Raw genomic sequence first — 461,373 nt, 5'->3', positions numbered from 1 at the left:
CCAAGTCTGAAGTCAGTGCCGCAATCAGCAGCACCGGCAGCAACGTCATCGGCATCGCCGTCGTAGGAATGATCGTCCTGCTGACGGGAGCCGCCATCATGCTGACGCGCCGCAACCGCGACTAGCGCTAGCAATTGCTCAAGTCCTCTTACGGATCGCACGAGGAATACCAACGTAACCTAAGCAATCCGTAAGAGGACTTTTCAATATCCAATCGTGAAAACAGGAATATTCATGAGCTTTTCGCACATCTCACATGCGTCGATGAAGACGCTGGTGGCAGGCATCGCAGCCGCAGCCACCTTATGCACGGGAGCAATCGCAACCATGCAGACAGCCAACGCGGCCGACGCAAGTACCGCGCCCAGCGTCGCCGGACACGCCTACAACGATCTGCCGGTCGGCAATCCCGACGTCACCGTCACACAAATCGACAACAGTGCGTTGCCGGCAACCCTTCGCAACCCCATCGGGCAGAACGAAGGAACCAATACCCCCAACGACCTGTCGCAAAACTACTATTCCGCAGACGCATCCACCCTTGAATACGATGGCAAACTCTTCGTATTCACCGGACATGACGAGGCCGAACCAACCTACGGGTCCTTCAATATGAAAGACTGGGGCGTCTACGTAACCGACAATCCGGAATCCGGCAAATGGACGCACTACAAGACCATCGCCAAAGCCGACCTGTTCGACTGGGCAACCGGCGACGGAGCCTACGCAGGACAAGTAGTAGTCGACGATGCTGGCACCGCAGACACGGCCGACGACTGGTTTTACTACTACGTTCCAGTCAAAGACAAGAACGCAGCCGCGGGAGCCGACCCGTTCTCCATCGGCGTGGCCAAATCAAAAAGCCCCCTCGGACCATGGGTCGACGCCATCGGAGCGCCGTTGCTGACTACCACGCAGACGCAAATCGAAACCATCGATCCCGCATTCTTCGTGGACAATGACGGTACCGGATATCTGCACTTCGGCACCTTCAACAGCGAACTCGCCGTAAAAATGCAGCGGGACGCCAACACTGGCCGCACCTCATATGTTGCCGTGGAAACCATGGACGGAACGGCGGACGGAGCGCCGAAAATCTACAATATGCGTGACGCCGACGCGCTCGCCAACATACCCGACTACGATGCCAGCAAAGACGTGCTTGGCAGCGACTATGCGAACCAAGTGAACGCGTCGCTGACCTTGGGCAACAACGGCGGCGCTTATGCCAACGGGCCCAAAGGCTTCTTTGAGGCGGCATGGGTGTTCCGTGAAGGAGACACCTACTACAACGTGTACGACGGTGGCAAACCCGGGTCGGGAGTGGCGACCTGCGTGGAATCCAACTATCAGGCGTGCGTGCAATACTCCACGTCGGCAAGCCCTCTTGGGCCGTGGACGTACCAAGGCGTAATCGTCGAATCGGGATCGTCCACCACCATGCATCCGTCGATTCAACGATTCGGCGGCAAATGGTGGGTCACCTACCACACTGGAGACAAGACTGGTGGTACTGACTTCCGCCGTGCAGTCTGCATCGATGAAGTGACGTGGAATGGCGGGCGCATAAACGCCGTTTCGCATCCGACCAAAGCCGAACGGTTGCAACCCTCACGCAACGTGGCCCCCTATGCGTCAGTGGATGCGACCTACACCGAAACACCCGCCTACAAGGGTTCCGTGAACGACGGGCGAGTGCTGGAAACTGCTGTAGTACCGCCGAACCATTGGACGAACTATCGAAAGATGCCACAAACACAATCCTCCGATTCACTGATCTACCAGTGGAATGGCGCTGTACGTGTGAATGGATCGAAAGTCTGGTTCGATACCGATGCGAACGCATTGCGTGCCCCTGCCTCATGGAAACTGCAATATCTTGACGCAGACGGTTCCTGGAAGGACGTGCCCAATTCCAGCGAATACGGCGTGGATACAGGCAAGAACGCGCCTAATGAAGTGACATTCGACGCAGTGACCACCACTGCGCTCAAACTTGACATGACCGCGCAAGCCGTTGACGGGGGCTATGCTTCCGTCGGCGTTCCTGAATGGGAAGTATATGCGCAACAGGGAGCAGTTGTGGCTGAACAGCCAGCCGACGTCTACGCCAAGACCGGAGACGCGCCGGAATTGTCGAACACGGTGAAAGTCGCGTACGGCTCGGAAACAGTGGAAACTCCGGTTTTGTGGCGCACGGTGTCTGCTTCTTCGTATGCGCAGGTGGGTGAGTTCACCGTGCAAGGTGTGGTTGCTGGCATTGAAACCAAGCAGCAGGCTGATGATCTGACAGCCGGCAACGTAGCCGTGACCGTACATGTTTCCGACGATTACGTAAAACCGGCTGATACCATTGCTCCTGCCGTGCGTGTGGCATTGGCTGGCACGGCTGGCAATGATGGTTGGCTGGTCACTTCACCGATCGCTCTTATTACGGCTTCCGACAATGCGGCTGCGCCGATCGCAGAACTCGAACTTGCGGTCGGGGATGGCGCATGGGTGACCGTCGGAACGAATGTGAACACTGCGGTAAAGGCTGTGACTGGCGAGGGTATAGTGAGTGTGCGTGCGCGTGCCACTGATGCGGCCGGCAATGTGAGCGAAATCGCTGCTGCGGAAGCGCGTGTGGATGCTACGGCTCCTACGGTAACCGCCTCGGTAGATACGGCTTCCCGCACTATGACATTGACCGCCTCAGATGGTGCTGGATCCGGTGTGAAAACGGTGGAATACCGGGTTGGAAACGGCGAATGGCAGCAATATGAAGAAGGCGCGGCGATTACTGCTTCTTCGTCGAAGCGCGAAACGGTGAGCTATCGGGCTTCGGACATTGCTGGCAATATGTCGGCTGCGGGCGTCAAAGATATTCCATCCGATACGTCGGTGCCGTTGGCCGGCTATATCGAGCAAGATGCCGTTGCTACTGACGTGGACAAAAAAGCGTCTTCTTGGACAGCTGGTGTTGCCGCGCTTAACGACGGCAAAACCATTCCGGGCGATTGCACGGTTGATAACGCCTGCATTTGGGGTACGTGGCCGAATACCGGTGAAATGAAGCTCGACTACGAATGGGATCGCGAAGTCACCATCGATTCCAGCCGTGTGCAATTCACCTCCGATGGAGGGGGCTTGGGAATGCCGGCGTCGTGGAAACTGCAGTATTGGGATGCTGAAACGAATGCGTTTGTGGATATTCCCGATGCCACATATACATTGGTCACCAATGCTCCCGGCGCTTACGGTACCGATAACGGCGGATGGAGCGAGGCAACCTGGACTGACGCGGTGAAGACCACTAAGCTGCGCATGGTGATTCAATCCGGCAGTGCATCGCCGGCTGCCGCCGAATGGCAGGTTCATGCACCTGAACCGACTCCGGACCCGACCCCCGATCCGACGCCTGAGCCCGAGCCGGAACCAACGCCAACTCCAAAGCCGACTCCGGATATCGATAACAACGGCAAGCAGGACGGTAATAATGCTGAGCCTTCTGCGAAACCGCAATCATCGCAGCAATCTCAGTCTCAACGTAAGAAGAAGCTAAGCTCTACAGGCGTCGCTACTACGGCAATCGTCATTGCCATGACGGTGCTGGCCACGGCGGGGTGCTGCATCTTCGTAGCCAAGCGGGGCAAGCTGCGTAACTGAATCCAACATAAAAGTGGTAAGTTCTCAGCCTCGGCCTCTGGACTGAATATGTGTGCTCGACGCACTCAAGGTACCGCTACGCGGTCTTCGCGGCAAGCCGCTCACTTCGCCTGAGGAAAACCCACTGGGCTTTCCTCTTCACGGCTCAGTGGCCAAGCCTACGATCAAGCACACGTATTCAGCCGCCGACCTTTGGAGTCCGACCCCTACGTTTGTGTGAACTCGGACGTCATCGGACCCCATTTTGCTCATAACTCGCCTATGTATGGCAGATTTGCGGGTCTGTCAGGAAGCATCTCGCCTATATATGGCAGAAGACTTCGCTAAAAAGCCATATAGGGGGTATGAAAACGCATGTTTTCTGACTCCAGTCTGCCATATATAAGTGAGATGCCTCGTGACGAGACTCAAAATCTGCCATATATAGTCGAGATATGGCTCGGCTGTTGGTGGCTTGAGACGGCGACATACGATCGCGGATCGCGTAGGTGGTCGCCGTTTTTGTGATTTATGGGCTAATCTCAGAAGAGACAGATTCGATGGCCGCGAACGGTGAGAACCAACGCGAGAGAATGCGCGAGCGGCCGCGTAAGGGAGGATGCCCATGTCCAAATCATTCGTCAACAAGGCGCTGCTCGGCAGCGCAGTCGCTGCAGGCGCCGCAGTGTGGGCGATCGCGCCGCGTACCTTCTCCGATAAGCGCCGCAATTATGTGCCGTCCATTCCCGACGTGTGGTACGCGCATCGTGGCCTGCATGACGCGGGTTCCGGTCTGACCGCGCAGTATGCCAACGAGAGCGGCGAGTATGTGGCGCTGGCACGTCGCATGGCCATGAAGGCCGGCTATGGCAGCCCCAGCGTGACTGGTGCGATCGCTCCGGAGAACTCGCTTGCGGCATTCGCAGCGGCTTGCGAAGCCGGCTATGGCATCGAGCTTGACCTGCAGATGACCGCCGACGGCGAAATCGTGGTGGTGCATGACGGCGATCTGATGCGCGTCGCCGGAGATCCACGCCGTATCGCCGATCTCACGTACGATGAGCTGACCCGCATCCCGCTGTTCCCGACCGACGCCCCCGGTGCCGCTGTGGCAGCGCCGTTGCCGGGTTCGCTTGAAAATCCGCCGCTGGTCACCACACCTGACAGCGCTCCGGAAGGGTATTTCCAGCATGTGCCACTGTTCGCCGACGTGCTCAAGGTAGTGGCGGGCCGTGTGCCGCTGATCGTCGAATACAAGTTCGACGACAATTCCAAGTGGGGTTCGCGCGATGTCGAGCTCATGGAAAAGGGCGACGCGCTGCTGCAGGCCTATTCCGGCGCGTATGTGATCGAATCGTTCAATCCGGCAGCCGTCAACTGGTATAAGGAGAACCGTCCGGAAGTGTGCCGTGGCCAGCTTTCCTGGTGGCCGCAGGGGGAGGAGAAGCCGTCTGATCCTGCTGCGCTCGCCAAGGAATATGCGGCCGGTGCGCTGATTTTCGACTGGATTTCCCGCCCTGATTTCGTCGCCTACGATTGGCATGGCGGCAACAGTCCGCAGGTACGGTTGGCTCGTTTCATGGGTGCCGTTCCCGTGTCGTGGACGGTGCGCAGCCGCGACGAGCTCGCCCAGTGCGATGACTGGTTCGACCATCATATTTTCGAGGCGTTCGTCCCCGACGAGCAGTAGAGGTTTTACATATGATTTCGGCCTGCCGCCGCATGATTTGCGTTGTGGCAGGCCGTTTTTATTCGATTTACTTGATTGACTGATTGGGTTGATTCGGTTGAGCTCTGATGCGGTCAGTCGATCACGCCATATAGACGGTCGCCGGCATCGCCCAAGCCTGGCACGATGTAGCACTTGTCGTTGAGCTTCTCGTCGACGGCGCACAGCACCAGCTTGAACTTAATGGATGGGTCGAGGTTCTCCTCAACGAACTTCAGGCCTTCCGGAGCGCCCAGAATGCACACGGCGGTAACATCCTTTGCGCCGCGCTCGGCCAGGTAATGTGTTGCTGCGACCAGCGTGCCGCCAGTGGCGAGCATCGGGTCGATCAGGAAGCACTGACGGCCGCTCAGATCGTCGGGCAGACGGTTCGCGTACGTGATCTGCTGGGTTGGGTTCTCCTCGTCGCGCTTCATGCCAAGGAAGCCGACCTCAGCGGACGGGATCATCTTGGTCATGCCGTCAAGCATGCCCAGGCCAGCGCGCAGCACAGGCACAATGATCGGCGCCGGGGAAGCGATGTGCTTGCCTACCATCGGAGCGACGGGGGTCTCGATCGGCTTGTCCACGACTTCGACGTCGCGGGTGGCCTCGTAGGCCTCAAGCATCACGAGTTCGGAAACGAGCTCGCGGAACGTGGAGGACGGGGTGTTCTTGTCGCGAAGAACGGTGAGCTTGTGGTCCACCAGCGGGTGGTTCAAAACATGAATATCCATGTCTTCTAAGCGTAGTCCATAATCGCGAGGAAAAGCGCGGGAACTGGGAAAGGAGCCAAGAAAGAAACTGAAAATCGTATGAAAAAAGCAACGAAACTTAAGAAGAGGGAAAGCGCCGAACCACGAAAGCGCCTGTCGGCGCAAAGGCCGCTCGCAGCGGCAAAAAATGGAGCCCGGGGCTATGCATGGCCCGGCGCGAGTTCCTATTCTACAGATGCTGCAGACCGTACGTTACGTCGTGTCGCGAATTGATGGTGCGAGCGCCGTAAAACACTTCCGGTAGCGGTACAGAGGTGGGTGCAGAGGCAGGTGCAGGGGACAGGCACGGAACGCGTTACTCCAGTTTTCCGCGACGCCACAGATTCGCCCCATGGCGAAAATCCTTGGCCGTGACGAACAGATTGCCGGCCGTGTGCATCAAACGGGACGATTTCGTACGTACCTGCTTTTCCATGGCGGAAATGCCGGAATCGCCGCTATCGGAACCTTCCGCAGCTTTCAATCGTGCGATCATATTGCGTGCCTCGATGCGCAATCCCAACGCAACCACGTCGGTGAACGCGGCCGCACGTTCCAGCGCAACCGCAAAATCGCCGGTGAACGCGCCTGCGAGAATCGAATCGGCAATATGCGCAATGTCATCTTCCGTGGGCGCCTGATCGACGCCGGCAATCGCCGAGGCGGTAGTGGCAACCGGCTCTCCAGCGCGCCACAACCGCGCGATCGACTCGCGATTCTTCCGCATCCACGTGCGCAGCAGATACAGCCGCCACAGAATGCCCGGCAGCGAATCCGGCTCGGCGCTGCTCCACAGTTCGGCGATCACGTCAACGCCCTCGCGGTCCACCAGCGTGAGCACGCGCTCCACCAGTTCGGCATCCTGCGTATGATGCACGCGGTCCAACAGTGCGGCCGCCGAAGCGTGGCTCATCTCGTTGATTTGCGCCGGATCGGCACCTCCCGCGATATTGTCGGCCATCATCTGGTCGAGTTGCCCCGGGCGGGCCGGACGCGGCGATCCGGTGTTGGTGAAACCGGCGGAACGGCTTGGTACAACCGATCCGGAACCGTAATGCATGCTAGTAGACAATGGGCGAAACCTTTTGAATATCGATAATGCTGGGACCTTGCGGCGTATCGATTATAAACAGCGCTACGGCGGTGCCGGTAGGCATGAACGGCGTTTTGGCGATGAGCTGCTTGGAGAGCGCTTTGCGGGCGCATAGTCCGCGCAAGTGATCGAACATGCCTCCGATAACCGGTCGGTGCATGCAGATCGCCGTGGTTTCGCGGGTCTCGAGCGTGAGCTGGATCTGCTTGAGGAACGCCAGCCATGCGATGGTCGGGTGCTCGGCGAAGGCGTCTTCCGTGAGCGCGTCGATGTGTTCCATCGGGCGTTCGGTCTGCCAGCTAAGCACCTGCAGTGTTTCCTGGCAGCGCAGCCATGGTGAGGTTGCGAGGCGGGTTGGGTTGTAGCAGGCGAGTTCGCGGTTGAGTGCGAATGCCGCGGCCGCGCCTTTCGGAGTGATCGGCCGGTTCGCGTCGGTGCCTTTCCAGGATTTGCGCGATTCGGCCTTGGCATGACGCACGATCATCAGATTCTGCGCGGTCGCGGCACCCTCCTGTACGCGGTCCACAAAAATGGCGAGGGTGTCTTTATCGGTGGAATGCGTGAGGATTTTACGTGCTTCACGTACGGAAACCCACACGATATCGTTGATTTCGCCTACATCCGCGCGATGCACGGGGCCGAATGCGTCAAGCAGATGTTCCGCATCATCTCCGGAAATCGGTTGCGCCATCCAATACAACGTGTGCTTGGTGTCGACGGCGCGATCGTGTGAATGCCGGGTTTTCTTGCCTTCTTCGGACAGTGGATATTCGACTTCGCACAGATACGGGCCGAGTGCGATGGAAACGCCTGTCTCCTCGCCGATTTCTCGCACTGCGGCATGACGATGCGATTCGCCCTGCTCGAGTTTGCCTTTCGGCCAGCTCCAGTCATCGTACTTTGGTCGATGCACGATGCACACTTCAATGCTGTTGAGTTGTTCCTTTGGAGTTTTCTGCGCTGCGATTGCTGGATTTTCCGCGATTTCGCTACCGGTTTTCCACCGCCATACAATGCCCCCGGCGGCTTCTACGACACGTCTCATGCTCTCGCTCATATCTTTCATTGTAAGTGGTTGGGCACGGGTTTCCCCCATGATTGCGCGACGGCAATCGTGCCATCCGAGTTTTCCTGCGTTTTCCCACGATGGTGATCGCGTATGCCGCAACATAGGAAATGGCCGATTCTGCAACAGCAGAATCGGCCATTTCCTACGGTTTAGTGCCTTGCAGGTCGGCGCGTATGCTTCTTGATGAGATATTCCTGGGAATCGACCAGCGGGCGACCCTCCTCATCCTTCGCATGACGCACGTAGGTTCCGTCGGCTGCCATATGCCACGAGGTGGTGGAATCGGCCATTTGCAGATCCACGTACTTGATCAGCTCGTCGATCTGCTCCGGAGCGGTGATGCGTACCAGCGCTTCGACTCGACGGTCGAGATTGCGGTGCATCAGATCGGCGGAACCGATCCACACTTCCGGACCTGCGGCCGGACCTTCACCGATCTGCGGGCCATCGGAGTTCGCGAATGCGTAGATACGGCTGTGCTCGAGGAAACGACCCAGAATGGAACGCACGCGAATGTTCTCGGAAAGTCCTGGAACACCCGGCTTGAGCGCGCAGATGCCGCGTTCCACGATGTCGATCTTCACGCCGGCCTGGCTTGCACGGTATAGCGCGTCGATGGTCTTCTCGTCCACGATGGAGTTGACCTTGATCTTAATCCATGCTTCCTTGCCTGCGCGTGCCGCATCCTCTTCGCGGCGGATGCGCTGAATCAGACCGGAACGTACGGTACGCGGCGCTACCAGCAGACGGTGGAAGCTCGACTTCGGCGCATAACCGGACAGCTGGTTGAACAGGCGGGTCATATCCTGGCCGACCACCGGATCGCAGGTCAGCAGGCCGAGATCGGTGTAGATGCGGGCGGTCTTCGGATTGTAGTTACCGGTGCCCACATGGCAGTAGCGGCGCAGGCCGTCGGCTTCCTGACGCACCACAAGGCTCAGCTTGCAGTGGGTCTTCAGGCCCACGATGCCGTACACCACGTGCACGCCGGCGCGTTCCAGCTTGCGTGCCCATGCGATGTTGGCGTCTTCGTCGAAGCGTGCCTTGATTTCGACCAGTGCCAGCACCTGCTTGCCCGCATGCGCCGCGTCGATGAGCGCGTCGATGATCGGGGAGTTGCTGGACGTACGGTACAACGTCTGCTTGATGGCGAGCACCTTCGGATCCGCCGCAGCCTGCGCTAGGAACGCCTGAACGGAGGTAGAGAACGAATCGTACGGGTGATGCAGGAGGATATCGCGTTCGCGAATCGCTGCAAAAATGTCTTGCGCGCGGGACGACTCCACCTCGGCAATCTGACGATTGGTGGTCGGCACGAACGAACGGTACTTCAAGTCCGGACGGTCGATGCCGCCAAGTTCGAAGAGCACGGTCGCATCGAGCGGTGCCGGCAGGCGGTACACCTCATCGGCGCTGACGCGCAGCTGGTCGGCGAGCAGCTGGGAAAGGAACGGGCTGGTTTCGTCGGAAATCTCAAGACGGATCGGCGGTCCGAAACGACGGCGCAGCAGCTCCTTCTCCATGGCGTTGAGCAGGTTCTCTGCATCATCCTCTTCCACGTCGATATCCTCGTTACGGGTAACGCGGAAGGATCGCGCTTCCTTGATGATCATGCCCGGGAACAGGGATTCCAGGTGCGCGATGATCAGGTTCTCCATGGTGATGAAGCCGTAGCGCACGTTGGTGGCATCGTCATCGGTCATGTCGTCGACGGGCACGAGACGGTTCAGGTTTCCAGGAATCTTCACGCGAGCGAAGTGGGACTTGCCGGAAGCCGGGTTCTCCACCAGCACGGCGAGGTTGATGGAACCGCCGGAAATGTACGGGAACGGGTGGGCCGGATCCACGGCGAGCGGCGTCAGAACAGGGAACACCTGCTGACGGTAGTAGCGAGACAGGCGCTCCTGTTCGGCGGCGGTGAGCTTGTCCCAGCTCAGCAGCACGATCTGTTCCTTCGCCAGGTCGGGAAGAATGTGATCGATCATGTAGTGCGCGTGCTCGTCCTGCAGGCGGTGCGCCTGCTCGCTGATGGCGCGCAGCTGCTGCCTTGGGCTCAATCCGGAGGCGGCCGTCACGGCGATGCCGGTGTCGATGCGGCGCTTCAGACCTGCGACGCGAACCATAAAGAACTCGTCGAGGTTGTTCGCGAAGATCGCGGCGAAGCTTGCGCGTTCGATGATCGGCAGATCTTCGTCTTGGGCAAGTTCGAGGACTCGCTTGTTGAACTTCAGCCAGCTCAACTCGCGGTCGAAGAAGCGGTCGTTCGGCAACGGCTCTTCGCCGGCCTGAAGCTCACGCTTGTCGTTTTTATCGGTCTCGGCGATATGCTCAGCTATCTGGCTGCGCAAGATCGCCTTCGAGGGTGCGTCAAAAATCTGTGCCATACTTTCCTACTTTATCCTTAAGTAGCTGGAAATGCTGTAAAAAGCCGGCAAAATTTAGCTGGAGTTAACATTCGTTCGCTCATTGTGCAAATTAGGGTGTCGACACGCCGTGTTTTTGCCGCAAACGCACGCAAACGAACAAACACGCCTTGCGTTTCGCACACGATGGAGCATTTTTATGATTCTTGCGATCGTAAAGCAACAGTTGCGACAAATACGGAACATCAGCCGGTTTCGGTTTGCGATTGCCGGATTGCTGAGCATAATTACGAAGTACAAGAACAACTTAAAGAGCAGAGCCCACAAAGAGTGTATGGCCAAGATAGGTCGTTACGTTGAACGGGCATTGGATAGACTTACCGTTACGACGATGTTGTTGTGCAGAGATTCTGCCCTTAAGGTTCTTGCAAGGAAGGCCCACTCGGCGGGCCTTCCTTTTTGTTTGCCTGTTCTCAGGGAATTTTTCGGGAAAACGACGGACGCCGATTATCGTCGTTGTGTGGATAACGGTGCATAACACGCCGGGGTTGTGGATAACTCGCGTCCTCCGACCACAGGGCCGGTTCAGCTTGCAATGGTGCTCGCCGAAGCTTTTCAATCGACGGTATGAGTAATGCAACGTCTTTTTCGAATGTTCCTCCGGTGCCGCTGCCGTCGGGCGGGCTGTTGCCGGTCGCCGGCGCGATCGCGCCGCAAGCGTCACCGCCGACACAACACAGAACCGTCTCTGCGCAACGGTTCTATACGCCGCCGGGATCGAATCGCGGTGGAACGCAACTGGTTGGCGCTGTGCCTGGAACGTATGGCATGGTTGCGCAATGCGGTCGCGCATCGGTGGAGGAACCCTGCGATATGGGCAATGTGGTGGTTATCGACTCCGTGGTGGCAGGAGTGGGCACGAGCACTCTGGCCGCCTTACTGGCCCGCGAGCTGAGCGAACGCGGCCTCAAATGTGTGCTCGTCGACGCCGATCTGCAAGGAGGTGGGCTGGATGTGCTTCTTGGCGTGGAAAACGAGGACGGCTCACGCTTCGGGGAAATCAGCGCTCCGCTTGGCAATATCGACGGCAAAGCGCTACTGCGGGAGCTGCCAATCTGGGATGGTGTGCCATTGCTGGCATGCGATCCTTGGAAAACCGAAAATCCGCAATCGTGGGAAGTGCAAGCGTGCATTCATGCGCTATCGCAGGTGCGAAGCGTGGTCGTCGTCGATATGGGGCAATGGAACGGACTGCAGGATTTGACGGAACTGCGCAAGGCCATCCGCATTACCGTGGTCGAACTGACGGTACTTGGTCTTGCGCGGGCCAAAGCGAATCTGCGGGCGCATCACGGTTCGATCGGAGAACACGATGCCGCAACACAGGAACGGGAGTTTCTTGTAGGCGTGCAACCGCGCGGAACCGTACGCGACCATGGCACGACGGCAATCGAGGAAGCGGCGGAATACCTCGACTGCGATATCACCGCGGTCATCAAACCGGATGCCAAGCTTTGCAGCGAACTCTTGGAAGGGCTTGGACTGCGCAAACCCAATCGTACGAACGCGAAAGCCATCGCAACGTTGGCGGATCTCATTCAGGAAGCGTTGGGAGAAAAGAGCATCAGTCATGGAACTCGGGCCACTTAGCGACATCGCATCCGAGCCGGGCGTCACCGACATCGCGGTAACCTGCGACGGAACGGTGTGGGTGGATCGCGGCCAAGGTATGCGGCCACATGCATTGCGCGTGCCATTCAGCGGTCCCCAAGCCATCCGCGATTTCGCCGTGCGGCTGTGCTCGCAGCTTGGCAGAAGGCTCGACGACGCCTGCCCGATAGCCGACGCCTCCACGGTGGAAGGCGTGCGCGTGCACGCGGTTATCGCACCGCTCGTTCCGCAAGGCGCCGCCATCAGCATACGATTGCCGGACGTTGTTGCGCCCAGTCTGGAATCTTTGGCGGAAAACGGCATGTTTCCAAGCGGATGGATGCCTTTGCTGGAAGGATTCGTGGAACGAAGGGCCAGCGTGCTCGTGACCGGCGGAACCGGAGCAGGCAAAACCACGCTGCTCAAAGCAATGCTTATGCGATGCGCGCCGGGGGAGCGCGTCATCACCGTGGAGGAGGTGCGCGAACTTGGCATGCTCAACCATGCCAACCACGTGTCGCTGGTGACGCGCGGCGCCAACATGGAAGGCAAAGGCGCCATAGGGCTGTCGCAGCTGATATGCGCGACGTTGCGTATGCGGCCGGACCGCATTGTGGTGGGCGAATGCAGGGGCGGCGAAATCGTGGATCTGCTGCGCGCGCTGAATTCCGGGCATCGCGGAGGCATGACCACCTTGCATGCCAATCAGGTGACGGCGGTTCCCTCACGATTGGTGGCCTTGGGATTGCTCTCCGGGCTGAATCCGCAAGCCACCGCGGCGCTCGCGCAAGACGCGTTCGACGTAGTGCTGCATGTGGGCCGAGTGGGAGGCAGGCGGCGCATCACGCAAATAGGACGGCTTGAATTCGCAGAGGGGAAACTGCGGGGAAACCTATTGGCCGGGTGGAACGGCAACCAAATGCGGGCTTCGCAACAGTGGCCTGATTTCGTGCGCGTATGGAGTCGTTGAATCGAGGTGGGCAGATGGAAAGCCTCAGCATTATTTGCGCGGTACTGTGCGGACTGGCCGTATGGCTGTGGCCTCGCCGAAACGTATGCGATGTGGGCGAACGGGCGGGAAACGTAGTGGGGCGCGCAGGCGAAAGCCTTGATGAAAAACCTGATGGAGGATGCGATGGGCGGTCTGACGGAATCGAAGAGGCGAACATGCCGGCGAAACCATTGCCCGCCATCGGATGTGTGGCGTGCGTGGCTTCCCTCCGCGCATCCGTGCGCAGCGGAGCCACATTGGTGCAGGCGTTCGAAGAATTGGGTGGAACGCCGTTCGCCACACCCGAACTTACCAGGCTTCGCATAACCATGGTGATCCGCAGCCGATGCCCGCCCAAAGAGCAATGCGGCCAAGTCGAACGGCTGAGCGGCGAGCTATATGCGGCCTGTCAGCTGAGCCTGACGCTCGGATGCGAAACCGGCCGATGCCTGCAGGCGGTGGCTGAATCGTTGAAGCGGCAACGATTATTGGATGATTTGCGTACCAACGCATTCGCCATGCCCAAGGCGACGGTGAAACTCCTGATGGCGTTGCCGCAGCTCACCGTACTTTTAGGGGAAGGCATGGGAGCGCATCCGTTGACCTTCCTCTTTTCAGGGGTCAGGGGTTGGGCATGCCTTGGATTCGCTTGTGTCTGCTACGGGTTCGGACTCGTATGGATACGCGCGTTGATGAGGCAAGACGATATGGACGGCAAGACGGCATGAATGGTATGACGATATGAAAGGAATTATGTAATGACTGGCATATGGACGCTGATGGCGGCGGTGTGCGCGGCCGAAGCGATGTGGCTGAAGCAGTGGAGGCCGGTCCGTGTGCCAGCCGACCTTGCGCCCGCCGGACGAGTGCGGGAACTTCCGCTGCCGCTGGTATTGGAGATGCTCAGCGTCGCCATACGGCAGGGATCCTCCATTCCACGCGCGCTGATTGCCGTGGGCGATATCGCTGCGGGAGAATTCGGCGCGGGACTACGGTCGGCCGGAGAACAGTTGAACAAAGGTGTTTCCTGGGATGATGCGTGGCCGGATGATGGCGATCTTGCGGTGGTGCGCGATGCGTTCGCCTCGTCATGGCACAGTGGCGCCTCGCCGGTGGAACGTTTGGAAACAGCGGTCGAACAATTGGATTGGGATGAGCGCTCGCAGATCGAACAGGCTGCAGCGAAATTGTCGGTTCGTTTGTTGCTGCCGACTGGATTGTGCTTTCTTCCCGCATTTGTTGCGGTGGGGATTATTCCGTCCGTCATGTCGTTTGTGCAATGACGGCGTGTGCGCAACGACAACGGAAAAGCGGGGAATGTTGGGAGACGATAATTCACGGAGTTTTGTGGATAAATGTGGATGACACGCCGTGGTTGTGGATAACCCACGTCCTCCGACCACAACCCTGAAAAAACGTTCCGACGGGCACGATGATGCGCAACACTGGGTGCACTCGGCCATCTGGCCGAGGTTGTTCGAACGAAAGGAACGCCATGAACAACGAAACGCCAATCAACGTCGATGGCTCGCCAGACCTGATGGGCAAGGCAGGACAGCTGCTGCATGCCATGCGTGAACGGGCCGGCAAAGCGGTATGCCTGCTGGACGCGCGTATGCGCACGCTGACCGTCGAACCGGAGGAAGGCGCTGCCACTGCCGAATATGCGGTGGTTTTGGTTGCCGCCACCGGATTCGCCGCCGTTTTGGTGGGCATTATGAAATCCGATGCCATCAAAACGCTGCTGACCAACATCATCAAGAAAGCGCTGAGCGTCGGGTGATTCATGCTGAGGCAATGGTGGAAACGCCATACCGATGATGCCGATGAGGGAGCGGCCACCGCGGAATTCGCGGTGGTGCTCCCCTGCGTGGCGGCGGTGGCGATTTTGGTGTTGTGCTTGGGGCGTGCGTCTGTGGTGTCCATGAATTGCCAGGATGCGGCGGCGGCCGGTGCCAGGGCTTTCGCGGTTGATGATACGGGCGGCGAATCGAAGGCGAGGACCGCGGTCATGGCGGCTGCGGGAGGTTCGGCGACGGTACGGTTCGAGCGTGGGGCGGACTTCGTCACCGTCACGGTGCAATGCCCTGTGGTGCCGGATCCGACCGGTGTGCTGCCCACTCGAGTTACCGGCAAGGCGACCCGCTACTTCTAGCGTTGCTCCGAAGCGTGCTGGTCTCTGCGCAGTGAGATGCGGGATTGTTGGTTGTGGCCTGTGCATGGAGGTCTGTGAGGTTTGGAGCTTGCGACATACGACGTGTGAAACATGTTGTGAAACACTATTGGCAACCATTTGATGGATGCGGGTCGGAAAGGAATGGGTAATGTGAAACGCCTTGTGAAACATTGGTTTGCTTGGATTCGCGGGTCCGATGAGGGTTCGGGGACCATATCCGGTGTGGCTTTGATCGCAGTGGCCGCCATCATGCTGGGCGCGGCCGCGTCGGCGGGCAATCTGCTGCTGTGCTTGCATCGCGCGCAGAATGCGGCCGACCTGGCGTCGGTAGCGGCGGCCAATGCGTTGTATTCGGGATCGTCCGATCCTTGTTCCGTGGCGGAACGCACTATATCCGGCAATAATGCGACGATCGGATCCTGCACGATAGAAGGCGAGGATGTGCTGGTCGAAGCGCAGGTCGGCACGCAAATGCCATTCGTATCGCATGTCGGCAAACAGTCACGGGCGGGGCCGATTGTCTGCGAATAAGCGTGGTGCGGAACGGTACATTGTGCGGGAAATCGCGCTTCGTAAAAAGGGATCTTTCTACGTAAAGGAACATTCGTTCCACAAAACGCGGCCATTTGTATGGAAAGCCGTTCGCATGTGGCGTGTGGAGCGAATCGCGGTTATCGTACTGAAGTATGAGCGAAACGTCATGTGTGAATGCGACCGTTGCCGTTGTCGGCAATCCGACGTCAAACAAAGGCAAGGGTGCCGAGGTCGGCAAGCAGGTGGTTGAGCTGCTGCAAGAGGCCGGGCGCAAGCATGGCTTCAACGTGATCGACGTGACCGGCGAGAGCTTCGACGATTCCTTGGCGAATGCCAGGAATCGCAGGAACGAATACGACTACCTGGTGGCGGTCGGCGGCGACGGCATGATTGCGCTTGGAGCCAATGCCGTGGGCTGTTCCGGTAAACCGTTGGGCATTGTGGCGACGGGTTCCGGCAATGATTTCGCCCGCGGTCTTGAGCTGCCGGTCAATCGCGTGGAAACCGCTGTCGACGGCATCGTCGGCGCGATTGTGCGCGGCACGCATATTGACGTTGATATGGGTTTGGCCACGTCGTTGCAGGGCGGGTATGCCGTCGATTCCAGTACCGGCGATGATCTGGTCGGCGATTCGGACGTGCCATTGCGCCCGGCGGTCAACCGCTTCTATGCGGGCATGCTGTCGTGTGGTTTGGATGCGAGTATCAACGACCGTGCCAACCATTCCCGCTTGCCCAACGGTTCGGTGCGCTATTTCGTGGCGGCGATTGTGGAATTGACGCATATGAAGCGGTACGGATACCACATCAAAGCCACGTTGGCCGATGGAACGGTGGAAGAAAGAGACATTATTTCACCGTTGCTTACGGTGGCCAATTCACGGCATATTGGCGGTGGCATTGAGATTTCGCCATATTCACGATTCTCGGATGGGCTGCTTGACCTGGTATGGCTCGACCACGTGCCCAATGTCGCCGAATGCGTGGATGCGGTGTCTCACGCGTATAGCGGCAAGATCCTCGGGTGCAAGGTGTTTGGCTGGAAGCGTGTGCGCGATATCGAAATCACCCGCGCGCAAGAGGGTGATGAGCCGCCGGTCTTGATGGCGGACGGTGAATATGTTGGTCGCCTGCCTGTCAAGGTCGTAGTTCAAGACCGTGCGCTTCGCGTGCTGGTGCCGCCGGCCGTGGCGGAAAGCCAAGCTGCCAACACCGAAGAGAAAGTGCTGGAAGCCATCAAGCGTGATCACCGTGATCCTGTCACCGGCAAAACCGACACCTACTACGCGAAGCGCTCGCGGTAGTGCGTGCACATGCCGGTCAAACCGCAACATTGCATATCGAAGATGGCATGTATGCAACTGATTGCGTGATCGGCAATCGTAAGCAATCGCAAATAATTTCGCGATAATAACGAAAAATCCAGTACCCGCAAGATCTTTATCTTACGAATACCGGATTTTCTGTAACTAGCGAACGCCGTAACTATCGAACACGGATTGCGGTCAGGCGGCGACTTCCTGGCGGGCGATGGCCTGCTCGTAGTCGCGGGTGCCCTTGAAGACTTCCTGCAGCCACGGGTTGACGTGCTGCTTCTTCGCGCGGTACATGATGTAGCCGAGTGCGAGCACGTTGGCCACGAGCGCGATGATCGACACGGTCAGGTTCACGTTCGGATTGTTCACCGACTGCACGGCGAACTTGGACTCATCCTGGAACATGGGGAACACCTGCGCGAACATGCACCAGATGGCGAGCGTGTTGGCGCGGTTCTGAATCCAGCCGCCCTTGTTCCAGAAGAAGTTCGCCACGGTCGGGGCGAGCAGCAGCGCGAGGCCGCAATACCAGGAGTGGGTCGGCAGGCAGTTGTAGGTGTAGCAGAAGTTCCAAATATCGTATGCGACGATGAATACCCAAGTCATGTCAGGCCACAGCATGTCCTGCTTCTTCTTTGACACGTAAATGCCGAACCAGCCGGTCATGCAGGCGATGTTGATCAGGCCGGCAACGCCGTTGAACACATTGTGCCAGCCGCCATACAGCGTCACGCCTTCGGTGGAAACCCATGTGGTGCCCCAAGCGCGAATGGCCGATTCGAAGTCGGAGGCCACGGCGATAAGAATGTTGATGGCCACGATCACGAACGGGAAGCACTTGAACCATTCGGATTTGCCGATCTTGCCCCACTTGTATTTGAGTGCCATGAAGCCGATGCAGCCTGCGGTGGCCGCATATAGCTTGGCATAGTGGAACCAGCTGGTCATATGCACGTAGGTCGGATTGCTGAGCGCCCATTCGGCACCCATCGCGGCGGCCACGTAAATGGTGATGAAGTAGATGGTCAGAATGGCCGGCACGATCAGGAACGCGATCACGCCACCGGTCTTGGTGCGACGGGCCAGCTCATTGGCGCCGATCAGGCAGCAGAATACGAGGATCCATCCGATCCACTGGTATATGGCGGTGTCGCCATAGACTTGGAACAACATCGCTCTTCCTTTCTCTCAACACGTATGCGCGCGGGGTGAGCTGCGTTTACATGTATTCGTTCAGATGCAGCGTCTGTGCCGCGACCTGTCTGATGACGGTGTCTTCAATGTCGGGATGCAGTCTGATCAGCGAAATCAGGCCAACGATGAGCGTATAGAACGTCTCATGCTCGTTGGTGATGGGCATGCCATGCAATTTCTCGAAATCGCGCACTGTCGAATTGCAGATGTATTCCGCAATGCGATCGGCCACGCGGTCGATGAATTTGATGTACAGTCCCGCGTTGCCGTCTTCGATCATGCGTTGGCTGAACGGGCCCTCATCGGCGATGAGGGAACGGGTCAGTCGCACCACGTCATCGAGCGCTTTCGAGATGTTGCCGACTTCTCGATTGGCGTTCCACTCCTCCAATTGCGAGATGACTTCGTCGATGACGTCGTCGAGCACGGCGTCCGCAACTTGGTCTTTGTCTTGGAAATAGTGGTAGAAGAGAGATCTGGTCATGCCTACGCGACCTGCGATATCGCTGATCGTGATTTTCGAAAAGCCCTTTTCCAGGCAGATTGCGCGGGCTGCATGCACGATTTGCGCGCGGCGTGCGTCTCCGACTGTTGTTGCGGAGGCGTTGTGCTGTCCGTCCATGGCTTTCTCTCCTTCGTTCGAGTGGCGTCTCTCACCTGCGCGACACGTTGACACTCTGTCAATTTCTTGACTGCCCTCAGTCTAAACCGTAAATTGACACAATGTCAATTTCGTAGTGTCGATGTCGTCACTCCCAGCTTAAACGTTGCCGCGGCGCTTGTCTTTGGGGACACGCGCTTCACCGTTACGGGCAGGCTGTGCGGCCGGTCTTTGAGAAAAAACGTGTCGTAATTAATCGGTAGCCTAGTGACACCACAGCGGAAGGAATTGCGATGGCACTGGCACTCTATAGAAGGTATCGTCCCGACACGTTCGACGGCGTGATCGGGCAGGATCAGGTCACGATTCCGCTGATGCGAGCGCTTGATGAGAACAAACTTACGCACGCTTACCTGTTTTCCGGTCCGCGCGGCTGCGGCAAAACCAGTTCCGCACGCATTCTCGCGCGTTGCGTCAACTGCGCGAAAGGCCCGACCTCGCACCCGTGCGGCGAATGCGAAAGCTGCAAGGACCTCGCCACAGGCGGCCCCGGTTCCATCGACGTGGTGGAAATCGACGCCGCTTCGCACAACGGTGTGGACGATGCCCGCGAACTGCGCGAACGTGCCGGATTCGCCCCCGCCCGCGACCGCTACAAGATTTTCATTCTCGACGAAGCCCACATGGTCACGCCGCAAGGCTTCAACGCGCTGCTGAAAATCGTGGAGGAGCCGCCGGAGCATGTGATGTTCATCTTCGCCACCACCGAGCCAGACAAGGTGATCGGCACCATCCGTTCGCGCACCCATCATTACCCGTTCCGCCTAGTGCCGCAGGAGGTTATGGGCCCGTACCTCGAGCAGATCTGCGAAGACGAGCATATCGAAGCCGAGCCGGGCGTGCTGCGCCTTGCCATGCGTGCCGGCGGCGGTTCCGTGCGAGACACCCTTTCCGTGCTTGACCAGCTCATGGTCGGTGCGGTCGATGGCAGCATCGCATACGATTCCGCGGTTGCGTTGCTTGGCTTCACGCCTGACGCTCTGATCGGCGAGGCCGTCGACGCCGTTGCCGACAAAAATGGCGAAGCACTGTATGGCGTGATTCAGAAGGTCGTGGTCGGTGGTTTCGATCCCCGTCGATTTGTTGAGGATTTGCTTGCCCGCGTACGCGATTTGCTGGTGCTCACGTTGGGCGGAGAGCGTGCGGAAAGCGTGCTTTCCGACGATGCGGCCGCCGAGAACATGGATGATTTGCGTCGTCAGGCTTCCGCTTTGGGATTGTCTGCGCTGACGCAGATGGCTGACACGATCAATGCGACGCTTGCCAATATGACCGGTGCGATTTCGCCGCGCATGCGATTGGAATTGCTTGCCGCGCGCTTGTTGGCCGGGCGTGAGGAAGGGATGGCTGTCGTTGCGTCATCTTCCGGTGTACCTGATTTTGCCGGCGATGCCGGAACTTCCGCGGCTGCCGAATCGTCGCGTGGATCCATGGCCGGCTCCCGTCGCCGTGCGGCACGACATGCCGCAGGAAATGTGCGGGCGCAGGATTCTGCGCCTGTGATCGATACCCCTTCCGCGCCTGTGCAGCCGTCCGTGGCGCCGACGAATCCTGCCGATGCCGTCGCATCCGGCGTGGCTTCCGTGCTTGCTGACGTGCAGCAGGCGATGAATGCGACGACTTCCGTCGCTTCCGCTGCGCCTGCCGCAACTTCCGTACCAGCTCCCATTCATGACGATCGCACCCCCGACCAGAAGTGGGATGCGCTGGTCGCAGCCCTTCCGGAAGACGTGCAACGTTACGTAAGCCGTGAAAAAGTGCCTCGCGTGCTACTGAGCGGCGACCGTCTGTGGATCAAATTCGACAAGGCGCTCAGCAAATACGCGTTTGCCAAAGCGGTGGCAAAGGAATCGGTGGACGGCAATACCGAAGTGGTGAAAATCGTCCGCGCCGAAGTGCATAAGGCGTTCGGACCGAGCGTCACGCTCGCGCCTGCCAAAAAGCTGGCGGACGGGTCCGAATCGGTGCCGTGGAGCAAACTCAGCCCGGAAGAGCAGAGCAAGATCAATGCGCAACTCGTGCAGGAACAGCTTAAAGCGGCCACGCTGCTGACGGCCAATCTTGGTACTGCTGCAGGTCTCGAATCCTCCGGCAAGGAGCCGGCCGGCACAAGCGCGAAGAGCGCCGAAGACAGTGGCAATGCCGGAGATTCCGGCGATGAGGAGGGCCATCGAGCTGCTGCCGGTGGAGCCGAGGAAGTCGATCCATGGGCGGCCCCGACGCAGGAAGTCCATCATCCGGAACGGCCTGTTCCGGATGATGACCCTTGGGTTGCATCTGCACAGCCGATGCAACCGCAATCGGTGGTCGCAAGCGGCGTCAACGATGTGAAAGCGCCGGAACAACATGCGAAACATGTGGCTGTTCCCGATGTCAGCGATAACGTTGATCCTTGGGCGGCACCGATGCCTGTACCGCAGCAAGCGCCGGTGGACGACGATCCTTGGGGTAACCCCATGCCGATTCAGGCAGGACCGGTGGATCCCATGCCTGCTCCAACGGAACCTGAGGCGGCTCCGAAGCACGCCAATCACCAGCATCGCGCACCGCGGCAGGACGCGGCACCGCAGCAAGGCCAGCCGAATGCCGATCCGTGGAGCCAGCAGTTCTCCGCGACGGCACAGCCAATGCCGCAGGTCGCCGCGGAAGACGACGAATATTCCATGAGCGACGAGTCGATCGGGGCGTCAACCGCGTTAAGCGTGGACGATCTGACCCGACTGTTCGAGGTGAAAAAAGTCGAGGATTTCGGGCCGGACGATGCAAAAAACCCGCGCAACATGCAGCAGAAGAAGAATCTCGACGACTGATGACGGTGCAGTCGCAAGCAAAAATGCGAAACCGAGCAAAATCGACGAATCAACGCAATCGTAAGCACTGCATAATCGCGAATCTTATGGAAACCAAGGAGAGGTGAACCATGGCACTGGCCTATGACGGCGCCATCCAACGACTGATCGACGCGTTCGCGCACCTGCCCGGCATCGGGCCGAAAGGCGCGCAACGCATCGCCTTCTACCTGCTCAACGCATCCGACGAGGAATCACAGGGGCTGATCGACGCCATCGCCGAAGTCAAAGAGAAAATACGATTCTGTGACATTTGCGGCAACGTGTGCGAAACCAGCCCATGCCCGGTCTGCGCCGATCCTCGTCGCGACCACAGCGTGATCTGCGTGGTCGAAGAGCCGAAAGACGTGATGAGCATCGAGCGCACGCGCGAATACCGCGGCCTGTACCACGTGCTCGGCGGCGTCATCAACCCGATGGCCAACGTGCAGCCCAGCGACCTCAACATCGCCAAACTTATCGAACGGCTCAAAGACGGCGAAGTCGCCGAAGTGATCCTCGCGCTCAACCCGAATGTGGAAGGCGAAGCGACCACCAGCTTCCTGTCGCAGCTGCTTTCGCAAACCGACATTAAAGTCACGCGATTGGCGAGCGGCCTGCCGGTCGGTGGCGACCTTGAATATGCCGACGAAATCACGCTCGGACGCGCGTTGGCGGGGCGTCGCGCGGTCTGACGCTACATTGCCTGCGCGTTGCTTATGCTGGCTTGCGCTGGCATGTATTGGATTGCGCAAGCGTCGTACGGGCGATCTGCGGAAGATTTGACGGAACGTACGCCGAAAAAATGTGTGGATCCCATATATTGTTCCGCATGTTGGGCGTGCAGGGGCTTGACAAATCGGATTTTTCCTATAATTGACCAGCCTGCTTAGTATGTTGGCGGGCAACACATTGAAGAAGATTGGATAAGTTGTGGCTCTCATCGTGCAGAAATTTGGCGGCTCTTCCGTAGCCGACCCAGAATCGATCAAGCGCGTGGCCCGACGCATCATCGAAACGAAGAACGCCGGCAATGACGTGGCCGTGGTGGTCTCCGCAATGGGAGACACCACCGACGACCTGATCGATCAGGCGCTCAGCATCGACTCTAACCCGCCGGCGCGCGAGATGGACATGCTGATGACCGCAGGCGAGCGTATTTCGATGAGTTTGCTCGCAATGGCAATTCATGCGGCCGGCTCTCACGCCTACTCCTTCACCGGCTCCCAGGCTGGTTTCATGACCGACGCCCAGTTCGGTACCGCGCATATCAAGGCCGTGAAGCCTGACCGCGTGCGTCGTGCGCTCGACAAGGGTTCCGTGGCCATCGTGGCCGGCTTCCAGGGCGTGAATGAGGGTGGCGACGCCACCACGCTCGGACGAGGTGGATCCGATACCTCCGCAGTGGCTTTGGCAGTGGCGCTGGACGCCGACGTATGCGAGATTTACACCGACGTCGATGGCGTGTTCACCGCCGATCCGCGCATTGTGCCGACTGCACGCCGTATCCCCGTCATCGACTACGAGTCGATGCTGGAAATGTCTTCCTGCGGCTCCAAGGTGCTTGCCCTGCGTTGCGTGGAATACGCGCAGCGATTCGACATGCCGTTGCATGTGCGCAGCTCCTTCTCCCACCGTCGCGGCACGCTGATCGTGCCGGAAGACGTCGATCCGCGCACATTGCCGAACATCTGAGATATCTGAGATTCGCATTCGGCAATCGCGAGACATCGCAGGCAATCGCAAGAAAACCAAGACTTTACGAACAAAGGTAAGAACATGAGCGAAAACAACAACCAGTCCTTGGGAGATCTGTTCCCCGATCTGGGGCCGGAAGTCCCGATCATTTCCGGCGTCGCGCACGACAACACCGAATCGCTGGCCACCGTGCGCCGTGTGCCGAACGAGCCGGGCATGGCCGCCAAGGTGTTCACGCTGCTGGCCGAGGCCGGCGTGAACGTCGATATGATCGTGCAGGCTTCCGCTTCCACCGGCACCGCCGATATTTCCTTCACCGTGCCGGGTTCCGCCGCTGCCAAGGTGCGGGATGTGTTGCAGGAGAAGCAGGACGAGCTGGGCTACCAGTCCTTCGACATCGACGCCAACGTGGGCAAGGTGGCCGTGGTGGGCGTGGGTATGAAGACCCACTCCGGCTTGGCTGCCAAGTTCTTCAACGCGCTGAGCGACGAGGGCGTGAATGTGCTGATGATCTCTACGTCCGAAATCCGCATCGCCGCGCTGGTCCCGCTCGAGCAGCTGCAGGACGCCGTCCGCGCGCTGCACACTGCCTACGGCTTGGATGCCGAGCAGGTGGAAGCCGTGGTGTATGGCGGTACTGGTCGCTGACGCAATACCGCGCAATAACAATCAAAAAAAGACTTGACTGGATTGCTTGAGGCGTCTCAGCCAAGTCTTTTTTATTCCCATATCTGTTTTACAGATATTTTTTCAGATAATCTGCAAATGAAAAAGCGGAGGATTGCTGAATAATCAACAATCCTCCGCAATATTATGTTCTGCGGAAATCAGATATCACCATGTACAATCATGCATGATCATGCGTAACTGCAGAACATATGCAGATCGTTATCACTTCTTGGTGATGTAGCCGAGTGCCTTCAGCATTTCGGCGCTTTCCAAAGCGCCGCCGGCAGCGCCGCGCAAAGTATTGTGAGCGAGCCCCACGAACTTCCAATCGAAAATGGAATCCTCGCGCAGACGGCCGATGGAAACACCCATGCCACCCTCGTAGTCCACGTCCTTCTTGACCTGCGGGCGATCGTCGTCGGTCAGGTACTGGATGAACTGCTTCGGCGCATGCGGCAATCCAAGCTCGGAAGCCTTGCTCGTGTAGTTGACCAAGCGATCGACGAGCTCTTCCTTGGTCGGGTTCTTGCCGAAGTTGATGAACACGGTGGCGGTGTGGCCGTTGAGCACAGGCACGCGAATACACTGCGAGGTGATCTTCAGCGGGCCGTCGAACGGCACGATCTCGCCCTTTTCCTCATCGACGCGGCCGAACACCTTCAGCGGTTCCTTCTCGGACTTCTCCTCTTCGCCGGAGATGAACGGAATGATGTTGCCCACCATTTCCGGCCAGTCGTTGAACGTCTTGCCCGCGCCGGAGATGGCCTGATAGGTGCTCACGATAACCTCGCGCGGCTCGAATTCCTTCCAAGCGGCGAGCGCCGGGGTGTAGGCCTGGATGGAGCAGTTCGGCTTGACGGCGATGAAGCCGTGCGTGGTGCCGAGACGCTTGCGCTGGTGCTCGATCACCTCATAATGCTCCGGGTTGATCTCCGGCACGACCATCGGCACGTCCGGAGTCCAACGGTGGGCGCTGTTGTTCGACACGACCGGCGTTTCGGTCTTCGCGTATTCCTCTTCGATGGTGCGAATCTCAGCCTTCGGCATGTTCACTGCGGAGAACACGAAATCGACGTTTTTGACCACGTCTTCCACGTCGGCCACGTTCTTGACGACCATGTTCTTCACGAATTCCGGCATCGGCGTTTCCATCTTCCAGCGACCGCCGATGGCCTCTTCGTAGGTCTTGCCGGCGCTGTGCGCGGATGCGGCAAGGGTGACCAATTCGAACCACGGATGGTTTTCGAGCAGCGTGACGAAGCGCTGTCCGACCATGCCCGTAGCTCCGAGAATGCCGACCTTAATCTTTTCGGACATAACAACCTCTCGCTTATGCTGGAACGGTTTCGTATGATTTCACGCTTGAGGTCGACCAGCCGGCCCCAAACGACTTCGTGGGCGGCCACATGCGTTGTTCAATCTTACGAAAACCGCGGAACAAGCAGGTTCCCCTATCCGTATGCTGGTCTGCCCGTATGCTGACTCGCACGACCCATGTGTGCGCGTTGTCGGTTCCTTTGTGTTGGAATGTCTGTCTTTTCAGCTGTGCTTTTATGCAAATCCACGAATAGGATTTATGTAAATCCACGAATAGAGGCATCGCTCCTTCCGACTTCTTTCCAAGCTATATCTCAACTTATGTTGACAGAGATGTGCGGGAGGAATTGGGGGTACGTAAGATCGCTGAGTTTAATGTTTTTTGGAATTGGCGGCACTTCGCGTGGGGGAGGTGCTTAATACGGAAAGCCTCGCAAATGATTGCGGTATCTCTGTGGACACGGCAAAAAGTTGGCTGTCGATTCTCGGATCAAGTTTCATCGCTTTTCGTCTTCGACCATATTTCAAAAATTACGGAAAGCGGATTACTAAAGCGTCAAAGCTTTATTTTTACGATACTGGACTTGCGGCGCATTTGCTTGGCATTGAATCTACTGAACAGTTAATCTTAAGCAATCATAGGGGAAACTTATTTGAAAATTTGGTGGTAACGGAAATCATCAAACGTTATGAAGCGTTGGAGAAACGTCCGAGGCTGTATCACTGGCGAGATAGCAATCGCAAGGAAATCGATCTCATCATAGAAAAAGGCGGGAAGCCATACTATTTGATAGAGATTAAATCATCTGCGACGTTCCGTCCAGAGGCGTTTTCCACGATTGATAGTATTGCGCCGGAAATGGGTGTGCCCTGTGAGCGACGTTTTGTGGTGTATGGCGGATCCGACAGTTTTGGGAATAGGCACGGTCGCGTAATAGGATTTCGGAATCTTGGAGAGCTGGTCGAATAACGGGTCGTGCAATTTCGTAATGCATGACTTGAAAACGGCGGAATCTTCAAGGAAAGATGGCATGCTGCAGATATTGGCGTGATATCAACTTGCTGTTGTTCTGCGAAGCGCCGTCACCAAATGATTCAATTACGATTCCGCAGGGTGATTAGCCTACGCGGCAAATCGTCTGCACAACTTGCGTTTTGCGGTCTTTTCGCGAGTTGTGCAGACGGGAAATACGGGTTGTGCAGCCGTAGAATTCAAAATCAAATCGGGGATCATAACCATCTCACTTTTATGGCAATTGTTAAGATCGATATCGTCATCAAGTTTTCTGGATGGATTTCTCTGCGCATTCAATTGACTGCGGATGCATTGGTGTTTTGGTTGACATCTTGCGCGTGTCGTTATTGTCTTTTTTATATTTTCATGAGCGATCGGATTGTCGTTCGTATGATTATGAAAAATACGTATGATAACGGTTTCAAATAAGAAAACTACTGAAATTACTTATATTTACAGTTATTGAGAAAAACGATTTCGTCGTATTATGAAGGTACATGATTCATTGAACGTGGATGTTTTGAATCATGTAGTTCAAAGGAGAATAGATATGAGTCACCGAAATAAAGCGTTAGTTGCTATTGTGGCCGGTACTGCGCTACTAATTAGTAGCGGCGCGGCAATAGGGCAGGCGGCGATAGCGGATGAGCGTAGTGGCAAAGCGATGCAAACATTGAACGTCGACTTTGCTACGGAGACTGGAAATTTTCGAGGCGGAGCTTCGGGAACGTTGTATGGATTGGGCGATGATGGTTCTCCTGCGGATGCCATTCTTGATGGAGCTCAGGTGGAGAATTCATCGCAGAAGCCTCCGAGTGGTACTCAGCATCCTAGTGGTGATGCTCTTGCGTTGGAGAACCAATTCTTTTCGAATGGAGGCAATGAACTTGCTGTTTATATGCAGGATTATTATCCCGATTGGAGCTATAACAGTGGCAATCGTCCATCCGATAGTCGGACTTACGTACTCGATGTCCCTGTAGACGACCCATCGTATGGCACTTACACTAACGGGGGAGATGGAGTATGGGACTACGAACAGGTTACGGAAATTGTAATCAATAAGGTCCTCGCTAACACTGAGCATCCTGACCAATACACCTTTATTCCTTTCAATGAGCCTGACGGCGGGAATTGGTATGCGTCAGGCGACAACGCCAGTGCCAAGATTTTCAGGACTTTTCTTTCGGATTGGGACTCCGAATATAAGCTTATTCAGAAGATCTGGCAACAGTACAAGAATGGTGAAAAGCCTAGTAAGGTCAAGCCAACTGCTGATCATGCGCGTGTGGCAGGTCCGGGTGATTGTGTGTACCGGCAGAATAGGAGCAGTGCCTTCTTATCTCATGCTAAGAGCCAAAATACTCTTCCTGATGTTTTTGTGTGGCATGAACTCGGTAAGGAAAGTCTTTCTTCCTTCCGCAGTCATTATGAAAGCTATAGGAAACTGGAAAAGAAGTATGGAATTAATCCTATTGACGTGAACATCACGGAATACGGCGAGCTGCGTGATATGAGCGTTCCGGGGCAGCTGATTCAATGGCAGTCCATGTTTGAAGATGAGAAGGTGCAGGCTGAGACGGCATATTGGAATTATGCAGGCAACCTATCCGACAACATGGCTCGAGCCAATTCCGCTAACGCAGGGTGGTGGCAGTTCAAATGGTATGGTGATTTGCGTGGGGCTCAGACAGTAAAAGTGTCTTCTGATTACATGAATAAGGCCGACAGCCTTCAGGGAATTGCCGCTATTGACCGCACTAATAAGAAAGCGACGGTGCTGTATGGAGGGGCTAACGATGCTAATGCCGATCAAGTTAAGAACGACGGTTCCAACATTCCGGTAACTGTACATTTGACGGGATTGGATCAGAATCTGTTCGGCAGCACAGTTGATGTCGAAGTTAGAGAGAATGCCTTTACTGGCCCAGATGGTGTTGCAGCTACTCCTAGAGTGGTCAATGCGCTATCCGATGTAGATATTTCTTCCGGCACTTTAGATGTGACCACAACAAGTGTTGATCGATATGCCTCATATCAGCTGATTGTGACTCCTCATCAGGATCGTGTTCTTTCCATTGACAATGCTGCTGCAGGTCGTGCTCTGTTGGTGGAAGAGGTAGAAAATACCGTACTATCAGGAGGCGCCCAGACTTACATTAAGACTCCGTGGGGAGATGGCTGGAACTATTTTATGACATCGGGCAATGGTGATGTTGGAAGTTTCAAGACGGGCTCGATTGCTTCTTGGACGGTGGATGTTCCGGCGGATGGGATATATCGTTTCCAGGTGATCAGTGGTAATACTGGATTTCCGGGGGATAATGACGTGTCTGTTGATGGACAGTCTGCTGGGACTATACACTTTGGCGCTGAACTGGCGATGAAGCCGGCGGCAAAATGGTTGTATCGAGGAAGCGGTGAGGTGCTACTGCGACTCAAGCAAGGGCAGCATCAAATCCAACTTCATGGATCATCGATGGACAACACACTGGATAAGTTCTTGCTTTATCAAGTATCGGCTTCCGATAATTCCTTGGATCGAATCGAATATCCTGCGGATCAATTCCGTCTGGAAAGTGGTGCTCTGCTGACCTATGACCAAGATGGAGCCAGAGGATTCGCCTCGTTGAATGGAGGCGAAGCGAAGCTTTTCGCCCATGCTTGGGAAAGTGGGTATCACTCAGTGAAAGTTGTCTACACTGCATCTCGGGGTGATTCCATGGTGCTTTCGGTGAATGGTACATCGGTCACCACAATTACTGCTGAATCTGACGGTTTGCAGTCTTCCATGGTGAACGTTGCCCTATCTGAAGGAATTAATAAGCTGGAATTATCAGGTGATGCTGTTTCGATTCGTGATATCACCACATGCCGTGATGCTGCGGATGATAGCAATGCCATCACATTGGAAGCCGAGTCGTTGCAGCTTGCAGGAGGTGCGCAAATTCGGGAGAACAGTGCATCTAATGCTTCTGGATATTCGTATGTGACCGGTCTCGGCAAGCAATTCGTCACTGAAGAGAGCGGTGCCTTCGGCATGGGGGATCAAACCCGCGTGGTTACTTTGGATACGAATAATACGCCGAAGATAGCTGACGCTGTGAGGGGAACTGTAACGATTCCAGCGGGAACCATTCCTGCGGGAAAGTTTAATATGGTTGTACGCTTCTCGAACGATGCATTCATTGGTAAGCATGATTACAATCCGCAGATTGTCGATTTGGGATTGCAGGTGCGTGATGGAACTGCCAATGGTGAGGAAGTAGCGCGAGGTGCGTTCCGGTATACCTATTCTGATAGTAACTTCCTAGAGCGGGCGATGACTGTTGAAACCAGTGGCAGTGCTTTGGTTCTGGGGAACTGGGATGAGCCTGGTGTCGGCGCTGGAGCGGTATCGTGGGGCGTTGGTCCTAATCTTGACTATGTGCAGTTTTATCCAGTGATGGTAGGAGATGTGTACCACCAGTCTCTTGCGTAATGCGAGATGATATGGATTGGCCCTCGGGAGTGATTTCCTGAGGGTCAATTTATAATAAAAACGGTATCAGAGTGTCTTAGATACTACTAATGAAGACTATAGGTATTGTAAAAACGTTGGAATAAAGCCATTTTGTGTATATATAAATTGTGTCTGTGAATTCTGGCTATAAGTTGACGTGAAAACGTTATCGCGCTATAGTGAACTTATCGACATAAAAGTTCGTAGTTGGTAAAGAGGCCGTATCTGCTGCGAATTGCGAATCCGATCGCCTGAAGTTCCAGTGGCATAGCTGGGAGGAGTGAGGTGATCTACATTTATGGGAGGTACGTCGTGGTGCAGGACTTTTCTTGGAAAACTGGTGCTGTCACGCTTTACTTTGAGGTTGATGCGGCAGATCACGTTGTGATGAAAAGTGTGCGGTCGGGTGAAGTGAGTCGTGATTTTGCTCGTCCGTTACCGCTGGCTGAGATCATGTTTGCTGGTACTGGACACTGGATTGCTTGCGATCGTTTGATTCACACTACTGTTGGAAAGGAACTCCGGTTCGTTTCATATGAGGAAACAGTGGTGGATAAACTCCACCGGTTGAATGTGAATATGAAAGATGAGGAGTCTTGCGCGTGTGTGCAGATGACATATGAAATTGTGGAGGGAACATCAGTCATTCGCTCATATGTAAGCATCACTAATGAAGGCGTATCCCCGCTTGTTCTCGAATCTGTGACCAGTTTGGTGCTTCCTATGGGATCTGTGCATAGTAACGCATCTTGGACTCACGAGTGGGTGTTGACGGAAGGTCATTTTGATTGGCTGGGTGAAGGACGTTGGCAAGAGCGAAAGCTTGATGACTTTTTCCCAATGCTCCAACAGGAGATGACGGGCCATGATCCCCGTGGTGAGCATGCCGTTGTGTCGACTGGTGCATGGTCTACCGGCAGTATGGCACCATTGGCGTTCCTTGAAAACAAAGATGCCGGAGCTGTGTGGGCTTTCCAGGTTGAACATAACGGAGCTTGGCGCTGGGAAGTGGGCAATAATACAGTAGATGGCTACTTTGCAGTATCCGGACCCACTAATATAAACCACGCGTGGACAAAGAAGTTGGATCCGAATGAATGCTTCACCACAGTTCCTGCTTCTTTTGTGCTGGCCTCAACTCAACAGGAAGCGATTGCGAATCTTACGCAATATAGGAGGGCTTGCCGTCGAGTCGATAGTACGACGACGCAGCCGCGCATTATCTTCAACGATTACATGAATACCATCAACGGAGATCCCACCACGGAGAAGCTGTTGCCGCTGATTTCCGGTGCTGCGGAAGTTGGCTGTGAAATTTTTGTCGTAGATTGTGGATGGTATGACGATTCTGGAGACTGGTGGCCAAGTGTTGGTGAATGGCTCCCTTCGAAGACGAGATTTCCTGGTTCCAAAGGCATCGTGGAAGTTATGGATGCCATTAAAGATGCTGGTATGATTCCAGGGCTTTGGCTAGAGCCAGAAGTTATTGGCGTCAAATCGCCGGTCGCTCAAAAGCTTCCAGATTCTGCTTTCTTCCAACGTAATGGGCATCGCGTTGTGGAGCAGGAACGATATATTCTTGATTTGCGCGATGGTAGTGCCCGAAAGCATTTGGATGATGTGATTGACAGGCTTGTCAACGATTATGGCATCGGTTATTTCAAGATGGATTACAATGTTTCTCCTGGCAGCGGAACGGATTACCAGGCCGATTCAGTTGGTGACGGCATGCTTGAACATAACAGGGCCTATCTAGATTGGATCGATGGTATACATAGAAGATATCCCCATGTAATTCTTGAGAATTGTTCTTCTGGAGGGATGCGAGAGGACTATGCACAAACGTCCCGATTCCAGGTGCAGTCCACGTCCGATCAACAGGATTATCGGTTGTATCCAGCTATTGCGGCAACCGCTCCGGTGATGGTGGCGCCAGAACAGGCCGCAAGCTGGGCTTATCCTCAGTCGTCAATGAATGCGGAGCAAACCGCGTTCAATATCAACACAACACTGTTGGGTCGCTTCTTCCTATCGGGATATATCAATCGTATGGATAAGTCGCAGAAAGCAATTCTGCGGCACGGTATTCAGGCATACCGACGTTTCGTTCAGCCAGTTATTGAACAGTCGGTGCCTTTCTGGCCATTGGGAATGCCTATGTGGAATGATTCGGTGATTGCGTTGGGATTGCGCGATGATTCGCAGTCTCTGATCACGGTATGGGGCAGGAACGTCAATGAAGCGCAATCGATAGCGAAGCTACATGTACCGCAGTATCAATATCAGGATATCTGTGTAAAGCCCATTTTCCCGGTGACGGATGAATTCACTCCGTGGAGCACGGAATGGAATTCTGAGCAGGCTGTATTAACGGTGCGTATTCCTCCACATGAATACGTTTCTAGAACTTTTCAACTTACAGGGGAAGGCGGTGAAACAACTTATACACACTGTTGACTGCAGAAGTTGAATAAGAAAACGCGACAAATAAAAACATATAAGGAATTAATAAGAAAGGTGATATCAATGAAGATGTTCACAAAGTCTCGTCTGATGGCGGTGATTGCAACGAGTGCAGCACTTTCCATGGCTCTTGCCGGCTGCTCGAATCCTACTGCTGATAGCAGCAGTGAATCGGACACGGGAGCACAGGATTACTGGCCTACTGCTACACAAAAGCTTGATGGCGTTGAACTCACGATGTGGGTGGCGCAGAATTCTAACAAGATTCCAGTCAAGGTTGTCAGTGATTTCGAGAAGGCTACTGGCGCTACTGTCAAACTGGAAACTATTCCGGATCCGTATGAGCAGAATGTGCAGACTAAAACCACGACGGGGGATACTCCAGATTTGGCTTTCTGGCAGCCAACACAGTCCATGCTTGCGGGCTTCATAGCCCAAGACAAACTGCAGAAGCTGGACAATGCTCCATGGGTAGATAATTACACTGACGGCATCGCCGATGCAGGTGGCGTAGTAGATGGTACGCGATATGCGGCATTAGTTTCCACTCCGCCAGTGATGGGTGTGTTCTATAACAAGAAAGTCTTTGAGAAGGCGGGAATCACAGATATTCCCAAGGGTTGGGATGGATACGTTGAGGCAGCCAAGAAAATCAAGGATGCCGATATCGATGGAGTGGAATCTCCACTGTTTGAAATGGGTGGCTCCCAGTGGGGAACCCAGTACTCAGTGCAGATTCAGCTGGCTGAAGCTGCTCAAGATGGTCTGTGGGATCGTGTGAATTCCGGCAAGGAGAAGTTCACTGATGATACTATCCAGACGGCCATCAGCAACTACAAGTCTCTGTTCGATGAAGGCCTCTACAACAAAAACGCTGGTTCCGCCAAGGATACCGATGAAGCTCAGGCTCTGTGGGATGGTAAGACCGGCATGATTATCTGCGTGAATTCGCTGTTTAATCAAATTGCCGCCCTAGCAAGTAATGACAAGGCAGCGCTGGATGAAACCATCGGATTCTTCCCGCTCTCGTCCGAGGGCAATATTGGTACGGTGATTCCGGAACAGAATAATTCTGTTGTTGCTTTTAAGACTGGTGACTCCAAGAAAGAAGCCGCAGCTCGTCAGTTCATTAACTATTGGATGACCGAAGATTACGCCACTTTCGTCAAAGATCAAGGTATTGTGTCCGTTATCAAGGGTGTGGATACTCCTGACAACGTTCCTCAGGCACTGCTCGACTCCGCTGATTCCATTAAGGATTCTGTCGGTTCCATGCAGTCCTTGGCTGTGGCCAATCCGGATCTGTACATCAACTTGGCCGACATGATCAACGGTACGAAGAGTCCTGAAGACGTTGCCAAGGCAACGCAGGATCAGTTCGCTCAACTGGCCAAAGCTCAAGGTGTTCAGGGCTTCTGAACATAAATAGTGGAACAAGATATCTGATTGACTGGGCGTCGTAAAACAGGTAATAACGGCGCCCAGCCTCCAAACAAAAAGATAAGCGTAGGGGAACAATGTCAACACAATCTGCGGCACGAGTAGTGCCAAACGCAGAAAAAGAAGGAGGAAGCAAGAGCAAGAAAGCGCTAATGCGTCAGAACTATCCGATTCGATACCTTCTGCCTGCCTATATCATGCTCCTCATCTTCTTTTTTGTCCCAACAATCCTTAATCTAATCTATGCCTTTACTAATTGGTCGGCATATTCTAAAACAATTAATTTCGTAGGTTTCAGTAACTTCATAGAGCTTTTTAAATCAGGCAACCTGTTGCGAGACTTGCGCATTACGTTAATCTATGCGTTGCTGGTCGCAATATTCCAAAATACTTTCGGACTATTGTTGGCTGTCTTTCTTGAGGAAGATACGCGAATCAATAGATTTGCTCGTACGATGTTCTTCATTCCGGTCATCATGTCGGCACTCGCTGTAGGCTACATTTGGCAAGCAGTACTTAAGTCTGATGGCGCATTGAACCAGATTCTGTCGTTTATCACTGGACAGAATATTGACATAGCTTGGCTTGGATCTACAACTTGGACAATCGTTGTTGTGGCAGCCATTCACGGCTGGAAGTGGATGGGACTATCGATGCTCATCTTCTTGGCTGGTCTAAAAACCATCGATTCTGATGTGATTGAAGCGGCTGCAATAGATGGTGCTAATAGGCGTCAAACATTCTGGCGTATTAAGTTTCCGCTGTTGGCCCCAGCCTTTACTTTCAACGTGGCGACATCTCTGCTGGGCTCTATGAATGGCTTCGACATCGTCCAAGCGACGACTCAAGGTGGCCCTGGAAGTACCACTGAAATCATCAACCTCTTCATTTGGCGAACCTTTGGCCAAGGACTATATTCGCAGTCCACAACGATGAGCCTTGTGCTATTCATCATGGTCATGATCATTGCAGTGCCGTTGATCTGGTACCTGCGTAGAAGGGAAGCGAAGATCCTATGACATCTGCAACGTACGGTGCTGCACCTAAGACCAACGATTCGGTCATGGTGAATAAGCCATCAAAAGTTCATGGAATTATTCATGGGATTCTAGTGGTCATTGTTATGGCTGTTTTGTTGGGAATTCCGTTCTGGTTGCTAGTAGTTACTGCAGGTAAGACGCAGGCTGAAGCCATAGTGCCTAACATGAGTTTGCCAAGTAAGTGGCATCTTCTTGAGAATTTCAAGACGGTGCTAGTAGATGGTAAAATGATTTCCGCATTCTTCGGATCTATTGTGGTTACGGTTCCATCTGTGTTCTTGGCTCTGTTGTTTGGATCCATGGCATCGTGGATTCTTGCACGTCGCACAACGAAGACTCTGGCTGTGGTGTATGCCTTGGGTATCTCCGGTTTGATTCTTCCTCCGGCTGTGGTTACTGTCATGATGCTGTTGAAGATTATCGGTCTTTCAGGAACTGCGGTTGGCATGGTCGGTGTATACATCGGCATATACATGTCAACGGTAATCTTCTTTGTTACCGGATTCATTCGAACAATCCCGATCTCCTTGGAAGAAGCGGCTCGTGTGGATGGTGCTAAGCCGATGCGTATCTTTTTCACGATCATTCTCCCACTGCTTGGGCCGACACTAGCTACTGCAACGATTCTTGTGACACTGTATATCTGGAATGATGTGTTCTACTCATTGTTCATTTTGTCCGGAAAGATGGATTTGCTGCCGTTGAACTTGTACAACGTGGCAAGTGCTGGACTTTATCTGAATAACTGGCACCTTATTTTCGCATACATCATTTTGATGAGTGCTCCATTGCTAATTATCTTTGCGTTTACGCAGCGAAAGATTATTAGCGGCATTACTGGAGGTGCTGTGAAGTAATTGATACTACTATCCGGATGCAGTGGACTGTAAGGGGTTGGCATCCGGATAGTTCTTCGTTTTTCTGAAGAAATAGATGGTTTGTTCCGGGTGATTTAGGGAATAGGATTGTATTTTATATCACTTCCCGAGAGAGAAGTACGCAATCATACGAAGAGGTGAACAATGGCCAGGAGTAGGCAGACGAAAGCTGCTTCGATTAAGGACGTTGCTGCGCTAGCGCAAGTATCGGTTCCTACGGTATCTCGATACCTTAATGATAGGGAACGAGTAAGCGCTGAGAAACGGGAAAAGATCGCTAAGGCCATCGATATGTTAGGGTATCGTCCGAATCCGATCGCACGTGCCTTAGTGAAAGACCAGACCAAAGCAATTGCTGTTTTGTCTACAAACACCACTTTGTATGGTCAATCGCATTGCATTGAGGGAATCGAAGAGAAAGCGCGATTAGCAGGCTATTCGCTCACGATTGGTATTCTTGCTGACTCCAGCAGAAATAAGCTTAGATCCAGCGTGCGGTCATGTCTTGATCAGAACCCCGCTGGCGTGATTCTGTTGAATTTCGATCAGGTCGGTAATGATGCTTTTGCATATCTTCCGCCAGAATTACCTGTGGTGATGATCGCTGGCGATCGGGAAGAGGAAATTGCTCAGATTTCATTGTGCGAGCGAGAGAGTGGCTATGAGGTGACCAAATATTTGCTTTCGCTTGGGCATAAAACCGTATACCATGTTGCCATTCCAGGGGGTGGCGGCGGCTATACGCGATTAAACGGATGGAGACAAGCATGCGAGGAAGTGGGAGTTCCTGCGCCGGCTCCCATTGAGGCTGATTGGAATCCCGAAACTGGTCGTCAAATTGGTCAAAAGCTGGGGCGGGACTTTAATGTAACAGCTGTCTTTGCGGGCAATGATGAGCTGGCGATGGGTATAATCCGCGGTCTTAACGATGTTGGTCGAAGAGTTCCCGAAGACGTCAGCGTAGTGGGATTCGATGATCATCCTATCTCCAAGATTTGGAATCCGGGATTAACGACTATTCGCCAGGATTTCCGTTCAGTGGGCATGAAGGCTGTTGATCTTTTGAAGGACAAGATCGACGATCTTGCTGAGGGACGTGGACATACAGAAAATTGGACTCGATATGTTGAGATTCCTGGCCAACTAGTTGTGCGAGAATCGACCATGGCAGTCTGATTAATTTGGGTGTAACCAAGTAGCAGAAGTGGCATATTTAATTGCCGTCTGCACATCCCGCGTTCCGTGTCTGCACATCTGAATAAAACGACCAGAAAATACGGATGTGCAGACGGCTTCATTCCATCAAACACCCCCGATTGCTGGTTTTCCAAGATTCAGATACCCCCTAATCAAATATCCTGTCTGCATAATCCGCAATTTCCGTCTGCATATCCCGAAGATTTCAGCCCTATCGCAAGTTGTGCAGACAGTCTCAATCGCATGTTGCGTGTAAACGAAAAGTCACGACTTTGTATTGTCGGTATTGCCAGTATTGTCGTCTTTCGCCCAGTTGAAGGCGATTACGGCGATCGCGGCAATATTGAGTACATTACTGATGATTTCGATAGGGCTTCCGGTGCGCGTGAGCGCTCCGCCCAAAGTGTGAAGCCGCCTCACGATCTTGAAATTTCGACCTCACGATTCTGCTTTTTCTGCATAATCCGAAATCGTGCGCTCGCCAACGGCGCACAAATATCCCCGAACAAGTCTTTTTGGAATAAAAACATCCATCATTCGAGACAAACGGCCCCTATGACCTCACGATCTTAATCTGACGAACAAACTGCCAGACCCGGGAATCTCACGGAAACCGAAATGCTGGTAGAAACTTCGCGAAGCATCATCATACGGATCGACGACAAGCGCACGGGAACCAATTTGCCGGCTCACCGCAAGAGATCTCTTCACAGCATCCTGCAGCAACATCCAGCCCAAGCCCCGCTTCTGAAAGCGGGAATCCACGCCCAGCATTCCCAATAGAATCGCGGGAATTTTTGCAGGGACATTTCGCCGAAGCCACCCTCCCCGCACGGTCTCGCGATCGATCGAATAGGCGCTTATCGCATAAAAGCCTGCGACATCCCCGTCTGTGGTGAAGCATACGTACGGAACCGCGGTTCCTTGCTTTGCCGCGTAAGACGCATGTTTCGCAGCCCAATCGTCGATGAGCTCAACACTGCAAGAGAACGAGCCGAGTTCTTCACCCGGTTGCAGTCGTCGGGGTTCAAGAAAACGTGCCGCAGCCGCGCCAGTGCCATCAACACCACTCATGCCCATTGAGGTTCCCTCTGCATGAGCTCAGCCATTTCGGCGGGAACAGGCTCATCAAGCGCGCGCAAAAACGCGTCAAACGCTTCATTTTCGAGCTTCAGCGACGAAGCCTCTTCGATTTCCCTCTGCGCGGCTTCCAGCAAATGCTGCGCGGTCCACTGCGTCAATGTGGAGCCCTTTAGCGAAACGGCGCGTTCGATCAACGCGCGCTGTTCCGCAGTCAGCCGAATATCCAAGCGCGATGTTCTATTGCCAAATGTTGTAGCCATATTGATAGTGTACGGCATTTTGCCACACAAAACAACTGTCAGGTGCACAATCAGATTGTTTCAGACTGGGGTATCGGCTTGAACGCGCTGGCGGAACCGGGAATCTCACGGAAACCGAAATGAAGCGCCTTATACATTGGCTTTTCGGGGAATATGCGCCTCCATAACCCACCAGCACATCTCATTTTCCTCTTGAACGCCGGCAAGCAATTCACCTCCATGTTCCACAAGCTGGTTGCGGAAGCGAGAAAGACCAGTGCCATCCAAAACCGCGGAAGGTTTGGCGGCAATGGCATTGCGCAGCCTGACCGCATACTCGTCACACGAAACTTCAATTGTAAGAACGTATGCAAAATGAGCGTCGGCATACTTGGCAATATTCGAAAAAGTTCCCTCGCCAATCCTAGAAGAAGATGCTCAGTGACGACATCATCGCTGCCGGGAATCATCTCTGGCAGCAACACTATTCCGTCGAGACCAAGCGCGGTCAGATTTGCCTGTTTTTCGCTCACGGTCTGCCGTAATTCATTAAGCATGATCTCACCAGAAACGGCGGCCGAAGAACGTTTTGGAACTGTGGCGTACGATATCGCGTCGTGCGGCGGCTTTTCGGAAAATTGCGTAGGTTCAAGTCGCGCAATAAGCTCATGCGAACGCGCCGAAGCATCATCGAAGCACTGCATCGCGTCTGCAATGCGAGTGAAATCGCCTTCTTGCGCCTGCCCAAGCAGCAATGAAGCATCGGTTATATCGTTGGAAATATAATCATGCAGGGCATGTGCAATCTCAAGATTCTCACGCTGCCGCTGAAGCAGGCCATGCAATTCCGCCTGAGCCTGACTTTGCCGAATAAAACCGCCGATCAGCGCAGCCAAAACCAGCAACGCAACCATGTACAACAATTCCTGTGAAGAAATAACATTCGCGGAAACAGTTTTCCTGTCATCCATTGCAGGCAATAGCCAGCTCATTCCCGCCACCACAGCGGCAGCCGCCAAACTTTTGCCCAAGATGACAATAACCAAGCGCCCCAATCGCCATCATGCATGACATCATGTATTCCTCCGGCAGAGGATTCCACAAATCGCAGGGGAATAGCGAAACGTACCAAATGGCAAGAATTATCCAACTGCCGCATCGAGGCAGAAAAGCAATAATACCAAGTGGAATCAGCGAAATAATTATCAGAAAAATATTTATGAGATTCATGCTGACATTCGCTTGGAGAAGCAAATCAGCTAGTGCACAGCAATGCATTATCAAACAAGTTGCGATAAGAATTAAGAGATATTTTCGATTGCGGATGATTTTCAGTGCACTGTCGACCATGGCAGCACTTTCTGAATTTTACCTATTTTATTCTTGAATAAGATGATGTTGCGGGCAAAAGCGTATAGCTTCGATCCGCTTGCTCACACCTAATTTTTTCGAAGCATGATGAACATGAGAAAGCGCTGTTCCGCACGAAATATTGAGATATTTTCCGATTTCTTCAGTAGTTAATCCTTTTGTATACATAGAAAGTATGTTGAGTTCTCGCTTGGAAATAATCCGTTCGTCTTTTTCGGAAACGATGCGAAGATGCTCATAAGATTCTCTCGCTGAAAGAAAATCGCCCGGGCAATCGGCGCGTTTTCCCGAAGCCACCTCCCGAATAGCTTTTGCAAAAGCCGGTGAGAAGATATCCCGCCTGGAGAACAACCCTTGAGCCCCGGCGGAAGCAAGCTGCTGACGATATTGGTCCAGCGGATACGAGTTCACGCCGACAATACCCAACGATGCATTGCGGCACCTGATTTGCCGGTACACATCGACGCCGGAAATACCGTTCAACGCAAGATTCATAACAAGAACATTGGCTTTTGACAGCGAGTCCGCACTTTGTTCGAACGTCACCCGTTCCAGCGTGCGTTGCGCCGTCATGCCAGTCCAAACAACATGCATCGAGCTGCCGGACCGTTGCAGCAGAAGCCGCATCATCTCCAACGCGCATGCGTCATTATCAAGAATCCCCACATTGACGCCATCGTCGCAGTTCTTCGGAACCATACCCCCATAATAACGCTCCGAACCACCTCAGCCTCCGGACTCCATTTTTTCTGTAATCGCACTTGATTCTTTGCTTCGCGAAGCACGAACTTGAGCTACGCCGCGATGGAGCGCAAGTGCTGACGCAGGCTATATCAGGTGGCGTGGCTCAAGTAAGGGGGTTGAAGATGATTCGGCAGACAGTTCAGTGGATCGTGTATTTCGTTACCGTCGCGGCACTCATCTGCGGATTGGAGATCGTAACCGGACTTCCCGCGCAAACGCAGGCCTCGCTGCCATTGGGGACGCATCTGTGGATTGCGCTGTGGTGCGTTTTGGGACTGATGGTCATCGCATTCGTGCGACTTTCGCGCAGCTACCCGCCGCTGTTCATTATCTGCACTACCACCATTTGCGCGCTGGATTGGCTCGTGTTGGGATTGAAATATTCGCACATCACCATTGCCGGTCTTCTCTCGGCATCCAATGTCGAAATCATCAGCAATGTGCTCAATATTGCCGCGATCGCCGTAATCGCCTTCAGCTGGGCGAAAGATGACGATACGGGCAATACTGACAATACAAAGTTGTGACCGCCTACTACGCAACCCGTGGTTTCGTATTGCACAAGTCGCGAAAAGACCGCAAATCGCGAGTTGTGCAGACGGAGCTTCAAGATTGTGCGACGAAATCACGGAATCGTGAGGTCGATTCAAAGATCGTGAGGCGGCTTCATACTTTGGACGGAGCGCTCGCGTACACTGGTAGACATGTCGAAGGCATCAGAAGAAGCGCAGAAGCAATTGGACCGTATCGTGGCGTTGGGCTACCCGGATGTGGCCGATATGTCGGCCGCCGCGTTCCGTGCTTTGGCGCGCCCGCTCATCCGTGCGTTGGAGGATTCCGATTTGGGCACGCAGATTCTGTTGGTGCCTACGCGCGAGTTGGTTTCCCCGGAATCGTTGATCGCGCGTACGTCGATCAACCGTATGGCTGGTTTCACCACGATGCCGCCGCGCGATATCGCCAGTTTTCTTCCGCAGGATGGTTTCGAACCTCCGGAAGGTCCGTTTTACCTGGTGGTCGAGCCGCATACGGGAACGTGCTACATCAATCGAGAGCCCGATGTGGCGCGCAAGCTGATCGATTCCGACGAGCGTTTGCCGCTTACGTTGGAAGAGGGTCTTGCGATTGCCACGCAGCATCCGGAATGGTTGTTGGAGAAGAACGGTTTCAATTTGTTGGGATCGCGTTCCGCGGATGGTCGTGTGCCGAGTATTTGGATGAGCCAGAATGCGCCTCGATTGGGTGCGGTATGGCCGAATTCCCGTCATACTTGGCTTGGCAACGCGTTTTGCGTGTCTCGTCGCGGCGTCAGCCTGTTCCATTGATGTTCTGCTGATATTTCGCAGATTTTCCACAGATTTTCCGCATTCCACAGATTGGCGATTGTCCGACTGTTGCGACGGCCACGCCTTGCGTCGCCGCACCTAGCGCTTGAATAGTTTGGCGATGGCGTGGCCGGCTGCGGCGCACATTACCGATCCGATGCCCAGCAGTGTGGCGGTGACCTGCGGGCGGCGCAATTCGTTGCGGATGCCGATCAGATCGGTCACGCAATGGTCTTCGAAGAACACACGCAATTCGTTGCTGGAGTAGCGCCCGATCAAGTCGCCCCACGTGAGCATGCGCGTCACGTAGCTGACCGGATTGTTTTCGCGGAATTCGAACAGTCGAATGCCTCGCAGCCGCGATTTCGGACCATAGCATTCAAAGCCGCAGGTCGGCGCGTAGCCAAGATCAATGTCATGCACGTGCCCGACGAACGCGTTCTTGTGGTCATGCCCGCAGAACAGCGCGAAATAGCCGCCCGCATCGCGCAATGCCTGCACTTCGCCAACGTTCTCATCCGCACAGCCGATCGCCTCGCCAAGCCTCGAGCCAGGTCTGCACACGTCACGATTCAACACATAGCAATGCCCTGCGAACGTTCGCGCACCCTCCACCGCATTCGGCGTGTATGCGGGCACTTCGCGCAGGCAATCGTAGAACTCCTGCGGCGGAATATGCTGGAACGCGATCGCCGGAACCGCCAAACCGTCGCCATTGCGCTCGCCCAACTCGCGTTGCACTTGCTTCAGCCATTCGATCGCTTCCGGCGAAGGCGTGCCATAGCCGTCGGAATCGGCCAAATCCCATCCGCGCGAATTCGACGCGTATTTTGCGTAGGATGTCAGCGATTCCCGTCCTCCTGCAGCATTTCCAGTATTTCCGGAAGTATCGCCAGATTTGCCAGCATTTCCAGTATCCCCAGCATGCTCGCGATCGCCGGAATTACTGCGATCGCCGTCAAACGCATTATCCGCATAATCGCCGGAATTCACCATCATCACGCTCATCGCAATGCGCCCAGACCCGTCGGAAGCCTCGATCGGAATCGCAAACGTGCCTGGTTCGAGCGCCAAAGGAGACGACCCGGCAACGGGATTCATGCAACCGGAAAACTCTCGGTAGAGGTCATCCTGTTCGTCGGCGAGAATGCCGCACTGGAAATCGTGGTTGCCGTAGGTTGCGGCAAAGGGGATTCGCGCTTCCAATGCAGGTCCAAGGAATGCTGCGAACGTGTCTCGTACTTTCTGCCGCGTGCTGTCGAGTATGGTCGCGGCGGTCGCGCGATTGATGGATTGCGCCCATGATTCAAGCTTGTTGGCGGATCCGTTGCGCCCGTCGCGTTTGTTGCGTTTCACGAGTTTCGGCGAGTCGGTGCCGATGCCGTCGATCATCCAATTGTCGTCGGTCGGGGGCTGTTCGAGCAACGCTTTGGTGAAGGGATGTCGTTTGATGCCGCGGATTTTCGCTTCGATTTCGGTGACCGCTCGTATGTGCGTGCCCGGCTGCTCTCCGCGACGGCGCAGGAACGTGTCGATGTACGCGGGGTCGTATCCGCGAATCTGGTCGCCGGTGAAGACGATCAGATCGGGATGCGTTTTCTTGATGGCGGCTTCGATGAGACGGATCGTGTCTTCGCGCACGTTTGGTCCGTCCTGAATATCGGCCATCTGCAGCACACGGAAGGTGCCGTCGCTGTTGAATCGCAAGGTCATGATGCTCACTGTAATGCGGCAAATTTGGATATGAGGTGAAAAAGAGACGAAAATCGTGGTCTGTCCGTCATATGGCGGAATGCCGGCGATATATGGGATTGGTTGCCGCTACTATGGGCGGCAGTGCAGGTAGGTAACATGCACGTAACAATGTGGGCCGGCAGAAGGCCTGCCCAGCTTTACAGATAAGGAGGAGTGATGGGTCAGGATCAATCTTCAGTGTTTGATCTCGCGGCAGTGGCTGCAGCGTCCAACGGAGGGAACAACGACCCGCTGCTGCCTCCGGCGCGTTATATTGGAGCTCCGCAAAAGCCCAGCAAGATGCCGTACAACAAGTACGTCGCATACGATAAGCAGGTGCCGTTTGATTACCCGGAGCGTACGTGGCCGGGCAAGCGACTGCAGCGTGCACCGCGTTGGTGTTCCGTCGATCTTCGTGACGGCAACCAGGCCCTCGTCAACCCGATGGATTCCGAGCGCAAGCTGCGTTTCTGGAATCTGCTGGTGTCGTTGGGCTTCAAGGAGATCGAGGTCGGCTTCCCGTCGGCTTCCGAAACCGATTACGATTTCATTCGTATGCTGATCGAGCGTGAGCTCATTCCTGACGATGTTACGATCGTGGTGCTGACGCAGGCTCGCGAGCACCTGATTCGCAAGACTTACGAGTGCCTGAAGGGTGCCAAGCGCGCCGTCGTGCACTTCTATAACTCCGTGTCCGTGCTGCAGCGTGAGGTCGTGTTCCGCAAGGATAAAGCCGGCATCAAGAAGCTCGCCACCGACGCGGCCACCCTGTGCAAGGAGCTTGAGGGCGAAGCCCAGGGCATCGACCTGTATTACGAGTATTCTCCGGAATCCTTCACCGGCACCGAGCCGGAGTACGCCGTTGAGGTGTGCAATGCGGTGATCGACGTCATCAAGCCGACTCCGGAGCATCCGATGATCATCAATCTGCCGGCAACGGTGGAAATGACAACGCCGAACGTGTTCGCCGATCAGGTGGAATACGTGTCGAACAATCTGGTGCCGCGCGACGCCGTGGTGCTGTCGCTGCACCCGCACAACGACGAGGGCATGGGCGTGGCCGCCACCGAGCTGGCCGTGCTTGCCGGCGCCGATCGTGTCGAAGGCTGCCTGCTGGGCAACGGCGAGCGCACCGGCAACGTCGATCTGGTCACGCTTGGTCTGAACTTCCTCACGCAGGGCATCGATCCGCAGATCGATTATTCCAACGTTCCTGAGATTCGCAAGACGGTTGAGTACTGCAACCAGCTGAAGATTTCCGAGCGTCACCCGTATGCCGGCAATTTCGTGTTCACCGCCTTCTCCGGTTCTCACCAGGATGCCATCAAGAAGGGTCTTGAGGCTCGTCAGGTGGCCGCCGATCGTGCCGGTGCCGATTTGGACAGCTTCGTGTGGCTGGTGCCGTACCTGCCGATCGATCCGAAGGATATCGGCCGCACGTACGAGGCCATCATCCGCGTGAACTCCCAGTCCGGCAAGGGCGGCATGGCCTACCTGCTGAAGACCAACCACAATCTTGATCTGCCGAAGCGTCTGCAGGTCGAGTTCGACAAGGTTGTGCAGGCGTACGCCGATGAGACCAAGAAGGAAGTCAAGGACGAGGATATTTGGCGTCTGTTCAAGGACGAGTATCTGCCGGTCGAAGAGTCCGGCGCTACTGCGGCTGGTGCCGTGGTCGGCGATAGCAAGGACGACTCCCTCGAGCAGTGGGGCCGTCTGAAGCTGCTGAAGGTGTCGGTGTCGTCCGGTGAAGATGGTTCCGATACCGTGCTGAAGGCCAGGATTCTTGACCGTGGCGTGAACGTCGGCGTTGATGAGCCGGTGGAGCGTGAGGTTTCCGGCATGGGCAACGGCCCGCTTGCCGCTTTCCTGAACGCGCTGAGCAACTTCGGCATCGAGGCTTCCGTGATGGATTACGTGGAGCACACCATGTCCGTCGGCACCGACGCCATGGCCGCCTCCTACGTGGAATGCCAGATCGGTGAGGAAGAGGATCCGCGGATCGTGTGGGGCGTCGGCATTGACACGTCCATCGTCACCAGCTCGCTGAAGGCCATTATTTCGGCCATCAACCGTTCCGAGCGCTGATTTCCGCGGGTTTTCGGTTCTCGTAGCTGAAGGGCTTGTGATGTACTTGCGAGTACGTCACAAGCCCTTTGCTTTTTGATTTCATAGGATTCCCGAGTTTCCGGATTTTCCAGTTTTTCCGGATTATTCGGAAACTCGGAAATTCAGGATTGCGATCCCCAAATGCAGACATTGTTGCCGATTGCGGAGAACGTCATGACCGGCTTGCCGTCGATCTCGCGGGGGAGTGTTGCGAACCGTGCAATGTAGGTCACGTCGTCCAATCGGATTTCCGCGTCGCTTGCGCAACAGTTGAATCCGTTCACGGCGCCGGAAAGCGGTTTCCACGATCCGCAGGTGATCGGCCCGTCCGTCGACCTCGGCAGATTCGCGTCGGGAGTATCGAAGAAACTTACGATTTCACCCCGGGTGATCCGCCCGTCCTCATGGAACGTATATCGCGTCGGACGATTGATGCCAACGTACGTGCCATCATTCTCTTGCTTGCCGTTGAAGAACGTATGCTGATCATGCAGTACAACGTTGTAATCGCCTGTGATATCGGCAATGCCGGTCGGCGCGACGGCAACGGAACCGCGGTATTCGTATGGTGCCGCAACCAGCCAGCCGTCGGAAGTCGGCAGTAATTCGCGTACGTGAGATTCGTAATCTTCATCATCGCCCTCGCTAAAGCGTTCCGCGAAACGGGTGTGGTAGACGAGGAACATGCGACCGTCCTTCGACCGACGAATGGCGGAATTATGCCCCTGCGAGACTTCGACATCGGCAAGTTCTGCCGGACCGCCATCCCACTGTACGGAAGACGTCAATCGAATGCCGGTGCCGCGCTCCTGATTGTCGGGAATCTCACCGTACGAAATCGCGGGATTGCCGTTCTGGTCCACGTACGGGCCAAGCAGCGATTTTGAACGGAACAGACGAATCTGATATCCGCCGGTGCGCCCAAGCCAGCCGTACGACATGAACAGATACCACCATCCGTTTTCACGAATGAAGTACGATCCTTCGCCGGAATTCCAGTAGCCTCCGGCCACTTTCACGCCGTAATAAGGATCGGAGGAATCCTTGACCAGCGGGTATCGCACGGAATAATCACGCAAGCCGGTTTCCGGATCGAGCTTGAACATCCAGATGCCGCCGAACCATGAACCGAAACTCATCCACATTTCGCCGTGCTCGCACAATGCGGGCGCCGCGTCGATGGCGTTGATGCGCGTGTCTTTGAGCGACAGGTAGCGGGTCAGGTCATAGCCGACGGTGCCATCGGTTTTGGGCTCAAGTTCCAGCACTTTCGGCACGTCGGTGTTCCACAGGTTGCTCTCGTCGAAACCGGAATATACCACCGGCCCCACGTACGTCCAGTCGCCGTCCACATGGTCGGCGGTCAACAGCACGATCACCGAGCGGAACTGGTCGCCGTTCACCGACAGGTACATGCACCACTTGCCCATGGTCTCGTTCCAGATCACGTCGGGCGCCCACGTGTTGCCGAGCAGGTCGGGATTGGAATCCTGTTTCGGCCATGCCTGCCAAATATCGCCGAGCAGCGCGTACGGGTCGCGGCTCAGATTGTTATCGAACCGCTCCCAATGCACCATATCCGTGCTGCGCGCGCACCGACGATGCGTGCCGAACAGATAGTAGACACCGTTTTCCTCGACGATTGCGGGATCGTGCACGGCCACCCGACCGTTGGCGAGCGTGTGCTCGATGCCGTTGGGCGAGGTGGCCGGTGCCGCAGATAGTGGTTCTGCAGACGATTGCACTGCAGCATTCACGGTTGTTGTGCCGTTTTCACTCACTTCTGCGACCCCCAAATGCACAGATTGTTCGTGCCCAGAGCGCTGAAGGTCATGACTGCCTTGCGATCCTTGTCTCGCGGAAGCTTGTCGAACGCGCCGGAATACGTGACTTCGCCCTCGTCGCCGGTGAGCTTAAGCGTCATCTGGTTGGCGCCTTCCACGGCCTCCCAAGTGCCCGTCTGGTCGCCGGTCACGGTGCCGTCTTCCTTCAGGGTGATGTTGATGGGCTTGTTCACGCCGCGATAGACGGTGCTCGTCTTATCGGTGACCTTCTTCGGGCCCTTGAAATAGCTGGACTTGTCGTGCGTCACCATCTCGTAATCGCCGGCGATGTCGGCGGTCTTGTAGCCCTTCTTGTCGGCCTTGGTGCCCGTGTATTCGTACGGTGCGGCCACCAGCCATCCGTCGGAGGTCGGCAGCAGCTCGTGCACGCGCACCTCATGCTTTTCGCCGGAACCGGAGAAACGGGTATGGTACACGAGGTAAGCGGTGCCGTCGTCGTCAACGAACGCGGAATTGTGGCCCTGGGAGACCTCGATGTTCGCGTTGTCGTTGCCGCTCCACTGGATCGAGCTCATCAGGCGCTCGCCGATGTCGCTTTGCCAGTTGTTGCCGATGGCCTTGGTGGAAATCGCGGTGTTGCCGGCTTCGTCAACGTACGGGCCGGTGATGTCCTTGGAGCGGAACATGCGGATCTGGTAGCCACCGGTCTGCTGCAGCGCGCCGTAGGAGGCGAATAGATACCAGTAGCCGTTGTCGTGCAGCAGGTAGGAGCCTTCGCCGGAGTTGCCGAAGCCGCCGCCGAGCTTCACGCCATAGTAGGCGTCGGACTTGTTCGCTTCGGTGGGGTAGGTGGAGTTGTAGTCGCGCAGGCCGGTCGCCGAGTCGAGCTTGAACATCCACATGCCGCCGAACCAGGAGCCGAAGGTCATCCACATGTCGCCGTTGTCATCGGTTTTCACGCACGGGTCGATGGCGTTGATGCCGGTGTCGGTCTGCGAAGTGTAACGGGTGATGTCGGCATCCTCGCCAAGCACCTGCGGCACGTCGGTCTTCTTCACGTTCACGCGTTCGAAGCCGGAATAGACCACCGGGCCAACGTACGTCCAATCGCCTTCGATGTCGTCGGCGGTGAGCAACACGATCACAGAACGGTAGTTCGCGCCGTTGATCGACATGTACATGCACCACTTGCCCATGGTCTCGTTCCAGATCACGTCCGGTGCCCACATGTTGCCTTTGACGTCAGGATTGGAGGACTGCTTCGCCCAGCCGTCCCAAATGTCTTTGAAGATCTTCTCGTAGTCGGTGCTCAGATTGTTGGTGAAGGTGCTCCAGTTGATCAGATCGTCGCTTTTGAGCCAAGCGCGATGTGAGCCGAAAATATAGTATTTTCCGTTGGCTTTGACGATGGAGGGATCATGCGATTCGCCGCGCTTGATGCTGGCGGTGCTGGTTTCGGCTTTCGACGATGCGGACGATTGCTTCGTCGAATTGCCGGAGCATCCGGCGAGCGTTCCGACCAGCATGGCTGCGGCGATGATGCCTGACGCGATCTGCTTTGCTGTTGTACGGAATTTCATTTTTCCCCTTCCTTGCGGATGACATTGATTTGTACAACGATGTAATTTCTTGTATAGTGTACAACGTTGTAAAGAAAAGTCGAATCATAAGGGGTTTCTCGATGTCGAGTTCCTACGAATTGCTGTGCTACACGCGCGAAGCCACCGGCCGTGAAGAGGCGAATAATGAAGACATCGCCTACAGCATGCATCTGGCGTTGCGTGCGAGCGAAACCGCGGAATGGAAGCCGTTGAACGAGAATTACGGCATCTTCTTCGCCGCCGGCGTACCCATTCAGGCCGCCACCGCCGAGGCTCGTCGCGCGTGCGTCGCAGCTGCGCCGGTCGCTGCCGATCCGTTCGACACGCCACGCCCAGCCACCGATGCCGTTGCGTACGGCGCGGTGATGCCCGGCATCGATATCACGTTGAAATCGTTGAAGGATCCGTACCTGTTCCGCATGAAAGGCGGTGGATTCGCAATCGCCGCCACCCGTACCGAGCGTGGAGGAGCGCCGGATGGTTCCGAGGAATCGGCGTTCCTGTTGGCCGTCAGCGACGATCTGACCTCCTTCACGCAGCTTGGACTGGTGATGCTGCGTACCGGCGGTGGCGTCAATCGTCCGTCTGTCGCATTCGACGCGGACGCCTCCCGTTATGTGATTTCCTGGACGTCGAACGACGGCAAATCGTATGTCGCGACCGTTGCCGATATTGTCGCCGCGGCCGAATCCGGCGAGTCGATCGATATTGCGGAAGCTGTGGTAACGGCGGAATCAAGCCGTTCCTGCGATTGCAATATTCCCAATGCCGTTCCTGGCAACGTGATTGCCGTCACTGAAGAAGAAGCGTCGAAACTGATCGAACGATTCGGTCGTATTTACAACGTTGAAACATCGGTGGCGACGCAGCATATCGACATGACGGCAAGCAGGGAAGCGGCCTGTGAAGCCGTGCAGACACTCGCCAAGGTCCGCGCCGATCTCGTCTACAGCGACGGTTCCGGTGCCACCCGTGCCGTGGATTGGAACAAAGACGAACTTGAGGCGATTGCGCAGGACGCCGCCGAAGGCAAGCTCCAGCCGGGCGACACGCGCACGGTGAGCGGCCGCATCCGCCAAACCGTATACCCGGTGCCATTTGCCGTGGAGCGTGCGGACCCGTCGGTGTTCGCTTGGAATTTCAACGGCAAGCCGATGTTCATGTTCATCGCCACCGACGATACCGACGGCAACTGCGTCGATCCGAACGATGGCGCCACGCATATGCCGTTGCGCATCGCCGACTCCATCGAAGCGCTTTCCGACGCGGCGGGCGGCCGTGCCAAGGAAATCGATCTGCTCAAATGCGGTGATTACAACGCTGAAGGACGTGCCATGACCGGCTGCTTCTGGGCGCCGGAACTGCATGTCATCGATGGAAAACTGTCGGTGCTCTTCATGCCATGCTTCGATGGGCCGGCCACCAATCCAGACGGCACGCCCAACGATCGCGCGGGCAAGCCGGACATGTGGACGGGCAGCTGCCATATCATGCAGCTCAAGCAGCATTCCGACGGCACGGATTTCGATCCGCGCGAACCCGAAAACTGGACGGTGCCGAAGCCGATTCTCACACCGACCGGCGGCGTGCTCAATCCCATCCAACGTATCTCGCTCGACATGACCGTCATCAGCGATTCCGGCCGCTGGTATTACGCGTGGCAGCAGGTCGGCAGCATTTGGATCGCCAGCTTCGATCCGGCCCGTCCGGAACGGCTTACCTGCGAGCCGAAGCAGGTCGTTGTGCCGGAATTCGCGTGGAACAATATGATCGCCGAAGGTCCGAACGCCATCGTGCATGATGGCACGATCTACCTGATTTATTCCGGCTCGCTGGTCGGCATTGACTACACCACCGGTCTGGTCACCGCTCCGGCCGGGCAGGACGCCGATCTGACCGATCCGAACGTGTGGACGAAGCTCGACTATCCGCTGCAGAAATCCGGAGTATACAACGGGCAATGGCAGCTTGGCACCGGCCATGGCATGTGGTCCAACGACGAGGACGGCAATCTCATCTATGTATTTCACAATGCGGAATACGAGAATGGACGGTATGGCGGCCGCGACGCCCAGGTGCGCCGCGTGCACTGGTCCAAGGAGGGTATGCCGATACTGGACATGCAGGCGGCGGAAGAGCTCAATCCGGACTATGCTGATATAACGATGAAAATCGTGGTTTCCGGCAATAAAGGCTGATTTTGTTGGCTTCAGCGCCGCAAGGGGCGAAAGCCGGTGTTGGGGCCGAATGTATGAGACGTTTTTGGTGAAAAGGGGTTGACATGCCGAAGCAGAATGGCGCCAACGGCGAGCACGTGGTGACCATGCGCGAGGTCGCGAAGGCGGCCGGCGTATCGATCAAAACGGTGTCGAATGTGGTCAACGACTACGAGTTCGTGTCGCAGGCCACGCGAGACAAGGTCAACAAGGCCATCGACGAGCTCGGCTACACGCTGAACGTGTCCGCGCGCAATCTGCGCAGGGGACAGACCGGCATCATCGGCCTCGCCATTCCCGATCTGCAGATGCCGTACTTCGCGCAGCTTTCGTCGCTGGTCATCGAAGAGGCCAAGAAGCTGGGCCTGCGCGTGATCGTCGAGCCGACGCAATACTCGCGCGAAGGCGAGATTGAGGCGTTGCACGGCTCCCAGCAGACGATGATCGACGGCCTGATCTACAGCCCGCTGGAGCTTGACCAGGACGACGTCGACCAGCTGGACGTGGACTACCCGCTGGTGCTTGTCGGCGAACGCATCTTCACCGACAAGGTGGACCATATCGCCACGGAAAACGTGGAAGGTGCCAAGCGCGCCACGTCGTATCTGCTGCAGACCGGCTGCAAGCGCGTGGCCGTGGTCGGCGTGCATCCGGGTGAGAAGGTCGGCTCCGCCGCGCTGCGCTATCAGGGCTACCTTGAGGCGTTGGAGGAGGCCGGCGTCGAATTCGACGAGCGTTTGGTGGTCGAGTCGGGCATGTGGCATCGTAGCGATGGCGTGCGCGTGATGAACGCGCTGCTTGATTCCGGCGTGGTTCCCGACGGCGTCGTCGCGCTGAACGACATGCTCGCCTCCGGTGTGATGCATGCGATCCAGATGCACAATCTGCGCATTCCCGAAGATATTTCGGTGATCGGTTTTGATAATTCCGACGATTCGCAGTATTTGTCTCCTGCGTTGACGTCGATTGCTCCCGGTCTTGAGGCGGTGGCGCGTCTGTCGGTGAAATTGCTGAAGGATCGTATCGACGGGGTTTCGCCGTCGAAGGATCTCAAGCCGGAGCAGAAGGTGTTCCGCAAGGTTTCGTCGTCGTTGGTAGTGCGTCAGTCCACCAAGCTGCCCACGAATTCCTTGGTGGTGTGATCTTCCTCTTCTTTTGGAAGGAAGGAAGTAATTGGTGCCTCGGCGCTTGCGTCCGGTTTTTTACGGATTGCCGGTGCCGAGGTTTTTGTTTTCCCTTTCTGGCGATTGTCTGTTGCCGGGTACTGCGATTCGATTCTTCCGAGGAGTCGGATGCGAGAAACACGCGGTGCGTTCCTCCGATTTGTTACAACGTTGTAATAGTGATATATTCAACGTTGTAAATTACTGGAACAGCGGATTGAAAAGGAATAGACATGGCTGTTTACAACAATCCGATCGTGCTTCAGCGCGCAGATCCTTGGGTCCTCAAAGTTGACGGCGAGTACTACTTCACTGGCTCCGACCCGGAATACAACTGCATCGCCATTCGTCACGCATCGAACATCAACGACCTGCAGAAAGCCCCCGAAACGGTGGTGTGGCGCAAGCATGAGTCCGGACCGGCGAGCATCTATATTTGGGCGCCGGAACTGCACCGCATCAATGGCGCTTGGTACATCTACTTCGCAGGCGCCGCAACGGATTTCGAGGCCTCCGGCCTACCGACCCACCGCATGTTCGTGCTGGAGAACACCGATGACGACCCCACCACCGACAACTGGGTGGAAAAGGGTCAGATCGTCACCCCGATCGACTCTTTCGCGCTCGACGCCACCACCGAGATGATCGACGGCGTGCAGTACTTGGTCTGGGCCCAGAAAGATCCCGCCATCGAAGGCAACTCCAATCTGTACATCGCCAAGATGGCCAACCCGTGGACGCTGGAAAGCGAGCCCGTCATGCTCTCCAAGCCGGAATATGACTGGGAGTGCATCGACTTCCTCGTCAACGAAGGCCCGGCCTTCCTGTTCCACGAGAACAAGATCTACATCACGTATTCCGCCTCCGGCACCGGTGTGCCGTATGCCGTCGGTCTGCTGACCGCCGAGCGCGGCAGCGACCTGCTGAGCAAGGATTCCTGGACCAAGAGCCCGGTGCCGGTGTTCAAGACCTGCGCCGAAAACGGCCAGTACGGCCCCGGCCATAACTCGTTCACCAAGTCCGAAGACGATTCCGAAGACCTGATGATCTATCACTGCCGCAACTATACGGAAATCAAGGGCGATCCGCTGTTCGACCCGAATCGTCATGCCCGTGTCGGCGTGGTCAAGTGGACGGAGAACGGCCCCGACTTCGGCGTGCCGGAACCCGACAATCTGTGGACCCCAACCACCACGGACGTGCTGCCAGCCGATGGCGGCGCTCTTGCGGGAACGCCGGTAGCGAACTGACTTGCGTAATCGTAAGAAACGTTGCGATTCCAATAAAAACGAATAATTGAAGATTATAAAGAAAACAGCTTTTCCATCGGCGTGTTTCCGATTTGTACAACGATGGAAAAAGCTGTATAATCAAAATTACAACGTTGCAAACGGCAGTGCAGCTGACGAAGCGTGAACGACATCGCAAACAAGGTTGTTGATGAATGTCACTGCAACGGTTGGAGGAAATGTCTTGGGAGACCAAGAGGAAAAGGAGAAATCCATGAAGATCAAGAAGAGCACCAAGGCTCTTGCGGCCGCGGCCTCCTTGGCCATGATGGCCACCGTCGGCCTGTCCGCCTGCGGCGGCAGCAGCAACGACGCCGAGACGACCGCTGACGGCAAGGTCAAGATCACGATGTGGCACGGCTTCTCTGAGGCCGATGGCAAGACCCTCGAGTCCATCGTCGACGACTTCAACAAGTCCCAGGACAAGTACGAGATCGACGCCCAGCTGCAGCCGTGGAGCACCATCGGCGAGACCATGGTGACCAAGGTCACCTCCGGCGACGGCCCGGACTTCGTGACCACCGGCGCCGACAATGGCCAAGGCTGGTCCATCGACGGCACCTTCCAGTGCGTCACCGATTTCTATGACGACAAGGACAGCGGCACCGATGAGTACATCGAGAACGTCGTTGACCAGATCACCTTCAACATCGACGGTTCCGAAGAGAAGTGCGGCGTCCCGATGGGCTACGCGCCGACCGCCGTGTGGTACAACACCGACATGTGGAAGGCTGCCGGCCTGACCGACGCCGACTACCCGCAGACCTGGGATGAGCTGCTCGAAGTCGCTAAGAAGCTCACCAAGTCCGATGGCTCCCAGTACGGCATCGCTTTGCCGGATCTCGGCTGGGCTCCGTTCCTGAAGGGCAACGGCTCCGGCATCTACACCACCGATGGCAAGGTCTCCATCAACACCAAGGAGAACAAGGCCTTCCTCGAGAAGATGCGTGACTTCTACAAGGGCGGCTACTCCGTGTCCGGCATGGATGAGACCGCTGCTCGTGAATCCTTCGAATCCGGCCAGTCCGCAATGGTGATCGTCGGACCGTGGGAGGATCAGGCCTCCACCGACAAGGGCATCAACCACGACCTGTTCCCGGTTCCGAACGGTGACGGCACCTATGTGTACCCAGACGGCACCAAGGGTTCCAACACCGGCTCCACCGGTCTGTACTGGTGGGTCACCTCCCAGGTTGGCGACTCCGCTAAGAAGCAGGGCATCTACGACTTCTTCAAGTTCTACAACAACCACGACAACCAGGTGACCTGGTCCCTCGGTTCCGCCTATCCGCCGAACAACACCACCGTCACCGCCGATGAGCTCTCCGAGCGTCCGCTGATCGCCAAGATCGGTGAGAACACCAGCAAGTCCTTCATCGGTATCGCAGGCCTCAAGGGCGGCTTCGGCGACATCGCCGCCTCCGTCGACACCCTGACCTCCAACACCGCCCGCACCGACGACGACATCCAGAGCCTGCTGGACGACGCCGAATCCCAGATCCAGGGCTACCTCGACGAGTACGCCGAGTAAGCGAAGCGGGATTCACCTACAATCAACATAAGTGAGCGGGCCTGACCCGCTCACCACCCCAGCAAAAGGCCACGGTGCTGGCCCTCACGCCAGCGACGTGGCCTTTTGCTGTATTAAAAACACATCCCTGGTGGCATTAAGGAGGAGATAATGGCACAAGCAACTGCCGCCCCAGGATCCGCGCATTCCGCAGTGGCCAAGGAGAACAAGAAGGCGATTCAGGCCCGCAACCTGCGCACCGGCCTGCTGTTCACCGCACCGGCCCTCATCGTTCTCGCAATCTTCGTTTTCTATCCGGCAATCAAGACGTTCATCACGTCTCTGACTTCCGACCGCATCAACCGCGCCGGCAAGTTCGTCGGCTTCGACAACTACGTCAAGCTGTTCCAAAGCGCCGACTTCTGGACCGACGTCAAGAACACCCTCGTCTACGCAGTGGCCTACGCTCCGATCGTCGTGATCGTCGCACTCGCGTTCGCACTGCTGCTCAACCGCAAGGACCTCAAGTTCGTCGGATTCTTCCGTACCTGCATGTTCCTGCCGTTCGTCATCTCCCTGACCGTCGCCGCCATCGCATGGCAGTTCATCCTCTCCCCGTCGCTAGGCCTGGTTCCGTACTGGATCCAGCAGCTGACCGGCATCGCGCACGTCGATCTGCTCGGCACCCGCGAAACCGCCATGGCGGCCATCGTCTTCATCACCGTGTGGAAAAACTTCGGCTACTTCATGGTCATCTTCCTCGCAGGTCTGCAGGGCATCTCCGCCGAACTGTATGAGGCCGCTTCCCTCGACGGCGCCTCCGCATGGCAGAAGTTCCGTTACATCACCCTTCCGGCGCTGCGCCCGACCTTCAACTATGTGGTCATCTTCGGCCTCATCGGTTCCTTCCAGGTCTTCGATCAGGTCTTCATCCTGACCTCCGGCGGCCCGGCACGCGCCACCGAAACCATCGTGTACCGCATCTACACCGAGGCATTCGGCAACGGCAAGCTCGGTTACGCATCCGCACTGTCGTACGTGCTGCTGATCATGACGCTCATCGTGGGCCTCATCCAGCTGTACACCAACAACAAGCATGAGAAGGAGGAAATCGCATGAGCACCGCGACTCTTTCCGCACAAGAGCAAGAGAATGCCCGCATCAACGCCGAAAACGAGCGTCTTCGCAAGCAGGCGACCCGCAAGCGTCGCATCGGCCTGGGCTTCAGCTACTTCGCACTGATCCTCATCACCATCCTGATGATCTTCCCGCTGCTGATCGTCGTGCTGGTGTCGTTCACCCCGAACGCCATCACGCAGACCTGGCCGCCGAAGCTCATTCCGAGCCAGTTCACCCTTGAAAACTACCAGTCGCTGTTCAAACGTCTGCCGATCGGCCGAGAAATGCTCAACACCGTCATCTTCGCCGGTGCCGTGACCATCATCTCCGTGTTCTTCGACTCCCTGGCCGCCTACGGCCTGTCCCGTGTGAACTTCAAGGGCCGTGGCCTGCTGCTCGGCGTGCTGATTGCCACCATGATGATCCCGGGCATGGCCCTGCTCATCCCGGTGTACAAGCTGCTCGCCAACATGGGCCTCATCAACAGCTACTGGGGCATCATCATCCCGCGTATGGCCGACGTCGGCGGCATCTTCCTGCTGCGCCAGTTCTTCATCTCCATTCCGAAGGACCTCGACAACGCGGCCCGCATCGATGGCGCAGGCGAATTCCGCATCTTCGCGCAGATCATCCTGCCGAACGCGGTGCCGGCCATCCTCACCGTGGGCATGTTCAACTTCATGGGCAACTGGAACGACCTGCTCTGGCCGTTGATCATGACTTCCAAGCCGGAGACCCGCACCATCACCGCAGGCCTCGCAATGCTGACCGGCCACGGTTCCTCCGTCACCCCGTACGGCGTGGTGATGGCAGGCGCCCTGATCTCCGCACTGCCGCTGCTGGTGGTCTTCTTCTTGGTGCAGAAGCGCTTCGTCGAAGGCATCGCCATGACCGGCATGAAGTAAAGCCCAACTTCATCGCCTGATCAAACAATCCGTAATTGAAAATCCATAATTGAACCTTGTTTTCCTTCCTTCGATAACCGCACCGTTTGGTGCATAGAACAAGGCCGTCGGCGTGGCTCCTCCCCACGGTGGCGGCCTTGTTCTGTATTCTCGTAAAAAACGTTTGTACACGTATTCGATACACGTATGTAGACGACGCAAAGGAGCGCGCATATGACTTCGCATATTCTCGAACGGGTCCCTCTACAGCAGGTGAGGCTACTGCCAGGAGAACATTTTGACGCTCAACAGGCCGGCGCGCGGTACCTGCTTGATCTCGACGTCGATCGCCTGCTATATCCCTTCCGCAGGGAGGCGGGACTGCCGCAGCCGACCGATGCCGACGGCAATCCGGTAACGTCGTACCCGAATTGGGAGGAAACGGGGCTTGACGGCCATATCGCAGGGCATTATCTGTCGGCTTGCGTCGGATTCGCGCAAGTCGCAGACGATCCGCAACCGTTCATCGACCGCGCCGCCACCGTGGTGCGGTCATGGCATGAATGCCAGCAGTCGTTTGCCGGCGATGCTGTGATGCGCGGGTATGTGGGTGGTGTGCCTGATTCCCGCACCGTGTTCGGGCGCCTTGCCGCAGGCGATGTTGAATCGCAGAATTTCTCGATGAACGACGCATGGGTGCCCATGTACAACGTTCACAAAACGTTCGCCGGTTTGTTGGATACATGGGCCGATTTTGCTTCTATCGATGAACAGACTTCGCAGCTGGCACGTACCGTCGTGCTTGATCTGGCCGATTGGTGGTGCCGTATCGCCGAGCCGCTGGACGACGAGACCTTCGACAGGATTCTGGTGAGCGAATTCGGCGGCATGTGCGAATCGTTCGCCGAACTGTACGCGCGTACCGGCGAGGAGCGCTACCATGTGATGGCCGACCGCTTCAAAGACCACGCCATCTTCGACCCGCTGGCGCAAGGCGAGGATGTGCTCACCGGCATGCACGCCAACACGCAGATTCCCAAAGTGCTTGGATGGGAACGTTTGGGCGCGATTTGCAACGATGAACAGGCCGACGCCGCCACTAACACCTTCTGGGATTCCGTGGTACATCACCGTTCCGTAAGCATCGGCGCGCATTCCGTGTCCGAGCATTTCCACCCGACGGACGATTTTTCATCCATGATCGAATCGCGAGAAGGCCCGGAAACCTGCAATTCGTACAACATGTCGAAACTTGCGGAACGACTGTGGCTGCGTTCCGGCAGCGCCGACTATATCAACTTCTACGAGCGGGTGCTGGAAAATCACCTGCTGTCCACCATCAATCCGAAGCAGCCGGGATTCGTGTATTTCACGCCGATGCGATCGCAGCATTATCGTGCCTATTCCACACCTCAGGAATGCTTCTGGTGTTGCGTCGGTTCGGGATTGGAGAATCACGCCCGATATGGACGATTGATTTACGCGCTGCAGCGGCCGGCTGCGCAGGATTCGGCTGATTCGGCTGCTGCTGGTTTTGCCAGTTCTGCCGCCGAGACGGGCAATACCGTTTCAAACAATGCCGAGGCGGAAGCTACGCGCCTGCTGGTCAATCTGTACATCGATTCCACCTTCGACTGCCCGGAGCAGGGTCTGCGCATCACGCAGCGCGCCGCTCGCATTGAGGATGGCGTCGATTACACGGTGACGTTCACATTGGAATCCACGGCCGAGCATGTTCCCGATACTCCCGGTGGTTTGCGGGAAACCACGCTGTTTCTGCGCCGTCCGTGGTGGGCGGAGCATTACGGCGTGATGGAAGCCACCTGCGCCGTCTGCACGCTTGATCCGGCACGCACCAACGATATTCCCGAAGGATATCTGCCGTTGCGTCTGCGCTGGAACGGCGTTGCGGAAGTGGTGATGCGGTTGCGGCCGCGGATCACCGTCGAGCGTATGCCGGACGGTTCGCCTTGGGTCAGTTTCATGAAGGGGCCGAAGGTGATGGCGCTGGCTTCGGATAGCGACGATATGGACGGCGAATTCGCGGACGCCGGCCGTATGAGTCATATTGCCACCGGTCCGTTGCGTCCGCTCATATCCATGCCGATCATCAACGGCAATCCGGTCAAGGCGTGCGCGCAGGTTTCCAGACCGTACGTGCATGGCCTCACCGTTGCCGCGACGGACGTTTCCGGCCGTACCATGCTGTTCGACATGCATGAGTTCAGCAGTATGCATGGCTGCCGGTATTCCGTGTATCTGCCGGTTGCCGACGATGGCAACGTGTGTGCGTTGCGCGCGCAACTGGCCGATATCGATGCGCGTCAGGCCGCTAGCGAGCAGACCGTTGTCGACACCATCGCATGCGGTCAGCAGCAATCGGAAATCGATCATCGGTATTCGGGCGATAACGACATGATGGGTGCCGACGGCACGTTGCATTGGCGTCGCGCGTTGGCTGGTGGCGAATTCCAGTATGCGATGCGCGGGCGTGGTCAGGCGCATCGTTTGGAAATCGAGGTGATTGCCGATTCCGCGGAAAGCGACGGTGAAAACGCGGCGTATGAAGTGACGCTCGACGGCCTGCCATTGCAGCGTGGCGAGCATCGTCGCATCGACGGCGATCCCACGGCAATCGACGTGTATCCGCTGCCGGATGCCGCAGAAACTGCGGAAACCGCGGAAAATATTGAGAATACCGGAGAAAACGACAATGCTGACGACGCTGCGATCGTACGCATCTCGGCTTCGGCGCATGACGGCGCGAAAATCACCGCCCTACGATTGCATAAGTAGGATTGCAGCGATGAAAATCGCGATATGGCAGACGACTGACCGTCCGGGGGCGTCTGCCATATCGCGATCCGGTGATTGGAGGATGCTGATACGCATTGTGGCGGCAACGATGGTATTCGTTGCCGCCACAATGTTTTTTGCGGTTGCTTTGCCGGTTGCCGTTCCGGCTGGCGTCGGTTGCCGTCAATGAGTGGGTGTCTTGCCTGCCGCCGACGGTCGTTGCGACGGTTATTGGGCTCCGTTTGACTGGTCGTCTCCGGAGTTGTCGCCACTGCTGTTGCCGCCGTTGCCGCCGTCTCCGGAGTTGTCTCCGCCGTTATTGCCGCTGTCTCCGCTGTCTCCGCCGTCTCCGGAGTTGCCGCCGTCTCCGTTACCGCCGCTGTTCTGATCGCTGTTTTGCGTAGGATCGGGTGTGGTCTGCTCGGTGTTCTCTTCGGCCTTCGGCATCTCCTGATTCTGCCGTGTCTCGGTCTTCTGCGCGCCGGTGCCCCATGTGCCGTCCGGGCCGCCGATCTTGCCGTTGTCGGTCGGTTCGGTGAAGGTCAGCACCTCCTGATTCTGCAATGCGAGCGACATGAACTCCTCGAACAGATGCGACGGGTAGCCCGTGGAGGAAACGCCATAGCCTGCGAACGATGGCACTTCCTGCGCGCTGCCGTCTTCCGCAGGATTCCAAATGGCCCACACATTGAGCAGCTGCGGCGTGTAGCCCACGAACGAAGCGGCCTTCTCGTCGTTTGCGGTACCGGACTTACCGGCCACCTGACGTCCGAGACGTGTCGAAACGCCAGCCGCGGTGCCATACGTGGTGGTGCCCTGCATGGCCTTCTGCACCAGATGGCAATCGTTCGCATCGAACACCTGCTGGTTCTCCTGAGCCGTCTTGTACAGCTCCTTCGAACCGTCGGACGTGAGCACCGTGTCGACGATGTGCAGCGTGTTCTTCACGCCATCGTTCGCAATGGTGGAGTGGCCTTGCGCCAGATCCCACACGGTAATGCCGTTGATGCCCAGAATGTTGTAGGTGGTGTCTTCGGCGATGTCTTCCTCAATGCCCGCCTGATGCGCGATCTTGGCGAGATTCGCGGCGCCGAGGTGCTTGTTGACCTCCATGAACACCGTGTTCACCGAATTCGCGGTCGCCTGATAGAGGTTGATATACCCGTAATTGGTGTTCAACGCGTTCGGCACCTGCGCGGTGGTTCCCGGCGTCGTTTCAAACGTCAGGCCGGAATTGCCGTTGAAGATGGTGTTGAAATTCACACCCTCCTGCGCGGCTCCCAGCAAGCCGAACGGCTTCATGGTGGAACCCGGTTCGAACGTGGCCTGCGTGGCGTTGTTGAGCTGCTTGGTGAGGTAATCGTTGCCCGCATACATGGCTTTCACGGAACCGGTCTTCTGATCGACCGCAATACCGCCCACCTGAATACTTTCCGGCATGCCCTCCGGTCGGGTGTCGCCGACCTGCTGAATCTCGTCCTGCATGTCCTTGTCGAGCGTGGTGACGATCTTGTAGCCGCCGGTTTCCAGATCATCGGCGGTGAACGCCTTGGAATTGACCAGTTCGTTCTTCACCGTGGTCAGCAGATACCCGTTCGCGCCGGCCATCTGGTTGCTCTGCTGCATTTCCGCCACGGCAGGGAACTGCGCTTCCTTCTTCTCCTGGGCGGTGATGTAGCCGTCTTCCTTCATGATGCTGAGCACGCGGTCATATCGCTTTTCGGCCTGTTCCTGATTGACGGCCGGATCCCATGAGCTCGGCGCCGGAATGATACCGGCCAACATGGCGGCTTCCGACAAGGTCAGATCGCTGGCGTTCTTGTTGAAATACGCCTTCGCCGCCGCCTGAATGCCATATGCGCCACGACCAAGATAAATCGTGTTCATGTAATTGCATAGCACCTGGCTCTTATCTTGTGCCTGCGCGATCTTGATGGCCAGGAACGCTTCCCTCAGCTTGCCGGAATACGACGTGGTTTCGCCCAAATAGTAGCGTTCCGCATACTGTTGGGTGATGGTCGAACCGCCCTGACGGCTGCCTGTGGTCAGATTCGTATACAGCGCTCGCGCGATGCCATACAGATCGATGCCCTTGTTGGTGTAGAAGGAACGGTCTTCCGACGCGACGATGGCATTGCCCACGTAATCCGGCAATACCGCACAGTCGATGATTTCGCGGTTCTGTTCCGCGTAGCTGCCAATTTCCGTAGTGCCGTCGGCATAGTAGACGGTGGTTTTTTCGGCGAGGGCGAACTTTTCCGGTTCGGGGATTTCCGTGGTGATATACATGTATGCGAACAGGCCGATTCCTGCCGCGAGCAGCGCTGCGAAGATGCCGAGTGCCCACTTCAGCACGAGATGCTTGCGCTTGTTCTGCTTTTTCTGAGGTCCGTTGGCGCGGTGCGATCCGTGGTTCTGCGGCTTGGGCGCGCTATGGGATGCGTTGCTGCGATTGCTGCCGGCGCCGCCGCTGCGGGCGCTTCTTGAGCGTGAGCTTACGCTTCGTGTGTGTGAAACCATAGGTTCCACCGTAGCTGATTGACTTGAGAAATCAGGTGAAAATGGGGTGAGTTTGCCCTTGGGAGGGCATTTTTTGCGCAGCTCTTTTACAAATCGACAGTTTGTGGGTCGTTGTCTCAATATCGGCTTATTTTCAGGGTTTTATCAGTTTTTCAGGTGCCTTTTCGCTGTTTCGCAGGTATGCTTGAAATTTGGTACCTGTGAAACGCATATATGCATATATAACAGAGGAGTCGTTTACAGATGAGCATTCGTGTAGCTATCGCTGGCGTTGGCAATTGCGCTTCTTCGCTGGTGCAGGGCGTTGAATACTACAAAGACACGAAGGACGAGGATAAGATTCCCGGTCTGATGCACAACAATTTCGGCGGATATCGCGTGCGTGACATTGAATTCGTCGCCGCATTCGATGTGGACGCGCTGAAGGTCGGCAAGGATCTGTCTGAAGCCATCGAAGCGTCGCAGAACAACACGATCAAATTCGCCGACGTGCCGAATCTGGGCGTCGAAGTGCTGCGCGGCCCGACCAACGATGGTCTGGGTGAATACTATCGCCAGATGATCGAAGAGTCCGACGCCGAGCCGGTCGACGTGGCCCAGGTGCTGCGCGACAAGAAGGTCGACGTGCTCGTTTCCTACCTGCCGGTCGGTTCCGAGCAGGCCGACAAGGCATACGCCCAGGCCGCCATGGACGCCGGATGCGCGTTCGTGAACTGCCTGCCGGTGTTCATCGCATCCGATCCGGAATGGGCTCAGAAGTTCCGTGACGCCGGTGTGCCGATCGTCGGCGACGATATCAAGTCCCAGGTCGGCGCCACCATCACGCACCGCGTGCTCGCCCGTCTGTTCGAGGATCGTGGCGTGCGTCTGGACCGCACGTACCAGCTCAACGTGGGCGGCAACATGGACTTCATGAACATGCTGCAGCGCTCGCGCCTGGAATCCAAGAAGATTTCCAAGACCCGCGCCGTCACTTCCGTGGTGCCGCACGATATGGATCCGCATAACGTGCATATCGGTCCGTCCGATTACGTGGCATGGCTTGACGACCGCAAGTTCGCGTTCGTGCGTCTTGAAGGCACTACGTTCGGCGATGTGCCGCTGAGCTTGGAATACAAGCTGCAGGTGTGGGATTCCCCGAATTCCGCCGGTATTGTGATCGATGCCGTGCGTGCCGCCAAGATCGCGCTCGACCGTCATCTGGCCGGCCCGATTCTGGCTCCGAGCTCCTATTTCATGAAGTCGCCGGCCGTGCAGCACGAGGATGGCGAGGCCCGCCGCTTGGTGGAGGAGTTCATCAAGGGCGAGGTCGAAGGCAGCGAAGAGCAGCTTGACGCCGATGTCGCCGCCGCCAAGGCAGCTGGCAAGGATGTGTGGCGCGCCTGATTTTTAGTTCGCCTGATATGAGGAATCCCCAATCTACCGTCGGTGGATTGGGGATTTTTAATTACGATTTGGAAACGATGCGTATCGTCACTTCTTGAGAAGGGGTTCGACCTGTTCCTCGTACGCGGTCAACGCGGTGTCGATCACATTGTGCATGTCGTAGTATTTGTACGTGCCCAGACGGCCGCCGAACACCGTCTTCGGCTCGGCCTTCGCGAGCTCCTCGTACCTCGCGTACAGCGCCTTGTCGGCCTCGGTGTTGATCGGATAGTACGGCTCGTCGCCACGCTCGGCGAAACGGCTGTACTCCTCCCACACCACGGTCCTGTCGGGATTCTGCGAGGCGGCGCGCTCCGGATTGAAGTTCTTGAACTCGATCGCGCGCGTGTACGGCACGTCCGCGTCGGAGAAGTTCATCACCGGGCAGCCGAAATGGTCGCCCTCGTCGTAACGCACCTCCTTGAAGTCGACCGTGCGCCACTTGAGCTCGCCCAGCGAGTAGTCGAAGTAGCGGTCCACCGGGCCCGTGTACACCACCGGCACGCCGGCCGCGGCCAAAGCCGCCTTGTTGTACGGCTGGGACCCGTCGAAGAAATCGGTCTCCAGGGTCACATGGATGCGCGGATCGTCGATCATGCGCTCCATCCACGCGGTGTAGCCGTCGGCCGGCAGGCCCTCCCACGTGTCCTTGAAATAGCGGTTGTCGTAGTTGAAGCGCACCGGCAGGCGGTTGATGATGCCCGCTGGCAGGTCCTTCGGATCGGTCTGCCACTGCTTGCCCGTGTAGTTCTTGATGAACGCCTCGTACAGGGGGCGGCCGATCAGCGAAATGCCCTTGTCGTTGAGGTTCTGGGGATCCTTGCCCGCCAGCTCGCCGGCCTGCTCGGCCACGAGCGCCTTGGCTTCGGCGGGCGTGTAGTGCGCGCGGAAGAACTGGTTGATGGTGCCCAGGTTGATCGGCAGGGGGTAGACCTCGCCGTCGTGGGTGGCGTACACGCGGTGCACGTAGTTCGTGAACGAGGTGAACCTGTTCACGTAGTCCCACACGCGCTTGTTGGACGTGTGGAACAGGTGGGCGCCGTACTTGTGGATCTCCGCGCCGGTCTCCTCGTCCATGTAGCTGTACGCGTTGCCGCCGATGTGGTCGCGCACGTCGATGATCTCCACGCGCACGCCGAGCCTCTCCACGGCCTGCTGGGCCACGGTCAGGCCGAACAGGCCCGCGCCCACGACCACCAGATCGGGATATTCCACCGCTTCAGTCATAAGAACAACCTTCCGAACTTAAAACAAACACACAATATTCGTGTGCGATTCCTCATCAAGCATACCCGTCCGCCCTCCTTAACGCGGGATGCTCATGGGAAAGCGGCATTTTGACGTTTGATTTCCCTGTGTCGCTGGTCGTGGGGCTGGCTGCTCCACGGATCATGGCATGGTCTGTGTGGTTCGTGCGCGGCCTGTGGCGCGGGTTGCGCTGCGGTTCGTGCGGCTTGCGGCGCGGTTCGGTCCGGGCATGGTGTACACTGGTCTTTGCCTCCGCGTGGCGGTACGTCACCCAACTCCCCCAGGGCAGGAATGCAGCAAGGGTAAGTGGCCTCTTCCGGGTGCGTGGAGGTTTTCTTATATCTTCATGCCATTCGCGCATACCGTAGAGCCAATGCCGTATTCTCGATGATTATGACCGACGAATTCAAGCCAATCATCCGAGACCCGCACAAGTCCGCGAATATGCTGGAACAGCCGGTCGCGCCCGTTCCCGTGCCGCAGCCGCCGTCTGATCCGATCGAACAGGTGCTTTCCCCACGTGAAGTGAGCGAAGGGCTTGCCGAAGCCGATCCGCTGACCCGTCATCCGCGCGTGTCGAGCATTATGCTCAGCGTGGTGTTCGGTCTGCTGCTGCTTGCCGCCGCGGTGGGCGTCTGGTGGTTGGGCGTGCGCACGATGGAAGGCCAAAGCTATGAAGACATGGTCTGGTCGAAATTCGATGCGGCCCTGCCGGGATGGCTGGAACCGGTCGTGCATGTCTTCACCATTTCCACCGTTGTAATCGCAACAAGCGCAATCATGTCGATAATCGCCCTCGCCGTACTTATCGTAAGAAAACGATGGCTGTTGATTGCTCAACTGGCGGTATTCGGCGGAATCTGCTTTGCCGCAGCAGAGTTGCTGAAGCCGCTGCTGCCACGTCCGTACTTAATCAATCTGGAATCAAATCCCAATAATTCCGCGCCTTCCGGGCATGTCATACTCGCCGCCGCGGCAGGAATGATCCTACTATGCGCCGTGCCTCGCGTATGCCGTGCGCTCGTTGCCGTGATCGGCTGGCTGTATGCGGTACTCGTCGGATTGTCGGTGATTGCGGGACAGTGGCACCGGCCGACCGACGTGATCATGGCGTTGCTGATCGTCGGCGGAGTGGCAATGATCACGCTTGCCGCGACGTTTGCGAACGGCATGGATGAGCCCGGTTCGCGTGCGTCGTCGCCTTCCGTGCAGATCGTCGGCAGCGTGCTGTTGACGTTCGGCGTGCTCGGCACCCTGTATGGCGCATACATTATTTGGCAGATTCAGCCGGGACTTGCGATGAGTGCGGAATGGACGAATTCCGGCGCGCACCTTTCCACGGTGATTCTGACGGCTTCCGTTGCGTCGTTGGTGTTCGGGCTGGTGTTGACCATGCGTCAGCTGACCGCCTCGCCATTGACGAAACTTGGGCTTGTCGGCGCACCTCCGGCCCCTCCGAAACGCTGACGGCAAAACGTACGATCACGCCGAAAATTTCCGGCACCGGTCGCTCGCGCCACACGGACGGTTTGCCAACTGCATACGGTCAGTGAGTATTATTGCGTTGCAAACGCTAGTAATAAGGAGTGGCTATGGCTACCGGCAGCAAGCTCGTGATTGTGGAGTCTCCCACCAAGGCCAAGAAAATCGGTGGGTATTTGGGCTCCGAATATACGGTGATGGCCTCGGTCGGCCATATTCGAGATCTTGCGCAGCCGAGCCAGGTGCCGGCCGCCGACAAAACCAAATTCGGCAAGTTCGGCGTTGACGTGGAAGACGGATTCAAGCCGTACTACATCGTCGACGGCAACAAGAAGAAAACCGTGTCCGAGCTGAAAAGCGCGTTGAAAAAAGCCGACACCCTGTACCTCGCAACCGATGAGGATCGCGAGGGAGAGGCCATCGCCTGGCATCTGGTACAGACGCTCAAGCCGAAAGTGCCGGTTAAGCGCATGGTGTTCCACGAAATCACGAAGGAAGCCATCAAAGCGTCGCTTGACAATACTCGCGACGTTGACGACGACATGGTCGACGCCCAGGAAACCCGCCGTATTCTGGACCGCCTGTACGGCTATGAGCTTTCTCCGGTGCTGTGGCGCAAGGTTGGGCCGGGTCTTTCCGCGGGCCGTGTGCAGTCCGTCGCCACGCGTTTGATCGTGGAGCGCGAGCGCGAGCGTATGGCGTTCGTGCGTGCCCCGTATTGGGATGTCACCGCAACGTTGGAGGCGCCGGATGCCGATGGCAATAATGTTGCGTTCGAGTCTCGTATGGTGTCGTTGGGCGGCCGTCGTTTGGCTGGTTCCAAGGATTTCGGCGCCGATGGCAAGCTGACTGCGGCCGGTGCGAAGGATCAGGTCGTGCAGTTGGACGAGGCGCAGGCTTCCGCGATTGCGCAGGCATTGGAATTTGCAACGTTTACTGTCGCGTCGATGGAAACCAAGCCGTACCGTCGCCGTCCGGTTCCACCGTTTACCACGTCCACCTTGCAGCAGACCGCCGGCAATCGTCTCGGCATGAGCTCGCGTCAGACCATGCGTGCGGCGCAAGGATTGTACGAAAACGGCTATATCACCTACATGCGTACCGATTCGGTGACGCTGTCGCAAGAGGCGATCGCAGCCGCACGCGAAGCGGTCGTCAAGCATTTCGGCGAAAACTATCTGTCGGATGCGCCGAAACAATATGCCACAAAAACCGCGGGCGCGCAGGAAGCCCACGAATGCATCAGGCCGGCGGGCGCGAAATTCCGCGACCCTGCGGAAATCGCAAGCAAAGTGCCGGCCGACCAGCTCAAACTGTACACGCTGATCTGGCAGCGCACGCTTGCCTGCCAGATGGCAGACGCAACCGGTTCCACGGCAACCGTGCGACTGTCCGCGTCGACCGAATCGAATGGGGAAGCCATGTTCCAGGCTTCCGGCACTGTCATCGAATTCCCCGGCTTTATGAAGGCGACCGGTGAAGGCCGCCGCGCATCCGCCGAATCGAAGAAGGGCGATGCTGCTGGAAGCGTTGAACAGGCTGCGCAATCCGGTAAATCCAGCAAAGCGGATAAGAAGTCGGATGACAATGTGTCGCTTCCGCCGATGAATCCGGGCGATGCGCTCGCCGCGGTGGCGGTTGGTGCCGACGGACACGAAACTCAGCCTCCGGCGCGTTACACCGAAGCGTCGCTCGTGAAAACGTTGGAACAGAAGGAAATCGGCCGCCCGTCCACGTATGCGAGCATTATTTCCACGATCATCGATCGCGGGTACGTGTATGAGCGCGGTCGTGCGTTGATTCCGTCGTGGCTCGCGTTCTCCGTGGTCAAATTGCTGGAAACGAAGTTCCCGCGGTATGTGGATTACGAGTTCACTGCCGATATGGAAAGCGGTCTTGACCAGATCGCGAGCGGTCAGGAGACCGGCAGGAATTGGCTGACCCGCTTCTATTTCGGTTCCGGTGAGGGTGCCGCGCAGTCTGCGGACGAGGCGCATGCCGGCTTGCAGCAGCAGGTCGCGCAGTTGGGTGAAATCGACGCTCGCGAGATCAATACGATCGAGATCGGCGACGGTTTGCATGTGCGCGTCGGTCGATATGGCCCGTATTTGGAGGATATGAACCATCTGGATGATGAGGGCAATCCGAAGCGTGCCTCGCTGCCGGATACGCTCGCTCCGGATGAGCTGACGGTGGAAGTCGGTCATGATTTGATCGAGAACCATTCCGGCGGTCCGCGCGCTCTTGGCGTCGATCCGGTTTCCGGAGGCACCGTTGAAGTGCGTAATGGTCGTTTCGGGCCGTATGTTGCGCTGGTGATGCCTTCTGCCGATGCCGGTGATGCTGGTGATGCTGCCGGTGGCGCTAGTGAGAAGCCGAAGCGCGGCAAGGGTGCGAAGAAAGCCGCTGCCGATCGCCCGAAGATGGCGTCGTTGTTCAAGACGATGAGTCCGGAATCGTTGACGTTGGATGATGCGTTGCGTCTGCTGAGCTTGCCGCGTGAAGTCGGTTCGTATGAAGAGGTGGATGCGCAGACCGGTGAAGTGCAGACGGTTACCGTGCAAGCCAATAATGGTCGTTACGGTCCGTATTTGACGAAGACCGGTGCCGATGGCAAGTCGGATACGCGTTCGCTTGCTTCGGAAGATGAGATTTTCACGGTTGATTTGGATAAGGCGAAGGAACTGTTCGCCCAGCCGAAGTATGGCCGTGGGCGTGGCCGTGGTGCTGCGAAGCCGCCGCTGCGCGAATTGGGCGTCGATCCGGAAACGCAGAAGCAGGTGACCATCAAGGAAGGCTTCTACGGCGCGTATATCACCGATGGTGAGACGAATCGTACGTTGCCGAAGCAGTATGCTCCTGAGTCGATCGAACCGGCCGAGGCGTTCCGTTTGCTGGCTGAGAAGCGTGCGCAGGGCCCGTCGAAAAGGCGTGGACGTAAGACCGCCGCCGGCAAGGGCGGGGCTAAGAAGGCTGGTGCTGCCAAGGCTTCTAAGACTTCCAAGGCGGCTTCCGTCGATAAGGCTCGTGCCGATCGCCGTGCCAAGGTGCGCGAGTTGGCCGATAAGGGTTGGGCCAACACCCGTATCGCCAAGGAGATCGGTTCCACGCCGACCACGGTGAAGGCCGATGTGGAATGGCTTGCCGCCAACGAAGGCTACACCCGTCCCGCCGTAGTTCCCGCCCGGTGATGAACAGTCCGGTGGACTGTTCGTAGCAGTGAGCAGCGGTAGCGTTGCGAACGCCGCAATGTAGAGTGATGAATATGCAAGGCATATTCATCTCCTTTGAAGGTGTAGACGGCGTCGGCAAAACCACGCAGGTTGAACGGTTGCGTGCGTACGTTGAGGCGCAGGGGCGCGAATGCGTGGTCACGCGCGAGCCAGGCGGTACTGTGCTTGGCGTGGCGATTCGCGAGTTGCTGCTTGGCGGCGTGGAAGGTTCCGATGCGGATATCGCTCCGCGTGCGGAGGCGCTGCTGTTCGCCGCTGACCGTGCCCAGCATGTTGCCGAGGTGATTCGCCCTGCACTGGAACGCGGTGCCGTGGTAATTACCGATCGGTACCTTGATTCTTCTCTTGCATACCAGGCTGGCGGCCGCGAATTGACGGCAGGTGAAATCCGCGACTTAAGTATGTGGGCAACGTGTGAGCTATTGCCGAATCGCACGTATCTGCTGGATCTTGACCCTGTGCAATCGCATGCACGACTGCAGCATGATGAAGATCGCATGGAGTCTGCAGGAAACGATTTCCAACGTCGTACACGACAGGCGTTTCTTGACTTGGCAAAGGCGGAATCGCAACGCTTCCGCGTGATTGATGCCAGCCAATCCATCGATGAAGTATGGGCGCATATTCAGTCTGATTTTGCGCAAATCGGCCAATCGGAAGCTCTTCAAACGGGGGTTAGCCGATGAGCGTGTGGGATTCGATCGTCGGCCAGCAGCAGGTTGTCGAACAACTCAAAGCCATCGCAAGTGGCGATCCGAAAGCCATTGCGCAATCCTGGCTGATCTGCGGCCCTCCGGGATCGGGTCGTTCCAATGTGGCGCGCGCGTTCGCGGCGGCGCTGGAGAGCCCCGATCATGGTCTTGGCGACGAGCCGACCAAAGCCGCGCAGCAGGTGCTTGCCGGCACTCACCCCGACGTGACCGTGCTGGCCACCAACAAAGTGACCATCGGCATCGACGAGGTGCGAAACATCATCACCACTTCCGAGCAGATGCCAAGCACTGCGCCGTGGCGCATCATCATTATCGAAGATGTCGATCGCATGCTGGAACGCACCACCAACGTGTTGCTCAAGGAGATTGAGGAGCCGAGTGAGCATACGATTTGGCTCTTGTGTGCGCCGAGTGCGCAGGACGTGTTGCCGACGATTCGCTCGCGCACTCGCATCGTCAATCTTGCCGTGCCCTCCACGCAGGCGGTGGCTGCATTTCTGGAGCAAAATGGCGGATTCGAGCCGAAAATCGCGGTGCGTGCCGCACGTCTTGCGGAAGGGCATATCGGCATCGCGCGCTTGTATGCGAAGAATGAGCAGGTGATGTCTGACCGCGACGAGCTGATCGTGGGCGTGCTGGGATTGCGCCGCGCGTCGGATGCGGTACTGCTTGCCGGCAATCTTATCGACAGTGCGAAAGCGCAGGCCGAAGCGGAGGTGAAGGTCAAGGCGGCGGAAGCGGAAGCCGATTTTCGTAGGGTCAATGGGCTTGGTGCGAAGGATCGTATTCCTCCGAAGCTACGTGGCGCGTACAATGCGATCGCCAAAAAAGACGAGCTGAAGCGTCAGACCACGCGCCTTACGCGTGACGTGCTTGACCGTGCGTTGAATTCGATCGCCAGTATTTACCGCGATGTGGCCGTGCTGCAGAACAATGCCGAAGATTCGGTTGGCTTGATTAATTTGGAGAATCGTTCGTCGATTACCGATCTGTCGGTGCGGCTTACGCGCGGGGGAGCGGTGCGGCGACTGGAAGATATCGCCGTCGCACGTCGCCGTTTGGCCGGCAACGGCAATCCCGTACTGGTCTTCGAAGCCCTCTTCTGCGCCCTCATTGCCGGTTAGGGCCAGCGGCGTTGGCGCATACTGTTTTCCGAGGGCAGATTCTTCCAGCGGGTGGAGGTATTGCCCTGCTAGTGGGCGTCTTAGCGTCCTAATTCTTCCAGTTACTGGAGGAATCTTCCCGCTGATTGGCCTCTGAAGGTCCGTTTTCCTCCACTCACTGGAACAATTCTCCCGCTGGTGGGGCTTCTAGCGTCCTGATTCTTCCACTCACTGGAACGATCTTCCCGCTGGTGGGGCTTTTAGGGTCCTGATTCCTCCAGTGAGTGGGGGAAATGGTTGTTTGGCTGCATGATTTTGGCTTGCTGCCGCGTAATTTCGTTTTTTCGCGATTATTTCGAACCGTGCGATCAGAAACTTGCTATCGTGCGATAACTGCCGGCAAAATTGCAAAAAGCGATTTAGCGCTGGCAGTTGGTGGATTCGCGGACGATGAGTTGCGGCGCGAGTGAGATGTGCGCGGGGCTGCCGGGGGCGTCGTTGAGTAGGCGTAGCGCTTCGGAGACGATTTGTTTGAACGGCGGGCGCACGCTGGTCAGCGGCGGCATGGTGGTGCGTGCGATCGGCGAATCGTTGTAGCCGATCACCAGCACGTCTTGAGGCACGCGAAGCCCGAGCGAATGCAACGCCACCATCACACCGAACGCGATCGCATCGTCGGCGCACACCACTGCCTCCGGCTGTACGAGTGGTTCGGAGAACAGTCGCATGGCGCAGTCGAAACCGCGTTGCACGCTACGATCGCCGAACTTGTTCCATTCGGCTTCGGTGTTCAAGTGGTGCGCGCGCACCTGCGTGTGGAACATGGCGAACAGTTCCGCCGATTCGAAGGAGATTTCCTTGCCGGCCATGTATGCCACGGATGCGATGCCACGTTCGGCCAAATGCCTGATCACGATTTCCATGGCGGCGTTTTCGTCGACGCTCACCATGGATGTGCGGGATGAGCATCGACGGCCGCCCACCTGCACAATCGGCAGTGTGGAGGCGTAATGTTCAAGTTCCTCGGAAAGGTAGGCTCCCCAGGCGGGCAGTACGATCAGCCCGTCAACATGGCGGTCCACCAACGATTCGATGCGTTGGATCTGCGTGGCCTGATCGCCGCCGATGCCGAGCAGCAGTTGCTGCGAATCCACGTCGATGACGGGTTCGATTTCGTCAAGCAGTTGCGCGCAGAACGGGTCGGTGGCGGTTGGAATCACCAGTCCGATGGTGTTGGTGACGGTGCTGCGCAATGCGCTCGCCGCATAATTGACCGAATAGTTGAGGTGTGCCGCGGCGGCTCTCACACGTCGTGCGATGTCGTCGTCTTTGGTGCGTTTTCCGGAAAGCACGCGGGAGACGGTGGCGATGGAGACGTTGGCCAGCGCGGCGACGTTCGTGATTGAACTGTTCGCCGAAGTAGCCGAAGCCGAGGCGTTGTCGGTTGTGCGTGCCATGCTCTCCTCCCAAAATCATTCGAAGTATTGGATTATTCGAATTGCTGCCGTGTCTCAATCGCGTATTCAGGAATAAAACAGCCACCCGTCGAATGCGGCAGGTGGCTGAAGCAAGTATCGCAATCATGCATGTTGCATTGCGATTCCATAATTGCGATGCAACAACTGAAGATTGTTGAATATCTTGCGAAATCCTCGAAAATCTTCAGAAAAGAAGATCACTCGGCGTTGACGAGGATGTTCAGCAGGTTGTCTGCCACGGTTTCGTCGTCGGCGCCCTGCACGTCGATGACCACGGAATCGCCCTGCTTGATGCCCAGGCCCATGATGGACAGGATGGAGCCTGCCGGAACCGGGTTGCCGCCTTCCTTGGCGATGGTGACGGTGCAGCCGGAGGCGGTGACGGCCTGGGAGAACTGTGCGGCCGGACGGGCGTGGATGCCGACGGGATCGTTGATGACGGTGGTGCGGGTTGCCATGATGGACACTCCTTTGAGTCGTTATTGTTGATTGTTTTCTGTTGTGTTATTTGAAAGTCGTGCTGCTTGCCGAGCGAAATGCATCGGTGCGCCGCTGGTGATTACTATAGCACTTTTTCCACGAAACGCAGAAAACGTTTACTGGTTGTGTGTTGCGGTTTAAAGCGTGTATACTGTGGGCAGGCTGAAAATGATTTACCGGCAAAGACGGTGGAAATCATTGCGGTAACTCAACGCGCAAGGCAGGCGCGGAAATCACAAGAACACGTTCGGCTCGCGTTCCTTTCGCGAGCAAACAACAAACGCAAACGACAAAACAAGGAAACAGGTCAAAGGAGTTCACATGATCATCAAGGGTGTTGGCATTGGTCGCGGCGTTGCAGTCGGCCCGGTCATCCGTATGGCGCAGCCGCTGCCGGAACCGTCGGACGCCCCGCGTGCGGAAGGCATTGCCGCCGAAAGCGAAATCGCCCGCGTGGAAAAGTCCCTCGCACTGGTGAACGCCGACCTGAACCGTCGCGCCGAAGAGGCCGCCAATGGTGACGAAGGCGCCAAGCAGGCCGCTCCGATTCTGCAGGCCATCGCCATGTTCGCTTCCGATCCGTCGCTGGCCGAATCCATCAAGGGGCTGATCCAGCAGGGCAAGACCGCCGAACGCGCGGTACTCGAAGGCTTCGCCGCGGTGGAAGACATGTTCCGCGCCATCGGTGGATATCAGGCCGAGCGCGCCGCCGATCTGCATGATGTCGGCCAGCGCGTGATCGCCGACCTTATGGGCGCTCCCGCACCGGGCCTGCCGCAGAGCGAAACCCCGTTCGTGCTCGTTGCCGAAGATCTTTCCCCCGCCGACACCGCGGCGCTCGACATGAGCAAGACCCTCGCCATCGTCACCTCGCAGGGCGGCCCGACCTCGCACACCGCCATCCTGGCCCGTGCCCGCGGCATCGTGGCGGTTGTTTCCGCAGCCGAAGCCGAGAATCTGACCGACGGCACCACCGTGGTCGTCAATGCGGCCAAGGGCGAACTGGTCGTCGACCCGACCGAAGAAGAGATCGCCGCAGCCGAAGCCGCCAAGTCCCGCGCGGCCGCAGCCAAGGAACTGCGCGGCAATCCGGGCTCCACCAAGGACGGCCACCTCATTCCGCTGCTCGCCAACGTGGGCAAGCCGGCCGACGCAGCTAAGGCGCTGGAATATGGCGCTGAAGGCGTTGGTCTGTTCCGTACTGAATTCCTGTTCATCGGCAACTCCGAGCCGCCGACCGTCGAAGAGCAGACCCGCGCTTACACCGAGCTGTTGAGCCAGTTCCCGGGCAAGAAGGTCGTGATTCGTATGCTCGATGCCGGCGCTGACAAGCCGCTGCCGTTCCTCACTCCGGAAGACGAGCCGAATCCAGCCCTCGGCCTGCGCGGTCTGCGCACCCTGCGCGCTCACATGGACGTGCTCGAAGGCCAGCTCAAGGCGCTCGCCGCAGCCGATGCCGCCACCGACGCGAACCTGTGGGTCATGGCCCCGATGGTTGCCGACCAGCATGAGGCTGACTATTTCGTGAAGCTTGGCAAGAGCTTCGGTCTGAAGTTCGTGGGTGCGATGGCTGAAGTGCCGTCGATCGCGCTTATGGCCGATAAGGTGGCCGACGTGGCCGACTTCGTGTCGATCGGCACCAACGATCTGACCCAGTACACGCTGGCCGCCGACCGTACGCTCGGTTCCGTTGCCAACTATCAGACCGCCTGGCATCCGGCGGTGCTGCGTGCCATCAAGATGATCTGCGACGCGGGCAACGCCAAGGGCATGCCGGTGGGCGTGTGCGGCGAGGCCGCTGCCGATCCGGACTTGGCCGTAGTGCTGGCCGGTCTTGGCGTGAACTCCCTGTCCATGACTCCGGTGGCACTCGACGACGTGCGTGCCTCCCTTGCCGAAGTCACCTTCGAAGAGGCTCAGGCCCGTGCCGAAGCCGCCCTCAACGGCGACTTCTACCACCCGGCCAACTGAGCCGTACTAGCTGTGCCTATCGCCTGTAACGCCTTGTTTTTCAAGCGATGTGAGGTCTGATAGGCCCTGTTTCCCGGACCGACCCCTGCCCGCGTGCCCCACAGGCTCGCCGCAGGGGTCGTCTCGTTATGTTTCGTTATGCCGTCAATTGAAACCTTGTATGAGTCAGACGCTTGAGGGATACTGGGTGCATGAAGATTTCCGCAGATTTCACCGTCATTCCCGACGCGTTTGCCAAGGCGGCGCCGCCTGAGAACTGCATCGACGGTACGCCGATTGTTTCCTTCCCCTTCTACATTGATGCGCTTGATCCTGCAGTGCAGTTCCTGCATTGGGAATTCGTTGATCCGGATTCAATTCCGGTATGCGGTTTCCAGTGGAATCATTGGTCCCTCGCGAACCTGCCCGTGGAAGCGCTGATGTACGATTTCAACGATTCTCACGCGCTCGCGATTCCGGCTGATTTCTCGCGCACGGTTTCCGCGATGATTCCTGAAACGGTTCAGGGACGCACGTCCGCCGCCTCGCCGTTGCTGCAGGGCCGCAGCAGTGATCCCGCAGTGACGATGCGTTACAACGGTCCATATCCGCCAGATCAGGATCATGACTACTATCTGCATGTGTGGGGTACCACGGCTCCTCTCGCCGGCCTCAATCAGGGATTCTGGCTCAACGAAATGGAACGTGCGCTGCGTACTTCCGGTACAATCGTTGATCAGGGCGCTATTTTCCTCACTGGAAAAGCCTGATTTGTGAAAGAGGATCTCAAGTAAGGCCAGAAATTTGATTTCCGCAGCAATATAACGATATAAAGATGCGGAAATCAGAAATATATCCGACGAAAACGTATTGACAATAATCGAAAGGATTGCTGAATAATTATGGCGTGCACCACGATTTTGGTTGGCAAAGACGCAAGTTATGACGGATCGACCATCATCGCCCGTAATGAAGATAGTGCGAATGGTGAGTTTTGCCCGAAGCGCTTCATCGTAGTCAAGCCTGAAGATCAGCCGCGCAAGTACAAGAGCGTGCTTTCGCATGTTGAAATCGATCTTCCTGACAATCCGCTGCAGTATACGGCTGTGCCGAATGCCGATCTGAAGGAAGGCATTTGGGGCGAAGCTGGCGTGAACGAAGCGAACGTTGCCATGAGCGCCACCGAAACGCTCACCACCAATGAGCGTGTGCTCGGTGCCGATCCGTTCGTGGAACTCACGCCGGCCAAAGGCAAGGAAGGCGAAGAGGGCTATGAGCCGGAAGTCGCCGGTGGCATTGGCGAAGAGGATTTCCTTACTCTCGTGCTGCCGTACGTCACCACCGCCCGTGAGGGTGTGGAACGTTTGGGCGCTCTGCTTGAGGAGTATGGCACGTATGAGATGAACGGCGTTGCTTTCTCCGACGTCGACGAGATCTGGTGGCTGGAAACCGTTGGCGGCCATCATTGGATCGCCAAGCGTGTGCCGGACGAAGCGTATGTGACCATGCCGAACCAGCTGGGCATTGACGAATTTGATCTTGAAGATGCGTTTGGCGAGCAGGAGGACCACATGTGCTCCGCCGATCTGGCCGAGTTCATCGAACGCAACCATCTTGACCTGTCGGTGGAGAATTCCACTCCGTTCAACCCGCGTGACGCGTTCGGCTCTCACTCCGATTCCGACCACGTGTACAACACTCCGCGTGCCTGGTACATGCAGCGTTTCCTTAACCCGTACGACGAGCAGTGGGATGGTCAGGATGCCGACCACAAGCCGGTTTCCGACGATATTCCGTGGGCTCGCCAGCCGGAACGCAAAATCACCATCGAAGATGTGAAGTATGTGCTGAGCTCCCACTATCAGGGCACTCCGTACGATCCGTATGGAAAGCTTGGCGACCAGCGCACCCGCCACATGTTCCGCCCGATCGGCATCAACCGTCAGAGCCAGCTTGCGGTGATGCAGATCCGCCCGTACCGCCCGCAGGTGAGCCGTGCGATCCAGTGGATCGCCTATGGTTCCAATCCGTTCAACACGCTCGTGCCGTTCTTCCCGAACGTCAACTCCACGCCGAAGTATTTGGAAGACACCACCACGCGCGTCACGTCCGAAAACTTCTATTGGGAGAACCGCATCATCGCGGCCCTGTGCGATTCCAGCTTCGCCGACACCGCCAACGCCGTGGAACGCTATCAGGAGAAGACCGGCGCGATGGGCCACCGCATGGTTGCCTCTACCGACGAGCAGATCGAACGTTTGGTGGGTGACGTGACCGACGAATTCGATGCGGAAGACGAAATCGGCGATGTTCAGCCTATGGAACCGGATGCAATCATCGAAGCCGTGCGCAACGGCGAAGCCCGTGAAATCCTTGCCGCAGCCAACGAGACCATGGCCGCGCAGCTCAAGGAGGAAACCGACAAGCTTCTTGATTCCGTGCTGTACACCGCCAGCATGAACATGAAGAACGGCTTCCACATGTCGGACTTCTAAAATCTCACTATTCGGCTCTCGTGACCACGTTGCGGGAGCCAATTATTTTCCGCAATACAACATCGTTAGAATGGCGTGCATTCCAATTTGAAGAAAGGAACCCCAGTGACCAGCATTGAGGATTTCACCAGCCAGTACGGCTTGGTGCAGAAGATTGATGCGTTCGGCTATCTCGATTATTTGAAGAATGATCCGGATGCTCCACGCAAGCATGGCAAGGTCGTGCTCGTCACCGCCGATACTCCGCTGAAGGCGTCTCGCGGCGAGGGCAAGACCACCACCACGATCGCGCTGATCGACGCGTTGCGTGAGCGTGGCATTGATGCGGCCGCAGTGCTCCGTCAGCCGAGCATGGGCATTACCGCTGCCGGTTCCAAGGGTGGCGCTTCGGGCGGCGGCAAGGCTTCCCTGACCCACCCTGAGCTGATCGACTGGGGTCTGTGCGGCGAAATGGGCGCTATCGAAGCGGCCCAGAACCTGCTGGTTTCCTTCGCTGAGAAGGCCATCGACGACGGCAAGCTCGACGATATCGCCGTGCCGCGCGTTTCCGAAGTGCCGTCCCGTTCGCTGCGTCAGATCGCGGTGGACCGCGGCAAGGGCAATGTGGCCGAGCGTGTGGTGCTCACTCCGACCTGCGAGCTCATGCAGATCGTGGTGCTCTCCCGTTCCATGGATGAGATCGCCGAGCGCGTTGCCAAGATGATTGCCGGCACGAAGGACGGCAAGGCCGTTACGTTCGGTGAATTCGTTGATTTGTGGCGCATTACCGGCATTCTTTCCGATGCGGTGAAGCCGGCGAAGACGGAAACGGTGAATGGTTCTCCCGTGTATGTGCACGGCGGTCCGTTCGCGAACGTGTCGATCGGCATTCCGACGCTGGTTTCCGTGGAAATGGCGTGCGCCCTGCATGATGTGGTGATCGTCGAGGCCGGTTACGGTGCTGACGCGGGCGCTCAGAAGTGGCTTGACATTGCTTGCCGCGAGTATGGCGCACAGTGGCCGTCCGCCGCGATTGTGGTGACCCGCGCTTCCACCTGGCGTGACGATCCGGCGCTTGCCTGGCGTTACCCGTTCCACGTGCAGCGTTTGGAAGGTCTTGATATTCCTACGTTCCCGCTGATTAACCTGTGGGATGGCGAAGACGATCAAATTCCGGCGTTGCAGCAGACCGCCAAGGATCTGGAGTTCCGCGAGCCGATTATCGGCAACCTGTATCGCGATGGCGGCGATGCGCTCGCCCCGCAGCTTGACGCGTTCGTTGACGCGGTGGTGAATGGTTCCATGCCGGCCACGCCGCACAGCCACAAGGGTATGGCTCTGGTGGAGAACGTGCGTTGGGTTGCCGAAAATGCGTATGGTGTTCCGGCAGATCGCGTGATCCTGAAGGACGGTTTTGCTGAATCGCTTAATAAGGCGGTGGACCTGTGCGCCAGCGCCGGTATTGATTTCGGTTCGCTTGCACTGGTTGCGGTGAAGTCTCCGGCCACGATGACTGACAACGATTCCGCTCCGGCTGAAGAGCGTACGGTGACGTTGAAGAAGGTTGAAGTGCATTCCGGTGCCGGTTTGGTGCATGTGAATCTCACCGTTTCGCTGACCACGCCGATGCCGAAGATCGTGTGATAAACGAGTCGTAGCGTTCTGATCGCAACATTTTAGGGCGGTCACTTGCGTATATGCGTAGGTGACCGCCTTTTTGCACCTTAATTTCGGCGGTTTCTAGCGAACGTCGCACCGCCATGACCTCGAAGGAACGGTAGAAACTTCGTCAGAAGTTGACGCCCCGAACCGTGAGGCGGGGAACACGGTGTGTTTCCCCGTAGGTGAGGTGAGAGGTTCGCAATATGGGCGAACCTCGAAGGAACGGAGGTGACTTCGTCAGAAGTTGACGCCCCGAACCGTGAAGCGGGAAACACGGTGTGTTTCCCCGTAGGTGAGGTGAGAGGTTCGCAATATGGGCGAACCTCGAAGGAACGGAGGTGACTTCGTCAGAAGTTGCCGCCGTTCCAGCCCCAGTCGGTGGTGGCGGTGTAGCGGATGTACGTGCGGTCGGCCGGGATGCCCAGTTCCTTCTCCAACGCGGCCATGATCTGCTCGGTCAGCTTCTCCCAGGCGGAACCGGGCACGGAACGACCGAACACGTTCACCTCGACGTATGCGGCCGGCTTGGAATCGTCACCGCCGAAATAAATCGGCATATTGTCTTCAAACGGGCACATCAGCCAGCCTTCGGACTTGCCGGGAACGGCGGTGATCGCCTTGCCGTATGCGGACTTCAGCGCCTCGCGTTGCTCGGGAGTGGTGGAAACGGAAACATGAGTGTGGATGACTGGCATGATGCTCTCCTTGGATTGTTGGAATCAGCCTTTGCGTGTTCATCTCCAGTCTAGGCGTCAAACGGCTCAGACGGGGTGTCTGTGTGAGAAATTTTGGGCTTTGTCTGGATATCCGCCAAGGTGGTCTGCGTGCGCGTGTTAAATATTCGTTGTGAGAAAACTGATTGAACAGCTTATGAAATTTGGCCTCGTTGGCGTGATCGCCTTCATTATCGACTGGGGCATTCTGAATCTTCTCGTCGGCGTGTTCCATATGCACAACGTGCTCGCCGCAACCATCTCGTTCATTATTTCCCTGATTTTCAACTACATTGCCAGCATGAAACTGGTGTTCAAGCACCGTGATGACATGGCCCGTTGGATGGAAATCCTCATTTTCGTGGTCGGCGCGGTCATCGGCCTGTTCATGAACGACGCCATTATCTGGATCTCCACGTATGGCATGAACCATGATGCCTACGTGTCGCAGAGCACCGAATACCTGATCCGCACCAACGTCGGCAAGCTCATCGCCACCGCCGTGGTGATGGTGTGGAATTTCCTGACGCGCAAGTGGCTGCTCGACGATACGCACACCAACGCCATGAACCGTTTGCGCAAAGCCGACAACCGCCTCACGCCGGAAGAGCTGGAAGCCAAGTGGCAGAACAGCTTCTCGCACAGGCTCGGTGTATGGTCGCTGGAGCACACCCCCAACGGTTGGCCCAAGTAGTCCTGAATTCGGAAAATCTGTCTGCACAACCCGGAAATCTGCCCTGATCAAATCTGCCCTGATTCCCGACTCGCGCAGACGGCCGGACAGTCCTGAATATGAAAAGGCGGTGCCTTACACCTATAAAGGTATAAGCACCGCCTTTTCGTATGCTCTGCATGCTTTACGTGCGAAAGGTCACACGCTTACGGTGGTAAGCATGGGCTGCTCGGTGGAGTCCTTGATCTGTTTGAAGCCGAACAGGGCGATCGCCAGCGAGGTGAGCGCCAGAGCCGTCACTACAATGAAACCACCGTGTGATCCCATACGGTCGATGAACTGGCCGGCAATCGCCGAGCCGACGGAACCGCCGATTGAGTTCATCGCACCCATCCAGGCCATGCCTTCGGTGAAGCGTGTGGGCGGCACCAAGTGCAGCATCAGCTGGTTGCCGTTCACCCACGTCGGTGCCTGGCATACGCCGATGAACAGGTAGATGATCATGATCACCCACAGATGTTTGGCGAACATGAACGAGCCGATGCCTAGATCGACCACGGCAAGGCAGAAGTAGAAACGCTTCCACAGCGGAATAGTCCAATTCTTTGCGCCATACACGAGCGCGCCGATCAGCGAGCTGAACGAGAAGCAGGCGAACACGAAACCGGTGTACTGCTTCATATTCGCTTCCGTGGCGAACGCGACGATCGAAATGCTGGCGGCCGACTGGAACGCGCCCAAACCGAACCACGTCACGCATACGGCGATTAGGCCCGGCCCCCAAATCGATTCCTTGCGCCCGGCATTCACATCGGCGGCGGCCTGATCCATGGCGGCCTGCACTTCCGCAGCCGTTTTGCCTTCGGAACGTGCGCGATCGCGAGCGTACTCAATGGCCGCTTCCGCCTGCAACGCCTTGGAACGGGCGGCTTCGCGCTCACGGTATTCCTTGCGGGTCATGCCCGCTTCGCGAGCCAGCTGCGTCTGCGATTTCGGCTCGGTGGAAAGTTCGGTGAGGAACATGAGCGCACCGACCACCACACACACGCCAGTGAATGAGAATGCCAACAGCCCGGAAATCACGGCCAGTGTGGAGGCGAGCGGATTGCCGATCACCCACATGCATTCGTCGAACACGCCGGAAAGCGAAAGCGCGCGGTTGGTTTTCTCCGTGTCACCTTTAAGCAGCGTGGTCCAACGCTGACGGCTCATCGCGCCCCACGGCGGAATCGCCGCCATGAACGGTACGATACAGAACAGAATCCACGACGGCACTCGGGCGGTGATGCAGGAAACCAGTGCGGTCGCCGCAATCATCCACACGATGATTGTCGGAATCGACACCTGACGTTGGCCGAACTTGTCAACCAGCTTGCCGAGCACCGGGCTCGCAACGGCCAGCGCGATCGCCTGCACGGCCGTCAGCGCGCCTGCCAGCGAATAATTGCCGTAATAATGCTGCACGGAAATCGTAATCGTCATGCCGACCATCGGGAACGGCATGCATGCGATCACTGAACCGACCGAAAATCGGGCGGTGTGCGGTATGCGAAGAAGCTCCGCGTACCCTCCGAAAAGATGTTGGCCGATGCTTTTGGCGCCGGCGAGGACTGAATTGGTCATGTTTTGCCGCTCCTTTCTGCTCACGGTTGGTGCTTGCGTCCGCTGCGTTGCGTTGCCGCGGACCGCTTGACATACCCTTGTTCTGTCTTGATTGTTTTCTCTCCAGCCCCAGTCTCTCACTTCAACCTTGCTTGAACGTCAATCGATTGACGTTCAAGCGTGTTGCATAGGGGGTGGAGATTGGTTGTGTGCCATTTTCTTGAACTAGACAACTTTATGCGGAGGTACTGTCGCAACACGCGGTGCATTGAGGTTGGCAGACATAATTCGATTGGCTATTTTGTAAGTACTCACCACACGTTCACTTGGTGGACGAAAAGATGTCCGGCGGGCGAAAGACGGTTGTTGCAAAATGGTTGCGCAACGCTTCCACAGCTTGCGATTGCAGGATTTTCGTTCCATCGGTCAACGTCAGCAGTCCGGCAGCATCTTGCGGAAAGGCGGTAGGGATGCCCGCAACAACCATCCATTTCGTACGTCACGGCAAAGTCGAAAATCCAGGGCATTTGCTCTACGAACGACTGCCCGGATTCCACCTGTCGGAAGTGGGTGTGCGCATGGCGCAGGCGACCGCGCACTACATTGCCGTCAATCCACGACTCAACACAGTTTCCGCCATCTACTCGTCGCCGCTGGAACGCACGCGCGAAACGGCCGGCGAAATCCTCACCGCACTCAACGAAGTGCGTGAAACCCGTGGCGAGGAGCCGCTGGAACTCACCACCGACGAGCGCATCATCGAAGCGCGCAACGAATTCCGCGGCACGCGCATCGGCTACGGCGAAGGCGCACTCTGGAAAAACGGCAACTGGAAGCTGGTACGCAACCTGTGGAAGCCAAGCTGGGGTGAAAGCTACCAGTCGATCGCGCATCGTGTGCAAGCGTTCGCCCTCGAAAAAGTGGGGGAGCATCCCGGCGAGCAAATCATCGTAGTCAGCCATGAATCGCCCATCTGGAGCTACAGGCACATGCTGGAAACCGGGCACCCGGAACATAATATGCTGCTACGCCATACGGCACTCGCCTCCATCACTTCCATTACGTACGATTGCGATACACGCAAAGTATTGTCGATCGCTTACGTCGATCCCGCGGCCGACGTGAAATAGCGCATAATGCGGCATGGAATCGCCGGATTGGAAACTTTTGACCGAGACACGCGACAATGAGTGCGGCGGTTGTTGAAAGAACGGGGATTCCATGCAATCATGGAAGGGCTGGATGCTGTTGGGTCCAGTGAGGAAAACAAAATGTCGAAGCTGCAAAGGGGCACGCATGGCTTTCACTATCAACAACGGAGCGCTTTATCAATTATTCGATAGGCCTCATATGAAAATTGCCATCGAAAGCTGTGTTGGAGTGGTGGAATTATGGCCGCTGCAAACCGTTCAGGAGATGGAGAATGACGCAAAGTACACGGAAGATCTGCAAGTAAGATTCTCCTGCACCATGGCAAGGGCAATGCTGCGATTGTCCCACGGGATTAACCCGTCCGTGGCGGAAGCCGTGTACGAGGGAATGGACGAGATTCCGGGTTGCGATCCGGAAATTGTGCAAGCGCTCACGCGGGCCAATCAGGCATACGATGTGATGCGCAATTATTCCGAAACCAACAATGCCGACCTGTTCTTCGAAGCGGCCGACATTCTGGGCATCTTCATCGACGCCCATGTCGAGACGGAAGTCCGCAATATACTGCAAAAGATCGTGGAGTACATTCGGCAGAGCGTCAGCCTGGGCTTCGACGGCGGAGCGCTGGAAGATGTCAACTACTGCTACGCTTTCACCACGACCCCAAGGACGCTCACCGGGCGATTCCTCGCGGCGCTCGCGGTGGGTGACGGTCTGATGAATCTCATGTGCGAAGGCATTGACGATGTGGACGAACAGACCGTGCGCGTGCTGCCGGTGATGCTGTACATCAACGAGTTGTGCGAGCAGATGGCTGTTCCGCCGATCTATGTCGGCGACGTGACCTTGTCTCGAATGGTTGCGCTGCGTAATGCTGTGCGTGAGGCGGGCAGGGCAACGCCACTCGAGGAGAATTCCTTCTGCGACAACACATTCACCATAACCGCGGACAATGTCATTCCGTGCGCGGGTATGGAGTGGGATCATCATGCGGAGTGCCTGCGTTGGGATCCGAAGAGGGCCGAGCAGGAAGCCAAAGATGAGGATGAACGTAAGAGCAAGGAAGCGCTCGCTGAAAAGTTCAATTTGATGACGGACGCTATGAAAAGTATGAGCTACATGGATGATTCCGATGATTCGGGTGATTCAGGCGAAGGTGCGGATGCTGCGTGACGTGGGCAATCCGAGATAATCCGAATTAGTGGGAATTATCGATATAGGAATAAGAAAATCCCGGCACTTGCGATTGCGGTGCCGGGATTTTCTTTATGTAGTACTGATTATTGCAAGTTCGGTTCTTAAGTTCAGTGCTGAACCTGCATATTTCGTCAATGCTGTATGTTGCCGTACACGGTAGGATCGTCGGAATCGTCGGAATTGTCGGATCCGTACGGGGTCTGGCCCTGCGAATCGTTGCCGAACGTGGGGCGATCGAACTGCGTCTGGTCAAGCTGGGTGGACTGTTCCGGAACCGTAGGCAGCGGAGGCATGCTCGGCATGGAAGGGGCTTCGGGTGCCGGGGCTGCATGCGGAGTTGCCGGGGCGGCCGGAGTGTACTGGGCGGCTGGAGCGGCTGGCATCGCAGGTGCTGCGTACTGATCGGTCGGAGTTCCGTAAGGAGCGCCATACGGGTTGCCGTACGGAGTGTTGGTGGCTGCCGGGGCTGGGGTCGGAGCGCCATACGGGTCTGCGGTGGGCATTGCCGGAGTCGGCGCAGGCATTGCAGGTGCCGGAGCGGCTGCCGTATACGGATCAGCGGTTGGCGTCGGAACAGCCGCTGCGTACGGGTCGGCGACCGGTGCCGGAGTGCCGTTCGGGGCGTATTGTGCGGTTGCGGTCGGTGGCATGCCCGGGGCTGGGGCGTAGCCGTTGCCGGCTGCCGGATCGTCGAAGCGTGCGCCGGCTGGATCGGTCTTCTTGGCCATGAGCACAATGAGCACGATCGACGTGGCCAGGCATGCGATGAAACCGATGATCAACAGGAGTATGCCGGCTGCGCCAGTCGAGCTCGATCCGCCACCGATTACGGAAATGGCGCCAAGTCCCGTCATGACGAGGCCGACGCTCAGCAGAACGCCACCGATGAAGTCAATCGCGTAGAGGATGACCAGCGTGGTGCCGGCCTTGTTGGTGTCGTGCAGGCGGCGAACGGAAAGCGCAAGGGATGGAACAATCGTTGCCAGTGCCCAAATGGTGTTGACGAAGCTTCGCATTCCATTGGCTGTATTGCTGTCGATGATGGCGCCCAACACCGCGAAGATGACGGCAAACGCGATCTGGATGATGAATGTGCACAGAACCCACCACCAGAATTCGCCGCGGGAGGCGCGGCCCTTGAACGTGGCGTACTTTTTCCAGAAGCGGATGAACGCCTCGCCGATGGTGCAGTTGTAGGCCGGCTGGTCGAGCGGAGCGGTCAGTGCGAAGAAGCTGCCGGACCCCTGTGGCTGAGGTTGCGGTGCGCCGTATTGCGGCTGCTGCTGGTTGTATCCGGCCGCATTGCCGTATTGCGGTGCGCTGTATTGAGGTGCGCCATACTGGGGTGCCTGCTGGCCGTAGTCGGGTGCGCCGTATTGCGGTGCCTGCTGGCCGTAATCATTCTGACCGTAGGAGCCGTAACCGCCATATTGCTGGGCCTGCTGCGGGTTCTGCGGATTATATTGGTTGGGGTCCGTCATTAGATTACCCTTTCGGAAAGTGAATCGACATCAAAAAAGTGAAGTCGATTAACACAATACTCTTGCATCGCCAAAAATACTGAAAAATATTGCAGTGTGGGACAACCCCGACGGACCCCGCAAAAATCCCCTTTGACTTGGGCATCTTCTGACGCGTTGGGGAAGTCCGTCGATGGCGCGGCTCATGCCCAGCATGGTGTCGTAAGGATTGGTGGCTGCGATCATCGGGTCAATTAGCTGCAGGATGTTCATGACCGCGAAAAGCGAGTTGGTGCGTGGGACTGGATGGCACGTCCGGTTTGCGGGGCACAATGGAGCTTATGACTGAAGCTGAAAACACCAAACCAGAACTTCCTGAGCATGTTCGCGTGCGTTTCTGCCCGTCCCCGACCGGCATTCCGCACGTCGGCATGGTCCGCACCGCACTGTTCAACTGGGCTGAGGCCCGCCATACCAAGGGCACGTTCGTGTTCCGTATTGAAGATACGGACGCCCAGCGCGACTCCGAGGAAAGCTACAACCAGATCATCGAAGCCCTGAATTGGCTGGGCATCGACTGGGACGAGGGCATCAACGTGGGTGGCCCCGACGGCCCGTACCGCCAGTCCGAGCGCGGCGACATCTACAAGGATGTCGCAGCCAAGCTGCTTGAAGCCGGCTATGCATACGAATCCTTCTCCACTCCGGAAGAAATCGAAGCCCGCAACGTGGCCGCCGGCCGCCCGAAGGCTTTCGGTTACGACGGCTACGACCGTGATCTCACCGAAGAGCAGAAGGCCGCCTTCCGTGCCGAAGGCCGCAAGCCTGCCCTGCGTATCCGCATGCCCGATGAGGATGTCGCGTTCGACGATCTGATCCGTGGCCGCATCGAGTTCAAGGCTGGTTCCGTGCCGGATTACGTGATCGTGCGCCCGAACGGCGATCCGCTGTACACGTTGACCAACCCGGTCGACGACGCCATGATGAACATCAACGTGGTGCTGCGCGGCGAGGACCTGCTGAGCTCCACCCCGCGTCAGATCGTGCTCTACCGTTACCTGATCGAGCTGGGCGTGGCCAAGGAAATGCCGCTGTTCGGCCACATGCCGTACGTGATGGGCCAGGGCAACAAGAAGCTTTCCAAGCGTGACCCGGAATCCAATCTGTTCCTGCATCGCGACAACGGTTTCATTCGCGAAGGCCTGCTGAACTACCTGGCGCTGCTGGGTTGGTCCATCGCCGCCGACCGCGACGTGTTCTCCATGGAAGAAATGATCGAGAAGTTCGACGTGCGTGACGTCAAGGCCAATCCGGCCCGTTTCGACCTCGACAAGGCCATTTCCATCAACGCCGAGCACATCCGTATGCTTGAGCCGCAGGACTTCCTGAACCGTGCCGTGCCGTACCTGAACCGCGATGGCGTGGTCTCCGCCGATTCCTGGGATGCGCTGACCGATCGCGAGCGTGAGGTGCTGTCCGCTTCCGTGGAGCTCGTGCAGCCGCGCGTGCGCCTGCTGGGCGAGGTCGCCGGCATGGTGGGCTCGCTGCTCTCCACCGAGGGCTACATCGAGCCTGATGATGACGCCAAGAAGCAGTTGAAGGATTCCGCTCCGGCAGTGCTCGACGCCGCCATTGCGGCGCTTTCCGACGTTGCTGAAGATGATTGGAAGACCGACTTCCTGCATGAGACACTGAACAAGTCGCTGATCGAAGATGGCGGTTACAAGCCGCGTCTGGCGTTCGGTCCGGTGCGTGTGGCCATGAGCGGCCGTCGCGTGTCTCCGCCGCTGTTCGAATCCATGGAGATCGTTGGCAAGGAGATCACCGTCGCACGCTTGCAGGGCTTGCGCGAGCACCTGTGATGCGCTGATGGTGTGATTTTGCCGATCGCATGACTGTCGACCCGCTGGAATGTTCCGTTCCAGCGGGTTTGTTGTTCTGGGATGCTGTTTAAGAATGGCGGAAAATGGCGCGACACGCCGTGACTTGCGCACTCCTACGGATTCGCGTATATTTATCACTCGTTGCGGTTCACGGCTTAGCTGAGAATCACAGCAATAACTCAAGCCCCCGTCGTCTAGCGGTCTAGGACTACGCCCTCTCACGGCGCCAACACCGGTTCAAATCCGGTCGGGGGTACGACGGACAACTTTTCGAAGTTGCCACGCCTGCCAAATTGGGATGTGGTGTAATTGGCAACACAGCTGATTCTGGTTCAGCCATTCTTGGTTCGAGTCCAGGCATCCCAGCCAATGACCCTCGCAGATGCGAGGGTTTTTTGTTTTTCGCAAGCATGTCTGCCAGTACAACATAGTCCAAGAAAATTGCACTACCCTAGGAAGCATGACTGAATTGCAGAACGCAGCAAAAGCCGCCGCCACGCGACCGCGCATCCAACCGGCGGAAGAAGGCGACGATCGCCCGCTTTCCGTATCCGCGCGACTGGGACGATTGCAATTCCACCAATCCGGCAAATTCCGCGTTCTGCAGCTTGCCGACATTCAAGACGGGCCGAAAGTCAGCAAAGACACCGTCAAACTCATCGAAGCGTCACTGGATGCCACAAGGCCGGATATCGTCATCTTCACCGGCAATCAGATCGCAGGATATGATCCCGCATACGCGCAAACCACGCGCAAACGTCGTTGGAGCGCTGCCGCGGGGATTTCCTCCAAAACCGCTTCATCCAAGTCTTCCGAAGCGTCAGAACGGTTCGAAGCTGCGCTGGAACGCACCTGCGCATCCGTGCGCGCCACTGTCGAACAGCTCGTGCGTCCGCTTGCCGATCGCGGCATTCCGTGGGCGGTGACATTCGGCAACCACGATTTTCAATGCGGGCTCAGCAATGCGGAAATCGAAAGCATTTGCAGGGAATTTCCCGGATGCGTGAACCCTGAGCCTACGGGAGGCGAGAGCGGCCTCGGGGACGCAAATTCTGCAAATTCTGTGGGAAGCATGGATTCTGCGGAAGATGCAGGTTTCGTGCAACTCCGGGCGGAATCGTATTTGCCGAATCAGCGCGTATTCGCTTGCGAGCCGGGCACCTTCGCATTGCCGGTTGCCGATGTGGACCATACGATGTCCGTGCTGGGCTTGGTATTGCTGGATTCAGGCGATTACGCACGTTCCGGCGGGTACGGAAGCCCGTCCGCGGAGGCGTTGCGATTTCTTGCCGAAGTGCCGGAAATGATGGCCACGCAATCTCAGAAACAGGCAGGATCGCACGAAACCGCGCAATCGCAGGAAAAGGCAGTGCCGTGCATGGTATTTCAGCATTTTCCGGTGCAACAGTATTACCAACTGTTGAAGCCGACTGCGGCGAATGCGGCGCGTGCGATTGAAGGCTACCGCAATTTCGCTGGAAAACATTACGTTTTGGATGAGGAAAAAACGCTTCCCGGCAGTTATCTGGGGGAGGGTGTCAGCTGCCCGGATGCCGACAGCGGTGAATTCGCGATATTGGAACAGCATGACTATTTTGCGATTTCCGCGGGGCATGATCACCGCAACGCATTCGTTGGAACAGTGCCGGTTTCGCGAGAAATGGCCTCGGCTGATGCGCAGACGGCGGCTTCGCCAGGCAAGGTTGGCGGTCTGATGATGATCGCGTCGCCCACCAGCGGTTTCGGATCGTATGGTCCGGTGCCGCAGAAGCGGGCCGCGCGGCTGATCGAGTTCGACATCCGCCATCCGTACGAGCCGCGTACGCAGCTGCTTGAATACGGCGAATTGGTGGGCAAACCGAGCGCGGGCAAGGCGTACGCGTACGGCATGACCAGTGAATCGAAGCCCGAATCCGAAGGCGTGGATCTGCTGCATCGGCCGACATGGTGGAGCAAACTGTTGACTTGGCTGCGTAAGAAGTAGCTGAAAAGAGCGAAATGACAAATCCTGCAAGGAAATGGCAAAACTTGCGGAAGGCAGGAAATGGCAAAACCGTGTCCTGCATGCATCGCGGAACACGGTTGAGAGGCTGTATATTGCCCGTCAGCGACCGGAAGAAGCCTTAATCAAGGCGTCGGTCAAATACTTGCCGGCAGCCATAACCAGCGGGGCGTAACGGCGTCCGGGATTGGACCCCATACGACCGTCCGGGCCGGAAATCGAAATTGCGGCAATCACCTGACCGGAAGCATTGCGAATCGGCGCGGAAATCGAGCATACGCCTTCATCGCGCTCGTTGACCGACTCGGCCCAACCGCGCTTGCGCACGGCGGTAAGCTTGGCCGCGGTGAACTTGGCGTGACGCAACCCCTGATGCAGGCGTTCGGAATCCTCCCAAGCCAGCAAAATCTGGGCCGCGGAACCGGCCTCCATCGACAGCATCGCACCAACCGGAATGGAATCACGCAAACCGGAAGCGCGCTCCACGGCGGCGATGCACACGCGCATATCGCCCTGACGGCGGTAAATCTGCGCGGATTCGCCAGTGCGATCCAGCAACGTCTGCAAAATCGGCGCGGCTGCGGTCAGCAAACGATCCTCGCCGGCAGCAGCGGCCAATTCCGCAAAACGCGAGCCAAGCACGAAACGACCATGCTGATCACGCAACACAAAACGGTGACGCTCCAACGCAATCGCCAGTCGATGCGCGGTCGGTCGGGCCAAGCCCGTCGAGGAAACCAGCTGTCCGAGCGTTGCCGGACCGGATTCAAGCGCGTCAAGGATTTTGACGGTCTTGTCAAGCACACCCACACCGGAATGAATCTCATTGCTTTGAGAAGACGTCGTGTGGTGGGTCTCAGCTGGAAGCTCAGTCTCATCCGACTGCGATTCAGGCATGGTGGTGCTTGTATTCGAAGAAGTCATAAGAGGGATTATGCCATCTCACATATTGAAATGCAAAATGTACGCAATGTCGGACTGCGGTAGAGCAGGTATTTTAATCTTTACTCAGTTATGGAAAAAGCTGGAAAAAATCTGAATTTTCAACGATTTTGTAGGTACATACGGGGAGATATGCCACAATCGCGGCGATTTTGACATGATCTGGAGTGAACTTGGCGCATATGTGATGTGTGCGTTGCATGCAAGTATCTCATATACCGGCATAAACGCGTTCGAACCAGGCTCGAACACCATAGGCTTATAGCACGAACAACGCGGGTTGGCAATACCGCGAGGAAAAAGCGAGGAAAAATTCGAGGAGGTCCCACAATGGGAACGACATTGGCCGAGAAGGTCTGGGCCGATCATTTGGTACGCAAGGGTAGCGATGGGGCTCCCGACTTGCTGTACATTGATCTGATGCTCATGCACGAAGTCACCAGTCCGCAGGCGTTCGAAGGCTTGCGACTGGCCGGACGCAAGCCACGTCACCTTGACCAGCTGATCGCAACGGAAGATCACAACACGCCGACTGCCGACATCGACCGCCCGAATCCGGATAAGATCTCCGCGCTGCAGCTAAGCACGCTCGAAAAGAACTGCAAGGATTTCGGCGTACGTCTGTGCCCGCTGGGAGACGCCGATCAGGGCGTGGTGCACGCGTTCGCGCCGGTGCTGGGCCTGACGCAGCCGGGCATGACGATCGTGTGCGGTGACTCGCACACCTCCACGCACGGCGCGTTCGGTGCCATGGCCATCGGCATCGGCACCTCCGAAGTCGAACATGTTATGGCAACGCAGACCCTGAGCCTGAAGCCGTTCAAGACCATGGCCGTGAACATCGAAGGTGAACTGCCGAAGGGCGTCACCGCAAAAGACATTATTCTTGCGATTATCGCGAAGATCGGCACCGGTGGCGGCCAAGGGCACGTCATTGAATATCGTGGTGAGGCCATCAAGAAACTGTCGATGGACGCACGCATGACCATCTGCAACATGTCGATCGAAGCGGGCGCTCGCGCCGGCATGATCGCGCCGGACGAAGTGACGTTCGAATATCTGAAGGGACGCCCGCACGCGCCGGAAGGTGAAATGTGGGACAAGGCCATCGAATACTGGAAGACGCTGAAAACCGATGACGACGCCGTATTCGACAAGGAAGTGACCATCAAGGCCGAAGATCTCGAGCCGTATGTGACGTGGGGCACCAACCCGGGTCAGGGCATCAAGATTTCCGGCGTGGTGCCGGATCCGGCTTCGTTCAACGACGAAACCGAGCGCACCGCGGCCGAGCGTGCCATTGCCTACATGGGCTTGACGCCGGGCATGCGCATCAAAGACATTGCCGTGGATACCGTGTTCATCGGCTCCTGCACCAACGGACGTCTCGAGGATCTGCGTGTGGCCGCTTCCATTATGAAGGGGCATCACAAGGCCGAAAACATTCACCGCGTGCTCGTGGTGCCGGCCTCCTCTCGCGTGCGTTTGCAGGCGGAAAAGGAAGGACTTGACAAGATCTTCAAGGACTTCGGTGCCGAATGGCGTAACGCAGGCTGCTCCATGTGCCTGGGCATGAACCCCGACAAGATGGTGGCCCGCGAACGTTCCATCTCCACTTCGAACCGCAATTTCGAAGGTCGACAGGGCAAGGGGTCGCGTACGCATCTGGCGTCGCCGGCGGTCGCCGCCGCAACGGCCATCCGCGGTACCATCTCGTCTCCGGCTGATCTGTGAATCGTTGAGAATGCTTGAAAACCTGAGAAATCTTGGATTTCCGGCATTCTGTGAATCGTTACATCGAAAGAAATAGTGAAATGGAAAAACTGACTACTCTTACCGGCGTGGCCGTGCCGCTTCGCCGTTCCAATGTCGATACTGACCAGATTATTCCAGCCGTGTTCTTGAAGCGCGTGCAGAAGTCCGGTTTCGACGACGCGCTGTTCTATGCGTGGCGTCGCGATCCGGAATTCGTGCTCAACCAGCCGGAATACAAGCGGGGCAAGATTCTCGTTGCCGGACCGGATTTCGGTATCGGATCTTCTCGTGAACATGCCGTGTGGGCATTGCATGATTACGGCTTCCGCGTGGTGATTTCGTCTCGTTTCGCCGACATTTTTTACGGCAACACCGCGAAGAACGGCGTGCTGGCTGCGATTATGCCGCAGGAGTCCGTTGAGTTGCTGTGGAAGCTGCTTGACGAGGAGCCGGGCCGTGATATGACGGTGAGCCTGGAGGATCGCACGGTGACGTGCGGCGACGTGACGCTGCCGTTCGAAGTGAACGACTATACCCGTTGGCGCCTGATGAACGGCTATGACGATATCGATCTGACGTTGCAGTATGAAGACGATATTGTGACATACGAGAAGATGCGTGCCGAAAAGTTCCCGTTCAAGCCGAAGACGCTGCCGGCGAAGCGTGAGCCGGAGCAGTTGATCGCGTCCGCGCGCGAAGGCGAATACCCGGATTGGCAGGGCCCGCTTGCCGATCGCGGCATCATCTGAGTTGGCGGCTGGCTAGGTGCGCGGGCTGTTTGCGGGGTGATTCCTCCAGTGGGTGGAAGAATTGGGACGTCGGGATGATTGTTCGCGGGAGGATTCTTCCAGTGACTGGAAGGATTGGGATGTTATGTGATGCGTGAGCGGGAGGATTCTTCCAGTAGGTGGATGTTTTTGGACTTTGAGACGGTCCGTAGCGGGGTGATTCCTCCACTGGGTGGAGGTTTTGGGACGATTAGGGACTCATATTGTCCGGATTCTTCCAGTGACTGGAAGGATTGGGACGTTGGGATTGCTGATTATGTGAGATTTGCGCGGGTTTTGCATATGAGACGCGCTATGGTGGGCTTATTGTTTCGTGCTTTCGTAGCTTTCGGAGAGAAAAATGAGCCAGGGTTTTGCGCCGTTTTATGATGTCAATCGCACGTATGAAGACAACTATTTGCAAGGGCCGTTCGGCGCGTTTGCCGAAGTGTTGCGGGCTGATGCGTCCGATTCTGCGGGATCGGTCACGTCTGTTGTTGCTGAGGTTGCGTCCGATTCCTCCAGTGAGGTTCAGGGCGTTCAGACCATTCAGGCCGCTCAAGCGCAGGAATTCCTTGGTTTTCGTGTGAATCTGCCGTTCGGTATTCCAGCTGGTCCGCTGCTGAATGAGCGTTTCACCACGGCCGCTTTCCGTATGGGCTTCGATCTGGCGGTATACAAGACGGTTCGTTCCCGCGCATGGGGCTGCAATGCGTTCCCGAACGTGCTGGCCGTGCATCCGCGGAATGCCGATGGTTCGCTGGTTCCGGGCAGTGCCGAACTTGACGAGGGTGTGCTTGCCGATACCCGTTATGAGCTTCCGATTTCGATTTCCAACAGTTTCGGCGTTCCCTCCCGTGATCCCGACGAATGGCAGCCGGACATGCAGAAGGCAATCGCCGCAGCCGGTGACGGCCAGCTGCTGGTGCCGAGCTTCCAAGGCTCCCGCGTGGAGGGCATGGATCGTGAAGCGTATATTGCCGATCATGTCACCACCGCGCATTTGGTTGCCGAAACTGGCGCTGGCCTGATGGAAATGAACACCAGCTGCCCGAATGAGGGACATAATCGTCTGTTGTGCCACGATCCGCATTTGGTCGGCGAGATTACGGAAGCGGTGAAGAACGAAATCGGCGATCGTCCGCTGATCGTGAAGCTCGCATACATTCCGAATGATGCCGATCTGGAAATCATGGTGAAGGAAACCGCCGGCCATGGCGCGGTGCAGGGTTTCTCCACCATTAACACAATCTCCGCGAAGCTGGTGGATGCGAACGGCAATCAGGCATTGCCGGGCGCGGGGCGTGACCGTTCGGGCGTATGTGGCAATGCGATTCGTGGTGCAGGTCTCGATATGGTTGGCCGCCTGAATGCGATTCGCGAGAAGCTGGGTCTTGATTTTGCGATCGTTGGCGTGGGCGGTGTGATTCGTCCGGAAGATTACAAGGCGTACCGCGAGGCTGGTGCAAACGCGGTGATGAGCGCTACGGGTGCCATGTGGAACGCCCGTTTGGCGCAAGACATTAAAGCCGCACTGTAGTCACAGGTTCAATTGCGCCTGATTTGCGCTCTGTTGCGTTTCACCGTCCATTTTTCCCATTCGCTGGAAGGATTAGTGCAGCACGGGGGTAGCTGTCCGTCCTGATTCTTCCAGTGACTGGAGGGTTTTGCCCGCTGAGATGCAGTTTGGTGGGATGATTCTTCCAGTGACTGGAGGTTTTTGGACGGTGGAGGGGCTTGTATCGGGAGGATTCTTCCACCGACTGGAAGTTTTTGCCCGCTGGGATGCGGTTTGGCGGGTGGATTGTTCCAGTGGCTGGGAATTTTGGCCGAAAGTCGAACGAAATTGGGAGACACTGCGCTGAACGCGGCATTTCACGAGCCCACTACATGCCTTATGGCAAACTGAGGGTTAGTGTGTTTCAAGCTTGAACCGTATAAGGGAAGCGAAAGAGGTTGAGCGTGTCTGACAACAACAACGACATTCTGCACGTCGAAGGTGGCAAGCCGCTGAACGGCACCATCAAGGTGCGTGGCGCGAAGAACTTCGTGAGCAAGGCCATGGTGGCGGCGCTGCTCGCCCCGGGTACGTCCGTGTTGAAGAATGTTCCGGAGATTCGCGACGTGCATGTGGTCTCCGACTTGCTGCGTCTGCATGGCGTGGACGTTACGGTGGATGGCGATCACGGCGTGGTCACGATCGACGCCACGAATGTGCAGCTTGCCGATGTGGCCGACGTGGATACGCTGTCTGGTTCGTCGCGTATTCCGATTCTGTTCTCCGGCCCGCTGCTGCACCGTTTGGGTGAGGCGTTCATTCCGGCTCTCGGCGGATGCAATATTGGCGGTCGTCCGATTGATTTCCACCTGGAAACGTTGCGCAAGTTGGGTGCCAACGTCGATAAGGAACATAAGGACGGCATTCATATCACCGCTCCGAACGGTTTGCATGGCGCGAAGATTCACCTGCCGTACCCGTCGGTGGGCGCTACCGAGCAGACGTTGCTTGCCGCCGTGCTTGCTGAGGGCAAGACGGAGCTTTCCGGCGCTGCCACCGAACCTGAAATCATGGATTTGGTGTGCGTGCTGCAGAAGATGGGCGCGATTATTTCCGTGGATGTGGACCGTACGTTCCGCATCGAAGGCGTGAAGGAACTGAAGGGCTACACGCACACTTCGCTGACCGACCGCATCGAGGCCGCTTCCTGGGCTTCCGCGGCATTGGCCACGCATGGCGACATTTTCGTCAAGGGTGCTACGCAGCCTGAAATGATGACGTTCCTGAACGTGTTCCGCAAGATTGGTGGTGAGTTCGACATCACCGATAACGGCATTCGTTTCTGGCATCCGGGCGGCGATTTGAAGCCGGTCGCGATCGAAACCGACGTGCATCCGGGCTTCATGACTGACTGGCAGCAGCCGTTGGTAGTGGCGTTGACGCAGGCGAAGGGCCTGTCGATCGTGCATGAAACGGTGTATGAGAATCGTTTCGGTTTCACGAAGCCACTGGTGCAGATGGGTGCCACGATTCAGCTGTATCGCGAATGCCTCGGATCGCTGCCATGCCGTTTCCAGCAGCGCAATTACAAGCATTCCGCGGTTATCTTCGGACCGACCCCGCTGACCGGCCGCGATATTGACGTGCCGGATCTGCGTGGCGGCTTCAGCCATCTGATTGCCGCGTTGGCGGCAAAGGGCCCGTCCAATGTGCAGGGCATTTCGCTGATTGACCGCGGTTATGCCGATTTCCGTGGCAAGCTCGAAGCTCTCGGCGCAGATTTCGACTGATTTGTTGCTTGATTTATCGCTGATATAGCTTGATTGGCTTGGTAAGGCCGGTGTTCACAACAGTGGGCACCGGCTTTTTGCTTACATATTGCCGTTGCTCGTTCTCAAAAACTTAGTAATTCAGTGTATAAATTATTGAACTTAATTTAGGGGGTTATGGCGCATAATAGTGATGCAAAAGCTTTATTGTTTTTGAAAATAATGTCGATTTTCGGCAGAGATTCTTTCGGAATAGCATTATGATTGTCGATATCGAATGGCGTTTGCAACGAGGTGAACAGCCGAAGATATAAGGGTTTCCCTCATCGTTATTGTGTTTACTGCATGTCCAGACGGATTCTAGGGATAGTCGCAACATCTTCGTCGTCAATCGTCCTCCAGCCTATCCACCAGTTCCGCCTTTTTCGTATATTCCGTGTTTTTGTATTTCGTGTGTGCGTCGTGCATGAGCGCAATCGTTCCAACCAAGCGGAATGGGTGGTGGCAGAATGGAACGCATGGCATCCAAAGGAAAACCCTCGCCGCGTTCCGCGGTCAAACCGTTAAGCGACGAACAAGTCGCAAAGCTCGCACAGCGTCACCATCTCGTTGACCCAACCCACGACTTTCCATGCGGGCCGCGCAAAGCCAATGAAGCCGAAATCGCGGCGCAGAATCCGAAAGCGACCCATCGTCTGCTCACCGGATGCGACATCGTATTCCGCAACCGCACCAAACTCAAGGCGTGGGGCATCGAACACGTGCCGGAAACCGGTCCGTTCATCACCGCGGCCACGCACGTCACCATGTTTGACGTGTTCGTGCCCATGATCTCCATGTTCCATCAAGGCCGCCGTCCGCGCTACATGGCCAAAGCCGAAATGGCCTCGTGGCCGCTGATCGGCAAATGGTTCCAACTGGTAGGCATGCAGCCCGTGCAACGCCGTTCGGGCAAGGCGAAAGCCATTGAGGAAACCTCCGTGGAAATCCTTACCTCCGGCCGACCCCTAACCGTATGGCCGGAAGGTACGGTAACGCGCGACCCGCAGAAATGGCCGATGAGCATGAAAAACGGCGTGGGCATGATCGCGCTTGAGGCTTCGCGCCGACTCGGCTACCAGATTCCGCTGTATTGCGCGGTAACGTGGGGCGCGGCAAGCATCAACCATTGGTGGCCGTGGCCGCGTAAAAACGTGGTCATGTGCTACGACGAGGCGCTTGATTATGCGGATCTGCTCGCCGATTGCGATTTCTGGGGTGAGGAAGTGCCGGAGGATCTCGCCAACGAACTTACCCGACGCATCCGCGTGCGTATGACCGAAGTCATGGCCGAAATCCGCGGCGAACAAGCCCCCGATGGATATTGGGATTATCGTACGATGAGCCGAGTGAAGGACTGAATCGAAGAAGGCCGAATCGAAAAAGACCGCACACGCGATTGCTGAAATGCGGTAATCGAAATACTGCCAGCCGATTGCGCATACGTATGGCGCGTATTGCGGCATATATCGCGGTGTGCGTAGCCGGCGGTAGCATAGGAAAAGCAATTTTTGAGCCAAGACTCCGGGTTATGAATGATGCCCGGAGTAATGCAAGGAGCAAATATGACGAACGTGACGGTACTGGGCGCAGGAGCTTGGGGAACCGCTTTCGGTCAGGTGCTTGCCGATGCAGGCAACAATGTGACTATGTGGGCCATCGAACCGGAGATTGTGGAAGGCATTCGCGACCACCATCACAACGGTGTTCGCCTGCCCAGCGTGAAAGTGCTGCCAAGCAACATGACCGCCACCGGCGACCGTGCCGAAGCCGTAGCCAACGCCGACATTGTGATCGTGGCCATCGCCGCACAGTTCGCCCGCGTCGCGCTCGTCGAATTCAAGGACCTGATTCCCGAAACCGCACTCGTCGCCTCGCTGATGAAAGGCATCGAACGCACCACCGGCAAGCGCATGGATGAAGTCGTTATGGAAACGCTCGACCTGCCGGCCGACCGCTTCGCCGCGATTTCCGGACCGAACCTGAGCAAGCAGATCGCCGACCGCGAGCCGGCCGCAACCGTGGTCGCCTGCGAAAATCTCGACAATGCGCGCAAGATCGCAGCCGCTTGCACCACCGACTATTTCCGTGCGTTCGTAACCCGCGACGTGATCGGCTTGGAAATGTGTGGATCGCTGAAGAATGTGGTCGCGCTGGCCGTGGGCATGGCCCGCGGCGCCGGCTACGGCGAAAATACCGCCGCCATGATCGAAACCCGTGGCCTGGCCGAACTGACCGCCCTGGGCGAGGCGGCAGGCGCCGATCCGAAGACGTTCGCCGGTTTGGCTGGCGTGGGCGACCTGATCGCCACCTGCGGATCCCCGTTGAGCCGCAACTACACGTTCGGATCCAACTTGGGCAAGGGATTGAGCGTTGAGGAAGCCACCAAGGTGAGCAACGGCGTGGCCGAAGGCGTGCCGACCACCGATGCGGTGGTGGCGCTCGGCAAGCAGTATGGCGTGCCTACACCGCTCGCCACGGCCATGAGCCACGTGCTTTCCGATGGCATCTCCTGCGCGCAGATGCTGTCCGAACTTTTCGGCGAAGGCATCAGCGAAGAATAAGCTTTCCGCAACATCGCGATTGCAGATAAGACCGCACTTTCAGGTGCGGTCTTTTTATTTTTCGAGGCATGCGATTGCGTAAAACGTCAATCGGAATGTGTCAATCGTCAATCGCCATATATTTCGGCAATAATAGTAAATCTGTATAAAAATAGTCTAATCGTGATTAGTCTAATCGTGATTAGACAAAGCGATTAAGCTCGGTTTTTCAGGTTGCAATCGCATCATTCCAACGTTTGATTCCGTATTCTATGATTCATGAAAATAGGACATGAGTGACGGGCGTGTGCAATTATGATTCGTCGTGTGTGGGCTGTGGGGTGCGGTTTGTATACTGAACTGCGATATTGCGAATGCGTGGTATCGCGGGCGAACAGAAGTGCGAACCGGCGCGATATTGCGAAGACAGACAGTACAGACAGTATTGGCAGACGGTATTGGGCGCGCGTGCGTTCAACGGACCAACTTATGGAGCATAAGACAAAGATGGCAAAACAGCGCATTGTGGTGATGTATGGCGGCAAAGCCGACGAGCATTCGATTTCCTGCATCTCTGCGGCGGGCGTGCTGCGCGCGTTGGATACTGACAAGTTCGAAGCCATTGAGGTGGGAATCACCAAGAACGGCGAGTGGATCGTAGGCGGCGAGGATCCACGCAAGTGGAACATGAGCGAAGGCCTGCCGATGGTGGAGAAGACGGATTCCTCCAAAGATGTGGTGCTGGATGTGGCACTCGGCCAGGATGGTTTCTTCGCTCGTGAAGATGACGGCACGCTGACTTCGCTTGGCCACGTGGACGCCGTGCTTCCGGTATTGCATGGTCCGTACGGTGAGGATGGCACGATTCAGGGCCTGTTCGAAATGATGAACGTGCCGTACGTTGGCTGCGGTGTGCTCGCTTCCGCCGCTTGCATGGACAAGCATTATACGAAGGTATTGCTGGCTGCGGCCGGTATTCCCGTGGCTCCAGGCATCACGTTGGATGTGCGCGATTATGATGCCGCTTCCGAATTCGCCGCCGAGGCGGACGAAATGCTTGCCGCGGTGCAGCAGGCCGGATTGCAGTACCCGCTGTTCGTGAAGCCGTCCCGCGCCGGTTCCAGCTTCGGCGTGACCAAGGTCGAACATGAGGGCGATGCGGCCGAGCTTGCCGCCGCAGTGTTCGAAGCGTCCCACCATGATTGGCGTGTGCTCGTGGAACAGGGCATCGACGCGCGCGAAATCGAATGCGCCGTGCTCTGCCCGAAGGCCGGCGAGGCTCCGCAGGCCAGCTGGCCGGGCGAAATCGTGCTTGACAAGCGTGCCGAGGGCGACGACCAGTTCTATGATTTCGACAGCAAGTACGTGAACTCCGACGCAAGCCATGTGGAAGTGCCCGCAAGCCTGCCGGAAGAAACTCTGAACCGCGTGCGCGAAACCGCCAAAAAAGCGTTCATCGCAGTCGACGGCGCCGGCCTGAGTCGTGTCGACACCTTCGTGACGGCCGACGGCGAAGTGATGGTCAACGAAATCAACACCATGCCGGGCTTCACCCCGATTTCCATGTATCCCAAGGCATGGGAGGCAACCGGCGTGAGCTACACCAACCTGATCACCATGCTGATCGAGGGCGTGCTGCGCTGATTTCGATTGGGTGGTGGCTCCGCGTCCGATCGCCGCGCTCGCCGTATGAGCTGTTTCGTTGCGGACGCCCATGACGACGGTCATGAGATTGTAAGCTGATATTCAGCATTCCTGTACTAAGGTGCTGAATATCAGCATTTTCGTATATGCACCCCGTGCACGTCGTCGCAAAGGCAAATATGACGTTTCCGCAGTACCCCCAATATCCGCAGCGGCCGCAACAACCGCATACGCAGCAGAATCCACAACAGCCATCCCAATATCAGCAACAACCGCAGTATCCGCAGCCACAAGCCAATCCCTACGAACTGTGGCTCAGGCGCGTGAAAAGCGTGTTCTCCCGCATCGGCGCAGGCATGTGCCTGATGGTGGTGATCTGGTATGCGCTTGCAACGGTGCTTTCTGGCATGCTCTATCAGGTACTGCACACCACGAATCTGCCGAATTGGGCGGTGTATGTGGCATCGGATACCCCTTTGTATCTCGTGGCCATGCCGCTCGCGGTACTGATCATGGGCAAATCGTCGGTCATTGAAACACGCAAGTTCGACATGAAGCCGGGCCAATTCTTCAAACTGCTTATCATGTGCTTCCCGCTCATGTATGGGGGCAGTCTCATCGGCAATATGTTGGCGTCGCTGCTGTCCGGAGGCAAAGCCAGCAATTCGGTGAGCGATCTGGCCATGCAATTCGACGTGTGGAACGTGGTGTTCCTCGTGATTCTCGGACCGTTGTTCGAAGAATGGATCTTCCGCAAGGAACTCATCAGCCGCACGCGCAAATACGGCGAAAAAACCGCGATCGTGTTCTCCGCACTGTTCTTTGGCCTGGTGCACATGAACCTGTTCCAGTTCTTCTACGCATTCGCATTGGGTCTTATGTTCGGCTACGTGTACGTGCGCACCAGCAAACTGCGTTATTCGGTGGCCATGCACATGATCGTCAACTTCATGGGTGGCGTGGTTGCGCCGTGGGTGGTGACGAACATTGACATCGACAGTCTGATGAACGTGCTGACCAGTGCGGAAAACGGCGACGGAACGGCCATGATGCAGTGGATGGGCCAGAATGCGACGGGAATGATGATATTCGGCATCTATATGCTGCTATATTACGGTCTGATCATCGCGGGCATAGTGTTGCTTATCCGCAATCGCAAGAACTTTGAATTCTATACCGCACCGGAAGAACTGCCTCGCGGCATGCGCACGAGCACGGCAATACTGAACGTCGGTGTAGTTACTTACATTGTAGTGACGGTTATTATTACGTCAATCAATCTAATGATGCAATAATTTCAGTATAAAAAAGTGCCGCATGTGGACTACTGCATGCGGCACTTTATATATATGGGTCAACCGCGATTTCTTATGTTCGCGAGGATATTACGATTCTTTGTTAATGGCGCGATTCTCAAGAAAATCAGCATTGGCGATGGAACGTGCCACGGCGTTGATCATGTCGGGAAGCAACGATTCCGGCTTGGCGTACGCGCACACTTCGACATTGATGCCGTAAGGGGAGTAGCCGGTCAGTCTTACTTTCGGAGGGAAGCGCGGATCGGCCAAATCGGCGGTATCGCGCTGCACGGCCTGAACCACCTGACGGGTCATCTCGTCGATGTCGGTACCGGCCTTGGCGGTAAACGGCACACGAACCAGCATCTCATTGGACGGATTGAGTTTTTCCAGTGACGCGGTGTTCAGAATCGAATTCGGAATGATCTTGACGTTGCCATTGCGCTCGCGCACCACGGTCTGACGCCAGTTGATATCTTCGACCACGCCATCGGTGCCCGCCACATTCACCAGATCGCCCGGCTGGATTACACGGCCAAGCATCAGACCGAAACCGCCGATGATGTTCGCGATCGTATCTTTCATACCGAGCGACACCGCAAGACCACCAATGCCGAGCGCGGTGAAAATCGTGGTCGGATTAATGCCGAACACCGGCTGCAGCACAGTGCCCACAGCCAACGTCCACACCACCGCGCGCAGAATATTGATGAAAATCGAAGCGTTCGGCACTTGCGAACGGTCCAGCACTTTGCTCACGATTCGGGTAAGCGCCTTGTCGATAACGGCCGCAAGCAGTGCAACGACAATGAGCAGAATGATTTTTCCGGAATTGGTTTTCAGCCAATCCACAACGATTCCAATCGGTTCCATAGTGTTCTGAAGCGTCCCTTCATAAGTTTGATTCGCATGCATTACTGGTGCGCGCGACTTGCGTTCGCTGCGTCTGCGATGCGTGTTCGAGATGCGTGTTCGCAACTTGTGTTCGCACATATCCTACAGTGCGTGGCTGAGTCGGTTTGAGCGTGGGTGTGCGGGGGCGTGCGCGAGAACATGTGGGAATGCGCGTGGTGACATGTGTCCGGAGCCGTGAACGGACTAAAGTTGAGGCATGGGCAATGTTGTGGATTATGTGCGCCGCGAGTTCCGCGGGTTTGGCGAATTGGCGTTCAGCAATGTCGATTCCTTGGTGCTTTCCGAGCTTTCCTACATGCGATTGCCGGGCTTGGTTCCAGCATTCGGCGAGGCCAAGTCGGTGGCGACCGTGCCGATCCGTGACTTGCTGCGCGCCGAAAGCTACGATGAGATGTTTGTTTCGAATTCCTCTGAAATGAATGATTATCGGCTTTCGTTGCTGCGCGCGGTTTGCGAATCGCCGCGATTCCGCGGGTTGCGGGTGGGGGAGTATGCCGAACGTTTGGATGAGGGCGAGCAGCAGCAATTCGCTGCGATGACCTTCGATTTGGGTGCCGATTTCGGCTTATATGTTGCGTTCCGTGGCACTGACGGCACGCTCGTCGGTTGGAAAGAGGATTTTAATATGGCGGTGCGCTGCCCAGTGCCGTCGCAAGAATCGGCATATCGATATGCGGACTCGATTCTGGACAGGACGGAACGTTTCCTCTCGGCGAAAAAATCACCCGACATTATGATCGGCGGGCATTCCAAAGGCGGCAATATGGCGGTATATGCGGCCATGCAAATCACGCAAAGCGATATTGAAGCGACCAACGAACGCGCGCAACGGCTCGGACTGCTGCCGGCGCTCGGAGGAAGCGTGCCGGGACGCAACTGCAGAATCTCCCGCATCTTCTCGCATGACGGTCCTGGAATGTCTCAAGTCATGGTGCATAGCCGCGCATATCAGACAATCGCGGCACGAATCGACAAAACCGTGCCGGAATCCTCCATTATCGGCATGCTGTTGCAATCGCAAATCAAACCAACCTTCGTCAAAGCCGACGCCATAAGCATTCTGCAGCATATGGGATCAAGCTGGCAAGTGACGCAATCCGGCGAATTCGAGCAGGCAAGCGAGCTGACAGGCGGTGCGCAACTCATCGGCAAAACCATTGACGGATGGTTCGACCGCGTAAGCCAGGAACAACGCGAACGGGCCATCAACCAGATATACGACATCTTCGCAGCCGCGGGGTACGGTAATATCGCTGATCTGGTGGCGAATTGGACGGATTCGCTGCCGAAAATCGTGGCAGCCGCCAGAGGTACCGACGTGCAAACGCGCGAACTCATCAAAGACGTGTTCAAGGCGATTCCAGCCAGCGCAGCGAAAGTCGCTGTCGGGGAACTGCGCAACGACAAGGAGGGGGATGCGTGATGGGCAATATTATTGACTATGCGCGCACGGAAACGCGCAGTTTCGAGGCATTGCCGTTCCGCGAGGCCGACGCATTGGTGTTGGCGCAGCTTTCGTACGACGAAGTACCGGAATGCGTGCTGCGATTGGACGATTTGGTAGCGAAATACGGTACGTTGCAGGCGCGTGCGAAGCAATTCGATATTCGGCGTCCGATCGCATCGTTGCGTATGCTGCGCAAGCCCCCGTTTGGCGGCGTGACGATTGCGCGTGCCGATGACGAGCTGAACCACGACAAGCCCGTGGCCGACCATGATGTGGAGAACGTGGGATTGGTCGATCCGCAGGTGACGCACGACTTCTACCATGCTGTGGCGGCGAATCCGCGGTTTTCCGACGTTGAGATGAGCGCGTACTGCGAGCAGTTCGATGGCGGTGCGCAAACGCAGTTCGCGGCAGTGACTTTCCGGCTGCCGTCGGGAACGCTGGTTGTGGCGTTTCGGGGCACCGATGATTCGCTGGTCGGATGGAAGGAAGACTTCAACATGGCCTTCCAATACCCGGTTCCAGCACAGGTTTCCGCAGCTGAATACCTGAAAAAAGTCGCCTCGCTGTGGGATGGACCGATACTGCTGACCGGTCACTCCAAAGGTGGTAATCTGGCCGTATATGCGGCCATGAACGCCGAAGACGAGATCAAGGACCGCGTTGAACGCATTTACTCGCTCGACGGGCCGGGTTTCCCCGAAGAAGTGGTGAAAAGTTTCGAATATGCGAGCGTTAGCGACCGCATTGTGAAAATCGTGCCGGACTCCTCGGTGGTGGGCATGGTGTTTGAAACCCCCGAACGTTGCGTGGTGGTGAAATCCGACGTGGACGGCATCATGCAGCATTTCGCCTTCTCGTGGCAGATGCACGGGGGTGAATTCGCCAAGGCCGAAGATGTGGCCGACAGTTCGGTGGTGTTCAACAAGTCGCTGAACGGCTGGCTTGCGGGACTTTCCAAAGAACAGCGTGAGCATGCGGTCGACGCGCTGTTCTCCGTGCTTGAGGCTTCCGGTGCGGGCAGTATTTCTGCGATCGTGGCGGCCGGTCCGAAAGTGATTCCTGAAATGCTCGGCACATATGTTGGCTTGAGCAGTGCGGATCGGCGCAACATCAATCAGGCGTTGGTGATTCTGTTGCAGGCGGCGCTCGCTCGCAATCCGAAAGTTCAGCGAAAGTGAAGCGCGAATGAGGCGTGAGTACTGTGCGAACGTGGGCGGGCACTGTTCGCGTAGCGTACTTGTGTTGTAAGCGTGAATTCGTATACGACATTTGCCGAAATTCGGTCTAGACAACTTGTACAATAAAACGTGGTTATGAGGCAACGTGACTAATTATTAGGGGGTACTGATGCCACGACCACGTAGGGATTCGGAAATCCTGCCAGCAAAAGATCGTCTCGAAAACGCCTTCTGGGAGCTGCTTTCGGAACGCGAGTACAACAAAATCACCGTCACCGACATCGTGCGCACGGCCGACGTGAATCGCAATTCCTTCTACTATCATTTCTCCGGACTGCCGGAATTGGCCGACTCCGCCATTCTGCACGCCGTCGAAGACACGCCAATGCCGGGCGTGCCAGGGCGGGATTTCAATCCTGACACCGAATGGCGCAAGCACGTCACCGCGTTGCTGCGCGATCCCGAACAGCGTCAGCGTCTCGACCGATTGGCCTTGCTGGCAGGTCCGCACAGCTCGCCGGAACTCGTTTCGTCGTTGAAGGAATTCGGGCGTTTGACCATGATCTCCGTGCTCGGATTGGATGCCGACAGTCTCGACCTGAAAACCGATCTCATGCTCGATTTCACCGTCGGAGGCATGCTGGCCGTACTGCAGCGCTGGCCGAAACTGCATGAAAAACTGCCGCTCGACACCGTATTCAACGAGGACGTCGCCGTACTCGCGGCAGGCATGTTCATGTCAATGTCGAAAGCGGACATGCTCGAATACTGGCGCAGGATCTTCAGCGAAGGATTCGTACCCGGCATGGCGATTTCGCAGCAGCAGCCGCCGTCTGCCAAGTGACCATCGAAAGCCGGCTGTGACAATCCGGTGGTAGAAACGATATAGCGGCGTTTTTCCGCGGATTGTCCTGCGGAAAAACGCGAACGTGCGAAATGAACGAACGACGGGGAGGTTGTCCATGATCAACGAAGCTTACAAGGCCATGCTCGGCGGAAAATCCGTGATCCGCGAGCTGAGCGAATACGCGACCGCGCGCGGTGCCGAAATCGGCTACGAGAACGTGTTCGACTATTCGTTGGGCAATCCGAGCGTGCCCTGCCCGCAAAGCTTCACCGACGAAATGATCGCCCTGTACCAAGAGGCGGAACCGGTCGCGTTGCACGGATACTCGCCGTCGCTGGGCATTACCTCGGTGCGCACGGCCATTGCGGAAAGCCTCAACCGCCGCTTCGACATGGACTATACGACCGACTACATCTTCCCGACCACGGGTGCGGCCGGCGCGCTGGCCCACGCACTGCGCGTGGTGACCAAGCCTGGAGACGAAGTCATCACCTTTGCCCCCTACTTCCCTGAGTACCAGCCGTATGTCAACGGAACCGGCGCGCACCTGACCGTGGTGCCGGCCGACACCGAAAACTTCCAAATCAACTTCGAAGCGTTCGAACAGGCGCTGAACCCGGGAACCGCGGCGGTGCTCATCAACACGCCGAACAATCCTTCCGGAGCCGTCTATTCCGCCGAAACGCTGACCCGACTGGCTGAAATCCTGCGCGCCAAGCAGGTCGAATACGGGCACGACATCTTCCTGATTTCCGACGAACCATACCGTGAAATCGTGTTCGATGGGGGTGTGCAGCCGTACCCGAGCAAGTTCTACGACAACACGCTCTCGTGCTACTCGTACTCCAAGTCGCTGTCGCTGCCGGGCGAGCGCATCGGCTACGTGGCGGTGAACCCGCGCGCTACCGATGCCGAACTGATCGTGCCGATGTGCGGGCAGATCAGCCGCGGAACCGGCCACAACTGCCCAGGATCCAGCGTGCAGCTGGCCGTGGCCAAGGTGGTGGACGAAACCAGCGATCTTTCCGTGTACGAGAAGAACATGAACCTCTTGTATGACGCGCTGGTGCGCCTCGGATTCGACGTGGTGCGCCCGGGAGGCACGTTCTACATCTTCCCGAAGGCGCTTGAGGATGATGCGAATGCGTTCTGCATGAAGGCCAAGGATTACGACCTGATTCTCGTGCCATCCGACAGTTTCGGCGTGCCCGGCTACTTCCGTATGGCGTACTGCATCGATACGGAAAAGGTGGAGCGTTCTATCGCCGCATTCGAAAAGTTCGTGCACGAAGTCTACGGCCGCTGAGCCCTGTGTGCGCTCGCTGGAGGAATTCGGACGCAAATAAGCCAAAGGGGTGTGTATCTGCCTTATATATGGCAGAAACACACCCCTGTCCGGCGCTATCTCGCTTATATATGGCAGGTCGGTTGGCTAAAACAGCCAAAAACGTACCCCCGAAGTGCTGTTTTGCTGAGGACGTCTGCCATATATAAGCGAGATAGGCGTTCTTAAGCTGTGTGGAGTGTCCGTTTCTGCAGAATCGGACGTTCATAGGCTGGTTTTTGGTGTTTGGATGTCCGTTTCCGGTGAATCGGACAGTTGGGCTGATGTTTTTGGGTCCTGTTTGTCCGTTTCTGCAGAATCGGACATTCAAAGCACTCTCAGTGGGTGGCGATTTCGTCGATCTTGGTGACGTGGCCGCCGAACTGGGCGCGCATGGTGGAGACGACGCGCAGAATGTCGTCCGCGCCGCCGCGGGAAGTCTGGCGGGCATACAGCGCGGCCGCGGTGGAGGGTGTCGGCACGCCCAGTTCGAGCGCAGCCTCGATCATCCACTTCGCCTCGCCGGATTCGTTGGCCACCGGCGGCATGGATTCCAGCGTCGGATCGGACTTGAACGCGATCGCCAGCAAATCCAACAGCCAGGACTGTACCACGGAACCGTCTCGCCATGAAGTCATCACGGCCGCCGGATCCTTGATGAGATCGGACTTCACCATAGTGGCGAAACCCTCGCCGAACGCCTGCATCATGCCGTATTCGATGCCGTTGTGCACCATTTTGGCGAAATGGCCGCCGCCGACCGGGCCTGCGAGCACCAGTCCGGAATCGCCTTCAGGCTTGAGCGCTTCGAAAATCGGGCGAGCGCGTTCGAAATCCTCTTCGCTGCCGCCCACCATAAGCGCGTATCCGCGGTCAATGCCCCATACGCCGCCGGAAACACCGCAATCCATGAAATGGATGCCCCTCGGCTCAAGTTCGGCCGCGTGGCGCGCGTCATCGGTGTAACGGGAATTGCCGCCATCGATGATCATGTCGCCGGGTTCCAGCAGCTCCGCCAATTCGTTGATGGTGCTGTCGGTCGCCTCGCCTGCGGGCACCATCACCCACACGATGCGCGGCGCGGTGAGCGCTGCCACCATCTCTTCGAGGCTTGCCACGGTGCGATCCGATTCGGGGGAGCGGTCATATCCGACCACCTCGTGCCCGGCCGCCGCGATGCGCTTCGCCATATTGCCACCCATTCGGCCCAGACCGATCATTGCCAGCTGCATGATGTTCTTCTTTCTACGGTTTTGTTTGATATGGAATTTGATTGGGATTGGTGCCATCCACCCGCTTTCAGCATCTTCCGCAACGCAGAAAAGAAGATGCGGAAAACGAATGGACGGCAAGTTTTTTGTATTTCAGATATGTTTTTTCAGATATGATGCGCGCGAATCGCAATCGCAATTCGTGTGCGAAGTGTTGCGTCAAAGCACCAGCGAAAGCAGCATGACGCAACCCAAGCCGGTGACCGACAGAATCGTTTCCATCAGCGACCAGGTCTTCAATGTCTGACCGACGGTCATACCGAAGTATTCCTTGACCAGCCAGAATCCTGCATCATTCAGGTGCGAGAAGAATACGGAACCTGCGCCGATGGCGAGCACCAGCATCGCCAGATGCGTCGGGCTCATGCCGGTGGCGAGCGGCACCATAATGCCGGATGCGGTGACGGTGGCGACGGTTGCGGAGCCGGTTGCCAGGCGGATGAGCACGGCGACCAGCCAGCCTGCGATCAGCGGATTCATGGCGGATTCGGTGATCGAATTGGCGATCACGTCGCCAATGCCGGAATCGACAAGCGTCTGCTTGAAACCACCGCCGGCGGCGACGATCAGAATAATGCCGGCGACGGAGCTGAACGACTGCCCGACCATGCCATTGACCGCGTCGCGAGTGAACTTCTGCATGTAGCCGAGCACAACCATCGCGAAAATCGTGGTGATGAGCAGAGCCACCAGCGGAGTGCCGATGAAGGCGAGCGCGCGTCCCCACACGGTTTCGCTCTGGCCGGTCAGATCCACGATGGAAGATGCGAGCATAAGCACGACCGGCAGCAGGATGACGGCGATTGCGGAAGTGAAAGACGGGCGGTTTTCCGCGGATTTCGGGGCTTCTGCCTCAGCAGTGTTTTCTGGGACCGCGATCGGCACCCACTTGGCGGCGAGCTTGCCGAACAGCGGGCCGGAGATGATCACGGTCGGAATGGCGACGATCAGGCCGAGCGCCAGGGTGATGCCAAGGTTTGCGTTCAGTGCGCCGATGGCGGTCAGCGGGCCGGGGTGCGGCGGCACGAATGCGTGCAGGGTGGACAGGCCTGCGAGGGCTGGAATGCCCAGCAGTACGACCGGAGCTTTGGCGCGGCGGGCGGCGAAGAGCACCACCGGAATGAGAATGACCACGCCGACTTCGAAGAACATCGGAATGCCGACGATGAACGCGATCAGTGCCATGGCCCACGGCAGACGCTGCAACGGCGTCTTGGACATGATGGTGTCGACGATGGTGTCGGCGCCGCCCGACTTGAACAGGATCGTGCCGATGATTGAGCCGAATGCGATAAGCAGGCCGACGTTAGCGATGGTGGAACCGACGCCGGACGTGAAACTGTCGAATGCCTTGTCGTATTCCACGCCCGCGCACACGGCCATCGCGAATGAGCCGGCAAGCAGGGAAAGGAACGGATGCACTTTGCATACCGCGATAAGGAGAACGATGATGGCGATGCCGATGATCGCCGCAGCAATAAGGTTCATGAATCCTCCTCGATTCATGGGTTTTGCGTGCTAAGTGTGTCCGATTCTGGGGATTCGGACAGCCGTGCGCTGTTTTTGGGTGCGTAGTTGTCCGTTTCTGCCGAATCGGACACATGCGGACTGGGGGATGGTGGGTTAGGCGGCCTGGGTTGCGGTTTGGGCGGCCACCGTCGCGGCTATGGTTGTCGCATAGGCGTTCAACGCTTTGATGGCACGGTCGACCATTTCGTCGACGCTGCCTTCGATGGAGATTTCCACGCCGTTCTCTTCGGGGGCAAGCGGCTCAAGAATGGCGAACTGGCTTGGTAGTAGCGCGGGCGGCATGAAATGGCCCTTGCGTTCGCTGAGCCTCTGCTGAATGAGCTTGTGGCTGCCGTTGAGGTGAATGAAGAATGTGGGCACGTTTTTGGCGAGCACCTCGCGGTAGCTGCGCTTTAACGCGGAGCTGGACACCACGGTGTTTTCGCCGAGCGCCTCGCGTGCCACCATCCAGGAGTTGATGACGTTCAGCCATGGCCAGCGGTCCTCATCGGTGAGTGGAATGCCGGCTGACATTTTGTCGATATTTGCCTGCGGGTGGAAGTCGTCGCCTTCCGCGTACACGTATCCGAGTCGTTCATGGATGGCTTCTGCGACGGTGGATTTGCCGCATCCTGCAACGCCCATCACCACTACGTGAATGCTCATGTTGCTCTCCTTGCTATTGACGATCCTGTGCCGCTCCGCACCAGGAATAAGACTACTATAAACCGTAAAAGTAGTATCAGTCAAATAAAAAGTACTACGAATTGGAAAAATCGTGTGACTTGCTATGCTGAAGATAGTGCAAAATGGCGGTAAATCACGCAATCGCAGATACGCAATCATCTGCGATTGGTGATTGCCGTGCGTGTCGCAGAATACGTGAAACATACCGTGAAACAAAGCAGGCATGGTGTGAAGTGGACAAGGGAGGAGCGATCGATGGCTGAAGGCACGGTAATCGCAGAAAATACCGTCGGTGAGCTGATGCAGGATTCGGTGAGTCGAACGCTCGCCATCGAAATGCTCGACGGCGTGTGGAAGGCTGGCGAAAGCCTTACGTTGGAAGCCTTGCAAAGTCGTTTCGGTATTTCCAGAACCGTGGCGCGAGAAGTCGCGAAAACACTGGAATCCATGAATGCGGTACTCGTCAAACGTCGCATCGGACTTGTTGCACGTCCATTCGGCGAATGGCAGGCGCTCAACCATCAGGTGATCGAATGGCGTCTCCACTCCACGCAACGCGAACGGCAGCTGTCATCCCTCACTGAACTGCGACTGGCGGTCGAACCGGCTGCAGCAGCTTCCGCCGCACGTCTTGCCCCCCTCGACGTCAAGGCGAAATTCCCCGTGTATGCGGCGCGAATGCGGCAGATCGCCGAAGCCAACGAGGAAGGCGAAGCCGGGCTTGCGCAATTCCATGATCTTGACGTGGAATTCCATACGCTGATTCTGCATGAAAGCGGCAATGAGCTGTTCGCCGCGCTTTCCGACACCATCGCCACCGTGCTGCGCGGGCGTGTGGAACTCGGCAAATACCCGATGAAGCCGAAGTCCGACGCACTTGACGCGCATGATGCCGTAGCCGACGCGATCGCCAAGGGGGAGCCTGAACGTGCGCGCAGCGCCATGCTCGACATCGTCGACGAAGTGGCACGTGCCCTCAATTTCTTCTGATTTTCGCGCCAAACTTGCTTTCTTCAGTGAAAAATCGCAATTGCGATTACTATGCGGCCGACTCTTGCCATGCGTGACTTTTCAGACGTAAGTTGACATCGGAAATACGGCATGAAGGCAGCTCTGCCAACGTTTCTTTAGGCAAATATGAAGACGCCAGAGGGTTCCCTTTGACGGCTTGGAGCCTTCCTTGTTACCGGGAGAAAGCTTCGCCATGATGACAAAATGCGCATGCAGAATCAATCGGTTGCGGTGATTGAATCTACATGCGCATTTAGTAGACAAGTACTACTTGCGGGTGGGGTCTTTTTGCAGGAGGAGGAAGATGAGGGCGACGATCAGCAGGATTGCGATCGAAAGCACGCCCACCGAAGCGTTGCCGGTCAGCGACGTGGTGGTCGCAACGAGGAAAGTGCCGATAATCGAAGCGGTCTTGCCGAAAATATCATAGAAACCGTAATATTCGTTGGCACGATTCTTTGGAATGATCTTGCCATAATACGAGCGCGACAACGCCTGAATGCCGCCTTGGAACAGGCCTACGAGAATCGCAAGAATCCAGAATTCCGTTGCGGAACGCAAGAAGAACGCGGCAAACAACACAATGCAGATATAGGCGACCACAGCCGTGGTGATCATGGTTTTCGCGCCGAAACGACCGGCAAGCTTGCCATAAGCGATCGCGCTCGGGAATGCCACGAACTGCGTGACCAGCAGCGCCATTACCAGATGCGTGGAGTCGATGCCCAGCTGAGTGCCGTACGAGGTGCTCATGGAAATCACCGTGTTCACCGCGTCTATATAGAAGAAGAACGCAATCATGAACATCCACAGCGGCTTGTTCTTGCGGATTGCACGAAAAGTGGAGCCGAGCTCTGCGAATGTGCCGCGGATGGCCTCACCGGTCTGACCCGCGGTAGCGCGGTAGTGCACCTGCTTATAGCTGGTGAGCAGCGGAATGGTGAACGCCACCCACCACAATGCGGTGATTACGAACGAAGCGCGCGTGCATGCCACCGTGGACCATCCAAGCAACGACGGACCGCCGAAAATCAGCGCGATACAGGCGATAAACGGAATCGTGGAGCCAATATAGCCCCATGCGAAACCATGCGAGGACACGCGGTCCATACGTTCATTCGACGTGATATCGACCAGCATGGAATCGTAGAACGTGAGCGAACCGTTCAGGCCGACCGTGGCGAGAATGCACACCACCAAGAAAACGAGCCAGCTGAGCGGCAACGCCATCGCACAGCAGGCGACCACGCCCGTCAGGAAGAATCCGGTAAAGAACTTCACCTTCATGCCCTGCACGTCGGCCATGGATCCAAGCACAGGCATCATCACCGCGATGATCAGCGACGCGATGGTCTGCGCGTACCCCCATGTCGACACGATATTCGATTGGCCGGCGGACTGCAGCAGCGAGTTCGCGTAGATTGGCACGACTGCGGTCGACAGCATCACGAATGCGGAATTGCCGACATCGTAGACGATCCACTTCTTTTCGCGGGTGGTAAGTTTTGCGTTGGGGTCCGGCATATGCTCTGGGGCAGTCTCTGAGGCCATGTCGGACGTAGGTGCGGATGCGGGCGCTGTTGCGCGTTCGGACATGATTGTTGACTCTTTCGAATAAACCGTCAATTCACTATTGTATATACTACAGTTCATCTTAAGCGGCTGTAAGGGGAGCGCTCTGCCGTTACGCATGAACATTGCATGAACATTGCGACTGATGTGTGATCGACATAAAAAATCTGAAATATCGAAATGCTGCAAATAATACTGGGAATACTGAAATGACGGAGATGAACATGTGCAGATTGTAGATTGCATCATCTGTATGTTGATGTCGTATGTTGATGTCGTGAAAAACGTTCGCAGAACGGTATATTGGAACGTGTCAAAATACTGGGAAAACACGAACTAAGTTTGCTGTGTGTGACTGCCGCCGCGCTGTTGCGTCGGCATATTTCTGCGAAGAGTCGAGGAGTCTGTATGAGTGGGGAAGTTCCGGACATGCTTGGTGCGAACGCTGAAATATTGCGCTCGATATTGAGCCAGCCATTGCCTGACACGCTTGACATGATCATCTGGCGTGGCGTCACGAACTCCGCGCAAGCGTTGCCATTCGAACGATTCGCGGCACGACTTTTGGTGGAAGCCGGTGCTGCGGGCATCCGAGACATTGCTGCCGAAAACGATTTTGATGTGATCCGACTGAGCACGACGAAACGATTCTGGCTGCGCTGCAACGGCAACGATCTTTCCAATGAACAATTCAATGTTGTGCAGGCGGTCGAATCGGCGCTTAACCGCATCGACTATGCCGACGACGAAGCGCGCAGGGCGGTGCACGGAGGTATGCCGGAAGCGTGCATCGACGAAAACTTCTATATTGCGAAATCGCAACAGTATCTGCGAAACGTGTCGGGTGCGATCGTGGCAATCGACGGTCTGCAGGAAGGTGAAAACAACTTCCGTAGAATGAGGGGTACGGAAGGGGCACGCGGCGGAAATTGGGATATCAGCACCAGATTCGCCAATGTTTGCGAAAATCTCGAATTGCCTTTCCGCTTGCATTACCGATTTGACGTCGATGCGTCCAGCGGCGTGATGGTAGTGCGTTTCAGCATACCGAACACGGCGATCATGCCGGTTGCGTCGCAATATCGCGACGGATTCGCCTCCGCGTATGCCGTGCGATTGGCGGGCATGCTTGCGTGGGCGGCGTTCTCGTCAAGCGTACGACTGACGCAAGTCGATCTGACCGGTTGCGTGGGGGATGCTGACGGCATTCCCGTGATTTCCATGGGATTCGATCGCGTGCCATTCATGATGGGTGCGCTGCCTGCCATGAAAAACGGACAATGCGACGTGGTTCCGTTGGATGTCGATCCGCTGGCGCTGCTCAATTTGCTGCGCCCGGTGCGTTATGTGGGTTTCTTTGATGGGAACCGTGCCCTGACGCCAATCACACCGCTGGCAACGCCAGCCGTATTCTTGGAGAAACGTGTTTCCGAATGGCAGGATCAACGTGCGCTGCCTGAAGGATTGCGGGGATTCCTACGTGCCGACCGTGCCTGCGAACTTGACGTGATGCATGACGAATCGCCGGTTTCCACCGATGATGTGAACGCGATTATGGAAGAAAACGAAGGATCCCCCATGGTCGCCGAACTCCAATTGGAAGCCGCGTTGGCGCAACTTGGCGAAAGCGGTGAAGCAGGTGGGGTGTGCGAAGCGGGCGGAACTGACGAGACAGGCGTAGCGAAAATTGGCGAAAATGGCGAAATTCCGCTCTACTGCAGCCGTCCAGGCGTGCGACTCATCATCTCCCTGCTAGACGGCGACGAACACACGCGCTACTGGAAACTGCCGGATGCTGTAGTCGACGTACACCAGAATCTTGGGGAACTCGCCAAAAACAATGGCGACTATGAGCGAGCGGAACGTGAGCTGCGCGCCTGCATCAAACTTGCCCCAACCAGCGTACGTTTCTACGAGGAACTATCGCAGGTATACGCAAGAACCGACGAATACGGCAAAGCGGCCGACGTGCTCATCGGCGCGTTGAAAATCGCAGTGCTGCCTATCGATTGCGAAGTACTCTACTATCGACTTGGCTACGCATTGTGGCAGTTGGGACGTCTGCCGGAAGCGCTCGCCTGCTATGCGATGATGGTCAACGGCGGCACGCCATTCCGTACGGCCGCGCGCGATGAGGCCGAAGAAGTGAGTAGGCAGATGGGATTGCCTTCGCCGGATATGAAATATGGGGATGCGTGCGATGCGCTGCGATCCGGCGGCGTGCCGGTTGCGCCGGAAGACAAGGTGTTAGATACGATTGCCCGCGCCGCGATTTGCCTGACGGATGCTGGTTTCCCGCTACTGGCTCAGGATGCGGCTTGGATGCTTGGAATGCGCGATGGCGGTGATGTGATCGGCGCGGTTGCGATGAGCCTGCGTTTTGGAGCCGAAGGGCGTTCGAAGAACTAGCGCGACGACGCCGGGTGGGGTGTGCTGGGCGGTTTGACTGGCTGGCGGCTCGGGCTATGACTGGCTGGCGGCTCGGGCTATGACTGGCTGGCGGCGTCTATGCGCGGGCAAATGTGGTTTGGATGCGCTGTCTGCCGACCTGACGCATGTTGACCAGACAGCGGCATTCCGGGGAATTTAAGGCGATTGCTATCCACAAATTTGCGATTGGCTGGGGCTGGTTGTATAGTTGAGAAGTTGTGTGTTCTGCCTTGCATTCAGTTGCGGGGCATCGAACGCGCAGACTTGCAAGTCAATAGTAATTATAGGGAGTCCATTATGGCAGCTCGTTGCGCAGTGTGCGGCAAGGGACCGCAGACCGGTTTCACCGTTTCGCACTCACATATTCGCAATAAGCGCACCTTCCGCCCGAACCTGCAGCCGGTTCGCACCACCATCGACGGCGAGAACGTTCGCGTTCGCGTTTGCGTCAAGTGCATCAAGGCTGGCAAGGTTCAGCGCGTTGAAGCGTGAATCGCGAAATAACAGCTTGAAACCCCGGTAGACCAATGGTCACCGGGGTTTTGCTTTATCTTGATCTCGCCAGGGCTTTAAGCGTTCGGATTTCTCCACTCGATGGAGAAATCTTCCCGCTTACAGTGGCGTTTGCGTCCGTATTCCTCCAGTAGGTGGAGGAATACTCCCATTGGTTGGCTGGTTTGCGTCCTGATTTCTCCAGCGACTGGAGCTTTTTGCCCGCTAAGGGGCTTGTGGACGGGGTGATTTCTCCAGTGGGTGGAGGTTTTTGCCCGCTGAGGGGCTGGTCTGCGTCCGTATTCCTCCAGCGAGTGGGGAATTTGGGCGGTTTGAGTCGTACCCAGTGGTAGAAGCCGCATCTGTCGGCATAACTGGGGAGAATGGTGCGTTATGAGCACCACACTGGAAACACCGATTTCATCAATCGAGAGCAACCGCCGCAGAGTCGGCGCGCTGAAATCGCTTGGTGTGGTGTCAGTTGGCGACGCCCTGACCTATTATCCGTTCCGCGTAACCGATCCGGTTCCTGCGCGCTCACTGCATGAAGCGAAAATCGGGGAGAAAATGGCGTTCGCCGCGCATGTGCTCGAAACGCGCGTTTTCCCCATGGCACGTCGAGGCTTCCGCCTGATCGCAACAGTCACGGACGACGATTTCGCAGCGCGTCGCAACACCCCAAAATCGTTGGCGTCGCTGGTCTTCTTTTCGTATCGCAAATCGTATGTTGACTGGGTGCAGCGCAAACTGCACGCGGGAGCGCTGCTCGTCGTCGCAGGCGAGCCAAGCGTGTACGACAATCGTCTGCAATTCACGCATCCCGACCTGCTCACCATCAATCCCGTGCAATCGCAGTCGGAAAACGGGGAATGGAACGACGGTTTCGGCGATCCTGCGAATCCGCCTCTCGGCAATCTGAAATACGATGCGCAAACGATCGACGAAGCGCTGAAACGAGTTTGCCGTCCACGACCGGTATATCATGCAACTTCGCGAATTTCCAGCGAACATATTCATGAATCGGTATTGAAATATATGGATGCGTTGCGCGGAGCCGAATATCTGGCAACGCAAAATGCAGGGAATTTCTTAGATAATCCTACGCAAGAAGGGGATTTTGATATTCCCCAAATTGATCGAGAAATACAGATTAAAGTACTCGGTAATGCTATTCCCGATATTATTCCGGAAGATTTTCGTGAGGAATATGGGCTTATGCATCGTGCTGAGGCATTCATGGCGATTCATGATCCGGTTGATCGCAAGAATTTCGATAACGCCTTGCAAACGTTGCGATATGAGGAAGCGCTGATCTGCCAGACCGCGCTCGTCAAATCACGCGATGCATCGCGCAAATCCAGGGCTACCGCATGCCCTGAAACGCGGTTGAAAGACGATTTCATCGCGTCGCTGCCATTCGCCCTTACGAACGGCCAACAGCAGGTCATCGCCGATATTTCCGCCGATATGGCGCACGATTACCCCATGCAACGATTGCTGCAAGGCGAGGTCGGTTCCGGTAAGACCGTGGTCGCGGTTGCTGCCATGATGCAGGCCGTCGGATCAGGCGGCCAGGCCGTGCTTGTAGCGCCAACGCAGGTTCTTGCCGAACAGCATTATGCGAGCATTTCCACAATGGTATCCAAACTGGGAAAAAGCGACGCAAATTCGAGTGATAATCAAAAAAATCTAGATGATGCCAATGCGCGGCGAAGCAATAAACGGTCCGCGCAAAGTTCGAAAGATGGGGAATTCGACGCAAAAACAATTCACAATAATGCTGTGGATAAAGGTGTACAACTTGCAGACCTTCTTGATTTGGCCGCATCTGATGATGTGGAAACCGGATTTTCCGGCAAAGGAAACGATATATTTGGCACAAAAGATGGGGAGATTCCTGTATTTCTTCTCACGGGAAGTATGCGACTTGCCGAACGTCGTCGCGTGCTCGCAGCAGCCGCATCGGGCATGCCCTGTATCGTCGTGGCGACGCACGCCGCATTTTCCAAGAGTTTCCAGGCGCCGAACCTCACCTTGGCGGTGATCGACGAACAGCACCGCTTCGGTGTGGAACAGCGCGAATCGTTGAATTCCAAGGGTTCTACGGCGCCTCATCTGTTGGTCATGACGGCCACGCCGATTCCGCGCACCGCAGCCATGACCTGGTTCGGCGATCTCGACATTTCCTCGCTGACCGAACTTCCCGGCGGCCGCAAGCCGATTCGCACATTCGTAGTGCCGGAAGACAATGCGTCGTTGATGGGCGAAATGTTTGCCCTGATTCGCAAGCGCATCGACGCGGGGGAACGTGCCTACGTGGTCTGCCCGCGCATTGACGCCGATGCCGAAGATGCGGACGGCGCGCTGGCGGCGTCAGCGGCTTCAGGCTCGAAAACCGCAGGTTCGTCGGCCGCGGCTTTTGACGACGCCTACGATCTTGGCGAAGACGACGAACAGCGCGCACAACGCCCCCCGTTGCATTCCGTGGCGGAAATCGTGGAGCGTCTGCAATCGCTGCCGCAGTTCAAAGGCATTCGATTCGCCACGTTGACCGGGCGTGACGATGACACCACAAAATCGCAGGTCATGGCCGATTTTGAATCCGGCATAACGCCGATTCTGGTGGCGACCACGGTGATCGAGGTCGGCGTGGACGTGGCGAAAGCCAGCTGCATCGTGATTTTCGATGCGGACCGGTATGGGCTTTCGCAATTGCACCAGTTGCGTGGGCGCGTCGGCCGAGGCGGCACCGATTCGGGGGCTTTCCTGATTTCGCGTGCGCCCGCGGACAGTGATGCCGCCCGCCGTCTTGACGTGATTCAGGGCACGTTGGATGGTGCCGAAATAGCGCAGGCCGATTTGGAATTCCGCGGCGCCGGCGACGTGCTCGGCGACGCGCAATCTGGCGGAAAGTCAGGTTTGAAGCTGCTTCGTGTGGTTAAGGATATGAAGATTATTGAGCATGCGCGGGTTGAGGCTACGAGGCTTGTCGCTCAGGATCCTGATTTACTCGAACATGTGCAGTTGGCCGGGGCGGTGCTTGATTTCACGCGCGGCAATGAAACGTTCCTGACCAGTAATTAGTTTGGTGCGATTAATTAATCGCCTGGCACGCTAGAGTGGTGCGTATGCGCGTAATTTCAGGACGATTCAAAGGCGTTGCATTGACCACGCCGAAAGCGGGCACTCGACCGACCACCGATCGCACCAAAGAGGCGATTTTCTCGCATCTCGATTCATGGGGAGTGTTGGACGATGCCCGCGTGCTCGATTTGTTTGCAGGAACCGGCGCTTTGGGCATCGAAGCATTGAGCCGTGGCGCACGAGAGCTGGTGGCGGTGGAATCATCCGCTCCGGCGGCCGCATTGATCGCGCAGACGCTGACCGCACTGAAACACAACCGTTCATGGGAGCTGGGCATGAGCGCGCGCGTGATCAAGGCGCGCGCGGAAAAGTACGCGGCCTGCGCCTCCGCGGTGGCCCCGTTCGACGTGATCTTCATCGATCCGCCATACGCGTTCGAAACCGAGGCATGCAACCAGCTGCTGACCGATCTGGCGGGCCGCGAGCTGACCGGCGATGATACGGTGATCATGCTGGAACGCTCCACCCGTTCCGAAGAGCCCACGGCTCCAGAAAACTGGGAAATCACCGATCGGCGCGATTATGGCGAAACCGCCGTCTACTACATTGAGCCCAGCGAGCCAATCTCAGATAACGGTCAGCAATAATCGCAAGAAAAAACTTGCGATTATTCCGCGTAAAAACAAGCGTTTGAAAGCTAGCGTTTACGCGGGTGAGCGGCGGAAACCTCCCAACCGAGCGTCATCAGCGTCTTGCGATCGGCTTTGTCAAGCTTGGTGCAATCCAACGCTTCGATCAGGTCGGGACGCAACTCATTGGTTTTCTCGAGCGCCTCATCGCGGCGGAAACGATCCACTTTCGCATGATTGCCGGAAAGCAGCACGTCCGGAACCTTGATGCCACGCCATTCCGCGGGCTTCGTGTACTGTCGGTGCTCCAACAGCGCGTTCTCGCCCGTATACGATTCCTCAACAATCGAAGCGGCATTGCCCATAAAACCGGGCAGCAGCCGCGTGATCGCCTCCAACATGACCGACACTGCGACCTCGCCGCCGTTCAACACGTAATCGCCGATCGAATATTCGCGCACGTCAATGCCTTGCGCGCGGTAATACTGCGGAATGCGCGCGTCATACCCTTCGTAACGGCCGCAGCCGAACAGCAGATGATCGGCATGGCTCAGTTCCGTCGCATCCTGTTGTGTGAACAGCGGGGCGGAAGGATTCGGAAAAATCAGCACAGGACCTGCGGAAGATGGTGCAATATCAGTTTTTTCGGAATTCTCAGGACCTGCGGAAGATTGTGCAGTGTCGGAATCTGCAGTATCGCAAGAATCGCCAGTATCGAAGGAATCCGCAGAATCCTCAATATTTTCCGTATTGTCGATTACCGCAGGCTCAAGCTGCAGCAGCTCGTCGAGGCATTCGCTCCACACTTCCGGCTTCATCACCATGCCTGCGCCACCGCCGACAGGAGTGTCGTCGACGGAATGATGTACGTCGTGCGTCCAGTCGCGCAGATTGTGCGCGGTAACCTCCACAAGCCCTTTCGACTGCGCTTTGCCGAGCAGACTGAGGTTCAGCACTTCAAAATATTCCGGGAAAACAGACACGATATCGATCTTCATAATGTTCAGAATACCGGGATGCCTGCCAAGTGGCAGGAAACATAAAAAGTGGGCACTGGATTCCAATGCCCACTTGAATGGATATGTGATCGAAAGCGCGTAATCATGAATGCTTACGCAGGATCGCAAACGATCACAGTCCCGGAATAAGACCTCCAGGCGGATCGAGGGTCAGATAGCCCTCTTCGAGGTCGATGTCTGGCACGAGCTCGTCCACGAATGGCACGAGCGCGCTGTTCTCAACCACAACGCCGTCGGCATCCTTCACCGGATTGGCGAGACGAATCTTCAGCAGCCATTGGGCCACTTCTATCACGTCAACGACTTTGCCGACCACCACGCCCGGTTCGAGACCAAGCATATTGTCTTCAGCCAGTCGCGCCTCAAGACCGATGAGGTCTTTCGGATACCACTCGTCGGCTTCAAGCATGTCTTCCGGATCGTCCGCCTCGCCATACAGCACAATGCCGTTGGCTGCTTCGGACTGGTCGCGGTTGTCAATGCCTTCGAACTTGATGATCCAACGGTTTTTGAAGGTACGGGAGTTCTCCACCACATACTCTTCTTCGCCGTCTTTCGTGTACAACACAGCACCGGGAGCGAACCGGTATTCCGGTTCGTCCGTAAAGATCTGCACGGTGACTTCGCCTTTGAGCCCCTGCGCACGCCCGATACGACAGACCCTCAGCAGCTCGGGCTGTTGAGGGTCGTCAGAATGCATATCACGCACCACGCTAGGATCTCACCTGCGCACGTCCATGATGTCGACGCGCACCTTGTGGTCGGACAGTGCCTGCACCACGGCGCGAATCGCATTTGCCGTGCGTCCGCTGCGTCCGATGACGCGACCGATGTCTTCCGGGTTGACGCGCACGCGAATGAGTTCGCCACGCGCGTTCTCATGGGACTTCACCGATACGTCGTCGGGAAAATCGACGATGTTCTTAATCAGATGTTCCACAGCCTGGGCGAGCATGATCACTCAGCTTCCGCAGCCGGCTCTTCAGCCGGAGCTTCCTCGGTAGCGGCGGATTCGGCTTCAGCCTTGGCCTTGGCGTCAGCTTCGGACTTTGCAGCCTTCAGCTTCTGAGCCTGAGCCTCAACGGCCTCAACGCGAGCGGCGGCATCCGGGCCAGCTTCAACGGTCTTCAGGGTGCCTTCAGCACCGTCAAGGCCCTTGAACTTCTGCCAGTCACCGGTGATCTTCAGCAGGTTCAGCACCTGCTCGGTCGGCTGAGCGCCAACGCCGAGCCAGTACTGAGCGCGCTCGGAATCGATAACGATGGTCGAAGGCTGGGTGTTCGGATTGTAGGTACCGATCTCTTCGATGGCGCGGCCATCACGCTTGGTACGGGAATCCATGATCACCACGCGGTAGAACGCGTAGAACTTCTTACCCATGCGCTTCAGACGAATCTTGGTTGCCAAAATGGCTCTCCTTGTATAACTAGGGGTGTGCGTTTCGTTTTCTGTGTGGGGCACGGAATCCGAAACCCACATGTTCCTCACGTCACGCGATAGTTAGAGGGCCTCGCGCGCGCGAATAACTTACCAAGTATAACCGTGGGGTACGGACGGATGGGTCTTAGGATGTTTCCCGCTCTATGCGACTTGCCGAATCCGTGCAAAACCGGGAAGTCGTTTGTCTGATTCTGCGGAAACGGTCAATTATGCGGCGAATATGATGCCTTGAATGACCGAATCGGCAGAATCGGACATTTGCTGGCATTCGTGAGATGTTTGCGTGGGTCTACATGGCGGAATCGTCGGAATCAGGCAGGCTGGCTACACTTGGAGGTTCCGAGTTTGCGTATGTCCGTTCGGAGTGAACGGTTTGCATAGGGGGAGTTGCCTGAATGATTATCGCGCTTTGGATTGCGTTGATTATTTGCGTTGTATGGATTGCGCTTGGCGAGATGCCGGCTGGTTGGGATGGCCATTTGCCGCTGCCGTACTTGATTGCGTTGATTCCGTTGCTGTGGATTCCGACGCTTGCGATCGCCGTCGCCGGTTTCGCGTTGCATGAGCCGGCTCTCGGGGGAGTCGCTGCGGTGGTCTGTCTTGCGTCGCTGCTACGCAAAATCGCATATTGGATGGAAAATCTTAATTCTCCCAACACTGCGCAGAGGGTTGCCGAAAAACTTGCGGAAAAGCGTGAAACATCTCGTGAAACAAGCAATGAAGCTGTTACGGAATCCGCGAAACATGGCCGTTTCCGTGTGATGACGCTGAACTGCCGATTTGGTCGCGCCAACGCTGCGGCAATCGTCAGTGCGGTCAAAAAACATGATATTGCAGTACTTGCATTGCAGGAATTGACGGACGATCTGGTTGCGCAATTGGACGCTTCGGGATTGTCTGATTTGCTTCCGTACCGTCAGTTGGGGGAGAACAAGGGGACGGACAATGGCGGATTCAACGGTGTGTGGATTCGTATTGAACCAAGCGACATGTCTCCGGTCACTGCGGTGATTCCCGCGGCCGACGTGCCGGGCGTGTGCTTCCCGATCGATTCGATGCGCGGCATCACGTTTGTTTCGGCACATCCGAAGTCTCCGATGCGCGGATGCAGGGAATGGTCCGCCGGCATCATCGGTTTGGGGGAGTTGGCGACCACTCAGAAGCAGGGCGACATCACCGTTGTGTTGGGTGATTTGAATTCCGGTACCGATCATCCAAGCTTCCGCAAGCTGCTGAATGCGGGCTTCAAGGATGCGGCCTTGTGCGAGGCGAAGGGCCGTCATGCCACGTTCCCATCATGGCTGTCGTGGCCGCGCATCATTCTCGACCATGTGCTTTTCACCAAGGGATTGGACGCTTCCGACGTGAGTTCGTTCTGCGTTGAAGGTAGCGATCATCTTGCGCTTGTTGCCACGTTGACGTTGAAGTAGTTGATGGTGATTATAAGGTAGTCGATTCAGCTGAAAACAGCTGATTGGAGTACGCAAAAAGGGGATGCGATTCGTCTTGAATCACATCCCCTTTTTATACGTTACCGTTTTCGCGTCGCTTGCTTTAGTGCAGCAAGCCGGACAGTCCGCCGCCAAAGTTCGGCGGCAGCTCACCGGCATCGCCCATCAAGTCTTGCAATCCGGCGGGAAGTGCAGGATTCTGCGGCTTCTTGGCAAAAGCGGAACCGCCGGAAGACTTACCGTCGGAGTTCTTGCCGGCAAGCTTGTCGCGCAATGCCTTCTCTTCAGCCTCGCGCTTCATCGGATTGCCGGACTTACCGCCCTTCTTCTTGCCCTTCTTGCCTTTACCCTTGCCTTTGCCCCCGCCCATGGCAGGGCCGCCAAAGCCAGGCATGCCAGCGCCGGCCTTGTTGCTCATACGCTTCATCATCTTCGCGGCCTGCTCGAAACGCTGCAACAGCGCGTTCACCTGCGAAACGGTCACGCCGGAACCGTAAGCGATACGAGCTCGACGAGAACCGTCAATAATCGAAGGATCACGACGTTCCGCAGGAGTCATCGAACGAATAATGGCTTCAGTACGATCGATTTCCCTCTCGTCGAACTGCTCAAGCTCTTTACGATGCGCGGCCATACCCGGAATCATGCCAAGCAGATTCTTCATCGGACCAAGCTTGCGCACCTGCTGTAGCTGATCGAGGAAATCATCCAAACCAAAGGAACCATCGGAAATCTTGATGGCGGCCTTACGAGCCTCTTCCTCATCGAACTGCTTCTGCGCCTGCTCGATCAGGGTAAGAATATCGCCCATATCGAGAATGCGGGAAGCCATACGATCCGGGTGGAAAACCTCGAAATCCTTCAGACCTTCGCCAGTGGAAGCGAACAGAATCGGCTTGCCGGTAACGGAGGCGACCGAAAGCGCGGCACCGCCACGGGCGTCGCCGTCAAGCTTCGAAAGCACCACGCCGGTGAAGTCCACGCCCTCATCGAACGCCTTCGCCGTCTGCACGGCATCCTGACCGATCATCGCGTCGATTACGAACAGGATTTCGTTCGGCTGCACGGCGTCGCGAATATCGCGAGCCTGCTTCATCAGCTCTTCGTCAACGCCGAGACGGCCTGCGGTATCGATGATGACCGTGTCGTACAGCTTCTGCTTGGCCAGCGCAACAGCGTCACGCGCCACCTTCACCGGATCGCCGGTGGTCAGACCCGGGGAAGCAACGGCTTCGCCACCGTCGGACTGCACGCCCTTTTCCGGAGCATACACGGGCACGCCTGCACGTTCGCCAACCACCTGCAGCTGCGTCACTGCGTTCGGACGTTGCAAATCGGCCGCGACCAACAGCGGAGTGTGGCCGGAATCCTTCAGCCAGTAGCCGAGTTTGCCTGCGAGGGTGGTTTTACCAGCACCCTGAAGACCGGCGAGCATGATGACGGTCGGCGGATTCTTCGCAAAATTCAGCGGTCGGTCAACGCCAGCGCCAAGCACGGCCGTCAACTCTTCGTTGACGATCTTCACGACCTGCTGGGCCGGATTCAGCGCCTGGGAAACCTCGGTGCCGAGCGCACGCTCGCGGATTCGGCCGGTGAAGGAACGCACCACGTCGAGCGCCACGTCGGCGTCGAGCAGCGCGCGGCGGATTTCGCGGATCGTACCATCGATATCAGCCTCGGAAAGCTTGCCTTTGCTCTTCAGATGCTTGAACGCATTCGAGAGCCTATCTGTCAAAGAACTAAATGCTGCCATAATGTCCCTCAGTCTAGCCGTCCCGCGGGAAATTTCGCATTCCAATTAATGGTGTTGATGATGTTCGGTTGATATTCGGTGAGATGCTTGATGCTATTTGCATGAGAAATGACAATCCCGTCTCTTCCAATAGGAGAAGACGGGATTATTGCTTATTAAGAGCGCTGCGGATTATTTGAGGGTCCAGGTGGGACCCTGGGGAGTGTCTTCGATGGCGATTCCGGCTGCGCCCAAGGCATCACGAATGGCGTCGGCGCGGGCGAAATCCTTGGCCTTGCGGGCTTCGGCACGCTCCTCCAACTGTTCGGAAACCAAACGGTCAAGCGCAGTATGCTCAGCGGAATCGGCACCGGCTCCGGCGGCGCCGCCGGCCGCACCCTCGCTTACCCACGGTTCCGCCAACGGATCCAAACCAAGCGTATCGAGCATCGCACGCACATTCACCAAAACAGCGCGAACTTCATCCTTCGCAACATCCGAATCAACACGATCGGCAAGCTTCGAAAGCAACGTGTTGCCAGAACGAATCGCCGTGAAAATCGCAGCGGAGGCGCCGGAAACATTAATATCGTCATTCATTGCGGCGACGAAATCAGCCGGCAGCTCATCGGCGGAAACCGAAACGATCTCCTCACGGGACGGCTGCCCGCCAACGGCGGCACCGGCACGTTCGATGAAATTCGACACACGATCGTACGCGGACTGAGCCTCGGTCAACGTCTGATCCGACCATTCCAACATGGAACGATACTGCACGGAACCAAGCGCGTAACGCACCACCCAAGCGGAATTTTCCGCCAAAACCGCCGGCACGGACAAGCCGTTGCCCAGCGACTTCGACATCTTCTCACCCTTGGCGGTAACCCATGCGGAATGCATCCAACGAGCCGCCGAATCGTAACCGGCGGCACGAGTCTGCGCCATTTCGTTCTCATGGTGCGGGAAACGCAAGTCCAGCCCGCCACCATGAATGTCGAACATATCCTTCAAATAGCGGTGGCTCATCGCCGAGCATTCAATATGCCAACCCGGGCGACCCGTGCCGAACGGAGTATTCCAACGCGCGTCAAGCGGATCGGAATCCTTCGGAGCCTTCCACAATGCGAAATCACGCGGATCATGCTTGTCTTCCGACATGTCCGCAGGATCCACCGGATTGTACTTGTCGTTGCCCGTATTGTCGACAGACGGACCCATGGCATCGGCCACCTCGGAAGCGGCATCGGCCACAGCGGTCTGCTTCTGATGCGTCAACTCGCCATAATGAGGCCAGCTGGCAACGTCGAAATACACGTTGCCGGTCGGATTGCCGTTCTCATCAGTCACCACGTAGCCGTGGCCATTGTCGATGATCTGCTTGATCAGATCGATCATGTCGATTATGTGGCCGGTCGCACGCGGCTCATACGTAGGCGGCTCAACACCCAACGTGTTGTAAGCCTCAGTGAATTCACGCTCGTAAATGTACGCGCGCTCCCACCACTGCTGACCGGCGGCCGCAGCCTTATCGAGAATCTTGTCGTCGATATCGGTGACATTGCGCACGAACGTGACTTTGTAGCCCAAACGCTCGAACCAGCGACGCACCACGTCAAACGCGACAGCCGCACGAATATGGCCGATATGCGGCGAGCTCTGCACGGTGGCGCCACACACGTACATGCCGACCTGACCAGGCTTGATCGGCGTGAAATTCGACACGGCGTGCGATGCGGTGTCGTACAGCTTCAGATCGGCAGCGGCGCTCGCCACTGCGTCAACTGCGGTTGCGACGCTAGAAATGTTGATATTCTGCGGTTCTTGCGTGTTCGTCATAACCACGAGAGTATTGCCAGAATCGGACATGCATGCGAGATGAAAATGAACGGCAAAACGGTTTTTGTTGGATTTGTGAACATCGTTTACGTAGGTGATGCAACAATAGAACGTATGACGCAATCGCAGGTGCTGATTTTGCAACACGTTCCGTGGGAGAGACCGGGACGCATTTTAGACAGTCTGGATGATTTGGGACTGCAGTATCAAATCATCAATGTCGCCAAGCAGAAGAAACCGGATTTGCCTGATTTTGGCGAGGTTTCCGGCGTGGTGATCATGGGCGGCCCGATGGGTGCGCTCGACTACGACAAGTATCCGGGATTAAAGGCCGAGGCCAAGCTCGCGCGGGCTGCGGTCAGCGTTGGCAAGCCGGTGTTGGGCGTGTGCCTGGGGCATCAGATCATCGCCACCGCGCTGGGGGCGAAGCTGAAGTCGGGAGATGCTCCGGAAATCGGTTTTGCGCCGATTAAATGCATCGACAAGCATGATTATTTCTCGATGTGGAACAAAACCGTGGATGTGCTGCACTGGCATAACGACGTGGTGTCGTTGCCGGAGGGCGCGCAGCCATTGGCGCGATCCGCGAAGACCAAGGTGCAGGCGTTCCGTTTTGGTTCCGCTCTGGGTATGCAGTTCCACTTGGAGGTTACCCCTACTCTGTTGGAGGAGTGGCTTGACGAGTCAAGCATGGTCAAGGATCTCAAGGCTGCCGGCGGGTCGAAATCGCAGTTGCGCGAGGCGTTCGCCGAATATAATCCGCAATTGCAGCCGCTTGCGGATCAGGTGTTTTCAAGCTTTGCCGCTCGTTGTAATTCGTATGGGCAGAATTTGGCTCAGGCGCAGCAGGGCTGATCGCCGAGTTGCGTGCGGCTCCGATTGCTGCGTAGCGCTGGTGGCGATTCGCAAGTTGCGGCATTGCCTGCAGGTTTGGGAGATGTTCCCGCTACATTGGTGACTTATGCCGACTTATGATTTGGGACTTGAACACGTTTCGCTTGCTTTTGCGACCAAGAATATTTTCAACGATGTAACGCAGGGTGTTTTTGAAGGCGACCGCATCGGCATCGTCGGTAAGAACGGCGACGGCAAGTCCACGTTGCTGCATTTGTTCAAAGGCACGCAGGAGCCGGATTCCGGTCGCGTGACCATTCGCGGCGGGCTTACGTTCGGCATGCTCGACCAGCGTGACCCGCTCGACGACAACGCCACCGTGCGCGAAGCTGCGCTCGAAGGCCGTGAAGACTACGAATGGGCTGCGGAAACCAAGTCGCGCGAAATCGTCGAAGCATTGCTTGGCGGCATCAGCTTGGAAGCGAAAATCGGTTCGCTTTCCGGCGGTCAGCGTCGCCGCGCCGATTTGGCACGCCTGTTGCTCAAGGATTGGGATATTCTCGCACTCGACGAGCCTACAAACCATTTGGATGTGGTGACCATTCACTGGCTGGCGGAACATTTGAAGAACCGTTGGCCGGCCGGATCCGGCGCGCTGCTGCTCGTCACCCATGACCGTTGGTTCCTCGACGAAGTGTGCGAATCCATGTGGGAGGTGCATGACGGCGAAATCGAGCCGTTTGAAGGCGGCTATTCCGCATACATGCTGCAGCGCGTGGAACGCGATCGCCAAGCCGACGTGCGTGAAACGAAACGTCGCAATCTGGCTCGTAAGGAACTTGCCTGGCTTACCCGCGGTGCCCGCGCCCGTTCCACCAAGCAGAAATTCCATGTGAAGGCCGCGCGTGAGCTCATCGCCGACGTGCCTCCGGTGCGCAATACGCTGGAATTGAAGCAAATGGCCACATCCCGCTTGGGCAAGCAGGTGGTTGACCTGATCGACGTGACGCAGATTTTCGAACATGTGCAAGGCGAGGCCGATATCGATCCGGACGTTGCCGACATGGAAGCGTCGGCGTCGCGCGTCGATGTGGTGCCGGCCATGTATGCCGAGCCGCAAGTGCATGGTTCCGTGGAAGTTGCCGTCGACGATCTGACTGATCCGCGATTGGTGGATGCCGGTGTTGCAGCGGCGCAAGTTGCTGCAGCTGCGAAAGAATCGCAAGAAATTCAGGAATCGCAAGAAAATAATACTGATGATTCTGCAGAAGAAATTACTTCTGCAGCGCAAAAAATTACTGTTACCGGTCGTAAGATTCTTGACGACGTGACATGGTTGATCGGGCCGGGCGATCGTTTCGGCATCGTCGGCGCGAACGGTGCCGGAAAATCGACGTTATTGAAGATTCTTGACGGCACGATCACTCCCACTGTAGGTCATGTGAATATCGGCAAAACCGTGAAATTCGCGGTGCTTTCACAGCGTCTCGACGAATTGGAGAAGCTCGGTAAATACAAGATCAAGGAAGTGCTGAGCCGTTACAAGCCGAGCTATATCGTGGACGGCAAGGAAACCACGCCGGGGCAGATGATGGAGCGTCTCGGATTCGAGTCGGCGCAGCTGATGACGCCGATCAAGGACCTATCGGGTGGTCAGAAGCGTCGTATGCAGTTGCTGCTGATCCTACTGGACGAGCCGAACGTGCTCATCATGGATGAGCCCGGCAATGATCTCGACACCGACATGCTCGCCGTGATGGAGGATCTGCTCGACACTTGGCCGGGAACTCTGATCGTCGTCTCCCATGACCGGTATCTGCTCGAACGTGTCACCGATCAGCAGTTCGCGCTGATCGGCGGCAAGGTGCGCCACCTGCCCGGTGGCGTGCAGGATTATCTGGACATGACTGAGGCCATCAAGAACGGCAAGAATCCGTTTGCGGACGAAAAGGCAGGTGCCGGCAAAGGCAAGAAGGGCGGTTCCGCTGGGACTGCCGGTTCCACGACCGAAGGCACCGCAGGCAACTCCGCAAGTGGGTCTGCGACTGCTGAAACCGCATCTTCCGCGCCTTCTACGCCGAAACTTTCCGGCAAGGCCTTTCACGAAGCCTCCAAGCGCGTATCGGCAATCGAGCGCAAACTCGCCAAACTCGAAGAGCAGAAAGCCGATCTTGAGCAGCAAATGGCCGCGCACGACCCCAGCGACTACGAGGGCCTAGGCAAGCTCAACGACCAGCTTCAAGCCGTCACCGACGAGTCCGAAGAACTTGAACTCGAATGGATGGAACTCTCCGAACAGCTCGAGTAGCATTCGTATCGTCCGCGTCAATTACCGGACAGGGTGTGCATGTTGTGGCGGCGGCGCAGCTCCTCCATCGTTTCCGGTGAATGTTGGCCATTCGTGCGACAGCGATGCGTGGCATTCCATGTGCCAATGTCATATTCTTGTTATTGCAGGAAACCTTAGCTGTTCTTGTCGGAGAGACCAATGGAGGTGCCTTATGAATCAAGTGATGCGAAGAAGCGCCTGTTGCTTGTTGTCCAGCTTGTTGTTGTGGTCATGCGTTGGCTGCACGAAAGCTGCACATGAAAGTTTCGGTGATGGCTCCGTACAGAGCGGCAGCGAGAATGATGATGCCGCAAAACAGGCATATAAAGCATTTACTGTGGACGCTCTGGACCGTGTCGCCGTCGATGATCTCAATAGCTCGGGCAAACTGGTTCTAGTAAACAAGTTGGGTGCGAAATCCGTACATGGCGATGATGCTATTTCATTTACAAAAACAGTTGATGACAGCAATATGTATTATGTCATCTCCATGTGTAAGCAGAAGGAGCAGGCTCCTTATTCGTTTGTTCTCTACAAAGATGGACAGCCACACACCCTAACCACTAGGGAGGCCTGTACATCTAACGGAATAGAAACGATCTCTCTCCCGGCAAAGAATTTCCCAGATGCCACCTCATTGTCCATTATCAATATCGGCAATACGGATCTTGTTGTTTCCGTATATGAAGTAAAGGAACCCCATCATGAATAATTTCAGTCATAATGCTCCCTGTCGTCCTGCCATCATCATAGTTTGTGGCATCACGATGAATGCTACTGGGCTAGTTGTTGCAAAACTGGCCGATTAGGTAGATGGGGTAGTAGGTGATGTTGTGGTCGGTTTCGATGTTGCCGGGGCCGAAAACTAATCCTTGGCGAAGGTGATAACTTTCCTCTGCGAGCACATTATTAAGAGCCCGATGAACCTTGTTTGATATCTTCTTGCGCCTGGCGAACGTCTATGAGACTGTTGTTTTGCGCAAAAGATGCTACTGCAGCTGGCATGCCTCCAATGATCAGATATTTTCTGAATATCGCAGATCTGACAACAAAAAGGGCTGTCCCGCGTTGAAACGGGAAAGCCCTGTAGGTTTGGGATTAGGCTGATTGGATCAGCGACCGGTGATTTCGGAGCCGAGCACCTTTTCGCTCAAGGCCTTCGGACCGCGCGTCACTGCGACCGCGCCGGAACGAACCAGCTCGATAATGCCGTAATGCTCCAAAAGCCCCAGCAGCGCATCAATTTTGCCTTCGGCACCGGTGGCTTCGATGGTCAGCGATTCCGGATTCACATCGACCACGCGCACGCGGAACAGACGCACGATCTCAAGCACGTCGGAACGGTTGGATTCGTCGGCAGTTACCTTGATAAGCACCAGTTCGCGCTCCACAGTGGTGTTCGGATCCAAATCCACGATTTTCAACACATGCAGCAGCTTGTTGAGCTGCTTGATGATCTGCTCGAGCGGCACCTCATCCACATCGGCGGTCACCGTGACACGCGAAATGTCAGGACGCTCGGTGGGGGAGACGGACAGCGAGTTGATGTTGAACGCACGACGGGCGAACAGGCCGGCAATACGTGCCAGCACGCCCGGACGGTTCTCTACGAGCACGGAAAGCGTATGGCGCTTGGAACCCGGCTGAGATGCAGGATACATTGGTAGACCCTTCCTTACTACTTACTCGTTTACTCGTTGTCGGCAGCGGCCTTCGGGCGCTGCAGCGGCTTGATTCCGGGCATATAGGTGACATTGTCGTTGGAATCGCCAGCTGCGACCATCGGCCACACCATAGCGTCCTTCCACACGCGGAAGTCGATAAGCACCGGGCGATTGTTGATTTCGTTGGCCTTCTTGATCGCCTCAATGGCTTCTTCTTCCGTGAACGCACGCATGCCGATGCAACCGTACGCTTCGGCAAGCTTCACGAAATCAGGAACATCCACGATTTCCGGCGTATTCTCTCCATCCATCAGATTGGTGGCGGAATAATGCTCGCCGTAGAACAGGGTCTGCCACTGACGAACCATGCCATACACGGAATTGTTCAGCAGCGCGATCTTGACTGGCGTGTGATCGTGGAACGCGGTCGCCAGCTCTTCAGACGTCATCTGGAAGGAACCGTCGCCGTCAATCAGCCACACCGGCTTCTCGCCCTCATGGAAACGTTCGGAACCGACACGAGCGCCGATGGCGGCCGGCAGTCCGTAACCCATGGTGCCAAGGCCGCCGGAGCTCAGCCAAGAATGCGGCTTCTCGAAATCGATGAGCTGCGTGGCCCACATCTGATGCTGGCCCACACCGGTAACCCAAATCGTGTCAGAATCAGCCAAGTCGGAAAGCTGCTTGATGACCCACTGCGGAGCGAGCGAACCATCGGTCGGCTCATCCCACTTGATCGGGTACTTTTCACGCCAATCGTTAATGATCTCCCACCAATGCGAAGTGTCAGGCTTGCCATGCACGGCCTGCTCGCGCTTGATTTCCGGAATGAGATCCTTCAGCACGGTTGCCACATCGCCAACGATCGGCACATCCGGCTGACGGTTCTTGCCGATTTCCGCCGGATCGATATCAATGTGAATCACACGTGCACCCGGAGCGAAAGCGTCAAGCTTGCCGGTTACACGATCGTCGAAACGAGCGCCGATCGCAACAAGCAGATCGCAACGCTGCACGGCACCGGTAGCGGCAATCGTGCCATGCATGCCAAGCATGCCAAGCACCTTCGGATCGGAATCAGGCACAACACCGCGTGCGGGCAGCGTGGTGACGATCGGAGCGTTCGTGACTTCCGCCAGCTCCTGCACGAGCTTGCCGGCATCGGAACGTGCCGCGCCGCCGCCCACATACAGCACCGGACGGTACGACTGCTCGAACAGCTTCGCAGCGTCGGAAAGCACACGGCCGTGCGCCTTCGTGGTGGGGTTGTAGCCGGGCAGAATCATGCGCTGCGGCCACGAATAGTACATATCGCCGGTCTGCGCGGTTTTGGTGACGTCGACCACCACCGGACCAGGGCGGCCGGAACGTGCCACATAGTGCGCTTCAGCCAGCACACGCGGAATGTCCTGCGCACGCGTGACCAGATAGGAGTGCTTGACCACCGGGTAGGTTGCGCCGACGATATCGGCTTCCTGGAAGGCGTCGGTGCCAATGGCGTTCACGCCGACCTGGCCGGTGATGACCACCATCGGCACGGAATCCATGTTCGCGTCGGCGATCGGGGTGATCATGTTCGTGGCGCCCGGGCCGGACGTGACGATGCACACGCCGACCTGACCGGTCGATACGGCATAGCCTTCAGCCGCATGACCTGCGGCCTGTTCGTGGCGCATCAGCACAAAACGGAAGCTGGTTTCATCATTGATTGCATCGTATACCGGCAGAATCGCGCCGCCTGGAACGCCGAAAACATCCTTGACGCCCAGATCTTCCAGCGAACGTACCAGCGCTTCGGCGCCGGTCATCTTCTCGCCGTCAACAATGGTCTGCTTTTCAGTGGTTGCGGCTGCCTTGGGCATGCCGCTGAATGCCTGCAGGGGCGTAGGTAACACCATGTTCCCTCTCATATTCGCTCGTGGAACTTTCTTACAGGGGTATGCTGCCGCGTTTCGGTGCACGCAATCAGCCGAACCCCATCATCGGAAAGCGGCGCAATCGCTTGTGGCGACTTGCGAATCGCAATCCTTCGCTAGTAATCAGTCTATGCTATCGGCTGACAGGAGAATATGCCGGATTCGTGCCATATTCTGGCGTATTGCGTTCCGCGGCGGTATGAGAGGGCGGATTCGTAGCTGCTTTTTATCTACCTGCGACTACTTACTGGTGTTTTCGCCGTTGCTGCCGTTACTTTCGTTGCCGCTGTGCTTGTGATGATGTTTGCGATGCTTACGGACGTTTTGTGCTTCAGGCTTGCGATTGTCCAGTGCCTTCCAACCTTCTTCGGCTGCGGCGAGTTGCGCCTTGCGTTTGCTGGTGCCTGTGCCGGTGCTGATGATTTCGTCGCTTTCGCCCAGCATGACGTTCGCAGTGAACACTTGCGCATATTCCGGACCGGAAACCGACATCTGGTAGCGCGGTTCGCCGAAGCCCATGCCATGCGCTTTGACGGTAAGCGAGGTTTTCCAATCGAGGGCTGGGCCTTCCGTCGCGACTTCCGCAAGCGTTTCGTCAACAAGATGATGCACAACGCGACGTGCCTCGTCAATGCCATGCTGAATGAACGTCGCACCGATCAACGATTCGACGATATCGCACAGAATCGAGCTTTTATCAGCGCCGCCCTGATCGCTTTCGCCATGACCGAGCAGAATGTACGGGCCTGCATTGAGCTTTTCGCGAGCGATTTTGCTCAAGGATTCCTCGGAAACGGCTTTCGCGCGCATTTTCGCAAGCTGCCCCTCGTTCATGTCGGGGTGTGCCTTGTACAGGGTTTCCGTGGAGACGAGCTCAAGCACGGCGTCGCCAAGGAATTCCAAACGTTCGTAGTTTTTTGCGCCCGGATTCTCGTGCGAGAAGGAGCGGTGGGTGAGCGCTTCGACCAGCAGGTCGGGTTCGAGCGTGGTGCCGAGCGCTTCAAGCAGTGCGTTGGCGGTCATCTCGCCTTCGGAAACGGCGGATGCGTCGGCGTTGTTCTGGGTCATAATCGTCCTCGGTTTCGTAGTGGGTATGCGACGGCGAAGCTCGCCGCGCTGTTCGGGACGTTGCGTACGTGGCAACAAGCCAGCGAATCTGGCCGATTGCTATGCAAACAACGATCCCGTTCAGTCTACTCTCCACCCATGTCGAGGCGGAAATGCAGGGAAATGCGCGGATACTAGGTGGATGCGATACTTGGCGGATGCGAGGTGAGATGGTCGGGTGCATACGAATGCATATGGCCAAGTGCGCAGCCTGAAATATACAAAACCCTGCCACCCGTCGATGGCAGGGTTTCAATGCTTCATGCCGTTACTCGGCAGCCACTCACTTGGTGTGGATGGAGCGGACAGCCTCGCGGTACACGCGGCCGCGGTAGGCGCCGCAGCTCGGGCAGGCCATGTGCGGCAGCGCCGGAGCGCCACAGTTCGGGCAGGTAACGGTCTGGGCGGCCTTGGCCTTCCAGTTTGCGCGGCGAGAATGAGTATTCGCGCGCGAGGTCTTGTACTTAGGCAGTGCCATTGTGTTTCCTCTGTTTCGTTCGAACGATTGAGCTTAAGCGTTCAGTATCTTAACTTGTGCTCCGTACAAATTGCAAAACCCAAGCAAAATCAGCCCTGCCAGCACCCGGATGAACCTTACTCGTTGCCTTCCAGCCGGGCCTTCAAGCCTTCCAAAGCGGCGAAACGAATATCGGTCACATCGTGATGATGGTCCGGATCCTCGTTCAGATCGGCGCCGCACTGAGAGCACAATCCCAAGCAATCAGGCTTGCACAGCGGCTGCAACGGCAGTTCCTCGACCAACGTGTCGCGCAGAAGCGTCTCAATATCGGCCCAGGATCCGCCTTCAAGCAGCGGATACGAATCCTCCGACTCGTCTTCGCCGGCGATAATGTCGACTTCCTCTTCCTTGACGCCGCCCTTGCCGTTTTTGCCGCCCTTGCCGGACGCAACGCTTGCGGACTTGTCTTCATATGGGAAGAACGAAGTGACGTTCACCGTCCAATCGCGCTTGATCGGTTTCAGACAGCGGGTGCATTCGGCGTGCACGGGGGCACTGATGCGGGCGTTGAAAATCAGGCCGTCGACAATGGAGTCGAACGAGCCGACAACGGTCACATCCGCACCCTCCTCAACGCCGACGATCTCATCGCCGATGCCGCTCGGTGCGGGGAACGTTGCGTCGATCTCCTTGCTTTGCCCGGCTCGCGAGGCGACTTGCGCCACGGAAATCGCCCACGGGGAATCTTCGATACGTGCCATGTTCAGCCTTCCATTCAGCTTTCCGGATAGTCGTTTGCGTCAAGATGCGGCACATGCGTGCTCGCTTCGCGCTGGCGATCATACAGTACGTTCAATCCCGCCTGCACGTCGTTGCCAAGCTTGCCGAGCTGCTGTTGCAGCGTTTCCATCACCGTGGTGCAGTATTTGTCAGCTCCCTGCGTGAGATGGTCGGCCCTGGCTTGCGCTTGGTCGAGAATAGCACGCGCCTTCTGCCGAGCCAGTTCGGTCACGTTTTCCTGCCCGGCGAGGAATTGCGCCTGCTCGTTGGCCTCACGTATCGTGTCTGCCGCACGCGATTGCGCCGAAGCGACGATGGCGTTGGCTTGCGTTTGCGCGCTTTCCAAACGTCGTTCCGACTCACGCATCAACGCCGAGGCGCGTTCCAGCTGCACCGGCATCATTTTCTTCAACTGGTCGAGCTGTTCGGTGAATTCGTCGCGGTCGACGCGCACGCTGCCGGGGAAGAACAGTATCGGTTTCGCTTCGTCCAATGCCGATTCGAGTTTGTCGATAATGTCGTACACGGTGGTGAATTCGTCGCGGCTCAAATCGTTGGAATCGTCCAGCGGCGCGTTGGGATTGAACGTGTTGCGTAAATCCGGCAGATCAGACATGGAAATCAACGGTTTGACCGGCTCGGCGGCGCGTGCCGTGGCTTGTGCCTTCTGACCGGATTGGGCCGCCCGATCGGTCGGGCGTTCGGCGGTCACGTCGTCGTCAAACTGGCTGCCGGCCGGATCGTACGCATTCGTTTCTTCACCCATCATGCCCTCTTTTCATTATTGAGCGCTTCTCCGAGTAGCGGAATCACGCAATCGGGCACCATGCCGGTCACATCGCCGCCGTGACGTGCCACATCTTTCACGATCGAACTGGAGATATGTTCCAAATCGGGCGCTGCCGGCAAAAACAGCGTTTCCACGTCGGCGAGCTTGCGATTGACCAGCGCCATACCCAACTCGGCTTCATAATCGCCATTCTGCCGAAGCCCCTTCACGATAACCGTCGCACCGACCTTCTTGCAATAGTCGGTAATCAGTCCGGTTGTTGAAGCAACCTTGATATTGCGGCAATTCCGCTCTTCAAGCGCCTTACGGATAATCTCAACGCGGGTCTCTTCGGAAAACATCGGTGTTTTCGCCGCGTTCACCGCCACTACGACATGCACTTCATCGAAAAAACGCGCGCAACGTTCGATGACGTCCAAATGTCCGGCGGTCACTGGGTCGTACGACCCGGGGCAAACTGCAATTGTCATAGCCTCAAGCGTACCGCGATTGCGTGAAATTACGCGAAGTGTCGGCGAATATGTGGATTTTCATGGCTATGATGGAGGCAGTGGTGCCGCGGTTGCGGCGTATTTGAGGAGTTGATTATGGCATGTTCGATGTTCGATGATCGCGACGGCTTCATTGACGAGGCCGACCCGGTCTCGCCGCTTTCCAATCCCGACGCGGGTACCGGCACTGCGGTGTTGGAACGCCCCGAAGAGGAGACGAAGCTGGATGATGGCGGCAACGGCGATGCGGATCGTTTCGCGCATTATGTGTCGCGCGATCGCATTGCCGAGTCCCGTCGCACCGGACGCCCGGTGGTGGCGTTGTGCGGCAAGGTGTGGGTGCCGAAGCGTGATCCTTCGCAATTCCCGGTATGCCCGGATTGCAAGCGTATCTACGATGAAATGATGAATTCCAATTTCTAATCGTTTTTTATCTCTTTCATCGTATGGTGATCTTGGAATTTCGTTGAAATTTCTGAAGATTGCCGAAAGCGATTACATATAAAAAATCTGCCGAGATGGTCTCTATATCGAAATTATTTTTCGATGATTGAGATTGTCTCGGCAGATTTTTTATTGTTGTTGCGTCTTATATCTGCTGATATATCCGCGTTTAGCGCAACGAAATTTCGTCGATGCGACGCAATTCCTCATCGCTGAACGTGGTGTTCTTCAACGCGCCGATATTGTCGAGCAGCTGCTGCGGGCGGGAAGCGCCGACAAGCACGGAGGTCACGTAACCGTCGTGCAGCAGCCAAGCGAGCGCCATTTCGGCAAGCGTCTGCCCGCGTTCGGCGGCAAGATCGTTCAGGTCGCGGATCTGCTGCAGGCGTTCCGGCGTCAACGCGCTTTCTTTGAGGAAGCGGCCGTCGTGTGCGATGCGGCTGTCTGCGGGCACGCCGTTGAGATAGCGGTTCGTGAGCAGACCCTGTTCGAGCGGCGAGAACGTGATAAGACCTTTGCCAAGCTTTTTGGCGGTTTTCTTCAATCCGTTGCGTTCCACGGTGCGGTCGAAAATGCTGTAACGGTTCTGGTTGATGATGAACGGCACATGCAGCTCATCGAGGATCGCGGTGGCCTTTTCCAGCGTCGGACCATCGTAATTGCTCAGGCCCACGTAGAGTGCCTTGCCGCTTTGCACGGCGGTTGCCAACGCGCCCATGGTTTCTTCGAGCGGCGTGGAGGAATCCATGTGGTGATGGTAGAAAATGTCGACATAGTCGAGACCGAGGCGTTCGAGGCTTTGGTCGAGCGAGGCGAGTAGATATTTGCGGCTGCCGAGATCACCGTAGGGGCCGAGCCACATTTCGTAGCCGGCTTTGGTGCTGATGATCAGTTCGTCGCGATGATGATGGAAATATTCGCGCAGCAGACGGCCGCAGTTCTTTTCCGCACTGCCCGGCTCGGGACCGTAATTGTTGGCGAGATCGAAATGCGTGATGCCGTTGTCGAATGCGGTGAACACGATGTCACGCATAGTGGCGTACGGCGTGATATCGCCAAAATTATGCCAAAAGCCGAGCGAAACCGCTGGAAGTTTCAGGCCGCTCTCGCCCACATGATTGTAGGTCATGGAATCGTATCGAGCGGGTGACGGCGTGTAGACGGTGGTCGGTTCAAGCATGGTTCCTCCTTGAAAACTCTGCGTATTCCGCTGTGCGCTGTGTTGCTTGAGTTGGCGCATGTCGTAAGTTTGTCGACGATACTATCGTCGCACTTCAAGTAAACTTGAATGCAAGTATCGTCGATAGTGTGTTTTCCGATGATTGACAATCGCAAGGAATCGCAAAATCGCTAGAAAAACCTAGAAAATCGTAGAAATGAGAAGGGGAATGGCAACATATACGATTCGTGAAGTCGCGCAACGATTCCATGTGCAGACGTCGACCTTGCGCTATTACGAGGATCAGGGGCTGCTGTGCGACGTGGAGCGCGACGATGCGGGGCGACGCGTGTACACCGACTCGCATATCGGGCGGCTCGAGGCGATCGCCTGCTTCAAACATGCGGGCATGAGCATCGATGAACTCAAACGCTTCTTCGCATACGAAAAAGACGAGCGTGCGCACATTGCGGACATGCTGGAATTGTTGGAATCGCGGCATCAAGCGATTTTGAAACAGCGGGCCGCGCTGGAAGAGGCGTACATGCATGTGTTGCGCAAACTGCACTTGTATCGCGATATTCAGCACAGCATCGAAACGGGGGCGCCATACCCGGATTGGGCGAATTATGATGGCAAGGATTTTCGCGCCGACGATCAGTGAAGTTCGGTGGACTGACGAAGATCAGTGAAGACTGGTTGGCGAAGGGCGGTGACGCCCAGTTGGCGAAAAAGCGGAAATAAAAGGTGTGGAACCGCAAACTACAGTTCCACACCTTTAGAACACCTAGCAGAACGTCTAATAGAGACTGCTGCGACTCGTTTCAGCCCTACTTCAGCAGAGTGGCCACGGATGGCAGCAGGGCGCGCAACGCCTTGCCGCGATGGGAGATGGCGTTCTTTTCGGCCGGTTCCATCTGCGCGGACGTGAGCTTCTCGCCGGCTTCGACGGCACGCGCCGGCTGATCGTCGGGCACGAACAGCGGGTCGTAGCCGAAGCCATGCTCGCCATGAGGCTCATGCAGCAGCACGCCCGGCATTTCGCCGGTTTCCACGATTTCCTGAGCGATCGCATAGCGACCATCGGCGCCTGCGCCTGCTTCGGTTTGCGGCACCACCAGCGCGGCCGCGCAACGGAAACGCGCGGTACGCTTGGCATCCGGAATGTCGGCGATCTGCGCGAGCAGCAGCGCGTTGTTGGCTTTGTCATCGCCATGCTTGCCCGCCCAACGTGCGGAAAGAATGCCGGGGGCATTGCCCATCACGTCCACAATCAGACCGGAATCGTCGGCGATTGCCGGGCAGCCCGTACGTGCGGCCACATCACGGGCCTTGAGCAGCGCGTTCTCCTGGAAGGTCACGCCATCTTCCACCGGATCCGGCAGATTCAGCGAACCGGCCGACACCAGCTCCACCTGATCTGCGTCCACACCCAGGCAATCTTCCAGAATGCGGTTGATTTCAACGAGTTTGCCCTCGTTATGCGTTGCGACGATGATTCTCACGTTCCGATTCCTTTCGTTGCTGTTCGTTGCTTCGTTGATGTCGGCTTGCCTGACGTGCGTTTGACGTGCCCTGACTTGCCTAACCTACGATTGGTTTGCGAGGCCAGCCTGCGGTCGGCTTACGTCCGACTTGCAGCCTTCAGTCCTGTGCGAGCGCGGACTGCTGTGCGGCCTGCAGTTCCTTGTTGCCCTTTTCCGCCAGGTCAAGCAGCGCGTTCAACTCGGCGCGGTTGAACGGGCGGTGTTCGGCAGTGCCCTGAATTTCAATGAATTCGCCGGAACCGGTCATGGCCACGTTCATATCGGTCATGGCCTTGCTGTCTTCGATGTACGGCAGGTCAAGCATCGGTGTGCCATCGATCACGCCTACGGACACGGCGGAAACGCTGTCTTTGATCACGCGCTCGGCGGACCTGATGTGCTTGTGCTTCTCGGCCCAGCGCATGGCGTCCACGAGCGCCACATATGCGCCGGTGATCGACGCTGTTCGGGTGCCGCCGTCGGCCTGCAGCACGTCGCAGTCGATCTGCACCTGGTTTTCGCCGAGTGCCTTCATATCAACCACGCCACGCAGGCAGCGACCGATCAGTCGGCTGATCTCATGCGTGCGTCCGCCGATCTTGCCGCGCACGGATTCACGATCGGTGCGGTCTGCAGTGGCTCGCGGCAGCATCGCATATTCCGCGGTGACCCAGCCCAAGCCGGAGTCCTTGCGCCAACGTGGCACGCCTGCGGTGAACGTGGCCGTGCACATCACTCGCGTATTGCCGCATTCCACAAGCACGGATCCTTCCGGAACATCCGTGAAATGACGGGTGATGCGCACCGGACGCAGCTCATCCACCTTGCGTCCGTCCGTACGAATCATCGTTTCGCCCAACAAGTCTTTAATCGCTACCATCGCTGACTTCTCTGCTTTCGATTGATCACACGATCAACAATCGTTTGTATTTTCCGAAAAAACAGTATCACCAGCCGAAAACCCGTCTTTCCGTCTTGAACTCGCCTCTTGCTGCACCTCAATTTGCCTATCCCAATTTGCGTCGTGCCCGAATTTGCGCGCATCTCACGTTTGTCTCACGTAATACAGGCATGCAAGCACGTATGATGGAACGAAAACCTGTGCTTGGCCACGGCGAGGCCTACACTTATGGTCAGTTTCACCAAAAGTCAGAAAGGCTTTGGAAATGCTGGATTATTCACCTGCACTCATGACCGACATGTACGAATACACCATGCTTGACGCGTGCCTGAGGGACGGCACCGCCAATCGCAAGTGCGTATTCGAGATTTTCACCCGTCATCTGCCGCTTGGCCGCCACTATGGGGTGGCCGCCGGCCAAGGTCGTATTCTTGACGCGCTTGAAAATTTCCATCTTGACGATAATGATCTGAAATTCCTTGCAGATCGCAAAGTAGTGGGCCCCGAAACTATCAAATGGCTTGAGAATTTCCATTTTTCCGGTTCGATCAAGGGATATCGCGAAGGTGAGATGTTCTTCCCGAATTCGCCGATTCTGCAAGTCGAAGGCACGTTCGGCGAGTGCACGCTGCTGGAAACGCTGTTGCTGAGCATTCTGAATTACGATTCCGCGGTCGCGTCGGCCGCGTCCCGCATGGTCAGCGCCGCGAAGGATCGCCCGTGCATGGATATGGGCGGGCGCCGTACGAACGAGTGGGCCGCCGTTGCCGCTGCCCGTGCTGCGGTAGTGGGCGGATTCAAGGGCACGGCCAATCTGCTGGCCGCGCAAATGTATGGCTTGAATGCCATCGGCACGGCCGCGCACTGCTTCACGCTGGTGCATGATGATGAGCGCAGCGCGTTTGAATCGCAGATTGCCGCGCTCGGCAAGAACACCACACTGTTGGTTGACACGTACAACATTGAAGAGGCCGTGAAGACAGCTGTTGAAGTGGCCGGACCCGAATTGGGCGGCGTGCGCATCGATTCCGGCGATCTGGCGTCGTTGGCGCAGCGCGTGCGCAACCAGCTGGATGCGTTGGGCGCTACCAACACGAAGATCACCGTTACCAACGATTTGGACGAGTATGCGCTCGCTTCGCTGCAGACCGCGCCGGTCGATTCGTATGGCGTGGGCACCATGCTCGTCACCGGATCGGGCGCTCCGACCTGTGCGATGGTGTACAAGCTGACTGAACGCGAGAATTCCGCTGGTGACATGCAGCCGGTGGCCAAGAAGTCGAAAGACAAGGCCACGGTTCCGGGCCGCAAGCTCGCCTTCCGTTCGTACGAGTATTCGCTGGCCGACTGCGAACATGTGATTTCCGGCTCCGAAGAGCAGCTGGCCGCCTATCAGCCGGAAGAAGGCTGGAAGGATCTGCTGGTCGGCTACGTGAGCAACGGCGAAATCAACTCCGATTATCAGGGACACGAGGCCATCGTCAACGCGCATAATTACCGCGCCCAGGCGCTGGCCGAACTGCCGATCGGCGCGCAAAGCCTCATGAAGGGCGACCCGGTAATCCCTACCGAAATCACCGTCCTTTGACTCGTGCTACCATCATGCTGGTTGCGTACGGCAATCAATCTCGTAATCAACCAGCATGAAGGGGTAGGATTACATGCGAGCATTTTCTCTGGTTACGTTGAGTCCGGAGGCGTTTGACGATTTTTCCGCACATCACGCGGACGGCAACTTCCAGCAGACCTCTGCCGCAGGCCGTCTGCGTGCCGGCCAAGGGATCGAAGTGGAATACCTTGGCGTTCAAGAAAACGGCACAATCGTTGCGGGAGCGCTGTTCGAAACGCATCGCAGCCGCCTTTCCACCTTCAGTGTGGTGCACGACGGCCCCTTGTGTGACTATCGCGATCGCGAATTGACCGAATATTTCATGACCCAACTCAAGCAGCACGCGAAGGCGAAAGGTTCCGCACAGATGGAAATCGTGCCGGAAATGCCATACTGCCTGCATGACTCGCGTGGCAGCGAACTGCCAGCCGACCAAGGTGGTGCTCCTGCTGATGATGCCGTAGAAACGTTGAAAAACCTCGGCTTCATGCATGACGGCTTCACCATCGGCTACACTGCGGTGCCGCGCTGGCGTTACCTGAAAGACCTGACTGGCATTACCGACGAAAAGTCACTGCTCAAGTCGTATGACAAGCGCACGCAGTGGAGCGTGAAACGTGCCGCATCCATGGGCGTGCATGTGCGCGAGCTAGGCGAAGACGAGCTGCAGGTGTTTGCCGACATCGAGCAGGCCACCGCCGAACGCCGTAATTTCGAATATCGCGGTGAAGCCTACTTCCGCAAGTTCAAGCAAGCCTATGGCAGCAAAGCCCACTTCATGGTGGCGCAGATTCACATCGGCGAATACATTGCCGACATGGAATCCAAGTGTGACGCCTTGCGGAAGAAGGTCGATGTGCTGCAGGCCAAGTACGACGAGCATCCGACCACCAAAACGGAACGCCAGCTAGGGGAGGAGTCCCGAAACTTGGCGGCGGCGGAAAAACGCTTGACCGAGGCGGCCGAGTACGCCAAAGACGGTGACGTGCTTCCGGCGGCAGCATCCCTATTCGTGGAACACGCTCGTGAAACGGTGTATCTGTTCTCAGGCAGTGTGGAAAAGTACAAGCCGTTCTACGCTTCCGCGCTCATTCAGCATGATGCCATGCTGCATTTGTGTGTGGAACGCGGTGTGACCCGCTACAACTTCTACGGCATCAACGGCGTGTTCGACGATCCGGAAGATGAGGGTCGTGGCGTACTCGAATTCAAGCAAGGCTTCAACGGGTACGTCGAGGAACTCATGGGCTCATTCGTGCTTCCCGTACGCCCGCTGACCTTCAAACTCAAGACCGCCCTCCGCAAACTCCTGCGCCACTAGCTATTAGCTCACCTTCCGCTTGGAGGATTCTGGGTGGGGGCTTATAGGTGCGCGAGGGTTATGTGAACGCTGTTGACGGCGACTGTAGGCCGGACTAGGTTATCGCTTTTGGCGAAAAGGGATTTTAGCCAGTTGGGATAGTGAAAGGCAGTTACGGATCGTGATGCGCGAAGTGAATGCGAGTGAGGAACAAGAGCAAGAATCGTCTGAATGGAATGTGCGCGAGCTGAGCGGTAGTGAGTTTGATGAGCTTTCCGCCGCGAGCAGATACGGCGGATTCCAGCAGACTTCCGAAATGGCGGCATTGGCTCAGTCCGACGGCATGCAGACGCAATACGTTGGATTGGTGGATTCGCACGATGCTCCGGTGGCTGGCGCGTTGGTGGCTTTTTCGCAAGGGCGTTTCGGCGTGGAAGGCTCGTTATGGCTTGGCCCGTTGTGCAATGGGAATAACAGAGAGCAGATGACCGCGTTGACCGAAGGTTTGCGCGAGGCTGCCGAACGGGTTCACGCCATCAGCCTGACGTGCTGGCCCAACCAGGTATATTGCGTTCGTGATTCGCAAGGCAAGGCCATGGCCGAACCCAATGATGAGATGGTGCGGGAGTACGAGCGGCTGGGTTGGAAGCATGCTGGCTTTACCCGTGGATACGATGCCCTGATGAACCGTTGGAATTACGTCAAGGACTTGAGAGAGTTCTCGAACGCCGGCGAGCTGCTCGCTTCGTATGCGAAGAACACGCGTCGTAACGTCAAGATCGCGCGGAACAGCGGCGTGGAGGTTCGGCGCCTGAATCGCAGTGAGCTGAACGTGTTCCACGATATTTGCGAGCTGAGTAGCGAACGCCAGCATTTCGCCAACCGTAGCCTTGATTACTTCGAACGCGTATATGATGCGTTTGGAGACAAGGCCGAGTTCATGGTGGCGGAAGTGCATCTTGACCGCTATTTGCAATCCTGGGAGGAAAAGCTGGCGAAGTTCTCGAAAGACGTGGAACGCTTGGAGCGTTCGCTTGAGCATACGAAGTACCCGGATGATGTGCGCAAGAAGCTCGATACGGCTCAGAAGAATGTGGAGTCCGCACGTCGCCGTATTGAGGATGCGAACGAGCGCATCGCTCGTGATGGCGAGGTGGTGCCGGTCGCCGTAGGTCTGTTCATGTGGCATGAACGCGAGCTGGTGTATTTCTCCAGCGGATCCGACGATCGTTACGCCAAGTTCTACGCGCCCACCGCCTTACAGCATGAGATGATGTCGCGTTGCTTGGAACGCGGAGTGACGCGGTACAACTTCTATGGCATTTCGGGAGTGTTCGACGATCCGGAAGACGATGGACGCGGCGTGCTCGAGTTCAAGCAGGGCTTCAACGGCTACGTTGAGGAACTGCCGGGCGAATTCACGCTTCCGGTGAGCAAGCTGCGCTACGGCGTGAGCGATTTGGCCCACAAACTCCTGCGCCACTAGCTTTAGGGGGTTTCAGCCATGCTTGGCGCGACGCGGATTTGCGTGGGGTGAGACTTTCTGGTACGCTTTATGTCTTGTGCGCGGATGGCGTGTGCTTCCGGGCATTGCCACTTTAGCTCAGTCGGTAGAGCGGCTCACTCGTAATGAGCAGGTCGACAGTTCGATTCTGTCAAGTGGCTCCAGCGCCCTAGATGTGAAAGCATCTAGGGTTTCGCATATCAGGAGCGTTTCGCCCCGATATGGCTACTTGCGCGAGTGGCGGAATTGGTAGACGCGCAGGATTTAGGTTCCTGTGTCTTTGACGTGTGGGTTCAAGTCCCATCTCGCGCACTTTCAGAAAACGGCGGAATTCCGCCAGTTCTTGGTCATTGTAGTCCACTCAATAAGCCTTTTTGAGAACATGTTGAAAACATTTTGCCCGTTTGCGTCCCAATTCTTCCACTGACTGGAGGATTTGGGACGTTGGGGAGCTCGTTTGCGGGTGGATTCTTCCACTGACTGGATGATTTGGGACGCTGAGGGGCGCGTGAGCGGAGTGTTTCTTCCAGTGGGTGGAAGAAACAGGACGGTGATGGGTGGCTTGGTGGCAGGGGATGCTCCTAAGATGGCTTCGGGTAGGAAGAGAAAGAGATGATTAGGGATTAGGGGAGTGTCGTGTCTGCGCTGATTCAGCCTGTTGCGCTACTGCTGATTATTCTCGCCGGATACTTGTTCAAACGTGCCGGCCTGTTCGAAGATCGCGATTACCGCATTATGCAGACCATTATTTTCAATCTGGTGCTGCCAGGCGCGATCGTCTATTCGTTTGCTACGAATCCGCATGATTCCAGCATGCTGTTGATTTCGCTGTTCGGCCTGATTGTTGCGTTCATTCCGCCGGTCGTGGTTTTCTTGACGTCCCGCCACCGACCGGTGCAGAACCGTGCGTTCATGATGTTGAATGGTTCCGGCTTCAACGTTGGCTGCTTCTGTTTCCCGGTGGTGCAGGCGTTTCTTGGCACGGGCGCGATCGTGCCCGCCGCCATGTTCGACATTGGCAATTGCGTAATGGTTGCCGCCGGTACGAATGTGATGACGCAAACGCTGCTGCACATCAAGCCTGGCATGCCGCTTACCGAACAGTATCAGGGCAATGCGCCCACGCTCCCGTATGTGAAGCCGAAAGACAAGGATGCCAAACGTCTTGCCCGCAAGGCGTTGGCCCGCAACGTGTTCAAGGGTTTCTTCGGTTCGGTTCCGTTCGACACGTACTTGGTGATGATTATTCTCACGCTCGCTAACGTGAAGATTCCTGACATTATTGCCGCGCTCGTGCAGCCGCTTTCGAACGCGAATTCGTTCTGCGCAATGCTGATGGTGGGCATGCTTATGGATTTGCCATCTGGCAAGCAGGATGTGCTTCAGTTGTTGAAGGTGATTGGCTGGCGACTGCCGTTTGGTATTGCGTTTGCTACTGCGGCTTGGCTGCTGCTGCCGTTTGGCGCTGAGATTCGTGAGGCGGCTGCAATGTGTTGTTTGGCGCCGATTGCAGTGTTTTCCACGCTGTTTACCGACAAGGTGCTTGGTAATGCGAAGCTTGCTGGTTTTACGCTGTCGATTACTGCGATTATCAGTTTGCTGCTGATGACCGGCGCTCACTTCTTGTTCGTCGCGCTCGCATAAGAGCGGCAAGGAGATCTTTACCGGGTGCGGGAGATTGTTTGTGACCCCGCAGAGCACGAAGTCGTTGAATGCTTGCTTGCTGGTAGTTGCAGTGCCGTTTTCTTGTCGTTCACTGCATAATGCGATCGTTTCGTTTATTACATGTTTGGAAGTGTTACGAAGACTTGCGCCGGAACCATGCATACGATTTCAGTAATCGTCGAAAATGCGCATGTCGAAGACGGAAGGTTGTCGGAACCGCGCTATATTGCGAATCTTGGCGAATGTGTTAACTCAGGAAATATTTTTGTGTTGTTCTGTCTTCTTTTGTGAGTATCTTGTGAGGTGAAGAGATACGGAATGCGACATGCGGAAATCCGCAGAGAAGCCGCAATCGCATCCGCTTCATAGTGATGATGAAAGGACCTATACACCATGGCCATCAATCCTCCTGTTGACGCCACCAAGACCCCGGAGTGGGCCGCACTGCAGAAGCACTACGATGAGCTGCAGTCCGAAGGCATCAGCCTCAAGCAGTGGTTCGCCGATGACGCCGAGCGCGTCGAGAAGCTGAGCTTCGACGCGGGCGACCTGCACTTCGACCTGTCCAAGAACCTGATCAAGCCGGAAACCCTGCAGCTGTTCGCAGACCTCGCCAAGGCCGTCAAGCTCGACGAGCGCACCAAGGCCATGTACACCGGCGTGCACATCAACAACACCGAAGACCGCGCCGTGCTGCACACCGCACTGCGCCGCCCGGCCGAAGACGAAGGCAAGTACATCGTTGACGGACAGGACACCGTCAAGGACGTGCGCGAAGTGCTCGGCCGCATCTACGCATTCGCCGACAAGGTTCGCTCCGGCGAATGGACCGGCGTTTCCGGCAAGAAGATCGAAACCGTCGTCAACATCGGCATCGGCGGTTCCGACCTGGGTCCCGTCATGGTGTACGAAGCGCTGAAGCCGTACGCTGACGCAGGCATCTCCGCACGCTACATCTCCAACATCGACCCGAACGATCTGGCCGAAAAGACCAAGGGCCTCGACCCGGAGACCACCCTGTTCATCGTCGTTTCCAAGACCTTCACCACTCTGGAAACCCTGACCAACGCTCGCGAAGCCCGCACCTGGCTGCTCGACGCCCTCAAGGCCGCCGGCGCAGTCGACGGCTCCGACGAGAAGAACGCCGAAGCCATCAAGAAGCACTTCGTCGCCGTCTCCACCAACCTGGAGAAGGTCGCTGAGTTCGGCATCGACCCGGCCAACGCCTTCGGCTTCTGGAACTGGGTTGGCGGCCGCTACTCCGTGGACGCAGCCGTCGGCACCTCCCTCGCCGTGGTGTTCGGACCGGAACGTTTCGAAGAGTTCCTGCACGGCTTCCATGAGATCGACGAATACTTCGCCAACACCCCGTTCGAGAAGAACGTGGTCGTGCTGCTCGGCATGCTGAACGTGTGGTACCGCAACTTCTTCAAGGTCGCATCCCACGCCGTGCTGCCGTACGACCAGTACCTGCACCGCTTCCCGGCCTACCTGCAGCAGCTGACCATGGAATCCAACGGCAAGTCCGTGCGTTGGGACGGCACCCCGGTCACCTCCGAAACCGGCGAAATCTTCTGGGGCGAGCCGGGCACCAACGGCCAGCACGCCTTCTACCAGCTGATCCATCAGGGCACCCAGCTGATCCCGGCCGACTTCATCGCGTTCGTGAACACCCCGAACCCGACCAAGGACGGCGACCAGGACGTGCACGAGCTGTTCCTCGGCAACTACTTCGCACAGACCAAGGCTCTCGCCTTCGGCAAGACCGCTGACGAAGTGCGTGCAGAGGGCACTCCGGAAGAGATCGTTCCGGCCCGCGTGTTCACCGGCAACCGCCCGACCACCTCCATCTTCGGCGTGGCACTGACCCCGTTCGCACTCGGCGAGCTTATCGCCCTGTACGAGCACATCACCTTCGTTGAAGGCACCGTGTGGGGTCTGGACTCCTACGATCAGTGGGGCGTCGAACTGGGCAAGCAGCTCGCCAAGCAGATCACCCCGGCCATCTCCCAGGATGACGAAGCACTGGCCGCTCAGGACGCTTCCACTCAGTCCCTGATCCAGTTCTACCGCGCAAATCGCAAGTTCTGATTTCTCTAAGGCTTAAATAGCCTTCGAAAGGGCTCTGCACGGGATGCAGAGCCCTTTTTGCTACCCCTGGCCATCTTCAAAAGGTCTGGCGGGTGGGGTATTTTTGAATATTGCTGTGCCGGGATTCAGGACGCCGCATAATCCTGATTCCCTTCGGGTCCAGCCGAAAACAATCGCAAGATTGAACGGAATGTTGCACAAACGCAAGTTACCGTGATTTTCGGCGGATTGGCAATCCTTCGCAGGCAGACCTGCGGAGAACATACGAGGCAGAACGAAATTGAAAAATCGTGAAGCCCTTACCTGTGCGCTGATATGCGGCGGCGACTCGAGGAAACACAATGGTTAACGCTATTGAGGCATTTGACGCCAAGCACATGAAGCCGGCCGAGGAAATCCCGGCATTCCGTCCGGGTGACACCGTTGAAGTCAACGTGAAGATCCAGGAAGGCAACAACTCCCGTATCCAGGCCTTCACCGGCGTTGTGATCGCTCGTCAGGGCGGCGGCGTCCGTGAAACCTTCGTTGTGCGCAAGATCAGCTTCGGCACCGGTGTGGAGCGTCGCTTCCCGCTGCACTCCCCGGTCATCGACTCCATCAAGCTGGTCCGCAAGGGCCGCGTGCGTCGCGCCAAGCTGTACTACCTGCGCAACCTGCGCGGTAAGGCCGCTCGCATCGTCGAGCGTCGCGACAACTCCGACAAGAAGTGAGTTTCAATCGCGAATAAAGCGTGAAATTGGCCCTCAGCCTCACGGCAGGAGGGCCTTTTCCTGTTCTAGACCGCTATGATAGGGGTCAGTGTGCAAACCGGACGATAAAGGAATCATGTATGAAGCATGCCAAAGAAAAAAACAATGGCGGCGAAAGCTTTGGCTGGCGCGACACCTTGGTCTGGTGCGGGATTCCTATTATCGTCGTACTTCTGGTACGTATTTTCCTTCTCGGTTTCTATGTGATTCCATCGGGATCCATGATGAATACCATCGAGCCGGGCGACCGTGTGATCACCTCGAAACTTACGCCGAAAGTCTTCGATTTGAAACGCGGCGACGTAGTGGTGTTCAAAGACCCCGACCACTGGCTGCAGCAGGAAGACAGCAGCAAACTCGGCGGCGACTACCTTATCAAACGCCTCATCGGACTGCCGGGAGACACCGTGGCCTGCGAAGGACCAGGCAACCCGATCACCATCAACGGTGTGGCGATTGACGAAAGCGCATACATTCGCGAAGGCGTGGACCCAAGTTCGTTTGCGTTCAGCGTGACCGTGACCGAAGGACACGTGTTCGTTATGGGCGACAATCGCGCCAATTCTGCCGATTCACGCTACCATCAAAACGATTCCTCGCACGGGCTCGTGCCCATTTCCGACGTCGTGGGCGTAGGGCTTGCGAAATATTGGCCGTTGAACCGCATTGGCGGACTTGACTCGCACCATGAGGTTTTCGCCGATGTGCCGGAAGGATCCGCGGCCTGATGGCGGTTTCCGTAATTCCCACCTTGGATTTGGAACGTGCGATTGCCGAGCAAGGCTACGACGTGATCGTCGGCTTCGACGAAGTGGGCCGTGGGTCGCTTGCGGGACCGGTGATGGTTGGTGCGGCGGCGATTTGGGCGCGCGATCTGGGCGGATTTAGCGGCGTACGCGGCGGTGAGTCTGCCGGGCGTGGTGAGTCTGGCGAGTCTGGTGATCTTGATGGGGCTGAAGCTGAGGCTGCTGGCGGGGCTAGCGGGGCTGGAGTTGCGCCGCTGGAAGTGCCCAAAGGCGTGGCCGATTCCAAAATGCTGACCGAACGCAAGCGCGAAGCCATCTTCGACGAACTTGAACAATGGTGCGCCGCATGGGCGGTCGGAGCAGCCTCCAATACGGAAATCGACGAATGGGGTATTTCATACGCGCTCGGCGTGGCCGCATTGCGGGCGCTCGCCGAAGTGGAGCGCAAGCTTGGCGTTGGCGGGGGTGAATCTGCTGGAATCGCAGGGTCTTCTGAATCATCGGAAGCGTTGAATAATCTGAAAATCGGCGCGATTCTTGACGGACCGAACGACTACATCACCAAAGCACTCAACACCTTCGACGCACCCGATGTGCCAATTCCGGCGGACGTGACCTGCAAAGTCAAAGGCGATCGGCATTGCGCAACCGTGGCTACGGCGGCCGTCATCGCCAAAGTCACGCGAGACCGGCTTATGGTCGAACTCGCCGCGCAGCCGCAATATGCGCCCTACGAATGGGCCAACAACAAAGGCTATGGATCGGCCGCACACCGTGACGCCATCGCTGAATTCGGGCCCAGCGACCTGCACCGCCTGTCCTGGCACCTCGTCTGACATACGGCATCTCATCCGCAGTCCGCGATTACGCTAATCCTTGCGGATGATGCATGCCGGAAGGAAACCTGTAAGTTCATCCCGCCGTCTGATGGCCGGGACCAATCCGTTTCCGTACCGTAGGAAACATGGAACACATACTTCAGGCGACCGATCTGGTCATGGATTATTCGACCCAACAGGCGACGCCAAACGCCACACACATGCTGGCGCTCAATCACGTGGATTTCGGCATCCAGGCAGGCGAAAGCATCGCGGTCATGGGACCGTCCGGTTCCGGCAAATCGACGTTACTGCACGCACTCGCCGGCATCATCACCCCGACAGCCGGCAATGTGATGTTTCGCGGTGCCAACCTAGCGCGGTTGAGCGACGCTGACCGCACCAAACTGCGCCGCAGCGCCTTCGGCTTCGTCTTCCAATCCGGACAACTGCTGCCGGAACTGCCGGCCATCGAAAACATCGCGTTGCCGATGATGCTGGGCGGCGCAAGCTACCAGCAGGCCACCGACATGGCCATGCTATGGCTGGAACGATTGGGATTGCGCCAGCTCGCGCAACAACGTCCCGGCGAAATGAGCGGCGGCCAGATGCAGCGCATCGCCATCGCACGTGCGCTCGCCGCGCAGCCGGCAGTCATCTTCGCCGATGAACCGACCGGCGCGCTCGACCAGACCACCGGCCACGAAATCATGAGCATTCTCATGCGGACCGCACGACAGACCGGCGCGGCCGTGGTCGTGGTGACGCACGATTCGAACGTGGCCGCATTTTGCGATGCCACCGTTACCATGCGTGATGGCAGGTTGAGCTCGCCGCAGCAATCCCAACCTACCGCCGGAGGCGCACGATGAACATGTTCCGATTATGGCGATTGTTCCACCGCTCCGGCACCCGCGGCACATCCGGCCGCACCTCTGCGCTGGCCATCGTTGCCTTCGCATCCGCCACCGCCGTCTTCCTAACCGTGCTCGGAGGCTTGCATGGCTTCATCTGGCGGGCCTCCGCCGACCACACGTTCGGTTGCATGATCGATTCCAACAGGTGCGCGCCCGGTACATACGAAACATGGTCCAAAGCCCTGGCGCACGCCGACAAGCTCGTCGCCACGGTCGGCGACGGCCATTGGACGGCCGACCAGGCCACAGCCGTCATGAACACCTATTCCGACGGCTATGTGATGCTCGCCGCATTCGCCAGTCTGCTACTCATCGTGCCGTTCGTGGCGCTCGCCGGCTCGGCGGCCCGTCTCGCGGCCTCCCGCAGGGACGCACGTCTCGCCGCACTGCGACTTGCGGGCGCCACCACCGCGCAGGTCACGAAACTCACCGCGCTCGATGCGGGTGGCCAGGCTCTGCTTGGCGCGCTGGTCGGCATGGCCGGCTACTTCGCGCTGATACCAGCGATCATGCTGCTCGACTTCCAAAACCAGCATTTCACCTTCGAACAGTTGTGGGTGGGACTGCCTGCCCTGGCGGCTGTGACCGTCGGAGTCACGCTGCTTGCCTTGGTCTCCGCGCTGGCCGCCCTACGCCGCGTGGCCTTCACCCCGCTTGGCGTGACGCAACGTACCGGACAACCCATGCCGTCCGCATGGCGCGCACTGATTTTCCTTGCCGTGTTGGCCGTAGGCTACCTGCTGCTCAACAGCATCTCCGCATTCGCACACTTGGGTCAGATGGTGGTCTACGCCATCATCTTCGGCGTCTTCTTCCTCGGCTTCGCCATGGTGAACGTCGTCGGTACCTGGGTGGTGGCGATGCGCGCCAGATCGCGTGCGAAACACCCGAAGGACGCGGCCACTATGATTGCCATGCGCCGTATCCTCGACAATCCCAAGCGTGCTTGGCGCAACGTGTCCGGCGTGGCGCTCGCTGTGTTCATCGCGGGGATGACGTCGGTGTGCGGATTGCTCGCCACCGGAATCGGAGGCAACCACGACCCGTTCGACCCATCTATGCTGTACATGCGCGATATAGCGATGGGTGGTTTCCTGACGCTCGCCTTTGCCGCGGTGCTCGCCGCCGTCAGTTCCGGCGTGATGCAGACGAGCAACGTCTACGACCAAGCCGACGAGTACCGCATGCTTGCGTTGGAAGGCACGGATGAGGCGACGCTCGACAAGGCACGCATGATGGAAGTGATCACCCCGCTCAACACGGTGATGGCCGTTTCATTAGGGTGCTCGGTGTTGTTGCTGTTTCCGATTCTGGCAACGTCGTTGCTCAATCCGGCTTCGTTGCTTACGTTGGCCGCGGGAATCGGCTTGTGTTATGCGCTGATGGTGCTCGGAGGGTGTGCCGCGAATCATGCGGCGCACGGGCTCGGTCATGCCGGCTACCGTACGGACGATTGATGGTCTCGCCGCGGCGGTCGTGGATACCGCGGCGAGGACTGGCGAGGTCAGCCGAGCAGCACCGCGATGATTGCGATGAAGATCGGTGAGGTCAGTGTCGAGAAGAGAATGCCGTCGCGTGCGAACGAGAGACCCACGTTGTACCGCGCCGCGTAGTTGTAGACGTTCTGCCCGGTCGGCAGGGCGGCGAGCACCACGCACGCGTACAATGTGGCGCCGCGGAAGCCCATCACGAAATACGACAGCAGGAACGCGATAATTGGCATCACGATGTTCTTCAATACCGCCACCGTGAACACCGCGGGAATATTCGACTTGTCCTGCAGCGGCTTCGTGCCGTGCAACGACATGCCGAATGCCATCAAAATCATTGGCACTGCGGAATCGCCGATCATGTCGATCGGATCGTAAATACAGTCCGGCACCACGAAATGACCGGTTTTTGCGGAAATCGCGGATACGGCGATGCCCAGCAGCGAACCGATAAGCAGCGGCTGATGCAGCGGCTGCTTCAGAATCTCCCTCGTGGAGACCTTGCCTTTGGTGGTCACATCGAGCACGGTCAGGCCGATCGGTGTGAACACCGCCTGTTGCATGACCAGAATCGGCGCGACCAAAGCGGGATTGCCCAGAATGTACGTGGCGATCGGCAGACCGATGTTGTTGGAGTTCAGATACAGCGAATTCAACGCGCCGATGGTGGTATCCGCCGCCTTCAGATGGAAGAACAGCCTATTGAGGATCAGAAACACCAATCCGACCAGCACGGCCGAGAAGAACGCCACAACAATGGAGGAGTGGAATATCTCGAAGATTCTCTCCTTGGACAGGATGGCAAACATCAGGCACGGGCTCGATACGAAAAAGCTGAACCTGTTGAGCACCATCTGCGCGGTAGGTCCGCCTATGCGCATGCGCGCGGCCACGTAACCGGTGCCGATGACGATGCCAATGACGCAGAAGCCTTCCAATGCGCTTAACAGACCAGGCATGACACTCTTCCTTTCGCTCTCGGCCGTTGGTTTGGCCGCTATCCAGTGTTGCACCATGCATATGGATGACATCCGATCCGTCTCAAAAGCGTTGTCGAACGGCGATGTCGGTTCCGGTGGTGCTGGATAATGGGCGGTATGAACGAACTTGAGATTGGATTTTCCGCTTCCGCCACCAGGCAGGAGCAGCTGAACGAGCTGATGACCCAGATCATGGGAACCTATTCCGTGAGCGACGACGAAGGGCCGTTGACCGACGCGGTCGAAGCGTTTTTGAATAAACAGCAGCATCTGACAGTGCGCAGGCATGGCGATACGCTGGTCGCATCCACGAATTTTGGGCGTGAGCGTCGCGTGATCCTCGCCGGGCATCTCGACACGGTGCCGGTGATCGACAATTTCCCGCCGCGTTGGCTGGAACCGGGCGATCCGCTGATTCGCGAGGATGTTGCCGCCGGCCATGGGCGGGAGCGCGTGATATGGGGGCGCGGTGCCACCGATATGAAGGGCTCCGACGCGGTGATGATGTATTTGGCGGCCGCGTTGACGGATGCGAAATACGATCTGACATACGTGTTCTACGACCACGAAGAGGTTGCCGCCGAAAAGAACGGCCTACGCAAGGTGGTCGAGGCGCATCCTGATTGGATTTCCGGCGATTTTGCGATTATCGGGGAGCCAACCGATTGCGGTATTGAAGGCGGCTGCAATGGCACGATGCGTTTCGACGTGATCACGCACGGCATTGCGGCGCATTCGGCGCGTGCGTGGATGGGCAAGAACGCCATCCACGCGGCCGCTGAGATTCTGAGCCGGCTGAACGCTTATGAAAATCGTGCGATTAAAGTGGATGGCCTGACGTATCAGGAAGGCCTGAATGCCACGCTGATTTCGGGCGGCAAGGGCACGAATGTGATTCCTGATGAATGCCGCGTGCATGTCAACTACCGTTTTGCCCCCGACAAGTCGTTGGCTGAGGCGAAGGCGCTGATGATTGGCGCGGATGCCGGTGCGGAATTGGGCAATGGCGAGCATGTTGCCACAGGTGGCGTATTCGAAGGCTTCGGCATTGAAATGAAGGACGAGTCGCCTTCCGCACGTCCGGGGTTGACGTCGCCGCTCGCGCAGTCGCTGGTGGAATTGGTGCGCGAGCGCACGGGGCGTGAGCCTCTGGCCAAGCTTGGCTGGACGGATGTGGCGCGATTCTCGATGCTGGGCATTCCCGCGGTGAATCTGGGTGCGGGCAGTCCGTTGCTGGCGCACAAGCATGACGAGCAGCTGCCGGAATCGGATCTGCTGCTGATGGCCAACTTGCTTGAAGACTGGCTGAAGTAGCTGTCTGCTGCCTTTTTCTGCCTCCTGTTTCTGCCTGCTATCGGCTGTTTGTTGTTTTCCGTCTTCTGTCTGCACGAGTCGGATCGGCTGTCTGCACGAGTCGTAATCTGTGTCTGCATTTCTCGCGAATCGTGATTTCTTTCGACTTGTGCAGACGGAGCAACGACTTGTGTAGACGGGGCCTGGGATTTGCGGGCGGGGAAAGCAGGCGGTGAGTTGCAGGATCCGGAAAATTTCCCGTCATGTCACGTTCCGTTGTTTTTTGTGTCATACTTATAGACGGTGGTTCTGCAAATCACCAATGCATCCGATGGCGTTGATCCCTTCGCGTGAAGTTCATGTGTGTCCGCGAGCGCTGGTGTCCGCCGTCGCATGATGAGGACTTTTGACGGAAGTTGCTTCCTACGGGCGCCATGATGCGCGGCCACGGTGAGAGCGTGGTGTGAGAACCGTATGAGGCCTAAGCGTGGGCGGCGCGATTGCAGCGTGTCGTCGAGGAGCCATTGTGCCTAATACCAGTGAGGGCTTCGATCAGGTCGAAGCTTCGGCATCGCCTGAGCGTGCCGTGAATGTTGTGAAATTCGAGTCGGTCCAGTCCGATCCTGCCCCGCGTCGCCGTCGTGGCGGTCGTCGCGTGGTGCGTGGCGTGGGAGCTGCCGGTGCGTCCTTGGAGTTGAAGGTCGAGGAGCATGCTTCGGCTCCGCTGTTCGAGGAGCCGAAGTTGCCGGTTGCGCAACCTGCGCATGATACCGGTGATTCCGCCGATTCCGAGGGTATGACCCGTCCGAGCCGTCGCCGTCGTCGTCCGGTCCAGTCCGATGATGATGTTCGTGAGATTGCCGACGAACGGCCGACGCGTTCTCGTCGCCGTCGTTCGGTGCAGGTTGAGGATGAGCAGGACGAGGATCGTCCGTCGCGTCGTCGCAGCCGTTTCGCCGATGATGCGGATGAGTACGATGAGATGCCGCGTCGTCGCGCTTCCGTCGATGATTCCCATGATGAGGAGTCGTCTGTGGAGCGTGCCTTGGATGCCGTCGATATGTTGCCGGAAGGCCATGAGGTCCGCCACAATCCGCGTCCGATGATGTCTCTGCTTTTCCAGGAGCCGGTTTTGCCGTCCGTTGCGGATTCCCGAGACAGGGCAGACGACGATCGCGACGATTCCCGTAATGACCGCGGCGAGCGTAATGATCGCAATGCGCAGGACCATGACGATGAGCAGGATGAGGATCGTCCGTCACGTCGCCGTCGCCGCCGCAATCGCGACGTTGCCGACGAAGAGCGTTCCGAAGACAATCGCAATGAACGCGATAATCGGGATAATCGCAATGATGATGCGGACAATGATGAGGAAGGCGGATCTCGCAAGTCGCGTCGTTCCCGTCGTTTGAACGCGCAGGAGCGTCGTGCCGCAGCTGAAGTCGAACAGATCGAAGAGGATTTGATCCTCGACGATATTACGTATGCGCCGATTGATGACGAAACCCGCAATCGTCATGACGATGATGACGACGAGCAGCCGACGCGCACCCGTCGTCGCCGTCGCAGCCGCGGCAATCGTGAGGAAGCCGACGAACAGCAGCGGGACAGCGATGAAGGCGAGTCCCGTCGTCGCCGTGAGGACGATGACGAGGATGAAGGCACGGTGACCCGTCGCCGTCGTCGCCGTCGTGGCGGTGCGAAGACGGATGAGACGGAAGAGCCGCTCGTGCGTCGTTCCCGCAAGCAGCAGTACATCGACGAGATCACCGACGTCGAAGGTTCCACCCGACTTGAGGCCAAGAAGCAGCGTCGCCGTGACAATCGCCGTGAGCGCAGCCGTCAAAGCCAGCTCATGGAGCAGGACTTCCTGGCTCGCCGCGAGCATGTCGACCGCCTGATGGTGGTGCGCGAACGCGAACGCCACACGCAGATTTCCGTGATCGAAGACAATGTGCTCGTCGAACATTACGTGTCCGACATTCAGGAAGTCGCCACTGTGGGCAACATCTATCTGGGCCGCGTGCAGAACGTGCTGCCGAGCATGGAAGCCGCGTTCGTCGACATTGGTCAGGCGCGTAACGGCGTGCTCTATGCGGGTGAGGTGAACTGGGATTCCGCACGGTTGGAAGGCCAGCCTCGCCGCATCGAACTCGCGTTCAAGTCGGGGGACCCGGTGCTCGTGCAGGTCACCAAGGATCCGATCGGACATAAGGGTGCGCGACTGACCTCGCAGGTCACCCTTGCGGGCCGTTTCCTGGTGCTCGTGCCATCCGGTGGCATGACGGGCGTGAGCCGCAAGCTCAGCGAGCGTGAACGTTCCCGCCTGAAGAACATCGTGTCGAAGGTCGCGCCGAAAGACATGGGCGTGATCATTCGTACCGCAGCGGAAGGCGCCTCCGAAGAGGCGATCACCAAGGATCTTGAAAGCCTGGTGCGCCAGTGGGAACGCATCACCTCCAAGCGAGACGAATTCCTGCACGGCAAGCGTCCGAAGCTGCTGCAAGGCGAGCCGGACGTGGCGATCCGCGTGGTGCGAGACATCTTCAACGACGACTTCTCCAAGATGATCGTTGAAGGTGACCGCGTGTACGGCCGTATCGAGGAATACCTCGACACCATGGCTCCCGACTTGAAGGACAAGCTCGAAAAGTGGGATCCGGCCGAACATGAAGGCAAAGACGTGTTCGACAAGTGGCAGATCGACTCCCAGCTGCGCAAGGGCATGGAACGTCAGGTCTACCTGCCGTCGGGCGGCTCGATCGTGATCGACCGCACCGAAGCCATGACCACCATCGACGTGAATACCGGCCGTTTCATCGGCCGCGGCAAGAGTCTTGAGGAGACGGTGACCCGCTGCAACCTCGAAGCTTCCGAAGAGATCGCACGTCAGCTGCGCCTGCGTGACATCGGCGGCATGGTGATGATCGACTTCGTCGACATGGTCATGCCAGCCAACCGTGATCTGGTGCTGCGCAGACTGGTGGAATGTCTGGCCCGCGACCGTACCAAGCATCAGGTGGCCGAAGTCACCTCGCTTGGCCTGGTGCAGATGACGCGAAAGCGCATCGGACAGGGCTTGGTGGAGGCTTTCTCCGAGGAATGCCCGACCTGCAAGGGCCGTGGATTCATTCTTCATGACGAGCCGACCGTGTCCGCGGATTATGACGATCCGTACGCCCTGAAGGGCGGCGACCCGTTCGTCAAGACCAACAAGCATGGTCACGGCACGGACGTGCAGGTGCCGAAAGGCTCCTCGCCGGACGTGAAGGCCAAACTCGCGCAGATCGCGGCGGCTGCCGTGGCCGCCAACAATGCGGAACTGGGCGAGGAAGCATAGAAGAATAAATGATTATTCCGGTCTGTCAACCTGACACGCCGGAAACAGACTTGCGGTTGTACGCGGGTATGTGTAAATTAGATTGCTGGTGTCTGGCCGCGAGGCTCGAACGTGCCGGGCAGTAAGCTTTCCAAGTTAATAAAGGAACGGATATGTACGCGATTGTGAAGGCCGGCGGCCATCAGGAAAAGGTTGAGGTCGGTGACGTCATCTACGTCAACCGTCTCGAGGCTAAGAAGGGCGAAACCGTGGAATTCCCGGTTGCTCTCGTTGTGGACGGCTCCAAGGTTGTCCTCGGTGCCAAGGATCTCGCCAACGTCAGCGTCAAGGCTGAGGTTGTCAACGATGAGGCCAAGGGTCCGAAGATCAGCATCATGAAGTATAAGAACAAGACCGGCGTTGCTCGTCGCAAGGGCCATCGCCAGCAGCTGACCGCTGTCAAGATCACGGTTATCGCCTGATTGGCGCAGGGTTAGAGTCAAGGACCGAAAGGAACAGACATGGCACATAAGAAGGGCGCGTCCAGCTCGCGCAACGGTCGCGATTCAAACGCGCAATACCTCGGTGTGAAGAAGTTCGGCGGCGAAGCCGTCGTGGCCGGCAACATCATCGTTCGTCAGCGTGGCACCAAGTTCCACCCGGGTGAGAACGTCGGCATGGGCAAGGACCACACCCTGTTCGCCCTCAAGGACGGCAGCGTGAAGTTCGGCGTGCGTCGTGACCGCAAGGTCGTCGACGTGATTGCCGCCTGAAATACGCGCAATTAACGCTTACAAGATAAAGCCGCGCCCGTTATGGACGCGGCTTTTCTTTATTTTGATGATTGCTGAGGATTGGTTTCCTTCAGCCCGTCCCAAACGTCACGTAACGTTGCATACAGTTGCATAAGACATATCAAACGGACAATAATCGGACCGTTTCGAACAAACGATTAAGGTAGATACATGAGTGATTTCGTCGATCGCGTGACCGTCCATGTGAAGGGCGGCGACGGCGGCAACGGTTCCGCCGGCATCCGTAGGGAAAAATACAAGCCGTTGGCGGGACCGAACGGTGGCAACGGCGGTGATGGCGGTTCCGTGATCTTCATGGCCGACCAGAACGCCAACAGCCTGTTGGATTACCGTTTCATGCCCCACCGCGAGGCTGGAAGCGGCACCATGGGCTTGGGAGACACCAAAGACGGTTCGAAAGGTGCCGATCTGATCCTGCCCGTTCCTGTGGGCACCGTGATTTTCGAAGCCAAAGGGCCGCAAGGCAAGCCTAAGCATCCGGGCGAGCAGCTCGCCGATCTTCGCCATGCCGGAGACAAGTTCGTGGTGGCGGCCGGCGGCAACGGCGGTCTTGGCAACGCCGCATTGGCCAACCGCACCCGTCGCGCTCCGGGATTCGCGTTGCTTGGCGAACCAGGCGAGGAACGTGACGTCATTCTCGAACTCAAATCCATCGCCGACGTGGCCTTGGTGGGCTTCCCCTCCGCAGGCAAATCCAGCCTGATCGCAGCCATGAGCTCCGCCAAGCCGAAAATCGCCGACTATCCGTTCACCACGCTCGTGCCGAACCTCGGCGTGGTTATGGCCGGAGACATGCGGTACACCATCGCCGACGTGCCGGGCCTGATTCCGGGCGCATCCCAAGGCAAGGGCCTCGGCCTTGAATTCCTGCGCCACATCGAACGCACCGAAATCATCGCCCACGTCATCGACTGTGCCACGCTGGAACCTGACCGTGATCCGATGAGCGACTACAAGGCGCTCGAACATGAGCTTGCCGAATATGCCGACAAGCTGGAACTGCCGTTGGGCGCAATCCCAATCCCCGAACGCCCCCGAATCATCATCCTCAACAAGGTCGATATGCCGGAAGCCAAGGAATTGGCCGAATTCGTCAAACCGGAATTCGAAAAACTCGGTCTCAATGTGTATGTCATCTCCACCGCATCCCACGAAGGTTTGAAGGAACTCAACTGGGCGTTGGCGGCCATGGTCGCCGACATGCGCAAGGAAGTCGCCGAACGCGAACAGGCCGAAGAAGAAGCGCGCGTGGTCATCAAGCCGCTCGAAGAGCCGCGCAACCGCCGTCGCCGCAACGACGAAGGCGGCACCGCGCTTGACTTCACCGTGGAACGCAAGGAAGCCGGCAACGGCGACGTCTGGTACGAAGTGCTCGGCACCAAGCCGGAACGTTGGGTCATGCAAACCAACTTCGACAACGACGAAGCAGTCGGATACCTGGCCGACCGCCTCGCCAAACTCGGTGTCGAAGACGAGCTGCGCAACAAGGGAGCCAAGCCTGGCGACGAAGTACGCATCGGCAAGGGTGCGCGAGCTGTGGAATTCGATTGGGATCCGACCATTGCTGCGGGCGCGGAAATGCTCGACGGCGCCCAGCTTGGCGCACGAGGCGTCGACCTGCGACTGCAGGAACAGGACGGCCGTTCGCAGCGCCGCACCAACGCGGAACGCCGTCGCCAGTACCACGAAATGATGGATGCGCGCCAAGCCGTGCGTGAAGCCATGATGGCCGAACGCAAGGCCGGACACTGGGCCGATCCTTCCGTGGACGACGACCGCCATGACGAAACCAGCCTCTTCGGACGCGGTGAAACCACCGATTCCGAAAACGTGGAACAATAGAAGCAGCAAAACGCCCGCTGATGTGCCGATTGGCATGTCGGCGGGTTTTCTTTTCGGCCATTCGAACGCCTGGAGGAACCATGAACACGCCATCGCAAGCCCAAGTGCGCCGCGCCATCGCCGAAGCGCAAACCATCGTGGTGAAAGTGGGATCCAGCTCGTTGACCAAACCAAGTGGCCACCTCGATCCGGAACGACTCAACGCGCTCGTGGCGGCCCTCGCACGCGTGCGACTCATGGGCGGGCGCGTGGTGCTCGTCTCCTCCGGCGCCATCGCAGCCGGATTCGGCTCCCTCGGCTTCGACTCACGCCCAACCGACGTGGCTGACCAGCAGGCGTGCGCGGCCGTCGGACAAGGCCTGCTCATGGCCCAGTACGAGAACGCTTTCTCACAATACGGACTGCGCGTCGGGCAAATCCTCATCACCGTGTCCGACACCATCGCACCACAGCAATACCGCAACGTGCGACGCACCCTCGACCGGCTGCTCGACCTCGGCGCGGTGCCGATCATCAACGAAAACGATTCCCTCGCGTCCAACGAAATCCGTTTCGGAGACAACGACCGACTCTCCGCATTGATCGCCAACATCGTAGTCGCCGACGCTTTGGTGCTCCTCACCGACGTGGACGCGCTCTACACGGCACCCCCAAGCGAATCCGGATCGCGACGCATCAGCTACGTGCCGAACGTGGAGGACGCGCTCGCCAAAGTGCAGGTCGGCGGCACCGGATCAAACGTGGGTACCGGCGGCATGGTCACCAAAATGGAAGCGGCGCGTGTTGCGGCGGTCTCCGGCATTCCCGCAGTGCTCACCTGCGCGGCAAACGCAGGCCCGGCCATGATGGGCGACCCAGTCGGCACCGCATTCGCCCCCATCAACGACCGTGGATCATCACGCCGCCTATGGATCGGGTTCGCAGCACACCCGCAAGGCACGCTCGTGGCCGATGCCGGCGCTTCCAATGCGGTACGCGGAGGGGCCGCCAGCCTGCTTGCCGCCGGCGTACTCGAAGTGCGGGGCGATTTTGCCGCCGGAGACGCGGTGTGGATCGACGATGAAGCGGGCAATCACCTCGCAAAAGGCCTCGTAGGATTCGATTCCGAAGAAATCCCGCAAATGCTCGGCCGCAATACCGCCCAGCTCAAGCGTTTCCTCGGCGAAGAATACGCCCACCCCCTAGTCCACCGCGACAACCTCGTCTTGGTTTAATCCCTTTCCCTCTTTTGTTCGGTGCCCTGTAAATAGCAATATGCCGCCCCTACCGGTCAGCAGGGAAAAGGAATTCCAAAATGTGCTAAAAGGCTGTTGTTTTTCGGGCGGGAGGGATAGCATGGCAAACATGACTATGGCTGACTGGCAGACTCTTTCCGAACGTATTAACCGCGTGGCTCCGAGCGCTACTCTGGCCGTTGATTCCAAAGCGAAAGCGATGAAAGCTGAAGGAATCGACGTCATTGGATTTGGTGCGGGCGAACCGAACTTTCCGACTCCGGCTGCGATCGTCGCGGCTGCGGCCGAAGCGGTGCAGGATCCGAAGAACTATCGTTACACTCCGACGGCAGGTTTGCCGGAATTGCGCAAGGCGATCGCAGATAAAACGTTGCGCGACTCGGGGTATGGCGTCGATCCGAATCAGGTGATCGTAACCAATGGCGGCAAGCAGGCCGTGTACGAATCCTTTCAAATCCTGCTCAATGATGGCGACGAGGTCATCATTCCGACGCCGTATTGGACGAGCTATCCGGAAGCCGTGAAACTGGCTGGAGGCGTGCCTGTCGAAGTGTTCGCGGGAGCTGACCGCAATTTCGAGCCAAGCTTGGAAGACCTGGAAGCGGCACGTACCGAACGTACGAAGGCCATCATCGTGAATACGCCGAACAATCCGACGGGTGCCGTGTGGAATCCGGAAACCGTCAAGGCGATCGGCGAATGGGCTGTGGAACACCATGTGTGGGTGATCTCCGACGAAATCTACGAGCATCTGAACTACGATGGTGCAAAAACCACGTATATCGGCGCTGCAGTGCCTGCAGTGCGTGATCAGCTGCTGGTGCTCAACGGCGTGGCCAAAACCTACGCTATGCCCGGCTGGCGTGTCGGCTGGATGATCGCTCCGCTCGACGTGGCGAAGGCCGCATCCAAGCTGCAGGGGCATATGACGTCGAACGTGAACAATATCTCCCAGCGTGCCGCGATCGCAGCCGTGTCCGGATCTCTTGACGCCGTGTACGAGATGCGTGAGGCGTTCGACAGGCGCCGTCAGACCATCGTCGCCGCGTTGAACGATATCGAAGGTGTGAACTGCCCGACGCCGACCGGCGCATTCTATGCGTTCGCCGACGTGAGCGCACTGCTGAACAAGCCACTCGGCACCAGCAAAACCGCTTATGCGAGCACGTCCGAACTGGCTGCGGCACTGCTTGACGAAGGTCATGTGGCGGCCGTTCCAGGCGAAGCGTTCGGCGCTCCCGGCTACTTGCGATTCTCGTACGCGCTTGCCGACGACGACCTCGTTGAGGGCATGAAGCGTATGAAGCAGTGGGTCGAGGACTGATACTGGCCTGACTGAGACTTTTCACACGATTCGCACCGCGGTGACATGCCGGGTGCGAATCTTTTTTTCGTTGAAAAATAGCGGTTTTGGGACATTTCTTGAAAAACCGGTTGGACTAAGTCGCAAATACCCGCTATTATTTCGACTTGGCGGTTTTGCCGCTTACTTCTTGCGTGGTTTTTCGCACAAAATCCTCGCCAGCAAGTAGAAACGGCAGAGTACACCTAGGGAAGTGGCGCAATTGGTAGCGCAACGGTCTCCAAAACCGTAGGTTGTGGGTTCGAGTCCCGCCTTCCCTGCCAAGCTTCTTACAACAAGCTCAGCGGAGGATTATTATGGCGAAGGCAAAAAATAGCGAAAAGGCCGTTAAGCCGAACATCTTCATGCGTCTTGGCTTGTTCATCAAACAGATTATCGACGAACTCCGCAAGGTCGTGACCCCGACCAGCAAAGAGCTGTTCTTCTGGGCACTCGCCGTGTTCATCTTCGTGCTGCTCCTGATGGCACTGGTCACCGGCATGGACTTCGGTCTGGGCAAGCTGACCCTGTGGATCTTCGGCTGATCAACGACTTGAAGGTGAAACTGCATGACTGACGAAGTGTTTTCCGACAACCTCGACGAAGCTCCAGAAGCTGATCTCGAGGCCGTAGCTGCCGTTGAGGAGCTGCAGGCCGAGGGTGAAAGCGTCCCGGAAGTCGCTGAGGCCGAGCCGACTGCTGAAGCTGCTTCCGAAGAGTCCGCGGAGGACGAGGGCGGCGAAGAGCTGGATGCTGGCGCCAAGGCCGTCGAAGACTTCTCCAACAGCCTGCGCACCCTCGAAGGCAAGTGGTACGTGCTGCACACCTACTCCGGCTATGAGAAGCGTGTGAAGACCAACGTTGAATCCCGTGTGGCAAGCTTCGGCATGGAAGATAAGATCTTCCAGATTGAAGTTCCGATGGAAGAAGTCGAAAAGCACACCGAAAAGGGCAAGAAGGTCATCACCCGCGTGCGTGTTCCCGGCTATGTGCTGATTCGCATGCTTCCGGATGAGAACGCCCGTCGTATTGTGCGTGAAACCGAAGGCGTCACCGGCTTCGTCGGTCCGACCAAGGAACCGGCGCCGCTGAGCCGCAAGGAAGTCGTCTCCATGATGGCTCCGATGATCGCTTCCGAAGCGCTCAAGAAGGCTGGTGACAAGCCGGCCGCCAACAAGAAGCGCGTCCTTGAAGTCTCCTACGCCGTTGGCGATCAGGTCACCGTCACCGACGGTCCGTTCACCACCATGGCAGCTGTCGTCTCCGACGTTGAGCCCACCACCCAGAAGCTCACGGTGCTCGTGTCCATCTTCGGTCGCGACACGCCAGTGGAGTTGGGCTTCAACCAAGTAGAAAAACTGTCCTGATAAGTCTTTGAAAGACCCCGCGCATTGCGGGGTCTTTTTTTGTCTGGGGGAGTGGGCACAATAGGAAAGCTTGTGTCTGGAGGGTTTGGCGTGCCTGAATGAGGGTACGGAATCCGCTAGCACAGCACAGCAATATACGTTGCGGAAGGAACCGGACGCGGGAAACCTACTCCGGTGCCGCTACCACCGCTTCTACAGAAAGAAGAACCATACAATGGCTCCTAAGAAGAAAGTCTCGGCGCTTCTCAAGCTCCAGATTCAGGCTGGCAAGGCCAACCCGGCCCCGCCGCTGGGCCCGGCACTGGGTTCCCATGGCGTGAACATCATGGACTTCTGCAAGCAGTACAACGCTGCCACGCAGGACAAGATGGGCCAGGTCATCCCTGTTGAGATCACCGTTTTCGAAGATCGTTCCTTCACCTTCATTCTGAAGACCCCGCCGGCGGCAGCTCTGCTGAAGAAGGCCGCGGGCATCCAGAAGGGTACCGAAAACCCGCTGACCCACAAGGTCGGCTCCGTTACCAAGGCTCAGGTCCGTGAGATCGCCGAAATCAAGATGGCTGATCTGTCCGCACGCGACGTCGAAGCCGGCATGAAGATCATCGAGGGCACCGCCCGCTCGATGGGTATCACGGTTACCGACTGAGAGGAGAGGGACAAATGGTAAAGCGTTCCAAGAAGTACCGCGAAGCTTCTGAGAAGATCGATCGCAACAATCTTTACACCGCTAACGAAGCCATCGCTCTCGTCAAGAGCATGCCGGAGTACAAGTTCGATCAGACCGTTGAGGCCGTGCTGCGCCTGAACGTGGATCCGCGTAAGGCCGACCAGCTGGTCCGCGGTTCCGTCAACCTGCCGAACGGCACCGGTAAGACCGCCAAGGTCCTCGTGTTCGCCCGTGGCCCGAAGGCCACCGAGGCTCTCGAGGCTGGCGCCGACATCGTCGGTGACGACGATCTCGTGCAGAAGGTCGCCGACGGCTTCCTGGACTTCGATTCCGTGGTGGCTACCCCGGACATGATGGGCAAGGTCGGCCGCCTCGGCCGCGTGCTCGGTCCGCGTGGCCTCATGCCGAACCCGAAGACCGGCACCGTGACCATGGATGTCACCAAGGCCATCAAGGACATCAAGGGCGGCAAGGTCGACTTCCGTGTTGACAAGAATGGCAACCTGAGCTTCCTCATCGGCAAGCTCTCCTTCACCGAGCAGGCTCTCGACGAGAACTTCAAGGCTGTTGCCGACGAAATCAAGCGTCTGAAGCCGTCCACCGTGAAGGGCCGCTACGTCACCAAGGCGACCATCACCTCCACGATGAACCCGGGCGTCCCGGTTGATCCGACGGTCATCGCCTGAGCAATATAGCTTGCAGATAGCTTCTATATAGCTTGCAAAAGACCCGCATCCTGCCCCAACGCGAGATGCGGGTCTTTTCATATATATCTTGCGATTATCTATCTCATTTAATAAATAATGATCCTGCAATCGTCTGACTATCAAAGAATCTCAATGAAACCAGATATCAGATAGATATTAAAACAGAGAAGTGATGTTCAACGATCGCGCATACGGCCAATCGCAAGCGCCGTCGTCAACACGTATGCGTCACGCGGGTCGGTCGCATCCCAACCGGTCGTTTCCGCGGCACGCTTCAAGCGATAACGCACCGTATTCGGATGCACATTCAATTCCTTCGCCGTGTTTTCCAACGAACTGCCGTTGCGCAAAAACGTGGAAACCGTCACAAACGTCGGATCGTCGGGATTCTCGCCATGAAGCACCTGATACACGTTCTGATACAACTCTTCACGAGCGTAATCATCGCCCAACAGCGCCCGTTCCGGCAGCAACTCATCGGCACGCAACGGGCGGGACGGCGACGCCAAAGCGGGAGCCGCCTGCAAGGAAAACAGGGTTTCACGCAACACGTGCGAAGCGCCGGCGACACCGGAACGCACCGGACTCAAATACACCGATTCGTCATCTTTGAAAGCGGGCATAATCGACGTGCAGGTCACTTCGGCAGTGGCGGCGCCACTCTGACAGACAAGCGCCAGCAGAAAACTGCCGTATGTGCCAACAATCACATGTTCTCCGCCCAGATCGCGCACCGCCTTACGCGCAACGAGCGAAGCCGAAGCGGGACTCGTTTCCGGTGTGCCGCCAATCGCGAAACAATCGAAATCCCCACGCCAACCAAGCACATTCATCAACGAGGCGACGCGATCATCCGTAAGAGAAGTCATCAGGCATTCGAAAGCGAGCCGTTCGATGGTTGAATCGTCGGTGTGCCCTGCCAGAAGGTCGAGAATGTCTGCCTGATCGGAGTTCATAAGCGTCAAGTGTAGCCGCCCAACTGGCGAATCGCTGAACGGAAAGCGTCAACGAGGTGAAGTTCATTCGGGGAGTGCCGCTATTATGCCGCTTATGAGCGAAGTCAAACAAACTGGAAAGCGTGGCGAGCGTATCGGCACATTCCTCAGCTGGATGCTGGCCGTGCTGGCATGCCTTTGGGTGGCATGGTGTTGCGCGATCGGGCCGTTGTATTGGTTCGGCGATGGGCTTTCCGACTTCGGCTGGCTGAATGTGCTGTATTTGGTGGTCGCTTTCGCGATATGGTTTTCGATAGTTGTCGCATTGGTCAGATTCGGCCGCGGCCGTCGCGTACTTCCGCAATATTTCGCACGACGGCATGAAAAACTATGCAACGAGATTGCAGGAACGCCGACCACCGTGCTTGGCATTATGTTGCGACACTTGCATGATGCCGCGCACAGCCGCCCAGGGCGCGCCCTGCATGCAGTGATCGTATGGACGGGGCGCAAACTCATCCGCTGCACCGACTGTTGGTGGAAACTCATGCTGGTGTTCGTAATCGGCTGGCTGTGGATTCCAACCACGCTATTGGCCGCGTTCGGCGCCGACATTCGCTCGCAGATCCGTGAATTCAGCTGGGCCTTGAACCAGTGGACGGGCTTGAAACAGCCATATATCGGCTTCTTCTCGTTCGTGCCCATGGATATTTACCCGACCGCGCATTACATGTGGCCGGACAATCCCACATATCTGACCGACCAGCACAATGTCGTGCTCACCGTGTTCTACGGTGCCGCAGCGGCGGTTTCGCGCTACTTCACCGACTCCAACGATGCGGGCATCGTGGTGCTCGCAGCCTTGCAATGGCTGTTCGCCGCATTCTGCTGTTCGGCCACCGCCAACCGGTTCTTCAACCTGCCGTGGCGCAGGCTTGGCGTCGGCACGTTCGACTTCTCGCATCCGGAACGCCACGATTGCTGGAATATGCGCGATTACGCGCATCCTGAAGCAGGCGTTGTGGCACGCCCTTCCAGACTGCGGGCCGGTGCGAAAACACGATTCATGATACTGCTGTTCTTCATGGTGTGCCCGCTTGCGGTATTCGCCACGATTTCCCTGACGAAATCGCCGCTGTTCGCTTTCGCATTCGTATGGTGGTTCGGCGTGTGGTACGAACTGCACATGACGCATATCAAAGCGCTGCCCACCATCAACGGCAAGCCGACGTACCTACGCAAACGCTCGATCATGGCCTTCACCATCTCAAGCTGCGTGATGCTGATCAGCGCGAAATACGCGTGGTACATCATTCTCTTCACCCTGATCCTGGCACTTATCAACGATCGCAAACGTTGGAAAACCTATCTTGTGGCACTTCTGCTGCCAACCATCCTCATTCATGGCGGCATCGTGTTCCTCACCAACACGGGCGCCATCATCGGCGGCGACCCCATCGAAAGCCGTGGCATCCAACTGCAGCAGATCGCGCGCGTCGCCAAATACAATCCGAAAGGCATTCCGGCGGACGCGGCGAAAAAGCTTGAACCGGTCTTCAACCTCGACCAGATGGCCGAAGCGTACTTCCGGCAGGACGCCGACCCGGTGAAATCCTCCGGCATCCAATCGAAGAAAGTCAGTTACAAGTGGCGCACCGTCACCGAAGACGACATGACAAACTTCAACGAGGCCTGGCTTGAAATCGTTGTCGCAAATCCTGTTATCGCGCTCGACGCGTTTTTCGCCGAATGCTTCGGCTATTTCGACGTGACCGACCTGCCATACGTGTCGATGGACTACTACGTGAACAACGATTACGTGCAGAACGACAATGCGTGGATCCACCTGTATAACCACGATTGGCGCGATGCGGTGGCCGGCTTCGCGAAAGGTTGGGGCAATATTCCCGTGATCGGCTGGGTGACGCACGGCAATCTGTACGTAACGCTGATGCTGCTGGTCGGCGCTGCCGAAGTGGTGTTGCGGCGATGGCGCTCGCTGTCATGGCATCTGCCCCTGCTGCTGCTCATGGGCGTGATGATCACCGCTCCGGCCAACAATTTCGAACGGCATATGCTACCGGTCGCGTTCGTATTCGGTTTCGTATGCCTGCAATTCTGGCGCGAGTCGCGTAATGCGCGATCGGCTGCCAGCGCGAACGTGGCCAGTGCGCATGAGGCCAGCCAGGTGCGGCAGGACGAGTAGCGGCTGCGTTGGCTGCTGCATGAGCTGTTGCGTTGCGGCGACATTGCGTCGGCGCGCCGCGCTGTAGTAGGTAGGAGGTAATGATGGCGATTTTGGATTCGGCTGCGATCATGCCGCGTACATGCGTTGCGGCGGATCAGGTGCTTGTTTTGGATACGGTGGGATCCACCAACACGTATGCCGCGGATTTGGTGCGTGCAGGTCGGCTGTTCGGCATGGATGGCATGGACGGCATTGCAGGGAACCTCGTGTGGAGCGGGCATGAGATCGTGGTTGTCGCGGCGAACGAGCAGACGGCCGGTCGCGGGCGGCTCGACCATACGTGGGCCAGTGTGCCGGGGGAGTCATTCATCGTGTCGCTGGTGGTGAGCGTGCCGGTTGCGATTGTGCGCGATTCGTCCGTCAATGGTTGGCTGCAGATGATTGCCGGTTGCGAGATGCGTGAGGCGATTGTTGGTGCGGTATGCGATTTCGGCGGCACGCTCGATGAAGATGTTTTGCTGAAATGGCCGAACGATATTTTTGCTGGCGGCAAGAAACTTGGTGGCGTACTCGCTGAAATGGTGCCGATTCCGGATTGCGGGGATCGCGTTGCCATTGTGATCGGCGTCGGTTTGAATCTTGCCGTCGCTCGGGAACGATTGCCGATAGATAAGTCCACATCGTTGCAGTTGGTTGCGCGCAATCTGCCTGATGCGATGGTGTTGCGCGATGCGATTGCCGTACGTTGGGTGCAAGGATTGCGCTCGCGGTTGGCTGATTTCGAAGAGGACCCTCACCGTGAGGCTGTGCGCGCCCGGGAAGCGATGACCCCGATCTGCTGGACGCTCGGCAAGCAGTGCGAGGCTCATTTTGTGGACGGAACCACTTTGCAGGGCAGGGCTGTCGCGTTAAACGACGACGCCTCCCTGACCATTGAGGATCAGGAAGGCGTATTGCATCGGGTGAGCACGGCCGACGTAGGCGTGCTCAGTAAGTAAAAAATTACTTGATTGCTGAAATTTGCCGCAATCTCACTTCAGCTTGGCAAGACCTGCGACCACGGCGGAAGCGATAACGGCCTTGACCGCATCGCCTGCGACGAATCCCATGGAAGCCACGGCCACAATCGGCAGTGCGATGCCGGTAATGGCGGACTGCACGATGAAACCAAGCAGATAGTCAAGCGCAATGCAGCCGGCGACACAGGCAAACAGGTAACGTGCGGCGGTCAGCGCGCCATGCTTCAGCGAATCGGTGCGCGTCTCACCCTTCAGCAGCGACGTGACGATGGCCGCCGGCAGGAAGCCGATCAGGAAGCCGGCGCTCGGGCCAACCAATGCCATGGTGGAAGCGCCGCCGGCGAACACCGGCAGACCGACCGCGCCGGCTGCCAGATACATGAGCATCGCGGCGCCGGCCTGCTTCCACGGCAGCATCAGCGCGGCCAGCATCACCACGAACGTCTGTAGCGTGATCGGCACCGGCGTGCCCGGAATCGGCACGGCACCGGCCGCGGAGGCGGTCCACATGAGCACGGCGAACAGCGCCGGCTTGAGGATGGATCCGACAGTGCCGCTGGTGGCGGTTTTCAGCGTGGTTTTGAGTGTCAGCATTGCGTTACGCACGATAATTCTCCTTGGATGTGATTGCATTACGTTGATGAATCGACGATTGTTGACAGCCGAAATGATGGCAAGCGCGAAAGTGACGAAAATGCAAGGTTTGTCAACTTATGCCCCCAATCGTAGGCTTGCCAAGTTTCGGTAACGTTTGTGGAGCCTTACAAAAAGATTGCGTGTCTTTTGTGGGAAACGAGTTCACGATTTTTCGTTCGCGCGACCAAACTTGACGTTATGCCTAAAAATGTCAACAAACTTCTGGTGGCGAATCGCGGCGAAATCGCGCTTCGCGTAGTGCGCACCGCCCGTGAGATGGGGATTCCCACGGTTGCGGTGTACGCGGAGCAGGATCGCCATGCACAATACGTGCAGATGGCTGACGACGCATATCTGCTTTCCGGAGACACGTATAAAGACACCTATCTCAACGAGGATCTGCTGATCGACATTCTGCAGCGCAGCGGTGCCGACGCAGTGCATCCAGGCTACGGATTCCTTTCCGAAGTGGCCACTTTCGCGCAGAAAGTGATCGATGCGGGTGCGGCTTGGGTTGGTCCGAATCCGAAAGCCCTCGTGGATTTGGGGGATAAGATCACCGCACGTCGTGTGGCCACGTTCGCCAAAGTTCCGCCGGTTCCCGGCATTTCCCAGTCGATTTCCGACATGCGATTGCTGCTGGATTTCGCGCACACGCACGGTTATCCGCTCATGCTTAAGCGTACCGATGGCGGCGGCGGTCGCGGCATCACGCTCGTGCACAACGATGACGAGCTGCGCGGTTTCTACATGAATCATGATGCGCTGCAGGGCGGTGATCTGAACGAATATTTCGTGGAACGATTCATCGACAAAGGACGTCACGTCGAAACGCAGTGCGGCCGCGACTCGCACGGCAACTTCACCGTGTATTCCACGCGCGACTGCTCCGTGCAGCGCCGCAATCAGAAGCTTGTCGAAGAGGCGCCGGCACCGTTCCTTTCCTCCGAGGTGACCGACCAGCTGGAAACCTACTCTCGCCGACTGTTCGAAGCCGTCGATTACGAGGGGCTTGGCACCTGCGAATTCATGGTGACCGAACAGGGCAAAGTGTACTTCCTGGAAGTCAATCCGCGTCTGCAGGTGGAGCATACCGTCAGCGAGGAGGTCTGCGGACTTGACCTGGTGCGCGAGCAGCTGACTATCGCCAACGGTGGGGAACTGACCGTGAACCATCCGCCTCGTGGACACAGTTTTGAACTGCGCCTGACCTGCGAGGATCCGGCGAAGAACCTCGCGCCAAGCTCCGGCACGCTGGCCTCGTTGCGCTGGCCGTCCGGCCCGGGCATCCGTGTGGATTCCGGCGTGGTCGAAGGCGACACCATTTCGCCGAAATTCGATTCGATGATGGGCAAACTCGTGGTCACCGCATCTGACCGAGCGGCAGCAGTGGCCCGCGTGCGCCGCGCCTTGAGCGAGCTGAAGGTGGAAGGCGTGCCGACTCCGGCAAGCTTGTTCGAACAGATTTTCAACGACGACGAATTCACCGCCGAACACGGTGTTGCATACGATGTCAGCACCAAATGGCTGGAACGCAAGTACCTCAACAAGGAAGCCGCATCATCGCAAGGCGGGCAGCCGGCGTCCATGTCTGGCGCTTCCGAGGTCGACAAGAAGGAATCCAGCGAAACCTTCGTCATCGAAGTCAACAATCGCCGAGTGTCGCTGACCGTGCCGAACGACATCGTCGCCAACCTGACGGGCGGTGCCAAAGCTCGTGACGCGAAACGTGCCATCCAGCCGCTGCGTGGGCAGGGACTGCATCATGCGCAGAAAAAACAGCAAAGCAACGACGGCCAATCCGGTGTGATCGCAAGCCCGATGCAGGCCGTCGTGACGCGTATCAATGTGGCCGAAGGCCAGCAGGTGGCCAAGGGCGACCTGCTCGTCGTGCTCGAATCCATGAAGATGGAAAACTACGTGTATGCGCCGGTCAAGGGCGCTGTCACCAAGATTTTCGTGGGACCCGCGGCGGGCGTGGAAGCCGGCGAAACGTTGATGACCATCGACGTGACCGGAGCGAACGGTACGAAAGCCGGCGAAAACGGCGCAACTGGCGCTGCTGTTGACGGAACCGCAACCGACGGAACTATGGAAGGGGGTAAGTGATGACTGATATCATCGCAAGCCCGGCCGTCAAAGAAGCCGTGAAGATCGTAATGGAGCAGCAGGAGCGACTCGGCAAAAACGCGGCCGAAGCCGTCTCCGCGGCCGACCTGCCGGGCGCATCCCAGCCAATCCGCGCATCCGTGCTTCGTGCGGCGCAACTCGCGCACGAAGCGGAAGATCATGCCCGCAATCGCCAGCATGTCAAAGGCAAGCTGACGGCGCGCGAACGTCTTGACCTGCTGCTTGACACCGGTTCCTTCGAGGAAATCGGACGATTCTGCGGCGGCGACATCAACGGCGGACGCGCGGGAGCGGCGGTCATCACCGGTTTCGGCGAAGTGTTCGGACGCAAAGTGGCCGTATACGCACAGGACTTTTCCGTGCGCGGCGGCACGCTGGGAGTCGCGGAAGGCCGCAAGATCTGCCGATTGATGGACAAAGCGCTCGACTTGAAAGTGCCGATCATCGCGCTTATCGATTCGGGCGGCGCCCGCATTCAAGAGGGCGTGGCCGCGCTGACGCAATACGGGCATCTGTTCCGTAAAACCTGCGACGCCAGCGGTTTCGTGCCGCAGCTCTCGCTGATTCTCGGCCCATGCGCGGGTGGAGCCGTGTACTGCCCGGCACTGACCGATCTGATCATCATGACCCGTGAAAACTCCAACATGTTCGTCACCGGTCCTGACGTGGTCAAAGCGGCCACAGGCGAAGTGATCAGCATGGACGACCTCGGCGGCGGATATGTGCACAACGCCACCTCCGGTGTGGCGCACTACCTGGGCGAAGACGAAGCCGACGCGATCGACTACGCACGAACCGTGCTCGCCTACCTGCCGTCCAACTCCGACCTGCAGCCGCCCACCTACGCGTACGCCGCAACCCGCGCCGACCGTGACGTGGCCAAGCGACTTGCCACCATCGTGCCGGACAACGACCGCCAGCCGTACGACGTGCTCGACGTGATCCGCTGCATCGTGGACTACGGCGAATTCGTGCAGGTGCACGAGCTGTTCGCAAGCTCCGCAGTGGTGGGATTCGCCTGCGTGAACGGGCAGCCGGTCGGCATTGTGGCAAACCAGCCGAACGTCAACGCGGGCATCCTCGACGTGGATTCCTCCGAAAAAGTGGCACGATTCGTGCGTCTGTGCGACGCGTTCAACCTGCCGGTCGTCACCTTGGTGGACACCCCCGGATACAAGCCTGGCGCCGAACAGGAACATGCGGGCATCATCCGCCGCGGCGCGAAAGTGATCTACGCCTACGCCAACGCGCAAGTGCCGCTGGTCACCGTGATCCTACGCAAAGCCTTCGGCGGAGCCTATATCGTGATGGGATCCAAAGCCATCGGAGCCGACCTCAACTACGCGTGGCCATCCAGCCAAATCGCAGTGCTCGGCGCGGCCGGAGCGGTGAACATCATCCACCGCAAAGACCTGCAGAAAGCCAAAGACGCAGGCAAAGACGTCGAAGCGCTCCGAGCCAAATACGTGACCGACTACGAACGCACCACCGTCAACGCGAATCTATCGCTGGAAATGGGCGAAATCGACGCCATGATCGACCCCGAGCAAACCCGCGAAACCATCATCGAATCGCTCAAACTGCTCTCCAGCAAGAAACGCGTGCGCAAAACCACCAAACACCACGGCAACCAGCCGTTGTGACGGGCGCAAAGTGCGCGGATGAATCGTAAGCAAACGTAAACGCAAGAACACATCGCAAGATTTTTGAAACAAGTAAGGAACATCATGAACACCTTTTTTCTTGACCGACTGAACAGCGAGCCGCACGCACTCGCCTTCGCAGGCCAATCCACCCCATGGCCGGTGACGCTCGCCGACCAGAGCGCCAATCCGGTGCTCGACGAAGCCCTGCATACCCACGCCGACGCAGCCCAGGCACTGCTGTACCCGGTGTCAGCCGACCTGCTCGCCACCACCGGGCGCCCGGTCGACCTGTTTGGATTCGAGCCGAATCCAGCGCGACTCGGCGCTGCCGCAGCGGCTTCCGCCAGCGTTCCGGGCATTGCTCTCGCCCAGTTGGGTGCGCTGCTCGATGCTGCTTCCCTCGGCTACAATCCCGCCGTTGCCAAGCCGGTTGCCGTGCTCGGTCACTCCCAAGGCGTGCTCGCCGTGCACATGGTGCAGGCGATCGTCGAAGCGGGTTCCATTGAGGCGGCTTCCGCGCAAATCGATGAAATTCTTGCGATTGCCACGCTGATCGGCGTTGCCGGCACCCGTCAGGCGCGTCAGCTTGGTCTTGCCGCACGTCACGGCGAAGCCACGCCGATGCTGTCTGTCAAGGACATCACCCGCGCCCAGGTGGATGCGCTGATCAAGCGTGTTTCCGGTGCCCGAGGCCCGATCGCCGTGGCAGTCACCAATTCCGCCACGCATTATGTGCTCTCCGGCTACCCGGAGGATCTGGCCGCGTTCGGCGTGGAAGTGGCCAAGGAGCACAAGCACCAGGCCAAGCTGCGCGAAGAGAAGGTGCGTGGCGGTCGCGTGTTCGAACCGGTGCTCGAATACCTTGACGTGACCCTGCCGTTCCACAGCCCGCTTATGGCCGAGGCTGTTTCACAGGCTGTTTCATGGGCGGAATCCTGCGGAATCAACGCCGACCACGCTCGCGAGCTCGCCGCCGAAGTGCTGCTCAACCATGTGGATTGGGCCGCACGCGTGCGTGCGCTCATGAAATCCACCGATCCGAGCGCCCTGTGGGTGTTGGACTTTGGCCCGGGAACCACCGTCGGCAAGCTGTTCTCCACCGTTGCCCAAGGCACCGGTGTCGGCGTGGTGGAAGCCTCCACCGTGGCCGATCGTGGCGCGCTTTCCACGCTGGAAACCCTGCCGGAGCGCACCCAGAACTGGACCCGCTTCGCACCAAGCATCATCCACACCTCCGCCGGAGACAAGGTGCGTACCGCATTCACCGAACTGACCGGCAAAGCGCCGGTGCTGCTCGCCGGCATGACCCCGACCACCGTGGAACCGGAAATCGTGGCGGCGGCCGCCAACGCCGGCTACTGGGCGGAACTCGCAGGCGGCGGTCAGGTGACCGCCAGCGTGTTCGACCGTCATGTCGCCAAGCTGGAAGAAGAGCTTGAAGAAGGCCGTACCGTTGAATTCAACGCGATGTTCATGGACCGCTACCTGTGGAACCTGCAGTTCGGATCCCAGCGTATCGTGCCGAAGAAGCGTGCCAGCGGCACCCCGATCGACGGCGTGGTCGTGTCCGCGGGCATTCCGGAACTTGACGAGGCCGTGGAACTCATCCACACTCTCAACGCCGACGGATTCCCGTACGTGAGCTTCAAGCCGGGCACCGTCGACCAGATTCGCCAGGTGGTGCGCATCGCCAAGGCCGTCGCTCCGGTCAAGGTGCTCATCGAAGTCGAAGGTGGTTCCGCAGGTGGACACCATTCGTGGGAATCATTGGACGATCTGCTGCTGAGCACCTATGCCGAAGTGCGTGAACAGGCCAATCTGGTGCTCGTGGTCGGCGGCGGCATCGGCACGCCGGAACGCGGAGCCGACTACATCACCGGCGAATGGTCCGCCGAATACGGTCGCCCGCTCATGCCGGTGGACGGCGTGCTTGTCGGCACCGCCGTGATGACCGCCAAAGAGGCGCACACCAGCCCTGAAGTCAAGCAGATGCTCGTCAACACTCCAGGCATTCCCGCCAAGGGAGCAGACGTCGATCCGTTCGCTCCGCTGGGCGAACAGTGGGTGCCGAGCGGCCAAGCCAAGGGTGGAGTCACCTCCGGCCTGAGCCACCTGCATGCCGATATTTACGAGCTGGAAAACTCTTCCGCGCGTTGCGGACGCCTGCTGGTGCGCGTGATGAAGCATCCGGAAGAGCTGGAAAGCCGCCGTGAGGAAATCATCGATGCGTTGAACGCCACCGCGAAGCCGTATTTCGGTGACCTGAAGGCCATGACCTATCTCGCATGGGCACAGCGTTTCGCCGATCTCGCTTTCCCGTGGGTAGATGAAACCTATGCCGATCGCTTCCTGCACTTGCTACAGCGTATCGAAGCCCGCGTCACCACGAAGGAAAGCGGCGAATTCGCATCGCTGTTCGCATCCCGTGCCGATGTGGAATCCGATCCGCATGCGGCCATCGCCAAGCTTGCCGAAGCCTATCCGCAAGCTGATGAACTGACCGTCACCCCGATGGATGAAGCTTGGTTCCCGGTGCTCGTGCGTGAATACCCGAAGCCAATGCCGTTCGTGCCCGTCATCGACAACGACCTGCTGCGTTGGTGGGGTCAGGATCAGCTGTGGCAGTCCGAAGACTCCCGTTACTCCGCCGATTCCGTGCGTATTATTCCTGGTCCGATCTCCGTTGCGGGCATCACCACCGTTGACGAACCGGTCGCCGACATTCTTGGCCGTTTCGAAGAGGCCATGGTCAAGCGCGTTTCCGCCGAATCGCCAAGCGCAGACAAAACCGCGTTTGCCCAGCTCGGCGCGGCATCTTCCGCAGAAGAATTCATTCGCAAATCCCCGAACATCTCGTGGGTGGGCCATCTCATGGCAAACCCGGCGTACGGTACCAGCAACGGTGACGCCAACTACGAAATCCGCAAGATTTCCAGCGAAGGAAGCATCGAAAAGTACGATCTCGACATTCATCTCGATACCTACTGGGACAACGATCCTGACGGTGGCGCATCCAAGCACGCCGTACGCGACATCGTCATCCCGCTGAACGTGGACGGCAACGAATCCGGGCTCTTCCCGGTGGTCGACCGCGACCGCCTGCCGGAACACGTGTACCGCATGCTTGCCGACACCGCGGGCATCGGCAATACCGCCATCACCGGCGACAAGCTCACCGCCATGCCCGTTATTGAGCAGGTGGCAGACAAAGCCGCCCATCCGTTCGGACAGGCGCATACCAGCTACACGCTGTCCGCCAACCTCGGCTTCGACCATGAAGCGGCCACCGGCGGCGCGCTGCCGAGCAATCTGGTGCCGTCGCGCATCGCACCGGACGCACTCGTCGGACCGGCATGGCCCGCCATCTACGCGGCCCTCGGATCCGTATACGTCAACGGCTTCCCGGTGATCGAAGGCCTGCTCAACGCAGTGCATCTCGACCATCTCATCGAACTGGAAGTCAGCGAAGACGAGCTGCTCAAGCACACTGGCGAACAGATCGCACTGACCAGCTGGGCCGAAAACTACTTCGAATCGGCATCCGGCCGTGTGGTGACCATCCACGTCACCCACAGCGCACAAGACGGCACCGTGCTTGCCAACGAAACCGAGCGTTTCGCCATCCGTGGCCGCGCATATTCCGACGCACTGCCGCCGGAAGCGCCGGACTACGGCGGAATCGAAGCGGAAATCGAAAGCACTCCGCGCCGACTGCTGCGCCGTGTCAAGGTGACCGCTCCGCACGAGATGACCGCCTTCGCCCGTACTTCCGGCGATTTCAACCCGATCCACACCTCGCATCGTGGCGCTGCCGTTTCCGGTCTTGCGGCACCGCTCGTGCACGGCATGTGGCTCTCCGCAACCGCGCAATACGCGGTGCAGGCGCTTGACGGCAAGGGTGCGCACTACGAAATCGCAGGCTGGACCTACAACATGTACGGCATGGTGCAGCTCGACGACGAAGTGGAAATCTCCGTCGAGCGTGTCGGACGCGTGGCACACTCCGGCATGGTGCTCGAAGTGACCAGCCGCATCGACGGCAATATCGTGTCTCGTGGCACCGCCATCGTACGTGCGCCGAAGTCCGCCTTCGTCTACCCGGGCCAGGGCATACAGCAGCAGGGCATGGTGCTCGACGAGCGTGCCAAGTCCCCGGCCGCACGAGACGTGTGGGAGCGTGCCGACAAGGTGACCTGCGAGAAGCTTGGATTCTCGATCCTCGCCGTCGTGCGTGACAATCCGAAGGAACTGACCGCCAACGGCGTGACCTACCGCCATCCGGAAGGACTGCTCAACCTGACCCAGTTCACGCAGGTGGCGCTCGCCACCGTGGCATTCGCCCAGACCGCACGTCTGCGCGAAGCCGGCGCCGACATTTGGCCGGCCTATTTCGCGGGCCACTCGCTGGGCGAATACAACGCCCTGAGCTCCTTCGCCGGCGTGATTCCGCTGGAAACCGTGATCGAACTCGTGTTCCACCGCGGTTCCACCATGCACCACCTCATTCCGCGTGACGAGAAGGGTCGCTCCAACTACCGCATGGGTGCGCTGCGTCCGAACCAGTTCGGTGTGGGCGACGACGGCGTACGCGAATACGTCGAATCCGTGTCGAAGGCTTCCGGCGAGTTCCTGCAGATCGTGAACTACAACCTGGCTGGCCAGCAGTATGCCGTGGCAGGCACCATCGCCGGTCTGAAGGCGCTGAAGGCCGATTCCGACCGCCGCGTAGCCGAATATGGCGGCAAGCCGGCATTCATGCTGGTGCCGGGCATCGATGTGCCGTTCCATTCCACGCTGCTGCGCAAGGGTGTGCCGGAATTCCGCGACAAGCTTGACGCGCTCCTGCCGCAGACCATCGATTACCGTGGTCGCTTGGTCGGACGCTACATTCCGAACCTGGTTGCGGCTCCGTTCGAAATGACGAAGGAATTCGCGGCCAAGATTCTCGAAGTCGTGCCGTCCGAGCGCATTCAGGCCGCTTTGGATGATCCGCAGATTTGGGATTCCTATGCTGCTGATGATCAGAAGCTCGGTCGATTGCTGCTTACGGAACTGCTGTCTTGGCAGTTCGCCTCCCCGGTGCGTTGGATTGAGACGCAGGCTCTGCTGTTCGGTTCCGCCGAGCAGGGCGGTCTTGGTGTGGAAGAGTATGTTGAGGTTGGTCTCGGCAATGCTCCGACACTCGCCAATCTTGGTGCCAAGACGTTGCGTCTGCCACAGTTTGCCGGTCGCGATGTGACGGTGTACAACGTTGGTCGCGATGAGGGCCGCGTATATATGACCGATTCCGATTCGTTGGTTCCGGAAGAAGATGCCGACGATTCTGCAGTTGCGGCTGCGGCTTCTTCTGCGGCTGCTGCTCCGGCTGTTGCCTCAGCTCCTGCGGCGGCTCCTGCAGCCGTTGCGGAAGTTCCGGTTGCCGCAGCTTCCGCTGGCGCTCCGTCTGGTGCCGCCGTTGCGGATATTCCATTCAAGGCATCCGATGCGATCGCCACATTGCTGGCTTACTCGGCCAAGGTTCGCCCCGATCAGATCGGCGAAAGCGATACCACCGATACGCTGACTAATGGCGTGTCTTCCCGCCGTAACCAGTTGCTTATGGACATCAGCTCCGAACTGGGCGTGGCTTCCGTGGACGGTGCCGCCGAAGCGACGGTCAAGGCGCTGAGCGCTTTGGTCAACAAGGTCGCTCCGAACTACAAGGCGTTCGGTCCGGTGCTGTCTGACATCGTGCGCGACCGTGTGCGTGGCATGTTCGGTGCCGCCGGTGTGAAGCTCGGCCAGATCACCAAGCGTGTGACCGATACATGGCAGCTTGGTGAAGGGTGGACTTCCCATGTGGTGGCTGCGCTCGTGCTCGAAACCCGTGAGGGGGCCAGCTCTCGTGGCGGTGATCTTGCCTCGTTGAGCACGGATGCCGCTTCCAATGCGGCCGCTGCCAACGCGCTGATCGATGCGGCCGTGCAGAAGGTTGCCGCCGACAAGGGCATCGCCGTTGCCATGCCGAGCGCTGGTGGCGCAGCTGGCGGGGCTGTGGTTGATTCCGCCGCTTTGGACGCGTTCGCGGCCAAGGTGACCGGTGCCGATGGCGTGCTCGCCTCCACGGCGAAGTTCGTGCTGAACCAGCTGGGCGTTGCCGCTCCGGTTGCCGAAGAAACTGCTGATGAGAACGCGGCTGTTGTGGCTGCGGTCGAAGCCGAACTCGGTGCTGACTGGCCGAAGCAGGTCGAACCTCGTTTTGACGAGCGCAAGGCCATTCTGTTCGACGATCGTTGGGCATCCGCACGTGAGGATCTGGCACGCGCCTACTACAACAACGATGAATCCGCATTGAACGGTAGCTTCATCGGTCTCGGCAAGACCATTGCCGACGAAGCCGCCTGGTATGCAGGCAAGAGCGACAACGCGGATCTGAAGGCCGCATTCAATCGTGTCGCTGCCGAAGCAGGAGAAAACGCTTCCGAATCGGCGGAAACCAGCCGTTTCGCTGGAGATATCGCCGTGGTGACGGGCGTGGCTCCGAACTCCATCGCAGCCCAGGTGGTCAACGGCCTGCTTGCAGGCGGTGCGACCGTGGTGGCCACCTCGCACAGCTTCAAGCCAAGCGTGAAGGCATGGGCCAAGCAGACCTACCGTGAGCATGCGGCCGGTGACGCCAAGTTGTGGTTGGTTCCTGCGAACCTGTCAAGCTACCGTGACGTGGACGCGTTGGTCGCTTGGGTCGGCAATGTGCAGAAGAAGACTTCCGGTGCGACCACCACGATTCTCAAACCTGCTTACGAGCCGAGCCTGTTCTTCCCGTTCGCGGCTCCGCCGGTGCATGGCAGCCTCGCCGATTCCGGCGAACTGTTCGAATCCCAGGCTCGCCTCATGCTGTGGGGTGTTGAGCGTGCGATTGCCGGACTTGCGAAGATCGGTGCCGACACCGATGTGCAGCATAAGTTGCATGTGGTGTTGCCGGGATCGCCGAACCGCGGTATTTTCGGCGGCGACGGTGCCTACGGCGAAGTGAAGAGCGCGTTTGATGCGATTGTGAACCGTGCTCGCGCCGAAAAGGTGTGGTCGAGCCGTGTGACCTTCGCCCATCCGAAGATCGGCTGGGTGCGCGGCACGGGCTTGATGGGCGGCAATGATCCGCTGGTCGAAGTGGTGGAGCGTCACGGTCTGAAGACCTATTCCACCGCCGAAATCGCGGTAGAACTGCTGAACCTTTCCACCCGCGAATCCCGTATCGAAGCAGCCAAGGCCCCGCTCGACGTGGATCTGACCGGCGGACTCGGCAACGAGCCGATCGACATCAAGGCACTGCGTGCGGAAGCCATGGAAGACGCGGCCCAAGCGGAAGCGGCGAATGCCAAGAACGCAATCGCAGGCAACGAATCCGATACCGCGGCCAAGACGCTCATCAAGGCACTGCCAAGCCCGCGTGCTCCGCGTCAGGCCAAGGTCGATCTTGCCGATTGGCAGAACGTCACCGCCCGTCCGGAAGACGAAATCGTCATCGTGTCCGTGGGTGAACTTGGCCCATGGGGCTCCGGCCGCACCCGTTTCGAAGCCGAACTCGGCATCCATTCCGACGGCCAGGTGGATCTGTCTGCCGGCGCGGTGCTCGAACTGGCATGGAATATGGGCCTGCTGACGTGGAACGACAGCCCCAAGCCGGGCTGGTACGACGTTGATGGCAACCTCGTGCCTGAGGAGGATATCGCGGAACGTTACCATGACGAGGTCGTGGCCCGTTCCGGCGTGCGTCCGTTCGACGAAGGCATGGGCAACGACTACAAGGACGGCACCGACGAGGAAGAGGCCGAGGTGTTCCTTGACCACGATGTGACCTTCTCGGTTCCGACTCGTGAGATTGCCGAAGAGTACGTCAAGCTTGATGAAGCGCACACCAGCTTCGCGGCCGATGCGGAATCCGGCGAATGGAACGTGACCCGCCATGCCGGCTCCATGATTCGCGTGCCTCGTCGCGCGGCCATGACCCGTACGGTCGGCGGCCAGTTCCCGAAGGGCTTCGATCCGGTCAAGTGGGGCATTCCGGCTTCCATGGTCGGCGACGTCGACAAGATCGCCTTGTGGAACATCGTTACTACGGTCGACGCCTACCTGTCCGCAGGCTTCACGCCGACCGAAATCCTCGAGGCGGTGCATCCGTCGATGGTGGCCTCCACGCAGGGCACCGGTTTCGGCGGCATGGCCTCCATGCGCAAGCTGTACTTGGATCGCTTCCTCAACCATGAGATTCCGACCGACATTCTGCAGGAGGCTCTGCCGAATGTTGTCGCAGCCCACGTGATGCAGTCCTACATCGGCGGCTACGGCAATATGGTTCAGCCGGTTTCCGCCTGCGCCACGGCTGCCGTCTCCCTTGAAGAGGGTGCCGACAAGATCGCGCTCGGCAAGGCCGACTTCGTGGTCACCGGTGCGATCGACGACATCGGTGTGGAATCCGTGATCGGCTTCGGCAACATGAACGCCACCGCCAATTCGGAGGAAATGTACGCCAAGGGCATCGACGCGCGCTTCTTCTCCCGTGCCAACGATCGTCGTCGTGGCGGATTCGTGGAATCCCAGGGCGGCGGCACCATCCTGCTGACCCGTGGCGATATCGCGTTGAAGCTCGGCCTGCCGGTTGCCGGCGTAATCGGATTCGTGCACTCCTACGCCGACGGCGCGCACACTTCCATTCCGGCTCCGGGATTGGGTGCGCTTGCAGCGGGCATGGGCGGCAAGGATTCCAAGCTGGTGCGCGATCTGGCCCGTCTCGGCGTCACCCCGGATGACATCGCCGTGGTTTCCAAGCACGATACGTCCACCAACGCCAACGATCCGAACGAGTCCGAACTGCACAACACGTTGGCCCACGCCATTGGCCGCGCCGACGGCAACCCGCTGTTCGTGATCTCGCAGAAGACGCTTACCGGTCATGCCAAGGGCGGTGCCTGCATCTTCCAGGTCAACGGTCTGACCCAGCTGTTCAAGTCCGGCGTGATTCCGGCCAATGCCGCCCTTGACTGCGTTGATCCGAAGCTCATGCGCGACGACCACATGGTCTGGCTGCGCGAACCGTTGAAGGTCGGCTCCGTCAAGGCTGGTCTGGCCACGTCGCTCGGCTTCGGCCACGTGTCCGGCTTTGCGGCGATCGTCAATCCGGGCGCGTTCGAAGCGGCCGTGGCCAACACCGCGGGCGTCGAAGCGTTGAACGCGTGGCGTGATTGCGCCAACGAGCGCTTGGCGGCCGGCCAGCGTCGCCTTGAGGAAGGCATGATGGGTCGCGCCGCGCTCTACGAGCCGATCGACAACCGTCGTTTCCATGAGGACGGCCGCGGCTACAACGCGCACGAGGTGGAGAAGGCCATGCTGCTCGACCCGAACGCGCGCCTGGGCGCCTCCGGCTACTTCGAAGCCTGATTCCCGCGTCTGAGCGCCTGAAATTTCTGGCGCTCAGACGCGCGATCATCAAAATCCCGTATCTGTCGCAATCTCAGTATTTCGCGGCAGATACGGGATTTTCATATTCTTGAATCACTCTACTTTCCGTCTGCACGATTTCCGTTTGGTGTCGTATTTTCACTTGTGCAGACGCGAAACGAGGGGCGCGCAATGCGGGTGGCAGAGGATGAAGCGCTTAGGTAGGATGGTGTCCTTGCATGAAAGCGAAGTGTCGCCCGCCTGTTTCGCGGAAGTCGACATGGTTCGTTTCTTCCTGAAAACTTTCGAAAGGCTGGAAAATGCTGGGTTTAGGGCATGACGTCGTGGATGTGCCTGCGTTCGCCGAGCAACTGGGCGAACCGGGGTCGCGCATGCGAAACCTGTTCTCCATGCGCGAGCTATGGCAGACCGCTCAACGTGTGCAGGTCAAAAGGGACGGTGAGGCGGTGCATCTTGCGGCCCGATGGGCGGGCAAGGAAGCTTTTCTCAAGGCGTGGTGCGAAGCGATTTCACGCAGGGCAAATGCCGATGGAGACATTGCCTATCCGTACACGCTCGACGATTTTCCTTGGGCGCGCATCGAAATACTTGACGATTCCCACGGCGTGCCCCGTGTCATGCTCTCGCCCGAGGTGCGACGCAAGTTGCGGCAATCGTTGGGATTGCCGGTTGATGGGGATGATCAATCGTGCGCAATCCATATTTCCATGAGTCATGACGGATCCGTCGCATCCGCGGTGGTGACGATAGAAGCGTGACCGCAAGTGATTGCGTCAATCGATTGACGTCAATCGCGACAACACCTCGAACCGGTTTGATAAAACCGTAAAATCACGCTACACTGGTGCCAACGTCGTGGCAACGAACGCTGCGGAATCCAACTCATAACAACGAAGTTCCCTGGGAAGAGGAGTCAAGGAATGGCACGGTCCAAATCCGACAAAGCATTTGACGAGCGCGTCGCACAATATAGTGAGGAACTGCGCGAACTATTGACGGATCTGTATGGGGAGCAGGCCGACGAAGCCTTCCGCAACCTCACCGAGCTGATGGCCAAAGCCCACGATGCGCGCCCCGCCGATCTGAAGCGTCTCGACACCAAGCGTCTCGCCGATCCGGAATGGTACAAGCGCGGCAACATGTTCGGTATGACCATGTACACCGATCTGTTCGCCGGGGATCTGAAGAAACTCGCCGACAAAGTGCCGTACCTGAAGGAACAGAAACTCACCTATCTGCACCTGATGCCACTGCTGAAAATGCCGCATCCGCAGAATGACGGCGGTTACGCAGTGGAGGATTTCGACACCGTCGACCCGTCGCTCGGCACCAACGAAGACCTCGCCGCGCTCACCAAGAAACTGCGTGCGGCGGGCATCAGCCTGTGCCTCGACTTCGTGATGAACCACACCGCATCCAGCCATCGCTGGGCCAAAGCCGCTCAAGCGGGCGATCCGAAATATCAGGACTACTACTACTGCCACGACGACCGCACCATCCCCGACCAGTATGACGCCGTGGTGCCGGAAGTCTTTCCGGCCACCGCGCCCGGCAACTTCACCTGGAACGAGCAGATGCACAAGTGGGTGCTCACCTCGTTCTATCCGTTCCAGTGGGATCTGAACTACCGCAACCCGAACGTGCTCGTGTCGGTGCTCTCCAGTGTGCTTGGCCTCGCCAATCTTGGCGTCGAAGTGTTCCGCATCGACGCGGTGCCTTACATCTGGAAGGAACTCGGCACCAACTGCCGCAATCTGCCGCAAGTGCACGCCATCGTGCGTATGCTGCGCATCGTGCTCGAATGCGTCTGCCCGGCCGTAGTGCTGAAGGGCGAAGTGGTGATGGCCCCCAAGGAGCTTGCCGCCTACTTCGGCACGCCGGAAAAGCCGGAATGCCACATGCTTTACAACGTGTCGATCATGGTGAATCTGTGGAGTGCGCTTGCCAGTGGGGACGTGCGCCTGCTCAAAGACCAGCTCGACAAGCTTAACGCGCTGCCGGAGAACTGCTGGTTCGTCAACTACCTGCGCTGCCATGACGACATCGGCTGGGGCTTGGACGAGCCGGTGGAGGAGAGCCTCGGCATCGACCCGCTCAAGCATAAGGAATTCCTGTACCACTTCTACGAGGGATCGGTGCCTGGCAGCTGGGCTATGGGAGAGCTGTACAACTACGACGAGGCATCGAAGGACGCGCGCAGCTGCGGCACCACGGCCAGCCTGTGCGGTGTGGAACGTGCGCTGATCACGCATGACAAGCCGCTGCTCGACATTTCGATGAAACGCGATCTGATGATGCATTCCGCCATGTCGTTCCTGCGTGGCTTCCCCATGCTGAGCTGCGGCGACGAAATCGTGCAGCTCAACGGCTGGGAATACAAGGAGGATCCCGATCGCGTCGAGGATTCGCGCAATCTGCATCGCAGCCCCTTCAATTGGGAGAATGCGGCCAAGCGCAAGCAGGCGGGCACGCTGCAGAAGCAGATGTGGGACGGTTTGAAGAGCGTTCGTGAGATGCGCGACGATCCCGCGTTCGCTCCGGAAGCATGGGTCACTACTTGGGATGCGCATAATGATGCGGTTCTTGCGGTGGTGCGCCACGTTGAAGGACGTACGGTATTGGGATTGTTCAATTTCTCGTCCGCACGTCAGATCGCGCGTCTTGATTCGGACGGCGATATCGAGCTTCCTGCCGAAGTTGCGTTGGAGCCGTACCAGGTTTGCGTGGTCGAAAAATAATTATTACGATTTCGACTTGCGATTGTTGAGAGAGTGTGTATAATGGCTCGAGTCGTTTCGTGTCGACTTCGGTCGGCATAGACGGTGCGCGGATGTAGCTCAATGGTAGAGCCTCAGTCTTCCAAACTGATTACGCGGGTTCGATTCCCGTCATCCGCTCCACACAATCGTTAGAGAAGAAGAAAGGCGTGCTTAAGGCACGCCTTTTGCATACCTGCCGTGCGATTGCTTCGATGACTGGGTATGCTGGACGTGTCGCGACAGCGGTGCGACAATCGCAATACAACGGAGCGGGTATGGCACAAACGCAAGGCAACAAGGTGACGGAAGTCGTCGACGGTGTGGTCGAACAGGTCGACGTTTCCAAGCATCCAACGGCATCCATTGAGGCGTCCGATCTTTCCTTGGCCGATATCGAACGGCGCAAATCGCATCCGGGGCATTGGGCGCTGTTCATCGCGCTGGTGCTGGTGGCTTTGATCGTGCCTTACTGGTGGGGACGTTTTCTTGCGGTCAAGGATGCGGCTTGGATGGTGGCCAATCTCAGCTTCCTCGATCCCAAAGGCGTGGCGCTGATTTCGTGGACGGTCACCATTATGGCGATGGCCGGTTTGGGATTGATGGTTGCGGATGTGAAGAAATGGCTGTGGGGCACGGTTTTCGTGGTGGGGCTCGCCGCCGAGCAGTTCGTCGCCGGCGTATGCCTGCTGAGCTTCAACTTTTGGAACGCCACCTACGTGATGTACGGCGATTCCTCAGGGCTGGCCAACGCGGCGAACCTTGGCATTATCGCAGCCGGATGCGGTGTCGCCGTCTATGCGGTGCTCTGGGTCGGATTGCTGGTATGCATCAAAAAGGAATCGAAATTCAATGTGCTGACGCGCAGTTGGGCATCGTTCCTGCTGTTCTTCGCGATTGAGATCATCGCGCTCGCCGTGGTGTTGTTCGGAGGTCTGCTGAACGTGGTCTGATCCGCCATTTGTTGTGGATTCGATTTGGTCTGCCCTTCGTGTATGATTTCCCCTTGGCGTGTTTCGCCCGCGGATAGAGAGCGCGCCGGTATTGGACCGGCAGCACCGCGCAGCAATATAAGGAGGATGCCGTGGCACTTACGGCTGAGGAAAAGCAGGAAATCATCAAGACTTACGCTACCCACGAGGGTGACACCGGCTCCCCGGAGGTCCAGGTTGCTCTGCTGACCAAGCGTATCGCTGATCTGACCGAGCACCTCAAGGAGCACAAGCATGATCACCACTCCCGTCGTGGTCTGCTGCTGATGGTCGGCGATCGTCGTCGTATGCTTGATTACCTCAAGCGCGTCGACATCAACCGTTACCGCTCCCTGATTGAGCGTCTGGGTCTGCGCCGATAGTTACATTCTTCCGCCCGAATGCCTTCCTTGGCGTTCGGGCGTTTTTGCATGACAGCCGCGTTGAGGAAAAGACAGTTTGAAAGCCCAAGGTTTAGGGTGCATGAGGTCTAGAATCTAAAGATGAGGAAGCGACGAAGGTAACGTCGCGTCACGCATGCAGAAATCGGTTGGAGTCCGCTGAAGAGGACTGCCGATAGTTGGTAAAAGAAAAGAAAAAGGAGGAACCCTATGGAGGGTCCCGAAATCAAGGCTGTTGAAGCCGTAATCGATAATGGTTCATTTGGCAAGCGCACGTTGCGCTTCGAGACCGGTCGTCTCGCCCAGCAGGCGGATGGTGCCGTTGCCGCCTATCTTGACGATGATTCGATGATTCTGTCGACCACCACCGCCGGTTCCAGCCCGAAGGAGAACTACGACTTCTTCCCGCTGACCGTGGACGTGGAAGAGAAGATGTACGCCGCCGGCAAGATTCCGGGCTCGTTCTTCCGCCGTGAAGGCCGTCCGAGCTCCGAGGCGATTCTGGCTTGCCGTATCATCGACCGTCCGCTGCGCCCGCTGTTCCCGCACACGCTGCGCAACGAAGTGCAGGTTGTGGAAACCGTGCTCGCCGTCAACCCGGACGATGCTTACGATGTTATCGCTCTGAACGCTGCTTCCGCTTCCACCATGATTTCCGGTCTGCCGTTCGAAGGCCCGGTTTCCGGCGTTCGCCTGGCTCTGATCGACGGCCAGTGGGTCGCTTTCCCGCGTTGGAGCGAGCGTGAGCGCGCCGTGTTCGAAATCGTGGTTGCCGGCCGTGTCGTCGAAAACGGCGACGTCGCCATCGCCATGATCGAAGCCGGCGCAGGCAAGAACGCCTGGCACCTCATCTACGACGAAGGCCAGACCAAGCCGGACGAGGAAGTCGTCGCCGGTGGTCTCGAAGCCGCCAAGCCGTTCATCAAGGTGATCTGCGAGGCTCAGGCCGAACTCAAGAAGATCGCTGCGAAGGAAACCAAGGAATTCCAGCTCTTCCCGGAGTACACCGAAGATCTGTACAACCGTATCGATGAGATCGCCCACGCCGATCTCGACGAAGCCCTCTCCATTGCCGAGAAGCTGCCTCGCCAGGATCGCATCCATGAGATCAAGGAGGGCGTCAAGGCCACGCTCGCCGGTGAATTCACCGACATGGACGATGCCGAGAAGGAAAAGGAGATCGGCAATGCGTTCAAGGAGCTGCAGCGCCAGATCGTGCGTCGCCGCATCCTGACCCAGGATTACCGCATCGATGGCCGTGGCCTGCGTGACATCCGCACCCTGTCCGCTGAAGTGGACATCGTTCCGCGCGTGCACGGTTCCGCACTGTTCCAGCGTGGCGAAACCCAGATTCTGGGCGTCACCACCCTGAACATGCTCAAGATGGAACAGCAGATCGACGCACTGTCCGGTCCGCAGTCCAAGCGTTACATGCACAACTATGAGATGCCGCCGTACTCCACCGGTGAAACCGGCCGCGTCGGCTCCCCGAAGCGCCGCGAAATCGGCCACGGTGCGCTGGCGGAGAAGGCTCTCGTGCCGGTGCTGCCGAACCGCGAAGAGTTCCCTTACGCCATCCGTCAGGTCTCCGAAGCCATTGGTTCCAACGGTTCCACCTCCATGGGTTCCGTGTGCGCGTCCACACTGTCGCTGCTCGCCGCAGGCGTGCCGCTGAAGGCCCCGGTTGCGGGCATCGCCATGGGCCTCGTGTCCGGCGATGTTGACGGCCAGCACATCTTCAAGACCCTGACCGATATTCTCGGCGCCGAAGACGCCTTCGGCGATATGGACTTCAAGGTTGCCGGTACTTCCGAGTTCATCACCGCTCTGCAGCTCGATACCAAGCTCGACGGCATTCCGGCTGACATTCTGGCCTCTGCTCTGCAGCAGGCCAAGGAAGCCCGTACCACCATTCTCGAAGTCATCAACGAGTGCATCGATGGTCCGGCCGAGATGAGCCCGTACGCACCGCGCATCATCACCACCACCGTTCCGGTCGACAAGATCGGCGAAGTCATCGGTCCGAAGGGCAAGATGATCAACCAGATTCAGGAAGAGACCGGTGCGGAGATCGCCATCGAAGATGACGGTACCGTGTTCATCTCCTCCGAAGGTGGCGACGGCGCTGAAAAGGCCAAGCAGATCATCGACCAGATCGCCAACCCGCACGTTCCTGAAGCCGGCGAAACCTACAACGGCAAGGTTGTGAAGACCACCTCCTTCGGTGCCTTCGTGAACCTGACCCCGGGCACCGACGGCCTGTTGCACATCTCCCAGATCCGTAATCTGGCCAACGGCGAGCGTATCGACGCCGTCGAAGACGTGCTCAAGGAAGGCGACACCGTTGAGGTAGTCGTGCAGGGCGTTGACGATCGCGGCAAGATCTCCCTGGCCATTCCAGGCTTCGAAGATCAGGAATCCTCCGCTCCGCGCCGTGAGCGTTCCGATCGCGATGACCGTCGCGGCAGCCGTGGCCGTCGTGATGATCGTCGTTCCGATCGTGACGATCGTGATTATGATGATCGTCCGCGTCGCCGTCGTTCCGATCGTGACGATGACCGCGATTACGATCGTGATGATCGTCCGCGTCGTCGTCGTTCCGATCGCGATGACCGTGACTACGATCGCGATGATCGTCGTTCCGATCGTGACGATCGTGATTATGATGATCGTCCGCGTCGTCGTCGTTCCGATCGCGATGACCGTGACTACGATCGTGATGATCGTCGTTCCGACCGTCGTCGCAGCAGCCGCCGCGACGACCGCAATCCGCGTTACGCAGCCGACGAGAACTACGACGAGTACCGTGCCGATCGCGAAGAGCGTTCCGAGCGTCCTCGCCGCCGCGTCCGCCGCGACTTTGATCCTTTTGAGGACTGACGCCTCAAAAGGATCCCTCGCAGCATAGCTGACTGACTGAAGTGCCCTGTACCGGAAGGTACGGGGCACTTTTGCGTTTCCATGCAGATTGCATGAAAATGAGACACGGGGGCATGAGTTTTGTCATAACGTACCTGGGCGCATGCAAGAATGGTGTGAAGAGCCATTAACGAAGGAGTCGTCATGGTCGTTGGCATTATCATTGCCGTCATCGTTGTACTTATTGTGCTTTGGGCCGTCAGCGCCTACAACGGGCTGGTCACGCTACGTAATCGTGTGAAGAACGGTTGGGCGCAGATCGACGTGCAGCTCAAGCAGCGTACCGATCTTATTCCGAACCTGGTGGAAACGGTCAAAGGTTATGCGGCCCACGAATCCCAAGTGTTCACGCAGGTCACGCAGGCCCGTGCCGGCGTGGTGCAGGCCGCGCAAAGCGGTGACGTGGCGCAGCGCATCGCTGCGGAAAACCAGCTGAGCCGCGCACTTGTCAATCTGCAGGCCGTATCCGAAAACTATCCGCAGCTGCAGGCCAATACGAATTTCATGGATTTGCAGAATCAGCTGAAATCGTTGGAAGAGAAGATCGCCTACGCACGCCAGTTCTACAACGATGTCGTGCAGAAGTACAATACCCAGACCGAGGTTGTGCCGACCAATATTATCGCCGGCTTGTTCCATTTCGAACAGGCCCCCTACTTCCAGGTGGACGAAGCGGATCGTCAGGTTCCGCAAGTTAAGTTCTGACATGCATGTAAAGCCCCGTCCGATGACGATGGGGCTTTACTGTTCAATTCGGCTTGTACGGCCATCTGTTGTACGGCCATCTGAGGGAAGAAGAAGCGAGAAAGAGGGATTATGACGGCCAAACAGCATGCGTCGCGAGCGGTGCGCAGCTTCGGTATCGCGATCGTCGTCACCGTTGGCGTTGTAGCGGCCATATTGCTGGCCATCGCATTGGATGACGGTGGGGCCGATCTGAGCTACAAAACGCTCGACTACGATGTGCAGGTGCAAAGCAATGGCGATTTGAAAATCACCCAACACATCGATATGAAACTCGCCGACCGCAGCGATGACGACGGCGACCATCCGTGGAAGCAGCTGTACCAGCAGTACACGCTGAAGGAAAGCAACCTGACCAATATCACCGATATCAGCGTGCGCAACGCGACGACGGGAGAGACCTACCAGCAGGGTGATATCGCAATCCCAAGCAGCTATAGCACCGACGAATGGAATCGAGAACATGCGGGGCAGTGGTATATCGCCGATGTTTCGCAAGGTGACAGCAATCCGCAGCCGTTCGATCCCGCAAAAGACGGTCTTGTTGCCGACAATACCGACGATCGTTCCAAGAAAATCGAAATCGGCTGGAATATTCCCGCCACCACGTCGGCGAGCAGCCTGAAATTCGATGTGACCATGACCATGCAGGGCGTGGCCACCGCCTATCAAGACGTGGCCACGTTCCAATGGGAGCCGCTCGGCGTGAGCAATCAGATTCCCATCGGCAAGGTCACCGGAACCGTCACGTTCCCGGATGGCATTACGGCGGATAATTCATGGGCCTGGCTGCACACCGAACGTACGTCAACCACCGAACGTGGTGATAAGGGGTCGTTGCAGTTCACCGTGCACGACGTTCGTGCCGGCGACTATGTTGACGTGGTCGCCATGTTCGACGTCGGTGCGACCAGCGGTGTGGCACGCACTCGTGATACCACCATCAAAAACGGCATTATGGAAAGCGAGGCCCAACAGGAGCAGCAGTGGCGTGACCGGCAGCGCACAAAAGCGCGTATCCGCCTGATCACGTGGATCGCCATTGCCGTGGCCGGGCTGATCTTGTGTGTGATCGCCGTTGTGCTCGCATTGCACAGTTTCGATCGTTCGCAATACCACGGTGACATCGAGTATTGGCGTGACGAGCCGGAAATGAGCCCCGCCAGCGCTGCGGAACTGCTGCATATCGTTGACAACAAGCATTCGAAAACACTGTCGAGCCGAAAAATGTCGGCTTCCGTGCTCTCGCTCGCTTCGCGTGGAGCAATCGCCATTTACCCGGGGCCGGCCGCCATGTATCGGGGCATTGATATGAGTCGGTCTCGCAATGCCGATATCGCGCAGCTGATTTCCAATGATCCAGCTCGTGCGCGTGATGCAGGCAAAACCAGCACCATCGTGATACTGCCGGTGGTGTTCGATAACCCGCAGTCATTGGCGCTGAGCCAGAGCGAACGTACCGCGCTCGACCTGCTGGTGAAGGCGTCCGAACGCATTGGTTCTCCGGTGTTCGATCTGAAACAGATGGACAAGAATTTCTCCGATTGGTCGAAGGGCTACAAGTATCAGGAAAAGTTTACGAATGCGTGCAGTAGCGAATTCTCCATGTTGGGTGCCACTTCGTCATGCGGCGGGGGAGCGTTCGCCGCAGGCATCTGCGCCGCGATCCTGGCGTTCCTTTCCATAGTGTATTTTGGCGTGATCGGCAATCTTGCGTTGGTCGTGCTGATTTCCGCGCCGATGATGTTCGCGTCCGTGTTTGCGCTGAGCTACCTCAAATTGAAGGGGCTTAACGACAATGGTCAGCGTCTTGCCGGTCAGGTGGTCGGTTTGAAACGGTATATGGAGGATTTCAGCGACTTCCGTGATCGTGGTGTGGCTGATCTGACGTTGTGGGGTCGCTACATGGTGTACGCCACCGCGTTCGGCATTTCCGAAAAGGCGATGAAGCAGCTGCTCAAGGCGTACCCGCAGCTTGCCGACCCGAATTGGCTTGATGCCAACGCTTCCGATTCGCTGCTTTACTGGAGTTACCGTTCATGGTATTTCAATCATCATTACGCCGGTCCTGCTTCGTTTGATACGAATTCGATGGATTTCTCGCCGAGCGCCAATTTTGGTGATATTGGCGCGCAGTTGGAATCAGGTTTTGCTGATATTCAATCGACGATTGCCGCGGCATCTCCGTCCAGCAGTTACGGTGGTTCCGGTGGTAGCTTCTCCGGCGGTGGTTTCGGCGGTTCCTCCGGTGGTTCCGGCGGCGGCAGCTTCGGTGGTCGCTGATCTGCGGCATTACGCGCATGTTTGGTGGGTTTGTTGTCTGCTGAGGCGGGTCGGCTGGTAAGGTTGCATTCGGAAAGACACTCTGTACGTTGTTGAAGGAGATCGGGATGGCTTTGTTCCGTAATCTTGGACCGTTCCGCACCACGGCCATCGGCCATGGTGAAATGCCGTTGACCATTGAAAACAATCGTGGTCACGATGTCGGTATCGAAACATTGCACGCCTCGTTGGATGCCGGATGCCGTCACATCGACACCGCTTGGGCGTACTACACGCCGGGCGAAGAGGAACAGACCGGCGAAAAGCTGGTGCGTGAGGCGCTTGACTCGTGGAAGGGCCCGCGTGAGGAAGTCACCGTGGCCACCAAGGTGGGCTTGCGCCGCGCTTGGGAGGGTGACAAGCCGGTTTGGCCGCGTGACGGCAAGCCGGAGCATCTGATCGAATACGGCAAGCAGTCCGCGATGGCGCTTGGCGTTGACAGCATCGATCTGCTGTACCTGCACCGTCATGATCCGGAAGTGCCGTACAACGAGTCCTGCGAAGGCATCAAGGCGCTGCTCGATCAGGGCGTGGCCCAGTGGGCGGGTGTTTCCAACGTGAGCATCGAACAGTTGAAGATCGCGCAGGAGATCCTCGGCGACAAGCTTGTGGCCGTGCAGAACCAGTATTCTCCGATTCATCTGGACACCCAAGATACGCTTGACTATTGCGCCGAGCAGGGTCTGGCGTTCGTGTGCTGGAGTCCGTTGGGCGGCTACCGTCACCCGTACGACGAGCGCCTGTTCGATCCGTTCCGCGAGGTGGCCGAAGCCCGTGGCGTGAGCTACCAGCGTGTGGTGCTCGCATGGGAGCTGGCCAAGGGCGACCACATGTTCGTGATTCCCGGCGCCCATCGACCGGAAACCATTCTCGATTCCCTCAAGGCCGACGAGCTCGAACTCACCGAAGAGGAACTCGCCAAACTCGGCTGAGTGTCAGATTCGCAACGTTTTGCGTCAAGGCGTCCGTCTCCACGATGGACGCCTTTGTTTTTCCGCATGTGTTTTTCCTCGTATGTATTTCCCGGATGCGGCAGAAGTGTCCCGTGAATAGTCGAGAATATAGAGCGGAAAAATCGAGTAAGAGGAACAAGCGTGCAAAGAAGAAACAAGCCTGAAGTATTGGCTCCCGCGGGCAATCTGCGAGGACTGAAAACCGCCGTCGATTACGGTGCGGACGCCGTCTACTGCGGAGGTAAAGCGTTCGGCATGCGTTCGGCGCCGAAAAACCTGAGTTTGGAGGATTTCGAAGAAGGCTCCCGTTACGCGCATGAGCGTGGCGCTCGCGTGTATGTGACCTGCAATGTGTTGCCGCGCAACAATGAAGTCGAAGCGATGCGCGAATACATCGGCCAGCTCAAAGACACCGGCGTGGACGCACTGATCGTTTCCGACATTGGCGTGATGCTCATGGCTCGCGAAGTGGCGCCGAACCTGGAACTGCATGTGAGCACGCAGGCGGGAGTCACCAACTATCAGGCAGCGAACGCCTTCTACCAGTTGGGTGCACGTCGTGTGGTGCTTGCCCGTGAAATGGATCTGCAGGCCGTGCGAGACATTCGCGCACGCATTCCCGACGATCTTGACATCGAATGCTTCGTGCATGGCGCGATGTGCATGGCGTTCTCCGGTCGTTGTCTGTTCTCCAATTATCTGACCGGACGTGACGGCAATCATGGCGAATGCGCTCAACCGTGCCGCTGGAAGTATTCCATCGTCGAAGAAAAGCGTCCCGGCCAGTATTTTCCGATAGAACAGACTAAGGAAGGCGCGTATCTGTTCAATTCGCAGGATATGAACATGCTTGCGCATATCGACGATCTGCTTGATTCGGGTGCGACCAGTCTGAAAATCGAAGGACGTTCCAAGAGCGCCTACTATATTGCGGCGATGACGAACGCTTACAAGACCGCCGTTGACGCATACATGGTGCAACGCGGTTTTGAAGACGAGGATGGCACTGTGCTGAAGCCATTCCATGACCGTGTGATTCGCCCGTCTGATCCGGATTACGGCAAGCCGGAAACCACCGATTTGATTATGGAACATGCGGATGGCGCGTTCGCGGGGAAGCCGGATATTGCAACCGTTCCAGTCGCTTCCGCCGGCGAACCGGATGATCTGAGCTACCATGCGCGTAGTACGAGGCGTAAGTCGAACACGGCTGCGGAAATCCTGCCGGAAGGCTGGTATCACGCCGGAGTGCGCCCGGCGGAACACGTGTCCCTGCCTGACTGGTTGCTGGACGAGCCAGACAAGGTGGCGCACCGCGACTATTCCACCGGCTTCTACTATCCGGAACACAAAGTGCAGCAAAGCACCGACCGTTCCGCGTATTTCCGCGCTTGGCTGGTGGTTGGCGAAGTGCTCTCGTGGAGTGAAGAAGACGGCGGCCGTGTGACCATTATGAGCCGCAACAAAATCGAAGCCGGTCAGGAAGTCGAATTCGTGCTACCGGGCGCGGCGCCGCTCGCCTACACCGTTCCCGCAGGCGGATTCCGTGACGCTGACGGACATTGGGTCGAATCCATCAACAATCCGGCGCATGTCTTCTCCATGCCATGCCCGCAGGAAGTGCCCGTGAACGCAGCCATCCGATCTCGTACCAAAAAGCCGACGCTCAAAGCGGAATAATTGCGAAAAACATCGTGTAGACGCAGAAAATCAGCAGAAATAAGTTGAAATAATCGTAGAACAATCAAGGAAAACAAAAAAATGACTGACAAGCAGTATGACGACGCGATTCTTGACAGCAATGCGATCGACCCGACCGACGTGGACGGCAATCCAATCCCGGTGACCATTCCGATCATGCTTGCGCCGGGCGTCAAAGTCGTGTACACCACGCGACTTGGTGGCACCAGCGAAGGCGATTATGCGCACTGCAATCTCGGAGGCAAGTCCGGCGATGATCCGAACCATGTGCTCGCCAATCGTGTGGCGCTCTCCAATGCCATCGACGCGAAGCTGAGCTTGGTCAGCCAGGTGCATTCCGGCGTTGCCGTCGATGTGGACGAATTGTTCGTCATGAACCGTCCGTTCGGTTTCGACGTGTCTGGCGGCAAGGGCGAAACCGCTCAGCAGGTGGGCGAAACCGCGGATGAGCCGGCAGTGGTTGAAGCGGACGGCCAGGTGACCGCTCAGAAGAACGTGGCGCTCGGCATGTTCGCGGCCGACTGCCTGCCGGTGCTCATGGCCGATCCGGAAGCTGGCGTGATCGGCGCCGCGCATTGCGGCCGTCGTGGCCTGCAGAACGGTGTGATCGGCGCCACCATCGAAAAGATGGTGTCCAAGGGAGCCAGGCCGGAGCGTATTGTCGCCACGCTGGGCCCGTGCATCTGCGGCGACTGCTACGAGGTGGGCGGAGACATTGCCGACGAATTCGACGCGCAGTTCCCTGGAACCTTCACGCTGAGCCGTTTCGGCCAGCCGGGCATCGATATTGCGGCCGCCGCGCTGCAGGAGCTTGCCAAAGCCGGTGTTCCGGCTGATAACGTCGTTTCCTCCCGCGCCCGCGTCAACGCAGCCACCCAGTATCTTTCCGAAGACGAGGAATTGGCGGAAATCTGCCAGGCCGATGGCGAAGGCGAACCGCAGCTCGCGGAACGTTTCAAGAAAATCCGCCGTAGCCTGTGCACGCTGGAAAATCCGCTCTGGTTCTCGCATCGCCGTGCCACCATCGCAGGCAAAGCGCACGAAGGTCGTATGCTTGCGCTGATCGTGCGCGAATAGTGGGAGAGCGGCGCGCTATTGCGGATTGCGTGCAGAACGTAAGGCAAAACGCGCTGCAAACCGATTCGGGGGTTTACGGTGGGACGTATGAGTGAGGGAGAGCAGATGCAGGAACAGAAGATGCCGGTTGTGGCCGTGGTGTTGGCGGCCGGTTTCGGCACGCGATTCGATGAGACCAATCCCAAGCAGTTGGTTTCGGTGGGGGATAAGCCAATCGTCTGCTGGAGCATCGAGGCGTTCGAACGCAACGATCGCGTGAGCGACATCATCGTCGTGGTCAACGAGCGTGTCAGCAATATGGTGAACATGCTCATCGACGAAGCCGGTTATACCAAGGTGCGTGCCGTGATTCCGGGTGGCTCCGAGCGTGTGGACAGCACCCGCTCCGCGCTTGATCTGCTCAAGCAGGCAGGCATTCCCGATGGCGCGAAAATCCTCATCCACGATTCCGTGCGACCGTTCGTCGAACAGCAATCCATCGACGGCTGCATCGACAGCCTCGACCAGTTCAACGCGGCGACCGTGGCATACGCGTCCACTGACACGATTCTACTGACCGAAGATCTTGGAGAGCGCAAGGTGGTGCGCTCCGTGCCTGATCGTACGAACGCATTCCGCGCGCAAACCCCGCAGGCCTTCCGTTTCGGTACCATCACCAAAGCCTACGAGCTCGCCACCGCCGATCCCGACTTCCACCCAACCGACGACACCCGCGTGGTGGTGGACTATCTGCCGAACGAGCCGGTCGCCATCGTCGCCGGATCCGAAACGAATCTCAAAATCACCACACAGGCCGACATGCCGATCGCCGAGAACATCGCGCGCAGCCTCGACCCGGAACATGCCAAACAAGAAGCGAAAGCGCGCATGCACGCGGTGTTCGCCGAAGCATTCTCGCAAATGCATAAGCACTGATCGTAAACGAACCCACCTTTCGACCACGTACACTGGAACACATGCAGCAGATCAACATCGTCATCTCAGGTTTCACCCCGTACGACGGCATCGACGTGAATCCGGCCGTACTTGTTCCCGTGGCGCTCGCCGAATATTGGAATGATCCATCTCAATCCGTGGCGCTGTCCGACGATCTTCTGCAGGATGTTTCCATGAGCGTGACGACGGTGACGCTTCCGGTCAGTTTCGCCAATGCCTGGCCCATGTTGCTGAACGCCATCGAACAGGCGAATCCCGATATTGTCATCGCCACCGGTTTGAAGCGTTCGGCCCGCGGCGTGCTGTTGGAGCGATGCGCCACGAATCTGATGGACGCGGCCAAGCCTGACGCCGACAATGTGATTCCGCCTCGCCGTCCGATCAATCCGGAAGGGCCTGCGGCATATTGGACGCGCCTGCCGTTGCGTTCGATTCTGCGCGATTTCGCCAAACATGAGATTCCCGCCGCGTTGAGTTCGGATGCGGGCACGTTCGTCTGCAATTCGCTGTTCTACCATTTGCTCGACTGGTCTGCAGCGCAGGAAAAGCGCATTCTGTCGGGTTTCGTAAGCCTGCCGATCGTCAACGAGCAGCCACATCCGCAACATGGACTGTCAATCGCGCAGCAAATCGCCGCAGGTAACGATGTGATCCGCGAATCGGTGCGTTATTATCTGCAGCCATCCTCAAGTGAGATTCTGCTCGGCTGAACGGCGTCGGCGTTTCCTCGAACGATTTCTGTGCTCTCTGTGAGAATTATGCGACTGCCGTGTGCCGAACGTTTGTTCTGCGCTAAAGTTCAAAATGGATAGGCGCGGGCAAGATGCGCGATGGAAGGGAATTCGTGAAAGGAATACCATGGTTGAGCAGTTCCCAATCGTGTTGAGGGGGTACGACAAGGAAAGGGTCGATGAGGCGTTCGCTTTGGCTCAGGAGACGGTGGACCGTCTGCGTGATCAGGTCAAGGCCGACGATCAGACCATCCTTGAACTGCAGGCACAGTTGCAGGAAGAGAAAAACAAGAAGGCCAACCCGAATTCGTTCGCATCTCTGGGCGCCAACGCGCAGCAGATGCTCGCCAGCGCGGAACAAACCAGCGCCGAGCTGCTCGACCGTGCCAAGAAAGACGCTTCCGCGGCACGCGCCACGGTGCAGCTTCAGGCCGAAACCCTGCTGAACAACGCCAAGCTCGACGCCAAGCGTATTCTCGACGAGGCCAACGCCAAGGCCGAAGCGGTGCTGTCGAAGGCCAATAATGATGCCGACACGTTGAAGTCCAACGCCCAGCGCGAAGCGGACCAGCTGCGTGGCGAAGCGCAGAAGGCCGTGGTGGCGCAGCGCCAGACCGTCGATCTGGAATTGACGAACTCCCGTGAGGAGCACGACAAGCGTCTCGCATCGGAGCGCGCCACGCAGGAGCGCGAGCTCTCCGATCTGCGCGCCGAAGCCACCGAGCAGATCGCGGCGCAGCGCAAGAACGCCAATGACGAGATCAACCGCATGAAAAGCGAGACCAACGACCAGATCGAATCCGCGTTGGCCGAAGCCAACAAGAAGCTGGCCGACGTGCGTGAGCAGGTGTCCAAGATGATGACGGACGCGCAGCGCCGTGCCTCGGAAATCACGGATACCGCCAAAGCCAAGGCACAGGAGATCACCGACGAGGCCGAAGTGCATCGCACCAAGACCATCAGCCAGGTCAATGCCGAGGTGGAGCAGATTCGCGCCGACATTTCCGCCCAGCAGGATGAGGCTACGAAGAAGGTCAACGAGCTGCTCGCCGACCTGAACGAACGCCGTGAAATCGCCAAGAAGCAGTCCGACGAGCTGATTTCAGAAGCGCAGCATACGCGCGATGAGGCCGAGGCATACGCTTCCGACAAGCGTGAGGCAGCCGACAAGCAGGCTGCCAGCATTCTCAAGCAGGCCACCGAAGAGGCCGACGAGCAGATCAACGAGCGTCGTGAGGCAGCCAAGAGCGAGCTTGAAGGTGTGCAGCAGCGCATCGCCGACCTGCAGACCCGTGAGGCGCAGATCACGCAGCGTGTCAGTGAACTGCGTGCCATGTTTGCCAACGCGTTCTCCGGTTTCGGCGCGAACGGCCTGTCCGTGGTCAATTCCATCGACGGCGAACAGCATGATTCCGCAGCTGAAGCTGAAACTCCGGCGGAATCGCACGACGAGAGTGGCGAAACTGTTGCGGGCGAACCGGAAGTGACCTTCGACGAGGATGTTGTCTCCGACGAACAGCAGAATAATGACGATTTTGAAGAACCGTCCGAAGACGAGCAGTCTGACCAGGGCGAAGAAGCACAGGAGGAACAGAACAATGACTGACATCACGCCGTTGAGCGCTGATGCATTGGCAACGCTGGTTGAGGATTTCGAAGCCAGCGACCACAACCGTATGGCCATGAACGCGGTCACCGCGGCTGGCATCAACAAGGTGGCACGCAACTATGACCGCGCCCGCCTGATGCAGCGCCGATTCTCCACCATTGTCGACAATGGCACCGCCACCCATCAGGATCGTTCCGGCCGTTGCTGGCTGTTCAGCTCGCTGAACGTGGCTCGTTTCGTGGCCAAGAAGAACATGGGGCTGAAGGAATTCGAGTTCTCCCAGAACTATGCCATGTACTACGACAAGCTCGAGCGCGTCAACTACTTCCTGCAGGACGTGGCCGAACTGGTGAAGGCCGGCGAGCCGTCCGACTCCCGCCTGATCCAGCATCTGCTCGCCGACGTGATGGGCGACGGCGGCCAGTGGACCATGGCCATGAACGTGTACAAGAAGTACGGTGCCGTTCCGAAGGATCTGTTCCCGGAAACCGAATCCTCCAAGAACACCGGCGAAATGAACGTGCAATTGCGTCGCCTGCTGCATACGGCCGTCGCGCACATGTATGCTGATCCGGCTTCGATCGAATCGGTAATCGCCGAAGCGACCGCCGCCGGACACCGCATTCTGACGATTCACTTGGGCGAGCCGCCGAAGAGCTTCGACTGGGAGTGGACCGACAAGGACGGCGAGTTCCACCGCGATGGTGAGGTCACGCCTGTGGAATTCTGGCAGAAGTACGTCGGTTCCGCTGATTTGGAAAGCTACGTGTGCCTGGTCGACGATCCTCGTCAGGAGCATGCGAAGGGCAAGAAGATCGGTATCGAGCACTTGGGTAATGTGGCCGGGGGAGACCCGACCGAATACCTGAACGTGCCGAACCAGTTCATGAAGGATTGCGTGCGTCAGATTCTCGAAGAGCAGGGCATTCCAGTATGGTTCGGTGCTGACTGCCACCCGATGATGGATCGTGAAAACGGCGCTTGGGCTACTGATCTGTTTGAATACGGCAAGGTGTATGGCGTCGACTTCGATCTGAACAAGGAAGATCGCGTGCGTTTCGCCGATTCCGCGATGAACCACGCTATGGCGTTCGTCGGCGTGGACGTGGCCGAAGACGGCACGACCACCCGTCGTTGGCGTGTGGAGAACTCTTGGGGCGACAAGATCGCAGACAAGGGCTACTTCACTATGAGCGACGACTGGTTCACCGAATACGTGTACGAGGTCGCCGTGCCGAAGGCGCTGCTCCCTGCCGAATATCAGGCCGCTCTTGACGAGCCAGCCACCATGCTCCCCGCATGGGATCCGATGGGCGCTCTGGCTGACTGATACGTAAACCGACAAACCGATTGACGAATGCCGACTGCATGGGACTTCGCAAAAAGTCCAGCATGCAGTCGGCATTCGTGTTATTCCACTTTTATCCGTTAAGGTAACTTCGGTGATTATCATCCATGCACAGTATGCATGAAGCAGGTATGCAGGTATAAGGAGGAGCAGAAGAGATGTCAGGTCTTCGCGGTCCAGATAGTTCGAAGGATGCGCAGTTGTTGGATAACGCCGTGTTTCCGGAGACCGTGGATGTCAATATTCGACAGTTGGACCCGATTCCGGCTCCCCGATATTTTCTGAAGGAAATTCCACTCACCGATGAGATGAGCGATCTGGTGTTGAAGTCCCGTCAGGAAATCCGCGATGTGCTCAACGGCAAAGACGATCGTCTGCTTGCCATCGTCGGCCCATGCTCGATTCATGATCCGAAAGCGGCGCACGAATACGCGGCAAAACTCGCCGCGGTCAAAAAAGAACTGGAAGACCAACTGGTCATTGTGATGCGCGTGTATTTCGAAAAGCCACGCACCACCATCGGTTGGAAGGGTCTGATCAACGATCCCGATCTCGACGGCCAGTTCAATATTCGCAAGGGCATGTGGCTCGCACGCAAGGTGCTGACCGACGTGCTGAGCGTTGGACTCCCGGCAGCCACGGAATGGCTGGATCCGATCACCCCGCAGTACATCTGCGACCTGATTAGCTGGGGTGCGATCGGCGCTCGCAACACCGAAAGCCAGGTGCATCGCGAGCTCGCGTCGGGCATGTCGATGCCAATCGGCTTCAAGAACGCCACCGACGGTTCGATCAAGCCGGCAGCGGATTCCTGCTTCGCGGCCGCCTTCGAGCATCATTTCCTGTCCATCAATCTTGACGGTCGTGTGATTTCCGCCGAAACCAAGGGCAATCCCGATTGCCATCTGGTGTTGCGCGGCTCCTCGCACGGCCCGAACTACGATACCGATTCCGTGGCGAAGGCGTTGGCCGATCTGAAGGTTTCCAAGGCGTCCGGCCCGAGCGAGCACGGTCTTGTCATCGACGCGGCGCACGGCAACTGCGGCAAGGACGAAGTGCGCGAAGCCGAAGTGATCGAAAACATCGCCTCCCGCATCGCAACGGGAGAGTCGGGCATCAGCGGCATCATGATGGAAAGCTTCCTGAAAGCCGGCAATCAGAAGCCCGCTCCGCTCGACCAGCTCGAGTACGGCAAATCCATCACCGACGCCTGCGTGCCGTGGGAACGTACCGAACAGTTGCTGCACACGCTTGCCGATGCGGTCGAAAGCCGTCGCGCACTCGCCAAATAAGCGCAAATAATCGCAAATAACTAACCGTGCGGAATACGTGTAACTGCGTAATCGCACGGTTTTTGCATAGCGACTGCCATTTGATTGATATTCTTGGGGAGATAGGTGATTGTCAAGGAGAGCAGTGAAATGCAGCAGCAGCTGAACACGCCTGAAGAGCTTCGCGCCATCCGCGAGGCCATGGATGAGGGAAAGAATCCGCTGGTGGCTACGGATGTGCCACGCTGGGAAGATCAGGTCGGCATCAGCCGCATCGTGAACCGCAGGGTGCTTGAATTCGAGGTGCTTCCCACGCCGGCGCAGGTGTTGGGGGACCTGCCGCTCAGCGATCAGGCGCAAGAGATCGTCGCCTATTCACGCGATGAGATTCGTGCCTGCCTGTACGGCCAGGACGATCGATTGCTGGTGATCGTCGGTCCGTGTTCCGTGCATGATCCGGCTGCCGCACTCGATTACGCCCGTCGCTTGGCCGCGTTGAAAGACGAGCTGGGCGGAGAATTGCTGATTGTGATGCGCGTGTATTTCGAAAAACCGCGTACGACGGTCGGTTGGAAAGGCTTGATCAACGATCCCGACATCGACGGCAGCTGCAATATCAAAAAAGGCCTGCTTTTGGCCCGTCGTACGCTGCTTGGCGTATTGGACGCAGGTTTGGCCACCGCCACGGAATTCCTGGAACCAACCAGCCCGCAATACATTTCCGACGCGGTCAGCTGGGGTGCGATCGGCGCTCGCAATACGGAAAGCCAGGTGCACCGCCAGCTCGCTTCGGGCATGTCGATGCCGATCGGCTTCAAAAACGCTACCGACGGTTCCATCAAAGCGCCGACCGACTCGTGTTTTGCGTCGGCACAGCAGCATACGTTCTTCGGCATCGATCATATGGGTCGTGCGGCCGTAGTCAAAACGCTTGGCAATCCCGACTGCCATGTGGTATTGCGTGGTTCGAGCAGCGGCCCGAACTATGACGCCGAATCCGTGGCGAATGCCATGAAGCTCATCCGTGAGGAAATGCCGGTCGAATCCGCGGCGGCACACGGTCTGATCGTGGACTGCTCGCACGGCAATTCCGGCAAAGACGAACATCGCCAAGTCGAAGTGGTACGTAATATCGCAAGCCGTATCGCCGAAGGTGAGGAAGGCATCACCGGCATCATGATGGAAAGCTTCATCGAAGGTGGCAGTCAAAAACCGGCACCGCTCGCCGAACTCACGTACGGTCAATCCATCACCGACAAATGCTTGAGCTGGCAGATTACGGAAGCGTTGCTGCGCGAACTTGCGCAAGCTGTGGGCAAGCGCCGCTGGAAGTGAGCGAAGCGAAAATAAGCGAAACCGAGCGAAAAGCGTGAAGCAATCGAAAGGAACGAACGCATGAGCACAATCGCCATCATCGGCGCCATGGACGAGGAAGTCGCCAATATCGCATCCGCATTGAGCGACATCACCGTAACGGAGGAAGCCGGCGTCTGCGTGACGCGCGGCACCATCGAAACCAACAAGGGCACTCGCGTCAACGTTGCGGCAACGGTCGGCGGCATGGGCACCGTCAATATCGCCGCCACCACGCAGCATCTCATCGACGCGGACCAGCCTGACGCCGTGATCTTCTCCGGCATCGCAGGCAATCTCAACACGCATCTGCACATCAACGACGTGGTGCTTGGCGGCACGTTGCGCTACCTCGACACCGACATGCGTCTCGTCGGCCAGTGGAAGCCAGGCACTGCGGACCAGCCGGTGGAGGAATTCCACTCCGACGACCGTCTGATCGAAGTCGCCGATAAGGTGCTGACCGATCTGAGCGTGCATCACATCACCGGCATCATCGCCACGGGCAACTATTTCGTGGACGATCCGAAGAAAGTGGAGCAGGTGATTCGCGAAACCGGCGCGGACGCGGTCGAAATGGAAGGCGCCGCGGTGGCGCATGTCGCGGCGCGCAACGGCCTGCCCGTGCTGGTCATCCGCGCGTTGAGCGACAATGCCGACACGGATTACGTGGAATTCAAGGAATTCGACATTTCCGAATATGCCGACACCGCGGCGAAAATCGCGGTGAACATCGTCAAGCGCATGTAAGCGCATGAAAGACGGCCCGTCCAACGCATCGGTTGCTGGACGGGCCGTCTCATATTTCGGTATGGCGGATCTCACGAAAGTGAACTGCGGGGAAACTTCCGATGGCGTGAGGGAATCGCGCACGGAAATCGCTTTCCGGAACCGCTACTGTTGAAGAAGAATGACGGATTATCGGAAGGTTAACGTATGACGCTGGAGCACGTGGTGATGGCGATTGTGGTTGTTGCCGTCGCTGTGGTCGCCTTTTTGCTGGGGCGTGCCCGTGGCGTGCAATTGGGGGAGGATGAGATCGACCCGAACGATCCAAGCCTGTTCGGCGCGCAGAAGAACATGTCGCTGTTCGGGCCGCGCGTGCCCGTGCAGTCCACGGAACGCCAGCTGATCGCCGTCATGCCGGAGGCGTTGATCGTCGTCGATTCACTGGCGTCGGTCACATATGTTTCCCCGGGCGCGCAACGTTTCGGCATTGTTGAGGACAGTGCGATGACGCTTGCCGAAATCCGCGATATTCTGCGATTGGTGTCGACCGACAGCGTGGTGCGCGAACGCGAATTGTCGATTCCGCTGGATCGAGCCGCCCGTGCGGCCGCGAAAAACACCGACGGCAAAGGCATTGAGGCAGGTAAGTTCCGTCCTTCCGACACGCTGTATCTGCATGTGCGGGTCGGCCAGATCTCCGATGATCTTTTTGCGATTTTCATTTCGGATATGAGCGAGCAGCGTCGTTTTGAGATTATGCGACGCGATTTTGTGACGAACGTTTCGCACGAATTGAAGACTCCTGCCGGTGCGATTTCCCTGCTTGCCGAAACGATCGGCGACGCTGCGGACGATCCCGGCATGGTGAAGTATTTTGCGGGCCGCATTTCCAAGGAATCCGAACGATTGACGGAATTGGTGCATCGCTTGATCGACTTGCAGAAGGCGCAAAGCACGGCTGCGGTGCTGAACGCGGAACGGCTTTCCGTGCTTGCGTTGGTACGCGAGGCGATCGTCGAAAACCAAGTGAAGGCCGAATCGAAGCATATCAATCTGGTGCTTTCGCTGAATGGCAAGCAGAAGCTGGTGCACGTCGAGGGTGCCGTAAACGCTGTCGATGAGGATGATCTGTTCATCAACGCCGATCATGAAACCATCAAAACGGCGGTGAAGAATCTGGTGGAAAACGCCGTCAACTATTCTCCGGAACACACCACCGTCGCAGTCGGCATCGGCAGTGGCGATGACGAGGTTGCGATTCGTGTCGTCGATCAGGGCATTGGCATTCCGGAATCCTCGCTGGATCGTATTTTCGAGCGATTCTACCGTGTCGATCCCGCACGTTCCCGCGAAACAGGGGGTACAGGATTGGGTTTGGCCATCACCAAACATTGCGTGCAGGATTGCGGAGGCACTATCGCCGTGTGGTCGCGTGAGGGGGAGGGATCGACCTTCACCATCACCCTGCCTCAGGCACAAGCGGTGGAAACAGCGGAAACTGCAGGGACTGCGGGAAACGTACAAACTGCGGAAGCGGATCGCATGGAAGTGACGGGCGAAACCGAACGCATCGAAACTACGCAATCCGAGCAATCCGAATAATCTGAGCTAAACCGACTACAGCAAATAACAAGCAACGTTCCCATCAACAGAGCAATGGAGGAGAAGCACTGATGACACGTATTCTGATCGTCGAGGACGAGGAATCGTATCGAGAGCCGCTGGTCTACCAGCTCACCCGCGAAGGCTACGACGTGTCCGCCGCGGCCACCGGCGAGGAAGGGCTGGAACTGTTCACCAAAGGCGGCATCGATTTGGTGTTGCTCGATCTGATGCTGCCAGGGCTTGACGGCACCGCGCTATGTCGCAGAATTCGTGAGCAAAGCCGCGTACCGATCATCATGCTCACCGCGAAAAGCGCGGAAATCGACAAGGTGGTCGGTTTGGAAATCGGCGCGGACGACTACATCACCAAGCCGTACTCGTTCCGCGAGCTGCTGGCGCGGGTGCGTGCGGTGCTGCGACGCAACCAGATGGTGGCCGACGCGACGGAATCCTCCGATGACGATATTCCGCTGATCTGCGGCGACATTTCCATGAAGATCGGCCAGCATGAGGTGATGGTGCGCGGAGAGAACGTGTTCTTCCCGCTGAAGGAATTCGAGCTTCTCGAATATCTCATGCAGAACAAGGGCCGTGTGATGACCCGCCACCAGCTGATCGACCGCATTTGGGGGTCCGATTACGTTGGCGACACCAAAACGTTGGATGTGCACGTCAAGCGCGTACGCTCCAAAATCGAGGAGGATCCGGCGCATCCGAAATATCTGACCACGGTGCGCGGTTTGGGCTACAAAATCGACGTTCCAGCGGAATAAAGCGGAAATATCGCGATAGATGGAAATATATAAGATAAAACACTGCGATTCCAGTACTCATCGTAAGTTTCCGAATAATTGATTATTAATTGATAACTGAATGTAAGACCGTGGTATCACGGTAGTCGCCGAAGATCGGTGAATGGAAATGACGAAAACGTCCGAAGTGTCGTAGAGTGTTCATCTTCCGTTCACCGATTTTGGTTTTGCGGGACCCAAACCACCAATAGGCTTGACAGTGTCATGAAGAACGATGGCGACAACAGCATATGAAATGTCAGAAACATACGCCATCAGAATGTTGACAGAGGGAAAAGAATAATGCGTAATTCCATTCTCGTACGCTCCATTGCAGCTGTGTCCGGCATTGTGATGCTGGCTTCTGTCGCGGCTTGCGGCGACAACACTGCTTCCAACACTGATTCTTCGGCTAGCACCGACACCAAGACCACCGAAGCCGTGTCCGGCAACTTCTCCGGCGCTGGCGCTTCCTCCCAGCAGACTGCTGTGGAAGCCTGGATCGCCGGCTTCCAGGGCACCAACCCGGATGCCAAGGTCGCCTACAACCCGTCTGGTTCCGGCGCTGGCGTTTCCACCTTTCTGACCGGCGCCACCGCATGGGCCGGCTCCGATGCCGCCCTGTCCAATGACGAGGTCGAGCAGTCCAAGAGCGTGTGCGCTTCCGGCAACGCCTTCGACATCCCGGTCTACGTCTCCCCGATCGCCGTGGTCTTCAACCTCAACGGCATCTCCGGCAAGGGCAAGACCCTGAACATGGACGCCGACACCATCGCCAAGATCTTCGACGGCAAGATCACCAAGTGGAACGATGACGCCATCAAGCAGCAGAACCCGAAGGTCGACCTGCCTGATCTCGACATCACCGTGGTGCACCGCTCCGACAAGTCCGGCACCACCAAGAACTTCCTGAGCTACGTCAAGGATGCTGCTGGCGACGCTTGGAGCTACGAGCTCGGCGAGAACTGGCCGAACGAGGTTGGCCAGGGCGCTAAGGGTACCTCCGGCGTGATCTCCACCGTGCAGCAGGCTGACGGCACCATTGGCTACGCCGATGCTTCCCAGGCTGGCGAGCTCGGCACCGTTGCAGTGAAGGTCGGCGACGATTACGTGCCGTTCTCCGCTGAAGCCGCTGCCAAGGTTGTGGACGCTTCCCCGCTCGACGAATCCGCCACTGGCGACAACCGTGTGGTCGTCAAGCTCGACCACAACACCACCGAGGCTGGCGCCTACCCGATCGTGCTTGTCTCCTACGACATCGCTTGCCCGGCATACAAGGATGCCGACACCGCCAAGTTCGTCAAGTCCTGGCTCACCTACGTGGTCAGCGACGAAGGTCAGCAGACCGCTGCCTCCGCAGCAGGCTCCGCTCCGCTGTCCGACACCATGCGCCAGAAGGTCCTCAAGTCCATCGACGCCATCGAAACCAAGTGAGCTTTGATACAGTAAGCGATAGGCTCTCGGTGAACGGCAACTGACCGTCTGTTTCAGGCCGCAGCCGCAACGTGAAAGCGGGTGCGGCCTGAAACGGTATCTGCAGGTAAAACAAAAAACGCAGTCATCGCAAGTAATCGCAGATCTGTTTCAAACAATCGCAAGTTAAGGAGAACCCGTGAGTTCGCAAAGCAAAACGGCACAGCAGCCGGTGAGCGGCAAAAACGCGGATAAGGTGTTCAAGGGCGTGGCCTACGCCTGCGGCATCCTGATCCTCGTAGTGCTCGCCGCCGTCGCGCTGTTCCTGCTGTTCCGCGCATGGCCGTTGATCGGCGGCGATCAGCAGGCCAACAGCGACACCATCAGCAACTTCACCGGCGGCAAGGCTTCCAGCTTCTGGGGCTATGTCGGACCGCTGCTGTTCGGTACTGTGTTGATCTCCGCGCTGGCACTGTTGATTTCCTTCTTCGTGTCGGTCGGTATCGCATTGTTCATCTCGCACTATGCGCCGAAGAAGCTCGCCACCGCCTTGAGCTATGTGGTCGATCTGCTCGCCGCAATTCCGTCCGTTATCTACGGTCTGTGGGGTGGCCTGGTGCTGGTGCCCGCCATCTACCCGTTCTGGAATTGGGTGGCCAAGTATCTTGGCTGGATTCCGCTGTTCGCAGGTCCTGCCGCCAATCCTTCCCGTACCGTCGCCACCGTGGCCGTGGTGCTCGCAGTCATGATCCTGCCGATCATCACCTCCATGTCCCGCGATATCTTCCTGCAGACTCCGCGCCTTCAGGAAGAGGCCGCGCTTGCTCTTGGCGCCACCAAGTGGGAAATGGTCAAGCTTGCGGTGCTGCCGTTCGGCAAGTCCGGTGTGGTGTCCGCTTCCATGCTTGGCTTGGGTCGTGCGCTTGGCGAAACCATGGCCGTGCTCATGATCCTGTCTCCAGGTCTCAACTACTCCATCAAGCTGCTGCAGGCTTCGCAGAACCAGACGATCGCAGCCAACATCGCCGCGCAGTATCCTGAAGCCAACGATCTCGGCGTGTCCGTGCTGATCGGCACCGGCCTGGTGCTGTTCCTCATTACTTTCGTGGTGAATTTCATCGCCCGTAAGCTTACCGAGAAAGCGAGTGCGTGATGACCGCAGTGAATAACAACGCTTCTCCGATGGACGGTGCCCCCGTCATCGATTTCGACAAGTTCAAGCCGACGCGTTCCTTTACCGCTGCACGTAAGCGCAAGGATCTTGCGATGCGCGTACTGATCGCTCTTGCGTTCATTGTGGCGCTGATTCCGCTGTTCTCGGTGCTGCTCACCACCATCGTCAACGGTGTCAAGAGGCTGAACCTCAACTTCCTGAGCTATAACATGACCGGTGTGGTCGGCGGCAATCCGACGCCGTCCGGTGGCTACGGCGGTATTCAGCACGCCATCATCGGTACGCTGGAAATCACGTTCGGCGCCATGATCATCTCCATTCCGATCGGTCTGATGTGCGCCGTGTACTTGGTGGAATATTCCAACCGTGGCAAGCTGGCTCGCGTCATCACCCTGCTGGTCGACGTGATGAGCGGTATTCCGTCCATCGTCGCAGGTTTGTTCGCATTCTCGATGTTCACGATTCTAATTGGACCTGGCACCATCAACGGTTTCGAAGGTTCCGTGGCACTGTCGCTGCTGATGCTGCCGACCGTGGTCAAGTCCTCTGAAGAAATGTTGAAGATCGTGCCTCACGACTTGCGTGAAGCGTCGTATGCTTTGGGTGTTACCAAGCAGCGCACGATTACGAAGATTGTGTTGCGTACCGCTTTGCCGGGCATTGTTTCGGGTGCGATTCTCGCCGTCGCCCGTGTGATTGGTGAGACCGCTCCGTTGCTGATGACCGCAGGCTACATCGCCTCCACGAACGTCAACCTCTTCTCCGGCCAGATGACCACCCTTCCGGTGTACGTCTACCAGGAGTACTCCAAGCTCAACGCGAATTGCCCGGCTTCCGCCGACGCTTCCTGCGTGACCACCATCCCGATGGAACGCGCATGGGCCGCGGCTCTCGTGCTGATCCTCATCGTGCTTATCCTCAACCTTATCGGTCGACTCGTGGCGAAGGTCTTCGCCGTCAAGTCGGAACGATGAGCGGTAGTCTTACATACAGAAACAACATATAAGGAACCAAAATGGGACAACGTATTGATGTCAATCATCTGAACATCTACTACGGCGACTTCCTGGCCGTTGAAGATGTGAACATCAACATCGAAGCCAACAAGGTCACCGCTTTCATCGGACCTTCCGGCTGTGGCAAGTCCACGGTGCTGCGCACGCTCGACCGCATGCACGAGATCATTCCGGGCGCTCACTGCGAAGGCGAGGTGTTGCTGGAAGGCAAGAACCTGTACGACAAGGACATCGACCCGGTTGCCGTGCGTCGCGATGTCGGCATGGTGTTCCAGCGTGCGAACCCGTTCCCGACCATGTCCATCCGCGAGAATGTGCTCGCTGGCGTGAGGCTCAACAACCGCAAGATCTCTAAGTCCGATGCGGACGATCTGGTCGAATGGGCTCTGCGTGGCGCCAACCTGTGGAACGAGGTCAAGGATCGTCTTGACAATCCTGGCATTGGTCTTTCCGGTGGTCAGCAGCAGCGTCTGTGCATCGCCCGCGCCGTGGCCGTGCACCCGCAGGTGCTGCTGATGGACGAGCCGTGCTCCGCTCTTGACCCGATTTCGACGTTGGCTGTCGAGGATCTGATCAACGAGCTGAAGAACGACTACACCATCGTGATCGTGACGCACAACATGCAGCAGGCCGCCCGTATCGCCGACTACACCGCGTTCTTCAACCTGAAGGCAGTCGGCCAGCCGGGTCACCTCGAGTACTTCACCGACACGACCACCATGTTCAACAACCCCCAGAACGAAGAAGCCGAGCGCTACGTATCGGGACGCTTTGGCTGATCGGCAAAAGCCGATCTGCCAAAGCGTAGCGTCGGCCCAGGGCGACGCCGTTAAGCAAACAGTCCAGTGGACTGTTTGTAGGCAGCGCCGAGATGCGACAGTATCGAGGCAGGAAATAGTGCCTTGCCTTGGCAAGGCTCCTTTTCCTGCGAGCTTGCACGCGGCTGATCGGCAAATCATCTCTTACTCCCGCTTGCGGGGGATTGTCGCACGGATGTGCGGTCGAAAGTGGTTGCTTCGCTAACCATTTCGATCCCATTCGTGGCGGCCGTTCCCCTGAGCGGGAGTTTTTTGTATGTGATACCTGATCGCGACACGCTCTATTGATAATGATTCTCAATTAAGTTATGATGGCGTTATATCACGTTAGGGAGGATCTATCATGTACCGTATTGTGAGAATTGCGATTGCCGCACTTGCTTCTGTAGGAATGCTTGCGTCGGTTGCTGCGTGTGGAAGCGGCCGATCGTCGTCCGAAAAAAACGGAACCATCGAAGTGGTCGCTTCCGTGAATCAGTGGGGTACCGTGGCGAAAACCTTGGGCGGTGGCAACGTCAACGTAACCAGCATCATCAATTCCACCAATGTGGATGCGCATGATTACGAGCCAACGACGTCGGATATCGCCAAACTGCAGAAAGCGCAAGTCATCATCGTCAATGGAGCCGGCTACGACGCATGGGCGGTCAAAGCGGCGCAATCCGCCAACGCAACCATCGTCAATGCCGCTGCAGTCGGCGGGGTGAATGACGGCGAAAATCCGCATGTTTGGTTCTCCGCCGATGTGCGCAAGGCAGTGGCACAGGCGATCACCGAAGCGTACGAACAGGCCGACGCCGCGAAAAAGAGTGATTTCGACAAGCTGCACGATCAGTGGAAATCTGAAGAAAACAACGTCGAAAGCAAAATCGCCGAAGTGAAACAGAAATCGGATGGATTGGCGTACGCGGCAACGGAATCCGTGGCAAGCTATCTGGCGGAAGACATGGGTTTGACCGACGCAACGCCAAGCGGGTACGCGCGAGCCACAGCGAACGAAAGCGAGCCGACGCCAACGGATATCAGGCAGTTCGCCGACGCATTGAAATCAGGTGAAATCAAACTGTTGATCGTCAATACGCAGGAGGAAAGCGAGCTGACGGGCAAAATCACGAATGCCGCGAAATCCGCAAACGTGCCCATGGTTGAACTGACCGAACAGATGCCGGAACAATACGATTCCTTGACGGCCTGGATGGAAAGTCTGGTTGACGCCTTCTCGAAAGCCATCGCATAAGACGGTTCACTAAAAAGCAGTACGAAAACAAGCGATACAACAATAGGGGCGACTCCGCAGTGAGAGCGGAATCGCCCCTATTCCATTTGCCGAATTTATTTACTGAACCAGTAATTTCGGCTGGTGGTCAGGTTGAACCTGACGTTCAGAACTACAGGATCGCGGTGATGATGAAGTCCAGAATGAACAGCAGCGACACAACCCAGATCACCGGGTGCACTTCCTTGGCCTTGCCCTTGCAGGTCTTGATCAGGCAGTAGGTGATGAAGCCGCCGGCGATGCCGTAGGAGATGGAGTAGCTGAACGCCATGAATACGGAAGCGAAGAACGCCGGCACGGCCTCGGAGATATCGCCCCAGTCGATTTCCTTCAGCGAGGACGCCATCATGCAGCCCACCACCACGAGCACGCCTGCGGTTGCGGCGGACGGAATGGCGGAGATGACCGGGGAGAGGAAGGCGGACAGGGCGAAGCAGATGGCCACGACCACGGAGGTCAGGCCGGTGCGGCCGCCAGCGGCGATACCTGCGGAGGATTCCACATACGTGGTGGTGTTGGAGGTGCCGCAGATGGCGCCGATGGAAGTTGCGATCGAATCGGCGAACAGGGCCTTGTCCATCTTGGAGGAGAAGCCGGAACCGTTTTCGAGGGCTTCCTCGTCTTCCGCGGAGAAGATGCCGGTGCGGCGGCCGGTGCCGATGAACGTGCCGATGGTGTCGAAGGTATCGGACATGGAGAATGCGAAGATCGTCAGCAGAATGATCGGCAGCTTCGACATGTCGGAGAACAGCGATGGGAAGCCTTCAGCGCTGAAGATAGCGCCAAAGGTCTGCGGCAGCTGGGCGAAAGTGTCGCCGATGGAGATGGAGTTGGCCATGGTGGTCTGACCCATCGGAATGCCGGCGATGGCGGTGACCGCGATGGCGATCAGCATGCCGCCGCGCACCTTGAGCACGGTGAGGATGATGGCGAGGAACAGGCCGATGATGAACAGCCAGATGGTCGGATTATTCATGACGGCCAGACCTGGGGTGGCCTGCACGGTGTCGCCGTTCTTGGCGTCGGCCTTGGTGGTGAAGGTGAAGAAGCCGACGTTCAGGAAGCCGACGTAGGCCACGAACAGGCCGATGCCGCCGCCGATGGCGTTCTGCAGCACTTCCGGAATGGCTTGGATGATGATCTTACGAATCTTGGTGACGGTGATGAGAATGTTGATCAGGCCACACAGGAACACCATGCACAGGGTCTGCTGCCAGGTGAAGCCGAGGCCGAAGCAAACGGTGTAGGTGAAGAACGCGTTGAGGCCCATGCCGGCGGCCTGAGCATACGGAACGTTGGCGAACAAGCCCATGACGAGCGTGCCCGCGATGGCTGCGATGATGGTTGCAAGGAACACGCCGCCCCACGGCATTCCCGTTTGCGACAGTATCTGTGGGTTGACGATGATGATGTACGACATTGCGAAGAACGTGGTCAGACCGGCCATGACCTCAGTGGACACGGTGGTGCCGTTCTCCTTAAGATGGAAGAACTTTTCCATTTTTCCCTATCTCTATTTCTCTTGGGTTGGTAGGAACGTTCCGACTATTGGGCGGCGCGTTCCGGCGAGAATTGCGACTCGCCTTGTGGAATCGTGGGATTCCGAACAAGGCTTAACCGTAACACTTGAGTGAGTCATGAAGATTTCGTAAAGCGCGACACGCCCGGATGACGGCAAGTCCAAGCATGACCGTAAGTTGTTCACCTGTAAACCACAGACCGTTGGTTGGAGCGTGCAAGCGCTCACGAAGTTTGGTTCGCCAAGCCAACGCAGGTTGAAGAACATACGCCCACCAAGGGCTTTCCGCTTAGCGGTCGAATGTTGCTCTGCCTGCGTGCAGGGCTTTTTTATTGTCCGGCGAAACGTTCCTGCTTCACAGTCAATGGTTGACTAAGGAAGGAACGCCATGAAGAGGCCCGAAAAGGAAGCGGTGGTCGCCCAGCTTACGGATAAGTTCCGTGAAGCTGACGCTATCTACCTGACCGAGTACCGCGGGCTTACCGTTCCGCAGATCTCTGAACTGCGCGAAAAGCTAGGCCGCGATACTTCCTACACTGTGGCTAAGAACACGCTGATTCGCATCGCAGCCAAGGAAGCTGGCATCGAAGGTCTCGATGAGATCCTCGCCGGTCCGACCGCTGTGACCTTCGTGAAGGGTGACTTCATCGAAGCTGCGAAGACCCTGCGTGACTTCGCCAAGACCAATAAGGCACTGATCATCAAGGGCGGCTTCGCTGATGGCACCGTCTACGATGCTGAAGGTGCCCAGAAGCTGGCAGACCTCAAGTCTCGCCCGCAGCTGCTCGCCGAGTTCGCCGGCGACATCAAGGCTACGATGTCCAAGGCCGCGTACCTGTTCAACGCTCTGCCGACCAAGGCCGTGCGTACGATCGATGCGCTCCGCGAGAAGCAGGAAAAGGCTGCCTGATTTCATTGCGGTTAGCCGCGTGAATGATAGTGACCATAAAAGAAAAATAATTGTTTTAGGTGACGGTCACCTCTTCAATCAAACCGTCGCCAAGAATGAAAGGAAGCCATTATGGCTAAGTACACCAACGATGAGCTGCTCGAAGCTTTCGGTGAGATGACCCTGGTTGAGCTCTCCGAGTTCGTCAAGGCTTTCGAAGAGAAGTTCGACGTCGAGGCTGCCGCTCCGGCTGCTGTCGCCGTTGCCGCTCCGGGCGCTGCTGCTCCGGCTGAGGAAGAGAAGGACGAGTTCGACGTCATCCTCTCCGCCGTTGGCGACAAGAAGATCCAGGTCATCAAGGCCGTCCGCGCTATCACCTCCCTGGGTCTGGCTGAGGCCAAGGCTCTGGTCGACGGCGCTCCGAAGGCTGTCCTGGAGAAGGCCAAGAAGGAAGACGCTGAGAAGGCTAAGTCCCAGCTCGAAGAAGCCGGCGCTACCGTCGAGCTCAAGTGATTCGCGCGGCTTGAAGCCGCATATCACAATCTTGAGTGGAAACCCCGTTCGCCACAAGGCGGCGGGGTTTTCCGCATATTACGGGATTTTCTTTCGCTGACGATCCAATAAAATCCGATTTAGGCATGAATGCTTCCATATCGTGCCATACAATGGGGGAATTAGGCGAAAGTTGTCAATTAATCGCGTCATAATCCTGAAATACGTGGCAAGGCATGACACAATGACAAGTAGTGGTATGTGTGAAAGGAAGGCCGACAACGGTGAGCGAAGATCAACGAACGGCACAGCAGTGGACCGTCAAGGTTGATGGAACCGAACTGAAGAAGCTGGGCAGCGGCGAAAGCGTGGAAATCGGCCGCAAGCCGTTACGTCCTCTGGCGGATGACGGATTCGCGCGCCTTGACATTATGGATACGAACAAATCCATGTCGAAACGGCATGCCATTGTTTCAGTCGACGCGCAGGGCAACGCTTCCGTACGTGATCTCAAGTCGACCAATGGTTCGTTTGTAGTGGCCGACAACGGCCAATTGATGCGTCTGCCCGCGGATGAGGATTTCAAACTGCCATCCACGCCAATGACCTTGCAATTCGGCGACGTACGCGTCACTTTTGAACGTGACAGCGTGAGCGCCATGCCCGAATCCGAGAGTACCGCGTCAGCTCCGGTATCTAATCTGTTCTCCTATGCAGTGTCCGATGAGGCGTCGCAGGAGCCCGACGCCGCCGATATGTCGGTCGACGACATTCTCAATCTGCGTGCCGGAGAGCCGACCGCATTGTTCAACGCGCGCAACGTCGCCAATCGTGTGAATCTCATGCAACGCTCCGAACGTCAGTCTTTCGCGCCAGTTCGATCCAACGAGCCGGATTATGGGGATCTCCCATCCGTTTCGCTGGTGCAGCATAACGACGTCGTGGATAACGCGCCACGTGACCTCTTCGCCGACGCCGCAGCCGAGGCAGATGCCGTGGCGGAACAGCAGGCGGCGGAAGAAGGGGCCAAGAAGAACGCCGCCGAAAAGGAAAAGCCGGCTATGCTGCCCGAATCCCAATTGCGGACGCAAGTCATCGCAGGCAACGACGTCGAACACGACACGATTCCCGTGAGCAAACTATTCAGCGCAAGACCAAGCAAGCCGATTATCGTGGCATTGCCGGATAGCAGCGACATGCCTGAACAACAAGCGGAAAAAACGCACGAGCAGCGCAATGAAATTGCAGAACAATCCGGTACCAATCCGATTCAACCGGAAGAAGCGGCGCAACGGGCCGACGACGAGCGTTTCAGGCCGCATAACACGGAGCAGCCACAGATTGTGAGCGAGCCGACACCGGACGAAACCAGCGTATTCAAACCGGCTTTTGAACCCGGATCGGTGTTCGATCGAGTCGCCAAGGGAGAGCTTGCCAAGCAGGAACAGACCATTGAAGTCGACGGACTGACGTCGGATGATGCCAAACGCACCGACGATTTCACCGTGCAGTTCGAGATGGCACGTCATCCGGAGCTGCTGCCGTTCCTTGCCATGAACCCGTCGCTGTACGACGATTTGTACGCATGGCTGGGAGCTTTGGGCAATGCAGACATCGACGCGGCCCTGTCACATAATCCGGGGTATGCGGAATACCGCAAAGCGGTAGGGAAGTGAGTCAATACATGAGCGAAAGCAACGAGACCGTCACCGCGCTGGATCGTATTCGGGGGTGGCGTGAGAAGTACCGTCTTGGTCTATCGCCGTCGCCGCTTGAGGACGTGACGCAGCTGAGCGCCCAGCTTGACATGACGCATGCGCATCCGTCCGGCATCGCGCAGCTGTTCGCCAGCGGGCATGTGCAACTTGATTCCTTGTTCCGCGACAACGGCATGTTGCGTGCCGCCGGGCGTCGTGTGGAGCGTGTGCTCGACGATCGTGAGGCGAAAAGCCGTGTCAGCGGCGTGGGCGAACTGTCTTTGGTGGTTGGCGTGGCCATCTGGAAAGGCAACCAGATGCCGGTACTCATGTATCCGGTTGAGGTGCGCAAAGAAGGACGCAATATTGAAAACGGTACGGTGATCGCGTTCACAGGGCGCGTACGCTTGAATGCGGCTTTCGCCGCCGTGCTGCGCGAGAACAACGTCGTATTGGACGAGTCCAAGCTGTTCGACGGTTCGAATTACGAAAGCGGCACGCCGGAAACATCCGCGGTGTTCGCTGCCATCACACGCCTTGCGGCCAACGCGTTCCCTGATTTTGAGATCGAACGGCACATTATTCTCGGATGCTTTATGGATCCGGCATCGCAGATGCTGGTGGAAAGCCGGAAGATCATCGACCAGTTGGCGCAAGGTCCGACCGGCAATACCGCCTTGGACGCTTTGGCGGGAGACAAGTCCGCCGCCGAAGCGTTGGAAGGTGCCGAAATTCCGGAGTACAGTCCGTTTGATGCCGATCCTCATGGCGAGTATGAGGTCGGCGATGCGGACAATACCGTCCGATACGCCTCGCAGCTTGCTTCCGCGGGCCATTCGCTGTTTGTGGATAGTGCGATCGCCAACAATACCGCCGAGCAGGCCGCGGCGATTGCGTCGCGTTGCGTGATGAACGGACGGTCTGTGCTCTATGTGCCGTGTGTGACCGATCAGAAGCGTCGTTTTGTACAGGCCGTTGCCGCAAACGAAATGAGCGGACAGCTGCTGGATATCGCCGATGATGGTGCCAACGCTGCGATTGACCGTCAGCTGATTGCAGCCGTCGGCTTCCAATCGGGGGTTGCTTCCTCCCGTTTTGATCAGATTGCCGATGAGCTGGTTGGCGTGCGTTCGCGTTTGACCCGTTATCTGGGCGATCTTCACGGCGTGAGTCAGGAGTGGGGTGTATCCGCCTACCAGACGATTCAGAATCTCGCGCAGATTGCGGCATTGCCCACCCATCCGACCACGCATGTGCGTTTGAACAAGCAGACCGCGCATTCCATCGCGGACAAGATCGAGGATTGGGCTGCGAAACTGCAGCGTGCGGGCGAGCTTGGCGAATACACCATTACGGAGAACGACACCGCATGGTATAAGGCATCGCTGTATTCCGAAGAGGAGGCGGTGAGCGCATACCAGCGTGTGGTTGAGCTGTTGCGCAAGGTGTTGCCCGCCACCCGCGAGCAGGTGGCCAGTACGGTACAGACCTGCGGATTCCCGATTCCCACGACCGCGCAGGAGTGGAGCCGTCAGGTCATGGTGCTGAAGAACCTGCGCCGTGTGCTTGACGTATTCCAGCCGGAGATTTTCGAACGTGACATTGCATCCATGATCGAGGCGACCAAGCCGAAGGCCGAGCGCAAGGCCGAAGGTACGTCCATGGGCTTCTGGGAGCGTCGCCGCCACATCAAGGAAGCCAAGGGTTTGCTGCGCGTCGGTGCCCAAGTGGAGAACCTGCATGAGGCGTTGCTGGTGGTGTCCAAGCAGGCCGATCAGTGGCATATGTTCGTGCCTCATGGCGGCTGGCCGGTATTGCCCGCCAAGCTGGATGACATTATCGAAACGCAGGAGAATCTCAATCGGGATATGACCGCGTTGAATGCGGTGCTTGCCACAACTCCGCAGGGCGGCAATCTTGAAACCGTTGATTTCAATCAGGTCGAAGAGCGTTTGAAGGCCCTGTATGACGATAAGCAGTCGCTTGATATTCTGCCTGAGCGCGCCCGTCTGGAACGTGAATTCCATTCGGTCGGCCTCGACGAGCTGGTCGAAGATCTGAACAATCGTGGCGTTGCCAACGATGCCGTTGCAGGGGAACTGCAGCTGGCATGGTGGACCACGGCGTTCGAAGACATCGTGAAATCCTCCGCGATCATTTCCAATCAGGATGGGTCGGCATTGCAGGGCGCTGCGGAGCGGTTCGCCCAGGTCGATGTGGAACATGTGCGTTCGGTCGGTCCGATGGTGGCGCAGGAATCCATGCGCCGTCTGTGCGACATGCTGTTCTCGCGTACGCAGGAGGCCAATCTGCTGCATACCACGCTTGCCGGCGCCCGTAATGTTTCGCTGAACTGCCTGCATAAGGAGCATCCGCAGATTCTCGCCGCGGCGAAGCCTATTCTCGTTGCGACTCCTGCCACGCTTGCGGCCATCACCGATCCGGCGCCATTGGCCGACGTCGTGATCATCGATGCCGCAGCGCATATTCAATCCATCGAACTGCTCAGCATCATCAGCCGAGCCAAGCAGGTGGTGGTGATCGCGCATCGCGAAACCGTCACTTCCGACGGTCTGAAGCGTCTCATCGCATTGCTGCCGAGCGTGAAAATCGCCAATCGTCCTGTTCGCCGTGCGCCGAAGCTCAACGCGTTCCTGGAATCGGAAGGCTACGGTTCCGTGTCCTTCGACGTGGCCAGGGAAGGCGCGCAGGGCGAGGTCGCCTACCATTTTGTGGCCGATGCCAATGGCGTGCCGGTCATCACGTCCGGACTGGTGGAAAGCAGCCAGCAGGAAATCGACGAGGTGGTCAGGCTGATCACCAAGCGTGCCGCCGGTTTCACGATCGTGCCTGCATCGTACATGCTTACCGTGGTGACGCTGACCCATACGTTCCGCACCCGACTGGGAGCCGAGCTTAAGGCGATCGCCAATAAGAACAAGGCCATGGGCATGTTCTTGCGTCATGTGCGCATCGTGGACATTTCCGATGTGGCCGGCGCGCATGCCACCGATGCGATTCTTGCGATGTGCTACGCGAAGACTTCTCATGGAAGGCTGCTGCAACAGTTTGGAGCGTTGGAATCCGAAGGCGGACGGGGTATGTTGCTGGATGCGTTGGCCGTGCCGGATCGTCATCTTGACATCGTGTCCGCATTCTCGTCAGCTGACATGGATGACGAGCGCCTGCACCAAGCTGGTCCGAAGATGCTGAAAACGGTGCTTCGCTGGGCGGAACAGCTCGATGACAGCGTGGTGCGTCCAGTCGTCAAGACGAACGGTTCGAACGTATTGCTCAACGATCTTGCCGACCGTATTCGTGCCCGCGGTTTGAATGTGGCCGTCGACTACGGTTTCGACAATGGTTCCAAGCTGCCGCTGGTGGTTGGCCTGAACGACAAGCCGTTCGCATTGGCCGTGCTTACCGACGATGCGCAGTTCATGGGATTGCAGTCCACCAGGGAACGCCACCGCGTGCTTTTGCAGAACATCGAATCGCTTGGCTGGTCCGTTATGACCGTGTGGAGCGTTGGCGCGTTCGTGAATCCAGACAAGGAAGTGGATCGCATCGTGGCACGCTTGAGCGACCTGTATCAGGAGGTCAAGTGAGCGTCGACGAACCCTCCATCCAAGAGTCCGCGGAATCTGACCAGTCTGCCGTGCGTGTGGTGTCCGGATACTCCGCCACCCGCCGTACGGCGCGCAAACACAAGCGTGTGGTTCGGCAGGGTACGGAACTGTTCGATGCCGATGGCGTCAAGCTTGAACCGTCCGATGTGCTTACCGAACGCCAGCGCAATGCTGACGACGACAAGCGTATTCTGGGCGAGCTGCCACCGCATTGGGGCGTGTTCTCCGAGCGGGAGCGCTGACGTTCGTCTGCTATACGGGAGGTTCTGATACGTTCAGGCCTCCCGAATTTCATATATTCCGCATGATGGTGCTGCGGATTCGCTTGGGAATGCCGTTACGAACCGACGATGGCGATGATCGCGCTGTATTCTTGGGCCTGCAATACGGTTGCCGCCTCATGAGGAGGCATGGCAAACACCGCAAGCGTGTCGCCGTCCGCATTCCGTGAAGGTTTCGCGGTCAATATCGCTCCCGTGCACAGCTCACGTAACGACACCGCATCCATATCCGGTACCGTTTCCGGCGTGGCCTCGCTGAACATCGTGGCGCTGGAAAGCGTCACCGTATCGCCAATCGTCAGACTGTCGGCGGAACTCGCCAACCGAACTTCGACCGCCGTATATCCTTTGGGAACAACGGGGGAAGCGCGAGCCATGGCCGAGGTGACGATGCTGCCTTCCGCAATATCCACTTGGGCAATCAGCCCGACGGCATCATCGATATCGTGAGCAACGCTGCGCAGGGCCTCATCGTATGGAATATCTCGCAAAGCAAGCGAATCCGCGGAAATCACGCCGCCTTTGGCGATGGACTTCGCCGCAATGACGACGGATTGCGTGGAAATCGTCAATCGCACGCACTGCAGGGCCGCGAATATGGCAAGTCCGGCGCACAGCGAAGCAAGTAGACGATGCAATTGCGCGTTTCGTCGTCGTCGATGAGGCGCCGAAGACGGTGCGCGGTTCGTGTGTTTGCCGTCCGTGCCTTGCAGACGTTGGCTAAGGTCATGAAAAAAGGTCACCATTCATGCATGATGACCTTACGAATAGTTGCTGCGCAAGCCGGATCGAGGGTTGTGGTCGGAGGATGCGAGTTATCCACAGGATTCGGCGTGTCGCCTTGTTTTCCAAGGTTTGCTGACCCTGGTTATTTGGCTCGTTTCCTTGCTTCGGCTGCTCGGTTACGTGTATTCGTTTTCGCTCACTTGGACTTGTCGGTGCGATAGAAACCAGATCCCTTGAATTCGATCGGCGGGGCGGAATACACCTTGCGGACCTGCTCTTCGCCGCATTCCGGGCAAACGGTGATCGGATCGTCGGTGAATGACTGCTGTTCGGTGAAATCGTAGTTGCAGTTCTTGCAACGGTAATGGTAAGTAGGCAAAGTATCCTCGCTTCAACCAGGTTCTCAAATTTCTTAACGGGACATATCCTAGTACGTTCCCTGAGACGGCTGCGTGAACGTCTTATCTTCGGACGTCTTATTCGCGTATGGCCGTAAATCCGTTCGGAGTGAGCACGCCATCGACGGGAATATCGTGGTCTTCGTGCGGAACAGGCTTGTCCGTCGGCTCCCACGGCCAGCAAACCGCCACCACCCGTGCACCGGCCGCACGATACTCGAGCGCGCGGTCATACCACCCTCCGCCACGTCCCAGACGGAATCCCTCTTGGTCGACAGCAAGGGCGGGAACAATGATCAGACCGGCGTTTTTCAGCGCTTCAGGTCCGTTTGCGCTATTGCCCGGCTCTTGCGGGCGGTGCGTATTGATGGACCCGTCGCTGTTGGTCTGGTCCTGCAGATCGTGAATGTCGCCAAGTTCGCTCCAGCCAATATCCATGCCGGATCCGAGCCGTGGCACCAGCACGTGGCAATTCGAATCGAATAATGCCTGCAGCATCGGCATCATCGACATTTCGCTGCCCATGGACGCGAATGCGGCCACCGTGGTGAACGAATGAATGAGATTCGCCTTCCGCGCCTGTTCGGCCAACTTATGGCCGGCTTCCAGTCGTTCCTCCTTACTGGTCTGTTTTCTTCGTGCGATTGCGTGTGCGCGCCATTGCTTTTTCAGCTCACGTTGGTTCGCGGCTTCGTCACAGACGCTGTTTTCCATGACGTCGGCTTGCATGTTCGTGGTCATACCGCATGTTGTACCACGGGATGGTTGCGCGCAATCGGAAATGTTATGCGTATGGCAGAATGAGGGCGTGACGATTTTGCGATCTTTACGGGGCATGATGCGTTCGGATCCCAATGCCATTGATGTTCCGCGGTTCATTCAGGCACATGGGCTTCACGTTCCCATAATCCTGCGTCCGCTGACTACTGACGACTGCGACGAATGGAACGAAGTCCGCTGGCGCAACGACGATTGGTTGAAGCCTTGGGAATCCGGGGATCCGGTGCATGGCGCGTCGATGTCGTTCAACGAGTGGGTGCGTGCGATGCGATGCAACGAGCGAAACGGCACCGGAGTGGTGTTCGCCATCGAGCATCATGGGCGTATCGTCGGCCAGATTTCGTTAGGGGCCATCTGCTATGGCGCCATGCGTACCGGCGTGGTTGGCTATTGGGTCGATGAGCGGTGTGCGGGGCGTGGATATGCGCCGATGGCTGTTACGCTATTGGCTGATTGGGCGATGTTCGACCCTTCCGGACCGCAATTGCATCGTGTGGAGATCGACTTGCTTCCCGAAAACGAACGTTCACGTAAGGTGGCACTCAAAGTGGGGGCATCCTATGAGGGGATGCGCAAGGCGTACATGTTCGTGAACGGGCAATGGCGTGACCATGAATCGTATGCGTTGCTGCCGGAGTACGCACCGAATGGCTTTACCGCACGGTTGATGGGCGAGTGAGCCGTTGGCGAGGTTCGACACGCGCTTTCGCGCACATGTTCGACACGCGGGGGCGTGCACCCCGGAGAATGTCGGAATGTCACCTATTCTTATGAGTTATGGGTTATGAATCGTTAAGCACGGTTGTGGTGCTTGCGATTGTGATTATTCTCATGGTTTTCTGGCTGCCCAAACGGACGGTCAAAGGCATGAAGCGGGTAATCGAGCACCGAGAGGACCGCTTTTCGCCGTCGCTGCATCTGGTGGATGCCGACAGTGGAACGCGATTCTCCGATGAGACCGCCGCAAAGGCGAAAGGGGCAATAATGCAGTCCAACGAGACGCATGAGGGCAAGCTGACCGACGAAAGGATCGCGCATGTCCGTGCCCTTCGTCGTGCCGCGATCCGCAGAAGGCGGATTATTGTTGTCTCGATGCTGGTGATCACAATCGTCGTGTTGATGTGTGCGTTTGTGTTGCATTTCAGTCCGTTGTTTGCTTTGATTCCTGCGTCGCTGCTTGCTGGAGTGCTCGCTTTGGGGGTGAGGGCCGCCAAGCAGGCCGCAGCGTGGGAGCGGAAAGTCGCCAAGTATCGTTCCAAGATGAGGAAGCGTGCTGCGGCAGAGCGCAAGCGCGCCCAGGAAGAGCAGGCGGAGCGCGCTCGTTTGCGGGAGCAGGAGCTTGCGGAAATTCGCAGGATCGCCGAATCTCAGGTGCCGACCGATGTTATGCCGGAAGGTGAGATCCGTCAGGCGATCGATCGCGGCAAGGCCGACCGTGATGTTGTTGTAAGCAAACGCAAGGAGGAAACCGAAGCGAAATCCGCTGCGGAACCGAACGTTGCGGATGCGCAAGTCGTGCCGGATAAGAAGAACGGTCTGTCCATCCACGATGAGCGTGATGAAATCGCCAAAACCGAGGGTGTGGATGCATGCGATGCGGATTCGTCCGCCGTGGCCGGCGCGTCGCAGGATCTGATTTCGTTCTCGTTGGGATCGCCACGCAACGGTAACGATATCGCGCCAGCCGCTCCGAAAAGCATGGAAATCAAGTCCACTCGTCAGGTCGCCAAGGCCGTGCCTCCGACTGCGAGTACGGTTTCCGACAATGTCGAGCCGTTGATTGTGCCGACCGACGCGATCAGCAACATGGATTCCGACGAGGCCGCAGCCCGTGTGGAGGCTGGTGTGCATCTGCAGGACGTGGATACCGTGGGATTCCACGACTCCGAGGTCAGCGCCGACGTTGAGGCTCCCAGCGTCACCTCCGATTCCCTGGGTGTGGGTTTGGCGTCCATCATGGCCCGTCGCGGGGCGTGACGGAGGGAAAGCGAACGCACGAAACGCACGAAACATACGAACAAGCGTAAAGAACATCAGCCTGAAACCGCATGGTTTCAGGCTTTTTCGTATATTTTGCTCTCAGCGTTAGCACTCGAGTTGGCAGAGTGCTAATAATCGCGCTAGGATATGTTTCAGCGCGAAAGGACGACGCCGTAAGTGATCGTCAGCCTCTTGCTAGCGGGTCCCGGCGCGGTAAGTAACGATTTCTCTTAGAAAGAGGAGGTCCACAGTGTCGATCTCACTCACACCGTTGGAAGACAAGATCATCGTCAAGCAGGCGGAAGCTGAAACCCAGACCGCATCCGGTCTGTTCATTCCGGACAATGTCAAGGAGAAGCCGCAGCAGGGTGAAGTCCTGGCTGTCGGTCCGGGCCGTCGCAACGACGCCGGCGAGCGCATTCCGGTCGACGTCAAGGTCGGCGACAAGGTGCTGTACTCCAAGTATGGCGGCACCGAGGTGCACTATCAGGGTGAGGATTACCTGATCGTCTCCGCCCGCGATATTCTGGCCATTCTCGGCTGAGCGTAGCGCGTAGCTGTTTGAAGACCCCGTCAGCGAACGATTGGTGAACAATCGTTGCGTTGGCGGGGTCTTGTTGATTTCAAGCACTTGGGGTTCCTGCAATAGGCCGTGCGCGGCCGATGTATGCCGTGTTCATTGGCGTTGGCGTGCTGGTGTTGGCGTCGCTGTTCAGATGGTCTGCAGGGAAGGTTCGGAAGAAATACTCGTGTTTTTTCTTTTTGGAATTTTTTTCGGGAGGATTTGCTCTGATTGACACCGACATGTGGCTGATAGTGAGAAATCGTTGGAATTTCAACGATTTTGAGACTTTTTGGCTTCCGCGACACGCCGTATTTGCGTTAATCGCATGATCTGTGGCATACTAAACGGGTTGCCGGTTGGGGTTCAACCAAACAGGCAGCACGGCGGATTTCCCAAGCGGTCAAAGGGAACTGACTGTAAATCAGTCGCCTCGTGCTTCAGTGGTTCGAATCCACTATCCGCCACGCCTCGATAGCTCAGTGGTAGAGCACTTCCTTGGTAAGGAAGAGGTCGTGAGTCCGATTCTCACTCGAGGCTCTCATGGCGGGATAGCTCAGCTGGCTAGAGCGTACGACTCATAATCGTAAGGTCAAGAGTTCGAGTCTCTTTCTCGCTACAAAGGTCGACGGAACGTCGGCATAGCAACGAACCACAAGAGGTGAACTTAAATGGCAAGCAAGAGCGCCGACATTCGTCCGGGCATCACGCTGGCATGCACCGAGTGCAAGGAGCGTAACTACATCACGACGAAGAACCGCCGTAACACGCCGGATCGTCTTGAGCTGAAGAAGTTCTGCTCCCGCTGCGGCAAGCAGACCGTGCATCGCGAGACCCGCTGAACGAGTTCAAAGCTTTATGAAACCCGACCAATATGGTCGGGTTTTTTGTTTTCTTTCAACCTTTTCTTGACACCTTTCCAACTGCCTTCCCCGCACGCTAAGCTAAGCATCATGACCAATTTCGCAGATCTCACGACCATCGCCGTAGGTGGACCAATCGCATCCTTTATCGAACCGACCTCGCGTGTCGGCGTTATCGAAGCCGTCGAGGATGCCGACGCCAAAGGATTGCCGCTGTGCGTGATCGGCGGCGGATCCAATATGCTCGTGGCCGACACGCCGTTCGATGGTGTCGTGGTGCGTGACGCGCGACACGCCGTAAGCGTGCTTGATGAGGCGGCTCCCGTCGAAAACGGCGAAAAAATCGTGCATGTCAACGCCGAAGCGGGTTGCAATTGGGATGATTTCGTCGACTACTGCGTCAACCTCGGCTTGGAGGGCGTGGAAGGACTTTCCGGCATTCCAGGCACTGTCGGCGCGTCGGTCGTGCAGAATATCGGCGCATACGGCCAGGAAGTCGCATCCAGCGTCGAAAGCGTGGAGGTCTGGGATCGCAAAAACAAGCAGACCAAGGAGCTCACCAATCAGGACCTGCATTTCGGCTATCGCATGAGCGCGCTCAAAGCGAGCATGTACAGCGCTCCGGCAACGCCTGCGGCCGACTTCTTCCCGACACCGCGCTACGTGGTGTTGTCCGTTACTTTCGCGCTGCATCACAGCGAAACCGGCGTAGTTGGCTACGGCCAGCTCGCCAAAGCATTGGGCGTGGAAGTGGGCGACCGTATGGCGACCGCGGATATTCGCAACGCCGTGTTGAAAGTACGCGCCTCCAAAGGCATGCTTGAAGATTCCCATCGATATCTGACCGAAGCCATGCGAGGCACCAAAAAGAGCGAACTGGTCGCCATCGCGCATGACGCACAGCGCACGCAGACAGGCAACGATGAACCCGACTACAATCGCCACAGCTGCGGCAGCTTCTTCATGAATCCGATTCTCACCAAAGAACAAGCGGCAAAGCTTCCCGAAGACGCGCCACGATTCGACGCGACCTTGCCGGATGGCACGCCGGGCGTCAAAACATCCGCGGCATGGCTTATCGATCATGCGGGATTCCATAAGGGCTACAAAGCCAGCGGAAATGCCGCAGCGGGGCTTTCGACCATGCATACGCTGGCATTGACCAACCGCGGCGGAGCCACAGCTGCAGATATCGCGGAACTTGCCAAAACCGTGCAGGATGGCGTTGAACGGGCATATGGCATTCGTCTCGTTCCCGAACCGGTCGTCATCGGCATGAGCCTTAAGTAAACGTAAGAACGAAGGGAGAAGGGAAACGCAATGAACGTATTACGTAAGAAATCCGTCGAACAGACGCTGGCGGAAACAGAGGAGTCGGGGCGCTCCCTGAAACGAGACCTGACCTGGTGGGATTTGGCCATTATGGGCGTGGCCGTGGCCGTCGGCGCGGGTATCTTTTCCATCGGCGCGCAGGCGGCAGCCTTCCATGCGGGTCCGGCCGTGATCATCAGTTTCCTCATCGCCGGCGTGGTATGCGGTGCGGCCGTAATGTGCTACGCCGAATTCGCGTCCATGATTCCGGTTGCGGGATCCGCCTACACCTTCACCTACACCACCGTCGGTGAGATCGTCGCGTGGGTGATCGGCTGGGATTTGATCCTTGAAATGCTGATGGCAGGCTCCGTCGTCTCCAAATATTGGGGCGTCTATCTCAACGATTTCTTCCGACTTGTCGGATGGAATATCAATACCAACGTCACCATCGGATCATTCAATTTCGATTTCGCGCCAATCATCGTCGTAGCTTTCTTCACGGCACTCTTGGTGTGCGGCACGAAAATCGGCGCACGGGTCGACGGCGCGCTTACCATGCTGAAAATCGCCATCGTGCTATTCGTGGTAATCGTCGGATTCTTCTACGTCAAAGCCGAGAACTTCACCCCATTCATTCCACCGAGCGAACCGTCGACCGCCACCGGATCCGGGTTGGCCGCAACCATGGAACAGCCATTGTGGCAGTGGGCCACCGGCATGACCCCCAGCATTTACGGCATTGCCGGCATCATCTCCGGAGCCGCGCTCGTGTTCTTCGCGTTCCTCGGCTTCGATGTGGTCGCCACCACTTCCGAAGAAACCGTCAATCCGAAGAAGAACGTTCCGCTGGGTATAGGCGTGGGCATGGGACTGATCATCGTGCTTTACACCCTCGTCGCCATCGTCACCACCGGCATGGTCTCCTACAAAGACCTCGCCAAGCAGAAAGATCCGTCGCTTGCCACGGCATTCGAAATGGTCGGCGCTGACTGGGCCGCCAAAATCATCAGTTTTGGCATTGTGATCGGTCTGGCCACCGTGGTCATGGTGCTGCTGCTCGGCCTGACCCGCGTGGTGTTCGCCATGAGCCGAGACGGCTTGCTGCCGCGCTCGCTCAGTCACACGGGCAAGCACGGCACTCCAGTGCGTCTGCAGATTGCCGTCGGCGTGGTCATGGCACTCATCGCAGCCAGCTGCAACGTCAGTATCCTTGCCGACATGGTGAACATCGGCACGCTGTCGGCATTCACCCTTGTTTCCATCTCTATTCCGATCATGCGCAAGAAGCGCCCCGACCTGAAGCGAGTCTTCAAAATCCCCGGCAATCCATGGGTGCCTATCCTCATCGCGCTCGCCAACATCTGGCTCATGCTCAACCTGAGCGTGCTCACCTGGATTCGATTCGTGGTCTGGCTTGCGGTCGGCTTCTGCATCTACTTCGGCTACGGCTACCGCCACGCCCGACTTGGTACGGGAGAGCTGGAAGTTGGCAATCAAGAGTAGTCTTGAACGGTAAGTGTTAAGGAGGTAACCATGCCATACGTTGTCGCTCAGCCGTGCGTCGATGTCAAAGACAAGGCCTGCGTGGACGAATGCCCGGTCGATTGCATCTACGAGGGCTCCCGTTCCCTGTACATCAATCCGAACGAATGCGTGGATTGCGGCGCATGCGAACCGGTGTGCCCGACTGAAGCCATCTTCTATGAAGATGATCTGCCAGACGAGTGGGCCTGGTACAAGGATGCCGCAGTCAGCTTCTTCGCTGAAGTCGGCGATATGGGCGGCGCTTCCGCAGCCGGCCCGATCGGTAAGGATCCGGAGCAGGTAGCTGCTCTGCCGCCGCAAAATCAGTGATCGGCATTTGAAAGCGGCCTTTTCCCGTTGGAAGAGGCCGCATATTTTTTGTTTATAGAGGATTATAAGGAGTTTTCACGATGGGCTTTCATGAGTTTTCTTCGCCATACGATTGGTCGCGTATCGCAGCATACAAGCGCACGGCAAAAGCCGCGTTCGGAGGCATGATCGACCTGTCCGTGGGATCTCCCGTCGATCCCGTGCCCGACTCGGTGCGCAAGGCGCTCGCAGTGGCGGCGAATGATCCGAATGCGTATGGATATCCGGCTACTGCAGGTACTGCCGATTTACGTGCTGCGATTGCTGAATGGTTTTCGGCGGCTCGCAATGTTGATTTGCAGGCGATCCATGCTGATGTGGTGCCTACAGTCGGCTCCAAAGAGGGTGTTGCGTTGATGGCGTCGCTACTGCATTTCGGTGAGGATGATGTTGTGGTGCAGCCGAAGGTTTCGTACCCGACGTATGAGATCGGCACGCAGTTGGCTGGAGCGCAGGTGCTTAAGGTCGACGATGTGGCTGATGTTGCGTCGTGGCGCAATGTGCCCGGCGTCAAAGCGGTGTGGGTGAATTCCCCTTGCAATCCGACGGGCGAGGTGTATTCGGCCGAGCGGATGGCTGGCATTGTCGCAGCTGCGCGTGAGATCGGCGCGGTGGTGCTTTCCGACGAATGCTATGCGCTGATGCAGTGGAGGGGTGCTACGAATAGTGCTGATGATGATCCGCTGCAATCGACGCCGTGCGCTTTGCGAAGTGATGTGTGTGCGGGTTCCGCTGAAGGCGTGCTGGTGCTGTATTCGTTGAGCAAGCAGAGCAATATGGCTGGGTATCGTACCGCGTTCATTGCCGGAGATGAGTCTTTGATTGCATCGATGAGTGCATATCGCAAGCAGATTGGTCAGATTATTCCCGGTCCGGTGCAGGCTGCGATGGCTGCCGGACTGCGTGATCTGGAATCCGTCAAGGTTCAGCATGCGCGCTATCGGGAACGTCTCGGCGTGTTGGTGAGCGCGTTGCGTGCTTACGGATACTGCACCGACATGCCGGATGGTGCATTGTATGTGTGGGTGAGAGCCAAGTCGGGCGATTGCTGGACCGATATGGAGCAGCTTGCCAAGATCGGCATCATCGCCAGCCCCGGCGAGTTCTATGGTGCGCCGGAATGTCTGCGTTTCTCCGCCACTGCCAGCGACGAGGCGATCGCTTCCGCTGCTGAACGTTTGGCGCGCTAAGCCGATATGCAAAAGGGCTTCCGGCAATCGCTGGAAGCCCTTTATCGGCGGAGTCAGAGGGAGTCCAACGCCCATGCGTCTTATGGCTATGCGCAGCTGTTGATGTCGCTGATCCAGGAGTGGTGTGCGCTGTTCAAGCGTCCGGAACTACCATTCATATTCGCCCAATTGCCGAACTATACTTTGGAACCCGATTGCGATTGGCCAAGGCTGCGTGATGAACAACGGCGCGCTTTGACGTTGTGAAACACGGCGATGGTGGTGACGATCGGATATGGAGAGGACAATGACCTGCATCCTTTGGATAAGCGCCATGTCGCGCAGCGCTTGACAACGGCTGCCGAGTCGTTGGTTTATGGATGTGATTGCGAGCCGATGGGGCCGCTTCCTGTCATGGCGATTCACAAGGATGACGGCATTGAGATCTCCTTCATCCATACGGGAGGGGGATTGGTCTGCACGGGCGACGTGCCTTTTGACATCTTGGAGCCGGGAGGCTCGATATATCGGGTGAAGGCTTGTCGGTACGATTGCCATGGCGGTCACGGAACCGGGCGTGCGAGTGGCGCAGTGAGAGAGCTCTCCCCAGTACAGTGTCAGTTTGTCGGCCAATGAAGCATCGATGATAACGCTATTGCCGGGGACAGCGTAAATAGTTTTCGCAGTTAATCATGTTTGGGCGGAAGCCTGTAATTTCCTGCTTTTGGAATACTTAAATCTATTCGAAAGTTTCGTAAATATTTGCATATAGAACTTTCGTAACAAAAATTTTAAGTATTTAGTTAAGTGACTTGACTTTCTTGAAAATCAAGTCATATAATCAAGCAATGCTTTGACTGAAATGCTAAAGCATTTACGAAACATGAAGATGTGTGTTCGTGCATGTCGCCAAAGGAGAAAGACTTTGTATTCCCACATCCGATATTGGATAAGGAGATTCAGCAATGAAGTTTGAATACCATGTCAAACCAACCGGCAGCGATGCTGCGTGCGGTGACGCGGAGCATCCGTTCGCCACGATTTCCAAGGCCGCGCAGATGGCCTCTCCGGGTGATACGGTAATCGTGCATGAAGGCGTATACCGCGAACGAGTCGATCCGAAACGCGGCGGTCTGAGTGAACATGAGCGCATCACCTACTGCGGAGCCGAAGGCGAAGCACGGCCGGTTATCAAAGGCTCGGAATGCGTGCAGGGCTGGACGGAATTGGCCGATCACCCGCATGTGTGGACGGTGGTGCTTGATAATACGATGTTCGGGGATTTCAATCCATTCGTGACCCCGATTTTCGGTGACTGGCTGGAAATGCCCAAGTTCGGCAAGGATCCGGACAAACATCTTGGCGATGTGTATCTCAACGGTGTTTCCTTCTTCGAATCGACGACGTTGGAAGGCGTATACGATCCGCAGCCGCGTGATACGGATGAGGATTTCGCGTTGAAGATTCCCTGCCCTGTGCCGGATATGGACCGTACACGTTATGTATGGCATGCCGAAGTGGACGAGAATGCCGGCACCACAACGATCTGGGCGAATTTCCAAGGTGCCGATCCGAATGAGGAACTGGTGGAGGTCAGTGTTCGTCGCACATGCTTCTTCCCTTCCCGCAACCATGTCAACTACATCACCGTGCGTGGCTTTGAAATGGCGCAGGCCACTGGAGATTGGGCGCCGCCTACCTCGCAGCAGTGGGGCATGATCGGCCCGAACTGGTCGTATGGCTGGATCATCGAAGACAACGTGCTGCATGACGCCAAATTCTCCGCGGTGTCATTGGGCAAGGAAATCTCATCCGGTGACAACGAGTGGGCGAAAACCGAGCGTAAGACCGGTTACCAGTACCAGTTGGAGGCCGTGTTCAAGGCCCGTCGCATCGGCTGGGAAAAGGGGCTGATCGGCGGTCATATCGTACGCAACAACGACATCTACGAGTGTGGACAGAATGCCATCGTCGGACATATGGGCAGCGCATTCTGCCGTATCGAGCATAACCATGTCCATCACATTGCGTTGAAGCGTGAATTCTTCGGATGGGAGGTCGCTGGCATCAAATTCCATGCCGCATTGGATACGGTCATTGCCAACAACAACATCCACGACTGCTCGCTGGGCATGTGGATGGATTGGCAGACGCAGGGCACGCGCATCACGCGCAATGTGTTCCACGATAACGTCCGTGACCTCATGATTGAAGTGAGTCATGGGCCGTATCTGGTGGACAATAACGTTTTCGCCTCGCCGGTGATGTTCCAGAACTGGTCGCAAGGTGGTGCCTTCGTCAACAATCTGATTTGCGGCGGCATTGAACCGCATACCGTCCCCGACCGTTCCACGCCGTATCACTATCCGCACACCGCCGAGGTGGCCGGGTGCGCTGTGGTATCCGGCGGCGATGAGCGTTGGCTGAACAACATGTTCGCGCCGCAACCGGTGAAACCGACCGTCGGTGAATATGGTTTGTCCGCCTACAGCGATTGCCCGATGTCGATGCATGAATACTTGGAACGCCAGCGGGCCATGTGGGCAGATCCTTCGCAGGGTGGTGGCGAGCGCAATCCTCTGCAATCTCTATACGCGGGCGGCAACATCTATCTGTCCGGCGCACAGGGGCTGAACAAGCAGGAAGGTGCGGCCGACGATTCGGAGCGTATGCAGGAGGACGCCCCGTTCTTCGGCGGCACCGCCTCCACGAGCGTTGCGTGTGATGAGCCCATGCCGGTGACATTGGTCGAAGAACCCGATGGACTGTACCTGCGGTGCACTGTGCCACAGGCCGTCGCCGATACCAGGATGCAGGTCGTCACCAGCGATATGCTCGGCGTGCCTCGCATCGTGGAGGAACGCTATGAACAGCCCGATGGCAGTGACTATGTGCTGGACACCGACTTGCTGGAACAAGCCTTGACGGCAACGGAACGCAAGGCCGGGGCGTTGAATGGTCTTGTCTCCGGAGAGAATCGCATCCGAATCTGGGAATGGAACAACTGATATGACAAATGCAACCGATACCAACAAGACATTGGGCGAGTCCATGTTCGCACAGTGCGGATATGCCCAGGACGCCATCGATAAGCGCGTGTCACAGGTCTGGCATGAAATTTTCGAAGGTCCGAACAAATTCTATTGGGAGAACGACGAAGGTCTTGCCTATGTGATGGACACCGGCAACAACGATGTACGTACCGAGGGTATGAGCTATGCGATGATGATCGCCCTGCAATACGACCGTAAGGACGTATTCGACAAGCTGTGGGGCTGGGTAATGCGTCACATGTACATGGAGGACGGTCATCATGCGCATTATTTCGCATGGTCGGTCGCGCCGGACGGTACGCCGAACTCGAATGGTCCTGCACCTGACGGCGAGGAATATTTCGCGATGGACCTGTTCCTCGCCTCCCGTCGCTGGGGTGATGGCGAGGATATCTACGAATATTCCGCATGGGGACGCGAGATCTTGAGATATTGCGTTCATAAGGGCGAACGCTACGACGGCGAGCCCATGTGGAATCCCGACAACAAGCTCATCAAGTTCATTCCGGAAACCGAGTGGAGCGATCCGTCCTACCATCTGCCGCACTTCTATGAAGTATTCGCCGAAGAGGCCGACGAAGAAGACCGTCCATTTTGGCATGAGGCAGCCGCCGCAAGCCGTCGCTATCTGCAGGCGGCCTGCGACGAGCGGACCGGCATGAACGCTGAATACGCGGATTATGACGGAAAGCCGCATGTCGACGAGTCCAATCATTGGCATTTCTATTCCGACGCCTACCGTACCGCGGCGAATATCGGGCTGGATGCAGCCTGGAACGGTCCGCAGGAAGTGCTGTGCGACCTCGTCGCCGCGCTGCAGCGATTCTTCCTGACCCACGACCGTACTAGCGTCTACGCCATCGACGGCACCGCCGTGGACGAGGTCGTGCTTCATCCGGTCGGATTCCTGGCCGCGACCGCGCAAGGCGCACTTGCGGCGGTGCATTCGGCCCAGCCCGACGCGGAGCATAATGCCCGTGAATGGGTGCGCATGCTGTGGAATACGCCGATGCGAACCGGCACGCGTCGTTACTATGACAATTTCCTCTATGCTTTCGCCATGCTGGCGTTGAGCGGAAAGTATCGGTATGAATGATGATTACCTCAACTAATCCTATGGTCTACACGGATTTTCCTGATCCAGACATCATCCGGGTCGGGGGCGTGTATTACATGGCCACTACGACTATGCATTTCACACCCGGGTGCGATATTCTGCGCAGCTATGACCTAGTGCATTGGGAATTCATTGCGCACGCATTGAATATCGTGGCGGATACCCCTGAAGAACGTTTGGAATGTGAAGGTGCCAACGCCTACGGTCGAGGCATGTGGGCGCCGTCACTGCGTTACCATCGGGGCACCTGGTATGTGTTGTTCGCCGCCAACGATACGCATGCCAGCTATCTGCTGACGGCGGACGATCCATGCGGCCCATGGCGAAAGCGTGAGCTTGACGGCTTCTATTACGACAGCGGACTGTTCTTTGACGACGATGATCGAGCCTATGTCGTACATGGGCAGTCGACATTGCGCATCACGGAGTTGAATCCTGAATTAAGCGGGCCGATGCCGGGTGGGCTCGACCGGGTCATCGTGCAGGACGATCCGCAGGCTGACCTTGGTTATGAGGGCAGTCACCTGTACAAGCATGATGGACGCTATTACGTCTTCACCTGTCACTTCCCGCAAGGCAAGGGCAAAACAGAAGCCTGCTTGATGGCCGAATCCTTGGATGGCGCTTTCGAAGTGCGTGAAATTATCGAAGACGACCTGTCCTTCCACGGTTACGGAGTCGCGCAAGGCGGTATGGTGGACACTCCGGACGGCGACTGGTATGCATTCATGATGCAGGACCGCGGCGGTGTGGGACGCGTGCCGATACTGATGCCGATGCGGTTCGGCGAGGACGGATTCCCCGTTGTCGGCGAGAACGGCAAAGTGCCGCAGTCGGTCAGCGTGCCGGCTGCAAGCTGTGCCGAACCTGTCACGCCCATCAACGGCAGCGAATTCATAGCCCGGCATAACGCCGAAGGCGGAGTCGATGCCAACTGTCTGCGGCCATACTGGCAGTTCAATCACATCCCACATAACGAATACTGGTCACTGACGGAACGTCCGGGAGCATTCCGCCTGCATTCCGGACGCATCAGCTCGAATCTCAATCATGCATGGAATACGCTGACGCAGCGCACGATGGGGCCGGTGACGGTGGCCGAAGTCACCGTCGACGCGTCGACATTGCATGATGGCGACTTCGCCGGATTGGCGGCGTTCCAAGGATGCTATTCCTACATCGCGCTTACGCGAAGGAACGGCCGCACGATGCTGACCGTCCAATACAAGCCGGCGAATGACGATTCCATCTTCTCCGACGATGATTGGGACAGTCCAGCCGTAACGGATGCGGAAATCATGGCGGATGCGGATTGCATGCGCCTGCGCGCGGTATATGATTTCACCGATTGCAAGGATGAAGTGACGTTCTTCTACCGCGATGCGGATACGCCGGAATCCGAATGGTGTCCATTGGGGACAGCGCACCGGATGATCTTCAAAATGGATCATTTCACAGGTTGCCGTATCGGATTGTTCCTGTATTCGACAAAAGAGACCGGTGGAATCGCCGATTTTTGCGACTTTGCGTATTCGACGCCGGATACGAAGGAAAGAGAGCAATGAAGCGACAGGTCATAGTGGCGCAAGGAACTGTCGAAGGCTTGGCGGCTGAAGATCAGGGCATCACCGTGTTCCGAGGGGTTCCGTTCGCCCAGCCTCCCGTCGGCGGTCTGCGCTGGCGTGCGCCGCAGCCGGCCCTGCCATGGGATGGTGTGCTGCAAGCCTTCGATTTCGGGCCTACCGCGATGCAGCCGACGCCGGGCGCCTCCAATGATTTCTATGATCGTGAATGGGGCACCGATCCGGCCGTGCCGATGAGCGAGGATTGCCTCTACCTGAATATTTGGACTCCGGCATTACGCGGATATGGTGCGGATAGCATGGTAGCCTCCGAAAAGCTGCCGGTCATGGTCTGGATCTACGGCGGAGCCTATCAATGCGGCGGCACATGTGAAAAGGAATTCGACGGCACACGTCTCGCCGCGAACGGCGTCGTTGTGGTCAGTGTGGCCTATCGTCTGAATGCATTTGGGTTTATGACGCACCCTTTGCTGCATGAGGAGGCCGTAGAACGCGGCGACGGCGAACCATATGCGAATTTCGGATTCCTGGATCAGCGTGCCGGAATCCAATGGGTGAAGGAAAACATCGCGAAGTTCGGCGGAGATCCGGAAAACATCACGGTTTTCGGCCAATCGGCCGGTGCCGCCAGCGTCTTGGCCCAGATCTGCTCGCCGATGAATCATGGCCTGTTTCAGAAAGCCATCATGCAATCCGGCGCAGGCCTAGGGCATTTCAATGCGCGGCAGGACACGCTGGAGCATGCGCAGGCCAATGGAATCCGTCTGTTCGAAGCATTGGGTGTCTCCACGCTGGAGCAGGCCCGTGCAATCCCGGCCCGAACGGTATTGGAAGCCGCCGAGTCCCTGCCTGTTCCACCGGACAGCGGACGTGAAGATGACTGGTCGATGATCGTCAATTGGGTGCCATGCGTGGACGGCCTGTTCCTTCCCGATCAGGAGGAGCGTATCGTCGAGGGCTGCAAGGCCAACAACGTCGACATGCTGGTCGGCAACACGACCAATGAGTTCATCGCTGCGACTGAAGATGGGAAGCCTGTGCATGTCGGCCAGCTCGGCAATCTCACGCTGATCCGCAAATGGACCGCAAGCGGTGGGACCGCGCCATACTACTATCATTTCGATGTCGCTATGCCGGGGGATGATGCCGGAGCCTTCCACTCGTCCGATCTGTGGTTCTCCTTTGGAAGCCTTGCGAAATGCTGGCGTCCGTTCGTTGGATGGCATTACGATCTGGCAAGGCGAATGGGGTTGTACTGGACCAATTTTGCCGCCAATGGCGATCCCAACGGAACGGACCGTGACGGAACGCCGCTTCCTGTATGGGATCCTTGCATCGGTGAGGAATGCCCCGCCATGCATTTATGCCAAGAACCGGGCATGCGGACGGATTGGCTTACCGAAATGGATCGAAAAGCATTCGGCCTGTGACGGCATGCCGTTGATGTATAAATACTGATATGTAAACAGGGAAGGTCTTTGTGGATCGTCCCTGCCGCATAATGGTTTGCCGTTGCGCGTGCAGGAGGATTTCGAGACTGATTATCCGACTTTTCACCGTTTCCGTAGGCTGGTTCGTCGGTGGCGTCTCAATCGTTGGACGTGGCGGTGAGCGTGAACGGGGGTGATTATGAGGAAGACTGAACTCCCCCCCCCCGCTCATGACTAGCGCGGACACTATGGCGTATGTGCAGTGCAGTCGTCAGCATGTCTTGTTGGGTACTCAACTCGGGTACCTTGCTGGGTACCGGAAATGTTGACATTGGCGTACATTTCCGTACATTCTCTGTTTGTGCCGTATGTCTTGAAATCGTTGGTATTCCGCCGTTTTGGCATGAAAAAGGGCTTCCGGATTTCTCCGAAAACCCTCAAGGCGGAGTCAGAGGGATTCGAACCCTCGAGCCGCTAAAAACGACTAACACCTTAGCAGGGTGCCCCTATCGGCCACTCAGGCATGACTCCACTGTTTTACCGTTTTCACGGCGCAACAGCATGCAACTATACCATCCATTTGCGGGCAAAACACCATATCTCGCAAAAAAGATGAGAAAACGTTGAAATTTCAACGAAAATACGTGTTGTGGGATTGTGCTGCCATGCTGGTTTCGGGTTTGCCGACACGCCGTTGCGTTAAGGTGCGGCACTATATTCGAACATTTGTTTCAATATCTTGCGAAAAACGGTTATCATGGAACCATGAGCACCGCACCGAGAATCGCAGCAGCCAAACGTGACTGGGGTCACGACGAGGCTGGCTGCACGGTGCTGCACATCGACATGGACGCCTTCTACGCATCTTTGGAGGTGGCGAGGCATCCGGAATATCGCGGCAAGCCGGTGATCATCGGCGTGGGCAACCGTTCGGTGGTGTCCGCAGCCAGCTACGAGGCTCGCCAATACGGCGTTAATTCGGCCATGGCGAGTTCCAGGGCGCAAAAGCTCTGCCCGAACGGCATTTTCCTTCCGGTCGACATGCGCTACTATCGCGCGATGTCGCATCGCATTTTCGAGGAAGTGTTCAGTCGGATCACCGATCGTATCGAACAGGTATCGGTCGATGAATGCTATATGGACGTTTCCGGGGCGCTGTTGCGGTGGGGGAGTCCTCGCGCCATTGGGGCGTGGATTCGCGAACAGGTGGTTTCGCGTTACAACGTCACCTGTTCCGTAGGCATCGCGGCAAACAAGCTGGTCGCCAAAATGGCATCCACCAATGCCAAGCCCAACGGCATGTTGATGATTCCTGTGGCGCGGCATGCGCAATTCGTGCAGATGATGCCATTGCGTGGCATTCCCGGCATTGGGCCTTCTTTGGAGAAACGACTGAATGCGTGGGGCGTCAACTCCGTTGCCGATCTTGCGCGTATGAGTCTTGAATCGTTGGAACAGGCTACTGGATCGGCTATTTCCGCGCGTGGGCTGTATCAGGCGGCCCGAGGACTGGATGGTAGACCCGTCGTGCCGTATACGCAGGAAAAATCGATTGGCGCGGAACGCACCTTCGATGCGGATACGCAAGACATGCGGCAGGTGTGCTCCATGCTCCGCTGGTGTTGCGATGACGTGGCCACGTCTTTGCGCAGGAGGGGTTTCCTCGCTCGTAAAGTCATGGTCAAACTTCGGTTTCCGGATTTGAGCTACGCAACAAAAGGGCACACACTGGGCTGTCCTACGGATGCGGCGAGCGTGCTCTACCCGCAATGTGCCAATCTGCTGCTCTCCATGATGGGCATGGCTCCGGAGTCTGCGCATGCCATTTCCCTTACGCGCCCCGTGCGTTTGGCGGGAATGAGCGCCAGTGGGCTTGTACTTGCCGAAGAAGCTGTGATTCAGCCTTCGCTGGATGATCTGCTCGAAGAAAACGAAGTCGAACAGCGTGCTGAAATCTCCGGCGGCAGCGCCCAGTCGCAGACGCATTCGGCGCGTTTGCGTGGCGCGGAGGCGGCGCTTGATGCGGTGCGTCGAAAATACGGTAACAATATCGCCAGCTTCGGGGTGTAGAAGCAAGGGCATATCCGTTATTCTTGAAGTGATGAGTTGAGAAGGCCCAGAGGAAGGCAGGGGCGCCATGAAATACAGGAAAGAGGCGGTGCACGCGACCAATCCGGAAGTGCTTGCGGCCGGCCGTCGCAAACTTGTGTTTGCGGCATTGGCGGTGCTTGCCGTCGTGCTTGTGGCGGGAACTTGGCTGTTGGTGCATAGTCTTCAACCGAAGCAGAACGATGCTGTCGTGAAGCCGGAGACGGCGGTAAGCCAGCCGAAAACGGTTGAAAAGAAGCAGGCGACTGAGTCTGCGGAGCATCATGGCAATTCTCCGGATTGCCCCGACACCGACTGCATCGCCATGCTTGTCAACGGTGATCTGCTGTTCCACGAGGGGCTTTGGAACCAGTATGCCAGCGCCAACACCGCGGCCACGGATGGCACGGCATTCGACTTTACCGGCTTGTTCGAGCCGATGCGCAAATACATTGATGCATCCGACATTGCCGTATGCGAATTCGAAACACCTATCGCGCAGCGAGGCGGTCCATATACGGGCTATCCGGTATTCAATATTCCGGCAGAAGTGGCCGACGCCGCGAAAAACGTGGGGTATCGCGCCTGCACGCATGCGTCGAATCATTCCTGGGACCAAGGTGCTGACGGCATCGCGCGCTTGTGGGACACACTTGATCAGGATGGCATCGCCCAGACCGGCTCCTATAAAACCGAAGAGGATTCGTATAAGCCGTTGGTCATCGATTCGCCTACCGGTGGCGGTAAGCTCGGTCTGATTGCGGGAACCGTGTCGTTGAACGCGCAGACGCCTGACTACGACTGGCGTGTGGATCGTCTGCGTGAATCCGGAGACCCGAACCACCAAGCCGATATCGACAAGGCGGTAGCCAAAGCGAAGGCCGCTCGCGAGCAGGGTGCCGATGTGGTGGCCATAGCCATGCATTCCGTGCAGGAGTATTTGGATTACGCTGATTCCTGGCAGCAAAGTGAGGCTCATGAACTGGCCGATACCGGTGCGTTCGACGTGATTTATGGCGCTGGATGCCATTGCGCGCAGCCGGTCGAGAATTACAACGGCACTTGGATCATCTACGGTTTGGGCAATGCCGTGACCGAATCGGCCAATACTGCGGACACGTTGGTGAACAATCAAGGCATTACCGCGCGTATTCAATTCGCGGGCAAGAAAGGCGTGGCCGGTTCGTGGCGTGTCAACCGCATTGACTGGGTGCCCAGTGCCAACGAAACCCAAGGCAAATACCAATGGTGTTCCCTTGCAAGCGATCATCCTGACGGCACCTGCTGGGACGAAACGCAAGACGCCAATGTGCGCCAACGCATCTGGGACGTGCTCTATTCCATGGGCGCCGATCAGAACGTGGTCAAGGAATGGAATATTACCGCGGAGCAAACGAGTTCATCTGGCCAGTAGTTTTCCGTGGCACAATATGCCTCATGCCGTGAGTCGCATATGCGTAAGAACTCTCGAACATACAATGTGAGGTGAAAACATGGAAATCTACGAAACCCAACCGGAACGCACCGATCTGCCACTGGTGGTCATGCCCGTCATCATCGAATCGATGATCGAACCGTTCGAAAAGAACTTCGAACTGCTCAAAGACATTGCCCGCGTGCGCATGTACAAGGATTTCACGCTTGACGAAGACACCATCGTCGAACGTTGCGCCGAAGCTGACGCCATCATGGTGATCGGATTCCACTGCGCCGATTCCATCCTCGATCGGTTGAACGCCAAATGCTATGCATTCGGCGGCACCGGCGTGGCCAGTTACATCGATCTCGACAAAGCCAAGGAACGTGGAATCCGCGTATGCAATGTGGTGCACTATGGCGACCATGCCGTGGCCGAACACACCATCGCACTGCTTATGGAACTCGCCAGACAGGTCGGCAAACTCGACAGGCAAGTCAAAACAGGCGATTGGGACGGTGCCGACGGCTACGAGCTGTACGGCAAGAAGCTTGGCATCATCGGCCTTGGCGGCATCGGTCAGACCGTGGCACGCATCGCCGGAGCTTTGGGCATGAACGTGTCCGCATGGAACTCCCATGTGCCGGAGCAGGTGTTCGCCGATCTGAATATCACTCCAGTCAACGATATGAACGAGCTGATTGCCGGTTCCGACGTGGTATCCATCCATATGCCGCTGCTGGACTCCACAAAAGGCATCGTCACTGCGGAAAACCTCGAAGCTCTGAAACCGGGAACCATGTTCATCAACACGGCCCGTGCGGAAATCATCGAACCGGGCGCATTGCTCGCCAGACTCCAGCGAGGCGACATTCCTGCGGCGCTCGATGTGTTCGAACACGAGCCGCTCACTGCCGACGATCCGCTCTGTTCGATTCCAGGCATCATCCTCACCCCGCACACCGCGTGGCGCACCGATGGCGCCTATGTGGGCATCACCAGACAGGTGGTCCAATCCGTTGCGGCATTCTGCAAGGGCGAGGATTTCAACGTCGTCGTGTGAATAACCGCAAAACCGGTATGGGCAAAACATGTGGACGGTCGGCGTGATTGGGTAGGTTGAAAGACATGCAGACCATACTCGATTCCGCCGATCAGCCCGCGCATGATGCGTTCGTCGAGAAAAAATCGGAATTCATCGGCGACGCCTGTCATATCGACTCCTTGGATGAGGCGCTCGCATTTGTGCAGACGATTCGCGACCAGCATCCGAAAGCGCGTCATGTCGCCTATGCTGCGGTGTGCGGCGGTTCCGACGGTCGTTTGGCCGAACGCATGAGCGATGACGGCGAGCCATCGGGCACGGCGGGCAAACCGATTCTTGACGTGTTGCGTGCCAACGAGATGACGGATTGCGTGGTTGCCGTCACCCGATATTTCGGAGGTATTCTGCTGGGTTCCGGAGGCCTGATCCGCGCATATTCCACGGGTGCGTCCATTGCGGTCAAAGCGGCGAACAAAGCGAAGATCGTGCCATGTTGCGAATATCAGGTGACGCTTGACTATCCGCAATTGGGAAGCTTTCAGAATCTGCTTGCGTCAGTGGACGGCGAGCAGGCGGATGCGCAATATACCGATCGCATCGTGCTGTCAATTATCGTTCCGCAGGAACAATCGCAGAAATTCAAATCACGAATTATCGAAACGTTCAATGCGACCGTCACGCCGCGGCAAACGGGCACGTCCAATCGCCCGGTGCGATACTGAAATCCAACGATGACGAATGGAATATTGAGCAGAACATAACGTAAGGTGGAACGCATGACCGAAGATATGAGCTCGCAAGACACTACTGCCGTGGAAACCGCCGAAAATACCGTCGAAACCGTTGTGGGGAACGCCGACGAACAAGCATCAAACCAAGAGGTTCCTTCGGATTTCGAGCCTTTGACCGCAACCTACGAGCGGTTGCGTCACTCCACGGATGCCGCCGAATTGAGCGAATTCGCGCGCCGTCCGCTGCCTGACCGTTCCGAACAGGCCGCTTTCTCGCGTGCCACGGCATTGCTGGAAGCCGTCGCCGGCAATGCGCATACACCGTTGGAAGATCGCGTTTTTCTTGCGGAAACCATGCCGTTTCCGAATATTCTCGTCAAACTGTCCACCGACGAATCCGTTGAGGTGCGTAAAGCTGTTGCGGGCAATGCCAATGATAAGAATTGGCTGGTGGGGCGTCTCACCAAGGATGAGTCCCTCGAAGTGCGCGATGTCGCGTTGCGCAACAAGCAGACGTCTTGGAAGATGCGGCTCGAAGGCGCGCAGGATCCGGGTATGGATTCCACGGCCCTTGATTTTCTGGGATCTTTGGGGGTCGACGTCGAGCCGAATGCTCCTGCCGTGCTTGCTTCCATGGTACGTAGGGCCGTTGCTTTGAACCCGAACACGTCTGATCAGATGTTGGAAAAACTTGCGCAGGATGCGTCAGGAGAGGTGAAAAGGGCCGCTGAACGGCATCTTTCGGAAAAATAATTGCATACGTTGTCATTTTTATGAGATTTTTGCGCGTGGTGCATGCGATTGGGGCATAGACTGTTGTTTATGACAGAACAGACCGAAAATGCAACGCGTCTAGCCCGTCCGATCATTCGCCTGGCAAAGTTGGTGGGTATCGCCACCAGTTACGTCGGCATGAGCCGCGACTACCACGAAATCGAAGACGATGTTCTCGTGGCGGTGCTCAAGGCGCTCGGAATCGACGCTTCCAACGATGGGGCGATCGAGCAGTCCATCACCACCATTCAGCGCGAACGCGACACACGTATCGTTCCTCCGACCGTGCTGCACGTTGTCGGCAAGGAAAGCAAGGTTGAGGTTCACGGCGGAGCGCTTGACGTTCCTGAAGCTTCCATCATGCTGGAAGACGGTGGGGCGTATGCCGGCAAAATCGAGCTCGAGGGTGGCAGCGATACCGTGGTCGAGGTCGACGGCGGCTTCGTGTGCACCTCATATCTGGTGCTTCCGGCAGATCTTCCCGAGGGGTATCACACCCTTGAAGTCACCGTTGGTGGCAAGACGGAGATTGCAACCGTTATCAGCGCTCCGGAAAAGATCGAGCTGCTTGACGACATGAAGGAAGGCTCCCTGTGGGGCTGGATGAGCCAGCTCTACTCCATTCGTTCCGGCGGTTCCTGGGGTATCGGCGACTATGAGGATCTGAAGACCCTGCTCGTCGAGTCCAAGAAGAAGACCGGCGCCGACTTCATGCTGATCAATCCGCTGCATGCCGCCGAACCGGTGCCGCCGATCGAGCCATCGCCGTATCTGCCGATTTCGCGCCGTTTCATTAATTTCAGCTATATTCGACCGGAATCCATGCCGGAATATGCCGTGCTTTCGCCGGAAGACAAGGCGAAAGTGGATGAACTGCATGAGCAGGTCAAGCCGCTCAACGGCAATGCGCGGATCTTGGATCGCGAAACCATGTGGCGTACCAAGATGCAGGCGTTGTGGATCATCTACAAGTCCGGCCTTTCCGCACAGCGTCAAGCCGAGTTCGACCAGTATCTCGCCGAAGTGGGCGATGAGATCGAATCCTATGCCACATGGTGCCTGTGCTACGACAAGTGGGGCGCCTCGAATGGCAGCGACGACGATTGGGTGCGCAAGTACAATCGTGATTCCGAGGAAGTCGCGCAGCTTCGCGCACAGTACCCGGACACGCTTGAATTCTATCGTTGGCTCGAATGGGTCGCCACCGAGCAGCTGCATGCGGCCCAGCAGGCGGCGCGCGAGGCCGGCATGAAGATCGGCATCGTCGCCGACATGGCTGTGGGCGTGCATCCGGCCGGTTCCGACGTGTGGTGGAACCCGGAGCGTTTTGCCAAGGGCGCCACGGTCGGCGCTCCGCCGGACATGTTCAACCAGCAGGGTCAGGATTGGAGTCAGCCGCCGCTGAATCCAATCGCTCTCGAACAGACCGGCTACAAGGTGTACCGAGATATGGTGCACGGCATGTTCTCCAATGCAGGCGCGGTACGTATTGACCATATTCTCGGCTTGTTCCGCTTGTGGTGGATTCCGGAAGGCAAGAAAGCCATGGACGGCACCTATGTGCATTACGATTCTGACATCATGCTCGGCATTCTCGCATTGGAAGCATCCCGCGCCGGTGGTGTGGTCGTGGGCGAGGATCTCGGCGTGGTTCCGGCATACGTGTCCAAGTCGCTGTCCGAGCACGGCATTCTCGGTTGCGCTGTGGAATGGTTCGAGCAGTTCGACGGCGAATTCCGTGCGCCGAAGGATTGGCGTCCGTATGCGTTGGCATCCGTCAACACGCACGATTTGCCTCCGGCAGCCGGCTACTTGGAGTACGGGCATGTCAAATTGCGTGAACAGCTTGGACTGCTGTCCGGTCCGGTCGAAGAATTCCAGAAGTCCGCGGAAGCCGAACATAACGCCATGCTGAGCATGCTTGTCGACGAAGGCTATCTCGACGCTTCCGCGCTGGAAGACGAGCTTGCCAACGAAAACGAGATCATCGACGCGCTGTACCGCGGTTTGAAGGGATCGCCATGCAAGCTCATGGCGGCGTCCATCGTCGACGCGGTCGGCGAAAAGCGCACGCAGAACCAGCCGGGCACCAGCAACGAATATCCGAACTGGCGTATTCCGCTGGCTGACGGCGATGGCAATGTCGTGCCGCTGGAGCAGTTGTTCGACAATACTCGACTGCAGGAGATCGCAGCGATTATGCGCGGCTGAGCTTGCAGCGGATTGAGGCTGATTGCAGCTGATTTCGATTGGCGGAAGGCCGGCGATGCAAGGTAGGGAGACCTGCCAAGCGTCGCCGGCTTTTGCGTGTCGATTGCTGTGTTTCCGTATTCGCAAGTACTAGGGGTTGATGTGTCGCGAATGTCAAGGCTGGCGATATACTAGTAGATTGTTGTGTTTCCCTACGGGGTCCTTCAAAGCGCTTTTCCCACTCGCCATCGAGGACTTTCAGGGAGCCCACGGATAATGAGACCTGAAAAAGGCATCATTCCGCGCCTAACCAACGCAGAGATGTTGATGGAAGGTCCGGAACACAATATATAGAAAAGGTACATCGTGAAAACTTTCACTCCGAAGCCAGCTGATCTGACTCACGACTGGTACGTCATCGACGCCACCGACGTGGTGCTCGGCCGTCTCGCTTCCCAGGCAGCCATCCTGCTGCGTGGCAAGAACAAGCCGACCTACGCTCCGCACGCCGATTCCGGCAACCACGTGATCATTCTCAACGCCGATAAGATCGCTCTGACCGGCAATAAGTTGGGCAAGGAACTGTACATGCACTCCGGTCGTCCGGGTGGCCTGCGTCGCGATAGCTACGGCAAGCTGCTCAAGACCAACCCTGAGCGCATCATCAAGTCCGCTATCAAGGGCATGCTGCCGAAGAATCGTCTGGCCAAGGTCCAGCTGGATCGCCTCCACATCATCTGTGGCACCGAGCATCCGTACGCTGGCCAGAAGCCGCAGGTTTTCGAGATCGCTCAGGTCTCGCAGCAGGCTAAGTGAACCGAAGGGAGATAAGAAACATGGCTGAAAACACCAACAACTCCGCGGTTCTCGAGACCGAAGAGGAGCTCACCTCGTACACCACCGAGACCAACGCTGGCGCTGGCACCGGTACTTCCGCTATCGCTCCGGGCTATGGCACCGGTCGTCGTAAGGAAGCCGTCGCTCGTGTCCGCCTGGTTCCGGGCACCGGCAAGTGGACCATCAATGGTCGCACCCTGGAAGAGTACTTCCCGGCCAAGCTGCTGCAGCGTGAGGTCAACTCCCCGATCGTGCTTCTCAAGCTCGAAGGCAAGTTCGACGCTATCGTCCTCGTTGACGGTGGCGGCACCACCGGCCAGGCTGGCGCAATCCGCCTGGGCGTTGCCCGCGCTCTGAACGCTATCGATCGTGATGCGAACCGCGCAGCCCTGAAGAAGGCTGGCTTCCTGACCCGCGACGCTCGCGTCGTGGAACGCAAGAAGGCCGGTCTGCACAAGGCTCGTCGCGCTCCGCAGTTCTCGAAGCGCTAAAGCTTTACGGCTTATACGAAACCCCTCGGAAATTCGACTTCCGAGGGGTTTCTTGGTATTCCAGACGGTATTTTGACTGGCGTTTAGATGGTTGGCATCTGCTTCATCGCGCTGATGCTCAATGCCGGAAGCGTCCACAATGTCGGATCATCTTCCGACAGCCCATCATCGGCGGATTGCAGATTGTCCGCATCGTCTTTCATTTGCCAGTACATCATGTTGATGCGGTGCAGATGGTTGCGGAGCCTGCCCGCGGGCTTGCTTTCCGATTCTTCGTCGAATTCCGACACCCGTTCGATGGACGTTCCCAATCCCGGATATTCGCCGACAATCTCCGATGAGGACCAGACCATCTCCCATTCGATGTCTTTCGGCAGATGAAAACGCGTGACCTCATCGGAACCGTTGATCAGAATCAGCAGACTTGGCTCGTCGGGGGATAGCAGCTGCATGGCGAACGAACGGACGGAAGGATTCGTCCAATCCGCATCATTTGGCATCTGTCCATTCGGCAAATACCAATGCACGCGATCGGATTTCTTCAGCAAACCGATTTCGCTCAGGCGAGTGAAGAAATCCTCATGATTGTACAAATCGCGGGATTTACGCAATGTGATTAAACGGGAAGTGAGATTGAACTGCTTCAATTCCGGCGTTTGTTCGGTACTGTACAGCCAATCCCAATCAAGCCAGGTGGTGTCGTTATCCTGCGTGTAGGCGTTGTTGTTGCCGTTCTGCGAATTGCCGAATTCGTCGCCGGCAAGCAGCATTGGCGTGCCTAGCGAAAGCAGCAGCGTACCCAGCAGGTTCATGGTGGCGCGTTGCCGTTGCTGCACGATGATTTGATCGCCGCTGGGGCCCTCGTGACCGAAGTTGACGGAATGATTGTCGTTTGTTCCGTCGCGGTTGTTTTCGCCGTTGGCCTCGTTATGCTTGGTTTTGTACATGGTCAGATCGGCTGTGGTGAAGCCGTCATGGCATGCCACGTAATTCACGGACGCGGTCGAACCGCGGCCTGGATCGGTGGCGAACAGGTCGGATGATCCGCACAAACGTGTGGCCATCTCCTGCATGGTCATTTCGCCGTATTCTCCACCGCGCATGCGATCCACGTCGGTCAGCCAGAATTTGCGTGTGCAATCGCGGAACCTGTCGTTCCATTCGGCGAAGGGGATGCCGAATTCGCCGGTGCGCCAGCCATTTGGACCGCAATCCCAAGGTTCCATGATCATTTTGAGATTGCCGAGCAGCATGTCGGAACGCAATGCATACAGGAACGGATGGTAGCGGGTGAATTCACCGTCGAGACGTGTCAGCGTCGCCGCGAGATCGAATCGGAATCCGTCGATGCCAATGCGTTTGGCCCAATAGCGCAACGAATCCACGGCGAATGTGGTGACGTGCGTGTTGGTGAAATCAAGCGTGTTGCCGCAGCCGGTGGTGTCGTACAGGCGGCTGATCTTATCTTTGGTGCGTCGATAATATGCCAGATTGTCGAGTCCGCGCCAGCATACGGTCGGTCCTTCCGGACCGGATTCGCAGGTGTGGTTGTAGACCACGTCCATAATCACTTCGAATCCGGCCTCATGCAAGGCTCGTACCATGTCGATGACTTCCTGGCGTACTGCGGCCGCACCGGCCTCCTGGGAGCGCTTGGTGGCGTATGAGGCTTCCGGCGCGAAATAGCCGAGCGTCGAATATCCCCAATAGTTGACGCGTCCGCGTTCCTGCAGAAACAGTTCGGATTGCTTGGCTTGAATCGGCAGCAGCTCAATGGAAGTGACGCCCAAATCCTGCAGGTAGGAGAGCGTCGCCGGATGTGCCAAACCTGCATAGGTGCCGCGAAGCTCTTTGGGAAGCCAAGGCGCGTTGGCTGTGAAGCCCTTGACATGCAGCTCGTAGATCACGGTTTTGCTCCATGCTACATGCGGGTGTGAGGGCTCACCGTCATGCTTGTTGGTGGCACGATCGTCTATCGCCACGGAAACGGGAACATGCCCCACGGAGTCGATGGTGCTCATCGGGCCGAATGGCGAACCTTTGACTTTGCCGTTCACGATCTCGCATTCATAGGAGAACGCTCCGGGATCAAGCTCCATTGATCCTTCGATGCCTTTGGCATAGGGGTCGAGCAACAGTTTGTACGGGTTGAAGCTCACGCCGTGGTCGGGGTCCCATGGGCCGTTGACGCGGTATCCGTATTGCATGCCGTCCCATGCTTGCGGCACGTGCACGTACCACAGTCCGTAATTGGGCCCGTCCATGCGGAATAGTGTTTCGCGAAGATTGAGCGAGGGGATTCGCCGAGTGCAGATGCGCTGTTTCATCGCCTGATCGATGAAGGTCAGCCCCGGCTCGTTGAACAATCGTACTGCGTCGGCATAGAAGGCACTGGGTTGGTCGAGCGGCTCAAGTACGCAAAACCACACTTGGTCCGCTGTTTCCGAGCGGACGATAGCATCCGCCCCACCATCATCGGTGAAGTAGAGACCTGGACGAGTTGCATAACGGTGCAAAGACGGGTTCTTCATAACCTCATTCTAAACACTTTGAAATTATCTGTTGACTTACTATGTCGAGGCTGTCGACGCTCGTGCCGGTCTGATCCGGCCGTGAGCTTGAACTCGAGCAGGTGCAGGACTTCCTCGACGGCAAAATCGCCGCCGCTCCCAAGGCTGTCGTCAAAATCGGTGCTGACGCTGTTTATTCGTCCTGAACAGCCTGGAATTAGCAAAAAAGTGTCACGATATGACGGCAAATGCGCCGCTGACATCGCCGCATAGCGCATATCCTAATCACAAAAGGGAAAAACGTATCGTACCAACCATCACAAGGAGGGTATTATGACCAAACCAATGTCTGAATTCACCACCGATCTGCAGCATTCCGGCATGCCGGCGAAAGATCTGGACGAAACCATCGAATTCTATACCAAGAAACTCGGTTTCGAGTTGGCGGGACTGTTCCATAACGGTGAAAACCGTTGCGCATTCCTGCGTTACGGCCATCTGACCATCGAAACCTGGGAAGGCGACCCAGCGCCGCTGACCACCGGTGCCATCAACCACTGGGCGTTCGATACTCCCGACATTGAAGCCGCGTTCGAAAACGCGAAGGAACTCGGACTGAATTTCAAAGACACTGAAATTCAGCATATCGACAGCTTCTGGGAGCACGGCATTCGCTACTTCAATGTATACGGACCGAACGGCGAAACCATCGAATTCTGCCAGATTGTCAAATAACTATCATTAGATGATTACCGTCAAATAATCGCTGAAAAAATACAACAAGTGAAGCAGACGGAAGCGAACAAAGAAGCGTGCGTTGAACCTTATATACGGGTTTGGCAACACGCTTCTTTTTGTTATGCAAGCGATGCGATTAATAATATATGCACAAAAGGTCACATATCGCATAGTTCGCGTACGTACGGTTCCACAAAACGCAGGGCCGCGCCGATAATGTCTTGATGGTCGAGCGCCATTCCCTTGCGCAGGGTGAAATCCGTGGTGCCGAATGGCGTATGTTCCACCACGCGTTCGCGTAGTCCGGCCATATCGTCATCATCGAGATATTGTGCTGCCTCACCGCTGATGATCACGTCACCGGCCAGCACCGAGCGAATGTTCGTTACCGCCAGCGCCACATAATCCAGCCATTGCGAGAATCGTTTGCGGTGCTCCTGCTCGCCTTGTTCCAACACCGAAAAGAAGCCGGGCAGGCTTTCGCCGTCTTCCATCAGCGTTTCCGGCGAGCAATACGTATCCATGCATCCCAATTGCCCGCAATAGCAAGGGTTTCCGCCCGGAATCAGCGTCATATGTTCGATTGAGCCATTGCATTGGTTTGGCCCTTGGTAGAGCGATCCGTCCACGATGACCGCGCCTCCTGGGCGTCGTTCGAGGTAGATGCAGACGGCATCCTTCAGATTGTGATCGAACCAGAGTTCCGCCATGGCAGAAGCGTCGGAATCGTGAATCATCAGCGACGGATAGTTGAGGCCGTGGCTGAGTTCGCTGAGTTTCAGGCCGGTGTTGCCCATGATTTTGCCGAAGGTGATCGACTGTCCGTCTGCCGATACGATGCCTTGCATGCAGAAGGCCACGCCGAGTACCGTGCTGCCTTGTTTCGCCAGTTCTTGCGCGAAATCGTTGATGATGCCATTCATGCGCTGGTAGTAGGCGTCGTTGTTGCGATAGGGGAGTGTGCGCTGTCTGGTGGCTACGGATTTGCCGTTCAGATCAATGGCGATGGCCGTGATTTGTGTGGTTTGGATGCGCACGCCGATCGCCACGCTGGAGTGTGCCGCGAATTCATAGATTTGCGCTTTGCGTCCGCCGGTGGATTGCTGCATCTCGCCTTTGACAATGAGCCCGTCGGCCTCCATGGCGCGCAGATTCTGCGTGATGGTTGGTAGGCTGAGCCCTAATTCGTGTTCGAACATCTGCTTGGTGGCTGAACCTTGGGTATAGATGAACGCGGTCATGGCCTTGAGATTGGCTTCTTTGACTGATAGGGCGGATTGGGCTTTCACTGGATGTTTCCTTCCTGCACAAGTTCTTTTTCAAGACTACTTCATAAAAGTCCTTTCCTTATGTCTCGTGTTGGTCTGAAATAACGGGTGTTGCAAAAAAGTATAAAAAACGGCCGTGTATAAGGGATTTTCTGCCACTTTTCTGCGTTGAAAATATGTTTATCAACAAAAAAGTTGAGACGGTGACAACGACGTTCTACCAAGAAAAGAGGCATGTTATGAAGATAGGACTGCCGCGCACGCTATTGGCCGGCTTGGTCGCCATAGCGGTGTTCATGACCGGCGATGGCTTTGAATTGACTTTTTTGTCCAAATACATCGTGGACCAGGGATTCAGCTCTTCGCAATCGTCGCTGCTGTTCACCATGTACGGGCTGATGACTGCGCTTGCCGGCTGGGCGTCCGGTGTGCTGGCTGAAATGTTCGGTGCCAAACGCATCATGCTGATCGGCGCGAGCGCCTGGGTTGTTTTACATTTGCTGTTCGTTGGTGTGGCGCTGCCGAGCGGCGTCTATCCGCTGATGTTAGGAGTGTATGCGTTGCGGGGTGTTGGCTACCCGCTGTTCATCTACTCGTTCGTGGTGTTGATGGCGCAAACCATCGATACTGCCAAGCTCGCGTCGGCCATGGGGTGGTTTTGGGCCGCCTACTCGTTCGGCATTGGCGTATTCGGCGCATATTTGCCGAGTTTCACCATTCCGCTGGTGGGCGAGTACTACTCGCTGTGGCTTTCGTTGCCTTTTTCTATAGCTGGACTGCTGATTTGCCTGCTGATGGTGCCGAAAAGCAAGGGTGCTGACACCTCTTCCATGAGTAATGCCGACAAGCTGCGCGAGCTTAGTCGAGGAGTCACCATTCTGGTGCATAATCGCCAAATCGCTTTGGCTGCGGTGGTGCGTGTGATCTGCAATCTGACGTTGTACGGCTTTCCCGTCATCATGCCACTCTACTTGGCCACTACCAACAATGGCGGCGGCGCTTGGTTTGAGGTTTCGCAATGGAGTCAGATTTGGGGATTCCAGTTTGTGGTCACCATTTTCGGCAATGTGTTCTGGGGTCGTATGGGCGATTCGCATGGTTGGATGCGGCAAATGCGCTGGTTTGGCTGCTGGTTCTGTGTGATCGGCACGCTGGGCATGTATTACATTCCGCAGTTTTTCGGGGCGAATATGGTGCTTATGTGTGCTGATGCGGTTGTTCTTGGATTGGGAATTTCCGCTTTCGTTCCTATGGGAGCCGTGTTTCCCGCGTTGGCGTCGGAACATAAGGGTGCTGCGATTTCCGCGCATAATCTCGCTTCCGGCCTGACTACATTTTTCGGTCCGCTGATTGCGACGGTGCTGATTTCCACTATCGGATTCGGCGGCGTGTGCTGGACGTATGCGATCTGCTATGCGATCGGATCGTTGGCCACGCTCGGCATTCATCCTCATCAACCCGGATTTGACGATCGTGGCCATCGCATTACCGCGATCGAACGTAACTAATCGCAATTGAATATCAATTGCTCAATCATCATCATTTTTCTCAAAAAACACCATTATCCACAAAGGAGAATAATCATGAAGGCAGTCGTTCTCGAAGAGCAGGGCGTCATCAATGTGCGTGAGGTGCCTGACGTCCCCGCACCTGGTCTAGGCGAGCTGAAGATCGCGCCGCATACTGTTGGTGTGTGCGGTTCCGATCTGCACTATTACACGCATGGTCGCGTGGGTAAATATGTGGTGGAGCAGCCGATGATTCTTGGTCATGAGGCTTCCGGCACGGTGGTTGAGGTCGGTCCTGGCGTCGAAGGCTTCAAGGTGGGCGATCGTGTGGCCATGGAGCCCGGCATTCCGGATATGAGTTCGCGTGCCAGCAAACTGGGCATGTATAACGTCGATCCTGCGGTGCGTTTCTTTGCCACTCCGCCGATTGATGGCTGCCTGTGCGAAACGGTGAACCATCCTGCGGCGTTCACCTACAAGCTGCCCGACAATGTGAGCTTCGGTGAGGGTGCGCTGCTTGAACCGTTGGCTGTGGGCATGTGGTCCGCCACCAAGGCTCGTATCAAGCCGGGCGATGTCTGCGTGGTCACCGGATCAGGCACGGTCGGCATGCTGACCGCGTCGTGCGCGTTGGCGGGTGGCGCTTCCAAGGTGCTGATCTCCGATGTGTCGGCAATCAAACTGGCGATTGCGGCTCAGATTCCAGGTATTATTCCGGTGGATCTCACCAAGGAGGATCTGGTGGAGCGCGTCCGCGAGGAAACGGGGGGCTGGGGTGCTGATGTGGCTTTCGAGTGCTCGGGCTCGCCGAAGTCATACGAGACATTCTGGAAGCTGATTGCTCCCGGTGGCGCTGCCGTTATCGTTGGCATTCCGGTCAATCCGGTGGCCATCGATATTACGGAGCTGCAGGCTACCGAGGTGCGCATCGAAAATATCTTCCGTTATGCCAATGTGTATCAGAAGGCCATTGACCTCGTGGCTAACGGTAAACTGAATCTGAAGCCATTCATCACCGACACCTATGCGATGGAGGATGCCCAGGCGGCGTTCGATCGCATGGCTGAGGGGCGTCCTGGAGACATTAAGCTGCAGATTACCGTGAAAAACGACTGACGTTACGCACGTTACGGAACGACGAAAGGGGTCTGTGTCATGGGGGCTGTTGCACAAGTCAACGATAATCGGCATGGGAAGGCGGCTTTGGCTCAGACCTCTTCTTTTGGTGGATTCGTGCCGAAAGGTGGAAGTTCGAACGATTCTGGCGTATTGGAGATCATTGTGCCGGACGCGCAGGCTTCGGTGCGTTGGGCGAAGCATGGCTACCCAAGCTCGTTGGCGAAATGGCATCATCATCCTCATATTGAAATTCATCTAATTCGGGAAGGTACCGGATTGATGATGGCGGGCAATGCCGTTGTTCCGTATGAGGCCGGGCAGGTTGCGCTGATTGGTTCAAATCTTCCGCATAATTGGGTGTCCGACATCGCTCCGGGGGAGCGGCTTCGTCAGCGTGATGTGGTGTGCCATGTGCGTCCGGAAACCATGCGTCTGCTGATGTCTGGATTTCCGGAAACGTCTGGTTTTGCAATGGTGTTGAAACGTGCGGGGCAGGCATTGGTGCTGAGCGGTGAATCCGCTCGTCAGGCCGGTTCGATTCTGGAAAGCATGGAGGAACATAGTCTTGCTTGCCGTGTTAGTGATCTGATTCGTGTGTTGGATGTGTTCGCGCATGCCCCCGCAGATGAATCCTATACGGTGGTTGCGTCCGGATACGATCCGGCTGTATGCAGTGGTGCGGAACGTGTGGTCAATGATGCCATCGAGTACATTTCATCGCATCTGAGCGGTGAAATTAGCATGGATTTGGCCGCCCGCCAGGCCGGAATGAGCGTTTCGGCTTTCTCTCGTCTGTTCAAAAGGGCTGCAGGAATAGGGTTTTCGGATTTTGTTCGACGATTGCGTATCGGGCATGCATGCAGATTGCTGACGACCACGAATCAAAGCGTCGCTTCGATTCGTCGCGCTTGCGGATATGGTAACGCTTCGAATTTCAATCGTCGCTTCTTTGAAGAAACAGGCGAAACTCCTACTGGCTGGCGGAAAAAATACATTGGACGAACAAGATAAATAAATCGACTTTGTAAAAGCTCGATATGATTGATATCATATAGAAAATACTTTTATAAAAGATATGGAGGTGAGACTTGAGAAAGTGTGTGTGATTTATGATAAAAAGCAACAAAAACGCTCAAAATGATGTTTTTGAGGCTTTTTGATTCCATAAAAGAACGCAATCTAAACATTAAATGAACAGAAGATAACATTTCTCTTGCGACACGACACAGTGGAACATCATATTGCATACTCACTAAAGTGTGTCCTAGGTCACAAAAGACCAGCAACGCGTCCATCCGCTTCGAGGCGGATGGAATAACGGGAAACTACTTTGCAAACCCCCAAAGAATCGAGGAGGACTTCAAGTGGCAGACGCAAAGAAGGAAGAGCCGACCAAGCCGACTCCGGAAGAGAAGCTCGCCGCAGCTGAGGCTGAGGTCGATGCTCTGGTCAAGAAGGGCCTGAAGGCTCTTGACGATTTCGAAAAGCTCGATCAGAAGCAGGTTGACCGTATCGTCGCCAAGGCTTCCGTCGCAGCACTGAACAAGCATCTGGTGCTCGCCAAGATGGCCGTTGAGGAAACCGGCCGTGGTTTGGTGGAAGACAAGGCCACCAAGAACATCTTCGCCTGCGAGCACGTCACCAACTATCTGGCCGGTCAGAAGACCGTCGGCATCATTCGTGAAGACGATGTCATGGGCATCGACGAGATCGCCGAACCGGTCGGTGTCGTCGCCGGCGTGACCCCGGTCACCAACCCAACCTCCACCGCCATCTTCAAGTCGCTGATCGCGCTGAAGACCCGCTGCCCGATCATCTTCGGCTTCCACCCGGGCGCACAGAAGTGCTCCGTCGAAGCCGCCAAGATCGTGCGCGACGCAGCCATCGCGGCAGGCGCTCCTGAGAACTGTATCCAGTGGATCGAGCACCCGTCCATCGAAGCCACCGGCGCCCTGATGAAGCATGATGGTATCGCCACCATCCTCGCCACCGGTGGCCCGGGCATGGTCAAGGCGGCATATTCCTCCGGCAAGCCGGCCCTCGGCGTCGGCGCTGGCAACGCTCCGGCATATGTCGACAAGAACGTCGACATCGTGCGCGCCGCCAACGATCTGGTGCTCTCCAAGCACTTCGATTACGGCATGATCTGCGCCACCGAGCAGGCCATCATCGCCGACAAGGAAGTCTACGCTCCGCTGATCAAGGAACTCAAGCGCCGCAAGGCCTACTTCGTGAACGACGAAGAGAAGGCCAAGCTCGAGCAGTACATGTTCGGCTGCACCGCATATTCCGGCCAGACCCCGAAGCTCAACTCTGTGGTGCCGGGCAAGTCCCCGCAGTACATCGCCAAGGCCGCAGGTTTTGAGATTCCGGAAGACGCCACCATTCTTGCCGCCGAGTGCAAGGAGGTCGGCGAGAACGAGCCGTTGACCATGGAGAAGCTCGCTCCGGTCCAGGCCGTACTGAAGTCCGACAACAAGGAACAGGCCTTCGAAATGTGCGAAGCCATGCTCAAGCATGGTGCAGGCCACACCGCAGCCATCCACACCAACGATCAGGCTCTGGTCCGCGAATACGGCCAGCGCATGCACGCATGCCGCATCATCTGGAACTCTCCGAGCTCCCTCGGCGGCGTGGGCGACATCTACAACGCCATCGCACCGTCGCTGACCCTCGGCTGCGGCTCCTACGGCGGCAACTCCGTGTCTGGCAACGTTCAGGCAGTTAACCTTCTCAACATCAAGCGCATCGCTCGGAGGAACAACAACATGCAGTGGTTCAAGATTCCGGCCAAGACTTACTTCGAGCCGAACGCCATCAAGTACCTGCGCGACATGTACGGCATCGAGAGGGCCGTCATCGTGTGCGATAAGGTCATGGAGCAGCTCGGTGTGGTCGACAAGATCATCGACCAGCTCCGCGCACGTTCCAACCGTGTGACCTTCCGCATCATCGACTACGTCGAGCCGGAGCCGAGCGTTGAAACCGTCGAGCGCGGTGCCACCATGATGCGTGAGGAGTTCGAGCCGGACACCATCATCGCCGTCGGCGGTGGTTCCCCGATGGACGCCTCCAAGATCATGTGGCTGCTGTACGAGCACCCGGAAATCTCCTTCTCCGACGTGCGTGAGAAGTTCTTCGATATCCGTAAGCGCGCCTTCAAGATCCCGCCGCTGGGCAAGAAGGCCAAGCTCGTGTGCATCCCGACCTCTTCCGGCACCGGTTCCGAAGTCACGCCGTTCGCTGTGATCACCGATCACAAGACAGGCTACAAGTACCCGATCACCGATTACGCGCTGACCCCGTCCGTCGCCATCGTCGATCCGGTGCTGGCGCGTACCCAGCCGCGCAAGCTCGCATCCGATGCTGGCTTCGACGCCCTGACCCACTCCTTCGAGGCTTACGTCTCCGTCTATGCCAACGATTTCACCGATGGCATGGCGTTGCACGCGGCCAAGTTGATTTGGGACAACCTCGCCGAGTCCGTCAACGGCGAGCCGGGTGAAGACAAGATCAAGGCCCAGGAGAAGATGCACAACGCCGCCACCATGGCCGGCATGGCATTCGGCTCCGCATTCCTCGGCATGTGCCACGGCATGGCCCACACCATCGGTGCTCTGTGCCACGTTGCCCATGGTCGTACCAACTCCATCCTGCTGCCGTACGTCATCCGCTACAACGGCTCCATTCCGGAGGAACCGACCAGCTGGCCGAAGTACAACAAGTACATCGCTCCGGAACGTTACCAGGAGATCGCCAAGAACCTTGGCGTGAACCCGGGCAAGACTCCGGAAGAGGGCGTTGAGAACCTGGCCAAGGCCGTCGAGGACTACCGTGACAACAAGCTCGGCATGAACAAGAGCTTCCAGGAGTGCGGTGTGGACGAGGACTACTTCTGGTCCATCCTCGATCAGATCGGCATGCGTGCCTATGAGGATCAGTGCGCTCCGGCAAATCCGCGTATCCCGCAGATCGAGGATATGAAGGACATCGCCATCGCCGCATACTACGGCGTCAGCCAGGCCGAAGGACACAAGCTGCGCGTCCAGCGTCAGGGCGAGGCCGCCACGGAAGAAGCTTCCGAGCGTGCATGAGTCGCTTCATGTATAGGCCATCAGCAGTGACCTATATATAAGGTGCTTGCGTTATATCGGCAAGCATCATAGATAACGAGGAATTTGGTTGGATTCGTTCAACCGGATTCCTCGTTTTTTATATGTGGAAAAGCATTTTCGGATGATGCTGCATTATGATCGCAACAGACGATCGGCAATGTGCATCTCATTCGTTTTCAGGGACTTGAAAACAGGACTTGAGACCGCGACACGCGAGGATTTCTTAAGACTACCCCTGATGCTTAAATAAAGAAGTTGCCTGATTTTAGGGCTCGCAAATTGGAATTAAAAAAGCGAGCGTGGCACAGTGATCACGAGAGTGAAAACTGCATGGCTGCGCACTGATGTGGTATGACCACGGAACTTCCACGGTTTCGGGGGTCTTCTGCGCCGGTGCCCTTTGAGAAGCAGGCTGGTAAACAGTAACTAACGAATCGCTAGAAAGGGCGGAAGGCAATGGCGGGACAGAAAATCCGCATCAGGCTTAAGTCCTATGACCATGAGGTCATCGACCAATCGGCGAAGAAGATCGTCGAAACGGTGACGAACGCGGGCGCAACTGTGGTTGGCCCGGTTCCGCTCCCGACCGAGAAGAACGTGTTCGTCGTTATCCGTTCTCCTCACAAGTACAAGGATTCTCGCGAGCATTTCGAGATGCGTACTCATAAGCGTCTCATCGACATTGTGGACCCGACCCCGAAGGCCGTGGATTCCCTTATGCACATTGATCTGCCCGCAGATGTGAACATCGAGATCAAGCTGTAAGGGAGGAGGGAACCATTATGTCTAATCGCACCGCACTGCTGGGCAAGAAGCTCGGCATGTCTCAGGTCTGGGACGAGAACGGTTTCTTCGTTCCTGTGACCCTCGTTGACGTCTCCACCAACGTGGTGACTGCTGTCAAGTCCGAAGAGTCCGACGGCTACAAGGCTGTTCAGCTTGGCTACGGCCAGGTTGACCCGACCAAGGTGACTAAGCCGCTTGCCGGCCACTTCGCCAAGGCTGGCGTCACCCCGCGTCGTCACCTCGCTGAGGTCCGCACCGATAACGCCGAAGAGTTCGAGCCGGGTCAGGAGCTGACCGCTGAGCTGTTCCCGGAGGGCACCCTGGTCGATGTGACCGGTACCACCAAGGGCAAGGGCTTCGCAGGCACCATCAAGCGCTGGGGCTTCAAGTCCTATCGTCGTACCCACGGCTCTCACAAGAACGAGCGTCGTCCTGGCTCTGTTGGCGCATGCGCTACCCCGAGCCGTATCCTCAAGGGCAAGCGTATGGCTGGCCGCATGGGTCATGTAACCAACACCACGCTGAACCTCACCATCGTTTCGTCGGATGTTGAGAACGGCGTGCTCGCCATCAAGGGCGCCATCCCGGGCCCGAAGGGCAGCATCGTTCTCGTCCGTTCGGCAGTGAAGGGAGCCTGATAAATCATGGCAAACGTTACTCTGAACGTTACCGATAACCAGGGCAATGCAACCGGAACCGTTGAGGCTCCGGCTGAGATCTTCGGCTTCTCCGCCGAAGAAGTCCAGTCCCGTATCCCGCTGATCCACCAGGTTGTGGTGGCCCAGCGCGCCGCTGCTCGTCAGGGCACTCATGCCACCAAGACTCGCGGCATGGTTTCCGGCGGTGGCCGCAAGCCGTGGAAGCAGAAGGGCACCGGTCGTGCTCGTCAGGGCTCCATTCGTGCACCGCAGTGGTACCACGGTGGCACCGTGTTCGGTCCGCAGCCGCGTGACTACTCCCAGCGCACCCCGAAGAAGATGAAGGCCGCTGCTCTCAAGTACGTGCTTTCCGATCGCGCCAACGCAGGTCGCGTGGCAGTCGTGGACTTCGGCGTTTCCGAAGCCCCGTCCACCAAGGCCGCTGTTGCCGCTCTTACCCCGGTGACCGAGAACAAGTTCACCACCGTGGTGCTCTCTCGCGAGAATGTGAACGAATGGCTTTCCGTTCGTAACATCCCGACCGTTCACCCGATCTTCGCCGATCAGCTCAACACGTACGATGTGGTCACCGCTCAGTACGTGGTCTTCTCCAAGGAAGGCTTCGACGCTTTCCTTGCTGCGAAGGCTGAGCCGGCTGCAAAGGAGGCCTGATTTTCATGGTCGCTATTCACAAGCCCGCACACGACATCATCCTCAAGCCTGTCGTTTCTGAGAAGAGCTACGCTCTGTCCGATCGCGGTCAGTACACCTTCGTGGTGGCCCCGAACGCGAACAAGGTCCAGATCAAGCAGGCAATCGAAGAGATCTTCAATGTCAAGGTGACGAACGTCAACACCCTCAACCGCGCCGGCAAGCGTCAGCGCACCCGCAACGGTTTCGGCCAGCGCGTCAATCAGAAGCGCGCTATCGTGACCGTCGCCGAGGGCCAGACGATCGACATCTTCGGTAACTGAAGGCTAGCCGAGAAAAGTTAAAGGAAGAACTAGATTATGGCTATCCGCGTTTATAAGCCGACGACTGCAGGCCGCCGTAACGCGTCCGTCTCGGACTTCTCCGAGCTTACGCGTTCTACGCCTGAGAAGTCGCTGGTTCGCAAACTCAGCAAGACTGGCGGTCGTAACTCTTACGGCCGTATGACCTCCCGTCATCGTGGCGGCGGTCACAAGCGCCAGTACCGTCTCATCGACTTCAAGCGTTGGGACAAGGACGGCGTGCCGGCAACGGTCGCTCACATCGAGTACGACCCGAACCGTTCCGCCCGCATCGCACTGCTGCACTACGCAGACGGTGAGAAGCGCTACATCATCGCTCCGGAAGGTATCAAGCAGGGTGACGTCATCGAGACCGGCGCCCAGGCTGATATCAAGCCGGGCAACAACCTGCCGCTGCGCAACATCCCGACTGGTACCGTGGTGCACGCAATCGAGCTCCGCCCGCTGGGTGGCGCCAAGATCGCCCGCTCCGCTGGTGCAGCCGTGCAGCTCGTCGCTAAGGATGGCGCTTACGCCCAGCTGCGCATGCCGTCCGGAGAAATCCGCAACGTGGATGCTCGCTGCCGCGCAACCGTCGGTGAGGTCGGCAACTCCGATCACGCCAACATCCAGCTCGGTAAGGCAGGTCGTGCACGTTGGATGGGCAAGCGCCCGATCACCCGTGGTGAATCCATGAACCCTGTCGATCACCCGCACGGCGGTCGTACCCGCGGTGGCAAGCCGCCGGTTTCTCCGTGGGGCAAGGGCGAGGTTCGTACCCGCCGTCCGAAGAAGGCTTCGAACAAGATGATTGTTCGTCGTCGCCCGAATGGTAAGAACCGTAAGTAAGGGAGTGTCGAGTAGATGACTCGTAGCATCAAGAAGGGCCCCTTCGTCGACGCCCACCTGCAGAAGAAAGTCGACGAGCAGAACGAGAAGGGTACGCACAACGTCATCAAGACGTGGTCCCGTCGTTCGATGATCACCCCTGATTTCATCGGACACACCTTTGCCGTTCACGATGGTCGCAAGCATGTTCCGGTGTTCGTCACCGAATCCATGGTTGGCCACAAGCTCGGTGAGTTCGCCCCGACCAAGACCTTCAAGGGTCATGTGAAGGACGACAAGAAGGCACGCCGCTAAAGGAGAGTAAGGACACATGGAAGCTAAAGCAATCGCTCGTCACGTCCGCGTGACGCCGCGCAAGGCTCGCCGTATGGTCGACCTCATCCGAGGCAAGAAGGCGACCGAAGCCATCACCATTCTGAAGTTCGCTCCGCAGGACGCATCCCTTCCGGTGCGTAAGGTCCTGGAGAGCGCCATCGCGAACGCTCGCGTGAAGGCCGACAAGGCCGGCGAGCCGTTCCGTGAGAACGACCTGGTCGTGAAGGAGACCTATGTGGACGAAGGCGTGACGCTCAAGCGTTTCCGCGCTCGTGCACAGGGCCGTGCCGCTCGTATCAACAAGCGCACCAGCCACATCACGGTCGTCGTCGCTAACAAGGAAGGAAACCGCTAAAGATGGGTCAGAAGATCAATCCGTTTGGCTACCGCCTGGGAATCACTGAGAACCATCGTTCCAAGTGGTTCTCCGATTCCAACAAGGTTGGCGAACGCTACCGCGACTTCGTTCTCGAAGATGACGCCATCCGCAAGGCCATGAGCAAGGATCTTGAGCGTGCGGGCGTGTCCCGTATCGTCATCGAGCGTACCCGCGACCGCGTGCGTGTGGATATCCACACCGCTCGCCCGGGCATCGTCATCGGCCGCCGTGGCGCCGAAGCTGAGCGCGTTCGCGCCAAGCTCGAGAAGCTCACCGGCAAGCAGGTCCAGCTCAACATCTTCGAAGTGAAGAACGCAGCACTGGACGCCCAGCTCGTCGCACAGGGCATCGCTGAGCAGCTGACCAACCGCGTGACCTTCCGTCGCGCGATGCGTAAGGCCCAGCAGGATGCCATGCGTGCAGGCGCCAAGGGTATCCGTATCAAGCTCTCCGGCCGCCTTGGTGGCGCCGAAATGAGCCGTTCCGAGTTCTATCGCGAGGGTCGCGTTCCGCTGCAGACCCTGCGTGCCCTCATCGATTACGGCTTCTTCGAGGCCAAGACCACTTACGGCCGCATCGGCGTGAAGGTCTGGATCTACAAGGGCGATATGACCGAGCGTGAGTTCGAAGAGCAGCAGGCACAGCAGGGCAACAACCGCCAGGGCCGTCGCGGCGATCGCCGTCCGCGCCGTGGTCAGCGTAACGCTGCCCAGCAGCAGAACGCAGCAGCAGAGGCTCCGGCCGCAGCTGAGGCACCTGCCGCAACGGAAACGAAGGAGTGAGCTGAGAAATGCTTATCCCAAAGAGAACCAAGTATCGTAAGCAGCACCGTCCGGTCCGCCGTGGTATGTCCAAGGGCGGCAACGAGATCGCATTCGGCGATTTCGGTATTCAGGCTCTTGCTCCAGCTTATGTGACCAACCGTCAGATCGAGGCCGCTCGTATCGCCATGACCCGCTACATCAAGCGTGGTGGCCGCGTGTGGATCACGATCTTCCCGGATCGTCCGCTGACCAAGAAGCCGCTCGGCACCCGAATGGGTTCCGGTAAGGGTACTCCGGAATTCTGGATCGCTAACGTCCACCCGGGTCGCGTCATGTTCGAGATCGGTGGCGTGTCCGAGGATGTCGCTCGCGAGGCTCTGCGCCGCGCAATCGACAAGCTCCCTATGAAGTGCCGTGTTATTGCTCGTGAAGGCGGTGACATCTGATGGCAGTCGGAACTGCAGACTACACCATGAAGAATCTGAACGAGAAGACCAACGAGGAGATCGAGGGCTTCCTCAAGAAGTCCAAGGAAGAGCTGTTCAACCTGCGCTTCCAGTCCGCGACCGGTCAGCTCGAAAATACCGCCCGCCTCAAGGCGGTCAAGCACGACATCGCCAGGATGTACACCGTCCTGCGCGAGCGTGAGCTCGGCATCAGCCAGGCCCCCGAGGCGACCGAAACGAAAGCTGAGGAGAAGTAATGGCTGAAGAGCGTAACTTCCGCAAGGTTCGTCGCGGTTACGTCGTGTCCGATAAGATGGACAAGACGATTTCCGTCGAGCTCGAGCAGCGTTCGACCCACCCGCTGTACGGCAAGGTCGTGCGTTCCACTCGTACGGTCAAGGTCCATGATGAACACAACGAGGCTCACATTGGCGACCTCGTGAGTATTATGGAGACTCGGCCCCTGAGCAAGACCAAGCGTTGGCGTCTCGATACCATCATCGAGCGCGCTAAGTAAATAAGTTCGGCAAGGCTCCGTGAGTCACCCCGCCTGCTTCAAGCAGGCAGGCGGGGTGCTTGGGGAGAACCAGCTCGGCTAAGGAGAATCAATGATTCAGCAGGAAACGCGGCTTCATGTCGCCGACAACACGGGTGCGAAGGAACTCCTCGCCATCCGAGTGCTCGGCGGATCGAAGCGACGCTATGCCGGCATCGGCGACGTGATCGTCGCCTCCGTCAAGGACGCCATCCCTGGCGGGTCGGTCAAGAAGGGCGACGTCGTCAAGGCTGTCGTCGTCCGCACTGTCAAGGAGCACCGTCGTGTGGACGGCTCCTACATCAAGTTCGACGAGAACGCTGCCGTCATTCTCGGCTCTGGCCGTGAACCGAAGGGCACTCGTATCTTCGGACCGGTCGGTCGTGAACTGCGCGACAAGCGCTTCATGAAGATCGTGTCCCTCGCCCCGGAGGTGATCTGACATGGCAGCCAAGATTAAGAGCGGCGACCTGGTCAAGGTCATTCGCGGCAAGGATCGCGGCAAGGAGGGCACCGTCAAGCAGGTGCTCAAGGACGATCGTCTGATCGTTGAAGGCGTGCAGATCGTCAAGAAGCACGTTCGCGCTACGCAGCAGGGCCAGCAGGCCGGCATCGTGGCTGTCGAGGCTCCGATCCATCGCTCCAACGTGATGGTCATCGATCCGGAGACCAAGCAGCCGACCCGCGTGCGCATCGTCGAAAAGGAAGAGGCTCGCGACGGCAAGGTGAAGACCGTGCGTGTGCGTGTTGCCAAGAAGTCCGGAAAGGAGCTGGCATGACCGATACCACTGTCGAAGCGCCGGCAACTCCGCGCTTGAAGCAGAAGTACAACGAGCAGATCGTGCCGGAGCTGGAGAAGGAATTCCACTACTCCAACCCGATGCAGGTCGCTCGCGTCCAGAAGGTCGTCGTCTCCATGGGCGTTGGCGCCGCTGCTCGCGACTCCAAGCTTATCGAAGGCGCAGTCAAGGACCTCACCCTGATCACCGGCCAGAAGCCGAAGATCACCAAGGCTAAGAAGTCCGTCGCACAGTTCCACCTGCGCGAAGGACAGGCCATCGGCGCTTACGTCACCCTGCGTGGCGAGCGTATGTGGGAGTTCCTGGATCGCCTTCTGACCATGGCTCTGCCGCGTATCCGCGATTTCCGTGGCATCAACGGCAACCAGTTCGACGGTCAGGGCAACTACAACTTTGGCCTCACTGAGCAGTCCATGTTCCACGAGATCGATCCGGATTCGATCGATCACCAGCGCGGTATGGACATCACCGTGGTGACCAGCACCAAGGACGACAAGGAAGCTCGCGTGCTCCTGAAGCACCTCGGCTTCCCCTTCAAGGAGAACTGATATGGCAAAAACCGCTCTTAAGAACAAGGCGGCCGCTAAGCCGAAGTTCAAGGTGCGCGCTTATACGCGTTGCCAGGTCTGCGGTCGTCCTCACTCCGTCTACCGCAAGTTCGGCCTTTGCCGCATCTGCCTTCGTGAGAAGGCCCACCGCGGCGAGCTGCCCGGCGTTACGAAGTCCAGTTGGTAAATAACGACGCTGAAGGTCCGCGGCCCAATCGCTCAATGGAGCGTGCGGGCGGCGGAAACCACGGCGAGAAAGGGCAATAAGCCCAAATGACAATGACAGATCCGATCGCAGACATGCTTACGCGTCTGCGTAATGCGAGCGCGGCAAAGCACGAGACCGTGGATATGCCGTACTCCAAGTTCAAGGCGAACATCGCCGAGATCCTGAAGCGTGAAGGCTACATCAAGGACTTCACCGCCAAGGAAGCCAAGGTCGGCCAGACTCTCGAGGTCACCCTCAAGTACGGTCCGAACGGCGAGCGTTCCATCCAGGGCATCAAGCGCATCTCCAAGCCGGGCCTGCGTCGCTACGCAAAGTCCGATGCTCTGCCGATGCCGCTCGGTGGCCTTGGCATCGCAATCATCTCGACTAGCTCGGGACTGCTGACCCAGAAGGAATGCCTCGATCGAGGCATCGGCGGCGAAATCGTCGCTTTCGTTTGGTGAGAAAGGAGAGCTGAAACATGGCATCGCATATTGGTAAGCTCCCCGTCACCATTCCTGCTGGCGTGGAAGTCAAGATCGACGGTCAGTCCTTCACCGCCAAGGGCGCCAAGGGCACTGACTCCTACGAGATTCCGGAAGGCATCACCGCTCAGGTCGAAGGCAACGAGATCATCCTCGTTCCGGCTGACGATCTGCGTCCGACCCGTGCAAAGCACGGCCTGGCTCGTTCCATCGTGGCGAGCATGGTCAAGGGCGTGCACGAGGGTTACGCCAAGACTCTGGACATCATCGGCACCGGTTACCGTGCTCAGGCGAAGGGCAAGGGTATCGAGTTCTCCCTCGGTTACTCCCACACCATTACCGTTGAGCCGCCGGAAGGTATCGAGTTCGAACTGCCGAATCCGAACCAGGTGATCGTCAAGGGTATCGACAAGCAGGCTGTCGGCCAGTGCGCCGCTAACATCCGCAAGCTTCGCGCTCCGGAACCCTACAAGGGCAAGGGCATCAAGTACTCGGATGAACGCATCCTGCGCAAGGCTGGAAAGGCTGGTAAGTAATGAGCGTCCAGATTTTCGGTAAGGGCAAGAAGGTCGCGCTTCAGCGCCGTCACGCTCGTCTGCGCAAGCGCATCAGCGGTACCCCGGAGCTCCCGCGTCTGGTGGTTACCCGTTCCAACCGTCACATGGTTGCCCAGATCATCGATGACACCAAGGGCATTACCTTGGTGAGCGAATCCACTCTGATGAGCGATTTCGCAGGTTTCGAAGGCACCAAGACCGAAGCTGCCAAGAAGGTCGGCGAACTGATTGCCAAGAAGGCTCAGGACGCAGGCATCACCGCGGTTGTGTTCGATCGTGGCGGCAACAAGTATCATGGCCGCGTCGCAGCTGTCGCTGAAGGCGCCCGCGAGGGAGGTCTGGCACTGTGAGCGACAACGAAAAGGAAACCCAAGTGGCTGAAGAAACTCAGAACACTCAGGCTGCTGCTGAAGCTACCAACGAGGATCGCAAGTCCCGTCGTGGCCAGCGTGGTGAGGGTCGTCGTGGCGAGCGTCGCAACCGTCGTGAGGAATCTCACGAGAACGAGATGCTCGATCGCGTGGTGACCATCAACCGTGTGTCCAAGACCCACAAGGGTGGTCGTACGTTCAGCTTCGCTGCCCTCGTGGTGGTTGGCGACGGCAACGGCACCGTGGGTGTCGGCTACGGCAAGTCCCGTGAGGTCCCGGCTGCAATCGCTAAGGGCCAGCTGGATGCCAAGAAGCACATGTTCACCGTTCCGCGCATCAAGGGCACCGTCACTCACCCGGTGATCGGCCATGATGCTGCTGGCACCGTGCTCCTGCGTCCGGCTGCTCCGGGTACCGGCGTTATCGCCGGCGGTGCGGTCCGCGCCGTCATGGAATGCGCTGGCATCACCGACGTCCTGACCAAGTCGATGGGCTCCGCCACCGCCGTTAACGTGGTGCGCGCAACCGTCGACGCTCTCAAGAAGCTCGAAGAGCCGGAAGAGATCGCAGCCCGTCGTGGCATGTCCCTCGAAGAGGTGGCTCCTGACTCCCTGCTGCGTGCTCGCGCCGAAGGCATCGCCGAGGCTCGTAAGGCCCGTGAAGAAGCACAGGCCAAGGCCGCTCAGAAGGACGGTGAGTGATGACTAACCTGAACATCAAGCTGCACCACGGTCTGGTGAACTCCACTCCGAAGCAGCGTGCTGCGGCTCAGACTCTGGGCCTGAACAAGATTGGCAAGACCGTGACCCGTGAAGACACGCCGGCCCTCCGTGGCCAGCTGCTGGTCCTCCGTCACCTGGTCACCGTTGAGGAGGCTGACTGATTATGGCAGATATTCTGCAGATGCATGACCTGAAGCCGGCTCCGGGCGCCAAGAAGGATCGCACTCGCGTCGGCCGTGGTGAAGGCTCCAAGGGTAAGACCTCGGGCCGTGGCGACAAGGGCACCAAGAAGCGTTACCAGGTTCGTCCGGGCTTCGAAGGTGGCCAGCTGCCGCTGTACATGCGCCTTCCGAAGCTGCGTGGCTTCAAGAGCCCGTTCAAGAAGGAATATCAGGTCGTCAACGTTGCTGCTCTCGCGGAACTGTTCCCGCGGGGTGGCGAAATCACCGTTGCCGATCTGGTCGCCAAGGGTGCCGTGCGTGACGGCTACCCGGTCAAGGTCCTGGGCGACGGCGAGGTTTCGGCAGCCTACACCATCAAGGGTGTTAAGGCTTCCGCTTCCGCCAAGTCCAAGATCGAGGCTGCCGGCGGCTCCATCTCCGAGGACTGATTCCAAGGAATGTAGAGCTGACTGAAGCTTGCAAGTGAGGCTTCTCCCGCTTAGACGGGGGAGGCCTCACTTCGTTTTGGTCCAGTACGGGGAACAAAACGAAAACAATGCCTCGAAATCTTGTAAAAAACCGACAAAGGATGGAACACTCCACGTGTAGGTAGACGCCGTACGCTAGACTCGATCGGTAGAGTCTGTTTTGCATGGGTGCGCAGGCGCGCACGTCGATGGAAGGAATCCCAGGTGAGGACGTTAATCCAGGCCTTGAAAACCAAGGAGTTGAGGAACAAGATCCTCTTCACTCTTGGTATCATCATCATTTATCGTATTGGTTCGTTCATTCCGACCCCAGGCGTCGACTATAAGGTCGTTCAGCAGTGCCTCGGTTCGATGGATAGCACCTCCGAAAACTTCATTGGTCTGGTGAACCTCTTCTCCGGCGGCGCTATGTTGCAGCTATCGATCTTCGCACTGGGCGTTATGCCGTACATCACGGCATCCATCGTCATCCAGCTGCTGCGCGTGGTGATTCCCCGCTTCGAGGCGCTGCACAAGGAAGGCCAGTCCGGCGAAGCCAAACTGACCCAGTACACCCGTTACCTGACCATCGGCCTCGCTGTGCTGCAGTCCACCACCATTCTGGTGACCGCCCGCTCCGGCGCCCTGTTCAACTACCGGTGCTCCCAGGTTGTGCCTGACGGTTCCGTCTGGAACCTCGTGGTCATGGTGCTCATCATGACTGGCGGCACCGGCCTCATCATGTGGATGGCCGAATTGATCACCGATAAGGGTCTTGGTCAGGGTATGTCCATCCTTATCTTCATGTCCATCTGCTCCGGCTTCCTGCCGCAGCTTTGGGAGATCGGTTGGGGCACCAAAGGCACCGATGGCAATTGGGCGAAGTTTGCCGCGGTCGTCGGTGTGCTGCTGGTCATCATGATCCTCGTCATCTACGTCGAGCTTTCCCAGCGTCGTATTCCGGTGCAGTACACCCGTCGTATGATCGGTCGTAAGATGTACGGCGGATCCTCCACCTACCTGCCGCTGAAGATCAATATGAGCGGCGTTATTCCACCGATCTTCGCGTCCTCCATTCTGGCCATCCCGACCCTGATCGCACAGTTCGGCAAATCCGACCAGTCCTGGGTCAAGTGGATCAACTCCAACTTGGCCAACACCACTTCCGTGTGGTACATCGCACTGTACGCGTTGATGATCGTGTTCTTCTGCTTCTTCTACACGGAAATCACCTTCAACCCGGACGAAACCGCGGACAACATGAAGCAGTACGGCGGCTTCATTCCTGGAATCCGCGCAGGCAGCGCCACCAGCCGTTACCTGAGCTACGTGATGAACAGGCTCAACACCGTCGGTGCCGTGTACCTACTATTCGTGGCGCTTATTCCGACCGTGCTCATCATGGCGCTTGACCTCAACACCAAGTTGCCGTTCGGCGGCACCACCATCCTGATCATCGCAGGCGTCGGCCTTGACACCCTGCGCCAGGCCAAGGCCCAGACCGAACAGTTCCAGTACGCTGGATTCCTGTTCGAGGGCACTGACCACAAGGAAGGCAAGTAAAACCTCAAAATCGTGATACCGTTTCGACGTGAAGCGGTATCACGATTTTCATGTAACCAATCGAGAATCAGAAAGCCTCGCAAGAGGCTCAATGAAACGGAGAATAACATGCGACTGCTGATTATGGGACCGCAGGGCGTCGGCAAGGGCACCCAGGCTGCGCTGCTGAGCGAGCACTACGGTATTCCGGCAATCTCCACCGGCGATATCTTCCGCTACAACATCAAGAACAAGACCGAGCTCGGTGTTGAGGCACTGAAGTACATCGACAAGGGCGAGCTGGTTCCGGACGAGCTGACCAACAAGATCGTCAAGGATCGTCTGGCCATGGATGATGCCAAGAACGGTTGGATCCTCGACGGCTATCCGCGCAACGCATCCCAGGTTGAGGCGCTGGACGCCATCCTCGCCGATCTGAACACTCCTCTGGACGCTGTGGTGGCTCTTGACGCTGACCATGACGTGCTTATGGAGCGCATGAAGAAGCGTGCCGAGATCGAAGGCCGTTCCGACGACACTCCGGAAGCCATCGCCAAGCGTCTTGATGTGTATGCCAAGGAAACCGCTCCGTTGCTGGCCACCTATGAAGAGCGCGGGCTGCTGAAGACCTTCAACGGCGTCGGTTCCGTTGAAGAGATCCAATCCACCATCGTGGCTGAGCTTGGCTGATATAGCTGAAAATCGGGCAGATTCAAATCGTATGCAACGATAAGAAAGCCCAATAAAATACCACAAATCAATCGAAAACGGGAATTGCGACACGCCGAACGTGCCGTAGTTCCCGTTTTCGTGTATTCTTGCAAGTTGGTGTGTCTTCGGGCACGCATAGTAATCGCCAAAGAACGGAACGAGGCTCATGGCTAAAGACGGTGTGATTGAAGTCGAAGGACAGGTAGTGGAAGCACTGCCGAACGCGATGTTCCGCGTTGAACTCGAGAACAAGCATATCGTGCTCGCAACCATCTCGGGCAAGATGAGGAAGAACTATATTCGCATTCTGCCGCAGGATCGTGTTGTGCTGGAAATGAGCCCTTATGATCTGAACCGCGGCCGTATTACGTACCGTTACAAGTAAGGTACACAAGCAAAGGAAAACCATGAAGGTCAGCCCTAGTGTGAAGAGGATCTGCGAGAACTGCCGCGTGATCCGTCGTCACGGCCGCGTCATGGTGATCTGCGTCAACCCGCGCCACAAGCAGCGTCAGGGCTGAGAGCAGATCCAGCGGCATAATAAGTACAGGCGCTGAGTCACAGATCGCGCAAGCGGTATGAACCCCGGGTACGCAGGCCCGGGCCGGGAAACCGGACGACTCGGTGCAAGACCTGCGGAAAACAGAAGGAATCGCAATGGCACGTCTTGCCGGAGTCGACATCCCCAATGAGAAGCGCATCGAGATCGCCCTCACCTACATCTTTGGTGTGGGTCGCACTCGTGCCAAGGAAACGCTTGCCGCGACCGGTATCAACCCGGACATTCGCGTCAAGGATCTGACGGATGAGCAGCTGATCACGCTGCGCGACTACCTCGAGGGTAACTACAAGATCGAGGGCGATCTGCGTCGTGAAATCGATGCGGATATCCGTCGTAAGATTCAGATCAACTGCTACCAAGGCCAGCGTCACCGCAAGGGACTTCCTGTGCGCGGTCAGCGCACCAAGACCAATGCTCGTACCCGCAAGGGCCCGAAGCGCACGGTCGCCGGAAAGAAGAAGGCCACCAAGTAATAGGTGGCTGTCAGTTCAGACCACGAGACGTAAGTTTCATCGCCTGAACAACAAAGCAAATTCGTTATTAGGAAACGAGGGTCAATGGCAGCTCAAAAGCAAGCCGCGCGCAAGCCGCGTCGCCGCGACCGCAAGTCGGTCCCGGTTGGGCAGGCGCACATCAAGTCCACTTTCAACAACACTATTATTTCGATCACCGACCCGTCCGGCGCAGTTGTGTCTTGGGCGTCCGGTGGCGATGTCGGTTTCAAGGGCTCCCGTAAGTCCACGCCGTACGCCGCTGGTATGGCCGCTGAATCCGCAGCCCGCAAGGCTATGGAGCACGGTCTGAAGAAGGTCGACGTGTTCGTGAAGGGCCCGGGTTCCGGTCGTGAAACCGCTATCCGTTCCTTGCAGTCCGCCGGACTCGAAGTCGGTTCCATCACCGACGTCACCCCGCAGGCACACAACGGCGTTCGTCCTCCGAAGCGCCGTCGCGTCTGAGCACTAGAAGAAATCATCAATCCAACGCCGCTTATGGCCGGTGAGTGCACCACCGGCCTGAAGCTGAAAGGATAACCACAGTGCTTATCGCACAGCGTCCGACACTTACCGAGGAATCTCTCAACCCTCAGCGTTCCCGCTTCACCATCGAGCCTCTCGAGCCTGGTTTCGGCTACACGCTTGGCAACTCGCTGCGCCGTACCCTCCTGAGCTCCATCCCTGGAGCGGCTGTGACTTCGGTGCGTATCTCCGGCGTCCCGCATGAGTTCACCACTCTGCCGGGTGTTGAAGAGGACGTTACCGAGATCCTGTTGAACATCAAGGGCATCGTGCTCACCAGCGAATACGATGAGCCGGTTGTCATGTATCTGCGCAAGAGCGGCAAGGGCGAGGCCACCGCGGGTGATATCACTCCGCCGGCCGGCGTCACTATCGCCAACCCGGATATGCATATCGCAACTCTCGCTGAAGATGGCGAGCTCGAGATCGAGTTCACCGTCGAGCGTGGCCGCGGTTATGTGCCAGCCCAGATGAACAAGCAGGATAACGCCGAGATCGGCCGTATCCCGGTCGACTCGATTTACTCCCCGGTGCTCAAGGTGAGCTATCGCGTGGAAGCCACTCGCGTTGAACAGCGCACTGACTTCGACAAGCTCATCCTGGACGTGGAGACCAAGCCGGCAATCTCCCCGCGTGATGCTGTTGCATCCGCAGGCTCCACCTTGGTGGAACTCTTCGGCCTGTGCCGCGAGCTCAACACCCAGGCTGAGGGCGTCGAGGTTGGACCTGCCCCGGTGGCAGAGGAAACCAACCCGGAGATGGCCGTTCCGATCGAGGATCTCAACCTCACCCAGCGCAGCTACAACTGCCTGAAGCGCGAGGGCATCCACACGATCGGCGAGCTGGTCGCCCACACCGAGCAGGATCTGCTCGACATCCGCAATTTCGGTATGAAGTCCATTGACGAAGTCAAGGAAAAGCTCCAGTCCTTGGGTCTGGCCCTCAAGGCTTCCCCGCTGGGCAACTTCGATACCAACAACCTCGAAGGCGGCACTTTCTTCTCGCCGGAAGACGAGTGATTCGCCGCTTTTGACCTAACCGCTTCGTCGGATTCGGATGTTCGGGCAACTGCCCACCTGAGTCCGACGGGGCTTTCAAGGAGAAACAATGCCTACACCAAAGAAGGGTCCGCGTCTGGCCTCCAGCCCGGCTCATGAGCGTCTTATGCTCGCGAACATGGCTACCAGCCTGTTCCAGCGTGGCCGCATCACCACCACCCTGCCGAAGGCCAAGCGCCTTCGTCCGCTGGCTGAGCGTCTGATCACGCTCGCCAAGCGTGGTGATCTGCACAGCCGTCGTCGCGTGATGCGTGTCATCCGCAACAAGTCCGTCGTGCACAAGCTGTTCACCGAGATTGCCGAGCAGATGGAGCAGCGTGAGGGTGGCTACACCCGCATCGTCAAGATTGCTCCGCGTCGTGGCGATGCCGCTCCGGCAGCCATCATCGAGCTCGTCACCGAGCCGGTGAGCCCGAAGCAGGCCGTGGTCAAGGAAGCCGAAGCCGCAACCAAGGTTGCCGCTGAAGAAGCTCCGGTTGTCGAAGAGGCACCGGTTGAGGCTCAGGAAGCCACCGCAGAGAAGGCCGAGTGATTGGCATCAAGCAGGCTTGACTAGCTGATGAAAAGGCTGGGAATCGAAAGGTTCCCAGCCTTTTTGTTATGCGTTGTCATATGTTGTTATGCGCCTTTTGTTATGCTCATTGCCGTGAGATTACGTATCGACTTGGCATATGACGGCACCGATTTCTACGGATGGGCGAAACAGCCTGACATGCGTACTGTGCAGGGAGAAATCGAACGAGTGCTGCATACCGTTCTTCGTGTACCGGAAGGCGATGATGACGAGCCGCTGCGCCTGACCGTCGCGGGTCGTACCGATACCGGCGTGCATGCGTCGCACCAAGTTTGCCATCTCGACATCAATGAGGAGACGCTTGCACGTTGCGTCGGGCATATGCAGGTCGAACCGGTGATGGCGTTGAAGCGACGGCTGCAACGCATGCTGCCGAATGACATCGCCATTCGTTCCATCGAGGAAGCTCCCGAAGGATTCGACGCACGTTTCTCCGCACTGGAACGCACTTACGTATATCGCATTGCCGACCGATCAAGCGAAGTCGATCCACGTATCCGCAATTGCGTGCTGCATATCGACGATGATCTCAACATCGAAGCTATGAACAAGGCAGCTGAAATGACTATCGGCCTGCATGATTTCGGCTCGTTCGCAACCCCGAATCCTGGAGGCACCACCATACGCGAGGTGAAAACCGCGTATTGGCGTCGTATACCGCAGCATCCGCTGATCGACGACGGAAATACGATGGGGGAGCGATATCGCACGCCTGCGGTCGAATCCGGACTGCTGTGCTTCACCATCGTTGCGGACGCTTTCGCACGCAATATGGTGCGATCGTTGGTTAATGGTTGTGTGCAGGTAGGCATCGGCAAACGTTCCGTGGATTGGTTCGCCGAAAAAATGACGACGCCGTTGCGTGAAGGCAGCACCGGTCCGATCGCTCCGCAAGGATTGACGCTGGAACATATCGAATATCCGGAAGACGACCAGTTGGCGATTCGTGCCGAAGCGATTCGTGCGAAACGTACTTTGTAAGAGCACATACTGTACGGATACACAGAAGATTGCGCTATACAATCGCACCAAATATCGCATCACAAAACCACATCACGCAATCGCAAGAAAAACGGAAAACGAGATATAGTTCGAAAAGAACACGCGAATCATGCGAAATGCCATGACGACGTTACGTCGTTCTCACGAGTCCGTGATCGAGACGCAATTGTAATAATTCGTTGCATTTTAGGGTAATCGAACGCCAGTACGTCTTCTATCGAGGATTGAGCGGCCTTAAGACAGGCATGCATTTTCAGGGGTAGAAGAAGTGTGCGACGATGAATGAAGGCATAAAAGTTGCAGATCGTCTAAAGCAATAACCTTGGCTCCTATGTGCTCCTACGTGCCACAGGGCTGTAAGCAATAAAAAAACCGAAGCGCCGTTGCTCCGGTTTTTCTACTTGCGGATAAGGCGAGATTCGAACTCGCGGAGGGGTTCGCCCTCACACGCTTTCGAGGCGTGCTCCTTAGACCGCTCGGACACTTATCCATTGTGCTACTTGAAAACAAGCAACTTCATCATTTTGCCACAGCTTTGGCGATTGTCAAATCCGATTGAGGGATTTTTGCGATGTCTGCGATTGCTCGGCGTGTCTTATTCGCGGGAACACTGCGTCGCATTGTGTGAAGACGGTTGCGCGGACAGCGTACGCAAGTCTGCGCTATGCGAATAGCGCTTCGTCGAATGCCGGATAACCCCAGTCGAGTGCCAGATCCACGCGGTTGGCGATCATGCTGGCGAGCATGCCCAGTGACTGTTCCCGGGAGTCATCCGAATGGTCGTCCGAGGTTGTTTGGGACTTCGTCGAGGCGTTCGACGAAGTCGAGCTTGTCGCAACGGCTGCGATTTCGCTGCGCGCGCAATTCATTTCCAGGACGGCATCGGTTGGCGCGTACAAGCCCGTTGCGGAATCCACGATGGTATTAGGATTGGCGAGCAGCTGCGTGACATCATAGGTTTTCGCACGATTGTCTTCGGCTCCGGAAAGAGAAATCAGGCGTTGCGAAGTGGTTTTATGACGATCGCTGATGTCAAGCGTCGCATGACCGAAGGAACGCGCGGCGAACACCTCCATCGCGAACCCCACCTGATCTTCCGCAGCAGCCATGGCTGCAAGCGAATCCGTATCGACATCAAGCGAGTCAATGCCATCGCATCGTGACAGCGTGGGCTGTGCGATGTCAATCGCAAGCCGTGAGGCCATCAATCTGACGGCGTGACGGGCCTGCGCGCTGCGCAACGTGCCATCGGCGAATCGCGCCGGGCAATATGCCGCGGTGTTGGCCCAATCTGAAACCGCCTCCTGCGCGGCAAGATAACGCATGACGATATGGCGTGACCTGTCTGCCATGATGTCGGCGTTGGCAGTCGCGTCTGCATACGCCCTTTCGCAAGGACTTGGCTGCTGTTCGGCTTCGGCGCGACCTGCGATTCGAGGAGCGGAACACGCGGCCAGTGATGCCACAAGGGCGCTCGCGCACACCAAGACGCAGGCGCGTCTGACAGTCGACAAGGCCAAGGGGAAAAACGGGGAGCGTGTCTGCATGAAACATTAGACTAATAGTCGACTGTGACCATTGGGCCGAGCGCTCGGAATAACTTCATATAGGAGGTCTTGGAAGTATGGAACTGGACCTGGCAGGAATGCACCAGCTCGCAGCTGGGCAGGGAATCGATCCCGAGACGCTGGATGCCGCACTCTCGGAAGCATTGCGACTGGCATATCTGAAAACGCCGCACGCGGCGAAGCATGCTCGTGTGGAGCTTGATCCGCGTGCCGGAAGCTTTACCGTTTGGGCTCAGGATGAGATCCCCGTCGAGCCGACCGAGGATAATCCGCACCCTGCGCCGACTCTGGGCGAGGAATATGATGACACCCCGCGCGACTTCGGCCGTCTGGCCGCCGCCACCGCGCGTCAGGTCATCAGCCAGCTGTTCCGCAAGGCCGAGGACGACAAGGTGTTCGGCGCGTTCTCCGGGCAGAAGGGCAAGCTGATCACCGGCATTGTGCAGCAGGATGTGAAGGACACCTCCAATGTGCACGTGGCCGTTGGCGACGTCGAAGCGTTGCTGCCGCGTCGTGAACAGGTGCCGGGAGAGCGTTACCGCCATGGTGAGCGCATCCGCGTGTATGTGGTGAATGTCGCACGTGGCCTCAAAGGCCCGGAAATCGTGGTGTCCCGCTCCCATCCCGAGCTGGTTCGCCGTCTGTTCGAACGTGAGGTTCCGGAACTGGTTTCCGGTGCCGTCTCGATCATGGCCATCGCGCGTGAGGCCGGTGCCCGTACCAAGATCGCGGTGCGCGCCAACACCGAGGGCGTCAATCCGAAGGGCGCTCTGATCGGCCCCGGCGGTGCTCGCGTGCGTGCGGTGATGGAGAACCTTGGGCCGGAGAAGATCGATATCGTCGACTGGTCTGCCGATCCGGCGAAGTTCGTCGCGGCGGCACTGTCTCCGGCGGTCGCCACCGGTGTGCAGGTAATCAGCGAGAAGAACCAGACCGCAATCGCCTTCATTCATGATGATCAGCTGTCGCTGGCCATCGGCAAGGAAGGCCAGAACGCACGTTTGGCCGCCAAGCTGACCGGATGGAAGATCGGCATCGAATCCGCCGAGGCACACGCCAAGAAGATGGCCGAAGCGCAGGCTTCGACCAGCGGGGAAACCGCCGAATAACCAACACTTTCAGCAGCGGTAAGCCCGTGGGCGTTCAATCCACGGGCTTGAGTATGCTGGACTCGATAATCCAAAGCGTGGGGGTACGTGCCGTCATGCCCAGGGAAAAGACGAGGTATCACGAACATGGTTGCACGATGAGAAGGAACAAGCTCGCCGTGAATCAGTAGCGGTCGCGCTCGTATGCGCGCGGCCCAAGATAGGAGAAATTGAGTGCCGAAAGCACGCGTATATGAACTTGCCAAGGAACTTGGCGTTGACAGCAAGACTGTTTTGAACAAACTTGAGGCGATGGGCGAATTTGTGAAGTCCGCATCGTCTACCGTTGAACCTCCGGTTGCCCGTAAGCTGAGGAATGCTTTCGCTTCCAACGCGCAGGGCAACGCATCCGAATCCAAGAAGCCTGCGGTCCCGGCCAAGAAGCCGGCTGCCCCGGCAGCTTCGCCTACTCCTGCGCCTCGTGCCACTCCGGCTGCTCCCGCGGCATCCGCGGCAAAGCCTGCCGCTCCAAAGCCGGCACGTCCTGCAGCGTCCAAGTCCGAAGCCCCGAAGCCCGGCCAGCGCATGCCTCGTCCGGGTGATTCCCGCCAGCATGGCAATCGTGCCAACGGCAACGCTCCGCGTCCGCAGGGCGAACGCCGTCAGGGCGGCAAGCCGGCTCCGGTTCCGGGACCTCGCGCACAGCGCAACAATAACAATACCAATGCTCCGCAGGGCGGCAATGGCAACAATGCCGCCAATGGTGCGAAGCCGCACACTCCGGGCCCACGTCCGGGTAACAATCCGTTCAGCCGCAAGCAGGGCATGCATACCCCGACTCCGGGTGACATTCCGCGTCCGCATCCGATGAACCGTCCGAACGCCAACAACAATAACAACGGCGAAGGTCGTCGCGGCGGACGCCCGGGTCAGGGCGGCGGCCAGCGTGGAGGTTTCCGTGGTCGTCCGGGCCAAGGCACCGGTGCGAAGCCGGGTCAGTGGGGCCAGCATCGCCCGGGTCAGGGCGGCGGTCAGCGTCCGGCAGGTGGTGGCAACCGTTTCGGTGGCGGCGCCAATACCAATGGTGGTGGCTTCCAGGGCGGCAACAGCGCTCCGAGCAACGGTCCGGCACGCGGCGGCGGTCGCGGTCGTGGCGGTGCCGCAGGCGCGTTCGGTCGTCAGGGCGGCAAGTCCTCGAAGGCTCGTAAGAACCGTCTAGCAAAGCGTCAGGAATTCCAGGAGATGAAGGCCCCGGTCATCGGCGGCGTGCGTATTCCTACCGGCAACGGTCAGACCGTTCGTCTGCGTCAGGGCGCATCCCTTGCCGATCTGGCCGAGAAGATCAACGTCAATCCGGCGGCACTGGTCACCGTACTGTTCCACCTTGGTGAGATGGCCACGGCAACCCAGTCCTTGGACGAATCCACCTTCCAGATCCTCGGTGAGGAAATCGGCTGGGACATCAAGATCGTGTCCGCCGAAGAGGAAGACAAGGAACTGCTGCAGCAGTTCGATATCGATCTGGACGAAGAAGAACTTCAGGAAGATGAAGATCTGAAGCCGCGTCCGCCGGTCGTCACCGTGATGGGCCATGTCGATCATGGTAAGACCCGACTGCTTGACACCATCCGTCGTACCAACGTCATCGCACGTGAGGCCGGCGGCATTACCCAGCGTATCGGTGCATACCAGGTGACCGTCGATCTCGAAGGCGAACCGCGTAAGATCACGTTCCTCGATACCCCGGGCCACGAAGCCTTCACCGCCATGCGTGCCCGTGGCGCCGAACTCACCGACGTTGCGATCCTTGTGGTCGCGGCCGATGACGGCGTGATGCCGCAGACCGTGGAAGCCATCAACCACGCTCAGGCGGCCAACGTGCCGATCGTGGTGGCCGTCAACAAGATTGATAAGCCGGGCGCGAACCCAGACAAGGTCCGTGGCCAGCTCACCGAGTACGGCCTCGTTCCGGAAGAGTACGGTGGCAACACCATGTTCGTCGACATTTCCGCCAAGCAGGGCACCAATGTCGACAAGCTGCTGGAAGCCGTGCTGCTGACCGCGGACGCCGAACTTGATCTGCGTGCCAACCCGGATATGGACGCTCGCGGTGCCACCGTGGAAGCCCGACTCGACAAGGGTCGCGGTGCCGTGGCAACCGTGCTCGTTCAGTCCGGTACTCTGCACATCGGCGATTCCATCGTCGCGGGAACGTCGTATGGCCGTGTCCGCGCCATGCTCGACGAAAACGGCACCCATATGAAGGAAGCCACGCCGTCCACTCCGGTGCAGGTGCTTGGTTTGACCTCCGTGCCGACAGCAGGCGATCTGTTCCTGGTGGCCTCCGATGACCGTACCGCACGTCAGATCGCCGAAAAGCGTCAGGCCACCGAGCGTGCGGCCCAGCTGGCCAAGCGTCGTAAGGTCGTGTCGCTCGAAAGCCTCAAGGAGCAGTTCGCCAAGGCTGAGGTCGACATGCTCAACATCGTCATCAAGGGCGATTCCTCCGGTTCCGTCGAGGCGCTGGAAGATTCCTTGATGAAGATCGAGGTGTCTGACGAGGTCGGCATCCAGGTGATCCACCGCGGTGTCGGTGCCATCACCCAGAACGATGTCAACCTGGCTACCGTCGACAAGGCCGTCATCATCGGCTTCAACGTTCGTCCGAACCGTCAGGTGGCGGATATGGCCGAACGCGAAGGCGTGGAAATCAAGTACTACTCGATCATCTACAAGGCCATCGAAGACATCGAAGCATCCCTCAAGGGCATGCTCAAGCCGGAATTCGAAGAGGTCGTCACGTCCCACTCCGAGATCCGCGAGATCTTCCGTTCTTCCAAGTTCGGCAATATCGCAGGTGTTATGGTGCAGGACGGCGAAGTCAAGCGCGGTACGAAGTGCCGTATTCTGCGCAACGGCATCGCCACTGTCAATGATCTCGAAATCTCCTCGCTGCGTCGCTTCAAGGACGATGTCAGCTCCGTCAAGGAAGGCTACGAAGCGGGTATCAACCTCGGTTCGTTCAACGACATCGAGCTTGGCGATATCATCGAGACCTTCGAAATGCAGGAAATCGAACGCAAGTAGTCGATTGATTCGAACCAGCAATCGATAACAAGAAAGGAACGCCCACAGCTGACATACGGCTGCGGGCGTTCCGTAATACAACAGAACTTACCTGATTAAAGGACAACAATGGCAGGAACCAATCCTCGCGCCGCACGCATCGCGGCGTTGATCCAACGTGTGATCGCATCCTCCATGGAGGCGCAATTGCACGATAAGCGTCTCACAAACGTGACCATCACCGAAGTGCGTGTGACCAACGATCTGCAGATCGCCAAAGTCTATTGGACCCAGCTTGGCCGTGAAGGCCATGAGCAGGGCGAACGCCGCCGTGCACAGCAGGCACTGAACCAAGCCAAGGGTCGTCTGCGTTCCCTTGTGGGCACCAAGGCCGGTCTGCGTTTGACCCCGCAGCTCGAATTCGTATTCGACGAGGTGCCGGGCGAGGCACATGAGATCGAAGACATTCTCGCCATCGCGCGCAAGCGTGACGAAGAACTCGCCAAGGCTCGTGAAACCGCCCAGTATGCGGGCGAAGCCGATCCGTACAAGCATCCGGAAGAGGATGACGACGATGATTTCGACGATGATGACGTCGAAGTCGAAGATTGGGATGATGACGAAGAAGCCTGAACATTCCGGCCTGCTGGTCATCGACAAGCCGCAGGGGGTCACCAGCCATGACGTGGTCGCGGCCGTGCGCGGCGCCCTGCATATGAAGCGTGTCGGCCATGCTGGCACGCTCGACCCGATGGCCACCGGCGTGCTGGTGGTGGGTTTCGGCAATGCCACGCGACTGCTCAACTACATTGTCGACCATAACAAAACGTACGAGGCCACCATTCGCCTTGGACAGCGCACCACTACGGACGATGCCGAAGGCGAGCTGTTGCCGGCGGGGGAGCGGGCAGTGAACTTTCCTTCGCGTCAAGCCGTGGAACAGCTGATCACAGAACGGTTCACCGGGCGCATCGAACAGGTACCGAACGTCTACTCCGCCATTAAGGTCAATGGCCAGCGTGCCTATGATCTGGCGCGCGAAGGCAAGGATGTGGAGCTTAAGGCACGTCCTGTGACCATCGAAGAGTTCAACGTGCGGCAGGCGCGTTACGGCTACACGCATAGCGATCGTGCCGGCACGGAACTTGCTGGCGCAGTCGTGGCCGAGAGGGCAGGAGATGGATGGATTGCCGACACTGCACCGTATGAAGATATGCAGCCCGTTATGGAACTCGACGTGACCGTGACCTGTTCCGCAGGTACCTACATTCGCGCGCTCGCACGCGATCTGGGTGAGGAACTCGGGTTGGGAGGCCATCTGACGATGCTGCGACGCACACGTGTCGGCAGATTCTCAGTGAATATGCCCAACGTCATGAGCGCCCACGCTGAATCCAAAACATTCACCAATCGTGAAGGCATGGAAGTGACGCGCAATCGTGCAGTGCTTGACGATGCAGATCATGCGCTCGATCATGCGCTCGATCCCGTGGCCAGCGCTGCGGCTTCCATGAATATGCTGGCCGTGAGCGATCAGGAAGCGGCCGACTTGCGTTTCGGACGCAGAATCGCGCATGACATACGTACGACCACGGCGGCGTACGTTGAGGAAACCAACGATTTGGTCGCCATCCTCGAACGTGCGAAACGCGGTGAGGCTAAACCGGTCGCGGTATTCAACTGAACCATCCAATCAGACTACAGATACGAATTCATACACAAGAAGGACATGATGAAGACAATCACGCTCACGCCTGATGCCAGCGGCATGGTGGATTGGCCTACGCTGAGCAACGATAAGAAATCCGTGGTGACCATCGGTTCGTTCGATGGCATGCATCAGGGCCATCAGGCGGTGATTCGCCGCGTGGTGGAACTCGCCAAGAAGGAACAGTCCTTCTCCGTGGTGGTGCTGTTCGATCCACGCCCAGCGCTCGTGCACGGCTACGCGGCGCAAAACGGTGGCCAGGAGCCGCCGGCAGGCATGATCGACACGCAGGCGCTCACCAGCATGCAGGAGCGTCTGCGCGCCATCAACAAGCTGGGCGTGGATTACACGCTCATCGTGCGTTACACGCTGGCGTTCGCGGCGAAATCGTACCGATTCTTCCTTGGACAAATGGTGGGCAAGCTGGGCATGCGCGCGCTAGTGCTCGGATCCGATGCGGCCATGGGTGCGAACCGCGCCGGCGATGTGAAGGCCATCGAGAATCTGGCGCTCGCCACCGGCGTGTTCCAGCTTGACGTGGTCGACGATCGTGGACCGGGCGAAACCCGCGTGCCAGCCAATGCGAAGCCGGTTATGCCCACCGACCATGGTGAGCCGGCCGATCCGCTGGAAGGCGCGTCCAAGGCGGAACGTCGCGCATGGAGCAAGAAAAACCAGGCGAAGGCCGTGCGCGTGTGGAGCTCCACGAATGTGCGCTACCTGCTGGGCCAGGGGCGCATCAAAGACGCCGACGCGATTCTGGGACATCCGCATGCCGTGGAAGGCGCCGTGGTGCATGGCGAGGAACGTGGACGCACCATCGGCTTCCCCACGGCGAATCTGAGCGAGAATGTGGCAGGCTATCTGCCGGTCGACGGCGTATACGCCGGTTGGCTTGTGGACTTGGGCGCGAAGACGGCGGACGATGATGCGCAGGGCGCTTCCGAAGGTGTTTCGCAGCAGTTCGATTCCTCTGCCGTGGACGCGCGACTTGCCGATCATTCGCCGTATCGTTGGCCTGCTGCGATTTCCATCGGCACCAAGCCGACCTTCAACGAGGTGACCGGAATGAACGATCGCGTGGTCGAAGCCTATGCCGTCACCGACGATTGGCTTGATTTATACGATCACCAGGTACGTGTGGAATTCGTAGGATTCCTGCGTCCTCAAATCAAATTCGATTCCGCACAGGATCTGATCGACGAGCTGAAGCGCAATGTCGAGGAAACCAAGCGAATTACTGCCTGATGCTAATCACAACGATGATCGCAATAATAATCACGATAATGACAGTGATTAATGAATGCTGATATTTCCAGTAAAAACGTATCAGTATTCAAAAATAGTGGGGCTCTTACGTAAGCATCTACGTAAGAGCCCCACTAGTATAGGTTAAAAAAATAACATAATGTATATGCTTCGCGTGCATACATGCAAAAACGGTATGTAGGGTGTGTATTATCGCAACATGGCGCCAAGCGCATCCTGCAATGTGTCGACCTGAACGATCGACAATCCGGGAATTGCGATTTCTCTACGTAATGTCGGCACTACAGCGGTGGTGAAACCAAGACGGGCGGCTTCGCGCAACCGGTATTCCAATCGCGGCACCGGACGCACCTGCCCGGTCAACGAAATTTCGCCAATCGCACATGTGGTGCGGCTGATCGCCTTCGACTTCGCGGCGCTCGCCAATGCGCCGACGATCGCCAGATCGCATCCGGGCTCGCGCGCCTGGCCTCCGGCGATGGTGGAAATATACAGATCGTTCGCCAAAAGATTGACGTTGCCATGCCTGTATAGCACTGCCACCAGCATGGCGATGCGGTTGGCGTCGACGCCGTTCGCGGCACGTCGTGGCGTTGGCAGTACGGATTTGGTGACCAGCGACTGCACTTCGATGGGAAGACTGCGATGACCGTCCAACGTGAAGGTCACGCACGTGCCCTCCACCGGAGAGGGATCTGCGGAATTGGACGAGGAAAGAAACAGTCCGGACGGGTCCGTCACCTCTTCGATGCCTTCGCCGCTCATATCGAAACAGCCGACCTCATCAGTAGGGCCGAAACGGTTTTTCACCGCGCGCAGCATACGCAATGCGGTTTCGGTGTCGCCTTCGAACTGGCAGACCACATCAACCAAATGTTCCAACGTGCGCGGGCCGGCAATCGACCCGTCTTTGGTGACATGACCGACCAACAATACCGGAATATCAAGCGTTTTGGCGGTGTCGATCAGCGCGCTCGCCACTTCGCGCACCTGAGTCGAGCCTCCGGAGATGCCATCGACTTCCTGCGAGACGATGGTTTGCGCGGAATCGACGATGGCCAGCGCAGGCTTGCATTGTTCGATAAGCCCCAGCGCGGTTGACAGGTCGGTGGTGGCGGCCAGAAGCAGATTCGGTTCGACCGCGCCGATGCGCGAGGCCCTCATGCGCACCTGCGCCTGCGATTCCTCACCGGAAATATAGAGCACCGTGTTGCGTTCGGGCTGTGCTGCGGAAAGACGGGCAACATTGCCTGCGGTCTCCAGCAGCAGCGTTGATTTGCCGATACCCGGTTCGCCCGCGATAAGCGTGACGGAACCGGGAACGATGCCGCCGCCAAGTACGCGGTTGAATTCCGTGAACCCAGTGTCGATTCTGGAAATGTTTTCCGTACTGATTTCCGTGATCGGTTTCGCCGCGGAATCGGGCACTGCATGCGATAGCGTGCGCGATGTGCGTCCGGGAGCGGCGGTGCGTGACGATGCGGAGGGGCGCGCTTCATGGAATTCCTCGATGGTGCCCCACTGGCCGCATTCAGGGCAGCGGCCCAGCCATTTCGGCCCGCTCCAGCCGCATTCGGAACATACAAATTGCGAGGACGTCTTTGCCATATCGCCGACAATACGGATATTTTGGGACAATCGTTTTCGGAGATATTAAGGGGGTGCTGGTGCGGGATGATGGCGAGATCACGGTTTCTGGATTCGAGCGTCTCACGGATATGAAAGAATAACAGCCATGTCTACTACGCAAACTTCCTCTTCTCATGGCAAACTGATCGTGGCTGTCATTGCCGCCGCTTTGGTGGTCGTGCTCGCCTTGGTGTCCGCTTTCATCTGGCCCGGCTGGGCTCTGAACAAGGGCGATGAAGCGTCCACTCAGGGCACCACCACCTCGCAGGGCGCGTCGCAGGATGCCTCTGAGCCGACCACGCCGTCCATTGACGCTGTGGCGTTGCCGGATGACGCCAGCGAACTGTTGAAGGCCATGCCTGATTCCGTGTTGAATTTCGCGCGCACCAAGGCCGATGCCAGCACTTCGTGGAGCGGCGCTTCCCCGGTCGAGGAGTACACGTTGACGTATTCCACGGGCAAGGACGGTCAGGATATCACCTTGAAAGTGGCGCAATGGTCTCAGTCTGATGATGCGCAAAGTCAGTATGACAATCTGACCGGTGCCATGACCGGCAAGGAGCTGGGCGGCGGCAATGTGAAGGTTTCCGGTGAAGCGACCGGCGCCTATAGCGCCAAAACCGATCCGGACGACGAAACCAAGGCCATCGCGGTCTGGCGCAACGATACCGTGGTGTTCCAAGCCACGGGAGCCAAGGATTCGGTGCAGCGCTTCTACCAGCAGTTCCCGCTGTGATACTGCCTACGGCTGGTTGTGCGATCCTATGATTCATGCATGATTCACGTAAGATTCAGCCGTGGACCATGCGGACTGCGTTTGCCTGATCTTCCGATAAAGAGGTGCGTGCTTCCACCATATGAATGCGGTTGTGTGCGTTAGTCCCCGAAGCAGTGTAGTATTGGGCAAGTTGCAAACTTTTACCCTTTGAGTTTAAGAACGGAGGCTGAGATGGGCTCGGTCATCAAGAAGCGCCGCAAGCGCATGAGCAAGAAGAAGCACCGCAAACTGCTTCGTAAGACTCGCCACCAGCGCAAGTAGTCTTCAGGCGCGGTTGAAGCGTCGCTTAAACAAAATCCCGTATGTCTTCTTGAGGTATGCGGGATTTTTGCATATTGCAAAGAAATAAACGAAAAGTACGAGAATCGAAAATCAATAGATGCAAAAAGAAGGCTGTGCGTTCGAAGTTGAACGCACAGCCTCATATGGTTTCGTGTAGGTTCGCGAAAATCCGCGGAAAATGCGGAACTTACGCTACTTCAAACTCACTTGTTGGAGTTGGTGAGCACGCGCGGACCGTTGGGATCGCCCACGATGACCTGGTCCACCATGTGTAGGAACAGGCCATGCTCCACCACGCCAACGGTGTTGATGAGATCGTCGGCCAGAGCCTCCGGGTGTTCGATGCATTCGAGGTGCAGATCGACCACGTAGTTGTTCTCGTCGGTGCGCACCGGCTGGCCTTCGGCGTCGAGGCGAAGCACCGGCTTGTAGCCGCGGGATTCGAACTTCTTGACGACCTGGCCTGCGCCGAACGGAATCACCTCAACCGGCAGCGGGAACTTGCCGATGGTGTCCACAACCTTGGACTCGTCCACGATCCACACGATCTTGTTGGAGTTGGTGGCCACGATCTTCTCCCACAGCAGAGCGGCGCCGCCGCCCTTGATGCCGTTGAAGTTCTTGTCGACCTCGTCGGCGCCGTCGATGGTCACGTCGATGTGATCAACGTCATCGATGTCGACGATCTTGATGCCGTAGCCTTCTGCCTGCTCCTGAGTGCGGCGGGAGGTGGTCACGCCGGTGAACTCCAAGCCTTCCTCCTGCACGCGGCGGCCGAGCTCGTCGACCAGGAAGCGCACGGTCGAGCCGGTGCCCAGACCTGCGATCATGCCGTTCTGAATCAGCTTGGCAGCTTCGATGCCGGCTGCCTTCTTCAATGCGTCCTGCTGTGCCTTGTCCATGATCCTCCTTCGATATGGGGTTAAGACCGTCTCCATATTATCGGATGTGTTGATTTTTGTGCGTTTGCGGACATGTCATGAACGAAGGTGTGCCATTGGTGGTCAGCAAATGTTTTCACAGGATGTTTCACGCATTTTCGAGGCGTTAAGGTCGAAAGTGCTGGCTCGTTAGTTGTGCTTGACTGCAAATGGCGCTTCGTCGAGGACGAGCGTGCCGTCGCCTTGCACGTAGCCTTCCACCGCGATGTAACCGCGGATCAGGCGTGGCTTGCCGTCGAACGTCGGACTGGAATTTGGCGGGGGAGTGAAGCGAATGGTGCCCGACACCGCCAATCCCGAAGGACTGGCGCGATGCGGCAGTTTCGGCAAGTCGGCGACGGCGTTCGTTGGCGCCGACGCGTTTGCGGATTCGGCTGATTCGCTCGTTGGCGCCGGCGTGTTTTCCGAGGAATTCGCGGATTGTTCGTTCTGTGCATCGTCGGCTGGCTGCCGCTCGTCATGCTCGTGGGGAAAACAGTCCGGCTTGAGCAGCATTTCGGCATACGATTTGCGCGGTGCCTCGGCGTCAGGCGTCGTGCCATCAGGCATGGTCGTATCAAGCGCGGTGGTCGGTTCCGGCATGTCGTCGGATTCCACCGACATGCCGTTGGACGTCAACGGCAATGTCGCCTCGTCGGGCGCTGGATAGCCTTCCGGCTCCACCAGCATATCGGCGATGGAACGCGGACGCGGCTCCGGATCGGCCGCGCCCATCAGATCATCGGCCAACGATCCTTGAGCGGACTTGCCTTGCCCGCGCCCCATATGGTATTCGTCCGTAGTGATTTTGCCGTCAAGCAGCATTTGGGCATCATCGGGAACATCGGTACCTTGCGAATATTCGGAAGCCAGCAGCGACTGCCAACCCTCCAAAGGAAGATATCCTTCACGGATCTTCGAACGGCAATCGCCCGCATAGGTGCGCGCCAGCTCGTCCACCTTCTCATTGCCGGCATTGCCGGCATGACCCTTGACCCATACGAATTTCACCGGTCCGGGGCGCTTGGAGATTTCGGCATCGATCGCGCGAATCAGATCCGCGTTCTTTACCGGCTTCTTCTGCGAGTTCTTCCAGCCGTTCTTCTTCCAGCCGTGAACCCACGTGGTGGAACAGTTGATCGCATACTGCGAATCGGTTTCGATCACCAACGGTTCGGAGCCGGGGTGCGCGCGCAACGCCTCCAGCACCGCGCACAGCTCGCCAATCTGATTGGTGCCGTTCGTAGCTCCGCCGGCATCGCAGTCGCTGTCATGGTGATGCCCCGGCTTGCCGCCTGTGGCAAGCTCATGATCGGCCCAACCCCAACCCATCGGACCATTCGGATTGCCTAAAGCGGAACCGTCTGTAGAAACCGTAATCGTCATATCTCTACCCTACGAAAGCCGTGAGACGCTGCCATACGTGGTGAACTGCGAACTGTGATCGGGCGACGTCGAACGGGAATCTCAATCATCCAAACACAGCATGACGGAAGCGCGGAACAGCGTGCCGTCATAATCGAACGAGGTCGCGCCATGATGCCGTTCCGCGGTTTCGCGCACGGTGGCGGTGCCCAAACCTTCACCCCCATGCTTGGTTGAGGCGAAAGCGTCGCCAACCTGCATAATGGAGGAATCGTGCGTGTTGTCGACCACAATGAACAGTGATGCGGGCGGCCCAGTGCGATATTTGATGCGCACCCTGAGTTTTTTCTCCCCATCCTGTTGTTTCATAATGGCCTCAGACGCATTTTCCAGTAGATTGCCGACCATGGAACATAATTCGGCATTATTGATGTTGAGATATTGCGGCACCGACGCTTTGACATCGACTTCAGCCCCTATATGGCGGATCCAGTCACAGTAGTAGACCAGCACCGCGTTCAACGAAGCATGTTCGCAATACTGCATGGGGATGGGGTGCAACAGCCTATGATTGGCCATCTCCTCCAAATACGAGGTGATGCCGGGCATATCGTCGGCCGCGGCGAGAGCCTGCAACGTCTGAATATGATGCCGGATATTGTGCTTGATCTGCCTCGCTTCGTTGATGCGTTCGTTCATATGCTGCAGCTGCAAGGTCTGCATGGCTTCGTAATGTTCGCGTTTGCTGGCTTCGCGCAGTCGGTCCGCCTGCTGGATCATATACCAGATGAGGAAGTAGGCCATGGTCATGAAACCGGAATATGCGATGGATACGGTGAAGGCGATGCTAAGCACGCGGGTGTCGAGCAGCGATGCGTTGTCGGCGGGCATGCACCACACCACAATTGCTGTGGAAATGAACGGAAAAAGCCAGATGACCCTCCAAAAATTCCTGCTGATGGAAGGTGAATCGAATGTTGCGGAAAATGAATGATGGAACGGATGGAAAAGTGTAGTCGCCGCAATCAAATCAAAAATCAGCAGACTGATCATTCCCGGCCATCCGACACGTAAATTCATGGACTGCTCATTCAGAACAGCTAAATCCACGGCCAAAGACAGGTAATAAATGATCGCGACGATATATGCGGCTGTTGAAACGACGAAAAGAAGCTGCCCCCAAGGAAGATTCGTCATCTTACGTAAAGCCAATACCACAACCGGAGCCGAAGGGATCACGGACCAGAGCGAGGGGACGTGGGCGAGGCAACATGCGATGCCGCACAGGAAGAAGACAATCACGCCGGAAATCATGAGAATAAGGCCGTCGCGCTTGGGATTCTCCATATGATGCCAGGTCATGTACAGGCAGAGAAGCAGGCCCGTTAGCGCGTTTAGCTGCTCGCCGATGGCGAAGAACATGCATGATGGCGCGATCGATGCGAGTGCGTCAAGCATGGCTAGTCCTCCATTCTCATGCGGGTGAACGTGTATTCCGCGTATTTTCTGCAGGTGGTGGTCACCGCGGTTTTCGTGATGGGAATGTGCTTGCCGCCTTTCATCACGAATTCATTGCTGCTGATGCCTGACACGTAGTCGAAGTTGACGAGCACTCCTCGCGCGGTGCGGTAGAAGTTGCTGAATACGGTGAGACGATGTTCCACATCGGAGAAGTTGGTGCGGATTTTCGCGCAGGTGCCGTCGGCGAAGGTGAATTCCACATAATGCGCGCTGGAAAGCGCGTAGGCGATAAGGCGACGGTCCATGGTGATGGCGGGATTGCCGAACGCCACCTGCCATGCGGCGTCCGTGCTGCTTTGTGCATTGCCCGTCGATTGATGTTTTTTCAGATGAGTGACCGGTGTTTTCGTGTCGAGCTGCGCTGCGACGCGGTCCATGGTCGCATGGAACGCGTCGTGATTCAGGGGCTTCAACAGATATCCGCTTGCCTGCACCTCGTAGCCGAGCACGGCGAAATCAGTGCTTGACGTGATGAACACGATCGGGCAATCGTCGTTTTGTCTGCGCAGCGTCCGTGCGATATCAAGTCCGGTCGCCGCATGCGTGGCGGTTTCGTCGTCCGACAGATAGCAGTCGAGCAGCAGCAGGTCGTATCGGGCGTCTTTCCAGCTTTCGATGAAGGATTCCGCATCGGCGAAGGTCACGCATTCCACGCCGATATCGCGGGTGCGTTTGAAATATTCCGCGCACATGACGGCCATCAGTTGGCGTTCGGCGGCGTGGTCTTCGACGATGGCGATGCGCATCGTTCACCTCCCATGAAGATTGGCGGGGACCGCTGGACTGAGTGTTGTGTCGCTATCATTCAAGCGTAATGCGAAGCGGGGCCGGCAGGAGGGTGATAGCGTGCGTGTCATGCCAGAATTCGGCGTTTCGTGCCATATCGCACGATTCGTGTTCGTTGCGATTCGTATTCGGGCGGATATGCGAGAAGCCCGCCTTTTTCAGGAAAGCGGGCTTCTCAGTGAGTTTGCGAATGATTGGCGAATGGCTGGATTACGCCGATTCGCCAATGATCACTCGGCCAAGGCCTTGTCCACGACTTCGGTGGCTTCGGCGAGCACCTTGTCGAGGGCTTCGGGGGATTCGAAGGACTCGGCGTACACCTTGTAGATGTTCTCGGTGCCGGAAGGACGGGCCGCGAACCAGTTGTTCTCGGTGGTGACCTTCAGGCCGCCGATCTTGGCGTGGTTGCCCGGGGCTTCGGTGAGCTTGGCGGTGATGTCCTCGCCGGCCAGCTGGGTGGCCGCGACGTCGTCGCCGGAAAGCTTGGCGAACTTCTGCTTCTGCTCCAAGGTGGTCGGCGTGTCGACTCGCTTGTACCAGCTTTCGCCAAAGCGATCGACCTGCTCCTGATGCAGCTGGGCCGGGTTCTTGCCGGTCTTGGCGGTGATTTCCGCAGCCAGCAGGTCAGGGATCAGACCATCCTTATCGGTGGTCCACACGCGGCCGTCCTTGCGCAGGAAGCTCATGCCGGAGCTCTCTTCGCCGCCGAAGGCGACTTCGCCCTTGAACAGCGGGTCAACGAACCACTTGAAGCCGACCGGAACCTCAACGAGCTTGGCGTCGATGGAAGCGGCCACGCGGTCGATCAGGGAGGAGGACACCAGCGTCTTGCCGATGCCGGCGCCTTCCGGCCAGCCCGGGCGGTTGCCGCCGAACAGGTACTCTACGCACACGGCGATGTAGTGGTTCGGGTTCATCACGCCCCAGTTCGGGCATACGATGCCGTGACGGTCGGCGTCCGGATCGGTACCGCCGACCAGGTCGTACTTGTCCCAAGCGCCGTTGTTGAGGGAGTCCACAAGACCCTTCATGGCGTACGGGGAGCTCGGATCCATGCGGATCTTGCCATCATGGTCGATGGTCATGAAGCTCCAGGTCGGATCGACCTGCGGGCGCACCACGTCGATGGTCAGGTTGAACTTCTCGTTCATCAGCGGCCAGTAGTTGACGGAAGCGCCGCCGAGCGGGTCGATGCCCAGGCGCACGCCGGAGGAACGGATCACATCGAAGTCGATGACGTTCTCCAGATCGGCGACATAGTGCTCGCGGAAGTCGAAGCGCTCGACCAGGTCGGACTTGACGGCCTGCTCGAACGGAACGCGCTTGATGTTCTTGAAATCGCCGAGCAGCTCGTTGGCACGATCCGCGATGGCGTTGGTGACGTCGGACGGAGCCGGGCCGCCGGTGACCGGGTCATACTTGAAGCCGCCATCGGTCGGCGGGTTGTGCGACGGGGTCACCACGATGCCGTCGGCCAGGCCTTCGCCGGTGAAGCGCTGGGTGCCATCCGCTGCGCGGTTGTGGGTCAGGATGGCCTGGGACACAACCGGGGTCGGGGTGAAGTCGTCGCGGGAATCGATGCGCACGGTCACGCCGTTGGCGACGAGCACTTCGATGGCGGTCTTCCAAGCCGGCTCGGACAGAGCATGAGTGTCGCGGCCGATGTACAGCGGGCCGGTCACGCCGGCCTTCTTGCGGTATTCGGCGATGGCCTGGGTGATGGCGACGATATGGGCCTCGTTGAACGAGGTCTTCAGAGACGATCCGCGGTGGCCGGAGGTGCCGAAGGAGACACGCTGTTCCGGAACGTTGGGGTCGGGGACGACGTCATAGTACTTGCCGATGACCTCGTCGACATTGATCAGATCTGCTGGGGTAGCGGGCATTCCCGCATTGTTTGCAACCATAGTCACTATTCTGCCACGCTTTTGCGTCAGATGTGCGTAATTGTCCCATTATGCGCGATGAATACGTTGTCTGTTTAGTGCATGTTCGGATGTGTGTACATGAATTTTCGAAAATGGCGGATTCTGCGCTTAGCCGAGTTGCGCAATGTCAAACGATGGTGTATAGTTCTATGCTATTCGACTGATGCAGGGTTGCTAGTCAACATAAAGACGCAAGACCTGAGATGTGGCTGAACTATAGCCATATCTCAGGTCTTTTTTTGTTGCCCGAAGCGGTGTTGCTCGGATCGAATCGGTTGTAAGGGAAAGAAAGGAAATCAGGATGGCTGACTCACTCGCATCGCAGATCATCACTGCAATCGGTGGTCCTGAAAACGTTCGCAGTCTGACGCATTGCGCCACTCGACTGCGCTTTGAACTGGTTGACGCATCCAAGGTCGATCAGAATAGTCTCGAGCATATGCAGGGCGTGCTCGGCGCGGTGCCGCAGAGCGGTGACCGCTTCCAGGTGGTCATCGGCGGTGGCGTTGCCACCGTGTACGAAAACATCATGCATCTGCCCGAAATGGCCGGTGTCGGCGGTGCCTCCGCATCCGGCGATGGTCAGAAGAGCAATGCCGACGTCAAGGCCGAAGCCCGTTCCAAGGCCCGCGGCAAGGTGGCTTGGCTGGACTCCTTCTTCGAGTATCTCTCCGATTCCTTCCGTCCGATTCTGGGCGTGCTGCTCGGCGCTTCCATCATCATCGCGCTGGTCAACCTGCTTATTTCGCTGAACGTCATTCCGAATGACGAGGCCTCCGCGGGCTGGGTATTCGTGAAAGCCATCTGGAAGGGCGTATTCTACTTCCTGCCGATCATGGTCGCCTACAACGCGTCCAAGAAGCTCAAGGTCGACCCATGGCTGGGTGGTGCCATCATGGCCATGCTCATGACCCCGCAGTTCACCGGCTTGATGGACGCCAAGACCACCACGTGCGTGGAGAACGCCGCTCTGGGCACCAAGTCTTGCATGGCCAACATATTCGGTCTGCCGATGGCATTGAGCGACTATTCCGGCAACGTGTTCGTGCCGCTGCTCATGGCCGCCGTGCTTGCTCTCGTCTACCACGGATTGAAGAGGATCATCCCGGAAAGCGTCCAGCTGGTCTTCGTGCCGTTCTTCTGCATGATCATCGTTGGCGCGCTGACCGCCTTCATCATCGGCCCGATCGGCGTGTGGGTCGGCAACGGCCTCGGCGTCGGCTTGGCCTGGATGAACACCCATGCCCCGTTCATCTTCGCCATCATCATTCCGATGCTGTACCCGTTCCTCGTGCCGCTCGGTTTGCACTGGCCGCTCAACGCCTTGATGCTCATGAACATCCAGACTCTCGGCTACGACTTCATCCAAGGCCCGATGGGCGTGTGGAACTTCGCCTGCTTCGGCGCTACCGCTGGCGTGCTCTTCCTTGCTGTGCGTGACAAGGATAAGGACATGCGCCAGACCGCTTTGGGCGCACTTGCGGCCGGCCTGCTCGGTGGCGTTTCCGAACCGTCTCTGTACGGCATTCACCTGCGTTACAAGCTCATCTACAAGCGCATGCTGGTGGGCTGCGGTCTCGGTGGCGTCGTCATCGCCATCCTCGGTTGGCTCTTCCCGTCCGTCACCGCCGCCGGCCAGACCGTGCATGGCGTGACCACCACCGCTTTCGCATTCACCTCGTTGCTGACCATTCCGGTCTTCAATCAGATGTGGGTGTATGCAGTGTCCATCGCCGTGTCCTTCCTCACCTCCTTCCTTCTGATCATCACCTTCGACTACCGCACTCCGGAACAGAAGGCCGAAGTGCTGGCCCGTGCGGCTGCCAATCAGAAGACCGCTGTCTCGTCGGTCGAAGCCAAGGGAGTCGCTCCGGCTGCTGCCACTGCGACTGCCACTGTTGCCGCCACCAAGACTGAAGCCCCGGCTGCTGCCGCCACCACCGTGGTGAACGCTCCAGTCGCAGGCCATGTGATTTCCTTGGATGAAACCGGCGATCCGGTGTTCGCATCCCGCGCACTAGGCGAAGGCGTCGGCATCCAGCCGGCAGACAGCACCGTCGTCGCGCCGGTATCCGGCGTGCTGCAGACCGTCGCCGAAACCGGTCACGCATTCGGCATCAAAACCGATGATGGCGTGGAAGTGCTCGTGCACGTCGGCATCGACACGGTGAAGATGAACGGCGAAGGCTTCGATGTGAAGGTCAAGGCCAACGAACACGTGAACGCGGGGGACAACCTCGTTGTCGTCGACTTTGATAAGGTTAAGGAAGCTGGATACAGCACCACCACATTGATGACGGTGCTGAACACAGTGGCCTTCGCGTCCGTCACGCCAAAGACCGGCGTCGACGTCAAGGCCGGTGAGTCGGTGATCGACATTCAGCGCTGACCAATCGCATAGTCGGAAGGGGCCGACGTGGACGTTCTTCGCGTATTCAACAATAATGTCGTACTGGCAAAAGACGGCAACAGTGAGGTGATTCTCACCGGTCGAGGTATAGGTTTCCAAGCCAAGCCCGGCCAGCATGTTGACGACGCGAAGATCGTCCGTCGGTTCGTTCCCGCAGATGGCAAGGATCCCGACCATATGGCCCAACAGGTGGCCGGGATTCCGCCCGAAATCATTCGTCTCGTTACGGACGCCATGAACCGCACCGGTCTGAAGGAACAGGCCGACAGACAGCCTGCATTGGTGCTGGCATTATCCGACCATATTTGCGGTGCGATCCGCCGATCGCAAAACAAGCAGACCATCGAATATCCGCTGGAAGCCGAAGTGCGTTCGCTCTACGCGAGCGAATATGCCAAAGGCAAAGCTCTGGTCGATGCCATGAACACGTATCTGGGCGGTGCGCTGCCGGATTGCGAAGCCGTGGCTTTGGCCCTGCACTTGGTCAATGCGGGCTTCTCTACCGGCGATCTTTCCGCCACATACACCATGACCGGCGTCATCCAGCAAATGCTGACGGTCATCGAAGGCTATTACGGCATCACTCTCGACCAGAACAGCGTCAATGTGGCGCGTTTCATCACGCATCTGCGCTATCTTTTCGTGCGCATCCACCAACATGAACAGCTTGATGACGAGCCTGAACCAATCGTGGAATCCATCAAAACCTCATATCCGAAAGCATCGGATTGTGCGAACAAACTTGCGATCATCGTCAAAATGCGATTGAACGTGAGTCTTTCGGAAGCGGAAATCGCCTATCTCACCTTGCATGTCGCACGAGTGACTTCTCATGCGACGGAATCGCATGAGAATGACGATACCAATGCATAATTTGCATAAAATACATAATCATCGTAATAAATAATTTAATAATTACGATAATAGTTACTGATTTACATTGGAAGTATTGGCTTCGGGCGCTTCCGGCACACGCACGCACAAAGATTTACGCTCCACACTGAAACGAATATGCTGCGTTTCGGGAAGCATATCGCCATCCACCTGAGCCAACACGGGTTTCTCCAACTTGATTTCCGCGCTGACGCCCTGAATCTGGTCAACCGTGGAATTCGTGGACAGCGGACTCTGCTGGGCCTTGCCGGTGATCGTCTGATGCAGCACATCGCCGAACAGATTCGCCCAACCGATCAAACCGCCGGATGTGTCAATGATCTCGTAATCGAGAATGCCGTCATCGTACACGGCGTCGGGCATGAGCGAAAATACCGGAATCTGGCCGCAATTGCCGGCCATGAACGTGCGGAAGGTCAATCCGTGCGTGGTGTGCGTGCTGCCGTCGGCGCTGGTAATGGTCACATCACCCTTGTACTTCGGGGCGAACAGGTTCTTCACGCCCGACACGAAATAGGCGAGCCAGCTGATGTTCTTCTTCAACTCAGGATCGGTGTCGTCGATCATCACCGCATCAAAGCCGATGCCCGCGATAATAAGGAACGCATGGCCGTGATCGGCGGCTTCATCATCGAGCAGCGTCAGTCGGCCGACATCCACCAAACGCGAACCATGAGATGTGGCGACGGTCAGTGCCGCATCGATATCATCCACAGGAATGCCCATATTGCGGGCAAACAGATTGCCGGTGCCAATAGGGATGATGCCCAGCGCGTGGCCGGTTCCCGAAAGTGCGCTCGCCACCGTGCGCACCGTGCCGTCACCGCCGACCGCGACCACCACATCGGCGCCATGCTCCAAGGCTTCCAGCGCGCAGGCGCGACCATCCTTATCAAGCTGCGTTCCGATATATTCAACCTGCGTGAGATGCTTCGCCTCGCAGAACTCCTGAATATGCTGCTTGCGTTGTTCCGCCTGCGGTTTCGAAGGATTGATCACAAACGCGTAATGCACCTGATCATCGTCGCGCTTGTCGAGCTGTTCCGCAAGTTTGCGATGCTTATACGCGCGTACTGCGAAAAAGGCGGCCGCGCACACCGCTGCGACCGCAAGAACGACAATCAGAATGATAACAGGCATAGGCATGTCATCTATTGTTCACGGAAGATGCGAAAAAAGCGAATCAAGACTGATTTATTCGACGATTCCTGCACGTTGTATACAAAAATGAGAGGACTGCGGCGGGTGTCGGCTTTCAGCACTAGGCTAGGAGGCATGCTTGATATCCAATTCATTCGTGAACATGCTGACGTTGTTAAGGAATCCCAGCGCAAGCGTGGCGAATCGGTCGAACTGGTCGACGAGGTGCTGCGCTCCGACGAGGTTCGTCGTTCCTCTCTGAAGGAATTCGAGGCTGCCCGTGCGCAGCAGAAGGAAATCGGCAAGAAGGTCGCCGCGGCTCCGGCCGACGAAAAGGCCAAGCTGATTGCCGAAACCAAGGAACTCTCCCAGAAGGTTTCCGAATACAAGGCCGCAGCGGACGCCGCAGCCGAAGAATACACCACCGCCATGTGGAAGCTCTCCAACGTGGTTGAGTCGGAAGCTCCGGAAGGTGGCGAAGACGATTACGTGGTGGTCAAGAAGGTTGGACAGATCCGCGATTTCGCAGCCGAAGGTTTCGAGCCGAAGGATCACCTGACCCTCGGTCGTGGCGTTGCCGGCATCGATATGGAACGTGGCGTGAAGGTCGGCGGTTCCCGCTTCTACTTCCTGCGCGGCCAGGTGGCACGTATGCAGATCGCCATGCTCACCATGGCTGTGGACCAGGCCGAAGAGCACGGCTTCACGCTGGCCATCACCCCGACGCTGGTGCGGCCGGAAGTGATGCGCGGCACTGGCTTCCTCAACTCCCACGCCGACGAAATCTACCGTCTGCGCGAACCTGACGAGCAGTACTTGGTCGGTACTTCCGAAGTGGCGCTCGCCGGTATGCACGAGAACGAGATTCTCGACCTGTCTGACGGTCCGCTGCGTTACTGCGGCTGGAGCTCCTGCTACCGCCGTGAGGCTGGCGCAGCTGGCAAGGATACTTCCGGCATCATCCGCGTGCACCAGTTCGACAAGGTGGAAATGTTCGTTTACACCAAGCAGGAGGACTCCTACAAGGAGCATGAGCACCTGCTGGCCATGGAGCAGGAAATGCTCGGCAAGGTCGAGGTGCCGTACCGCATCATCGATACCGCTGCCGGCGATCTGGGCTCTTCCGCAGCCCGCAAGTTCGACTGCGAGGCTTGGGTGCCGACCCAGGGTCGCTACCGTGAGCTGACCTCCACCTCCAACTGCACCGAATATCAGGCTCGCCGTCTGAACATTCGCGAACGTATGGAAGATGGTGGCACCCGCGCCGTTTCCACGCTGAACGGTACGCTGGCCACCACCCGTTGGCTGGTTGCCATTCTTGAGAACCATCAGCAGAAGGACGGCTCCATCGTCATCCCGCAGGCCATGCGTGCCTACATGGGTGGCAAGGAAGTCATCGAGCCTACCAAGTGGGAAGCCTGATAGAATTTGGGTTTGCTTGGCAGAGTCTGATAGCTTGGGTTGCTCGTGGAGTTTGGTAACTCGGGTTTGTTTATCGGTCCCACTGAGTTGCTGAGCTACTAAACTGCTGAAACGGACTTCTGCAATACGAAATATGGAAGTCTGAGGATGCCTGGCATTTGGCATTTGCCGATTTCTGGCTTTTCTGGCTTATGGGAAGGGACTCGCGGTGAGCGGGTCCCTTCTTTTTTGTTTTCGCCGCGTTCTTTCCTTTGTTCTTGCTCGCTTTCTTCCCCTCGTTCTTTGGGTTGTGCTATATTAACGTTTCGTGCGTGATGCACATGGGTAGGTGTCTGAGCGGTCTAAAGAGACGGTCTTGAAAACCGTTGAGGTGCAAGCCTCCGCGAGTTCGAATCTCGCCTTACCCGCCTATAAGGCTTACTGAGAGCGCTCTAAGCACCCGGTAAGCCTTTTTTGTTGCTGCAATCCGGGTAAACTCCACCCAAGTTCGGCTCAGCACCGTCCAAGTCTCAATTCTTCCATCCACTGGAACAATCTTCCCGCTGTTAGCCCTGTGAGCGTCCAGATTCTTCCAGTGGGTGGAGGATTTGGGTCGCTGGGATGGTCTGTGGCGGGGTGATTCTTCCAGTGACTGGGGGATTTTTCCCGCTGGGGGGCTTGTGGGCGTCTGTTTTTCTCCAGTGGGTGGAAGATTTGGGTCGTTGAGAGGCTTGTAAATGTCCACTTTCTTCCAGTGACTGGAAGGATTGGGGAGGGATTGTGATGTTGTTCGGTGTACGATCAGGCTGAGTTGTGAGAAAGGCTGCTGTGACTATGCGTGAGAATGGGATGCAAATGAAGGAACGAGCGATGGGAGCTATGGCTGGGCTTGCGTTGGGCGATGCGTTGGGAATGCCTACGCAAAGCATGTCGGCCAAGCAGATTCGCCGGTATTACGACGGTCCGATCACGAAACTTATGAATGCCGTGCCGCAGCAGCCGATCGCACCGAATATGAAAGCTGGTGCCGTCACCGACGATACAGAACAGGCTTTCGTACTCGCACGGCGACTTATCGACGATAACGGCTGCATTGATAACACCCGATACGCCCACGATCTGCTGCAATGGGAAGCTGCGATGAAGGCCAAGGGATCGCTTGACCTGCTGGGACCTTCCACCAAAGCAGCGCTGCAAAAACTTACCGAAGGCGTAAGTCTGGAAGAGACCGGCCGATTCGGCACCACCAACGGCGGTGCAATGCGTGCCACGCCGGTGGGCATCGCATTCCGTCCAGGCCAAGCGCTCGCCGACGCCGCCTGGCGATCCTGTGTGGTGACGCATAACACGGTGCAGGGCATTGAAGCGACCACTTTGGTGGCTGCGGCGGTGAGCTTTGCCATTGAAGGAGAACGTGACTTTTTGCACCTCGCGGTGGAATTCGTACGGAAGCTTCCACAGCGTGGCAATTGGTCGGCAAAGGCTTCGGTGCTTGCGCGTGTGCAATATTTCATGAATTGGGCCGAAACTGATGGATGCAGGCTCAATGACAACGAATTCGCTGCTGTGCTGCAACGGAATTGCGGTACCAGCGTGGAATCGAACGAGTCCGTGGCCGCCGCTTTCGCCATTGCGGCGCGCTTTTTTGACGATCCCACGCATGCTTTGTGTTTCGCGGCTTCTATCGGTGGCGACACTGACACCATTGCGGCTATTGCGGGCGCGATGCTGGGGGCGTGGCATGGTATGCAAGGTTTCGACAAAACCATGCTTGATCAGGTGCTTTCACAACTTGCTGAAGATAATCACCTTGATTTGGTCGGCACTGTTACGTCGCTACGCGCGTTACGCGATGATAGTGCGCTTAATGATGTCAATATCGTTTGATCTGCAGGAACCGTAGTTAGCGAAACTATGACGGAAGTGCGAAAGGCATCGCAATGACTGGAAAAGTTATTTCTCTTGGGCAGGTTATTGTCGATCTGACCATGAATGTGGACGCGGTGCCGCGTGCGGGTGAAGATGTGTTCGCCGGCAATGTGCAAACGCAGGTTGGTGCCAGCTTCAACACGCTGTATGCCGTGCGCCGCATGGGCGTTCAGGCATCTCATGCTGGTGTGATTGGTACGGGGCCGTGGGCTTCGCAGATTCTGCAAACGTTGGAAAATCAGGAAATTCAGCATATCGGCAAGCGGGATGCCGTGCACGATTCGGGATTTTGCGTGGCGTTGACCGACGCGAATGCTGAACGGACGTTCATTTCGACGAGGGGCGCAGAAGCGTACGGCAGTGCCGATGCGTTCGATTCTGTGAATCCAGAAAAGCGGGATGTCGTGCATGTGAGCGGATACACGTTGGTGCATCACACTGCGGACGCGCTGCTTGCTTTTGTGAAAAGAACGACTGAACATCGTGAGTTCACTGCGGTATTCGATCCTTCTCCGATGATCTCGGCAGTTGATGATGACGTTTTCCGTGTGATGCTCGCATATCGTCCGATATGGTCGTGCAATGAACGCGAGGCAACGTTGATTGCGCAACGTTTGGCGGCGCTCGATAGTGGCGATTCTTGCGATTGCAAGGTTTCGCGGGATATGCTGCAAGAGATTGAGAGTGCGAATGTCAATGAGGAGACGGTTGCGTGGCTGTGCGATCGATTGCAATCTCCTGTAATCGTTCGCGTGGGCGCGGATGGTGCGTGGTCGGCGATTCCCGGTGACGAAGTGCTGCGAATTCCAGGTTTTCCAATGAAAGCGGTGGATACCAATGGCGCTGGTGATTGTCACGCGGGTGTGTTGTGCGCCCTGCTGTGCGAAGGCGTGCCGTTGGAGGAGGCTGTACGTTGCGCCAATGCTGCTTCGGCGTTGTCTGTAACGCGATCAGGGCCGGCTACCTGCCCTGATCGAAAGGAGGTTGAGCGGCTCCTAGGAAGGGCGTTCTAAGACTTATGGTACAAATGACTATAAGTGGTTATATCATGTGCACGATTGCGCTGACGCGGCGTGCATGTCGCTTGCCCGCGGCGTTGCTCGGCAGATTCAAGGAGATTAGTTTCACATGAGCAATGAGAAAGGGACCCTCTCCATCGAGGAGCAGGGTATCGACACCATATCCGAAGAGGAGCGTAAGGGCACGCCGGCCAGTCTGTTTTGGCCCTGGTTCGCTGCCAATGTTTCCATGTTCGCCATGTCGTACGGCGCGTGGGCGCTCGGTTTCGGCATTTCGTTCTGGCAGGCCACCGCCATGACCATTATTGGCGTGGTCATCTCGTTCCTGCTGGTCGGCATCATTTCCATCGCGGGCAAACGCGGCAACGCGCCCACCATGGTGCTCACCCGCGCCACGTTCGGCGTGGAAGGTGCCAAAGTGCCAGCGGCTCTGAGTTGGATCGCCACATTAGGCTGGGAGATTTCACTGACCACCACCGCTGTGTTGGCATTATCAAGCACCATCGAAAAACTCGGTTGGGGCTCTGGTGTCGCGCCCAAGATCATCTCCACCATTGTGGTGGTCGGCCTTGTGGTGGTCGCAGGTATTTTCGGATACGACCTGATTATGCGTTGTCAGCAGGTCATCACCATCGTGACCGGTGTGATCACCGTCGGTTTCTTTATCCTCGGCTGGGGACATATTGACTTTTCCGCCATTGACTCGGTTCCGGCGGGATCATTGCCGGCCATGCTCGGCTGCTGCTTCTTCGTGATGACCGGCTTTGGCTTGGGCTGGGTGAATATCGCTGCCGATTACTCGCGCTATCTGCCGCGCAACTCCTCCAATGGCGGCATTGTGTTCTGGACCACATTCGGTGCGTCCATTGCCAATGTGTTCCTGATTTTCTACGGTCTGCTGCTCGCGGTTTCCAATGCCGACATGGCGGAAAACGTTGGAAATGATCCGATTGGAGCCATGGCTTCCATTCTGCCGACCTGGTACTTGATTCCGTACACCATTGTGGCCGTGCTCGGTTTGATGTCCGGCTCCATTATGGACAATTATTCCAACGGGCTTGCGCTGCTGTCGTTCGGTGTGAAGTTGCCGCGTACCGTGGCTGCCGCGCTCACCGCCGCTTTGACTGTGCTTGGTGTGGTCTACGTGACTTTCTTCTCCGACACGTTCATTGGCCCGTTCCAAGGCTTTCTGACCACGCTCGGTGTGCCGATGGCCGTATGGGCCGGCATGTTCGTGGCCGATGTGATCATTCGCAAGAAGGATTACAGCACCGCTGATTTGTATGATCCGAAGGGGCGTTACGGTGCGTGGAACGGTAAGTCTTTCGCCATTCTTGTCGTCGGTACCGTGCTTGGTTGGGGATTGGTGGTCAACACTGCCGCCAGCTGGCTGAACTGGCAGGGGTATCTGCTGTTCCTTATCGGTGGCAAAGAAGGTAGTTGGGCTGCCGCCAATCTTGGTGTGATTGTTGCGCTGATTATTGGTCTTGCGGGATCGTTGATGTTCCAGCGTGGCGATATTGCCAAGCAGGAAGCTGATCTGCCGGTTTCGGAAGCATGAGTTGCTTATTGCGATAATACAAGGAAAGGAAAAGTCATGATTGCGGAAGATGAATGGCTGGTAGTTATCGACAGGCAGCGTGTTTTTGCGGAAAGTGAATGGTCCGCATGGGCTTGCCCGGACGGCTCCTATCACACTACTGATGAAGCGTTCGCACGATTGGCTAAGGCGTTCGGCGATCGTGTGGTCTATACGCGATATGTTGCGCCTGAGTCACCGCAAAACGCTTGGGTTGATTATTTCAAAGATTGGCCGCAGTTTTTGGTTGCTCCCGACGATCCGATGTACGATCTCACCGCGGATACCGCGGAATTGGCGCAGGGCCATGCCGTGGTCAGTTGCGACACTTTTGGCAAGTGGGGAAGCGTGCTGAGCGAAGCCATTAAAGGCGCTAAAAAGATCACGGTATGTGGTGTCGCCACCGATTGCTGTGTGCTTACCACTGTGCTCGCCGCGGCTGACAATGGTGTAGCGGTACGCGTTGCTGCTGACGCTTGTGCAGGCAGTTCGCCAGAAAACCATCAGATGGCATTGAGCACCATGGCATTGTTCACGCCGCTGGTCACCGTCACTGATACTGATTCCATCGTAGGATAGGTAAGGACTTTGATTCTGCGGGGTTTGTTGAGTTCTGCTCAGCAAACCCCGCTTTTTTGTATGTCGTGCATATTGCGCCAAAACTTGGATGATGCTCGGCTGGCATCGGTAATGAGCCATTAATCTTGCGGTGCGCTTTTGTAACTGCGGCGTAACAGTGCGGTGGTGATTGTAACGGACGATTCCGGCACAATCGTGGGTATCGACAGTTTCGTGAAGAGGTTTTACTGACGGACATGTCTCTCACAGGAAAAATCCCATGTATGAATCGAGGCCACCATGGCACAGCAGATCACTAGCTTGCTTGACGATCCTACGCAAGCGGTCAGTCTAGACACTTTCAGTGGGCTCACCAAAGGATGCCCCGCACCATTCTGGCTTTTCCAAGGCGTTTGCGCGGCTTGGGGCATCGACCACCAGCGGGCGCAACTCAACCTCATCACCGTATCCGAGAACGCGACGTTCCTGCTGTTGCTGGACGGCGAGCCCCAAGGCGTGGTACGTGTCTCGCAGCCGGGCTATGTGGGAGGTCCCGAGGCGGTGGCGTCGGAAATCAGCTGGTTGAATGCGTTGCATGATATCGAAGATATCAGCCTGATCAATCCGGTTCCCACCATCCGTGGCACGTTCGTAACGAAAATCACTGATCTGAACGGTGTCGGCTGGACGGTGATCTCCACGAAATATGTGGAAGGAACCGTGCTGGAAGATCTTGAGAATCCTGCACCGTATTACGAGACGATCGGTGAATGGGCTGCGAAATTCCATGAGCAGTCGCGCACGTGGAGCAAACCGTACGGTTTCACCCGCTTCAATTGGGATCTTTCGAACATGGTTGGTCCGGCACCGCGTTGGGGACGTTGGGAAAACGCCAATCTCACCGACGAAGAGAAGCAGCTGTGCGACACCGCGCTGTGGAAGGCCATGGACGTGGTGATGAAAGTGCCGAGAACCAACGAAACTTGGGGGCTTATCCATGCCGACTTGCGCCCGTCGAACGTGATTCGCGGCAATGACGGGAGACTGACCGTCATCGATTTCGACGATGCCGGATACAGCTGGTATCTCTACGATTACGCTTCATCGCTGAGTTTCATCGAACATGAACCGTATGCTCCCGATCTTGCCAAGGCGTGGGTCAAGGGATACCAGCGCGTCGCAGGTTCGTTCACGGATGAGGAACTGCGTATCATGTCCGCGCTTTCCATGATCCGACGCATGCAGATGCTCGGCTGGACCACCAGCCACCGTGAGGATGCCCTGCCCGACGGTCTCGCTGCACAGCAGGCTCCCGGCAGCGTGATGTGCGCAAAAAACTATCTTGAGGATCCGCTCTGGCTGCTGCATTAGGCAAGTTGCATGAAACAAGCGTAATTACGCAGAAACCAGACAATCCAAGAAATCCAATCGTAAGCACGTAAAAATACGCAATTACGAAAATCTCAATTTTTATAACTTAACAACATCTGACCGCAACCAACCAAACGAGGAATCAATGGCATAACTCGCCGAACAATAAGAGAGGAAGGCGATTACAATGACTGCGTCAACTGTTTCGGGACGATCGATAGGCGGCGTGACCTACGTTGAAACCGACAAGGACTATTTCGCAAAACGACAGCTTAAGCGAACCGCGGGAGCGTTCGGTCTATGGGCCATCGGCATTTCCGCGGTGATCTCCGGCGACTTCTCCGGCTGGAACGGAGGCATCGCCCAAGCCGGATGGGGTGGCATGCTGGTGGCCGCCATCGTGGTGTACCTCATGTACGTGCTTATGCTCAACTCCATCAGCGAAATGGCGTCGGCCATGCCGCACACGGGTGGCGCGTATTCCTTCGCGCGTGCCGCCATGGGTCCGTGGGGCGGCTTCTTCACCGGCCTTGCGGAAACCATCGAGTATGTGATGACCGCAGCCACCATCGTCTACTTCTCGTCGGCATACGCTGATGCGATCCTGTCGAACCTGACCGGATATTCGCTTGACGATCATGGCTTGGCTTGGGTTTGGTGGCTTGCCTTGTATGCGATTTTCGTAGTGGTCAATTGGCTGGGCGCCGAAACGTCGTTCCGTTTCGCCGAAGTCGTGTCGATCGCCGCGCTCGCCATCGTCGCACTGTTCGGTATCGGCGCTTTCGCCACTGGTAAGGCCGATTTCTCCACGCTGCTCAATATCATGCCTACCGAAGGCAACTCCGCGTTCCTGCCGTTCGGCCCAGGTGCCATCTTCTACGCCATGCCGTTCGCCATGTGGTTGTTCCTTGGTATTGAGCAGCTGCCTCTGGCTGCAGAGGAAGTGCGTGAGCCGGAAAAGAACATTCCGAAGTCGTCCCGCCTGTGCATTTTCACGCTGGGATTGTCCGCGCTGATCATCGTGTTCCTGAACCCGGCTGTGGTCGGTTCCGAAGCGCTCGCTGGTTCCGATGAGCCGTTGCTGGATGGCTATCGTGCGATTCTGCCGGGCAATCTCGCCGCGGTGCTGTCCGCATTCGCGTTGATCGGTCTGCTCGCTTCCATCCAAGGCATTATGTTCGCGTATGGCCGCAACCTGTATTCACTGTCCCGTGCAGGCTATTATCCGGCGTTCCTGTCGCTGACCGGTAAGAAGAAGACGCCGTACTGGGGTCTGGTCGTCGGCGCGATCATCGGTTTCGCAGCCCTGTTCATCATCGCGTACGGCGGTGATGGCGCCGGTTCGGTGGTGTTGAACATCGCTGTGTGGGGTGCGGTGCTGGCATATCTGCTGCAGATGGTTTCCTATGTGATCCTCAGGAAGAAGATGCCTGATATCAAGCGTCCGTTCACCAGCCCGTTCGGCATGCCGGGCGCGGTAATCGCAGGTTTGCTTGCATTCTGCATTTTCGTTGCCGTGCTGCTGAACCCGGATTATCGACTGGCCGTCTACGCCATGGTGGTCATCTACGTTCTCGCGACCATCTTCTTCGCGGTTTACGGACGTAAGCACCTGGTGCTTTCTCCGGAAGAAGAGTTCGCCGCTTCCGGCGGAAAGGTCGCATATAAGACTGAAGACTGACTGATTTTCTGCGATTATCGTTTCGTTTTCTTGAAATAAAACGATATTGCCAAGGCCGTGTTCATCTGGGATGCGGCCTTTTTCAATCATCGGAAATATGTAAAAAGGTCAACCAAATAGGTGGAAAACAGCGGAAATGGTTTGTTTCTGCGCTGTATCAGCCACTCAACATTACTGCGTTACCGTGTGGGTAACGCCACAGGAAGCCAACGAAAGAAGGAATCATGGCAACTCGATCAACCATCATGGACACCAATAGCTTCCGTCCGGAAATGGCGGCCGCGCTCGACCCAGAAACACGCAAACTAACCGAAGAGCGTGACGTGCTTGGTCCGGCCTACCGTTTGTTCTACCGCAATCCAGTGCATCTGGTGAAGGGCCGTGGCTCGCATCTTTGGGATGCCGACGGCGAGGAATACTTGGACGTGTACAACAATGTCGCATCCGTCGGCCACTGTCACCCGCGCGTGGTGGATGCACTTACCCAGCAGGCTTCGATGCTCAACACCCACACGCGCTACCTGCATGAGAACATCCTGCATTATGCGGAAGATATCCTCTCCACCATGCCTGACGAACTTGACCGCATCATGTTCCAGTGCACTGGTTCCGAAGCCAACGATCTGGCCATTCGCGTAGCACAGACCTACACTGGCGGCGAAGGCGTGATCGTGACCAGCGAGGCCTACCATGGCAATTCGGCACTCACCTCCAAGCTTTCCCCAGCGCTCGGCACCGCGCAAACGCTTGGCTTGACCATGCGCATGATTCCCACGCCGGACACTTACCGCTTGGTCATTGACGGCAAGCCTGCCGCGGAATGCGCCGCCGAGGAATTCGGCAACTGGATGGCTGGCGAAGTGCGCAAGGCCGTTGCCGATATGGAACGTCATGGCATCAAGTTTGCGGCATTGCTTGCCGACTCCATCTTCTCCTCCGACGGCGTGTACCCCGATCCGGTCGGCTATCTGAAGCCGGTGATCGACACCGTTCATGAACTGGGTGGCGTATGGATCGCCGACGAAGTGCAGCCGGGCTTCACTCGCACCGGCGACGCATTCTGGGGATTCGGACGCCAAGGCATTGTTCCCGATCTGGTCACATCCGGCAAGCCCATGGCCAACGGTCTGCCCACGTCGATGATGGCCGCCCGCCACGAAGTACTTGAACCGTTCGCAGGCTCCATTCCTTACTTCAACACTTTCGGCGGCAACCCGGTATGCATGGCCGCGGCCCAGGCGGTGCTTGACGTGATGCGTGACGAAGACACCATGAGCAACGCCAAGAAGGTCGGCGCAATATTCAAGGATGCCGTCGCGTCGCTTATGCCGGCACACCCCTGCATCGGCGACGTGCGTGGCGCGGGCCTGTACATCGGCTGCGAAATCGTCAAGCCGGGCACCAAGGATCCCGACCAGCAGGCAGCGCTCGATATCCTCGAAACCCTGCGTGACAACCACATCCTCACCTCCGTATGCGGCCGTTACGGCAATATCCTCAAGCTGCGCCCGCCGCTGGTGTTCAGCGAATCCGATGTGGATTGGTTCATGGATGGATTCATGAAGACTCTGGAAACATTGAAGCTGTAAAACGACAGATAACCATAAAGAAAGGGCGCGGATATGGAAGATCATACCGGCATCAGGCGCACGCGAAGCGCTACGAGCGAACTGGTCTACCGTATCCGCGCTCGCATTCGTGAACAGGAGCTTCTTCCCGGAGAGAAACTCGGATCGGAACGGGCGCTCGCCGACAGTCTTGGCGTCAGCCGTTCCGATTTGCGCAATGCGTTGACCGTGTTGGAATCCGATCATGAAATCATCCGCAAAATCGGTCGTGCCGGGGGCATCGTCATATCGGACGGACGTTTGGAACGCAATATCAACACGGTGGAATCATTGCCGACGATCGCGCGAAGACAAGGCATGCGCGTTTCGTCGAAAGTATTGCAGGCGGTGATTGCCCCGGCTTCCGTTTCCGACGTGCGTTTGCTGCGATTACCGGGCGAGCATCCGATGATCTACGACATTACGCGATTGCGGTATATCGAAAATCGGCCGCTTTCGTTGGAACGGTCGCATTTGCCGGCATATCTGTTTCCTCTGTTCCTTACACGCGATTTGACGACCCCGTTCTACACCATGTTCGAACGTGATTATGGTGTGTATCCGTGCAATGTCGACGAAACATTGGAATCGGTGGTCGGCGACGAGCAGGAGAACGAGCTGCTGCAGATCGAGGCGGGAACTCCGCTGATGCGCATTCACCGGATCGCCTATGCGTCGGATGGATGCCCGTTCGAGCGTGCCACTGACGTGTATATCGCTGATCGCATGCGATTCACCATGCATCATTCCGGCTATGTACGCCTGTCCGCAACGTCTACGCAGAATATGACGAAATAAGCCGGAAGATTCTTCGGTTATACGATGCGGCGGTCGGCGGCCCAGCGGGTGAGTTCGGTGCGGTTTGACAGCTGCAGTTTGCGTAGTACGGAGCTGACGTGCGTTTCCACGGTTTTGATGGAAATAAACAGTTCCGCAGCCACTTCCTTGTACGTGTAGCCGCGCGCGATCAAGCGCATGACTTCCTGCTCACGGTTCGACAAGCGGTCCAGCTCGTCATCGTGGATCGGTCCGCTTGCAGGGCCGCCCATGCCAGCCGGTGAGCCATTTTGGAAAGCGGACAGCACGAATCCCGCCAATTTCGGCGAAAACACGGCATAGCCCTCATGCACTTGCTTGATGGAAGAAATCAAATCATCGCCGGAAATCGTCTTTGTCACATAGCCTTGCGCTCCGGCACGAATCACCGAACCGACATCCTGCGGCGAATCAGACACCGACAGCGCCAGAAACACGGTATTAGGGGAGTATGCGCGCGATTTCACGAGAATTTCAGCTCCGCCGCCACCCTCGCCACCGGGAACATGCACATCAAGCAGCACCACATCCGGCTTCGTCTGCGCGATCATCGCCACCGATCCCTCGACATCGGCCGCTTGCCCGACGATGTCGAAATGCGGCTGCAGCGTTGCGATAACGCCCGCACGGAACATTTCATGATCGTCAACGATGGCGATGCGGATCTGCTGTTCCTGCTCGTTCATTGCTGCTCCTCGAAATGGTTGGTAGGTTGATTGCTGAATTGATTGGTACGTTGATTGTTGGATTGACGGTTATGGTGATTGGGAAAATCGGTTTGTTGTGAGTTGCTTTGCGGCTCGTGCGATTGCTGCGCATTCGTGTCGGCGGCTGCGGATGCGGGCATGTCTGCGATTGGCATATGCATGCGTACCTCCGTGCCCCATTGCGGTCTCGATACTATCTCCACTGTACCGCCACGACGCTTGATTCGTCCGATAATCGATTCACGAATGCCAAGGCGATTCGCGGGGATGGCATTCACGTCAAATCCGTTGCCATGGTCGCGCACGAACACTTCCACCAGTTTGCTGCTTGCCTCGCAGTAGACGGAAATCGGCTCTCCTCCATGCGCTACCGCATTGATAAGCGCCTGTTGCGTGGCGTCAAGCAACGCATCGGTTTGCGCGCTTGGACGTGCGTCGCCCACCGTCACCACTTCGATCGGCTTGCCATGCGTGTCTTCCACATGTGCGGCGATTTCTTTCAAGCCGGCGTTCACGGAACGGTCAGACGTGGTGCGTTCCTGATACAGCCATTCACGCAATTCGCGTTCCTGCGAACGCGCCAGCGAAAACACCGTCTGCTGATCGTCGGCATGCAACTGAATCAGCGCCAACGTTTGCAGTACGCCATCATGCAGATGCGCGGTCATGTCGGCACGTTCCTCTTCGCGTTCCTTCGATGCGCGTTCCGTACCCAAATCGCGAATCAGCGCCATGATCCATGGCACAATCGCAAGCAATACGCCAATCAGCAGTGCCAAACCGGCGCACAGTATGCGAATCATGGAAAACGCGTCAAAATGCATGCAGGAACTGACGTACAAAGCGTATGCGGCGAAAATAATCGCAATGCCGCCAAGCATCGTCCATAGTTGACCTTCTTCGGCGTTGAAACGCAACCAAGAGACGCCGATACCGACCAGACCAAGCAGCAGGGGCACAATCAGAGTGCGTTCAACACCGCCTGCGAACATGACGAAACAGATGGAAAGCAGCATCAGACCAGCTAATGCAAGCAAAGCGGGTTTTGGTGCTTTCTTCAGTGTCTGCTCAAGACTTTCGCTGGAAGATTGCGTATCGCCATGCGTTCCGTCGTTGCATGCAGTCGTATCTTCAAAAGATGGTGGTTGCGGGTGCGGACCATCTTGCGGAGCTGTAAAAGATTGATATTCCGGGGAAACGGGATATATCCCGTACGGCATGTTGCCCCGGGAAAGCGGTGCCTGCCATGGCGAACGTTTGCCGGCAATAATGTACGTCTGCTGTATGGGGTCTCCCACGGGAAGTGCCATCCACAGGAAAATGTAAGCGATGAGCCCTGAACCGAACAGACATGTGGTGGCGAGGAAAAACAGGCGCACCCATAGCACGGCAATGCCCAAATGCATGCTGATCGCCTTGCATACGCCGGCTCCCATGCGTCCGTATGGAGGACGCATCAACGGCAGTTTGGCCGGCTGCGTCGGCAGCGGACGTCCCTCATGCAGGGCTTGATCGCAGCAGTAGCGCATATATACGGCGCTTGCCTGGTCGTATTGGCTTTGCGTATACCACGGTTTTCCTAAGGATTTCATACTTCTATTGTGCCTTGTAAGGGACGCCGTTTCAGGGCATTCATATAGTGTTCAGGGCAGATTCAGGGTGTTCCCCGATACATGTGGCATGCGCGAGTTGCTGTAATGGAACCATGAGCAATGCAAACAATGGTCCGCTGGGCGATCGCGGCAACGCAGGGCCGCAGCCTTCTGCTGGACAGCCGTATCATCGGCAGCCTGCGTACGGTTCGCCGCAACCTTCCCGCGGCGGCCGTTTCTTCGCGTGGATTCGTTCCAGCCAGGTCAAGCGTGGACATGACCGTTGGATTGGCGGCGTGTGCGATGGCATAGCACGTCGTCTTGGTTGGAATACCACGTTGGTTCGTGCGCTTATGGTGGTTGCCACACTGTTTTTCGGCGCGGGTGCCGCGTTCTATGGCCTGGCGTGGTTTGTGCTGCCGGATGAGCGCGACAATCAGATTCTTGCTGAGGATTTGATTAACGGCAAGTGGGATTGGAATTGCATTGGCGCGCTGTTGTGCTGCCTTGTTGCCATCTGTTTGCCGGGGGCAGGATGGTTTGCTTTCGCGTTGGCCGCGTTGGTGCTGTGGCTTCTGCTCAATAGGCAGATTTATGCGCCGAATGTTCCTCCAAATCAGTGGCAGCAGCCCCCGTATGGTCAGGCTCCGTACGGTCAACCGCAATATGGTCAGCCTCAATATGGAAGTCCTTCGTACGGACAGCCGGTGCCTCCTGCATCGCCGTCTCCAGCGCAATCGAATCCTTATACTCAGCCGATGCAGGCGAGCGGCGCATATAACGGGGTGGCCAACACGGCTTCGTCACCGGAATCGCAATCGCCTCAGCCTCAGCGCCCTCAGCCTCAACAGCCTCAGTATCATGCCTACCAACAGCAGGCCAATGGTCCGGCCGCTTTTGCCACGGCCAATGTTCCACCAACATTCACCGCTCCGGTAGCCCCGGTGGCGCAGACGCCTACGCAGCCAAGAAGGGGGCGCCGTAAGCCGGCTGGTCCACTGCTGGTATTGATGATGTTCGGTCTCACGATGATCGCATGCGCGCTATGCGTATGGTGCATTATGACGTACGGCGTTCAAGGCGGGCAGCGGGGCACCGAATACACGTTGCAGGCATGCGCGGCATTCGTCGGTGGCATCTGTCTGGTGACGGGAATCGTTATTGTCGCGCTCGGATTCGCGGGCAGAAGAACGGGAGGATTGCATCCTCTGACATGGATATCCGTATTCATGTCGTTGGTCATGGTGATGGCTTTGGCGGGTTATTCGCTGTTCAGCTATCGGATTGACACGAGCATTCCCTCATCCTACAAAAGGGTCAATGTGTCGGGAATGACCACCATGGGCTCCACCGCCAGTGAAATGAGCGAATACGAGCAGGGCATCGTCGCGCAAGGCGATGATTACGCCACCGACGTGCTGCATATCGACTTAAGCGATTACGCGAAAAACAACGGTCCGCACAAAGTGGATCTTCAGGATGGCACACAGGGCACGACTTCCTGCCCTACAGGAACGTTGAATGTGGTGGCCTCAAGCGCACAGGTCGTGGTGACCTTGCCGAACGGCTGCTGGTGGGCGTTCGGGTCTGACGGTAATTTCTACAACATCACCGATTTCGTCGGCAGTTCGGACGGGCTCACGTTGGATTCCGGCAATATCTATGTCTCGCTTATGGGCAACGATTCCACGAAATCGGTAGTGAAAAAGCGTGCGCTGGGAACTTACGATCGGAGTTGCGGCTCGTACGGAGACGAATCCGGCATCGAGGATTTCGATGATGAGACCGATACGGAAGATGGCATGGATACCGGCGCCGATTCCACTAGGACCGATTCCCCCTTCAAAGACGGGAATGTAGATAAGGCCTACCGCGAAATCTACGACAATCATCAATATTGGCCGTGCTTCACCGATGATGGCAAGGCTCCGGTCATGCCAACCGGACTGCGGATCAATACTATGGCAACGGTCGGCGGCAGCGTCGCGGTGCAGTATGCGTCCGACAACACATTGGGCAAAGCGGGAAAGGAGTGACCATGAGCGACGACAAGACCCAGGAAATGCCGGTCATGGCTGATGCCGGAGATATGCCTACCGAAACGTTGCATACCGTGGATGCGCAGTCCACGTATGACCAGTCGCAGCGCAGTGGGCGTGCAACGCAGGATGATAAGCCGCGCGTGGAATCCGCTCCAGCGCAAGGCGTTCCGACTTATACCGCTTCGGTAGCCGGTGCGAATGATGGGCGCAAGAATCGGCAGACTGGAGACGACATCATCAGACCTTCCGGAAGAAGCGGTTCGACCATCGCGCTCGGCGTGTTCACGTGCTTCATGGGGGTGGTGACGCTGCTTTGCGGCATACATGTGCCAATGAATCTCTGGTGGTGGGCCAGCGATCCGAAACAGTTCTTCGTATTCCTGCTCGGAGGCATCGGCGTGCTGCTTATCGCCGTCGCCGTGATCTGGGCGATAGTCAGCGCGGTGCGTTCAAACCGATCCAAGAATGGAGGCGATGCGGACAGCGACGATCCATTCGACGCTCCCCATAGCTCGGATGCCACGGCCTTTTCGACTGATTCGGATAAGTCGCCGGTTTCGGAACGATCGTGAGAATCGGCTGAATAACCCCTGATATCAGCCGCACCGACGAAATCGAGGCTGACATCGCGAACAAATACGTGGCCACCATGGCATGACCAAATCCAACACTTGCTTTTCCATCTTGACGTTGGATTTTGGTCGTACCATGGTGGTCATTTTTTATGGTGATTTACGGGGTTTATTGCAGTCTTCAGTAATTTTCACGGTGTGTTTTCACTGTGTTTTACTGTGCGGCCTCAGCCTGTGCCAAATCCTCAAATCCAGCCAAACGAACCGTATTGCGAATCGTCTCTTCGGTGAGATTACGCCGCTCATGCCGCAAACGCTCCACAAAATCGTGGTACAACGCCACGGTACGGTCGGAATAGGTGCCCAATTCGCCGCGCAGATACGTTTCGAACGACGTGGTCTCTGGCGTATCTTCGACAGTGGTCAGCACACGCATCGCCTCGCCAAGATGAGGAAAACGCTCACGAAAATCACGCGCCCACGACACCTGAACTGTTATGATGCCTTCCTGCAAGGCGTTGCGATTCGCGGAAATCCGGGGAATATACGGCGCAATGTTTGCACAATACTCCTGTGGATATGTGGATTGCATCATGCGACCATACTTTTCCGTCACCAAATTACGTCCAACACGGTCGGCTTCCTGCAAGTCCGACCGGTAACTACGCAGCAATTCCTCCGGCCACGTCATGAACTGACTGGCACGCATCTGATGAAACATCGACCAATTGCCTTGGCAGGACGCGCGGCCGCCCTCATTATTGGTTTGCTGAAACTGATTCCACTCCAGTTTGATAATGGATTCAACAAGATTTGCTGTATCGTGACCGTCTATTACATCTGAAATTACGCTGCTATTCATATGATTTCGATTCTTGATTTCGTCTGATTATTGCTCTGATTTGCAATGCTTGCGATGGATTTTTTGACTGCAGGCACGTCACAGGCTGTGCAGACAACTCGCGTCGGACTTGATATGGTTCTCAACATACGGCCGCTGCCATTCCACAAACGTTTCGTGGGATTCGGTCAATCCCTCCCGCAGCAATTCATCCACAACATCACTGCAGATGCGCTCAACAGTGGCGATAATGCGCTCCGCCGCAGGCTTCGCACCCTTGCCGCCCTCACCGAAACCGGCACCGCCGAAACATGCGGCGGAACTCAATCGCAATATGTCTTCCAACTGTTCGCACACGCCGGCCAGCCTTGTTGCCATACGGCGGCTCAGCTTGCGCATGGCAGCAAACTGCCATTTGTAATACGGCAGATACCCAACGCTCACCGGCTCATTGATCAGAAACATCAACGAAGCCGTGGCGTTCACGAACTCATGAATGCTCAACATCGCAGCAGCACCATCGCCACGTTGCAGCATGCGCGGCAGATTGTATTGCCCCGCCTGAGCCATCATGCCCAAACGGCGGGAAATCAAGGAAAGTCGAACATCTTCCGGCATGAACTTGAACCCCTGCCGAGTCTTGGAAAACACCCCCAACGGATCAGCGAACACCTGACCGTTTGTGGCAGTGGCCAACGTATCTTCCTGCAAACTTAGCCAAGATGCAACATCGTTCTGCGCCGGAGCCTCACGAAACAGCGTGATCCGCTCGAAAAAATCGCCGATACGAAACACGCCATCACGGCGGAACTCGCCTTGCGCACGCGGCGTAAGTGGCGATTGAGATGCGGCAAGAGCGTCGGAATTAGCCGAACCATGCCCTGCAAAATGCGGCTTGCCCTGCTCGGCAACAGTGAAATCGCGACTCAACGCATCGTAATCAGCCTGCAATTGCTCGCCAATCGCATCATAATCCTCATCGGTAAGCCACAGGCAGAAACGCGGCGCGAAATCATGATCGCGCGACAGCTCATCGTCGAAACCGAAACATTCCGAACCATAACCGACCAAACCTGCGGCAATCCGCCCCTGATATGCCGAATATGCGCCGGCAAGCAACGGTTTGCCGAGATCATTCCAGAATGCGCGAGACAAAGCAAGTCCCGAAATATGGTGAGAAATCGCAGGAATCGAAGATGCGCCGGATTCCGTCATATAGTGCGGTTCACTTGATTGCTGAGATTCGATTGATTTCGGTGAATGCTGAGATTCCAAGGATTCTTGCGATTCTTGATATTCTTGCGATTCCCGCGTTTTATGAGATGATGGCATGTGCTTATGCAACGCCTGTTTTGCCACTTCAAGATTGACTGCAGTCGTGTGATAGTAGTCGGTGTTGCGTCCGTAGCATTCCTCAATCACGCTCAACGCATGCTCATAGCCGGAAACCGCATCCTGCAGGCAGCCGGCCATATAGCAGGCCTGCGCATAGCCGGCCAGCGCCGAAGCATAATGCGCACTATGTTCCAAATGCCCGGTACGGTAGATTGTCAACGCTTTCTGGGCGTGCTGTATGGCATCGCTCGCCCAATACCGGTCCATTTGCAGGAGCAGCAATGCAAGATTGGTGTGCGTGGAGGCAACGTCGATGTCAGCGCTCGCATCGGGGGAAGATTGCTCCAACAGGTCCAGCGCCTGTTCCAGCTCGCGCTTCGCCTGATTGAGACGACCGGTTTCGCTGTACAACATGGACATATTGTTATGCAGCGCGGCCAGGCGTCGGTCGGTGGGGGAGAAGGCGGACGTGGCCGCGTCAAGCGCCTGACGGTACAGCTGTTCGGCCTCCTCGTACTGGCCTGCGGCTCGCATGCCCGTGGCCGCGTTGATCAGCGTCGTAGCCCACGCCTGCGGGTCGATTTCCTGAAGATGCAAATGATCCGCAATGCTTAACGATTCGCGGATAATCGGCAGATTGTCGGTATGGCGACCTTGCGAACGGTAAAACCCCATCGTTTCGTTCAACACCGTCAGCAAACCGGCGTCATCATGACTGTGTTCGGCTTCGGTCCGCGCCTTCTGCAGATACGGTTCAGCCTGTTCAGGAGCCTTATGCGCATCGAAAATCGCATCAAGACCACGCAAAAATTGTTGTACATCAAATGTTGCGCATCCGTCATCGCAATTATTCATATTCAGATTGACATCACTGTCTGCCATCGCAATCCCTTCATCGGTGACTTCCATCATCTCCCGAACCGCAGACGGCATCGCAGACGGCGAAACAACGAAAGATGGGGAACATGCGATACGTCGTACAAAGAACAACGGGATATCTCATCACAATAATTGTGATGAGATATCCCGTTACATAACAGAAATAATCGAAATAACTGACTGTCGAATGTCAGACATGCACTTCGCGCATACGCTCCGTAGCACCCGTATGCGTTTCGTAACGACGCGAATAGGTGACCAGCATAATCACCGCGATCAAAGCGATCGGAGCACCGGCCAAACCGGTGTAATGGTAGTTCATGGTGTTTGCCGTCAATGCGGCACCACCAACGATCGAACCAACCGCATTGCCAAAATTGAACGCGATCTGCACGGCCGCGCCCGCAATCAGCTCGCCGCCGCCCTCACCGGCCTGCACCATCAGCAGCTGCTGTGGAGACGAGTTGAAGAACAGTGCGAAACCAATCAGGAATGTCAGCAGAGCGGTGGTCACATGATTGCCAGGAACAAAGAACACCAGCAACAAGCCAAGCGTGGCAATGGCCTGCGAAAGCCCGGCGGTGGCACCAGGCTTCCACAAATCAGTCAAACGACCGCCCGCAATACCACCGATCACCATGCCGAAACCGGCAAGCACCATTAACAGGGGAACCAGCGAAGAATCCCATCCACCGACCTTCTGCAGCCACGGTGAAACGTAGCTCCACCAGCAGAAAATACCGGAATTACCGCAGAACACCGCCATGAGAATAAACCACGGACCGGCGTGAGTGAGGAAACGGAACTGCCCCTTAATGCCAGCGTCCTTGATCGGCGCGACGAACGGCACCCACGCAATCACCAACACCATCGTCATCAACGCCCAAGCGGCAAGAATCGCAAACGCCAAACGCCACGACAGCATTTCCGAAAGCAATGTGCCCGCAGGCACACCCAACATATTGGCAACCGTCTGACCCGTCACCATCATTGACACGGACTGCGCTTCCTTGCCCTTATCGGCCAACGTCTTGGCGATCAGCGTGGCCGTGCCGAAAAACGCGCCATGCGGCAAGCCCGAAATGAAACGAGCGGCCAACAACATGGGGGAATTGAACGAAACCGCGCTCAACGTGTTGCCGACCAGTGCGATGATCATGAACAGAATAATGAGATTCTTCGGCGGTACCTTACGGCCGAACACCAGAATCAGCGTGCCCACGCACACGCCGATCGCATATGCGGAAATATAATGGCCTGCCGCAGGAATGCTGACCTGCATGGCGGCGGCTGTCTGAGGCAAAATGCCCATCATCACGAATTCGGCGGCACCAAGAATAAAGGCGCCGGAAGCCAAAGCCAGAATGCTTCTTTTCACAGTCTCTCCTCCATGAATGTGAAGCGTGTTGGTGTGCGCGCTTGTTTACGCGCTTGTGTATTACGTGTTTTTTGATTTTTCAGGTGGTTGCGTCTCGCATATGCTGTTTTGCACCGCTGATGCGCTGGAAATAAAAAAGGCGGAACCGAAGTTCCGCCTTGAGTTGTCGGGCTGGCGGGATTTGAACCCGCGGCCTCTTCGTCCCGAACGAAGCGCGCTACCAAGCTGCGCTACAGCCCGTTTGGCAACAGTTGGAAATATTACACGATTGCTTAGGTAATGCAAATACGGCGTGTCGCGTGTGGTGTAGTGGCTTCTCGGTACACTGTGGGCTTATGAGTGAGACCATCGAATCGCAAGAAAATCAGAATGAAGAGGCTGCCGTTCCCGCTATGACTACGGTGGAGCGCGCCGAAATGCTGCTGCAGCAGGATGCGGCTATCTACGCCAAGATCAATGACGGCGCCACCCTGGATGAGGCCGTCGATCCGGGCAATAAGGAATTCGGCCCGCTGGCGCATCCGGAACAGGTGCAGATGCGTGTGGCCAAGCGTGCCATGATGCTTAAGGACGGCATTCAGCCGTACCCGGTGACCTTGGACGTCACCGCCACCATTGAAGAGGTTCGCGCCAAGTATGACGGCAAGCTCGAAGCCGGAGACGAAACCGAAGACGTGGTCGGCATCGCCGGTCGCGTACTTTTCCTGCGTAACGCCGGTGGCCTGTGCTTCGTGCAGCTTTCCGCTGGCGACGGCACCAAGATCCAGGGCATGATCTCCAAGAAGGAGATTGGCGCCGATTCCTTGAAGCAGTTCAAGCAGCTGGTTGACTTGGGTGATCACCTGTTCATCAAGGGTCGTGTGATTGCCTCCAAGACCGGCGAACTGTCCGTGTTCGCCACCGAATGGGCCATTGCAGCCAAGGCTCTGCAGCCGCTGCCGGCCCTGCACAAGGACCTGAACGAAGACACCCGCACCCGCAAGCCGTACATCGGCATGATCGCCGACGAGAAGATGCGCAATATGGTGCGCAACCGCTCCAAGGCCGTTGCTTCCCTGCGCAAGACCTTCGCCGATCACGACTTCCTCGAGGTCGAGACTCCGATGCTGCAGACCGTGCACGGCGGTGCCGCCGCACGTCCGTTCACCACGCACATGAACGCGTTCGACCTTGACCTGTATCTGCGTATCGCGCCGGAACTGTTCCTCAAGCGTTGCCTGGTCGGCGGCATCGACCGCGTGTTCGAGATCAACCGTGACTTCCGTAACGAAGGCGTTGACGCCACCCATGCTCCGGAATTCACCATGGTTGAGGCCTATCAGGCTTACGGCAACTACGACACCATCGGCGCGCTCGTCAAGCAGCTCGTGCAAGACACCGCCATGGACGTGTTCGGCACCCACAAGGTGACGTTGCTCGACGGTTCCGAATACGATTTCGGCGGCGAATGGAAGACCATCAGCATGTATGATTCCCTTTCCGAAGCGCTCGGCGAGGAAATCGTGCCGAATGGCGGCCCGGACAATCCGGGTACTTCCGTGGAACATCTCGGTGCCATTGCCGACAAGCTCGGTGTGGAACGCGACGATGTGGAGAACCACGGCAAGCTCGTCGAACACCTGTGGGAGCACTTCTACGAAGACAAGCTGTTCGAGCCGACCTTCGTGCGTGACTTCCCGGTCGAAACCTCCCCGCTGGTCAAGGGCCACCGTTCCAAGCCCGGCGTGGTCGAAAAGTGGGATCTGTATGTGCGCGGCTTCGAGCTGGCCACCGGCTACTCCGAATTGAACGATCCGGTTGTGCAGCGTGAACGTTTCGTGGCTCAGGCCAAGGATGCGCTCGCGGGCGACGAAGAAGCCTGCGATATTGATGAGGACTTCCTCGAGGCTCTCGGCGTGGGCATGCCTCCGGCAGGCGGCATGGGCATGGGTATCGACCGACTGCTGATCGCCCTGACCGGCGCCACCATCCGCGAAACCATCACCTTCCCGCTAGTGAAGCCGCTGAATTAAGGCAAAGTCTTAATTCAATATCGGCTTCACGCGAGGCTGGAAAGAGAACAGTCCTGTGGACTGTTCTCCAGCCGGAGCCATCCTTATAAAAATTGCCGCTGAATTAAGGCAAAGTCTTAATTCAATATCGGCTTCACGCGGGGCTGCTTGGGTACAACCAGGCAGCCCCGCGTCTTTTAATCCCCAATTCTGTTTTATTCCCTAATTTCTGGCGCTGGTCCTGTGCTTTCGCGCACGACAAGCGTTGGTGGAAACAATAGCGTGCGCTGAGCGTCTTCGGACTGATGTTTGGATAGTAATGTGGCAAGTGTTGCTCGGGTCATTTCCGCCAGTGGCTGCCGCATGGTGGTCAATGGCGGTCCGAGATGCCGTGCGCTGTTGATATCGTCGAATCCGGTGACGGACAGATCTTCGGGAATCGACAGTCCCAACTGATGTGCCGCGTCATATATGCCGAATGCCTGCGTATCGCTACAGGCAAATACTGCAGTTGGACGATTCTTTTGCTGCAGTAGATCAAGCGCGTGCAAGCGTGCATTTTCCGACCAGTAGTCGCCTTCTCGCACTTGAGTGTCGTTGAGAACGATGTCATGCTGTGCTAGTGCCGCACGAAATCCAGCCAATCTGGCGGGGTAGCAGGTGGTGGACATTGGGCCGGTAATTGCCGCGAATTGGCGGTGTCCTAAGTTAATAAGATGGCTGCCGATTTCGAATCCGCCTGTCCAATTGTCGATGCGCACGTCCATACAATCTTTGCATGGTGTTCCGGATGGGTCGACTACCGCATATCGAGCTCCAAGTTCTTGGCAAAGCGTTCGATCTCGCATTGGCACGTAGGCGTTGTCGAAAATCACTGCTTTGGGTCTGGCTCGACGGATTGCTTGCCGGTAGGTGTCGTTGAGGATGCCATCGGAGGCGTTTTTCGCGCAGATGGTCACGGTCATGCTTCGTTTGACGGCGGTGTCGGTGGCTCCTTGCATGATGTCGAGCACCCATGGGTTGTCCATGGATTCGAGCACCAACATGATGGTTGTGGACAGCGCGTGTTTGACTGGCGGTTTGCTGTATTCCATGTCTTTGAGCAGCGCTTCAATGCGTTGCCGTGTTTCGTCGGAGACTCCGGAACGTCCATTGATGACTTTGGAGACGGTGGATGGCGTGGTGTTCGCAAGTTTGGCGATGTGCGACAGCTTCGGTCGTTGACTGGCGGTACGCATATTGGTTTGCGATGAAGACAGTGTCATGATAGCAGTATAGTAGAGAAATTTCTTCTAATGATTGCTATGCAGTGTAATCATTGTGTTGGAGTGCATGATAATTGCTGTTTATCTGCTGTATATTGACATTTGCAAGAAAGAAATTTCCTTATCATCTCAAGAATTTGCATTTCATTTTCTCTACTCTGACATCAGACGGCGAAAATGCAATATACGCAATGAGCGCAGGTGCGAATCGGCCGTCAGGGATAAGAAGCATTGTCATCGCGTTGCTGCGAATGGCATGATGGCTCGTATTGCACGGGCTGTTCGGGATTCTCGACAAAGGAGTTGTTGTGGACAACGCGAACGTTAAGCTCTCCCTTAAGGAGAAGCTCAGCTATGGAGCGTCGGATTGCGCGTACAATCTGGTGTTCAACGTGGTCACCACGTACATGATGTTCTATTACACCGACGTGGCCGGCATTAGCCTGCTGTCTGTCGGTACGCTGTTCCTGGTGGTGCGTGTGCTTGACGCGGTTGCAGGTCCGGTGGTGGGTGCGCTTATTGATAAAACGCATACCAAGTGGGGCAAGGTGCGTCCATGGTTCCTGTGGTTCGGTGCGCCATTTGCCATCATAGGTGTCATGGCGTTTTCGGTGCCGAACTTCGGCGGCGTAATCAAGATGATTTATGTGTACGTAACGTACATCATGATGAATTTCCTCGCCGTCACGGTGACCACGCCGTGCACCGCGCTGCTGCCGAACCTCACCACCAACGCCCAGGAACGTGTCAATGCAAATGCTTTCCGCAATGTCGGCGGTCAGATCGGCGTGATTGCCTCTGGTATGCTTACTCTGCCGTTGGTCAACCTGATCGGTGGTGGCAATCAGCAGTTGGGCTTTACCGTCACCATGATCATCTATGGCGTGATCTGCGTGGGTCTGTTGCTGCTGACTTTTGCCAATACGCGTGAACGTGTGTTTACCCCTAAGGAGAAGGAGCCGCCGTTCATCAAGAGTTTCGTGGCCATGCTGCACAATGGGCCATGGTGGATTCTTGTCACCCTCAACCTTGTCATGTTCATTGGTGTGGTAACCAAGGCCTCGTCCATCGTGTACTTCTTCAAGTACAACGTCGGCAACGAAACTCTTTCCTCTTTGGCTAATGGCATCAATTCGGCTGGCATGATTGCCGGTATGATTCTTGCTCCGTTCTTCGCCAAGAAGATGAAGAACCGCAATATCGCCATCATGTTCTTCGGATTCGGCATTATTGGTCTGCTTGGTCTGTACGTTGGTGCCAAGATCATGTCCATTCCGCTGATCTTCGTATCCATGGCGGTTTCGGCATTGTTCCAGACTGGTCAAAGCATGGGCTTCGTGATGTTGGCCGATGTGGTTGACTATGGCGAATGGAAGACCGGTGTGCGTAGCCAGGGCTTGATTACTTCCTGCGCGGCCATCGGTGTTACCTGTGGTGCGGGCATCGCCGGCTGGCTCTCCAGTTTTGTGCTGGAAATCAACGGTTTTGTGCCTAATCAAGAGCAGACGGCGCAAGCTCTGAACGCCATCAACATCAACTTCGTGTGGATTCCGATCGCCTGCTGCGCTATCGGCACTGTGCTGATGCTGCTGTACAAGGTCGATGATCAGATCGGCACTATTCGTGAGGAACTCGCAGCCCGTAATCAGGTCGTTGCTGAGTAAACGCACCCTGCGTATCGCGCTTCGGGCTTCGAAACGGTTTGATCCCAATTCCCTTTTCCGTTCGAAGCCCGGAACATTCGTTTTACAAACCAATAAGGAAATCATCATGAGTGTTATGGAACCTGCTGTTTTCACAGTGGAACGTGCCGACGGTACTTCTTTGACGTTACGAGGTACCCGTTATCTGCCGGAAGGTTTTTCGGAAGACGGACATTCGCCGGTGGCGGTGCTTTTTCATGGCTTCGGGGGCAATCGCATCGACTTTTCCGGATTTGTCGTGCAAATGGCGCGAGAACTTGCTTCTCGTGGTCTCGTGGTCGTTACTTACGATCGTGCTGGTCATGGCGAAAGTGATGGTACTTTCTTCGATACCACCGTTAGTGGCGATGTCGAAGACGCCTTGCAGGTAGTGGAGCAGGCTCGTCATATGAGCGGCTGCGATCCGGATAATCTGCATTTCGCTGGACTGAGCCTTGGCGCGGTGATTTGCACGCTGTTGGCACCGAAGGTGCCTGGGCAGCCCAAGTCGATCGCTCTGTGTTCTACGGCCACTTCGTATGTTGATGAGATTGCCGGTGGGCATATTCAGGGTAAGCCTCTGTCTGCCATCGAAGAGCAAGGCTATCTTGACTTTATGGGTGTTGCCATGGGACCGGCCATGGTGGAGGATGCGGGTCGTACCGATCCTTACGGCATGGCTTGCGGATATCGCGGTAAGGTGCTTGCCATCCATGGCACCAAGGATTTCATTCCTGTTGACTATATTCGTCGGTACGAGGATGTGTATGGCGAAAATATGCAGCTCAAGGTCATCGAGGATGGCGACCATGGTTTCGGCAATGTGAAGCATCGCGAAATGGTTATGCCGGCTCTCGGTGATTTTGTGGCAGAGCAGGCAGGTCTGTAAGGCCGGAAGGCTTTGCGCCGTATCGGACTTCTTGTCAGTGCACGGCAAGAATAATCTGCGACCTGTAGTGTTGTGACCTGGTCGCAGATTTGGGGCATTCGTTCGCGAATGCCCTTTTTCCCGTATCCCTTTCGTACCACCCAGCTTGCCTACCGCAGAATACATGGGCGTGAGGATGCTGAATCGCAGGGTGCGATTGAAGCTCTCCATGTTTTCAAAAAAGAAATCCCACGGGTTTCATGATATTTCGCATGAGTGACGTTCTGGGGCATTCTCCGGTATTGTATCGATTTCTGGAAACAGACGAAATATCAATGAGTATGGTCAGGTTGTGAATCTGGAATGCGGGTAGGCGGCTGGAAGGCGAATCGTGAGTGTGATTCTAGAATGGCGTTCATGGGAATGACGATTTGGATTCGTGGCGCTCGCCCTCAAACGCTGCCGCTGGGTCTTGCCCCGGTTCTGGTCGGCGTTGCCGCCAGTTGGCGGTGGGAGGCTTTGGGTGGCCTGCGGTCGTGCCCAGCTTTTCCGGGAAGATTGCTGGAAGAGCATGATGCTGGTGATGTGCTGGGGTATTGTGCGTTTTCTCGGCCGTGGTTTGCGGTCGTTGCGATGTTGTGCGCCGTGGTGGCGGTCGGTCTGCAGATTGCTGTGAATTATCTCAACGATTATGCCGATGGTGTACGCGGCACGGACGCCCGACGAGGCAGTGACGCCGCGGGACCTCGGCGGTTGGTCGCTTCCGGAGTGGATCCCAGTCACGTGTTGCTGGCTGCCGCGGTCGCTGCTTTAGCCGCCTGTGCCGCCGGACTGGTCGCTGTCGTCATAACTGGTCGCTGGTGGCTGATAGCGCTTGGCGCAACCTGTCTGGTGGCGGCCTGGGGATATACCAACGGTCGGCATCCTTACGGATATCGGGGTCTGGGCGAACTTGCGGCATTCGTATTCTTCGGGTTGGTTCCAGCCCTCGGCACGCAGTATGCGCTAAGCGGGTCGATCACCGTGACGGGGGTGGCCGGTTCGGTGATCTGCGGCCTGCTGTCCGTCAGCGTCATGATGGTGAATAACCTGCGCGATCTCGAAGATGACGCCGCGCACGGCAAGCGCACGCTGATGGTGCGCATCGGCAGTGGGAAGGGCAAATGCTGGTGCATGCGTGCGCTGGGATGGGCTGCTGGTCTGACGGTGGTTTTCGCCATGCCATTATCGGTGTATGCCAAACTTCTGGATCTGCTCATAAAGCTGCCTGCGGAGGTGGATCGCGACCGTTCATGCACGGAATATGGCATATGCGGTGACTGGTCGTGGGGAAACGCCGATTGGATGAGCCTTGCGGCGTTCGTATCCATCGCAGGGTGTGTGGCGATTGCTACTCGTGCCGTCGCGGCCGTCCGGCATGACCAGTGGCGTCGGGCGTTGCCATTGTGCTCGATGACCTCGTTGGTCGCAGCCGGCGCGTTCGTGCTCAATGCCTGTCAGGCCGGTTTCATGGCGTAGCTGCATCCTGCATTTACGATTTCGTCATTGAGCACCGGCGATTGCCTGATGATGCAAACGGCATGCAACAGAATGAAAATTGTTGCATGAACGTAACCAAATAATCGTCATCGACGGTTGTGTTGGGCGTGCTAGGCGGTAGACTGGCAGGTATGACTTACAAACTAGTACTGCTCCGTCACGGACAGAGCGCATGGAATAAAACCAATCAGTTCACCGGCTGGGTCGACGTCCCGCTGACCGAGCAGGGTGTCGAGGAAGCCAAGAACGGCGGCCGCCTGCTCAAGGAGAAGAACGTCCTTCCGGATATCGTTTTCACCTCGATGCTGCGTCGTGCCATCAACACCGCCAACGTGGCTCTGGATGAGGCAGATCGTCTGTGGATTCCGGTCAAGCGCAGCTGGCGTCTGAACGAGCGTCACTACGGCGCTCTGCAGGGCAAGAACAAGACCGAGATCCGTCAGGAGTACGGTGACGAGAAGTTCATGCTGTGGCGCCGTTCCTACGCCACTCCGCCGCCGGAGATCGATCCGAACGACGAGTACGCGCAGAACAACGATCCGCGCTACACCGGCGATCCGGTTCCGGAAGCCGAATGCCTGGCCGACGTGGTCAAGCGCGTTGAGCCGTACTTCAAGTCCGACATCGAGCCGGAGCTGAAGGCTGGCAAGACCGTTCTGATCGCCGCTCACGGCAACTCCCTGCGCGCCATCGTGAAGATGCTCGACAACCTCTCCGAAGAGGAGATCGCCAAGGTCAACATCCCGACCGCAATGCCGCTGCTGTACGAGCTGGACGAGAACTTCAAGCCGATCAAGCCGCGTGGCGAGTATCTGGATCCGGAAGCCGCTGCTGCTGGTGCCGCCGCTGTCGCCGCCCAGGGCCAGAAGTGAGTTTGTTGCGATTGATGCGCAGGTAATCGCGTTCAATCGTACGGAACGTATATGAAAAGGTGGAAATCCACAGTATGTGGGTTTCCACCTTTTTGCGTCCGGTATCTTTGTTGGGTTATTACGTCCGTCTGCCGGATGAAATACGGAACATGGGATGTGCGGCAGACGGACGTCAATCGCAATCGGCTCAGATCACGCCGTATTCCTTAAGTAACATCGGAATATCGGTGGAATCGAGCTTCTTCAGAATCTGCTTCAACACGGTCTTTTCAATGGGGTTGAGTTTCATGTCGGTAATCGGCTTGCCGTCACGCAGCATTACCGTGGCGTTGAGCAGGTTGCGTACGTCGTAGACCGAACCCCACACTTCCGGCACGCCACGGTCCACATCGCACAGCGTGTACACCGCTTCCATGCCGGTGCGCATCGAATACTCGGTGGTGAAGATCGTGTCGCGCGGGGTTTCGGCGAACTGGCCGAGGAATGCGAAATTCACGGCACCATCAGGCACCACATCAGGGCGGTCGCCGGCGGAACGAGGCATGAAGAACGCGTCGATGTATGGCATCATCACCGGCACGGTGTTCGCATGGTTCGTGGCGAGATCCTTGATCTTGTCGGTCGGCACGCCCATATGGTAGAGCCATTCCTCGCAGATCTCCTCACCCGTGCATTCCTGCATCGGCTTCTTCACATAGTTGCCGGGCTTGTCGGGGAACAGACCGTACACCCACACGCACAGCTGGCCTTTCGGCTGGTCGCGGAACTGCTGTTGACGGTTCAACGTCCAGCTCATCAGCCAGTTGGAATCCTCAACGGTTACGATGCCGCCGGTCACCACATGGCCGGTGAACGGGTCACGCTTGCAGATCTTCTGAATATACGGCGGAATCTCCATGTCAAGCGTGGTCACGGTGGCGCTCATCCACTTCGAATGCTCCGGATCGCCGCAGAACACGTCCGGGTGACCGAAACTCGGGTCTTGCTTGGCAATGCGACGCCACATGTCCCAGCCGCCGCCGGGCTTGATTTCCGGAGCCCATGCGGCCGCTTCGGTTTGCGAGCCCATGGTCGAGTTTTCCACGCAGCCACCATTGGTGATGAACACCAAGTCGTTTTCGCCCAAATCAATGCTTCGCGCGGTGCCATCCGCTTCGGTCAGGTCGATGCGCGTAGCCATTTTCTTGGTTGGCGAACTGTACGGATTGCGTACGAACACGCCGGATTCAGCCTGCTTCTTCAAAATCGTGTCTTGACCGGTGCCGGTATGCGAACGTACCGGTCCCATGCCTCCGCCAATCTTGAAATCGACATTCTCCACTTTCGCGTTGTAGTGGAACTGCACGCCGAATCCTTCCAAATACTTGATCATCGGCAGAATCATCGACTCATACTGGTTGTAACGGGTAAAACGCAACGCGCTGAAGTCTGGCAATCCGCCAATATGATGAATATATCGACGGATATACAGCTTCATTTCCAACGCACTATGCCAATTTTCGAAAGCGAACATGGTGCGCCAGTACATCCAGAAATTCGAATTGAAGACTTCATCGTCGAAATAATCAGAAATTTTCTTGCCGTACAGTTCCTCATTCGGCGTGAAGAACAATTGCATGATCTCCATCGAGGCTTTGTCTGACAGATTGAATTTGCCGTTCGTGCCTGCGTCAACGCCGCGCGCTTTTGTGGAGCGGCAGAGTGAGAAGTTGGGATCTTCCTTGTTCAGCCAGTAATACTCGTCAAGTACGGAAACGCCTTCCGTTTCGATGGATGGAATGGAACGGAACATGTCCCACATCACTTCGAAATGGTTGTCCATTTCACGGCCGCCGCGCATCACATAGCCGACGCCGGGAATATTTGCGCCATCGCAGGCACCTCCCGGAACCGCGTCCTTTTCGAATACGTGAATGTGGCTGCCCGGCATTTGCGCGTCTCGCACCAGGTAGCAGGCTGCGGTGAGTGCGGCCAAGCCGGTGCCGATGATGTACGCGTTCTTGCTGTCCATGCCTTCGGGCTTCTTCGGCCGGGCGAATGCTTCGTAATTGCCGTTGGAATAATACATGACTGCCTCCTTTGGATGTCACTGCACATATTGTGCCGCGACATTGCGTAAAAGTATATGGGCAAAAAATAGACAGATTGTTTAATTTTTCTTACGGCTTGACGAAAGTGAAATAATGCGGGAGATAGTGCTTGACGATTCGTGCTGAAAGATTGCAAAAACAAAACAAGAAGGCGGCTTCAGTGGGGAACGGAAGCCGCCTTCTCAAAAGGAAGATGAAAAAGAAGATCGCAAGAAAAAAATCAGGCGATGTCGGTGTCTTCGTCGCGGGTCGGCTCCTTGGACGGGTCGAAACCGGAGACGATGTACACCACGCGGCGAGCCGCGGACACGGCGTGATCGCCAAGACGCTCCATGAAGCGGCCGATCAGCACCACGTCGATGAGCTGCTGGTTGGTGCCGGACCAATCCGCGGACTGAGCCAGTTCAAAGGTCTTCTTGTGCAGTTCGTCGAGCTTGTCGTCGTTGATGATGATCTGTTCGGCGGTCTTGGTGTCGCGGTCAGACAGCATGGCCACGGTCTGGTCGGCGACGTCGTTCAGGAACGCCTGCATTTCGGCGAACAGCGGTTGGGCTTCGGCCGGCAGCGGGGAAGCCGGGTAGGTGCGGCGGGCGGCTTCGGCGATGTGACGGGCCAGATCGCCCATGCGTTCGAAGGTGGTGGCCAAACGCATGGTGGAAACAACCACGCGCAGATCGGTAGCAACCGGGTTCTGCTTGGCCAGCAGCTTCACGCACTGGTCGACAACGCTGGCTTCGAGGGCATCGATTTCGATGTCGCCGTCGATAACGGCCTGGGCGGCTTCAAGATTCTGGTTCAGCAGCGCGTCGCCGGCACCGTTGATCGCCTTGCGCACGCCTTTGACCATGTGGTCGAGATCATCGGCAACAGCCTTGAGCTCCTCGTTGAAAATAACGCGCATGTGACTTGCCTTTCAATGCTTCATATATATCTGGGTTCGATATAACCTCTCACAAGTCTATTAGACAAACGCCATATTCGTAACCACTGCTTGTGTTGTTCCGTCAAAGTTCACCAACGCGTTCACCTTGTGTTCACGAACGAGCGGTGGTGTCGCGAGTTGGGGAGCCTCAAGAGTGTGCAACAATGAAACCATGGTTGAATCTTTGGGTTCGTGGTGGCGTTCGCTGACGCACCGCAACGACGATGATGAGCATGATGCCGATGATGACACATTGGATGATGCCACCAACGCGTTGCTTTCCATGCTGCCGTTGGCATCCGTCGTAGTTGACGAGCATGACGAAGTGATTCGCGCGCACCCGTCGGCGTATGCGCTTGGCGTGGTGCGCGATGATGCCATCGCGGAAGAGACCGTGCTTCGCGCAGTGCATGAGGTGCGTTCCTGTGGCGGCAACAAACAATTTGATTTGACCACCACCACCCAATATGTCGCCCCGCAAGTGCCGAAGGCAGGCAAACCAACCACACGTGAAATCGCGCGCCAGGCACTGATAGGGCAGTCAAACCCCAATACTTCCGGCGCAACCGTTTCCCGACCCAACTGGCTGAAAATCATCGTCGGCAAACTCAATGAGAATCTCATGGTTGTGCTCATCAGCGATGTGAGCGAAAGCGTACGATTCTCGCAGGTGCGCGATTCGTTCATCACCAACGTTTCCGAACAATTGCTTGAGCCGACGCAATCATTGGAACAGCTGGCGGACATTGTGGAACGGGGCGGTGCCAGCCAACAGGACGTCGAACGCAACGCCACGCAGCTGCGTCAATCCTGTTCCCGTCTTGAGCATATGATTTCCGATCTGCTGCTGCTGATCAAAGCGCAGGAGCCAATCCTGCCGACCGCCGACAATCGCATCAACGTGATGGAACAGGTACAAGCCGTGGTGCAGGCGCATCTCGATATGGCTGCGCAACGCGGCATCACCATCGAGACCGGCGGTGACGAATCGCTATGCATCAATGGCGAAGCCGATCAGATTCAGGCGGCGCTCGCAAAATTGATTGAAAACGCGATTACGTATTCAAAAGACGGTTCTACGGTGAATGTCGTCGCCAAAGCCAATGAGGAGCATACGGAAGCGGTAATCAGTGTTCTCGATCGAGGCAAAGGCATCGCCATCGGCGAACAGAACCGTATTTTTGAACGGTTCTATCGCGGCAGCAATCAGAATGAGCATTCCGGTGACGGCATTGGCTTGGGACTTGCGATTGTCAAGCATGTTGCGTTGACCCACCATGGTTCCGCGTCGGTGTGGAGCAGCCCGGGGCAGGGAAGCACGTTCGCCTTGGTGCTGCCGTTGGGCGGGGAATGATGTAAGACATTCGGCAGATGTTGCAAATATCTCAAATGGAGATAATGCGATGCCCGTCTCGCTTTCGATAAGGCAAGACGGGCATCATATTTTTTGAGGATTTTTCGGGGGTATATTGCCGATTACTCGCCAAGACGGCGATAATCCCAACGGTCGAAATGCTCCCAAACCAGCATGAGCACGCCGATGACCGTACCCGCTTCGCAGACGGTTTGCGCGCGTTCCGCGTCGATGCCGAATGCGATAAGTACGATGCAGACCACCAAAGCGATGGCCCATAGCGCGGTGCCAAACATGAATACCTTGCGTAGGTCGACGCGCACCGGTTTCGGCGAAGGTTTCCTCACGCTGGGATCAATAATCGGAGCAATCTTCATATCGCCACACCTTACCTTGCATCAGAGATGTTCCACCACGTAGTCGATACAGCGGGTGAGCGCATCCACATCGCTGGGTTCCACGGACGGGAACACGCCGATGCGAAGCTGGTTTCGGCCGAGCTTACGGTATCCGTTGGTGTCCACAATGCCGTTTTCGCGCAATGCCGCCACCACTTGGGATGCATTGATGCCATCGTTGATATCGATGGTGACCACGGCGTTGGAGCGCGCGTTCCTGTCGTTTACGAACGGGGAGGCGTAATCGGACTTCTCCGCCCACTGGTACAGCAGGGACGCAGACCTTGCGCAGCGGGCCGAAGCCCAGGCGAGCCCACCGTTGTCGTTGAGCCAACGAACCTGGTTTTCCAGCATGATCAGCGTTGCCACTGCCGGCGTGTTGAGCGTCTGATCCTTGCGGGAATTCTCGATGGCCGAAGTCAGGGAAAGGAACGGAGGAATCCAGCGGCGTGCGCCCGGAAGATCCACGCTTTTGGCGATGCCGTAGGCGCGTTCGATTGCAGCGGGGGAGAGTACGGCAATCCATAGTCCGCCATCGGATCCGAAAGCTTTTTGCGGCGAGAAATAGTAGGCGTCGGTCTGGCTGATGTCGACCGGCAGCGCGCCGGCGCCACTGGTGGCGTCGATCAGCGTGAGCGCACCCTGCTCCTTGGTGCCTGCGATGCGTTTGATCGGTGCGGCAACGCCGGTGGAAGTCTCATTGTGGGCCCAGCAATAAGTATCCACGTATTCCGTGAGCTCAGGCAGGCGATATGTTCCCGGCTCTCCTGCGAAAATCTCCGGCTCCTCAAGGAACGGTGCGGATTGCGCTGACTTGGCGAACTTCGAGCTGAATGAGCCGTACGTGCCGAATGCGGCCTTGCGGGTGATCAGCGAGGCGCAGGCGATATCCCAGAACGCGCTGGCTCCGCCGTTGCCCAGCACCACTTCGTAGCCATCGGGAATCTGGAAGAATTCGGACAGTCCTTCGCGGATTGAGCCGACCACCTGCTTGATGGGGGTCTGTCGATGGGAGGTTCCCAGAAGATTACGGGCTCCCTTATCGAGCGCTTGGATTTGCTCCGGGCGGATTTTGGTCGGCCCTGAGCCGAAACGTCCGTCTTCCGGAAGCACGTTGGAAGGAATGGTCACAGTGTTCGTCATGACAACCTAGGGTAGTCAGATGGTCGGATTGTGCGTGGTGATGACCGCTTTTCGGAACCATGACGTGGCGATGATGACTGCGATATCCCGGTGTCGGTGTAGCCTGAGCTTCCGTGACGGTTCTGTAACCACGCGGTCATAAGCCTGCTGTGGTTGAAGTAATCCGCAAGGAGTGTTGATATATGAGGCATGCGGCGCATAAAGCTGCCAAGGTTTCGAATGAGCGTTTCAGCGTTGCCAAGGCGCTGTTCACCTCGAGCCGCGGTTCCCACACCGCCAAGGCCGTTCGTATGGTCCAGCTGGCAAATGGTGGGGGTGCCGTTGTAGGTCTTGAGCCTGCGGTTGCCGAAAAGCTGAATGAAGTGGCTCCGATGAGCCGCCGCGCCATGCGTGAAGCCGCTCGTGCGGCCGGTCGTCGCTCCGTATTCATGGCTTCCGCATCGCTGGCTGCGTTGGTTGGCACCGCGGCCACTGCCATGGCGGTCGGCCAGCAGAATGCGTCTGAAATGACTTTTGCCGACAATGCCACCACTACCACGCAGATGAAGCGTGTCTCCGACGATGCGGCATCCCGTTCCGAGTCCCGTAGCGATCTAGACGCTCTGGCCTCCACCAGCAATAGCGGTGATTGGCAGCTTGGCGAAACCAGTTCCTCCATGGACACGAATCTTCTGTCAAAGTCCATTGCCGACAATCCCAATGTCGCCGTTCTCATGGATCAGGACGCCGGTCTTCTTCCTTCGGGCTTCAATCCGAACCACGGCACCGGTGATACCGGCAATGACTATCCATACGGTCAGTGCACATGGTGGGCGTATACCCGTCGTGCACAGCTTGGCCTGCCTGCCGGAAGCCATTTTGGTGATGCGCGGAGTTGGGGTGATTCCGCTCGCGCTCTCGGCTATTGGGTTGACAATACGGCACGTCACGTTGGCGATATTGTGGTATTCGCTCCAGGCCAAATGGGCGCGGACAGCTATTACGGGCATGTCGCGATTGTCGAAGGAGTGAATGCCGACGGTTCGATTAAGATTTCGGAATCCAACGTCAAGGGTCTTGGCGTGATTTCCGATCGTACGTTCACTGCGCAGGAAGCTTCGCAGTTGACATATATCCATTACTGATTTCTCTGTTTTCGTTAATCTGCGCTTGCCGCACTTTTTTGGCGTAGCGTGATTGCGTCGGCGTGTCGCGTGATATGACACTGTTCTGGTTATCTTGCTGTTCTGCTGCGGGGGAACGTGTATGGTAGCTTCGGACACGATGAATATTGCTAAACGTTTCACGAGTATCTTCGCCGTTGTTGCTGTATCTGCCTTGTTGGGTGCGGCGGTTCCCGCCGCAAGCGCAGGCGGTGCTATGGCTGATACCACGGTAACCGCTACACGCTCTTTCCCGAAGACCACCGCGGCCAAGCGTGATTTTCTCGCCGAGCACACATCCACGGATGTTGAATCTAACGCCGATTGGGGTGGCATCGAAAGCTTGGATGTTCCCCAGACCGAGTCTCAGGCGGAAAAGGACCAGAAGGCTCAGGAGCAGGCTGAGGCCGAAGCTCAAGCACAGGCGGCCCAAGCTCAGGCACAGGCTGAATCTCAGGCTGCCAGTCGTTCTTCCGATCGTGCTTCCATCAGCGTTCCTACGGCTCCCGCGAGTGCCACTGGGCAGGCTCTGGCCGACTACGCTCTGCAGTTCCAAGGTTATCCTTACGTGGCCGGAGGCAATACTCCGTCCGGCTGGGATTGCTCTGGTTTCGTACAGTGGGTGTTCGCCCAGTTCGGGGTAAGCCTGCCGCATTATTCTGGCGCCCAGATGAGCGTTGGAACGGCAGTTGGAAGCATTGCCGAAGCAGCTCCTGGGGATATCATCGTCAATACTCAGCATGCCGCGATCTATATTGGCAACGGCATGGTGATCAACGCGCTGAATCCGGCTCAGGGAACGCAGGTCACTTCGCTGGCCGTGTTCTCAGGTGGCTATGCGATTCGTCGTGTGCTCTGAGCGAACATACGGTTTGATTTTTTTAAGGCGTATCCTTTCGGGGATACGCCTTTTTGTATGGAAAAGACCGAGTCGTTGCTGACAAAACCGCATGTCGCGCGGTATGGTGGAGCCTAGAGGCAATGCATGGTGGCGTTGCCGAGGTGATTCAAGGAGGTCGTCCATGATTAACGACAAGGCAATCCTCGTTGGTGTTGATGGATCCCACGCCAGCTACAAGGCCACGTGGTGGGCTGCGAACTATGCGAAGCATGCGGGACTGACGCTGCAGATCGTCTGCGCATACTCGTTGCCGAGCTATGCCGCTGTCTCCTTTGACGCGACGTACACCGCCATGGGGGATGACAATGCGGCCCATAGCGACGCGCAGGAGATTCTTTCGAAGGCCAAGGCCATCGCCGACGAGCAGGGTGTTGAGGCTACCACGCTTATTGTTACGGGCGATCCGGCTTCCGTATTCGTGGAACTGTCTCGTAACTACAATCTCATCGTCATCGGCAATCGCGGCAAAGGCGGTCTGGCGGAACGTCTGCTGGGCACGACCAGCTCCAGTCTGCCGGCGTATGCATACTGCCCGATCGTAGTGGTGCCGTACACCGACGATGACGGCAATCTGATGCACTTGAACAACACCATCACCAAGGTGGCCGTCGGCTCCGACGAATCCAAGTGGGGTTTGAAGGCGCTGGAGATCGCGGCGAATTTCGCCGCCGCATGGGATGCCGAGCTGGATGTCATCTCCGCGGTGCCGAACATGAAGGGTTCCGACGACGAAGGTGTGATGGCCTCGTTCAAGGATGATCTGGAAGTGCGTATCAAGCCGCTTGAGGAAGCCCATCCGGATTTGAAGATCAACAAGCAGATCGTGCCTGGCCCGGCGGTTGGCGCGCTGACCAAGGCCAGCTATGATCACGACGTCGTCGTGGTCGGTTCCCGTGGTCGCGGCGGCTTCACTGGCCTGCTGCTCGGCTCCACCAGCCAGGGCTTGCTGCAGCACGCGGTCGGCCCGGTGTATGTGGTGCCCCGCAAGTATGTCGAGGCTGCGGAAACCCGTCTTGACACGGTTCCGAGCTCGCCGGCGGAAGTCAAGCCGAAGGCTCTTGACGATATCAAGGGTGTCGAGGAGGTGCCGGTTTCCAAGGCCGAGCCGGATGTGGTCGAAGCCATCGAAACCAAGATCGATCCCGATCGTCAGTAAATTCAACAGGTACATATAAAAAGGCGATTGCAACACTGCGAAAAGCGTTGCAATCGCCTTTTTTTTTAAAAAAAGAAAACGTCAGTGCTTGATGGTGACGTCCATGCGGACCGGGGTCTTTTCCACGTACGTATGCTTCACCGTGCAGCCCTTGTCGATATGACGAGTGACGCGTTCCTTAAGCTTTGCCGCATCCTCATCGCTCAGACCGGCGTCGGTGGCGTCGATGACCACCTGTTCGTCGAAACCGATGTATGCGTCATTGTCGGCGTCATAGGTGCCGTCCACAACGATTTTCGCGCCCTTGCCCTCGCCCAGCGTATGCTCGACGGCGAACTGGCTTGACAGCGCGGCGCAACCGGCCAGCGCGATCTTCATCAGGTCGCCCGGCGTGAACTGTCCACGACCCTTGCCGAACTTGATATGCGCGCCATCCTCGCCGAAAGCATCCCAAGAACCGTCTTTGTTACGCTCGACCCACAGTCTTTTGCCCATGGTGAACTCCTCATCGTCTTGCCGGGAGCGCCGTTCGCTCCTCGCCTACACACCTAATGTAATCCATTGATGCCTGTTCGCTAGGAGGCATTCCGGAAAGCGTAAACAATCAACGCGCGGGTGGCATATGCTTGACCTGCCGTTCTGTACTGTTAAGCTTGCAACCATGGCTTTGACACCTGAACAACTTGCAGATATCCGTACCCGTATTCCGGCACGCCCGGAAACCGACATTCCCATGCCATATGAAGACCTTGTGCGCAAGATCCTGACGGAAGGCACGTTGAAGTCCGATCGTACGGGCACTGGTACCGTCAGCCTGTTCGGCCAGCAGATGCGATTCGACCTGAGCGAGTATTTTCCGCTGCTCACGACGAAGACGGTGTTTTTCAAGGGACTTGCCTATGAGCTGCTATGGTTCCTGAAAGGTTCCACGAACGTGCGTTGGCTGCAGGAGCGCAATGTACATATTTGGGACGAATGGGCCGATGAGAACGGCGATTTGGGTCCCGTATACGGCGCGCAGTGGCGTAGCTGGCCGGCGCCCACGCCCGATGATCCGAACCGTACCATCGATCAGATCAGCAATGTGCTTGATCTTGTCGAGAATCACCCGGATTCTCGCCGTATGGTCGTGTCCGCTTGGAATCCTGCCGAAGTGGAGAATATGGCGTTGCCGCCATGCCACGCGCTCTTCCAGTTCTACGTGGCCGACGGCAGGCTTTCCTGTCAGCTGTATCAGCGTTCCTGCGATATGTTCCTCGGCGTACCGTTCAATATCGCATCCTATTCGCTGTTGACGTTGATGATCGCCCAGCAGGCGGGACTGCAGCCGGGGGAGTTCGTGTGGACGGGTGGCGACTGCCACGTGTACGACAATCACATCGACCAGGTGTTGGAGCAGTTGAGCCGCGATCCATACCCGTATCCGCAGATCCGCATTAACAAAGCCGATTCGCTGTTCGATTACGATTACAGTGATTTTGAAATCGTCGGCTACCGGCACCATCCAACCATCAAGGCGCCGGTGGCGGTCTGAGAGTCGTCGCCAGACGTTAGACTACTGACCCTAGTTCGACTTCAAGGAGTGAGTGAAATGGAGCATGACAGTAGCCGCAGTGGCTATCACGAACCCGAGCCCGGACTTGCCGGGCTTGAGGACGAGGAGGATTGGGGCGATGATTTCCCCAAGACGTTCTCGGTGAATCTGATTTGGGCGCAGGCCTGTGACAAGGAAGGTCATGACGGCGCCATCGGATTCGAGGGTGGCATGCCATGGCATCTGCCCGAGGATATGAGGCGTTTCAAGGAGCTTACCGTCTCGCATCCGGTCATTATGGGGCGTAAGACGTGGGAGTCCCTGAGCCCGAAGTATCGTCCGCTGCCGAATCGCGACAATATCGTGGTTTCGCGTGATCCGGCTTACACTGCGCCGGGAGCGACCGTGGTCGACAGTCTGGATGATGCGCTTGATCTGGCACGACAGGAAGCCATTCCGGATGACGGTCTTGACCGCAGCGAAATCTGGATTATCGGTGGCGGCCAGCTGTTCCGCGAGGCCATGCCATTTGCGGACAAGGCGTATGTGACGCAGATCAGCATGCATGCCGATGCCGATACCTACGCGCCCGACGTGAAGTCGCTGGTGGAATCCGGCGCTTGGAAGGTGCTTGAAGAGGGCGTGTGGCAGAACACGCGGAAGGGTTCCGGAGATATCGCCGGATTCCGTTTCATGACGTATGCGAAGAATCGCGAGGAGTAACCGTATGTATACCGTGATGACCGTGTGTACCGGCAATATCTGCCGTTCTCCCATGGCCGAAATCATTCTGCGCACTGAATTCGAGCGTCGTGGCCTTGCCGACAAGGTCAACGTCGAGTCCAGTGGCGTGAGCGACGAAGAGTATGGCAATCCGATCGATCGTCGTGCCGTCAAGGTGCTCCGTGAGCGTGGATATGAGCTGCCGGCACATCATTTCGCCCATCGCATCACCCGCGATGAGATCGAGCGTACGGACCTGTTTCTGCCGATGACCGCTTCGCATATGCGTGCGCTACTGCGTCAGCTGCCGCAGGCCAAGCGTGAGAACGTGCATATGTACCGTAGTTTCGATCCGAATCTTGCCAAGCCTGTCGCAGGCTACGAAAGTGAGATTGATTTGGTCGATCCTTGGTATGGCGGCGCCCGCGAATTCGAAGTGGCGATTGACCAGATTGAGGAAGTAGCCCCGTTCATCGTTGATTGGGTTGAGCGGCAGCTCTGACGATTGCATACGATTTTTCCGTCAAAAAGCCCGGTTCGCAAGAGCCGGGCTTTCCTGTATCCGTATGATTTCAATGATGTCGAAAGATCTTAAGAAATCGCAAGAGATTGCAAAAGTAATATTGCGCAATTGATGTAAATCAGAGAAAAATAGAAATGAAAAATAAAAAAGCGACCCCGGCCGGACTTGAACCGGTGACCTCCGCCGTGACAGGGCGGCGCTCTAACCAACTGAGCTACGGGGCCGTTGTTTCAGCCTTGCGACTGGCAACAGATAGATATATTACGGCAAAGTCGCTATTGTGCAAATTTCGGCGTGTCATCGATGAATATTCGTATGAATTGCTGAAAGAAAGTATTTGCTTAAACTGCGGCAGTAGTAGGGAAGAAAAGCAACGGCCGGTCGCATATGAGGGGAAAACTTCTCATATGCGACCGGCCGTTACCGTTGCGGTGCCGTGTTGTCGCTCACGACACTACGAATTGCTGGTGGAATCAGTCGGTCTGTTTCCAGGTCTCGACGTCGATGTGGTGTTCCGGATTGGCCTGCCATGCATCCCAAGCGGACTTCACGATGTCTTCGACGTTGTACTGTGCGTGCCAGCCCATCTCTTCGTTGATGCGCTTCGGGGAGCCAATCAGGTGCGGCGGATCGCCAGCGCGACGGCCCATGACGGCCTCCTTGAACGGCAGGCCGGTGACCTTCTTGACCTCATCGACGATCTGGCGCACGGAGGTGCCTTCGCCGGTGCCGACGTTGAAAGCGTCGTACTTGCGCTCATCGCGGTCCAGATACTTCAGGGCGGCGATGTGGGCGTCGGCCAGATCGGAAACATGGATGTAGTCGCGCACGCAGGTGCCGTCCGGAGTCGGGTAGTCGTCGCCGAAGATCGCCGGAGCCTTGCCCTTCTTCAGGCGGTCGAACAGCATCGGGATGAGGTTCAGGATTGCCGGATCCTCGAGCTCGACCGGGCCGCAGCCGGCTACGTTGAAGTAGCGCAGACCACAGAAGCGAATGCCGTATGGCTCTTCGCAGGCGCGAGCCATCCATTCGCCGAACAGCTTGGTCTGGCCGTACGGGTTGATCGGCAGCATCGGAACGACGTCTTCCGGCACCACGTCGACCGGCGGAACGCCGTAGGTGGCTGCGGAAGAGGAGAAGACGAGCTTCTTGGCGCCGGAGTCGCGCATGCCGATGAGCACGTTGAGCATGCCGTTGATGTTCTGCTGGTAGTACCACAGCGGCTTCTCAACGGATTCGCCGACCTGCTTGCGGGCGGCGAAATGAATGACGGAGTCGACGCCTTCGGCCTTCATGATTTCAGCGAGACGTTCGCCGGCACCCGGAGCGGCGATATCCATGCCGTACAGGCGGGAGCCTTCGATGCGGGTTGGCTTGCCGTAGCTCAGATCGTCAACGACGACGACCTGTTCGCCGGCCTGATGAAGAGCGTGGACGACGTGGGCACCGATGTAGCCGCACCCACCAGTGACGAGAACTGTCATGTTCTGGCCTTTCCTCCAAATGAGCGATAAAGCGCTTTGTTCGAAAAACGAACGTTCAACGAACGTTGTTCACTTTTGCTCTAGTTTGTTACCTTTTGAACAATTTGAGTATAACACATGAACAGGAACGCACATAATCGACCCTTTCCTGCGTTTCCTCTATAAATAGGGTATGCAAGAAGATGTGAACACGCCGACTGAAAATCAAGTAAACGGCGAAAACGAACAAAACATGTCAAAAACACAAGGTGAACAACAGGCTGATGCTGGTCAGCGCCCTGCTCTGTATGGACGCAAGGTGCTTTCCTTCGTGCGCCGTTCCGCCAGGCTCGACGCACGCTTGCGGCGCGCATGGGATGCCCATGCCGATACCTATCTTTTGGATATCAATGCAGGTGAAGGCTCCCTTGACGTGCGAAACGATCTGGTGTTCGACCAGTCGTATATTGCGGAAGCGTGGGGCAATGCCAATCCTCTGATTGTGGAAATCGGCACCGGCCAGGGCGAAAACGTTGTTGCCGCGGCCGCCGAACACCCAGAAATGAATTTTCTGGCGCTCGAAGTCTACGATCCGGGCGTGGCGCATACCATGCTGCTCGCAGGCAAGCAAGGCCTCGCCAATCTGCGCATCGCACAAGTCAACGCTCCTGAACTCTTCAAAGCCGCCGCGGATGACTCGATCGCCGAAGTGTGGACCTTCTTCCCCGATCCATGGCCCAAGATGCGTCACCACAAGCGCCGCATCGTGCAACCGGAGCTTGCCGGTGAGATTCATCGCACACTGCAGGCTGGAGGAGTGTGGCGTATCGCTACCGATATTGAAGACTATGCATTGCATGTGCATGAGGTCATGGACGGTATTGAAGGATTCCATAATGACGGCAAGTTGACGGTGAGTCTGCCGGTTGAGCATGTCGGCAAGGGAAATGCCGACGAAGCCGCAAGTCTGCGACACGCTGATTTCAGTGAATCCGAGCGTTTTTCTGGTCGAGTTTTGACGAATTTCGAGAAAAAAGGACTTGCTGCCGGTCGTGTGATTCATGACTTCACCTATCGCTGCGTATGAGGCTTCATGTTATGCTGTTCATGTGCTGAAATGGCTTTATTCCAACGATTTTCAACATGTGAACAGCATGGCTTCCGTGATTGCGCAGCGTTGCGACACGCCGAGACTTGCATGTTTCGAGGATTCGCGTATAGTTAAGCGAGTTGTCAAGCGGAAACGCTGAAAGCGCCCCCTTCGTCTAACGGTTAGGACACCAGACTTTCAATCTGACAACGAGAGTTCGACTCTCTCAGGGGGTACTTACCTTGGTAACAAGGTGGCAATGGCCCCGTAGCTCAGTTGGTTAGAGCGCCGCCCTGTCACGGCGGAGGTCACCGGTTCAAGTCCGGCCGGGGTCGCTCGAACAGATTCCTGTTCATGGCTCTGTAGCTCAGTTGGTAGAGCGAACGACTGAAAATCGTTAGGTCAGCGGATCGATGCCGCTCGGAGCCACCATGGCTTTGAAACCTCGGAAACATCCGAGGTTTCTTTGTTTTTGCCCACACGCATGACGATTGCGGCCGTATGTCTAGCGCCAAGCCACTGATGCCGGCTGTTGGTTGAATACGCGCTCGCATTGCGGGTAAGCCCCCTAAAATGGTCGACGCAAGTCATGTTGACTTGCGAGTTACTGAGAAATGACTAAGAAAACCTCCGTTAGAGGGGGAGTCTGTCTGCTGTTTGGCTACACTGGAACACCGTAAGGCAGTAACAATGGGGGTTTGTGGGCAGAGTTATGTCGTAACCCCGTTAAGGGAGTATTCGCTGGGGTGGCGGCATGGAAGTGCTTCTGGTCGGCAACACCGACTTCATTACCAAGCAGTGGATTCAGCATTCCTTTCCCCGAGACCATGTGGTGATAGCGGAACGAGAAGGCACCGTAGACGGCAATGACCGTCTCAGAATCGTCAACATGTCTGACGCCAACACCCTTGCCGAAACTCTTACCACATACGAATTCGATCGCATCGTATTCTTTTCCGAAGGCCTCACCCCGCGAAGTGAGCGTGACGGCGATCTCGGATATCTTCGCAGATTGCTGCACGCCATACGTAACAGATCCACGCAAATGCTGATGGTATGCGGACCGGAATCCGAATTCACCTATCCGGAAAACGCCGACGTACGTGATACCAGCAAAAGTCTGATGTCTCGAGCGTCGGAAGAACTCTGCCTGTATTACGCGCGCACCTACCGTCTGGAAGCGAAAATCATTCGCTGTCCATACTTGTATGCACCCGAGCGCAATGGAGCAACCGCATATTTCGGCAGACTGTTCGAACAGGCATCGGCAGGGTCGATCTCATTCTGCGAACGCAAACAGCAACAGACATGCTTTCTCTGCGCCGACGATCTTGCCGAACTGATCTACCGCATGTTCGACGATTGGACCGCCGAAAGCGAAATCTTCCATGTGCCCAACGTGTTCGACTTCACATACGGTGATTTGGCTGATGCGATCAGCGCGGCATTTCCCGGATTATCGGTGACTTTTGGCGAAGACAGACCCCAACATTACCCAGCAGACGATCATGTGCTGCGATTACGCTATGGCTGGTTGCCGCGATATTCGCTCAGACAGGATCTTCCCCCTGTGCTTCAGCGCTGGAAAGAGGCGCGTGCGCAGGAACGGTCCGAAAAGCACCCGGTCTGGGATTTTCTGCGCAACCATTCGAAACCATGGATCGCATTCGAAATCTGCGTCACGTTCATACTGGAGGAATTGCTTCGCACCGCGGTACAAGGCAACAGTCAGCTGGGAACCGTGGATTTGCGCCTGTTTTTCGTGGTGATCGTCGGCACGATGTACGGACTGAACGCAGGCGTGTTCGCGGCCGCGCTCGCATGTGCCGGCATGGCGTTGTCGTATGCATCGAAGGGCGCTTCATTCGCTCCGCTGTTTTACGATACGTCGAACTGGATTACGTTTGTGGTGTATTTCGTTGCGGGCGCAGTATGTGGGTATGTACAGATGCGCAATCGCGAAAACCTGCGATTCATGCGTGATGAAAACAGTTTGCTGCGTGAACGACTTGCGTTCCTGCGTGACCTGTACCACGATGTGCTCGATGATCGTCGTATGTTGCGCGGGCAGATTATCGGCAGACGCGACAGTTTCGGCAAAATGTATGCGATGACCCGTGAATTGGACGAAGTGCAGCCTCAAAAGCTGTATCGTGCGGCCATTCGCATTATGCAAGATACGTTGGGCGGCGATAGTTTCGGTATTTACCGAATCGATAATGGTGGTCGTTTCGCGCGTTTGATGGCCGCAAGCCCGCAGACTGAATCTTTGTTCAGCAAATCGGCGTTGCTTGAGAATTATGCCAACGTTGTCATTGCTTTGGATCATGGCGGATTGTGGGTAAACCGCAATCTCGAACAAAACCTTCCAATGTATGCGGCGGGCGTGCATGCCAATGGCAAGCTGGCCATGGTGATTGTGCTTGCCAAAGCCCATCCCGACCAAATGAACCTGTACTTCCAGAATCTGTTCACCATCATGTGCGGCTTGGTGGAATCCGCGATGGTGCGTGCGTTCGACTATGAGAATGTGGCGCGTCAGGCGATGCTGGTGCCGGGCACCGAATTCCTGAACACTCGGGCGTTTCTACCCAAAGTGCTTGCCGCCAACGAACTCAAGCACGACCATATGGGCGATCACCTGCTGCTGCGTGTGGATGATGCTTGGCAAGACAATGGCAGCCGTCTCATGGGGGCCATTCGTCAGACGGACGAGGCGGGTGTACTGCAAGACGGCAACGTGTATGTGTTGATGAACCAGGCCGGCAAGCATGAGCTGCCTATCATCAACAAGCGTTTGGCCCAAGCTGGATTGCATGTGACACGCGTTTCCGGGCAAGAGGAAGACGCGCTGCTGGATGAGGCTTCGGAACAAGTGGCCGCCGAATCGCACGAAGGCGGCACGGCATGAACACAACGGTAGTGACGATGCTGCTTATCGTCATACATGTGCTGGTATGCGTGCTGATGTGCGTATTGTCTCGCGTTGGCGTGCTTCGCGTGGAAGGGCGGCTGCTTCCTTTCATGCTGCTGGTGCCATTGTGGGGGCCGTTATGCGTGCTGATGCTGCATACGCGCACGCTGATGCGCGCTGGCGAGCACACGGCTCCGGGGCTTGAGCAAATGCGTGTGGATGATGAGGAACGTCGAAGCATTCTCGTTGAGGAACGAGCCGATTTCGCCAATACCGTGCCGCTGGAAGAGGCGCTGATCGTCAACGATTCGAGTCAGCGGCGCAGTCTGGTGATGTCCATTCTCAACGACAATCCCAGCCGTTATATCGATGTGCTGTCGCAGGCCCGACTGAATGAGGATGTGGAAGTCGTGCATTACGCGGCTACCGCCTTGGCACAGATCAGTGCCAAGGAAGATCTTGCATTGCAGCGCTGCCGCAACGATTATCTGCAGCATCGAAATTCCGAAACGATGTTGGAACGCTATTGCGATGCGCTGGAACGATATATCAATTCCGGTATTGCGCAAGGATACGCATTGCAGTTGCAGAAGCAGCGATATGCCGAAGTATTGCAGGAACGACTTTGCCAACATGGCGATTATTACGTTGCGTGCCGTCTTGCGCAAATGCAGATTGATCTTGGACTCTTTGATGATGCCGCGCACACCATTGACGGCGCTATGGAACGGTGGCCGGATCAAGGCGATGTATGGCTGATGCGTCTACGACTCGATGCCGCACGCAATGATGGCGATGCGTTGCGCCACACCGTTCAGCAGATTGAAAGCAAGCATATTTATCTCGGTGGCCAAGGAAGACGCACGCTGCGGTTCTGGACTGGAGCCAAGGAGGCTGAACGCGCATGATCAGAGGATTCCTGTCAGACGTGTTGGCCAAGTGGAAGCGATTCCGCTGGCAAGGTTTGGTCAAGGTCTGGGCTGTGTTCATGGCCATCGCATTGGTGTTGCTGGTGGAAAGCTTGGGCGTGCATTATGGTGCCACGCGGTTCGACATTACGTATTTGGATCGAAACAAAGCCATTCCTGCTGCCAATGCCATCGCTGGCGAAAAAGCTACGAATCTGTTGGTGGTCGACAGTTCGCAGGAGGGTGTCAGCGATGCCGAAGCCATGCTTGACCAGATTCTGCTTGATATGAAAGTCCCCACCACTACGGTTGACGTGGCTGACGAAAACGCTGAATTTCCAGCGTTGACTCACTACAGCACCATAGTGGTGGCCATGCCTAATCTCGACCGTCTGGGCGAGCATGTGCTGCAAATCATGCAATGGGCCAAAAAGGGCGGTGGCGTCATGTTTGCCATGACTCCGGAGAAAACCGGCTATTTGGATGTGATCGGCCCGCAGATCGGCATTGAATCGTCCACATACGAATATGTGGCGACTGAGGGAATTACACCGTCCGAGGATTTTATGTTGGGTGGCGGTCAGACGTACACGTTCAGTGACCCGTTCAAATCGTCGCTGAGCGTCGCATTGGATGATCGTGCACAGGTGGAAGCGGTCAGCAGCAATGGCAGAACGCCATTGGTGTGGAGGAACGCGGTGGAGTCAGGAACAGCTGTGATGTGCAATATCGGCATTTACGGCAAGGTGTTTCGAGGATTTTACGCTTCGGCGTTCAGCCTGCTCGGTTCTGCCACGGCCTATCCGGTGATCAACAGCGCAGCGTTCTACTTGGATGATTTTCCCTCTCCGGTACCGTCCGGCAATGGCAAATACATCAAACGTGACTACAACATAAGTATTGCTGAATTCTATTCTCAAGTATGGTGGCCGGATTTGGTGCGTCTTGCGGAACGGTACGGTATTCGTTTCACCGGTGTGATGATTGAGAATTACGGCGATGACACCAAGGATGATCCGGTACGGCAGACGGACGGCGCACAATTCGAGTATTATGGGGGATTGCTGCTTCGGCAAAACGGCGAAATCGGATATCACGGGTACAACCATCAGCCGTTGGTGTTGCCGAATACGGATTACGGCAACGAATACACGTACGTGCAATGGCCGAATCGCAGAGCCATTGTGGCATCATTGCAGGAACTGATCGCATTCCAGAAAGACGTATTGCCGGCCGCAACATCGTCGGTATACGTGCCGCCGTCGAATATCCTTTCCCAAGAGGGACGAAAGATCATAGGTGAGGATGTGCCGCAGATTCGCGCCATCGCCAGTACGTATATGCCTTCCGACAGTTCCTTGACGTACGTGCAGGAGTTCGGTGTTGCGGCCGATGGCGTGGTGGAGGCTCCACGTATCGTGTCCGGCGGCATGGTGGGCGACACGTACATGCGTCTTGCCGCGGTTTCCGAACTGAACATGCACTATGTGAGCACGCACTTCATGCATCCCGACGATCTGCTTGATGAAGATCGTGGAGCGAAAGAAGGATGGAAGAAGTACTACCAGGGATTGGAAAACTATCTTGACTGGCTGGAATCGTCGGCACCGTCCATTCGTATGCAGACAGGCACGGAATGTGCCGCAGCCATCCAACGTTTTTCGGGATTGACCGTTTCGATGGAAACGTCCGACGATGGTTGGGATCTGAAACTTGGCAACCTCACCGATCAAGGATGGCTCATGTTCCGTGCCAACAATGGCACGCCTGGCAGGGTTCGTGGCGGAAGCCTCACCAAGCTGATCGGCAACTTGTATCTGCTCAAAGCCACGAACGCCACGGTTCATATCAAACGCAAGACTGGGGGAGAGGCATGAGAATCTGCCTGGTTTTGGAAGGATGCTACCCGTACGTGCATGGTGGAGTGTCCACGTGGATGCACAGTTATATCGAAGCGATGAAAGAGCACGAGTTCGTATTGTGGGTGATCGGCGCCAAAGCCGAAGACCGCGGCAAATTCGTATATGACCTGCCCGACAATGTGGTGGAAGTGCATGAGGTGTTCCTCGACGACGCCTTGCGTCTGAGCGGTGAACGAGCGCAAGTGTCGTTCACCGAAGAGGAATTGCGGTCATTGCGCGAACTGGTGAATCTTGGCAGCCCAGACTGGGATGTGCTGTTCAACCTGTTCCACACCAGAGGCGTGCATCCGCTGTCGTTCCTGCAAAGCCGTGAATTCATCGACTTGTTTACGAAAATCTGCATGGAGGAATATCCGTATGTGGCCTACGCCGACGCTTTCCATACCGTGCGCTCCATGTTGCTGCCGGTGTTGTACTTGATGGACTGCGAAGTGCCGGAAGCGCAGATCTACCATGCGATTTCCACTGGATATGGCGGATTGTTGGCCTGTTTGGGCGGTTCCATCAACCATGCGCCGGTATTGCTTACGGAACATGGCATTTACACGCGCGAACGTGAAGAGGAGATTATTTCCGCCGAATGGGTGTCGCCCGCTTTCCGGCCGCGTTGGATCCGTTTCTTCTACATGCTTTCGGAACAGATCTACCATCGTGCGTGGCGCATCACCAGCTTGTTCGGTCGTGCCCGTCTTATCCAAATTGGCATGGGTGCGCCCGCCGATGCCTGCCAGGTGATTCCCAATGGCATTCAATACGAACGTTTCTGCGATATTCCTTTCAAACCCGACGACGGTTGGGTTGATATCGGCGCGGTGGTGCGCATGGCGCCCATCAAAGATGTGAAAACCCTGATTCACGCGTTCCATGAGCTTTCCTCTCGCGTTGACAATGTGCGCTTGCATATTCTCGGCGGTGTTGACGATCAGGAGTATGCCGACGAATGCTATGAGCTTGTGGAACAGTTGGGTGTGCGCAATCTTGAGTTCACCGGCCGTGTGAACGTGGTCGAATACATGCGCAAGCTTGATTTCACCGTGTTGACCAGCATTTCCGAAGGCCAGCCGCTGTCGGTGCTGGAATCGTTCGCAGCCGCACGCCCCTGCGTGACCACTGACGTCGGCTGCTGCCGTGAGCTTTTGGAAGGCGAGGAAGGCGACGATTTCGGCACGGCAGGCTTCTACGTGCCCCCGATGTACCGCGAGGGCCTGAGCCGAGCCATGGAACGCATGTGTTCCAGTCGCACGCTGCGTGAGACCATGGGGCAGATTGGCCGTAACCGTGTGAACGCCTATTACCGGCATGAGCGCATGCTTGACGATTATCGCAAGCTGTATAGCGATACCGCGGATCAGTTCGGATTGAATCAGTTCGGATTGGAGCGCTGATATGGCCGGTATTGGATTTGAACTGAAGAAACTGTTCCACCGTAGAGGCTTGATGGCGATGCTGCGAGCCTACGGCTATGCCGGCGTGATTTGCGCTGGTCCGATGCTGTTGGGCGTGCTTCTGCAGTTCGGCGTGCTGATCGTGAGCGGCTGGTGGCAGGTGGGCCGCCCCGACCGCGATCTGCTCGTATGCATGATCACCTACACGCTGCTTGCCTCGTTGGTGTTGACGAGTTTTCTGTCGATGCCGGTCACCCGTTTTCTGGCGGATATGTTGTTTGATCACGATGAGAAGATGATTCTGCCGTCGTTCTGGGGGTCTACTGGCATCATGCTGGTGGTGGGCGCGGTGTTGTACACGTTTTTCCTGCTGTTTTCCGGTGCCACGTTGATGCAGGGCGCGTTGTGTTTGTGGCTGTTTCTTGAAATGATCGTCAACTGGAATGCGATGAGCTATTTGACGGCCATCAAGGATTACAAAAGCATTCTGTATTCTTTCGTGGCTGCGGTGTTGGTGGCGTTCGTTACGTCATGCGTGTTGCTTGCGTTGGCCTGCCCTCCTGTGGAGTCGCTGTTGTTCGCAGTGGTGCTTGGCTATGGTGTGATGCTGGTGTGGGATGTGCTCTTGTTGCATCGTTATTTTCCGCAAAGTCGTAAGCATCCGTGGCTGTTTTTGCAGTGGGTCGATCAGTTTCTGCCGTTGGCGTTGACCGGATTGCTGACCACCATCGGCCTGTTCGCCCATTTGGTGATCACATGGTGCGGTCCGCTCGGCATCAAGGTGAAGGGCCTGTTTTATGGCGCGCCATATTACGATGTGCCCGCCATGCTGGCGTTTTTGACGATTCTGATCACCACGGTGAATTTTGTGGTGTCGGTGGAAGTGAATTTCTATCCGACATATCGTTCGTATTACAGTCTGTTGAATGATGGAGGCACGGTCAAAGACATTACCATTGCCGAAGATGAAATGCTGACTGTGCTCAATCGAGAATTGCATTACACGGCGTTGAAGCAATTGTTGGTGACCGCTGCCGTGATTTCATTGGAAAAAACAGTGCTGAACGCGCTTCCTTTAGGATTCAGCGATGTGATGCACGGATATTTCCGTGTGCTCTGCGTGGGGTATGCCCTTTATGCGGTCGGCAACACCGTGATGCTGATTCTGCTGTATTTTACCGATTATTCCGGTGCATTGACGGCGTCGGCATTGTTTGCGGGTTCGACGGTTGTGTTCACAGTAATCGGACAGTTCTTCACTACGTCGCTGTTCGGTTTCGGTTTCCTGATGGGGGCATCGCTGTTCGCCATATATGCGACATTCCGGCTCGCCTCATACACCGACAATCTGCCATACCGAGTGCTGGGACAGCAGCCGATTGTGGCGCAAACGAAACGTGGACGTTTCACCGAACTGGGCATACTGCTTGAACATGGCGAACAGCGGGTCGACCAATCATTGCATCGCTCAGGGCATGCACGGTCTTCTGACAAGGCGAATATTGCAGAAACGGATGTCATAATCGGGAGGAATCGTAAATCATGACATGGTGGAACCGACGCAACACAAAAGCCATTACCACGCTTGTCAAGCAAATAGCGGCATTGACGGCAATGCTGACGGTGCTTTCCTGCGCCGGATGTGCGACTTCATCACCCAACGATAATGAACAATCGCAATCATCGGATTCGTCACAGACGCATGAGCAAGTCAAGAAAAGCGCTGAACAAAGCATCGACGGCGCACACTTGCGCGACAACGAATCGTTATACAAGGTGTATGACGACAGCGGTGTCGAAACCATGTATCTGACGGTATCGCGCGGTAATTCGTCGGAAGGCACCGACCATAGCTGGAGCGAAATCAACCAGTATTCCGTTGATGACTATGCGGCCATGGGCGTTGACCGCTACAAGGTCAATGGTTTGCTGCAGGTCGGCGACGAACAAGGACCGGTTTCCGGTGAGCTTGGTTTTGGTGAAAGCGCGCCGAACGCCACCGTGCAGATACGTGGCCAGTCATCGAGTAAAAACGAGCAGAAGAACTACAAGATCGAGTTGAAAAGCGGCAAAGGCAAGTGGCGTGGGCAGCGTACCATCGCATTGAACAAGCATATGGGCGAAGGTCTGCGTTTCCGTAACAAAATGGCGTACGATCTCATCAAAGGCATCGACCAGATGATGGGACTGCGCACGCAATTCGTGCACCTGTACGTGAAAGACGAGACCAGCGGATCGGATTCCTTCGACGATTACGGTCTGTACACGCAAGTCGAACAGCTCAACAAAACCGCATTGCAGGTGCACGGACTTGATAAGAACGGACAGCTGTACAAAGTCAATTATTTCGAATTCTATCGAGACGAAGACGTGATCAAACTCGCCGATGATCCTGACTACGATCAAGCGAAATTCGAAGAAAAACTGGAAATCAAAGGCGACAACGACCATACCAAACTGATCGCCATGCTGAACGATCTCAATGATTATTCAGTGCCGATGGGCGAAATCCTCGGCAAATATTTCGATACCGAAAATCTCGCATATTGGATGGCATTCCAATTGCTGACCGGCAATATCGATACGCAAAGCCGCAATATGTACCTGTATAGTCCCACGAATTCGGATACGTTTTACCTGCTCGACTGGGATAACGATGGTATGCTCATGCGCAAGGAATACGAGATCAGGCAACGTTCCGAGGGCCAAAGCTGGGAGAACGGTGTCAGCAACTATTGGGGCAACATACTGTTCCGACGTTGTCTGCAAACCAAGTCGTTCCGAACCGCGCTCGGCAAGGCTGTGAAAGACGAATACAAGTATATGAGCGCCGATCGCATCAATTCCATGGTGCGGCGGTACCGTTCCATCGTTGAACCATACGTGCGGAAGATGCCCGACTCCATGCATGAGCCTCTGACGTCAAGCCAATACGACACGGTGGCAAACCAATTGCATAGCGAAATCGAACAGAACTACCAGACGTACCGAACCGGGTTCAATAAGCCCATGCCGTTCTATATCGGCAAGCCGACTCCTACCAACGGCAAGCTCAAACTCAGCTGGGATGTCTCCTATGATTTCAACGATGAGGATCTGCGCTATACCGTTACCGTGGCCAAGGATTACGAAGGCAAAGACGTGGTGTTCACACAGAGCGACCTCGTATTGCCGGAAGCCGTGATGGATATGCCTGGTGAAGGCCAGTACTTCATCAAGGTGAGCGTGCGCAATGCATCAGGCGAGACGCAGGACGCGTTTGACTACTACGTCACCGACGGCAACAAGATCTACGGCACCAAGTGTTTCTATGTGAAAGCCGACGGCAGCATTGTGGAGGATGCCAATGTGCAGTGATGGTGGCAATCGCGGAACGTCGCTGCTGCAACGTATCAAACATCGCGTCGGCGAGGAATTATCCGTTCCACCGCGCACAGCCAAGGAACGGTTCCGTCATGAGCTCAAATATCTGATCTCATACGCGCAAAAAGCCGACTTGAACGTGCGTATGGCGCCGCTGCTTGGCCTCGACAAGCATGCGAAAAACGGCGGCTATATGATTCGCAGCCTGTATTTCGACGATTATTGGAACACCGCATATCAGGAAAAAGTCGACGGTGTGCTGCTGCGTAGGAAATACCGCATCCGCATCTACGATTACAGCGATCGTGTGATCAAACTGGAACGCAAACGCAAAAGCGACAGTTGGATCTACAAGGAGGATGCACCGCTCACGCACGAGCAGTTCGACCGTATTCTTGCCGGCGATTACGAATTTCTGCGTGACAGCGAGTATCAGTTGTGCCGCGAGTTTTATGTGGAATGCATGTGCAATGTGATGCGCCCTCGCGTGATCGTCGATTATGAGCGCGAACCGTGGATTCTTGACGCCGGAACCGTACGCATCACCTTCGATATGAACGTGCGTGCGGCGGTCGGCGGATTCGATGTTTTCGACTCCACGCTGCCGGTACTGCCCGTGCTTGAGCCGGGCAAGCTGGTGATGGAGGTCAAATTCACCGAGTTCCTGCCGCAAGTGGTGCGTGATCTGCTGCCCGGCAAGGCGCAGGAGTTGACATCGGCTTCGAAATACGTGCTCTGCTACGACAAAGCCTCGTATTTGCGGGGATTCGACTACTGGCAGGAAGGCTGGAGCGTGCCAAGCCTGTAAAGCCAAGCCTGTAATCGGCTGGCATGTTGACTGGCATTCCGGCAAAAACAAACGTTACGAATCAAGGAAGCAGGAGAGAAAGAAACCATATGAGTGTCAATGACATGATCAAAAAGTCGGTGCTGAAATCCTTCGGCCAATACAATGTGCCCAAAATGGCGCTGGCGTTGCTGGTGGCGTTGATCGTCGGCATCGTCATTTACTGCGTGTACCGCCGTTTCTACACGGGTGTGGTGTATTCGCGCAGTTTTGCCGTTACGTTGGTGGGCATGTGCGTGCTCACCTGCATGGTCACGCTGGCCATCAGTACGAATATTGTGATTTCGCTTGGTATGGTCGGTGCATTATCGATTGTGCGCTACCGTACCGCGGTCAAGGATCCGATGGATCTGTTGTATTTGTTCTGGGCGATCACGTCTGGTATTGCGGCGGGCGCCGGCATGTATGTGCTGGTGATTGTTGCCGGATTGGTGATGATCGGCATGCTGGCTCTGTTCTACTCGCGTCAAGACAAGGGGCGCGTGTACATTGCGGTGATCCACTATGTGGGCGATGTAGTGGGAGATGAGATCACGCGCGCGTTCGGACGCACCAAATTCTTCGTAAAGTCCAAAACCATGCGTGGCGAACGCACGGAAATGGCGGTTGAAGTATTCTGTGATGATAAGGACATGACGTTCGCGGAACGCGTTCGCGCCATTGAGGGTGTCGAAGACGTGACGCTGATACAGTACAACGGTGAGTATCATGGGTAATCAATTCGATGTTGCCGCAGGCGCGCGGCTGGAATCCACGGGCAGGGCGCCCAGCAACGACGAAATCGTACCCAGATTCTCTCTTGACGACATCAACCAGGCGTTTGACAACAACGAATTCTGCTTCTACCTGCAACCCAAATGCAATGCTGAAACCGGCGCAATCGTGGGTGCGGAGGCGTTGGTGCGTTGGAATCATCCGGAATATGGCTTGGTGTCTCCCGGCGAATTCATTCCTCTGCTTGAACGTGAGTCAATGGTCACGCGGTTCGATTTGTTCATCTGGCGTTCCGTGTGTGAAATGCTGTCGCGTTGGGATGGGGAGGGGCGCAATCTGGTGCCGGTGTCCGTCAACGTGTCGATGACGGATATCGAGTCGATCGATGTGGCGCGAGTGCTTGGCGACCTGCTCGATCGGTTCAGCATCGATGCTCGCCTGCTGCAGGTGGAGATCACAGAAAGTGCGATCGCACATAACATGGATGTGGTCGAAGAGACCATTCGGGACCTGCATGCGCGAGGTATTGCCGTGCTGATGGACGATTTTGGGTCGGCGTATTCGTCACTCAACATGTTGAAGGACATCAACGTCGATGCCATCAAACTCGACATGAAATTCGTTGACCTGAATGCTGACAATGCGGCGAAAGGTTTGAAAATCATCGAATCCGTGATCGACATGGCCTACCAGCTGAGACTGTCGATCATTGCGGAGGGTGCGCAGACCGCCGAACAGGTGAGCAAGCTGCGTGAGCTGGGATGCATGTACATCCAAGGATATTATTTCTACCGTCCGCTCACTGTGGAAAAGATGGAGGATTTGCTGGAACACCGCCCGGATGACCAGCATTTCTGGAATATCTCCAAAGATCTGATGCATCGCGACTACCGCATGTCGACGAACGGCCGCAGCATGCTCGAATCGTCGTCATTGTCGGCGCATATTTTTGAAATCCTTAACAAGGGCGTTGCGGAACTGTCCCGACTGAATCTCATCACGGGAGAATATCGCACCATCAAACGCGATCCGAAACTTCCGGACGTGTATGCGGATGATTTTCATGATTACTGCCATGCATTGGTTTCAGAACGGATCATTCATCCAGATGATGCCGGAGAATTCCTGAAACACACGCGATTGTCTGATTTGCGCGACCAACTATTCAGTAAGAAAAAATCGGAATTCACGTATTTTAGAAGCGAGGTCGAGGCGAAAACCAGCGTGATCGCATTCGGTATGCTGGTACCCCCTGATTGCAGTGAGGCCAATCCGTGGGCCGTGGTGCTGATCGGATTCGACCCGTCGCTCGACCTAATCGCCAAGAACATGAAGGAAATCTATCGGCAGGACTCCTTGACGGGATTGCTCAACCGCAATGCATACGACAGCGATGTGGAGCAGCTGCGGAGCGCCGACATCGGGGCGGTGGTGTGCGTGTATGCGGATATGATCGGCCTGCACGAGGTGAACAACCATCTCGGGCATAAGCAGGGCAACCGCATGTTGTGTGAGTTCGCGGACGCGGCGCGCGCGTTCTTCGGCGATGACCGGTTGTATCGCATCGGCGGCGACGAATTCGTGATAATCAGTTCCGCGCATACGGAAGCGCAGACACGCAAGCAGCTGAACTACATGCGTGAGCGCTTGCATACGCAAGGCTGCGAGATATCAGTGGGCGTAGCGTCGAGCGAGTCGACTTCCGATCTGCCGAAAATCATCGAACAGGCCGAAAACGAGATGCGCCGCGAAAAGAAGGAATACTACGTGCGAGGCGGCAGCAAACGCCAGCTGCGCGGGCTCAACGAAAAACTTGAGGGCATTCTGGTGCGTAATCAGGATATGGAATCGTTGCTGCGGCATTTGAACGGACGCTATTCAATCGCATGCATGGTGAATCTGCGTACTGACTCACAGCGTGCGATCATGGTGCCCGACTATTTCCAGAAGATGCTTGACGCGCATGACGGTTCGTTCAAAAGCGCGCTGCATGACTATTGCGAACGATTGGTGGCGTCGTTCTGCAAAGACAGTTTCTCCCTGCTTATGGATTACGACTTCATTCATGCCCGCGTCGAGTCGGTCGGCGTGTTGCAGTACGGGTACACGCGAAACGACGGAGAGAAGTTCCTGCTTACGATTTTCGCCGATCGACGTTCCAAAGACGAGACCATGTGGGTGTTCTCCAAGGATGATCTGCCGCAGGTCGAGCTGGAATTATTCGAGTCATAAGGCCGTATTGTCTGGTTTTATGCGTTTTTGTGTGATGCGTTCGCATATTTTGTGAGAACGCTCACAGAAAAGGTTGTGTCGATTTCCAGCCGAATCGCAAAATGGGGTCTATGATGAGAATCGTTGGTCATGGCAACGGTTGCTATGACACGGCGAACAAGCACAGTCGCTTAAAGGAGACATCTATGGTCTATCGCATGATTTTCAACCAGACTGCATACTTCGGTCGCGGCGCCATCAAGGAGATCCCGGGCGTTGCCAAGTCCCATGGCTTCACCAAGGCGTTCATCGTCACCGATCCGGTACTGCTGGAAACCGGCACCGTCAAGAAGGTCACCGATGTGCTTGATGAGGCAGGCATGCCGTACGAGGTCTTCGACAACGTCAAGCCGAACCCGCCGGTCGAATGCATTCAGGATGGCGTTGCCAAGTTCGCCGCATCCGGTGCTGATTTCCTGATCGGTCTGGGCGGCGGCTCCCCGCAAGACACCTGCAAGGGCATCGGCATCATCACCGCCAACCCGGAGTTTGCCGATGTGCTCTCCCTGGAAGGCGTTGCCGACACCAAGAACCCGTCCGTGCCGATCTTCGGCGTGCCGACCACCGCAGGCACCGCTTCGGAAACCACCATCAACTATGTGGTCACCGATACCGCCAACAAGCGTAAGTTCGTGGCCGTCGACCCGCACGACATTCCGATCGTCGCTTTCGTCGATCCTGATCTGACCGACTCCATGCCGCGCGGCCTCAAGGTCGCCACCGGTCTTGACGCCCTGACCCACGCCATTGAAGGCTACATCACTCCGGGCGCCTGGAGCCTGTCCGACTGCCTGAGCATGCAGACCATCCGCATGATTGCCAAGAACCTTGCCAAGAGCGCTGACGGCGACGTTCCTGCAGGCGAGCAGATGGCCTACGCCTCCTACATCACCGGCATGGCCTACTCCAACGTCGGCCTCGGTCTGGTGCATGGCATGGCCCACCCGCTGGGCGGCCGCCTCGGCGTTGCCCACGGCGTTGCCAACGGCATTCTGCTGGCACCGGTCATGGAATACAACAAGGACTTCACCGGCGAGAAGTATCGCGACATCGCCGACGCCTTCGGTGTCGAAGATGCCTACACCGGCGATCTCGAGACGGTTCGCGAAGAAGCCGTCCAGGCCGTGCACAAGCTCACCGTCGACCTGAAGAACCCGACCACCATCTCCGAAGTCGGCGCAACCGAAGCCGATCTGGAAGCACTGGCCCACGACGCCTTCAACGACGTGTGCACCCCGGGCAACCCGCGTCAGGCCACCGAAGAAGACATCCTCGCCATCTACAAGAGCCTGATGTAATGCGAAAACTCTCACGAATCGGCAATCGCATGCAGCGAATCTGCAGTGAAACCCGATTGTGAGAGAACATCGCTGAAAGCATTAAAAATCGTGGTGCGAAACTTCACAAAGCATTCGCACCACGATTTTTATATCTGCACATAAATTACGGATTAATCGAAACAATGTAAACAATAATCCGTGATTATCAATCGCAAGTATTGGAATTACTCGTGCTTTTCGCTCCACTCCTCATCGGTGGGAGTGTCATCGTACCATTCGCGGCCTTCCTGCTCGGCCAATTCCATCTGCTCGTTGATCCACGCCGCCTCCGCAGGATTGATATCGGCGGTGTCAAGCACCTTCTGCCATACCGGATACAGCAGATGCATCACCGGATATAGCGCGGTGAGCAGAATCTCCGGCTTATGTTTGCGCGAATGCTGTGGATGCGCGTCGAACGTGTTCTTGAAACGACGCATGTAATTGTTGAACGACGTGAGCGACGTGTCCATACGGCGGGCGCTGATGCCTGCGATCATACGCGGGCAGTACACGGTTTTCAGATCCTTGCCCAGCAGATGCAGCGAAATATCGATATCCTCATGCATCACATCGGCCTTGTCTCGGCACACTTCGTCAGAAATTTCGCGCCAAGCTGAAGCGCGGACCGCCATATTCGAGCCAAACAGCAACGGCTGGCCGCCATCGGCCTTGTAAATACGCTTGCGTGTGGAATTATCCCCACGCAAACCAAAATGGCGGCTCGGCAGATCGTAATACATCACCGGACCAGTGGCACCCATGGCCTCCGGGTCCTCAGTGAAAATGCCGGACACCACTTCGACCCAATCCGGGCGAATCATGCAATCGGCGTCGAAACGGCCCAGAATGTCGCCGGTGGCGTGGTTCAAACCATAATCGCGCGTCGGAATCAGCCCCTGCTCCTCATCCTGATGCAGCAGACGGACGGGTGCTTCCGGGTGGTCTTTGATGAACTGCTCCACCATGGCCACCGTCGAATCGGTGGAACGATTGTCGACAACGATCACTTCATGGGGCATCACGGTCTGCCTAGTGGCATTCAACAGGCAATCGTTGATACGCTCCTCTTCATTCCAAGCGGGGATGACAATTGAAACGTTCAGCATAACTACCACAATAGCTCAGCCTGTACACGACGCCTATCGCTACAATAGGGAGCCATGAGCGACAGCGAACAGCGAATGAACAATACGCAGAGCGAAAACGGTGCGAACACCAGCGAACAGCGATGGGACCTCGGCACCCTGTTTCCAGCCAAAGGAGATCCCCGAAAGCCACCGGAATGGCTGGGGCGTGCGCTGCTATACATCGCCATAGCCATTGTGGGGTTTACTTTCTGCTGGCGCAGCTGGGGCAAAATCGAATACCTGGTGATCGACATCATCGTCTCGCTGTTCATCGCGCTCGCGGTGGAGCCGGTGGTGGTGCCGCTGGTCAAGCATGGCTGGAAACGTTCGTTCGCGTCGCTGTTCTCGCTGCTGATGCTGGCCGTGATGCTCGGCGTGCTGTTCACACTGTTCGGCAACCTGTTCGTGCAGCAGATGATCGCCTTGGTGAACGGTCTGCCCGACCTGTATGAGCAGATGTGCCAGTTCGCCAGTCAATACGCGAATTTCCAGCTTCCTGAGATCAATAATCTCGGCAATGAGATTCTGAAGAACATTCAAACGTCGTGGGTCACTGATTTCGCGGGTACCGCGCTGAATACGGTGTCGGGATTGTTTTCGTTCCTGATTAACCTCATGACGATAATCATGACCACGTATTACATTTCAGCGGCTGGTCCGAAACTGCGTCGTGCCGCATGCCAGTGGATGGCTCCGGCGGCTCAGCGGCGATTCCTGTTCGTATGGACGGTGAGCCAGAGCCAGATCTCGTCGTTCCTGTTCTCCCGCGCCATTCTCGCGTTGCTGAACGCGTTCTTCACAGGAATCTGTCTGATGCTGCTGCACGTGCCCTATTGGCTACCGTTGGCGCTGTTCTGCGGTGTGGTTTCGCAGTTCATTCCTATGTTGGGTACGTATATCGGCGGCGCGTTGCCAGTGCTGTTCGCATGGGGTAGCTGCGGATTGTGGCAGGCCGTGGCGGTGCTGGTGTTTATCTGCGTGTATCAGCAGATCGAGAATCTGATTTTCGCGCCGAAGATCTCCCAGCGCACCATGGATGTGAACGATGCCGTGGCGTTCCTCGCGGTGCTGGCGTTCACTTCGCTGTTCGGCGCGTTGGGCGCGTTCCTCGCATTGCCGGTGGTCGCGTCCGTACAGACGATCTTCCGCACCTATACAAAGCGGTACGAGCTGGTCGATTCCCCGCTGATGGACGATCCGGTGCCTGAAAAGAAGTCGAAGCTGGTGGAAGGTGCCGAAGTACTCAGCGAGCATCTGCACAATATGCCTCGCGCGGTGCAGGGATCCAGTGCGCATGTGCCGATTCCCGACGAAGTGCGGCAGTTGCAGGAGCAGGCGTACAATATCACCCGTTCCGAGGAATCGCTGGAATCGGACGAAACCGTCGCCATTCCGAAGCACGTGTTGGACAAAACGGAACGCAAGCCATTGCAGGGTCTTGAGAGTGAAAACACATCTCAGGAATCCAACGAAAATCCGGAATCCGGCAATGAACGGAAGAACGGCGAGTCGCGGGAAGCTGAAGGAAGTACGAAAAACGCGGATGACAATCCAAGAAGTAGGTGGCGTTAATGGTACTGCTGAGCGTACTTGACATTCTGCTGGTCATCGTCGGTGGCGCAGGGGTGGTCTATCAGGCGGTGTGCATTCTCATCTCCCTGTTCACCAAGCCGATCAAATTTCCCGACGCGCCGATGGACAAGCGTTACGCGGTGCTGATTTCCGCACGAAACGAGGCGAACGTCATCGGCAACCTCATTACCTGCATCCAAACGCAGACCTACCCGACCGAACTGGTCGACATTTGGCTTGTCGCCGACAATTGCACCGACAATACCGCCGAAGTGGCGCGCAATATGGGCTGCCATGTGATCGAACGCTTCAACAAGGAGCTTGTGGGCAAAGGCTACGCGCTGACGTATCTGCTCGATCAGATGAACGATTCCGGTGCATCCGACCCGTACGATGCGTTCTTCGTGTTCGACGCCGACAACAAGCTCGACAAGCATTACGTCGAAGAGATGAACAAGGCGTTCCAGTCGGGATTCAAGATTCTCACCAGCTACCGCAATTCCGTGAATTTGTCTGACAATTGGGTCTCTTCCGGTTCTGCATTGTGGTTCATCCGTGAATCTCGATTCCTGTCGGCCTCGCGCATGTGGCTCGGCAACAGCTGTCATGTAGGGGGTACTGGCTTCATGTTCTCGCAGGAGATCATGCGTCGCAATAATGGTTGGAAATTCCACCTTTTGACCGAGGATTTGGAATTCACCATGGATTCCTTGCTGCACGGCGACCGCATCGGCTACTGCGGTACCGCGATTCTGTATGACGAGCAGCCTGTCACCTTCGCGCAGAGCTGGCGTCAGCGTTTGCGTTGGAGCAAGGGCTTCCTGCAAGTGTTCCGTTATTACGGGCCGGCTTTGGTCAAACGCGCCATCAGGGAACGCGATTTTTCCGCCGTTGATTTCACGCTGCTGTTGTGTCCGTTCACGGTGATCGGTATTGCGCGCGTTCTGCTGGGACTGTTGTTCGCGACCTGCGGATTCGTGACATGGCAGAGCCAGTTGAGCTCGTTGACCGGTTGGACGTCCGGCATTGTGACGTCGGTGATCGGCATGATGGCGTTGGCCGCGTTGACGATTATTGTGGAACGCGATCAGATTGGCGCCACCAACAAGGAGCTGTTCGCGTATGTGCTGAGCTTCCCGATCTACATGTTCAGTTATGTGCCGATCTCGTTCCAGGCGATGTTCGCCAAGTCCGAATGGAAGCCGATCGAGCATAAGGGATGACGTTCGTTCGCTGGCTTGCGCGTTCCTGCCTTTTCGTTTTCATTTCGATTTCCTCTTATGACTGGAGTGTTGTTGTTCCATGGATGATTCGGCTGAATACCGGCATGTGAAACGCCGTCGATACATCACGGTGGCGCTTTCCGTGTCGCTCACCACAGTGTTGTGCGTCGGCTATGTCGTGGCCGACATTTTCGACAAGTTGCCGGGTGTTCTCACATTGCAGGAAGTCGAGCATGCCACAGCCAAAACGCCGGGCAATGCCATTGCGGCCGCGACGATGGTCGGAGGGCTTGACGCTTCGAAAACCGTGGATGCCGTTGCGGCAAAGGCTCTGATCAGCCAGTTTGAGACGGCTGCCTCCGATTTTGGCGGTGAATACGCCATCGCCATCGCCGACGCGGCTGGCAATGTGGTGGCCGAGCAGAATCTCGACACGCCGTATACGCCGGCGTCCACCATGAAAACGCTGACGGCGTATGCGGCTGCGGCCACGCTCGACATGGGGTCGACGTTGGAGACGCAGACCTATTTGGAGCAGCGCGAAGATGGCACTTCGCGATTGGTGCTCAAAGGCAACGGCGACATGCTGCTCGGCGTCGGCGAATCTGATTCGGCGCACATCAATGGGCGTGCCGGGCTGGGAACGCTTGCGGCAAACACGGCCCAAGCGTTGCGGCAGCGGGGCATCACTTCCGTGACGCTCGTCTACGATGATTCCCTGTTCGGCAACGACCGTTGGCCCAACGGCATCGCCGAACTCGATCCGGACCACGTGTACTACGCGCCGACCGCATCCATGGCCGTGGATGGCGGGCGAAACTGGAACGGTGCTAATCCTACGGATCCCGATACGTTCAGCACATATCCCGTTTTGAGCACGCAGCCGGCTCGCGAGGCCGCGCTGGTGTTCGCGCAACGCCTGACTGAGCGGGGCATTGCGGTGAACGGTTCCGTGGAACAGGGAGCCGTTCCCGACGGGACCAGCCCCATTGCGACGGTGAGCTCCGCATCGCTGAACGAGATCATGGCGTTCATGCTTCGGCATTCCGACAATTCGCTGGCCGAGGAATTCGGCAGACTGCTGGCTTTGCACCTTAACGCCGGCAATTCACCGGCCGGAGCGGTGCAGTCGGTTGAACAGGTACTGGCTCAGCGGGGGATTTCCACCGAAGGCCTCACCATGGTTAACTGCTCGGGACTGGCTGAGGATTCCAAACTCACCGCGCATACCCTGCTTGACGTGCAGCAGCGTAATCTGACGAGCGGGTCCGGTTCCGCCGCCGCTGAGGGGCTGTCGATTGTAGGATTTGTGGGCACTGCTGCGAATCGTTTGAACGATGCTGACGAAGCTGGTCTTATCCGTGCCAAAACCGGCAGTTTGGGAGATGTGACTTCCATGACCGGCAATGTGTCGCGCCATAATGGCGGTGCGTTGAGTTTTGCCGTGATCGTCAACGATCCTGATGATTCCGAAGCCGCGAAATCAGCTATCGACACATTTGTGGCAGCACTACCGAAGTTGTGACGCCATGGTGTATTCGTCACGTTTGCGCAAGGGAATCGGCGAGCTGCGCGCCGCGTTGGAATCGGCCGGTTTGGGATTGCAGGATGCCCGTTTCGCCCGTCATGGCGAGCACGCGCCCGATGTGGACGCTCCGCTGATTATGGTGTCCTGTTCCGGTGGGCGCGATTCGATGGCGTTGGCTGCGGTTGCTGCGAAAACGTGCGCTTCATTGGGATTGCGATGCGGGGCGATTATCATCGACCACCAGTTGCAGCAAGGCTCTGCCGGTGTTGCGCGGGCAACCGCCGATCGTTGCGTTGCGTTGGGTCTTGACCCAGTTCGCGTTCGTGCGATTGACGTACCCGACTCCCGTGGCATCGGTGTTGAGGCAGCGGCGCGTGAAGCACGCTATCATGCGATTGTCGACGCATGCTCCGACGCTTCGGCCGTGCTTCTGGCTCATACGAAAAACGATCAGGCGGAAACCGTGATCATCGGTTTGTTGCGTTCCGCGGGCCTCGATGCGGTTTGCGGTATGAACGGTTCCTTCATACGAGACGGGGTGCGTTTTCTACGCCCATGGCTGAATGTGACCCGCGAAGAAACCACCGGCATCTGCGAGGATCTGCGGCTTGCCTGGTGGGACGATCCCACAAATGGGCCGGATGTGGGAGATTCGGGTGGAAATGAGCCTCTTTCCGCGAACTATCCGCTGCGATCCCGAATCCGGCACGATCTCATGCCATATCTTGAATCATTCGCGGGAAGCGACGTCGTGTCGAAACTTGCGCTTGGAGCGAGGCTTGCCGAAGACGATCGCGCATATCTTGACGATGTGGCGCAACGCGTGTGCGAGCAAGGCGTAACCGTGAACAACGGCGAGATAATCATCGACGTGCGTGCGTTGCAATCGCAAGACATTGCCATCAGAAGACGGGTGATTGTGCGCTCGCTTGCGGAAGCAGGCATTTCGTGCATGGCACGGCAGGTTGAAGGGATCGACAGGCTGATCTGCGACTGGCACGGCCAGAAAGGTGTGAATCTTCCCAGCGGATATTCAGCATATCGCCAGAAACACGTCATTCGCGTGTGCCAAGATGGTGGGCATGCGAATCGCTGACGTACAAGAAGATATTGATCACGAGCTGATCAGTAAAGAAGAGATTGCCGACATCATCAACCATGCTGCAGCCCAGGCCAGTGAAGACTACCGTGGCAAGAACCCGCTGCTGGTTTGCGTGCTCAAGGGTGCGGTGAACACGCTTGCGGCGTTCTCGCAGGCCATGAGCATCCACGCGGAGATGGATTTCATGAGCTTGTCGAGCTACGGTTCCGGCACTCAATCGAGCGGCAAGATCACCGTGCGGCAGGATCTGTCGACCGATGTTCACGGTCGTCACGTGCTTATTGTGGAAGACATCATCGATTCGGGCGTCACGTTGGCGTGGCTCGTCGATGAGCTCAAAAGCCGTGGTGCCGCTTCCGTGGAGATTTTTGCGCTGTTGGAAAAGCCGGCGCGCCGTAAGGTGGATGTTCCTGTGAAATATAAGGGACGTGAGATTCCCGATGAATTCGTGGTCGGTTTCGGCTTGGATTATGACGAGCGATACCGCAATCTTGATTCGATCGCGGTGCTGAAGCCGGAAGTGTATGAAGGAGGTCAGGCATGAGTTTTCCTGGTCCGGGCCAGTCGCCGAATAACAACGGCGGCGGCAATAACCCGTTCACCAATCCGTTTGGACGCAATAATAACGCCGGCAATGGCAACGATTCCAACGGCAAGGGTGACAAGTCCAACGGCAACGGATCCAATGGCGGTCCGCGTCCGTTCTGGCAGTCCCCATGGCTGTGGGTTGTGGTTGTGGCATTGCTTGCCGTGACCATGTTCCAGATTTTCGCCGGAACCGGTTCCCAGACCATCGACACCAAGGACGGTCTGCAGATTCTCAACGGCAACAATGTTGAATACGCACAGATCGTAGACAACACCCAGCAGGTCAAGCTCAAGCTTAAGAGCGACTACTCCGCTACAGACCCTGATACCGGGCGTATGAAGAACTACGGCAAAAACGTGCAGTTCTACTACACGTACGCGCAGTCCGCAACCGTGGTCAAGGCCGTACAGAAGGCTGATCCGGTCAAGGGCTGGACGGCGACCATGCAGCAGAGCAGCATTTGGACGTATCTGCTGACCTCGCTGCTGCCGTTCCTCATTATCTTTGGTCTGTTCTGGTTCATGATGAGCCGTATGGGCGGTGCTGGCGGCATGTTCGGTATGGGCGGCAAGAAGAACAGCGGCAAGCTGCTCGAAGGCCAGACCCCGACCACCAAGTTCGCCGACGTGGCCGGCGAAGAGGCTGCCGTGCAGGAAGTCGAGGAAATCAAGGACTTCCTGAAGGATCCGTCTCGTTACAAGGCTTTGGGTGCCCGCATTCCGCGTGGCGTATTGCTCTACGGCCCTCCAGGTACCGGTAAGACGTTGCTGGCACGAGCCATCGCAGGCGAAGCCGGTGTGCCTTTCTACTCCATGGCAGGCTCCGACTTCGTGGAAATGTTCGTGGGTCTTGGCGCCTCCCGTGTGCGCGATCTGTTCGATGAGGCCAAGAAGAACGCTCCGGCCATCATCTTCATCGATGAGATCGATGCCGTCGGTCGTAAGCGTGGCGGTTCCGGTATGAGCGGCGGCCACGACGAACGTGAGCAGACGCTGAACCAGCTGCTCGTTGAGATGGACGGCTTCAATAACGACACCAATCTGATCATCATCGCCGCGACCAACCGCCCCGACGTGCTTGATCCGGCACTGCTTCGCCCGGGCCGTTTCGACCGTCAGGTAGCCGTCGAAGCGCCTGATTTGGAAGGCCGCGAGGCTATTTTGAAGGTGCATGCCAAGGGCAAGCCGTTCGTGCCTGATGTCGATCTGCGTATGATCGCCGTGCGTACGCCGGGCTTTACCGGCGCTGATCTGGCCAATGTGTTGAACGAAGCCGCATTGTTGTGCGCCCGCGCCGGTGCGCAGCTGATCGACAACCGCGCCATCGACGAGGCCATCGACCGCGTGCAGGCGGGCCCGAAGCGCCGTTCCAAGGGCATGGCGCTCGACGAACTGCGCAACACCGCATACCACGAGGGTGGTCACGCGCTGGTGGCGGCTGCCATGAACGATACCGATCCGGTCACCAAGGTCACCATTCTGCCGCGTGGCCGCGCACTTGGCTACACCGCGGTGATGCCGACTGAAGATCGCTATTCCATGTCTCGCAACCAGCTGCTCGACCAGATGGCGTACGCCATGGGTGGTCGCACCGCGGAGGAAGTCGTGTTCCACGATCCGACCACCGGCGCTTCCAACGACATCGAAAAGGCGACGAACATCGCACGTCAGATGGTGCTCGACTACGGCTTCTCCGACAAGCTGGGTGCCATCAAGTGGTCCGATGACGAACAGAGCGACCTTGGATCGCTGAACCACAAGTATTCCGCACGCACCGCCGAAATCATCGACGAGGAAGTGCTCAAACTGGTGGAAACCGCGCATACCGAAGCGTGGAACGTCATCAACGAGAATCGTGAGATTCTTGACGAGCTCGTACGTCAGCTGCTCGTCAAGGAAACACTCAACGAAAAGGAACTTGCGGAAATCTTCGCTAATGTCAAGAAGGCGCCGAAGCGTGAAGTGTGGCTGAGCGACAGCAAGCGCCCGGATTCCGACATTCCGCCGGTTCCGATTCCCGAATCCCTGAAGAAAAGCGCAGGATTGACCAACTGATGAGCGATACCGAAGCATTCGATACCCTCTTCGACGACAAGGCCCGTGCCGCCCATGCGGCCGGGCCTGTCGGCTATGACGAGGAAGGCGTGCGCCAGGCAGTACGCCTGTTTCTGAAATCCATTGGCGAAGACCCGGACCGTGAAGGCCTGCTCGACACCCCCGACCGTATTGGGCGTGCCTGCAAGGAGCTGTTCGCAGGCCTTGGACACGGCCCCGAGGAAGTGCTCAAAACCAAGTTCAAAGTCGATACCGACGAAATGGTGCTGGTACGCGATATTGAACTCTTCTCGGTATGCGAACACCACCTGCTGCCGTTCCATGGCGTGGCCCACGTCGGCTATATTCCGTCGAACGGCCAAGTGGCGGGCTTAAGCAAGCTTGCACGACTGGTGGAACTGTATGCCCGACGTCCGCAAGTGCAGGAGCGCCTCACCCAACAGGTGGCCGACGCGTTGATGGAAGGTATCGAAGCACGTGGCGTGATCGTAGTCACCGAATGCGATCACATGTGCATGGCCATGCGTGGCGTAAAGAAGGCGCAATCGCGTACGGTTACATCGGCGGTGCGCGGCTGCATGCGAGACGCGACGACGCGAGCCGAAGCCATGAGCCTGATCCTGTCGCAGCATGCGTGATCGGCGCGACTGCAGCAAGTCGAATCGTAAATACCAATAACCGGATATAGGAGGGGAAACCGGATGACCATTGATATGAAATCGATTCATGATAGTGACCGTACGCTGGTGATGGGCGTGCTCAACATTACGGAGGATTCGTTCTCCGATGGTGGGCTGTGGCTCGATCCTGCGAATGCGAAAGCGCACGGCGAAGCGATGATGAAAGATGGGGCTGACATCATCGATATCGGTGCCGAATCCACTCGCCCCGGAGCCAAACGTGTCAGTGAGGAAGACGAGCAAAACCGCGTGCTAGGTACTGTGGATGCGCTGATTCCGGAAGGCGCGGTGCTGTCCATCGACACTACGCGCGCATCGGTGGCTCGCATGGCGTTGGAGCATGGTGCGCAGATCATCAACGACGTGTCCGGCGGTCAGCTGGACCGCGAAGTGCCCCATGTGGTGGCCGAACACGCGGAAAGCCTTTACATTGTGCAGCATTGGCGCGGTTGGCTTGCCGGCTCCGCAGGCGACGTGCCTGACGCTGATACGTCCGTGTACGCCAATGGCGTGGTGAACGACGTGTATGACGAACTCATGAAGCAGGTCGACGACGTGCTTCAGGCAGGCGTCTCGCCGTCACAGATCATCATCGATCCGGGTCTTGGATTCTCCAAACCGAGCATTGAACACAACTTCCCGCTTATGGTGGCATTGGAACGGTTTAACTCCACTGGCTATCCGGTGCTGATCGGAGCCTCGCGCAAACGATTCGTTGGCGCGGCGCTTGCCGATGCCGGTATCGACGAGCCAAGCATGGGCAGCAAAGACAATGCGACCGCCGCCATCAGCGCCTTGTGCGCCGAACATGGCGTGTGGGCCGTGCGCGTGCATGACGTGGCAAAAAGCCGCGATGCGGTGGCCATCGGCAACGCGTGGCGTGCTTTCGCCAACGTCTGATACGCGCGGTGGGTGCATACGTTCGTATGCTCTTGACTGCGTAGGCACGGCAACGCCTCACATCACTAAAACCTTGAGATATGCAAAGAAAGGCTGGCATGGATCAGATTCGATTGACTGGCGTTCGCGCGGTCGGCAAACACGGTGTGCTTGATTTCGAACATGAGCGTGCGCAGACGTTCGTCGTCGACGCCACGCTGTTTCTGGATCTTGCGCCAGCCGGGCATTCCGACGATCTGCACGACACCGTCGATTACGGTGCCATCGCCAAAGGAATAGTCGCCATTATCGAAGGCGATCATGTCGATCTCATCGAAAAACTGGCCGATCGCATTGCCAGCATGATTCTTGAATATCCTGCCGTGGCGCGAACGCAAGTGACCGTGCACAAGCCGAGTGCGCCAATCGTCGTACCATTCGACGATGTGAGCGTAACCGTGGAACGTTCTCGTGAAACAACTTCGGCTGCATCGCAAGTGCATCATGCCATCATTGCCATGGGTGGCAATCAGGGCGATGTAGTGGCCACCTTGCGTGACGCGGTGCGTTCGATCGACGGACTGGCGTCCACTCAGGTTACGGGCATTTCGCCGCTGTACCGTACCGATGCGTGGGGCATGCCCGATGGTACCCCCGACTTTTACAATGCGGTTGTTTCCGTGACCACCAAGCTATCGGCAATGGAGCTGTTGCGAGGATTGCAGCGCATCGAAGCCGAACATGGTCGAGTGCGTACCGACCATTGGACTTCGCGCACACTTGATCTGGACATCATCGATTTTGACGGTCAGAGCAGCGACGATCCGGACCTGACGCTGCCTCACCCCCGTGCATGGCAGCGTGCGTTCGTGCTGGGGCCGTGGCTGGCGCTCGAACCCGATGCCGAACTGCCGGGCGATCATGCCGGTTCCGTGGCTCAACTCCTCCATGAATCGACCGATCGCGACCATATCGACGAAATCGCAGATGATTGGATGGTGGAAAGCCCGACCGGCTACGGTACCGACGACCTTGCCTGCGATGCCAATAATGCGGGCGATGCGGATGATATGGGCGAAGCGTATGATGCGATCGATTCCAGCGATTTGCCGGAAGGAACCGCCGCAGCCAAAGTGGCCGCACTCGCTTCTGCACAGCTAGAACCCGCATCGAAACGTGCGGTGATCTCACTGGACAGCCCAGCAACCGATGCCGAACAGCAGTTCCGCATGGCCATCGTCACATTGGACGGCATTCCCGGCAACCAAGTCGAGGGCATCTCACCCCTCTACCATGTGAGCCAACTCGACGGACTCCCCGACAAAATGGCCGCGGTAATCCAGATTTCCACGCGCATGGGCGCCCATGATCTGATCGAAGCATTAAGCAATGTGGAAGCCTCCGTCGGCGAAGACTTCGATCTCGACCTGATCGACATGGAAGGCGTGACATGCGATGAGCCTGACTGCAAGGTGCCGTGGCCCACCGCACGCAACCATGCCGCAGTGCTTGCGCCATGGCTCGACATGGATCCCGATGCGCGACTGGGCAAGGATCCGGTATCATTCCTGCTGGCCATGGCCCCCGATACCGCGCAAGTGGGACTGCTGACCGACAATTGGATCATCGGAGGTACGCTATGAAAGCGCGCAGAACCCCTTGGTGGTGCTATGTTCTCGCTGCCGCATTAGGATTGCTGGCCGGTATGGGATTGGCGAAATATGGCGAGATTTCAGGTTTGCCATTGGTCGGCGCTCCATGGATCGTGCCCGTGGTGTTGGCGATTCTGGGATTCGTCGTGCTGTATATGGCATTGCAGATCCACAAATACACCACCACGGATCCCGAAAAACGCGCGCAGCTGAAACCTTTGGACCCGCAGAAGGCGTTCGCCACACTGGTGTCATGCAAAGCGTTGGGCGTGGCAGGAGCGGCGTTGGCCGGCTGGTATGGTGGACAGCTCATCATGAGCCTGCCACATGGTGAGGCGACGTTCTACAGTCAGGCCATCCTCGAATGCGCGATCGCGGCAATCGTATGCATCGCTGACATGATCATCGGCATTGTGGGGGAGTGGTTGTGTCAAATCCCACCAATCGACGGTCCGGAAAGCCCGAAAATGAAAACGGCCACGCAACGAAACCGTTACGCGGCCGCGGCAACCAAATCGGCAGCCCAAACGAAAGCCTGATTGTCCTTACTTCTTCAAATCCTCCTCAGGAACACGGATCATCGCCTCCTGAGTCATGCAGGCAACAAGCTCGCCATCCTGCGTGTATACCTTCGCCTGCCCCAAGCCACGGCCGTGAGCCGCGGTAGGCGTATCCTGCACATACAAATGCCACTGATTGATGTCGATATCGCGATACCACCACATCGAATGATCGATCGAAGCGAACGAAATGCCAGGCGTGGCAATACTTAACCCGGCACGACGCAACACCGGCTCCAGCATCACCTGATCGCAACCCATAGCCAACATCGCACGATGCATGACCTGCGGAACGTCAACCGTGCCGTCGGCCTTCATCCACACCAGCTGCTTGCCGGAATCGTTACTGGCGCTCTTCTTATCGGCACCCAGCATGATCGTGCGCGTCACATGACGAATGTCGAACGGCGACTTTTCCGCATAGTATTTGGCATACGAAGACTTTTCGGCAAACGGCTCCATCAGCTGCTTCGCACTGGTCAACGTTTCCGGCTCCGGCACGCCTTCCGGCATGGGATCGGCGAACTCAATGCCATCCTGACCCTGCTCCTGGAAGCTGGCGATGGCCGTCAGAATCGAACCCTGAGCCTGCGTGACATTCACGCGACGAGCGGAAAACGAGCGGCCATCACGCAGATTCTCCACATCAAACAGCAAATCCTGACGAATATCGCCGGCGGAAATGAAATAGCCATGAATCGAATTCGGCAGACGAGATGGCGGAACCGTTTTGGATGCGGCCATCATGGCCTGCGCGATCACCTGACCGCCGTACACGCGGCCAGTGGGGAAATACAGGCTTTCGCCATTCACATATGTGTGGCTGCGGTACGTGGAAGGCGTGCCCAGCTGAAGCACCTTCGCCAACCGTTGTAACGGAGTTATTGCTGTCTGCGCTGTCTGTGTCATAACGGGCCTCGATTCTTTGAGTCGCATACGATAAACGCTTCGTTCTGGAAACGAGTCTACGCAAGGGCGGTAAATTTCGCCGGATTGTTTTGTAACGAATGCGTGAGAAGCGTGAACGGCAGGTAATCGTCAAACGATTCACATACGGCAAAGCGCCGCACTTCGTAACGAAGCACGGCGCTTTGCTGAAATTTGCGAGTAACGTTCGCAATTATGGTCTTGCTTCGCAAGGCTCATTGTTGCCTTCGTTCGGCTGTCGCCTCACTCAGGCCAAGCCTACAGACAGTCCACAGGACTGTCTGCTTAACGGCTAGCCTGTGGCCCTGCAATTATGGTCTTGCTTCGCAAGGCTCATTGTTGCCTTCGTTCGGCTGTCGCCTCACTCAGGCCAAGCCTACAGACAGTCCACAGGACTGTCTGCTTAACGGCTAGCCTGTGGCCCTGCAATTATGGTCTTGCTTCGCAAGGCTCATTGTTGCCTTCGTTCGGCTGTCGCCTCACTCAGGCCAAGCCTACAGACAGTCCACAGGACTGTCTGCTTAACGGCTTAGCGCGTTAGCTTGCGATGGAGACGGTGGGGGCGAGCCGCGTCTTCGCCGAGACGAGCGACACGGTTCTCCTGATAGGCCTGGAAGTTGCCTTCGAACCAGTACCACTTGGCTGGATTCTCGTCATCGCCTTCCCATGCGAGAATATGCGTGGCCACGCGGTCGAGGAACCAACGGTCGTGAGAGATCACCACAGCGCAGCCCGGGAAGCCAAGCAGTGCGTTTTCAAGCGATTCAAGAGTTTCGACATCAAGATCGTTGGTCGGTTCGTCGAGCAGCAGCAGGTTGCCGCCCTGCTTCAGGGTCAACGCAAGATTCAGACGATTGCGTTCACCACCGGACAGCACGCCGGTGAGCTTCTGCTGGTCGGAACCCTTGAAACCGAAGGACGCCACATACGCGCGGGTCGGTACTTCAACGCCAGCAACCTCAATGAAGTCAAGACCGTCAGACACGGCCTCCCACAGGTTCTTATTCGGGTCAAGACCGGCGCGATTCTGATCCACATAGCTGATCTGCACGGTTTCGCCGATCTTCAACGAGCCAGACGTCAACGGTTCAAGGCCAACGATGGTCTTGAACAGGGTGGACTTACCCACACCGTTCGGGCCGATCACGCCGACAATACCGTTACGCGGCAGCGTGAAGCTCAGATCGTCGATCAACACACGGTCGCCGAACGCCTTGTGAATATGCTCGGCTTCCAGCACAGTAGAGCCCAAGCGCGGGCCGGCCGGAATCTGAATCTCGGAGAAGTCAAGCTTCTTGTTGTTGCGTGCCTCCTGCTCCATCTGGTCGTAACGCTCCAGACGAGCCTTGTTCTTGGCCTGACGGGCCTTCGGCGAAGAGCGCACCCAATCAAGTTCGCTCTTCAGGCGCTTGGCGAGCTTGGCATCCTTGGCGCCCTGGATCTCCATACGCTTGGCCTTGGTCTCCAAATACGTGGTGTAGTTGCCCTTATACGGGTACAGCTGGCCACGGTCGACCTCGCAGATCCACTCGGCCACGTTATCCATGAAGTAACGATCGTGGGTAACGGCGATGACGGCACCCTTGTACTGGTGCAGGAACTGCTCCAACCACAGAATCGACTCGGCGTCAAGATGGTTGGTAGGCTCGTCGAGCAGCAGCAGATCAGGAGCCTCCAGCAGCAGCTTGCACAATGCCACACGACGGCGTTCACCACCGGAGCATACCGTTACCGGAGTATCCGGATCCGGGCACTGCAAAGCATCCATAGCCTGCTCAAGCTGAGAATCAAGATCCCAACCGTTTGCAGCATCGATATCGTTCTGCAGCTTGCCCATCTCATCCATCAAAGCATCGAAATCGGCATCCGGATTGGCCATCTCTTCGCCAATCTGATTGAAACGAGCCACCTTTTCAGCGATCTCGCCGAACGCCATCTTGATGTTCTCGCCAACAGTCTTGGTGTCATCCAGCGGTGGTTCCTGCTGCAGAATGCCGACGGTATAACCCGGAGTCAAAGAAGCCTCGCCATTAGACACGGTGTCGAGTCCGGCCATGATCTTCAGCAGCGTGGACTTACCCATGCCGTTCGGGCCAACAACGCCAATCTTCGCGCCTGGCAGGAAGCTCAAAGTCACGTCATCGAGAATCACACGGTCGCCGTAAGCCTTGCGGGCCTTGATCATCTGGTAAATGAATTCAGCCAATGTTGTGTTCCATCCTTAAGAAACGTTGGAATTCCAGCGTGTTGCATGAGCGGTCAACGGAAACTCAATCAAGGATTCCGGAACGCAACCCACGCACAATACCGTGCATAATTATCCCATACCCCATCTACACGACGGTATGGGCGAAAGTCGTGCGCTCAGGCAGTAAGCGGAAGCAGCAGATGCTCATGCAAAGCAGGACGAACGATATTGTCGAAATCACCAGATTCCGGGCATTGAATCGCAACAACCAAACCCTGCTTCGGCAAAACCGTAGTAATCTGACCGTACGCACCATCCGCACGATATGCCCCCTCATAAGGCGACATCCAGAACTGATAGCCATAACCGCACGTCCAAATATTGCTATACGGAGTGTCGATCTGCTTACCGGAAGCCTGCTTGACCCACGATTCGCTGACAATGCGCGTGCCATGCCAAGTGCCATCATTCAAATAGACCTGGCCAAGTTTCAACATATTCGCAAGCGACATGTAGATCCCGCCGCCTGCAATCGGATGACCTTGCGGATCACATTCCCAAACAGGCCAACCCTGATCCAACTTGGAAAAAATCGTGCCATACAAATACTCGCCAAGACGCATGCCGGCAGCCTGCTCCAACATGCGGCCCGCCAAATCAGAATCCGCAGACGAATAGCAGAACGTGCTGCCGGGCTCCACCTCAACCCTGCGAGAGAACATGTACCGTAAATAATCAGGCGCACCAACACCACTGCGCCGGTCAGGGTTCATCAAATACGCATGATTGAAACCGCTTGACATAGTCAGCAAGTGCCTCAGCGTGATCTGACCCAACTCCAGTTGCGCATCGGAAGGAACATACTCGGGGAACGAGTCGACCAATCGCGAATCGAGCGACAGCAAGCCATCTTCAATCGCAATGCCGATAGCCGTCGAAACATAACTTTTCGTATGGGAATAAATATTGCGATCCTGGTCGGGAACGAAATGACGTTCCGCGATAATGTCGTCGCCATCCGCAATCGCAACGGCTTCGACGGGCAGGGACTCGCTTTCAATGAGTTTGACGAAATCGTTGAACATATCGATGACACCCATGAGATCTCCTTTGACACTGCCTTACGGTGCATTACGGAAACTGTAGCGTAAGGCGGTTACGTACGATTGTTACATCAAACGATTTTTCCTAAGCCTGTCGCTAGATGGAGTGCCCGAAAAAGCCGCTAGGTGCCATGCCTGAAAAAGCCGTTAAATGATAATGCCTTCGCAATGATCGATCTCGTGCTGGATGATCTGCGCGGTGAAACCAGTGAATGTGGTATGGCGCTCGCGGAACTTGCGATCCGCATACGAGACCTCAATGCGCTGGAAGCGGACCGTGCGGCGCTCGCCTTTGAGAGACAGGCAGCCTTCGGAGGCGTCGTAGGCGCCGTCTTTCGCAGTGATCGTCGGGTTGAACATTACGAAGATGCGACCGCCGAAATCCTCGTCCACGAATGCAATGATGCTCTTCGAGACGCCGATCATGTTTGCGGCCATGCCGACGCAGCCATTGCGATGTGCGTCGAGCGTGTCCTTGAGATCCTGTGCGACGGCAAGATCCTCGGGCGTATTGAGCGCCTCCGTCGACGGCTGGCTCAAAAACGGAATGGACGTCATGATTTCGCGCTGCATGTGATGTTTCCTCTCGCTGGTTCCTTTGCTGGTCTGCCAACATTGTATGGCGTTATTGTGCGACGCCGTACGGCGATGGGACGGATGACCGGTTCGCGCCTATTCATTTACGGAATGTCTCGTGGAGATTTTGAAATGTGGGACCGCAATCGACGCAATATGCTTGGAACCGTGGATGACATGCCTCAATATCGGAAATACATGACGCAGGCGCTGGAACTGGCCCATAAGGGAGCCGGTTGGGTGAATCCGAATCCGTTGGTCGGCACGGTGGTGGTCCGCGACGGCGAGATTCTCGCAGCCGGATACCACGACCGCTACCGCGGACCGCATGCGGAACGCATGGCCTTCGACTATGCCGACGAGCATGGTGTCGACATGCATGGAGCCACGGTCATCGACACTCTCGAACCTTGCTGCCATGTCGGATCGCAGCCGGCATGCACCGATCTAATTCTTTCGCACGGCATAACGCGCGTCGTGGTCGGTTCGATCGATCCGAATCCCATCGTGGCCGGCAAAGGACTTCGCATTCTTGAGGAAAACGGTGTGGAAGTGGTATATGACGTGATGCGGGCGGAATGCGACGCCATCAATCGCCATTTCTTCCACTACATCACCACAGGAATGGGGGTGCGGACGAAATGTTGATAAATCAACGTTTTTTAGACCCTTTTTCCTATTTGACAAATGATTTAACTATAGCTATTATGTGCTTCGTAAATAGAAGACATAAATTTCGAAAGGAGGATGATTCGTTAAGTGCAGTGGTTCCGCAGGACGGAACCCCGATTTTCTGTTTGTGGGCAACAACGATGTGCCGTTTATTTCTCGCATCGACATTCGTCGGTGCGGGAGTTCACCGATGAAAGGGAATGATCAATGAAGATGAAAAGATTCGTGGCCGCGGCCATTGCTGCAGTCTCGTGCCTGAGCTTTGCCGCATGTGGTTCTGACACCGCCAGCAAGGACGAGAATGTGATTCACATCATGTCCTCGGGCGATTCCTCCGCGAATATGGAGCGGGCCACGCTGTCTTCGAAATTCATCGTGGCCCCCAGGCGATTCCTCCGCGAATATGGAGCGGGCGCTGGTCGACGAATACAACAAGACCGCCGATGTCAAGGCTGTTCTTGATCTGGTGACAAGCGCGGATTATCAGAACAAGCTGCAGACGGTCATGTCGAACCCGAAGTCCGATTCGGCTCCCGACATTTTCTTCAATTGGGCGGATGCTTTGATGATCCAGTACGCTCGCGCCGATGTGAGCGCCCCGCTTGATGAGTATATGGAGAAGGATCCGGAACTCAAGGACAACTTCCTGCCCTCCATTCTTGACGCCGCCAAGGTCGATGGCAAGTATTACGGCATCCCGGTGCGCGGAGTCCAGCCCATTGTGTTGTTCTACAACAAGAAGGTGCTCTCTGACAACGGCATCGAAGCCCCGACCACCTTCGACGAGTTCTGCGATGCATGCGAGAAGCTGAAGTCCGCAGGCCTGACGCCGATCGCGCTGGGCGGCGGCGACCAGTGGCCGACGCTGAACTGGTATTCGGTCATCTATCAGCAGGTGATGGGCAATGACGACGTCCAGAAGATGATGGACGGCGGCGTGGACGAGTGGAGCTCGCCCAAGAGCAAGAAGGCGCTGGAGATTATCCGCGACATGGTCGAAAAGGGATACTTCGGCACTACGTACGATTCGGTCAAGCACACCGATGGCGCCGCCCCGGCTCTGCTGGAGCAGGGGAAGGCCGGCTTCGAGCTGATGGGCTCGTTCGGCTATTCGGGCCACAAGGCCGCGGCCCCTGAATTCACCAATGATGATCTCGGCTATATGGTCTTCCCGCCCATCGATGGGGTGAAGGGCGACGCCAAGGATCTCGTCGGCAACCCGTGCAACTACTTCAGCATGAACAAGTACACCAAGCATCCTGAAGCCTGCGTCGAGTTCCTCAAGATGCTGTATTCCGATAAGTGCGTGGAGGATCAGCTGAAGGCCGGCAACCTGCCCGCAACGACCAACGCCAGCGAGATGGTGGAGAAGGTCGTGGACAATGCCTCCGACGGGGCTTTCCTCGAGTGGGAGTCTCAGGCGCTGACCGATGCTCCTCACTTCATGATCACTTGGACTCCGAACCATGTGTCCTCGTCGTCTCAGCCGATGCTCGACGGCATGCAGCAGTATTTCAATGGCTCCATCGACATGGGCACCTTCATCGACGAGATGAAGGCCCTGCCGACCGAGTGATTTCACGATAGGACAGACCATGGCAAAGCGTAACTCATCTGAGATGCAGACGGGGAACGCCGAGGGCCAGGTTCGTCGCCCAAAGAAGGGCGCCTCCTTTGTCGGAGGCGCCCGGCCTTCGGGCCTCTGGGCCGTGCCTGCGGCGGTGTTCTTCTTTATCTTCGGCATCCTGCCGCTGTTTATTGTGGTGGGGTTGTCATTCTTCAAATGGAATGGCTTGGGCACGCCCCAGTTCGCTGGAGGGCAGTACTGGGCCCAGTTCATTCATGATCCCAAAGTCATGAAAAGCGTCGGCGTCACGCTTACGCTGACGATTCTGGGCATCGTGACGCAAACGCCGCTCTCACTGTTGCTTGGCGCCTGGGCGGCGGGCCGGCAGCGGTATCGTGCGGTGTATACCGCCATCTACTTCATTCCATATCTGTTGTCCGGCACGGCCATTGCCGTTGCCTGGCGCGCCATGCTCGATCCGAACTTCGGCATGCCGTCGAAGATGCGTTGGCTGTTCGGGGACGGCAATATCTTCGGTAACGCCTCCTCGGCCATCGCGGTGCTGGTGTTCGTCAGCCTGTGGCAGTTCACTCCCTTCCATGCACTGCTGTATCAGGGGGCTGTCCGTGCCATTCCGAAGACTTTGTATGAGGCCGCTTCCATCGATGGCGCCGGTAGGATTCGTCAGTTCTTCTGTATCACCATCCCCCAAGTCAGGAACACGCTGATTACCTCGCTGCTGTTCCAGGTCGTGGGCGGCTTGACCGCATTTGACGCGATTCTGGTGTTGACCAAGGGCGGTCCCGGCACTGATACGCAGAATACCGCGTATTACATGTATTCGACGGCGTTCAAGGCGTACAACTATGGCTATTCGAGTGTCATCGCCGTGGTGCTGATCGTGATAGCGACCATCCTGTCCCTGGTGATGGTGAAGGTGTCCGGATATGACAAGATGCGTAGCGAATTGGAGGGTATCTGATGGCCACGAAACATGAAACGGGCGCGGTGAAAATTCCGAAGCGCCGTTCGCTCGAACGTCCAAACTGGGCTGCCGGTGTTTTGTCAACCCTATGGCTGCTGGTGGTCGTCGTACCGCTGTACATCATGGTCAAGGCGTCGATTGAGGACAAGCCTCATTATTCCGAAGAGGGGCCATTGTCGTTGCCGACGATGTTCACCTTGGACAACTACACCAATGCGTTGGATCAGGGATTCCTGCAGGCATTCATCAACACGGCGATCGTCACCGTTTCGGTTGTGGCCATCGTGCTGATCGTGGTGCCGCCGTTGGCCTTCGCCATCGTCCGCAGCCGAAGCAAATTCGTGAATGGCGTGTTCCAGATCATGCTGCTGGGCATTGCGATCCCCGTGCAGGCCATCATCGTTCCGCTGTTCTTTATGATTCGCTCCGTTGGCTTGTACGACAACCTGATCAGCGTGATTGTGGCGTCTGCCGCATTCTCGATTCCGATGTGCACCATCGTTCTGACGGCGTCGATGCGTCAGATCACCAATGAGTTGTATGAGGCCATGTCGGTCGACGGCGCGTCGGTGGTGAGGATTTTCTTCCAGCTGACCCTTCCCATGTCGAAATCGGGACTGGCGACCGTGATCATCTACTCCGCGATGGGCGCATGGAATAACTTCATGTTCCCGCTTATCTTGACGCAGTCCGATTCCAACCGCGTGCTGACGCTGAACCTGTACCAGTATCAGAGCCAGTTCGGTATCGACATCCCCGGTATGATGGCCGCGGTCATCCTGTCCGTGCTGCCGATCTTGGTGGTGTACTTCATCGGACGTCGCTCGCTCGTCGACGGCATGATGGGCATGGGCGGCAAGTGAGTATGGTGCCGGGGACGCCATAATGAGGGGTGTCCCCGGCATCGTCTCCGTCCAAATCAACGTCTTCGATCCGCACATGGAGGTGCGGACGAATGGTGAAAGGGTAAATTGTAATGCAGTACCATGTTTCTCCCGAAGGTTCTGATACCGCCCAGGGTGGGCCGGATAATCCGTTCCGGACGATAGGGCATGCCGCGCAGGTCGCGATGCCCGGCGATATCGTCATCGTTCATGACGGCGTGTATCGGGAATGGGTCGATCCGAGACGCGGCGGGACCTGCGAGGCCGATAGAATCGTCTACCGCGCCGCCGACGGGGAAAAGCCCGTGATCAAGGGGTCCGAGATCATCTGCGGGTGGAGCCGATACAAGGATGACGTCTGGCGCGTGACGTTGGACGACGCCATGTTCGGCGATTACAATCCGTACAGGCAGCCGCTGTTCGGCGATTGGCTCGCGATGCCGTCGCGTGGCGAGGACCCCGACAAACATCCGGGCATGGTGTTCCTCAACGGCAGGGCGTTGTATGAGGTGACCTCGCTCGAGGATACTTTTGCGCCGCGGTACCGTGACCATGTCAAGGATTATGTCACGGATGTCGCATGTGCGATCGACGATCCCGAGATGACCCAATGCGTATGGTACGCCCGGGTCGAGGACGACCGTACGGTGCTGTACGCGAATTTCCATGGCGCCGATCCCAATGAGGAATGCGTGGAAATCGCGGTGCGTCGGTCCTGTTTCTTCCCCAGACGCCATCACGTGAACTACATCACGGTCAGCGGGTTCGAACTGTGTCAGGCCGCCACGCAATGGGCGCCGCCCACCTCGCATCAGGTTGGCGCCATCGGACCGAACTGGGCCACCGGATGGATTATCGAGCGCAACCTCGTCCATGACGTCAAATGCTCGGGCATCAGCCTGGGCACCAGCGAGGAAACAGGCGACAACGAATGGTATCGGACCGAGCGCAAGACCGGTCACCAGTACCAGCTCGAAGCGGTGTTCAAGGGGCTGCGTATCGGATGGAAGAAGGGATTCGTCGGCTCGCATATCGTGCGCGACAACGTGATTCATGATTGCGGGCAGAACGCGATCGTCGGCCATATGGGCGGAGCGTTCAGCACCATCGAACATAACCATATCTACCGCATTGGTGCCCGGCGCGAGTTCTTCGGCTGGGAGGTGGCCGGCATCAAGCTTCACGCGGCGCTCGACGCCCGCATCCTGGACAACTGCGTGCATGACTGTTCATTGGGGATGTGGCTTGACTGGCAGGCCCAAGGGGTGCGTATCAGCCGCAACGTGTTCTACGACAATGTCTGCGATCTGGAGATCGAGGTCACGCATGGTCCGTGTCTGATCGACAACAATGCGTTCTGTTCGGCGATGACATACGACAATTATGCTCAGGGGACGGCGTTCGTCAACAATCTGATCGGCGGCACCATCTCAAACAACAGCGTGTTGGATCGTTTCACTCCGTATCATTACCCGCATTCCACGGAGGTGGCCGGCAACGCATTCGTCTATGGTGGCGACGACCGATACGCGTCCAACATCTTCCTCGACGGCGCCGGGACCCTCGGGTCCACGGGACTATCCGCATACCGCGGATACCCGTCCACGATGGCGGAGTATCTGCAAAGCGTCCACGACATCTTCGCGTCCGGGGTCACGAATGGGCACGATCCGCAGCCCGTGCAGATGCTGTACAGCTGGGACAACGCCTACGTCGGCGAGGCCGAAGGCCCCGAAGGGGAGCAGGGGACCACGCATGTGGCGTCGCCCGTCAACGTCCGTTGCGAGTTCAAGGGGGATGACCTGTACCTGCTGTTCGATTGCCCGACGGAGCTTGCGGACAAGAAGGCGGCCGTCGTGGGCACGGCCGATCTGGGCGTGCCGCGCATCGTGGATGAACGGTATGAGGAGACGGATGGATCCGATATCGTGATCGACACCGACATCGTTGGGCGCCAGCGCGCGGAACTGAGTTCCGTGGGGCCATTCGCCGAGCTTCATCCGGGATCCAACCGTCAGCTGGTCTGGTGTGGCGCGGTCCGGACGACGGACGACGCCTGCCCCTCCTGCGGCGTCAAGGAATGGTGAGACCATGAAGATCACCAATCCGGTGCTCACCGGCTTCCATGCGGATCCTTCGATGATCCGCGTCAAAGACACCTATTACATCGCGAACTCCACATTCGAATGGTTCCCCGGCATCCGCCTGCACGAGTCCAAAGACATGGTGCATTGGAACACGTTGCCGTACCCCTTGGGCGCCGAACAGCTTGACATGCGCGGCGATCCGGCGTCCGGCGGCGTATGGGCGCCCGACTTGTCCTATGCGGACGGAAGGTTCTGGATCGTCTATTCCGATGTTCATATCGTCAACGGCGCGTTCAAGGACGTCGTCAACTACCTGACGACCGCCGAGGACATCCGCGGGCCGTGGTCGAAGCCGCTTCGTCTGAACGGCGTCGGATTCGACGCCAGCCTGTTCCACGACGACGACGGCCGCAAATATCTGGTGCAGCAGACGTGGGACCATCGTGAATACAAGCATCAGTTCCACGGCATCACGCTGACCGAGTTCGACACGGCGACGATGCGGCTGAAGCCGGAGACGGCCCGCACGATCTGGATGGGCGACGATGTCAAGCTCGTCGAGGGGCCGCATCTGTATAAGATCAACGGCTGGTACTATCTGTTCTGCGCCGAGGGCGGAACGGTATGGACTCATCAGGAATCCGTGGCCCGCTCCCGCACGCTCGACGAGCTGTCGTTCGAGGCCTCGCCCACGAACCCGTTCATCACGAACTTCGACATCCCAGGCAGCTACCTGCAGAAGCAGGGCCACGGCGCGCTGGTGGACACCCCGTCCGGCGAATGGTACTACGCGTCGCTGTGCGGCCGCCCGTGGCATCACGAGACAGAGTCGTTCACCGACCCGCGCGGCTGGTGCACGCTGGGTCGTGAGACCTCAATCCAGAAGGTCGAGTGGGCTGAGGATGGTTGGCCGTACATCGTCGGCGGTCATGGCGGCGAACGTTATGTGGAGGCGCCGAAGGACGCGATCGAGACAGTCGCGTCCGCAAGCCGCGATCAGCACGACGAGTTCGACGCCGACGTGCTCGGTCTCGACTGGAACACGTTGCGTGTGCCGTTCGACGAGAAGATGGGCTCGGTCGGCGGCGGCAGCCTGAAGCTGATCGGCCAGGGCTCGCTGTGCAACACGTTCGACCTGTCGCTGGTGGCCCGCCGCTGGCAGGCGTTCGATTTCGACGCCGAGACCTGCGTGGCGTTCGATCCGAAGACCTACCAGGCGATGGCCGGTCTGACGAACTACTACAACGACCAGCATTGGTCGTGGGCGTTTGTCACGTACGACGAGGACCGCAAGTGCCGCGTGATCGAGGTGGCGCAGAACGACCGCAACAATTACACCTCGTTCTTGCGCGAGAACGCCGTAGTGGTGCCCGAGGGCGTCGATCGCGTATGGCTGCGTGCCAAGGTGCGCACCCAGTGGTACGCCTACGAATACTCGTTCGACGGTGAGACCTGGACCGAATTGCCGGTCAGGCTCGACGCGAGGATCCTCTCCGACGACTACGTGAACCAGACGTACGGCGGCTTCTTCACCGGTGCCTTCGTGGGTCTGGCCGCGGTCGACTATTCCGGCTACGGCGAAGTGGCCACCTTTGACCACTTCGACTACCGGGAAATTTCTGGGATGGAAGACTGATAGATGGTCGTTTCGCGGGATGTCTTCCCGCGAAACGACCATATCAATAATCAGTATTGTTTTGGCGCATGATGGCAACGTTTTGCGAAGATATGAGAACGATATGAGCAGTGAAGTATGCAATGAGGTAGGAATGGCTCTGGAATGTTCCGCCCGACGAGCCGACGGCGCGGGACGGTATGTGCGTCTTGATGAATGCGGTCTTGCCGTCGAAGTCGACTGGCACGGAGGAAACGGGTCCCCCGCCGATCCGTGGCGTTGCACGGTAACGGTGCGCAATGACGGCTCCGTTGCGTTCGAAGGGGTCGTTCGCATCGATATCCCGATTCGGGCTGACGGTGAACCGCGGTTCTTCCTGCCAGGGTTCATGTATGGGCGTAATCGTGGAGAGGCGCCGCTGCGAACCGCGACGAAATTTCCCCGGCTTCGTGAACGGAGCGAACTGCCAGCCTCATCATGGTGGATGATTCGAGGAGACAGGCTGTCCAATCCATGTGCATTGGCCGTGACCCGTTCCCGTGTCGTCGGTGTGGTGTCCAGCCCCTATCTGGTTGACCGCGGTGATGGGATGTTGGTCGGACATGAGGCATGTGATGAACTGCCTTTCGTCCAGTATGCGGGATTCAGCTGCATGTTGCCGACGCCTGGAATCGTGCCCTGCGACGACCACGCCTCGGTGGGCGTGACTATCGGCTATGAGAACGCGCCCTGGTTGTTCGTCAGCTCGACGGATATCCGCGAACGTCCTGACTCGGCGGAAGGGCCGATTACACTGGCGCCTGGAGGCGCGGCGATTATGCGCTTGGACATCGTCGACGCTCCCGCCCGGGATGAACGGGCTATCATACCGGTGCTGGAAACCGTATACCGTCGTTTTCATGAACCGCCGCGTCAGGTCGGCGCTCCCGCTCGGGCTATACGCGACATTGCAGTCGCCGTTGATAGAGACGCGTGGCTGGAGGACGAACACATGTACGCGGGGTTTGTCTTCGACCATCATAGCCCGGGAGATGAGATCATCGAAGGTAAGCCGTATATGTACCGCCGGTTGGGATCGAGTAGTTGGACCAACGGCATGGCCTCCGCGGTACCGATGTTGGCGTCGGCTTGGCGGTTGGGGGACGATGCTATGCGTCGTCACGCCCTCGACGGCATCGAGCATATCATCCAACATTGCATCAACCCGACGAACGGATTGCCCTACACGGCGGTGGAACATGAGCGGTGGAGCAACCGCGGTTGGTGGTTCGACGGACTGTCCAATCCCGGACACAGCGGGTACCTTGTCGGGCAGACGATGTACTCGGCGTTGCGGGCGTGGCAGATCGAACGGCGGTTCGGCGGAATCGATCACTCGGACTGGCTGAAGATCATCGGGAACGTCATTCCCCGATTGGCGGCAGGGCGCAATGCGGTTGGCGAATACCCATTCGTGTTCGATGAGATGGACGGCTCAGGAGCCGAGTACGAATCGTTCGGCGGTGTGTGGTGTCTGGCCGCATCCGCGTATTGGGCTTTGCTGACCGGCGACCACTCGGATCTGGATGGGATGCTCCTATCCGAACGTCATTATCATGACCGGTACGTGGCGCATATGGAATGCTATGGTGCGCCGCTGGATACATCGAAAGCCGTGGATTCCGAAGGTATATTGGGATATATCAAGGCGGTCGGATGCCTATACGCCATTACCGGAGACGCTATGTATCTTGACCGGATGCGAGAGGCGTTCGCCTATGAATGCAGTTTCCGTTTTTGCTGGAATTCGCCCGTTGGCGTACCGCCTCTGAACGAAGTCGGCTGGTCGAGTTGCGGAGGCAGCGTCACTTCGACCAGTAACGCCCATATCCATCCGATGTCAAGTGTGGCCATCGAGGATATGGTTTATTACCTCCGATATCGGAACGACACATATATCGCGTCGCGTTTGTGCGATGCGGTCGGCTGGAGCTGCCAGACATATAACCTCAAGGATGGTGAGTACGGATATGGGCGGGTCGGCTGGATGTCGGAACGGTTTTGTCACTGCCAGGGGTTTTTGGACGAGAGGTACCCGGATGGAAGCCTGTGCAGCACGTGGCGTTGTCTGATGCCTTGGGCGGCGGGAGCGATCTTGGACGGTCTGACGGGTCTGTACTGGGACGTCATGCCGCATGATGAGTTGCCAACCGTCACCATGGTATCGCGGGCGATGGGTTGCGTCCATGATGAGAAAGGATGAAACAATGGGTGCGGGAGCCATGGGTCATATGGAGACCAGCATGTTCGAACAGTGCGGGTACGGCCGCGAGGCCATCCAGGCCCGGCTGGAACGCAACTGGACCGAGATGTTCGAAGGTCCGGACAAGATCTACTGGGAGAACGACGAGGGCCTTGGCTACGTGATGGACACCGGCAACCACGACGTGCGCACCGAAGGCATGAGCTATGCGATGATGATCGCCGTGCAGTACGACCGCAAGGACGTGTTCGACAAGCTGTGGGGCTGGGTCATGAAGTACATGTTCATGACCGAGGGCTTGCACAAGGGCTACTTCGCCTGGTCCGTGGACCTCAGCGGCGTGCCGAACGCCGACGGACCGGCCCCCGACGGCGAGGAGTACTTCGCGATGGCGCTGTTCCTGGCCTCCGGGCGCTGGGGCGATGGCGAGGGCGTGTACGAGTACTCCCGCCACGCCCGCTCGATCCTGCATACCTGCGTGCACCGGGGCGAGGATGGCGAGGGCTACCCGATGTGGAATCCGGAGAACCATCTGATCAAGTTCATCCCGGAAACCGAATGGACCGACCCGTCCTACCATTTGCCGCACTTCTATGAGGTGTTCGCACAGCGTGCCGACGAGGCCGACCGCCCGTTCTGGCGCGAGGCCGCTGCCGCCAGCCGTCGGTATCTGGTCACCGCCTGCCATCCGGAAACCGGTATGAACCCCGAATACTCAAACTATGATGGCACGCCGCATGTCGACGAGCGCGACCACTGGCACTTCTATTCCGACGCCTACCGCACCGCCGGCAACATCGGGCTGGACTGCCTGTGGAACGACGTCGTGCCCGAGCTGTGCGATGCGAATGCGCGTCTGCAGCGTTTCTTCCTCGAACACGACCGCACCTGCGTCTACGCGGTCGACGGCACGCCGGTGGACGAGACCGTGCTGCACCCGGTCGGCTTCATCGCCGCCACCGCCGAGGGCTCGCTCGCCGCGATGCACTCGCAGGAGCCGGACGCGCTCGATAATGCGATCCGCTGGGTGCGCCTGCTGTGGGACACGCCGATCCGCACCGGCATGCGCCGCTACTACGACAACTTCCTCTACGCGTTCGCGTTCCTCGCGCTCGCGGGCGAATACCGCGTGTGGTGAATATGGCTGAAACAAGGAGTTGGACACAATGAAATCGACATTGCATATCAATCCGTTGTTCGGTGAAGGATGCGTGCTGCAATCTGGCATGCCGGTGAGGATCTGGGGTGGTGGCCGCCCCGGTTCCACGATCGAGGTCTCGGTCGCGGAACGGCGTGCCGATGCCATCGTCGACGCCGATGGCGCGTGGACGGTCACGCTCGAACCGTTGGACGCTGGTGGTCCCTATCGCATGACGGTCAGTGAAACGTCGGAAGCGGCGACGCGGGAATCATTGAGCCATGACGTTTATGCGGGCGAGGTGTTCATTTGCGCCGGACAGTCGAATATGGAATATCAGATGGAATTTCTGCACTGGCGTTATCCGTCCGAATTCACGCGTGAAGCCGACTCGCTGCTGCGACATTGCAAAGTGCCGGTCAGATTCGATTTCCACGGGCCGCGTCATGAATTCGATGAACCGGTACAATGGGTTGGCGCTGCATCGGATACCCTTGATGAGTTCACTGGAATCGGCTACTTTTTTGGACGTATGATTCGGGAATCGTTCGGTGTGCCGGTCGGTCTGCTTAATATCACGCTCGGCGGCTCACCGATCGAATCATGGATGGATGAGGAGACACTCGCTGCATGGCCGAGGATGCTCACTGATCTGGCACCATACCGGAATGATGATGAAGCCCGTGTGCGCAATGAGTCTAGCATTGAGGCCCGCACCCGGTGGCATGAAGATCTGCGTGTGCGAGAAGTCAACCGATGGAATGAGGATGCGGAAACCGGAACCGTGAACCTGCCCGCATTCCTGTCGGATGCCGATCCTCGTCTAGCTGGGTTCCGCGGTGTGATCCGCTTGCGGCGTACGGTTATGTTGCCGACGTATGCGGTTGGACGGCCTGCTGTGCTGCACTTGGGGGCGATGGTTGATTCGGACATCACCTATGTGAATGGTGTTGAAGTGGGGCGGTCCGAGCACCAGTATTTCTCCCGTGACTACGTTGTCCCGGAGAATGTGCTGAAGGCCGGCCCCAACGATGTAGAAGTACGGCTGGTGTGCGAACGCGGCACGGGCCGGTTCACTCCCGGTAAGCGCATGCATCTGGATGTGGGCGATGACTCGTTCGATCTGAGCGGAGCTTGGCGGTACATGATCGGTGCCGAAATCGATGAGGATTGTCCGACGGAAGATTCCCTGCAGTGGAAGCCATTAGGCCTGTACAACGGCATGACCGCGACCTGCGCCGGGTACGGCGCCCGTGCGGTGCTCTGGTATCAGGGTGAATCCAATACTGGTGATGTGGCCGATGAGTATGGGCATATGCTTACGGCGATGATCGGCTGCTGGCGACATGCTTGGGATCAAGAACGATTGCCGTTCCTGATTGTGCAGTTGCCGGTATTTTCAATCGACAATGTCGAGGATGGTGGATGGGCCTTGGTGCGGCAGCATGAATGGCAGGTGTCGAAGACCGTTGATGATGTGACAACAGTGGTTGCGCTCGACGCCGGTGAATGGAACGACCTGCATCCGTGGAACAAGCGTGTGGTCGCCGAGCGGTTGTTCCATGCGGCCTGCGGTCTTGTCTATGGTAAAAATGACGCACCGAAATCACCTGAGCCGAAGTCCGCGGTGTTGACAGACGGTGAGCTCGTCATCGACTTTGCAGGTGGTCCGTTATACACCTTGGACGGGGACGAACCGCGCGAATTCGAGCTTGTTTGGGAGGACGGCTCCGTGCATGCCGTCTCCGGGCGCGTTGAAGGCGACAAGGTCGTCATTCGTGTGCCCTGGCGTAAGCCGACATCCATCCGATATGCGTGGAGTAATGCGCCCGGTCGTGGTCTACTGTGTTCGGGGAAGGGTATGCCTGTGCCACCGTTCGCCATGCCGATTGAGTAGAGAAGACGCGCCGAAACCGGATGTTCGCCGTTCGACCAAGTCGGGACGTGGCCGAACGACGAACTTGCTATCGGATGTCTTGAGCAATTCCAAGAGGTAGCGGAGCGTATAGAAGTCTGTTGGGCAGAATGATCGGTTCGACGATTTCGCCGTTCGCCGAATCCATTGCGTAACCGAGCCGTTCATGAAAGGAATGAACATATGAGAAACTTCATCTTCCACAATCCCGTCAAGATCTATTTCGGAGAAGGTCAGGTCTCGCATGTGGCCGAGGAGGCCAGGTCTCGCCCCGGTGCCGCGTGCTGCTGGTCTACGGCGGCGGCTCGATCAAGCGCAACGGTGCCTATGACGATGTGACGGCCGCGCTGCGCGAGGCCGGCAACGAGGTCATCGAACTCTCCGGCGTGACCCCGAACCCGCGACTCGACAAGGTCTTCGAAGGCGTGAACCTGGTTCGGGAGCACGGGGTGAACCTGATCCTGGCTGTCGGCGGCGGCTCGGTCATCGACTGCGCCAAGTTCATCTCGCTGGGTTCCGGCCTGGGCGAGGACGAGGACCTCTGGTACGACTACGTCGAAACCGGCAAGCCCGCCCCCGAAAACCTTGTGCCGCTCGGCGTGGTGCTGACCACCGCCGTCACCGGCTCCGAGATGGGCGGCGTGGCTGTGCTCACCAACTGGGCCCGCAACCGCAAGCTCGGCTACACATCCTTCCCGCTGACGCCGAAGTTCTCGGTACTCGACCCGACCTATCTGCTCACCCTGCCGGCTGAACAGACCACCTACGGATTCGTGGACATGTTCTGCCACACCTGCGAACAATATTTCTCGTTACCCAGCGACGACAATCTCTCCGACGAGATGGCCGAGGCCATCCAACGGCATATCCTGCGCTCCTGGCGCGCCTGCCGTCGCCATCCGCGCAGTTATGAGGCCCGTAGCAACGCGATGTGGGATTCCACGTTCGCGCTCAACCGCGTCATCTCGCGTGGCAAGGAGGAGGATTGGGTCACGCACGGCATCGAGCATGCGCTCTCCGCCTACTTCGACATCTCGCACGGCGCCGGCCTGGCCGTGGTCCATCCGCACTGGATGAAGTACGTCTACACCTCACGCCCCGAAGCCACCGCACGCTTCGCCCGCTGGGCGGTGAACGTGTGGGGCGTGGACTCGACCGGCAAATCCGAGCGCGAGGTGGCCGAGGAGGGCATCGAGCACTACGTCGACTTTCTGCGTCTGGTCGGTGCCCCGCTCACCCTGTCCGAGGTCGGCATTCCAGCCGATCCGGCCACGCTGGACAAGCTCGCCGACCATGCCGGCGACGTCGGCGGCTCCTACCGCCGCATCACCCGCGACGATGCGCGCGCCATCCTCGCCTTGTGCGTGACACCGGTCGTGTTCTGAGGATGTATCAAGGTGTATCGAGGGATGGAGGCGCCGAAGACTTGATATCCACACCTGCCGTATACACGTCTATGACCACACATTTTGCCCTCCACCTGTACATCGATACGCAGCCGCCACGGTGTACGGGGAGGGCAAGCCGTACATGGATGTGCGATGAAAGGCGGCATCTCCGCTTCGGTGGCGGGGCAGGCTTTCATCGCCACCGAAGCCGTTGCCGGTCACATGATTCGGCATATGCCAATGTCGAGCGGCCTTATTACCCCGCTCTCGGCGGGGTGCGGAAGTCCTTGAAGCGTTGGATTGCGCTTCCATACCATTCCGCGGCGGAATCGGACTTGGCATAACGGTTTGGTTTCGCCGTTTTGCTATGGTATCTCGGCTGTGGCATGGTACGGGGCACCGTTATCAGGTGCTATGGTGTTCCGTATCGGGATCGGGTGGTACGGAACACCAATCGCCGAGTGTTGCAGAACCTGTACCGCAAAGGGGCGGCCTTCCGGTTGTGATTTCGATCGTGAACAGCCTTGTCGCCCCGATGGGAGGCGTCACCGTTGGTGGCCGCATATTATCGGGGCGTCAACCGCGTGCGAACAGCGTCAACTTGGCGAAGAGGTCCTCGAGAATGAATCGACTGTCAATGCTGTCGTAGATGCGTATCGTTGGGCGAGACGGTATGAAAGCAGTGGAGCTGTCCGGCTTGACCAATGGTGCCGGCGCGTAATGGAATTCGCCGCAATCATGCTTCATCGCCAAGCCGACGGCGGGCGAATCTCCCAATGACCAGCTTTCTCCCGAAGTCCAGAACGCGAAATCACTGTCATTGTATTTCACGAGATTGTCGAACAGGAACTCGCCGATAGCGCCCGCATCGGCAAGCTTACATTGTAGTTCGGCAATGCTCACATTCATCGTACGGTAGACCTGATAAGGCACCAGCCAGAGATTCGCACCACTGGTCAGCACCAGATTGGCGCCTTCCACGTCGTTGCCGGAGTTGAATTCGCGAATGGCTTCCTCATCGTTGCCGGGAAGCTGCGTGCCGATCCAGATGATGGTCATCCGGCTGACGATTTCCGGGTGCAGCTTGATGGCGGCGGCCACGTTGGTGATGGCGCCGAGGCACAGTACGAACAGCGGATGGGTATCAGCGCTCAGAGCTTCGTCGAGAATCGCACGCGAAGCGGGGGAGAGGTCCTCATCAGAGGCGAGGTGCAGCCCCGCCAGCGGCGTGCGGGCGCCTTCGAGTACCGGTACATCGGAGTTCAGCAGTTGAACAACCGTGGACGCGGTGCGGAAGCTGCGTTCCATACTGCCCGCTTCGTTGAAATGCTCGGCGCAAATCGCCTTGACCATGAACTTCGGTGTCAGCAACGCCTGAGCGATAGCGAACGGGTCGTCGGCCTCGCAATCGGCGTCGGTGTCGATGATGACACGAATCTGCTTATCATCACGGACTGTGAAATGAAAAGTCATCAATGTTCCTTTCCTGATGGTGATATGCGATGAGGCTGCTGGCCCTCGTCGTTCCGACAACCTCATCGTGTGACTTCATCAACCGCGCCAGCGCACGTACTGCTCGTACACCTGCGGGGTTGGTTCGCCGGTCAGTGTGGTCTCGACTTTGACCGGCCACGTCGGCGGTTCGGTCTCGCCGGACAGCACCCAGGCGGCCTGACGGGCCGCGCCGATCGCCACGTACTCGTCGGTTTCTGGCAGTTCGACGTCCATGCCGAGGATCGCGGGGGCCAGCGCGCGCACGGCCGCGAACTTGGTTCCGCCGCCGATCAGCAGGATGCGCTTGACGTCCACGCCCAGACCCTTGACCAGTTCAAGGCAGTCGCGCTGCGAGCACAGCAGACCCTCCACGAACGCGCGGGCGATGTTCTCTCGCCTGGTGTTCGCCAACGTCATGCCGTACAGCGCCGCCGTGGCGTCCGGACGGTTCGGGGTGCGCTCGCCGTCGAAGTGCGGCACCAGCGTGATGCCGCCGGCACCCGGTTCCGCGGCCGCGGCCAGTTCGGCCAGTTCGTCGTAGTCCACGCCGAGTGCGGCGCGTCCGGCATCGGAGATGCGCGAACCGTTGATCGTGCAGGCCAGCGGCAGCCAATGTCCGGTGCAGTCGGCGAATCCGGTCACCGAAGCGGTCATGTCGTAGGCGGGCACGGGGGAGATGGCCGCGGCCACGCCCGAGGTGCCCAGCGAGATGCTCACGTCGCCCACACCCATGCTCAGGCCCAGCGACGCCATGGCGTTGTCGCCGCCGCCGGGGCCGATCGGGCAGCCGCCCTCCACGTCCTTGCCGGCGATGGCCGGATCGGCCACGTCGCCGGTCTCGGTCGGGCCGAGCACGCGCGGCAGCACGATGCCGGCGATATCCTCTTCGCCGCGTCCCAGCGCCATCGCGAGCAGGTCACGGCGGTATTCGTTGGCGGTCGCATCGAAGTACGCGGTGCCGGAGGCGTCGGAACGGTCGGTGAACAGCGCATCCAGGTTCGCCTTCATCTCCTCGGCGGTCGCGTCCTCGCCCAGAGGGCCGTGGCCGGCGATGCGCCAGCTCAGCCAGTCGTGCGGCAGGCAGATCGCGGCGATGCGTGCGGCGTTCTCCGGTTCATTCGCGGCGACCCACGCCACCTTGGTGATCGTCAACGAGGCGACCAGCGAGGAGCCGACGGCCTTGACCCAGCGCTGGCGGCCGCGCATCGCCGGATCGTCGGACAGGTCGTCCTCGCTGCCGTCGGCGGCCTTCTCGGCCTCGCCCAGACAGGCGATGAGCACGTCGGCGTTCGTGGCGGAACGGGTGTCGTTCCACAGCAGTGCGTCACGGATCACGCGGCCATGGTCGTCGAGCAGTACCATGCCGTGTTGCTGGCCGCCGACCGCCAGCGCGGCCACGTCGTCGAGCCCGCCGGCCTGTTCCGCGGCCTCCTGGAACGCCTGCCACCAGGCATCGGGGTTCACGCTGGTGCCGTCGGGGTGCTTGGCCTGCCCGAAACGGACCATCTCGCCGGTCTCGGCGTCGGTGACGCGCACCTTGGTCGACTGGGTGGACGTGTCCACGCCGGCCACCAGAACTCTGCTCATTGTGCCTCCTTGCAACATGCCGCCAAAAACGTCGGGCTGATGGCGTTTGGCCGAATACGGTCGCCATTATACGCAAATAGTTTGACGAATGAACTATACTGGTGTGTGTACCATTTTCACAATGTTGTGGGAGGCACGCCGGAGGCGATGAAGCACCAGAACACATAGAGGAGAGCTACGTCATGACTACGCTGCGCAGAATCAATCAGGACGATCTACGCAACCACAATCTTTCGGTGGTCATCAGCACACTGCTGCGCGCCGCCGAACCGATGAGCCGCGCCGAACTGGCCAAACAGACGGGACTGACCAAGGCGACCATGTCCCTGCTGGTTTCCATGCTTGTCGACAACGGCGTCGTGCGCGAGGGGACGCCGAGCGTACAATCCTCCTATGGGCGCCCCAGCACGCCGCTGCTCATCGTCGGAGGCCGATACTGCGGCATCGGTCTGCAGGTGAATACGGACGGCTACGGCACCATCGTGCTCGACTTGGACGGCACGGTGGTCGCGGAACGCTGGGTCGATGCGGATATGTCCGACGTGGACGCCGACGACATCTTCTCCGAACTGAACGCCCTGTCACTTGAGCAGGAACGGCTGCTGGCTGACCGCGGATACACCGTGACGGGTACCGGACTGGCATTGCCCGGTCTGGTCACGGATGACACGAGGCTCCTCATGGCCCGCAACCTGGGATGGGAACAGTTGGATCTCAAGCGGTTCGACGTGGTGCGGCGGCTGGATGCGACTGCGGGCAACGAGGCGAATATGGCGGCGCTCGCGCAGATTCCCGGATACGCTATGCACCGTGAGGACGACGGCATCGTGGAACCCAACGCCTCATTCATCTACCTGTCCACGGACGTCGGCATCGGCGGCGCGGTGGTCCGTGGCGGACATGTGGAGATCGGCGACCATGGATTCGGCGGGGAACTCGGCCACGTGTCGGTGGAGCTGCGGGGGCCGGTGTGCCGGTGTGGGCGGCGGGGGTGCCTGGAGACCTATGCCGGCCGCAGGGCGATGGTGGAGTCCGCAGGCATCGCCAGCGGGTCGGCGGCCGCGCGGCGCGAGTCGATCAACGAGCTGATCGAACGGTGGCGTGACGGGGACGTCAAGGCCGCGGCGGTGGTGGACAAGGCCATCGAGGCCATGGTCTCCGCCATCGCGTCGGCGATCAACATCTGCGACGTCGATACGGTGATGCTGGGCGGCGTATGGTCGCAGTTCGGGCCGGAGATCGCCTCGCATATGCAGGGCATGATGCGGCGCCAGGTGCTTGGATACCCCGAGGTGCGCGCCAAGGTGCTGATGGCCGACGTGACGTCCAAACCGGCGTTGATCGGTTCGGCCGCCATCGGTCTGCGCCGCTTCATCGACAATCCGATGCGGTTCGTCTCGACCGACTGACGGTCCGCACACGGATGCACGCGTGTTCCAACCTAGGCCTATAACGTCGGGGGCGCGGCAAGAGGAGCTGCCTGGTACAGTGGCACGTGGCGATTCCGCCCGGGCTGCGCAGGTCAAGGATCGTCCGCGGGTCTCCCCGTGTTCATGCCGTGCGCAGTCAACAGGGAACAGGAGCATCCCATAGCCGAACATCCTCAACAACCGAATCATCATACCATGCCCGCCGTAGGGAAAACGTCGGACATGGCCGACATGTCGGCACGGAGGGATGCCTCCGGTCCCGCCGGATTGTCGTCCCCATCCTCCGGCGGCCGGGCCGCGGACCGTCGTTGGCGCTGGAGGATGGGGACGACATCGCCGTGGGCGCCGCGTTGGGCGTGGCCTGCGGACTGGTGTTCTGGCTGTTCAACTTCGCCTACGCATGACTGTCCCCGATCATCGGCGGCATCCTGCCCGGACTGGCCAGCATCCTGTACCCGCTGTGGTATTTCTCCGGCACGTTGGCCGTCATCATCCTGCGTAAGCCCGGAGCCGCGGTCTATGTGAACCTGGTGGGCAGCGCGGCCGAGATGCTGCTGGGCAACCAGTTCTCGTTCGGGTTCGCGTCCGCGGCGCTGCAGGGCGTGTTCGCCGAACTGCCGTTCGCACTCACCCGGTACCGCGTGTTCAACCTGCCGATCTCCATGACGTCCGGCGCCTTGGTGGCCTTGGAATACGGCGTGTACCTGATGCTGTTCCGGTATCAGGGCGTATCGTTCCTCAGCCCCCGCGGCGTCATCCATATGATCAGTGAATTGGTCGGCGGCGTGCTGATCGCCGGCGTGATGAGCTGGTATCTGTACAGGGCCATCGCCGCCACCGGGGCGTTGGATCGTTTCGCTTCCGGACGGGCGCGGCGCGACGATGCCGACCGTCGCGGGTGACCGCTGTCTCCGGTCGGCGGTTGTCAGGATGCCGCCCGTTGACGAGCATCCGGGCAAACGCCCAGCGGTTTGCTAGACTATAGGGCCGGCCACGAACCGGCGTGGGGCTGTAGCTCAGTCGGTTAGAGCATCGGACTCATAATCCGCCGGTCACTTGTCCGATCAGCACCACCAGCACCGTCAGCCCGGTGCCGAGTTGCGGCGACAGCCAGGAGGTCATCAGCACCACAACGGCGCCGAGCAGGCCCCCGATCCACATCCACGGCGGATTATGCCCGCGGATCGCCTTACCGAGATCGAGGCCATGGTCACGGAACACGACCACGGCGCACAGCAGCACAAATCCCAGGATGAACGAGACGACCGACGCCTTGATCGGCGATCCGAGCGCCGTACCCAGTCGTCCCAGCATGGCGGCTTGCACCGCCAACGACATGCCGCAGAGTATGCCCAGTCCACGCCATAGCCAGATGCTTGGCGAGCGGGTTCGGTTCGTGGAGCGGCCGTCCGCAGGGGGTCGCAACGTGTCCGCGGACAGCATTGCGGGGGGTGCGCGCCGCTCCGTGCCGCGAGCCGAACGGGTTCGGACCGCCGAACAGCGTCTTGGCGTCGGCGGCGGCGACCGCCAGCAGCACGCCGAGGACTGCCAGCACCAGTCCGGCTGCGCGTGCCATGGTCATCGGATGGCGAGGGTTGCCCAGCCAGCCGAACTGGTCGATGAGCAGTCCCATCGTGATTTGCCCCAGCACCGGCATGAGCACGGTCTGCAGACTGCCGAGCCTGGGCAGCAGCAGGATGTTCCCGGTCATGAAGATCACGCCGAAGAGCCCGGCGAACCACATCCACCAGGGGCCGTGGAGCGCCGACTCAGGTACCAGCGGGTACGGTCCGAGCAGCAGTGCCGCAATCGTTGTGGCTGCCAATCCCACGGTGAATGACACCAGCGACGCGCGGAACGGTGTGCCCAACGTTCCGCGCAGTCGCGCGTTGACGACGGTCTGCAACGGCGTGACGATTCTGGTGAGCACTCCCAGCGCGGCAAGCAGCATATGATCCCCTTTCGTCTCGGCGACATTGTACTCACGACGCCGATTTCGGGGGTCCAGCTGTGCGCTGGGACGCGGCGGTTCGGATTGGGAGGGAAGGCATGCATGGCTTCGCGGGTGATGCGGGAAGATGCAGGAAGATGCGGGAAAAGCGGGGGGATACGAGCAAATATTAAGCAATTGATGTCCGGGTGTCCGGTTTGTCGAGACGTCTGCTTTTCATAGGTTCCCGGCCTGGCCCCGCCTGGGGGGGGGGCAGTGCCGCAAAACGCAGGCACCAAGATACGGAAGAAGAGGAGTCGTACCATATGAACAACATGCCGCAGCGTTTGGTGTTCTTCGCCCTGGGCGTCGTCATCAACTCGTTCGGTGTGGCACTGATCACGTTGGGAAATCTGGGCACCTCGGCCATCTCCAGCGTGCCGTACGTGTGCAGCCTGCAGTTCCCCATGTTCAGCTTCGGCGTGACCACATTCATCTGGAACATCCTGCTGATTCTGCTTCAGGTCGTGCTGCTGCGCCGCGACTTCAAGCCCTCCCAGTTCCTGCAGATCATGGTCAACGTGCTGTTCAGCGCCATGATCGACGTAAGCATGGCCATCCTCGGTGTTCTGTACCCTACCATGCTGTGGGAGCAGTTCCTGTGCATCGGCTTAGGCTGCGTGGCGTTGGCCTTCGGCATCGTCATCGAGCTGGCGCCGAACGTGGTGGTGGTGCCCGGCGAAGGCGTGGTCCGTGCCATCGCCAAGGTCAGCGGCGTGCGCGTGGGCACGGTGAAGGCCGTATTCGACATCACGCTGATCATCATCGCCGCGGTGCTGTCATTGATCTTCTTCCACGGGTTGCGCGGCGTCGGCATCGGCACGGTGATTTCCGCGGTGTTGGTCGGGCCAATCATCAACATCGTCAATCGCGTCTTCACCTTCCAGCACCGCATCCAGGCGCTGGCCTTGTCCCGCGACGGGCGTTGACGCCTGACTGTTCGGTCGCCACAGGGCCGGGAATGGTGACGCGGAACCGATCGAGCGAATTGTCGATGCGCACCGGTTCGCGCGCCTCGTTCCTTAGCGCGGCGCCGATGCGCAGGTATCCGGTGCCGTCGTCGCGCAGCACGGTGCCGCCGTCCGGATACGGGGTGGACCGCAGCAGCGAGAACAGGAATGCGTTGCGCGTGGACGTTGACGCCTCATGGATGAGCCGCTGTTTGGAGACCGCGCCGAACAGGCCGCCCGGGTTCGAGACCTCGATTCGGTCGGTGAACACGTCCACATGCACGGGCGTGCCGAGCGCGTCCGGGGAGTAGTCGCGGTGGGTCAACGCGTTGGCGATGGCCTCGCGCAGCACCAGTTGCGGATACATCGGCGGCTGTGGCGGCTGTGATGGTTGCGCGCCGGAATCGGCGCCGCCTGGGCCGGACGTCCATGCCATCAGCGAGGCGACCGCGTCATCGATCATGATCGGGATCGGGCCGGTGATGGTTTCGGAGGCGACGAGCCGTGCGTCGCCGGTGAACACGTCGTCGCGTGAGGTACCGGGGTAGACGGCGATGGTGACGTTGAGCCGGGGAAAGAACTTCTGCGGATACCGGCCGACGGCCAACAGTCCCGCAAGCGTGGGGCGCGGCACGGATGCGATCCGGGTCTCCTCGTCTGTGTCGGTGTCCGCGCCGATATCCGTGTCGTCTTCCCTGAACGCGGTTCCCGCCGGGTCGCAATCCGCGGCATGTTTCGCGGCATGTTTCACGGTGTCGTCCGCGGGGTGGCCGGCTGGCATGCGTCTCAGGATGCGCAGGTCCAGCATCATGTCCATGTCGGAACGCTCCGCAAAGACATGCGGATGGCGGTCGCGCTCGCATTCGAGCAGCGCGTGGACGAGCGTGGGATTCAAGTCGTCGAGCGTGGCCTCCGGCACGACCGCGATGTCGTGCTCCGGCTGGCGTTGCTCATCAAGCAGACGATCGACCTCGTAGGCGGTCATCTTGCGGTCGCCGTCGCCGGTGCGGATGTAGGAGCCGCCGTGCGGGCCGACCGAGGAGACGAAGCAGGGCTTCTCCCGCGGCAGCATCTCGTCGATGACGGCGAACACCAAATTCGCGCCCTCGAACGGGCAGGTCACGATCACGGGCCGGACCACGGGCGTGAGCTTCTCGCAGGCCTGGCTCAACGCCTCCTGCATGGCGCGGGCGTCGAAGCCCTCGACCGGCGTGAACCCCGCCTTCTCGCTCAGCCCCAGGATGATGTACCCGCCGTTGCCGTTGGAGAACGCGGACAGCGTCTCGGTGATGGTCGAGCTGATTCTGCGTTTGCACTCCTTGACCTCGCATTGCTGCGTGTCGTTGCCGATGACGCGCAGCAGTTCGATGAGCTCGGTCATCTTGGCCGTGTAGTCGTCGTTGTCCATCGCGCCTCCGGGAGTGTGCCGTTGCCATCTGGTGACGTCTGTACTCCGTCTGTACTCCATCCGGCTCCATCTGTACGCCGTCCGCCGCGGGCTCCTGCCACTATCCTATGCCGGCGGCGGCATATGCGTGGCGATGACTTGCGCGGGATCGGTGCCGTCCGCGAGTCGGATATGGTGGGGCCCGCGACGGGATCGATCCCCGTCGCAGGCCCCACCGTTACCGTATGGTCGCGTGGTTCGCGGGAATCAGAGCACCGCGTCCATCGCCTGCTTGAGATCCGTGATGATGTCGTCGGCGTTTTCGATGCCGCAGCTCAGGCGCACCAGGTCAATGCCAACGCCTGCTTCGACGAGCTGCTCCTCGGTGAGCTGACGGTGCGTGGTGCCTGCCGGGTATAGGGTGCAGCTGCGCGCGTCGGCCACATGTGTGGCGATGGACACCATCTTCAGGTGGTCGAGGAACGCGGACACCTTTTCGCGGCCGCCCGGCACGCCGAAGGAAATAACGCCGCAAGTGCCGTTCGGCATGTACTTTTCAGCTAGCGCATGGTACTTGTCTTCCTCAAGGCCTGGGAAGCTCACCCAGCTGATGCGCGGGTCGGCGCTCAGCCACTGCGCCACCTTGAGCGCGTTCGCGCAATGGCGCTCCATACGCACGCCCAGCGACTCCAAATGCATGCCCATGATCCACGAGTTGATCGGCGCCGGCGTTGAGCCGAAATCGCGCATGAGCTGTGCGGTGGCTTTGGTGATGTAGGCGGCCTTGCCGAAGTCCTTGGCATAGGTCACGCCATGGTAGGAATCGTCCGGTGTGGTGAGTCCGGGGAATTTCTCCGCATGGGCCATCCAGTCGAAGTTGCCGGAATCCACGATCGCGCCGCCCACGCAGGAGCCGTGACCGTCCATATATTTGGTGGTGGCGTGCGTGACGATGTCCACGCCATACTGGAATGGACGACAGTTGACTGGTGTGGGGAACGTGTTATCGACGATCAGCGGCACGCCGTGGCGGTGCGCTGCGTTCGCGAACTTTTCGAAATCAAGCACGATGAGCGCCGGATTGGAGATGGATTCGCCGAAGACCGCCTTGGTGTTCGGCTGGAATGCCGCTTCGAGCTCTTCTTCGGTGCAGTCCGGGCTTACGAACGTGCATTCGATGCCCATTTTGCGCATGGTCACGTTGATGAGGTTGAACGTGCCGCCGTAGATCGCGGAGGATGCGACGATGTGGTCGCCGTTGTTGCAGATGTTGAACAGTGCGAAGAAGTTCGCCGCCTGGCCGGATGAGGTCAGCATTGCGGCCGCGCCGCCTTCCATTTCACAGATTTTCGCTGCGATGGTGTCGTTGGTTGGATTCTGCAGTCGAGTGTAGAAGTATCCGGATTCGGATAGATCGAACAGTCGGCTCATCTGTTCGCTTGACTTGTATTTGAAGGTTGTCGCCTGAATGATCGGGGGAGTGCGGGATTCGCCGTTGCCGGGCTGGTAGCCTCCCTGCACGCAGATGGTGTCGACGTTTTCGCTCATGGATTCCTTCTTTCGATTGCGCGCTTCGTTGCGTAGCGCTGCGATGCAACAAACATGTTCACTTTATCACTGAGTTGATAATTGGCTATTTTTCAATGGAAACGCCGAATAGTTCACTGAATTGACAAACTTAGGAAGTTGATTTTATTATGTACATCAAGACAGGCGGGAATCCGCTTGACGGGAAAAGCAAGGTCTTACGAAAGTAAAAACCAATAGCAAAGGAGCAACCCATGGGTCTGTGGGATATTGAAAAGATTCCGTATGTCGGTCGTGAAAAGGGGCCGCAGGAGGGTCTGGCTTTCCATTACTACGATGCCGACAAGGTTGTTGCCGGCAAGAAGATGAAGGATTGGCTGCGTTTCGGCGTCGCTTGGTGGCACACGTTCGATCAGGAGCTGGTCGATCCGTTCGGCACCGGCACCGCCCAGCGTCCGTGGTACGGCAAGTACTCCAATGCTGAGGATGAGGCCCTGGCCAAGGTCGACTACGCCTTCGAGTTCTTCCAGAAGCTCGGCGTCGAGTACTTCTGCTTCCATGATCGTGATATCGCTCCGGAAGGCGATACCCTGCGCGAGACCGACAAGAACCTGGACAAGGTCGTCGACAAGATCGAAGAGAACATGAAGTCCACCGGCATCAAGCTGCTGTGGAACACCTCCTCCCTGTTCACCAACCCGCGCTTCGTTTCCGGTGCTTCCACCTCCCCGTTCGCCGACATCTACGCTTACGCCGGTGGCCAGCTGAAGCATTCCCTGGAGATTGCCAAGCGCCTGGGAGCCGAGAACTACGTGTTCTGGGGTGGACGTGAAGGCTACGAGAACCTGTGGAACACGCAGATGAAGCGCGAACAGGCGCACATGGCCAAGTTCTTCCACATGTGCCACGAGTATGCTCAGGAGATCGGCCTGGACGCTCAGTTCCTGATCGAGCCGAAGGCCAAGGAGCCGACGATGCACCAGTATGACTTCGATGCATCCACAGCCATCGCCTTCCTTAAGACCTACGACATCGACTTCATGAAGCTGAACCTCGAAGGCAACCACGCCAACCTGGCCGGCCACACCTACCAGCACGAGATCCGCACCGCCCGCGAGGCCGGCGTGCTCGGCTCCCTCGATGCCAACCAGGGCGACAAGCTCATCGGCTGGGATATGGATGAGTTCCCGACCGACCTGTACGAGACCTCCACCGTCATGTGGGAAGTCCTCGCCGAAGGCCAGATCGGCCCTCACGGCGGCCTGAACTTCGACGCCAAGCCGCGCCGCACCTCCTTCACCGCCGAGGACCTGTTCCGCTCCCACATCGCCGGCATGGATTCCTTCGCGGCCGGCCTGCTGGTCGCGGCCAAGATGCACGAGGACAAGGTCATCGAGAACCTGCAGGCCGAGCGCTACAGCTCCTTCGATTCCGGTATCGGCGCGACCGTCGAGAACGGCACCGCCTCTCTGGCTTCCCTCGAAGAGTATGCTCTGGATATCCCGCAGTCCAAGCTCATCGAAGCCACCAAGTCCGATCACCTCGAGTCCGTCAAGGCCACGATCAACAACTACATGATCGACGCCCTAGCCGAGGCGTGAGCCGAATAGGGAGTTTCCGTTAGGGCTCCTGATTCATCGCTGGATCAAGCAGTGAGGCTCGGCTGTGACAGAGCCGGATGTGGTGTGCCGAAGCGTCGGCGTTCCGGCACACCACTCATCTTTCCTTCCTTCTTCCTAGAATTTCCTTCGCAGGCAAGTCGTCTGCCGGTTATGTTGCCGGTGTACGGCTTGTTTGCGTTTTTGGGCCAAACGAAAGTTTCGATTGTTCGCAATGATGCGATGCTCACGAACGTTTCTGAATAAGGTGTATTTATGACCGCGACTATTACCATTACCAATCCCATTCTTAGTGGAATGAATCCTGATCCGAGTTGGATTTGGGATGATGAGTTCCAGCGAATTGTGTTGGTGACTTCTACTTTTGAGCTTGTCCCAGGTCTTCCCATTTACGTTTCCGAGGATATGACGTGCTGGAAGCATGTGTCGAATGTGGTAGATGCTGACCTGGCAAGGCGCCTGCTTATTCCTTTCGTGGATGATTCGGGCGGTGTCTATGCGCCGACGCTGCGCAGGATTCATGGCAAATATGTGATTGCATGCACCATTGCCCGTCTTGATGATCGCCGTGCTATGGAAGGTGGTTGCACAGAAAGCGAGCTGATGCGGTTCCACGCCGCGGAGGGCAATTTTATCCTTGAAGCGGATTCTATCGAAGGGCCATGGCATGGCCCGTTCTGGATTGAGGGCGCTGAAGGCATCGATCCAGACATATTCGAGGACGGGGATGGCAACGTGTACTGGACCCAGACCCGTCCTGCGGTCAATCCGCAATGGGAAGGCCAGACCGAGGTCTGGACCCAACGCATTAATCCGGAGACTTGGACTTTTGTCGATGACGGTCTTCCTGCGGGATCGGGCAAGACGGTAATATGGCGCGGATACGGTATGGAATCGGTGTGGGCTGAGGCGCCGCATCTCTATCGCGTGGGTGATTATGTGTATCTGATGACCGCTGAGGGGGGTACCAGTTTCGAACATAGCGAAATGGCCATGCGCATCTATGCGCCGCATGGACTGCTTCGGGCGTTCGAAGCTTACGAACGGGAAGTATCCGAATTGGGTGAGTGCATTCCGCAGGTTCGTGACGGGGAACGCTGCTATCTTGGCACTGCAATCCGTGCCTTCCACGCGGATAAGAAGAATCCGATTCTCACCCACCGACATCTGGGTTTGTCGGAACCGCTGCAATGCGTGGGACATGCGGACCTGTTGCTTCATCCGGAACTGGGATGGTGGCTGGTGTGTCTCGGCGTGAGAGAGACACGGGGAAAGCGTGACGGCGAATTATTGAGCTACTTGGGAAGGGAGAGCTTTGTCGCTCCGGTATCCTGGGAACATAATCCGGCCGATTGGAAGCTGGACGGCAACGGTGCACCATATACGCATGAGGGTGACCCCGGATGGCCGGTGACTTGCGCTGGTCTTGGCCGCTTGGCCGACGAGATCACGGTTACTACTGAAGACGATGGCATCGCCATCGAGCCTAGGGTGAAATCCTCGCTCGCCGGTGACGTGGAACCTGCGCTGGTGGATGTGGCTGATGGCTCGACGAACGATGTGGTGGTGCGCGATGAGCGTGATGTCAGCTACCGCAGAATAGCGAAACTGCCGACGCTCATGCCGATTCCCATGTCCGGTTCTTTAGTGATCCGGCAGAATTCCACACATTACGCGGTGTTTTCGATGCATGGCACGGATGTGCGCTACGAGATGGTGAATGGAGACGATTCGCAAGCTGGGTCTGTTGCCGTACAGGCTGACGGAGTGCGTCCGGCGGTACTTTTCGACGACAACCGCTTGTCGGTCATCGTGACTGGCATGCATGGTTTGGTTGATTCTGCGACGTTCGTGCGTCAGGGGCAGGTCCTGCTGAGTGTCGATGCTCGTTTCCTCAGCACCGAATGGGCCGGTGGGTTCGTCGGTTGCATGGCCGGCTTCATGGCATAGTTTCTACGGAATTTCAGGATGGTTCACTGCTGGTGTTCCGACGGGCCGTCTTAGAACGAGTTGAAAACGGGTCGAAAGGCTAGGAGCGCTGTGTTCTCCCTCCGGCTGTGTCTGTGAGGTTTGCCCCGCTGATTAACCTTCGAGTTGCTGTGTGCTGTTGCGTACCACTAGCGATGTCGGCATGATGATGTGCGGTTGGATCACGTCGGTGGACAGCGCTTCGACCAGCATGCGTACGGCGGCCCTTGCCATGTCTTGGAGCGGCTGTCGTACGGTGGTCAGCGCCGGGCCAAGGAATGCGGCAGTCTGCACATCGTCGAATCCGACCACGGATAAATCCTCGGGAATACGTAATCCCAGCTGCCTTGCCGCCTCGTAGACGCCCATGGCCTGCAGATCGCTGCCGGCGAAGATTGCGGTCGGACGATTCGGTCGTTTCAACAGGGAGATGGACTGTGCGTAACCGCCGGAAGTGGTGAAATCGCCTTCGGTGATAAGTTCGGGATCGGCTTCGATTCCATGTTCCGCGAGCGCTGATGTATATCCGTCCAGACGTGCTTTGGAACACATCATCTCCTCCGGTCCGGTGATGATGCCTATGCGGGTATGTCCGAGTGCGAGCAGATGCCTGGTGGCGATTACGCCTCCGGTCCAGTTGTCCGCTTGCACCGACAGCGTGTCTGGATCTGGATTACCGAATGGATCGAACAAGACGAAGGGAATACCTCTGGAATGCAGTTTGTTCCGCTCGATACGTGTCAGACTGGAGAAGACAAGAATGGCGCCATCCGTCTGCCGACGCAGCATGTTGTCAATCCAGGATGAGTCCGGGTGCTGGCGATTGCCGCCTTCGGTGGTGATGACGTTCAAATCATGCAACTTGGCTTCGCGAATGGCGCCACGGAGTACTTCAAGGGCCCAAACATTATCGAAATCTTGGAACACGATTTCGATAATTCGTTGGCTTTTTGCACCTGTCGCTTTACGGGAATACCCATACCGTTTCAACACCGCGTTGATGGTTTGCCGCGTCTCTTCGGAAACGTCGGCTCTGCCGTTGAGCGCCTTGGATACGGTGGAAAGGGAATAACCGGTCTCTTTAGCTATGTCAGAGAGTCGTACCGTAGCTTTCTTTGTCGTATTGCGCATGAGTCACTCCTTCTTCTTTTCATCATATCCGAAAATGCGAACGAAAGTTTCGGTTTACGTTTTTCGAAACTTTCGATATGTTGGCAATGCTTAAAAACGTTGTAAAATCAACGAAAAATAGTTAGTTTTCTGATTTTACAAAAAACTTGACTTTGTGTGATTTGTTTCGGTAGTCTGTAGGTACAACGAAAACGAAATGGAGACTTTCGAAGGGAGTCAAAGGCTGATTCTCTGTCTGCTAGGGGAGCTGCAGCAGCATTCGTTGCGGTCATGCTTCCCGATTCGACCCATTCGAGAGAAGTCGTTCCTGTCGTTGCCATCATTTTGTCGATGATGATTTGGTCAATAAGGAGAAGACAATGAAGTTCAAAACCATTGCAGCTGCCACTCTTGCGGTGGCGACCATGTTGGGCATGGGTGCCTGTGGCTCCAGCGCTGGCGCCAAAGACGATAAGACCATTACGTTCTGGCATAACGCAACAGCTGGTGACGGCAAGCAGTATTGGGAGGATCTGGCCAAAGCGTTTGAGAAGAAGACTGGTGTCAAGGTTCAGATTCAGGCCATCCAGAACGAGGATTTCGAAGGCAAGCTGACTACCGCTATGCAGGATCCCGCCTCCGGCCCGGATGTGTACATGACCCTTGGTGGTGCCAAGACCAAGGACATGGTTGATGCCGGTCAGGTAATGGATATTACTGATAAGATTAGCGATACCGTCAAAAAGCAAATGTCTTCCTCATTGGATTCCATGTCTTATGATGGCAAGGTCTATGGTGTTCCGGTCGCTGCCCAGCCTGGTGGCATCTGGTATTCCAGGATTTGTTCAAGCAGGCTGGCATCGATGCCGAGCCGACCACTTTCAGCGAGCTGAAGACCGATGTGCAGAAGCTTCGCAGCGCTGGCATCGATCCGATCGCACTCGGCGGCAAGGATGCTTGGCCGGTCGGTCACTGGTACTACTGGTTGTCCATGCGCAAATGCTCTCCGAAGGCCTACGCCAAGGGCGTTAATGACAAGGACTTCTCCGACTCTTGCTGGGTCAAAGCCGGAGATGATCTGAAGGATTTGTTGGATGCGAATGCTTTTAACGAAGGATTCCTCACCACGACGGCCCAGCAGGGCGCCAGCTCGTCCGCAGGTCTGCTGGCCAATCATAAGGCTGCGATGGAGCTCATGGGCACATGGGAGCCTGGAGTTCTCAAGGACCTGACTCCGGACAAGAAGCCAATGGCTGACCTTGGCTTCTTCGCCTTCCCGACCGTGGACGGAGGAAAAGGCGAGGAAGGTGCTTTGATGGGCGCTGTGACCGGTTTCGCTGTCAATCCCGAGGCTCCGGACGCTGCTGTTGATTTCGTCAATTTCATGGCTGAGAAATCAAATCAGGAGAAATACGCCACTGCGTTCAGCACCATTCCGGCTTCCGCCGAAGCTTACGATGCGGTTACCGATGAAAATCTTAAGGCTATCCTCGAAGCTATGAAAAAGTCTGATGGCATGCAGCTGTGGATGGATACCGCTCTCGGCGGAAATATTGGCAACGCTCTTAATTCCGGAGTGGTGAATCTGCTTTCCGGACAGGGGACTTCGGCTGACATCGTCAAGGCGATGAAGGACGCAGCGTCCAAGGGCTGATAGTGAACATGGCTGGTTGACGGCCAAAGGAGGGTGGATAGACAGATCTTCATCTGCCCTCCTTCCTATTCGAGAAACGTATCTGGTAGTGGAGAAAACCATGTCAAGTACAAGCAAAGACGCGGTGACGCTGCGCGCTAAGCGGTCCAAGAAACCGTCCGATGGCAAAATGCGTCGTAATGTTGAGATTTTCGTACTGTCCGCACCTGCGATTCTTCTGTTCGTCTGCTTTGTGATTCTGCCTATCGTCTTGGGTGCTTATTACGGCTTCTATCAGTGGAAGGGCTACGGACTTCCCTCCAAGACAGGTAAATTCGTTGGTCTCCAGAACTACATCACAGCGCTTAAGGATCCCGCGTTCCAGGCGGCGATTCTGCATACCTTCGAGGTCGTGATCGGCTCGTTGGTCATCCAGGCTCCGCTCGCCATCCTGTTCGCATTGCTGCTGAACCAGAAGTTCAAGGGGCGTGGTCTCATCCGCACCCTCATCTTCGTGCCGTATGTCGTTTCCGAGGTCATCGTCGGCACAGGATGGAGCCTGTTGCTACAGAAGAAGGGCGCCATCAATGAGATTCTGGCCAACTTCGGCATCAATGGTCCCGATTGGCTGGCCGACCCGAAAATCGCTATTTGGACGCTGCTGTTGCTGATCAGCTGGAAATACGTCGGTTTCGCCGTAATTCTGATGCTCGCCGGCATGCAATCCATTCCCGATGAACTGTATGAAGCAGCCAAAGTGGATGGGGCGAGTTTTTGGCAGATGCAGAAAAGCATCACGTTGCCGTTGCTTGCTCCGACGTTGCGGATCTGGGTGTTCCTTTCCATGATTGGCTCTCTGCAGCTTTTCGATCTGGTCTATATCGTGTGGGGCAAGTATGTGTCGACCACCGCTGGTGTGTCCACCATGGCCACCTACATGGTGCGTGAAGGTCGTGGAGCCGGCAACTATGGCTATGGTTCCGCCGTTGCTCTGATCATCTTCGTGATCTCTTTGATCATCGCACTCGTCTATCAGAAGTTCGTGCTGAACCGTGACTTGGACGGTGCTGTTACTGAGCAGAAAGAAGCCGAGAAGCGTGCCAGGAAGCGCGCAAAGGAAGTGCAGCATCGTGAGGTTGCTGCCCTGGCAAGTGAGGTGAAGTGATGACTGCCGCAACAATCGCAGGACATTCCAACAAAAGCGAGTACAGCAAGAAGAATGGTTACCGTAAGTCATCCAAGACGCCATGGGGCAACCCAATCGTCTACTTCTTCTCCCTGGTGCTTGTGGCCATCTGTATCACTCCGGTGTTGTACATTATCTTCGGCGGTTTCCGTACCAATTCGCAGATCACCAACCATCCGTCCGGGATGCCGAACCCATGGATCCCCGACAACTACAAGACGGTCGTCGAAAGTGATATTTTCTGGACGGAACTGAAGAATTCTACCATCGTGGGTATCGCCACCATGGTAGGCGTCGTGGTGCTTAGCATCATGGTGAGCTTTGTCATCGCCCGATACAAATTCCGCTATGCGCCGCTTATGTACGCGTTGTTCTCTGCTGGTCTCATGTTCCCGATGACCGTTGGCATTACACCTTTGTATCTGCTGATTCGCAATCTGGGTCTGGCCAACTCCCTGTGGGGTCTGATCCTTCCGCAAATTGCCTTCGGACTTCCTCAGACCATCATCATCTTGGTGCCGTTCCTACAGTCGATTCCTAATGAGCTTGAGGAGGCCTGTCTTCTCGATGGATGCTCCCGCCTTGGCTTCTTCTGGCGCATGGTCATTCCGCTGTCCATGCCTGGCGTGGCCACCACTGGAATCCTTACCTTCGTGGGAAGCTGGAATGCCTACATGCTGCCGCTGTTCGTGCTCAGTGATGCCAGCAAGTACACATTGCCACTTGGCGTACAGATGTTCAGCTCCGAACACTCCGTTGACACCGCACAGGTGTTGGCCTTCACCTCTCTGGCTATGATTCCGGCCCTGATCTGTTTCACCATCTTCCAGAAGAAGATCGTCGGCGGCCTGACAGGTGCGGTCAAGGGCTGACGGAATGTGACAACCCACGCCCGGAAGATGTTCCTTTCCGTCTTCCGGGCTTCATCTCTTATGCAATATGAAGATTTCCAACCCGGTGCTCACCGGTTTTCATGCCGATCCTTCAATGATTCGCGTCGGTGACACTTATTACATTGCCAATTCCACGTTCGAATGGTTCCCAGGCGTTCGCCTGCATGAGTCCAAGGACCTGGTGCATTGGAACATTCTTCCAAGCCCGTTGAGCCGGTCCAGCCAGCTTGATATGAGAGGAAACCCCTCTTCGGGAGGCATCTGGGCTCCTGACCTAAGCTATGCGGATGGCAGATTCTGGTTGATCTACACTGATGTCAAGGTGGTCAATGGTGCATTCAAGGATTGCACTAATTATTTGGTCACCGCCGAGGACATCCACGGGCCATGGAGCGAGCCGATTCGCATCAACGGGGTCGGTTTTGACGCCAGCCTGTTCCATGACGACGACGGCCGCAAATACTTGGTGCAGCAGACATGGGATTTCCGTGAATACCACCACCAGTTCGACGGTATCACATTGACGGAATTCGACGTCGACACCATGAAGCTCAAGCCAGAAACGGCCCGCACCATCTGGGATGGTACTGCGGTGAAGATCACCGAAGGTCCCCACCTATACAAGAAGGATGGTTGGTACTACCTGTTTGCCGCAGAAGGCGGCACGGTGTATGAACATCAGGAATCTGTGGCGCGTTCCCATACCCTTGACGAGTACTCCTTCGAAGTTATGCCGAATGGCCCGTTCATCGGTAACTTCGACACTCCTGACACCTATTTGCAGAAGCAGGGCCATGGAGCGTTGGTGGACACCCCGTCCGGCGAGTGGTATTACGCCTCCCTATGCGGTCGTCCGTGGCGTCATGATACCGAACCGGCCCATGGCACCCGCGGATGGTGCACACTCGGACGCGAGACCTCCATCCAGAAAGTCGAATGGGATGAGGACGGTTGGCCGCGCGTGATCGGAGGTCACGGCGGACAGCGTTACGTTGATGCTCCGAAAGATGCCATCGAGACTTTGGCCCCAACGACGCGTGACGAACATGATGAGTTCGATTCCGGCGAGCTCGGTCCGAATTGGAACACGCTACGCGTCCCGTTCACCGACGCCATGGGCACGGTGGGCGGTGGCAAACTGGCATTGCGTGGTCAGGGCTCGCTGTGCAACCTGTTTGACTTGTCTCTTGTGGCTCGTCGCTGGCAGGCATTTGATTTCGACGCCGAAACCAAGGTGCGTTTCGATCCGAAGAATTACATGCAGATGGCAGGCCTGACCAACTATTACGATGACCTATGCTGGTCATGGGCGTTTATCACTTGGGATGAGAAACGTCACGCAAGGGTCATCGAAGTGGCTCAGAACGATTTCAACCAATATACGTCGTTCCTCAAGGATAACGCCATCGTAGTGCCCGAAGAGGCTGAGGCGGTATGGCTGCGCACCAAGGTCCGCACGGAATACTATTCCTACGAATATTCCTTTGACGGAGAACATTTCACCGAGATTCCAGTCAGGCTCGATGCGAAGATCCTGTCCGACGATTACGTGAACCAACGTTACGGCGGCTTCTTCACCGGCGCGTTCGTGGGACTTGCCTGCGTCGATCTGTCCGGCTACGACGCGCAGGCCGAATTCGACTACTTCGACTATCGGGAGCTTTCCGATAACCAGTAGACAGTGCCGGCTGGCGACAGAGCGTCCGCCGTCAGCCGGCATACTCGACGGGATTGAATTCTATGGGCAATGAGGAGCGGACGAGCATGGTTTTGCAATTGCCGAAACTGCTTGACGACGGTTGCGTGCTGCAGGCCGGTGCGACCATACATATCTGGGGCGCCGGCGACCCTGGACGCGGCGTGCTGGTACGCCTCGATGGCAAGGACCGGACTACGCGGGTGGGGGACGACGGCTCATGGAGTGTGCCGTACGGTCCGATCAAAGCAGGCGGACCGTACGATTTGACGGTGCGTTATGAGGACGGAACCGAATGCATCTCGCGCCAATGCTATGCGGGAGAAGTGTTCCTGTGTTCGGGACAGTCGAACATGGAACTGCCCATGGCTTGGGTGCGTGCGGACTATCCGCTGGAGTGGAATCGTGAGCCTGACCCATTGCTGCGGCAATACAAAGCGATTCCCGATTGTGACTTCAACGGTCCCCGCAGCGATCATGACCATGCGTTCTGGCAGGGGTGCGATGCGGAAACCCTTGGAGATTTCTCCGCGCTCGCCTATTTCTTCGGACGCAGGATCCGTCAGTGGCTGAATGTGCCCGTCGGCCTGTTGAACGTTTCATTGGGTGGATCGCCGATTGAATCCTGGATGGATGCCGACGCATTGCGGGCGTTCCCCGAAGCGCTCGCTGACCTTGAGCCGTATCTTGGCGATGGCGTGGCGTCGAAGAAAAGCCGCGATTCCGTTGCCGAACGGGACCGGTGGTACCAAGCGCTTGGATACGAGGCTGTGGCCGATGCCCACCATGAATGGCTGCCATTGATCGCGTGGAACTGTCCGGAATCCAAGAACATCGAGCCGCGCGACGTGGCATGGCATGACATACGCCTGCCGGGATGGTACAAGGATCGCGGACTTGCCGGTTTCCGCGGCGAGATTACCATGAGAAAAACCGTGTTCCTGCCTCCGTCGGATGCGGGCAAGCCCGCTCTATTGCGTCTGGGCACCATGAATGACGCCGACCATACGTGGGTCAATGGTGTGTTGGTCGGTGGGCGTAGCAATGTGTATGAGCCGCGGGACTATCCGGTCGCAGCCGGTGTGCTGCGCGCCGGCGCGAACGAAATCCGCATGCGTCTGGTCGTTGAACGGCCCGGCGGTCGTGTGACGCCCGGCAAACGGATGACACTGACCATCGGAGACGATGTCTTCGACCTGTCCGGCATTTGGCAGTATGCCGTGACCGCCGAAGCTGACCGCGATTGCCCATTCGAGGATTTCGTCAGATGGAAGCCGACCGGCCTGTACAATGCCATGCTCGCCCCGTGTTTTCCATATGCGGTGCGGGCCGTGCTGTGGTATCAGGGCGAATCGAATACCGGCGATCGCGCCATGCGATATGGTGACGAGCTGAAGGCCATGATTCAATTGTGGCGCGTCAAATGGCATCAGCCGGATATGCCGTTTCTGATCGTCCAGCTTCCAAAATTCGACATCGACGCCATTGAGGATGGAGGCTGGCCACTCATCCGCGAACAGGAGTGGAACGTCGCGAACGAACTTGAAAACGTTGCGACGGTGGTGACGCTTGACGCCGGCGAGAGCAACGATCTGCATCCGTATGACAAGAAGCTCGTCGCGGATCGCGTGTTCAATGCCGCGATGGATTTGGTATACGGTCGCCAGGCTCAGCCTCAACCGGCCGTGGAAACCATCGAGGTCTGCGGAGATCTGTTGCGGATGCACTGTGTGTGGCGGAGTCGCTCGGACGAGCGGATCCGATCGGAGGGCCGCCGGCTGATGACGTTGGACGGTGACGCTCCCCAGGAAATCGAATTTCTATGGCGCGACTGCGCCACATCCGCGCGGGCCGAGGCATGGCTAGACGGCTGTGATATCGTGGCGCGCATGACGGCGCGCAGGCCAGATGAGGTGCGGTACGCGTGGAGCAACAATCCGGAATCCGGACTCATCTGCGACGGCGATGGCATGCTGATTCCGCCGTTCCGCCTGACATTGCCCACGGACGATGATAAGGGGATTCATGCGTAGACAGGTCGCGCTTCGACAAGGACTCGTCGATGGATTCTCCGATACGGACTCTGTAATTACCGTGTTTCGCGGCATCCCCTATGCCAAGCCTTCCCGTTGGCGCATTACGATTTGTCTCGTGTCATGATTCGGTATTGGACGAATTTCGCGGCGACGGGCGATCCGAACGGTTCCGGATTGCCCGAATGTCCGGCGTGCGGACCCAATGGCCAACGATACATGCTGCTCGGCGGATGCCACGATACATCGGATAGTATGTCGTATGCCAGGTCAAGTAGATGAATATAGTATAGTGTGAGCGTTCACTATAGCGTGGTGGAAATCGTGACGAAGGAGACGGGCATGACGAAGGAGACGGAGACGCAGATCGCGTCCGACGAGGATCTGACTAGGCTGTTCGCCGGCAAGCCGACGCAATACCGCAAATCGAAGTCGCTGCCGAAGTTTACTGGCGAGGCCATGCGTACCTGCGCCACGATCAACCGCATCTTCTTCGATGATCCTGACGAGGCCTACCGCCTGTTCCACGAGCTCGTTCCCGACGCGGGGGAGGGCGTACAATTCACGCCGCCGTTCAATGTGGATTATGGCATCGGCCTGACCATTGGCCGCGGCACGTTCTTGAACAAGGATTTCATGGTGTGCGGCGGCGGATATGTAACGCTTGGCGAGGATTGCCTGATCGGCCCGCGTTGTACCATTGCCACGCCGAATCATGCCTTGGATGCGGCAACGCGACTGGCTGGCTGGGAACATGCTTCGCCGGTGACGATTGGTGACAACGTGTGGTTTGGTGCGAACGTTACGGTCACGCCTGGCGTCACGATTGGCTCGAATTCCATTATCGGCGCGGGTTCTGTGGTTACACGAGACATTCCCGCCAATTCGATTGCAGTTGGCAATCCGGCGCATGTAATCCGCGAGATTCCCGAACGCGATCCCGCCTTCGCCGATGTCGAGGGTATCGTCTGACGTTGGGTTACGGTGTTCCCTCAGAGCGAATTCGCGTGTTGCCCTACTGCTAGACGTGTTGTCGCACGATTTCAGTTTTGACCTCACGATTTGATCGGAATATCGCACGATTTTGTTTGAGACGAAAATGGGTGCCGTTGCGGTTGGCTGTGACGGCACCCATTTTGCGTTGATTTAGTGCGATTTATGCTGATTGATCAGCCGCGGGCCTTTGCGTAGGCTTCGTATACGGCTTCAGTCGGTTCGCCGGTTTCCACGCCGTCGATGGTGAGCTGCCATGCGGGCGGTTCCGTTTCGCCGGACAGCACCCAGGCGGCCTGACGGGCGGCGCCGATGGCAACATACTCGTCGGTGGTCGGGCGGGTCACGTCCATGCCGAACACGCTCGGCGCGAGCGTGCGGATTGCCTTGGACTTCGCGCCGCCGCCGATAAGCAGAATGCGGGAAATCTCAGCGCCAAGCGAACGGATAAGCTCTAGGCAGTCGCGCTGGGAGCACAGCAAGCCCTCGACGAACGCGCGGGCCATGTTCTCGCGTGTGGTGTTGGCCAGCGTCATGCCGGAAAGGGTTGCGGTCGCGTCCGGACGGTTCGGCGTGCGTTCGCCGTCGAAATACGGCACCAGCGTAATACCGCCGGCGCCCGGTTCGGAAGCGAATGCCAAGGATGCGAGTTCGTCGTAGTCGACGCCGAGGGCTGCACGGCCGGCGTCAAGAATGCGCGATCCGTTGATGGTGCAGGCCAGTGGCAGGTAGTGGCCGGTGCAGTCGGCGAAGCCGGAAACGGCACCGGTCAAATCGTAGGTCGGATTTTCGGAAATGGCTGCTGCCACGCCGGAAGTGCCCAATGAAACGGAAACGTCACCCACGCTCATGCCAAGTCCGAGGGACGCCATGGCGTTGTCGCCGCCGCCCGGTGCGATGATGCAACCACCCTCAACGTTCTTGCCGGCGATTTCCGGGCTTGCCTTGACTGCGGCGGCATCGTGCGGTCCAAGCACGGTCGGCAGCATGATTGCGTTGGCGTGCTCGCGTGCCGCTTCGGCACCTTCCGCTGGCTCAAGCACCATGGCGATCAGATCGCGGCGGTATTCGTTGGAAGCGGCATCGTAATAGATGGTGCCGGAAGCGTCGGAACGGTCGGTGAACAGCGCTTCCAAGTGTGCGTCCTCGCCTTCTGCGACCGGGCCGTAGCCGGCGATACGCCAGCTCAGCCAATCGTGCGGCAGGCAGATCGCGGCGATCTTCTTAGCGTTTTCCGGTTCGTTTTCAGCCACCCACGCCACCTTGGTCAGCGTGAAGGAAGCAACGGGGGAGGAGCCAACGGCCTTGACCCAACGCTGCTTACCACGCGCGATCACATCTTCCGGTTCGCCTTCTTCGGCGGGAGCCTCGCCCATCTTTTCGATGAGGGCCGCGGCCTGCGGCGCCGAGCTTATATCGTTCCACAGCATGGCGTCGCGAATCACGTTGCCTTGCTGGTCGAGAATCACCATGCCGTGCTGCTGACCGCCAACGGCCAGTGCTTCAACATCGTCAAGTCCGCCGGCCTGCTGGGCTGCCTCGAGGAACGCGTCCCACCAGAATTTCGGGTCAATAGACGTGCCATTGGGGTGTTTGGCCTGGCCAAAGCGCACCATTTCACCGGTTTCGGCGTCGGTCACGCGCACTTTGCAGGACTGGGTCGAGGTGTCGACGCCGGCCACGAGAGTTCGAGTCATTGTGTCTCCTTGCAGTGAGCTGGCGCAACGAAGTGCAAGGAATTCGCACGGTCCGCCACCTCATTTAGTTAGATGAATGAACTATAATGTCTAGTGTACCATCATAAAGTGATTTGACTATAGAGACGGTGCGCTTTTTCGGCAAAGACGCGTCAAAGAGGAGGGAACCATGGCTTCACTGCGGAGTATCAATCAAGACGATTTGCGAAACCATAATCTTTCCGTGGTGCTCGACTCGCTGTTGCGTGCCACCGAACCAATGAGTCGCGCCGATCTTGCCAAGAAAACCGGATTGACCAAAGCGGCCATGTCGGTATTGGTGTCGTTGATGCTCGACAATGAGATTCTGGTGGAAGGCGCGCCTTCCGGCCAATCGCTGTATGGGCGCCCCAGCATTCCGCTTGAAATCAAAGGTGGACGCCTGTGCGGCATGGGATTGCAGGCCAACACCGACGGTTATGGCGTGGTGGTGCTCGATCTTGACGGTTCCGTTGTGGGGGAGCGGTGGGTCGACGCCGACATGGCCAACGCCGATGAGCGGGCGATTTTCGCCCGTCTCGACGAACTGGCTTTGCAGCAGGAAGAAGCGCTTGCCAAGAAAGGTTATGTGCTTGCCGGTACCGGTTTGGCATTGCCGGGTCTCGTCACCGATGATATGCGATTGCTTGGCGCGCGCAATCTCGGTTGGGAACGTTTGGATCTCAAGCAGTTCGATGTGGTCAAGCGACTTGATCCTGTTGCCTGCAACGAGGCCAATGCCGCCGCGTTGGCACAGGTTCCCGGCTATGCCACGCAGCGTAAGGATTCTGGGCGGATCAAGCCGACGGATTCGTTTCTTTACATGTCGACCGACGTGGGTATCGGCGGTGCAGTGATCCGCGAAGGGCGTGTGGTGAGCGGTGATCACGGTTTCGGTGGCGAATTGGGCCATGTTTCCGTTGACATGCGCGGTCCCGTCTGCCGTTGCGGCCGTCGCGGCTGCCTTGAAGTGTATGCGGGCAGGCGTTCCATGGTGAGCGCGGCCGGAATCGCCAGCAGCGATGCCGCAGCGACCCGCAGCGCCATCGACGAATTGATCGACCGCTGGCACCAGCGCGATGCGCAGACCGTGGCCGTTGTGGAAAAAGCATTGGAGGCCATGGTTTCCGTAATCGCATCGACCATCAATGTCTGTGACGTCGACGTGGTGATGCTCGGCGGCTTGTGGGCGCGTTTCGAACCTGAACTGATTCGCAGAATCGAACGCATGGTACGCCCGCAAGTGCTGGCGTATCCGGAAGTCGAGGCAAGCGTGCTTGTGGCGGATATCGTCGATCGTCCGGCCTTGATGGGCGCTGCGGAAATCGGTTTGCGACGCTTTATCGACAATCCGCTGCGTTTCATGAAGCAAAACTAGTCCACCCATTTGCTAAACTTGCCAAGTTGGCATGTTCGCATGTTGCAACGTGGGGCGTTAGCTCAGTCGGTTAGAGCATCGGACTCATAATCCGCCGGTCCACGGTTCAAGCCCGTGACGCCCCACTCTTTCACAAAGTCAAGGCTTCTGATATACTCTGCAAGGTTATCCGGTTCACGCTCTGCCATAGGGGCTCAGCGACCCGGGTCCCCCGAATCTCTAGGAGACAAACTATGAAGCAGGGTATCCATCCTGATTACCACGCAGTGCAGGTCACCTGCTCTTGCGGCAACACCTTCGTCACCCGTTCCACCTACAGCGGCGATCACATGACCGTCGACGTGTGCTCCAGCTGCCACCCGTTCTACACCGGCAAGCAGAAGATCCTCGACACCGGTGGTCGCGTGGCACGCTTCGAGAAGCGTTACGGCAAGAAGGCCAAGTGAGTCTTATTGCTTAGGCAATGAAAAACGCCAGTCCGATTGTGGGCTGGCGTTTTTCATTATGCGACGGATGCGCATGCGCCGGCGTGCATGCGATCGGGATATTCGTAAGATGCGTGGGATGCCTGCGAAATACCGCGCTTCGGCAGCGTTTCCAAGGCACCTTATATGATGGACAGGTTGAGTGGAGTTCAGCGAAGCGTTCACGCTGAAGCGCAGATTTATAAGCAGATAGAAAAGGCGTACATTGGCAGACGAGCAGTTCCCCGCGGCAGTTACCGCACTTGAGGAATATCATAATATCGAACAGCAGATGGCCGAGCCGGAAGTCGCGTCGGATCCGGATAAGATGCGTAAGCTGGGACGTCGTCACGCCGAGTTGGGCGTCATCGTTTCCGCATACACCGCATACAAGCAGGTGAAAGACGATCTGGAGGCAGCCAAGGAAATGGCTTCCGAAGATCCGGATTTCGCGGAAGAAGCGAAACGTTTGGAGAGCGAGCTTCCGGCAGTTGAGGAGAAACTGCGCACCGCGTTGATTCCGCGCGATCCCGATGATGCGCGCGATACGATCATGGAAATCAAGGCGGGCACCGGCGGCGAGGAAGCCGCGTTGTTCGCCGGCGATCTGCTACGCATGTACATGCGATATGCGGAAAAGCGCGGTTGGACCGTCACCCTGCAAAGCGAAAACACCACCGAACTGGGCGGCGTCAAAGACGTGCAGCTCGCCATCCGCGCCAAGGGCACTCCCGCTCCGGAAGACGGCGTATGGGCATCCCTCAAATACGAGGGTGGCGTGCATCGCGTGCAGCGTATCCCCGTCACCGAATCGCAGGGCCGTATTCAGACGTCCGCAGCGGGCGTCATTGTATTCCCGGAAGCCGATGAAGATGACGATGAGATCGAAATCGATCAGAAAGATCTGAAAATCGACATCTTCATGAGCTCTGGCCCGGGCGGCCAGTCCGTGAACACCACATATTCCGCAGTTCGTATGACCCACATTCCGACTGGCATCGTGGTGAGCATGCAGGATGAGAAGAGCCAGATCCAGAATCGTGCGGCCGCACTGCGCGTGTTGAAGAGCCGCCTGCTCGCCATGAAGCACGAGGAGGAAGCCGCACAGGCCGCAGACATGCGTCACTCCCAGGTGCGTTCGCTGGATCGTTCCGAACGAATCCGCACCTACAATTTCCCGGAGAACCGTATCGTCGATCATCGCACGAACTACAAGGCGTACAACCTTGACGCCGTGCTTGACGGCGATCTGCAGGCTGTGATCGACAGCGACATTCAGGCTGACGAAGCCGATCGCTTGGCCCATCAGAAGTAAAGGCGGCCGATGGCTACCGTATTCGAACTCGTGCGATCCGCTTCGGCCATGTTGCGTGCGTCCGGTGTTGACACTCCGGAGCACGATGCCAAATTATTGGCCGTCGAAGTATTCGGCGTCGACCTGCAGACCGTCGACAAGGCCATGCTGATGGGAAGCGAAACATCCGAACTGGCGAAGCAAGGCGCGAAGCAGAGCGGTGAAGACGCTGCGTTGAAGCGATTCCACACCATGGTGGATCGCAGGTCCAAGCGTGAACCGCTGCAACATATCACCGGCCACGCGCCCTTCCGCTACCTCGATCTGAAGGTTGGTCCGGGCGTGTTCATTCCGCGTCAGGAAACCGAACTCGTGGTGCAGGAAGGTGTCGACTGGATCACCAAGCACGGCATGTATTCGGCGAAAGTGGTCGATCTGTGCGCGGGAAGCGGCGCAATCGGCCTGTCATTCGTGACGGAAGTGCCCGGCAGCGAGGTGTGGGCGGTCGAAAAAAGCGAGCAAACCGCGCAATGGACCCGCGTCAATCTCAACGAAACCGCAAAAAAGTACCCCAGCATCGCCAGCAACTATCATCTGGAAATCGCTGATGCCACGCAAACGCCGACGCTGAACCAGCTGGACGGCACGATCGATATCGTGCTCACCAATCCTCCGTATGTGCCTCTTGCGGATATTCCGCAGCAACCGGAAGTACGCGACTACGATCCCGATCTTGCGCTATACGGCGGTTCCGCAGATGGCACGCTTATTCCGGAACGCATTATCGCCCGTGCCGCAAAACTGCTGAAAAACGGCGGTTTGCTGGTAATGGAACACGATATTACGCAAGGTGAACGATTGTCTGCATTCGCGCTGTCATATGGATTCAGCAATGTGATGGTGCATAACGATTACACAGGTCGCCCGCGATACATGACCGCGAAAAAGCAGTGATGCAACGCGTCTCAGAATAAGAGATTTTTCCAGGGGAACGTGGTTTTTCTGTTGCAATAGAGTTCCAGTTGGAAGTCCGACCATTGCATTAGACCAGTTCAGCGGTAAGCATACCGGTTGCGGAAGCATCCACAAGATGAGGCGTCCGGTTGCGCTGACAGGAAGAGAAGGAACGGCAGTGAAAATCAAGAATGCCGAAAAACTGGCCGCACTCTGTCTTGCGGCGGTTATGGGAGTGAGTGTTACAGCCTGTTCGGGCGGCAACATGTACGCCACCAGTAATGAGAGCGCCACCATCGCGGATAACGATGTGATCACCATCGGCTCGGTCACCACCAATTCCGGTGCAGCCGCAGCCTATGGCGAAGCCGAAGTGAACGGGTTCAAACTGGCGGTCAAGGAAATCAACGCCGATGGGGGAATCTTCGGCAAACAGATCAAACTGGAATCCATGGACGACAAGGGTGATGTGATCGAGGCATCCAACGCCTTTAACCGTCTGGCCGGCGACAAGAACGTGATCGCCGTGCTCGGACCGACCATTTCGTCAACCTCCGGTGCCGTCGCGCCGCTCGCCGACCAGAACCAGATGCCGACCATCGCTCCGGCCGCAACCGCCGATTCCGTGGAAACGGGCGGATACCTGTTCCGCACCTGCTTCAAGGACTCCTACCAGGGCGAGATCGCCGCCAAGTATGCGGCCGAAACATTGAAGGTCAAGAAAGTGGCCGTGCTGTATGGCACGGGCGATCCGTATTCGTCTGGTGTGGGCAAGGCTTTTGTTGCGGCGGCGAAGAAGAACGGACTTGACGTGGTGGCGGAAGAGAATTCCTCTAGCGCCGACGATACCGAATACTCGTCGCAGCTGCAGAAAATCGAAGCTTCTGGTGCGGAATTCCTATATGCGCCGTACTACTATTCCACGGTTGGCCCGTACATTGTGCCACAGGCGCGAGCGGTCGGCTATGAGGGCTACATCATGGGCCCCGACGGCTACGACGGCCTCAAAACCACGGGAAACAAAGCGAACTACAACAAGGTGCTGTACACCACGCATTATTCGCCGGATGACAAGTCCAACACGAAGGTGCAGCAGTTCATCACCTCATACAAGAAGGCCAATAACGGCGAATCGCCGAACACCTTCACCGCGCTCGGTTACGATTCCGTCTACATGTTCAAGCGGGCCATCGAACAAGCCGGTGAAAACGCCACTCGTGCCGATATTCGCAACGCCATCGCAGGTATGAGCTTCTCCGGCGTGACCGGCGCATTCACGCTCGATAAGCATGGTTCTCCGAAGAAATCGGTGATTGTGCTGGAAATGAGCGACGGCGAACCGACATACAAAGACACCATCCAGCCGGCGAAATAGCGAAAAACGCGAGGAATCAAGAAAAACAAGACTTCAACTGACGAAACAACAAGAAAGGAGGGATGATGAGCGATTCGGTCATTATGTTCATCGGTCAGATCTTCAACGGTCTGAAAATCGGCAGCGTGTATTCGCTTGTGGCCCTCGGCTACACCATGGTGTACGGCATCATCCGACTGATCAATTTCGCGCACGGCGACTTCATCATGGTCGGCTCCTACGCGCTGATGCTTACCATTCCGTTCATTATCGCCTGCGGTCTGCCCGCATGGTTCGCCGTGATTCCGGCGGTGCTTGTGTGCGTGGCGGTGGGTATTATCGTGGAAAGGGCCGCGTACAAGCCGGTGCGTGAAAAAGGCAATAATATGACGGCGCTGATCACTGCGATCGCCATGAGCCTGCTGCTTGAAAACGGCTCCCAGGCGCTGTTCGGCGCTGATTATCAGACCGTGCCAACCATCGTTGAAATTCCAACGCTGGTGCTTGGCAAACTCAAAATCGACGGAGCGACCATCATAACGGTGCTGCTCGGCATCGCCATCATGGTCGCGTTGCAGCTGTTCGTCTCCCTCACCAAGCAGGGCAAGGCCATGCGTGCGGTGTCCGAAGACAAGGAAGCGTCGATTCTGATGGGCATCAACGTGAACTCCACCATCACGTTGACCTTCGCCATCGGCTCCGGCCTGGCTGCGGTGGCGGCGCTTATGTACTGCATTTCCTACCCGCAGGTCTCTCCGATGATGGGTGCCATGCTGGGCTTGAAAGCGTTCGTCGCCGCGGTGCTTGGCGGCATCGGTTCCATTCCGGGCGCTATGGTCGGTGGCTTGCTGATCGGCGTGGCCGAGAGTCTTACCAAGGCGTATATCGGTACGATTACGGCCGGTGTGATCACGTCGGCGTTCTCCGACGCCATTGTGTTCGGCATTCTCATCATCGTGCTGCTGGTCAAGCCGTCCGGTCTGATGGGCGAGCCGGAAAGCGAGAAGGTGTGATTATGAAGAAATCAATGCTTTCCACGAAGCAATCGTATGCATTGTGTGCCATTGGCGTGCTTGTGCTGTTCGGCATTCTTGTTGCGGTATGTGAAACGGGCGCTATTTCCCTGTATGTCAAGGGTATTCTCATGACTTGCTGCATTGCGGTGATCATGACCACGTCGTTGAATCTGACGATCGGTGTGCTCGGACAGCTTACGCTCGGCTGCTGCGGTTTCGAGGCGATCGGCGCATATTCCGCCGCGTTGATGAGCAAGCTGCTGGTTGCCAACGGCGTTCAGATGGATGATACGGTGCGTTTCCTGCTGGTCACGTTCGTCGGCGGTGTGGTGGCATGTGTGTTCGGTGTGCTCGTCGGCATTCCGGCATTGCGTTTGCACGGCGATTATCTTGCGATTATCACGCTTGGTTTCGGTGAGATCATTCGTGTGATCATCCAGAATCTGAAAGTGGCCGGCGGCAAGGGACTTGCGGACGGCCAGCAGGGGCAGGCACTGATCGGCATCGACCGTCTCGCCAATCTGTATGTGGTGTTCTGTATCACCGTCGTGACCGTGGTGCTGTTGTTCATGTTCGCGCGTTCCCGTTATGGTCGTGCGGTCAAGGCGATTCGTGATGATGAGATCGCGGCTGGCGCTTCCGGCATCAACATCACCTATATGAAAGTGCTCGTTTTTGCGATTTCCGCGTTCTTCGCGGGTATTGCGGGTGGTATTTTCGCGCAATATATCGGTGCGCTCACGCCAAGCATGGCCGGTTGGCTGCAGTCGATCAATTACGTGATCATGGTGGTGTTCGGCGGTATGGGTTCGCTGACGGGTTCCATTGTCGCCGCGGTTGGTCTGACGATTTTGCCGGAATTGCTGCGTGCGTTCTCCGCATACCGCATGCTCGTGTATTCGGTGGTGCTGGTGATCATCATGGTGTTCCGTCCGCAGGGATTGTTCGGCAATTGGGAGTTCTCGCTGCCGAAATTCGTCAACAAGTGGTTCTATCCGGTACGCGTGAAGATGCACGGCAAATCGGGTGCGTCTCAATCGGCATCTAAGAAAACCAAGGAAACCGGCGAGACTACCGCATCTAGCGAAATCAACACATCCAGCGAAGACAAGGAGGTGCAGGCATGAGCGAGCCGATTCTGAAGGCCGAGCATCTCGGCATCACCTTCGGAGGCCTCAAAGCCGTATCCGACTTCAACATGACCATCAATGCGGGCGAACTTGTCGGTCTGATCGGGCCGAACGGCGCAGGCAAGACCACTGTGTTCAACCTGCTGACCGGCGTTTACCAGCCCACGGAAGGTGAGTTCTTCCTCGACGGCAAACGCATGAACGGCAAGAAAACGTATCAGGTCGTGCGTGCGGGAATCGCAAGAACCTTCCAAAACATTCGACTGTTCGATCAAATGACGGTCGAAGAGAACGTGCTTGTGGCGTTCAACGAATCCTTCACCTACCGGCTGGGCGGTGCGATCTTCCGCACGCCGACCTTCTGGAAGCAGGAACGCGACATGCATGCCAAAGCCATAGACCTGCTGCGTATTTTCGGACTGGAAGGATTGGCCGAAACCGAAGCCGCGAATCTGCCGTATGGAGCGCAACGTAAGCTGGAAATCGCACGAGCGTTGGCGACCGGCATGAAACTGCTGTTGCTTGACGAGCCTGCGGCAGGCATGAATCCTACGGAAACCGAGGATCTGCTGAACTGCATCAACACGATCCGCGACCGTTTCGGCATCGCCATTCTGCTGATCGAACATGATATGAGCCTGGTGATGAACGTGTGCCAGCGTATTCAAGTGCTTGATTACGGGCGTACCATCGCCTCCGGAACGCCAGAGGAAATCGCCAACAATCCGCAGGTCATCTCCGCATATCTTGGTGCGGACGATGCTGAAAACAATGCCGTCGAAACGTCTGAAACGACCGAAAGGAAAGACGCCTGATGCTGCAGATCAAGAATCTTTCCGTCTCCTACGGTGCCATCGAAGCGGTCAAAAACATCAGTCTGACGGTGAACGACGGCGAGATCGTGTCGCTGATCGGTGCGAACGGTGCTGGCAAAACCACGACATTGCATACCATCACAGGTCTTACTCCGGCGGTTTCCGGCGAGGTGCTGTTCAACGGCGTGGACCTGCTGAAAACGCCGAACAATAAGATCGTGACCCTCGGCATGGCGCATATTCCCGAAGGACGCCACGTGTTCACGCGCATGAGCGTGCAGGAAAACCTTGAAATGGGCGCGTTCAGTCTCAAAGACCGGTCTCACATGGCGGACGATCTTGCCATGGTGTTCGACATGTTCCCACGCCTGAAGGAACGCCGCAACCAGAAGGCGGGCACGCTTTCCGGCGGCGAACAGCAGATGCTGGCGATGGGCCGCGCCCTGATGAGCCACCCGAACACGATTCTGATGGACGAGCCGTCGATGGGTCTGTCTCCGAAACTCGTCAAAGAGATCTTCGCCATTATTCGCAAGCTGCACGATCAGGGCATTACCGTACTGCTGGTCGAACAGAACGCGAATATGGCCCTGTCGATCGCCGATCGTGCGTATGTGCTCGAAACCGGGCGCATCACCATGGAAGGCGACGCCAAGGAGCTGATGGACAACGAGCAGGTGCGCAAGGCGTATCTGGGCGCATAAGGTCAGTTTCAACGCAGTTGAAGAATCCTGCCTTACAATGGTGGGGTCAGCAAGCCGAAAAGGGAGGTGTCATGAGCGAGATTCGCGCTATTTCAGACGAATCCCTTGCCCAGGCTGTCGAAATCGTACGTGACGGCGGATTGATTGTGATTCCTACGGACACGGTCTACGGCGTTGCGTGCGATCCGCGCAACATTGAGGCGATCCGCAAGGTGTTCGCGGCGAAGCAACGCCCGAAATACAAGTCGTTGCAAGTGCTATTGCCGTCTATTGAAAGCATGGAGAAGCTGCATTTGGATCTGCCGGTGCCGCTGAACCGCCTGTCCGCCATGTTCATGCCGGGCGCGTTCTCTCCGATCGCCGTGGCCGATGACGATTGCACGCTCGCCACGGTACGTACCGATCCCGCCACCGGCAAGGTCACGCAGGGCGTGCGCATTCCGAATTCCACGGCCGCCTTGCGTGTGCTGCGCGCTACCGGACCGTTGGCCGCCACCAGTGCCAACCGTTCCGGCGATGAAAGCGCGCAAACCGTTGACGAGGCCGTGCAGGCGCTTGGCGATGCGGTTGATTTGTATTTGGACGGGGGAGCGACTCCCGGTCATGTGGCTTCCACGGTTGTGGCGGCTGACCCTCATGGGCGTGATGGCATTGCGATTCTTCGAGAGGGAGTGATTCACGAGCCGGTTATCCGAAAGGCCTTGACGTTGAATGGCGGTGCTTTGGGCGTATGAGAATCTATCTGTTCATTGCTGCGATTGCTGGCGGCGTCACCTATTTGATCACGCCGTTGATTCGCCATATCGCCATTGAGATCGGCGCCGTCGGCGAAGTGCGTGCGCGAGACGTGCATACCATTCCGACACCGCGACTGGGTGGTTTGGGCATGCTGATCGGTTTCACCGTGTCGATGCTGTTCGCATCCCGCATTCCGTTCATTCAAGGATTGTTCGCGCAATCGCAACAGGCGTGGGTGATTCTCGCCGGCGCCATTATGATCAGTCTGCTTGGCATGGCCGACGACTTGTGGGATCTTGATTGGATGCTCAAGCTTGCCGGTCAGCTGTTGATTTCCGTGTTCGTGGCATGGGGCGGTCTGCAGATCATTTCGCTTCCGCTTGGCTCGTTGGTGACGGCGTCGCCGAGCCTGTCGATGGCCATCACCGCGTTTTTGATCGTCGCGTCCATCAATGCGGTCAATTTCGTGGATGGGTTGGACGGTCTGTCGTCGGGCATTGTGGCGATCGGCGGCATCGCATTCGCCATTTATTCATACATCATCGCCCGCAACTCGCCTTCGTACGCTTCGATGGCGACATTGATCGACATTGCCATGGTCGGCATGTGCGTGGGCTTTTTGATGCACAACTGGCATCCGGCGAAGCTGTTCATGGGAGACTCCGGTTCCATGCTGCTCGGCTATTTGATCACGTGCGCGTCGATTGTGATGACGGGCCGCCTTGACCCGGCCAGTATTCATGCCAGCATTTACTTGCCGGTGTTCATGCCGATTCTGCTGCCGATTCTGGTATTGTTCCTGCCGATTCTCGACATGTGTCTTGCGATTGTGCGCCGCTTGCGCAAGGGACAGTCTCCGATGCATCCGGACCGCATGCACTTGCATCATCGCATGCTGCGCATCGGCCATTCCGTGCAGGGGGCTGTGCTGATTCTGTGGGGTTGGGCGGCACTGATCGCATTCGGCTCGATTATGACGCTGTTTTTCAAGGCCCAATACGTGCTTGTTGGATTCCTGATTGCGGCCGTGGTGCTGACCGTCGCCACCATGTATCCGTATGTGAAGCATAGGATTCCCGAGATGCTGGAGGAGGACGCTGCGGATGGCGGCAGACATGCGTCGGTGCGGTCGTCGAAGCGTCGGAAAAACTGATTAAACGCTTTGCCTTGCGGTATTAGTTAACTTTCATAACACCCTTGTTTGCCGCTTGTTCTGCCGTGTCGCGGTAAGTCAGCCCGCGTTCATATAGTGGGTCTATGGCTACAATTCCTGATATGAATGCAGATTCCACGTACGCTCCACTTCCTCCGATTTTCGCACAGCTTGGCCTCGCCTATGACGATGTGCTGCTGCTGCCGAACGAGACGGATGTCATTCCGTCCGAAGTGGACACCACCACCCATCTGACCCGCAACATCACGATGAAGGTCCCGGCGATCTCCGCCGCAATGGACACCGTCACCGAGTCCGACATGGCCATTGCCATGGCTCGTAATGGCGGCATCGGCGTGCTGCACCGCAATCTTTCCATCGACGACCAAGCCGCTCAGGTTGACATCGTCAAGCGCTCCGAATCCGGTATGATCAACGATCCGTTGACCGTCAGCCCGGATGTGACGCTGGCTGATCTCGACAAGCTGTGCGGCCGTTTCCATATCTCCGGCCTGCCGGTCGTTGACAACGACAACAAGCTCGTCGGCATCATCACCAACCGCGACATGCGTTTCATCGCCTCCGAGGATTACGACCGGCTCAAGGTTTCCGAGGTCATGACCCGCGAGAACCTCATCACCGGCCCGTCCAACATCTCCAAGGAAGACGCCCACGACCTGCTGGCCAAGCACAAGGTCGAGAAGCTGCCGCTGGTTGACGATGAAGGCCACCTCACCGGCTTGATCACCGTGAAGGACTTCGTGAAGACCGAGCAGTATCCGGACGCCACCAAGGACGAACAGGGTCGTCTGCGCGTTGCCGCCGGCATCGGCTTCCTGGGTGACGCCTACAACCGTGCTTCCGCTCTGATGGAAGCCGGCGTGGACGTGCTCGTGGTCGACACCGCCAACGGTGAGGCCAAGCTGGCTCTCGACATGATTCGCCGTCTGAAGTCCGATTCCGCGTTCAAGGGCGTTGACATCATCGGCGGTAACGTGGCTACCCGTCAGGGCGCTCAGGCCATGATCGACGCCGGTGTTGACGCAGTCAAGGTCGGCGTGGGCCCAGGCTCCATCTGCACCACCCGCGTGGTGGCCGGTGTCGGTGTGCCGCAGCTCACCGCAGTGTACGAGGCCGCTCAGGCCTGCCGTGCCGCTGGCGTGCCGTGCATCGCCGACGGTGGCATTCACTACTCCGGCGACATCGCCAAGGCTCTGGTTGCCGGTGCCTCCACCGTCATGCTCGGCGGCACCCTCGCAGGCTGCGAGGAAGCTCCGGGTGAGAAGGTGCTGCTGCACGGCAAGCAGTACAAGCTGTACCGTGGCATGGGCTCCCTCGGCGCCATGGCTCCGCGCGGCAAGAAGTCCTACTCCAAGGATCGCTACTTCCAGGCCGACGTCACCTCTAACGACAAGGTCGTTCCGGAAGGCGTTGAAGGCGAAGTGCCGTACCGCGGACCGCTGAACGCAGTGCTGTACCAGATGATCGGTGGCCTGCACCAGTCCATGTTCTACATCGGCGCTCACAACATCGCCGAAATGCCGGAACGTGGCCGTTTCATCCGTATCACCGACGCTGGCTTGCGCGAATCCCATCCGCATGACATCGTCATGACCGCCGAAGCTCCGAACTACTCCGGCCGCCAGTGATTGCTGAATTCCAGTAATCAAAATCGGTAAAAGCCTCTTACTTCTCGGAAAAGACCGAAAGTAAGAGGCTTTACTCATATCTGCAACGTGAATATTTATAACCGAACGTCGCCCTATCGCCAAGTAGCGGTATTGATTACGAAGCAAATCGCGAAAAACAAACGTGACTTCCCAGTGCGTGGGCCTTCCAATCTCCCTACCTCGCGGTATCTTCGAATGTTCAGCTGAAGCGTGCCAAGCGGTACGCGCACACGCAAAGGAAACGAGGCAAGATGGTTGACGCACATGACGGTGAAACATACACGGCGAAGGATTCACGCCTGATCTGGATCGATTGCGAAATGACCGGCTTGGATATTTTCCACGATGAACTGTGCGAGATCTCCGTGGTACCGACGGACTTCGACCTCAATGTGCTCGACGAAGGCATTGATTTCGTGATCAAGCCCTCCGATGCGGCCGTGGCCAATATGAACGATTTCGTGCGTGCCATGCACACCCGTTCCGGACTCATCAACGAATGGGAGAACGGCCTGAGCATCGAAGAGGCCGAACGGAAAGTCACCGAATACGTGGCCCGCTTCACCCCGGACGGCGTCAAGCCGCTGCTCGCAGGCAACTCCATCGGATCAGACAAAAAATTCCTCGACCGTTACATGCCGAATCTCATGGAACACCTGCACTACCGTGTAATCGACGTGAGCACGTTCAAAGAGCTTGCCCGCCGCTGGTATCCTGCCGTATACAACAACCGGCCGCCGAAGAACGGCGGACATCGCGCGCTCGCCGACATCATCGAATCCCTGGACGAACTGCGCTACTACCGTAAGGCGTTCATGGCAGCGGCGCCCGGTCCTGACGCAGCCGAAGCCAAGGCGATCGCCGATCAGATCGTGGCAACCAGCATTCTGAACAACAACTGATTCCACATATCGCACAATCGTTGGAAAATCTGATATTCCAACGAAAACATGGAAAGGACTCCAGTGAGCGCAGCCGATTGGACCAGCATCGAAATCCCGCAAGACATTCGCTTGGTGGTTGCCGATATGGACGGCACCCTGCTTGATGAGCATAGCGAGATTCCGCAAGGTTTCTGGCCGATGCTTGCCCGGTTGCGCTCACGAGGCGTTGAATTCGTGCCGGCATCCGGACGCCAGTACGCTACCTTGCGTGCCATGTTCGCCGATAAGGCGGCGCAGGTGCTTGACGGCGGCGAACTTTCGTATATCGCGGAAAACGGCAATGTCGTGGCCATTGACGGTAATATCGCCGAAGTGCACGGCGTCGATACCGATGTGACCCGCTGGACCATCGACACGGTGAACGCTTCTGCCGCGGCTGGCGAATACGATATGGGATTGGTGCTTTGTGGCCTGCGCACGGCATACGTGCAGCGCACGGACAAGCCGTTCCTTGATGAAGTCGGCAAATATTATGCGGCACTGGAGATTGTGGACGATCTGCATAGCGTGCTTGAAGATGTGATCGCATCAAACGGCGAAAGCGACACCATGCTCAAACTGGCGATTCTCGATTTCGACGATGCCGAAGCGATGGCCGCGGAAAAGCTGACGCCACTGAAGAACGATTATCAGGTGGTGGTTTCCGGCAAACTGTGGGTCGACATCATGAATGCTACAACCAATAAGAAACAGGGCGTCGAAGCGTTGCAGCGCGTGCTTGGCGTCACTGCGGCCCAAACGGCGGTATTTGGCGATTATCTCAATGATTTGCAGATGCTCTCGGCAGGGCAGTGGTCGTTCGCCATGGGCAATGCGCACCCCGCGTTGAAACAAGCCGCGCATTTTGTGGCTCCCAGCAATGCCGATCACGGGGTTCTTCAAGTTGTCGACAAGCTGATTGCGTAAGGAAGCCGTTTCTTCGAAATTGATGGTCGATTGAACAGGAAAGGCGGTGCGGCATGCGGCAGGCTGAGGCATTGGCGATTCTGCAAAGTGGCGCGAGCGTCTTCCTGACGGGTGCGCCGGGTGCGGGCAAGACCTACGTGCTCAATGAGTTCGTGCGTCAGGCCCGTGCCGAAGGTGCGGCGGTGTCGGTGACGGCGTCCACCGGTATCGCGGCCACGCATATCAACGGGCAGACCATTCATTCATGGAGCGGTGTCGGACTTGCCAACGCGCTCACCGACAATCTGATCAAAACCATACGTACCCGACGCAAACGTAAGCTGCAGGGCGCTGACATTCTCATCATCGACGAGGTTTCCATGTTGCATGCGTGGCTGTTCGACATGGTCGATCAGGTGTGCCGCATTATTCGACGTGACCAACGCCCGTTCGGAGGGCTTCAAGTGGTGCTGTCCGGCGATTTCTTCCAGCTTCCGCCAGTGAGTGTGGGTGGACGCAACCACGATTTGGTCACACCAAGCCCGGAATTCGTGGCTTCCCGCGAACGATATGCGAAAGCGGGACTCAATCCAGATGGTTTCGTCACCGAATCATTGGTATGGCGGGAATTGAATCCCGCAATCTGTTACCTGACCGAACAGCATCGTCAGGATGACGGCAGTCTGCTCACCGTATTGACCGATATTCGCAACGGTTGCGTGAACGACGACGATCGCAATGTGCTCCTCACCAGACTGGGCACAATCCCCGAACCTGGTCAACAGGCCGTCAATCTGTTTCCCGTCAACAAGCAGGCGGACACGCTCAACGACATGCGCCTGTTCGAAATCAACGAGGAGCCGCACGAATATTTCGCCGAAGCCGCAGGACCAGTCAATCTGGTGGAACGTTTGAAGAAGAACATGCTTGCCCCCGAACGTTTGCAGCTCAAAACCGGGGCTGCGGTGATGGCCGTACGCAACGACACCGACCACCAATTCGTGAACGGATCATTGGGTACCGTGCGCGGATTTGCCGCCGAAAACAAGGGCGGATGGCCGATCGTTGAATTTGAAAACGGCAATATCGTTACCATGAAGCCGAATTGCTGGGAAATGATGGACGGCGACACAGTGCTCGCCAGCGTCAACCAAGTGCCGTTGCGCTGCGCGTGGGCGATCACCATCCACAAATCGCAAGGTATGACGCTCGAGCGTGCGGTGATGGATTTGCGGCGCACCTTCGCGCCTGGCATGGGGTATGTGGCGCTGTCTCGCGTGGAAGGCCTGCAAGGCCTGTATTTGAACGGTGTGAACGAACGCATGTTCTTGGTTTCGCCCGATGCGGTGCGATTGGATGGTGAGTTGCGTCTCGCCTCGGCGCAGGCATCCGATATGTTGGCTCATGATGGCATCGCCGCGTTCCGGCAGAACATTGCCGTTCCCGACGGTGACGAGTTCGCGCAGGACGCGCTGTTCTAGTATGGCGATTGCCTTGTTTGACATGTATGATGATTTTTGGGATTCGACGGATATGACTGTTGTGTTCCGTCCGTGCGTTGCCATACGTCGGTGAACGGGTGGTTGGATTGGGCTTACGTCCCCTTGCCTGAGTAGTTTTGGGCATATGACTAAAGCACTTCGTATGTCCACCATGTTCCTGCGCACTCTGCGTGAGGATCCCGCCGATGCCGATGTCGTATCGGATAAGCTTCTGCAGCGCGCCTGCTACCTGCGCAAGGCCGCTCCGGGTATTTGGACCTGGCTGCCGCTGGGCCTGAATGTTCTGAACAAGATCGAAAACATCATCCGTGAGGAAATGGCTTCGATCGACGCCCAGGAAGTTCACTTCTCCGGTCTGCTGCCGCGTGAACCGTATGAGGCCACCCATCGTTGGGAAGAGTATGGCGACAACATCTTCCGTTTGAAGGATCGCCATGAGGCCGACTACCTGCTGGCGCCGACCCATGAGGAAATGTTCACCCTGCTGGTCAAGGACCTGTACTCCTCCTACAAGGATCTGCCGGTTACCCTCTACCAGATTCAGACCAAGTATCGTGACGAATTCCGTCCGCGTGCAGGCCTGATTCGTGGCCGTGAATTCATCATGAAGGATGCCTACTCCTTCACGCTTGACAAGGAAGGCCTTGTCAAGGCGTATATGGACGAGCGTGGCGCTTACGAGCGTATTTTCAACCGTCTCGATTTGAAGTATGTGCCGGTGCACGCCATGGCAGGTCCGATGGGTGGTTTCGAATCCGAAGAGTTCCTTGCCCCGATGGAAATCGGTGAAGATACCTTCGCACAGTCGCCGAGCGGCAAGGCTTGGAATGTTGAGGCGCTGACCACTCCGGAACCGGAATCCATCGACTTCAGCAACACTCCGGCCGCTGAAAAGCGCCCGACGCCGAATGCTGAAACCATCGATCAGATGGTTGAATTTGCCAACGCCAACCATCCGCGTTCCGATGGCCGCGCGTGGGAGGCCTCCGACATTCTGAAGAACGTGGTGATCGCCGTGATGCATCCGCAGGATGACGAGCATGACGAGCCGTGGCGCGAACTGGTGGTTGTCGGCGTGCCTGGCGATCGTACCGTTGACATGAAGCGTCTTGAAGCGCAGTTCACTCCGGCTGAAATCGAAGAGGCCACCGACGAGGATCTGAAGAAGCATCCGGAACTCGTCAAGGGCTATATTGGCCCGATGGCGTTTGGCCCGCAGGCTCGCGGCGGTGAAAAGGCTGAAAACGCCAACGAAACCGGCGAAGCGTTGCGTTACCTCATTGACGCGCATATCGCCCGCGGTTCTGCATGGTTCACCGGTGCCGATGAAGCCGGAGTCGACTACTACGATCTCGTGTACGGTCGTGACTTCGAAGCCGACGGCGTGGTGGAAGCCGTGCAGGTTCGCCACGGAGACATGAGCCCGGACGGTTCCGGCCCGCTGAGCTTCGAACGCGGTGTGGAAATCGGCCAGGTGTTCCAGCTCGGTTTGAAGTATTCCAACGCGCTCGGCCTGAAGGTGCTCGACCAGAACGGCAAGACCGTGCCGGTGTGGATGGGCTCCTACGGCATTGGCGTGTCTCGTGTGATGGCTTGTATCGCTGAAACCCACCATGACGAGAAGGGCTTGGCATGGCCGGCCATCATCGCTCCCGCCCAGGTGCATGTGGTGGCCACCGGCAAGGATGCGGCTGCATTCGAAGCCGCCGAGCAACTGATCGCCGATCTGGAAGCCAAGGGCATCGAAGTGATCTTCGATGACCGTAAGAAGGTTTCCCCGGGCGTCAAGTTCAAGGATGCCGAGCTTATCGGCGTGCCGCTGATCGCCGTCGCAGGCCGCGACACTGTCAACAATGGCACCATCGAAGTGCGTGATCGCAATGGCGAGAACGCCGAAGCCGTGCCTGTCGCCGACGCAGCCCGGGTGATTGCCGATCGTGTCGCCGCGCTGCTGAAGTAATAATCGTATTTTTTCTGATTATTTCACCATATAAACGGAAGATTATGGATATGCCATAATCTTCCGTTTTTTTATCTGGAAACAGGTAGGAGGAAGCATGATTGTGAGGAAAACATTTATGGGGAAAACAAACGAAAAACCATGCATATATCGGCAGTGCATTGCGGTGGATAAGTGAGATTTATCCACCGACTATCCACGACTCGCCCGAAACGGCGTCCTTTATCCACATTTGCCGGTTGCGCTTGTACCAGTATGGTCGAATCGGGGATAGTGGTTCTACCGCGGAAACGCAAGGAAGCGGAAAGGCGTGCAGAACCCCTCTCTCGCAACCCATTTCTCCGACTGCGCGTTGCTTTCGCACCTTCATCGGTGCTTTCCGCGGCCCCTTTATTACCAATGCGACAGAAAGGGCCGATCATGGCACAACAGCAAGCTCTCATCACCATCACCGGATATGTGGGCGCCAATCCCACGCAATTCAACAAGGATGGCATGCCCCATGCCAGTTCGTTCAGAATGGCGAGCACCAGACGGTATTTCGACAATCGCACACAGCAATGGAAGGATCTTCCCACCACATGGATCACGGTGAAAGCGTACCGGAACCTATCCGAGAACATCTGCCAATCTCTGAAGAAAGGCGAGCCGGTTATCGTGATGGGCGCGCTCGCCACGGAAACGTGGGCCGATCAGAACGGCAAACCGCAGTCACGCATAGTGCTGGAAGCCAGCGCCGCAGGGCACGACCTTAACCGGGGAGTTACCACGTTGCGTAAGTTCGTCAAGCTGAACGACCAGCACCAGCCGGAAGCGAAAGGAACGGAACCGCGTGTGGGAGCCGATCCGTTCGTCAGGCAGGGCAGTGTGGCGCCGGTCGAAATCGTGGTTCCCGAAGATGACGAAGCCGCCGAATTCTCGGGAGATACCGGGGAATTCGACGGCGACATATATTAGGCGGCACCGATGCCTTGCATGCTTGGCTCCGATTGCCAGCCGATGATGTGGTTTGTTACCAGATGCGCACGCGCTGATCGGGATCGAGCCACATGCCGTCCTCCGGCTTCACGTCGAACGCCTTGTAGAACAGATCCACGTTGCGTGCGATGCCGTTCGTGCGGCATTCGGCGGGGGAGTGCGGGTCGATCTGCAGATACTGCTCCGCCAGCTCGTCACGATTCTTGGTGCGCCAGATGGACGCGTAGCTGAGGAAGAAACGCTGCAAACCGGTGAAACCATCGATTTCCGGCGCTTCAGACAGCGAAGCTTCAATGGACTCCATGGAACCGTTCTTCTCACGGCCTGCCGCCTCGTCAAGAGCGAACGCATATGCTTTGAGCGCAATGTTCACGCCACTCAGGTCGCCGATGTTCTCGCCGATGGTCAAAGCGCCGTTCACATGTGGAGCCTGAGCTGGATCGTCGGCGTATTTTTCGGCAAGCTGCGTTGGCACGAACGCGTTGTACTGGTCGATGAGTTTCTGCGTGAGCTGCTCGAAATTGGCCTTGTCTTCTTCGGTCCACCAGTCGTTGAGCTTGCCGTCGCCGTCGTACTGGGCACCCTGATCGTCGAAGCCGTGGCCGATCTCATGGCCGATCACCGCTCCGATACCGCCATAGTTCGCGGCGTCTTCGGCGTTCGGATCGAAGAACGGCGGCTGCAGAATGGCGGCCGGGAACACGATCACGTTCATGGTCGGCTCATAATAGGCGTTCACCGTCTGCGGATTCATCAGCCATTCGTCCTTGTCGACGCTCTTGCCGACTTTGGCCAGCTGATAGCCGGTCTCATACAAGTTGGCGGCACGCATGTTCTCGGCAAAACCGGCATTCTCATGTACGTCAAGCGCGGAATAGTCACGCCAATGGTTCGTATAGCCGATCTTCGGCACGAACTTGGAGAGCTTCTCCAACGCCTTCTGCTTGGTTTCTTCGCCAAGCCAGGCGGAGTTGGAAATGGACACGCGGTAGGCATCGATCAGATTGCCGACCAGCTGTTCCATACGCTGCTTCGACGACTCGGGGAAGTGCCTCTTCACATATTCGCGGCCCACATCCTCGCCGCAAATGCCGTTGACCAGCGAAACGCCGCGCTTCCAACGCACACGCTGTTGCTTCTGACCAGACAACGTCTTGCCATAGAACTCGAAATTCGTCTCATCGAATTCGTGCGGCAACTCCAAGGTGGAGCCGATGATCACATGCACGCGTGCCCACAGCTTGAGATCGTCGAGATCCGCGGCCTTCCAGAATGCGTTAAGACCGGTGAGGAAGCTGGGCTCATGCACCACCACATGGTTGAAAATGCCTCGGAAATCAAGCGGCTGCACCTGAGCGGCGGAAGTCTGATCATATGCGGACTGCCAGGATTCGATCCATGTGTCGAGATCATAATCGGCGAGCATTCCGCTCAATTCCGCATAATCGGTGGGATTATAGGTCTTCACCGAATCACGGGTTGCCACATTGTCCCAATGGTTCGCGGCGATACGTGTCTCCACGTCGAGGAAACGCTGGGCTTGAGCTTCGGCCTGCTCGTCATCGGCGGCGAGCTTCGCATTCTTCAACTGCTTGGCCACCATATCGACGTATGCTTCACGAATCGGCGCATAATGGTCTTCACGGTAATACGCCTCATCGGGCAGTCCCAAGCCAGACTGTTCAATATGGATGATGTTGGTTTCGGGAGCGCCCGGATCGCCATACACGGCAATGCCGATCAGGTCAGGGCCGCTAGCCGGGTTCATCGCGCCCAAAGAGCGGGTGAGTTCAGCCTTGTCGGCAGCGACGTCAATAGCCTTCAACTGGTCTTCAATGGCCGCGAGTCCGGAAGCGTTGATGGCGTCGACGTCAAGGAAACTCGCATACAGGGCGTGGGACTTCTCGGCAGGGCAGTCGTCGTCTTCGAGAATCTCACGAATCTGGTTTTCGGCATCTTCGGCGAGCTTATCGAACGAACCATAACGGGAACGATCATCAGGAAGACGATACATGTCGATCCATGGGCCGTTGACATAGCGGAACAGATCTTGCGCAGGGCCGGTCACGGCGGAGAACGATGCCGGATCGATACCCGAATTCAAAGTGGTACTCATGGCTTCACACTATCCATCTTTGGTGACAAAACAGTGTATCTGAAACGAATAATCATCATTCCGCAACGGCATGCATAAGGTGAGATTTGCATAATCGTAAGAAAAGCCGGGGAGAGCCGAGCACTGTAGGGCGTACGAAGTAGGGTTAGAGGCATGATTGAACTGAAAACACCGAAAGAGATCGAAGAGATGAAGCCTGCCGGCCGTTTTGTCGGCGGCATTCTGCGCGATCTCAAGGAATTTACCAAAGTTGGTACCAATCTGCTGGAAATCGATGAATTCGTGCACAAGCGCATCGTCGATCGCAAGGGTGCCGAATCCTGCTATGTCGACTATGCTCCGGATTTCGGTACCGGCCCGTTCGCGCACTATATTTGCGTTTCCGTGAACGATGCCGTACTGCACGGCGTTCCGTTCGATTACAACCTGAAGGACGGCGATTTGGTCAGCCTCGATCTGGCGATCAACGTCGATGGCTGGGTTGCCGATTCCGCCATCAGCTTCGTGGTCGGCGAGCATAAGGATCCTGAGGATCTGCGCCTGATCAAGTGCACCGAAGAGGCGCTCGCGGCCGGTATTGCCGCTGCGCAGCCGGGCAACCGTTTGGGTGATGTTTCCGCGGCAGTCGGCGATGTGGCCCGCGAATACGGCTATCCGATCAATCTTGAATTCGGCGGCCATGGCGTCGGCCGTATTATGCACGGCGATCCGCATGTGCCGAACGATGGCCGCGCGCACCACGGCTACAAGCTGCGTCCGGGCCTGGTCATCGCCATCGAACCGTGGTTCCTCAAGACCACCGACGAAATCTACCAGGATCCGAAAGATGGTTGGACGCTGAAGAGCTCCGACGGTTCCCGTGGCGCGCATAGCGAACACACCATCGCCATCACCGACAACGGTCCGGTGATCCTCACCGTTCGCGACAAGTGATCAGACGGTAGCGTAAAACGCGGCAAAGCTCCAATACGACGGAGCGAAGCGTACGAAAAGAAGGCCGATGCCCACGATTATTCGGGCATCGGCCTTTTATATGCGTAATTTCGCGCGGAAATAGTCGAATTATTTGCCTTGCAGGAATGAAGTATCGGATGTCAATCGATTGATTTTGAGACGAAACCATGCTTGGAAACGCGCATGCCATATAGTGTTCGATACTTCCGAACGGTTAAGGAGCGTGCAAGTATGGCCACAGCCAATCTGAGTGTGGAATCCAAAGACTTCACCCTGCCGGTGGTCGAAGCCACGGCGGGTGCGGACGGCATCGTGGTGTCCACGCTGCGCAACGACGGCTGGGTCACACTCGACCCTGGTTTCCTGACGACTGCGCAATGCGAATCGAAAATCACGTACATCGACGGCAAGAACTCGATCCTGCGCTACCGCGGATACCCGATCGAGCAGTTGTGTGAGCAATCCGATTTCCTTGAGGTCGCCTGGTTGCTGCGTCATGGCGAACTGCCGAATCAGGAGCAGTACGACCGGTTCATTTCCGACATCAACCATCGCACGATGGTGGGTGAGGATTTCCGTACCTTCATGGGTTCTTTCCCACGCACCGCGCATCCGATGAGCGTGATGGCATCCGCGGTCAACGCGCTCGCCACCTTCTATCCGGACACTACTGATATCAATGATTCCGACCAGCTTGACGAGGCTGCGACCATCATTATGGCAAAGGCACGAACCATCGTCAGCTACATTTTCCGCCGTCGCCGCGATGAGCCGATGCTGTATCCGGATTATTCGCGCGGCTATGTCGACGATTTCCTGCGCATGTGCTTTGCGGTGCCGTACGAGCCGTTCGATTCCGACCCGCTGTACGTGCACGCGCTCGGACGCCTGCTGATCATTCATGCCGATCATGAGCAGAACTGCTCCACTTCCGTGGTACGTATCGCCGGTTCCGCCCACGCCAACCTGTATTCCGCGGTTGCGGCGGGCATCAACGCGCTGTCGGGCCCATTGCATGGTGGCGCGAATGAAGCGGTGCTCCGTCAGCTCAAAGCCATTCGCGATTCAGGCAAAACCGTCAAGGAATTCGTGGAAGACGCCAAAACCAGCGGTCAGCGTATTTCCGGACTCGGCCACCGCGTGTACAAGTCGTACGATCCGCGTGCCGCGATCGCCAAGAAGTATCTGCAGAAGATCATGGAACGCGCGGACACGTTGAAATTGCCTGCCGACGAGCGTGCGCTGTTCGACGTCGCCACGGAATTGGAGAAAATCGCGCTGAACGACGAGTATTTCGTGTCGCGTCACCTGTATCCGAATGTCGACTTCTACACAGGATTGATCTATCGCGCGATCGGGTTCGATCCGTCGATGTTCACCACATTGTTTGCATTGGGGCGCATTCCCGGTTGGATCGCGCAGTATCGTGAGATGCTTGCCGATCCGAACACCAAGATCGGTCGCCCACGTCAGGTGTACACCGGTTATACCGAACGTGATTACACTCCGATCGACCGTCGATAGTTGTTTTTTCGCTGTTTCATGGACTTGTGATGCTGTTCGCCAAGCCCTGCGGCTAAAGTATTGCACGGAAACATGCAAGTAATGCAATCACTGTTGTGAAGGAGCGAAGAATGACCGATCAGCGCACTGCGTGGGGTTGGGGTCTGGCCAGCGTGGACGCGGCCGGCAACACTTTGGACGTATGGTACCCGGAACTGAAGCTTGGCGAGGCTCCGGAGGAGGTGGCACGCCCGAACCATAATTTTGGCAATCTCGCCCATGAGGGCGTCGATGCGCGTGGCGTGCGCCGCATTCCGGTGTTCACGGTGTCGAAGCTTGACGAACCGATCGAAGACGCAGCCGACGCATACCTGCGTCTGCATCTGCTGAGCATGCGTCTCGCCAAGCCGAACACACTGAATCTGGACGGTATTTTCGCGGCCCTCAACAATGTGGTGTGGACCAACTATGGCCCGTTCGCGGTCGAGGATTTCGCGCTGCGCAAGCTTGACGTGATGGCCGTGGCCAACCAGTGCGTTCCGGGACTGCCGAAGGTTGACGTGAACGTGCTGTCGATCGACAAGTTCCCGCGCATGGTCGACTATGTGGTGCCGACCGGCGTGCGTATCGGCGACGCCGACCGCGTGCGTTTGGGTGCCCACCTTTCCGAAGGCACCACCGTCATGCATGCCGGCTTCGTGAACTTCAACGCCGGCACGCTCGGCGTTTCCATGGTGGAAGGCCGTGTTTCCCAGGGTGTTGTGGTCGGCAACGGTTCCGATATCGGCGGCGGCGCATCCATCATGGGCACCCTGTCCGGTGGCGGCAAGCTTAAGAACTCCATCGGCGAGCACTCCCTGCTTGGCGCGAACGCGGGCATCGGCATCTCCCTCGGCGACAACTGCGTGGTTGAAGCCGGTCTGTATGTGACCGCCGGCACCAAGGTGACCATCTACGACAAGGCCAAGGTCGCGGCGGGCGAACCGCTCGAAACCGTCAAGGGCGCCGATCTTTCCGGCAAAGACAACATCCTGTTCATCCGTAATTCCGTGTCCGGCCGTATCGAAGCGCGCTATCGCAAGACCGGCATCGAATTGAACGAAAAACTGCACAAGAACTAAATATCAAATATGAAAATCTCCCTCATTACCGTCGGCAAAGTCAAGGAACAATATCTGCGCGACGCCATCGCCGAATATTCGAAACGACTCAGCCGATACTGCAAGCTTGACATCGTCGAAGTGGCCGACGAGAAAACACCCGAGCATGCCAGTGAGGGAGTGGAACGGCAAATCAAAGCCAAGGAAGGCGAACGCATCGCCAAGCATATTCGCGACGATGCGTTCGTCATCGCGCTCGCCATCGAAGGCCAGCAGCTGACCAGTGAAGAACTTGCGCAGAAAATCGACGGTCTTGGAGTGCATGGCACCAGCCATATCCAACTCATCATCGGCGGATCGCTCGGACTTGACCCAACGATTGTGAAACGGGCCGACTACCTGCTGAGTTTTTCCAAAATGACTTTTCCTCATCAATTAATGCGCGTTATTCTGCTTGAACAGCTGTATCGTGCATGCAAAATCAATGCCGGCGAACCGTATCATAAATGACGTGCAATCAATGTCGCGTAATGCGTACACAGGTTTCGCGAATATGATATGGCAGGATTGCGATGCGGCAAAATATGGTGAGATCGCCGAAAGATAATAAGTAGAAGGCCTTGCCTATACTAGTACCCCGTGAGTGACTACAGAAGCGAACGCGAGCAGCGAGAACGCCGTCGCCGCACCATGGTGCGGGCGGTGTGCATCGTCATCGCTGCGGCGATGCTGCTGAGTCTGGTTATTCCTGCTATCTACGCAGGTCTTTGACGCCTTTGGTCCGGTATGATCCTCCCCGGACCTGCAATCCCATACGTAACGAGACTGGTTCGCGGCTCGGCAGGATGGGAACGAGTATGTGGGTACGTGGAAGAAGTTGAGGATTGTGCGAAAGCCGTATGAGGCTCCATGACAGAATATAAAGAACGCATAAAGAAATGTATGGTGTAAACGATGGCAGAATTTGATTTTTCCCAGGCAATCGGCGAGGCGCGCGCCAAATACGAGTCGATTTCCAAGGCGCTTGACGTCGACCGACTGACCGCGCAGGCCAAAGATCTTGAAGTTCAGGCGGCCGAACCGGGATTGTGGGACAATCCCGAAAACGCGCAGAAAGTGACCAGCAAACTGTCGGCAGTGCAGTCCCAGCTGAAGCGTCTCGCTTCCGCAAGCCAGCGCATCGACGACGTCGAAACGTTGGTGGAATTGGGTCAGGAGGAAGAAGACGCCGACACGTTGGCGGAAGCGCAGTCCGAAGTCGAAAGCATTCAGAACGATCTGGCCGACATGGAAATCCAGACCCTGCTCGACGGCGAATATGACGAACGTTCCGCAGTGGTGACCATCCGCTCCGGCGCGGGCGGTGTGGATGCCGCCGACTTCGCTCAGATGCTGCTGCGCATGTACCTGCGTTGGGCGGAGCGCAATGGGTATAAGGCCAAGGTCATGGACACCTCCTACGCCGAAGAGGCGGGCATCAAGTCCGCCACCTTCCAGGTGGATGCCCCTTATGCGTATGGTCGCATGAGCGTGGAAGGCGGCACCCACCGTTTGGTGCGTATCTCCCCGTTCGACAACCAAGGCCGTCGCCAAACCAGCTTCGCGGCAGTGGAAGTGGTGCCGCTCGTTGAGGCGACCGATCACATCGACGTGCCCGATTCCGAAATCCGCGTTGACACCTACTGCTCCTCCGGCCCTGGCGGTCAGGGCGTGAACACCACGTATTCCGCGGTGCGTATCACCCACATTCCGACCGGCATCGTGGTGACCATGCAGGACGAGCGCTCGCAGATCCAGAACCGTGCCGCTGCCATGGCCGTGCTGCAGTCCCGACTGTTGGTGCTGCGCCACGAAGAGGAAGCCAAGAAGAAGAAGGAGCTCGCCGGCGATATCAAGGCCAGCTGGGGTGACCAGATGCGTTCCTACGTGCTGCATCCGTACCAGATGGTCAAGGATCTGCGCACCGGCTATGAGACTTCGCAGACCCAGGCCGTGTTCGACGGCGATATCGACGCGTTCATTGAGGCCGGCATCCGTTGGCGTCATGAGCAGCGTCGCGCGGCGGCCGAAGAGGCGGACGCCTAAAAACCACGATTACCGTAATCAGAACAGCACATAGTGGAGGGGTACGACGATGGCGCTGATTTCGCTTGAACATGTGAGCAAGGTGTATCCGAAAGGCACCAGGCCTGCCTTGGATGACATCAATCTCGACATTGATCGAGGGGATTTCGTGTTCCTCGTGGGCGCTTCAGGTTCCGGCAAAACCACATTGCTGAGCCTGTTGCTGCGCGAGGAGGAGGTCACGGATGGCGAGATTCGCGTCGCAGGTAATGATTTGAGGCGCCTGTCGTCAAGGCAGGTGCCGCATTACCGTCGTTCCATCGGTTTTATCTTCCAGGATTACAAACTCCTCAACAACAAAACGGTATGGGAGAATGTGGCGTTCGCGCTTGAAGTGATTGGCACAAGCCGTTCCACCGTCAAATCGTTAGTGCCGAAAGTGCTGCAGACTGTCGGTCTCACCGGTAAGGAAAACAGCTATCCGCACGAGCTTTCCGGCGGTGAGGCACAGCGTGTGGCCATTGCGCGAGCGTATGTGAACCATCCGCAGATTCTGCTGGCCGACGAGCCTACTGGAAATCTCGATCCGACCACATCGCTGGGTATTATGGAAGTGCTGGACGCCATCAACCGCACTGGCACCACCATCGTCATGGCAACGCATAACGAGGAAATCGTCAACTCCATGCGCAAGCGTGTGGTCGAACTGCATACCGGCAAAATCGTGCGTGACGAGCAGCAGGGATCCTACGATTCCGCACTGTACTTCCCGGATGCCGAAGTCGAATCCAAATCGCATCAGGCGTTGAACGGCGGCGACGTCGACTCGAAATATCGTGCGCCGGGCGCGCTTGAAATGTCTGATTTTTCCGATGAGGCGGTGGACGTGGAAGGCGCGACGCGAGCCGAAACCGCGGCGAACGCGGTTGATGCCGTAGCTGCGGCCATCCACAGCGGCAATGGTGATGCGGGCATCGCGCGTCTCGCCAATTCCGTGCATTCCGGTCGCACCGGTCGTTATGGCGAGGCGTTCGCTCCGGTGGAGACTACGCTGACCTGGGGCAAGGGACTGAAACTTGAGGATCTTGCCGAACAGGAGCATGCCGATTCGGCTGCACGTTCGCAGACCGAAGCCAATGCCGACGCGACTGGCTCTTCGCCTGATACAGGTATGGAATCAAGCAAAGCGGCTGAAAACGAGCAATCCGCGGAGCCAACGGTTCCCGCTCCTCCGGCACTGCCGATGCCTCCCGCTCCGCCCGCGCCTCCGGCTCCTCCGGCAGCGCCCGCCGCGACTGCCGGTGGCGAGGCGAAATCCGTCGAACAATCCGATGAACAGCATGAAACGTCCGAAAGCAAGGAGAACGACTGATGCGTTTGCGTTTCATTCTTTCCGAAACCTGGAGCAGCCTCAAGCGCAACGTGCCCATGTTGCTTTCAGTGATGCTCGTTACATTCATCTCGTTTCTGTTTATCGGCGCATCGGTGCTCACTCAGGCGCAGATCACCAAAGCCAAAGGCGATTGGTATTCCAAGGTTGAAGTGGTGGTGTGGATGTGTCCCGATGGCACCAGCCAATCCGTGAACTGCACCGCGGGAACCGCGGCAACGCAGACTCAGATCAATGACTTGCAGAAAACCATTCGCAACGAGCTTGCCGATGATGTATCGCAAATCACTTTTGTAAGCAAGGAAGATTTCTACAACGACACTTTCCTCAAACAATATCCGAACGGTGAATATCAGGGGCGTACACTCACTGCCGACGATATGCAGGATTCATTGTGGCTGAAACTGAAGAATCCTGAGAAATATCAAGTCGTTTCCGAAGTGCTTTCTGGCAAGGAGGGCGTCGATACTGTCAGTGATCAACGGCAGATTTTTGAGCCGGTGTTCGCAGTGCTGAATCGTGCGACCATTGCAACCGCCGCATTGGCCGCGGTGATGGTGGTCGTCGCCATTATGCTGACCGGTACCACAATTCGCATGTCTGCTGCGTCACGTCGAACCGAAACGGAGATCATGCGTTTGGTGGGTGCTTCGAATTGGACCATTCGGCTGCCATTCATTCTTGAAGGGGCGATCGCATCAATGGTCGGTTCCTTGCTTTCCTGCGTCACTTTATCGGCATTGGTGAAGGTATTTATCACTGATTGGCTTGCAGCCTCCGTGAAATGGATTCCATATGTGAATCAGATGACGGTATTGTGGATTTCGCCGATTTTGGTTGCAGGAGCGGTGCTGTTGTCGGTGATTGCATCCACAGTGTCGTTGCATAGGTATTTGAAAGCCTGAGAACATTCCGTTTTGTACGGATTGGATACGTTTATCTGTGTCGCGTTTTAAGCATGGGATGCTATGGTATGGAACCAATGATGGGAGGCAAGTGACCGAATGACAAGCAAGAAAGCTCTAAAACCGGCCGTCGCGGTGTTTGCAACGGGGGCTTTGTGCGCCACGATGGCGATTGCCCCGTTCTCGTCTGCGGTTCCGCAGGCGCAAGCCAATACATACAGCAATCTGGTGAATGCCCAGAATAAGAAGGCTGCCAGCTCTCAGCGTGAAGCCCAGTTGCGTTCACAGCTTTCCGGTGTGAAGTCTGATTTGGCCGACAAGATCGTCGAGCTGGATGAATTGACAAATACGAAAATTCCTGCAGCTCAAGCTGCAGTCGATGAGGCAAATGCTACTGCCGCTTCGGCACAGAGTGAAGCTGATGCTGCGGCTTCCCGTTTGGAGGCCGCGCAAAAAGATAAGGAAAACCTCGAAGCGCAGATCGAACAGACCGGCAAGGATTATGATGACGCGCATGCGGCCGTGGCACAGATGGCTCGTGAAGACCTGCATGGTTCCGATGCATCCACTGTGATGAGCGTGGTGACAGGTTCCACGAGCACTCAGGAATTCATTAATTCCATGCAGTCTCGTGATGCGTTGAGCCGTACCGAAGCCAATGCGGCAAGTGATGCGGCGAATACGTTGAATACGTCGATGAACCGCAGCGAGCGTCTTTCTGCAATCGAGAAGCAGATCGCCAATCTGAAAACCGCAGCTGACGAAAAAGCCGCTTCCGCACAGCAGGCTGCTGCTTCCGCACAGACCCAGCGCGACTCGCTTGACCAGTTGCGTGCAGAAGGCGAAACCCGCCGTGCCGAATTGGAGAGCCAACAGTCGCAGCTGAACGGCAGCGTGGCCAAACAGGCGGCGCAAACGGTTATGTTGCAGTCACAGGTCGATTCCTTCAACCGCCAGTATGCAGCCGAGCAGGCCGCAGCAGCTAATCAAAACAATGGTGGCAATCAAGGGCAGACCCGGCCAGGCAACAACAATACCAATAGTGGCGGCAACAATGTGACGCCTGCTCCCACGCCCACGCCTACGCCTACTCCTACGCCTGCTCCCGCGCCGAGTACCAATAACAATTCCGGTCAGGGAACCTCCAATGGCGATTACGGCAATGGCTACGTGGCCGGCCAGTGCACGTGGTGGGCGTACGAACGTCGTAGACAGATGGGTATCGGAACCCCCTCGTACTTGGGTAACGGTGGCCAGTGGTACGCTACCGCACCGTCGTATGGTCTTCGCGTGGATCATAGCCCGCAGGTCGGTGCGGCAATCTCCTTCCTGCCCGGTCAGGCTGGTGCCGATGGCTTCTACGGTCATGTGGGTGTGGTGGAAGCGGTGAATGGCAACACCATCACCATTTCCGAAATGAACGCGGCTGGTGGCCCATATGTGGTGTCGTACCGCACACTGTACAACGCGTCCCAGTTCTGGTATGTGCACTGATTCATCAAGGAGCGTTTGAGCTTTCCTTGAGCGTTGTGTCGCGGGAGCGCGCCGCCTGAATCGTTGGGCGGCGCGCTCCCGTGATATTGTCGATTGTTGCGTTGCAGAACACTTCTTTGAAGAACCGGAAAGGAGGTCCGACATGGCCAAGGAGCAAGGCGTGAAGCCGATTGCGCAAAACAAGAAGGCACGCCACGACTATGCCATTGAAGACAAGTATGAAGCCGGTCTGGTGTTGACCGGCACTGAGGTGAAGTCGCTTCGAGAAGGCCGCGCATCGCTGGCCGAATCGTTCATTACCATCGACCGTCGCGGTGAAATGTGGCTTGAGGGAGCCAATATTCCCGAATATCTCAACGGAACGTGGAACAATCATGCCCCTAAGCGCAAGCGTAAGCTGTTGCTTCACGCGGCGCAGATCGACAAGCTGGCTCGTCAAAGCCAAGCCAAGGGTTTCACCATCATTCCGCTGAGCCTGTATTTCAAAGACGGTCGAGTCAAGGCGGAAATCGCATTGGCACGAGGCAAGAAGGAATTCGACAAGCGTCAGGCATTGCGCGAGGAGCAAGACAAGCGTGAGGCCTTGCGTGCCATGCGATATGCCAACAAGCAGGTGCGATAAGTGGTAACCGGAAAATTTCCGGTTTCACATACTGATATACAGCGGTGGCCGTAATCTTTTTGTAGCTTGCCCTCTCTAGTGTATGGTTCAGATTCGGTCGAATAGACCGAGCGAGACATAGGAGAAGGATATGGAAGCGAAGAAAAGTCTGAAGACGGTTGCCGCGTGTGCGCTGAGCGTTGCGATGCTGTTTGCTGGAGCGGCATGCGGCACCAGTGATGGAAGCGACGATGCGGCTTCGTCCGATAGCGGTTCGAAATCGAGCGAACTGACGGGTTATGACGTTTCGTCGGTGCAGAAAGACGATGACATCGCCAAACTGTTGCCCGATTATGTGACGAAGGACGGCAAGCTCACCATCGGCATGGACACGTCGTACGCTCCCGCCGAATTCCTTGCGGAGGACGGCAAGACCCCGGTCGGCTTCGATGTCGATATCGCCAAGGCTTTGGCGCAGGTGTTCGGCCTTGAAGCGGATCCGGAAACCGCGAATTTCGATTCGATCATTCCATCGGTCGGATCCAAGTACGATATCGGCATTTCGTCGTTCACCGTGACCAAGGAACGTTTGGAAGCGGTTGATTTCGTAAGCCATTTTGATGTCGGATCGGCATGGGCCGTGAAGAAGGGCAATCCGAACAAGATCGACACGTCCGATCTGTGCGGCAAGAAGGTGGCCGTGCAGACCGCCACCATGCAGGAGACCGAAGCGAACAAGATAGCCAAGCAATGCGAGGCCGACGGCAAGGATAAGCTTGAAGTGATCTCCAGCAAGCTGCAGACCGATGTGACCACGAACGTTGTCACCGGCAAGGCCGACGTGTTCTATGCCGATTCGCCGGTTGCGGGCTATGCCATTGCGCAAACCGATGGACAGCTGGAAATGCTGGGCAAGGTCGAAGGCGTCGCTCCGGAAGGCATCGTCATCAAAAAAGGCGACAGCCAGATGGATGAGGCCGTACAGAAGGCCGTGCAGAAGCTCATCGACGACGGTACGTATCTGAAGATCCTTAAGTATTGGGGTGTCGAGGACGGTGCCATCGAAACGTCGGAAATCAATACGCCGGGTGCCGAATAATTCCATGATTGAACCGTCCACGGATCAGACGGTTCAATGATCGCATGACTGGCGACGTGCTGGGAACAAAGCGGGTTTTGATCATATTGTGATATGGCAAAACCCGCTTTTTCGTAAGGAAAAACGGCATATCGAATAGAGTTTGCGTACTATTAACGTGGCCGTAGTAATCGTTTTCTATGGTGCCTGCAGAACTTCGGTTCGGCCGTATTCATACGGTTGGGAATGAAGAGAGGATCCGCGATGGCTTTCAATAATCTGAGGAAACTCGCTGTTTTTGCACTAAGCGCCGCCATGATCGTTTCGTTGGGTGCGTGCGGCACATCGGAAAAGTCCGATTCCGCGGCTTCCAGTGATTCTGAGTCGTCGTCGAACACCACCGGTTATGACGTTTCCGGCGTGACGAAGGATGACGATATAGCCGCGATGCTGCCGGAATCAGTCACCAAGGACGGCAAGCTCACCGTCGGCATGGACACGTCGTACGCTCCCGCCGAATTCCTTGCGGAGAATGGCAAGACTCCGGTCGGCTTCGATGTTGATATCGCGAAGGCGGTGCAGGCCGCACTGCAGAAGCTCATGGATGATGGTACGTATATGAAGATCCTCAAGCATTGGGGCGTGGAGAACGGAGCGATCGACAAAGCCGAAATCAATCCGACTGACCTCGGCTGAACGATCAAACGTAAGGCAGACATCGCACACGGCGATACTGTGACGCCGATATGACGGAAGGCATGCGGGTCAAATCCGCGTGTCTTCCGTTTTCGTATATGGATCTTCCGTGATTCGACGGAGCTACATTGCGCGATTCTTGGCTGATACGTAAGGGTTGCGCAATGTAACGTACATGTAGCATTGCGCTCTTATCGTGCCTATTTGAGATACTGAGGTTCTCTGCAACCGAATGGCGTTGAGATTTTCGGTATGGCAATGAAGAGATAAGAAGAAGGATATGCGTACCATGTCTTTGAAGATCAAGTCCGTTGTGGCGCTTGCGCTGAGTGCGGCGATGTTGTTTTCCACTGCCGCTTGCGGCACCTCCGAGGCGTCCAATTCCGGCGATTCGTCTGATTCGTCGAACGCTACCACCGGTTACGATGTCAGCACCATTAAAAAAGATGACGAGCTGGCCAAGCTGGTTTCGTCCGGCGATTTGGTGAAGGAAGGCGAGCTTTCCGCCGGTATGGAGCTTTCGTACGCTCCGGCTGAATTCTATGCCGAAGACGGCAAGACTCCGGTCGGCTATGATATCGACATGACCAAGGCCATCGCCAAGACGCTTGGTTTGAAGCCAAACATCGTGTCTTCCATGTTCGACACCATCATTCCTTCCATTGGCTCCAAGTATGATCTGGGCATCACCGCCATGACCATCACCGAAGAGCGTATGCAGTCCGTGGATTTTGTGAGCTACTACCGTGCAGGTTCCACGTGGGCCGTGAAGAAGGGAAATCCGAAGAAGCTCGACACTTCCGACATGTGTGGCGCGAAGATCGCGGTGCAGACCGGCACCGTGCAGGAAGAGGAAGCCAACACCATCGCCAAAGGATGCGAGGCCGATAACAAGGCCGAAGTGATGTCGTACAAGCGTCAGGCCGAAGCGGCCACCGCAGTGGCTACGGGTAAGGCCGATGCGTTCTATGCCGATTCGCCGGTCGCCGGCTATGCCATCTCCCAGACCGACGGACAGCTTGAAGCCTTGGGTGACGTCGAAGGTGTGGCCAAGCAGGGCATCGCTGTCAAGAAGGGCAACACCCAGCTTGCTGAAGCCGTGCAGAAGGCCGTACAGAAGCTGATGGACGATGGTACGTATATGAAGATCCTCAAGCATTGGGGTGTGGAATCCGGCGCTCTCGACAAGGCTGAGATCAACCCGACCGATCTCGACTGATTTCATCCCCACTATTTACATCAACAACGAAGGAACTGAAGCATCATGGCGAAGAAACAAATCGACGGCGACGGCCTCGATATTCCGAATCGCATCAAGGCGCTGCCGGTTAAGCGTACGGGCCCGATTGTGGCGGCGGTCATCGTCGCTCTGCTCGCCGCCATGCTGCTGCAGGGCCTGATTACCAATCCGCGTTTCGAATGGAATGTGGTCTGGAAGTACCTGTTCAACGAGAATGTGCTCGAAGGCATCAAATACACGCTGCTGCTGACGGTCATCTCCATGGGCATCGCCATTATTCTGGCAGTGATTCTGGCCGTAATGCGCAAGTCCATCAATCCGGTGCTGCGTGGCGTGAGCTGGTTCTACATTTGGTTCTTCCGTGGCACCCCTGTGTATACGCAGCTGGTGTTCTGGGGTCTGTTCGCCGTGTTGGTGCCTCGCATCGGCGTGGGTATTCCGTTCACTTCCATTGAATTCTGGAGCATTGACTCGCAGTCCGTCATTACCGCGTTTAACGCGGCATGGCTGGGTCTCGCATTGAACGAAGCGGCATATCTGGCTGAAATCGTGCGTGCGGGTCTTGAAGCCGTCGATCCGGGCCAGACCGAAGCGGCCAAGGCACTGGGCATGAAGCGTTCCATGATCATGCGTCGTGTGGTGCTTCCTCAGGCCATGCGCATCATCATTCCGCCGACCGGCAACGAGTTCATCGGCATGTTGAAGACCACTTCGCTGGTCAACGCCGTGCCGTTCACGCTGGAACTGCAGTTCGCCACCACCGCAATCGCAACCCGACTGTACAAGCCGATTCCGCTGCTGATCGTGGCCTGCATCTGGTATTTGGTGATCACCTCCATTCTGATGGTGCTGCAGTCTCGCCTGGAGAAGCATTTCGGCAAGGGCTTCGATGCGCGACCGGCCGGCGCGCGCGGCAAGCAGCCGCCGCTGCCGGGCAAAACCGAAGGCGAACCGAAAGACGATATCGCCAAGCAGAACGAGGCAACGTTCGCGGGCATGACCGCGTGAGGGGAGTGAGCAATGACTGAACCAACCACCAACGGTGTTGTTCCCGCAGTGAAGGCCACGCAGGTGCATAAGGCTTTCGGTAGCCTGCACGTGCTCAAGGGCGTCGATATGACGGTTATGCCCGGCTCGGTGACGGTGATTCTGGGACCTTCCGGTTCCGGAAAATCCACGTTCCTGCGTTTGATCAACCAGTTGGAAACGCTGACCGGCGGCGAAATCGACGTCGACGGCGAAATGATCGGCTACAAGTACGTCGACAAGGACGGCAAGCAGGTGCTGCAGACCCTGAACGACAAGGAAGTGGCCGAGCAGCGTTCCAAACTGGGCATGGTATTCCAGAGGTTCAACCTGTTCCCGCACATGACGGCGCTCGAAAATGTGATGGAAGCGCCAGTCCACGTCAAGCACATGGATAAAAAGGAAGCCCGCAAGCTTGCCATCGAAGAGCTGAATCGCGTGGGCATGGGCGATCGCCTCGATCACTATCCGGCACAGCTTTCCGGTGGCCAGCAGCAGCGCGTGGCCATCGCCCGTGCGCTTGCCATGAAGCCGGAAATCATGCTGTTCGACGAGCCGACTTCCGCACTCGATCCGGAATTGGTGGGCGAAGTGCTGAACGTCATGCTGTCTTTGGCGAAAGAAGGCATGACCATGGTGGTTGTCACCCACGAAATAGGCTTCGCGCGCGAAGTCGCCGATCAGATCGTATTCATGGACGGCGGTGTTGTTGTGGAACAGGGCGGTCCTGAAATCATCGACAATCCGCAGGAACCACGATTCAAGGACTTCCTGCAGCACGTGCTGTAAATCGCCGCAAGCATAATCGTAAGAATCAGACACCTCTTCGTCGTAAGGATTGCGATCAAGGGAATGGCTGAGAAAATCCCCATGTTGAAAACTGTCAGCATGGGGATTTTTGTGTTCATATATCAAAGGTTCAGCGCGATGAGACGGTTTCGTTTCGAAAATGACACCATTACCCGATAAGCTGAGGTGTTATGTGTGGAATCGTAGGATATGCAGGAAATGTGGAAACCGCGTGCGGCAAGCCGTTGGAAGTGTGCCTCCAAGGCCTCCAGCGTTTGGAATACCGTGGATATGATTCGGCCGGTGTGGCGCTGACCGCGCCCGGCATGGATCATGTGGAAGTGCGTAAGAAGGCGGGGCGTCTCGCCAATCTAATCGAAGACGTGGAACGCAATCCAATGCCGATGGCCACCGTGGGCATCGGCCACACCCGTTGGGCCACCAACGGCGTGCCGAATGACATCAACGCGCATCCGCATACTTCGCGTGACGGCAAGGTCGCCATCATTCATAATGGCATCATCGAAAACGCCTCTCAGCTGCGTCTTGATCTGCAGACGGAAGGTTACCGTTTCTCATCGGAAACCGATACGGAGGTCGCGGCGAAACTGCTAGGCAAAATCAGCGAGAAAATCGTTGAGGAAACCGGCAAGCCTGATCTGTTCAAGGCCGTGCGACGCTTGGCGCGCATGCTGGAAGGCGCGTTCACGATTCTCGCCACCGACTGCCGTCAGCCGGGTATCGTGGTCGGTGCTCGCCATGATTCGCCGCTGGTGGTTGGTCTTGGCGAAGGTGAGAATTTTCTCGGTTCCGATGTGGCCGCGTTCGTCGCCTACACGAAGCGTGCCATGGAAATCGACCAGGATCAGGCCGTGATGGTGTCCGCCGATAAGGTTGTGGTGTCTGATTTCATGGGCAACATCGTGGCCGATCCGAAGACCTATACCGTGGATTGGGATGCTTCCGCGGCCGAAAAGGGCGGTTGGGACTCCTTCATGGACAAGGAGATCCACGAAGGGCCGGCGGCGGTGCAGCGCACGCTGTTGGGACGTCTTGGCAAGGACGGCAATCTCAATCTTGACGAGGTTCGCATCGACGAGCATGATTTCAAGGCGATCGACAAGATTATTGTCATCGCCTGCGGTACCGCCGCCTACGCGGGCATGGTGGCCAAATACGCCATCGAGCATTGGGTGCGTATTCCGGTGGAAGTGGAGCTTGCCCACGAATTCCGTTATCGTGATCCGATTCTCACCCCGCGCACGTTGGTGGTGGCCATTTCGCAGTCCGGTGAAACCATGGACACGCTGATGGCATTGCGTCACGCGCGTGAGCAGGGTTCGAAGGTGCTGGCCATCTGCAACACGCAGGGCGCGTCCATTCCGCGTGAATCCGACGCGGTGCTGTACACGCACGCTGGTCCGGAAGTGGCGGTCGCCTCCACCAAGGCGTTCGTGGCGCAGATTACTGCCGCCTACGTGCTTGGCTTGTATTTGGCGCAGGTCAAGGGCGCGATGTTCCGCGACGAGATCGCGCAGGCGTTGGATTCCCTCAAAGACATGCCTCGCAAGATCCAGTGGGTTCTTGATACGCAGACCAAGACCGTGCATGATGCTGCCGCGCAGATGGTCGATGCGAAGTCCTTCCTGTTCCTGGGCCGTCATGTCGGCTACCCGGTCGCGATGGAAGGCGCGTTGAAATTGAAGGAAATCGCCTACACCTTCACCGAAGGTTTTGCGGCCGGCGAGCTCAAGCACGGTCCGATCGCATTGGTGGACGAAGGCGAACCGGTAGTGTTCATTGTGCCGCCGGCACGTGGCCGCAATGTGCTGCACGCCAAGGTTATTTCCGGTATCGAAGAGGTCAAGGCCCGTGGCGCGTACATTATCGCCGTGGCCGAAGAGAACGACCCCGATGTTGAACGCTATGCGGACGTGGTGTTCTGGCGTCCGGCCTGCCCGACGCTGATGAGCCCGCTGGTGGACGTGGTGCCGCTGCAGCTATTCGCCATGGACATGGCCAAGCTGAAGAATTATGACGTTGACAAGCCTCGTAATCTCGCCAAGTCCGTCACCGTGGAGTAATCGTTCATACGATGCGCCAACAGCGTCAGCAGAAGAGGCATCGTTACGTTCTTGAAGAACCTCGCATTCCGTTCGAATGTGAGGTTCTTTACGAGAACGGTGCGATTATCGTGGTTGACAAACCGCATTTTCTCGCCACCACACCGCGCGGCATGTGGTATCGCGAAACCGCGTTGATTCGACTTCGGGAACAGTATGGCGAACCTGATATTGTTCCCGCGCACCGTTTGGACCGACTTACCGCAGGCATCGTCGTATTTGTGCGCAAACCGGAATTGCGCGGCGCTTACCAAATGCTGTTCCAGAATCGCAAAACCATCAAAACCTATGAATGTTTGGCGCCGCTTGCCCCCGATCGGCATCCGCAATATGGAACAATCGTAAGAATCGACAGGCATCAACCCTTTCCGGCAATCCGAGCATCGCATATTTGCAAGGATCGCGGGCGACTTCAGGCGTACGAAATTCCGGAAACCATCAATGCGCAAACGTTGATTGAGCGGGGGAGCACGGTACGTTGCATCGACGGCAAGGCATATGTGAATTACGTGCTGCACCCGAAAACCGGCAAAACGCATCAGTTGCGTGTGCATATGAATTCGTTGGGATTGCCGATTTTGGGCGATGATTTCTACCCGAATATTGTGCAGCGTTCTTACGATGATTTCTCGCAGCCGTTGGAATTAGTGGCTCGTGAGTTACGCTTCGACGATCCGGTGACGGGAGAGCCTCGTACATTCGTTTCGAAAGTGCCGCTTAGCTGATTAACAGTCTGATCAGCAGGTATTGCTCGCTGAATCAAGATATATAAAAACTGTCCATCGCTGTACTCATATTTGCTCGCTTCGCTATGGCGTGTTGAAGTTGCGCGTCCCTATAATTGGACACTTTACATTTCGTGTTATCGAGCGTGATTAGGATGTGCTCTTGTTGTGCTGGCTGGCAAAGGCAAGCCGGCTGGAAAGAACGAGAGAGAATATGAACCATATTTCAAAAGCGCTTCGTGGCGTTGCCGACAAATATAACGGCGTATCACTGATTATTCGCATTATCGTCGGTCTTATCGCAGGTACCGCACTGGCATTGGTTGTTCCGCATATGATGTGGATCGGCGAATTCGGCACCCTGTTCGTAAGCGCATTGAAGGCCGTCGCTCCGATTCTGGTGTTTGTGCTGGTGGCAAGCGCTTTGGCTCAAGGCAATTCCAAGCTTGACGGCCGTTTCGGCACGGTGCTTTTCCTGTATCTGTTCACCACGTTCCTGTCCGCCGTCGTGGCGGTGCTGACGTCTCGCATGTTCCCACAGACCATATCGTTGGGCGATGCCGCTGACGCTGATGTGGTGCCGCAGGGCTTGAGCGAGGTTGTGCAGACGTTGCTGACCAATATCGTGGCCAATCCGATTCAGGCCATGATCGACGGCAACTACATCTGCATTCTGATGTGGGCTTGCCTGTTCGGTCTTGCCATGAAGGGTATTGCCAATGAAAGCTCCAAGGCGTTCCTTGCCAATGTGGCCGATGGCGTGTCTCAGGTGATTCGTTGGGTCATCAATCTCGCCCCGTTTGGCATTATGGGCTTGGTGTTCACCAGCGTTTCCGAAAACGGCTTGGCGGCCTTCACCGAGTACGGTAGCCTCCTGCTCCTGCTCGTCGGCACCATGCTGCTGATGGTGCTCGTGTTCGGCCCGCTGGTCATTTTCCTGTACCTGCATCGCAACCCGTATCCGCTGGTGTACCGCTGCTTCAAGGAATCCGGCCTGACCGCATTCTTCACGCGTTCTTCTGCTGCGAACATTCCGGTCAACATGCAGCTGTGCGAGAAGCTTGGTCTTGATAAAGACATGTATTCCGTGTCCATTCCGTTGGGCGCAACCATCAACATGAACGGTGCCGCCATCACCATCACCATCATGGCCATGGCCGCCGCCAATACGATGGGCATTCAGATTTCGTTGCCGGCCGCCATTCTGCTGTCTGTGGTGTCGGCGCTCGGCGCATGCGGCGCTTCCGGTGTGGCCGGTGGCTCGCTGCTGCTTATTCCAATGGCCTGCTCGCTGTTCGGCATCAGCAATGACATCGCCATGCAGGTGGTGGGCGTTGGCTTCATCATCGGCGTCATCCAGGATTCCGTGGAGACCTGTCTGAATTCCGCTTCCGACGTGGAGTTTGCGGCAACCGCCGAATATCATGCTTGGCTCAAGCAGGGCCGTCAGCTTCCGGCGTTCATGTATTCCAAGAAGGAACGTCAGCAGCTCGGCATCGAAGCCTGATTTCACCCGATTTCAGCTTTTCGTTCAATCTAGAAGGCGTCTCTCCCACGTGGTTCACCCACGCTGGAGAGGCGCTTTTCGTATTGGCTGATTTGATTGATTGCGTTGATTAAAGTTGCGAGATATTGCGATTAGTCGAGTTCCGCCACGGATCCGCGGTCGATGAATTCGGGGGTGATAAGTTTCTTGATTCCAGAAGGCACTTTTTTGCCATTGCATTGTTGCTCGATCATGGAAAAAGCCTCTTTTCCCACAGTTCTGAGCTTGAGCCGTATGGTGGTCAGTTCAAGACGGGGCACAACGCCGCGGAGTGAATCGTCCACACCGATGATGCTGACATCTTCGGGAACGCGCTTTCCTGCTGTCCTCAGGCCAAGCATGGCACCGTATGCCATTTGATCGTTGCCTGCGAAAATTGCGGTGCAATCCTTTTCGTGAGCCAAGGCCAATCCGGCTTGGTAGCCGCTATCTGCTTCCCAGTCGCCATAATACATGGGTGGTGTGGGAATGCCGACTTGCGCTAATGCGTCGCGCCACCCTCTGATGCGGCTCTGTGCTGCGCGTGAAACGGTGGGGCCTGCGATGTGGTACACAGTTTTATGCCCCTTCGATAGGAAAAAGTCCACGGCTGCAGTGGCGCAACCATACGAGTCCGAATCGATGGTGGGGCAGTGGTTTGCCGGTTCCTTGCAAATAAGCACTACAGGTAGGTTGTCGGATGGCTTGAACTGGTTGAAGTCGGTGAAATCGCGTTCCATAATCACGATTGCACCATCGAGGGGGAGGCCTTCCACAAGTTTCAGTGCGCCGGCGAGTGACTGATCCTGCAGGTTATCCAAGGGGCGAATGGTGATGGAATAGCCGCTATTCGCGGCCGCTGTAGTGATGCCTTCGAGGATACGTGAGTTCCCGTAGGCCGACATATGCGAAAGCAGTACACCAACATTGTTGAAATGTCCGCTTTTCAAAGCACGTGCCGCATAATTCGGCCTGTATCCGAGATGCTCCATGGCTGCCTCGACCTTAAGTTTCGTCGCTGGGCGTACGGCATCGCTCCCATTAGCCACTCGGGAAACGGTCTGCGGTGAAACCCCTGCTTCCCTAGCGACGTCTTGCAGCGAGACTGAGTTGCGTGCCATGTGTATCTACCTTCCGAACGAAAATGCGTACTGTGCTTAATTTTACATGCTTACTTCTGTATTGTTTTCGTCACCATGCAATTTGTTCGATGAAGTGAATATGTGGTCTAGGATGTGCGAAAAGTAGACACTTTTGGAATATGGTGTTATTATGGTAACGCAAACATTTGGAAGGAGCTGTTTTACGGGGGTGTAAATTGCCCTGTGAAATGGTATTGCCTCGAAGGAGAGGAATGATGTCAGCAACGGAAGTTGTTGCCAATATGCCACTGCATTCGGCAACCGTGCGTGTCAATAAACACAAGGCGGATTGGCGTGGTTGGAAGTTCATGTGGCCGTTCGCGTTGGTGTTCGTGTTCGTGTTCGTGATCC

375 protein-coding genes, 18 tRNA genes, 1 other RNA gene and 4 pseudogenes (1 of these 398 only partly in view) are annotated in these 461,373 nt (G+C 57.3%); 305 read left to right on the top strand and 93 right to left on the bottom strand.

Annotated features, from left to right (window positions below):
* The 3 genes from hypBA2 to KSY55_RS01970 all read left to right on the top strand — a co-directional run.
* Positions 1-125: the end of a beta-L-arabinobiosidase HypBA2 gene (gene hypBA2, locus KSY55_RS01980; RefSeq protein ID WP_217749464.1), read on the top strand. 5,458 nt of this gene lie to the left of the window's left edge; 125 of the gene's 5,583 nt are visible here — the last part of the coding sequence; its start codon lies beyond the left edge, outside the window; its stop codon occupies positions 123-125.
* A gap of 109 nt (positions 126-234) precedes the next feature.
* Positions 235-3,648, top strand: a complete 3,414-nt coding sequence (locus KSY55_RS01975; RefSeq protein ID WP_254881821.1) for a family 43 glycosylhydrolase — start codon at positions 235-237, stop codon at positions 3,646-3,648.
* A gap of 598 nt (positions 3,649-4,246) precedes the next feature.
* Complete coding sequence (locus KSY55_RS01970) at positions 4,247-5,317, top strand: glycerophosphodiester phosphodiesterase family protein (protein WP_217749463.1); 1,071 nt, start codon at positions 4,247-4,249, stop codon at positions 5,315-5,317.
* 113 nt (positions 5,318-5,430) lie between these two features.
* On the opposite strand, the gene upp is transcribed toward KSY55_RS01970, so the two are convergent.
* The 4 genes from upp to KSY55_RS01950 all read right to left on the bottom strand — a co-directional run bounded on the left by upp (position 5,431) and on the right by KSY55_RS01950 (position 10,636).
* Positions 5,431-6,072 carry a uracil phosphoribosyltransferase gene (gene upp / locus KSY55_RS01965; RefSeq protein WP_004220320.1) on the bottom strand — a complete coding sequence of 214 codons (642 nt, stop codon included), beginning with the start codon at positions 6,070-6,072 and terminating at the stop codon, positions 5,431-5,433.
* A 334-nt stretch (positions 6,073-6,406) separates the two neighbouring features.
* The gene (locus KSY55_RS01960; protein ID WP_217749489.1) at positions 6,407-7,150 is read right to left on the bottom strand and encodes a hypothetical protein; all 744 of its coding nucleotides are present in this window, start codon (positions 7,148-7,150) and stop codon (positions 6,407-6,409) included.
* A gap of 1 nt (position 7,151) precedes the next feature.
* A complete protein-coding gene (locus KSY55_RS01955) occupies positions 7,152-8,249 on the bottom strand; it encodes an NUDIX hydrolase (RefSeq protein ID WP_033524229.1) in 1,098 nt (365 codons plus the stop codon).
* Positions 8,250-8,401: 152 nt separating this feature from the next.
* Positions 8,402-10,636: an RNA degradosome polyphosphate kinase gene (locus KSY55_RS01950; RefSeq protein ID WP_004220317.1), complete on the bottom strand. Its 2,235-nt coding sequence runs from the start codon at positions 10,634-10,636 to the stop codon at positions 8,402-8,404.
* Between the two features lie 606 nt (positions 10,637-11,242).
* On the opposite strand from KSY55_RS01950, the gene KSY55_RS01945 reads away from it, so the two are divergent.
* The 8 genes from KSY55_RS01945 (at position 11,243) to KSY55_RS01910 (ending at position 17,270) form a co-directional block, all read left to right on the top strand.
* A complete protein-coding gene (locus KSY55_RS01945; RefSeq protein WP_226594070.1) occupies positions 11,243-12,265 on the top strand; it encodes a P-loop NTPase in 1,023 nt (340 codons plus the stop codon).
* Positions 12,246-13,235, top strand: coding sequence for a CpaF family protein (locus KSY55_RS01940; RefSeq protein WP_072043221.1), 990 nt, complete (start codon positions 12,246-12,248; stop codon positions 13,233-13,235). Before KSY55_RS01945 ends, KSY55_RS01940 begins: the two co-directional genes overlap by 20 nt.
* Positions 13,223-13,984 carry a type II secretion system F family protein gene (locus KSY55_RS01935; RefSeq protein ID WP_117810942.1) on the top strand — a complete coding sequence of 254 codons (762 nt, stop codon included), beginning with the start codon at positions 13,223-13,225 and terminating at the stop codon, positions 13,982-13,984. Before KSY55_RS01940 ends, KSY55_RS01935 begins: the two co-directional genes overlap by 13 nt.
* A 30-nt stretch (positions 13,985-14,014) precedes the next feature.
* On the top strand, positions 14,015-14,539 hold the full coding sequence (locus KSY55_RS01930; protein WP_065441565.1) for a type II secretion system F family protein: 525 nt from the start codon (positions 14,015-14,017) through the stop codon (positions 14,537-14,539).
* A 212-nt stretch (positions 14,540-14,751) separates the two neighbouring features.
* Complete coding sequence (locus tag KSY55_RS01925) at positions 14,752-15,039, top strand: DUF4244 domain-containing protein (RefSeq protein ID WP_004220310.1); 288 nt, start codon at positions 14,752-14,754, stop codon at positions 15,037-15,039.
* Between the two features lie 3 nt (positions 15,040-15,042).
* Positions 15,043-15,411, top strand: coding sequence for a TadE family type IV pilus minor pilin (locus KSY55_RS01920; protein WP_004220309.1), 369 nt, complete (start codon positions 15,043-15,045; stop codon positions 15,409-15,411).
* Between the two features lie 162 nt (positions 15,412-15,573).
* Complete coding sequence (locus KSY55_RS01915; RefSeq protein WP_051662130.1) at positions 15,574-15,963, top strand: Rv3654c family TadE-like protein; 390 nt, start codon at positions 15,574-15,576, stop codon at positions 15,961-15,963.
* 155 nt (positions 15,964-16,118) lie between these two features.
* Positions 16,119-17,270 carry a diacylglycerol kinase family protein gene (locus KSY55_RS01910; RefSeq protein ID WP_004220307.1) on the top strand — a complete coding sequence of 384 codons (1,152 nt, stop codon included), beginning with the start codon at positions 16,119-16,121 and terminating at the stop codon, positions 17,268-17,270.
* A 201-nt stretch (positions 17,271-17,471) separates the two neighbouring features.
* On the opposite strand, the gene KSY55_RS01905 is transcribed toward KSY55_RS01910, so the two are convergent.
* Both KSY55_RS01905 and KSY55_RS01900 read right to left on the bottom strand, forming a co-directional pair.
* Complete coding sequence (locus KSY55_RS01905; protein WP_022245687.1) at positions 17,472-18,455, bottom strand: DUF5692 family protein; 984 nt, start codon at positions 18,453-18,455, stop codon at positions 17,472-17,474.
* A 46-nt stretch (positions 18,456-18,501) separates the two neighbouring features.
* Positions 18,502-19,098: a TetR/AcrR family transcriptional regulator gene (locus tag KSY55_RS01900; protein ID WP_004220305.1), complete on the bottom strand. Its 597-nt coding sequence runs from the start codon at positions 19,096-19,098 to the stop codon at positions 18,502-18,504.
* 272 nt (positions 19,099-19,370) lie between these two features.
* Between KSY55_RS01900 and dnaX the strand changes: the two genes are divergently transcribed.
* From dnaX to KSY55_RS01880, 4 genes are all read left to right on the top strand, one after another.
* A complete protein-coding gene (dnaX, locus tag KSY55_RS01895) occupies positions 19,371-21,947 on the top strand; it encodes a DNA polymerase III subunit gamma/tau (protein ID WP_118284158.1) in 2,577 nt (858 codons plus the stop codon).
* A gap of 110 nt (positions 21,948-22,057) precedes the next feature.
* Positions 22,058-22,660: a recombination mediator RecR gene (gene recR, locus KSY55_RS01890; RefSeq protein WP_118284160.1), complete on the top strand. Its 603-nt coding sequence runs from the start codon at positions 22,058-22,060 to the stop codon at positions 22,658-22,660.
* 238 nt (positions 22,661-22,898) lie between these two features.
* Entirely contained in the window at positions 22,899-23,660 is a 762-nt protein-coding gene (locus tag KSY55_RS01885) for an aspartate kinase (protein ID WP_004220300.1), read from the top strand.
* An 84-nt stretch (positions 23,661-23,744) separates the two neighbouring features.
* On the top strand, positions 23,745-24,311 hold the full coding sequence (locus KSY55_RS01880) for an ACT domain-containing protein (protein ID WP_034880126.1): 567 nt from the start codon (positions 23,745-23,747) through the stop codon (positions 24,309-24,311).
* 243 nt (positions 24,312-24,554) lie between these two features.
* Here the strand turns inward: KSY55_RS01880 and asd are convergent, their stop codons facing one another.
* Positions 24,555-25,649 carry an aspartate-semialdehyde dehydrogenase gene (gene asd, locus KSY55_RS01875; RefSeq protein WP_034880125.1) on the bottom strand — a complete coding sequence of 365 codons (1,095 nt, stop codon included), beginning with the start codon at positions 25,647-25,649 and terminating at the stop codon, positions 24,555-24,557.
* Between the two features lie 388 nt (positions 25,650-26,037).
* Here asd and KSY55_RS01870 point away from each other — a divergent pair, with 388 nt between their 5' ends.
* The 7 genes from KSY55_RS01870 to KSY55_RS01840 all read left to right on the top strand — a co-directional run bounded on the left by KSY55_RS01870 (position 26,038) and on the right by KSY55_RS01840 (position 37,163).
* Positions 26,038-26,619, top strand: a complete 582-nt coding sequence (locus KSY55_RS01870) for a DUF4143 domain-containing protein (RefSeq protein ID WP_229038114.1) — start codon at positions 26,038-26,040, stop codon at positions 26,617-26,619.
* A 532-nt stretch (positions 26,620-27,151) separates the two neighbouring features.
* Positions 27,152-30,145 (top strand): hypothetical protein, encoded by a 2,994-nt coding sequence (locus KSY55_RS09050; protein WP_254881820.1) that lies wholly within the window; start codon positions 27,152-27,154, stop codon positions 30,143-30,145.
* A 306-nt stretch (positions 30,146-30,451) separates the two neighbouring features.
* The gene (locus KSY55_RS01860) at positions 30,452-32,623 is read left to right on the top strand and encodes an alpha-galactosidase (protein WP_226594073.1); all 2,172 of its coding nucleotides are present in this window, start codon (positions 30,452-30,454) and stop codon (positions 32,621-32,623) included.
* Positions 32,624-32,692: 69 nt separating this feature from the next.
* On the top strand, positions 32,693-34,048 hold the full coding sequence (locus KSY55_RS01855; protein WP_055062946.1) for an ABC transporter substrate-binding protein: 1,356 nt from the start codon (positions 32,693-32,695) through the stop codon (positions 34,046-34,048).
* 98 nt (positions 34,049-34,146) lie between these two features.
* Positions 34,147-35,088, top strand: coding sequence for a carbohydrate ABC transporter permease (locus KSY55_RS01850; protein WP_080704302.1), 942 nt, complete (start codon positions 34,147-34,149; stop codon positions 35,086-35,088).
* Positions 35,085-35,966 carry a carbohydrate ABC transporter permease gene (locus KSY55_RS01845; protein WP_034880120.1) on the top strand — a complete coding sequence of 294 codons (882 nt, stop codon included), beginning with the start codon at positions 35,085-35,087 and terminating at the stop codon, positions 35,964-35,966. The genes KSY55_RS01850 and KSY55_RS01845 overlap by 4 nt, the downstream gene beginning before the upstream one ends.
* A 165-nt stretch (positions 35,967-36,131) precedes the next feature.
* Complete coding sequence (locus KSY55_RS01840) at positions 36,132-37,163, top strand: LacI family DNA-binding transcriptional regulator (RefSeq protein ID WP_034880118.1); 1,032 nt, start codon at positions 36,132-36,134, stop codon at positions 37,161-37,163.
* Positions 37,164-37,745: 582 nt separating this feature from the next.
* Here KSY55_RS01840 and KSY55_RS01835 read toward each other — a convergent pair.
* From KSY55_RS01835 to KSY55_RS01815, 5 genes are read right to left on the bottom strand one after another with little or no spacing between them, the layout of a single operon-like run.
* Positions 37,746-38,258 (bottom strand): GNAT family N-acetyltransferase, encoded by a 513-nt coding sequence (locus KSY55_RS01835; protein ID WP_051662138.1) that lies wholly within the window; start codon positions 38,256-38,258, stop codon positions 37,746-37,748.
* Positions 38,255-38,527, bottom strand: coding sequence for a DUF1778 domain-containing protein (locus KSY55_RS01830; RefSeq protein WP_034880323.1), 273 nt, complete (start codon positions 38,525-38,527; stop codon positions 38,255-38,257). The genes KSY55_RS01835 and KSY55_RS01830 overlap by 4 nt, the downstream gene beginning before the upstream one ends.
* 50 nt (positions 38,528-38,577) lie before the next feature.
* A complete protein-coding gene (locus tag KSY55_RS01825; RefSeq protein WP_217749462.1) occupies positions 38,578-39,552 on the bottom strand; it encodes a hypothetical protein in 975 nt (324 codons plus the stop codon).
* The gene (locus tag KSY55_RS01820) at positions 39,470-39,856 is read right to left on the bottom strand and encodes a hypothetical protein (protein ID WP_080789588.1); all 387 of its coding nucleotides are present in this window, start codon (positions 39,854-39,856) and stop codon (positions 39,470-39,472) included. Before KSY55_RS01820 ends, KSY55_RS01825 begins: the two co-directional genes overlap by 83 nt.
* Positions 39,857-39,883: 27 nt before the next feature.
* Positions 39,884-40,576, bottom strand: a complete 693-nt coding sequence (locus tag KSY55_RS01815; RefSeq protein WP_055062949.1) for a DNA-binding response regulator — start codon at positions 40,574-40,576, stop codon at positions 39,884-39,886.
* 167 nt (positions 40,577-40,743) lie between these two features.
* On the opposite strand from KSY55_RS01815, the gene KSY55_RS01810 reads away from it, so the two are divergent.
* Together KSY55_RS01810 and KSY55_RS01805 are read left to right on the top strand one after the other, a co-directional pair.
* Positions 40,744-41,148: a hypothetical protein gene (locus KSY55_RS01810; RefSeq protein WP_034880113.1), complete on the top strand. Its 405-nt coding sequence runs from the start codon at positions 40,744-40,746 to the stop codon at positions 41,146-41,148.
* Positions 41,149-41,325: 177 nt separating this feature from the next.
* Entirely contained in the window at positions 41,326-41,946 is a 621-nt protein-coding gene (locus KSY55_RS01805) for a DUF5701 family protein (protein WP_004220296.1), read from the top strand.
* Positions 41,947-42,045: 99 nt separating this feature from the next.
* On the opposite strand, the gene KSY55_RS01800 is transcribed toward KSY55_RS01805, so the two are convergent.
* The gene (locus KSY55_RS01800) at positions 42,046-43,659 is read right to left on the bottom strand and encodes a metallophosphoesterase (RefSeq protein WP_117611721.1); all 1,614 of its coding nucleotides are present in this window, start codon (positions 43,657-43,659) and stop codon (positions 42,046-42,048) included.
* Positions 43,660-43,857: 198 nt separating this feature from the next.
* Between KSY55_RS01800 and leuA the strand changes: the two genes are divergently transcribed.
* A complete protein-coding gene (gene leuA, locus KSY55_RS01795) occupies positions 43,858-45,768 on the top strand; it encodes a 2-isopropylmalate synthase (protein ID WP_004220294.1) in 1,911 nt (636 codons plus the stop codon).
* Between the two features lie 143 nt (positions 45,769-45,911).
* On the opposite strand, the gene KSY55_RS01790 is transcribed toward leuA, so the two are convergent.
* Both KSY55_RS01790 and KSY55_RS01785 read right to left on the bottom strand, forming a co-directional pair.
* The gene (locus KSY55_RS01790; RefSeq protein WP_254881819.1) at positions 45,912-47,585 is read right to left on the bottom strand and encodes a glycoside hydrolase family 43 protein; all 1,674 of its coding nucleotides are present in this window, start codon (positions 47,583-47,585) and stop codon (positions 45,912-45,914) included.
* Positions 47,567-49,153, bottom strand: coding sequence for a glycoside hydrolase family 43 protein (locus KSY55_RS01785; protein WP_217749461.1), 1,587 nt, complete (start codon positions 49,151-49,153; stop codon positions 47,567-47,569). Before KSY55_RS01785 ends, KSY55_RS01790 begins: the two co-directional genes overlap by 19 nt.
* A gap of 101 nt (positions 49,154-49,254) precedes the next feature.
* Between KSY55_RS01785 and KSY55_RS01780 the strand changes: the two genes are divergently transcribed.
* The 7 genes from KSY55_RS01780 (at position 49,255) to KSY55_RS01750 (ending at position 60,151) form a co-directional block, all read left to right on the top strand.
* The gene (locus KSY55_RS01780) at positions 49,255-51,372 is read left to right on the top strand and encodes a family 43 glycosylhydrolase (protein WP_217749460.1); all 2,118 of its coding nucleotides are present in this window, start codon (positions 49,255-49,257) and stop codon (positions 51,370-51,372) included.
* Positions 51,373-51,455: 83 nt separating this feature from the next.
* Complete coding sequence (locus KSY55_RS01775; protein WP_022245262.1) at positions 51,456-52,532, top strand: LacI family DNA-binding transcriptional regulator; 1,077 nt, start codon at positions 51,456-51,458, stop codon at positions 52,530-52,532.
* Between the two features lie 254 nt (positions 52,533-52,786).
* Positions 52,787-53,803 carry a family 43 glycosylhydrolase gene (locus tag KSY55_RS01770; protein WP_217749459.1) on the top strand — a complete coding sequence of 339 codons (1,017 nt, stop codon included), beginning with the start codon at positions 52,787-52,789 and terminating at the stop codon, positions 53,801-53,803.
* 253 nt (positions 53,804-54,056) lie between these two features.
* Positions 54,057-55,373, top strand: coding sequence for an ABC transporter substrate-binding protein (locus tag KSY55_RS01765; protein WP_033524187.1), 1,317 nt, complete (start codon positions 54,057-54,059; stop codon positions 55,371-55,373).
* A gap of 150 nt (positions 55,374-55,523) precedes the next feature.
* Positions 55,524-56,471 carry a carbohydrate ABC transporter permease gene (locus KSY55_RS01760; protein WP_004220281.1) on the top strand — a complete coding sequence of 316 codons (948 nt, stop codon included), beginning with the start codon at positions 55,524-55,526 and terminating at the stop codon, positions 56,469-56,471.
* Positions 56,468-57,376 (top strand): carbohydrate ABC transporter permease, encoded by a 909-nt coding sequence (locus tag KSY55_RS01755; protein WP_004220280.1) that lies wholly within the window; start codon positions 56,468-56,470, stop codon positions 57,374-57,376. The genes KSY55_RS01760 and KSY55_RS01755 overlap by 4 nt, the downstream gene beginning before the upstream one ends.
* Before the next feature lie 213 nt (positions 57,377-57,589).
* On the top strand, positions 57,590-60,151 hold the full coding sequence (locus KSY55_RS01750; protein WP_065441536.1) for a beta-L-arabinofuranosidase domain-containing protein: 2,562 nt from the start codon (positions 57,590-57,592) through the stop codon (positions 60,149-60,151).
* Between the two features lie 228 nt (positions 60,152-60,379).
* On the opposite strand, the gene KSY55_RS01745 is transcribed toward KSY55_RS01750, so the two are convergent.
* Positions 60,380-62,671, bottom strand: a complete 2,292-nt coding sequence (locus tag KSY55_RS01745) for a transglycosylase domain-containing protein (protein ID WP_217749458.1) — start codon at positions 62,669-62,671, stop codon at positions 60,380-60,382.
* A gap of 243 nt (positions 62,672-62,914) precedes the next feature.
* Here KSY55_RS01745 and KSY55_RS01740 point away from each other — a divergent pair, with 243 nt between their 5' ends.
* Positions 62,915-64,057, top strand: coding sequence for an inositol-3-phosphate synthase (locus KSY55_RS01740; protein WP_004220270.1), 1,143 nt, complete (start codon positions 62,915-62,917; stop codon positions 64,055-64,057).
* An 87-nt stretch (positions 64,058-64,144) separates the two neighbouring features.
* Here KSY55_RS01740 and glf read toward each other — a convergent pair whose 3' ends face one another.
* Positions 64,145-65,323 (bottom strand): UDP-galactopyranose mutase, encoded by a 1,179-nt coding sequence (gene glf / locus KSY55_RS01735; RefSeq protein ID WP_022245394.1) that lies wholly within the window; start codon positions 65,321-65,323, stop codon positions 64,145-64,147.
* 267 nt (positions 65,324-65,590) lie between these two features.
* Between glf and ffs the strand changes: the two genes are divergently transcribed.
* The 5 genes from ffs (at position 65,591) to KSY55_RS01710 (ending at position 71,896) form a co-directional block, all read left to right on the top strand.
* Positions 65,591-65,681, top strand: an RNA gene (gene ffs / locus KSY55_RS01730) — signal recognition particle sRNA small type.
* 56 nt (positions 65,682-65,737) lie between these two features.
* Positions 65,738-66,811, top strand: a complete 1,074-nt coding sequence (locus KSY55_RS01725) for a phosphatase PAP2 family protein (RefSeq protein WP_034880314.1) — start codon at positions 65,738-65,740, stop codon at positions 66,809-66,811.
* A 125-nt stretch (positions 66,812-66,936) separates the two neighbouring features.
* A complete protein-coding gene (gene topA / locus KSY55_RS01720; RefSeq protein WP_217749457.1) occupies positions 66,937-70,017 on the top strand; it encodes a type I DNA topoisomerase in 3,081 nt (1,026 codons plus the stop codon).
* 74 nt (positions 70,018-70,091) lie between these two features.
* Positions 70,092-70,745 (top strand): dTMP kinase, encoded by a 654-nt coding sequence (tmk, locus tag KSY55_RS01715; protein WP_117675835.1) that lies wholly within the window; start codon positions 70,092-70,094, stop codon positions 70,743-70,745.
* On the top strand, positions 70,742-71,896 hold the full coding sequence (locus tag KSY55_RS01710; RefSeq protein WP_217749456.1) for a DNA polymerase III subunit delta': 1,155 nt from the start codon (positions 70,742-70,744) through the stop codon (positions 71,894-71,896). The genes tmk and KSY55_RS01710 overlap by 4 nt, the downstream gene beginning before the upstream one ends.
* Before the next feature lie 398 nt (positions 71,897-72,294).
* Here KSY55_RS01710 and KSY55_RS01705 read toward each other — a convergent pair whose 3' ends face one another.
* Together KSY55_RS01705 and KSY55_RS01700 are read right to left on the bottom strand one after the other, a co-directional pair.
* On the bottom strand, positions 72,295-73,332 hold the full coding sequence (locus KSY55_RS01705; RefSeq protein WP_217749455.1) for a LacI family DNA-binding transcriptional regulator: 1,038 nt from the start codon (positions 73,330-73,332) through the stop codon (positions 72,295-72,297).
* 218 nt (positions 73,333-73,550) lie between these two features.
* Entirely contained in the window at positions 73,551-73,811 is a 261-nt protein-coding gene (locus KSY55_RS01700) for an HPr family phosphocarrier protein (protein WP_004220260.1), read from the bottom strand.
* Between the two features lie 343 nt (positions 73,812-74,154).
* Between KSY55_RS01700 and ptsP the strand changes: the two genes are divergently transcribed.
* The 4 genes from ptsP to KSY55_RS01680 all read left to right on the top strand — a co-directional run bounded on the left by ptsP (position 74,155) and on the right by KSY55_RS01680 (position 79,901).
* Positions 74,155-75,804 (top strand): phosphoenolpyruvate--protein phosphotransferase, encoded by a 1,650-nt coding sequence (gene ptsP / locus KSY55_RS01695; RefSeq protein ID WP_004220258.1) that lies wholly within the window; start codon positions 74,155-74,157, stop codon positions 75,802-75,804.
* Positions 75,805-75,995: 191 nt separating this feature from the next.
* A complete protein-coding gene (locus KSY55_RS01690) occupies positions 75,996-76,553 on the top strand; it encodes a YbhB/YbcL family Raf kinase inhibitor-like protein (protein WP_211128778.1) in 558 nt (185 codons plus the stop codon).
* A 132-nt stretch (positions 76,554-76,685) separates the two neighbouring features.
* Positions 76,686-78,278: a C69 family dipeptidase gene (locus KSY55_RS01685; RefSeq protein WP_055062961.1), complete on the top strand. Its 1,593-nt coding sequence runs from the start codon at positions 76,686-76,688 to the stop codon at positions 78,276-78,278.
* Positions 78,279-78,383: 105 nt separating this feature from the next.
* Positions 78,384-79,901, top strand: a complete 1,518-nt coding sequence (locus tag KSY55_RS01680; protein ID WP_004220253.1) for a formate--tetrahydrofolate ligase — start codon at positions 78,384-78,386, stop codon at positions 79,899-79,901.
* 365 nt (positions 79,902-80,266) lie between these two features.
* On the opposite strand, the gene KSY55_RS01675 is transcribed toward KSY55_RS01680, so the two are convergent.
* Complete coding sequence (locus KSY55_RS01675; protein ID WP_034880062.1) at positions 80,267-80,614, bottom strand: phenylpyruvate tautomerase MIF-related protein; 348 nt, start codon at positions 80,612-80,614, stop codon at positions 80,267-80,269.
* A 175-nt stretch (positions 80,615-80,789) separates the two neighbouring features.
* On the opposite strand from KSY55_RS01675, the gene KSY55_RS01670 reads away from it, so the two are divergent.
* Positions 80,790-81,326 (top strand): GtrA family protein, encoded by a 537-nt coding sequence (locus KSY55_RS01670; protein ID WP_034880059.1) that lies wholly within the window; start codon positions 80,790-80,792, stop codon positions 81,324-81,326.
* Between the two features lie 177 nt (positions 81,327-81,503).
* On the opposite strand, the gene KSY55_RS01665 is transcribed toward KSY55_RS01670, so the two are convergent.
* Entirely contained in the window at positions 81,504-82,928 is a 1,425-nt protein-coding gene (locus KSY55_RS01665; protein WP_004220249.1) for an MFS transporter, read from the bottom strand.
* A gap of 301 nt (positions 82,929-83,229) precedes the next feature.
* On the bottom strand, positions 83,230-83,394 hold the full coding sequence (locus KSY55_RS01660; RefSeq protein WP_180753360.1) for a hypothetical protein: 165 nt from the start codon (positions 83,392-83,394) through the stop codon (positions 83,230-83,232).
* Between KSY55_RS01660 and KSY55_RS01655 the strand changes: the two genes are divergently transcribed.
* A complete protein-coding gene (locus KSY55_RS01655) occupies positions 83,378-84,037 on the top strand; it encodes a histidine phosphatase family protein (RefSeq protein WP_034880056.1) in 660 nt (219 codons plus the stop codon). The genes KSY55_RS01660 and KSY55_RS01655 overlap by 17 nt on opposite strands.
* Positions 84,038-84,377: 340 nt before the next feature.
* Positions 84,378-85,232 carry a hypothetical protein gene (locus KSY55_RS01650; protein WP_141671321.1) on the top strand — a complete coding sequence of 285 codons (855 nt, stop codon included), beginning with the start codon at positions 84,378-84,380 and terminating at the stop codon, positions 85,230-85,232.
* Between the two features lie 155 nt (positions 85,233-85,387).
* Here the strand turns inward: KSY55_RS01650 and KSY55_RS01645 are convergent, their stop codons facing one another.
* Positions 85,388-86,737, bottom strand: coding sequence for a DUF805 domain-containing protein (locus tag KSY55_RS01645; RefSeq protein ID WP_065435437.1), 1,350 nt, complete (start codon positions 86,735-86,737; stop codon positions 85,388-85,390).
* Between the two features lie 320 nt (positions 86,738-87,057).
* On the opposite strand from KSY55_RS01645, the gene gltX reads away from it, so the two are divergent.
* The 4 genes from gltX (at position 87,058) to KSY55_RS01625 (ending at position 90,583) form a co-directional block, all read left to right on the top strand.
* Entirely contained in the window at positions 87,058-88,578 is a 1,521-nt protein-coding gene (gltX, locus tag KSY55_RS01640) for a glutamate--tRNA ligase (protein ID WP_033524189.1), read from the top strand.
* A gap of 204 nt (positions 88,579-88,782) precedes the next feature.
* Positions 88,783-88,855 (top strand) — tRNA-Glu (locus tag KSY55_RS01635).
* A 38-nt stretch (positions 88,856-88,893) separates the two neighbouring features.
* A tRNA-Gln gene (locus tag KSY55_RS01630) sits at positions 88,894-88,968 on the top strand.
* Positions 88,969-89,059: 91 nt separating this feature from the next.
* A complete protein-coding gene (locus KSY55_RS01625) occupies positions 89,060-90,583 on the top strand; it encodes a metallophosphoesterase (protein WP_117791165.1) in 1,524 nt (507 codons plus the stop codon).
* A 120-nt stretch (positions 90,584-90,703) separates the two neighbouring features.
* On the opposite strand, the gene KSY55_RS01620 is transcribed toward KSY55_RS01625, so the two are convergent.
* Complete coding sequence (locus tag KSY55_RS01620) at positions 90,704-91,525, bottom strand: IclR family transcriptional regulator (protein WP_022244563.1); 822 nt, start codon at positions 91,523-91,525, stop codon at positions 90,704-90,706.
* Between the two features lie 348 nt (positions 91,526-91,873).
* On the opposite strand from KSY55_RS01620, the gene leuC reads away from it, so the two are divergent.
* The 8 genes from leuC (at position 91,874) to KSY55_RS01580 (ending at position 102,853) form a co-directional block, all read left to right on the top strand.
* Positions 91,874-93,277: a 3-isopropylmalate dehydratase large subunit gene (leuC, locus tag KSY55_RS01615; RefSeq protein ID WP_004220236.1), complete on the top strand. Its 1,404-nt coding sequence runs from the start codon at positions 91,874-91,876 to the stop codon at positions 93,275-93,277.
* 80 nt (positions 93,278-93,357) lie between these two features.
* Positions 93,358-94,047, top strand: a complete 690-nt coding sequence (leuD, locus tag KSY55_RS01610) for a 3-isopropylmalate dehydratase small subunit (RefSeq protein WP_004220235.1) — start codon at positions 93,358-93,360, stop codon at positions 94,045-94,047.
* 379 nt (positions 94,048-94,426) lie between these two features.
* Complete coding sequence (locus tag KSY55_RS01605) at positions 94,427-95,605, top strand: diguanylate cyclase (protein ID WP_004220231.1); 1,179 nt, start codon at positions 94,427-94,429, stop codon at positions 95,603-95,605.
* A 422-nt stretch (positions 95,606-96,027) separates the two neighbouring features.
* The gene (gene murA / locus KSY55_RS01600; RefSeq protein ID WP_004220229.1) at positions 96,028-97,353 is read left to right on the top strand and encodes a UDP-N-acetylglucosamine 1-carboxyvinyltransferase; all 1,326 of its coding nucleotides are present in this window, start codon (positions 96,028-96,030) and stop codon (positions 97,351-97,353) included.
* Between the two features lie 497 nt (positions 97,354-97,850).
* A complete protein-coding gene (locus KSY55_RS01595) occupies positions 97,851-98,732 on the top strand; it encodes a 1-acyl-sn-glycerol-3-phosphate acyltransferase (protein WP_099594915.1) in 882 nt (293 codons plus the stop codon).
* A gap of 204 nt (positions 98,733-98,936) precedes the next feature.
* Positions 98,937-99,935 carry an NAD(P)H-dependent glycerol-3-phosphate dehydrogenase gene (locus KSY55_RS01590; protein ID WP_033524192.1) on the top strand — a complete coding sequence of 333 codons (999 nt, stop codon included), beginning with the start codon at positions 98,937-98,939 and terminating at the stop codon, positions 99,933-99,935.
* Between the two features lie 486 nt (positions 99,936-100,421).
* Positions 100,422-101,558, top strand: a complete 1,137-nt coding sequence (locus KSY55_RS01585) for a D-alanine--D-alanine ligase family protein (protein WP_055062966.1) — start codon at positions 100,422-100,424, stop codon at positions 101,556-101,558.
* 179 nt (positions 101,559-101,737) lie between these two features.
* The gene (locus KSY55_RS01580) at positions 101,738-102,853 is read left to right on the top strand and encodes a CPBP family intramembrane glutamic endopeptidase (RefSeq protein ID WP_229086895.1); all 1,116 of its coding nucleotides are present in this window, start codon (positions 101,738-101,740) and stop codon (positions 102,851-102,853) included.
* Positions 102,854-102,943: 90 nt separating this feature from the next.
* On the opposite strand, the gene KSY55_RS01575 is transcribed toward KSY55_RS01580, so the two are convergent.
* Positions 102,944-103,729 (bottom strand): mechanosensitive ion channel family protein, encoded by a 786-nt coding sequence (locus tag KSY55_RS01575; RefSeq protein WP_034880031.1) that lies wholly within the window; start codon positions 103,727-103,729, stop codon positions 102,944-102,946.
* Between the two features lie 238 nt (positions 103,730-103,967).
* Here KSY55_RS01575 and KSY55_RS01570 point away from each other — a divergent pair, with 238 nt between their 5' ends.
* The 4 genes from KSY55_RS01570 to KSY55_RS01555 all read left to right on the top strand — a co-directional run bounded on the left by KSY55_RS01570 (position 103,968) and on the right by KSY55_RS01555 (position 108,552).
* A complete protein-coding gene (locus tag KSY55_RS01570; protein ID WP_117502008.1) occupies positions 103,968-105,194 on the top strand; it encodes an Mbeg1-like protein in 1,227 nt (408 codons plus the stop codon).
* Positions 105,194-106,399, top strand: a complete 1,206-nt coding sequence (locus tag KSY55_RS01565; RefSeq protein WP_004220207.1) for a DUF2974 domain-containing protein — start codon at positions 105,194-105,196, stop codon at positions 106,397-106,399. Before KSY55_RS01570 ends, KSY55_RS01565 begins: the two co-directional genes overlap by 1 nt.
* Positions 106,400-106,568: 169 nt before the next feature.
* Positions 106,569-107,243, top strand: a complete 675-nt coding sequence (locus tag KSY55_RS01560) for a TetR/AcrR family transcriptional regulator (protein ID WP_065435444.1) — start codon at positions 106,569-106,571, stop codon at positions 107,241-107,243.
* Between the two features lie 118 nt (positions 107,244-107,361).
* A complete protein-coding gene (locus KSY55_RS01555; protein ID WP_034880025.1) occupies positions 107,362-108,552 on the top strand; it encodes a pyridoxal phosphate-dependent aminotransferase in 1,191 nt (396 codons plus the stop codon).
* A gap of 356 nt (positions 108,553-108,908) precedes the next feature.
* On the opposite strand, the gene gnd is transcribed toward KSY55_RS01555, so the two are convergent.
* From gnd to KSY55_RS01540, 3 genes are all read right to left on the bottom strand, one after another.
* Positions 108,909-109,802 (bottom strand): phosphogluconate dehydrogenase (NAD(+)-dependent, decarboxylating), encoded by an 894-nt coding sequence (gene gnd, locus KSY55_RS01550; protein WP_033524194.1) that lies wholly within the window; start codon positions 109,800-109,802, stop codon positions 108,909-108,911.
* A gap of 198 nt (positions 109,803-110,000) precedes the next feature.
* Positions 110,001-111,329: a GntP family permease gene (locus KSY55_RS01545; protein WP_117662832.1), complete on the bottom strand. Its 1,329-nt coding sequence runs from the start codon at positions 111,327-111,329 to the stop codon at positions 110,001-110,003.
* A 135-nt stretch (positions 111,330-111,464) separates the two neighbouring features.
* Positions 111,465-112,016, bottom strand: a complete 552-nt coding sequence (locus KSY55_RS01540) for a gluconokinase (protein ID WP_117662831.1) — start codon at positions 112,014-112,016, stop codon at positions 111,465-111,467.
* 276 nt (positions 112,017-112,292) lie between these two features.
* Here KSY55_RS01540 and KSY55_RS01535 point away from each other — a divergent pair, with 276 nt between their 5' ends.
* Positions 112,293-113,027: a FadR/GntR family transcriptional regulator gene (locus tag KSY55_RS01535; protein ID WP_004220198.1), complete on the top strand. Its 735-nt coding sequence runs from the start codon at positions 112,293-112,295 to the stop codon at positions 113,025-113,027.
* A gap of 288 nt (positions 113,028-113,315) precedes the next feature.
* Here KSY55_RS01535 and KSY55_RS01530 read toward each other — a convergent pair whose 3' ends face one another.
* Positions 113,316-114,599 carry an MFS transporter gene (locus tag KSY55_RS01530; protein WP_117611833.1) on the bottom strand — a complete coding sequence of 428 codons (1,284 nt, stop codon included), beginning with the start codon at positions 114,597-114,599 and terminating at the stop codon, positions 113,316-113,318.
* A gap of 429 nt (positions 114,600-115,028) precedes the next feature.
* Here KSY55_RS01530 and KSY55_RS01525 point away from each other — a divergent pair, with 429 nt between their 5' ends.
* The 4 genes from KSY55_RS01525 (at position 115,029) to rsmD (ending at position 121,273) form a co-directional block, all read left to right on the top strand.
* Positions 115,029-117,029, top strand: coding sequence for a tetratricopeptide repeat protein (locus KSY55_RS01525; RefSeq protein WP_055062972.1), 2,001 nt, complete (start codon positions 115,029-115,031; stop codon positions 117,027-117,029).
* Positions 117,030-117,347: 318 nt separating this feature from the next.
* Positions 117,348-117,542, top strand: a complete 195-nt coding sequence (gene rpmB / locus KSY55_RS01520; protein ID WP_003807649.1) for a 50S ribosomal protein L28 — start codon at positions 117,348-117,350, stop codon at positions 117,540-117,542.
* Positions 117,543-117,935: 393 nt separating this feature from the next.
* Complete coding sequence (locus KSY55_RS01515; protein WP_217749454.1) at positions 117,936-120,626, top strand: ATP-dependent DNA helicase RecG; 2,691 nt, start codon at positions 117,936-117,938, stop codon at positions 120,624-120,626.
* A gap of 44 nt (positions 120,627-120,670) precedes the next feature.
* Complete coding sequence (rsmD, locus tag KSY55_RS01510; protein WP_217749453.1) at positions 120,671-121,273, top strand: 16S rRNA (guanine(966)-N(2))-methyltransferase RsmD; 603 nt, start codon at positions 120,671-120,673, stop codon at positions 121,271-121,273.
* 50 nt (positions 121,274-121,323) lie between these two features.
* On the opposite strand, the gene trmD is transcribed toward rsmD, so the two are convergent.
* The 4 genes from trmD to rpsP form a co-directional block, all read right to left on the bottom strand.
* Positions 121,324-122,253, bottom strand: coding sequence for a tRNA (guanosine(37)-N1)-methyltransferase TrmD (gene trmD / locus KSY55_RS01505; protein ID WP_217749452.1), 930 nt, complete (start codon positions 122,251-122,253; stop codon positions 121,324-121,326).
* Between the two features lie 133 nt (positions 122,254-122,386).
* Positions 122,387-122,974 carry a ribosome maturation factor RimM gene (rimM, locus tag KSY55_RS01500; protein ID WP_004220190.1) on the bottom strand — a complete coding sequence of 196 codons (588 nt, stop codon included), beginning with the start codon at positions 122,972-122,974 and terminating at the stop codon, positions 122,387-122,389.
* Positions 122,975-122,995: 21 nt separating this feature from the next.
* Positions 122,996-123,229 carry an RNA-binding protein gene (locus KSY55_RS01495; RefSeq protein ID WP_022244613.1) on the bottom strand — a complete coding sequence of 78 codons (234 nt, stop codon included), beginning with the start codon at positions 123,227-123,229 and terminating at the stop codon, positions 122,996-122,998.
* 2 nt (positions 123,230-123,231) lie between these two features.
* Complete coding sequence (rpsP, locus tag KSY55_RS01490; RefSeq protein ID WP_065435450.1) at positions 123,232-123,681, bottom strand: 30S ribosomal protein S16; 450 nt, start codon at positions 123,679-123,681, stop codon at positions 123,232-123,234.
* A 428-nt stretch (positions 123,682-124,109) separates the two neighbouring features.
* On the opposite strand from rpsP, the gene KSY55_RS01485 reads away from it, so the two are divergent.
* Positions 124,110-125,144: an endonuclease/exonuclease/phosphatase family protein gene (locus tag KSY55_RS01485; RefSeq protein ID WP_217749451.1), complete on the top strand. Its 1,035-nt coding sequence runs from the start codon at positions 124,110-124,112 to the stop codon at positions 125,142-125,144.
* Between the two features lie 124 nt (positions 125,145-125,268).
* On the opposite strand, the gene ffh is transcribed toward KSY55_RS01485, so the two are convergent.
* Positions 125,269-126,918: a signal recognition particle protein gene (ffh, locus tag KSY55_RS01480; RefSeq protein ID WP_004220182.1), complete on the bottom strand. Its 1,650-nt coding sequence runs from the start codon at positions 126,916-126,918 to the stop codon at positions 125,269-125,271.
* A 171-nt stretch (positions 126,919-127,089) separates the two neighbouring features.
* The gene (cysS, locus tag KSY55_RS01475) at positions 127,090-128,733 is read right to left on the bottom strand and encodes a cysteine--tRNA ligase (protein WP_217749450.1); all 1,644 of its coding nucleotides are present in this window, start codon (positions 128,731-128,733) and stop codon (positions 127,090-127,092) included.
* A gap of 114 nt (positions 128,734-128,847) precedes the next feature.
* Here cysS and KSY55_RS01470 point away from each other — a divergent pair, with 114 nt between their 5' ends.
* The 3 genes from KSY55_RS01470 (at position 128,848) to KSY55_RS01460 (ending at position 132,608) form a co-directional block, all read left to right on the top strand.
* Entirely contained in the window at positions 128,848-129,588 is a 741-nt protein-coding gene (locus KSY55_RS01470; RefSeq protein WP_034880295.1) for a type 1 glutamine amidotransferase, read from the top strand.
* A gap of 106 nt (positions 129,589-129,694) precedes the next feature.
* A complete protein-coding gene (locus KSY55_RS01465; RefSeq protein ID WP_117783522.1) occupies positions 129,695-131,875 on the top strand; it encodes an ABC-F family ATP-binding cassette domain-containing protein in 2,181 nt (726 codons plus the stop codon).
* A 193-nt stretch (positions 131,876-132,068) separates the two neighbouring features.
* Positions 132,069-132,608, top strand: coding sequence for a hypothetical protein (locus KSY55_RS01460; protein ID WP_055062978.1), 540 nt, complete (start codon positions 132,069-132,071; stop codon positions 132,606-132,608).
* Positions 132,609-133,008: 400 nt separating this feature from the next.
* Here the strand turns inward: KSY55_RS01460 and ilvN are convergent, their stop codons facing one another.
* From ilvN to coaD, 7 genes are all read right to left on the bottom strand, one after another.
* Positions 133,009-133,557, bottom strand: coding sequence for an acetolactate synthase small subunit (gene ilvN, locus KSY55_RS01455; protein WP_004220173.1), 549 nt, complete (start codon positions 133,555-133,557; stop codon positions 133,009-133,011).
* Positions 133,558-133,586: 29 nt separating this feature from the next.
* Entirely contained in the window at positions 133,587-135,458 is a 1,872-nt protein-coding gene (locus tag KSY55_RS01450) for an acetolactate synthase large subunit (protein WP_217749449.1), read from the bottom strand.
* Between the two features lie 258 nt (positions 135,459-135,716).
* Entirely contained in the window at positions 135,717-136,499 is a 783-nt protein-coding gene (gene rnc, locus KSY55_RS01445; protein WP_033524241.1) for a ribonuclease III, read from the bottom strand.
* A 367-nt stretch (positions 136,500-136,866) separates the two neighbouring features.
* Positions 136,867-137,061 (bottom strand): 50S ribosomal protein L32, encoded by a 195-nt coding sequence (rpmF, locus tag KSY55_RS01440; protein ID WP_004220165.1) that lies wholly within the window; start codon positions 137,059-137,061, stop codon positions 136,867-136,869.
* A gap of 116 nt (positions 137,062-137,177) precedes the next feature.
* Positions 137,178-137,804 carry a DUF177 domain-containing protein gene (locus tag KSY55_RS01435; RefSeq protein WP_004220163.1) on the bottom strand — a complete coding sequence of 209 codons (627 nt, stop codon included), beginning with the start codon at positions 137,802-137,804 and terminating at the stop codon, positions 137,178-137,180.
* A 14-nt stretch (positions 137,805-137,818) separates the two neighbouring features.
* A complete protein-coding gene (locus KSY55_RS01430) occupies positions 137,819-138,592 on the bottom strand; it encodes a hypothetical protein (RefSeq protein ID WP_004220160.1) in 774 nt (257 codons plus the stop codon).
* A complete protein-coding gene (gene coaD / locus KSY55_RS01425; protein ID WP_004220158.1) occupies positions 138,589-139,083 on the bottom strand; it encodes a pantetheine-phosphate adenylyltransferase in 495 nt (164 codons plus the stop codon). Before coaD ends, KSY55_RS01430 begins: the two co-directional genes overlap by 4 nt.
* Before the next feature lie 117 nt (positions 139,084-139,200).
* On the opposite strand from coaD, the gene KSY55_RS01420 reads away from it, so the two are divergent.
* Entirely contained in the window at positions 139,201-139,527 is a 327-nt protein-coding gene (locus KSY55_RS01420) for a DUF3039 domain-containing protein (protein ID WP_022244551.1), read from the top strand.
* 190 nt (positions 139,528-139,717) lie between these two features.
* On the opposite strand, the gene KSY55_RS01415 is transcribed toward KSY55_RS01420, so the two are convergent.
* On the bottom strand, positions 139,718-140,728 hold the full coding sequence (locus KSY55_RS01415) for an aldo/keto reductase (RefSeq protein ID WP_033524196.1): 1,011 nt from the start codon (positions 140,726-140,728) through the stop codon (positions 139,718-139,720).
* Between the two features lie 208 nt (positions 140,729-140,936).
* Between KSY55_RS01415 and KSY55_RS01410 the strand changes: the two genes are divergently transcribed.
* On the top strand, positions 140,937-141,371 hold the full coding sequence (locus tag KSY55_RS01410; RefSeq protein ID WP_004220153.1) for a MerR family transcriptional regulator: 435 nt from the start codon (positions 140,937-140,939) through the stop codon (positions 141,369-141,371).
* Between the two features lie 166 nt (positions 141,372-141,537).
* Here KSY55_RS01410 and KSY55_RS01405 read toward each other — a convergent pair whose 3' ends face one another.
* Together KSY55_RS01405 and rph are read right to left on the bottom strand one after the other, a co-directional pair.
* On the bottom strand, positions 141,538-142,212 hold the full coding sequence (locus KSY55_RS01405) for a non-canonical purine NTP pyrophosphatase (RefSeq protein ID WP_004220149.1): 675 nt from the start codon (positions 142,210-142,212) through the stop codon (positions 141,538-141,540).
* 139 nt (positions 142,213-142,351) lie between these two features.
* A complete protein-coding gene (gene rph / locus KSY55_RS01400) occupies positions 142,352-143,113 on the bottom strand; it encodes a ribonuclease PH (protein ID WP_004220147.1) in 762 nt (253 codons plus the stop codon).
* A 286-nt stretch (positions 143,114-143,399) separates the two neighbouring features.
* On the opposite strand from rph, the gene KSY55_RS01395 reads away from it, so the two are divergent.
* The 12 genes from KSY55_RS01395 to KSY55_RS01340 all read left to right on the top strand — a co-directional run bounded on the left by KSY55_RS01395 (position 143,400) and on the right by KSY55_RS01340 (position 155,990).
* Positions 143,400-144,722, top strand: coding sequence for a nicotinate phosphoribosyltransferase (locus tag KSY55_RS01395; protein ID WP_022244555.1), 1,323 nt, complete (start codon positions 143,400-143,402; stop codon positions 144,720-144,722).
* 73 nt (positions 144,723-144,795) lie between these two features.
* A complete protein-coding gene (locus tag KSY55_RS01390) occupies positions 144,796-146,064 on the top strand; it encodes an aminoacyltransferase (RefSeq protein WP_217749448.1) in 1,269 nt (422 codons plus the stop codon).
* A 163-nt stretch (positions 146,065-146,227) separates the two neighbouring features.
* The gene (locus KSY55_RS01385; RefSeq protein ID WP_065441474.1) at positions 146,228-147,529 is read left to right on the top strand and encodes an aminoacyltransferase; all 1,302 of its coding nucleotides are present in this window, start codon (positions 146,228-146,230) and stop codon (positions 147,527-147,529) included.
* Positions 147,530-147,635: 106 nt separating this feature from the next.
* A tRNA-Thr gene (locus tag KSY55_RS01380) sits at positions 147,636-147,711 on the top strand.
* 67 nt (positions 147,712-147,778) lie between these two features.
* Positions 147,779-147,859, top strand: a tRNA-Leu gene (locus tag KSY55_RS01375).
* A 324-nt stretch (positions 147,860-148,183) separates the two neighbouring features.
* Complete coding sequence (locus KSY55_RS01370) at positions 148,184-149,191, top strand: AEC family transporter (RefSeq protein WP_004220139.1); 1,008 nt, start codon at positions 148,184-148,186, stop codon at positions 149,189-149,191.
* A 414-nt stretch (positions 149,192-149,605) separates the two neighbouring features.
* Positions 149,606-151,303 carry a glucose-6-phosphate isomerase gene (pgi, locus tag KSY55_RS01365; RefSeq protein ID WP_003836153.1) on the top strand — a complete coding sequence of 566 codons (1,698 nt, stop codon included), beginning with the start codon at positions 149,606-149,608 and terminating at the stop codon, positions 151,301-151,303.
* Positions 151,304-151,644: 341 nt separating this feature from the next.
* Complete coding sequence (gene rplS / locus KSY55_RS01360; protein WP_117789419.1) at positions 151,645-152,013, top strand: 50S ribosomal protein L19; 369 nt, start codon at positions 151,645-151,647, stop codon at positions 152,011-152,013.
* Between the two features lie 119 nt (positions 152,014-152,132).
* Positions 152,133-152,780 carry a signal peptidase I gene (gene lepB, locus KSY55_RS01355; RefSeq protein ID WP_117789418.1) on the top strand — a complete coding sequence of 216 codons (648 nt, stop codon included), beginning with the start codon at positions 152,133-152,135 and terminating at the stop codon, positions 152,778-152,780.
* A complete protein-coding gene (locus KSY55_RS01350) occupies positions 152,780-153,634 on the top strand; it encodes a ribonuclease HII (RefSeq protein WP_117649703.1) in 855 nt (284 codons plus the stop codon). The genes lepB and KSY55_RS01350 overlap by 1 nt, the downstream gene beginning before the upstream one ends.
* Before the next feature lie 161 nt (positions 153,635-153,795).
* Positions 153,796-154,488 (top strand): ABC transporter ATP-binding protein, encoded by a 693-nt coding sequence (locus KSY55_RS01345; RefSeq protein WP_226557240.1) that lies wholly within the window; start codon positions 153,796-153,798, stop codon positions 154,486-154,488.
* Positions 154,485-155,990: a hypothetical protein gene (locus KSY55_RS01340; RefSeq protein ID WP_055062988.1), complete on the top strand. Its 1,506-nt coding sequence runs from the start codon at positions 154,485-154,487 to the stop codon at positions 155,988-155,990. Before KSY55_RS01345 ends, KSY55_RS01340 begins: the two co-directional genes overlap by 4 nt.
* Before the next feature lie 47 nt (positions 155,991-156,037).
* Here KSY55_RS01340 and KSY55_RS01335 read toward each other — a convergent pair whose 3' ends face one another.
* Complete coding sequence (locus tag KSY55_RS01335; RefSeq protein ID WP_217749447.1) at positions 156,038-156,982, bottom strand: AEC family transporter; 945 nt, start codon at positions 156,980-156,982, stop codon at positions 156,038-156,040.
* Between the two features lie 129 nt (positions 156,983-157,111).
* Between KSY55_RS01335 and dapE the strand changes: the two genes are divergently transcribed.
* The 12 genes from dapE (at position 157,112) to rplA (ending at position 169,569) form a co-directional block, all read left to right on the top strand.
* Positions 157,112-158,317: a succinyl-diaminopimelate desuccinylase gene (gene dapE, locus KSY55_RS01330; protein WP_217749446.1), complete on the top strand. Its 1,206-nt coding sequence runs from the start codon at positions 157,112-157,114 to the stop codon at positions 158,315-158,317.
* A 502-nt stretch (positions 158,318-158,819) separates the two neighbouring features.
* Positions 158,820-161,636 carry an Rne/Rng family ribonuclease gene (locus KSY55_RS01325; protein ID WP_217749487.1) on the top strand — a complete coding sequence of 939 codons (2,817 nt, stop codon included), beginning with the start codon at positions 158,820-158,822 and terminating at the stop codon, positions 161,634-161,636.
* A 152-nt stretch (positions 161,637-161,788) separates the two neighbouring features.
* Positions 161,789-162,097 carry a 50S ribosomal protein L21 gene (gene rplU, locus KSY55_RS01320; RefSeq protein ID WP_217749445.1) on the top strand — a complete coding sequence of 103 codons (309 nt, stop codon included), beginning with the start codon at positions 161,789-161,791 and terminating at the stop codon, positions 162,095-162,097.
* 39 nt (positions 162,098-162,136) lie between these two features.
* On the top strand, positions 162,137-162,388 hold the full coding sequence (gene rpmA / locus KSY55_RS01315; RefSeq protein WP_003807757.1) for a 50S ribosomal protein L27: 252 nt from the start codon (positions 162,137-162,139) through the stop codon (positions 162,386-162,388).
* Between the two features lie 192 nt (positions 162,389-162,580).
* Positions 162,581-164,272: a GTPase ObgE gene (obgE, locus tag KSY55_RS01310; protein ID WP_022245022.1), complete on the top strand. Its 1,692-nt coding sequence runs from the start codon at positions 162,581-162,583 to the stop codon at positions 164,270-164,272.
* An 80-nt stretch (positions 164,273-164,352) separates the two neighbouring features.
* Positions 164,353-165,486, top strand: coding sequence for a glutamate 5-kinase (gene proB / locus KSY55_RS01305; protein ID WP_217749444.1), 1,134 nt, complete (start codon positions 164,353-164,355; stop codon positions 165,484-165,486).
* 121 nt (positions 165,487-165,607) lie between these two features.
* Complete coding sequence (locus KSY55_RS01300; protein WP_080789617.1) at positions 165,608-166,831, top strand: pyridoxal phosphate-dependent aminotransferase; 1,224 nt, start codon at positions 165,608-165,610, stop codon at positions 166,829-166,831.
* Between the two features lie 226 nt (positions 166,832-167,057).
* Positions 167,058-167,133, top strand: a tRNA-Trp gene (locus KSY55_RS01295).
* A 33-nt stretch (positions 167,134-167,166) separates the two neighbouring features.
* The gene (gene secE, locus KSY55_RS01290; protein WP_004220119.1) at positions 167,167-167,394 is read left to right on the top strand and encodes a preprotein translocase subunit SecE; all 228 of its coding nucleotides are present in this window, start codon (positions 167,167-167,169) and stop codon (positions 167,392-167,394) included.
* Between the two features lie 24 nt (positions 167,395-167,418).
* Positions 167,419-168,216: a transcription termination/antitermination protein NusG gene (gene nusG / locus KSY55_RS01285; RefSeq protein WP_004220118.1), complete on the top strand. Its 798-nt coding sequence runs from the start codon at positions 167,419-167,421 to the stop codon at positions 168,214-168,216.
* Positions 168,217-168,430: 214 nt separating this feature from the next.
* Positions 168,431-168,862: a 50S ribosomal protein L11 gene (gene rplK, locus KSY55_RS01280; protein WP_022245020.1), complete on the top strand. Its 432-nt coding sequence runs from the start codon at positions 168,431-168,433 to the stop codon at positions 168,860-168,862.
* A 14-nt stretch (positions 168,863-168,876) separates the two neighbouring features.
* On the top strand, positions 168,877-169,569 hold the full coding sequence (rplA, locus tag KSY55_RS01275; RefSeq protein WP_004220116.1) for a 50S ribosomal protein L1: 693 nt from the start codon (positions 168,877-168,879) through the stop codon (positions 169,567-169,569).
* Between the two features lie 197 nt (positions 169,570-169,766).
* Here the strand turns inward: rplA and KSY55_RS01270 are convergent, their stop codons facing one another.
* Complete coding sequence (locus tag KSY55_RS01270) at positions 169,767-170,546, bottom strand: CdaR family transcriptional regulator (protein WP_004220115.1); 780 nt, start codon at positions 170,544-170,546, stop codon at positions 169,767-169,769.
* Positions 170,547-170,631: 85 nt separating this feature from the next.
* Here KSY55_RS01270 and KSY55_RS01265 point away from each other — a divergent pair, with 85 nt between their 5' ends.
* Positions 170,632-172,731 (top strand): DUF6020 family protein, encoded by a 2,100-nt coding sequence (locus tag KSY55_RS01265; RefSeq protein ID WP_065439450.1) that lies wholly within the window; start codon positions 170,632-170,634, stop codon positions 172,729-172,731.
* An 80-nt stretch (positions 172,732-172,811) separates the two neighbouring features.
* Positions 172,812-173,711, top strand: coding sequence for a biotin--[acetyl-CoA-carboxylase] ligase (locus tag KSY55_RS01260; RefSeq protein ID WP_217749443.1), 900 nt, complete (start codon positions 172,812-172,814; stop codon positions 173,709-173,711).
* A gap of 33 nt (positions 173,712-173,744) precedes the next feature.
* On the opposite strand, the gene KSY55_RS01255 is transcribed toward KSY55_RS01260, so the two are convergent.
* On the bottom strand, positions 173,745-174,326 hold the full coding sequence (locus KSY55_RS01255) for a biotin transporter BioY (RefSeq protein ID WP_217749486.1): 582 nt from the start codon (positions 174,324-174,326) through the stop codon (positions 173,745-173,747).
* A gap of 240 nt (positions 174,327-174,566) precedes the next feature.
* On the opposite strand from KSY55_RS01255, the gene KSY55_RS01250 reads away from it, so the two are divergent.
* The 28 genes from KSY55_RS01250 to KSY55_RS01115 all read left to right on the top strand — a co-directional run bounded on the left by KSY55_RS01250 (position 174,567) and on the right by KSY55_RS01115 (position 217,454).
* A complete protein-coding gene (locus tag KSY55_RS01250) occupies positions 174,567-176,477 on the top strand; it encodes a biotin carboxylase N-terminal domain-containing protein (protein WP_217749442.1) in 1,911 nt (636 codons plus the stop codon).
* Entirely contained in the window at positions 176,477-178,141 is a 1,665-nt protein-coding gene (locus KSY55_RS01245; protein WP_217749441.1) for an acyl-CoA carboxylase subunit beta, read from the top strand. The genes KSY55_RS01250 and KSY55_RS01245 overlap by 1 nt, the downstream gene beginning before the upstream one ends.
* Before the next feature lie 84 nt (positions 178,142-178,225).
* Positions 178,226-187,558: a type I polyketide synthase gene (locus tag KSY55_RS01240; protein WP_217749440.1), complete on the top strand. Its 9,333-nt coding sequence runs from the start codon at positions 178,226-178,228 to the stop codon at positions 187,556-187,558.
* A gap of 320 nt (positions 187,559-187,878) precedes the next feature.
* Positions 187,879-188,337 (top strand): holo-ACP synthase, encoded by a 459-nt coding sequence (locus tag KSY55_RS01235; RefSeq protein WP_004220105.1) that lies wholly within the window; start codon positions 187,879-187,881, stop codon positions 188,335-188,337.
* Between the two features lie 162 nt (positions 188,338-188,499).
* On the top strand, positions 188,500-190,317 hold the full coding sequence (locus KSY55_RS01230; protein ID WP_022245276.1) for an alpha-amylase family protein: 1,818 nt from the start codon (positions 188,500-188,502) through the stop codon (positions 190,315-190,317).
* Between the two features lie 88 nt (positions 190,318-190,405).
* A tRNA-Gly gene (locus tag KSY55_RS01225) sits at positions 190,406-190,479 on the top strand.
* 134 nt (positions 190,480-190,613) lie between these two features.
* A complete protein-coding gene (locus KSY55_RS01220) occupies positions 190,614-191,288 on the top strand; it encodes a hypothetical protein (protein WP_217749439.1) in 675 nt (224 codons plus the stop codon).
* Positions 191,289-191,419: 131 nt separating this feature from the next.
* Complete coding sequence (rpsO, locus tag KSY55_RS01215; protein ID WP_003807806.1) at positions 191,420-191,689, top strand: 30S ribosomal protein S15; 270 nt, start codon at positions 191,420-191,422, stop codon at positions 191,687-191,689.
* Positions 191,690-191,917: 228 nt separating this feature from the next.
* The gene (locus KSY55_RS01210) at positions 191,918-194,587 is read left to right on the top strand and encodes a polyribonucleotide nucleotidyltransferase (protein ID WP_055062996.1); all 2,670 of its coding nucleotides are present in this window, start codon (positions 191,918-191,920) and stop codon (positions 194,585-194,587) included.
* Between the two features lie 183 nt (positions 194,588-194,770).
* A complete protein-coding gene (locus tag KSY55_RS01205) occupies positions 194,771-195,331 on the top strand; it encodes a LemA family protein (protein ID WP_065435465.1) in 561 nt (186 codons plus the stop codon).
* 111 nt (positions 195,332-195,442) lie between these two features.
* Positions 195,443-197,653 carry a DUF2207 domain-containing protein gene (locus KSY55_RS01200; protein ID WP_217749438.1) on the top strand — a complete coding sequence of 737 codons (2,211 nt, stop codon included), beginning with the start codon at positions 195,443-195,445 and terminating at the stop codon, positions 197,651-197,653.
* A gap of 107 nt (positions 197,654-197,760) precedes the next feature.
* Positions 197,761-198,624: an aldo/keto reductase gene (locus tag KSY55_RS01195; protein WP_117656171.1), complete on the top strand. Its 864-nt coding sequence runs from the start codon at positions 197,761-197,763 to the stop codon at positions 198,622-198,624.
* A gap of 162 nt (positions 198,625-198,786) precedes the next feature.
* Positions 198,787-200,325: a U32 family peptidase gene (locus tag KSY55_RS01190; protein ID WP_022245282.1), complete on the top strand. Its 1,539-nt coding sequence runs from the start codon at positions 198,787-198,789 to the stop codon at positions 200,323-200,325.
* An 81-nt stretch (positions 200,326-200,406) separates the two neighbouring features.
* On the top strand, positions 200,407-201,423 hold the full coding sequence (locus KSY55_RS01185; protein ID WP_022245283.1) for a polyphenol oxidase family protein: 1,017 nt from the start codon (positions 200,407-200,409) through the stop codon (positions 201,421-201,423).
* 87 nt (positions 201,424-201,510) lie between these two features.
* Positions 201,511-202,338, top strand: coding sequence for an IspD/TarI family cytidylyltransferase (locus tag KSY55_RS01180; protein WP_217749437.1), 828 nt, complete (start codon positions 201,511-201,513; stop codon positions 202,336-202,338).
* A gap of 41 nt (positions 202,339-202,379) precedes the next feature.
* Positions 202,380-203,069, top strand: coding sequence for a pyroglutamyl-peptidase I (locus tag KSY55_RS01175; protein ID WP_022245285.1), 690 nt, complete (start codon positions 202,380-202,382; stop codon positions 203,067-203,069).
* Positions 203,070-203,217: 148 nt separating this feature from the next.
* On the top strand, positions 203,218-204,696 hold the full coding sequence (locus KSY55_RS01170; RefSeq protein ID WP_055063001.1) for a hypothetical protein: 1,479 nt from the start codon (positions 203,218-203,220) through the stop codon (positions 204,694-204,696).
* Positions 204,689-206,029 (top strand): C1 family peptidase, encoded by a 1,341-nt coding sequence (locus KSY55_RS01165; protein ID WP_022245288.1) that lies wholly within the window; start codon positions 204,689-204,691, stop codon positions 206,027-206,029. Before KSY55_RS01170 ends, KSY55_RS01165 begins: the two co-directional genes overlap by 8 nt.
* Before the next feature lie 176 nt (positions 206,030-206,205).
* Positions 206,206-207,339 (top strand): 3-deoxy-7-phosphoheptulonate synthase, encoded by a 1,134-nt coding sequence (locus KSY55_RS01160; RefSeq protein WP_022245289.1) that lies wholly within the window; start codon positions 206,206-206,208, stop codon positions 207,337-207,339.
* Positions 207,340-207,468: 129 nt separating this feature from the next.
* On the top strand, positions 207,469-208,653 hold the full coding sequence (locus KSY55_RS01155) for a 3-deoxy-7-phosphoheptulonate synthase (RefSeq protein ID WP_022245290.1): 1,185 nt from the start codon (positions 207,469-207,471) through the stop codon (positions 208,651-208,653).
* 60 nt (positions 208,654-208,713) lie between these two features.
* Positions 208,714-209,421: a 5'-methylthioadenosine/S-adenosylhomocysteine nucleosidase gene (gene mtnN / locus KSY55_RS01150; RefSeq protein WP_072043267.1), complete on the top strand. Its 708-nt coding sequence runs from the start codon at positions 208,714-208,716 to the stop codon at positions 209,419-209,421.
* 186 nt (positions 209,422-209,607) lie between these two features.
* Positions 209,608-211,002 carry a cell wall metabolism sensor histidine kinase WalK gene (locus tag KSY55_RS01145; protein WP_118269126.1) on the top strand — a complete coding sequence of 465 codons (1,395 nt, stop codon included), beginning with the start codon at positions 209,608-209,610 and terminating at the stop codon, positions 211,000-211,002.
* Positions 211,003-211,073: 71 nt separating this feature from the next.
* Positions 211,074-211,778, top strand: coding sequence for a response regulator transcription factor (locus KSY55_RS01140; RefSeq protein ID WP_004220077.1), 705 nt, complete (start codon positions 211,074-211,076; stop codon positions 211,776-211,778).
* Positions 211,779-212,099: 321 nt separating this feature from the next.
* Positions 212,100-213,230, top strand: coding sequence for a phosphate ABC transporter substrate-binding protein PstS (gene pstS / locus KSY55_RS01135; RefSeq protein ID WP_022245293.1), 1,131 nt, complete (start codon positions 212,100-212,102; stop codon positions 213,228-213,230).
* Positions 213,231-213,408: 178 nt separating this feature from the next.
* The gene (pstC, locus tag KSY55_RS01130) at positions 213,409-214,362 is read left to right on the top strand and encodes a phosphate ABC transporter permease subunit PstC (protein WP_022245294.1); all 954 of its coding nucleotides are present in this window, start codon (positions 213,409-213,411) and stop codon (positions 214,360-214,362) included.
* Positions 214,362-215,357 (top strand): phosphate ABC transporter permease PstA, encoded by a 996-nt coding sequence (gene pstA, locus KSY55_RS01125; protein ID WP_022245295.1) that lies wholly within the window; start codon positions 214,362-214,364, stop codon positions 215,355-215,357. Before pstC ends, pstA begins: the two co-directional genes overlap by 1 nt.
* A 41-nt stretch (positions 215,358-215,398) precedes the next feature.
* Entirely contained in the window at positions 215,399-216,178 is a 780-nt protein-coding gene (pstB, locus tag KSY55_RS01120; RefSeq protein WP_003837442.1) for a phosphate ABC transporter ATP-binding protein PstB, read from the top strand.
* A gap of 382 nt (positions 216,179-216,560) precedes the next feature.
* Positions 216,561-217,454: a metal ABC transporter solute-binding protein, Zn/Mn family gene (locus KSY55_RS01115; protein WP_065437714.1), complete on the top strand. Its 894-nt coding sequence runs from the start codon at positions 216,561-216,563 to the stop codon at positions 217,452-217,454.
* 151 nt (positions 217,455-217,605) lie between these two features.
* On the opposite strand, the gene KSY55_RS01110 is transcribed toward KSY55_RS01115, so the two are convergent.
* Positions 217,606-218,994, bottom strand: coding sequence for an NCS2 family permease (locus tag KSY55_RS01110; RefSeq protein ID WP_022245297.1), 1,389 nt, complete (start codon positions 218,992-218,994; stop codon positions 217,606-217,608).
* A 406-nt stretch (positions 218,995-219,400) separates the two neighbouring features.
* Between KSY55_RS01110 and rplJ the strand changes: the two genes are divergently transcribed.
* The 5 genes from rplJ to KSY55_RS01085 all read left to right on the top strand — a co-directional run bounded on the left by rplJ (position 219,401) and on the right by KSY55_RS01085 (position 225,961).
* Positions 219,401-219,922 (top strand): 50S ribosomal protein L10, encoded by a 522-nt coding sequence (gene rplJ / locus KSY55_RS01105; protein ID WP_022245298.1) that lies wholly within the window; start codon positions 219,401-219,403, stop codon positions 219,920-219,922.
* Between the two features lie 111 nt (positions 219,923-220,033).
* On the top strand, positions 220,034-220,414 hold the full coding sequence (gene rplL / locus KSY55_RS01100; protein ID WP_003836061.1) for a 50S ribosomal protein L7/L12: 381 nt from the start codon (positions 220,034-220,036) through the stop codon (positions 220,412-220,414).
* 263 nt (positions 220,415-220,677) lie between these two features.
* Complete coding sequence (locus KSY55_RS01095; RefSeq protein ID WP_195327371.1) at positions 220,678-222,069, top strand: FHA domain-containing protein; 1,392 nt, start codon at positions 220,678-220,680, stop codon at positions 222,067-222,069.
* An 8-nt stretch (positions 222,070-222,077) separates the two neighbouring features.
* Complete coding sequence (locus KSY55_RS01090; protein ID WP_217749436.1) at positions 222,078-225,698, top strand: helicase; 3,621 nt, start codon at positions 222,078-222,080, stop codon at positions 225,696-225,698.
* 59 nt (positions 225,699-225,757) lie between these two features.
* Positions 225,758-225,961 carry a hypothetical protein gene (locus tag KSY55_RS01085; RefSeq protein ID WP_171025350.1) on the top strand — a complete coding sequence of 68 codons (204 nt, stop codon included), beginning with the start codon at positions 225,758-225,760 and terminating at the stop codon, positions 225,959-225,961.
* Between the two features lie 95 nt (positions 225,962-226,056).
* Here the strand turns inward: KSY55_RS01085 and KSY55_RS01080 are convergent, their stop codons facing one another.
* The 3 genes from KSY55_RS01080 to KSY55_RS01070 form a co-directional block, all read right to left on the bottom strand.
* The gene (locus KSY55_RS01080) at positions 226,057-226,638 is read right to left on the bottom strand and encodes an SAF domain-containing protein (RefSeq protein WP_226556791.1); all 582 of its coding nucleotides are present in this window, start codon (positions 226,636-226,638) and stop codon (positions 226,057-226,059) included.
* A gap of 284 nt (positions 226,639-226,922) precedes the next feature.
* Positions 226,923-227,105 carry an FmdB family zinc ribbon protein gene (locus KSY55_RS01075; RefSeq protein ID WP_022245303.1) on the bottom strand — a complete coding sequence of 61 codons (183 nt, stop codon included), beginning with the start codon at positions 227,103-227,105 and terminating at the stop codon, positions 226,923-226,925.
* 97 nt (positions 227,106-227,202) lie between these two features.
* Positions 227,203-227,865 (bottom strand): 5-formyltetrahydrofolate cyclo-ligase, encoded by a 663-nt coding sequence (locus KSY55_RS01070; protein ID WP_081291258.1) that lies wholly within the window; start codon positions 227,863-227,865, stop codon positions 227,203-227,205.
* Between the two features lie 94 nt (positions 227,866-227,959).
* On the opposite strand from KSY55_RS01070, the gene KSY55_RS01065 reads away from it, so the two are divergent.
* The 15 genes from KSY55_RS01065 to KSY55_RS00995 all read left to right on the top strand — a co-directional run bounded on the left by KSY55_RS01065 (position 227,960) and on the right by KSY55_RS00995 (position 242,868).
* Positions 227,960-228,583 carry a GNAT family N-acetyltransferase gene (locus KSY55_RS01065; RefSeq protein ID WP_095279207.1) on the top strand — a complete coding sequence of 208 codons (624 nt, stop codon included), beginning with the start codon at positions 227,960-227,962 and terminating at the stop codon, positions 228,581-228,583.
* A 98-nt stretch (positions 228,584-228,681) separates the two neighbouring features.
* Positions 228,682-229,881 carry a hypothetical protein gene (locus tag KSY55_RS01060; RefSeq protein WP_217749435.1) on the top strand — a complete coding sequence of 400 codons (1,200 nt, stop codon included), beginning with the start codon at positions 228,682-228,684 and terminating at the stop codon, positions 229,879-229,881.
* A 253-nt stretch (positions 229,882-230,134) separates the two neighbouring features.
* Positions 230,135-230,428, top strand: a complete 294-nt coding sequence (gene groES / locus KSY55_RS01055; protein ID WP_217749434.1) for a co-chaperone GroES — start codon at positions 230,135-230,137, stop codon at positions 230,426-230,428.
* A 403-nt stretch (positions 230,429-230,831) separates the two neighbouring features.
* A tRNA-Tyr gene (locus KSY55_RS01050) sits at positions 230,832-230,913 on the top strand.
* Position 230,914: 1 nt separating this feature from the next.
* Positions 230,915-230,986 (top strand) — tRNA-Thr (locus KSY55_RS01045).
* Positions 230,987-230,991: 5 nt separating this feature from the next.
* Positions 230,992-231,065, top strand: a tRNA-Met gene (locus KSY55_RS01040).
* A gap of 52 nt (positions 231,066-231,117) precedes the next feature.
* Complete coding sequence (rpmG, locus tag KSY55_RS01035; protein WP_003807891.1) at positions 231,118-231,288, top strand: 50S ribosomal protein L33; 171 nt, start codon at positions 231,118-231,120, stop codon at positions 231,286-231,288.
* A 111-nt stretch (positions 231,289-231,399) separates the two neighbouring features.
* Entirely contained in the window at positions 231,400-232,599 is a 1,200-nt protein-coding gene (locus KSY55_RS01030; protein WP_217749433.1) for a UDP-N-acetylmuramate dehydrogenase, read from the top strand.
* 30 nt (positions 232,600-232,629) lie between these two features.
* The gene (locus tag KSY55_RS01025; protein ID WP_034879952.1) at positions 232,630-234,126 is read left to right on the top strand and encodes an APC family permease; all 1,497 of its coding nucleotides are present in this window, start codon (positions 232,630-232,632) and stop codon (positions 234,124-234,126) included.
* A 30-nt stretch (positions 234,127-234,156) separates the two neighbouring features.
* Positions 234,157-234,477 (top strand): ferredoxin, encoded by a 321-nt coding sequence (fdxA, locus tag KSY55_RS01020; RefSeq protein WP_003836048.1) that lies wholly within the window; start codon positions 234,157-234,159, stop codon positions 234,475-234,477.
* 80 nt (positions 234,478-234,557) lie between these two features.
* Positions 234,558-235,706, top strand: coding sequence for a succinyldiaminopimelate transaminase (dapC, locus tag KSY55_RS01015; protein ID WP_065446765.1), 1,149 nt, complete (start codon positions 234,558-234,560; stop codon positions 235,704-235,706).
* A 944-nt stretch (positions 235,707-236,650) separates the two neighbouring features.
* Positions 236,651-238,693 (top strand): right-handed parallel beta-helix repeat-containing protein, encoded by a 2,043-nt coding sequence (locus KSY55_RS01010; protein ID WP_217749432.1) that lies wholly within the window; start codon positions 236,651-236,653, stop codon positions 238,691-238,693.
* A gap of 1 nt (position 238,694) precedes the next feature.
* Positions 238,695-239,834 carry a glycosyl hydrolase family 8 gene (locus KSY55_RS01005; RefSeq protein WP_217749431.1) on the top strand — a complete coding sequence of 380 codons (1,140 nt, stop codon included), beginning with the start codon at positions 238,695-238,697 and terminating at the stop codon, positions 239,832-239,834.
* Positions 239,831-241,420, top strand: coding sequence for a glycoside hydrolase 43 family protein (locus KSY55_RS01000; RefSeq protein WP_217749430.1), 1,590 nt, complete (start codon positions 239,831-239,833; stop codon positions 241,418-241,420). The genes KSY55_RS01005 and KSY55_RS01000 overlap by 4 nt, the downstream gene beginning before the upstream one ends.
* Complete coding sequence (locus tag KSY55_RS00995) at positions 241,417-242,868, top strand: carboxylesterase/lipase family protein (protein ID WP_195219997.1); 1,452 nt, start codon at positions 241,417-241,419, stop codon at positions 242,866-242,868. The genes KSY55_RS01000 and KSY55_RS00995 overlap by 4 nt, the downstream gene beginning before the upstream one ends.
* 443 nt (positions 242,869-243,311) lie before the next feature.
* On the opposite strand, the gene KSY55_RS00990 is transcribed toward KSY55_RS00995, so the two are convergent.
* A tRNA-Ser gene (locus tag KSY55_RS00990) sits at positions 243,312-243,399 on the bottom strand.
* Positions 243,400-243,633: 234 nt separating this feature from the next.
* Between KSY55_RS00990 and dinB the strand changes: the two genes are divergently transcribed.
* The 8 genes from dinB (at position 243,634) to rpsI (ending at position 252,441) form a co-directional block, all read left to right on the top strand.
* Positions 243,634-244,938: a DNA polymerase IV gene (dinB, locus tag KSY55_RS00985; protein ID WP_022245315.1), complete on the top strand. Its 1,305-nt coding sequence runs from the start codon at positions 243,634-243,636 to the stop codon at positions 244,936-244,938.
* A 67-nt stretch (positions 244,939-245,005) separates the two neighbouring features.
* Positions 245,006-246,370 carry a CapA family protein gene (locus tag KSY55_RS00980; RefSeq protein ID WP_217749429.1) on the top strand — a complete coding sequence of 455 codons (1,365 nt, stop codon included), beginning with the start codon at positions 245,006-245,008 and terminating at the stop codon, positions 246,368-246,370.
* 79 nt (positions 246,371-246,449) lie between these two features.
* A complete protein-coding gene (locus KSY55_RS00975) occupies positions 246,450-247,436 on the top strand; it encodes a D-2-hydroxyacid dehydrogenase family protein (protein WP_022245317.1) in 987 nt (328 codons plus the stop codon).
* A 65-nt stretch (positions 247,437-247,501) separates the two neighbouring features.
* Positions 247,502-248,140, top strand: coding sequence for a YigZ family protein (locus KSY55_RS00970; protein WP_055063017.1), 639 nt, complete (start codon positions 247,502-247,504; stop codon positions 248,138-248,140).
* Between the two features lie 54 nt (positions 248,141-248,194).
* Entirely contained in the window at positions 248,195-248,902 is a 708-nt protein-coding gene (locus tag KSY55_RS00965; RefSeq protein ID WP_004220035.1) for an AbrB family transcriptional regulator, read from the top strand.
* A 69-nt stretch (positions 248,903-248,971) separates the two neighbouring features.
* Positions 248,972-251,134: a 4-alpha-glucanotransferase gene (malQ, locus tag KSY55_RS00960; RefSeq protein ID WP_080789631.1), complete on the top strand. Its 2,163-nt coding sequence runs from the start codon at positions 248,972-248,974 to the stop codon at positions 251,132-251,134.
* 345 nt (positions 251,135-251,479) lie between these two features.
* Positions 251,480-251,929 carry a 50S ribosomal protein L13 gene (gene rplM / locus KSY55_RS00955; RefSeq protein ID WP_003836021.1) on the top strand — a complete coding sequence of 150 codons (450 nt, stop codon included), beginning with the start codon at positions 251,480-251,482 and terminating at the stop codon, positions 251,927-251,929.
* 20 nt (positions 251,930-251,949) lie between these two features.
* Positions 251,950-252,441 (top strand): 30S ribosomal protein S9, encoded by a 492-nt coding sequence (rpsI, locus tag KSY55_RS00950; RefSeq protein ID WP_003836019.1) that lies wholly within the window; start codon positions 251,950-251,952, stop codon positions 252,439-252,441.
* An 83-nt stretch (positions 252,442-252,524) separates the two neighbouring features.
* Here the strand turns inward: rpsI and glgX are convergent, their stop codons facing one another.
* Positions 252,525-254,972 carry a glycogen debranching protein GlgX gene (gene glgX, locus KSY55_RS00945; protein WP_217749428.1) on the bottom strand — a complete coding sequence of 816 codons (2,448 nt, stop codon included), beginning with the start codon at positions 254,970-254,972 and terminating at the stop codon, positions 252,525-252,527.
* Between the two features lie 312 nt (positions 254,973-255,284).
* On the opposite strand from glgX, the gene KSY55_RS00940 reads away from it, so the two are divergent.
* Positions 255,285-255,686: a VOC family protein gene (locus tag KSY55_RS00940; protein WP_004220029.1), complete on the top strand. Its 402-nt coding sequence runs from the start codon at positions 255,285-255,287 to the stop codon at positions 255,684-255,686.
* A 161-nt stretch (positions 255,687-255,847) separates the two neighbouring features.
* On the opposite strand, the gene KSY55_RS00935 is transcribed toward KSY55_RS00940, so the two are convergent.
* A complete protein-coding gene (locus tag KSY55_RS00935) occupies positions 255,848-256,978 on the bottom strand; it encodes an ROK family protein (protein ID WP_022245321.1) in 1,131 nt (376 codons plus the stop codon).
* A 218-nt stretch (positions 256,979-257,196) separates the two neighbouring features.
* Between KSY55_RS00935 and KSY55_RS00930 the strand changes: the two genes are divergently transcribed.
* The 34 genes from KSY55_RS00930 to truA all read left to right on the top strand — a co-directional run bounded on the left by KSY55_RS00930 (position 257,197) and on the right by truA (position 280,166).
* Entirely contained in the window at positions 257,197-258,465 is a 1,269-nt protein-coding gene (locus tag KSY55_RS00930; RefSeq protein ID WP_217749427.1) for an MFS transporter, read from the top strand.
* Positions 258,466-258,540: 75 nt separating this feature from the next.
* Positions 258,541-259,581, top strand: coding sequence for an NAD(P)-dependent alcohol dehydrogenase (locus KSY55_RS00925; RefSeq protein WP_065437732.1), 1,041 nt, complete (start codon positions 258,541-258,543; stop codon positions 259,579-259,581).
* A gap of 39 nt (positions 259,582-259,620) precedes the next feature.
* Positions 259,621-260,595 carry an AraC family transcriptional regulator gene (locus KSY55_RS00920; RefSeq protein ID WP_217749426.1) on the top strand — a complete coding sequence of 325 codons (975 nt, stop codon included), beginning with the start codon at positions 259,621-259,623 and terminating at the stop codon, positions 260,593-260,595.
* Between the two features lie 353 nt (positions 260,596-260,948).
* Positions 260,949-263,678: a bifunctional acetaldehyde-CoA/alcohol dehydrogenase gene (gene adhE, locus KSY55_RS00915; protein WP_004220022.1), complete on the top strand. Its 2,730-nt coding sequence runs from the start codon at positions 260,949-260,951 to the stop codon at positions 263,676-263,678.
* 477 nt (positions 263,679-264,155) lie between these two features.
* Positions 264,156-264,464, top strand: a complete 309-nt coding sequence (rpsJ, locus tag KSY55_RS00910; protein WP_003808013.1) for a 30S ribosomal protein S10 — start codon at positions 264,156-264,158, stop codon at positions 264,462-264,464.
* A gap of 17 nt (positions 264,465-264,481) precedes the next feature.
* Positions 264,482-265,123, top strand: coding sequence for a 50S ribosomal protein L3 (rplC, locus tag KSY55_RS00905; protein ID WP_003836003.1), 642 nt, complete (start codon positions 264,482-264,484; stop codon positions 265,121-265,123).
* A gap of 6 nt (positions 265,124-265,129) precedes the next feature.
* A complete protein-coding gene (gene rplD / locus KSY55_RS00900; protein WP_022245323.1) occupies positions 265,130-265,795 on the top strand; it encodes a 50S ribosomal protein L4 in 666 nt (221 codons plus the stop codon).
* A 5-nt stretch (positions 265,796-265,800) separates the two neighbouring features.
* Positions 265,801-266,097: a 50S ribosomal protein L23 gene (gene rplW / locus KSY55_RS00895; protein ID WP_003808021.1), complete on the top strand. Its 297-nt coding sequence runs from the start codon at positions 265,801-265,803 to the stop codon at positions 266,095-266,097.
* Between the two features lie 36 nt (positions 266,098-266,133).
* A complete protein-coding gene (gene rplB, locus KSY55_RS00890; protein WP_034879917.1) occupies positions 266,134-266,964 on the top strand; it encodes a 50S ribosomal protein L2 in 831 nt (276 codons plus the stop codon).
* A gap of 15 nt (positions 266,965-266,979) precedes the next feature.
* The gene (gene rpsS, locus KSY55_RS00885) at positions 266,980-267,258 is read left to right on the top strand and encodes a 30S ribosomal protein S19 (protein ID WP_003808025.1); all 279 of its coding nucleotides are present in this window, start codon (positions 266,980-266,982) and stop codon (positions 267,256-267,258) included.
* Positions 267,259-267,274: 16 nt separating this feature from the next.
* The gene (rplV, locus tag KSY55_RS00880) at positions 267,275-267,634 is read left to right on the top strand and encodes a 50S ribosomal protein L22 (RefSeq protein ID WP_003808026.1); all 360 of its coding nucleotides are present in this window, start codon (positions 267,275-267,277) and stop codon (positions 267,632-267,634) included.
* A gap of 2 nt (positions 267,635-267,636) precedes the next feature.
* Positions 267,637-268,440: a 30S ribosomal protein S3 gene (gene rpsC / locus KSY55_RS00875; RefSeq protein WP_034879915.1), complete on the top strand. Its 804-nt coding sequence runs from the start codon at positions 267,637-267,639 to the stop codon at positions 268,438-268,440.
* A gap of 8 nt (positions 268,441-268,448) precedes the next feature.
* Positions 268,449-268,868, top strand: coding sequence for a 50S ribosomal protein L16 (gene rplP / locus KSY55_RS00870; protein WP_003835996.1), 420 nt, complete (start codon positions 268,449-268,451; stop codon positions 268,866-268,868).
* Positions 268,868-269,125, top strand: coding sequence for a 50S ribosomal protein L29 (gene rpmC / locus KSY55_RS00865; RefSeq protein ID WP_003835994.1), 258 nt, complete (start codon positions 268,868-268,870; stop codon positions 269,123-269,125). Before rplP ends, rpmC begins: the two co-directional genes overlap by 1 nt.
* Positions 269,125-269,385, top strand: coding sequence for a 30S ribosomal protein S17 (gene rpsQ, locus KSY55_RS00860; protein ID WP_034879912.1), 261 nt, complete (start codon positions 269,125-269,127; stop codon positions 269,383-269,385). Before rpmC ends, rpsQ begins: the two co-directional genes overlap by 1 nt.
* A 91-nt stretch (positions 269,386-269,476) precedes the next feature.
* A complete protein-coding gene (gene rplN / locus KSY55_RS00855; RefSeq protein WP_003808038.1) occupies positions 269,477-269,845 on the top strand; it encodes a 50S ribosomal protein L14 in 369 nt (122 codons plus the stop codon).
* A 1-nt stretch (position 269,846) separates the two neighbouring features.
* Positions 269,847-270,182, top strand: coding sequence for a 50S ribosomal protein L24 (gene rplX / locus KSY55_RS00850; RefSeq protein ID WP_003808040.1), 336 nt, complete (start codon positions 269,847-269,849; stop codon positions 270,180-270,182).
* Complete coding sequence (rplE, locus tag KSY55_RS00845; RefSeq protein WP_003835992.1) at positions 270,179-270,751, top strand: 50S ribosomal protein L5; 573 nt, start codon at positions 270,179-270,181, stop codon at positions 270,749-270,751. The genes rplX and rplE overlap by 4 nt, the downstream gene beginning before the upstream one ends.
* 1 nt (position 270,752) lies before the next feature.
* On the top strand, positions 270,753-270,938 hold the full coding sequence (locus tag KSY55_RS00840) for a type Z 30S ribosomal protein S14 (protein ID WP_003808046.1): 186 nt from the start codon (positions 270,753-270,755) through the stop codon (positions 270,936-270,938).
* An 86-nt stretch (positions 270,939-271,024) separates the two neighbouring features.
* On the top strand, positions 271,025-271,423 hold the full coding sequence (gene rpsH / locus KSY55_RS00835; RefSeq protein WP_003808048.1) for a 30S ribosomal protein S8: 399 nt from the start codon (positions 271,025-271,027) through the stop codon (positions 271,421-271,423).
* Between the two features lie 17 nt (positions 271,424-271,440).
* A complete protein-coding gene (gene rplF / locus KSY55_RS00830) occupies positions 271,441-271,980 on the top strand; it encodes a 50S ribosomal protein L6 (protein ID WP_034879910.1) in 540 nt (179 codons plus the stop codon).
* Positions 271,980-272,351: a 50S ribosomal protein L18 gene (gene rplR / locus KSY55_RS00825; protein WP_003835989.1), complete on the top strand. Its 372-nt coding sequence runs from the start codon at positions 271,980-271,982 to the stop codon at positions 272,349-272,351. Before rplF ends, rplR begins: the two co-directional genes overlap by 1 nt.
* The gene (gene rpsE, locus KSY55_RS00820; protein ID WP_039197102.1) at positions 272,348-273,073 is read left to right on the top strand and encodes a 30S ribosomal protein S5; all 726 of its coding nucleotides are present in this window, start codon (positions 272,348-272,350) and stop codon (positions 273,071-273,073) included. The genes rplR and rpsE overlap by 4 nt, the downstream gene beginning before the upstream one ends.
* Complete coding sequence (gene rpmD, locus KSY55_RS00815) at positions 273,070-273,255, top strand: 50S ribosomal protein L30 (RefSeq protein WP_171842402.1); 186 nt, start codon at positions 273,070-273,072, stop codon at positions 273,253-273,255. Before rpsE ends, rpmD begins: the two co-directional genes overlap by 4 nt.
* 2 nt (positions 273,256-273,257) lie before the next feature.
* A complete protein-coding gene (gene rplO / locus KSY55_RS00810; protein WP_217749425.1) occupies positions 273,258-273,704 on the top strand; it encodes a 50S ribosomal protein L15 in 447 nt (148 codons plus the stop codon).
* 243 nt (positions 273,705-273,947) lie between these two features.
* Complete coding sequence (secY, locus tag KSY55_RS00805; protein WP_034879908.1) at positions 273,948-275,285, top strand: preprotein translocase subunit SecY; 1,338 nt, start codon at positions 273,948-273,950, stop codon at positions 275,283-275,285.
* A gap of 108 nt (positions 275,286-275,393) precedes the next feature.
* Positions 275,394-275,954, top strand: a complete 561-nt coding sequence (locus KSY55_RS00800; protein ID WP_034879906.1) for an adenylate kinase — start codon at positions 275,394-275,396, stop codon at positions 275,952-275,954.
* Positions 275,955-276,141: 187 nt separating this feature from the next.
* A complete protein-coding gene (gene infA, locus KSY55_RS00795) occupies positions 276,142-276,360 on the top strand; it encodes a translation initiation factor IF-1 (protein WP_003808114.1) in 219 nt (72 codons plus the stop codon).
* 22 nt (positions 276,361-276,382) lie between these two features.
* Positions 276,383-276,496: a 50S ribosomal protein L36 gene (gene rpmJ, locus KSY55_RS00790; protein WP_003808136.1), complete on the top strand. Its 114-nt coding sequence runs from the start codon at positions 276,383-276,385 to the stop codon at positions 276,494-276,496.
* A gap of 136 nt (positions 276,497-276,632) precedes the next feature.
* Positions 276,633-277,010: a 30S ribosomal protein S13 gene (gene rpsM, locus KSY55_RS00785; RefSeq protein ID WP_003808138.1), complete on the top strand. Its 378-nt coding sequence runs from the start codon at positions 276,633-276,635 to the stop codon at positions 277,008-277,010.
* Between the two features lie 84 nt (positions 277,011-277,094).
* Positions 277,095-277,493 (top strand): 30S ribosomal protein S11, encoded by a 399-nt coding sequence (gene rpsK, locus KSY55_RS00780; protein ID WP_003808141.1) that lies wholly within the window; start codon positions 277,095-277,097, stop codon positions 277,491-277,493.
* An 80-nt stretch (positions 277,494-277,573) separates the two neighbouring features.
* Positions 277,574-278,572: a DNA-directed RNA polymerase subunit alpha gene (locus tag KSY55_RS00775; protein ID WP_003835980.1), complete on the top strand. Its 999-nt coding sequence runs from the start codon at positions 277,574-277,576 to the stop codon at positions 278,570-278,572.
* An 88-nt stretch (positions 278,573-278,660) separates the two neighbouring features.
* Entirely contained in the window at positions 278,661-279,143 is a 483-nt protein-coding gene (gene rplQ, locus KSY55_RS00770; RefSeq protein ID WP_065441401.1) for a 50S ribosomal protein L17, read from the top strand.
* A gap of 102 nt (positions 279,144-279,245) precedes the next feature.
* Positions 279,246-280,166 carry a tRNA pseudouridine(38-40) synthase TruA gene (gene truA / locus KSY55_RS00765; RefSeq protein ID WP_217749424.1) on the top strand — a complete coding sequence of 307 codons (921 nt, stop codon included), beginning with the start codon at positions 279,246-279,248 and terminating at the stop codon, positions 280,164-280,166.
* A 425-nt stretch (positions 280,167-280,591) separates the two neighbouring features.
* Here truA and KSY55_RS00760 read toward each other — a convergent pair.
* Together KSY55_RS00760 and KSY55_RS00755 are read right to left on the bottom strand one after the other, a co-directional pair.
* Positions 280,592-280,677: transfer RNA gene (locus KSY55_RS00760), tRNA-Ser, on the bottom strand.
* Positions 280,678-280,849: 172 nt separating this feature from the next.
* A complete protein-coding gene (locus KSY55_RS00755) occupies positions 280,850-281,539 on the bottom strand; it encodes a hypothetical protein (RefSeq protein WP_217749423.1) in 690 nt (229 codons plus the stop codon).
* Between the two features lie 272 nt (positions 281,540-281,811).
* Between KSY55_RS00755 and nusA the strand changes: the two genes are divergently transcribed.
* The 5 genes from nusA to KSY55_RS00730 all read left to right on the top strand — a co-directional run bounded on the left by nusA (position 281,812) and on the right by KSY55_RS00730 (position 288,865).
* The gene (nusA, locus tag KSY55_RS00750; protein ID WP_022245496.1) at positions 281,812-282,864 is read left to right on the top strand and encodes a transcription termination factor NusA; all 1,053 of its coding nucleotides are present in this window, start codon (positions 281,812-281,814) and stop codon (positions 282,862-282,864) included.
* 213 nt (positions 282,865-283,077) lie between these two features.
* The gene (gene infB / locus KSY55_RS00745; protein ID WP_217749422.1) at positions 283,078-285,930 is read left to right on the top strand and encodes a translation initiation factor IF-2; all 2,853 of its coding nucleotides are present in this window, start codon (positions 283,078-283,080) and stop codon (positions 285,928-285,930) included.
* 108 nt (positions 285,931-286,038) lie between these two features.
* Entirely contained in the window at positions 286,039-286,542 is a 504-nt protein-coding gene (gene rbfA, locus KSY55_RS00740) for a 30S ribosome-binding factor RbfA (protein WP_022245499.1), read from the top strand.
* Positions 286,526-287,593, top strand: a complete 1,068-nt coding sequence (gene truB / locus KSY55_RS00735; protein ID WP_081291266.1) for a tRNA pseudouridine(55) synthase TruB — start codon at positions 286,526-286,528, stop codon at positions 287,591-287,593. Before rbfA ends, truB begins: the two co-directional genes overlap by 17 nt.
* A gap of 48 nt (positions 287,594-287,641) precedes the next feature.
* A complete protein-coding gene (locus KSY55_RS00730) occupies positions 287,642-288,865 on the top strand; it encodes a riboflavin kinase (RefSeq protein ID WP_080789640.1) in 1,224 nt (407 codons plus the stop codon).
* A gap of 210 nt (positions 288,866-289,075) precedes the next feature.
* On the opposite strand, the gene radA is transcribed toward KSY55_RS00730, so the two are convergent.
* On the bottom strand, positions 289,076-290,494 hold the full coding sequence (gene radA / locus KSY55_RS00725; RefSeq protein ID WP_138266607.1) for a DNA repair protein RadA: 1,419 nt from the start codon (positions 290,492-290,494) through the stop codon (positions 289,076-289,078).
* Between the two features lie 127 nt (positions 290,495-290,621).
* Here radA and KSY55_RS00720 point away from each other — a divergent pair, with 127 nt between their 5' ends.
* Positions 290,622-291,251: a hypothetical protein gene (locus KSY55_RS00720; protein ID WP_004219996.1), complete on the top strand. Its 630-nt coding sequence runs from the start codon at positions 290,622-290,624 to the stop codon at positions 291,249-291,251.
* 213 nt (positions 291,252-291,464) lie between these two features.
* Positions 291,465-291,554 (top strand): AURKAIP1/COX24 domain-containing protein, encoded by a 90-nt coding sequence (locus tag KSY55_RS00715; protein WP_004268639.1) that lies wholly within the window; start codon positions 291,465-291,467, stop codon positions 291,552-291,554.
* 224 nt (positions 291,555-291,778) lie between these two features.
* Here KSY55_RS00715 and rpiA read toward each other — a convergent pair whose 3' ends face one another.
* The 5 genes from rpiA to pgm form a co-directional block, all read right to left on the bottom strand.
* Positions 291,779-292,477 carry a ribose-5-phosphate isomerase RpiA gene (gene rpiA, locus KSY55_RS00710; protein WP_033524206.1) on the bottom strand — a complete coding sequence of 233 codons (699 nt, stop codon included), beginning with the start codon at positions 292,475-292,477 and terminating at the stop codon, positions 291,779-291,781.
* 168 nt (positions 292,478-292,645) lie between these two features.
* Complete coding sequence (locus tag KSY55_RS00705; protein ID WP_217749421.1) at positions 292,646-293,881, bottom strand: ribonuclease H; 1,236 nt, start codon at positions 293,879-293,881, stop codon at positions 292,646-292,648.
* 81 nt (positions 293,882-293,962) lie between these two features.
* Entirely contained in the window at positions 293,963-295,318 is a 1,356-nt protein-coding gene (locus KSY55_RS00700) for a sensor histidine kinase (protein WP_065437739.1), read from the bottom strand.
* Between the two features lie 2 nt (positions 295,319-295,320).
* Complete coding sequence (locus KSY55_RS00695; protein ID WP_034880482.1) at positions 295,321-296,127, bottom strand: LytTR family DNA-binding domain-containing protein; 807 nt, start codon at positions 296,125-296,127, stop codon at positions 295,321-295,323.
* 270 nt (positions 296,128-296,397) lie between these two features.
* The gene (pgm, locus tag KSY55_RS00690; RefSeq protein WP_004219985.1) at positions 296,398-298,074 is read right to left on the bottom strand and encodes a phosphoglucomutase (alpha-D-glucose-1,6-bisphosphate-dependent); all 1,677 of its coding nucleotides are present in this window, start codon (positions 298,072-298,074) and stop codon (positions 296,398-296,400) included.
* Positions 298,075-298,396: 322 nt separating this feature from the next.
* Here pgm and KSY55_RS00685 point away from each other — a divergent pair, with 322 nt between their 5' ends.
* Both KSY55_RS00685 and KSY55_RS00680 read left to right on the top strand, forming a co-directional pair.
* Positions 298,397-300,484, top strand: a complete 2,088-nt coding sequence (locus KSY55_RS00685; protein ID WP_217749420.1) for a glucose PTS transporter subunit IIA — start codon at positions 298,397-298,399, stop codon at positions 300,482-300,484.
* 27 nt (positions 300,485-300,511) lie between these two features.
* Positions 300,512-301,378, top strand: a complete 867-nt coding sequence (locus KSY55_RS00680; protein WP_022244981.1) for a PRD domain-containing protein — start codon at positions 300,512-300,514, stop codon at positions 301,376-301,378.
* A gap of 54 nt (positions 301,379-301,432) precedes the next feature.
* On the opposite strand, the gene KSY55_RS00675 is transcribed toward KSY55_RS00680, so the two are convergent.
* Positions 301,433-302,545, bottom strand: a complete 1,113-nt coding sequence (locus KSY55_RS00675) for a diacylglycerol kinase family protein (protein WP_004219978.1) — start codon at positions 302,543-302,545, stop codon at positions 301,433-301,435.
* A 129-nt stretch (positions 302,546-302,674) separates the two neighbouring features.
* Here KSY55_RS00675 and serS point away from each other — a divergent pair, with 129 nt between their 5' ends.
* From serS to KSY55_RS00625, 10 genes are all read left to right on the top strand, one after another.
* A complete protein-coding gene (serS, locus tag KSY55_RS00670) occupies positions 302,675-303,961 on the top strand; it encodes a serine--tRNA ligase (protein ID WP_217749419.1) in 1,287 nt (428 codons plus the stop codon).
* 322 nt (positions 303,962-304,283) lie between these two features.
* Positions 304,284-304,368, top strand: a tRNA-Ser gene (locus KSY55_RS00665).
* Between the two features lie 442 nt (positions 304,369-304,810).
* Positions 304,811-305,827, top strand: coding sequence for an ADP-ribosylglycohydrolase family protein (locus tag KSY55_RS00660; protein WP_195523604.1), 1,017 nt, complete (start codon positions 304,811-304,813; stop codon positions 305,825-305,827).
* Positions 305,828-305,880: 53 nt separating this feature from the next.
* Positions 305,881-306,882, top strand: coding sequence for a PfkB family carbohydrate kinase (locus KSY55_RS00655; protein WP_217749418.1), 1,002 nt, complete (start codon positions 305,881-305,883; stop codon positions 306,880-306,882).
* Between the two features lie 115 nt (positions 306,883-306,997).
* Positions 306,998-308,449 (top strand): cytosine permease, encoded by a 1,452-nt coding sequence (locus KSY55_RS00650; RefSeq protein WP_004219971.1) that lies wholly within the window; start codon positions 306,998-307,000, stop codon positions 308,447-308,449.
* Between the two features lie 36 nt (positions 308,450-308,485).
* Positions 308,486-309,046 carry a cysteine hydrolase gene (locus tag KSY55_RS00645; RefSeq protein WP_118765457.1) on the top strand — a complete coding sequence of 187 codons (561 nt, stop codon included), beginning with the start codon at positions 308,486-308,488 and terminating at the stop codon, positions 309,044-309,046.
* A gap of 279 nt (positions 309,047-309,325) precedes the next feature.
* Entirely contained in the window at positions 309,326-310,396 is a 1,071-nt protein-coding gene (locus KSY55_RS00640) for a phosphotransferase enzyme family protein (protein WP_117501966.1), read from the top strand.
* Between the two features lie 187 nt (positions 310,397-310,583).
* The gene (locus tag KSY55_RS00635) at positions 310,584-312,077 is read left to right on the top strand and encodes an amino acid permease (RefSeq protein WP_118269143.1); all 1,494 of its coding nucleotides are present in this window, start codon (positions 310,584-310,586) and stop codon (positions 312,075-312,077) included.
* 224 nt (positions 312,078-312,301) lie between these two features.
* Complete coding sequence (locus KSY55_RS00630; protein WP_034880491.1) at positions 312,302-313,666, top strand: aspartate aminotransferase family protein; 1,365 nt, start codon at positions 312,302-312,304, stop codon at positions 313,664-313,666.
* A gap of 33 nt (positions 313,667-313,699) precedes the next feature.
* Positions 313,700-314,482: a GntR family transcriptional regulator gene (locus KSY55_RS00625; RefSeq protein ID WP_034880493.1), complete on the top strand. Its 783-nt coding sequence runs from the start codon at positions 313,700-313,702 to the stop codon at positions 314,480-314,482.
* A 17-nt stretch (positions 314,483-314,499) separates the two neighbouring features.
* On the opposite strand, the gene KSY55_RS00620 is transcribed toward KSY55_RS00625, so the two are convergent.
* Both KSY55_RS00620 and KSY55_RS00615 read right to left on the bottom strand, forming a co-directional pair.
* Positions 314,500-315,186 carry a response regulator transcription factor gene (locus KSY55_RS00620; RefSeq protein ID WP_065435508.1) on the bottom strand — a complete coding sequence of 229 codons (687 nt, stop codon included), beginning with the start codon at positions 315,184-315,186 and terminating at the stop codon, positions 314,500-314,502.
* A complete protein-coding gene (locus KSY55_RS00615; protein WP_118269144.1) occupies positions 315,183-316,799 on the bottom strand; it encodes an ATP-binding protein in 1,617 nt (538 codons plus the stop codon). Before KSY55_RS00615 ends, KSY55_RS00620 begins: the two co-directional genes overlap by 4 nt.
* Positions 316,800-316,912: 113 nt before the next feature.
* Here KSY55_RS00615 and KSY55_RS00610 point away from each other — a divergent pair, with 113 nt between their 5' ends.
* Both KSY55_RS00610 and KSY55_RS00605 read left to right on the top strand, forming a co-directional pair.
* Positions 316,913-318,835 (top strand): PspC domain-containing protein, encoded by a 1,923-nt coding sequence (locus KSY55_RS00610; RefSeq protein ID WP_095279186.1) that lies wholly within the window; start codon positions 316,913-316,915, stop codon positions 318,833-318,835.
* A gap of 2 nt (positions 318,836-318,837) precedes the next feature.
* Entirely contained in the window at positions 318,838-319,413 is a 576-nt protein-coding gene (locus KSY55_RS00605; RefSeq protein WP_065439474.1) for a DUF3784 domain-containing protein, read from the top strand.
* Positions 319,414-319,627: 214 nt separating this feature from the next.
* Here KSY55_RS00605 and KSY55_RS00600 read toward each other — a convergent pair whose 3' ends face one another.
* The 4 genes from KSY55_RS00600 to KSY55_RS00585 all read right to left on the bottom strand — a co-directional run bounded on the left by KSY55_RS00600 (position 319,628) and on the right by KSY55_RS00585 (position 324,086).
* Positions 319,628-320,275 carry a DUF4125 family protein gene (locus KSY55_RS00600; RefSeq protein ID WP_118269145.1) on the bottom strand — a complete coding sequence of 216 codons (648 nt, stop codon included), beginning with the start codon at positions 320,273-320,275 and terminating at the stop codon, positions 319,628-319,630.
* Positions 320,276-320,353: 78 nt separating this feature from the next.
* Positions 320,354-322,471: a DUF4037 domain-containing protein gene (locus KSY55_RS00595; protein ID WP_229030079.1), complete on the bottom strand. Its 2,118-nt coding sequence runs from the start codon at positions 322,469-322,471 to the stop codon at positions 320,354-320,356.
* Between the two features lie 187 nt (positions 322,472-322,658).
* Positions 322,659-323,846 (bottom strand): MFS transporter, encoded by a 1,188-nt coding sequence (locus tag KSY55_RS00590; protein ID WP_065439477.1) that lies wholly within the window; start codon positions 323,844-323,846, stop codon positions 322,659-322,661.
* A gap of 166 nt (positions 323,847-324,012) precedes the next feature.
* A tRNA-Pro gene (locus KSY55_RS00585) sits at positions 324,013-324,086 on the bottom strand.
* Positions 324,087-324,181: 95 nt separating this feature from the next.
* On the opposite strand from KSY55_RS00585, the gene lysS reads away from it, so the two are divergent.
* Positions 324,182-325,858, top strand: a complete 1,677-nt coding sequence (lysS, locus tag KSY55_RS00580) for a lysine--tRNA ligase (RefSeq protein ID WP_004219939.1) — start codon at positions 324,182-324,184, stop codon at positions 325,856-325,858.
* Positions 325,859-326,052: 194 nt separating this feature from the next.
* On the opposite strand, the gene KSY55_RS00575 is transcribed toward lysS, so the two are convergent.
* Complete coding sequence (locus KSY55_RS00575) at positions 326,053-327,102, bottom strand: LacI family DNA-binding transcriptional regulator (RefSeq protein ID WP_226562786.1); 1,050 nt, start codon at positions 327,100-327,102, stop codon at positions 326,053-326,055.
* Positions 327,103-327,410: 308 nt separating this feature from the next.
* Here KSY55_RS00575 and KSY55_RS00570 point away from each other — a divergent pair, with 308 nt between their 5' ends.
* From KSY55_RS00570 to KSY55_RS00555, 4 genes are all read left to right on the top strand, one after another.
* Positions 327,411-328,766 carry an MFS transporter gene (locus KSY55_RS00570; protein WP_065435516.1) on the top strand — a complete coding sequence of 452 codons (1,356 nt, stop codon included), beginning with the start codon at positions 327,411-327,413 and terminating at the stop codon, positions 328,764-328,766.
* A gap of 106 nt (positions 328,767-328,872) precedes the next feature.
* Positions 328,873-329,673: an alpha/beta hydrolase gene (locus tag KSY55_RS00565; RefSeq protein ID WP_226558210.1), complete on the top strand. Its 801-nt coding sequence runs from the start codon at positions 328,873-328,875 to the stop codon at positions 329,671-329,673.
* Between the two features lie 396 nt (positions 329,674-330,069).
* The gene (menA, locus tag KSY55_RS00560) at positions 330,070-331,170 is read left to right on the top strand and encodes a 1,4-dihydroxy-2-naphthoate octaprenyltransferase (RefSeq protein ID WP_033524250.1); all 1,101 of its coding nucleotides are present in this window, start codon (positions 330,070-330,072) and stop codon (positions 331,168-331,170) included.
* A gap of 152 nt (positions 331,171-331,322) precedes the next feature.
* Positions 331,323-332,063, top strand: a complete 741-nt coding sequence (locus KSY55_RS00555) for a phosphoglyceromutase (protein ID WP_003808215.1) — start codon at positions 331,323-331,325, stop codon at positions 332,061-332,063.
* 187 nt (positions 332,064-332,250) lie between these two features.
* On the opposite strand, the gene KSY55_RS00550 is transcribed toward KSY55_RS00555, so the two are convergent.
* The gene (locus KSY55_RS00550; RefSeq protein WP_217749417.1) at positions 332,251-334,131 is read right to left on the bottom strand and encodes an oleate hydratase; all 1,881 of its coding nucleotides are present in this window, start codon (positions 334,129-334,131) and stop codon (positions 332,251-332,253) included.
* Positions 334,132-334,373: 242 nt separating this feature from the next.
* Positions 334,374-335,054: a phosphate signaling complex protein PhoU gene (gene phoU, locus KSY55_RS00545; protein ID WP_004219921.1), complete on the bottom strand. Its 681-nt coding sequence runs from the start codon at positions 335,052-335,054 to the stop codon at positions 334,374-334,376.
* Positions 335,055-335,247: 193 nt separating this feature from the next.
* Here phoU and KSY55_RS00540 point away from each other — a divergent pair, with 193 nt between their 5' ends.
* Complete coding sequence (locus tag KSY55_RS00540; RefSeq protein WP_117611838.1) at positions 335,248-336,429, top strand: cell wall metabolism sensor histidine kinase WalK; 1,182 nt, start codon at positions 335,248-335,250, stop codon at positions 336,427-336,429.
* Positions 336,430-336,551: 122 nt separating this feature from the next.
* Here KSY55_RS00540 and KSY55_RS00535 read toward each other — a convergent pair whose 3' ends face one another.
* Together KSY55_RS00535 and serC are read right to left on the bottom strand one after the other, a co-directional pair.
* Positions 336,552-336,806, bottom strand: coding sequence for a DUF2530 domain-containing protein (locus KSY55_RS00535; protein ID WP_004219918.1), 255 nt, complete (start codon positions 336,804-336,806; stop codon positions 336,552-336,554).
* A 21-nt stretch (positions 336,807-336,827) separates the two neighbouring features.
* Positions 336,828-337,970, bottom strand: coding sequence for a phosphoserine transaminase (gene serC, locus KSY55_RS00530; RefSeq protein WP_004219916.1), 1,143 nt, complete (start codon positions 337,968-337,970; stop codon positions 336,828-336,830).
* Positions 337,971-338,152: 182 nt separating this feature from the next.
* On the opposite strand from serC, the gene KSY55_RS00525 reads away from it, so the two are divergent.
* The 3 genes from KSY55_RS00525 (at position 338,153) to KSY55_RS00515 (ending at position 341,169) form a co-directional block, all read left to right on the top strand.
* Positions 338,153-339,094, top strand: a complete 942-nt coding sequence (locus KSY55_RS00525) for a CHAP domain-containing protein (RefSeq protein WP_217749416.1) — start codon at positions 338,153-338,155, stop codon at positions 339,092-339,094.
* Between the two features lie 235 nt (positions 339,095-339,329).
* Positions 339,330-339,971 carry a C40 family peptidase gene (locus KSY55_RS00520; RefSeq protein ID WP_226555380.1) on the top strand — a complete coding sequence of 214 codons (642 nt, stop codon included), beginning with the start codon at positions 339,330-339,332 and terminating at the stop codon, positions 339,969-339,971.
* Between the two features lie 163 nt (positions 339,972-340,134).
* Complete coding sequence (locus KSY55_RS00515) at positions 340,135-341,169, top strand: universal stress protein (protein WP_004219911.1); 1,035 nt, start codon at positions 340,135-340,137, stop codon at positions 341,167-341,169.
* Between the two features lie 81 nt (positions 341,170-341,250).
* On the opposite strand, the gene KSY55_RS00510 is transcribed toward KSY55_RS00515, so the two are convergent.
* Positions 341,251-341,664, bottom strand: coding sequence for an OsmC family protein (locus KSY55_RS00510; protein WP_117611790.1), 414 nt, complete (start codon positions 341,662-341,664; stop codon positions 341,251-341,253).
* Between the two features lie 238 nt (positions 341,665-341,902).
* On the opposite strand from KSY55_RS00510, the gene KSY55_RS00505 reads away from it, so the two are divergent.
* From KSY55_RS00505 to KSY55_RS00495, 3 genes are read left to right on the top strand one after another with little or no spacing between them, the layout of a single operon-like run.
* Complete coding sequence (locus KSY55_RS00505; protein WP_182310939.1) at positions 341,903-342,703, top strand: thymidylate synthase; 801 nt, start codon at positions 341,903-341,905, stop codon at positions 342,701-342,703.
* A gap of 57 nt (positions 342,704-342,760) precedes the next feature.
* Positions 342,761-343,426, top strand: a complete 666-nt coding sequence (locus KSY55_RS00500) for a dihydrofolate reductase (protein ID WP_004219905.1) — start codon at positions 342,761-342,763, stop codon at positions 343,424-343,426.
* Between the two features lie 4 nt (positions 343,427-343,430).
* Complete coding sequence (locus tag KSY55_RS00495) at positions 343,431-343,928, top strand: low molecular weight protein-tyrosine-phosphatase (RefSeq protein ID WP_033524216.1); 498 nt, start codon at positions 343,431-343,433, stop codon at positions 343,926-343,928.
* 171 nt (positions 343,929-344,099) lie between these two features.
* Here the strand turns inward: KSY55_RS00495 and KSY55_RS00490 are convergent.
* Together KSY55_RS00490 and galE are read right to left on the bottom strand one after the other, a co-directional pair.
* Positions 344,100-344,173, bottom strand: a tRNA-Asp gene (locus KSY55_RS00490).
* A gap of 249 nt (positions 344,174-344,422) precedes the next feature.
* On the bottom strand, positions 344,423-345,433 hold the full coding sequence (gene galE, locus KSY55_RS00485) for a UDP-glucose 4-epimerase GalE (protein ID WP_065446712.1): 1,011 nt from the start codon (positions 345,431-345,433) through the stop codon (positions 344,423-344,425).
* A 172-nt stretch (positions 345,434-345,605) separates the two neighbouring features.
* Here galE and trmB point away from each other — a divergent pair, with 172 nt between their 5' ends.
* From trmB to fucO, 14 genes are all read left to right on the top strand, one after another.
* A complete protein-coding gene (gene trmB, locus KSY55_RS00480) occupies positions 345,606-346,499 on the top strand; it encodes a tRNA (guanosine(46)-N7)-methyltransferase TrmB (protein ID WP_117645505.1) in 894 nt (297 codons plus the stop codon).
* A gap of 167 nt (positions 346,500-346,666) precedes the next feature.
* Positions 346,667-346,738, top strand: a tRNA-Glu gene (locus KSY55_RS00475).
* Between the two features lie 25 nt (positions 346,739-346,763).
* Positions 346,764-346,837 (top strand) — tRNA-Asp (locus KSY55_RS00470).
* Positions 346,838-346,858: 21 nt separating this feature from the next.
* A tRNA-Phe gene (locus tag KSY55_RS00465) sits at positions 346,859-346,934 on the top strand.
* A gap of 322 nt (positions 346,935-347,256) precedes the next feature.
* On the top strand, positions 347,257-349,413 hold the full coding sequence (locus KSY55_RS00460; RefSeq protein ID WP_118269147.1) for an NAD(P)-dependent oxidoreductase: 2,157 nt from the start codon (positions 347,257-347,259) through the stop codon (positions 349,411-349,413).
* Positions 349,410-350,324 carry a hypothetical protein gene (locus tag KSY55_RS00455; protein WP_117664564.1) on the top strand — a complete coding sequence of 305 codons (915 nt, stop codon included), beginning with the start codon at positions 349,410-349,412 and terminating at the stop codon, positions 350,322-350,324. The genes KSY55_RS00460 and KSY55_RS00455 overlap by 4 nt, the downstream gene beginning before the upstream one ends.
* Complete coding sequence (locus tag KSY55_RS00450) at positions 350,321-352,201, top strand: DUF2194 domain-containing protein (RefSeq protein WP_217749415.1); 1,881 nt, start codon at positions 350,321-350,323, stop codon at positions 352,199-352,201. Before KSY55_RS00455 ends, KSY55_RS00450 begins: the two co-directional genes overlap by 4 nt.
* On the top strand, positions 352,198-353,631 hold the full coding sequence (pelF, locus tag KSY55_RS00445; RefSeq protein WP_117750311.1) for a GT4 family glycosyltransferase PelF: 1,434 nt from the start codon (positions 352,198-352,200) through the stop codon (positions 353,629-353,631). The genes KSY55_RS00450 and pelF overlap by 4 nt, the downstream gene beginning before the upstream one ends.
* Before the next feature lies 1 nt (position 353,632).
* Complete coding sequence (gene pelG / locus KSY55_RS00440) at positions 353,633-355,177, top strand: exopolysaccharide Pel transporter PelG (RefSeq protein ID WP_217749414.1); 1,545 nt, start codon at positions 353,633-353,635, stop codon at positions 355,175-355,177.
* The gene (locus KSY55_RS00435) at positions 355,174-356,988 is read left to right on the top strand and encodes a CotH kinase family protein (RefSeq protein WP_065435544.1); all 1,815 of its coding nucleotides are present in this window, start codon (positions 355,174-355,176) and stop codon (positions 356,986-356,988) included. Before pelG ends, KSY55_RS00435 begins: the two co-directional genes overlap by 4 nt.
* Positions 356,978-357,802 (top strand): polyphosphate polymerase domain-containing protein, encoded by an 825-nt coding sequence (locus KSY55_RS00430; protein ID WP_117501949.1) that lies wholly within the window; start codon positions 356,978-356,980, stop codon positions 357,800-357,802. The genes KSY55_RS00435 and KSY55_RS00430 overlap by 11 nt, the downstream gene beginning before the upstream one ends.
* Positions 357,803-357,891: 89 nt before the next feature.
* Positions 357,892-358,557 (top strand): DUF4956 domain-containing protein, encoded by a 666-nt coding sequence (locus KSY55_RS00425; RefSeq protein WP_004219873.1) that lies wholly within the window; start codon positions 357,892-357,894, stop codon positions 358,555-358,557.
* A complete protein-coding gene (locus KSY55_RS00420) occupies positions 358,550-360,787 on the top strand; it encodes a diguanylate cyclase (protein WP_209107428.1) in 2,238 nt (745 codons plus the stop codon). Before KSY55_RS00425 ends, KSY55_RS00420 begins: the two co-directional genes overlap by 8 nt.
* A 185-nt stretch (positions 360,788-360,972) precedes the next feature.
* Complete coding sequence (gene fucO / locus KSY55_RS00415) at positions 360,973-362,124, top strand: lactaldehyde reductase (RefSeq protein ID WP_022245249.1); 1,152 nt, start codon at positions 360,973-360,975, stop codon at positions 362,122-362,124.
* A gap of 206 nt (positions 362,125-362,330) precedes the next feature.
* Here fucO and KSY55_RS00410 read toward each other — a convergent pair whose 3' ends face one another.
* The gene (locus KSY55_RS00410; protein WP_034880524.1) at positions 362,331-363,254 is read right to left on the bottom strand and encodes a glycosyltransferase family 2 protein; all 924 of its coding nucleotides are present in this window, start codon (positions 363,252-363,254) and stop codon (positions 362,331-362,333) included.
* Positions 363,255-363,308: 54 nt separating this feature from the next.
* Here KSY55_RS00410 and KSY55_RS00405 point away from each other — a divergent pair, with 54 nt between their 5' ends.
* From KSY55_RS00405 to KSY55_RS00360, 10 genes are all read left to right on the top strand, one after another.
* Positions 363,309-364,847 carry an AI-2E family transporter gene (locus KSY55_RS00405; protein ID WP_004219863.1) on the top strand — a complete coding sequence of 513 codons (1,539 nt, stop codon included), beginning with the start codon at positions 363,309-363,311 and terminating at the stop codon, positions 364,845-364,847.
* On the top strand, positions 364,847-366,070 hold the full coding sequence (locus KSY55_RS00400; RefSeq protein ID WP_034880526.1) for a glycosyltransferase family 2 protein: 1,224 nt from the start codon (positions 364,847-364,849) through the stop codon (positions 366,068-366,070). Before KSY55_RS00405 ends, KSY55_RS00400 begins: the two co-directional genes overlap by 1 nt.
* A 79-nt stretch (positions 366,071-366,149) precedes the next feature.
* Positions 366,150-367,595 carry a D-alanyl-D-alanine carboxypeptidase/D-alanyl-D-alanine-endopeptidase gene (locus KSY55_RS00395; protein ID WP_055063054.1) on the top strand — a complete coding sequence of 482 codons (1,446 nt, stop codon included), beginning with the start codon at positions 366,150-366,152 and terminating at the stop codon, positions 367,593-367,595.
* A 4-nt stretch (positions 367,596-367,599) separates the two neighbouring features.
* A complete protein-coding gene (tilS, locus tag KSY55_RS00390) occupies positions 367,600-368,694 on the top strand; it encodes a tRNA lysidine(34) synthetase TilS (protein WP_217749413.1) in 1,095 nt (364 codons plus the stop codon).
* Positions 368,681-369,244 carry a hypoxanthine phosphoribosyltransferase gene (gene hpt / locus KSY55_RS00385; RefSeq protein ID WP_217749412.1) on the top strand — a complete coding sequence of 188 codons (564 nt, stop codon included), beginning with the start codon at positions 368,681-368,683 and terminating at the stop codon, positions 369,242-369,244. The genes tilS and hpt overlap by 14 nt, the downstream gene beginning before the upstream one ends.
* Positions 369,241-371,343: an ATP-dependent zinc metalloprotease FtsH gene (gene ftsH / locus KSY55_RS00380; RefSeq protein WP_022245397.1), complete on the top strand. Its 2,103-nt coding sequence runs from the start codon at positions 369,241-369,243 to the stop codon at positions 371,341-371,343. The genes hpt and ftsH overlap by 4 nt, the downstream gene beginning before the upstream one ends.
* Complete coding sequence (gene folE, locus KSY55_RS00375; protein WP_022245396.1) at positions 371,343-371,981, top strand: GTP cyclohydrolase I FolE; 639 nt, start codon at positions 371,343-371,345, stop codon at positions 371,979-371,981. The genes ftsH and folE overlap by 1 nt, the downstream gene beginning before the upstream one ends.
* Positions 371,982-372,044: 63 nt before the next feature.
* Positions 372,045-372,923 carry a dihydropteroate synthase gene (gene folP, locus KSY55_RS00370; protein WP_217749411.1) on the top strand — a complete coding sequence of 293 codons (879 nt, stop codon included), beginning with the start codon at positions 372,045-372,047 and terminating at the stop codon, positions 372,921-372,923.
* 98 nt (positions 372,924-373,021) lie between these two features.
* A complete protein-coding gene (folK, locus tag KSY55_RS00365; RefSeq protein WP_181989846.1) occupies positions 373,022-374,545 on the top strand; it encodes a 2-amino-4-hydroxy-6-hydroxymethyldihydropteridine diphosphokinase in 1,524 nt (507 codons plus the stop codon).
* A complete protein-coding gene (locus KSY55_RS00360; RefSeq protein WP_080789760.1) occupies positions 374,542-375,093 on the top strand; it encodes a DUF3180 domain-containing protein in 552 nt (183 codons plus the stop codon). Before folK ends, KSY55_RS00360 begins: the two co-directional genes overlap by 4 nt.
* Positions 375,094-375,099: 6 nt before the next feature.
* Here the strand turns inward: KSY55_RS00360 and KSY55_RS00355 are convergent, their stop codons facing one another.
* The 4 genes from KSY55_RS00355 to KSY55_RS00340 all read right to left on the bottom strand — a co-directional run bounded on the left by KSY55_RS00355 (position 375,100) and on the right by KSY55_RS00340 (position 379,905).
* Positions 375,100-376,023, bottom strand: a complete 924-nt coding sequence (locus KSY55_RS00355) for an acyl-CoA thioesterase II (protein WP_034880540.1) — start codon at positions 376,021-376,023, stop codon at positions 375,100-375,102.
* A gap of 547 nt (positions 376,024-376,570) precedes the next feature.
* Positions 376,571-378,247 (bottom strand): energy-dependent translational throttle protein EttA, encoded by a 1,677-nt coding sequence (gene ettA / locus KSY55_RS00350; RefSeq protein WP_003835634.1) that lies wholly within the window; start codon positions 378,245-378,247, stop codon positions 376,571-376,573.
* 158 nt (positions 378,248-378,405) lie between these two features.
* Complete coding sequence (locus KSY55_RS00345; RefSeq protein WP_022245095.1) at positions 378,406-379,329, bottom strand: serine hydrolase; 924 nt, start codon at positions 379,327-379,329, stop codon at positions 378,406-378,408.
* A gap of 150 nt (positions 379,330-379,479) precedes the next feature.
* Positions 379,480-379,905 (bottom strand): peptide deformylase, encoded by a 426-nt coding sequence (locus tag KSY55_RS00340; protein WP_022245094.1) that lies wholly within the window; start codon positions 379,903-379,905, stop codon positions 379,480-379,482.
* 135 nt (positions 379,906-380,040) lie between these two features.
* Here KSY55_RS00340 and KSY55_RS00335 point away from each other — a divergent pair, with 135 nt between their 5' ends.
* The 10 genes from KSY55_RS00335 (at position 380,041) to KSY55_RS00290 (ending at position 394,398) form a co-directional block, all read left to right on the top strand.
* Positions 380,041-380,556 (top strand): bifunctional diaminohydroxyphosphoribosylaminopyrimidine deaminase/5-amino-6-(5-phosphoribosylamino)uracil reductase RibD, encoded by a 516-nt coding sequence (locus KSY55_RS00335; protein ID WP_022245093.1) that lies wholly within the window; start codon positions 380,041-380,043, stop codon positions 380,554-380,556.
* A gap of 427 nt (positions 380,557-380,983) precedes the next feature.
* Positions 380,984-382,156 carry an ABC transporter substrate-binding protein gene (locus KSY55_RS00330; protein WP_217735857.1) on the top strand — a complete coding sequence of 391 codons (1,173 nt, stop codon included), beginning with the start codon at positions 380,984-380,986 and terminating at the stop codon, positions 382,154-382,156.
* Between the two features lie 19 nt (positions 382,157-382,175).
* Positions 382,176-383,129, top strand: coding sequence for a carbohydrate ABC transporter permease (locus tag KSY55_RS00325; RefSeq protein WP_004219835.1), 954 nt, complete (start codon positions 382,176-382,178; stop codon positions 383,127-383,129).
* Complete coding sequence (locus KSY55_RS00320; protein ID WP_004219834.1) at positions 383,129-383,995, top strand: carbohydrate ABC transporter permease; 867 nt, start codon at positions 383,129-383,131, stop codon at positions 383,993-383,995. Before KSY55_RS00325 ends, KSY55_RS00320 begins: the two co-directional genes overlap by 1 nt.
* A 113-nt stretch (positions 383,996-384,108) precedes the next feature.
* Positions 384,109-386,103: a right-handed parallel beta-helix repeat-containing protein gene (locus KSY55_RS00315; RefSeq protein ID WP_034880545.1), complete on the top strand. Its 1,995-nt coding sequence runs from the start codon at positions 384,109-384,111 to the stop codon at positions 386,101-386,103.
* Between the two features lie 4 nt (positions 386,104-386,107).
* A complete protein-coding gene (locus KSY55_RS00310; protein WP_217749410.1) occupies positions 386,108-387,739 on the top strand; it encodes a glycoside hydrolase family 43 protein in 1,632 nt (543 codons plus the stop codon).
* A gap of 133 nt (positions 387,740-387,872) precedes the next feature.
* Complete coding sequence (locus KSY55_RS00305; RefSeq protein WP_022245089.1) at positions 387,873-389,960, top strand: hypothetical protein; 2,088 nt, start codon at positions 387,873-387,875, stop codon at positions 389,958-389,960.
* A gap of 19 nt (positions 389,961-389,979) precedes the next feature.
* Entirely contained in the window at positions 389,980-391,098 is a 1,119-nt protein-coding gene (locus KSY55_RS00300) for a glycosyl hydrolase family 8 (RefSeq protein WP_254881818.1), read from the top strand.
* A 28-nt stretch (positions 391,099-391,126) separates the two neighbouring features.
* On the top strand, positions 391,127-392,995 hold the full coding sequence (locus KSY55_RS00295; RefSeq protein ID WP_217749408.1) for a sialate O-acetylesterase: 1,869 nt from the start codon (positions 391,127-391,129) through the stop codon (positions 392,993-392,995).
* Positions 392,996-393,294: 299 nt separating this feature from the next.
* Positions 393,295-394,398, top strand: coding sequence for an iron-containing alcohol dehydrogenase (locus KSY55_RS00290; protein WP_004219821.1), 1,104 nt, complete (start codon positions 393,295-393,297; stop codon positions 394,396-394,398).
* A 579-nt stretch (positions 394,399-394,977) separates the two neighbouring features.
* Here KSY55_RS00290 and KSY55_RS00285 read toward each other — a convergent pair.
* Together KSY55_RS00285 and KSY55_RS00280 are read right to left on the bottom strand one after the other, a co-directional pair.
* Positions 394,978-395,874 (bottom strand): nucleoside hydrolase, encoded by an 897-nt coding sequence (locus KSY55_RS00285; protein ID WP_004219814.1) that lies wholly within the window; start codon positions 395,872-395,874, stop codon positions 394,978-394,980.
* A 78-nt stretch (positions 395,875-395,952) separates the two neighbouring features.
* A complete protein-coding gene (locus tag KSY55_RS00280; protein ID WP_022245084.1) occupies positions 395,953-397,482 on the bottom strand; it encodes an FGGY family carbohydrate kinase in 1,530 nt (509 codons plus the stop codon).
* Positions 397,483-397,664: 182 nt separating this feature from the next.
* Between KSY55_RS00280 and KSY55_RS00275 the strand changes: the two genes are divergently transcribed.
* The gene (locus tag KSY55_RS00275; RefSeq protein WP_022245083.1) at positions 397,665-398,891 is read left to right on the top strand and encodes an ROK family transcriptional regulator; all 1,227 of its coding nucleotides are present in this window, start codon (positions 397,665-397,667) and stop codon (positions 398,889-398,891) included.
* Between the two features lie 299 nt (positions 398,892-399,190).
* Positions 399,191-399,814, top strand: a pseudogene (locus tag KSY55_RS00270) (ECF transporter S component).
* A gap of 136 nt (positions 399,815-399,950) precedes the next feature.
* Here KSY55_RS00270 and KSY55_RS00265 read toward each other — a convergent pair.
* Positions 399,951-400,355, bottom strand: coding sequence for a DMT family transporter (locus tag KSY55_RS00265; protein WP_081019053.1), 405 nt, complete (start codon positions 400,353-400,355; stop codon positions 399,951-399,953).
* Positions 400,356-400,500: 145 nt separating this feature from the next.
* Positions 400,501-400,863 (bottom strand): annotated as a pseudogene (locus KSY55_RS00260) (DMT family transporter); the annotation flags it as partial.
* A gap of 305 nt (positions 400,864-401,168) precedes the next feature.
* Here KSY55_RS00260 and KSY55_RS00255 point away from each other — a divergent pair.
* Positions 401,169-401,831 carry a YitT family protein gene (locus KSY55_RS00255; protein ID WP_022245080.1) on the top strand — a complete coding sequence of 221 codons (663 nt, stop codon included), beginning with the start codon at positions 401,169-401,171 and terminating at the stop codon, positions 401,829-401,831.
* Here KSY55_RS00255 and KSY55_RS00250 read toward each other — a convergent pair.
* Both KSY55_RS00250 and KSY55_RS00245 read right to left on the bottom strand, forming a co-directional pair.
* A complete protein-coding gene (locus KSY55_RS00250) occupies positions 401,779-403,260 on the bottom strand; it encodes an ATP-binding protein (protein WP_022245079.1) in 1,482 nt (493 codons plus the stop codon). The two genes, KSY55_RS00255 and KSY55_RS00250, sit on opposite strands and share 53 nt — an antisense overlap.
* A 246-nt stretch (positions 403,261-403,506) precedes the next feature.
* Complete coding sequence (locus tag KSY55_RS00245) at positions 403,507-404,787, bottom strand: O-acetylhomoserine aminocarboxypropyltransferase/cysteine synthase family protein (protein ID WP_022245078.1); 1,281 nt, start codon at positions 404,785-404,787, stop codon at positions 403,507-403,509.
* A gap of 233 nt (positions 404,788-405,020) precedes the next feature.
* On the opposite strand from KSY55_RS00245, the gene xylA reads away from it, so the two are divergent.
* Both xylA and KSY55_RS00235 read left to right on the top strand, forming a co-directional pair.
* Entirely contained in the window at positions 405,021-406,367 is a 1,347-nt protein-coding gene (gene xylA, locus KSY55_RS00240; RefSeq protein WP_022245077.1) for a xylose isomerase, read from the top strand.
* A 273-nt stretch (positions 406,368-406,640) separates the two neighbouring features.
* Positions 406,641-408,335 carry a glycoside hydrolase family 43 protein gene (locus KSY55_RS00235; RefSeq protein ID WP_117754482.1) on the top strand — a complete coding sequence of 565 codons (1,695 nt, stop codon included), beginning with the start codon at positions 406,641-406,643 and terminating at the stop codon, positions 408,333-408,335.
* Between the two features lie 132 nt (positions 408,336-408,467).
* On the opposite strand, the gene KSY55_RS00230 is transcribed toward KSY55_RS00235, so the two are convergent.
* The gene (locus KSY55_RS00230; protein WP_004219786.1) at positions 408,468-409,484 is read right to left on the bottom strand and encodes a LacI family DNA-binding transcriptional regulator; all 1,017 of its coding nucleotides are present in this window, start codon (positions 409,482-409,484) and stop codon (positions 408,468-408,470) included.
* Between the two features lie 359 nt (positions 409,485-409,843).
* Between KSY55_RS00230 and KSY55_RS00225 the strand changes: the two are divergent.
* The 7 genes and pseudogenes from KSY55_RS00225 (at position 409,844) to KSY55_RS00195 (ending at position 417,876) form a co-directional block, all read left to right on the top strand.
* A pseudogene (locus KSY55_RS00225) lies at positions 409,844-411,117 on the top strand (ABC transporter substrate-binding protein).
* A 100-nt stretch (positions 411,118-411,217) separates the two neighbouring features.
* Positions 411,218-412,261: a carbohydrate ABC transporter permease gene (locus KSY55_RS00220; protein ID WP_004219782.1), complete on the top strand. Its 1,044-nt coding sequence runs from the start codon at positions 411,218-411,220 to the stop codon at positions 412,259-412,261.
* The gene (locus KSY55_RS00215) at positions 412,261-413,154 is read left to right on the top strand and encodes a carbohydrate ABC transporter permease (protein ID WP_004219780.1); all 894 of its coding nucleotides are present in this window, start codon (positions 412,261-412,263) and stop codon (positions 413,152-413,154) included. The genes KSY55_RS00220 and KSY55_RS00215 overlap by 1 nt, the downstream gene beginning before the upstream one ends.
* 67 nt (positions 413,155-413,221) lie before the next feature.
* Positions 413,222-414,853 carry a glycoside hydrolase family 43 protein gene (locus KSY55_RS00210; protein WP_065438014.1) on the top strand — a complete coding sequence of 544 codons (1,632 nt, stop codon included), beginning with the start codon at positions 413,222-413,224 and terminating at the stop codon, positions 414,851-414,853.
* Positions 414,854-414,939: 86 nt separating this feature from the next.
* Positions 414,940-416,904, top strand: a complete 1,965-nt coding sequence (locus KSY55_RS00205) for a sialate O-acetylesterase (RefSeq protein WP_254881817.1) — start codon at positions 414,940-414,942, stop codon at positions 416,902-416,904.
* Between the two features lie 96 nt (positions 416,905-417,000).
* A complete protein-coding gene (locus KSY55_RS00200) occupies positions 417,001-417,186 on the top strand; it encodes a carboxylesterase family protein (RefSeq protein WP_004219773.1) in 186 nt (61 codons plus the stop codon).
* A 60-nt stretch (positions 417,187-417,246) separates the two neighbouring features.
* Positions 417,247-417,876 carry a sugar O-acetyltransferase gene (locus tag KSY55_RS00195; protein ID WP_033524224.1) on the top strand — a complete coding sequence of 210 codons (630 nt, stop codon included), beginning with the start codon at positions 417,247-417,249 and terminating at the stop codon, positions 417,874-417,876.
* Positions 417,877-418,073: 197 nt separating this feature from the next.
* Here KSY55_RS00195 and KSY55_RS00190 read toward each other — a convergent pair whose 3' ends face one another.
* Positions 418,074-419,594 carry a xylulokinase gene (locus KSY55_RS00190; protein WP_117791096.1) on the bottom strand — a complete coding sequence of 507 codons (1,521 nt, stop codon included), beginning with the start codon at positions 419,592-419,594 and terminating at the stop codon, positions 418,074-418,076.
* A 169-nt stretch (positions 419,595-419,763) separates the two neighbouring features.
* On the opposite strand from KSY55_RS00190, the gene KSY55_RS00185 reads away from it, so the two are divergent.
* The 18 genes from KSY55_RS00185 (at position 419,764) to KSY55_RS00100 (ending at position 438,530) form a co-directional block, all read left to right on the top strand.
* A complete protein-coding gene (locus KSY55_RS00185) occupies positions 419,764-420,990 on the top strand; it encodes an ROK family protein (RefSeq protein WP_118240565.1) in 1,227 nt (408 codons plus the stop codon).
* Positions 420,991-421,041: 51 nt separating this feature from the next.
* Positions 421,042-421,115 (top strand) — tRNA-Ile (locus KSY55_RS00180).
* Positions 421,116-421,223: 108 nt separating this feature from the next.
* The gene (gene rpmE, locus KSY55_RS00175) at positions 421,224-421,436 is read left to right on the top strand and encodes a 50S ribosomal protein L31 (protein WP_004219766.1); all 213 of its coding nucleotides are present in this window, start codon (positions 421,224-421,226) and stop codon (positions 421,434-421,436) included.
* 244 nt (positions 421,437-421,680) lie between these two features.
* Positions 421,681-422,769: a peptide chain release factor 1 gene (prfA, locus tag KSY55_RS00170; protein ID WP_004219762.1), complete on the top strand. Its 1,089-nt coding sequence runs from the start codon at positions 421,681-421,683 to the stop codon at positions 422,767-422,769.
* A gap of 9 nt (positions 422,770-422,778) precedes the next feature.
* Positions 422,779-423,702 (top strand): peptide chain release factor N(5)-glutamine methyltransferase, encoded by a 924-nt coding sequence (gene prmC / locus KSY55_RS00165; protein ID WP_217749406.1) that lies wholly within the window; start codon positions 422,779-422,781, stop codon positions 423,700-423,702.
* A 229-nt stretch (positions 423,703-423,931) separates the two neighbouring features.
* A complete protein-coding gene (locus tag KSY55_RS00160; protein ID WP_171842688.1) occupies positions 423,932-425,077 on the top strand; it encodes an ABC transporter substrate-binding protein in 1,146 nt (381 codons plus the stop codon).
* 65 nt (positions 425,078-425,142) lie between these two features.
* Complete coding sequence (locus KSY55_RS00155) at positions 425,143-426,069, top strand: branched-chain amino acid ABC transporter permease (RefSeq protein WP_022245068.1); 927 nt, start codon at positions 425,143-425,145, stop codon at positions 426,067-426,069.
* Positions 426,070-426,071: 2 nt separating this feature from the next.
* Positions 426,072-427,199 (top strand): branched-chain amino acid ABC transporter permease, encoded by a 1,128-nt coding sequence (locus KSY55_RS00150; protein WP_065440625.1) that lies wholly within the window; start codon positions 426,072-426,074, stop codon positions 427,197-427,199.
* Complete coding sequence (locus KSY55_RS00145; protein ID WP_034880767.1) at positions 427,196-428,017, top strand: ABC transporter ATP-binding protein; 822 nt, start codon at positions 427,196-427,198, stop codon at positions 428,015-428,017. The genes KSY55_RS00150 and KSY55_RS00145 overlap by 4 nt, the downstream gene beginning before the upstream one ends.
* Entirely contained in the window at positions 428,017-428,721 is a 705-nt protein-coding gene (locus KSY55_RS00140) for an ABC transporter ATP-binding protein (protein ID WP_022245065.1), read from the top strand. The genes KSY55_RS00145 and KSY55_RS00140 overlap by 1 nt, the downstream gene beginning before the upstream one ends.
* Positions 428,722-428,792: 71 nt before the next feature.
* Positions 428,793-429,455, top strand: coding sequence for an L-threonylcarbamoyladenylate synthase (locus KSY55_RS00135; protein WP_034880765.1), 663 nt, complete (start codon positions 428,793-428,795; stop codon positions 429,453-429,455).
* The gene (locus KSY55_RS00130; RefSeq protein WP_004219742.1) at positions 429,452-430,612 is read left to right on the top strand and encodes an MraY family glycosyltransferase; all 1,161 of its coding nucleotides are present in this window, start codon (positions 429,452-429,454) and stop codon (positions 430,610-430,612) included. Before KSY55_RS00135 ends, KSY55_RS00130 begins: the two co-directional genes overlap by 4 nt.
* Positions 430,613-430,716: 104 nt before the next feature.
* On the top strand, positions 430,717-432,261 hold the full coding sequence (gene guaB / locus KSY55_RS00125; RefSeq protein ID WP_004219739.1) for an IMP dehydrogenase: 1,545 nt from the start codon (positions 430,717-430,719) through the stop codon (positions 432,259-432,261).
* 272 nt (positions 432,262-432,533) lie between these two features.
* Positions 432,534-433,184: an oligoribonuclease gene (gene orn, locus KSY55_RS00120; protein WP_217749405.1), complete on the top strand. Its 651-nt coding sequence runs from the start codon at positions 432,534-432,536 to the stop codon at positions 433,182-433,184.
* Between the two features lie 63 nt (positions 433,185-433,247).
* A complete protein-coding gene (locus KSY55_RS00115) occupies positions 433,248-434,132 on the top strand; it encodes a Cof-type HAD-IIB family hydrolase (RefSeq protein WP_022245062.1) in 885 nt (294 codons plus the stop codon).
* A gap of 53 nt (positions 434,133-434,185) precedes the next feature.
* Entirely contained in the window at positions 434,186-435,592 is a 1,407-nt protein-coding gene (locus KSY55_RS00110) for a PIF1 family DEAD/DEAH box helicase (RefSeq protein ID WP_004219734.1), read from the top strand.
* Between the two features lie 145 nt (positions 435,593-435,737).
* Entirely contained in the window at positions 435,738-437,573 is a 1,836-nt protein-coding gene (locus KSY55_RS00105) for a proline--tRNA ligase (protein ID WP_117754491.1), read from the top strand.
* A gap of 420 nt (positions 437,574-437,993) precedes the next feature.
* Complete coding sequence (locus KSY55_RS00100) at positions 437,994-438,530, top strand: single-stranded DNA-binding protein (RefSeq protein WP_254881816.1); 537 nt, start codon at positions 437,994-437,996, stop codon at positions 438,528-438,530.
* A gap of 55 nt (positions 438,531-438,585) precedes the next feature.
* Here the strand turns inward: KSY55_RS00100 and KSY55_RS00095 are convergent, their stop codons facing one another.
* Positions 438,586-440,667, bottom strand: a complete 2,082-nt coding sequence (locus KSY55_RS00095; protein ID WP_217749403.1) for a M13 family metallopeptidase — start codon at positions 440,665-440,667, stop codon at positions 438,586-438,588.
* 153 nt (positions 440,668-440,820) lie between these two features.
* On the opposite strand from KSY55_RS00095, the gene map reads away from it, so the two are divergent.
* From map to sstT, 18 genes are all read left to right on the top strand, one after another.
* Positions 440,821-441,600 carry a type I methionyl aminopeptidase gene (map, locus tag KSY55_RS00090; RefSeq protein ID WP_004219722.1) on the top strand — a complete coding sequence of 260 codons (780 nt, stop codon included), beginning with the start codon at positions 440,821-440,823 and terminating at the stop codon, positions 441,598-441,600.
* A 252-nt stretch (positions 441,601-441,852) separates the two neighbouring features.
* Positions 441,853-443,145 carry a citrate synthase gene (locus tag KSY55_RS00085; RefSeq protein ID WP_004219718.1) on the top strand — a complete coding sequence of 431 codons (1,293 nt, stop codon included), beginning with the start codon at positions 441,853-441,855 and terminating at the stop codon, positions 443,143-443,145.
* A 110-nt stretch (positions 443,146-443,255) separates the two neighbouring features.
* Positions 443,256-444,245 carry a 2,3,4,5-tetrahydropyridine-2,6-dicarboxylate N-succinyltransferase gene (gene dapD / locus KSY55_RS00080; RefSeq protein ID WP_195938410.1) on the top strand — a complete coding sequence of 330 codons (990 nt, stop codon included), beginning with the start codon at positions 443,256-443,258 and terminating at the stop codon, positions 444,243-444,245.
* 9 nt (positions 444,246-444,254) lie between these two features.
* Positions 444,255-444,734, top strand: coding sequence for a 23S rRNA (pseudouridine(1915)-N(3))-methyltransferase RlmH (rlmH, locus tag KSY55_RS00075; RefSeq protein ID WP_004219713.1), 480 nt, complete (start codon positions 444,255-444,257; stop codon positions 444,732-444,734).
* A 129-nt stretch (positions 444,735-444,863) separates the two neighbouring features.
* Positions 444,864-444,995: a hypothetical protein gene (locus tag KSY55_RS09210; protein ID WP_004219712.1), complete on the top strand. Its 132-nt coding sequence runs from the start codon at positions 444,864-444,866 to the stop codon at positions 444,993-444,995.
* Positions 444,996-445,178: 183 nt separating this feature from the next.
* Positions 445,179-446,309, top strand: a complete 1,131-nt coding sequence (gene prfB, locus KSY55_RS00070) for a peptide chain release factor 2 (protein ID WP_004219711.1) — start codon at positions 445,179-445,181, stop codon at positions 446,307-446,309.
* Positions 446,310-446,358: 49 nt separating this feature from the next.
* Positions 446,359-447,660, top strand: a complete 1,302-nt coding sequence (ftsE, locus tag KSY55_RS00065) for a cell division ATP-binding protein FtsE (RefSeq protein ID WP_217749402.1) — start codon at positions 446,359-446,361, stop codon at positions 447,658-447,660.
* A complete protein-coding gene (ftsX, locus tag KSY55_RS00060) occupies positions 447,660-448,583 on the top strand; it encodes a permease-like cell division protein FtsX (RefSeq protein WP_034880752.1) in 924 nt (307 codons plus the stop codon). The genes ftsE and ftsX overlap by 1 nt, the downstream gene beginning before the upstream one ends.
* A 99-nt stretch (positions 448,584-448,682) precedes the next feature.
* Entirely contained in the window at positions 448,683-450,077 is a 1,395-nt protein-coding gene (locus KSY55_RS00055; RefSeq protein ID WP_117501929.1) for a CHAP domain-containing protein, read from the top strand.
* A 142-nt stretch (positions 450,078-450,219) separates the two neighbouring features.
* Complete coding sequence (gene smpB / locus KSY55_RS00050; RefSeq protein WP_004219704.1) at positions 450,220-450,699, top strand: SsrA-binding protein SmpB; 480 nt, start codon at positions 450,220-450,222, stop codon at positions 450,697-450,699.
* A gap of 130 nt (positions 450,700-450,829) precedes the next feature.
* On the top strand, positions 450,830-451,777 hold the full coding sequence (locus KSY55_RS00045; protein ID WP_217749401.1) for an ABC transporter substrate-binding protein: 948 nt from the start codon (positions 450,830-450,832) through the stop codon (positions 451,775-451,777).
* A gap of 243 nt (positions 451,778-452,020) precedes the next feature.
* Positions 452,021-452,452 carry a transporter substrate-binding domain-containing protein gene (locus KSY55_RS00040; protein ID WP_164519349.1) on the top strand — a complete coding sequence of 144 codons (432 nt, stop codon included), beginning with the start codon at positions 452,021-452,023 and terminating at the stop codon, positions 452,450-452,452.
* Positions 452,453-452,741: 289 nt separating this feature from the next.
* Positions 452,742-453,671, top strand: coding sequence for an ABC transporter substrate-binding protein (locus tag KSY55_RS00035; RefSeq protein WP_117660005.1), 930 nt, complete (start codon positions 452,742-452,744; stop codon positions 453,669-453,671).
* A gap of 45 nt (positions 453,672-453,716) precedes the next feature.
* A complete protein-coding gene (locus tag KSY55_RS00030) occupies positions 453,717-454,700 on the top strand; it encodes an amino acid ABC transporter permease (protein WP_065434879.1) in 984 nt (327 codons plus the stop codon).
* A 12-nt stretch (positions 454,701-454,712) separates the two neighbouring features.
* Positions 454,713-455,507: an amino acid ABC transporter ATP-binding protein gene (locus KSY55_RS00025; protein WP_004219687.1), complete on the top strand. Its 795-nt coding sequence runs from the start codon at positions 454,713-454,715 to the stop codon at positions 455,505-455,507.
* Between the two features lie 191 nt (positions 455,508-455,698).
* The gene (glmS, locus tag KSY55_RS00020) at positions 455,699-457,591 is read left to right on the top strand and encodes a glutamine--fructose-6-phosphate transaminase (isomerizing) (protein WP_004219686.1); all 1,893 of its coding nucleotides are present in this window, start codon (positions 455,699-455,701) and stop codon (positions 457,589-457,591) included.
* A gap of 11 nt (positions 457,592-457,602) precedes the next feature.
* Positions 457,603-458,355 carry a pseudouridine synthase gene (locus tag KSY55_RS00015; protein WP_217749400.1) on the top strand — a complete coding sequence of 251 codons (753 nt, stop codon included), beginning with the start codon at positions 457,603-457,605 and terminating at the stop codon, positions 458,353-458,355.
* A 214-nt stretch (positions 458,356-458,569) separates the two neighbouring features.
* A complete protein-coding gene (gene sstT, locus KSY55_RS00010; RefSeq protein ID WP_117611822.1) occupies positions 458,570-459,862 on the top strand; it encodes a serine/threonine transporter SstT in 1,293 nt (430 codons plus the stop codon).
* A gap of 131 nt (positions 459,863-459,993) precedes the next feature.
* On the opposite strand, the gene KSY55_RS00005 is transcribed toward sstT, so the two are convergent.
* Positions 459,994-461,001 (bottom strand): LacI family DNA-binding transcriptional regulator, encoded by a 1,008-nt coding sequence (locus KSY55_RS00005; protein ID WP_217749399.1) that lies wholly within the window; start codon positions 460,999-461,001, stop codon positions 459,994-459,996.
* A gap of 233 nt (positions 461,002-461,234) precedes the next feature.
* Between KSY55_RS00005 and KSY55_RS09040 the strand changes: the two are divergent.
* Positions 461,235-461,373 (top strand): annotated as a pseudogene (locus tag KSY55_RS09040) (sugar ABC transporter permease); the annotation flags it as partial.

The sequence above is a fragment of the Bifidobacterium sp. MSK.13.1 genome (assembly GCF_019131435.1).
Taxonomy (GTDB): domain Bacteria; phylum Actinomycetota; class Actinomycetes; order Actinomycetales; family Bifidobacteriaceae; genus Bifidobacterium; species Bifidobacterium pseudocatenulatum.
The sequence above is the reverse complement of the archived record's forward strand: the minus strand, read 5'-3'. Positions and strand labels throughout refer to the sequence as shown.

Excerpts from the sequence above, each read along its gene's own strand:
- KSY55_RS01975 (WP_254881821.1), top strand. The coding sequence starts at position 235 with ATGAGCTTTTCGCACATCTCACATGCGTCGATGAAGACGCTGGTGGCA.
- KSY55_RS01970 (WP_217749463.1), top strand. The coding sequence starts at position 4,247 with ATGCCCATGTCCAAATCATTCGTCAACAAGGCGCTGCTCGGCAGCGCA.
- upp (WP_004220320.1), bottom strand. The coding sequence starts at position 6,072 with ATGGATATTCATGTTTTGAACCACCCGCTGGTGGACCACAAGCTCACC.
- KSY55_RS01960 (WP_217749489.1), bottom strand. The coding sequence starts at position 7,150 with ATGCATTACGGTTCCGGATCGGTTGTACCAAGCCGTTCCGCCGGTTTC.
- KSY55_RS01955 (WP_033524229.1), bottom strand. The coding sequence starts at position 8,249 with ATGAAAGATATGAGCGAGAGCATGAGACGTGTCGTAGAAGCCGCCGGG.
- KSY55_RS01950 (WP_004220317.1), bottom strand. The coding sequence starts at position 10,636 with ATGGCACAGATTTTTGACGCACCCTCGAAGGCGATCTTGCGCAGCCAG.
- KSY55_RS01945 (WP_226594070.1), top strand. The coding sequence starts at position 11,243 with ATGAGTAATGCAACGTCTTTTTCGAATGTTCCTCCGGTGCCGCTGCCG.
- KSY55_RS01940 (WP_072043221.1), top strand. The coding sequence starts at position 12,246 with ATGGAACTCGGGCCACTTAGCGACATCGCATCCGAGCCGGGCGTCACC.
- KSY55_RS01935 (WP_117810942.1), top strand. The coding sequence starts at position 13,223 with ATGGAGTCGTTGAATCGAGGTGGGCAGATGGAAAGCCTCAGCATTATT.
- KSY55_RS01930 (WP_065441565.1), top strand. The coding sequence starts at position 14,015 with ATGACTGGCATATGGACGCTGATGGCGGCGGTGTGCGCGGCCGAAGCG.
- KSY55_RS01925 (WP_004220310.1), top strand. The coding sequence starts at position 14,752 with ATGAACAACGAAACGCCAATCAACGTCGATGGCTCGCCAGACCTGATG.
- KSY55_RS01920 (WP_004220309.1), top strand. The coding sequence starts at position 15,043 with ATGCTGAGGCAATGGTGGAAACGCCATACCGATGATGCCGATGAGGGA.
- KSY55_RS01915 (WP_051662130.1), top strand. The coding sequence starts at position 15,574 with ATGGGTAATGTGAAACGCCTTGTGAAACATTGGTTTGCTTGGATTCGC.
- KSY55_RS01910 (WP_004220307.1), top strand. The coding sequence starts at position 16,119 with ATGAGCGAAACGTCATGTGTGAATGCGACCGTTGCCGTTGTCGGCAAT.
- KSY55_RS01905 (WP_022245687.1), bottom strand. The coding sequence starts at position 18,455 with ATGTTGTTCCAAGTCTATGGCGACACCGCCATATACCAGTGGATCGGA.
- KSY55_RS01900 (WP_004220305.1), bottom strand. The coding sequence starts at position 19,098 with ATGGACGGACAGCACAACGCCTCCGCAACAACAGTCGGAGACGCACGC.
- dnaX (WP_118284158.1), top strand. The coding sequence starts at position 19,371 with ATGGCACTGGCACTCTATAGAAGGTATCGTCCCGACACGTTCGACGGC.
- recR (WP_118284160.1), top strand. The coding sequence starts at position 22,058 with ATGGCACTGGCCTATGACGGCGCCATCCAACGACTGATCGACGCGTTC.
- KSY55_RS01880 (WP_034880126.1), top strand. The coding sequence starts at position 23,745 with ATGAGCGAAAACAACAACCAGTCCTTGGGAGATCTGTTCCCCGATCTG.
- asd (WP_034880125.1), bottom strand. The coding sequence starts at position 25,649 with ATGTCCGAAAAGATTAAGGTCGGCATTCTCGGAGCTACGGGCATGGTC.
- KSY55_RS09050 (WP_254881820.1), top strand. The coding sequence starts at position 27,152 with ATGAAGGTACATGATTCATTGAACGTGGATGTTTTGAATCATGTAGTT.
- KSY55_RS01855 (WP_055062946.1), top strand. The coding sequence starts at position 32,693 with ATGAAGATGTTCACAAAGTCTCGTCTGATGGCGGTGATTGCAACGAGT.
- KSY55_RS01850 (WP_080704302.1), top strand. The coding sequence starts at position 34,147 with ATGTCAACACAATCTGCGGCACGAGTAGTGCCAAACGCAGAAAAAGAA.
- KSY55_RS01845 (WP_034880120.1), top strand. The coding sequence starts at position 35,085 with ATGACATCTGCAACGTACGGTGCTGCACCTAAGACCAACGATTCGGTC.
- KSY55_RS01840 (WP_034880118.1), top strand. The coding sequence starts at position 36,132 with ATGGCCAGGAGTAGGCAGACGAAAGCTGCTTCGATTAAGGACGTTGCT.
- KSY55_RS01835 (WP_051662138.1), bottom strand. The coding sequence starts at position 38,258 with ATGAGTGGTGTTGATGGCACTGGCGCGGCTGCGGCACGTTTTCTTGAA.
- KSY55_RS01830 (WP_034880323.1), bottom strand. The coding sequence starts at position 38,527 with ATGGCTACAACATTTGGCAATAGAACATCGCGCTTGGATATTCGGCTG.
- KSY55_RS01820 (WP_080789588.1), bottom strand. The coding sequence starts at position 39,856 with ATGGTCGACAGTGCACTGAAAATCATCCGCAATCGAAAATATCTCTTA.
- KSY55_RS01815 (WP_055062949.1), bottom strand. The coding sequence starts at position 40,576 with ATGGTTCCGAAGAACTGCGACGATGGCGTCAATGTGGGGATTCTTGAT.
- KSY55_RS01810 (WP_034880113.1), top strand. The coding sequence starts at position 40,744 with ATGATTCGGCAGACAGTTCAGTGGATCGTGTATTTCGTTACCGTCGCG.
- KSY55_RS01805 (WP_004220296.1), top strand. The coding sequence starts at position 41,326 with ATGTCGAAGGCATCAGAAGAAGCGCAGAAGCAATTGGACCGTATCGTG.
- KSY55_RS01800 (WP_117611721.1), bottom strand. The coding sequence starts at position 43,659 with ATGACCTTGCGATTCAACAGCGACGGCACCTTCCGTGTGCTGCAGATG.
- leuA (WP_004220294.1), top strand. The coding sequence starts at position 43,858 with ATGGGTCAGGATCAATCTTCAGTGTTTGATCTCGCGGCAGTGGCTGCA.
- KSY55_RS01785 (WP_217749461.1), bottom strand. The coding sequence starts at position 49,153 with ATGAAATTCCGTACAACAGCAAAGCAGATCGCGTCAGGCATCATCGCC.
- KSY55_RS01780 (WP_217749460.1), top strand. The coding sequence starts at position 49,255 with ATGTCGAGTTCCTACGAATTGCTGTGCTACACGCGCGAAGCCACCGGC.
- KSY55_RS01775 (WP_022245262.1), top strand. The coding sequence starts at position 51,456 with ATGCCGAAGCAGAATGGCGCCAACGGCGAGCACGTGGTGACCATGCGC.
- KSY55_RS01770 (WP_217749459.1), top strand. The coding sequence starts at position 52,787 with ATGGCTGTTTACAACAATCCGATCGTGCTTCAGCGCGCAGATCCTTGG.
- KSY55_RS01765 (WP_033524187.1), top strand. The coding sequence starts at position 54,057 with ATGAAGATCAAGAAGAGCACCAAGGCTCTTGCGGCCGCGGCCTCCTTG.
- KSY55_RS01760 (WP_004220281.1), top strand. The coding sequence starts at position 55,524 with ATGGCACAAGCAACTGCCGCCCCAGGATCCGCGCATTCCGCAGTGGCC.
- KSY55_RS01755 (WP_004220280.1), top strand. The coding sequence starts at position 56,468 with ATGAGCACCGCGACTCTTTCCGCACAAGAGCAAGAGAATGCCCGCATC.
- KSY55_RS01750 (WP_065441536.1), top strand. The coding sequence starts at position 57,590 with ATGACTTCGCATATTCTCGAACGGGTCCCTCTACAGCAGGTGAGGCTA.
- KSY55_RS01745 (WP_217749458.1), bottom strand. The coding sequence starts at position 62,671 with ATGGTTTCACACACACGAAGCGTAAGCTCACGCTCAAGAAGCGCCCGC.
- KSY55_RS01740 (WP_004220270.1), top strand. The coding sequence starts at position 62,915 with ATGAGCATTCGTGTAGCTATCGCTGGCGTTGGCAATTGCGCTTCTTCG.
- glf (WP_022245394.1), bottom strand. The coding sequence starts at position 65,323 with ATGACTGAAGCGGTGGAATATCCCGATCTGGTGGTCGTGGGCGCGGGC.
- KSY55_RS01725 (WP_034880314.1), top strand. The coding sequence starts at position 65,738 with ATGACCGACGAATTCAAGCCAATCATCCGAGACCCGCACAAGTCCGCG.
- topA (WP_217749457.1), top strand. The coding sequence starts at position 66,937 with ATGGCTACCGGCAGCAAGCTCGTGATTGTGGAGTCTCCCACCAAGGCC.
- tmk (WP_117675835.1), top strand. The coding sequence starts at position 70,092 with ATGCAAGGCATATTCATCTCCTTTGAAGGTGTAGACGGCGTCGGCAAA.
- KSY55_RS01710 (WP_217749456.1), top strand. The coding sequence starts at position 70,742 with ATGAGCGTGTGGGATTCGATCGTCGGCCAGCAGCAGGTTGTCGAACAA.
- KSY55_RS01705 (WP_217749455.1), bottom strand. The coding sequence starts at position 73,332 with ATGGCACGCACAACCGACAACGCCTCGGCTTCGGCTACTTCGGCGAAC.
- KSY55_RS01700 (WP_004220260.1), bottom strand. The coding sequence starts at position 73,811 with ATGGCAACCCGCACCACCGTCATCAACGATCCCGTCGGCATCCACGCC.
- ptsP (WP_004220258.1), top strand. The coding sequence starts at position 74,155 with ATGATCATCAAGGGTGTTGGCATTGGTCGCGGCGTTGCAGTCGGCCCG.
- KSY55_RS01690 (WP_211128778.1), top strand. The coding sequence starts at position 75,996 with ATGAAGATTTCCGCAGATTTCACCGTCATTCCCGACGCGTTTGCCAAG.
- KSY55_RS01685 (WP_055062961.1), top strand. The coding sequence starts at position 76,686 with ATGGCGTGCACCACGATTTTGGTTGGCAAAGACGCAAGTTATGACGGA.
- KSY55_RS01675 (WP_034880062.1), bottom strand. The coding sequence starts at position 80,614 with ATGCCAGTCATCCACACTCATGTTTCCGTTTCCACCACTCCCGAGCAA.
- KSY55_RS01670 (WP_034880059.1), top strand. The coding sequence starts at position 80,790 with ATGAAATTTGGCCTCGTTGGCGTGATCGCCTTCATTATCGACTGGGGC.
- KSY55_RS01665 (WP_004220249.1), bottom strand. The coding sequence starts at position 82,928 with ATGACCAATTCAGTCCTCGCCGGCGCCAAAAGCATCGGCCAACATCTT.
- KSY55_RS01655 (WP_034880056.1), top strand. The coding sequence starts at position 83,378 with ATGCCCGCAACAACCATCCATTTCGTACGTCACGGCAAAGTCGAAAAT.
- KSY55_RS01660 (WP_180753360.1), bottom strand. The coding sequence starts at position 83,394 with ATGGTTGTTGCGGGCATCCCTACCGCCTTTCCGCAAGATGCTGCCGGA.
- KSY55_RS01650 (WP_141671321.1), top strand. The coding sequence starts at position 84,378 with ATGGCAAGGGCAATGCTGCGATTGTCCCACGGGATTAACCCGTCCGTG.
- KSY55_RS01645 (WP_065435437.1), bottom strand. The coding sequence starts at position 86,737 with ATGACGGACCCCAACCAATATAATCCGCAGAACCCGCAGCAGGCCCAG.
- gltX (WP_033524189.1), top strand. The coding sequence starts at position 87,058 with ATGACTGAAGCTGAAAACACCAAACCAGAACTTCCTGAGCATGTTCGC.
- KSY55_RS01625 (WP_117791165.1), top strand. The coding sequence starts at position 89,060 with ATGACTGAATTGCAGAACGCAGCAAAAGCCGCCGCCACGCGACCGCGC.
- KSY55_RS01620 (WP_022244563.1), bottom strand. The coding sequence starts at position 91,525 with ATGACTTCTTCGAATACAAGCACCACCATGCCTGAATCGCAGTCGGAT.
- leuC (WP_004220236.1), top strand. The coding sequence starts at position 91,874 with ATGGGAACGACATTGGCCGAGAAGGTCTGGGCCGATCATTTGGTACGC.
- leuD (WP_004220235.1), top strand. The coding sequence starts at position 93,358 with ATGGAAAAACTGACTACTCTTACCGGCGTGGCCGTGCCGCTTCGCCGT.
- KSY55_RS01605 (WP_004220231.1), top strand. The coding sequence starts at position 94,427 with ATGAGCCAGGGTTTTGCGCCGTTTTATGATGTCAATCGCACGTATGAA.
- KSY55_RS01595 (WP_099594915.1), top strand. The coding sequence starts at position 97,851 with ATGGCATCCAAAGGAAAACCCTCGCCGCGTTCCGCGGTCAAACCGTTA.
- KSY55_RS01590 (WP_033524192.1), top strand. The coding sequence starts at position 98,937 with ATGACGAACGTGACGGTACTGGGCGCAGGAGCTTGGGGAACCGCTTTC.
- KSY55_RS01585 (WP_055062966.1), top strand. The coding sequence starts at position 100,422 with ATGGCAAAACAGCGCATTGTGGTGATGTATGGCGGCAAAGCCGACGAG.
- KSY55_RS01580 (WP_229086895.1), top strand. The coding sequence starts at position 101,738 with ATGACGTTTCCGCAGTACCCCCAATATCCGCAGCGGCCGCAACAACCG.
- KSY55_RS01575 (WP_034880031.1), bottom strand. The coding sequence starts at position 103,729 with ATGGAACCGATTGGAATCGTTGTGGATTGGCTGAAAACCAATTCCGGA.
- KSY55_RS01570 (WP_117502008.1), top strand. The coding sequence starts at position 103,968 with ATGGGCAATGTTGTGGATTATGTGCGCCGCGAGTTCCGCGGGTTTGGC.
- KSY55_RS01565 (WP_004220207.1), top strand. The coding sequence starts at position 105,194 with ATGGGCAATATTATTGACTATGCGCGCACGGAAACGCGCAGTTTCGAG.
- KSY55_RS01560 (WP_065435444.1), top strand. The coding sequence starts at position 106,569 with ATGCCACGACCACGTAGGGATTCGGAAATCCTGCCAGCAAAAGATCGT.
- KSY55_RS01555 (WP_034880025.1), top strand. The coding sequence starts at position 107,362 with ATGATCAACGAAGCTTACAAGGCCATGCTCGGCGGAAAATCCGTGATC.
- gnd (WP_033524194.1), bottom strand. The coding sequence starts at position 109,802 with ATGCAGCTGGCAATGATCGGTCTGGGCCGAATGGGTGGCAATATGGCG.
- KSY55_RS01545 (WP_117662832.1), bottom strand. The coding sequence starts at position 111,329 with ATGAACCTTATTGCTGCGGCGATCATCGGCATCGCCATCATCGTTCTC.
- KSY55_RS01540 (WP_117662831.1), bottom strand. The coding sequence starts at position 112,016 with ATGAGCATTCACGTAGTGGTGATGGGCGTTGCAGGATGCGGCAAATCC.
- KSY55_RS01535 (WP_004220198.1), top strand. The coding sequence starts at position 112,293 with ATGGCTGAAGGCACGGTAATCGCAGAAAATACCGTCGGTGAGCTGATG.
- KSY55_RS01530 (WP_117611833.1), bottom strand. The coding sequence starts at position 114,599 with ATGGCCTCAGAGACTGCCCCAGAGCATATGCCGGACCCCAACGCAAAA.
- KSY55_RS01525 (WP_055062972.1), top strand. The coding sequence starts at position 115,029 with ATGAGTGGGGAAGTTCCGGACATGCTTGGTGCGAACGCTGAAATATTG.
- rpmB (WP_003807649.1), top strand. The coding sequence starts at position 117,348 with ATGGCAGCTCGTTGCGCAGTGTGCGGCAAGGGACCGCAGACCGGTTTC.
- KSY55_RS01515 (WP_217749454.1), top strand. The coding sequence starts at position 117,936 with ATGAGCACCACACTGGAAACACCGATTTCATCAATCGAGAGCAACCGC.
- rsmD (WP_217749453.1), top strand. The coding sequence starts at position 120,671 with ATGCGCGTAATTTCAGGACGATTCAAAGGCGTTGCATTGACCACGCCG.
- trmD (WP_217749452.1), bottom strand. The coding sequence starts at position 122,253 with ATGAAGATCGATATCGTGTCTGTTTTCCCGGAATATTTTGAAGTGCTG.
- rimM (WP_004220190.1), bottom strand. The coding sequence starts at position 122,974 with ATGCATTCTGACGACCCTCAACAGCCCGAGCTGCTGAGGGTCTGTCGT.
- KSY55_RS01495 (WP_022244613.1), bottom strand. The coding sequence starts at position 123,229 with ATGCTCGCCCAGGCTGTGGAACATCTGATTAAGAACATCGTCGATTTT.
- KSY55_RS01485 (WP_217749451.1), top strand. The coding sequence starts at position 124,110 with ATGATTATCGCGCTTTGGATTGCGTTGATTATTTGCGTTGTATGGATT.
- ffh (WP_004220182.1), bottom strand. The coding sequence starts at position 126,918 with ATGGCAGCATTTAGTTCTTTGACAGATAGGCTCTCGAATGCGTTCAAG.
- cysS (WP_217749450.1), bottom strand. The coding sequence starts at position 128,733 with ATGACGAACACGCAAGAACCGCAGAATATCAACATTTCTAGCGTCGCA.
- KSY55_RS01470 (WP_034880295.1), top strand. The coding sequence starts at position 128,848 with ATGACGCAATCGCAGGTGCTGATTTTGCAACACGTTCCGTGGGAGAGA.
- KSY55_RS01465 (WP_117783522.1), top strand. The coding sequence starts at position 129,695 with ATGCCGACTTATGATTTGGGACTTGAACACGTTTCGCTTGCTTTTGCG.
- KSY55_RS01460 (WP_055062978.1), top strand. The coding sequence starts at position 132,069 with ATGAATCAAGTGATGCGAAGAAGCGCCTGTTGCTTGTTGTCCAGCTTG.
- ilvN (WP_004220173.1), bottom strand. The coding sequence starts at position 133,557 with ATGTATCCTGCATCTCAGCCGGGTTCCAAGCGCCATACGCTTTCCGTG.
- KSY55_RS01450 (WP_217749449.1), bottom strand. The coding sequence starts at position 135,458 with ATGGTGTTACCTACGCCCCTGCAGGCATTCAGCGGCATGCCCAAGGCA.
- rnc (WP_033524241.1), bottom strand. The coding sequence starts at position 136,499 with ATGACCGCCAACGCACTGCTTGAAGCGCTCGGCACCACGCTCGAACCC.
- rpmF (WP_004220165.1), bottom strand. The coding sequence starts at position 137,061 with ATGGCACTGCCTAAGTACAAGACCTCGCGCGCGAATACTCATTCTCGC.
- KSY55_RS01435 (WP_004220163.1), bottom strand. The coding sequence starts at position 137,804 with ATGGCACGTATCGAAGATTCCCCGTGGGCGATTTCCGTGGCGCAAGTC.
- KSY55_RS01430 (WP_004220160.1), bottom strand. The coding sequence starts at position 138,592 with ATGATGGGTGAAGAAACGAATGCGTACGATCCGGCCGGCAGCCAGTTT.
- coaD (WP_004220158.1), bottom strand. The coding sequence starts at position 139,083 with ATGACAATTGCAGTTTGCCCCGGGTCGTACGACCCAGTGACCGCCGGA.
- KSY55_RS01420 (WP_022244551.1), top strand. The coding sequence starts at position 139,201 with ATGGCATGTTCGATGTTCGATGATCGCGACGGCTTCATTGACGAGGCC.
- KSY55_RS01415 (WP_033524196.1), bottom strand. The coding sequence starts at position 140,728 with ATGCTTGAACCGACCACCGTCTACACGCCGTCACCCGCTCGATACGAT.
- KSY55_RS01410 (WP_004220153.1), top strand. The coding sequence starts at position 140,937 with ATGGCAACATATACGATTCGTGAAGTCGCGCAACGATTCCATGTGCAG.
- rph (WP_004220147.1), bottom strand. The coding sequence starts at position 143,113 with ATGGTAGCGATTAAAGACTTGTTGGGCGAAACGATGATTCGTACGGAC.
- KSY55_RS01395 (WP_022244555.1), top strand. The coding sequence starts at position 143,400 with ATGCTGGATTATTCACCTGCACTCATGACCGACATGTACGAATACACC.
- KSY55_RS01390 (WP_217749448.1), top strand. The coding sequence starts at position 144,796 with ATGCGAGCATTTTCTCTGGTTACGTTGAGTCCGGAGGCGTTTGACGAT.
- KSY55_RS01385 (WP_065441474.1), top strand. The coding sequence starts at position 146,228 with ATGCGCGAAGTGAATGCGAGTGAGGAACAAGAGCAAGAATCGTCTGAA.
- pgi (WP_003836153.1), top strand. The coding sequence starts at position 149,606 with ATGGCCATCAATCCTCCTGTTGACGCCACCAAGACCCCGGAGTGGGCC.
- rplS (WP_117789419.1), top strand. The coding sequence starts at position 151,645 with ATGGTTAACGCTATTGAGGCATTTGACGCCAAGCACATGAAGCCGGCC.
- lepB (WP_117789418.1), top strand. The coding sequence starts at position 152,133 with ATGAAGCATGCCAAAGAAAAAAACAATGGCGGCGAAAGCTTTGGCTGG.
- KSY55_RS01350 (WP_117649703.1), top strand. The coding sequence starts at position 152,780 with ATGGCGGTTTCCGTAATTCCCACCTTGGATTTGGAACGTGCGATTGCC.
- KSY55_RS01345 (WP_226557240.1), top strand. The coding sequence starts at position 153,796 with ATGGATTATTCGACCCAACAGGCGACGCCAAACGCCACACACATGCTG.
- KSY55_RS01340 (WP_055062988.1), top strand. The coding sequence starts at position 154,485 with ATGAACATGTTCCGATTATGGCGATTGTTCCACCGCTCCGGCACCCGC.
- KSY55_RS01335 (WP_217749447.1), bottom strand. The coding sequence starts at position 156,982 with ATGCCTGGTCTGTTAAGCGCATTGGAAGGCTTCTGCGTCATTGGCATC.
- dapE (WP_217749446.1), top strand. The coding sequence starts at position 157,112 with ATGGGCGGTATGAACGAACTTGAGATTGGATTTTCCGCTTCCGCCACC.
- rplU (WP_217749445.1), top strand. The coding sequence starts at position 161,789 with ATGTACGCGATTGTGAAGGCCGGCGGCCATCAGGAAAAGGTTGAGGTC.
- rpmA (WP_003807757.1), top strand. The coding sequence starts at position 162,137 with ATGGCACATAAGAAGGGCGCGTCCAGCTCGCGCAACGGTCGCGATTCA.
- obgE (WP_022245022.1), top strand. The coding sequence starts at position 162,581 with ATGAGTGATTTCGTCGATCGCGTGACCGTCCATGTGAAGGGCGGCGAC.
- proB (WP_217749444.1), top strand. The coding sequence starts at position 164,353 with ATGAACACGCCATCGCAAGCCCAAGTGCGCCGCGCCATCGCCGAAGCG.
- KSY55_RS01300 (WP_080789617.1), top strand. The coding sequence starts at position 165,608 with ATGGCAAACATGACTATGGCTGACTGGCAGACTCTTTCCGAACGTATT.
- secE (WP_004220119.1), top strand. The coding sequence starts at position 167,167 with ATGGCGAAGGCAAAAAATAGCGAAAAGGCCGTTAAGCCGAACATCTTC.
- nusG (WP_004220118.1), top strand. The coding sequence starts at position 167,419 with ATGACTGACGAAGTGTTTTCCGACAACCTCGACGAAGCTCCAGAAGCT.
- rplK (WP_022245020.1), top strand. The coding sequence starts at position 168,431 with ATGGCTCCTAAGAAGAAAGTCTCGGCGCTTCTCAAGCTCCAGATTCAG.
- rplA (WP_004220116.1), top strand. The coding sequence starts at position 168,877 with ATGGTAAAGCGTTCCAAGAAGTACCGCGAAGCTTCTGAGAAGATCGAT.
- KSY55_RS01270 (WP_004220115.1), bottom strand. The coding sequence starts at position 170,546 with ATGAACTCCGATCAGGCAGACATTCTCGACCTTCTGGCAGGGCACACC.
- KSY55_RS01265 (WP_065439450.1), top strand. The coding sequence starts at position 170,632 with ATGCCGCTTATGAGCGAAGTCAAACAAACTGGAAAGCGTGGCGAGCGT.
- KSY55_RS01260 (WP_217749443.1), top strand. The coding sequence starts at position 172,812 with ATGATGGCGATTTTGGATTCGGCTGCGATCATGCCGCGTACATGCGTT.
- KSY55_RS01255 (WP_217749486.1), bottom strand. The coding sequence starts at position 174,326 with ATGCTGACACTCAAAACCACGCTGAAAACCGCCACCAGCGGCACTGTC.
- KSY55_RS01250 (WP_217749442.1), top strand. The coding sequence starts at position 174,567 with ATGCCTAAAAATGTCAACAAACTTCTGGTGGCGAATCGCGGCGAAATC.
- KSY55_RS01245 (WP_217749441.1), top strand. The coding sequence starts at position 176,477 with ATGACTGATATCATCGCAAGCCCGGCCGTCAAAGAAGCCGTGAAGATC.
- KSY55_RS01240 (WP_217749440.1), top strand. The coding sequence starts at position 178,226 with ATGAACACCTTTTTTCTTGACCGACTGAACAGCGAGCCGCACGCACTC.
- KSY55_RS01235 (WP_004220105.1), top strand. The coding sequence starts at position 187,879 with ATGCTGGGTTTAGGGCATGACGTCGTGGATGTGCCTGCGTTCGCCGAG.
- KSY55_RS01230 (WP_022245276.1), top strand. The coding sequence starts at position 188,500 with ATGGCACGGTCCAAATCCGACAAAGCATTTGACGAGCGCGTCGCACAA.
- KSY55_RS01220 (WP_217749439.1), top strand. The coding sequence starts at position 190,614 with ATGGCACAAACGCAAGGCAACAAGGTGACGGAAGTCGTCGACGGTGTG.
- KSY55_RS01210 (WP_055062996.1), top strand. The coding sequence starts at position 191,918 with ATGGAGGGTCCCGAAATCAAGGCTGTTGAAGCCGTAATCGATAATGGT.
- KSY55_RS01205 (WP_065435465.1), top strand. The coding sequence starts at position 194,771 with ATGGTCGTTGGCATTATCATTGCCGTCATCGTTGTACTTATTGTGCTT.
- KSY55_RS01200 (WP_217749438.1), top strand. The coding sequence starts at position 195,443 with ATGACGGCCAAACAGCATGCGTCGCGAGCGGTGCGCAGCTTCGGTATC.
- KSY55_RS01195 (WP_117656171.1), top strand. The coding sequence starts at position 197,761 with ATGGCTTTGTTCCGTAATCTTGGACCGTTCCGCACCACGGCCATCGGC.
- KSY55_RS01185 (WP_022245283.1), top strand. The coding sequence starts at position 200,407 with ATGACTGACAAGCAGTATGACGACGCGATTCTTGACAGCAATGCGATC.
- KSY55_RS01180 (WP_217749437.1), top strand. The coding sequence starts at position 201,511 with ATGAGTGAGGGAGAGCAGATGCAGGAACAGAAGATGCCGGTTGTGGCC.
- KSY55_RS01175 (WP_022245285.1), top strand. The coding sequence starts at position 202,380 with ATGCAGCAGATCAACATCGTCATCTCAGGTTTCACCCCGTACGACGGC.
- KSY55_RS01170 (WP_055063001.1), top strand. The coding sequence starts at position 203,218 with ATGGTTGAGCAGTTCCCAATCGTGTTGAGGGGGTACGACAAGGAAAGG.
- KSY55_RS01165 (WP_022245288.1), top strand. The coding sequence starts at position 204,689 with ATGACTGACATCACGCCGTTGAGCGCTGATGCATTGGCAACGCTGGTT.
- KSY55_RS01160 (WP_022245289.1), top strand. The coding sequence starts at position 206,206 with ATGTCAGGTCTTCGCGGTCCAGATAGTTCGAAGGATGCGCAGTTGTTG.
- KSY55_RS01155 (WP_022245290.1), top strand. The coding sequence starts at position 207,469 with ATGCAGCAGCAGCTGAACACGCCTGAAGAGCTTCGCGCCATCCGCGAG.
- mtnN (WP_072043267.1), top strand. The coding sequence starts at position 208,714 with ATGAGCACAATCGCCATCATCGGCGCCATGGACGAGGAAGTCGCCAAT.
- KSY55_RS01145 (WP_118269126.1), top strand. The coding sequence starts at position 209,608 with ATGACGCTGGAGCACGTGGTGATGGCGATTGTGGTTGTTGCCGTCGCT.
- KSY55_RS01140 (WP_004220077.1), top strand. The coding sequence starts at position 211,074 with ATGACACGTATTCTGATCGTCGAGGACGAGGAATCGTATCGAGAGCCG.
- pstS (WP_022245293.1), top strand. The coding sequence starts at position 212,100 with ATGCGTAATTCCATTCTCGTACGCTCCATTGCAGCTGTGTCCGGCATT.
- pstA (WP_022245295.1), top strand. The coding sequence starts at position 214,362 with ATGACCGCAGTGAATAACAACGCTTCTCCGATGGACGGTGCCCCCGTC.
- pstB (WP_003837442.1), top strand. The coding sequence starts at position 215,399 with ATGGGACAACGTATTGATGTCAATCATCTGAACATCTACTACGGCGAC.
- KSY55_RS01115 (WP_065437714.1), top strand. The coding sequence starts at position 216,561 with ATGTACCGTATTGTGAGAATTGCGATTGCCGCACTTGCTTCTGTAGGA.
- KSY55_RS01110 (WP_022245297.1), bottom strand. The coding sequence starts at position 218,994 with ATGGAAAAGTTCTTCCATCTTAAGGAGAACGGCACCACCGTGTCCACT.
- rplJ (WP_022245298.1), top strand. The coding sequence starts at position 219,401 with ATGAAGAGGCCCGAAAAGGAAGCGGTGGTCGCCCAGCTTACGGATAAG.
- rplL (WP_003836061.1), top strand. The coding sequence starts at position 220,034 with ATGGCTAAGTACACCAACGATGAGCTGCTCGAAGCTTTCGGTGAGATG.
- KSY55_RS01090 (WP_217749436.1), top strand. The coding sequence starts at position 222,078 with ATGAGCGAAAGCAACGAGACCGTCACCGCGCTGGATCGTATTCGGGGG.
- KSY55_RS01070 (WP_081291258.1), bottom strand. The coding sequence starts at position 227,865 with ATGACCACGAACATGCAAGCCGACGTCATGGAAAACAGCGTCTGTGAC.
- KSY55_RS01065 (WP_095279207.1), top strand. The coding sequence starts at position 227,960 with ATGATGCGTTCGGATCCCAATGCCATTGATGTTCCGCGGTTCATTCAG.
- KSY55_RS01060 (WP_217749435.1), top strand. The coding sequence starts at position 228,682 with ATGGGTTATGAATCGTTAAGCACGGTTGTGGTGCTTGCGATTGTGATT.
- rpmG (WP_003807891.1), top strand. The coding sequence starts at position 231,118 with ATGGCAAGCAAGAGCGCCGACATTCGTCCGGGCATCACGCTGGCATGC.
- KSY55_RS01030 (WP_217749433.1), top strand. The coding sequence starts at position 231,400 with ATGACCAATTTCGCAGATCTCACGACCATCGCCGTAGGTGGACCAATC.
- KSY55_RS01025 (WP_034879952.1), top strand. The coding sequence starts at position 232,630 with ATGAACGTATTACGTAAGAAATCCGTCGAACAGACGCTGGCGGAAACA.
- fdxA (WP_003836048.1), top strand. The coding sequence starts at position 234,157 with ATGCCATACGTTGTCGCTCAGCCGTGCGTCGATGTCAAAGACAAGGCC.
- dapC (WP_065446765.1), top strand. The coding sequence starts at position 234,558 with ATGGGCTTTCATGAGTTTTCTTCGCCATACGATTGGTCGCGTATCGCA.
- KSY55_RS01010 (WP_217749432.1), top strand. The coding sequence starts at position 236,651 with ATGAAGTTTGAATACCATGTCAAACCAACCGGCAGCGATGCTGCGTGC.
- KSY55_RS01005 (WP_217749431.1), top strand. The coding sequence starts at position 238,695 with ATGACAAATGCAACCGATACCAACAAGACATTGGGCGAGTCCATGTTC.
- KSY55_RS01000 (WP_217749430.1), top strand. The coding sequence starts at position 239,831 with ATGATGATTACCTCAACTAATCCTATGGTCTACACGGATTTTCCTGAT.
- KSY55_RS00995 (WP_195219997.1), top strand. The coding sequence starts at position 241,417 with ATGAAGCGACAGGTCATAGTGGCGCAAGGAACTGTCGAAGGCTTGGCG.
- dinB (WP_022245315.1), top strand. The coding sequence starts at position 243,634 with ATGAGCACCGCACCGAGAATCGCAGCAGCCAAACGTGACTGGGGTCAC.
- KSY55_RS00980 (WP_217749429.1), top strand. The coding sequence starts at position 245,006 with ATGAAATACAGGAAAGAGGCGGTGCACGCGACCAATCCGGAAGTGCTT.
- KSY55_RS00975 (WP_022245317.1), top strand. The coding sequence starts at position 246,450 with ATGGAAATCTACGAAACCCAACCGGAACGCACCGATCTGCCACTGGTG.
- KSY55_RS00970 (WP_055063017.1), top strand. The coding sequence starts at position 247,502 with ATGCAGACCATACTCGATTCCGCCGATCAGCCCGCGCATGATGCGTTC.
- KSY55_RS00965 (WP_004220035.1), top strand. The coding sequence starts at position 248,195 with ATGACCGAAGATATGAGCTCGCAAGACACTACTGCCGTGGAAACCGCC.
- malQ (WP_080789631.1), top strand. The coding sequence starts at position 248,972 with ATGACAGAACAGACCGAAAATGCAACGCGTCTAGCCCGTCCGATCATT.
- rpsI (WP_003836019.1), top strand. The coding sequence starts at position 251,950 with ATGGCTGAAAACACCAACAACTCCGCGGTTCTCGAGACCGAAGAGGAG.
- glgX (WP_217749428.1), bottom strand. The coding sequence starts at position 254,972 with ATGAAGAACCCGTCTTTGCACCGTTATGCAACTCGTCCAGGTCTCTAC.
- KSY55_RS00940 (WP_004220029.1), top strand. The coding sequence starts at position 255,285 with ATGACCAAACCAATGTCTGAATTCACCACCGATCTGCAGCATTCCGGC.
- KSY55_RS00930 (WP_217749427.1), top strand. The coding sequence starts at position 257,197 with ATGAAGATAGGACTGCCGCGCACGCTATTGGCCGGCTTGGTCGCCATA.
- KSY55_RS00925 (WP_065437732.1), top strand. The coding sequence starts at position 258,541 with ATGAAGGCAGTCGTTCTCGAAGAGCAGGGCGTCATCAATGTGCGTGAG.
- KSY55_RS00920 (WP_217749426.1), top strand. The coding sequence starts at position 259,621 with ATGGGGGCTGTTGCACAAGTCAACGATAATCGGCATGGGAAGGCGGCT.
- rpsJ (WP_003808013.1), top strand. The coding sequence starts at position 264,156 with ATGGCGGGACAGAAAATCCGCATCAGGCTTAAGTCCTATGACCATGAG.
- rplC (WP_003836003.1), top strand. The coding sequence starts at position 264,482 with ATGTCTAATCGCACCGCACTGCTGGGCAAGAAGCTCGGCATGTCTCAG.
- rplD (WP_022245323.1), top strand. The coding sequence starts at position 265,130 with ATGGCAAACGTTACTCTGAACGTTACCGATAACCAGGGCAATGCAACC.
- rplW (WP_003808021.1), top strand. The coding sequence starts at position 265,801 with ATGGTCGCTATTCACAAGCCCGCACACGACATCATCCTCAAGCCTGTC.
- rplB (WP_034879917.1), top strand. The coding sequence starts at position 266,134 with ATGGCTATCCGCGTTTATAAGCCGACGACTGCAGGCCGCCGTAACGCG.
- rpsS (WP_003808025.1), top strand. The coding sequence starts at position 266,980 with ATGACTCGTAGCATCAAGAAGGGCCCCTTCGTCGACGCCCACCTGCAG.
- rplV (WP_003808026.1), top strand. The coding sequence starts at position 267,275 with ATGGAAGCTAAAGCAATCGCTCGTCACGTCCGCGTGACGCCGCGCAAG.
- rpsC (WP_034879915.1), top strand. The coding sequence starts at position 267,637 with ATGGGTCAGAAGATCAATCCGTTTGGCTACCGCCTGGGAATCACTGAG.
- rplP (WP_003835996.1), top strand. The coding sequence starts at position 268,449 with ATGCTTATCCCAAAGAGAACCAAGTATCGTAAGCAGCACCGTCCGGTC.
- rpmC (WP_003835994.1), top strand. The coding sequence starts at position 268,868 with ATGGCAGTCGGAACTGCAGACTACACCATGAAGAATCTGAACGAGAAG.
- rpsQ (WP_034879912.1), top strand. The coding sequence starts at position 269,125 with ATGGCTGAAGAGCGTAACTTCCGCAAGGTTCGTCGCGGTTACGTCGTG.
- rplN (WP_003808038.1), top strand. The coding sequence starts at position 269,477 with ATGATTCAGCAGGAAACGCGGCTTCATGTCGCCGACAACACGGGTGCG.
- rplX (WP_003808040.1), top strand. The coding sequence starts at position 269,847 with ATGGCAGCCAAGATTAAGAGCGGCGACCTGGTCAAGGTCATTCGCGGC.
- rplE (WP_003835992.1), top strand. The coding sequence starts at position 270,179 with ATGACCGATACCACTGTCGAAGCGCCGGCAACTCCGCGCTTGAAGCAG.
- KSY55_RS00840 (WP_003808046.1), top strand. The coding sequence starts at position 270,753 with ATGGCAAAAACCGCTCTTAAGAACAAGGCGGCCGCTAAGCCGAAGTTC.
- rpsH (WP_003808048.1), top strand. The coding sequence starts at position 271,025 with ATGACAATGACAGATCCGATCGCAGACATGCTTACGCGTCTGCGTAAT.
- rplF (WP_034879910.1), top strand. The coding sequence starts at position 271,441 with ATGGCATCGCATATTGGTAAGCTCCCCGTCACCATTCCTGCTGGCGTG.
- rplR (WP_003835989.1), top strand. The coding sequence starts at position 271,980 with ATGAGCGTCCAGATTTTCGGTAAGGGCAAGAAGGTCGCGCTTCAGCGC.
- rplO (WP_217749425.1), top strand. The coding sequence starts at position 273,258 with ATGGCAGATATTCTGCAGATGCATGACCTGAAGCCGGCTCCGGGCGCC.
- KSY55_RS00800 (WP_034879906.1), top strand. The coding sequence starts at position 275,394 with ATGCGACTGCTGATTATGGGACCGCAGGGCGTCGGCAAGGGCACCCAG.
- infA (WP_003808114.1), top strand. The coding sequence starts at position 276,142 with ATGGCTAAAGACGGTGTGATTGAAGTCGAAGGACAGGTAGTGGAAGCA.
- rpmJ (WP_003808136.1), top strand. The coding sequence starts at position 276,383 with ATGAAGGTCAGCCCTAGTGTGAAGAGGATCTGCGAGAACTGCCGCGTG.
- rpsM (WP_003808138.1), top strand. The coding sequence starts at position 276,633 with ATGGCACGTCTTGCCGGAGTCGACATCCCCAATGAGAAGCGCATCGAG.
- rpsK (WP_003808141.1), top strand. The coding sequence starts at position 277,095 with ATGGCAGCTCAAAAGCAAGCCGCGCGCAAGCCGCGTCGCCGCGACCGC.
- rplQ (WP_065441401.1), top strand. The coding sequence starts at position 278,661 with ATGCCTACACCAAAGAAGGGTCCGCGTCTGGCCTCCAGCCCGGCTCAT.
- truA (WP_217749424.1), top strand. The coding sequence starts at position 279,246 with ATGCTCATTGCCGTGAGATTACGTATCGACTTGGCATATGACGGCACC.
- KSY55_RS00755 (WP_217749423.1), bottom strand. The coding sequence starts at position 281,539 with ATGGCAGACAGGTCACGCCATATCGTCATGCGTTATCTTGCCGCGCAG.
- nusA (WP_022245496.1), top strand. The coding sequence starts at position 281,812 with ATGGAACTGGACCTGGCAGGAATGCACCAGCTCGCAGCTGGGCAGGGA.
- rbfA (WP_022245499.1), top strand. The coding sequence starts at position 286,039 with ATGGCAGGAACCAATCCTCGCGCCGCACGCATCGCGGCGTTGATCCAA.
- truB (WP_081291266.1), top strand. The coding sequence starts at position 286,526 with ATGACGAAGAAGCCTGAACATTCCGGCCTGCTGGTCATCGACAAGCCG.
- KSY55_RS00730 (WP_080789640.1), top strand. The coding sequence starts at position 287,642 with ATGAAGACAATCACGCTCACGCCTGATGCCAGCGGCATGGTGGATTGG.
- radA (WP_138266607.1), bottom strand. The coding sequence starts at position 290,494 with ATGGCAAAGACGTCCTCGCAATTTGTATGTTCCGAATGCGGCTGGAGC.
- KSY55_RS00720 (WP_004219996.1), top strand. The coding sequence starts at position 290,622 with ATGTCTACTACGCAAACTTCCTCTTCTCATGGCAAACTGATCGTGGCT.
- KSY55_RS00715 (WP_004268639.1), top strand. The coding sequence starts at position 291,465 with ATGGGCTCGGTCATCAAGAAGCGCCGCAAGCGCATGAGCAAGAAGAAG.
- rpiA (WP_033524206.1), bottom strand. The coding sequence starts at position 292,477 with ATGGACAAGGCACAGCAGGACGCATTGAAGAAGGCAGCCGGCATCGAA.
- KSY55_RS00705 (WP_217749421.1), bottom strand. The coding sequence starts at position 293,881 with ATGACGATTACGGTTTCTACAGACGGTTCCGCTTTAGGCAATCCGAAT.
- KSY55_RS00700 (WP_065437739.1), bottom strand. The coding sequence starts at position 295,318 with ATGCTTGACGCACTCGCATCGATCGCGCCATCATGCATGTTCTTCGCC.
- KSY55_RS00695 (WP_034880482.1), bottom strand. The coding sequence starts at position 296,127 with ATGCGCATCGCCATCGTCGAAGACCACGCCGCCGAACGCCAACTGATG.
- pgm (WP_004219985.1), bottom strand. The coding sequence starts at position 298,074 with ATGGTTGCAAACAATGCGGGAATGCCCGCTACCCCAGCAGATCTGATC.
- KSY55_RS00685 (WP_217749420.1), top strand. The coding sequence starts at position 298,397 with ATGGCTGACTCACTCGCATCGCAGATCATCACTGCAATCGGTGGTCCT.
- KSY55_RS00675 (WP_004219978.1), bottom strand. The coding sequence starts at position 302,545 with ATGCCTATGCCTGTTATCATTCTGATTGTCGTTCTTGCGGTCGCAGCG.
- serS (WP_217749419.1), top strand. The coding sequence starts at position 302,675 with ATGCTTGATATCCAATTCATTCGTGAACATGCTGACGTTGTTAAGGAA.
- KSY55_RS00660 (WP_195523604.1), top strand. The coding sequence starts at position 304,811 with ATGGGAGCTATGGCTGGGCTTGCGTTGGGCGATGCGTTGGGAATGCCT.
- KSY55_RS00655 (WP_217749418.1), top strand. The coding sequence starts at position 305,881 with ATGACTGGAAAAGTTATTTCTCTTGGGCAGGTTATTGTCGATCTGACC.
- KSY55_RS00650 (WP_004219971.1), top strand. The coding sequence starts at position 306,998 with ATGAGCAATGAGAAAGGGACCCTCTCCATCGAGGAGCAGGGTATCGAC.
- KSY55_RS00645 (WP_118765457.1), top strand. The coding sequence starts at position 308,486 with ATGATTGCGGAAGATGAATGGCTGGTAGTTATCGACAGGCAGCGTGTT.
- KSY55_RS00640 (WP_117501966.1), top strand. The coding sequence starts at position 309,326 with ATGGCACAGCAGATCACTAGCTTGCTTGACGATCCTACGCAAGCGGTC.
- KSY55_RS00635 (WP_118269143.1), top strand. The coding sequence starts at position 310,584 with ATGACTGCGTCAACTGTTTCGGGACGATCGATAGGCGGCGTGACCTAC.
- KSY55_RS00630 (WP_034880491.1), top strand. The coding sequence starts at position 312,302 with ATGGCAACTCGATCAACCATCATGGACACCAATAGCTTCCGTCCGGAA.
- KSY55_RS00625 (WP_034880493.1), top strand. The coding sequence starts at position 313,700 with ATGGAAGATCATACCGGCATCAGGCGCACGCGAAGCGCTACGAGCGAA.
- KSY55_RS00620 (WP_065435508.1), bottom strand. The coding sequence starts at position 315,186 with ATGAACGAGCAGGAACAGCAGATCCGCATCGCCATCGTTGACGATCAT.
- KSY55_RS00615 (WP_118269144.1), bottom strand. The coding sequence starts at position 316,799 with ATGAAATCCTTAGGAAAACCGTGGTATACGCAAAGCCAATACGACCAG.
- KSY55_RS00610 (WP_095279186.1), top strand. The coding sequence starts at position 316,913 with ATGAGCAATGCAAACAATGGTCCGCTGGGCGATCGCGGCAACGCAGGG.
- KSY55_RS00605 (WP_065439474.1), top strand. The coding sequence starts at position 318,838 with ATGAGCGACGACAAGACCCAGGAAATGCCGGTCATGGCTGATGCCGGA.
- KSY55_RS00600 (WP_118269145.1), bottom strand. The coding sequence starts at position 320,275 with ATGAATAGCAGCGTAATTTCAGATGTAATAGACGGTCACGATACAGCA.
- KSY55_RS00595 (WP_229030079.1), bottom strand. The coding sequence starts at position 322,471 with ATGGCAGACAGTGATGTCAATCTGAATATGAATAATTGCGATGACGGA.
- lysS (WP_004219939.1), top strand. The coding sequence starts at position 324,182 with ATGAGTGAGACCATCGAATCGCAAGAAAATCAGAATGAAGAGGCTGCC.
- KSY55_RS00575 (WP_226562786.1), bottom strand. The coding sequence starts at position 327,102 with ATGACACTGTCTTCATCGCAAACCAATATGCGTACCGCCAGTCAACGA.
- KSY55_RS00565 (WP_226558210.1), top strand. The coding sequence starts at position 328,873 with ATGAGTGTTATGGAACCTGCTGTTTTCACAGTGGAACGTGCCGACGGT.
- menA (WP_033524250.1), top strand. The coding sequence starts at position 330,070 with ATGGGAATGACGATTTGGATTCGTGGCGCTCGCCCTCAAACGCTGCCG.
- KSY55_RS00555 (WP_003808215.1), top strand. The coding sequence starts at position 331,323 with ATGACTTACAAACTAGTACTGCTCCGTCACGGACAGAGCGCATGGAAT.
- KSY55_RS00550 (WP_217749417.1), bottom strand. The coding sequence starts at position 334,131 with ATGTATTATTCCAACGGCAATTACGAAGCATTCGCCCGGCCGAAGAAG.
- phoU (WP_004219921.1), bottom strand. The coding sequence starts at position 335,054 with ATGCGCGTTATTTTCAACGAGGAGCTCAAGGCTGTTGCCGATGATCTC.
- KSY55_RS00540 (WP_117611838.1), top strand. The coding sequence starts at position 335,248 with ATGGTTGAATCTTTGGGTTCGTGGTGGCGTTCGCTGACGCACCGCAAC.
- KSY55_RS00535 (WP_004219918.1), bottom strand. The coding sequence starts at position 336,806 with ATGAAGATTGCTCCGATTATTGATCCCAGCGTGAGGAAACCTTCGCCG.
- serC (WP_004219916.1), bottom strand. The coding sequence starts at position 337,970 with ATGACGAACACTGTGACCATTCCTTCCAACGTGCTTCCGGAAGACGGA.
- KSY55_RS00525 (WP_217749416.1), top strand. The coding sequence starts at position 338,153 with ATGAGGCATGCGGCGCATAAAGCTGCCAAGGTTTCGAATGAGCGTTTC.
- KSY55_RS00520 (WP_226555380.1), top strand. The coding sequence starts at position 339,330 with ATGGCTGATACCACGGTAACCGCTACACGCTCTTTCCCGAAGACCACC.
- KSY55_RS00515 (WP_004219911.1), top strand. The coding sequence starts at position 340,135 with ATGATTAACGACAAGGCAATCCTCGTTGGTGTTGATGGATCCCACGCC.
- KSY55_RS00510 (WP_117611790.1), bottom strand. The coding sequence starts at position 341,664 with ATGGGCAAAAGACTGTGGGTCGAGCGTAACAAAGACGGTTCTTGGGAT.
- KSY55_RS00505 (WP_182310939.1), top strand. The coding sequence starts at position 341,903 with ATGCCATATGAAGACCTTGTGCGCAAGATCCTGACGGAAGGCACGTTG.
- KSY55_RS00500 (WP_004219905.1), top strand. The coding sequence starts at position 342,761 with ATGGAGCATGACAGTAGCCGCAGTGGCTATCACGAACCCGAGCCCGGA.
- KSY55_RS00495 (WP_033524216.1), top strand. The coding sequence starts at position 343,431 with ATGTATACCGTGATGACCGTGTGTACCGGCAATATCTGCCGTTCTCCC.
- galE (WP_065446712.1), bottom strand. The coding sequence starts at position 345,433 with ATGACAGTTCTCGTCACTGGTGGGTGCGGCTACATCGGTGCCCACGTC.
- trmB (WP_117645505.1), top strand. The coding sequence starts at position 345,606 with ATGCAAGAAGATGTGAACACGCCGACTGAAAATCAAGTAAACGGCGAA.
- KSY55_RS00460 (WP_118269147.1), top strand. The coding sequence starts at position 347,257 with ATGGAAGTGCTTCTGGTCGGCAACACCGACTTCATTACCAAGCAGTGG.
- KSY55_RS00455 (WP_117664564.1), top strand. The coding sequence starts at position 349,410 with ATGAACACAACGGTAGTGACGATGCTGCTTATCGTCATACATGTGCTG.
- KSY55_RS00450 (WP_217749415.1), top strand. The coding sequence starts at position 350,321 with ATGATCAGAGGATTCCTGTCAGACGTGTTGGCCAAGTGGAAGCGATTC.
- pelF (WP_117750311.1), top strand. The coding sequence starts at position 352,198 with ATGAGAATCTGCCTGGTTTTGGAAGGATGCTACCCGTACGTGCATGGT.
- pelG (WP_217749414.1), top strand. The coding sequence starts at position 353,633 with ATGGCCGGTATTGGATTTGAACTGAAGAAACTGTTCCACCGTAGAGGC.
- KSY55_RS00435 (WP_065435544.1), top strand. The coding sequence starts at position 355,174 with ATGACATGGTGGAACCGACGCAACACAAAAGCCATTACCACGCTTGTC.
- KSY55_RS00430 (WP_117501949.1), top strand. The coding sequence starts at position 356,978 with ATGTGCAGTGATGGTGGCAATCGCGGAACGTCGCTGCTGCAACGTATC.
- KSY55_RS00425 (WP_004219873.1), top strand. The coding sequence starts at position 357,892 with ATGAGTGTCAATGACATGATCAAAAAGTCGGTGCTGAAATCCTTCGGC.
- KSY55_RS00420 (WP_209107428.1), top strand. The coding sequence starts at position 358,550 with ATGGGTAATCAATTCGATGTTGCCGCAGGCGCGCGGCTGGAATCCACG.
- fucO (WP_022245249.1), top strand. The coding sequence starts at position 360,973 with ATGGTCTATCGCATGATTTTCAACCAGACTGCATACTTCGGTCGCGGC.
- KSY55_RS00410 (WP_034880524.1), bottom strand. The coding sequence starts at position 363,254 with ATGCTGAACGTTTCAATTGTCATCCCCGCTTGGAATGAAGAGGAGCGT.
- KSY55_RS00405 (WP_004219863.1), top strand. The coding sequence starts at position 363,309 with ATGAGCGACAGCGAACAGCGAATGAACAATACGCAGAGCGAAAACGGT.
- KSY55_RS00400 (WP_034880526.1), top strand. The coding sequence starts at position 364,847 with ATGGTACTGCTGAGCGTACTTGACATTCTGCTGGTCATCGTCGGTGGC.
- KSY55_RS00395 (WP_055063054.1), top strand. The coding sequence starts at position 366,150 with ATGGATGATTCGGCTGAATACCGGCATGTGAAACGCCGTCGATACATC.
- tilS (WP_217749413.1), top strand. The coding sequence starts at position 367,600 with ATGGTGTATTCGTCACGTTTGCGCAAGGGAATCGGCGAGCTGCGCGCC.
- hpt (WP_217749412.1), top strand. The coding sequence starts at position 368,681 with ATGCGAATCGCTGACGTACAAGAAGATATTGATCACGAGCTGATCAGT.
- ftsH (WP_022245397.1), top strand. The coding sequence starts at position 369,241 with ATGAGTTTTCCTGGTCCGGGCCAGTCGCCGAATAACAACGGCGGCGGC.
- folE (WP_022245396.1), top strand. The coding sequence starts at position 371,343 with ATGAGCGATACCGAAGCATTCGATACCCTCTTCGACGACAAGGCCCGT.
- folP (WP_217749411.1), top strand. The coding sequence starts at position 372,045 with ATGACCATTGATATGAAATCGATTCATGATAGTGACCGTACGCTGGTG.
- folK (WP_181989846.1), top strand. The coding sequence starts at position 373,022 with ATGGATCAGATTCGATTGACTGGCGTTCGCGCGGTCGGCAAACACGGT.
- KSY55_RS00360 (WP_080789760.1), top strand. The coding sequence starts at position 374,542 with ATGAAAGCGCGCAGAACCCCTTGGTGGTGCTATGTTCTCGCTGCCGCA.
- KSY55_RS00355 (WP_034880540.1), bottom strand. The coding sequence starts at position 376,023 with ATGACACAGACAGCGCAGACAGCAATAACTCCGTTACAACGGTTGGCG.
- KSY55_RS00345 (WP_022245095.1), bottom strand. The coding sequence starts at position 379,329 with ATGGGTGTCATCGATATGTTCAACGATTTCGTCAAACTCATTGAAAGC.
- KSY55_RS00340 (WP_022245094.1), bottom strand. The coding sequence starts at position 379,905 with ATGCAGCGCGAAATCATGACGTCCATTCCGTTTTTGAGCCAGCCGTCG.
- KSY55_RS00335 (WP_022245093.1), top strand. The coding sequence starts at position 380,041 with ATGTGGGACCGCAATCGACGCAATATGCTTGGAACCGTGGATGACATG.
- KSY55_RS00330 (WP_217735857.1), top strand. The coding sequence starts at position 380,984 with ATGGAGCGGGCGCTGGTCGACGAATACAACAAGACCGCCGATGTCAAG.
- KSY55_RS00325 (WP_004219835.1), top strand. The coding sequence starts at position 382,176 with ATGGCAAAGCGTAACTCATCTGAGATGCAGACGGGGAACGCCGAGGGC.
- KSY55_RS00320 (WP_004219834.1), top strand. The coding sequence starts at position 383,129 with ATGGCCACGAAACATGAAACGGGCGCGGTGAAAATTCCGAAGCGCCGT.
- KSY55_RS00315 (WP_034880545.1), top strand. The coding sequence starts at position 384,109 with ATGCAGTACCATGTTTCTCCCGAAGGTTCTGATACCGCCCAGGGTGGG.
- KSY55_RS00310 (WP_217749410.1), top strand. The coding sequence starts at position 386,108 with ATGAAGATCACCAATCCGGTGCTCACCGGCTTCCATGCGGATCCTTCG.
- KSY55_RS00305 (WP_022245089.1), top strand. The coding sequence starts at position 387,873 with ATGGCTCTGGAATGTTCCGCCCGACGAGCCGACGGCGCGGGACGGTAT.
- KSY55_RS00300 (WP_254881818.1), top strand. The coding sequence starts at position 389,980 with ATGGGTCATATGGAGACCAGCATGTTCGAACAGTGCGGGTACGGCCGC.
- KSY55_RS00295 (WP_217749408.1), top strand. The coding sequence starts at position 391,127 with ATGAAATCGACATTGCATATCAATCCGTTGTTCGGTGAAGGATGCGTG.
- KSY55_RS00285 (WP_004219814.1), bottom strand. The coding sequence starts at position 395,874 with ATGACTTTTCATTTCACAGTCCGTGATGATAAGCAGATTCGTGTCATC.
- KSY55_RS00280 (WP_022245084.1), bottom strand. The coding sequence starts at position 397,482 with ATGAGCAGAGTTCTGGTGGCCGGCGTGGACACGTCCACCCAGTCGACC.
- KSY55_RS00275 (WP_022245083.1), top strand. The coding sequence starts at position 397,665 with ATGACTACGCTGCGCAGAATCAATCAGGACGATCTACGCAACCACAAT.
- KSY55_RS00265 (WP_081019053.1), bottom strand. The coding sequence starts at position 400,355 with ATGCTGTCCGCGGACACGTTGCGACCCCCTGCGGACGGCCGCTCCACG.
- KSY55_RS00255 (WP_022245080.1), top strand. The coding sequence starts at position 401,169 with ATGAACAACATGCCGCAGCGTTTGGTGTTCTTCGCCCTGGGCGTCGTC.
- KSY55_RS00250 (WP_022245079.1), bottom strand. The coding sequence starts at position 403,260 with ATGGACAACGACGACTACACGGCCAAGATGACCGAGCTCATCGAACTG.
- KSY55_RS00245 (WP_022245078.1), bottom strand. The coding sequence starts at position 404,787 with ATGAGCGAAAACGTCGACACCATCTGCGTGCAGGGAGGCTACCAGCCC.
- xylA (WP_022245077.1), top strand. The coding sequence starts at position 405,021 with ATGGGTCTGTGGGATATTGAAAAGATTCCGTATGTCGGTCGTGAAAAG.
- KSY55_RS00235 (WP_117754482.1), top strand. The coding sequence starts at position 406,641 with ATGACCGCGACTATTACCATTACCAATCCCATTCTTAGTGGAATGAAT.
- KSY55_RS00230 (WP_004219786.1), bottom strand. The coding sequence starts at position 409,484 with ATGCGCAATACGACAAAGAAAGCTACGGTACGACTCTCTGACATAGCT.
- KSY55_RS00220 (WP_004219782.1), top strand. The coding sequence starts at position 411,218 with ATGTCAAGTACAAGCAAAGACGCGGTGACGCTGCGCGCTAAGCGGTCC.
- KSY55_RS00215 (WP_004219780.1), top strand. The coding sequence starts at position 412,261 with ATGACTGCCGCAACAATCGCAGGACATTCCAACAAAAGCGAGTACAGC.
- KSY55_RS00210 (WP_065438014.1), top strand. The coding sequence starts at position 413,222 with ATGAAGATTTCCAACCCGGTGCTCACCGGTTTTCATGCCGATCCTTCA.
- KSY55_RS00205 (WP_254881817.1), top strand. The coding sequence starts at position 414,940 with ATGGTTTTGCAATTGCCGAAACTGCTTGACGACGGTTGCGTGCTGCAG.
- KSY55_RS00195 (WP_033524224.1), top strand. The coding sequence starts at position 417,247 with ATGACGAAGGAGACGGAGACGCAGATCGCGTCCGACGAGGATCTGACT.
- KSY55_RS00190 (WP_117791096.1), bottom strand. The coding sequence starts at position 419,594 with ATGACTCGAACTCTCGTGGCCGGCGTCGACACCTCGACCCAGTCCTGC.
- KSY55_RS00185 (WP_118240565.1), top strand. The coding sequence starts at position 419,764 with ATGGCTTCACTGCGGAGTATCAATCAAGACGATTTGCGAAACCATAAT.
- rpmE (WP_004219766.1), top strand. The coding sequence starts at position 421,224 with ATGAAGCAGGGTATCCATCCTGATTACCACGCAGTGCAGGTCACCTGC.
- prmC (WP_217749406.1), top strand. The coding sequence starts at position 422,779 with ATGGCTACCGTATTCGAACTCGTGCGATCCGCTTCGGCCATGTTGCGT.
- KSY55_RS00160 (WP_171842688.1), top strand. The coding sequence starts at position 423,932 with ATGGGAGTGAGTGTTACAGCCTGTTCGGGCGGCAACATGTACGCCACC.
- KSY55_RS00155 (WP_022245068.1), top strand. The coding sequence starts at position 425,143 with ATGAGCGATTCGGTCATTATGTTCATCGGTCAGATCTTCAACGGTCTG.
- KSY55_RS00150 (WP_065440625.1), top strand. The coding sequence starts at position 426,072 with ATGAAGAAATCAATGCTTTCCACGAAGCAATCGTATGCATTGTGTGCC.
- KSY55_RS00145 (WP_034880767.1), top strand. The coding sequence starts at position 427,196 with ATGAGCGAGCCGATTCTGAAGGCCGAGCATCTCGGCATCACCTTCGGA.
- KSY55_RS00140 (WP_022245065.1), top strand. The coding sequence starts at position 428,017 with ATGCTGCAGATCAAGAATCTTTCCGTCTCCTACGGTGCCATCGAAGCG.
- KSY55_RS00135 (WP_034880765.1), top strand. The coding sequence starts at position 428,793 with ATGAGCGAGATTCGCGCTATTTCAGACGAATCCCTTGCCCAGGCTGTC.
- KSY55_RS00130 (WP_004219742.1), top strand. The coding sequence starts at position 429,452 with ATGAGAATCTATCTGTTCATTGCTGCGATTGCTGGCGGCGTCACCTAT.
- guaB (WP_004219739.1), top strand. The coding sequence starts at position 430,717 with ATGGCTACAATTCCTGATATGAATGCAGATTCCACGTACGCTCCACTT.
- orn (WP_217749405.1), top strand. The coding sequence starts at position 432,534 with ATGGTTGACGCACATGACGGTGAAACATACACGGCGAAGGATTCACGC.
- KSY55_RS00110 (WP_004219734.1), top strand. The coding sequence starts at position 434,186 with ATGCGGCAGGCTGAGGCATTGGCGATTCTGCAAAGTGGCGCGAGCGTC.
- KSY55_RS00105 (WP_117754491.1), top strand. The coding sequence starts at position 435,738 with ATGACTAAAGCACTTCGTATGTCCACCATGTTCCTGCGCACTCTGCGT.
- KSY55_RS00100 (WP_254881816.1), top strand. The coding sequence starts at position 437,994 with ATGGCACAACAGCAAGCTCTCATCACCATCACCGGATATGTGGGCGCC.
- KSY55_RS00095 (WP_217749403.1), bottom strand. The coding sequence starts at position 440,667 with ATGAGTACCACTTTGAATTCGGGTATCGATCCGGCATCGTTCTCCGCC.
- map (WP_004219722.1), top strand. The coding sequence starts at position 440,821 with ATGATTGAACTGAAAACACCGAAAGAGATCGAAGAGATGAAGCCTGCC.
- KSY55_RS00085 (WP_004219718.1), top strand. The coding sequence starts at position 441,853 with ATGGCCACAGCCAATCTGAGTGTGGAATCCAAAGACTTCACCCTGCCG.
- dapD (WP_195938410.1), top strand. The coding sequence starts at position 443,256 with ATGACCGATCAGCGCACTGCGTGGGGTTGGGGTCTGGCCAGCGTGGAC.
- rlmH (WP_004219713.1), top strand. The coding sequence starts at position 444,255 with ATGAAAATCTCCCTCATTACCGTCGGCAAAGTCAAGGAACAATATCTG.
- prfB (WP_004219711.1), top strand. The coding sequence starts at position 445,179 with ATGGCAGAATTTGATTTTTCCCAGGCAATCGGCGAGGCGCGCGCCAAA.
- ftsE (WP_217749402.1), top strand. The coding sequence starts at position 446,359 with ATGGCGCTGATTTCGCTTGAACATGTGAGCAAGGTGTATCCGAAAGGC.
- ftsX (WP_034880752.1), top strand. The coding sequence starts at position 447,660 with ATGCGTTTGCGTTTCATTCTTTCCGAAACCTGGAGCAGCCTCAAGCGC.
- KSY55_RS00055 (WP_117501929.1), top strand. The coding sequence starts at position 448,683 with ATGACAAGCAAGAAAGCTCTAAAACCGGCCGTCGCGGTGTTTGCAACG.
- smpB (WP_004219704.1), top strand. The coding sequence starts at position 450,220 with ATGGCCAAGGAGCAAGGCGTGAAGCCGATTGCGCAAAACAAGAAGGCA.
- KSY55_RS00045 (WP_217749401.1), top strand. The coding sequence starts at position 450,830 with ATGGAAGCGAAGAAAAGTCTGAAGACGGTTGCCGCGTGTGCGCTGAGC.
- KSY55_RS00040 (WP_164519349.1), top strand. The coding sequence starts at position 452,021 with ATGGCTTTCAATAATCTGAGGAAACTCGCTGTTTTTGCACTAAGCGCC.
- KSY55_RS00035 (WP_117660005.1), top strand. The coding sequence starts at position 452,742 with ATGTCTTTGAAGATCAAGTCCGTTGTGGCGCTTGCGCTGAGTGCGGCG.
- KSY55_RS00030 (WP_065434879.1), top strand. The coding sequence starts at position 453,717 with ATGGCGAAGAAACAAATCGACGGCGACGGCCTCGATATTCCGAATCGC.
- KSY55_RS00025 (WP_004219687.1), top strand. The coding sequence starts at position 454,713 with ATGACTGAACCAACCACCAACGGTGTTGTTCCCGCAGTGAAGGCCACG.
- glmS (WP_004219686.1), top strand. The coding sequence starts at position 455,699 with ATGTGTGGAATCGTAGGATATGCAGGAAATGTGGAAACCGCGTGCGGC.
- KSY55_RS00015 (WP_217749400.1), top strand. The coding sequence starts at position 457,603 with ATGCGCCAACAGCGTCAGCAGAAGAGGCATCGTTACGTTCTTGAAGAA.
- sstT (WP_117611822.1), top strand. The coding sequence starts at position 458,570 with ATGAACCATATTTCAAAAGCGCTTCGTGGCGTTGCCGACAAATATAAC.
- KSY55_RS00005 (WP_217749399.1), bottom strand. The coding sequence starts at position 461,001 with ATGGCACGCAACTCAGTCTCGCTGCAAGACGTCGCTAGGGAAGCAGGG.